Origin of the sequence: Rhizobium sp. BK098, from assembly GCF_014193155.1 — a bacterium.
Taxonomy (GTDB): domain Bacteria; phylum Pseudomonadota; class Alphaproteobacteria; order Rhizobiales; family Rhizobiaceae; genus Rhizobium.
In genome coordinates this window covers 1-430,169 of the sequence record NZ_JACHYY010000005.1, presented here as the reverse complement: position 1 = coordinate 430,169, position 430,169 = coordinate 1, and the positions used below count along the sequence as shown (strand labels likewise).

General features: G+C 59.8%; 373 protein-coding genes, 2 tRNA genes and 2 riboswitches. Of the genes, 176 read left to right on the top strand and 199 right to left on the bottom strand.

Going from position 1 to position 430,169, the window contains the following annotated elements; translation table 11 throughout:
* Positions 1 to 465: 465 nt before the first annotated feature.
* The 3 genes from hrpB to FHT73_RS16400 all read left to right on the top strand — a co-directional run bounded on the left by hrpB (position 466) and on the right by FHT73_RS16400 (position 4,934).
* A complete protein-coding gene (gene hrpB, locus FHT73_RS16410) occupies positions 466 to 2,931 on the top strand; it encodes an ATP-dependent helicase HrpB (RefSeq protein ID WP_183713044.1) in 2,466 nt (821 codons plus the stop codon).
* Between the two features lie 47 nt (positions 2,932 to 2,978).
* Entirely contained in the window at positions 2,979 to 4,271 is a 1,293-nt protein-coding gene (locus FHT73_RS16405) for an ActS/PrrB/RegB family redox-sensitive histidine kinase (RefSeq protein WP_183713041.1), read from the top strand.
* Positions 4,272 to 4,346: 75 nt separating this feature from the next.
* Positions 4,347 to 4,934, top strand: a complete 588-nt coding sequence (locus tag FHT73_RS16400) for an ActR/PrrA/RegA family redox response regulator transcription factor (RefSeq protein ID WP_183712997.1) — start codon at positions 4,347 to 4,349, stop codon at positions 4,932 to 4,934.
* A 60-nt stretch (positions 4,935 to 4,994) separates the two neighbouring features.
* On the opposite strand, the gene FHT73_RS16395 is transcribed toward FHT73_RS16400, so the two are convergent.
* Positions 4,995 to 5,582 carry an MmcB family DNA repair protein gene (locus FHT73_RS16395; protein WP_246712131.1) on the bottom strand — a complete coding sequence of 196 codons (588 nt, stop codon included), beginning with the start codon at positions 5,580 to 5,582 and terminating at the stop codon, positions 4,995 to 4,997.
* A 181-nt stretch (positions 5,583 to 5,763) separates the two neighbouring features.
* On the opposite strand from FHT73_RS16395, the gene FHT73_RS16390 reads away from it, so the two are divergent.
* On the top strand, positions 5,764 to 6,438 hold the full coding sequence (locus tag FHT73_RS16390; protein WP_112414816.1) for a L,D-transpeptidase: 675 nt from the start codon (positions 5,764 to 5,766) through the stop codon (positions 6,436 to 6,438).
* An 84-nt stretch (positions 6,439 to 6,522) separates the two neighbouring features.
* Here the strand turns inward: FHT73_RS16390 and FHT73_RS16385 are convergent, their stop codons facing one another.
* From FHT73_RS16385 to hslV, 6 genes are all read right to left on the bottom strand, one after another.
* Positions 6,523 to 8,691 carry a malate synthase G gene (locus FHT73_RS16385; RefSeq protein ID WP_183712994.1) on the bottom strand — a complete coding sequence of 723 codons (2,169 nt, stop codon included), beginning with the start codon at positions 8,689 to 8,691 and terminating at the stop codon, positions 6,523 to 6,525.
* 118 nt (positions 8,692 to 8,809) lie between these two features.
* Positions 8,810 to 10,813, bottom strand: coding sequence for a hydantoinase/oxoprolinase family protein (locus tag FHT73_RS16380; RefSeq protein WP_183712991.1), 2,004 nt, complete (start codon positions 10,811 to 10,813; stop codon positions 8,810 to 8,812).
* An 86-nt stretch (positions 10,814 to 10,899) separates the two neighbouring features.
* Positions 10,900 to 12,294: a cytochrome P450 gene (locus tag FHT73_RS16375; RefSeq protein WP_112414763.1), complete on the bottom strand. Its 1,395-nt coding sequence runs from the start codon at positions 12,292 to 12,294 to the stop codon at positions 10,900 to 10,902.
* Between the two features lie 118 nt (positions 12,295 to 12,412).
* Entirely contained in the window at positions 12,413 to 13,366 is a 954-nt protein-coding gene (locus FHT73_RS16370) for a DUF1402 family protein (protein ID WP_183712988.1), read from the bottom strand.
* Between the two features lie 163 nt (positions 13,367 to 13,529).
* Complete coding sequence (gene hslU / locus FHT73_RS16365) at positions 13,530 to 14,840, bottom strand: ATP-dependent protease ATPase subunit HslU (RefSeq protein ID WP_183712985.1); 1,311 nt, start codon at positions 14,838 to 14,840, stop codon at positions 13,530 to 13,532.
* Between the two features lie 44 nt (positions 14,841 to 14,884).
* On the bottom strand, positions 14,885 to 15,415 hold the full coding sequence (hslV, locus tag FHT73_RS16360; protein WP_183712982.1) for an ATP-dependent protease subunit HslV: 531 nt from the start codon (positions 15,413 to 15,415) through the stop codon (positions 14,885 to 14,887).
* A gap of 213 nt (positions 15,416 to 15,628) precedes the next feature.
* On the opposite strand from hslV, the gene hisB reads away from it, so the two are divergent.
* Genes hisB through coaA form a run of 7 tightly spaced genes read left to right on the top strand, consistent with a single transcriptional unit; the run spans position 15,629 to position 20,298 of the window.
* Entirely contained in the window at positions 15,629 to 16,237 is a 609-nt protein-coding gene (hisB, locus tag FHT73_RS16355) for an imidazoleglycerol-phosphate dehydratase HisB (protein WP_015338215.1), read from the top strand.
* A gap of 24 nt (positions 16,238 to 16,261) precedes the next feature.
* Entirely contained in the window at positions 16,262 to 16,759 is a 498-nt protein-coding gene (locus tag FHT73_RS16350; protein WP_183712979.1) for a DUF2628 domain-containing protein, read from the top strand.
* A 2-nt stretch (positions 16,760 to 16,761) separates the two neighbouring features.
* Positions 16,762 to 17,412 carry an imidazole glycerol phosphate synthase subunit HisH gene (gene hisH, locus FHT73_RS16345; RefSeq protein ID WP_183712976.1) on the top strand — a complete coding sequence of 217 codons (651 nt, stop codon included), beginning with the start codon at positions 16,762 to 16,764 and terminating at the stop codon, positions 17,410 to 17,412.
* Between the two features lie 25 nt (positions 17,413 to 17,437).
* Entirely contained in the window at positions 17,438 to 18,181 is a 744-nt protein-coding gene (gene hisA / locus FHT73_RS16340) for a 1-(5-phosphoribosyl)-5-[(5-phosphoribosylamino)methylideneamino]imidazole-4-carboxamide isomerase (protein WP_112607010.1), read from the top strand.
* Positions 18,178 to 18,966 carry an imidazole glycerol phosphate synthase subunit HisF gene (gene hisF / locus FHT73_RS16335; RefSeq protein ID WP_112607008.1) on the top strand — a complete coding sequence of 263 codons (789 nt, stop codon included), beginning with the start codon at positions 18,178 to 18,180 and terminating at the stop codon, positions 18,964 to 18,966. The genes hisA and hisF overlap by 4 nt, the downstream gene beginning before the upstream one ends.
* A gap of 14 nt (positions 18,967 to 18,980) precedes the next feature.
* Positions 18,981 to 19,295, top strand: a complete 315-nt coding sequence (locus tag FHT73_RS16330) for a phosphoribosyl-ATP diphosphatase (protein ID WP_112607006.1) — start codon at positions 18,981 to 18,983, stop codon at positions 19,293 to 19,295.
* A 7-nt stretch (positions 19,296 to 19,302) separates the two neighbouring features.
* Positions 19,303 to 20,298 carry a type I pantothenate kinase gene (gene coaA, locus FHT73_RS16325; RefSeq protein ID WP_112400225.1) on the top strand — a complete coding sequence of 332 codons (996 nt, stop codon included), beginning with the start codon at positions 19,303 to 19,305 and terminating at the stop codon, positions 20,296 to 20,298.
* 3 nt (positions 20,299 to 20,301) lie between these two features.
* Here the strand turns inward: coaA and FHT73_RS16320 are convergent, their stop codons facing one another.
* From FHT73_RS16320 to FHT73_RS16310, 3 genes are all read right to left on the bottom strand, one after another.
* Positions 20,302 to 20,910 carry an alpha-ketoglutarate-dependent dioxygenase AlkB gene (locus FHT73_RS16320; protein WP_183712972.1) on the bottom strand — a complete coding sequence of 203 codons (609 nt, stop codon included), beginning with the start codon at positions 20,908 to 20,910 and terminating at the stop codon, positions 20,302 to 20,304.
* A gap of 288 nt (positions 20,911 to 21,198) precedes the next feature.
* The gene (gene arfB, locus FHT73_RS16315; RefSeq protein ID WP_183712970.1) at positions 21,199 to 21,633 is read right to left on the bottom strand and encodes an alternative ribosome rescue aminoacyl-tRNA hydrolase ArfB; all 435 of its coding nucleotides are present in this window, start codon (positions 21,631 to 21,633) and stop codon (positions 21,199 to 21,201) included.
* 118 nt (positions 21,634 to 21,751) lie between these two features.
* Positions 21,752 to 23,362, bottom strand: coding sequence for a phosphoenolpyruvate carboxykinase (locus FHT73_RS16310; protein ID WP_183712965.1), 1,611 nt, complete (start codon positions 23,360 to 23,362; stop codon positions 21,752 to 21,754).
* A gap of 350 nt (positions 23,363 to 23,712) precedes the next feature.
* Here FHT73_RS16310 and FHT73_RS16305 point away from each other — a divergent pair, with 350 nt between their 5' ends.
* From FHT73_RS16305 to trxA, 13 genes are all read left to right on the top strand, one after another.
* Positions 23,713 to 24,444, top strand: a complete 732-nt coding sequence (locus FHT73_RS16305; RefSeq protein ID WP_197923095.1) for a response regulator transcription factor — start codon at positions 23,713 to 23,715, stop codon at positions 24,442 to 24,444.
* 84 nt (positions 24,445 to 24,528) lie between these two features.
* Positions 24,529 to 26,322, top strand: coding sequence for a sensor histidine kinase (locus tag FHT73_RS16300; RefSeq protein ID WP_015338204.1), 1,794 nt, complete (start codon positions 24,529 to 24,531; stop codon positions 26,320 to 26,322).
* Between the two features lie 8 nt (positions 26,323 to 26,330).
* Positions 26,331 to 26,783, top strand: a complete 453-nt coding sequence (locus FHT73_RS16295) for an HPr kinase/phosphorylase (protein ID WP_183712962.1) — start codon at positions 26,331 to 26,333, stop codon at positions 26,781 to 26,783.
* 152 nt (positions 26,784 to 26,935) lie between these two features.
* Complete coding sequence (locus FHT73_RS16290) at positions 26,936 to 27,337, top strand: PTS sugar transporter subunit IIA (protein ID WP_015338202.1); 402 nt, start codon at positions 26,936 to 26,938, stop codon at positions 27,335 to 27,337.
* Positions 27,338 to 27,356: 19 nt separating this feature from the next.
* Positions 27,357 to 27,632, top strand: a complete 276-nt coding sequence (locus FHT73_RS16285; protein ID WP_015338201.1) for an HPr family phosphocarrier protein — start codon at positions 27,357 to 27,359, stop codon at positions 27,630 to 27,632.
* A 178-nt stretch (positions 27,633 to 27,810) separates the two neighbouring features.
* A complete protein-coding gene (gene ahcY / locus FHT73_RS16280; RefSeq protein WP_112338580.1) occupies positions 27,811 to 29,211 on the top strand; it encodes an adenosylhomocysteinase in 1,401 nt (466 codons plus the stop codon).
* A 317-nt stretch (positions 29,212 to 29,528) separates the two neighbouring features.
* The gene (locus FHT73_RS16275) at positions 29,529 to 32,108 is read left to right on the top strand and encodes a PAS domain-containing sensor histidine kinase (RefSeq protein ID WP_112606994.1); all 2,580 of its coding nucleotides are present in this window, start codon (positions 29,529 to 29,531) and stop codon (positions 32,106 to 32,108) included.
* A complete protein-coding gene (tsaE, locus tag FHT73_RS16270; RefSeq protein WP_183712959.1) occupies positions 32,105 to 33,616 on the top strand; it encodes a tRNA (adenosine(37)-N6)-threonylcarbamoyltransferase complex ATPase subunit type 1 TsaE in 1,512 nt (503 codons plus the stop codon). Before FHT73_RS16275 ends, tsaE begins: the two co-directional genes overlap by 4 nt.
* A gap of 34 nt (positions 33,617 to 33,650) precedes the next feature.
* Positions 33,651 to 34,376, top strand: coding sequence for a hypothetical protein (locus tag FHT73_RS16265; RefSeq protein WP_183712956.1), 726 nt, complete (start codon positions 33,651 to 33,653; stop codon positions 34,374 to 34,376).
* 91 nt (positions 34,377 to 34,467) lie between these two features.
* Positions 34,468 to 35,199: a nucleotidyltransferase family protein gene (locus tag FHT73_RS16260; protein WP_183712954.1), complete on the top strand. Its 732-nt coding sequence runs from the start codon at positions 34,468 to 34,470 to the stop codon at positions 35,197 to 35,199.
* Between the two features lie 4 nt (positions 35,200 to 35,203).
* A complete protein-coding gene (addB, locus tag FHT73_RS16255) occupies positions 35,204 to 38,395 on the top strand; it encodes a double-strand break repair protein AddB (protein WP_183713038.1) in 3,192 nt (1,063 codons plus the stop codon).
* Positions 38,388 to 41,954: a double-strand break repair helicase AddA gene (addA, locus tag FHT73_RS16250; protein WP_183712951.1), complete on the top strand. Its 3,567-nt coding sequence runs from the start codon at positions 38,388 to 38,390 to the stop codon at positions 41,952 to 41,954. The genes addB and addA overlap by 8 nt, the downstream gene beginning before the upstream one ends.
* A 75-nt stretch (positions 41,955 to 42,029) precedes the next feature.
* Positions 42,030 to 42,350 carry a thioredoxin gene (gene trxA, locus FHT73_RS16245; protein ID WP_015338194.1) on the top strand — a complete coding sequence of 107 codons (321 nt, stop codon included), beginning with the start codon at positions 42,030 to 42,032 and terminating at the stop codon, positions 42,348 to 42,350.
* Between the two features lie 249 nt (positions 42,351 to 42,599).
* Here trxA and FHT73_RS16240 read toward each other — a convergent pair whose 3' ends face one another.
* The 7 genes from FHT73_RS16240 to FHT73_RS16210 form a co-directional block, all read right to left on the bottom strand.
* Positions 42,600 to 43,952 carry a folylpolyglutamate synthase/dihydrofolate synthase family protein gene (locus tag FHT73_RS16240; protein ID WP_246712132.1) on the bottom strand — a complete coding sequence of 451 codons (1,353 nt, stop codon included), beginning with the start codon at positions 43,950 to 43,952 and terminating at the stop codon, positions 42,600 to 42,602.
* Positions 43,953 to 43,984: 32 nt separating this feature from the next.
* A complete protein-coding gene (accD, locus tag FHT73_RS16235; RefSeq protein WP_015338192.1) occupies positions 43,985 to 44,896 on the bottom strand; it encodes an acetyl-CoA carboxylase, carboxyltransferase subunit beta in 912 nt (303 codons plus the stop codon).
* A 109-nt stretch (positions 44,897 to 45,005) separates the two neighbouring features.
* Entirely contained in the window at positions 45,006 to 45,845 is an 840-nt protein-coding gene (gene trpA, locus FHT73_RS16230; RefSeq protein ID WP_112338587.1) for a tryptophan synthase subunit alpha, read from the bottom strand.
* A gap of 10 nt (positions 45,846 to 45,855) precedes the next feature.
* Positions 45,856 to 47,070, bottom strand: coding sequence for a tryptophan synthase subunit beta (gene trpB / locus FHT73_RS16225; protein ID WP_112338588.1), 1,215 nt, complete (start codon positions 47,068 to 47,070; stop codon positions 45,856 to 45,858).
* Positions 47,067 to 47,741, bottom strand: coding sequence for a phosphoribosylanthranilate isomerase (locus FHT73_RS16220; protein ID WP_112410465.1), 675 nt, complete (start codon positions 47,739 to 47,741; stop codon positions 47,067 to 47,069). Before FHT73_RS16220 ends, trpB begins: the two co-directional genes overlap by 4 nt.
* A 111-nt stretch (positions 47,742 to 47,852) precedes the next feature.
* Entirely contained in the window at positions 47,853 to 48,854 is a 1,002-nt protein-coding gene (locus tag FHT73_RS16215) for an NADP-dependent oxidoreductase (RefSeq protein ID WP_183712948.1), read from the bottom strand.
* Between the two features lie 70 nt (positions 48,855 to 48,924).
* On the bottom strand, positions 48,925 to 49,740 hold the full coding sequence (locus FHT73_RS16210; RefSeq protein ID WP_183712945.1) for an oxidoreductase: 816 nt from the start codon (positions 49,738 to 49,740) through the stop codon (positions 48,925 to 48,927).
* A gap of 89 nt (positions 49,741 to 49,829) precedes the next feature.
* Between FHT73_RS16210 and FHT73_RS16205 the strand changes: the two genes are divergently transcribed.
* On the top strand, positions 49,830 to 50,261 hold the full coding sequence (locus FHT73_RS16205; RefSeq protein WP_112606976.1) for a helix-turn-helix domain-containing protein: 432 nt from the start codon (positions 49,830 to 49,832) through the stop codon (positions 50,259 to 50,261).
* 99 nt (positions 50,262 to 50,360) lie between these two features.
* Here the strand turns inward: FHT73_RS16205 and FHT73_RS16200 are convergent, their stop codons facing one another.
* The 6 genes from FHT73_RS16200 to FHT73_RS16175 form a co-directional block, all read right to left on the bottom strand.
* Entirely contained in the window at positions 50,361 to 51,122 is a 762-nt protein-coding gene (locus FHT73_RS16200; protein WP_112410469.1) for a SprT family zinc-dependent metalloprotease, read from the bottom strand.
* A gap of 191 nt (positions 51,123 to 51,313) precedes the next feature.
* Positions 51,314 to 51,754, bottom strand: a complete 441-nt coding sequence (locus FHT73_RS16195; protein ID WP_112410470.1) for a DUF2852 domain-containing protein — start codon at positions 51,752 to 51,754, stop codon at positions 51,314 to 51,316.
* A gap of 323 nt (positions 51,755 to 52,077) precedes the next feature.
* Positions 52,078 to 53,355 (bottom strand): polyhydroxyalkanoate depolymerase, encoded by a 1,278-nt coding sequence (gene phaZ, locus FHT73_RS16190; RefSeq protein WP_183712942.1) that lies wholly within the window; start codon positions 53,353 to 53,355, stop codon positions 52,078 to 52,080.
* A gap of 287 nt (positions 53,356 to 53,642) precedes the next feature.
* The gene (locus FHT73_RS16185; protein ID WP_183712939.1) at positions 53,643 to 54,485 is read right to left on the bottom strand and encodes a fumarylacetoacetate hydrolase family protein; all 843 of its coding nucleotides are present in this window, start codon (positions 54,483 to 54,485) and stop codon (positions 53,643 to 53,645) included.
* A 132-nt stretch (positions 54,486 to 54,617) separates the two neighbouring features.
* Positions 54,618 to 56,036, bottom strand: a complete 1,419-nt coding sequence (locus FHT73_RS16180) for a pyridoxal-dependent decarboxylase (protein ID WP_183712937.1) — start codon at positions 56,034 to 56,036, stop codon at positions 54,618 to 54,620.
* A gap of 63 nt (positions 56,037 to 56,099) precedes the next feature.
* Positions 56,100 to 57,053, bottom strand: coding sequence for a glutathione S-transferase family protein (locus FHT73_RS16175; RefSeq protein WP_112606966.1), 954 nt, complete (start codon positions 57,051 to 57,053; stop codon positions 56,100 to 56,102).
* Between the two features lie 161 nt (positions 57,054 to 57,214).
* On the opposite strand from FHT73_RS16175, the gene FHT73_RS16170 reads away from it, so the two are divergent.
* Both FHT73_RS16170 and FHT73_RS16165 read left to right on the top strand, forming a co-directional pair.
* The gene (locus FHT73_RS16170) at positions 57,215 to 57,505 is read left to right on the top strand and encodes a DUF2218 domain-containing protein (RefSeq protein WP_112606964.1); all 291 of its coding nucleotides are present in this window, start codon (positions 57,215 to 57,217) and stop codon (positions 57,503 to 57,505) included.
* 79 nt (positions 57,506 to 57,584) lie between these two features.
* Positions 57,585 to 58,184 carry a nitroreductase family protein gene (locus FHT73_RS16165; RefSeq protein ID WP_112606962.1) on the top strand — a complete coding sequence of 200 codons (600 nt, stop codon included), beginning with the start codon at positions 57,585 to 57,587 and terminating at the stop codon, positions 58,182 to 58,184.
* A gap of 62 nt (positions 58,185 to 58,246) precedes the next feature.
* Here the strand turns inward: FHT73_RS16165 and gyrB are convergent, their stop codons facing one another.
* From gyrB to FHT73_RS16140, 5 genes are all read right to left on the bottom strand, one after another.
* Positions 58,247 to 60,682: a DNA topoisomerase (ATP-hydrolyzing) subunit B gene (gene gyrB / locus FHT73_RS16160; RefSeq protein ID WP_112338600.1), complete on the bottom strand. Its 2,436-nt coding sequence runs from the start codon at positions 60,680 to 60,682 to the stop codon at positions 58,247 to 58,249.
* Between the two features lie 260 nt (positions 60,683 to 60,942).
* Complete coding sequence (locus FHT73_RS16155; protein ID WP_069613918.1) at positions 60,943 to 61,308, bottom strand: helix-turn-helix domain-containing protein; 366 nt, start codon at positions 61,306 to 61,308, stop codon at positions 60,943 to 60,945.
* A complete protein-coding gene (locus FHT73_RS16150) occupies positions 61,305 to 61,889 on the bottom strand; it encodes a Smr/MutS family protein (protein WP_112606960.1) in 585 nt (194 codons plus the stop codon). Before FHT73_RS16150 ends, FHT73_RS16155 begins: the two co-directional genes overlap by 4 nt.
* Positions 61,889 to 63,007, bottom strand: coding sequence for a murein transglycosylase A (locus tag FHT73_RS16145; RefSeq protein WP_112606958.1), 1,119 nt, complete (start codon positions 63,005 to 63,007; stop codon positions 61,889 to 61,891). Before FHT73_RS16145 ends, FHT73_RS16150 begins: the two co-directional genes overlap by 1 nt.
* The gene (locus FHT73_RS16140; protein WP_015338173.1) at positions 63,004 to 63,705 is read right to left on the bottom strand and encodes a Tim44/TimA family putative adaptor protein; all 702 of its coding nucleotides are present in this window, start codon (positions 63,703 to 63,705) and stop codon (positions 63,004 to 63,006) included. Before FHT73_RS16140 ends, FHT73_RS16145 begins: the two co-directional genes overlap by 4 nt.
* 147 nt (positions 63,706 to 63,852) lie before the next feature.
* Between FHT73_RS16140 and FHT73_RS16135 the strand changes: the two genes are divergently transcribed.
* Both FHT73_RS16135 and secB read left to right on the top strand, forming a co-directional pair.
* Entirely contained in the window at positions 63,853 to 64,371 is a 519-nt protein-coding gene (locus FHT73_RS16135; protein WP_112606956.1) for an FxsA family protein, read from the top strand.
* A 95-nt stretch (positions 64,372 to 64,466) separates the two neighbouring features.
* Positions 64,467 to 64,949, top strand: a complete 483-nt coding sequence (secB, locus tag FHT73_RS16130; RefSeq protein WP_069613913.1) for a protein-export chaperone SecB — start codon at positions 64,467 to 64,469, stop codon at positions 64,947 to 64,949.
* 81 nt (positions 64,950 to 65,030) lie between these two features.
* Here secB and dnaQ read toward each other — a convergent pair whose 3' ends face one another.
* From dnaQ to FHT73_RS16105, 5 genes are read right to left on the bottom strand one after another with little or no spacing between them, the layout of a single operon-like run.
* Complete coding sequence (gene dnaQ / locus FHT73_RS16125) at positions 65,031 to 65,747, bottom strand: DNA polymerase III subunit epsilon (protein ID WP_183712934.1); 717 nt, start codon at positions 65,745 to 65,747, stop codon at positions 65,031 to 65,033.
* Positions 65,748 to 65,764: 17 nt separating this feature from the next.
* Positions 65,765 to 66,364, bottom strand: a complete 600-nt coding sequence (gene coaE, locus FHT73_RS16120) for a dephospho-CoA kinase (RefSeq protein WP_183712931.1) — start codon at positions 66,362 to 66,364, stop codon at positions 65,765 to 65,767.
* A 1-nt stretch (position 66,365) separates the two neighbouring features.
* Positions 66,366 to 67,223, bottom strand: coding sequence for a shikimate dehydrogenase (locus FHT73_RS16115; RefSeq protein WP_183712928.1), 858 nt, complete (start codon positions 67,221 to 67,223; stop codon positions 66,366 to 66,368).
* Positions 67,216 to 67,815, bottom strand: coding sequence for a Maf-like protein (locus FHT73_RS16110; RefSeq protein WP_183712925.1), 600 nt, complete (start codon positions 67,813 to 67,815; stop codon positions 67,216 to 67,218). Before FHT73_RS16110 ends, FHT73_RS16115 begins: the two co-directional genes overlap by 8 nt.
* A gap of 33 nt (positions 67,816 to 67,848) precedes the next feature.
* Positions 67,849 to 68,670, bottom strand: coding sequence for a pyruvate, water dikinase regulatory protein (locus FHT73_RS16105; RefSeq protein ID WP_183712922.1), 822 nt, complete (start codon positions 68,668 to 68,670; stop codon positions 67,849 to 67,851).
* A 401-nt stretch (positions 68,671 to 69,071) separates the two neighbouring features.
* Between FHT73_RS16105 and hemE the strand changes: the two genes are divergently transcribed.
* The 8 genes from hemE (at position 69,072) to FHT73_RS16065 (ending at position 77,953) form a co-directional block, all read left to right on the top strand.
* A complete protein-coding gene (hemE, locus tag FHT73_RS16100; RefSeq protein WP_112606944.1) occupies positions 69,072 to 70,106 on the top strand; it encodes a uroporphyrinogen decarboxylase in 1,035 nt (344 codons plus the stop codon).
* A complete protein-coding gene (hemJ, locus tag FHT73_RS16095) occupies positions 70,106 to 70,651 on the top strand; it encodes a protoporphyrinogen oxidase HemJ (protein ID WP_181476394.1) in 546 nt (181 codons plus the stop codon). Before hemE ends, hemJ begins: the two co-directional genes overlap by 1 nt.
* Before the next feature lie 199 nt (positions 70,652 to 70,850).
* The gene (gene rho / locus FHT73_RS16090; RefSeq protein ID WP_015341775.1) at positions 70,851 to 72,116 is read left to right on the top strand and encodes a transcription termination factor Rho; all 1,266 of its coding nucleotides are present in this window, start codon (positions 70,851 to 70,853) and stop codon (positions 72,114 to 72,116) included.
* A gap of 133 nt (positions 72,117 to 72,249) precedes the next feature.
* Positions 72,250 to 73,584: a tRNA uridine-5-carboxymethylaminomethyl(34) synthesis GTPase MnmE gene (gene mnmE / locus FHT73_RS16085; RefSeq protein WP_183713033.1), complete on the top strand. Its 1,335-nt coding sequence runs from the start codon at positions 72,250 to 72,252 to the stop codon at positions 73,582 to 73,584.
* A gap of 107 nt (positions 73,585 to 73,691) precedes the next feature.
* On the top strand, positions 73,692 to 75,572 hold the full coding sequence (mnmG, locus tag FHT73_RS16080) for a tRNA uridine-5-carboxymethylaminomethyl(34) synthesis enzyme MnmG (protein WP_183713030.1): 1,881 nt from the start codon (positions 73,692 to 73,694) through the stop codon (positions 75,570 to 75,572).
* Between the two features lie 26 nt (positions 75,573 to 75,598).
* Positions 75,599 to 76,216 (top strand): 16S rRNA (guanine(527)-N(7))-methyltransferase RsmG, encoded by a 618-nt coding sequence (gene rsmG / locus FHT73_RS16075; protein WP_183712920.1) that lies wholly within the window; start codon positions 75,599 to 75,601, stop codon positions 76,214 to 76,216.
* Positions 76,217 to 76,237: 21 nt separating this feature from the next.
* Positions 76,238 to 77,035, top strand: a complete 798-nt coding sequence (locus tag FHT73_RS16070) for a ParA family protein (RefSeq protein ID WP_015341771.1) — start codon at positions 76,238 to 76,240, stop codon at positions 77,033 to 77,035.
* A 33-nt stretch (positions 77,036 to 77,068) separates the two neighbouring features.
* Positions 77,069 to 77,953, top strand: coding sequence for a ParB/RepB/Spo0J family partition protein (locus FHT73_RS16065; RefSeq protein ID WP_183712918.1), 885 nt, complete (start codon positions 77,069 to 77,071; stop codon positions 77,951 to 77,953).
* 86 nt (positions 77,954 to 78,039) lie between these two features.
* Here FHT73_RS16065 and holA read toward each other — a convergent pair whose 3' ends face one another.
* From holA to leuS, 3 genes are read right to left on the bottom strand one after another with little or no spacing between them, the layout of a single operon-like run.
* Positions 78,040 to 79,077 carry a DNA polymerase III subunit delta gene (gene holA, locus FHT73_RS16060; protein ID WP_183712915.1) on the bottom strand — a complete coding sequence of 346 codons (1,038 nt, stop codon included), beginning with the start codon at positions 79,075 to 79,077 and terminating at the stop codon, positions 78,040 to 78,042.
* Between the two features lie 13 nt (positions 79,078 to 79,090).
* Positions 79,091 to 79,612 (bottom strand): LPS assembly lipoprotein LptE, encoded by a 522-nt coding sequence (gene lptE / locus FHT73_RS16055; RefSeq protein WP_112606938.1) that lies wholly within the window; start codon positions 79,610 to 79,612, stop codon positions 79,091 to 79,093.
* Entirely contained in the window at positions 79,602 to 82,232 is a 2,631-nt protein-coding gene (leuS, locus tag FHT73_RS16050) for a leucine--tRNA ligase (protein WP_183712912.1), read from the bottom strand. Before leuS ends, lptE begins: the two co-directional genes overlap by 11 nt.
* Positions 82,233 to 82,431: 199 nt before the next feature.
* Here leuS and FHT73_RS16045 point away from each other — a divergent pair, with 199 nt between their 5' ends.
* Complete coding sequence (locus FHT73_RS16045; RefSeq protein WP_112606934.1) at positions 82,432 to 83,091, top strand: YggS family pyridoxal phosphate-dependent enzyme; 660 nt, start codon at positions 82,432 to 82,434, stop codon at positions 83,089 to 83,091.
* 19 nt (positions 83,092 to 83,110) lie between these two features.
* Here FHT73_RS16045 and pdxY read toward each other — a convergent pair whose 3' ends face one another.
* A complete protein-coding gene (pdxY, locus tag FHT73_RS16040) occupies positions 83,111 to 83,986 on the bottom strand; it encodes a pyridoxal kinase PdxY (protein WP_183712909.1) in 876 nt (291 codons plus the stop codon).
* Positions 83,987 to 84,280: 294 nt separating this feature from the next.
* Between pdxY and FHT73_RS16035 the strand changes: the two genes are divergently transcribed.
* Positions 84,281 to 89,071: an NAD-glutamate dehydrogenase gene (locus FHT73_RS16035; RefSeq protein ID WP_183712907.1), complete on the top strand. Its 4,791-nt coding sequence runs from the start codon at positions 84,281 to 84,283 to the stop codon at positions 89,069 to 89,071.
* A gap of 49 nt (positions 89,072 to 89,120) precedes the next feature.
* Entirely contained in the window at positions 89,121 to 90,509 is a 1,389-nt protein-coding gene (locus FHT73_RS16030) for an MFS transporter (protein ID WP_183713028.1), read from the top strand.
* 66 nt (positions 90,510 to 90,575) lie between these two features.
* Here the strand turns inward: FHT73_RS16030 and purH are convergent, their stop codons facing one another.
* The 4 genes from purH to htpX all read right to left on the bottom strand — a co-directional run bounded on the left by purH (position 90,576) and on the right by htpX (position 96,489).
* A complete protein-coding gene (purH, locus tag FHT73_RS16025; RefSeq protein WP_183712904.1) occupies positions 90,576 to 92,192 on the bottom strand; it encodes a bifunctional phosphoribosylaminoimidazolecarboxamide formyltransferase/IMP cyclohydrolase in 1,617 nt (538 codons plus the stop codon).
* Between the two features lie 96 nt (positions 92,193 to 92,288).
* Positions 92,289 to 93,962 carry a heparinase II/III family protein gene (locus FHT73_RS16020; RefSeq protein ID WP_183713025.1) on the bottom strand — a complete coding sequence of 558 codons (1,674 nt, stop codon included), beginning with the start codon at positions 93,960 to 93,962 and terminating at the stop codon, positions 92,289 to 92,291.
* A gap of 122 nt (positions 93,963 to 94,084) precedes the next feature.
* Entirely contained in the window at positions 94,085 to 95,494 is a 1,410-nt protein-coding gene (locus FHT73_RS16015) for an RsmB/NOP family class I SAM-dependent RNA methyltransferase (RefSeq protein ID WP_183712901.1), read from the bottom strand.
* Positions 95,491 to 96,489 (bottom strand): zinc metalloprotease HtpX, encoded by a 999-nt coding sequence (gene htpX / locus FHT73_RS16010; RefSeq protein WP_183712898.1) that lies wholly within the window; start codon positions 96,487 to 96,489, stop codon positions 95,491 to 95,493. The genes FHT73_RS16015 and htpX overlap by 4 nt, the downstream gene beginning before the upstream one ends.
* 108 nt (positions 96,490 to 96,597) lie before the next feature.
* On the opposite strand from htpX, the gene FHT73_RS16005 reads away from it, so the two are divergent.
* On the top strand, positions 96,598 to 96,825 hold the full coding sequence (locus FHT73_RS16005) for a DUF1674 domain-containing protein (protein WP_112338663.1): 228 nt from the start codon (positions 96,598 to 96,600) through the stop codon (positions 96,823 to 96,825).
* A 368-nt stretch (positions 96,826 to 97,193) separates the two neighbouring features.
* A complete protein-coding gene (locus FHT73_RS16000; protein ID WP_348648388.1) occupies positions 97,194 to 97,421 on the top strand; it encodes a DUF1508 domain-containing protein in 228 nt (75 codons plus the stop codon).
* Positions 97,422 to 97,466: 45 nt separating this feature from the next.
* On the opposite strand, the gene acs is transcribed toward FHT73_RS16000, so the two are convergent.
* On the bottom strand, positions 97,467 to 99,425 hold the full coding sequence (gene acs, locus FHT73_RS15995) for an acetate--CoA ligase (RefSeq protein ID WP_183712893.1): 1,959 nt from the start codon (positions 99,423 to 99,425) through the stop codon (positions 97,467 to 97,469).
* 224 nt (positions 99,426 to 99,649) lie between these two features.
* Between acs and FHT73_RS15990 the strand changes: the two genes are divergently transcribed.
* On the top strand, positions 99,650 to 100,357 hold the full coding sequence (locus tag FHT73_RS15990; protein ID WP_106999610.1) for a DUF1013 domain-containing protein: 708 nt from the start codon (positions 99,650 to 99,652) through the stop codon (positions 100,355 to 100,357).
* A gap of 98 nt (positions 100,358 to 100,455) precedes the next feature.
* Positions 100,456 to 101,097 (top strand): carbonic anhydrase, encoded by a 642-nt coding sequence (locus FHT73_RS15985; protein ID WP_183712890.1) that lies wholly within the window; start codon positions 100,456 to 100,458, stop codon positions 101,095 to 101,097.
* 112 nt (positions 101,098 to 101,209) lie between these two features.
* Here the strand turns inward: FHT73_RS15985 and FHT73_RS15980 are convergent, their stop codons facing one another.
* The 10 genes from FHT73_RS15980 to FHT73_RS15935 form a co-directional block, all read right to left on the bottom strand.
* A complete protein-coding gene (locus FHT73_RS15980) occupies positions 101,210 to 102,031 on the bottom strand; it encodes a lytic murein transglycosylase (protein ID WP_112606912.1) in 822 nt (273 codons plus the stop codon).
* Positions 102,032 to 102,314: 283 nt separating this feature from the next.
* The gene (locus tag FHT73_RS15975; RefSeq protein WP_112338628.1) at positions 102,315 to 103,349 is read right to left on the bottom strand and encodes an aspartate-semialdehyde dehydrogenase; all 1,035 of its coding nucleotides are present in this window, start codon (positions 103,347 to 103,349) and stop codon (positions 102,315 to 102,317) included.
* A gap of 369 nt (positions 103,350 to 103,718) precedes the next feature.
* Entirely contained in the window at positions 103,719 to 104,228 is a 510-nt protein-coding gene (locus FHT73_RS15970) for a DNA starvation/stationary phase protection protein (RefSeq protein ID WP_183712888.1), read from the bottom strand.
* A 299-nt stretch (positions 104,229 to 104,527) separates the two neighbouring features.
* Positions 104,528 to 105,277 (bottom strand): glucose 1-dehydrogenase, encoded by a 750-nt coding sequence (locus tag FHT73_RS15965; RefSeq protein ID WP_183712885.1) that lies wholly within the window; start codon positions 105,275 to 105,277, stop codon positions 104,528 to 104,530.
* Between the two features lie 157 nt (positions 105,278 to 105,434).
* Positions 105,435 to 105,689, bottom strand: coding sequence for a helix-turn-helix domain-containing protein (locus FHT73_RS15960; RefSeq protein WP_083258232.1), 255 nt, complete (start codon positions 105,687 to 105,689; stop codon positions 105,435 to 105,437).
* 152 nt (positions 105,690 to 105,841) lie between these two features.
* Positions 105,842 to 106,606 carry a lipid A 1-phosphatase LpxE gene (gene lpxE, locus FHT73_RS15955; protein ID WP_112606908.1) on the bottom strand — a complete coding sequence of 255 codons (765 nt, stop codon included), beginning with the start codon at positions 106,604 to 106,606 and terminating at the stop codon, positions 105,842 to 105,844.
* Between the two features lie 200 nt (positions 106,607 to 106,806).
* Complete coding sequence (leuB, locus tag FHT73_RS15950) at positions 106,807 to 107,919, bottom strand: 3-isopropylmalate dehydrogenase (protein ID WP_183712881.1); 1,113 nt, start codon at positions 107,917 to 107,919, stop codon at positions 106,807 to 106,809.
* A gap of 270 nt (positions 107,920 to 108,189) precedes the next feature.
* Entirely contained in the window at positions 108,190 to 109,008 is an 819-nt protein-coding gene (locus tag FHT73_RS15945; RefSeq protein WP_183712879.1) for a sugar phosphate isomerase/epimerase family protein, read from the bottom strand.
* A gap of 281 nt (positions 109,009 to 109,289) precedes the next feature.
* Positions 109,290 to 109,898 (bottom strand): 3-isopropylmalate dehydratase small subunit, encoded by a 609-nt coding sequence (gene leuD, locus FHT73_RS15940; protein WP_015341746.1) that lies wholly within the window; start codon positions 109,896 to 109,898, stop codon positions 109,290 to 109,292.
* A 185-nt stretch (positions 109,899 to 110,083) separates the two neighbouring features.
* Positions 110,084 to 110,320 (bottom strand): hypothetical protein, encoded by a 237-nt coding sequence (locus FHT73_RS15935; protein ID WP_041677743.1) that lies wholly within the window; start codon positions 110,318 to 110,320, stop codon positions 110,084 to 110,086.
* A 111-nt stretch (positions 110,321 to 110,431) separates the two neighbouring features.
* On the opposite strand from FHT73_RS15935, the gene FHT73_RS15930 reads away from it, so the two are divergent.
* The gene (locus tag FHT73_RS15930) at positions 110,432 to 111,376 is read left to right on the top strand and encodes a CoA ester lyase (RefSeq protein ID WP_112606902.1); all 945 of its coding nucleotides are present in this window, start codon (positions 110,432 to 110,434) and stop codon (positions 111,374 to 111,376) included.
* A 37-nt stretch (positions 111,377 to 111,413) separates the two neighbouring features.
* Positions 111,414 to 111,620: a DUF1737 domain-containing protein gene (locus FHT73_RS15925; protein ID WP_037155128.1), complete on the top strand. Its 207-nt coding sequence runs from the start codon at positions 111,414 to 111,416 to the stop codon at positions 111,618 to 111,620.
* Between the two features lie 424 nt (positions 111,621 to 112,044).
* Here FHT73_RS15925 and FHT73_RS15920 read toward each other — a convergent pair whose 3' ends face one another.
* On the bottom strand, positions 112,045 to 112,482 hold the full coding sequence (locus FHT73_RS15920) for a metallopeptidase family protein (RefSeq protein WP_106999598.1): 438 nt from the start codon (positions 112,480 to 112,482) through the stop codon (positions 112,045 to 112,047).
* A gap of 274 nt (positions 112,483 to 112,756) precedes the next feature.
* Here FHT73_RS15920 and FHT73_RS29515 point away from each other — a divergent pair, with 274 nt between their 5' ends.
* The 5 genes from FHT73_RS29515 (at position 112,757) to bfr (ending at position 119,574) form a co-directional block, all read left to right on the top strand.
* Positions 112,757 to 113,737: a hypothetical protein gene (locus tag FHT73_RS29515; protein ID WP_246712133.1), complete on the top strand. Its 981-nt coding sequence runs from the start codon at positions 112,757 to 112,759 to the stop codon at positions 113,735 to 113,737.
* Between the two features lie 40 nt (positions 113,738 to 113,777).
* Entirely contained in the window at positions 113,778 to 115,208 is a 1,431-nt protein-coding gene (locus FHT73_RS15915; RefSeq protein ID WP_246712141.1) for a DNA polymerase Y family protein, read from the top strand.
* Positions 115,205 to 118,672, top strand: a complete 3,468-nt coding sequence (locus tag FHT73_RS15910) for an error-prone DNA polymerase (RefSeq protein ID WP_183712873.1) — start codon at positions 115,205 to 115,207, stop codon at positions 118,670 to 118,672. The genes FHT73_RS15915 and FHT73_RS15910 overlap by 4 nt, the downstream gene beginning before the upstream one ends.
* Before the next feature lie 139 nt (positions 118,673 to 118,811).
* Positions 118,812 to 119,123, top strand: a complete 312-nt coding sequence (locus tag FHT73_RS15905) for a (2Fe-2S)-binding protein (protein ID WP_246699069.1) — start codon at positions 118,812 to 118,814, stop codon at positions 119,121 to 119,123.
* The gene (bfr, locus tag FHT73_RS15900; RefSeq protein ID WP_041678027.1) at positions 119,089 to 119,574 is read left to right on the top strand and encodes a bacterioferritin; all 486 of its coding nucleotides are present in this window, start codon (positions 119,089 to 119,091) and stop codon (positions 119,572 to 119,574) included. The genes FHT73_RS15905 and bfr overlap by 35 nt, the downstream gene beginning before the upstream one ends.
* A gap of 137 nt (positions 119,575 to 119,711) precedes the next feature.
* On the opposite strand, the gene FHT73_RS15895 is transcribed toward bfr, so the two are convergent.
* From FHT73_RS15895 to FHT73_RS15865, 7 genes are all read right to left on the bottom strand, one after another.
* Positions 119,712 to 120,251 (bottom strand): RNA pyrophosphohydrolase, encoded by a 540-nt coding sequence (locus FHT73_RS15895; RefSeq protein WP_183712870.1) that lies wholly within the window; start codon positions 120,249 to 120,251, stop codon positions 119,712 to 119,714.
* A gap of 13 nt (positions 120,252 to 120,264) precedes the next feature.
* Positions 120,265 to 121,458, bottom strand: coding sequence for a divergent polysaccharide deacetylase family protein (locus tag FHT73_RS15890; RefSeq protein ID WP_183712867.1), 1,194 nt, complete (start codon positions 121,456 to 121,458; stop codon positions 120,265 to 120,267).
* A gap of 217 nt (positions 121,459 to 121,675) precedes the next feature.
* Complete coding sequence (locus tag FHT73_RS15885) at positions 121,676 to 123,004, bottom strand: S41 family peptidase (RefSeq protein WP_015341735.1); 1,329 nt, start codon at positions 123,002 to 123,004, stop codon at positions 121,676 to 121,678.
* Entirely contained in the window at positions 122,994 to 124,424 is a 1,431-nt protein-coding gene (locus FHT73_RS15880; protein WP_246712134.1) for a murein hydrolase activator EnvC, read from the bottom strand. Before FHT73_RS15880 ends, FHT73_RS15885 begins: the two co-directional genes overlap by 11 nt.
* A gap of 186 nt (positions 124,425 to 124,610) precedes the next feature.
* Positions 124,611 to 125,093 carry a 23S rRNA (pseudouridine(1915)-N(3))-methyltransferase RlmH gene (gene rlmH / locus FHT73_RS15875; RefSeq protein WP_112338641.1) on the bottom strand — a complete coding sequence of 161 codons (483 nt, stop codon included), beginning with the start codon at positions 125,091 to 125,093 and terminating at the stop codon, positions 124,611 to 124,613.
* Positions 125,094 to 125,208: 115 nt separating this feature from the next.
* Entirely contained in the window at positions 125,209 to 125,655 is a 447-nt protein-coding gene (rsfS, locus tag FHT73_RS15870; protein ID WP_112338642.1) for a ribosome silencing factor, read from the bottom strand.
* A 158-nt stretch (positions 125,656 to 125,813) separates the two neighbouring features.
* Complete coding sequence (locus FHT73_RS15865; protein ID WP_183712861.1) at positions 125,814 to 126,113, bottom strand: DUF1330 domain-containing protein; 300 nt, start codon at positions 126,111 to 126,113, stop codon at positions 125,814 to 125,816.
* Between the two features lie 171 nt (positions 126,114 to 126,284).
* On the opposite strand from FHT73_RS15865, the gene FHT73_RS15860 reads away from it, so the two are divergent.
* Positions 126,285 to 126,668, top strand: a complete 384-nt coding sequence (locus tag FHT73_RS15860; protein WP_183712857.1) for a winged helix-turn-helix domain-containing protein — start codon at positions 126,285 to 126,287, stop codon at positions 126,666 to 126,668.
* Here FHT73_RS15860 and modC read toward each other — a convergent pair whose 3' ends face one another.
* The 11 genes from modC to rplU form a co-directional block, all read right to left on the bottom strand.
* Positions 126,669 to 127,742: a molybdenum ABC transporter ATP-binding protein gene (gene modC / locus FHT73_RS15855; RefSeq protein WP_183712854.1), complete on the bottom strand. Its 1,074-nt coding sequence runs from the start codon at positions 127,740 to 127,742 to the stop codon at positions 126,669 to 126,671.
* Positions 127,739 to 128,440 (bottom strand): molybdate ABC transporter permease subunit, encoded by a 702-nt coding sequence (gene modB, locus FHT73_RS15850; protein WP_112338664.1) that lies wholly within the window; start codon positions 128,438 to 128,440, stop codon positions 127,739 to 127,741. The genes modC and modB overlap by 4 nt, the downstream gene beginning before the upstream one ends.
* 85 nt (positions 128,441 to 128,525) lie before the next feature.
* Entirely contained in the window at positions 128,526 to 129,323 is a 798-nt protein-coding gene (modA, locus tag FHT73_RS15845) for a molybdate ABC transporter substrate-binding protein (RefSeq protein WP_183712851.1), read from the bottom strand.
* Positions 129,324 to 129,882: 559 nt separating this feature from the next.
* On the bottom strand, positions 129,883 to 130,464 hold the full coding sequence (locus tag FHT73_RS15840; protein ID WP_244441482.1) for a nicotinate-nucleotide adenylyltransferase: 582 nt from the start codon (positions 130,462 to 130,464) through the stop codon (positions 129,883 to 129,885).
* 37 nt (positions 130,465 to 130,501) lie between these two features.
* On the bottom strand, positions 130,502 to 131,785 hold the full coding sequence (locus FHT73_RS15835) for a glutamate-5-semialdehyde dehydrogenase (RefSeq protein ID WP_112420364.1): 1,284 nt from the start codon (positions 131,783 to 131,785) through the stop codon (positions 130,502 to 130,504).
* Positions 131,778 to 132,947, bottom strand: a complete 1,170-nt coding sequence (gene proB, locus FHT73_RS15830; protein WP_183712848.1) for a glutamate 5-kinase — start codon at positions 132,945 to 132,947, stop codon at positions 131,778 to 131,780. Before proB ends, FHT73_RS15835 begins: the two co-directional genes overlap by 8 nt.
* Complete coding sequence (gene obgE / locus FHT73_RS15825) at positions 132,944 to 134,035, bottom strand: GTPase ObgE (RefSeq protein ID WP_183712845.1); 1,092 nt, start codon at positions 134,033 to 134,035, stop codon at positions 132,944 to 132,946. Before obgE ends, proB begins: the two co-directional genes overlap by 4 nt.
* Before the next feature lie 267 nt (positions 134,036 to 134,302).
* Positions 134,303 to 134,890 carry a GNAT family N-acetyltransferase gene (locus tag FHT73_RS15820; RefSeq protein ID WP_183712842.1) on the bottom strand — a complete coding sequence of 196 codons (588 nt, stop codon included), beginning with the start codon at positions 134,888 to 134,890 and terminating at the stop codon, positions 134,303 to 134,305.
* Positions 134,887 to 135,522: a GNAT family protein gene (locus FHT73_RS15815; RefSeq protein WP_112338652.1), complete on the bottom strand. Its 636-nt coding sequence runs from the start codon at positions 135,520 to 135,522 to the stop codon at positions 134,887 to 134,889. The genes FHT73_RS15820 and FHT73_RS15815 overlap by 4 nt, the downstream gene beginning before the upstream one ends.
* A 129-nt stretch (positions 135,523 to 135,651) precedes the next feature.
* Positions 135,652 to 135,921 (bottom strand): 50S ribosomal protein L27, encoded by a 270-nt coding sequence (gene rpmA / locus FHT73_RS15810; RefSeq protein WP_004127267.1) that lies wholly within the window; start codon positions 135,919 to 135,921, stop codon positions 135,652 to 135,654.
* Between the two features lie 32 nt (positions 135,922 to 135,953).
* A complete protein-coding gene (gene rplU, locus FHT73_RS15805) occupies positions 135,954 to 136,271 on the bottom strand; it encodes a 50S ribosomal protein L21 (RefSeq protein WP_004127263.1) in 318 nt (105 codons plus the stop codon).
* A 304-nt stretch (positions 136,272 to 136,575) separates the two neighbouring features.
* Here rplU and FHT73_RS15800 point away from each other — a divergent pair.
* Positions 136,576 to 136,665 (top strand) — tRNA-Ser (locus FHT73_RS15800).
* Between the two features lie 59 nt (positions 136,666 to 136,724).
* Here FHT73_RS15800 and FHT73_RS15795 read toward each other — a convergent pair.
* Positions 136,725 to 137,120, bottom strand: coding sequence for a cupin domain-containing protein (locus FHT73_RS15795; RefSeq protein ID WP_112606872.1), 396 nt, complete (start codon positions 137,118 to 137,120; stop codon positions 136,725 to 136,727).
* A gap of 339 nt (positions 137,121 to 137,459) precedes the next feature.
* Between FHT73_RS15795 and FHT73_RS15790 the strand changes: the two genes are divergently transcribed.
* Positions 137,460 to 138,122, top strand: coding sequence for a flavin reductase family protein (locus FHT73_RS15790; RefSeq protein ID WP_183712839.1), 663 nt, complete (start codon positions 137,460 to 137,462; stop codon positions 138,120 to 138,122).
* Here FHT73_RS15790 and FHT73_RS15785 read toward each other — a convergent pair.
* Both FHT73_RS15785 and FHT73_RS15780 read right to left on the bottom strand, forming a co-directional pair.
* Positions 138,106 to 138,384: a TetR/AcrR family transcriptional regulator C-terminal domain-containing protein gene (locus FHT73_RS15785; protein WP_281409871.1), complete on the bottom strand. Its 279-nt coding sequence runs from the start codon at positions 138,382 to 138,384 to the stop codon at positions 138,106 to 138,108. The two genes, FHT73_RS15790 and FHT73_RS15785, sit on opposite strands and share 17 nt — an antisense overlap.
* A 106-nt stretch (positions 138,385 to 138,490) precedes the next feature.
* Positions 138,491 to 139,408 (bottom strand): DUF1003 domain-containing protein, encoded by a 918-nt coding sequence (locus FHT73_RS15780; RefSeq protein ID WP_183712836.1) that lies wholly within the window; start codon positions 139,406 to 139,408, stop codon positions 138,491 to 138,493.
* Positions 139,409 to 139,877: 469 nt separating this feature from the next.
* Between FHT73_RS15780 and FHT73_RS15775 the strand changes: the two genes are divergently transcribed.
* Positions 139,878 to 140,834, top strand: a complete 957-nt coding sequence (locus FHT73_RS15775; RefSeq protein WP_183712833.1) for a phytanoyl-CoA dioxygenase family protein — start codon at positions 139,878 to 139,880, stop codon at positions 140,832 to 140,834.
* Between the two features lie 116 nt (positions 140,835 to 140,950).
* Here the strand turns inward: FHT73_RS15775 and FHT73_RS15770 are convergent, their stop codons facing one another.
* From FHT73_RS15770 to FHT73_RS15750, 5 genes are all read right to left on the bottom strand, one after another.
* Positions 140,951 to 141,436, bottom strand: coding sequence for a DoxX family protein (locus FHT73_RS15770; protein WP_183712830.1), 486 nt, complete (start codon positions 141,434 to 141,436; stop codon positions 140,951 to 140,953).
* An 18-nt stretch (positions 141,437 to 141,454) separates the two neighbouring features.
* On the bottom strand, positions 141,455 to 142,210 hold the full coding sequence (locus FHT73_RS15765; protein ID WP_183712827.1) for a DNA-binding domain-containing protein: 756 nt from the start codon (positions 142,208 to 142,210) through the stop codon (positions 141,455 to 141,457).
* Between the two features lie 10 nt (positions 142,211 to 142,220).
* Positions 142,221 to 143,075: a DUF692 domain-containing protein gene (locus tag FHT73_RS15760; RefSeq protein ID WP_183712824.1), complete on the bottom strand. Its 855-nt coding sequence runs from the start codon at positions 143,073 to 143,075 to the stop codon at positions 142,221 to 142,223.
* 110 nt (positions 143,076 to 143,185) lie between these two features.
* Positions 143,186 to 143,470, bottom strand: a complete 285-nt coding sequence (locus tag FHT73_RS15755) for a DUF2282 domain-containing protein (protein ID WP_112339618.1) — start codon at positions 143,468 to 143,470, stop codon at positions 143,186 to 143,188.
* A gap of 46 nt (positions 143,471 to 143,516) precedes the next feature.
* The gene (locus FHT73_RS15750) at positions 143,517 to 143,783 is read right to left on the bottom strand and encodes a DUF2282 domain-containing protein (protein ID WP_112339617.1); all 267 of its coding nucleotides are present in this window, start codon (positions 143,781 to 143,783) and stop codon (positions 143,517 to 143,519) included.
* A gap of 292 nt (positions 143,784 to 144,075) precedes the next feature.
* On the opposite strand from FHT73_RS15750, the gene FHT73_RS15745 reads away from it, so the two are divergent.
* The 7 genes from FHT73_RS15745 to rfbC all read left to right on the top strand — a co-directional run bounded on the left by FHT73_RS15745 (position 144,076) and on the right by rfbC (position 149,303).
* Positions 144,076 to 144,642, top strand: a complete 567-nt coding sequence (locus FHT73_RS15745; protein ID WP_183712821.1) for a sigma-70 family RNA polymerase sigma factor — start codon at positions 144,076 to 144,078, stop codon at positions 144,640 to 144,642.
* Positions 144,629 to 145,264 carry an NrsF family protein gene (locus tag FHT73_RS15740; RefSeq protein ID WP_183712819.1) on the top strand — a complete coding sequence of 212 codons (636 nt, stop codon included), beginning with the start codon at positions 144,629 to 144,631 and terminating at the stop codon, positions 145,262 to 145,264. The genes FHT73_RS15745 and FHT73_RS15740 overlap by 14 nt, the downstream gene beginning before the upstream one ends.
* A 240-nt stretch (positions 145,265 to 145,504) precedes the next feature.
* Positions 145,505 to 145,578 (top strand) — tRNA-Gln (locus tag FHT73_RS15735).
* 177 nt (positions 145,579 to 145,755) lie between these two features.
* Complete coding sequence (gene rfbB / locus FHT73_RS15730; RefSeq protein ID WP_183712816.1) at positions 145,756 to 146,823, top strand: dTDP-glucose 4,6-dehydratase; 1,068 nt, start codon at positions 145,756 to 145,758, stop codon at positions 146,821 to 146,823.
* Positions 146,820 to 147,722, top strand: a complete 903-nt coding sequence (rfbD, locus tag FHT73_RS15725) for a dTDP-4-dehydrorhamnose reductase (protein WP_183712813.1) — start codon at positions 146,820 to 146,822, stop codon at positions 147,720 to 147,722. The genes rfbB and rfbD overlap by 4 nt, the downstream gene beginning before the upstream one ends.
* Before the next feature lie 85 nt (positions 147,723 to 147,807).
* Complete coding sequence (gene rfbA / locus FHT73_RS15720; RefSeq protein WP_183712809.1) at positions 147,808 to 148,695, top strand: glucose-1-phosphate thymidylyltransferase RfbA; 888 nt, start codon at positions 147,808 to 147,810, stop codon at positions 148,693 to 148,695.
* Between the two features lie 59 nt (positions 148,696 to 148,754).
* Complete coding sequence (gene rfbC, locus FHT73_RS15715; RefSeq protein ID WP_183712806.1) at positions 148,755 to 149,303, top strand: dTDP-4-dehydrorhamnose 3,5-epimerase; 549 nt, start codon at positions 148,755 to 148,757, stop codon at positions 149,301 to 149,303.
* A 202-nt stretch (positions 149,304 to 149,505) separates the two neighbouring features.
* On the opposite strand, the gene FHT73_RS15710 is transcribed toward rfbC, so the two are convergent.
* The 10 genes from FHT73_RS15710 to FHT73_RS15665 form a co-directional block, all read right to left on the bottom strand.
* Positions 149,506 to 150,342: a glycosyltransferase gene (locus FHT73_RS15710; RefSeq protein WP_348648142.1), complete on the bottom strand. Its 837-nt coding sequence runs from the start codon at positions 150,340 to 150,342 to the stop codon at positions 149,506 to 149,508.
* Complete coding sequence (locus FHT73_RS15705) at positions 150,332 to 151,486, bottom strand: glycosyl transferase (RefSeq protein ID WP_112606844.1); 1,155 nt, start codon at positions 151,484 to 151,486, stop codon at positions 150,332 to 150,334. Before FHT73_RS15705 ends, FHT73_RS15710 begins: the two co-directional genes overlap by 11 nt.
* Positions 151,486 to 152,586, bottom strand: coding sequence for a UDP-N-acetylglucosamine 2-epimerase (non-hydrolyzing) (gene wecB / locus FHT73_RS15700; RefSeq protein ID WP_112606842.1), 1,101 nt, complete (start codon positions 152,584 to 152,586; stop codon positions 151,486 to 151,488). Before wecB ends, FHT73_RS15705 begins: the two co-directional genes overlap by 1 nt.
* Before the next feature lie 7 nt (positions 152,587 to 152,593).
* Entirely contained in the window at positions 152,594 to 153,877 is a 1,284-nt protein-coding gene (locus FHT73_RS15695) for a glycosyltransferase (protein WP_246712135.1), read from the bottom strand.
* Positions 153,877 to 157,650: a glycosyltransferase gene (locus FHT73_RS15690; RefSeq protein WP_112606840.1), complete on the bottom strand. Its 3,774-nt coding sequence runs from the start codon at positions 157,648 to 157,650 to the stop codon at positions 153,877 to 153,879. Before FHT73_RS15690 ends, FHT73_RS15695 begins: the two co-directional genes overlap by 1 nt.
* A complete protein-coding gene (locus FHT73_RS15685) occupies positions 157,647 to 159,911 on the bottom strand; it encodes a class I SAM-dependent methyltransferase (protein ID WP_112606838.1) in 2,265 nt (754 codons plus the stop codon). The genes FHT73_RS15690 and FHT73_RS15685 overlap by 4 nt, the downstream gene beginning before the upstream one ends.
* 55 nt (positions 159,912 to 159,966) lie before the next feature.
* Complete coding sequence (locus tag FHT73_RS15680; RefSeq protein WP_183712803.1) at positions 159,967 to 161,337, bottom strand: ABC transporter ATP-binding protein; 1,371 nt, start codon at positions 161,335 to 161,337, stop codon at positions 159,967 to 159,969.
* Positions 161,327 to 162,145 carry an ABC transporter permease gene (locus tag FHT73_RS15675; protein WP_112606834.1) on the bottom strand — a complete coding sequence of 273 codons (819 nt, stop codon included), beginning with the start codon at positions 162,143 to 162,145 and terminating at the stop codon, positions 161,327 to 161,329. The genes FHT73_RS15680 and FHT73_RS15675 overlap by 11 nt, the downstream gene beginning before the upstream one ends.
* A 651-nt stretch (positions 162,146 to 162,796) precedes the next feature.
* Positions 162,797 to 164,161, bottom strand: coding sequence for an O-antigen ligase family protein (locus FHT73_RS15670; RefSeq protein ID WP_183712800.1), 1,365 nt, complete (start codon positions 164,159 to 164,161; stop codon positions 162,797 to 162,799).
* Positions 164,162 to 164,316: 155 nt separating this feature from the next.
* Complete coding sequence (locus FHT73_RS15665; protein WP_112607054.1) at positions 164,317 to 164,892, bottom strand: sugar transferase; 576 nt, start codon at positions 164,890 to 164,892, stop codon at positions 164,317 to 164,319.
* Positions 164,893 to 165,077: 185 nt separating this feature from the next.
* Here FHT73_RS15665 and FHT73_RS15660 point away from each other — a divergent pair, with 185 nt between their 5' ends.
* The gene (locus tag FHT73_RS15660) at positions 165,078 to 166,013 is read left to right on the top strand and encodes an SDR family oxidoreductase (protein WP_183712797.1); all 936 of its coding nucleotides are present in this window, start codon (positions 165,078 to 165,080) and stop codon (positions 166,011 to 166,013) included.
* 15 nt (positions 166,014 to 166,028) lie between these two features.
* Here the strand turns inward: FHT73_RS15660 and FHT73_RS15655 are convergent, their stop codons facing one another.
* Entirely contained in the window at positions 166,029 to 167,315 is a 1,287-nt protein-coding gene (locus FHT73_RS15655) for a nucleotide sugar dehydrogenase (protein WP_183712795.1), read from the bottom strand.
* Between the two features lie 262 nt (positions 167,316 to 167,577).
* Between FHT73_RS15655 and FHT73_RS29510 the strand changes: the two genes are divergently transcribed.
* The 4 genes from FHT73_RS29510 (at position 167,578) to FHT73_RS15635 (ending at position 172,384) form a co-directional block, all read left to right on the top strand.
* Positions 167,578 to 167,766: a hypothetical protein gene (locus tag FHT73_RS29510; protein ID WP_075853439.1), complete on the top strand. Its 189-nt coding sequence runs from the start codon at positions 167,578 to 167,580 to the stop codon at positions 167,764 to 167,766.
* 1,254 nt (positions 167,767 to 169,020) lie between these two features.
* Positions 169,021 to 169,704, top strand: coding sequence for a DUF1275 family protein (locus FHT73_RS15645; RefSeq protein WP_183712789.1), 684 nt, complete (start codon positions 169,021 to 169,023; stop codon positions 169,702 to 169,704).
* Positions 169,705 to 169,854: 150 nt separating this feature from the next.
* Positions 169,855 to 170,838: a UDP-glucose 4-epimerase GalE gene (gene galE, locus FHT73_RS15640; RefSeq protein ID WP_112607052.1), complete on the top strand. Its 984-nt coding sequence runs from the start codon at positions 169,855 to 169,857 to the stop codon at positions 170,836 to 170,838.
* Positions 170,816 to 172,384 carry an alkaline phosphatase family protein gene (locus FHT73_RS15635; RefSeq protein ID WP_183712786.1) on the top strand — a complete coding sequence of 523 codons (1,569 nt, stop codon included), beginning with the start codon at positions 170,816 to 170,818 and terminating at the stop codon, positions 172,382 to 172,384. The genes galE and FHT73_RS15635 overlap by 23 nt, the downstream gene beginning before the upstream one ends.
* A 6-nt stretch (positions 172,385 to 172,390) precedes the next feature.
* Here FHT73_RS15635 and FHT73_RS15630 read toward each other — a convergent pair whose 3' ends face one another.
* Positions 172,391 to 172,897 (bottom strand): DUF1993 domain-containing protein, encoded by a 507-nt coding sequence (locus tag FHT73_RS15630; protein WP_183712783.1) that lies wholly within the window; start codon positions 172,895 to 172,897, stop codon positions 172,391 to 172,393.
* Between the two features lie 371 nt (positions 172,898 to 173,268).
* On the opposite strand from FHT73_RS15630, the gene FHT73_RS15625 reads away from it, so the two are divergent.
* The 14 genes from FHT73_RS15625 to opgC all read left to right on the top strand — a co-directional run bounded on the left by FHT73_RS15625 (position 173,269) and on the right by opgC (position 195,097).
* Positions 173,269 to 174,195 (top strand): sugar ABC transporter substrate-binding protein, encoded by a 927-nt coding sequence (locus tag FHT73_RS15625; RefSeq protein ID WP_112336142.1) that lies wholly within the window; start codon positions 173,269 to 173,271, stop codon positions 174,193 to 174,195.
* A 73-nt stretch (positions 174,196 to 174,268) separates the two neighbouring features.
* Positions 174,269 to 175,810, top strand: a complete 1,542-nt coding sequence (locus FHT73_RS15620) for a sugar ABC transporter ATP-binding protein (RefSeq protein ID WP_183712780.1) — start codon at positions 174,269 to 174,271, stop codon at positions 175,808 to 175,810.
* Positions 175,811 to 175,842: 32 nt separating this feature from the next.
* On the top strand, positions 175,843 to 176,868 hold the full coding sequence (locus FHT73_RS15615) for an ABC transporter permease (protein ID WP_112336144.1): 1,026 nt from the start codon (positions 175,843 to 175,845) through the stop codon (positions 176,866 to 176,868).
* Between the two features lie 190 nt (positions 176,869 to 177,058).
* Positions 177,059 to 178,129 (top strand): dipeptidase, encoded by a 1,071-nt coding sequence (locus FHT73_RS15610; RefSeq protein ID WP_112336145.1) that lies wholly within the window; start codon positions 177,059 to 177,061, stop codon positions 178,127 to 178,129.
* Positions 178,130 to 178,165: 36 nt separating this feature from the next.
* A complete protein-coding gene (locus FHT73_RS15605; RefSeq protein ID WP_183712777.1) occupies positions 178,166 to 179,806 on the top strand; it encodes an ABC transporter substrate-binding protein in 1,641 nt (546 codons plus the stop codon).
* A gap of 21 nt (positions 179,807 to 179,827) precedes the next feature.
* Positions 179,828 to 180,895, top strand: a complete 1,068-nt coding sequence (locus FHT73_RS15600) for an ABC transporter permease (protein WP_112398147.1) — start codon at positions 179,828 to 179,830, stop codon at positions 180,893 to 180,895.
* On the top strand, positions 180,892 to 181,818 hold the full coding sequence (locus FHT73_RS15595) for an ABC transporter permease (protein WP_183712774.1): 927 nt from the start codon (positions 180,892 to 180,894) through the stop codon (positions 181,816 to 181,818). The genes FHT73_RS15600 and FHT73_RS15595 overlap by 4 nt, the downstream gene beginning before the upstream one ends.
* Positions 181,815 to 182,648, top strand: a complete 834-nt coding sequence (locus FHT73_RS15590) for an ABC transporter ATP-binding protein (RefSeq protein ID WP_183712771.1) — start codon at positions 181,815 to 181,817, stop codon at positions 182,646 to 182,648. Before FHT73_RS15595 ends, FHT73_RS15590 begins: the two co-directional genes overlap by 4 nt.
* The gene (locus FHT73_RS15585; RefSeq protein WP_183712769.1) at positions 182,645 to 183,394 is read left to right on the top strand and encodes an ABC transporter ATP-binding protein; all 750 of its coding nucleotides are present in this window, start codon (positions 182,645 to 182,647) and stop codon (positions 183,392 to 183,394) included. The genes FHT73_RS15590 and FHT73_RS15585 overlap by 4 nt, the downstream gene beginning before the upstream one ends.
* A gap of 118 nt (positions 183,395 to 183,512) precedes the next feature.
* Positions 183,513 to 183,854, top strand: coding sequence for a DUF2251 domain-containing protein (locus FHT73_RS15580; protein ID WP_183712766.1), 342 nt, complete (start codon positions 183,513 to 183,515; stop codon positions 183,852 to 183,854).
* 125 nt (positions 183,855 to 183,979) lie between these two features.
* The gene (locus FHT73_RS15575) at positions 183,980 to 184,168 is read left to right on the top strand and encodes a hypothetical protein (RefSeq protein WP_183712763.1); all 189 of its coding nucleotides are present in this window, start codon (positions 183,980 to 183,982) and stop codon (positions 184,166 to 184,168) included.
* A gap of 162 nt (positions 184,169 to 184,330) precedes the next feature.
* A complete protein-coding gene (locus FHT73_RS15570; protein ID WP_183712760.1) occupies positions 184,331 to 184,489 on the top strand; it encodes a hypothetical protein in 159 nt (52 codons plus the stop codon).
* 792 nt (positions 184,490 to 185,281) lie between these two features.
* Positions 185,282 to 193,792, top strand: coding sequence for a glucoamylase family protein (locus tag FHT73_RS15565; RefSeq protein WP_183712758.1), 8,511 nt, complete (start codon positions 185,282 to 185,284; stop codon positions 193,790 to 193,792).
* 108 nt (positions 193,793 to 193,900) lie between these two features.
* Positions 193,901 to 195,097: an OpgC domain-containing protein gene (gene opgC / locus FHT73_RS15560; RefSeq protein ID WP_246712143.1), complete on the top strand. Its 1,197-nt coding sequence runs from the start codon at positions 193,901 to 193,903 to the stop codon at positions 195,095 to 195,097.
* A 682-nt stretch (positions 195,098 to 195,779) separates the two neighbouring features.
* On the opposite strand, the gene FHT73_RS15555 is transcribed toward opgC, so the two are convergent.
* A complete protein-coding gene (locus FHT73_RS15555) occupies positions 195,780 to 197,549 on the bottom strand; it encodes a glucan ABC transporter ATP-binding protein/ permease (RefSeq protein WP_183712752.1) in 1,770 nt (589 codons plus the stop codon).
* A 379-nt stretch (positions 197,550 to 197,928) separates the two neighbouring features.
* On the opposite strand from FHT73_RS15555, the gene FHT73_RS15550 reads away from it, so the two are divergent.
* On the top strand, positions 197,929 to 198,669 hold the full coding sequence (locus FHT73_RS15550; protein ID WP_112607050.1) for a LuxR family transcriptional regulator: 741 nt from the start codon (positions 197,929 to 197,931) through the stop codon (positions 198,667 to 198,669).
* A gap of 116 nt (positions 198,670 to 198,785) precedes the next feature.
* Positions 198,786 to 202,247, top strand: a complete 3,462-nt coding sequence (gene pyc / locus FHT73_RS15545) for a pyruvate carboxylase (RefSeq protein WP_183712748.1) — start codon at positions 198,786 to 198,788, stop codon at positions 202,245 to 202,247.
* A gap of 101 nt (positions 202,248 to 202,348) precedes the next feature.
* On the opposite strand, the gene FHT73_RS15540 is transcribed toward pyc, so the two are convergent.
* From FHT73_RS15540 to FHT73_RS15525, 4 genes are all read right to left on the bottom strand, one after another.
* Entirely contained in the window at positions 202,349 to 203,605 is a 1,257-nt protein-coding gene (locus tag FHT73_RS15540) for an MFS transporter (protein ID WP_183712746.1), read from the bottom strand.
* A 364-nt stretch (positions 203,606 to 203,969) separates the two neighbouring features.
* Positions 203,970 to 204,731, bottom strand: a complete 762-nt coding sequence (locus FHT73_RS15535) for an amino acid ABC transporter ATP-binding protein (RefSeq protein WP_112606788.1) — start codon at positions 204,729 to 204,731, stop codon at positions 203,970 to 203,972.
* The gene (locus FHT73_RS15530; RefSeq protein ID WP_015341657.1) at positions 204,728 to 205,408 is read right to left on the bottom strand and encodes an amino acid ABC transporter permease; all 681 of its coding nucleotides are present in this window, start codon (positions 205,406 to 205,408) and stop codon (positions 204,728 to 204,730) included. The genes FHT73_RS15535 and FHT73_RS15530 overlap by 4 nt, the downstream gene beginning before the upstream one ends.
* An 85-nt stretch (positions 205,409 to 205,493) precedes the next feature.
* Positions 205,494 to 206,267 carry an amino acid ABC transporter substrate-binding protein gene (locus FHT73_RS15525; protein ID WP_112410950.1) on the bottom strand — a complete coding sequence of 258 codons (774 nt, stop codon included), beginning with the start codon at positions 206,265 to 206,267 and terminating at the stop codon, positions 205,494 to 205,496.
* 414 nt (positions 206,268 to 206,681) lie between these two features.
* Here FHT73_RS15525 and FHT73_RS15520 point away from each other — a divergent pair, with 414 nt between their 5' ends.
* Together FHT73_RS15520 and FHT73_RS15515 are read left to right on the top strand one after the other, a co-directional pair.
* A complete protein-coding gene (locus FHT73_RS15520) occupies positions 206,682 to 207,749 on the top strand; it encodes an SGNH/GDSL hydrolase family protein (protein WP_183712744.1) in 1,068 nt (355 codons plus the stop codon).
* A 31-nt stretch (positions 207,750 to 207,780) separates the two neighbouring features.
* Positions 207,781 to 208,815 (top strand): acyltransferase, encoded by a 1,035-nt coding sequence (locus FHT73_RS15515; RefSeq protein ID WP_162709659.1) that lies wholly within the window; start codon positions 207,781 to 207,783, stop codon positions 208,813 to 208,815.
* A 79-nt stretch (positions 208,816 to 208,894) separates the two neighbouring features.
* Here FHT73_RS15515 and FHT73_RS15510 read toward each other — a convergent pair whose 3' ends face one another.
* Positions 208,895 to 209,767, bottom strand: coding sequence for a DMT family transporter (locus tag FHT73_RS15510; protein ID WP_183712742.1), 873 nt, complete (start codon positions 209,765 to 209,767; stop codon positions 208,895 to 208,897).
* 256 nt (positions 209,768 to 210,023) lie between these two features.
* On the opposite strand from FHT73_RS15510, the gene FHT73_RS15505 reads away from it, so the two are divergent.
* Positions 210,024 to 211,223, top strand: a complete 1,200-nt coding sequence (locus FHT73_RS15505) for an MFS transporter (protein ID WP_183712740.1) — start codon at positions 210,024 to 210,026, stop codon at positions 211,221 to 211,223.
* A 127-nt stretch (positions 211,224 to 211,350) separates the two neighbouring features.
* Complete coding sequence (ispG, locus tag FHT73_RS15500) at positions 211,351 to 212,604, top strand: flavodoxin-dependent (E)-4-hydroxy-3-methylbut-2-enyl-diphosphate synthase (RefSeq protein WP_120666123.1); 1,254 nt, start codon at positions 211,351 to 211,353, stop codon at positions 212,602 to 212,604.
* 24 nt (positions 212,605 to 212,628) lie between these two features.
* Here the strand turns inward: ispG and FHT73_RS15495 are convergent, their stop codons facing one another.
* Complete coding sequence (locus tag FHT73_RS15495; RefSeq protein ID WP_183712738.1) at positions 212,629 to 213,270, bottom strand: LysE family translocator; 642 nt, start codon at positions 213,268 to 213,270, stop codon at positions 212,629 to 212,631.
* A gap of 229 nt (positions 213,271 to 213,499) precedes the next feature.
* Positions 213,500 to 214,414, bottom strand: a complete 915-nt coding sequence (locus FHT73_RS15490) for a polyprenyl synthetase family protein (RefSeq protein ID WP_183712736.1) — start codon at positions 214,412 to 214,414, stop codon at positions 213,500 to 213,502.
* 180 nt (positions 214,415 to 214,594) lie between these two features.
* Here FHT73_RS15490 and mtgA point away from each other — a divergent pair, with 180 nt between their 5' ends.
* The 3 genes from mtgA to rpmF all read left to right on the top strand — a co-directional run bounded on the left by mtgA (position 214,595) and on the right by rpmF (position 216,476).
* A complete protein-coding gene (mtgA, locus tag FHT73_RS15485; RefSeq protein ID WP_246712136.1) occupies positions 214,595 to 215,344 on the top strand; it encodes a monofunctional biosynthetic peptidoglycan transglycosylase in 750 nt (249 codons plus the stop codon).
* 126 nt (positions 215,345 to 215,470) lie between these two features.
* Positions 215,471 to 216,118: a glutathione S-transferase family protein gene (locus FHT73_RS15480; protein WP_183712733.1), complete on the top strand. Its 648-nt coding sequence runs from the start codon at positions 215,471 to 215,473 to the stop codon at positions 216,116 to 216,118.
* A gap of 172 nt (positions 216,119 to 216,290) precedes the next feature.
* Complete coding sequence (rpmF, locus tag FHT73_RS15475) at positions 216,291 to 216,476, top strand: 50S ribosomal protein L32 (protein ID WP_006724402.1); 186 nt, start codon at positions 216,291 to 216,293, stop codon at positions 216,474 to 216,476.
* A gap of 339 nt (positions 216,477 to 216,815) precedes the next feature.
* Here the strand turns inward: rpmF and phaR are convergent, their stop codons facing one another.
* Positions 216,816 to 217,388 (bottom strand): polyhydroxyalkanoate synthesis repressor PhaR, encoded by a 573-nt coding sequence (gene phaR / locus FHT73_RS15470; protein WP_112336177.1) that lies wholly within the window; start codon positions 217,386 to 217,388, stop codon positions 216,816 to 216,818.
* A gap of 242 nt (positions 217,389 to 217,630) precedes the next feature.
* On the opposite strand from phaR, the gene FHT73_RS15465 reads away from it, so the two are divergent.
* Both FHT73_RS15465 and phbB read left to right on the top strand, forming a co-directional pair.
* Positions 217,631 to 218,812: an acetyl-CoA C-acetyltransferase gene (locus FHT73_RS15465; RefSeq protein ID WP_183712730.1), complete on the top strand. Its 1,182-nt coding sequence runs from the start codon at positions 217,631 to 217,633 to the stop codon at positions 218,810 to 218,812.
* Between the two features lie 163 nt (positions 218,813 to 218,975).
* Complete coding sequence (phbB, locus tag FHT73_RS15460; protein ID WP_183712727.1) at positions 218,976 to 219,701, top strand: acetoacetyl-CoA reductase; 726 nt, start codon at positions 218,976 to 218,978, stop codon at positions 219,699 to 219,701.
* 133 nt (positions 219,702 to 219,834) lie between these two features.
* On the opposite strand, the gene FHT73_RS15455 is transcribed toward phbB, so the two are convergent.
* The 4 genes from FHT73_RS15455 to FHT73_RS15440 form a co-directional block, all read right to left on the bottom strand.
* Entirely contained in the window at positions 219,835 to 220,005 is a 171-nt protein-coding gene (locus FHT73_RS15455; protein WP_183712725.1) for a hypothetical protein, read from the bottom strand.
* Positions 220,006 to 220,147: 142 nt separating this feature from the next.
* A complete protein-coding gene (locus FHT73_RS15450; RefSeq protein ID WP_106999459.1) occupies positions 220,148 to 220,402 on the bottom strand; it encodes a YMGG-like glycine zipper-containing protein in 255 nt (84 codons plus the stop codon).
* A 45-nt stretch (positions 220,403 to 220,447) separates the two neighbouring features.
* A complete protein-coding gene (locus FHT73_RS15445) occupies positions 220,448 to 220,603 on the bottom strand; it encodes a DUF3309 family protein (RefSeq protein WP_015341639.1) in 156 nt (51 codons plus the stop codon).
* A gap of 266 nt (positions 220,604 to 220,869) precedes the next feature.
* A complete protein-coding gene (locus FHT73_RS15440) occupies positions 220,870 to 221,091 on the bottom strand; it encodes a hypothetical protein (protein ID WP_183712722.1) in 222 nt (73 codons plus the stop codon).
* Positions 221,092 to 221,862: 771 nt separating this feature from the next.
* Between FHT73_RS15440 and FHT73_RS15435 the strand changes: the two genes are divergently transcribed.
* From FHT73_RS15435 to FHT73_RS15415, 5 genes are all read left to right on the top strand, one after another.
* The gene (locus tag FHT73_RS15435) at positions 221,863 to 224,994 is read left to right on the top strand and encodes a helicase-related protein (RefSeq protein WP_183712720.1); all 3,132 of its coding nucleotides are present in this window, start codon (positions 221,863 to 221,865) and stop codon (positions 224,992 to 224,994) included.
* 3 nt (positions 224,995 to 224,997) lie between these two features.
* Positions 224,998 to 225,402: an RNA-binding S4 domain-containing protein gene (locus FHT73_RS15430; RefSeq protein WP_112410960.1), complete on the top strand. Its 405-nt coding sequence runs from the start codon at positions 224,998 to 225,000 to the stop codon at positions 225,400 to 225,402.
* A gap of 206 nt (positions 225,403 to 225,608) precedes the next feature.
* The gene (fdxA, locus tag FHT73_RS15425) at positions 225,609 to 225,947 is read left to right on the top strand and encodes a ferredoxin FdxA (protein ID WP_015341635.1); all 339 of its coding nucleotides are present in this window, start codon (positions 225,609 to 225,611) and stop codon (positions 225,945 to 225,947) included.
* 399 nt (positions 225,948 to 226,346) lie between these two features.
* Entirely contained in the window at positions 226,347 to 226,919 is a 573-nt protein-coding gene (locus FHT73_RS15420; protein WP_015341634.1) for a CarD family transcriptional regulator, read from the top strand.
* Between the two features lie 410 nt (positions 226,920 to 227,329).
* The gene (locus FHT73_RS15415) at positions 227,330 to 228,193 is read left to right on the top strand and encodes an RNA polymerase factor sigma-32 (protein WP_015341633.1); all 864 of its coding nucleotides are present in this window, start codon (positions 227,330 to 227,332) and stop codon (positions 228,191 to 228,193) included.
* 36 nt (positions 228,194 to 228,229) lie between these two features.
* Here FHT73_RS15415 and FHT73_RS15410 read toward each other — a convergent pair whose 3' ends face one another.
* The 5 genes from FHT73_RS15410 to FHT73_RS15390 form a co-directional block, all read right to left on the bottom strand.
* Positions 228,230 to 229,654, bottom strand: a complete 1,425-nt coding sequence (locus FHT73_RS15410) for a M48 family metalloprotease (protein WP_183713018.1) — start codon at positions 229,652 to 229,654, stop codon at positions 228,230 to 228,232.
* 378 nt (positions 229,655 to 230,032) lie between these two features.
* Positions 230,033 to 230,761 carry an ATP-binding cassette domain-containing protein gene (locus FHT73_RS15405; RefSeq protein ID WP_183712717.1) on the bottom strand — a complete coding sequence of 243 codons (729 nt, stop codon included), beginning with the start codon at positions 230,759 to 230,761 and terminating at the stop codon, positions 230,033 to 230,035.
* On the bottom strand, positions 230,754 to 232,394 hold the full coding sequence (gene thiP, locus FHT73_RS15400) for a thiamine/thiamine pyrophosphate ABC transporter permease ThiP (RefSeq protein ID WP_183713015.1): 1,641 nt from the start codon (positions 232,392 to 232,394) through the stop codon (positions 230,754 to 230,756). Before thiP ends, FHT73_RS15405 begins: the two co-directional genes overlap by 8 nt.
* A gap of 7 nt (positions 232,395 to 232,401) precedes the next feature.
* Positions 232,402 to 233,394 carry a thiamine ABC transporter substrate binding subunit gene (thiB, locus tag FHT73_RS15395; RefSeq protein WP_246712144.1) on the bottom strand — a complete coding sequence of 331 codons (993 nt, stop codon included), beginning with the start codon at positions 233,392 to 233,394 and terminating at the stop codon, positions 232,402 to 232,404.
* A gap of 85 nt (positions 233,395 to 233,479) precedes the next feature.
* A riboswitch (TPP riboswitch) is annotated at positions 233,480 to 233,596 on the bottom strand.
* A 70-nt stretch (positions 233,597 to 233,666) separates the two neighbouring features.
* Positions 233,667 to 235,202 (bottom strand): MDR family MFS transporter, encoded by a 1,536-nt coding sequence (locus tag FHT73_RS15390; RefSeq protein ID WP_112410963.1) that lies wholly within the window; start codon positions 235,200 to 235,202, stop codon positions 233,667 to 233,669.
* A gap of 164 nt (positions 235,203 to 235,366) precedes the next feature.
* Here FHT73_RS15390 and FHT73_RS15385 point away from each other — a divergent pair, with 164 nt between their 5' ends.
* The 5 genes from FHT73_RS15385 (at position 235,367) to FHT73_RS15365 (ending at position 243,121) form a co-directional block, all read left to right on the top strand.
* Complete coding sequence (locus FHT73_RS15385; RefSeq protein WP_112410964.1) at positions 235,367 to 235,894, top strand: MarR family winged helix-turn-helix transcriptional regulator; 528 nt, start codon at positions 235,367 to 235,369, stop codon at positions 235,892 to 235,894.
* A gap of 72 nt (positions 235,895 to 235,966) precedes the next feature.
* Positions 235,967 to 236,620, top strand: a complete 654-nt coding sequence (locus FHT73_RS15380; RefSeq protein WP_183712701.1) for a thiamine diphosphokinase — start codon at positions 235,967 to 235,969, stop codon at positions 236,618 to 236,620.
* Between the two features lie 2 nt (positions 236,621 to 236,622).
* Positions 236,623 to 238,452: an ABC-F family ATP-binding cassette domain-containing protein gene (locus tag FHT73_RS15375; RefSeq protein ID WP_183712698.1), complete on the top strand. Its 1,830-nt coding sequence runs from the start codon at positions 236,623 to 236,625 to the stop codon at positions 238,450 to 238,452.
* A gap of 314 nt (positions 238,453 to 238,766) precedes the next feature.
* A complete protein-coding gene (locus FHT73_RS15370; RefSeq protein ID WP_183712696.1) occupies positions 238,767 to 239,948 on the top strand; it encodes an efflux RND transporter periplasmic adaptor subunit in 1,182 nt (393 codons plus the stop codon).
* The gene (locus FHT73_RS15365) at positions 239,945 to 243,121 is read left to right on the top strand and encodes a multidrug efflux RND transporter permease subunit (RefSeq protein WP_183712693.1); all 3,177 of its coding nucleotides are present in this window, start codon (positions 239,945 to 239,947) and stop codon (positions 243,119 to 243,121) included. Before FHT73_RS15370 ends, FHT73_RS15365 begins: the two co-directional genes overlap by 4 nt.
* A gap of 112 nt (positions 243,122 to 243,233) precedes the next feature.
* Here FHT73_RS15365 and FHT73_RS15360 read toward each other — a convergent pair whose 3' ends face one another.
* The 10 genes from FHT73_RS15360 to FHT73_RS15315 all read right to left on the bottom strand — a co-directional run bounded on the left by FHT73_RS15360 (position 243,234) and on the right by FHT73_RS15315 (position 252,421).
* Entirely contained in the window at positions 243,234 to 243,962 is a 729-nt protein-coding gene (locus FHT73_RS15360) for an SIS domain-containing protein (RefSeq protein WP_112607040.1), read from the bottom strand.
* 23 nt (positions 243,963 to 243,985) lie between these two features.
* Positions 243,986 to 245,143 carry an N-acetylglucosamine-6-phosphate deacetylase gene (nagA, locus tag FHT73_RS15355; RefSeq protein WP_112606756.1) on the bottom strand — a complete coding sequence of 386 codons (1,158 nt, stop codon included), beginning with the start codon at positions 245,141 to 245,143 and terminating at the stop codon, positions 243,986 to 243,988.
* Positions 245,143 to 246,174, bottom strand: coding sequence for an SIS domain-containing protein (locus tag FHT73_RS15350; RefSeq protein ID WP_112413965.1), 1,032 nt, complete (start codon positions 246,172 to 246,174; stop codon positions 245,143 to 245,145). The genes nagA and FHT73_RS15350 overlap by 1 nt, the downstream gene beginning before the upstream one ends.
* A complete protein-coding gene (locus tag FHT73_RS15345; protein ID WP_183712690.1) occupies positions 246,171 to 246,944 on the bottom strand; it encodes a GntR family transcriptional regulator in 774 nt (257 codons plus the stop codon). Before FHT73_RS15345 ends, FHT73_RS15350 begins: the two co-directional genes overlap by 4 nt.
* A gap of 124 nt (positions 246,945 to 247,068) precedes the next feature.
* Entirely contained in the window at positions 247,069 to 248,094 is a 1,026-nt protein-coding gene (locus FHT73_RS15340; RefSeq protein WP_183712687.1) for an aldose epimerase family protein, read from the bottom strand.
* Between the two features lie 133 nt (positions 248,095 to 248,227).
* Positions 248,228 to 248,719, bottom strand: coding sequence for a hypothetical protein (locus FHT73_RS15335; RefSeq protein WP_183712684.1), 492 nt, complete (start codon positions 248,717 to 248,719; stop codon positions 248,228 to 248,230).
* Positions 248,720 to 248,829: 110 nt separating this feature from the next.
* On the bottom strand, positions 248,830 to 250,023 hold the full coding sequence (locus FHT73_RS15330; RefSeq protein WP_183712681.1) for a VWA domain-containing protein: 1,194 nt from the start codon (positions 250,021 to 250,023) through the stop codon (positions 248,830 to 248,832).
* A 3-nt stretch (positions 250,024 to 250,026) separates the two neighbouring features.
* Entirely contained in the window at positions 250,027 to 250,953 is a 927-nt protein-coding gene (gene metA / locus FHT73_RS15325; protein ID WP_183712679.1) for a homoserine O-succinyltransferase, read from the bottom strand.
* 45 nt (positions 250,954 to 250,998) lie between these two features.
* Positions 250,999 to 251,076: riboswitch (SAM riboswitch) on the bottom strand.
* 80 nt (positions 251,077 to 251,156) lie between these two features.
* A complete protein-coding gene (locus FHT73_RS15320; RefSeq protein WP_183712676.1) occupies positions 251,157 to 251,579 on the bottom strand; it encodes an NUDIX domain-containing protein in 423 nt (140 codons plus the stop codon).
* The gene (locus tag FHT73_RS15315; protein WP_183712673.1) at positions 251,579 to 252,421 is read right to left on the bottom strand and encodes a MoxR family ATPase; all 843 of its coding nucleotides are present in this window, start codon (positions 252,419 to 252,421) and stop codon (positions 251,579 to 251,581) included. The genes FHT73_RS15320 and FHT73_RS15315 overlap by 1 nt, the downstream gene beginning before the upstream one ends.
* Positions 252,422 to 252,584: 163 nt before the next feature.
* On the opposite strand from FHT73_RS15315, the gene FHT73_RS15310 reads away from it, so the two are divergent.
* Positions 252,585 to 254,435, top strand: a complete 1,851-nt coding sequence (locus tag FHT73_RS15310; RefSeq protein WP_183712670.1) for an ABC transporter ATP-binding protein/permease — start codon at positions 252,585 to 252,587, stop codon at positions 254,433 to 254,435.
* A 107-nt stretch (positions 254,436 to 254,542) separates the two neighbouring features.
* On the opposite strand, the gene efp is transcribed toward FHT73_RS15310, so the two are convergent.
* Positions 254,543 to 255,112 carry an elongation factor P gene (gene efp, locus FHT73_RS15305; RefSeq protein ID WP_015341611.1) on the bottom strand — a complete coding sequence of 190 codons (570 nt, stop codon included), beginning with the start codon at positions 255,110 to 255,112 and terminating at the stop codon, positions 254,543 to 254,545.
* A 152-nt stretch (positions 255,113 to 255,264) separates the two neighbouring features.
* Between efp and epmA the strand changes: the two genes are divergently transcribed.
* The 7 genes from epmA (at position 255,265) to FHT73_RS15270 (ending at position 263,614) form a co-directional block, all read left to right on the top strand.
* The gene (gene epmA / locus FHT73_RS15300; protein ID WP_183712667.1) at positions 255,265 to 256,329 is read left to right on the top strand and encodes an EF-P lysine aminoacylase EpmA; all 1,065 of its coding nucleotides are present in this window, start codon (positions 255,265 to 255,267) and stop codon (positions 256,327 to 256,329) included.
* Positions 256,326 to 257,378, top strand: coding sequence for a lysine-2,3-aminomutase-like protein (locus FHT73_RS15295; protein WP_112606734.1), 1,053 nt, complete (start codon positions 256,326 to 256,328; stop codon positions 257,376 to 257,378). The genes epmA and FHT73_RS15295 overlap by 4 nt, the downstream gene beginning before the upstream one ends.
* Before the next feature lie 363 nt (positions 257,379 to 257,741).
* Positions 257,742 to 257,993, top strand: coding sequence for an acyl carrier protein (locus FHT73_RS15290; RefSeq protein ID WP_112606732.1), 252 nt, complete (start codon positions 257,742 to 257,744; stop codon positions 257,991 to 257,993).
* Positions 257,993 to 259,186: an acyl-CoA dehydrogenase family protein gene (locus FHT73_RS15285; RefSeq protein ID WP_112606730.1), complete on the top strand. Its 1,194-nt coding sequence runs from the start codon at positions 257,993 to 257,995 to the stop codon at positions 259,184 to 259,186. Before FHT73_RS15290 ends, FHT73_RS15285 begins: the two co-directional genes overlap by 1 nt.
* 5 nt (positions 259,187 to 259,191) lie before the next feature.
* Complete coding sequence (locus tag FHT73_RS15280; RefSeq protein ID WP_183712664.1) at positions 259,192 to 260,100, top strand: amino acid--[acyl-carrier-protein] ligase; 909 nt, start codon at positions 259,192 to 259,194, stop codon at positions 260,098 to 260,100.
* A gap of 8 nt (positions 260,101 to 260,108) precedes the next feature.
* Positions 260,109 to 261,068, top strand: coding sequence for a DUF1839 family protein (locus FHT73_RS15275; RefSeq protein ID WP_183712661.1), 960 nt, complete (start codon positions 260,109 to 260,111; stop codon positions 261,066 to 261,068).
* Positions 261,069 to 261,145: 77 nt separating this feature from the next.
* A complete protein-coding gene (locus FHT73_RS15270) occupies positions 261,146 to 263,614 on the top strand; it encodes a glycoside hydrolase family 2 protein (protein WP_183712658.1) in 2,469 nt (822 codons plus the stop codon).
* A gap of 54 nt (positions 263,615 to 263,668) precedes the next feature.
* On the opposite strand, the gene ugpC (FHT73_RS15265) is transcribed toward FHT73_RS15270, so the two are convergent.
* From ugpC (FHT73_RS15265) to FHT73_RS15240, 6 genes are all read right to left on the bottom strand, one after another.
* Positions 263,669 to 264,748, bottom strand: a complete 1,080-nt coding sequence (ugpC, locus tag FHT73_RS15265; protein WP_112607036.1) for a sn-glycerol-3-phosphate ABC transporter ATP-binding protein UgpC — start codon at positions 264,746 to 264,748, stop codon at positions 263,669 to 263,671.
* Positions 264,749 to 264,792: 44 nt separating this feature from the next.
* Positions 264,793 to 265,863 carry a Gfo/Idh/MocA family oxidoreductase gene (locus FHT73_RS15260; protein ID WP_112606724.1) on the bottom strand — a complete coding sequence of 357 codons (1,071 nt, stop codon included), beginning with the start codon at positions 265,861 to 265,863 and terminating at the stop codon, positions 264,793 to 264,795.
* Positions 265,864 to 265,870: 7 nt separating this feature from the next.
* Entirely contained in the window at positions 265,871 to 266,896 is a 1,026-nt protein-coding gene (locus FHT73_RS15255; RefSeq protein WP_112606722.1) for a Gfo/Idh/MocA family oxidoreductase, read from the bottom strand.
* A 73-nt stretch (positions 266,897 to 266,969) separates the two neighbouring features.
* Positions 266,970 to 267,818 (bottom strand): carbohydrate ABC transporter permease, encoded by an 849-nt coding sequence (locus FHT73_RS15250; RefSeq protein ID WP_183713013.1) that lies wholly within the window; start codon positions 267,816 to 267,818, stop codon positions 266,970 to 266,972.
* A 28-nt stretch (positions 267,819 to 267,846) separates the two neighbouring features.
* On the bottom strand, positions 267,847 to 268,758 hold the full coding sequence (locus FHT73_RS15245; RefSeq protein ID WP_210290394.1) for a sugar ABC transporter permease: 912 nt from the start codon (positions 268,756 to 268,758) through the stop codon (positions 267,847 to 267,849).
* Positions 268,759 to 268,819: 61 nt separating this feature from the next.
* A complete protein-coding gene (locus FHT73_RS15240) occupies positions 268,820 to 270,106 on the bottom strand; it encodes an ABC transporter substrate-binding protein (RefSeq protein WP_112606716.1) in 1,287 nt (428 codons plus the stop codon).
* Positions 270,107 to 270,346: 240 nt separating this feature from the next.
* On the opposite strand from FHT73_RS15240, the gene FHT73_RS15235 reads away from it, so the two are divergent.
* The 3 genes from FHT73_RS15235 (at position 270,347) to FHT73_RS15225 (ending at position 274,175) form a co-directional block, all read left to right on the top strand.
* On the top strand, positions 270,347 to 270,982 hold the full coding sequence (locus FHT73_RS15235) for a TetR/AcrR family transcriptional regulator (RefSeq protein WP_246699057.1): 636 nt from the start codon (positions 270,347 to 270,349) through the stop codon (positions 270,980 to 270,982).
* Positions 270,983 to 271,414: 432 nt separating this feature from the next.
* Entirely contained in the window at positions 271,415 to 272,839 is a 1,425-nt protein-coding gene (locus FHT73_RS15230; RefSeq protein ID WP_183712655.1) for a mandelate racemase, read from the top strand.
* A gap of 73 nt (positions 272,840 to 272,912) precedes the next feature.
* Complete coding sequence (locus FHT73_RS15225) at positions 272,913 to 274,175, top strand: Gfo/Idh/MocA family oxidoreductase (protein ID WP_112606711.1); 1,263 nt, start codon at positions 272,913 to 272,915, stop codon at positions 274,173 to 274,175.
* 36 nt (positions 274,176 to 274,211) lie between these two features.
* On the opposite strand, the gene FHT73_RS15220 is transcribed toward FHT73_RS15225, so the two are convergent.
* The 4 genes from FHT73_RS15220 to FHT73_RS15205 all read right to left on the bottom strand — a co-directional run bounded on the left by FHT73_RS15220 (position 274,212) and on the right by FHT73_RS15205 (position 278,958).
* The gene (locus FHT73_RS15220) at positions 274,212 to 274,799 is read right to left on the bottom strand and encodes a transglycosylase SLT domain-containing protein (RefSeq protein ID WP_183713010.1); all 588 of its coding nucleotides are present in this window, start codon (positions 274,797 to 274,799) and stop codon (positions 274,212 to 274,214) included.
* Positions 274,800 to 275,016: 217 nt separating this feature from the next.
* Positions 275,017 to 276,042 (bottom strand): hydroxyacid dehydrogenase, encoded by a 1,026-nt coding sequence (locus FHT73_RS15215; RefSeq protein WP_183712652.1) that lies wholly within the window; start codon positions 276,040 to 276,042, stop codon positions 275,017 to 275,019.
* The gene (locus FHT73_RS15210; protein WP_112606707.1) at positions 276,039 to 277,895 is read right to left on the bottom strand and encodes a DUF2264 domain-containing protein; all 1,857 of its coding nucleotides are present in this window, start codon (positions 277,893 to 277,895) and stop codon (positions 276,039 to 276,041) included. The genes FHT73_RS15215 and FHT73_RS15210 overlap by 4 nt, the downstream gene beginning before the upstream one ends.
* 40 nt (positions 277,896 to 277,935) lie before the next feature.
* Positions 277,936 to 278,958, bottom strand: coding sequence for a LacI family DNA-binding transcriptional regulator (locus FHT73_RS15205; protein ID WP_183712649.1), 1,023 nt, complete (start codon positions 278,956 to 278,958; stop codon positions 277,936 to 277,938).
* A gap of 150 nt (positions 278,959 to 279,108) precedes the next feature.
* On the opposite strand from FHT73_RS15205, the gene FHT73_RS15200 reads away from it, so the two are divergent.
* Positions 279,109 to 280,404: an ABC transporter substrate-binding protein gene (locus FHT73_RS15200; protein ID WP_112606702.1), complete on the top strand. Its 1,296-nt coding sequence runs from the start codon at positions 279,109 to 279,111 to the stop codon at positions 280,402 to 280,404.
* A 271-nt stretch (positions 280,405 to 280,675) separates the two neighbouring features.
* On the opposite strand, the gene FHT73_RS15195 is transcribed toward FHT73_RS15200, so the two are convergent.
* From FHT73_RS15195 to FHT73_RS15140, 12 genes are all read right to left on the bottom strand, one after another.
* On the bottom strand, positions 280,676 to 281,536 hold the full coding sequence (locus FHT73_RS15195; RefSeq protein WP_183712646.1) for an HAD family acid phosphatase: 861 nt from the start codon (positions 281,534 to 281,536) through the stop codon (positions 280,676 to 280,678).
* 211 nt (positions 281,537 to 281,747) lie between these two features.
* Positions 281,748 to 283,478: an ABC transporter substrate-binding protein gene (locus tag FHT73_RS15190; protein ID WP_112336220.1), complete on the bottom strand. Its 1,731-nt coding sequence runs from the start codon at positions 283,476 to 283,478 to the stop codon at positions 281,748 to 281,750.
* A 126-nt stretch (positions 283,479 to 283,604) separates the two neighbouring features.
* Positions 283,605 to 283,892: a DUF2160 domain-containing protein gene (locus tag FHT73_RS15185; protein WP_183712643.1), complete on the bottom strand. Its 288-nt coding sequence runs from the start codon at positions 283,890 to 283,892 to the stop codon at positions 283,605 to 283,607.
* 11 nt (positions 283,893 to 283,903) lie between these two features.
* Positions 283,904 to 284,785, bottom strand: a complete 882-nt coding sequence (locus FHT73_RS15180; protein WP_246699061.1) for a carbohydrate ABC transporter permease — start codon at positions 284,783 to 284,785, stop codon at positions 283,904 to 283,906.
* A gap of 38 nt (positions 284,786 to 284,823) precedes the next feature.
* On the bottom strand, positions 284,824 to 285,696 hold the full coding sequence (locus FHT73_RS15175) for a sugar ABC transporter permease (RefSeq protein ID WP_183712640.1): 873 nt from the start codon (positions 285,694 to 285,696) through the stop codon (positions 284,824 to 284,826).
* A 2-nt stretch (positions 285,697 to 285,698) separates the two neighbouring features.
* A complete protein-coding gene (locus tag FHT73_RS15170) occupies positions 285,699 to 286,769 on the bottom strand; it encodes an ABC transporter ATP-binding protein (RefSeq protein WP_112336224.1) in 1,071 nt (356 codons plus the stop codon).
* Between the two features lie 9 nt (positions 286,770 to 286,778).
* A complete protein-coding gene (locus FHT73_RS15165) occupies positions 286,779 to 287,861 on the bottom strand; it encodes an ABC transporter ATP-binding protein (protein WP_183712637.1) in 1,083 nt (360 codons plus the stop codon).
* A 92-nt stretch (positions 287,862 to 287,953) separates the two neighbouring features.
* The gene (locus FHT73_RS15160) at positions 287,954 to 288,226 is read right to left on the bottom strand and encodes a hypothetical protein (RefSeq protein WP_183712634.1); all 273 of its coding nucleotides are present in this window, start codon (positions 288,224 to 288,226) and stop codon (positions 287,954 to 287,956) included.
* Positions 288,227 to 288,573: 347 nt separating this feature from the next.
* Positions 288,574 to 289,605 carry a zinc transporter ZntB gene (locus tag FHT73_RS15155; protein ID WP_246778828.1) on the bottom strand — a complete coding sequence of 344 codons (1,032 nt, stop codon included), beginning with the start codon at positions 289,603 to 289,605 and terminating at the stop codon, positions 288,574 to 288,576.
* 278 nt (positions 289,606 to 289,883) lie between these two features.
* Complete coding sequence (locus FHT73_RS15150) at positions 289,884 to 290,525, bottom strand: ThuA domain-containing protein (protein ID WP_183712628.1); 642 nt, start codon at positions 290,523 to 290,525, stop codon at positions 289,884 to 289,886.
* Positions 290,526 to 290,549: 24 nt separating this feature from the next.
* Positions 290,550 to 291,650, bottom strand: coding sequence for a Gfo/Idh/MocA family oxidoreductase (locus FHT73_RS15145; RefSeq protein ID WP_183712625.1), 1,101 nt, complete (start codon positions 291,648 to 291,650; stop codon positions 290,550 to 290,552).
* 40 nt (positions 291,651 to 291,690) lie between these two features.
* On the bottom strand, positions 291,691 to 292,896 hold the full coding sequence (locus FHT73_RS15140) for an ROK family transcriptional regulator (RefSeq protein ID WP_183712621.1): 1,206 nt from the start codon (positions 292,894 to 292,896) through the stop codon (positions 291,691 to 291,693).
* Positions 292,897 to 293,116: 220 nt separating this feature from the next.
* Here FHT73_RS15140 and FHT73_RS15135 point away from each other — a divergent pair, with 220 nt between their 5' ends.
* The 4 genes from FHT73_RS15135 (at position 293,117) to ugpC (FHT73_RS15120) (ending at position 297,361) form a co-directional block, all read left to right on the top strand.
* Positions 293,117 to 294,418, top strand: coding sequence for an extracellular solute-binding protein (locus FHT73_RS15135; RefSeq protein WP_112606686.1), 1,302 nt, complete (start codon positions 293,117 to 293,119; stop codon positions 294,416 to 294,418).
* Positions 294,419 to 294,490: 72 nt separating this feature from the next.
* Positions 294,491 to 295,429, top strand: a complete 939-nt coding sequence (locus tag FHT73_RS15130; protein ID WP_112606684.1) for a sugar ABC transporter permease — start codon at positions 294,491 to 294,493, stop codon at positions 295,427 to 295,429.
* Positions 295,422 to 296,270, top strand: coding sequence for a carbohydrate ABC transporter permease (locus FHT73_RS15125; RefSeq protein WP_015341575.1), 849 nt, complete (start codon positions 295,422 to 295,424; stop codon positions 296,268 to 296,270). The genes FHT73_RS15130 and FHT73_RS15125 overlap by 8 nt, the downstream gene beginning before the upstream one ends.
* Before the next feature lie 20 nt (positions 296,271 to 296,290).
* On the top strand, positions 296,291 to 297,361 hold the full coding sequence (gene ugpC, locus FHT73_RS15120) for a sn-glycerol-3-phosphate ABC transporter ATP-binding protein UgpC (protein WP_112606682.1): 1,071 nt from the start codon (positions 296,291 to 296,293) through the stop codon (positions 297,359 to 297,361).
* Here ugpC (FHT73_RS15120) and FHT73_RS15115 read toward each other — a convergent pair.
* The 5 genes from FHT73_RS15115 to FHT73_RS15095 all read right to left on the bottom strand — a co-directional run bounded on the left by FHT73_RS15115 (position 297,358) and on the right by FHT73_RS15095 (position 303,145).
* A complete protein-coding gene (locus tag FHT73_RS15115; RefSeq protein ID WP_112606680.1) occupies positions 297,358 to 297,735 on the bottom strand; it encodes a DUF427 domain-containing protein in 378 nt (125 codons plus the stop codon). The two genes, ugpC (FHT73_RS15120) and FHT73_RS15115, sit on opposite strands and share 4 nt — an antisense overlap.
* Positions 297,736 to 297,863: 128 nt before the next feature.
* On the bottom strand, positions 297,864 to 298,520 hold the full coding sequence (locus FHT73_RS15110; RefSeq protein WP_112606678.1) for a TetR/AcrR family transcriptional regulator: 657 nt from the start codon (positions 298,518 to 298,520) through the stop codon (positions 297,864 to 297,866).
* Positions 298,521 to 298,671: 151 nt separating this feature from the next.
* A complete protein-coding gene (locus FHT73_RS15105) occupies positions 298,672 to 300,525 on the bottom strand; it encodes a M23 family metallopeptidase (protein ID WP_112606676.1) in 1,854 nt (617 codons plus the stop codon).
* Between the two features lie 132 nt (positions 300,526 to 300,657).
* On the bottom strand, positions 300,658 to 302,016 hold the full coding sequence (locus tag FHT73_RS15100) for an Nramp family divalent metal transporter (protein ID WP_112606674.1): 1,359 nt from the start codon (positions 302,014 to 302,016) through the stop codon (positions 300,658 to 300,660).
* 514 nt (positions 302,017 to 302,530) lie between these two features.
* Positions 302,531 to 303,145, bottom strand: a complete 615-nt coding sequence (locus tag FHT73_RS15095; protein ID WP_183712618.1) for a hypothetical protein — start codon at positions 303,143 to 303,145, stop codon at positions 302,531 to 302,533.
* 312 nt (positions 303,146 to 303,457) lie between these two features.
* On the opposite strand from FHT73_RS15095, the gene FHT73_RS15090 reads away from it, so the two are divergent.
* Entirely contained in the window at positions 303,458 to 303,610 is a 153-nt protein-coding gene (locus FHT73_RS15090) for a hypothetical protein (RefSeq protein ID WP_165915281.1), read from the top strand.
* Positions 303,611 to 303,626: 16 nt separating this feature from the next.
* Here the strand turns inward: FHT73_RS15090 and hutC are convergent, their stop codons facing one another.
* The gene (gene hutC, locus FHT73_RS15085) at positions 303,627 to 304,346 is read right to left on the bottom strand and encodes a histidine utilization repressor (protein WP_183713006.1); all 720 of its coding nucleotides are present in this window, start codon (positions 304,344 to 304,346) and stop codon (positions 303,627 to 303,629) included.
* A gap of 79 nt (positions 304,347 to 304,425) precedes the next feature.
* The gene (locus FHT73_RS15080; protein ID WP_183712616.1) at positions 304,426 to 305,769 is read right to left on the bottom strand and encodes a formimidoylglutamate deiminase; all 1,344 of its coding nucleotides are present in this window, start codon (positions 305,767 to 305,769) and stop codon (positions 304,426 to 304,428) included.
* A 101-nt stretch (positions 305,770 to 305,870) separates the two neighbouring features.
* Here FHT73_RS15080 and hutI point away from each other — a divergent pair, with 101 nt between their 5' ends.
* From hutI to FHT73_RS15045, 7 genes are all read left to right on the top strand, one after another.
* The gene (hutI, locus tag FHT73_RS15075; protein ID WP_183712613.1) at positions 305,871 to 307,127 is read left to right on the top strand and encodes an imidazolonepropionase; all 1,257 of its coding nucleotides are present in this window, start codon (positions 305,871 to 305,873) and stop codon (positions 307,125 to 307,127) included.
* A complete protein-coding gene (gene hutH / locus FHT73_RS15070) occupies positions 307,124 to 308,659 on the top strand; it encodes a histidine ammonia-lyase (RefSeq protein ID WP_112400758.1) in 1,536 nt (511 codons plus the stop codon). Before hutI ends, hutH begins: the two co-directional genes overlap by 4 nt.
* 1 nt (position 308,660) lies before the next feature.
* Positions 308,661 to 310,346 carry a urocanate hydratase gene (hutU, locus tag FHT73_RS15065; RefSeq protein WP_183712610.1) on the top strand — a complete coding sequence of 562 codons (1,686 nt, stop codon included), beginning with the start codon at positions 308,661 to 308,663 and terminating at the stop codon, positions 310,344 to 310,346.
* A 2-nt stretch (positions 310,347 to 310,348) separates the two neighbouring features.
* Positions 310,349 to 310,912 (top strand): HutD family protein, encoded by a 564-nt coding sequence (locus tag FHT73_RS15060; RefSeq protein ID WP_183712607.1) that lies wholly within the window; start codon positions 310,349 to 310,351, stop codon positions 310,910 to 310,912.
* 81 nt (positions 310,913 to 310,993) lie between these two features.
* Positions 310,994 to 311,656 (top strand): sulfite oxidase-like oxidoreductase, encoded by a 663-nt coding sequence (locus tag FHT73_RS15055; protein WP_183712604.1) that lies wholly within the window; start codon positions 310,994 to 310,996, stop codon positions 311,654 to 311,656.
* Between the two features lie 196 nt (positions 311,657 to 311,852).
* Entirely contained in the window at positions 311,853 to 313,292 is a 1,440-nt protein-coding gene (locus FHT73_RS15050) for an MFS transporter (RefSeq protein WP_183712601.1), read from the top strand.
* Positions 313,293 to 313,395: 103 nt separating this feature from the next.
* The gene (locus FHT73_RS15045; RefSeq protein ID WP_183712598.1) at positions 313,396 to 313,701 is read left to right on the top strand and encodes a hypothetical protein; all 306 of its coding nucleotides are present in this window, start codon (positions 313,396 to 313,398) and stop codon (positions 313,699 to 313,701) included.
* 126 nt (positions 313,702 to 313,827) lie between these two features.
* Here the strand turns inward: FHT73_RS15045 and FHT73_RS15040 are convergent, their stop codons facing one another.
* Together FHT73_RS15040 and FHT73_RS15035 are read right to left on the bottom strand one after the other, a co-directional pair.
* Positions 313,828 to 314,223, bottom strand: a complete 396-nt coding sequence (locus FHT73_RS15040) for a type II toxin-antitoxin system VapC family toxin (protein WP_183712595.1) — start codon at positions 314,221 to 314,223, stop codon at positions 313,828 to 313,830.
* The gene (locus tag FHT73_RS15035) at positions 314,223 to 314,450 is read right to left on the bottom strand and encodes a type II toxin-antitoxin system VapB family antitoxin (protein WP_183712592.1); all 228 of its coding nucleotides are present in this window, start codon (positions 314,448 to 314,450) and stop codon (positions 314,223 to 314,225) included. Before FHT73_RS15035 ends, FHT73_RS15040 begins: the two co-directional genes overlap by 1 nt.
* A 166-nt stretch (positions 314,451 to 314,616) precedes the next feature.
* Between FHT73_RS15035 and FHT73_RS15030 the strand changes: the two genes are divergently transcribed.
* Complete coding sequence (locus tag FHT73_RS15030; protein ID WP_183712589.1) at positions 314,617 to 315,807, top strand: acetyl-CoA C-acyltransferase; 1,191 nt, start codon at positions 314,617 to 314,619, stop codon at positions 315,805 to 315,807.
* Positions 315,808 to 315,909: 102 nt separating this feature from the next.
* Here the strand turns inward: FHT73_RS15030 and FHT73_RS15025 are convergent, their stop codons facing one another.
* Complete coding sequence (locus tag FHT73_RS15025; protein WP_183712586.1) at positions 315,910 to 318,408, bottom strand: heavy metal translocating P-type ATPase; 2,499 nt, start codon at positions 318,406 to 318,408, stop codon at positions 315,910 to 315,912.
* 171 nt (positions 318,409 to 318,579) lie between these two features.
* On the opposite strand from FHT73_RS15025, the gene FHT73_RS15020 reads away from it, so the two are divergent.
* The 4 genes from FHT73_RS15020 (at position 318,580) to FHT73_RS15005 (ending at position 327,642) form a co-directional block, all read left to right on the top strand.
* Complete coding sequence (locus tag FHT73_RS15020; protein WP_112606642.1) at positions 318,580 to 319,689, top strand: RHE_PE00001 family protein; 1,110 nt, start codon at positions 318,580 to 318,582, stop codon at positions 319,687 to 319,689.
* 212 nt (positions 319,690 to 319,901) lie between these two features.
* Positions 319,902 to 321,413 (top strand): efflux RND transporter periplasmic adaptor subunit, encoded by a 1,512-nt coding sequence (locus FHT73_RS15015; protein WP_183712583.1) that lies wholly within the window; start codon positions 319,902 to 319,904, stop codon positions 321,411 to 321,413.
* Positions 321,410 to 324,529, top strand: a complete 3,120-nt coding sequence (locus FHT73_RS15010) for a multidrug efflux RND transporter permease subunit (RefSeq protein ID WP_183712580.1) — start codon at positions 321,410 to 321,412, stop codon at positions 324,527 to 324,529. Before FHT73_RS15015 ends, FHT73_RS15010 begins: the two co-directional genes overlap by 4 nt.
* Positions 324,526 to 327,642: an efflux RND transporter permease subunit gene (locus tag FHT73_RS15005; RefSeq protein WP_183712577.1), complete on the top strand. Its 3,117-nt coding sequence runs from the start codon at positions 324,526 to 324,528 to the stop codon at positions 327,640 to 327,642. Before FHT73_RS15010 ends, FHT73_RS15005 begins: the two co-directional genes overlap by 4 nt.
* 21 nt (positions 327,643 to 327,663) lie before the next feature.
* Here the strand turns inward: FHT73_RS15005 and FHT73_RS15000 are convergent, their stop codons facing one another.
* From FHT73_RS15000 to FHT73_RS14985, 4 genes are all read right to left on the bottom strand, one after another.
* Positions 327,664 to 328,089, bottom strand: a complete 426-nt coding sequence (locus tag FHT73_RS15000; RefSeq protein WP_183712573.1) for a type II toxin-antitoxin system VapC family toxin — start codon at positions 328,087 to 328,089, stop codon at positions 327,664 to 327,666.
* On the bottom strand, positions 328,086 to 328,331 hold the full coding sequence (locus tag FHT73_RS14995) for a plasmid stabilization protein (RefSeq protein ID WP_183712571.1): 246 nt from the start codon (positions 328,329 to 328,331) through the stop codon (positions 328,086 to 328,088). Before FHT73_RS14995 ends, FHT73_RS15000 begins: the two co-directional genes overlap by 4 nt.
* 132 nt (positions 328,332 to 328,463) lie before the next feature.
* Positions 328,464 to 331,607, bottom strand: a complete 3,144-nt coding sequence (locus FHT73_RS14990) for an efflux RND transporter permease subunit (RefSeq protein WP_183712569.1) — start codon at positions 331,605 to 331,607, stop codon at positions 328,464 to 328,466.
* Between the two features lie 9 nt (positions 331,608 to 331,616).
* Complete coding sequence (locus FHT73_RS14985; RefSeq protein WP_183713003.1) at positions 331,617 to 332,816, bottom strand: efflux RND transporter periplasmic adaptor subunit; 1,200 nt, start codon at positions 332,814 to 332,816, stop codon at positions 331,617 to 331,619.
* A gap of 206 nt (positions 332,817 to 333,022) precedes the next feature.
* Between FHT73_RS14985 and FHT73_RS14980 the strand changes: the two genes are divergently transcribed.
* Entirely contained in the window at positions 333,023 to 333,700 is a 678-nt protein-coding gene (locus FHT73_RS14980) for a TetR/AcrR family transcriptional regulator (protein ID WP_112607032.1), read from the top strand.
* A 238-nt stretch (positions 333,701 to 333,938) separates the two neighbouring features.
* Here FHT73_RS14980 and FHT73_RS14975 read toward each other — a convergent pair whose 3' ends face one another.
* The 3 genes from FHT73_RS14975 to FHT73_RS14965 all read right to left on the bottom strand — a co-directional run bounded on the left by FHT73_RS14975 (position 333,939) and on the right by FHT73_RS14965 (position 335,450).
* Entirely contained in the window at positions 333,939 to 334,178 is a 240-nt protein-coding gene (locus FHT73_RS14975; RefSeq protein ID WP_112336496.1) for a hypothetical protein, read from the bottom strand.
* Positions 334,179 to 334,499: 321 nt separating this feature from the next.
* Positions 334,500 to 334,958 (bottom strand): helix-turn-helix transcriptional regulator, encoded by a 459-nt coding sequence (locus FHT73_RS14970; protein ID WP_015341544.1) that lies wholly within the window; start codon positions 334,956 to 334,958, stop codon positions 334,500 to 334,502.
* Positions 334,959 to 335,141: 183 nt separating this feature from the next.
* Positions 335,142 to 335,450 (bottom strand): hypothetical protein, encoded by a 309-nt coding sequence (locus tag FHT73_RS14965; protein ID WP_112606626.1) that lies wholly within the window; start codon positions 335,448 to 335,450, stop codon positions 335,142 to 335,144.
* A gap of 268 nt (positions 335,451 to 335,718) precedes the next feature.
* Between FHT73_RS14965 and FHT73_RS14960 the strand changes: the two genes are divergently transcribed.
* The 4 genes from FHT73_RS14960 to FHT73_RS14945 all read left to right on the top strand — a co-directional run bounded on the left by FHT73_RS14960 (position 335,719) and on the right by FHT73_RS14945 (position 339,778).
* Positions 335,719 to 336,732 (top strand): ABC transporter substrate-binding protein, encoded by a 1,014-nt coding sequence (locus tag FHT73_RS14960; RefSeq protein WP_112606624.1) that lies wholly within the window; start codon positions 335,719 to 335,721, stop codon positions 336,730 to 336,732.
* Between the two features lie 196 nt (positions 336,733 to 336,928).
* A complete protein-coding gene (locus FHT73_RS14955) occupies positions 336,929 to 337,942 on the top strand; it encodes an ABC transporter substrate-binding protein (protein ID WP_183712567.1) in 1,014 nt (337 codons plus the stop codon).
* Positions 337,943 to 338,064: 122 nt separating this feature from the next.
* Positions 338,065 to 338,883 (top strand): ABC transporter ATP-binding protein, encoded by an 819-nt coding sequence (locus FHT73_RS14950; protein WP_112336261.1) that lies wholly within the window; start codon positions 338,065 to 338,067, stop codon positions 338,881 to 338,883.
* Between the two features lie 13 nt (positions 338,884 to 338,896).
* On the top strand, positions 338,897 to 339,778 hold the full coding sequence (locus tag FHT73_RS14945) for an ABC transporter permease (RefSeq protein ID WP_183712565.1): 882 nt from the start codon (positions 338,897 to 338,899) through the stop codon (positions 339,776 to 339,778).
* Positions 339,779 to 340,053: 275 nt separating this feature from the next.
* Here FHT73_RS14945 and FHT73_RS14940 read toward each other — a convergent pair whose 3' ends face one another.
* The 4 genes from FHT73_RS14940 to FHT73_RS14925 form a co-directional block, all read right to left on the bottom strand.
* Positions 340,054 to 341,469, bottom strand: a complete 1,416-nt coding sequence (locus FHT73_RS14940) for a sensor histidine kinase (protein WP_183712563.1) — start codon at positions 341,467 to 341,469, stop codon at positions 340,054 to 340,056.
* A complete protein-coding gene (locus tag FHT73_RS14935; protein WP_183712561.1) occupies positions 341,459 to 342,127 on the bottom strand; it encodes a response regulator in 669 nt (222 codons plus the stop codon). Before FHT73_RS14935 ends, FHT73_RS14940 begins: the two co-directional genes overlap by 11 nt.
* 63 nt (positions 342,128 to 342,190) lie before the next feature.
* Entirely contained in the window at positions 342,191 to 343,981 is a 1,791-nt protein-coding gene (locus FHT73_RS14930) for an alpha/beta fold hydrolase (RefSeq protein WP_112606618.1), read from the bottom strand.
* A 10-nt stretch (positions 343,982 to 343,991) separates the two neighbouring features.
* Positions 343,992 to 345,506 (bottom strand): polysaccharide biosynthesis C-terminal domain-containing protein, encoded by a 1,515-nt coding sequence (locus tag FHT73_RS14925; RefSeq protein WP_183712559.1) that lies wholly within the window; start codon positions 345,504 to 345,506, stop codon positions 343,992 to 343,994.
* Positions 345,507 to 345,693: 187 nt separating this feature from the next.
* Between FHT73_RS14925 and FHT73_RS14920 the strand changes: the two genes are divergently transcribed.
* Complete coding sequence (locus FHT73_RS14920; RefSeq protein ID WP_183712557.1) at positions 345,694 to 346,548, top strand: glycosyltransferase family A protein; 855 nt, start codon at positions 345,694 to 345,696, stop codon at positions 346,546 to 346,548.
* On the opposite strand, the gene FHT73_RS14915 is transcribed toward FHT73_RS14920, so the two are convergent.
* Positions 346,515 to 347,717, bottom strand: a complete 1,203-nt coding sequence (locus FHT73_RS14915; protein WP_183712555.1) for a glycosyltransferase family 4 protein — start codon at positions 347,715 to 347,717, stop codon at positions 346,515 to 346,517. The two genes, FHT73_RS14920 and FHT73_RS14915, sit on opposite strands and share 34 nt — an antisense overlap.
* A gap of 409 nt (positions 347,718 to 348,126) precedes the next feature.
* The gene (locus tag FHT73_RS14910; RefSeq protein WP_015341532.1) at positions 348,127 to 348,363 is read right to left on the bottom strand and encodes an Lrp/AsnC ligand binding domain-containing protein; all 237 of its coding nucleotides are present in this window, start codon (positions 348,361 to 348,363) and stop codon (positions 348,127 to 348,129) included.
* A 207-nt stretch (positions 348,364 to 348,570) separates the two neighbouring features.
* Here FHT73_RS14910 and FHT73_RS14905 point away from each other — a divergent pair, with 207 nt between their 5' ends.
* The 3 genes from FHT73_RS14905 to FHT73_RS14895 all read left to right on the top strand — a co-directional run bounded on the left by FHT73_RS14905 (position 348,571) and on the right by FHT73_RS14895 (position 352,500).
* Positions 348,571 to 349,854 (top strand): FAD-binding oxidoreductase, encoded by a 1,284-nt coding sequence (locus FHT73_RS14905; RefSeq protein ID WP_183712553.1) that lies wholly within the window; start codon positions 348,571 to 348,573, stop codon positions 349,852 to 349,854.
* Between the two features lie 40 nt (positions 349,855 to 349,894).
* Complete coding sequence (locus FHT73_RS14900) at positions 349,895 to 351,430, top strand: aldehyde dehydrogenase family protein (RefSeq protein ID WP_183712552.1); 1,536 nt, start codon at positions 349,895 to 349,897, stop codon at positions 351,428 to 351,430.
* An 80-nt stretch (positions 351,431 to 351,510) separates the two neighbouring features.
* On the top strand, positions 351,511 to 352,500 hold the full coding sequence (locus tag FHT73_RS14895; RefSeq protein ID WP_183712550.1) for an Ldh family oxidoreductase: 990 nt from the start codon (positions 351,511 to 351,513) through the stop codon (positions 352,498 to 352,500).
* A gap of 247 nt (positions 352,501 to 352,747) precedes the next feature.
* Here FHT73_RS14895 and FHT73_RS14890 read toward each other — a convergent pair whose 3' ends face one another.
* From FHT73_RS14890 to FHT73_RS14875, 4 genes are all read right to left on the bottom strand, one after another.
* Positions 352,748 to 354,073 (bottom strand): glucoamylase family protein, encoded by a 1,326-nt coding sequence (locus FHT73_RS14890; protein WP_183712548.1) that lies wholly within the window; start codon positions 354,071 to 354,073, stop codon positions 352,748 to 352,750.
* A gap of 279 nt (positions 354,074 to 354,352) precedes the next feature.
* Positions 354,353 to 354,916: a TetR/AcrR family transcriptional regulator gene (locus FHT73_RS14885; protein ID WP_183712546.1), complete on the bottom strand. Its 564-nt coding sequence runs from the start codon at positions 354,914 to 354,916 to the stop codon at positions 354,353 to 354,355.
* Position 354,917: 1 nt separating this feature from the next.
* Positions 354,918 to 355,382, bottom strand: a complete 465-nt coding sequence (locus FHT73_RS14880) for a nuclear transport factor 2 family protein (RefSeq protein ID WP_183712544.1) — start codon at positions 355,380 to 355,382, stop codon at positions 354,918 to 354,920.
* A gap of 83 nt (positions 355,383 to 355,465) precedes the next feature.
* A complete protein-coding gene (locus tag FHT73_RS14875) occupies positions 355,466 to 356,329 on the bottom strand; it encodes a DMT family transporter (RefSeq protein WP_183712542.1) in 864 nt (287 codons plus the stop codon).
* Positions 356,330 to 356,416: 87 nt separating this feature from the next.
* On the opposite strand from FHT73_RS14875, the gene FHT73_RS14870 reads away from it, so the two are divergent.
* Positions 356,417 to 357,919, top strand: coding sequence for a PLP-dependent aminotransferase family protein (locus FHT73_RS14870; protein ID WP_246712137.1), 1,503 nt, complete (start codon positions 356,417 to 356,419; stop codon positions 357,917 to 357,919).
* 46 nt (positions 357,920 to 357,965) lie between these two features.
* On the opposite strand, the gene FHT73_RS14865 is transcribed toward FHT73_RS14870, so the two are convergent.
* On the bottom strand, positions 357,966 to 358,394 hold the full coding sequence (locus FHT73_RS14865; protein WP_112336275.1) for a VOC family protein: 429 nt from the start codon (positions 358,392 to 358,394) through the stop codon (positions 357,966 to 357,968).
* Between the two features lie 103 nt (positions 358,395 to 358,497).
* Here FHT73_RS14865 and FHT73_RS14860 point away from each other — a divergent pair, with 103 nt between their 5' ends.
* From FHT73_RS14860 to FHT73_RS14805, 12 genes are all read left to right on the top strand, one after another.
* Complete coding sequence (locus FHT73_RS14860; protein WP_112413915.1) at positions 358,498 to 359,355, top strand: LysR family transcriptional regulator; 858 nt, start codon at positions 358,498 to 358,500, stop codon at positions 359,353 to 359,355.
* Between the two features lie 162 nt (positions 359,356 to 359,517).
* A complete protein-coding gene (locus FHT73_RS14855) occupies positions 359,518 to 360,174 on the top strand; it encodes a response regulator transcription factor (protein ID WP_041678005.1) in 657 nt (218 codons plus the stop codon).
* On the top strand, positions 360,171 to 361,547 hold the full coding sequence (locus FHT73_RS14850; RefSeq protein WP_183712540.1) for a HAMP domain-containing sensor histidine kinase: 1,377 nt from the start codon (positions 360,171 to 360,173) through the stop codon (positions 361,545 to 361,547). The genes FHT73_RS14855 and FHT73_RS14850 overlap by 4 nt, the downstream gene beginning before the upstream one ends.
* A gap of 103 nt (positions 361,548 to 361,650) precedes the next feature.
* A complete protein-coding gene (locus FHT73_RS14845; RefSeq protein WP_183712538.1) occupies positions 361,651 to 362,334 on the top strand; it encodes an MtnX-like HAD-IB family phosphatase in 684 nt (227 codons plus the stop codon).
* Between the two features lie 20 nt (positions 362,335 to 362,354).
* Positions 362,355 to 363,773 carry an aminotransferase class III-fold pyridoxal phosphate-dependent enzyme gene (locus FHT73_RS14840; RefSeq protein WP_015341518.1) on the top strand — a complete coding sequence of 473 codons (1,419 nt, stop codon included), beginning with the start codon at positions 362,355 to 362,357 and terminating at the stop codon, positions 363,771 to 363,773.
* 4 nt (positions 363,774 to 363,777) lie between these two features.
* Positions 363,778 to 364,731 carry an arginase gene (locus FHT73_RS14835; RefSeq protein ID WP_112399514.1) on the top strand — a complete coding sequence of 318 codons (954 nt, stop codon included), beginning with the start codon at positions 363,778 to 363,780 and terminating at the stop codon, positions 364,729 to 364,731.
* Positions 364,728 to 365,081, top strand: coding sequence for an EamA family transporter (locus tag FHT73_RS14830; protein WP_015341516.1), 354 nt, complete (start codon positions 364,728 to 364,730; stop codon positions 365,079 to 365,081). The genes FHT73_RS14835 and FHT73_RS14830 overlap by 4 nt, the downstream gene beginning before the upstream one ends.
* Positions 365,078 to 365,950, top strand: a complete 873-nt coding sequence (locus tag FHT73_RS14825; RefSeq protein WP_112606592.1) for a fatty acid desaturase — start codon at positions 365,078 to 365,080, stop codon at positions 365,948 to 365,950. Before FHT73_RS14830 ends, FHT73_RS14825 begins: the two co-directional genes overlap by 4 nt.
* The gene (locus tag FHT73_RS14820; protein ID WP_112336280.1) at positions 365,940 to 366,755 is read left to right on the top strand and encodes an alpha/beta fold hydrolase; all 816 of its coding nucleotides are present in this window, start codon (positions 365,940 to 365,942) and stop codon (positions 366,753 to 366,755) included. The genes FHT73_RS14825 and FHT73_RS14820 overlap by 11 nt, the downstream gene beginning before the upstream one ends.
* On the top strand, positions 366,736 to 367,884 hold the full coding sequence (locus tag FHT73_RS14815) for a GNAT family N-acetyltransferase (protein WP_183712537.1): 1,149 nt from the start codon (positions 366,736 to 366,738) through the stop codon (positions 367,882 to 367,884). Before FHT73_RS14820 ends, FHT73_RS14815 begins: the two co-directional genes overlap by 20 nt.
* Positions 367,884 to 368,312 carry an EamA family transporter gene (locus FHT73_RS14810; protein ID WP_183712535.1) on the top strand — a complete coding sequence of 143 codons (429 nt, stop codon included), beginning with the start codon at positions 367,884 to 367,886 and terminating at the stop codon, positions 368,310 to 368,312. Before FHT73_RS14815 ends, FHT73_RS14810 begins: the two co-directional genes overlap by 1 nt.
* A complete protein-coding gene (locus FHT73_RS14805) occupies positions 368,309 to 369,649 on the top strand; it encodes a cyclopropane-fatty-acyl-phospholipid synthase family protein (RefSeq protein ID WP_183712533.1) in 1,341 nt (446 codons plus the stop codon). The genes FHT73_RS14810 and FHT73_RS14805 overlap by 4 nt, the downstream gene beginning before the upstream one ends.
* Here FHT73_RS14805 and FHT73_RS14800 read toward each other — a convergent pair.
* Positions 369,590 to 370,357 carry a MipA/OmpV family protein gene (locus FHT73_RS14800; protein WP_246712138.1) on the bottom strand — a complete coding sequence of 256 codons (768 nt, stop codon included), beginning with the start codon at positions 370,355 to 370,357 and terminating at the stop codon, positions 369,590 to 369,592. The two genes, FHT73_RS14805 and FHT73_RS14800, sit on opposite strands and share 60 nt — an antisense overlap.
* 456 nt (positions 370,358 to 370,813) lie before the next feature.
* On the opposite strand from FHT73_RS14800, the gene FHT73_RS14795 reads away from it, so the two are divergent.
* On the top strand, positions 370,814 to 371,560 hold the full coding sequence (locus FHT73_RS14795) for a phosphatase PAP2 family protein (RefSeq protein WP_112412923.1): 747 nt from the start codon (positions 370,814 to 370,816) through the stop codon (positions 371,558 to 371,560).
* Between the two features lie 20 nt (positions 371,561 to 371,580).
* Here the strand turns inward: FHT73_RS14795 and FHT73_RS14790 are convergent, their stop codons facing one another.
* Positions 371,581 to 372,222, bottom strand: a complete 642-nt coding sequence (locus tag FHT73_RS14790) for a DUF1007 family protein (protein WP_112412987.1) — start codon at positions 372,220 to 372,222, stop codon at positions 371,581 to 371,583.
* Between the two features lie 408 nt (positions 372,223 to 372,630).
* Between FHT73_RS14790 and FHT73_RS14785 the strand changes: the two genes are divergently transcribed.
* On the top strand, positions 372,631 to 374,088 hold the full coding sequence (locus tag FHT73_RS14785; RefSeq protein WP_112606582.1) for a site-specific integrase: 1,458 nt from the start codon (positions 372,631 to 372,633) through the stop codon (positions 374,086 to 374,088).
* 141 nt (positions 374,089 to 374,229) lie between these two features.
* Here FHT73_RS14785 and adhP read toward each other — a convergent pair whose 3' ends face one another.
* On the bottom strand, positions 374,230 to 375,312 hold the full coding sequence (adhP, locus tag FHT73_RS14780; protein WP_112606580.1) for an alcohol dehydrogenase AdhP: 1,083 nt from the start codon (positions 375,310 to 375,312) through the stop codon (positions 374,230 to 374,232).
* 174 nt (positions 375,313 to 375,486) lie between these two features.
* On the opposite strand from adhP, the gene FHT73_RS14775 reads away from it, so the two are divergent.
* A complete protein-coding gene (locus tag FHT73_RS14775) occupies positions 375,487 to 375,747 on the top strand; it encodes an aldehyde dehydrogenase family protein (protein ID WP_112606578.1) in 261 nt (86 codons plus the stop codon).
* 355 nt (positions 375,748 to 376,102) lie between these two features.
* Here FHT73_RS14775 and FHT73_RS14770 read toward each other — a convergent pair whose 3' ends face one another.
* Together FHT73_RS14770 and FHT73_RS14765 are read right to left on the bottom strand one after the other, a co-directional pair.
* Positions 376,103 to 378,517, bottom strand: a complete 2,415-nt coding sequence (locus FHT73_RS14770; RefSeq protein WP_183712529.1) for a phosphoketolase family protein — start codon at positions 378,515 to 378,517, stop codon at positions 376,103 to 376,105.
* 70 nt (positions 378,518 to 378,587) lie between these two features.
* Positions 378,588 to 379,772: an acetate/propionate family kinase gene (locus FHT73_RS14765; protein ID WP_183712528.1), complete on the bottom strand. Its 1,185-nt coding sequence runs from the start codon at positions 379,770 to 379,772 to the stop codon at positions 378,588 to 378,590.
* A gap of 193 nt (positions 379,773 to 379,965) precedes the next feature.
* Between FHT73_RS14765 and FHT73_RS14760 the strand changes: the two genes are divergently transcribed.
* Together FHT73_RS14760 and FHT73_RS14755 are read left to right on the top strand one after the other, a co-directional pair.
* Positions 379,966 to 380,880, top strand: coding sequence for a universal stress protein (locus tag FHT73_RS14760; protein WP_348648143.1), 915 nt, complete (start codon positions 379,966 to 379,968; stop codon positions 380,878 to 380,880).
* Between the two features lie 72 nt (positions 380,881 to 380,952).
* Positions 380,953 to 381,393: a hypothetical protein gene (locus FHT73_RS14755; RefSeq protein ID WP_112606568.1), complete on the top strand. Its 441-nt coding sequence runs from the start codon at positions 380,953 to 380,955 to the stop codon at positions 381,391 to 381,393.
* A gap of 27 nt (positions 381,394 to 381,420) precedes the next feature.
* Here FHT73_RS14755 and FHT73_RS14750 read toward each other — a convergent pair whose 3' ends face one another.
* On the bottom strand, positions 381,421 to 382,146 hold the full coding sequence (locus FHT73_RS14750; protein ID WP_183712526.1) for a response regulator: 726 nt from the start codon (positions 382,144 to 382,146) through the stop codon (positions 381,421 to 381,423).
* Between the two features lie 142 nt (positions 382,147 to 382,288).
* Between FHT73_RS14750 and FHT73_RS14745 the strand changes: the two genes are divergently transcribed.
* Together FHT73_RS14745 and FHT73_RS14740 are read left to right on the top strand one after the other, a co-directional pair.
* A complete protein-coding gene (locus FHT73_RS14745) occupies positions 382,289 to 383,047 on the top strand; it encodes a helix-turn-helix domain-containing protein (RefSeq protein ID WP_183712524.1) in 759 nt (252 codons plus the stop codon).
* 21 nt (positions 383,048 to 383,068) lie between these two features.
* A complete protein-coding gene (locus FHT73_RS14740; protein WP_183712522.1) occupies positions 383,069 to 384,988 on the top strand; it encodes a PAS domain-containing sensor histidine kinase in 1,920 nt (639 codons plus the stop codon).
* Between the two features lie 19 nt (positions 384,989 to 385,007).
* Here FHT73_RS14740 and hemN read toward each other — a convergent pair whose 3' ends face one another.
* From hemN to FHT73_RS14675, 13 genes are all read right to left on the bottom strand, one after another.
* Complete coding sequence (gene hemN, locus FHT73_RS14735; RefSeq protein ID WP_348648144.1) at positions 385,008 to 386,354, bottom strand: oxygen-independent coproporphyrinogen III oxidase; 1,347 nt, start codon at positions 386,352 to 386,354, stop codon at positions 385,008 to 385,010.
* A 79-nt stretch (positions 386,355 to 386,433) separates the two neighbouring features.
* Positions 386,434 to 386,547: a cytochrome bd-I oxidase subunit CydX gene (gene cydX / locus FHT73_RS14730; protein WP_112338802.1), complete on the bottom strand. Its 114-nt coding sequence runs from the start codon at positions 386,545 to 386,547 to the stop codon at positions 386,434 to 386,436.
* Positions 386,548 to 386,569: 22 nt separating this feature from the next.
* A complete protein-coding gene (cydB, locus tag FHT73_RS14725) occupies positions 386,570 to 387,724 on the bottom strand; it encodes a cytochrome d ubiquinol oxidase subunit II (protein ID WP_112606558.1) in 1,155 nt (384 codons plus the stop codon).
* A 5-nt stretch (positions 387,725 to 387,729) separates the two neighbouring features.
* Positions 387,730 to 389,325, bottom strand: a complete 1,596-nt coding sequence (locus tag FHT73_RS14720) for a cytochrome ubiquinol oxidase subunit I (RefSeq protein WP_183712518.1) — start codon at positions 389,323 to 389,325, stop codon at positions 387,730 to 387,732.
* Between the two features lie 81 nt (positions 389,326 to 389,406).
* Positions 389,407 to 391,095: a thiol reductant ABC exporter subunit CydC gene (cydC, locus tag FHT73_RS14715; protein ID WP_183712517.1), complete on the bottom strand. Its 1,689-nt coding sequence runs from the start codon at positions 391,093 to 391,095 to the stop codon at positions 389,407 to 389,409.
* The gene (cydD, locus tag FHT73_RS14710) at positions 391,092 to 392,852 is read right to left on the bottom strand and encodes a thiol reductant ABC exporter subunit CydD (RefSeq protein WP_183712515.1); all 1,761 of its coding nucleotides are present in this window, start codon (positions 392,850 to 392,852) and stop codon (positions 391,092 to 391,094) included. Before cydD ends, cydC begins: the two co-directional genes overlap by 4 nt.
* A gap of 485 nt (positions 392,853 to 393,337) precedes the next feature.
* On the bottom strand, positions 393,338 to 394,051 hold the full coding sequence (locus FHT73_RS14705; RefSeq protein ID WP_183712513.1) for a CBS domain-containing protein: 714 nt from the start codon (positions 394,049 to 394,051) through the stop codon (positions 393,338 to 393,340).
* Between the two features lie 222 nt (positions 394,052 to 394,273).
* Complete coding sequence (locus FHT73_RS14700) at positions 394,274 to 395,590, bottom strand: divalent metal cation transporter (protein ID WP_183712511.1); 1,317 nt, start codon at positions 395,588 to 395,590, stop codon at positions 394,274 to 394,276.
* Entirely contained in the window at positions 395,587 to 396,291 is a 705-nt protein-coding gene (locus FHT73_RS14695) for a CBS domain-containing protein (RefSeq protein ID WP_183712510.1), read from the bottom strand. The genes FHT73_RS14700 and FHT73_RS14695 overlap by 4 nt, the downstream gene beginning before the upstream one ends.
* A 92-nt stretch (positions 396,292 to 396,383) precedes the next feature.
* Entirely contained in the window at positions 396,384 to 396,695 is a 312-nt protein-coding gene (locus FHT73_RS14690) for a hypothetical protein (protein ID WP_112606546.1), read from the bottom strand.
* Positions 396,696 to 396,836: 141 nt separating this feature from the next.
* Complete coding sequence (locus FHT73_RS14685) at positions 396,837 to 398,771, bottom strand: heavy metal translocating P-type ATPase (protein ID WP_183712508.1); 1,935 nt, start codon at positions 398,769 to 398,771, stop codon at positions 396,837 to 396,839.
* A gap of 183 nt (positions 398,772 to 398,954) precedes the next feature.
* Positions 398,955 to 399,710 carry a glycosyltransferase family 25 protein gene (locus FHT73_RS14680; protein WP_183712506.1) on the bottom strand — a complete coding sequence of 252 codons (756 nt, stop codon included), beginning with the start codon at positions 399,708 to 399,710 and terminating at the stop codon, positions 398,955 to 398,957.
* Between the two features lie 3 nt (positions 399,711 to 399,713).
* Positions 399,714 to 400,568 (bottom strand): glycosyltransferase family 25 protein, encoded by an 855-nt coding sequence (locus tag FHT73_RS14675; RefSeq protein ID WP_112606540.1) that lies wholly within the window; start codon positions 400,566 to 400,568, stop codon positions 399,714 to 399,716.
* Between the two features lie 362 nt (positions 400,569 to 400,930).
* Here FHT73_RS14675 and FHT73_RS14670 point away from each other — a divergent pair, with 362 nt between their 5' ends.
* The 3 genes from FHT73_RS14670 (at position 400,931) to FHT73_RS14660 (ending at position 403,799) form a co-directional block, all read left to right on the top strand.
* The gene (locus FHT73_RS14670) at positions 400,931 to 401,608 is read left to right on the top strand and encodes a response regulator transcription factor (protein WP_112338813.1); all 678 of its coding nucleotides are present in this window, start codon (positions 400,931 to 400,933) and stop codon (positions 401,606 to 401,608) included.
* Positions 401,605 to 402,942: an ATP-binding protein gene (locus FHT73_RS14665; RefSeq protein ID WP_183712504.1), complete on the top strand. Its 1,338-nt coding sequence runs from the start codon at positions 401,605 to 401,607 to the stop codon at positions 402,940 to 402,942. The genes FHT73_RS14670 and FHT73_RS14665 overlap by 4 nt, the downstream gene beginning before the upstream one ends.
* 209 nt (positions 402,943 to 403,151) lie before the next feature.
* Positions 403,152 to 403,799, top strand: a complete 648-nt coding sequence (locus FHT73_RS14660) for a BON domain-containing protein (RefSeq protein WP_112398059.1) — start codon at positions 403,152 to 403,154, stop codon at positions 403,797 to 403,799.
* Here FHT73_RS14660 and FHT73_RS29355 read toward each other — a convergent pair.
* Positions 403,781 to 404,254 carry a hypothetical protein gene (locus tag FHT73_RS29355; RefSeq protein ID WP_184353624.1) on the bottom strand — a complete coding sequence of 158 codons (474 nt, stop codon included), beginning with the start codon at positions 404,252 to 404,254 and terminating at the stop codon, positions 403,781 to 403,783. The genes FHT73_RS14660 and FHT73_RS29355 overlap by 19 nt on opposite strands.
* Here FHT73_RS29355 and FHT73_RS14650 point away from each other — a divergent pair.
* The 3 genes from FHT73_RS14650 (at position 404,141) to FHT73_RS14640 (ending at position 406,108) form a co-directional block, all read left to right on the top strand.
* Entirely contained in the window at positions 404,141 to 404,569 is a 429-nt protein-coding gene (locus FHT73_RS14650) for a universal stress protein (RefSeq protein WP_112398057.1), read from the top strand. The two genes, FHT73_RS29355 and FHT73_RS14650, sit on opposite strands and share 114 nt — an antisense overlap.
* A 342-nt stretch (positions 404,570 to 404,911) precedes the next feature.
* The gene (locus FHT73_RS14645) at positions 404,912 to 405,307 is read left to right on the top strand and encodes a cytochrome c (protein ID WP_162711639.1); all 396 of its coding nucleotides are present in this window, start codon (positions 404,912 to 404,914) and stop codon (positions 405,305 to 405,307) included.
* A gap of 33 nt (positions 405,308 to 405,340) precedes the next feature.
* Positions 405,341 to 406,108 carry a cytochrome b/b6 domain-containing protein gene (locus tag FHT73_RS14640; protein ID WP_112606532.1) on the top strand — a complete coding sequence of 256 codons (768 nt, stop codon included), beginning with the start codon at positions 405,341 to 405,343 and terminating at the stop codon, positions 406,106 to 406,108.
* Here the strand turns inward: FHT73_RS14640 and FHT73_RS14635 are convergent.
* Together FHT73_RS14635 and FHT73_RS14630 are read right to left on the bottom strand one after the other, a co-directional pair.
* On the bottom strand, positions 406,105 to 407,448 hold the full coding sequence (locus tag FHT73_RS14635) for a HAMP domain-containing sensor histidine kinase (protein ID WP_112606530.1): 1,344 nt from the start codon (positions 407,446 to 407,448) through the stop codon (positions 406,105 to 406,107). The two genes, FHT73_RS14640 and FHT73_RS14635, sit on opposite strands and share 4 nt — an antisense overlap.
* Positions 407,441 to 408,124, bottom strand: a complete 684-nt coding sequence (locus FHT73_RS14630) for a response regulator transcription factor (RefSeq protein ID WP_112606528.1) — start codon at positions 408,122 to 408,124, stop codon at positions 407,441 to 407,443. Before FHT73_RS14630 ends, FHT73_RS14635 begins: the two co-directional genes overlap by 8 nt.
* A gap of 812 nt (positions 408,125 to 408,936) precedes the next feature.
* Here FHT73_RS14630 and FHT73_RS14625 point away from each other — a divergent pair.
* Positions 408,937 to 409,200 carry a DUF982 domain-containing protein gene (locus tag FHT73_RS14625; protein WP_112606526.1) on the top strand — a complete coding sequence of 88 codons (264 nt, stop codon included), beginning with the start codon at positions 408,937 to 408,939 and terminating at the stop codon, positions 409,198 to 409,200.
* A 160-nt stretch (positions 409,201 to 409,360) separates the two neighbouring features.
* Positions 409,361 to 409,552, top strand: coding sequence for a hypothetical protein (locus FHT73_RS14620; protein ID WP_112606524.1), 192 nt, complete (start codon positions 409,361 to 409,363; stop codon positions 409,550 to 409,552).
* Positions 409,553 to 410,178: 626 nt separating this feature from the next.
* On the opposite strand, the gene FHT73_RS14615 is transcribed toward FHT73_RS14620, so the two are convergent.
* Positions 410,179 to 411,219 carry an ABC transporter ATP-binding protein gene (locus tag FHT73_RS14615; RefSeq protein WP_183712502.1) on the bottom strand — a complete coding sequence of 347 codons (1,041 nt, stop codon included), beginning with the start codon at positions 411,217 to 411,219 and terminating at the stop codon, positions 410,179 to 410,181.
* Positions 411,216 to 411,338: a hypothetical protein gene (locus FHT73_RS29720; RefSeq protein ID WP_281409872.1), complete on the bottom strand. Its 123-nt coding sequence runs from the start codon at positions 411,336 to 411,338 to the stop codon at positions 411,216 to 411,218. The genes FHT73_RS14615 and FHT73_RS29720 overlap by 4 nt, the downstream gene beginning before the upstream one ends.
* Before the next feature lie 251 nt (positions 411,339 to 411,589).
* Between FHT73_RS29720 and FHT73_RS14610 the strand changes: the two genes are divergently transcribed.
* Positions 411,590 to 412,582, top strand: coding sequence for a zinc-dependent alcohol dehydrogenase family protein (locus FHT73_RS14610; RefSeq protein ID WP_183712500.1), 993 nt, complete (start codon positions 411,590 to 411,592; stop codon positions 412,580 to 412,582).
* Positions 412,583 to 412,621: 39 nt separating this feature from the next.
* On the opposite strand, the gene mgtA is transcribed toward FHT73_RS14610, so the two are convergent.
* Positions 412,622 to 415,147: a magnesium-translocating P-type ATPase gene (mgtA, locus tag FHT73_RS14605; protein WP_183712498.1), complete on the bottom strand. Its 2,526-nt coding sequence runs from the start codon at positions 415,145 to 415,147 to the stop codon at positions 412,622 to 412,624.
* Positions 415,148 to 415,470: 323 nt separating this feature from the next.
* Positions 415,471 to 416,292, bottom strand: coding sequence for a universal stress protein (locus tag FHT73_RS14600; RefSeq protein WP_183712496.1), 822 nt, complete (start codon positions 416,290 to 416,292; stop codon positions 415,471 to 415,473).
* A gap of 286 nt (positions 416,293 to 416,578) precedes the next feature.
* Between FHT73_RS14600 and FHT73_RS14595 the strand changes: the two genes are divergently transcribed.
* Positions 416,579 to 417,085, top strand: coding sequence for an Hsp20/alpha crystallin family protein (locus FHT73_RS14595; protein WP_112398046.1), 507 nt, complete (start codon positions 416,579 to 416,581; stop codon positions 417,083 to 417,085).
* Between the two features lie 97 nt (positions 417,086 to 417,182).
* On the opposite strand, the gene FHT73_RS14590 is transcribed toward FHT73_RS14595, so the two are convergent.
* Together FHT73_RS14590 and FHT73_RS14585 are read right to left on the bottom strand one after the other, a co-directional pair.
* Entirely contained in the window at positions 417,183 to 417,830 is a 648-nt protein-coding gene (locus FHT73_RS14590; RefSeq protein ID WP_112338829.1) for a BON domain-containing protein, read from the bottom strand.
* A gap of 324 nt (positions 417,831 to 418,154) precedes the next feature.
* Positions 418,155 to 418,988 (bottom strand): universal stress protein, encoded by an 834-nt coding sequence (locus tag FHT73_RS14585; RefSeq protein WP_183712494.1) that lies wholly within the window; start codon positions 418,986 to 418,988, stop codon positions 418,155 to 418,157.
* A gap of 126 nt (positions 418,989 to 419,114) precedes the next feature.
* Between FHT73_RS14585 and FHT73_RS14580 the strand changes: the two genes are divergently transcribed.
* Positions 419,115 to 420,716: an MBL fold metallo-hydrolase gene (locus FHT73_RS14580; protein ID WP_183712492.1), complete on the top strand. Its 1,602-nt coding sequence runs from the start codon at positions 419,115 to 419,117 to the stop codon at positions 420,714 to 420,716.
* A 468-nt stretch (positions 420,717 to 421,184) separates the two neighbouring features.
* Here FHT73_RS14580 and FHT73_RS14575 read toward each other — a convergent pair whose 3' ends face one another.
* Positions 421,185 to 421,634 carry a DUF2267 domain-containing protein gene (locus FHT73_RS14575; protein WP_112606512.1) on the bottom strand — a complete coding sequence of 150 codons (450 nt, stop codon included), beginning with the start codon at positions 421,632 to 421,634 and terminating at the stop codon, positions 421,185 to 421,187.
* Positions 421,635 to 421,947: 313 nt separating this feature from the next.
* On the opposite strand from FHT73_RS14575, the gene FHT73_RS14570 reads away from it, so the two are divergent.
* The 5 genes from FHT73_RS14570 (at position 421,948) to FHT73_RS14550 (ending at position 429,840) form a co-directional block, all read left to right on the top strand.
* A complete protein-coding gene (locus FHT73_RS14570) occupies positions 421,948 to 422,982 on the top strand; it encodes an HlyD family efflux transporter periplasmic adaptor subunit (protein ID WP_246699081.1) in 1,035 nt (344 codons plus the stop codon).
* Positions 422,979 to 425,696 carry a ribosome-associated ATPase/putative transporter RbbA gene (rbbA, locus tag FHT73_RS14565; RefSeq protein WP_183712490.1) on the top strand — a complete coding sequence of 906 codons (2,718 nt, stop codon included), beginning with the start codon at positions 422,979 to 422,981 and terminating at the stop codon, positions 425,694 to 425,696. Before FHT73_RS14570 ends, rbbA begins: the two co-directional genes overlap by 4 nt.
* A gap of 1 nt (position 425,697) precedes the next feature.
* Complete coding sequence (locus FHT73_RS14560) at positions 425,698 to 426,819, top strand: ABC transporter permease (RefSeq protein WP_183712488.1); 1,122 nt, start codon at positions 425,698 to 425,700, stop codon at positions 426,817 to 426,819.
* A 66-nt stretch (positions 426,820 to 426,885) separates the two neighbouring features.
* On the top strand, positions 426,886 to 428,151 hold the full coding sequence (locus FHT73_RS14555; protein ID WP_183712485.1) for an MgtC/SapB family protein: 1,266 nt from the start codon (positions 426,886 to 426,888) through the stop codon (positions 428,149 to 428,151).
* Between the two features lie 198 nt (positions 428,152 to 428,349).
* The gene (locus tag FHT73_RS14550) at positions 428,350 to 429,840 is read left to right on the top strand and encodes an acetyl-CoA hydrolase/transferase family protein (RefSeq protein WP_183712483.1); all 1,491 of its coding nucleotides are present in this window, start codon (positions 428,350 to 428,352) and stop codon (positions 429,838 to 429,840) included.
* Positions 429,841 to 430,169 lie beyond the last annotated feature (329 nt).

Sequence of the window (430,169 nt, the reverse complement as noted above, 5' to 3'; positions counted from 1 at the left end):
CAGCATCGCAGCCAATCCAGGAAACACTAGAGCGAAGGTCTTCGTCGCCAGCAGCGCCGCCGCCCTCGTCAGTGATCGGGCTTATAGACCCTACCTCCGAACCAAGTCAACACTCAGACTGTAAAAATTCTGACATTTTTGTAAGAGCTTGATTTTAAACGTGGATTTGTAAGTGTCGTTGAAATCCTGGAGATTTTTTCGCGATTGGCGGCGATTTCAGGATTCATTTTACGTCGCCTGCCGGAATCGTCCAGATAGCCACTCCCAAAGGGCTGCTTGCGCCCTGTTGCAAGCAATGGATCCGCTCTCATTGCCAGCCGAACACCCAGGACCTAATAGACATCGAGAGATTGAAGGGAGCAGATATGGTGCCTCTCGATAAAAGGCGGCGCGCGCCGCGTCGAACCCGCAAACTCCCGCTTTCGCCCATAAACATATGTGGAGCCAGCCGGCGTGACATATAGAGTGCCTTTATTGCCGGAGCTGCCGGTCTCGCATGTGCTTGCCGATATTGGCGCCGCGCTCAGTAGAGAGCGGCGCGCGGTACTCTCCGCGCCGCCCGGCGCCGGCAAGACGACGCTGGTGCCGCTTTATCTCTTAGGGCAGGCCTGGCGCGGCGATGGCAGGATCATTCTTCTGGAACCACGGCGGCTGGCGGCAAGGGCCGCTGCTGCCCGCATGGCCTCGCTACTTGGCGAACAGGTCGGCGATACAGTCGGCTATCGCATGCGCCTCGACAACCGCATTTCTTCCAAGACCCGTATTGAGGTGGTGACGGAGGGTGTCTTCGCGCGGATGATCCTCGACGATCCCGAACTGTCAGGCATCTCCACCGTCATCTTCGACGAATTCCACGAGCGCTCGCTGGATGCGGATTTCGGCCTGGCGCTGGCGCTCGACGTGCAATCGGCATTGCGCGACGATCTGCGCATCCTTGTTATGTCTGCAACGCTCGATGTGGAGCGCGTCGCAGCACTCCTCGACCATCCGCCTGTGATTGAAAGCATGGGCCGCAGCTTTCCGATCGATATCCGCCATCAGGATCGGCCAGCGGGAGAGCGGATCGAGGATACGGTGATGCGGGCGATCCTTAACGCGCATGCGAGCGAACAGGGTTCCATCCTCGCCTTCCTGCCCGGTCAGGCGGAAATCACCCGCACAGTGGAGCGGCTTGAAGGCCGCTTCGGGTCGGAGACGATGATCGCGCCGCTCTATGGCAACCTCAGCCAGAAGGAACAGGATGCGGCGATAAGGCCAGCCGCGCAGGGCACACGCAAGATCGTGCTGGCAACCTCGATCGCCGAGACATCGATCACTATCGACGGTGTGCGCATCGTCATCGACAGCGGATTGCAGCGGCTGCCCGTCTTTGAGGCTTCGACCGGCATCACGCGGCTGGAAACGGTGCGCGTGTCGCGTGCTTCGGCCGATCAGCGCGCCGGCCGTGCCGGGCGAACCAAGCCCGGCATTGCCATCCGGCTCTGGCATCCGGGGCAGACCGCGGCGCTTCCGGCCTTTACGCCGCCGCAAATCCTTTCCAGCGACCTTTCAGGCCTGGCGCTCGATCTCGCCCATTGGGGCGTGCAGGATCCGGCAACGCTTGCCTTCGTCGACCAACCGCCGGCAACGACGCTCGCCGAGGCGCGGACCCTGCTGCGGCAGCTGGGAGCGCTTGATGCGGAAAACGGGCTGACGGCGCGCGGCCGGCTGATGCGCGAGCTCGCCCTACCTCCGCGACTGGCGGCCATGGTGATTTCCGCTGGCGAATTCGGCCAGGCGCGGGAGGCGGCGCTGCTTGCTGTGCTGCTGACGGAACAAGGGCTTGGCGGCCAGAGCATCGATCTTGAGGAAAGGCTGCGTCGCTTCAAGACGGAAAAGGGTGAACGGGCCGAAGCCGCACGCCGGCTGGCGGGGCGGTTTGCGTCCGCAGCCGGCGGCAGGGGCGTTGCTGTATCCACGGCCCCTTCCCTTGCGGGTTCGCTGCTGCTGCATGCCTTTCCCGATCGCATCGCGCTGCAGCGCGGGGGGCGGGGGCGATTCGTCATGGCCAATGGGCGCGGCGCGGAGCTGCCGGAGACCGAGCGGCTGGCAGGATCGCAGATGCTTGTCATTGCCGACTTGACCGGACGTGCGGCGCAGGCGCGCATTCTGGCGGCGGCGGAGATTTCCCGCGCCGATGTCGAAGAGCATTTGCCGGGCGAGATCCGCACCGAAGATCAAAGCTTTTTCGATAAAGCGAGCCGACAGGTGCGGGCGCGGCGGGCGACAAGGCTCGGCGCCATCATCTTCGAGGAAACGCCCCTGCCCCGCCCCTTCGGTGAACAGGCGGCGAAAGCGCTGGCCGAAGGTATTCGCGAACTCGGCATTGACGTCCTTCCTTTTTCCAAGGAAGCGATGCAGCTGCGGGACAGGATCGGCTTCTTATACAGGACGATCGGCGAGCCCTGGCCCGACATGAGCGATGAAGCACTGCTTGCCCGACTCGACGAATGGTTCACGCCGTTTCAAAGCGATGTGCGCGGCCTCTCCGATATCTCGGCCGGCGGACTCTCCAATGGACTGATGTCGCTGGTGCCGCACGAGCTGCAGCGCGATCTCGCCCGGATGGCGCCGACGCATTTCGAGGCGCCCACCGGTCAGCGCCATCCCATACAATATGACGGCGAGGAGCCGCAGCTGACCATCCGCGTGCAGGAGCTGTTCGGGCTGAAGCAGCATCCGGCCATCGGCGGCGGTAGATTGCCGCTGGTGCTGGAATTGACATCGCCGGCACATCGCCCGATCCAGACGACGCGCGACCTGCCGGGCTTCTGGGCCGGATCCTGGAAGGATGTCCGCGCCGACATGCGCGGCCGCTATCCCAGGCATCCATGGCCGGAAGATCCGGCCGAGGCCTTGCCGACGACACGCGCCAAGCCGAGGGGGACCTGACGATGGCACGCTTCTTCTGGGGACTGGAAAAACTCTCCGAAGCCGAAATGAAGGCACAGGAGGGCCACCATACCAGCCGGCGGCTAAGGCTGCAGACACTAGTGCGCCTGCGCTGGCTGGCAGTCGGCGGCCAGACGGTGACGGTGATGATCGTTGCCTTCTGGCTGAAATTTCCGATGCCGCTCCTGCCGTCCTGCGTGCTGATCGCCTGCCTTGCCTGGATCAACTTCTTCCTGACGCTGCGCTATCCGCCGACGCACCGGCTGGAACCGCCGGCGGCTTTCGCGCTGCTCAGTCTCGATCTTCTGCAGCTCTGCGGGCTGGTGCTGATCACCGGTGGGCTTGCCAACCCTTTCTCGGTGCTGGTCTGCGTGCCTGTCATCATCTCCTTCGCCTCGCAGCCGATCCGCTACAGCATGCCGTTGATCGGACTTGCGATGATCTGCATTAGCGGCCTCGCCTTCTCGCCCTTCCCGCTCCCCTGGTACGAGGGTGTTGCCGTTAACGTGCACAGCGTGATGCAGCTCGGCGTCTGGTGTTCCATCGCCTCCACCATGGCCTTTGCCGCCTTCTATGCCTATCGCGTCTCCATGGAGGCATCGCAGCTCGCGGATGCACTTTCTGCGACGGAGCTGGTGCTGCAGCGGGAAAAGCATCTGTCGCAGCTCGACGGGCTAGCGGCAGCGGCCGCACACGAACTCGGCACGCCGCTTGCGACGATCAGCGTCGTCGCCAAGGAGATGGAACGGGAGCTCAGCGAAGACGACCGGTTCCGTGAGGACGTGGCTCTGCTACGCAGCCAGAGCGAACGCTGCCGCGACATCTTGCGGCGGCTGACGACACTCTCCTCCGAGGACGAGGCGCATATGCGGCGGCTGACGCTCTCCTCGATGATGGAAGAGGTGATCGCGCCGCACCGCGAATTCGGAATCAACCTGGAATTCATCGAGAAGAGCCCGCGAGCGGGCGAGCCTGTTCTGTCACGCAATGCCGGCATCATGTACGGCCTCGGCAACCTCATCGAAAATGCGGTCGACTATGCCCGCAAGACTGTGATCGTTACGGTGGAATACACCGCGGAAACTCTGACTATTATCATCGAGGACGATGGCGGCGGGTACTCGCCGGAAATTCTGGCGCGGATCGGCGAACCCTATGTCACCTCCCGCCAGCGCGACGACACGGCAGGCGGGCTCGGGCTCGGGCTCTTCATCGCCAAGACCTTGCTGGAACGCTCTGGCGCTACACTTTCCTTTAGCAATCGCGATGCGGAGACGCCGGGAGCGCGCGTCCGCGTCGAATGGCCGCGCGTGTTAATCGACAGTAATTCGACAAAATGATTTTCGCGGCCTAAAACTGCCATCGTCAAAATTGGTTGAATATGCAGGCGGATGGTCGCCGGGATAGAAGATAAAATGACGGATAAGGAAAGCGTGGCCCCGCAAGCAGGGGCCGGGGATGCCGAGACCTATATCGGCCCGGATGCTACATTGCTGATTGTCGATGACGACGGTCCCTTTCTGCGCCGGCTGGCGCGGGCAATGGAGACACGCGGCTTTGCAGTCGAGACGGCGGAATCCGTGGCGGAAGGCGTTGCCAAATCCAAGGCGACCCCGCCGAAATATGCCGTGGTCGACCTTCGCCTCGGCGACGGCAACGGGCTCGACGTGATCGAAGCCATCCGCCAGCGGCGTGACGACACCCATATTGTGGTGCTGACGGGCTATGGCAACATCGCGACGGCAGTGACCGCCGTCAAGCTCGGCGCGCTCGATTATCTCGCCAAGCCGGCCGATGCAGACGACGTCTATGCCGCGCTGACGCAGCGCCCCGGTGAAAAGGCTGAAGTGCCTGAAAACCCGATGTCGGCGGACCGCGTGCGCTGGGAGCATATCCAGCGCGTTTATGAAATGTGCGAGCGCAATGTTTCGGAGACGGCCCGGCGCCTCAACATGCATCGCCGCACTTTGCAGCGCATCCTTGCCAAGCGGGCGCCGAAATAGAGCATACGTTGCGTCGGGAGAAGGACGCTGTAAGCGCGAGTTGCTAAAAAACGCTCGAAGCTAAAGCTCCTCGCCCCCCTCATCGGCGTCCTGAGCTACCGAAGGGCGGGCACTAACCAGGGTCGAGCCATCGGTCTCGACCCGTCCTTCGGACCCCCGTGGGGAGAAGGCAAAATCTTTACCCGTTGCCCACTCGGCCAGCATTAGGCGCTGGGCGGCAGCGCGGGAGAAGTTGAGCGTTACCGACTTGCGCGTCGCCGGCGGCAGGCGATGCTCCGGCGCCTCGCGGATCATATGGGCGCCATAACCATCTGACAGAAACAGCCCGCAATCTTCCGGGAAGATATCCAGGGGCACGTCCTTGTGCGTCGCGAAGAACATCCGGTCGCAATGCTGCCGGTATTCGGGCCATTTGCGGTCGACGCGGAAATCCTCGATCGAGGTCTTGATCTCGATGATCCAGATCTCGCCCTTTTCCGAAAGGCTGATGAGATCGGCGCGGCGACCGCTGGCGAGCGGCAGCTCGGGTAGCACGGCGTGACGCATGTCGTGCAGTAATAGTTGCACGCCCTTGCGTACAAGCATGGCCCGTTCCGACTGCCGGCCATCTATTAACGGATTGTTATTGTAAACGTTCAAAATCGTCATGAATTGTCTCGGGGACAGGCCTGGCGTTGTTGCAAAAAAACCATGTCCTTCTAATTTGCGCGCCGGCGCTATTTTTGTAGGGCCAGAGCAGCTTGCAAAGCTAAGTTTAATGGAAAATAAACTTTAGACAAAGATGGTTGATAGCCATCCGTTTCCCGCCACGAAAATTCAAGAGACTTCCATGCGTATCCGTAATGCTATGACCGCACTCGGCCTTGTCGCAATGCTCGCATCGGCTGGCTATGCCACCACCGCCGCAGCAGCGCCGGCCGCTACCGCAAATTCGGCTACCGAGACCATCAAGACGTTCGATGGCGATTATGGTGTGACGACCGACAATGGCTTTCAGCTGCCGGCGATCCCGATCCAGAAGGTGAAGCCGCAGTTCCGCCGTCAGATCGTCGAATACAAGACGGATGAGGCCGAAGGCACGATCATCGTCAACACGCGCGAGCGTCACCTCTATTACATCCTCGGCAATGGCGAAGCGATGCGCTACGGCATCGGCGTCGGCAAGCAGGGCTTCTCCTGGTCCGGCACCGCCTATGTTGCCTGGAAGCAGGAATGGCCGAATTGGCATCCGCCGAAGGAAATGGCTGTTCGCCGTCCGGAAATCGCCAAGTACGTCGATGGCGGCATGAACCCGGGCCTGTCGAACCCGCTCGGCGCGCGCGCCATGTATCTCTACAATGAAAAGGGCCAGGACACGCTGTTCCGCCTGCACGGCACGCCGGAATGGGCTTCGATCGGCACCGCCGCCTCCTCCGGCTGCATCCGCCTGATTAATCAGGACGTGATCGATCTCTACAGCCGCGTTCTTCCGGGCCGCAGCACCAAGGTTGTCGTGGTCCAGTAATCACTGGGAATTCGGATTGAAAAAGCCGCCGGATATCGTCCGGCGGCTTTTTTGTTTGCGTTTTTCAGCTGCCCTCCGGCAGGCCTATCCGGCCTGCTTTGCCTTCAGCTCGATGCGGCGGCGATGCAGGACCGGTTCGGTATAGCCGTTTGGCTGCTCGCGTCCCTTGAGGACGAGATCGAGCGCTGCCTGGAAGGCGACGGAGTCGTCGAAATTGCCGGCCATGGGAATATAATTGGGATCGTCGGCATTCTGCTGATCGACGACGGCGGCCATACGCTTCATCGTTTCGACAATCTGCGCTTCGCTGATGACCTTGTGGTGCAGCCAGTTCGCCATATGCTGCGCCGAGATGCGCAGGGTAGCTCTGTCTTCCATCAAGCCGACATTGTTGATGTCAGGCACCTTGGAGCAGCCGACGCCCTGATCGACCCAGCGCACGACATAGCCGAGAATGCCCTGGCTGTTGTTGTCAATCTCGCGCTGGATTTCCTCCGGCGTCCAGTTCGGCCGCGAGGCGACCGGCACGGAGAGGATATCTGACAGCTTGGCGCGGGCGCGGCTCTTCAGGCTCTTCTGGACATCGGCGACATTGACGCGGTGGTAATGGGTGGCGTGCAGCGTGGCGGCGGTCGGGGACGGCACCCAGGCGGTGTTGGCGCCGGCCTTGGGATGGGCGATCTTCTGCTCGAGCATGGCGGCCATCAGGTCCGGCATGGCCCACATGCCCTTGCCGATCTGGGCATGGCCGGAAAGGCCGCATTCAAGGCCGATATCGACGTTCCAGTTCTCGTAGGCGCCGATCCAGGCCGCCTGCTTCATATCGCCCTTGCGGATCATCGGGCCGGCTTCCATCGAGCTATGGATCTCGTCGCCGGTGCGATCGAGGAAGCCGGTATTGATGAAGACGACGCGTTCGCGGGCGGCGCGGATGGCTTCCTTGAGGTTCACCGTCGTGCGGCGCTCCTCGTCCATGATGCCCATCTTCATGGTGTTCCTGGGCATGCCGAGCAGGTCTTCGACGCGCGTAAAGATATCGACCGCGAAGGCGACCTCTTCGGGGCCGTGCATCTTCGGCTTGACGACATACATCGAGCCGGTGCGGGAATTCTTGCGGCTGCCGTTCGGGCCGATGTCGTAGAGCGCGATCAGGCCGGTGATGGCGGCGTCCATGATGCCCTCAGGCACCTCATTGCCATCGCGGTCGAGGATGGCTGGATTGGTCATCAGGTGGCCGACATTGCGGACCAGCATCAGAGAGCGGCAATGCAGGTCGAAGGTGCTGCCATCCGGCGCGGTATAAGCGACATCGGGATTGAGCCGGCGCGTAAACGTCTTGCCGCCCTTGGCGACTTCCTCTGTGAGATCGCCCTTCATCAGGCCGAGCCAGTTGCGATAAACCTCCGCCTTGTCCTCGGCATCGACGGCTGCGATCGAATCCTCGCAGTCCATGATCGTCGTAATTGCCGATTCCAGGCGGACATCGGAAATGCCGGCCGGATCGGACTTGCCGATGGCCGTGCCCGTGTCGATGACGATTTCGATATGGATGCCGTTCTGCTTCAGCAGGATATGGGTGGGGGCAGCGGCATCACCGAGATAGCCGGCGAAATGGCTGCCATCGGCGAGCTTCACCGCGCCGCCGTTGGTCGCGATCGCCAAAGCGCCATCTTTGACCGCAAGACCGGTGACATCCTTCCAGCTGGTACCGTCAAGCGGCACGGTGGAATCCAGGAAATCGCGAACCCAAGCGATGACCTTCTCGCCGCGCTTGGGATTGTAACCCCTACCCTTTTCGGCGCCATCCGTCTCGGGAATGGCATCGGTGCCATAGAGCGCGTCGTAAAGCGATCCCCAGCGGGCATTGGCCGCGTTCAGGGCATAGCGGGCATTCATGACGGGAACGACGAGCTGCGGACCGGCGATCTCTGAGATTTCCGGGTCGATATTGGAGGTCGAGATCGTGAAGGCCGGGCCTTCGGGCACGATGTAGCCGATCTCGCGCAGGAAGGCTTCGTAAGCGGCGAGATCGACCGGGGCGCCGTTCTTGCGATACCAGTCGTCGAGTGTTGCCTGCATGCGGTCGCGCTTGGCGAGAAGCTCACGGTTCCTTGGCGCGAGATCGTGGACGATCTTGGAAAAGCCGGCGAAGAAGGCCTCCGCATCCACGCCGGAACCGGGCAGCGCCTCCTTGACGAGGAAATCGTAGAGGACCTGTTCGATCTGAAGCCCGTGTTTTTCAATGCGGCTCATGCCATATACTCCTCAAGGCCGTTCCACGGCTCAATTTTTACATGTTGCCACTTTGCTCACGGTTTCACTTCTGTCAATTTGGCAATGGTTCGAAAGATTTATGCCACTCGGGAAATAATTAGTCCGCGGCGATACGGGGACGGCCCGTGGCGGTCGCCACGAACCGGGCCTCGATCAGCTTGCGACTACCTTCCACCTCGGGCGCATCCACCTGCTCGGCCACCGCAACCACCAGATCCACGGCACCATTCAGCCTTGCCTGCGCCATTGCCGCCTCGATGGCGCGCGAGCGGGCATCGGCGAAGCTCCGATCCTCATTGGTGAAGCGTAGACTTTCGCCGGCGCCGTTCAGCACATAGATGCCATCCTCCGGCATGGTGACGAAAACGGTGACGCTGGTGCGGACCTGACCGACGACGGCACCGACGGCATTCGCCACATCCGAATCGCCGGGAATGGCGTTCTCGGTCGCCAGCATCTCGGCAATGGCGGGATAATAGACCGGAGCGGAAGCACCGAGGCCGACGAGCGGCCGATCGAGCGAAATGGCAAAGCGGGCGATCCCCGGCGCGCGGCGAAGGGCGCGGTCGATGGAAATGGATTTCGCGGGATCCAGATCGGCCACGCCATCTTCAGCAAGGCAGGCGGCGAGAATGACATCGGCCGACTGGCGGGTGAGGCGATCAACGATCTTCTGCGCCAATTCCTCGACAGATTCGGCGATGAGACGTCCCGAACCATCCTTCAGCCGCATCGCCAGAGCGAGCCCAAGGCGGGCAGCCTCTGCATTCCACTGGTTTTGCCCGCCGAGCACGTGCATGGCGTCGGAAGGCGTCAGGCCGCTCAGATGCACAAGGCCTCGCGCGACAAGCCGATCCAAAGTCGCCTTCTGCGACGTCATCGTCAGGAGCTTGTCGAGCGCCACGGGAACGGCGCCGATTCGATCGAACAACGCCTGCTCCGCGCTGCTGAGGCCGCTTGCCAGATGATCCGGCACGCCGGTGCGCAGCGCAAAGCGGCCGGCATTGCGGGCGAGATGCGTCGCCCGCAGCTGCTGCTCCAGGACATTCAAGACGGCATCGCCATGCATGTGAGCGGCGAGGCTCAGCGGCAACAAGCGGCGCGGGCCGAGTTCGAAGGCGGCGACGAGGCCGCGGTCGTTGATCTTCACTTCGGAATCGCCGCCAAGGCCATAAGTGCGCATGGCAACCGCCTCCACCATGGTGCGATAGCCTCCGACCACGGCACCATCGGCATCCAGACGCGGCCTGCCATCCTCCATGACGGCGACATCGGTGGTAGTGCCGCCGATGTCGGAAACGACGGCATTGTCGAGGCCGGTGAGATAGCGCGCGCCGACGAGGCTTGCCGCCGGACCCGAGAGGATCGTCTCGATCGGGCGGAGCTTGGCTTCATCGGCCGAAATCAAGGCGCCATCGCCGCGCACCACCATCATCGGCGCGGCAATGCCGCGCGTCGCCAGAAACCCTTCGCAGGCGCCGACGAGGCGGTCGATCATCGAGACGAGGCGCGCATTGAGCAGCGTCGTCAGGGCGCGGCGCGGGCCACCCAATTTGGAAGAGAGTTCATGGCTGCAGGTGACCGGCAGATGCGAGATCTCGCGGATGCAATCGCGCACCCTGATTTCATGAGCCGGATTCCGTACGGCGAAATAGCCGGCGACGGCAAAGGACGACACCGACTTCGCCAATTCGGGTAACGCATCGCGCAGCGCCGTCAGATCGAGTGGGTTTTCGTTGCCGTGAACATTGTGGCCGCCGGGGAGGAACAGCACAGGATCGGAGCCCAACGCTTCCGCAAGGCCATCACGCTTGAGATCCTCGGGGCCGAAACCGATCATGACCAGGCCGGCCCGACCGCCCTGCCCTTCGACAAGTGCGTTGGTGGCGAGTGTCGTCGACAGCGACACGAGCCCGATCGCCGAAACGGGAATGCCGGCCTTGGCGATGACGGCATCGACGGCGCCGGCAATGCCGACGGCCAGATCATGCCGCGTCGTCAGCGATTTCGCCTTGGCGACCACGCCCTCGGTTTCATGGAAGAGAACGGCATCGGTGTAGGTTCCACCCGTATCGATGCCGAGCAGGAAGTGAGATGTCACGACAATATCCAGCCTTGAATGCACTGCGATATCGTTATTGCACCCTTCCGGGCCGGGCCGCTAGCTGGCAAGCGGCAAAAACAGTCCTATCGTCTCGTCACCCGCATCGGCAATCCGCCGCGCGGCTGCGTCGTGAGCTTCTGCACCGGCCAGGGATCGGTCTCATCAGTCAGGTCGAAGCGGAAGCGACGCATCATGACGGCAAGTGCAATGACGGCCTCCTGAAGCGCGAAGGTCGCGCCGATGCAGACGCGCGGACCGGCGCCGAAAGGCAGATACTGGAAGCGATTGATCTTGGCCCGGTTTTCCGGAAGAAAGCGCTCCGGCATGAAGGCGCGCGGCTTTTCCCAGTAGAGCTCGTGGCGATGCAGCGTCCAGGGCATGATGAGGACGGTGATTCCCTTCTCCATCGTCACGCGCTCGCCCTTGTCGCTCACCCATTCGTCATCGGCGATGGCGGCGCGATTGATCGACGGGGCCGGCGGATAGAGGCGCATCGCCTCCTCGAAGGCGGCGCGGACGTTCGGCATCAGGTCGAGCCAGGCGACCGGCTCGGCATCAGTTGCCAGCACGCGGTCGATTTCCTCTTCCATGGCATCGCGAATATGCGGGCTATTGGCGACGCAATAGAGCGTCCAGGCAAGGGCACGGGCTGTTGTCTCGTGGCCTGCGCCGATGAAAGTGAGGATATTGTCCTCGATCTCCTCCATGGTCAGCCCATCCGGACCGGCCTTTTCGAGAAGCAGCGTCAGAAAATCATCCGGCGCGCTGGCGCGATCCCGGCGCATCTTGTCCAGCCGCTGATCCATGGTGGTGCGGACGATGCCGCGGAACTTGTCGAGCACGCGCTGGCCGCCGATGCGGGTGATGCGCGGTACCCAGGCAGGGGCGCGCAAAAGATCCATCGGATCGACCCGGCCCATGCGATGCAGGAGCTCATTGACCTCATCGGCGAAATGCTCGCCTTCGGTGACGATCTCGCCGGAAAACAAGGTCTCTGCCAGGATGGCGAAGGTCAATTCGGTCATGTCGGTGGCAATATCGAACACGGCGCCCTCCGCGCCGATGTCCTCGTATTTCTGCAGATATTCCAGGCTCTGGCTCAGCATCTGGCCGGCAAAGCCCTGTGCATGACGTGGCGTGAACACCGGTGCCACAGCCTTGCGCGAGCGCTTCCAAACTGGCCCCTCCGCCGTCAGCAGGCCATCGCGCAGGATCGGCCGGAGCACGAGCTGGCGGATATCGGCCATGCGATAATTGGCTGCATTATCGACCAGAACATGCTTGATCAGGCCGGGATCGTTGACGATGAGCGTCCGCTCGTTGAAGAACTTGGTCTTGATCCAGGGCAGCGTATAGGAAGGCTCGCCCCAGAGTTCGAGCGGATTGCGCAGGATGGTTTTGATGATCGTCCATCGCGACGGCGGAATGGTACGCGGGATCGGCGCCGGCGGAGAGAAGGCTTCCGGAATCATATCCATGGATCAACTCTCCTCGAAAACCGGCCATTGCTCGAACTGAAGCAACAGCTGCTGCGCACCCGTACATATGGGGAGCGCCGCCTGCCAAATCCAGACGATAAAACGTCGCGCTGAGTGCTTACAAAAGCGACTTCAGATCGCTCAGCTTATCATTGATGAGCCAGCCATAGTAATTTTCTTCCGGCCAGACCGGCTGCGAGGAGCCGCGGTTCTTGGCGGCAAGGGCTGCGGCGCGCTTGCGGGAGTTGCCGAGATTATAAAGCGTCGCCGTGATGCCGGGATTGCCTGAGATATCCATGCCGGCGATCGAGCGATAGTCATCGATCGACTTGCGGATCGAAGCCGCGACGAAGGCCAGCGACAGGTCCGGGTCCATGATCGCCTTGTAGACGCCGCCCGCATCCTTCTCGCTGAGCTTCGGGATGCCCGAGGTGCGGCTGACGAGATCCGATAGCTCAAGGGCCGTCAGCGGATTGACCTGGCCGAGGCCGAAAGTCTGACCGGCATAGAAGGGCTGGAAGAAGACCGCGCTGAAACGATTGTCGGGATAGGATGTGCCGCCGACGGTCTTGCCGCGGAAGTCATCTTCCCAGACATCCTCACGGCAGGTCCAGAGGCTGTAGGAATCGCTCTTGCCCTTGCAGGCATCGAATTGCGGCCGCGCAACGAAATCATCCACGTTTTCGCCATTATAGGCAAAGCGGAAGCTCTGGCCGGCATAGGAGGCAGCCTTGACGTAATAGGACTGCAGGCCATCATAAGCATCGACATTGTAGGTATGCTCGCCGACGAGCGCGCCGATGATGTGAATGGGCTCGATACCATAGGCCCGCGCTGTCGACTTGATCTTTGCCATCAGCTTCGTATCGGTCGCCAGTAATTCACGGACCTTCTGATACTTGCGGTCGAAAGTGGAATTCGTGCCGCGCGTGCGCCGGACCGAAGCGCCGGGAACCGGCGGCTGCTCGGCGTTGCGGTTGCCCGGGGGCACCGACGTCGCCGCCTCCGCATAGGCTGGTATCCAGGAAAGGCTGACAACTGCCAGAAGAAGAGTGATCAGTATCCGTCGCAAGATGGCTGTCCTGTCGAAGTTTAAACCGATGTTTCCGTGCGGTTGCCTGACGGATAATCTTGGCCGAATAAAGCCACGCGACACAAAGAAACGGGCCCCTAACTAAAAAGTTAACGGCCCGCTGTCGAGTGTTTACTGTCTTAAATCGCTTCTGCCGGCCCGCTTACAGAATGAAGCGGGACAGATCGGTGTTGGTGGCGAGGTCACCGACATGCTCGCGGACATAGGCGGCATCGATGGTTGTCGATACCCCGGCGCGATCCGAGGCGTTGTAGGAGATCTCGTCGAGCACCCGCTCCATGACCGTCTGCAGGCGACGGGCGCCGATATTCTCGACGGTCGAATTCAGATGCACGGCGACATCGGCGAGAGCGTCGATCGCGTCATCCGTGAAGTCGAGCTTCAGGTCTTCCGTTTCCATCAGTGCCTTGTACTGGCGGATGAGGCTAGCCTGCGGCTCGGTGAGGATGCGGCGGAAGTCTTCCTTGGTCAGCGGCCGGAGTTCGACGCGGATCGGCAACCGGCCCTGCAACTCCGGCAGAAGATCCGAAGGCTTCGAGACATGGAAGGCACCGGAGGCGATGAAGAGGATATGGTCGGTCTTCACCGGACCATACTTGGTCGACACCGTCGTGCCTTCGACCAGCGGCAGCAGGTCGCGCTGCACGCCTTCGCGGGAGACGCCGGCACCCATGCCACCATCGCGGGCGGCGATCTTGTCGATCTCGTCGAGGAAGACGATGCCGTCATTTTCGGCGGATTGCACGGCTTCGCGCTGGATCGCCTCATTGTCGATCAGCTTGTCGGACTCGTCGCGGATCAGCTCCTTGTAGGAATCCTTGACCGTCGTGCGCACCTTCTTCGTGCGGCCGCCCATGGCCTTGCCGAACATTTCGGAGAGGTTGAGTACGCCGATATTGGCGCCGGGCATGCCGGGGATCTCGAAGCCGCCGGGCATGCCGGAGCCGGTATCGGCCACCTCGATATCAATTTCCTTGTCGTCAAGCTGGCCGTCGCGCAGCTTCTTGCGGAAGCTGTCGCGCGTTGCCGGCGAGGCGGTGGCGCCAACCAGCGCATCGAGTACGCGCTCTTCGGCGCTCATATGCGCCTTGGCTTGCACCTCGGCGCGCTTCTTTTCGCGCACCAAACCGATGCCGACTTCGACGAGATCGCGGACGATCTGCTCGACATCGCGGCCGACATAGCCGACCTCGGTGAACTTGGTGGCTTCGACCTTGATGAAGGGGGCGCCGGCAAGCTTGGCAAGGCGGCGGGAGATTTCCGTCTTGCCGACGCCGGTCGGGCCGATCATCAAAATGTTCTTGGGCATGACTTCGTCGCGCAGCTCGGGCTCGAGCTGCTGGCGACGCCAGCGGTTGCGCAGCGCAATCGCCACGGCGCGCTTGGCCTCATGCTGGCCGACAATATAGCGATCGAGCTCGGAAACGATCTCGCGGGGGGAAAAAGTGGTCATTTCGTATGTTCCCTATCAGGGCTAGAAACTATCAAGAGAGGAACTTATTGGACTTCGGCATCGAGCGTTTCGACGACCACATTGTGGTTCGTGTAGACGCAAATGTCGGCGGCGATATCGAGGGCGCGGCGGGCGACGTCTTCAGCCGATTTGTCGCTATCCATCAGCGCACGGGCAGCGGCGAGGGCGAAATTGCCGCCGGAACCGATCGCCATGGCGCCGTGTTCGGGCTCAAGCACATCGCCGTTGCCGGTGATGGCGAGCGTTATGTTCTTGTCGGCAACCAGCATCATGGCTTCGAGATTGCGCAGATATTTGTCGGTGCGCCAGTCCTTGGCGAGCTCGACGGCGGCGCGCATCAGTTGGCCGGGATATTGTTCGAGCTTCTTTTCAAGCCGTTCGAGCAGCGTGAAGGCATCGGCAGTCGCGCCGGCGAAACCGGCGATGACATCGCCCTTGCCGATGCGGCGAACCTTGCGCGCATTGCCCTTCATTACGGTCTGGCCAAGGCTGACCTGGCCATCGCCAGCCATCACGACCTTGCCGTCCTTGCGAATAGTCACAATTGTCGTCATTTAACACCTGTTTGCCCCCGTTTCGGCGGGCTTTCTGCCGGGCCGCGTATCGGCCCCGTCAGCACCTATGTAAGAGGGGTTTTGACGATTGCAAATGGCAACCGCGCCCGAATAATGGCGGCAAGCCGGCTAAACGCGTAAGGCCCTTGCGTAACTTCTGGATATTTCCCGATACGCCTGATAAGGAACGGCCGTATTCCGATGGAGCAGCCCATGGCAGAGACCGCAGCGAGCCGCACGGCAAGCGTTTCCCGCAAGACCAACGAGACCTCGGTCTCCGTTTCCGTCAACATCGACGGCAGCGGCAAATCGACGATTTCGACGGGTGTCGGCTTCTTCGACCATATGCTGGAACAGCTGTCGCGACATTCGCTGATCGACATGGAGATCGACACCAAGGGCGACCTGCATGTCGACGATCATCATGCCGTCGAGGATACCGGCATCGCGATCGGCCAGGCGATTGCCAAGGCGCTGGGCGACCGGCGCGGCATCACGCGCTACGCTTCGATTGACCTCGCCATGGACGAGACGATGACGAAAGCCGCCGTCGATCTTTCCGGCCGGCCCTTCCTCGTCTGGAACGTCTCGTTCAGCGCGCCGAAGATCGGCACCTTCGATACCGAACTGGTGCGCGAATTCTTCCAGGCGCTGGCGCAGAATGCCGGCATCACGCTGCATATCCTCAACCATTATGGCGCCAACAATCACCATATAGCCGAGACATGCTTCAAGGCCGTTGCGCGCGCATTGCGCACCGCAACCGAGATCGATCCGCGGCAGGCAGGCCGGGTGCCTTCGACGAAAGGCACGCTCGCCTGAGCCCCGAACTGGGGAATTGAGGAAATGGCAAGCTATCTGATTTTGACTCCGCCTGGAGCGACGAACCGATCCGAAGCATCGGATCGGTATCGCGACGAAACACGATTCATCCGCGACGGCTTTTCATGGACGGCTTTCCTGTTTCCAACGCTCTGGATGCTCTTCCATCGGCTTTGGCTGCACGCGATCGCCGTCGTTCTGCTGCAGGGTATTGCGCTGGAACTGATGCGTCAGCCGGGCTTTTTCGCCGCGGGGGCAACACTTCTGCTTGGCGTGCATGTTCTTGTCGCTCTAGAAGGCCCGCATGCGATCAGCGATCGTCTCATCGGCCGCGGCTGGAAAGTGGAAAATCTCGTCTCGGCGCCTGATCTGGCAACTGCGGAGCAAGTCCACTTTTCCGAACTTGAGCAGCAGCCAAACCGGAATATCCGTTCCGAAAATTGGGATATCCCGGCCAAAAACACTAATACCAGCCGCCCCGGCCCGAGCTTCGGCCTTCCCGGCTATGACGGAGGACGCTGACCATGCGAGTCGCGATTATCGACTATGGTTCCGGCAATCTGCGCTCGGCCACCAAGGCTTTCCAGCGAGCTGCCCGCGAGGCAGGTATCGACGCCGAGATCGACCTGACCGATGACGCTGAGCGCGTTGCCACCGCGGATCGCATCGTGCTTCCCGGCGTCGGCGCCTATGCCGATTGCCGGCATGGCCTCGATGCCGTGCCCGGCATGGCAGAAGCCGTCGCCGACGTCGTGGAACACAAGGCCCGCCCCTTCCTTGGCATCTGCGTCGGCATGCAGCTGATGTCGTCGCGCGGGCTGGAAAAGACGATCACGAAAGGCTTCGGCTGGATCAAGGGTGACGTCAAGGAAATGACGCCGAGCGATCCCAACCTGAAAATCCCGCAGATCGGCTGGAATACGCTGGATCTCCGCCACCCGCATGCGCTGTTCGACGGCATACCCACAGGCCCCGACGGGCTGCACGCCTATTTCGTCCATTCCTATCATCTGGCAGCCGACCACGGCGACGACGTCATCGCGACCACAAGCTATGGCGGCGCGATGACCGCCTTCGTCGGTCGCGACAATATGGCCGGCTCGCAGTTCCATCCGGAAAAGAGCCAGAAGCTCGGCCTTGCCCTGATCGCCAATTTCCTGCGCTGGAAGCCGTAAGGCTCGCGCTTCAAGGACAGACATCATGATTCTTTTTCCTGCTATCGACCTAAAAGACGGCCAATGCGTGCGCCTCAAGCTCGGCGACATGGAGCAGGCGACCGTCTACAACCCCGATCCCGGTGCCCAGGCGAAAGCCTTTGAAGACCAGGGCTTCGAATGGCTACATGTCGTCGATCTCAACGGCGCCTTCGCTGGCGAGACCGTCAACGGCGCCGCCGTCGATGCCATTCTTAAGGCGACGAAGAACCCGGTGCAGCTCGGCGGCGGTATCCGCACGCTCGACCACATCGAAAACTGGCTGTCGCGCGGGCTTGCCCGCGTTATCCTCGGCACCGTGGCAGTGCGCGATCCAGCGCTTGTCGTCGAAGCCTGCCGGCGTTATCCGGGCCATATTGCTGTCGGCATCGATGCCAAGGGCGGCAAGGTGGCGGTTGAGGGCTGGGCCGAAGCCTCCGAACTCGGCGTCATCGAACTCGCCAGGAAATTCGAAGGTGTCGGCGTTGCCGCGATCATCTACACCGACATCGACCGCGACGGCATCTTGACCGGCATCAACTGGGCCTCGACGCTGGAACTGGCCGATGCCGTTTCCATCCCCGTCATCGCTTCCGGTGGGCTTGCCTCGCTCGACGATATCAAGCGCATGATCCAGCCGGACGCCCGCAAACTGGAAGGTGCGATTTCCGGCCGCGCGCTTTATGATGGCCGGATCGATCCGAAAGAAGCACTGGCGCTGATCAAGCAGGCCAAGGAGGCAGCGCAATGACCCTGAAAGCCCGCGTCATCCCCTGCCTCGACGTCAAGGACGGCCGCGTCGTCAAGGGCGTCAACTTCGTCAATCTTATCGATGCCGGCGATCCGGTCGAGGCTGCCAAGGCCTATGACGCCGCCGGTGCTGACGAGCTATGCTTCCTCGACATCACGGCCTCTTCCGACAATCGCGACACCATTTTCGATGTTGTCGCCCGCACCGCCGAGCAGTGCTTTATGCCCGTTACGGTCGGCGGCGGCGTGCGCACCATTGCCGATATCCGCAAGCTGCTGCTCTGCGGCGCCGACAAGGTTTCGATCAACTCGGCGGCGGTCAACAATCCCGATTTCGTGGCTGAAGCGGCCGACAAGTTCGGCAACCAGTGCATCGTGGTATCCATCGATGCCAAGCGGCGGCGGACCGAGGCGCTCGGCGGCGACAATCTGAGCGCCTGGGAAATCTACACCCACGGCGGCCGCATTGCGACCGGCATCGATGCCGTCGATTTTGCCCGCAAGATGGTCGAGCGCGGTGCCGGCGAGCTGCTTGTCACCTCCATGGACCGCGACGGCACCAAGGTCGGCTACGATCTGGAGCTGACACGGGCGATTGCCGATGCGGTGCGCGTGCCGGTTATCGCCTCAGGCGGCGTCGGCGATCTCGACGACCTCGTTGCCGGCGTCAAGGAAGGCCATGCGACGGCGGTGCTTGCCGCTTCGATCTTCCACTTCGGCACCTATTCGGTGGGCGAGGCAAAGCGCTATATGGCCGAGCGCGGCATTCCGATGCGGCTGGATTAGGAGACAGCGGACCAATGAGCGGATTTACCCTTTCCGACCTCGAACGAATCATCGAGGAACGCTCCAAGGCTTCGCCGGACGAATCCTGGACGGCGAAGCTTTTCGCCGCCGGCCAGCCGAAGGCAGCGAAGAAACTGGGCGAAGAAGCGATCGAAGCCGTGATGGCCGCGGTCACCAACGATCGCGACAACCTCGCCTACGAGGCGGCCGATCTGCTATATCATCTTTTAGTCGTATTGAAGATTGCCGGCATTCCGTTAGAGAATGTCATGGGTGAGCTCGAAAGGCGCACCGCCCAATCCGGCCTTCAGGAAAAGGCCAGCCGGTAAGAACGCGATGACAATAGCGACCAAGAGCGAGCCCGCGCCCGAGACACTCGATATTTTCGAGGCGAAGGCCTATTCGCCGTACTACTTCTTTTCCTCGGAAGAATGGGCGAAATTCCGGGCCGACACGCCGCTGACGCTGACATCAGACGAAGTGAAGCGACTGCGCTCCATGGGCGACCCGATCGATCTTGACGAAGTCAGGCGCATCTATCTGTCGCTGTCGCGGCTTTTGTCCTCGCATGTGGAATCCTCGCAGATCCTGTTCGAGCAGCGCAACCGCTTCCTCAGCCTCTCCGATATTGCTAAGACGCCCTTCGTCATCGGCATCGCCGGTTCGGTCGCCGTCGGCAAGTCCACGACAGCTCGTATCCTGAAAGAATTGCTGGGCCGCTGGCCGTCGAGCCCGAAGGTCGATCTGGTCACCACGGACGGCTTTCTCTATCCGAACGCCGAATTGCAGCGCCGCAACCTGATGCAGCGCAAGGGCTTTCCGGAAAGCTACGATACCGCAGCACTGCTGCGTTTCCTCTCGGCGATCAAGGCCGGCCAGCCGAATGTGCAGGCACCTTCTTATTCGCACCTCGTCTACGACGTGCTGCCGAATGAATTCAAGACGGTCGACCGCCCGGATATCCTGATCTTCGAGGGCATCAACGTGCTGCAATCGCGGCATCTGCCGGCCGATGGCAAGATCGTGCCGATGGTCTCCGATTTCTTCGATTTCTCGATCTATATCGATGCCGACGAGGAGCTCATCCACAACTGGTATGTCGCCCGCTTCATGCGACTGCGGGAGACCGCCTTCCGCGATCCCAACTCCTTCTTCCATCGCTATGCCTCGATCAGCGAGGAAGAGGCGCTGGCGATCGCCGAGGGGCTCTGGAAGAACATCAACCTGAAGAACCTGCGCCAGAATATCCTGCCGACGCGCCCGCGTGCCGATCTTATCCTGCAGAAGGGCAAGAATCATCTGATCGAGCAGGTGGCGCTCAGAAAGCTCTGAGGCTCAGGGCTGAACACGCCGTAACGTCAGATTGATACGTCCGCCATTCTTCAGCAATGTCGACGTTGCCGGATAGATGCGATCGACGCCGTGGAAGCACAGCCTGCCCTCGCCACCGAGTACGACGATATCGCCGCTCGCGAGCTTGAAGGATAGCGTGCGATCGTTGCGGTTGAGACCTCCGACTCGAAAGAGGCAGGTATTGCCGAGCGAGACCGATAGCACGGGCGCCTTGAGATCCTGTTCGTCGCGATCCTGATGCAGGCCCATGCGGGCATCGTCGCCATAGAAATTGACGAGGCAGGCTTCCGGCGGCTTTCCATAGCCAGCTATATCGCGCCAGAGATCGAGCAATTGCGGCGGCATGGGCGGCCACGGGCGACCGGTGACCGGATGGGTCGGCTGATAGCGATAGCCGCGCTGCTTGTCCGTCACCCAGCCGAGCGAACCGCAATTGGTCATGCGCACGGACATCTCCTTGCCGGTACCCGGCATGACCGGTGTGTAAAGCGGCGCCTCTGCCACGATGCTGCGAATCGTCTGGACGAGCGCTTCCTGGGTAGGGCGGTCGAGATATCCGGGGAGATGGCGAATTCCGTTGGGGAGCAGCATTTTGGTTTCCTGCAATGGTGCTGATCAGGTGAGCATATCATTGCCGCGCTATTGTGCCTGGCCCCTCACCCCCGCCCTCTCCCCGCAAGCGGGGCGAGGGGGTTTACCCTGCCTCAAGCCAGCCGCCGCAACTGAGAGTCTTGTTGTTTCGCTGTGTCATCCCTTCTCCCCGCATGCGGGGAGAAGGCTAGGATGAGGGGCCGGGCAGACAGCGTCCACAAAACTGAACTCGCCCGACAAGCTACAATTTTACCCAGCCAAGCCAAAACTGCAGCCCGAAAACCAAATCTAGTCGCCGCCGACCTTGCCGCGCATCTTCTTGACCTCGGAGCGTCCGGATTTCTCCTTCAGCCGGCGCTCGATCGATCCCTTTGTCGGCTTGGTCTTTCGCCGCCGCGGCGGCGGCGGGGCGGCTGCTTCGAGGATCAGTTCCTTCAGCCGCTCGCGGGCGTCCTCGCGATTGCGGTCCTGGCTGCGGAAACGGCTGGCCTCGATCATCAGCACGCCATCCTTGGACACACGACGGCCGGCAAGCCTGATCGCATTCGCCTTGACGCGGTCGGTCAGCGAGGGGGAATTCTGGACGTTGAAGAAAAGCTGGACTGCGGTCGCGACCTTGTTGACGTTTTGACCGCCAGGACCGCCCGCCAGAACGAATTGTTCCGTCAGCTCCCAGCCGGCAATGGTGATCCGGTCGTTGATGTAAAGCGCGTCGCTGGCCATGGTTTTCTCCGCGCCTGTCTATCCCACATTGATGCGCGGTTGAAAACTACTGCCGGATAAAATGAAACCCGGCGAACTGGCCGCCGGGTTTCACGTGAGTCATTCCCGTTCTGGATGTTTATTCGGCTGCAACGCGGATTCCCGGTGCCGCATCGCGGACGTTGCCGTCCACATGATCCTCGAACTTGGCGAAGTTGGTGACGAACATCTGCACCAGCTTCTTGGCCTGCGCATCATAGGCTTCGCCGTCGGCCCAGGTGGAGCGTGGGTCTAGAATGGCCGTGTCGACACCTTCGACGGCCACCGGAACCGCAAAGCCGAAATTCGCATCGATGCGGAATTCGACATTGTCGAGATCGCCCTTGAGAGCGGCGGCCAACAGCGCGCGCGTCGCCTTGATCGGCATACGGCGTCCCGTGCCGTAAGCGCCGCCGGTCCAGCCGGTGTTGACCAGCCAGCAACGAGCGCCGTGGCGGGCGATCAGCTCCTTGAGGAGGTTGCCGTATTCGGCCGGATGGCGCGGCATGAAGGGAGCGCCGAAGCAGGTCGAGAAGGTCGCTTCCGGCTCGACGACGCCCTTTTCCGTGCCGGCGACCTTGGCGGTGTAGCCGGACAGGAAGTGGTACATCGCCTGATCCGGTGTCAGCTTGGCAATCGGCGGCATGACGCCGAAAGCGTCCGCCGTCAGCATGATGATCGTCTCAGGATGACCGGTGATACCGGATTCCGAGGCATTCGGGATGAAATGCAGCGGGTAGGCGCTGCGGGTGTTTTCCGTCAGCGAGCCATCGTCGAGATCCGGCCGGCCATGCTCGTCGAGCACGACGTTTTCCAAGACGGTGCCGAAACGGCGCGTCGTGGCATAGATTTCCGGCTCGGCTTCTGCCGAAAGGCGGATGGTCTTGGCATAGCAGCCACCTTCGAAGTTGAAGATGCCGTTTTCGCCCCAGCCGTGCTCGTCGTCGCCAATCAGCGTACGGGTGGGATCAGCCGACAGCGTCGTCTTGCCGGTGCCCGACAGGCCGAAGAAGATCGCGGCATCGCCTTCAGGACCGACATTGGCCGAGCAATGCATCGGCATGACGCCGCGCTCGGGTAGCATGTAGTTCAGCGCCGTGAATACCGATTTCTTCATCTCGCCGGCATAGGAGGTGCCGCCGATCAGGACGATGCCATTGACGAAATCGCAGGCGATCACTGTTTCGGTGCGGCAGCCATGGCGCTCCGGATCGGCGCGGAAGCTTGGCAGGTCGATGATCGTCAGCTGCGGTACGAAGCTTTCCAGCGCCGCGCGATCAGGACGGATCAGCAGGTTGCGGATGAACAGCGAATGCCAGGCGAATTCGGTAATGACGCGCGTCGGCAAGGCGTATTCGACATCGGCGCCGCCGATCAGATCCTGCACGAACAGGTCCTTGCCGCGGGCATGGGCCAGCATTTCCTCGTGCAGCAGCTCGAAATGCTCCGGCGACATCGGCTTGTTGTTGTCCCACCAGATCTGGTCTTCGGTGGTGGCGTTGCGCACCACGAACTTGTCCTTCGGCGAACGGCCGGTGTGCTGGCCGGTCAAGGCCCTAAGCGCACCATCGGCGGTCAGATCGGCCTCGCGACGGCGAATCGCCTCTTCGTAAAGATGGGCCTCCATGAGGTTGTAACGCACACTGGCGGCGGCTCCCAGGCCGATCGATCCCAGTTCAGTCGCGGGATTGCGGACGCCGAATTGCTCCATCACTTTTTCCTCTACAAGGGGCTTGGCCGTTAGAATTATCTAAAGCGTAGAGAGGTCTTTTTAAAAGCACAAGAGCCTGCCGTGAGAAATATTTAATGATATCAGTTATTTAATCGATTTAAATAAATTTCCATAATTTTAAATCGTTTGAATAGCAGGCTACGGGACGTTACGTTACACAACCCTTGCGCAAGGGTTTTTCTCCGCAACAATCCTCCCCTTTATCTTTGCCACAATTTGTTCCACCTTTATCCCCATAAGCGCGCCAGGTTACCGCCGACCGAGCTGGCAGACCGCCTGGGCTGGATTCCAAATCCGGGAGACGCGCACTGATGACGGAGACGAACACCATGTTGACAATCGCGCTCGTTGACGACGACCGCAATATCCTGACTTCCGTTTCGATTGCCTTGGAAGCAGAGGGATATAAGGTAGAGACCTACACGGACGGAGCCTCGGCGCTGGACGGCCTGCTTGCCCGGCCGCCACAACTGGCGATCTTCGATATCAAGATGCCCCGCATGGATGGCATGGAACTTCTGCGCCGCCTGCGCCAGAAATCCGATATACCAGTGATTTTCCTGACCTCGAAGGACGAGGAAATCGACGAACTCTTCGGCTTGAAGATGGGCGCCGACGACTTCATCACCAAGCCGTTCTCCCAGCGTCTGCTGGTAGAACGCGTCAAGGCCGTTCTCCGCCGTGCCTCCGCTCGCGAAGCCGCAAATGCTGCCGGCGGCGCAGCGGCCGCCAAGCCGGGTGCTGCGCAGCAGGCCCGGTCGCTGGAACGCGGACAGCTCGTCATGGACCAGGAACGCCATACCTGCACCTGGAAGGGCGAGCCGGTCACGCTCACCGTCACCGAATTCCTCATCCTGCATTCGCTTGCCCAACGCCCCGGCGTAGTCAAGAGCCGCGACGCGCTGATGGATGCGGCCTACGACGAGCAGGTCTATGTCGACGACCGCACGATCGACAGCCACATCAAGCGGCTGCGCAAGAAATTCAAGATGGTCGACCTCGATTTTGATATGATCGAGACGCTGTATGGCGTCGGCTACCGCTTCCGTGAAGCTGCATAAGAGTTAACTGGACCATGCGGCGGACGATGGAATAAGAGCATGCGGACGGGGTCGCGAATCCCGTTCTTCGAAAGGGCCGTAGGCTTGGCACAGCTGGTGCAGGACAGGGATATAGACGACTCGGAAAGCCCGAGCGGCGCTCGAATCGCGCGCCGGCGCTGGACTCATCCCTTCGTGCTGATCCGCCGTATCTTCGGCAATGCTGTCTTTTCGAGCCTGACGCGGCGCATCCTGTTCTTCAATCTGGCCGCCCTCGTCGTTCTGGTCGGCGGCATTCTCTATCTCAACCAGTTCCGCGAAGGCCTGATTGATGCCCGCGTCGAGAGCCTCTTGACGCAGGGCGAGATCATCGCCGGTGCCGTCTCGGCGTCGGCATCGGTCGATACCAACTCCATCACCATCGATCCGCAGAAGCTGCTGGAGCTGCAGGCCGGCCAGAGCATCACGCCCGTTCCGAACGATGAGGATCTCGAATTCCCGATCGATCCGGAAAAGGTGGCGCCGGTGCTGACGCGGCTGATCTCGCCGACACGCACCCGCGCCCGCATCTTCGATGCCGATGCCAACTTGCTGCTCGACAGCCGCCATCTTTATTCGCGCGGTCAAGTGCTGCGCTACGACCTGCCCCCCGTCGACGACGAGAAGCAGAGCTGGTCCGACTGGTTCAGCGGGTTGCTCAACAAGATGCTGCAGCCGGGCAACCTGCCTGTCTATAAGGAAGCGCCCGGCGGCGACGGTTCGATCTATCCGGAAGTCATGAATGCGCTGACCGGCGTGCGCGGCGCTGTGGTTCGCACCACGGAGAAGGGCGAGCTGATCGTTTCGGTCGCCGTGCCGATCCAGCGCTTCCGCGCCGTGCTCGGCGTCTTGCTGCTCTCGACCCAGGCCGGCGACATCGACAAGATCGTTCATGCCGAGCGTCTCGCGATCATGCGCGTGTTCGGCGTCGCGACGCTGGTCAACGTCGTGCTCTCGCTGCTTTTATCCTCCACCATCGCCAATCCGCTGCGCCGGCTTTCGGCTGCGGCCATCCGCGTGCGCCGCGGTGGGGCGAAGGAACGCGAGGAAATCCCTGACTTTTCCGCCCGCCAGGACGAGATCGGCAACCTGTCGATCGCATTGCGCGACATGACATCGGCACTCTATGATCGCATCGATGCCATCGAGAGTTTTGCAGCCGACGTCAGCCACGAACTGAAAAACCCGTTGACGTCGCTGCGCAGCGCTGTCGAAACGCTGCCGCTCGCCAAGAGCGATGATTCGAAGAAGCGGCTGATGGACGTGATCCAGCACGACGTTCGCCGCCTCGACCGCCTGATCAGCGATATCTCCGATGCATCGCGCCTTGACGCCGAACTTGCGCGCCCGGATGCGAAGTCGCTCGATCTGGAAGTACTGCTGCGCGACATGATCGATATTTCCAGACAAGTCGGACACAGCAAGAAGGCCGTCGAAATCGAATATGTCGTCGACCGCAAGCCGGGCAACAAGACGAATTTCTCCGTCGAGGGTCACGACCTGCGCATCGGTCAGATCGTCACCAATCTCATCGAAAACGCGCGATCCTTCGTCCCGGCGGAAACCGGCAAGATCACCGTGCGGCTGACGCGGACGCGGACGCGTTGCGTCATCTATATCGAAGATAACGGTCCCGGCATTCAGGCCGAAAATATCGACCGCATCTTCGAACGCTTCTATACCGACCGGCCTGAATCCGAAGGTTTCGGGCAGAATTCCGGCCTCGGCCTTTCGATCAGCCGGCAGATCGCCGAAGCGCATGGCGGCTCGCTACGCGCCGAGAATATCGTCGACAGCGATGGCTCGACGCTGCTCGGGGCACGGTTCATCCTGTCGCTTCCCGCCCAGACGCAGGCGTGAGCGCTCGCATGACCGGCGAAGCGACCAATATCCACGCCACGGCGATCGTCATCGGCAGGACCGGGCTCCTGTTTCTCGGTCCTTCGGGCAGCGGCAAATCCGCCCTCGCCTTTTCGTGCCTTGCCGCTGCCAAACCGCTCGGACTGACGGCAAGCCTTGTTGCCGACGACCGGGTGCTGATCAGCGAGCAAAGTGGCTCAGTGATTGCGAAATGCCCGCCCTCCATCGAAGGGCTCATGGAAATCCGCTATACCGGCATCGTCCGGATGCCTTACATTTCCGAAGGCGAAATGCACTTCGCCGTCCGCCCGGTCGATCCGGCCACGGCGGAAAGGATGCCGCCGGAAGACGAGCAGGCCGATATAACCCGCTCCATCCGGTTGCCCGTGATCCGCCTGGCCGCAACCTCCGCGAATCCGCTGGCCGTAATAATAGCGAAAATCGGCGCGAGTTTCGGCTAATCGGCCATTTAGGCCCGAACAGGCATGCAAATCCTATATTTTAAGCTTGCACTTCGCCTTTTCATCGCCAAGATGTCCCCCCACCGGTGGACGACATTGCTGCATTGCGATATTGGCCACCTGTTTGCGTATGCCATGGGAGCAGTAATATCATGATTGGACTTGTGCTTGTCACTCATGGCAAGCTGGCTGAAGAGTTTCGGCATGCCGTCGAGCATGTCGTTGGTCCGCAGAAGTTCATTGAGACGGTATGCATCGGTCCCGAAGACGACATGGACAAGCGGCGGCAGGACATTCTGCAAGCCGTTGCCGGCGCCGATGACGGGCACGGCGTCATCATCCTCACCGACATGTTCGGCGGCACTCCTTCCAATCTCGCAATCTCCGTCATGAATAGCGGCCATACCGAGGTCATCGCCGGCGTCAATTTGCCGATGCTGATCAAGCTCGCGGGCGTACGCGGCGACAACAACATGGAAAGAGCTCTGGTGGAGGCCTCAGAGGCCGGGCGCAAATATATCAACGTGGCCAGCCGTGTGCTCAGTGGCAAATAACGAGGCAAACACCGCTCCCATGACCGAGCTTTCCCGGGAACTCCTGATCATCAACAAGCGGGGCCTGCATGCCCGTGCCTCCGCGAAATTCGTCCAGACTGTCGAAGCCTACGACGCCGTGATCACCGTTTCAAAAGACGGCACCACGGTCGGCGGAACTTCGATCATGGGCCTGATGATGCTGGCAGCCAGCCCGGGCTGCAGCGTGCTTGTCGCAGCAAGCGGCAATCAGGCAGCCGAAGCGCTCGAGGCACTCGACCAACTGGTCGCCAACAAGTTCGGCGAGGAAATGTAGGCTTTTCCGCCTGCTATCGCGGATATAAAGACATAAAGACTTCTTTATATCATTATTGATTTCCACCCTGAAGCCTGCTACACGGCATCATCCACACGCTGTCAGCGTGCAATTCTTGTTGCATTCGGCCGAGGCGTCTGCCCGCGGCGCGACTGCATCGTTCAGGCTGGAGACCTTCATGAGCACTGAAAAGGACTACATCGTCGCGGATATCGGCCTTGCCGACTTCGGCCGCAAGGAAATCACGATCGCCGAAACCGAGATGCCGGGGCTGATGGCCTGCCGCGCCGAATTCGGCGAAGCGCAGCCGCTCAAGGGCGCCCGCATCACCGGCTCCCTGCACATGACGATCCAGACGGCCGTTCTCATCGAGACGCTGGTGGCACTCGGCGCTCAGGTGCGCTGGGCATCCTGCAACATCTTCTCGACGCAGGACCATGCCGCCGCCGCAATCGCCGCATCCGGCGTTCCGGTCTTTGCCGTCAAGGGCGAGAGCCTCGAAGATTATTGGATCTATACCGACAAGATCTTCCAGTGGGCCGATGGCGGTCTTTCCAACATGATCCTCGACGATGGCGGCGATGCCACCATGTACATCCTGCTCGGCGCCCGCGCCGAAGCCGGTGAGGACGTGCTCTCCAACCCGCATTCGGAAGAAGAAGAAATCCTCTTCGCGCAGATCAAGAAGCGCCTTCAGGCAACGCCTGGCTGGTTCACCAAGCAGCGCGATGCCATCAAGGGTGTGACCGAAGAAACCACGACGGGCGTCAACCGCCTCTACCAGCTCAGCCAAAAGGGCCTTCTGCCCTTCCCGGCCATCAACGTCAACGACAGCGTCACCAAGTCGAAGTTCGACAACAAGTACGGCTGCAAGGAATCGCTGGTCGACGGTATCCGCCGTGCCACCGACGTCATGATGGCCGGCAAGGTCGCCGTCGTCTGCGGCTATGGCGATGTCGGCAAGGGTTCTGCCGCTTCGCTCTCCGGGGCCGGTGCTCGCGTCAAGGTCACGGAAGTCGACCCGATCTGCGCACTGCAGGCTGCCATGGACGGCTATGAAGTCGTTCAGCTCGAGGACGTCGTTTCCTCGGCCGACATCTTCATCACCACGACCGGCAACAAGGACGTCATCCGCATCGACCACATGCGTGCGATGAAGGACATGGCGATCGTCGGCAACATCGGCCACTTCGATAACGAAATCCAGGTTGCCGCCCTGCGGAACCAGAAATGGACGAACATCAAGCCGCAGGTCGACATGGTCGAATTCTCCAAGGGCAACCGCATCATCCTGCTCTCGGAAGGCCGTCTCCTGAATCTTGGCAACGCCACCGGTCACCCGTCCTTCGTGATGTCGGCTTCCTTCACCAACCAGACGCTGGCGCAGATCGAGCTCTTCACCAAGCCCGGCCAGTACAAGAACGAAGTCTACGTCCTGCCGAAGCACCTCGACGAGAAGGTTGCCCGCCTGCATCTTGCCAAGCTCGGCGTGAAGCTGACGGAGCTTTCGGAAGAGCAGGCATCGTATATCGGCGTCACGCCGAAGGGCCCGTTCAAGTCCGACCACTACAGATACTGATTATTAAAACAGTATCCACAACATCTTGTGGCCCTGGCATTGACAAATGCCGGGGCTTATTTTTTAGCCAGCTCCCTTCCCCCAGATTCTCCTAGGCAGTATTGTTTTTACACTTGATTCGTGACGAACCGGGCGTGCCCGGAGCCATGAAAATGGGATGTCTTGTCAGGATGCGGCACAGTAGAGCCGGATGATTTTAGGTCTGCTCGACCTAAAATCTGAATCCGCTCCACAATCAGATGAGTAGAGCATGATGTCATCCGAAAACCGCTTACACTTTTCGGCATCATGCTCTGAAGGACGGAGACAGACCTCTTATGTTTGAAGGGGAAGACAACCTGCATCAGCCAGCGTTACGCCGAGCGGCGACGCTGTTGCTGCAGGGCGGTGCACATCGGCTCCCGGCGGGGGCGAAGCAGGTCAAGGGCCGGCTCGCTCGCCTGAGCCGATTGTTGAAGCTCAGCGTTTTCGGCGGCCTGTTGACCGGTTTGACCGGACCCGTTCTTGCGCAGGGCAATGACGCTGCTCAGACGAGCATGCGCCTCTTCACCTCGTCGGAAATGGCCGTCTTCTCCGTTATCATCGGCGTGATTTCCGCCGCACTTCTCTCGACCATGTGGATGGTTCGGCAGCGCGGCAATATGGAAAGCGAAAGCCGCGAGATTCGCACGGCCCTTTCAGATGCCAATCAGCGTATTTCCCAGTATCAGGCTTTGATTGCCGACAAGAACCGCCGGATCGTCATCTGGGATGGCCAGAATGCCCGGCCGGAACTGCTCGGCCAGCTGCCGGTCGAGACGGGCGCGCCGCAGGACAATGAATTCCTCGCCTTCGGGCGCTGGCTGAAATCATGGTCGGCTGGTGAGCTCGACAAGGCAATCGACAAGCTGCGCGGCAGCGGTCAGAGCTTCGATATGGTGGTCGAAACCAATCGCGACGAAATCCTGGAAGCGCAGGGCCGCATTTCCGGCGGGCGAGCTTTCGTCCGCTTCATCGCTCTCAACAATCTGCGTGCCGAACTCGCCGAGCTGAAGATCGAGCGCGATCGGCTGATGACCTCGATCTCCGCATTTCAGAATCTGCTCGATGCCATCGACCTGCCGGTCTGGCAGCGTGATGCGGAAGGCAAGCTCACCTGGGTCAATCAGGCTTATGGCGAGGCCGTGGAAGCGGTTTCGACCGATGAAGCGGTGCGCGAGGGGCGGGAATTCCTGACGACCGTGGCTCGCGAACGCATTCGCGCGGCCGCCACGCCGGAGTCGCCATTCCACGACAAGATTTCGACCGTCGTACACGGCAATCGAACCTTCTTCGACGTTATCGACGTCAAATCGCCAAACGGCTCGGCCGGCATTGCGATCGATGTTTCCGAAGCAGAAGCGGTTCGCGCCGAGCTGGCCCGTACGCTGAAGAGCCACGCCGAGACCCTCGACCATCTGGCGACACCGGTTGCTATTTTCGATGGCGACAGGCGGCTGCAATTCTACAATCAGGCTTTCGTCCAGCTGTGGGAACTCGATATTGCTTTCCTCGAGAAACGACCCGACAATGGCGAGCTCCTGGACAGGCTGCGCGGCGCCAAGAAGCTGCCGGAACAGCTGAACTGGAAGACCTGGAAGGACGACGTCCTTTCGGTCTATCGTGCGCTCGATACGCAAACGGATCTCTGGCATCTGCCAAACGGCCAGATTCTCAAGGTTTTCGCGACCGCGCATCCGCAGGGTGGCGCCACATGGGTCTTCGAGAACCTGACCGAGCAGGTCGATCTCGAGACACGCTACAACACGCTGGTCAAGGTCCAGGGCGAAACCATCGATCACCTCTCGGAAGGCGTCGCCGTTTTCGGCCCCGATGGTCGCATTCGGCTCTCGAACCCCGCCTTTCGCATTCTCTGGAACATTACCGAGGCACAGGCCAAGCCCGGCACGCATATCCAGGCTCTGGCGGAGGCATGCTCGCCTTCCTACGACCGGCCGGATGGCTGGAAACGGTTTGCCGAACAGATCACCAGTTTCGACGACGAGCGGCCCTCGTCGCAGGGCACATTGGAACTTTACTCCAATCTCGTGCTCGACTATGCCGTCATTCCGCTGCCGAATGCGCAGACCATGCTGACCTTCGTCAACAAGACCGACAGCGTTCGCGCCGAGCGCGCCCTAACCGAAAAGAATGAAGCGCTGCTCAAGGCCGACGAGCTAAAGAACGATTTCGTCCAGCACGTCTCCTACGAGCTGCGTTCGCCGCTGACCAACATCATCGGCTTCACCGACCTCCTGAAGACGCCGGGTATCGGCTCGCTGAACGATCGGCAAGCGGAATATATCGACCATATCTCGACCTCCTCTTCGGTGCTGCTGACACTGGTCAACGACATTCTCGACCTTGCGACGGTCGATGCCGGCATCATGCGCCTGAATTATTCCGAAATCGTGCTCAACGATCTGCTCGACGAAGTGTCGATGCAGATCGCAGATCGGCTTCAGGAAAGCGGCGTGATGCTTGAGATCACCGTGCCGGCGCATCTCGGCTCTATTGTCGCCGACCAGCAGCGACTGAAGCAGATCCTGCTGAAACTTCTGACCAATGCCGCCAATTTCGCGCCAGAGGGATCGACGATCTCACTGAAATGCGGCCGCGAAGGCACCGATTTCGTCTTCTCGGTCTCGGACAAAGGTCCAGGCATCCCGGAGGATTTGATCAACACGGTTTTCAACCGCTTCGCCTCCGGCGCCAAGGGTGGCAAGCGCAGCGGCGCCGGCCTCGGCCTTTCCATCGTCGAAAGCTTCGTCAGTCTGCATGAGGGCGAGGTTTCGATCGAAAGCCAAGCGGGTAAAGGAACGACGGTCACCTGCCGGATTCCTTCGGCCGAACTGCCCCACTCCGTCGCAGCAGAATGACAGCCTCAGAGAGCAGCATTTCCCTCTTCCTCGCAGATGACGCAGCCACGGCTCAGCTCGGCGAGGATCTGGCACTGGCCCTGAAGGTCGGCGATTGTCTGGCGCTGTCGGGCGATCTCGGCGCAGGGAAATCATCTCTTGCACGCGCGCTGTTGCGCGCAATGGCCGACGATCCGGAAATGGATGTGCCGAGCCCGACCTTTACTCTTGTGCAATCCTACGATCTGCGCATCCCGGTCTCGCATTTCGATCTCTATCGCCTTGGCGACCCCAGCGAATTGACGGAACTCGGCTTCGACGAAGCCTTGCAGACCGGCATCTGCCTTGTCGAGTGGCCCGAAATGGCGGAAGGCGAGCTGCCGAAGGAACGCATCGATCTCAAACTGACGCATGAGGGCGAAGGACGGCGCGCCGTCCTCACGGCACCGGACAAGCAGATGGCACGCATCGAGCGCGTGCTTGCTATCCGCGCCTTTCTCGATTCGCACGGCTATCGCAGCGCCGCCAGACGTTTCCTCACCGGCGATGCCTCGCTGCGGGCTTACGAGTCTCTTTTTCCTGCCGACGGCAGCGGCCGCGTGATCCTGATGGATTGGCCACGGCTGCCGGAAGGGCCCCCGGTGCTGGACGGCAAGCCCTATCCCAAGGTCGCGCATCTCGCCTGGGATACCTACCCCTTTGTGGCGATCGCCAATATTCTCAGCGAAAACGGCTTTGCCGCCCCCCAAATTTTCGCCGCCGACTACGATCTCGGCATTCTTCTGATCGAGGATCTCGGCACCGACGGCGTGCTCGATGCGGAGGGCAAGCCGATCGCCGAGCGTTATCGGGCTGGCGTCGCCTGCCTTGCGCATCTGCACAGCCTTTCCATTCCTCGCGACATCCCGGTCACGCCGGATCACATCCATCACATTCCGGATTTCGACCGGACTGCGATGAAGATGGAAGCGCGGCTGCTTCTCGACTGGCATCTGCCCTGGAAGCGCGGCACGCCGGCAAGCGACGAGGAACGGGCCGATTATCTGGCGATCTGGGACAGACTGATCGATCAGCTCGACGACGCGGAAAAGAACCTGCTGCTGCGGGACATGCATTCGCCGAACATCATCTGGCGCGCGCATGAACAGGGCATAAAGCGTGTCGGCATCATCGACTTCCAGGATGCGATGATCGGGCCGACCTCGTACGATGTCGCCTCGCTCGTGCAGGATGCGCGCGTGACGATCGAGCGCGATCTGCATGATCAGCTGATGGCTGACTATCTCGCACTTCGTCACGCCCAGGGGGGCTTCGACGAGGCGAAATTCCTGAAGAGCTGGGCGATCATGTCGGCACAGCGCAACTGCAAGCTTGCCGGCCTCTGGGTGCGGCTCTTACAACGCGACGGCAAGCCGGGATATTTGAAGCATATGCCGCGCACGCTCGCCTATCTCGCCATCGCCTTCGAGCACGAAGTCTTGGCACCTCTGCGCGAATGGTGCGAGAAGGCCGGGATCGGCCGGGTTTGAGTTATGGAGACTTTGCAATAGGCGAAATCGGGACATGCTTTTAGGGCGCCGGACGTTGTTTTCGATCGCTTGGCTCTCCGGCTTTATGTTCTTAGTAAAGCGCGGTTTTGGAGACGATTTGGCCACTCCTGACAACCCAGAACCCTTCGGCTACAAGACTGGTTGGTTGGCAATTAGCACCAGTGATACGACTGCGGTCATTGATCAACTTGGACTAACCCAGGTGCAGGCCGCGACATGGCGACGAGGGCTCGAAGAAACCCGTGCCTATCCGCCGAAGGGAGTTCCCGTTTTTGTGTGCCCGTCGATCAATGGCTGGACGCTCGTTGTCACCGGGCTAAACGTTGATGGTGATAGTGAGGCTTTGCGGAAAACTTTGTGCGATCTGTCGAATAGATTTGGTGATGCCCAGTATTTTGCCTCTTATCGAGTGGTCAACGCTCAAGTATGGCAACGCGCACGCCACGGCGCAATGGAGCGGGCGTTTAGCGTAGCCGATGGTACCGTTACTCTGAACTTTGGCGCGATAACGCGCGATGAAATGGATCTCGGCCTGCCGGATATTTCAGCGCTTACGCCAGAGTATCTCACCAAAGCGTCCAATCCTTTGTACGACGGTTGGATTTTTGGCTCAGAGGATAATCCATTACTGCTTGCCGAGAAGTGGAGTATCAATCCATTAAAAATTGGCACCGACTTCGCGACAACACCTTCGACAGGGTACTTAGCTCAGATGCGAGACAGATCGACGGCGAAGTGAAGCGGAAATAATCCGATGAACTAAGACCCCGCGACGGCTTTCCGGCCCTGTGCTATGGAAATCAGATAGCGAATCGAGAGTTCGAGACGAAATGACCATCAAGCAAGCCATGGTACTGGCCGCGGGGCTCGGAACCCGCATGCGGCCGATCACCGACACCATTCCGAAGCCACTGGTGAAGATCGGCGGCAAGCCGATGATCGATTATACGCTGGATGCGTTGGTGCAGGCAGGTGTAGAGCGGGCCGTCGTCAATGTCCATCATCATGCCGACCAGATGGAAGCGCATCTTCGCGGGTATCGCGGCCTTGAAATCCTGATTTCCGACGAGCGGGACGCGCTGATGAACAATGGCGGTGGCATCGTCAAAGGCTTGAAGTTGCTGAGCCGCGATCCGATTTTCGTCATGAATGCCGACCTGTTCTGGATCGGCGAGAAGCCCGGCCATCCGAGCAATCTCGATCATTTAGCCGGATTCTACGACGAACAGCGTATGGATATGGCCATGCTCTGTGTCGAGCTGGAACGGACCACGGGCCACAACGGCAAGAATGACTTCAGCATGGCTGACGATGGTCGGCTGACGCGCTATCGCGACAACCCATATAACGGTGTCGTCTATGCCGGTGCCTTCGCCATGAAGCCATCCTTCCTAGACGATGCGCCTGACGATGCCTTCAACATCAATATCTACTTCGACAAGGCCATCGAGCGCGGCCGGCTCTATGGCACGATGCTCGACGGCCACTGGCTGACTGTCGGCACGCCGGAGGCGGTCGGGGAAGCGGAGGAAACGATCCGGAATTTCCGGGCGTTTGCGTGAGCCGATGGCGGGCGGACACCGGCAACGCATTCTGACTATTCCGGCAGGCCTGCCCTTCCTGAAAACGCTTGCGACCGCGCTCTGCGATGGCCGGCTGACCGAGCATTTCCGTCACGATCCGGCGGACCCGCTGTCACTCGCCAAGGTCAGCATCTTCCTGCCGACGCGACGCGCGGCGCGCGTGCTGCGCTCGGAATTCGTCGACCTGCTCGGCGGCCGCTCCGCCATCCTGCCCGTCATTCGCCCACTCGGCGAAACCGATGACGACAGCGGCTATTTCGAAGAAGCACTGCCCAAAACGGCCGATCTGGCGCAGCCGCTTGCCAATACGGCGCGGCTCTTGGAACTGGCCCGGCTGATCCTTGCCTGGCGCAACAAGCTGCCGCAGATCGTGCGCGACATTCACTCCGATTCGCCGCTGGTGGCGCCGGCAAGCCCGGCGGATGCCATCTGGCTCGCGCGCAATCTCGCCGAGCTCATCGATTCGCTGGAGACCGAGGATCGCGAGTGGAGCGAGCTTGCCACTCTCAGCGCGGAGGATCATGCGCTCTGGTGGCAGCTGACGGCCGAATTCCTGTCGATCGCCAGCGACTTCTGGCCGGCGCGTCTTGAAGAACTCGGAAAGTCCTCGCCCGCCCGCAACCGCAACGCCATCCTGCGCGCCGAGGCGCAGCGCATCTCCAACATGCGGCATCCCGGGCCGGTTATCATAGCAGGCTCGACGGGCTCGGTGCCGGCAACGGCTGAGTTGATTGCAGCGGTCGCTGCCTTGCCGCAAGGCGTGATCGTGCTGCCCGGCCTCGATCTTGCGATGCCGGACGAGGATTGGCAGCTCGTGGCGCCGGAGACATCCATCGGCGAACGAGCTGATCCGACGACGCGCAGCCATCCCCAATATGGTCTCTCGCTGCTGCTGAAACGGTTGCAAGTCACGCGGCGCGATGTCGAACCGATAGCCGATGCGGCTGAAACCATGCAGATGCGGGCGCAGATCCTATCGCGCGCGCTGGCGCCGGCCAAGGCGACGAGCGGCTGGGGAAGCTGGCGCAACACACTCGCTCCCGATGCGATCCTGGGCGCATTTGCCGACGTCGCCCTCATCGAAGCCGCCAACGAACGCGAGGAGGCGACCGCGATTGCCATCGCCTTACGGCTGGCGCTGGAGAAACCGGGGCGCAACGGTGGTGAAAGCCAGGCGGCTTTGATTACCCCCGACCGCAATCTCGCCCGACGGGTAACAGCCGAGCTTGCCCGCTTCGGCATCACCGCGGACGATTCCGCCGGTACGCCGCTGAGCGCCACGCCTCAGGGCACGTTGCTGCAATTGCTGCTGGAAGCATCGCTTCGCCCTGGCGATCCCGTCGCCGTCGTCGCGCTGCTGAAACATCCTCTTGCCTTGTTCGGCCTGCCTGCGGAGACGCACCAGCCAGGCGTCGATGCGCTGGAGATCCTGGCGCTCAGAGGCGGTGTCGACAATATCGACATCGGCAGGCTGGAGGCCCTGCTCGACGACCGCATGGCGGAACAAGCCAATGACCGTTACGCCCCGCAATGGCGCAAAGCGCTGCCGCCTGAGGCGATCGAGCATGCACGCGCGCTTGCCCAGCGAGTGGCTGTGGCATGCGAACCGCTGGTATCGGCGCTTTCCCTACCCGCATCGGAGGGTCTCCTCACACTTTCGGATTGGGCGGAGCGTACCGGCCGCGCCCTTGAAACCGCGGCCGTCGACGAGCGCGGCAGCCTGGCAGGCCTCTGGTCCGGCGAGGCGGGGGACACCCTTGCCGGCCTCCTTCGCGATGTCATCGAGACCGATGGCCAGCTGGAAGCCGACGGTGTGCAGTGGATCGATATCATGGCCGCGCTCTGCGTGGGGCAGGCGGTGAAGCCCCGCGCACTCAGCCATCCCCGCCTCTTCATCTTCGGTACGCTGGAAGCGCGCCTGCAGAGTGTCGATACGCTGATCCTCGGCGGCTTGAACGAAGGGTCCTGGCCGGGGCAGACGGCCAACAACCCCTTCATTTCCCGCAGCATGAAAACCGAAATCGGCCTGGAACCGCCGGAGCGCCGTATCGGCCAGCTCGCGCATGACTTCGAAATGGCGAACGGCACGCGCGACCTGATCTATTCTCGTGCGCTGCGTCAGGGATCAACGCCGACGGTCGCGTCGCGCTGGCTGCAACGGCTGATCGCACTCGGCGGCAAGGAACTGGAAGAGGCCATGAAGGCGCGCGGCGACCAGTATCGCCTCTGGGCCGCGATGATCGACGAGGGCGAAAATCAGGCCCCGGCGCTGCGCCCGGCACCAAAGCCGCCAGCGGAGCTGCAGCCGAAGAGCTATTCCTTCAGCGAGGTGGGGCGGCTGCGCCGCGATCCGTACTCGATCTATGCCCGGCGCGTGCTGCGGCTCGATCCGGTCGATCCGTTCAATCGCGATCCAGGCCCGGCCGAACGCGGCACGCTCTACCACAAGATCATCGACCGCTTCGTCCGAGAAGGGCATGCGGCCGGCACGCCCGATGCGGCGCTGGCGATGAATCAGATCATCGCCGAGCTTTTCGATGCCGAAAGGCTGCCTGTTCATATCGACAGCGTCTGGCGGCCGCGGTTCCGCGAAGTGGCGCGCGCCTTCCTTGCCTGGGAAGCTGAACGGCGGCCGACGGTTCGCAAAACGGCGACGGAAGTGCCCGCCGGCGTCGAGATCGAGCCGATCGGCATTCGGCTCACGGGCGTTGCCGACCGCATCGACATCAAGAGTGACAAGGGTGCCGACCTCATCGACTACAAGACCGGCTACAATCCCTCTCCGCCACAGGCGCGCGCGCTGCTCGATCCACAGCTGGCATTGGAAGCCTATGCGCTGAAGGCCGGCGCGTTCCGCAACATCGGCGCACTAACCCCCGAAAACCTGCTTTATGTCCGGCTGCGGCCCGGCGATCGCTTCAAGGTCGACCAGGTCAACAACGAGCATTCCAGCCGCGGCGGCAAGACGGAAACGAAGTCGGCTATGGATCTGGCGCAAGAGTCGATGGACCAGCTCGTCAAATTCGTCTCGCTGCTGCAATCCGGCGAGAAGGGCTTTTCCTCGCGGCTGATTCCGGCCCAGCAGTTCGAATATGGCGGCGACTACGATCACCTCGCCCGTGTCTCGGAATGGTCGACGGCCGAGACCGAGCAGGAAGGCGGCGGCGATGAGTGATTTTTCCGCCGACGATATCGCCATCCTGCCCGAAAGCGACGATCCCGGCGTCTGGATCAGCTGGACGACCATCCAGCAGTCGATCGCGTCGGATCCCGAACGCTCGGCCTGGGTTTCGGCCAATGCCGGCTCCGGCAAGACGCACGTACTGACGCAACGCGTCATCCGCCTGCTTCTTTCCGGCGCGCGGCCCTCGGCCATCCTCTGCCTCACCTATACCAAGGCGGCAGCGTCCGAAATGTCGAACCGTGTCTTCGATCGGCTTGCCGCCTGGGCGACGATGCCGGACGAGGAGCTGAAGAAACGCATCGCCGATATCGAAGGCAAGGAGCCCGATCTCTTCAAGCTCGCCGAGGCACGCCGTCTCTTTGCCAAGGCGCTGGAAACGCCCGGCGGATTGAAGATCCAGACCATCCATGCCTTCTGCGAAGCCTTGCTGCACCAATTCCCGCTCGAGGCCAATGTTGCCGGCCATTTCTCCGTTCTCGATGATCGAGCCGCCGAAGTTCTGCTCGACGATGCACGCCGCGCGTTGCTGACGGCAACGACGCCGCATGGTGATGCCGAACTGGCGCGAGCTTTCGACTATGTGCTCGATCTCGGCGATGAATCCGGCCTTGAGACCCTACTGGGTGATATCGTCGCCAATCGCAATGCTATCCGCCGCTTCACCGAAGCGGCCGAGCGCAAAGGCGGCATCGAGGCCGCATTGCTCGCCCGGCTTGGCCTTTCGCCCGGCGAGACGGAAAGGAGCATTGCCGAACAATATTGGCCGCTGCCGGGCCTCTCAGGCGCGACGCTGGAGCTTTATCTGACGCTTGCCGACGAGAAGGGCGGCGCCAAGGCGCAGGAAATGGCCTACGCACTGCGCCTTGCCAAGCGCGAGGCAGATCCGATCGCGCGCGCCGAAATCCTCGAAAAGGCCATGCTAACCGCGAAGGGCGAACCGAAGTCGGACAGCCAATTCTTCGTCAAGGCGATGCTTGCGGATGCGCCGGCACTCGCGGATGCCGTCGCTGAAGCACGCGCCCATGTCGTTGCCTGCCGTGACCGGCTGAAGCTGATGCGGATGTATCGCGCCACCCATGCGGCCCTCATTCTCGCCGATCGCTTGAACCGCGACTACGAGGAGCTGAAGAAGCGCCGCAGCCAGCTCGATTTCGAAGACCTCATCACCCGCACGGCCGATCTCTTGACCAAGAAGGATGTCGGCCCCTGGATTCACTACAAGCTGGATCAGGGCATCGACCACATTCTCGTGGACGAGGCGCAGGATACGAGCCCGATCCAATGGAGCGTCATCCAATCGCTGGCCGAGGATTTCTTCTCCGGGGACAGCGCCCGGCCGACGCAGCGCACGATCTTTGCCGTCGGCGACGAGAAGCAATCGATCTATTCGTTCCAGGGCGCTCGTCCCGAACGCTTTTCCGAGGAAAGCGATCGCACGCGGCGGCGCGTGGCGGCGAGCGGCCTGCAATTCTCGTCGATTCGCCTGCCGCTGTCCTTCCGCTCGACTGCTGATGTGCTCGGCGCCGTCGACCATGTCTTTACGAGCCCGGAGAATGCCCGAGGACTCAGCGCCCTCAACGAGCCGGTGGTGCATCGCTCCAGCCGCATCGGCCATCCCGGCGCCGTCGATCTTTGGGAGATGATTGCACCGGAGCCGGCCGCCAAGGAAGAAGACTGGACGGCACCTTTCGATTCGACACCGGAAAGCGCGCCGGCCGCCATCCTGGCGCGACGGATGGCGCATACGATCGGCAATCTTGTCGGTCGGGAAACGATCATCGAGAAGGGTAAAGCCCGTTTCATCGAGGCTGGCGACATTCTCGTGCTGGTGCGCAAGCGCGACAGCTTCGTCAATGCTCTGACCCGCGCCCTCAAACGACGTGGCAATATTCCCGTCGCCGGCGCTGATCGCCTGGTGTTGACGAGCCATATCGCCATTCAGGATCTTCTCGCGCTCGGCCGCTTCCTGTTGCTGCCGGAAGACGATCTTTCGCTCTGTGCGTTACTGAAGAGCCCATTGTTTGATTTAAGCGAAGGGGATGTCTTTGCCGTTGCCGCCTATCGCGACGACGAGGAAAGCGTCTGGAGCCACCTGCAGAAATTTGCCGCGGACGGCCATGACCGCTTCAGCCAGGCGGTCGAGCGGCTGCGAACCTTCCTTGCTCTGTCGAAGAATCTTCCCGTTCATGATTTCTATGCGCGCGTGCTCGGCAGCTTTGGCGGCCGGCGGAAATTTCTGGCGCGGCTTGGCACAGAGGTCAGCGATATCCTCGACGAATTCCTGACCTTTACGCTCGATCACGAGACAAGCGGCCTGCCCGGCCTGCAATCCTTCATCTCGACGCTGGAGCTGGAAGCGCCGACGGTCAAGCGCGAGCAAGACAAGGGCCGCAACGAAGTCCGGATCATGACGGTGCACGCCTCGAAGGGGTTGGAAGCGCCGATCGTCTTTCTCGTCGATGGCGGCGGTAAGGCCTTCACCCATACACATCTGCCGAAGATGCGGCTGATCGAAACCGGAGGGGATGAGATCCCGCTACCGGTCTGGGTGCCGGTCTCGGCACTTGCCAATTCGCTGACGCAGGCCGACACCGCGCGGCTGCAGGCGCTGGCGGAGGAGGAATATCGACGGCTGCTCTACGTCGGCATGACGCGCGCCGCCGACCGCCTGATCATCTGCGGTTACCGCGGCATCCGCGAGAACGCCGATACCTGGCATGCGATGATTTCAGCCGCCCTGCGCGGCGATGAGCTGCACTGCACACAAAAGACCTTCACCGGCCCGGATGGCGACTGGGAGGGGTTAAGCTGGCGCGTCGCCCAGGTTCAGCTCGAATTCGAGGCCGCGAGAGAGCATGAAAGGCGTTCGGAACGGACGGATTTGCCTGCAGGTCTGAGCCGGCCATTGCCGCCGCAGAAAAGCTTGCCGCGGCCGCTGAGCCCCTCCGGCGTCGGCACCGTCATCGATGAGGAAGCCGACGATCTGCTGGTGACTTCGGCGCTTTTCGGCGAGAAAGCCAAATCCGACCGCGCCTTACAGAAGGGTCGCTTCATCCACCGTATGCTGCAGACCTTGCCTGAAATCGCGCCCGAAGAGCGCGCCGATGCCGCCCGGCGCTACGCCGAGCGGGCCGCGCGCTTCTGGCCGCAGGCCGAGCAAGAGGCGCTGGTGAAGTCCGTCATAGCGCTGCTGTCGCATCCGGATCTGCAAGGCACCTTCAGCACCCATGCACAGGCCGAAGTGTCGATCATGGGCACGCTGAAGCTCGCCAACCAGTCCTATGCCGTCTCCGGCCGCATCGACCGGCTGGCTGACCTAGACGATCGTGTCGTCATTCTCGACTATAAGACGAATCGCGTGCCGCCCGGCGAGGAAAGCAGCATTCCCTTCGCGCACAAAGCCCAGCTTGCCATCTATCGGGAAATTCTTTCGCCGCTCTATCCGGGGAAACGCATCGACTGCATGCTGGTCTATACCGAAAATGCCTCGATCTACACGCTGTCAGACAGGGCGCTTGCATTGGCGCTTGCGGAGCTCGAGACAAAGTGAAATACCAGATATTGAAATATGGGCACCGCACCATCACATATCTAGCAACCCGTAAATCCTGGTAAGGAGCAGCCTATGGCTACCGTTAAAGTCGATACCTCCAACTTCGCCACCGAAGTGCTGCAGTCTGCAGAGCCTGTCGTCGTTGATTTCTGGGCCGAATGGTGCGGTCCGTGCAAGATGATCGCCCCGGCTCTGGAAGAGCTTGCCGTGCAGTTCGAAGGCAAGGTCAAGGTTGCCAAGCTCAACATCGACGAAAATCCGGAACTGGCCGCCCAGTTCGGCGTTCGCTCGATCCCGACGCTCGCCATGTTCAAGGCCGGCGAAGTCGCTGACATCAAGGTCGGCGCCGCTCCCAAGACGGCCCTGCAGAACTGGATCTCCAGCGCAGCCTGATCGGTATCGACTGTAGAAACAAGAGCCCCGCTTCGGCGGGGTTTTTTGTTGGTGCGGAGAGAGCGGGTCATCCTTGCTCTTCGAGGCTTCGCACCTCAGGGTGAGGATGGAGCAGGCTCGTCCCCATGGCAACGCAGAGGCAACGAAGAAATGAGCCCGTAGCGGCTGGGCGCGAAGGTCAGCCCTCATGCTGAGGAGGCCCAGGCCGTCTCGAAGCACGAGAGCGGGTGGTTGACCACCCGACCAGAATCACCGCGGCGGCGTGCCGTTGTCGGCAAGGACATCGCCGACCAGGTAGAGCGAACCGCCGATCAGGATGCGTGGGGGAGGCGAATTTGGCACGGCCGCACCCTTGATCGCATCCAGCGCCTCAACGACGCTGGACATGGGTTCGGCGATAAGGCCGGCATCATAGGCTGCATTCGCCAGGATAACTGGATCGATCATGGCTTCGCTGCCTCGGATCGGCACGCAATAAACCTTTTCGGCCAGGCCGACAAAGGCTTTGAAATAGCCGATCGGATCCTTGGTATTGATCATGCCGATGATCAGAAACAGAGGCCGCGGCTGGCGCTCCTCGAAATTCGCCATGGCCTCGGCGATGACTTCGCCGGCGCCGGGATTGTGGCCGCCATCGACCCAGATCTCGGAGCGCTCCGGGACATGCGCAACCAGTTCACCTTCCGTCAGTCGCTGCAGGCGGCCCGGCCATTCGACCGAGGTCATCGCCTTTTCCATCATCGCTTCGGTCACGACGAAGCCAGCGGCCTTGACGGCGCGGATGGCGGCGGCGGCATTGCCGTGTTGGTGACGGCCCGGCAGGCGCGGCAGCGGCAGGTCGGCGAGGCCGAACTCGTCCTGGTAGACCAGCTTGCCGTATTCCTCATGGGCGGAAAAATCCTGACCGAAAACGGCGGTCGGACAACGAAGCCGCTCGGCCGTCGAGATCAGCACGTCGAGTGCTGCATCATAGTCCTGATGGCCGATGACGACAGGGTGGCCCGGCTTCATGATGCCGGCCTTTTCGGCAGCGATCAGTTCGACGCGGTCGCCGAGGTAGGGCTGGTGATCGAGCGAAATCGGCATGATGACCGACACGGCAGGATCGGAAATAACATTCGTGGCGTCGAAACGGCCGCCAAGACCAACCTCGATGACGGCAACATCTGCCGGATGTTCGGCAAAGAGGAGAAAGGTCGCTGCCGTCAGGATTTCGAAGACGGTGATTTTTTTCCCGCCATTGGCCTTGGCGATGCGTTTCAGCGCATCGGCAAACACGGCATCGTCGACGAGCTTGCCGCGGCCGCCCTTGACGCCGATGCGATAGCGTTCATGCCAATTGACGAGATGCGGCGAGGTGTGGACGTGGACGCTGTAGCCGCCGGCTTCGAGTAGCGCGCGGCAGAAGGCCGTGACGGACCCCTTGCCGTTGGTGCCGGCGACATGGATCACCGGCGGCAATTTCTGATGAGGGTTGCCGAGGGCGTCGAGCAGCCGGGTTATTCTCTCCAGAGAAAGATCGAAGCCCTTGGGGTGCAACCCCATGAGCTTCTCGATCTCGCGTGCTGCCTCGCTCATTGCGGACTGATCCATAGACGTCATCCCGCACCTCCGCCCGTCGGCAATCGATGATGTCAGGCGCTCGCTGCTATCGCCAGTGCTGCGCCATTCTTATTCTTGACCGATACGTCGTTTGCCGGCGCCTTGGTCAGGATCTTCAGAAGCGTCGCCAGGGTGTCAGGAATGTCGTGACGCTTGACCACCATATCCACCATGCCGTGCTCCAGCAGGTATTCCGAAGTCTGGAAGCCTTCGGGAAGCTTTTCGCGCAGCGTCTGCTCGATCACGCGTTTGCCGGCAAAGCCGATTTCGGCGCCGGGTTCGGCGAGATGAATGTCGCCCAGCATCGCATAGGAGGCCGTGACGCCGCCGGTCGTCGGGTTGGTCAGAACCACGACGTAGGGCTGGCCAGCTTCCTTCAGCATGTCGACGGCAACCGTCGTGCGCGGCAGCTGCATCAGCGACAAAATGCCTTCCTGCATGCGGGCGCCGCCCGAAGCCGGGAACATCACGACAGGGCATTTTTCGGCGATCGCACGCTCGAAAGCCTTCACGATAGCTTCGCCGGCCGCCATGCCGAGCGAGCCGCCGATGAAGTTGAACTCATGAACGATGGCGACGAGCTTCAGGCCGCGAACTTTGCCGACGCCGGAGAGGATCGTATCCTCCTGCTCGGTCTTCAAGCGGCTGTCCTTCAGGCGGTCGGTATATTTCTTCGAATCCCGGAACTTCAGCGGATCCTGCGCGACCTTCGGCTGCGGCAGGGCTTCGTATTCGCCGTTGTCGAAGAGATCAGCAAGGCGAGCCTTGGCCGGCATCTTCATATGGAAGCCGGATGCGGGGATGACCCACTTGTTGTCTTCCAGATCCTTGTGGAAGACCATCTCGCCCGTTTCCGGGCACTTGATCCAGAGATTCTCCGGAACCTCGCGACGGCCCAGCATGGAATTGATCCGCGGGCGGACGTAGTTCGTGATCCAGTTCAATTCGAAACTCCTAATCGACCGAATTAATCGATATCCTAGTCGTCACCAAATGCCCATAGGGCTTTTCCATCAATCCGCAGGGGATTGATGGGAGGCCTATATGGGAAAACTATTCGGCGGCAACAAGGCGGGCGGAACGCGTTCCTGTCGACAGGCCGCGCACCAGGGTGGCGACAGCCTGGATGGTGTCTGCTGTTGCCTTGCCGTCCTTGGTCAGGCTGGTGGCGATCTGGTTGACGATCGCGGTGCCTACAACGACGCCGTCAGCGGAGGCGCCGATCAGCTTGGCATGTTCGGCCGTCTTGACGCCAAAGCCGACGCAGACCGGCAGCTCGGTATGCTGCTTGATGCGCTCGACGGCACCCGAGACCAGCGACGGATCGGGCAATGCCGAACCGGTGATGCCGTTCATCGAGACGTAGTAGACGAAGCCGGTCGTGTTCTTCAGAACCGTCGGCAGGCGCTTGTCATCGGTGGTGGGCGTTGCCAGGCGAATGAAGTTGATGCCCTTGCGGATCGCCGGGATGCAAAGCTCGTCGTCCATTTCCGGCGGCAGATCGACGACGATCAGGCCGTCGATGCCGGCGGCCAGCGCATCGTCGAGGAACTTTTCGACGCCGTAGATGTAGATCGGATTGTAATAGCCCATCATGACGATCGGCGTATCGGCATCGACTTTACGGAAATCGGCGGCGAGTTGCAGCGTCTTCTTCAGCGTCTGGCCGGCCTTCAGGGCGCGCTGGCCGGCAAGCTGGATCGCCGGGCCGTCGGCCATGGGATCGGAAAAGGGCATGCCGAGCTCGATGACGTCGGCGCCGGCTTCCGGCAGCGCCTTCATGATGCCGAGCGAGGTCTCGTAATCGGGATCGCCGCCCATGAAATAGGTGACGAGTGCCGGGCGGCCTTCAGCCTTCAAAGCGGCGAAGCGTTTGTCCATACGTGCGGTCATGGCGTCTAACTCACATTCCCAGAATCTTGCCGACGGTAAAGATATCCTTGTCACCGCGGCCGGAGAGGTTCATCAGGATGATCTCGTCCTTGCCCATCTTCGGGGCACGCTTGATGACTTCGGCGAGCGCATGGCTCGGCTCCAGCGCCGGAATGATGCCCTCAAGGCGCGTCAGCGTCTGGAAGGCTTCGAGCGCCTCGTGGTCCATAATCGGCACATATTCGGCGCGGCCGATATCGTTCAGCCAGGAATGCTCCGGGCCGATGCCGGGATAGTCGAGGCCGGCCGAGATGGAATGGCCTTCCTTGATCTGGCCGTCGCCATCCTGCAGCAGATAGGTGCGGTTGCCGTGCAGCACGCCGGGCGAACCGGCGGTGATCGAGGCACAATGCTCGTCACCCTGCAGACCCTTGCCGCCGGCTTCCACGCCGACGATCTTGACGCCCTCGTCATCGAGGAAGGGATGGAAGATGCCGATCGCATTCGAGCCGCCGCCGACGGCCGCAATGACGAGATCCGGCAGGCGGCCTTCGGCCTCCAGAATCTGCGCGCGGGCTTCGGTGCCGATCACGGCCTGGAAATCGCGGACCATTTCCGGATAGGGATGCGGGCCGGCGGCCGTGCCGATCAGGTAATAGGTGTCTTCGACATTGGTGACCCAATCACGAAGGGCTTCGTTCATGGCGTCCTTGAGCGTGCCGCTGCCGGCTGTCACCGGAATGACCTCGGCGCCCAAGAGCTTCATGCGGAACACGTTCGGCGCCTGGCGTTCGACATCGGTCGCGCCCATGTAGACGACGCAAGGCAGGCCGAAACGGGCGGCAACGGTCGCCGATGCTACGCCATGCTGGCCGGCGCCGGTTTCGGCGATGATGCGGGTCTTGCCCATGCGCTTGGCGAGCAGGATCTGGCCGATGCAGTTGTTGATCTTGTGCGAGCCGGTATGGTTCAGCTCTTCGCGCTTGAAGTAGATCTTCGCGCCACCAAGCTCAGCCGTCAGGCGCTCGGCAAAGTAAAGCGGGCTCGGACGGCCAATATAATGCGTGCCGAGAGACTTCAGCTCCGCCTGAAAGGCCGGATCGTCCTTCGCCTTCGCCCATTCCTCCTGCAGGTCCAGGATCAGCGGCATGAGCGTTTCGGCAACGAAACGACCGCCGTAAATGCCGAAACGGCCATCCTCATCGGGGCCGGAGCGGAAGGAATTGAGTTTAGGCGTCTGGTTCACTTTCTACTCCCTGCTGCCGGTTCCGGCAGACATGCTTCTGCAAAAGCGTCGAAAAACTGGTCGATCTTGCCTAGATCCTTCACGCCGGGCGCGCTTTCAAGGGCGGAGGAAAGATCGATGCCACTGGCCTTGGTGGAGGCCAGCGCCTCGGCGACATTGTCCTTGTTGACACCGCCGGACAGCATGTAATCCACCCGATCGTCGAGCCAGCTCATCAGGCTCCAATCGAAGGATACGCCGTTTCCGCCCGGCAGCACAGAGCCGGCCGGCGGCTTGGCATCGAAGAGGAAGCGGTCGGCAATGCCGATATAGGATTCCACCCGCTTCAGATCGTCGGCATCGCGCACCGACATGGCCTTCATGACCGGCACGTTATGGACCGCCTTGATGGTCAGCACGCGCTCCGGGCTCTCATTGCCATGGAGCTGCAGCATATCGGGCTTCACAAGCGCCATGATCTCATCGAGATCGTCATTGGTGGGATCGACCGTGACGGCAACGACCTTCGCCTTGCCGCGCGCGCGCTCCGCTAGCTGGCCGGCGAGATCGGGCTCGATATAGCGCGGGCTTTTTTCAAAGAAGATGAAGCCGATATGGGTGGCGCCGCGCTCGAGAGCACGATCCACCGCTTCCGGCGTCTTCAGACCGCAAATTTTGACATCGGGGTTCATGGCAGCGGAGTGACACGAAATTTCGAAAGAGTCGAGCCTAAAGGCGAGGGTCAAGGGTGGTTTTTCGGCTCGTGACCCACGCGATGACCTCTTGAAACAACAGTTTGCGCTTTACTTCACGGCGATTACGACCTTGCCTTTGGCGCGACCGGTGTCGACATAGGCCAGCGCCTCATTCGTGCTCTGGAACGGGAAGACCCGATCGACGACCGCTCTTATGGCTCCTGCCTCTATCAAAGAGGTGATCTTGCGGAGCTGTCCGCCGTTCGCGGTCATGAAGAGGAACGAATAGCTGACGCCACGACGTTTTGATTTTCTGCGAATGCCGAAGCTCAACAGCCCCATGAGCAGCTGAAACAACCATCCGGAACCATTCTGCCTGGCAAACGCCGCGTCCGGCGGACCGGAAATCGAGATGAGCTTCCCGCCCGGCTTCAGGACACGAAGCGATTTCTCCAGCGTATCCTTGCCAAGGCTGTTCAGCACGACGTCGTAGCCCTGCAATACCTTTTCGAAATCATCTTTTTTGTAGTCGACGACGACGTCGGCTCCGAGGCTTTTGACGAGATCGACATTAGCTGTGCTCGTCGTCGTCGCAACATGCGCTCCAAGGTATTTGGCGAGCTGGATGGCGACCGTTCCCACGCCACCCGAGCCCGCGTGAATGAGTACCTTTTGCCCCTTCCTCAGTTTTGCCTGCTCGACGAGCGCCTGCCAGGCGGTCAACGCAACGAGCGGCACCGATGCCGCCTCTTCCATCGTCAGATTCTGCGGCTTGAGCGCCACATCAGCCTCGTTCATCGCGATGAACTCCGCGAACGTGCCGATGCGATCGTGGCCCGGACGCGCATAAACTTCGTCACCCGGCTTGAAGCCACGGACACTGGGGCCGACCCGGACGACGACGCCCGCGACATCGTTGCCGAGGATGAGCGGAAGGCGATAAGGCAGGATGAGCTTGAACTCACCATCTCTGATTTTGGCATCGAGAGGATTCACGCTGGCGGCATGTATCTCCACCATCACATCGTTCTCTCGCAACTCCGGCACCGGGCTTTCACCGAACCGAAGAGCGCCACCTTTCGCATAGCGATCGATCAGAAATGCTTTCATGGGACTGACTTCCGTTTCCAGGGTAGCAAATAGCCGGGCATCGAAGATGTAGCATCGGCAATGGAGGTTATCAGGCGGGAAGCCCGTTGAACTTGCGCAGGTTTTTGTCGACGAACGCTTCCGGCAGAAAACGGCGTATGAAGTGAACCTGCTTTGCTATCTTGCCTGCGGTATAGCGTCTCCTGGGCGATGCGGCGTTGGCGGCTTTGACCACCATGTCGGCGACCACCTCCGGCGCGTCGCCTCTCTCGACGATCTCACGCATCAGCTTTTCCGCATTGGCACGAGCTTTATCGTACGCAGAGAGCGGTCGATCCGGCCGCGTGATGTTCTCTTCGAAGGCAGTGCGGGTAACGCCTGGTTCGACGAGGACGACGCGTATACCTTGCGTGCGGACTTCATGGTCGAGGGATTCGGAATATCCCTCTAGGGCATGTTTGGTCGATGCATAGAGCGCATTGTAGGGCGCGGGAATCAGCCCGAGGATGGAGCTGATATTGATGATTCTGCCTTTTCTCTGCCGTCTCATTACAGGCAGGATCGCGTTCGTCACGCGCAGTACGCCGAAAACATTGACATCGAAAAGCGCCCTCGCCTGTGCCACGGAGGATTCCTCGGCGCCGCCAAGCAATCCAATTCCCGCATTGTTGACGAGCAGATCGATCCTTCCGGCGCGGACCATTATATCATCGACTGCCGCCTGCACGGATTTATCGTCCGTGACATCACAGACCAGCATCGAAACGCCGTCGGGAGCGTCGGCCAACGGTTTCCGGCTGGTTCCAAATACTTTGTATCCCTCGCGCAGTAGCGCCTGCGCGGTCACTCGCCCTATACCGGAAGAGGCGCCCGTGACCAGGGCGACGCCGCGTTCTGTCTTACTCATCGGTCTTCGCTTTCATTTTCACGTGGAATATCGATGAACATTCTGTTACTATCAAATTAGTAGTAAGTCACTATCAAAAAGATATCGACATGAAGAATCTTTCGAACCAGCCATGTCTGATCGCCCGCAGCCTCGCATTGGTGGGCGATGCGTGGAGCATGTTAATCTTGCGGGATGCCCATGCAGGGCTCACGCGCTTTGACGAGTTTCGCAAGAGTCTCGGCATCGCGCCGACGATGCTGACCGCTCGGCTATCCGCCCTCACAGAAGATGGCCTGCTGGAGAAACGCCGCTACTCCGAGCGGCCTCCGCGTGATGAATATGTGCTGACGGCGGCTGGTCAGGATTTTCTGCCGGTCCTATTTGCGATCGGGGCATGGGGGCGCAAGCATCGCCCAAGCGACGGCGTGACCCGTTTCTTTGACGCTGAAACTGGAACAGAGATCGATGCCGTCACGATCGACCGTGCGACGGGGGCTCCCATCGGAACGCGCCGGATCCGCATTGCCGTGCCGGAATGAAATGTCCCGGGCGCGAGGAGCAGAGGTCTTGCTCGTGTAACATGCCGCTATCGGCTCACAGCGGAGTTTGAGCGCCTTCGATCGACCCAAACAGCATGTTCAATCAAAATCGATCGCGTGCAGCTGGCTGCCATGGCGCTTCAACCAGGCCTTGGCCTCGTCCATGTCGGGGCAAAGCTTGCGGCAGAGCGCCCAGAAGCGAGGCCCATGGTTCATCTCGCGCAAGTGCGCGACCTCATGTGCGGCGAGGTAATCGATGACCAACGGCGGCGCCATGACAATGCGCCATGAGAAGCTCAGGTTCCCTTGCGAGGAACAGGAACCCCAGCGGCTGCGAGTATCCTTCATAGCAATTGACGTGACGGTGGCGCGGATGGATTTGGCGTGGACAGCGACAAGCTTTTCCAGATCGGCGCGCGCCTCCTTCTTGAGGAAAGTGGCGATGCGGCGGCCGGCATGTTCCGGCAGGCCGCTGACGCGCAGCACTGGAACGCCTTCAATCACGATCGCTTCGGTGAGGCCGCGCAGGGTTCCGGTATGCTCGATTCGATGGCGGACACCGCGCAGCAGGATTTCGCTGCCACTGCGCAGGCTGCCATCGGCCGCAAATTTCGCGAGCTTCGTCAGTAGCCAACCCTGATGCCGATCGAGGAAGGCATTGACCTCGCGTGCCGCCAACCCACGTGGAATGGTCATCTTCAGCGACCGCCCGCCGGGCTCGATCCTGAGCGTGATGCGCGTTGCGCGCTCGTGCTGGCGGATCGTCAGCGGCATCAGCCGGCCGGCGACCTCGAGGGTGCGCGTTTCCGGCGCGGGCGGCTTGGCCGGCTGTTTGCGAGATCTGGAGAGCAGCGGAAACATGAGGCAGTTTTATATGATTCGCCAAAGCGCGTCGCAATCTTTCAGATTTGCTCCTTGCGCTTTGGTCCTCGATTTTCGCATATCGTTATCGCAAAACCGCTGCGCACTTTTGTGCGACTTGCTTTGCGGATTCTGGCAAAGAAAAACCGGCATCGGGTGATGCCGGTTTTGACCTCGTGACGGAACTTCCGTCACGGCGTCTGGAATTCAGTCGGCGAGCCGCCATTGTCATTGCGCTTGACGCTGTTGCGCTCGCGCATGAAACGGTCGAACTCTTCCTGGTCCTTGGCACGGCGCAGTTCGCGGGCATAGGAGTCGAATTCGGCGCGCATCTCATCCAGCTTGCGGCGTTCCTGCTCGAGGCGCTCAAGCTCTGCCCGGCGCCAGTCGTCGAAGGCGACGTTGCCGGTCGAGGAGAAAGAGTGGCGATGACGATTGCGATGACGTCCGCAGCCAGCAAACATGCCGTCAGTCCTTTCGTTCACATCCCGTTTGAATTCCCGCAAACGTTCTCCGAAGAGAATATAGGCGAGCATGGCGAAGCCCAGCGGCCAGAAGACCACGAAGCCAAGCACCATCAGGGCAATAGTAGCCGGAGTCCAATCCGGGCGAAGCAATGCAGATTGATTCATTGTCAGGTATCCTCGCACGGCGCATCGCCCCTCGACCGATACCGGTCAATGGTCAGGCTTCTGCGCGGTTTTTAAAGCTCTACCTGCATCTCAGCGCGTTCCAAGGACGCGCGGCGCGGTAAACGGCCCGATCATCTCTGCGGTACCGCTGCAATCGAGATGGTAACCTCTTCGTGAGGCTTCAATGGGATCGCCAGGCGGAATCGGACAAGTACTTGAATCAGTGCGGATAATTCAACAAAAGCTAATAGTTTGCACAGCAGGAACGGTTCGGCCGTTCAACAACGCTCCGAACTGCTCCATCTATCTGATTTTATTTACTTTCAGGCGGACTTTCCGCCCTTGATGACGCGCTTGACGACCGACCGACCGGTACGGGCATGCTCGCGGGTGAAGGCGAGGATGCGCGGCGCGATCTCGCGGCGGAAGCGCGAGCCGTTGAAGACGCCGTAATGGCCGACATCCGGCTGCAGATAGTGCATGCGCATATGGTCGGGGATATTGGTACAGATGGTCTGTGCCGCATGCGTCTGGCCGACGCCGGAAATATCGTCGTTTTCACCTTCGACGGTTAGAAGCGCGACGTTGCGGATGGCGGGGGGATCGACGCGCTCGCCGCGATGCATGAGCTCGCCCTTGGGCAGCGCGTGTTTGATGAAGACCTGATCGACCGTCTGCAGATAGAATTCTGCCGTCAGATCCATGACAGCCAGATATTCGTCATAGAAATCGCGGTGCTTCTCGGCCGGCTCGCCGTCATTCTTGACGAGGTGCACGAAGAAGTCCTTGTGAGCGATCATATGGCGGTCGAGGTTCATCGACATGAAGCCAGAAAGCTGCAGGAAGCCGGGATAGACGGGCCGCATGAAACCCGGCTGCGGCCAGGGCACGTTCATGACGACATTGTCGGCAAACCATTCCAGCGGCTTCTCCTTGGCGAGCTGGTTGACGGCAGTCGGATTGATGCGGGTATCGATCGGGCCCCCCATCAGCGTCATCGACGACGGCGCCAGGCGATCGCCCGCCGCCTCCATGACGGCCGCCGCTGCGAGAACCGGGACGGATGGCTGGCAGACAGCAACGACATGCGTATCCGACCCGAGGTGGTGCAACATCTCGATGACGTAATCGATATAATCCTCCAGATCGAAGGTGCCCTCTGTCATCGGCACCATACGCGCATCGATCCAGTCGGTGATGTAGACGTCAGCACCCGGCAGCAGGGCTTCTACGGTGCCGCGCAGCAGCGTCGCATAGTGGCCGGACATCGGCGCGACGATCAGAATGCGGGGATCGGCGCCATGGCCGGCGGGCAGGCTGCGCTCGAAATGGATGAGATTGCAGAAGGGCTTCTTCCAGACGATCTTTTCGTGCACGGAAACCGTCTTGCCGTCGATCTGCGTCTCATTGAGACCGAATTCCGGCTTGCCATAGCGCCGTGTAGTGCGCTCGAAAACCTCGAGGCTCGCCGTCAAGGTGCGGCCGAATACCGTATGCGAAAGGGGATTAAGGGGATTGGCATAGGCTAGGCGCATCATGTCCGCCGCGGCGCGAAAAGGGGCGAGAGCGGCATGATTGAGTTCATAAAACTGATAAAACATGGGGGCTTTACCTTTCGTGATGCGGGGCATCCGGCCGCGCAAATCACCTAAATCATTGAAGCGCACGCGTCTTGCGTGTCGCTGCCTTCACTGCGGCGCTCCTCCGGTCGCGCTGTGCAGCAGGATAATGATGGCTCCTCGGGCGCGATCCTCATCCTTCCTATGATCCAACCTAGCAGTTTTTGCTGCAGAGCAACATAACTACAATTGGTTCTTATCTATAAAAAACGCCGGAGAATCGCTTCCCCGGCATCAAGAATGATCTCGAAAGGTTAAAGTTCCTGAGCTCAGGCATCGGCGAGGAAGGTCTGGCGCTGCATGCCCAGGCCTTCCATGCCGAGCTCGACGACATCGCCCGGCTTCAAATACTGCGGCGGCTTCATGCCCATGCCGACGCCGGGAGGCGTGCCGGTGGAGATGACATCGCCCGGGTGCAGCGACATGAACTGGCTGAGATAGGAGACGAGGTAGGCAACACCATAGACCATGGTCCTGGTCGAGCCATTCTGCATCATCTTGCCGTTGACCTTGAGCCACATGCCGAGATTCTGCGGATCGGCAATCTCGTCCTTGGTGACGAGCCAGGGGCCGATCGGGCCGAAGGTGTCGCAGGACTTGCCCTTGGTCCACTGTCCCGAACGCTCGGTCTGGAAGGCGCGCTCGGAGACATCGTGGGAAACGCAGTAACCGGCGACATAATCAAGCGCATCGGCTTCGCTGACATATTTCGCCTTCTTGCCGATGACGACGCCGAGCTCGACTTCCCAGTCGGTCTTTTCAGAACCGCGCGGGATCAGCACAGTGTCGTTCGGGCCGACGATAGCAGAGCTTGCCTTCATGAAGATGATCGGCTCCGGCGGTACGGTGGCGCCGGTTTCGGCAGCATGGTCGGAGAAGTTCAGGCCGATGCAGATGAACTTGCCGGTGCCCGCGACGCAGGCGCCGAGGCGGCCTTCCGGCAACTCGGGCAGGCTCTTCGGATCGAGGGCCGCAATCTTTGCCAGACCTGCCGGCGAAATCGCCTCGCCGCCGATATCGGCGACATGGGCGGAGAGATCGCGGATCTTGCCGTCGCTATCCAGAAGCGCCGGCTTTTCCTTGCCGACTTCGCCAACACGCAACAGTTTCATGGATTTTCCTTCCCTGCATTTTCAAAGACGAGATCAATGACGTCATATATGAACGAGTTATTCACCAGTGTCATCAATCGATTTCCGAAAGCCTAGCATGGCTCGGCCCTCCGCGCTGGAAAAACAGCTTTTCTAGTTCGGGGATAATGACCTGGCGATTTCGACGATGACGTCAAAGGCCGTATTGATGTCTTCGGCCGTCGCCTCGAACTGACCGGCCTGGAAGCGGATGACCAGCCGGCCGCCGACGCGGGTCTGCGTCAGATAGATGCGGCCGTCATTGTTGATGGCATTGAGCAGTCGCTGCGTATGCTGTTCCTGATCGACCCCCGCAGGCGCCTTATGATCGAAGGAGAACAGCGACAGGAACGGCTCGGTGACAACTTCGAAATCCGGCTCTGCGGCTAGGCGCATCGCCAGATTCTGCGACCAGGACACATGGTTGCGGATCATCGTCCGCAATCCTTCCACGCCGTGATAGCGCAACAAAAACCAGAGCTTCAGCGCACGGAAGCGGCGGCCGAGCGGCACGGACCATTCCGAGTAATTAATGATGCCATCGTGGCCGTGCGTGCGCAGATATTCGGGCTGGATCGCCAGCGTGCGGACCAGCGTCTCCGGCTCACGAACGAACTGGACGGAGCAATCAAATTGCGCGCCGAGCCATTTATGCGGGTTGAAGACGACGGAATCGGCCTGTTCGACGCCTTGCCACAGTGTGCGGAATTCCGGGCAGATCATCGCCGAGCCCGCCCACGCGGCATCGACATGGACATAGAGCCCATGCGCATGGGCGACCTCAACGACGGCGGCGATATCGTCGCAGGCGCCAACGCTGGTGCCGCCGACGCAGGCAATGACCCCGGCCGGCAGTAGCCCGGCCGCGCGATCACGCTCGATCGCCTCGGCAAGCGCCTTCGGATCCATGGCCTTGTTGGGACCGCCGGTGGGAATCCGCACCAGATTATCCTCGCCAACACCTGATATCCAAATGGCCCGGTCGATGGAGGTATGGACCTGATCTGTCGAATAGATGCGCACTGCCTTATTGGCCGCAAGCCCGCTTTTGTTGCCCTGCCAGTCCAGCGCGCTTTCGCGCATGACCAGCACAGCCGCAAGGGTCGCGGTCGAGGCGGAATCCTGAATGACGCCAGTGAAGCTTTCCGGCAGGCCGAGGGCCTGGCGCAGCCAGTCAACGACCTTCGTTTCAAGTTCGGTCGCGGAAGGTGATGTCTGCCAGAGCATACATTGCGCGGCGATGGCGCTGACCAGATATTCGGCAACCACCGAGACGGGAGCGGCATTGGCAGGAAAATAGGCGAAAAAGCGCGGATGCTGCCAATGCGTCATGCCGGGCACCAGGATATCCTCAAAATCCTTGAAGATATCCTCCATGGCTTCGCCCGTTTCCGGTGGAGAATCGGCGATATGAGCCGCGATCTCGCCTGGCGCCATCTTCGCCCGGACCGGCCTGTCGCGAAGCGACGCACGATAATCCGCGCCCCAATTGGCCGCCTTCTCCGACCACTGTCGGAACTCCTCCCAATCCATGACGCTCCTCCTGCTCCATCGGACGGGGCGGACCTTAGACCGGTTTGACCACTCGGTCGAGTATCAGAACAGCTCGTCCAGCGCGGGCCCTAGCGGTACGATGCCGGTGGGATTGAGCGTCGAAATCGAGTAGTAGCCGCGCTTGATATGATCGAAGTCAACGGTTTCGGCAACACCTGGCCAATCGAACATCCGGCGGCAGAAAGACTGGAGGTTGGCATAGTCCGACAACCGGCGGAGATTGCATTTGAACAGGCCGTGATAGGCGACGTCGAAACGGACGAGGGTGACGAAGAGCCTGATATCGCTTTCCGTCGGATTGGCGGCAAAGAGGAAATCCCTGCCCTCCAGCTCGGTTTCGATCTGATCGAGGCAATCGAAGACCTCGTTGAAGGCTTCTTCATAGGCGATCTGCGTCGTGGCGAAGCCCGCGCGATAGACGCCATTGTTGAGAGCGGGATAGATCCGGGCATTGAAACTGTCGATTTCATCCCGCTTACCGGCCGGATAGAGATCGATGTCATTGCGGGCAAGATCGCCAAAGCCGTCATTCAGCATGCGCAGAATATCGGAGGATTCGTTGTTGACGATCGTGCCCTTCTGCTTGTCCCATAGGACCGGTACGGTGGCGCGGCCAGTAAACGTCGGATCAGCCTTGGTATAGATCTCATGCATGTAGCTGGCGCCGTTTATCGGATCGTTCGTCGCACCGGGATAATCGCCAAACTGCCAGCCCTGCTTGGACAACACGGGTTCGACGATGGAAACGGAAATGACCTCTTCCAGACCCTTCAGCTTGCGGCCAATCAGGGTACGTGAAGCCCAGGGGCAGATCAGAGCGACGTAAAGATGATAGCGGCCGGCCTCTGCTTTGAAACCGCCGTCACCCGTCGGTCCTGCACGACCATCGGGCGTGACCCAGTTGCGGAAGCTCGAAATCTGGCGAACGAAACCGCCCTTCTCATCCTTGGCCTGGACCGGCTGCCAATCCTCAGTCCATTTTCCATTTACCAGCAAGGCTCTGTCTCCGCTCGCACGCGTTCCTATAGGGGCGGAGCATAGCGGAACAAAATTTCAACGGAATAACGCAAACTTGAAACAGACTGTCTACCTGGCGAATGTAGATACCTCTATGTATCAAATGACGCGTTTGCGATCAGGTTTATCGGAGAAATCCCATGGCGACATCCGTTTCCAACGTCAGGACCGACCATGCCAGCCGCTATCTCCAGCAGCTCTGCAAGCATTGGAGCCATCGCTTCAGCGTGGAATTTGATGCGGCTGCTGGCAGGGTGCCGTTCGGCGCGGAAAACTTCCTCGATCTGGCGGCCGAACCCGGCAACCTCGTCATGACGCTGACGGTCGAGAAGCCCGAAGACCTCGAGCGCATGCAGAACGTCGTTGCCGACCACCTCAAGCGCTTCGCCTTCCGCGAGGAGCTCGACGTGAACTGGACTGCCCGAGTTTAAGTTCTCATCCTCTATTTATGACCAGCCAACGGCCAGTTTCGATCGCCTGCGGCAAATGCTCTCTAAGGAAGAAGCCCTCATGACATCAAGCAACAGCCGCGAATCCCAATATCCGATCGACAAGCTCTTTCTCGACCGCTGGTCGCCGCGCGCTTTTTCCAACGAGACCCTGCCGGAAGCCGACCTGCTGACCATTCTGGAAGCGGCGCATTGGGCACCCTCCGCCTCGAACCTGCAGCCCTGGCGTTTCCTCTATGCGCTGCGCGGCTCGGAACATTGGGACCGGTTTTTGAGCGTCCTGATCGACTTCAATCAGGGCTGGGTGAAATCCGCTGGTGCGCTGCTTTTCGTCATTTCCCGCACTCACAGCGGCGAGCTTGGCTCCGCCGACCAGAAGCCCAGCTACAGCCACTCTTTCGATGCGGGCGCGGCTTGGGGCTTCCTGGCCATCCAGGCACATTTAGCCGGCTATGAAGCTCATGGCATGACGGGCTTCCACGTCGAAAAGGCGTATGAGGTTCTCGGCATTCCGGATGGCTTCCGCGTCGAGGCTGCCGTTGCGATCGGCAAGATCGGCGACAAGAATCAACTTCCGGAAAAGCTGCGCGAGCGCGAAGTGCCGAGCCAGCGCAATCCGCTTTCAGGACTGGCCTTCAACGGCACCTTCATCGCCAAGTAATCGATAAAAAAGAAAGGCCCGCCGAAACTATCCGGCGGGCCTTTTGTCTTTTCGTCAAACAATCAGATGTCGAGATTGGCGACGTTCAGCGCATTGTCCTGAATAAACTCGCGCCGCGGCTCGACCTCATCGCCCATGAGCCGGGCAAAGAGGCCATCTGCATCGGTCGCATCCGTGACCCTCACCTGCAGCAGCGAGCGGACGTTCGGGTCGAGCGTCGTTTCCCAGAGCTGCTCGGCATTCATCTCGCCGAGACCTTTATAACGCTGCAGCGTCAGCCCCTTGCGGCCGCCGGCAAAGATCGTGTCCAGCAGCTGGCGAGGGCCGGAAATCTCCGTCTCTCCATCGCGGCGAACAAGCTTTGGCGGTGTGATATAGACTTCCTTCAACCGCGCGCCGAGCTGATCGATAAGGCGGGCATCCTGCGAACCGATCAGCGCCATGTCGAGGAAGACGACTTCCTTGACGCCGCGTACGGTGCGCTCAAAGCGCAGGCCGCCCTCGCTCGTCACGGCGCCAGTCCAGCCGCGCTCGGTTTCCTCGGCGATGACATCTAGCCGCTTGGCAACGTCATTGGCGAGCGCCTCCGCACGCGCGGGATCGCTGACCATTTCGGCATTGAGAGCGCCTGCAATTGCCGCCTGCTCGACGACGGAGCGATTATAGCGGGAATGCAGATTGTCGATCAGCGTGCGCAGACGAAGCGCGTCATAGATCGCCTCGCGCAGATCCTGACCGGTACGGACTTCGCCGTTGCCGAGGCGCAGGCTCGCATCGTCCGTGCCCTGGCCGATCAGATATTCTTCCAGCGCCTTCTCGTCCTTGACATATTGCACCGACTTGCCGCGCGTCACCTTATAGAGCGGCGGCTGGGCGATATAGAGATGGCCGCGCTCGATGAGATCGGGCATCTGCCGGAAGAAGAACGTCAGCAGCAGGGTACGGATATGCGCGCCATCGACGTCTGCGTCCGTCATGATGATGATCTTGTGATAGCGGAGCTTTTCGGCGTTGAATTCGTCCTTGCCGATGCCGGTGCCGAGTGCAGTGATCAGCGTGCCGATTTCCTGGCTCGACAGCATCTTGTCGAAGCGAGCGCGCTCGACGTTCAGGATCTTGCCACGCAGCGGCAGGATGGCCTGGTTTTCGCGCGAACGGCCCTGCTTGGCCGAACCGCCCGCCGAGTCGCCCTCGACGAGGAAGACTTCAGACTTGGCGGGATCACGCTCCGAGCAGTCGGCAAGCTTGCCGGGGAGCGAGGCGATATCAAGCGCGCCCTTGCGGCGGGTCAGCTCGCGCGCCTTGCGGGCCGCTTCACGGGCGGCAGCGGCTTCGACGACCTTGCCAACCAGAACCTTGGCTTCGGACGGATGTTCCTCGAGCCAGGTGCTGAGAGCTTCGTTGACCAGGCTCTCGACGACGGGGCGAACTTCGGAGGAAACCAGCTTGTCCTTGGTCTGCGAGGAGAATTTCGGATCGGGAACCTTGACCGACAGCACGGCGGTCAGGCCTTCGCGGCAGTCGTCGCCGGTCAGCGTCACCTTTTCCTTTTTGGTAATGCCCGAGCTGTCCGCATAGGAGGTGATCTGGCGCGTCAGGGCAGCGCGGAAGCCGGCCATGTGCGTGCCGCCGTCGCGCTGCGGAATGTTGTTGGTGAAGCAGAGTACGTTTTCGTGGTAGCTATCGTTCCACCACATCGCAACTTCGACGGTGATTCCGTCCTTCTCGCTGCGGATCGAAACCGGCTTTTGGACCAGCGGCTTCTTGGCGCGATCGAGATAGGAGACGAAGGCTTCCAGGCCGCCGTCGTAAAGCAACTCTTCCTGCCTGACGTCGGAATGACGCTTGTCGGTCAGAAGGATGCGGACGCCGGAATTCAGAAAGGCGAGTTCGCGCAGACGATGCTCGAGCGTGCCGTAGTCGAACTCAATCATGGTGAAGGTTTCGGAGCTCGGCATGAAGCTGACTTCGGTGCCGGTCTCGTCGCCCGCATCACCCGTTTCCTTCAGCGGTGCATCCGCCACGCCATGGGTGAAGCTCATTTCATGGATCTTGCCCTGGCGGCGGATCTTCAGCTTCAACCAGACAGACAGCGCGTTGACGACCGAAACGCCGACGCCATGTAGACCGCCGGAAACCTTATAGGAATTCTGGTCGAACTTACCGCCGGCATGAAGCTGGGTCATGATGACCTCAGCCGCCGAAACACCTTCGCCGCTGTGAATATCCGTCGGGATACCGCGGCCGTTATCGGTGACCGTGACCGAACCGTCGGGATTGAGCGTCACCGTTACGATATCGGCATGGCCGGCCAAGGCCTCGTCGATCGCGTTATCGACGACCTCATAGACCATATGATGCAGGCCCGAGCCGTCATCCGTGTCGCCGATATACATGCCGGGACGCTTGCGCACCGCATCGAGGCCCTTCAGGACCTTGATGGAATCTGCGCCATACTCGGCGTTGCCACCATTATCGGTTACGGACGTGTCGGTCATATATTGAAGTCTTTCCAGTGTTTAGAGAACGCTGCCGATCCGTAGAGTATGATGCCGAAAAGTGTGAGCGGTTTTCGGACGACATCATGCTCTACTTCTTTGAGTTTAGAGCGGATTCAGATTTCAGGTCGTTTCGACCTGAAATCTTCCGACTCTAACGAATCAGCGGTTTTTCCTAGCCTGTATATAGGATGTTTCACCCTGAAGTTCCAAACGGAAGGCCCCGAAATCAGGTATAAAACAGGGGATTAAGGCGGTTTTCAGCCGGTTTTTCCGGCATTTTCCAGAACCTTCGAGAGTTCGCGGATCGTTGCCGCGTCAAGGCTGCGGATCTTGCCTGCCAAGTGATTGACAAAGGCCGTATATTCCGGCGAAAGCCCGGAGGTATCGACGACAACGCGGGGGTCGGAAAACCGCGCCAGTAGGAACAATTCCTCGGCCTCGTCCCAGATGATGTTGAAATAACCGGCGATGCGCTGCAGGAGATCGAAGGTCGGCAGGCCGCGCTTTCCGTGTTCTAAGGCGGATAAATAAGCCGGAGTCACGTTCAGCGCAGCCGCCATCTGCTTCTGCGAGACGCCTTTGCGCAGCCGCAGCTTGCGTACCGCTTCGCCGAACGGGGTCAAAGCTTCTCCCCCTTCAGGCGCGACAGGCGGATATAAAGCGCACCCTCGCCGCCGTGATGCTGCGCCGCCGTCTCGTAAGAGGAAATCAGAAAGCGAAATTCGGGCTTGGAAAACCAGAGCGGTACGGCACGCTTCAGCGCTCCTTCGCTGCCCATGGAGCTGCCCTTGCCTGTTATGACGAGCACATGGCGAAGGCCGCGGCTATGGGCGCGCAGCAGGAAATCCAGAAGCATGCAATGGGCCTCGCTCTGGATAAGGCCGTGAAGATCGATCCTGGCCTCAAGTGCCAGATGTCCCCTGGCGATCTTGCGCTTGACGGGGCGTTCGAGCGGATGATGGCGGCCGGCCGGCTGCTTTACAGGCGCGGGAGCTTCCTGCGTTTCGGCCGAGAGAGGCACTGGCTTCGTCCTTGCGGCGCGGGCGCTTTCTTCGATTTCGGCTTCCGCCTGCAGCGCCGCCTCGAAAGCCTTGATGTCAGCTATCCGGCCTGGCATAGGGCGCGTGCTCTTGGCGACCTTACCCCAGAGGATTCGGTCTTCCGTGCTGAGCTTTCGTTCCTTGTTCTGCCGTTCCGGGGCCATCAACCAAACCTCTGCGCCGCCGCCTTCGGAATGAGTATATAAAAATCGGCGTCGTTGCGCACGGTCCCGGCAAGCTCCCCGGCATCATAGCCGGAGCCGGTAAAGATATCGCCACGCGCCGGCCCGACAATCGCCGAGCCTGTGTCGAGCGCCAGCATGAGGCGCGCGAATGGCTTGCCGGCGTCGAGATGCGTCAAGCTTTCAGACCGGATGAAGAAGGGGAAACCGAAGGTGTGGATGAGCCTGTCGACCGCAAGGGAACGGCCGGGTACCAGCGGCACTTTTGCCGCTGCAATCGGCCCGAGAGCGGGATCGCTGACATCGGCTTCGCGGAAGAAGATATAGGATCGATTGTGCCAGAGGACTTCATCGACCTGCTCGGGGTGTGCGTAAAGCCAGTCACGGATCGTCTGCATGGAGATCGTCGCGCGATCCAGCAGGCCGCGCTCGATGAGCAGGCGACCGACCGCCGAAAAGGGATGACCGGCCTTGGCGGCATAGGTGATGCGGCCGAGACGCCCGTCCGGATAGCGCAGACGTGCCGCACCCTGCACATGCACGAAGAAGATATCGACCTTGGATTTCGCCCAGGCGATCTCCAGGCCCTTGCCTTCGAGATAGCCGCGATCGATTTCGCCGCGGTCGGGATAGCCGGAAATTAACCCGCCTCGCAGCCGTCCAAACATGTAGGATGGATCGAGCTCGGCAGGGCGATTGCTGTCATCCAGATCGATGAGATCGTCCGGGCGGCGATAAAAGGGATAGCGGTAGATCTCGTTCGGCTCGGCGGAGACTTCGATTTCCGGCTCGTAGAAGGCTGTCACAAAGCCGGCCGCGCCGCTATCACGGCGAATGAAAAAGGGCTGACAGTGTTGCTCGAAGAAAGCCCGGGCTTCGGCCGCATTGCGCGGCTCCTGCCCGTCTGTCGCATCGAGGAGCGTCATGAGATCATCGGCCGTCAGTCCCACTACACCCGTGCGATAGGGCTTCACATCGCGGATATGGGTACGACAGTCTTTCATCGCGCGAAAAAGGCTGGAAGGATCGTCCTCCTCCCAGCCCTTCAGATCGGCGAAGGTTGCCGGCTCCAGCCTGAAATCCTGCGATAGGCTCGTCATTGTTCCGATTCGGTCGCCACAAGTTTCCAGTTCGGATCGCGCGAACGCGTGTCGCGGGCGAAGGTCCAGAGATCGCTGACCTCGGCCACGGCTTCTGCATCGCCATCGATCAAAGTGCCGGCCTTGTCGTAGGTGGCCGAGATCATCTGGCTGACGATGCGCATGGTGATGAGGACATCCGTTCCCTTCACCTCGGCGGTGACGATATCGGCCTTGTCGATACCGACAAAGGTGGACTTCACCTTTTCGCCCCTGGCTTCGCGTTCGGCGATGGCGGCATCGAAGCCCTCGTAGACCTCGCGCGACAGCAGGCCTTTCAGCGACTTGCGATCACCCTCGGCAAAGGCCATGACGATCATCTCATAGGCCATGCGGGCACCGTTGACGAATTCCTTGGGATTGAAGGAAGGATCGGCCTTGCTCACGTCGCGCAGCGAATCATTGAGCGGCGTGCCGGCCGGGGTAAAGGCATCGATGGCAGCAAAACGATCTTCCTCTTCGGTCCCATCGCGCCGCGGCAAGGTCACCACCTTGCCGGCATCCGGTGCCGTTGGGCCATTGGCCGGATCTGCGGAACCATAGAGATCGCGCGGCGGCTTCTCATTCCCCGTGCGGCGGCCGAGAACGCTGCGCAGCTGAAAGAAGATCAGCACCGCTGCCACCAGGAAAAAGATCGTCACAAAATCGTTTGCACCCATCTCGTATCGGAACCACCGTTAAAATTAAAAGATCAATCCCCATATAGTCCGCATCGATCTATCATTCAAATAGCGGACCGGTTTCTTTATTATACGCGCGAAACCAACGCTTACGCGAAGAAACCCCGCTCTCAGGACCACCGTAACATGCGCCTATCACTTCTTCCTATCTTCGTCTTTCTGATGCCTCTGGCTGAAATTGCCGGATTCATCGTGGTTGGAAAGATGATCGGCGTCTGGGCGACACTGGGGCTTGTCATCCTCAGCGTGCTGCTCGGTGCTGCTCTTTTGAGAATCCAGGGCATCGGCATTCTCCAGCGCATTTCGGCCGAAAGCCGCAATGGCGGCGATCCCGGCCGCGAGATGGTGCATGGCGCCATGATCGTGGTTGCAGCCTTCTTCCTGATGCTGCCCGGCTTCATCTCCGATATCATCGGCCTGTTGCTCTTCATCCCGGCCGTACGCGATCTCGCCTGGCAGGTTTTGCGCAAGCGCATCGTCGTTCTCGGCAATTCGCGGGCGTTCCACCGCGGGCAAGGCCCGGGCGCCGGACCGCAGAGCCGGCCTAACAAACCCGGAAACGTCGTCGATCTCGATGAAGGCGATTTCCATCGAGAGCCAAACCGCAACTCGCCCTGGTCGGACCAAAAGCGGCTGGAAGACTAGAGAACGGCCTCCGGAGTGCCGGAGCCATAAGGGTTGTAAGCCCCTTTTCTAAATGCTAGATGGCGACACCCATCGAGACGTGAGAGGACACCCCCATGGCCAACGAGACCAACGGCAACGGTGCTGCCAGCCCGAGCCTCAGCATCCTTGCTCAGTACACCAAGGATCTTTCCTTCGAAAATCCGGGTGCCCCGCGCTCGCTTCAGGCCCGGGAAAATGCTCCCGACATCAATATCAATGTGAACGTCAACGCCAACCCGCTGTCGGATTCCGATTTCGACGTCGTGCTGACGCTGAGCGCCGAAGCCAAGGATGGCGAGCGCGTGCTCTTCCACACCGAGCTGGTTTATGGCGGCGTCTTCCGCGTCACCGGTTTCCCGCAGGAACACATGCTGCCGCTGCTCTTCATCGAATGCCCGCGCCTGCTGTTCCCCTTCGCACGCCAGATCATCGCCGACGTCACGCGCAACGGCGGCTTCCCGCCGCTGATGATCGATCCGATCGATTTCGCTCAGATGTTCACGCAGCGCATGGCCGAAGAACAGGCCCGCGCCCAGGTTTCGGCCGTTCCGAACTGAGCCTCGATTTTTCCTGTTCTGGAAACGAAAATGCCCGGATCGCACGTCCGGGCATTTTCTTTTGATTCTTGAAAAAACGCCCTATTCGGAAGCAGGGTATTTCGACCAGATTCCCTTCGTACCGAGCTTGGCGACCAGCGCCGCGTGAGCCGCGAGTTCCTCCTCGGTCAGCCGGCTCGGCAGCGGAGCGGGCCGCGCCAAGATATCGACGACGATTTCCTCCGCGACATCGTTCTGGCGCGAGCGTGCCGACGAACCGGTGACACTGCCAAGCCCGAGCGCCGTCTGCCGGCCGCCGATCATCTCGATATAGACTTCAGCCAGCAGTTCGGAGTCGAGCAACGCGCCATGTTTCATGCGGTGCGAGTTGTCGATGCCGTAGCGACGGCAAAGAGCATCGAGCGAATTCGGACCCATCGGATGTTTGCGCCGGGCCATGGCCAAAGTATCGATCACCATATCGGGCAGGATCGGCGGCCGGCCTAGCCTTGCGAATTCGGCGTTGACGAAACCCATGTCGAAGGTGGCGTTGTGCGCGATCCATTTGGCATCGCCGAAGAAGTTGAGGATCTTGTCCGCGACCTCTTCGAAGGGCGGCTTGTCCTTCAGCGATTCGTCGGTGATGCCGTGCACCGCGAGCGCATCCGGATGCACCTTGCGATCACCCGGATTGATATAGAGGTGCAGCGTGTTTCCTGTCGGGAAATGGTTGATGAGCTCGATACCGCCAATTTCAATGATCCGGTCGGCCCTGTTGTCGAGGCCCGTGGTTTCCGTATCGAAAATGATCTCGCGCATATCGAAACTCCGCTTTCCTATGTCTTGCTCTGCTGCTTGCGCCGCAGATCAGCAATAATCTCTCTGACCTGCTCGCCGGCCGCCTCGATACTTCCGCCGGTATCGATGACGTAATCGGCGCGCGCCCGCTTTTCTGCGTCCGGCGTCTGGCGGGAGAGAATCATGTTGAATTTTTCCTCCGTCATGCCCGCTCGGGCAAGAACCCTCTCCCGCTGAATCTGTGGATCGCAGCTGACGACAACAACCTTATCCACTCGTTTGTCGGCGCCAGTTTCGAAGAGCAGCGGAATATCCAGCACCACCAGATCGGCGCCGGCCTCGCTTTGACGTTCCAGGAACTGACGCTCGCGTTCGCGCACCAGCGGATGAACGATGGCCTCGAGACGCTTGAAACCGGAGGGATCGCCGGCAAGCTTTCGGCTGAGCTCCTGCCGATCGACCTTACCGTCGCTGGTCGTTCCCGGAAAGGAAGCCTCGACCAGCGGCACGGCTTCGCCACTATAGAGATCATGCACGACCGCATCGGAATCGTTCACCGGTATTCCGGCTTCGGCGAAAAGTTTTGCCGAGGTCGATTTTCCCATGCCGATCGATCCGGTGAGCCCGATCTTGATCATATTAGTGCTTTTCCATATCGGCGATGATCAATGCCCTCAAGGTTTCATCGACCGCCGGACGTTTTCCGAACCATTTTTCGAAGCCCGGCACGGCCTGATGCAGCAGCATGCCAAGGCCATCGACGATGGCGAAGCCCTGTTCCTGGGCCTGGGCGAGAAGCGGTGTCTTCAACGGTACATAGACAATGTCGGTGACGACGGCGCCTTCTGCAAGAGAGGAAAAATCGATACGCGGCGCTGCTTCGCCGTCCATGCCCAGCGATGTCGTATTGATAAAGAGACCGGCACCCTGCATGACCTCGCCGAGTGCGGCCATCGGATGGGCATGAACCCGTTCGCCGAAGCGGTCCGCCAATTCCTGCGCCCGCTCGACCGTGCGGTTGACCACATGAATTTCCTTGAAGCCGCGGTCGCGCACCGCCTGGATCACGGCGCGGCTGGCACCCCCCGCCCCGAGGATGACGGCACGATCGCTGCGATCCCAGCCAGGGTGACGCTCATCCAGATTTGCCGTGAAGCCGCGGCTATCGGTGTTCGTTGCGTGCAGCTCGCCGCCTTCGAGCCACAGGGTGTTGGACGCGCCCAATTCTTCCGAAAGTTCGTCAGGCCGATCAGCGAGTTTGAACGCCGCTTCCTTATGGGGGATGGTGACGTTGCCGCCCACGAAGCCGCTGGTGCCGTCCTTCAAGGATGCAATGAAGGCTTCGAAAGCTTCTACGGCAACCTCATGGGCGCGATAGCTGCCGGCCAGACCGAGCTGCTTCAGCCAGTATCCATGGATGAGCGGCGAGCGCGAATGCTTGACCGGATAACCCGTTACAAAAGCGTTTACGCTTTGTGTTTCACGTGAATCATCCATCGATCGTCCCCAACTCTCGCAGTTTTTCCAGAAGCGGCAGCATCGGCAATCCAACGATGGTGAAATAGTCGCCGTCGATTTTGGAGAAGAGCTGGATGCCTTCGCCTTCCAGCTGATAGGCGCCGACGCTCGACAAGGCCTTATCGCCGACGCGGCCCAGGTGGCGGTGAATGAAATCGGCCGATAATTCCCGCATGGTCAGATCGGCGTGAGACACATGCTCCCATATAATGTCGCCGTTGCGTGCGAGCGCGATGGCGCTATTCAGCCGATGCGTCTTTCCGGACAAGGTCCCCAGATGATTTTCCGCATCGGCTATCGACTTTGGCTTGTGGAAGACCTGGGCACCCAACGACATGGTCTGATCGGAACCGATGACGAGCGAGGCGGGAAAGCGATCGCTCACCTCTTTTGCCTTCGCCTTTGCCAGCACGAGCGCGACCGCATCCGGGCTGGCGCCACCCAGCTCCAGCGGTGCTTCGATCGCGCGCTCATCGATATCGGCAGCGATCGCCTGAAAATGCAATCCGGCGTTTTCCATCAGCATCCGCCGGAATGGGCTGGAGGATGCAAGGATAAGGGGCGAGGTCATGACGGCTGCCTCCGAGATAGTCATGGGGAGCGCTTAGCGCAGCTTGGGGCGCAGGGCAACAATGGCGGCGGCCGTCTCTTCGATGGAACGGCGTGTGACATCGATGATCGGCCAGTTGTGCCTGGCGCAGAGCGAGCGAGCATATTTCAGCTCTTCAGAGATCGCGGCCCGATCGGTGTAGTCGCCTCGATCGAAGCCGGGCGTCGTGCCGAGGATGCGGTTTTCGCGAACCTGCGAGATACGGTCGGTCGTCGCAACAAGCCCGACGATCAAGGGCTTCGTCGCCCTGGCAAGGCTTTCAGGCAACGGCACGCCATGGACGATCGGAATGTTTGCTGTCTTGATGCCGCGGTTGGCCAGATAGATGCTCGTCGGCGTTTTCGAGGTGCGACTGATACCGATTATGACGACGTCGGCGTCGTCATAATCATCGGGCATCTGGCCGTCATCATGATCCATGGTGAAGTTCAGCGCTTCGATGCGGGCGAAATAATCCGCATTCATCACATGCTGCGCGCCGACGCGGCGGCGCGATGCCGTGCCGAGATAGGTCTGAAAAACATTCATGACCGGCTCGAGAACATTGACTGATGGTACGCCCATCTCCCTGCAGCGCTCGGCGATGAAATCGGCAAGTTCTCGATCGACGATCGTATAGAGGACGATACCCGGGCTGTGGTCGATCGCCTCCAAGACAGGCAGAAGCTGCTTGCGGTTTCTGATCAGCGGATAGACGTGCTCGATCGGCTGGCTGGCATGGAATTGCACGGAGGCGGCGCGGCCGGCCGAGATGAGAGTCTCGCCCGTTGAGTCAGAAATCAGGTGCAGATGAAAGAAGCTCGTCCGGTTTTCCACGCTACTTTCCATCACCTGTTGATATCTCGGGAGAAAAGAGAGGTACGAGAAGGGGCCTATCTTGGGCAAGTGGAAAACCGCCGGGTTTTCCACATTTGGAATTTTCGAGAGACGGCTTTCGCGGTGGCTGTGAGCAATGTGGATAAGATCGACAACACCTCACTCATCCCCGACTTGTCCCCAGAAGGCGAAAAGCCGAATTTCTCGCCAACCTCCTCAAAAGATTGAAAAATCACCTTTCTTTTCCACATATGGGCTTGCGATCTCGAAATCTCTCCAAATTTATGGCCGGGGCGCGACAAATTGGACAGGCAAGGGACGAACTTTAATCCTTGCTACTCACCGACTCTAAGAAATAGAAACCTTTTAATATATGTTTGGTTTTATATAGGACGACGTCTGTGACCGATGAACGCCGGAAGATCCTGCGGGTGCTGAGCGGCGAAACGCTCACCCCTCCTCCCCTCTGGCTGATGAGACAGGCAGGTCGCTATCTACCCGAATATCGTGAAACGCGTGCGAAAGCCGGAAGTTTCCTCGATCTCTGTTATACGCCCGACTACGCTGTCGAAGTGACGCTGCAGCCGATCCGGCGTTATGGCTTCGATGCTGCCATTCTCTTCTCCGATATTCTCGTCATCCCCGATGCGCTGAAGCGGAATGTTCGCTTCACCGAGGGACATGGGCCGGAAATGGATCCAATCGACGAGACGGGTATCCTGGCTTTGAAACCAGAGGGCATTCTGGCGTATCTAGAGCCGGTCATGGAGACGGTGCGACGGCTGCGGCGGGACTTGCCCCAGGAAACCACGCTTCTTGGCTTCTGTGGAGCTCCCTGGACCGTTGCGACCTATATGATCGCCGGACACGGCACCCCGGATCAGGCTCCTGCCCGGCTGTTTGCCTATCGCTATCCTAAGGCCTTCGAACATCTGCTGATGCTGCTTGCCGAGATCTCGGCCGATTACCTCGTGGCGCAGATCGATGCCGGTGCGGATGCCGTGCAGATTTTCGATTCCTGGGCGGGCGTGCTTGGTGAGAAGGAATTCGAGGCTTTCGCCATCAAGCCCGTTGCGAAGATGATCGCGTCGATCAAGACGCGGCGGCCGCGGGCTCGGGTAATCGCCTTCGCCAAGGGAGCGGGCTATCTGCTGAAAACCTATCGGCAGAAGACCGGCGCTGATGCGATCGGGCTTGATTGGTCGGTACCGCTTGCTTTCGCGCGGGAGCTTCAGAAGGACGGCCCGGTGCAGGGCAATCTCGATCCCATGCGTGTCGTTGCCGGCGGCAAGGCGCTGGACGACGGGATCGACGATATCCTGCAGCAGCTCGGGAATGGCCCACTGATCTTCAATCTCGGGCACGGCATCACGCCCCAGGCCGATCCGGCGAACGTGGCGACGCTGGTCGAACGCGTGCGGGGATGGAGGAGCTGATGACGGTGGAAAAGCAGACGGATTCCGCGGCGGGCCAGAAGGCCGGACGGCGGGCCTATTTCATGATCCTGATCTTTGCGGCGCTGGCGATCGGGCTTTTCGCCTGGCATCCGGCCGATCTTTATCTCTGGATCAAGGCGCTGCACATCATCGCCGTGATCTCGTGGATGGCCGGCATGTTCTATCTGCCGCGGCTTTTCGTCTATCACACCGATGCCGAACCCGGCTCCCAGCAATCCGAGACGTTCAAGGTGATGGAACAGCGGCTGCTCCGCTACATCATCAACCCGGCGATGATCCTGACCTGGATTTTCGGGCTTTATCTTGCCTGGTCGGTGTATGATTTTCAGGGCGGCTGGCTGCATGCCAAGATCGGGCTTGTCTTGGTTCTCTCGGGCGTTCACGGCCATTTCAGCAGTGCGGTGCGCGCCTTCGCCCGCGACGAGAACAAGCATTCGGCGCGCTACTGGCGTGTCATGAACGAGGCGCCGACGCTTTTGATGATCGCAATCGTCATTCTCGTGGTCGTCAAGCCGTTTGCGTGAAGCGGGGCTGTATTAGGGGCGGCGTTAAATTTCTTTCATTTTGCCTGCCCCCCTTGCGGTTCAGAAAGTGAGTCGCTATTTTCCCGCCATCTTCTCTTCGTGGCATGTATCCATTCTGTCGCCCGCGAGCGCCCCTATCGCGGTTCTGAATACGAGCAACATTGCCTTTCCCCTCCTAAAAAAATGAGTAATTCCCTTCATGGCTGAAATGAAGCTTCAGGAACTGAAAAATAAATCCCCGACCGATCTCCTGGCCTTTGCCGAATCGCTCGAGGTCGAAAACGCCAGCACGATGCGCAAACAGGAACTGATGTTTGCAATTCTGAAGGAATTGGCGAGCCAAGACGTAGAAATCATCGGCGAGGGCGTCGTCGAAGTTCTGCAGGACGGCTTCGGTTTCTTGCGTTCCGCGAATGCAAATTATCTTCCCGGTCCGGACGATATCTATATCTCCCCCTCCCAGATCCGCCGCTTCTCCTTGAAGACCGGCGACACGGTCGAGGGACCGATCCGCGGACCGAAGGAAGGCGAACGTTATTTCGCGCTCCTTAAAGTCAACACCATCAATTTCGACGATCCGGAAAAGATCCGTCACAAGGTTCACTTCGATAATCTGACGCCGCTCTATCCCAATGAGCGCTTCCGCATGGAACTCGACGTACCCACGTCGAAGGATCTTTCGCCCCGCGTGATCGATCTTGTTGCACCGCTCGGCAAGGGCCAGCGCGGCCTGATCGTCGCTCCGCCGCGCACGGGTAAGACCGTCTTGCTGCAGAACATCGCCCATTCGATCACCGCCAATCATCCGGATTGCTACCTGATCGTTCTGCTGATCGACGAGCGTCCGGAAGAAGTGACTGATATGCAGCGCTCCGTCCGCGGCGAAGTCATCTCGTCGACCTTCGACGAGCCGGCCGTGCGCCACGTCCAGGTCGCCGAAATGGTCATCGAAAAGGCCAAGCGCCTCGTCGAGCACGGCCGCGACGTCGTCATCCTGCTCGATTCCATCACCCGCCTCGGCCGCGCCTACAACACCGTCGTTCCCTCCTCCGGCAAGGTCTTGACGGGTGGTGTTGACGCCAACGCCCTGCAGCGCCCGAAGCGCTTCTTCGGTGCCGCGCGTAATATCGAAGAAGGTGGTTCGCTGACGATCATCGCGACGGCCCTGATCGATACCGGCAGCCGCATGGATGAAGTGATCTTTGAAGAGTTCAAGGGTACCGGTAACTCGGAAATTGTTCTTGACCGTAAGGTCGCCGACAAGCGCATCTTCCCGGCGATGGATATCCTCAAGTCCGGTACGCGCAAGGAAGACCTTCTCGTTCCGCGTCAGGATCTGCAAAAGATCTTCGTTCTTCGCCGTATCCTCGCGCCCATGGGAACGACCGATGCGATCGAATTCCTGATCGACAAGCTCAAGCAGACGAAGAACAACCCGGATTTCTTCGATTCGATGAACACCTAACCTGCTACGGGATTGCTCCTGTCGAAGGATTATCGGCGTTGAATAGTGCTATGATCGGGCTGCGTTATGCGGCCCGATTTTGTTTTTGATGTATCGAATGTCGAAGTCAGAAATTCTTCGGCAATCGATTCGGATGCGGTTCGATCTGATGTTGGCGACAAGTGAGACAATCTATGCACTATCCAGCGGCGGCTTGCCCGCTGGAGTTGCTGTGGTGCGTATCAGCGGAAATGGAGCCTTTCGCGCGGCCAGGTCGCTTGGTGGCGCGTTGCCGATGCCACGACAAGCGGCTCTTAAAACGATTCGGACTCGTAACGGTCTAATTATCGACCGAGCTCTTGTCCTGACTTTTCCCGGTCCTGCCTCCTTCACGGGTGAGGATTGCGTGGAAATTCACGTTCATGGCGGCAAGGCGGTGGTGAACGCGCTCCTCGACGAGCTCTCGCGCTTCGAAAACTTTCGCCTAGCGGAACATGGGGAGTTCTCCCGACGAGCGCTGGAAAATGGAAAGATGGATTTGGTCGAGGTAGAAGGCCTTGCCGATCTTATCAGCGCCGAAACCGAGATGCAGCGGCGGCTCGCAATGGAGCATGCCGCCGGCGGGCTATCGGACCTCTATAACAGCTGGGCGGATCGTTTAACGCGCGCGCGTGCTCTGATCGAAGCGGAGCTGGACTTTGCCGATGAGGATGATGTCCCCGGCTCCGTATCGGATATGGTCTGGGCGGATATGAAGCAATTGCACCGCGAACTGTCTGATCATCTTGCAGGCGCCGATCTGGGCGAGATCATTCGCGACGGGCTAAAGGTGGTGATCGCGGGCCCACCCAATGCCGGCAAATCCAGCCTGATGAACGCGCTAGCGAAGCGCGAAGTGGCGATTGTCACAGACATTGCCGGGACCACCCGTGACGTGCTGCACGTCGATCTGAACATCGAGGGATATGCAGTCAAGCTCTACGATACGGCGGGGCTTCGGGAGACTAACGAGATCGTCGAGCGTGAAGGCATTCGCCGTGCGTTACGCACAGTGGCAGACGCAGATCTGGTTTTATCTCTGGCCGAAATCGGCGAGGAACCGCAACGCACCTTTCCAGGCTTTGCCGGCAAGGTGCTAACCGTCGGAACAAAATCTGATATTCACCCCGGCATTCACAATGGCTATGATATACTGATTTCGGCTGTGGACGTCGCCGGATTGAATGAGTTGCATGACCTTCTTCGGCGGGATTTGCAGGCGCGTTCGGGAATGCTGTCCCTAGCTCTTCCTAGCCGTTTGCGTCATCGCACATTGCTGACCGATAGCCTTGGTGCAGTCGCGGCAGCGCTCGCGTCCGAAGATCGAGGTCTGGATATCAGAGCGGAATACTTGCGGCAGGCGGCCACGAGCTTGGGACGAATAACCGGACGCATCGATGTTGAAGATCTACTGGATGTGATCTTCTCAGAATTCTGCATCGGCAAATGATTCACGTGAAACAGAGAGCGGCATACCCTCGCTGAACGTTTCACGTGAAACCTTCTTGACTCCTGAAATTGGTGTGCCAAACAAACGGCACGACCGAGGGCTTGATGATGTTCGATAAAGCGTATGATGTGATTGTTGTGGGCGGTGGCCATGCCGGGAGCGAAGCTGCCGCTGCATCGGCGCGCTTGGGCGCGCGCACGGCGCTCGTGACGCATAGGCGCGAGACGATCGGTGTCATGTCCTGCAATCCCGCGATTGGCGGACTTGGCAAGGGTCACCTGGTTCGCGAAATTGACGCTCTTGACGGCTTGATGGGCCGCGTCGCGGATGCGGCGGGCATTCAATTTCGCATGCTCAATCGCAAGAAAGGCCCGGCGGTGCGCGGCCCCCGCACCCAGGCGGATCGGAAGCTGTATCGTCTGGCCATGCAGGCAGAGATCGCCGCCATCGACAATCTCGATGTTATAGAGGGTGACGCTTTCGATCTTGCCTTCGAGCACGGCCATGTGTCCGGCGTGATCTTGAAGGACGGGCGTCATATTCCCTGTGGTGCCGTCGTCCTGACAACAGGGACTTTTCTTCGCGGCCTTATTCACATCGGCGTTAAAAAAATACCGGCGGGCCGCGTCGGAGAAGAACCCTCTATGGGACTCTCGAATACGTTGCTCCGGCACGGACTGGCATTGGGTCGGTTGAAGACCGGGACACCTGCCCGGCTTGATGGTGCAACGATCGATTGGGACTCGGTCGGGCGTCAGGGTGCGGATGAAGATCCGACGCCCTTTTCCTTCATGACGGATGCTATCGTGAATCCGCAGATCGAATGCGGTGTTACCCGCACGACGCCGGAAACGCATAGAATTATTGCTGAAAACCTGAAGCGGTCGGCGATGTATTCAGGGCAGATTGAAGGTGTCGGGCCACGCTATTGTCCGTCCATAGAGGACAAGATCGTCAAGTTCGGTGAGCGTGACGGCCACCAGATCTTTCTGGAGCCAGAAGGTTTGGACGACAGCACGGTCTACCCAAACGGCATATCCACGTCCCTGCCGGAGGAGGTTCAAGAGGAGTTCATCAGGACCATTCCGGGTCTGGAACGAGTTCGCATTCTCCAACATGCTTACGCAATCGAATACGACCATGTCGATCCGCGCGAATTGAAACTGTCCCTGGAGGTGGAAAAGATTCCCGGTCTTTTTCTGGCGGGCCAGATCAATGGCACAACGGGATATGAAGAAGCTGGTGCTCAGGGGCTCGTTGCGGGACTGAATGCTGCGCGTTTAGCGGCGGGCGGCAAATCAATCGAGTTCAGTCGGACGGAATCCTATATTGGGGTGATGATTGACGATTTGACCTCGCGCGGCGTCGCGGAGCCCTATCGCATGTTTACATCGCGGGCGGAGTATCGTCTATCGCTGCGGGCAGACAACGCAGACGTTCGTCTGACGCCGATGGGTATTGGCCTAAGCTGCGTCGCTTCTGATCGGGCCATGCGCTTCGAGCAGTATATAAAGACTCTTGACCAGGCCCGCGATCGCTTGAAGAGCTTGACGGTTACGCCGAATGAAGCGGAACGCGTCGGAATGCATCTCAACAAGGATGGCCAACGCCGCTCGGCTTATGAGCTTCTTTCGCATCCGGGCCAGTCCGTTGAAAGTCTCTCGCGCATTTGGCCGGAACTGCATTCAATGCAGCGAAAGATTGGCGAGGCGATAGAAATCGAGGCGGCCTACGCTGTTTATATGGATCGCCAGACCGCCGATATCGTTCAGGTTCGGAGAGAGGAAGAGCGCGCCATACCGGCAGAATTCGACTTCTCCGTTATTTCGGGATTATCCAACGAGCTGAAGCAGAAGCTCACGGCCGCCCGCCCCAAGAATATCGCGCAAGCATCACGCCTTGACGGAATGACGCCGGCTGCAATCTCTTTGCTGTTGGCTTATCTAAGGAAGTTGGGTACAGCCGAAGAGCAGAAACTCGTTTCCTGACAATACAAGGTTAGAGAGTCCATAATATGGAATTGAACGGCGTACGTGTTTCACGTGAAACACAGGAGCGGCTGCAGCATTTTGCACAACTCTTTCAAAAATGGGCAAAGACCATCAATCTTGTCGCGCCGTCCACAATCGATGATCTCTGGCGTCGCCATATTTCAGACAGTGCGCAGATTTTTCAATTGCATCCCGTAACCGATCATTGGATTGATTTGGGAAGCGGTGGCGGATTTCCGGGCGTGATAACTGCAATCCTGCTTGCAGAAAAAGGCGCAGGTCATGTCGATCTGGTCGAGAGCAATCAGAAGAAAGCTGCTTTTCTGCGCGTCTGTCTGCGTGAATGCGATGCCCGCGGCGCGGTTCATGCCATTCGTATCGAAGAGGCACCCGCAGCCATCCAAAACTGCGATATGATCTCCGCTCGCGCCCTTGCGGAGCTTGAGACATTGCTGGACTACGCGGAGCCTTGGCTCATGCGCAATGAAAATCTCCGCCTTCTGCTGCACAAAGGCCGGGATTACGAGCGGGAGCTTCAGAAAGCCCGTGGTCGTTGGCAATTCGATCTGGTAAAACATCAGAGCGTCGTTGAGCGAGATTCGGTTATTTTGGAATTCAGCCACCTTCGACGCCTGATTTAACCATAATTGGATATGCGGCAGATGATCGGCGAGCGAAACCGGATTATTACCATCGCAAATCAAAAGGGCGGCGTCGGTAAGACGACGACTGCAATCAACCTCGCGACGGCCCTTGCCGCCATTGGCGAGCGTGTCCTGATCGTCGATCTTGATCCGCAGGGCAATGCCAGCACGGGTTTGGGTATTGAACGGCGCGATCGCAAATTGTCTTCCTATGATCTGCTCGTCGGTAGCCACGGTATCATGGACACGGTGCAGGAAACGGCCGTACCGAATCTCTTTATTGTGCCGTCGACGATGGATCTGCTCGGGATTGAGATGGAGATTGCGCAGCAATCTGATCGCGTCTTCAAGCTGCGCCGTGCGTTGAATACGCCAGATGCCCTTTCCTTTTCCTATATTCTCGTTGATTGCCCGCCCTCGTTCAATCTCCTGACGATGAACGCGATGGCTGCGGCGCATTCCGTTTTGGTGCCGTTACAATGCGAATTTTTCGCCCTGGAAGGCCTCAGTCAATTGCTGGAGACGGTCGATCAGGTTCGGCGCACGGTCAATCCATCCCTGGACATCCAGGGGATTGTGCTAACTATGTTCGATTCCCGTAATAATCTAGCGCAGCAAGTGGTGAGCGACGTACGGACCCATCTGGGCGAAAAGGTCTACCACACGTTGATTCCACGCAACGTGCGCGTGTCCGAGGCGCCTTCCTATGGCAAACCAGCCATTCTTTACGATCTGAAGTGCGCTGGCAGCCAGGCCTATCTCCAACTGGCTTCCGAAGTCATTCAAAGAGAGCGGCAGCGGAAAGCTGCCGCCTGATATCTAGTATTTGTTTCAGGGTGAGTATCGGCAATGAATGATGATCTTTCGAAGCGGCGCCTTGGGCGCGGACTGGCGGCTCTCATCGGGGAGATGGATCAGCCGACGCCCCTGGATGCAAGCCGACCGGCGGTCAATCCCGATCGCTTGGTCCCGATCGAATTCATCAGCCGCAACCCGCGCAATCCTCGCCGCTATTTCGACGAGACCGAGTTGCATGATCTTGCCAGCTCCATTCGCCAACATGGCATCGTACAGCCGGTCGTCGTTCGCACCACCTCGGTCGATCGCTATGAGATCATCGCCGGTGAACGGCGCTGGCGGGCGGCGCAGCTTGCCGGTCTGATCGAAATTCCAGTGATCGTTCGCGATGTCGATGACAAGACAGCGCTTGAGATCGCCATTGTCGAGAATGTGCAGCGAGCGGATCTCAATCCCTTGGAAGAGGCGCTGGGTTACGAGCAGCTGATTGCCGAACACGGCTATACGCAAAACGATCTCGGCGAAATCATCGGCAAGAGCCGCAGCCATGTCGCCAACTCTCTGCGTTTGTTGAAGCTCCCCGACCCGGTGCGTGATATGCTTGCCGCGGGTTCGCTTTCCGCCGGCCATGCCCGCGCCCTGGTTTCGACCTCCGATCCGACAGGGCTTGCGAGGACCGTTGTTTCAAAGGGAATGTCGGTTCGCGATGCCGAGCGTCTCGCGCAGAACGACATTAAGGCTCAGAATGACCCCCGCCCCGCCGGCGCGCGCAGGGATGAAAAGGATTCCGATACGCTGGCGCTCGAGCGCACACTGTCGGACACGCTCGGTCTGGATGTCTCGATCAATCACCGCGGCAATGGCGGGCAGGTGAAGATCAGCTATAAGACGCTAGAGCAGCTAGAGGAAATCTGCCGGCTGCTGGAGCGCCGGTAACATAGAGAAAATGTAATAAGAACAATATATTAGCGGAAAGCTCTGGCTTTTTCCGAGATTTGCGCGCGTTTGATTCCCGTGAAACATCAGCCCTTGCGGGCTGATTGGAGAGTGGTCGCAAGCAGCGTTTGCGTTGCGATCGTATCTTCGAGGCTGGCGCGCTGACGCGTCTGCAGAATGGCCATTTGCAGCCTGTTCATCTCGCGGGCAATGGCGGGAGCGTTCCAGCTTTTCAGCGCCTGCTCGATCACGGGCTTTCGTCTGAAATGGAGATGGCGCCCATGCGTCTGCATGACCTGAGCGGGTGCGAGGCGCTTTTCATCCATCTCGGCCCGCATCGTGTCAAGCATCTGAAACTGCCTCAGACAGCCTTGCAAAACGAGAAACATCGGCGTTTTGGACGAAGCGATTTTCTGCATGGCATGCAGAAAGGCGCCGGAATCCCCTTTTAGAATCGCATCAACGGCATCGTCGGTGGAAATGGCGCTGGCATCGCCAATAATTTCGATCACGTGCTCTTCTTCGATCGTCCCCTGCCCGCGGCAGTAAAGCGCGAGCTTGCGCACTTCGTTGCGCGAGGCGATGCGGTCGCCACCGAGAAGTTCGAGCAGCGCCTGGCGGGCAGCAGATGAGATGCGCAGGCCTTCATTTGCCAATTCGGTGTCGATCAGATTATTGAGGGCTCTTGCGTCATCGGCATAGCAGGGAATGGTCGCGACAGCTCGAGCCGGCTCTGCCACCTTGCGCAATCCCGATCCCTTCTTCAGATCGCCAGCCTCGACAATGACAAAACTGGCATCGGGCGGATTGTCCGCGATGATCTGCAGCGCATCGACCAGCGCCTTCTCATTGGCGGCGCCGCGAATCCAGACGAGCTTTTCGCCGCCGAACAGGCCGATCGCGTTGACTTCGTCAAGCAGGCGGCCAGCGTCATTCTGCAGGTCGCCGACGTCAAGCTTTATGAGGGAAAATGCGTCGTTGAGATCGACGCCCGTCTTGCCGGCAATCTGCGCGGCGCGTTCGGAAACGAGACCGCGATCCGGACCATAGATCACGAAGATCCGGTAATTGCGCGCGGCATTTTGCAGGAATCCGTCAAATTCATGAGACTTGATTTCTGCCATGCCGCGCTCTCTATCAGCGGCTGAGCGCAGCGCCGATGTCGGCTGCTACCATCTCGGCGACTTCGCGGGCGGCACGGTCTTCCGAATCACGGATTGCGCGCTGCTTGGCAAATTCCTGCGTCGGGAAGTCGACCAGCGAAGTTACCGCACGGCTACCGGACTTGATGACCTTGCCGGTGCTGATCTCCTTCAATGTGAAGGAGGCGGTCACAGTCGTGCGGCCTGCGGCCGACGTACTCGAAGACGGCAGATAAAGCACGCCGCCGGTGCCGGAGCTGACGCTCAGGTCGACACTGTATTTCGGCGTCTTGGTCTCCCCTGCACCGCGCCCGGCGATGAAGATCAGCTGGTTGCGCACCTGGAGGCCCACGCGCGTGTTGACATCAGAGAAGGAAACTTCCGACAGCTTCTGCGTAACGCCCGTGCTGACGGCATAGAGCGGCCGAACCTGACATGCAGACAAGAGGCCGGCAACGGCCACCAGAGAGGCAACGCCGGCCATGCGGGCGAATTTGAAAAGTCTATCAGACGACAATGTTTACGATCCTCTGTGGAACGACGATGATCTTCTTTGGCGCCTGACCATTCAATGCGCTTGTAACGGCGTCCAGGGCGAGCACGGCCTGTTGCACGGCATTCTGATCTGCATCGCGCGCGATTGTCAATTCGGCGCGCTTCTTGCCGTTGATCTGAACGGGATAAACGATCTCGTTCTCGATCACGAGCGCCTCGTCATAAACGGGCCATGGGCTGGTTGCGACCATGTTGACGTTGCCAAGCGCAGCGGAGCATTCCTCGGCCAGATGCGGCGTGATCGGCGCGACCAGCGCAATCAGAATTTCCACGGCTTCGCGAACGGCAGAGCGATAGGCGCTATCGGCCTGACCGGCGGCGACCTTGCCGAGCGGTGCCGCCAGCGCATTGACGAATTCATAAATGCGCGCCACGGCCTTGTTGAAGGCGAGCTTGTCGTAATCGCCCTGAACCGCCTTCAGCGTGCGGTGGGCGATCTGCGAAATCGCCAGGGCTTCACCTTCCTTAGCCGGCGCAGGTTCGACCGCCTTCAGGACATCGGCGGCTTCGGAGACCAGGCGCCACATGCGCTGGGTGAAACGATGTGCGCCTTCGACGCCGGCTTCCGACCAGATGACATCGCGATCGGGCGGCGAATCGGAGAGCACGAAGAAGCGTGCCGTATCAGCGCCATAGGAGGCGATGATATCGTCGGGGTCGACGACGTTCTTCTTCGATTTCGACATCTTCTCGATCGAACCGATGGCGATGTCTTCACCTGATGACAGCAGTGTGGCGCGGCGCTGGCCGTCGACTTCCTCGATCCTGATATCGGCCGGCGACACCCATTCGCGCGTCAGGCCGCTGCCGCGGCTATAGGTTTCGTGCACGACCATGCCTTGCGTGAACAAGCCCTTGAAAGGCTCCTTCACGTCAAGATGGCCGGTTTCGCGCATGGCGCGGGTAAAGAAGCGCGAATAGAGCAGGTGCAGGATCGCGTGTTCGATACCGCCGATATACTGGTCGACAGGCAGCCAGTGATTGGCGGCCTTCGGATCCGTCGGCTGATTTTCCCAGGGAGCGGTGAAGCGGGCGTAATACCAGCTCGAATCGACGAAAGTATCCATCGTATCGGTTTCACGGCGAGCATCCTTGCCGCATTGCGGGCAGGCGACATGCCGCCAGCTGGCGTGCCGGTCGAGCGGATTGCCCGGCTGGTCGAAAGTCACGTCGTCGGGCAGCTTGACCGGCAGATCCTTCTTCGGCACCGGCAGCACGCCGCAGTCATCGCAATGGATGACCGGGATCGGGCAGCCCCAGTAACGCTGACGGGAGATGCCCCAATCGCGCAGGCGGAAATTCACCTTGCGCTCAGCCTGCGGCGTGTTGCCGAGGCTCGTCTCAGAGAGCTTCGTCGCCACCGTCTGGAAGGCTTCCTCGGTGCTCATGCCGTCGAGGAAGCGCGAATTGATCATCACGCCATCGCCGTCATAGGCGACGTCGCCGACGGTAAAGCTCGCAGCATCGCCATCAGCGGGCATGACGACGGGAACGACCGGCAGGCCATACTTGCGGGCGAAATCCAGGTCGCGCTGGTCGCCGGACGGGCAGCCGAAGATGGCGCCCGTGCCATAGTCCATCAGCACGAAATTGGCGATGTAGACGGGCAGCTCCCAGGATGCGTCAAAGGGATGGTGGACGCGGATGCCGGTGTCCATGCCCTTCTTCTCGGCGGTTTCGAGTGCTGCCAGCGAGGTGCCGGCACGGCGGCATTCCTCGCAGAAGGCTTCGATGGCCGGATCCTTGGCAGCCGCTTCCTTGGCGAGCGGATGGTCGGCCGAGATCGCCAGGAAGGAGGCGCCGAACAGCGTATCGGGACGGGTGGTGTAAACGGTGATCTCGCGATCGCTGTTGGGAGCTGTTTCGGCCACGATTTCCCAGCGAACCGTCAGGCCCTCGGAGCGCCCGATCCAGTTCTTCTGCATCAGCCGCACTTTTTCCGGCCAATGATCGAGCGTATCCAGAGCATCCAGCAGTTCCTGGCTGAACTCTGTGATCTTGAAAAACCACTGCGTCAGCTCGCGCTGCTCGACCAGAGCGCCCGAGCGCCAGCCGCGGCCGTCGATGACCTGCTCATTGGCGAGAACGGTATTGTCAACCGGGTCCCAGTTGACCTTGGACTTCTTGCGGTAGACCAGGCCCTTCTCCATCATGTCGATGAAGAGCATCTGCTGACGGTGATAATAATCGACGTCGCAGGTCGCGAACTCGCGGCTCCAGTCGAGCGACAGCCCCATGGCCTTCAGCTGGGTGCGCATGGAGGCGATGTTCTGGTAGGTCCATTCCTTCGGATGCACTTTATTGTCGCGTGCGGCGTTTTCCGCCGGCATGCCGAAGGCGTCCCAGCCCATAGGATGCAGCACGTTATAGCCGCGGGCGCGCTTGTAGCGGGCAACGACATCGCCCATAGCGTAGTTACGCACATGGCCCATATGGATGCGGCCCGACGGATAGGGAAACATCTCTAGGACGTAATATTTCTCACGCGGATCGGCATTATCTGTCACGAAGACCTTCTCTTCGTTCCATTTTTCCTGCCAGCGGGGCTCGGCATCGCGCGGATTATAACGTTCGCTAGTCATCTGTTCTTGTATTCCGGAAAATCATGGGAAGTAAGGGGTGACCTTCACCACGAAACCACCCAAGCGTCAAGTTTAGCAGCCGCAGCAAGTGCCTTATCTTGCAATGCAAAGCCGGATTCGGTCGCATTCGCCCTTGGCAAAGCCTGCGAGCCTCATTACTGCAAAGTTTGAGAAGCAAGCCAAATATCGAGGCGAGAAGATGGAACTTCAAGAGCGCTTGGACGAAGTCCGTTCCCATATCGCGGCTGCCGAGCGTCAGGCCGGCCGAGCTGCCGGCTCTGTGCAGCTCGTTGCCGTTTCCAAGACCTTCGATGCCGATCAGATCCGCCCGGCGATTTCGGCCGGCCAGCGGGTGTTTGGCGAAAACCGCGTGCAGGAGAGCCAGGGCAAGTGGCCGGAGCTGAAGACCGAAACGCCCGGGATTGAACTGCATCTAATCGGGCCGCTGCAATCGAACAAGGCCGCAGACGCCGTGGCGTTGTTCGACGTGATCGAAACCATTGACCGGGAAAAGATAGCGCGAGCCATTGCCGATGAAATCAAGCGGCAGGGCAAGGCCATTCGGCTCTACGTGCAGGTCAATACCGGGTTAGAGCCGCAAAAGGCAGGTATTGCGCCCGACGATACGGCCAGTTTCGTCGATCTCTGCCGCAAGGAGCTCGGGCTCTCCATAGACGGCCTGATGTGCATCCCGCCCGCCGACGAAAATCCGGGGCCGCATTTTGCCCTGCTTGCAAAGCTCGCCAAGCAGGCCGGCGTCGAAAAGCTCTCCATGGGCATGTCGAGCGATTATGAAATCGCAGTTGCTTTCGGCGCGACCAGTGTTCGCGTCGGCTCGGCGATCTTCGGCGCGCGATAGGTTAAAAAAGCTCTGGCCGTTACTTTTTCCTGCGTTGTGCAGGATGGACAAGGTGGCGTAGCTGCACCATCGCCATCGGTGTCGATAGGCTTGCGGAATCGACAGCCAGCGTCAGCTCGTTGCTGCCGCGCTTGACGGCTCGTGCCAGCACCTCGAAGACGCTGGCCGTCGTCAGCTGCAATGCCCGCTCCTCATCCATCCCCGAAAGCAGGCGCGACAGGAAGACTGCAGACAGGAGATCGCCGAGCCCATTCGGTGCGCCTTCGACGCTGCGATGCTCGGCAAGCAGCGCGTTTCGGCCGCTGAGATAGAGGTTCCCGATACCACCGGCCATCATCGGAACGGCGGACGTCACCAGCATGCGCGACGGTCCAAGCGCGAGCGCCGCCTCCATGATGGCGTTGTTATCCTCGAGCGGCGCTCCCGCCAGCCAGGCAAGCTCATAGCGGTTCGGCGTTGCGAGCGACGCCAGCGGGATCAGGTGGTCCCGGATCGCTTCCGCTGTCGCCTGCTGCACATAGAGCCCGCCGGCATCGCCGATGACGGGATCGCAGGCATAGAGAATATCCGGGTTTTTCTCCCGCAGAGCCGTCACCAGCCGGGCGACGGCATGCGCCTGGGCGGCGTTGCCGAAGTAGCCCGATAGGACGGCCTTGACCTCGGAAAGCCAGGGTGCGGCGATAAGATCGTCAATCGCATGGTCGAAATCGGCTTCGTTGAAGGTTAGCCGCGTCGAGCGGCCATGGCCAGGGTGCCATGGCAGAACGATGGTCGGCAGCGCCCAGACCGGATGGCCGAGTGTTTCCAGAGCAAAGACTGCAGCGCGATTGCCAACGGACCCTCGAACGACATGACTGGAAATGACGATAACGGCGCCGGCCGACACTTGCGACATGATTGTGCTTTCAGTTCAGGGCTTCAAACTGCAATGGCGCAAGTTGATGATCCCTTTCGCGGCACTCTGTCAACCGCCCTTCACAGAGTCATGAAAACCTCTGTTGACGGGTCGATTCCGCCAATTTCTCGCCGATGAAGCCTGTTTTTCATCAACATCGCCGTTTTCGGCAAGTTTTTTCAAAAAAACCGACCAAAATCAGTCCGAAACGAACCAAATTCGCATTCTTTTTGCCAGTTTTTTCGCTAAACCTTCTGCTACTGTCGTCAAAGTTCGAAAATCGGGAGGAATTTCATGGCGCCCAAGACTAATCCGAAACGGGAAAAACAGATCGAGGCGGCACGCAAGATTGCGGCTGCGACAGGCGAGGCACATCTCGATCCCGAAATCCTGTTTGGCCGGGCGAGCAATGACGACATGGAGCTTTACAGCCCGGAGATGCTGGCACTTGCCGCGGCGCATGCGGCCAAGGAGCTCGCAGCCTGGAGCGCCACGTCCCCCCGCGTCAGCATCGAGCAGATCGGCGGTATCGAACCCGATGGTGTTGCCGTCTCGATCCTTTCGATCACCGACCACAATATGCCCTTCCTTTATGAATCGATCATGGGCGAAGTGACCAGCAGCTATCGCGATCTCTATATGGCGGTGCATCCGATCCTGGTCATCGAGAAGGGCAAGCAGCCGAGCCTTTATTCCGCCGATCGTCCGAGCGATCCGGCCCATCGGGTCAGCCATATCCAGCTTCATCTCTCGCCCCTGACGACAGCTCAGGCGACCGATCTGGCCAAGCGGATCCAGACCGTGCTCGATCAGACGCATCTTGCCGTTTCCGACTGGAAGCCGATGCTGTCGCGCCTCGATACCGTGATATCGGAACTATCAACCTATGAGGCTGCCGGCCGCCGCAAGAATGATCGCGATGAGGCGCTTGCCTTCCTTGCCTGGCTACGCGACGGCAATTTCACCTTCCTCGGCATGCGCGAATATGTCTATTCCGGCAAGGGCGCCAACGCCAAGGTCGAGCGGGATCGCGGTACCGGCCTTGGCATTCTCTCCAATCCGGATGTTCGCGTTCTCCGGCAGGGCAAGGACGCCGTCACCACGACGCCGGAAATCCTCGCCTTCCTCGACGGCCCGGATTTCCTGATCGTCACCAAGGCCAACGTCAAGTCGATCGTCCACCGCCGTGCCTATATGGATTATGTCGGCGTCAAGCGTTTCGATGCTGATGGCAATGTCACTGGCGAGCTGCGCATCGTCGGCCTCTTCACATCGACGGCGTATACGAGCGCTGCCACCGAAGTGCCGTTGCTGCGCTCGAAGGTGCAGAAGGTCAAGGATCACTTCGGCTTCGATCCCACAAGCCACTCGGGTCGCACGCTCGAAAACACGCTGGAATCCTATCCCCGCGACGATCTCTTCCAGATCGACACCTCGTTGCTGGCAAGCTTCGCCGAGCAGATCAACGACCTGACCGATCGGCCGCGCGTACGCGTTTTGCCGCGCATCGATCATTTCGACCGCTTCGTCTCCGTTATCGTCTATGTCCCGCGCGAGGAATATGATTCCGTCGTTCGTGAAAAGATCGGCAATTATCTGAAGACCGTCTATGACGGCCGCGTGTCCGCCTATTACCCCGCCTTCCCGGAAGGCGGAGTGGCGCGCGTGCATTTCATTATCGGCCGCAGCGCCGGAAAGACGCCGCATGTTCCGCAAGCCAAGCTCGAAGAAGCGATTCGCGCCATAACAGCCCGCTGGGACGAACGCTTTGCCATGCTGGCAGGTCCAAAGGCGCCGAACATTTCCGTCAGCCAGGCCTTCCAGGAAGCCTTTTCGCCGGAAGACGCCTTTGCCGATCTGCCCGATATCATTGCCACGGCCGGCACCGAGCCGATCCGCATCGGCTTCTATATTCGCAAGGATGAAGCGGGTGATATTCTCTCGCTGAAGATATTCCATGGCGGCGGCAACCTGGCGCTGTCGCGCCGCGTGCCGCTGCTCGAAAATCTCGGTTTCAACGTTATCAGCGAGCGCACCTTCGATATCTACGTCACGGCCAAAGACGGCTCGACCGGCCATGTCGTCCTCCACGACATGGAACTCGAAACCCGCAGCGGCATGACGATCGATCTCGCTCGCCACGGCGCTGCCCTTGAAGAAGCCTTCCTCGCCGCCTTCGGCGGCACGATCGACAATGACGCTTTCAACCGGCTGATCGTCTCTGCCGATCTCTCCGCTCGCGAAACCAACGTGTTGCGCGCCTATTCTCGCTATCTGCGCCAGGCCGGTATTGCCTATTCGCAGGATTATATCGCCTCTACCCTGGATAAATATCCCGGGATCGCCGCCTCGCTCTTCCGCCTGTTTCACGACACGCTCGATCCGAAGCTCAGCGACAAGAGCCGCACGAAGAGGCTCCCGGAACTGCATGCTGCCATCGAAACCAAGCTTGCCGACGTACCGAGTCTCGATGACGACCGCATCCTGCGCCGTTACGTCAACGCCATCGACGCAACACTGCGCACCAATTACTTCCAGAAAAATGCGGACGGCACGCCTAAGGCCATGCTTGCCTTCAAGCTCGATCCGAAGCTGCTCGACGGCCTGCCCGAACCCCGGCCCTTCCGTGAAATCTTCGTCTACGGCGTCGAGGTGGAAGGCGTGCACCTACGCTTCGGCAAGGTGGCGCGCGGCGGCCTGCGCTGGTCGGATCGCGCTGAAGACTATCGCACTGAAGTGCTGGGCCTCGTGAAGGCGCAGCAGGTCAAGAACGCCGTCATCGTGCCTGTTGGCGCCAAGGGCGGCTTCTATCCGAAGAAGCTCCCGGTCGGCGGCAGCCGCGACGAGATCTTCAATGCCGGCCGCGAAGCTTACAAGACCTATATCCGCACGCTGCTGTCGATCACGGACAACATTTCCGGCGCCGATATTATCCCGCCGGCCGATACGGTCCGGCTCGATGGTGACGACCCCTATTTCGTCGTCGCCGCCGACAAGGGCACGGCCACCTTCTCCGACACCGCCAATGCCCTGGCGCAGGAAGCCGGCTTCTGGCTCGACGATGCCTTTGCGTCAGGCGGCTCGGCCGGCTACGACCACAAGAAGATGGGCATCACCGCCCGCGGCGCCTGGGAAACCGTGAAGCGCCACTTCCGCGAGATGGACATCGACATCCAGACGACGCCTTTCAACGTCGTCGGCGTCGGCGACATGTCCGGTGACGTCTTCGGCAACGGCATGCTGCTCTCTCCGAAGATCCGCCTGCTTGCCGCTTTCGACCATCGTGACATCTTCATCGATCCCGATCCGGACATGGACAAGACGCTCGCCGAGCGGCAACGCCTATTCGATCTGCCGCGCTCGAGCTGGCAGGACTTCGACAAGTCCGTTCTGTCGAAGGGCGCGATGATCATTTCCCGATCGGCAAAATCGGTCACGCTGACGCCGGAGGCGGTCGCAGCCATTGGCATCGACAAGTCGGTCGCAACCCCCTTCGAGATCATGACGGCGATCCTCAAGGCACCTGTCGACCTCCTGTGGTTCGGCGGCATCGGCACTTACGTCAAGGCGCCGTCCGAAACTGATTCGGAAGTCGGCGACCGCGCCAACGATCCGATCCGCATTACGGCTGAGGAAGTCCGCGCCAGGGTCATCGGCGAGGGCGCCAATCTCGGTGTTACGCAGAAGGGCCGCATCGCCTATGGCCTGAAGGGCGGGCGCTGCAACTCCGACGCCATCGACAACTCCGCCGGCGTTAACACTTCCGACGTCGAGGTCAACATCAAGATAGCGCTTGCCAACGCAATGCATGACGGCCGGCTGACCCGCGCCAAGCGCGATACGCTGCTTGCCTCCATGACCGACGAGGTGGCTTCGCTCGTCCTGCGTAACAACTATCTGCAATCCCTGGCGATCTCGCTGACCGAGCGCAAGGGCACCGGCAACGGCCTGGAACTCAGCCGCTTCATGAGCGTGCTGGAAGCGGCCAAGCAGCTCAACCGCAAGGTCGAGACCCTGCCCGACGACCAGACCTTCGCCGAGCGTTATGCCAACGGACGTCCGTTGACCCGCGCTGAAATCGGCGTGCTGCTCTCCTACGCCAAGATCGTTCTCTTCGACGCGATTGTCGCCAGCACCTTGCCCGACGACCCCTATTTCGCCGCCACGCTCAGCCGCTATTTTCCGGCCAAGATGCAGCGTTCGAACGCCACCGATATCGAAAGCCATCGCCTGCGCCGCGAAATCATCGGCACGGCGCTTGCCAACGAAGCGATCAATCGCGGCGGACCGGGCTTTGCGGTCAGCATGATGGATGCGACGGCGGCATCGGCTGCCGAGGTGGTGAAAGCCGCCGTCATCGCTCGCGACGGCTTCGACCTCGACCGGCTCTGGAACGAGACGGATGCGCTTGATGGTAAGGTCGGCGGCCAGATGCAGAACCGCGTCTATGGCGAGATCACCGAAGTCTATACCGTGTTGACGCGGCTCCTGCTGAAGACTGGGGCCGCCAAGGGTGAAATCGAGGAAACCGTTAGCCGGCTTCGCGCAGCTTTGAAGAAACTGCGACCTGTCTTCCTGACGCATATTCCGGCGGATTTTGCCGCGGAGATCGCCACGCGCGAAGCGGAATATCAGGCTGCTGGCCTGCCGGAAAAGCTCGCTTCGGAGATCGCGACGATCTATGCGCTCGTCCTCGTGCCGGAGATCATGCAGATCGCCGAGCGCACCGGCGATACGCTGAACCGGGCGGCCGAAAGCTACTTCACCGTCTCTCAAACCTTCCGCGTCGGCCGCCTGTTGCTGGCCGGCAGCCGGATCGTGACAGGCGATCACTATGAGAGCCTCGCCTTGGCACGCAGCCTCGATCAGATCGCCGGCGCCCGCCGCGATATCGTCATCTCCGCCTTGTCCAACCATCCGAAGGACAAGCAGCCGGTTCAGGCATGGCATGCGGAAGACCGTATCCGTATCAATCGCATCGCCGAAGAGCTCGGCGGCCTCAGCGAAAGCGGCGATCCAAACCTCGCCCGCATCACCGTCGCCGCCGGCCTGCTTAGCGATCTTGCGAACGGCCGGGCAAGATGACACAGTCCGCCCCGACCGCTTGATGCGGTAACGGAATCAGGGGCAGGATCTGGTGGCAACCGAAGTTAGCAATGACGTGCCGGCAAAAGTGCCGGCACGCGGCATCTGGGGCTGGATGTTCTTCGACTGGGCGGCGCAACCGTTCTTCACCGTCGTCACCACCTTCATCTTTGGCCCCTATTTCGTCGCGCGGCTGACGGCGGATCCCGTCTCCGCCCAGACGACATGGAGCAATATGGCGACGATCTCCTCGGTGATCATCGCCATTCTCTCGCCGGTTCTCGGCTCGATCGCCGATCAATCCGGCGCCCGCAAACCGTGGATCGGCTTCTTCGCCATCATCAAGATTGCAAGTCTCTTCTGCCTCTGGGGCGCAGCCCCCGGGTCGCCCGTTATCTATCCTGTCATTTTCATGATCCTCGCTTCGATCTCGGCCGAATTCTCCATTGTCTTCAACGATTCGATGATGCCACGGCTGGTCGGCAAGGACGATGTCGGCAGGCTGTCGAACGCCGCCTGGGGGCTCGGCTATCTCGGCGGCATGATCGTGCTGATCACGGTCGTGACCCTGCTCGCCGGTAATCCGCAGACCGGAAAGACCATTCTCGGCCTGACACCTCTCTTTGGTCTCGATGCCACACTCGGCGAGGATGCCCGCATCACCGGACCGATCTCGGCCGTATGGTATTTCATCTTCATTCTGCCGATGTTCCTCTTCACACCGGATGCCGCACGCGGCCTGCCGCTTGGCGCCGCCGTTCGCTCGGGCCTGCGTGAGCTATCGGCGACCTTGGGCGAACTGAAGCGCCGGCGTGGCATCAGTCTCTTTCTCATCGCCCGCATGATCTACCAGGATGGCGTCAACGGCCTGCTTATCCTCGGCGGCACCTTTGCGGCCGGCATGTTCGGCTGGGCGACGATCGAGATCGGTATCTACGGCATCATCCTCAATATCATAGCCATCTTCGGCTGCTTTGCCGCTGGCTATGTCGATCGCTGGCTGGGCTCCAAAACGACAGTCGTCATCAGTCTGACGCTGCTGCTGGTCGCCACCTTCGGCATCATCTCCACAGGCCCCGGCTTCACGCTCTTCGGTCTTGTGCCTCTCTCCACCGTCAGCTCCGGCGGCCTGTTCGGCACCGCGGCGGAAAAGGCCTATATCGGCTACGGCCTGCTGATCGGCATCGCCTTCGGCCCCGTGCAGGCTTCCTCGCGCTCCTATCTCGCCCGCAGCGTCAGCCTCTCGGAGGCCGGCCGCTATTTCGGCATCTACGCACTCTCCGGCCGCGCCACGAGCTTCATGGCGACCCTATTCTTCTCGCTGGTGACCTATTGGAGCGGTTCGGCCCGCCTCGGCATGGCGACGCTCGTCATCTTTCTCGCCGGCGGATTGCTGCTTCTGCTCCCAACGCCCTATCCGGCTGATAAGGCGAAGTAGTCAAAGAAAATCCCGGCTGGTGAACCAGCCGGGATATACAATTTTTTAATGTGGTATATCCGCCGATCAATGGCGGAAATGGCGCACGCCGGTGAAGACCATTGCGACATTGTGCTCGTTGGCCGCGTCGATCACTTCCTGGTCGCGCATCGAGCCGCCGGGCTGGATGACGGCCGTAGCGCCCGCCGCGATTGCCGAGAGCAGACCGTCGGCAAAAGGCAGGAAGGCTTCGGAAGCGACGGCGGAGCCGCGCGTCAGCGGCTCGGCGAGCCCCATGGCCTTGGCGGCTTCCTCGGCCTTGATGGCGGCGATCCGGGCGGAATCGACACGGCTCATCTGCCCCGCGCCGATGCCGGCCGTCTGGCCGTCCTTGGCGTAAACAACAGCATTCGACTTCACGTGCTTGGCGACGCGGAAGGCGAACTTCATGTCTTCCAGCTCCTGCGCCGTCGGCGCGCGCTTGGTGACAACCTTGAGCTCCATATCCTCGACCAGCGCGTTGTCGCGGTTCTGCACGAGCAGGCCGCCCGAGACGGTCTTGGCGGTAAGGCCAGCTGCACGCGGATCGGGCAGGGCGCCAACCGAGAGGAGGCGGAGATTCGGCTTGCGGGCGATGATCGCCTTGGCTTCCTCGGTGACGTCAGGCGCAATGATGACCTCGGTGAAGAGCTTGACGATCTCTTCCGCCGTTGCGGCGTCGAGCAGGGTGTTCAGTGCGATGATGCCGCCGAAGGCAGAGGTGGAATCGCAGGCGAGCGCGCGCTTGTAGGCTTCGACAAGGCTCGGGCCGGTGGCGACGCCGCAAGGGTTAGCATGCTTGATGATCGCGCAGGCCGGACCTTTTTCCGGCAGGAATTCGGCGACGAGCTCATAGGCGGCGTCGGTGTCGTTGATGTTGTTGTAAGATAGTTGCTTGCCCTGGATGAGCGTTGCCGTGGAAACGCCGGGGCGGTTTTCGCCGGTCAGGTAGAACGCCGCCTTCTGGTGCGGGTTTTCGCCATAGCGCATTTCCTCGCGCAGAACCCCGCCGATGACGCGATGGCGTGGCGTGGCAATATCGAGCGCTTCGGCAAACCAGTTGGAGATCATCGCGTCATAGGCAGCGGTGCGGGCAAAGGCCTTGGCGGCCATGCGCTTGCGGAAATCATAGGTCGTCTGGCCTGCATCGGCGGAAAGCTGTGCCAGCAGCTCGGTATAATCGGCGGGATCGGTGAGCGTCGTCACATAGGCATGGTTCTTGGCCGAAGCACGGATCATCGCCGGGCCGCCAATGTCGATATTCTCCACCGTCGTCGGATAGTCGCCGCCCGCCTTGCGCACGTCCTCGAAGGGATAGAGGTTGATGACGGCAAGATCGATGCCCTCGATACCGTGCTCCTTCATCGCAGCCTGATGCTCGGTATCGTCACGGATGGCCAGCAGGCCGCCATGCACCTTCGGATGCAGCGTCTTGACGCGGCCGTCCATGATCTCCGGAAAATTCGTCACTTCCGACACGTCGGTCACAGCAAGGCCAGCCGCAGCAATCGCCTTGTGTGTGCCGCCGGTCGATAGCAGGCGCACGCCCTGTTCGCTGAGCGCACGCGCCAACTCGACGATGCCAGTCTTGTCGAAAACGGACAGAAGTGCGGTTTTCACCTTCACCTTGTCGGGAGCGGGAATTTTCTTGGAAACGACGGCCATGGGCTTTCTCCTGTCTAGCATAGGGAGATGTGGCGTCCGGCAAAAAGGGCGCGGGACGGATAATGCCGCCCCGTTAGCATAGCTCACGCGCTTAGCCTATGGCCGATGCGATAAAAACCAGCGGATTTCCGGCTTTTCCGTGATCCGGAAGACGATCTCGAGCTGATCGGAAGAGCGCATACCCGAGGGATCGGCAAAGAAGATATCCTCCGCCACAAGCACCTCGTTGCCGGGCGAGGAGAAGACCCAGGTTTCTCCGTCCGGCGCGATCAGCAGCGCGGAATCCGTTTCCGTCTGCAAAAGGCTGATGGAAGGGTGGATATGGAAGCGGGCCGAAGCAATGCCCTGACCCTTCGGCTTGTTCTTCTTGCCCTCGGGCACGAAGAAGCGATCGCGGCCGGCGACGATCGTGCCGCTGGCATTGAGGCTGATTTCCCGCTCATGGACATAGCCGAAGGTGGAGACATAGCCATCATGCGCGGCGCGCACATAGTCGCGCCCGTCTTCGGTCTCGGCCCGCTCGACGATGACCTTCTTGATGCCGCTGACCATGATTGGCCCAAGCGATTTCGATTTGGAAAACTGGCAGGAGGAGGTGTCATTGAGCGTGACGGTGGAATGCGCCGCAGTCGCCCGCGCCGCCTGCATGAAGCGATCGCCTGCGAATTCGGGCGCGCCGGAATTGATGATGAAGCGCGTCTTGCCCGACGACATCTCGAAGGAGAGACAGCCGGCATGCGCAGTGCGGCTGAGATCCGTTGAAGCCGCAGCCCCGGCATCGATGATGACAACGGCCGAACCGGCCGCCAGCCGGTGATATCTGGTATGCGGCAGCGCCTTGAAGGCCTGACCGGCCGTCTCGTCATAGCGCAGCACCGACATTAGCTCGTTGGCGAGCGTCGATGTCGCGCCGTTGAACAGGGCCAGATCGCCATCCTGGTGGCGGAAGAAGCGCAGTGCCGGATACATGCGATCGATGCCAGGGATCAGCCGCACCGGCACGTCGTGGCCGAGATTGACATAGGTCTGGCGCAGCGGCAGCAGATCGAGCAGCAGCTCCAGCGATGCGCGCGGATTGCGGGAAATGTGGCCCCCATCCTGCAGGATTTGCCGGTCTATCTCCCGGTCGAGCGCCTGCCCCGCCCGCTTCAGCGTCAGCGAACTGCTCGGCATGGCGACCGAGGCCATGGCAAGCGCGATGCGCACACGAAACCGGGTGATGCCATCCGGTGACGACGCAACGGTCCGGCGCAGAAAGCGCACGTGGAAAACCAGCATGCGCATGAAACGGCGGTAAAAACCGCTATCCGTGCCCTGCAGAAGCACGGGCGAATGCGACAGAAGCGCGATCAGGCGCTGCGCCGCTATATCGGGCGACCAGGCAAGGCCATGCAGCCGGCGGCCGTGAACGGCAATCCAGTCGGTGAGGATCGATCGCGCCGCGGATGAGGCCTGATCGCTCTTTTCCGCTCGCAAATGCCGCAGCCAGCGAAAATTGTGCAGTCGGGCGGCAAAGGCCAGCGATGGCAATTCGAGTGAAAAAGGCGATTCGCCCTGTGTTTCCAAGACCCGTCCAGCCAGCAGGATGCGGCCGTTCAGAAGTTCTTCGACGAAAAAGGGATCGACGCTGCGCAGATCGGTGGGTGCCACGATCAGGCGTTCCGGCACACGCATCGTGTGGCGGGTGAGACGCAATCGCGTCAACGCCGCGCGGCGGGACATCCGCCGCCATGCTTCCCGCATATATGAACTCACAAAACCCTGCCGCAGAACTGCATATGTGCTTCTGCTTACTCTCATTGGCCGTGGTTAAAAAGAGGTTACAAATATATCAATTAGGGACATATTCGCCGGTTTTTTAACCGCCCGGTAAAAACGATTCGAGGCGGAGATTAATAGGTGCGGCGAAGCACGACGGCAAAGAAGCCATCGAGACCGGAAGCAAAGCCATCGGAAAGCGGCAGCATGTCCGGCGTGGTGCGGAAGGCGCCAAGCGCCGATATCGCCGCTTCCAGACCCGGCCAATCGCCCGCTGCGACCGGGACTCGTTCGACATTCTGCGTGTCTGCCAGCAGACGCGCGACCAGATCCTCACCCTCTTCGGGATCGAGCGAGCAGTTGGAAAACACCACCACGCCGCCCGGCTTGACCAATGTCAGGGCATGGCGAAGCAGGCGCTCCTGCAGAGCGGCGAGCTTGGCGATATCCTCCGGCCCCTTGGTCCAGAGCACGTCCGGATGGCGGCGCGTCGTTCCTGTCGAGGAGCAGGGAGCGTCGAGCAGAGCGGCGTCGAAAAGCTCTTCGGGCTGGTATTTGCTCATATCGGCAACGACGGTTTCGGCCTCGAAGCCTAGGCGCGCCAGATTGCCGGACAGTCTCTTCAGGCGATTGGCGGATTGATCGAGAGCCGTCACCTTGGCGCCGGCGAGAATGAGCTGCGCCGTCTTGCCGCCGGGCGCTGCGCAGAGATCCACCACGCGCTTGCCGACCAGCGAACCGAAGAGCTTTGCCGGAATGCTGGCGGCAGCATCCTGAACCCACCACTCGCCGTCATCGAAACCCTCCAGCGAGGGAATGGACCCTTCGAACGCGGCAAGCCTTACCCCCCCGGTCGGCAGCACTACGCCATTCAGGCGTTTTGCCCAGCCCTCAGGATCGGATTTGACCGTGAGGTCGATCGCCGCCGGCTCGAGCTGCGTGTTGGAGATCCTGAGCGCCGCAGGGCCGCCATAGGCAGCTTCCAGGCGAGACAGGAACCAGGCCGGCATGGCCGGCACCTTCGCGATTTGCTCAAGAATCTCCTGCTTCTCGCGGCCAATGCGGCGGAGGATCGCGTTGACCAGCTTGGCGAAGCGGCGGTTGCGGGGATCGCGGTTGGCCTGCTCAACGGCAAGATCGACGGCGGAGTGATCCGGCACGTCGAGATAAAGGATCTGCGTCGCACCGACGACAAGCACGTGATGCAGGGCGCGGGCGCCTTCCGGCAGCGGCGAATCCAGCAGCGACGATATCGCCGCCTCGATGCGCGGCAGGTGGCGCAACGCGCTATTCAAAATGGCTCGCACCAAAGCCCGGTCGCCATCACTGAGCGTCATATAGGCGGCGCTGCCGCCTTCGACATCCAGCATGCCGTCGAGCGAGGTTTTGCGGTCGAGCACGGCTCCCAGGATCTTCGACGCAGCCGCGCGGGCCGCAAGGCCCGGCTTCGGCGGTGACGTATCAGGCTGTCGCGTTGGCTGCGGCGGCTTGCCCGATCGTTTTCCGTCTCTGTTGGAAGCGTTGTTTTTCGTGTCAGAACTCAAGACCAGGGACCCTTCGGCGGTTGCGAACCACCGCGACCCGTATTCGGTACGGAGCGCGATTTGCGCCCCGGATTAGCAGTGAAGGACGGTCCCGTCGAGGCAAAGTCGGAAGATGGGCCAGAAGACGGCGTCATCGGCGAGGCGCCACCATCGCCGTAACGGGCCAGTTCATGCAGCGCGGCGATGCGGTTTTCCGTGTTCGGGTGGGTGGAAAACAGGTTGTCCATGCGCTCGCCGGAGAGCGGATTGATGATGAACATATGCGCGGTCGCCGGATGGCCTTCGGCCTCTTCGTTCGGAATATGCGCCGCACCGCGGGCGATCTTGCCGAGGGCGGAGGCGAGCCAGAGCGGATTGCCGCAGATTTCGGCGCCGCGGCGGTCGGCCGAATATTCGCGCGTACGGCTGATCGCCATCTGCACCAGCATGGCAGCCAGCGGAGCGACGATCATGGCGACGAGAACGCCGACCATGCCGAGCGGATTGTTGTTGTCGCGACGGCCGCCGAAGAAGAAAGCGAAATTGCCAAGCATTGAGATGGCGCCGGCAAGGGTCGCGGTGATCGTCATGGTCAGCGTGTCGCGGTTCTGGACGTGGGCAAGTTCGTGGGCCATCACGCCGGCCACTTCCTCCGGCGTCAGCGCGTGCAGCAGGCCGGTGGAAGCGGCAACGGCGGCGTTTTCCGGATTGCGGCCTGTCGCGAAAGCATTCGGCTGCGGACTGTCATAGAGATAGACCTTCGGCATCGGCAGGCCGGCATTGCGGGCGAGATCTCGGACGATACGGTAGAATTCCGGCGCGCTGCGCTCGTCTACCTCCTGCGCTCCGTAGGTGGAGAGCACCATCCGGTCCGAATTCCAGTAGGAAAAGAAATTCATGCCAGCGGCGGCGACCAATGCGATCAGCATGCCCGATTGACCGCCGATCAGATAGCCGACGCCCATGAACAGGGCGGTCATGAAGGCAAGCAGCATCGCGGTACGCATGAGATTCATCGAAAGGTCTCCAACACATCTGGCGTCCGAACCTTTTTCTTTGCGGCCGGACGCACTATGATTTGGCTATTCCTCCGCCTAATTCAACGGTTCCGGACCGATCAGATCATGCAGACAGCCGATAACGACAATAAACTCGACACCGAAACCGGTGAAATCACGCGCAAGCCGCTCTCGCCTGCGGCCAAGCGAGCGCTCGCCGAAGCTGAGGAACGCCGCAAGGCGCAGGAAGCTCAAGCACAGGCCGAACTTCCCCCCGAAATCGGCGGCCGCGGCGGCGCCGACCCCGCGCGCTTCGGCGATTGGGAGATCAACGGTCGGGCGATCGATTTTTGAGACACCCGAATCATTTGAGACATCCGAATCACCGGACCAAGTAACCATTTGGACAGCACCATATCTGGTATCTATGTTGAAATGATTCACAGGGCATCATTAAACATTAATACGCTGATATAATTATGTTATTTCTGAAATAATCACTGATCCGGAAATTCGTTATTTAGCGTCATCTTGACTCACCACGATGAATTCCAGTTAATTTACTGGTGCAAACAACAAAGCCGCCACCCCCGGCCAAGGAAAGTGACGGCTTCAATTGTTTGCATCCCGCAATGACTGATGTCAGGGCGCGGGCGCGGTATACATTGCATTAGTATTGAGTCAGAAAATTCTGCCGCGGTCAACCCTGACATCTTTTTTAAATGAAAGGATGCCAGATAATGGCAACACGCACCTACCCATCCTATTGGATGTATAAAGATAATCGCAATGAATGGCGTTGGACCTATGAAGCTTCTAACGGCAAAACTATTGCCGTAAGTAGCGAAGGGTACATAAAGCGCACCGACTGCGAGCGTAGCATCGATATAATGAAGGGCTCTTCAGGCAGCCCAGTATGGTTGCCGGTGGATCTCGTAAACGCCGCCTAAGCAATATAGACGCTGCGTCGCTGGAACGACGCGGCGTTTTTAGTTTTAAGCCGCGTCCGGCTTGTTCTGCCTGTTGGCGATCAGATCATCGACGACGGCCGGATCGGCGAGCGTCGAGGTATCGCCAAGCGCGCCGAAATCGTCCTCGGCGATCTTGCGCAGGATGCGGCGCATGATTTTGCCGGAGCGGGTTTTCGGCAGGCCGGGCGTGAACTGGATCTTGTCCGGCGAGGCGATCGGGCCGATTTCGGTGCGCACATGCTTTACCAGCTCCTGCCGCAGCGCTTCGGTGCCTTCCATCCCGACCATCAGTGTTACATAGCAATAAATGCCCTGGCCTTTGATGGAATGCGGATACCCGACGACGGCGGCTTCCGAGACATGTTTGTGCGACACCAGCGCCGATTCCACTTCGGCCGTGCCGAGGCGGTGGCCAGAGACGTTGAGCACGTCATCGACGCGGCCGGTGATCCAATAGTAGCCGTCCTCGTCTCGGCGGCAGCCGTCGCCGGTGAAATACTTGCCCTTGTAGGTGGAGAAGTAGGTCTGGATGAAGCGCTCATGGTCGCCATAGACAGTGCGCATCTGGCCGGGCCAGCTGTCGGCGATGACGAGATTGCCGTCGGCCGCCCCTTCCAGCACATTGCCTTCATTGTCGACCAGCTCAGGCTGCACGCCGAAGAAGGGCAAGGTGGCGGAGCCCGCCTTCAGGTCGGTTGCGCCCGGAAGCGGCGTGATCATGTGGCCGCCGGTTTCCGTCTGCCACCAGGTATCGACGATCGGGCAGCGGCTGTCGCCGACCACCTTGTAATACCATTCCCAGGCTTCCGGATTGATGGGCTCGCCGACCGTGCCAAGGATACGCAGGCTGGAGCGCGAGGCGCGCTTGACGAAATGATCGCCGGCGCCCATCAGCGAGCGGATCGCTGTCGGCGCGGTGTAGAAGATATTGACCTTATGCTTGTCGATGACATCCCAGAAGCGGCCCTGGTCCGGGTAGTTCGGCACGCCTTCGAACATCAGCGAGGTCGCGGCATTCGCAAGCGGCCCGTAGACGATATAGGAATGGCCGGTCACCCAGCCGACATCGGCCGTGCACCAGTAGATATCGCCGGGGTGATAGTCGAATACATATTCATGCGTCATCGCTGCATAGACGAGATAGCCGGCCGTCGTGTGCAGCACGCCCTTCGGCTTACCGGTTGAGCCGGAGGTGTAGAGAATGAAGAGCGGGTCTTCCGCCTTCATCTTCACCGGCGGGCAATCCGCCTTCACCTTGGCGATTTCCTCGTGATACCAGACGTCGCGGCCGTGCTCCCAGCCGACCTTGCCGCCGGTGCGGCGCACGGCGATCACCGTCTTGACCGCGACCTCTTGCTTCGCGGCGATCTGAGCGGCCTTATCGGTGTTTTCCTTGAGCGGGATCGACTTGCCGCCACGCACACCTTCATCGCAGGTGATGACGACGCTCGAGGCGCAGTCGACGATGCGGCCGGCAAGCGCTTCCGGCGAGAAGCCGCCGAAGACGACCGAATGCACCGCGCCGATGCGGGCGCAGGCGAGCATCGCATAGGCGGCTTCCGGGATCATCGGCATGTAGATGGTGACGCGGTCGCCCTTTTTGACGCCGTGTTTTTTGAGCACATTCGCCAGCCGGCAGACTCGGTCGTAAAGCTCGTTATAGGTGATCTTCTTGTCGATATAGGGATTGTCGCCTTCCCAGATGAAGGCGACGCGATCGCCGTGCTTCTTCAGATGGCGGTCGATGCAATTATAAGAGACGTTGGTGACGCCATCCTCGAACCATTTGATCGAGACCTTGCCGGTGAACGACGTGTTCTTCACCTTGGTGAAGGGCTTGAACCAGTCGATGCGCTTGCCGTGCTTGCCCCAGAACTTGTCGGGATCCTGAACACTCTGCTCATACCATTTCTGGTACTTCGCCTTGTCGATCAAAGCATGCGCCTTGGCCGCCTTCGTCACAGGATGAACCTTCTCCGACATCACTTCCTCCTCAACTCCCTTGCACTCCGATTTGTCGTTGTGAGTGCTCTTTCCGTGCAATAAATAGCAGGTCAAACTACGACAGCAATTGGACAAAGTGCATTTCATGCGCAAAGAATTGCAATTACGCGACACTATCGCTATATAGGGCCGTATTTCCCGGACAATGTGGTGTTACACCCCGGACCGCGACACCGGCGCGGACTGACAGAAGGACTATATCCATGGCTCAACAATTGCTCATGCCGAAGGCAACTGCCATCTGGCTTGTCGACAATACGGCCTTGTCATTCGACCAGATCGCGCAGTTCTGCAAGCTGCATCCGCTCGAAGTGAAGGCCATTGCCGACGGCGAAGCAGCACAGGGCATCAAGGGCCTCGACCCGATCTCGACCGGTCAGCTGACCCGCGACGAAATCGCCCGCGCCGAAGCCAACCCGAACCACAAGCTGAAGCTTTCCGAGCCGAAGGTCCGCGTGCCGGAATCCAAGCGCCGCGGCCCGCGTTACACGCCGGTCTCCAAGCGCCAGGATCGCCCGAACGCCATCCTGTGGCTGGTGCGCAACCATCCGGAACTGAAGGATGCGCAGATTTCCCGCCTGGTCGGCACCACCAAGTCGACGATCGAGCAGATCCGCGACCGCACGCACTGGAACGCAGCCAATCTGACACCGATGGACCCGGTCACGCTCGGCCTCTGCAGCCAGATCGACCTCGACATGGAAGTCGAAAAGGCCTCCAAGGGCCGTCCGCTGCCGACCGCCGCCGAGCTCGGCGCTACCCTGCAGCCGGCTCAGGAAACCGAAAAGCTCGGCTTCAGCTATGAGCGTGAAGAAGAGAAGGAAAAGGAAATCGATGCCGACGCCGTTTTCGCTAAGCTGAAGTCGCTGAAGTCGACCAGCCGCGACGACGAAGACGACGACCAGTTCTAAGATCCCACGATCGGATTGTTGCAAAGCCCCGGCTTTCGACCGGGGCTTTTTGCGGTGAAACGGTTGCCATCGGCCGAAGTGCGGGGTAATCCAATATCATGAAAAGCTTTCCCGACACCCTTCTGAACGGTTATCGCAACTTCATGAGCGGGCGTTACGTCGATGAGCGCGAACGCTACCGCACTCTCGCCGAGCTCGGCCAAAACCCATCGACCCTCGTGATTGCCTGTAGTGACTCCCGCTCGGCGCCGGAGATCATCTTCGACGCGGGGCCTGGCGAGCTCTTCGTCATCCGTAACGTCGCCAATATGGTGCCGCCCTACGAGCCGGACAGCAATTTCCATGCGACTTCGGCAGCGCTCGAATTCGCGGTTTTGTCGCTGAAAGTGTCGGATATCGTCGTCATGGGTCACGGCCGCTGCGGGGGTATCCGCGCCGCGCTTGACCCCAATGCCGAACCACTATCGCCGGGTGATTTTATCGGCCGATGGATGGGATTGCTGAAGCCGGCGGCCGAGCAGATCCAGAGCAACGACATCATGACGCAGACCGAGCGTCAGACGGCTCTGGAGCGCATCTCGATCCGCAATTCGCTCGACAATCTCCGCAGTTTTCCGGAAATCAAGGCGCGCGAGGAAGAAGGCAAGCTTAATCTGCACGGTGCCTGGTTCGATATTTCGACCGGCGAACTCTGGGTCATGGACCCGGCGACGCGCGATTTCATCCGCCCTGAGATTTAAGGGGCTTGAGGTTTAAAGGACTGGCCGCCTGATGGGGCGGCAGGTGGATCAGACGAAAAAGGCGCTGCGGACCATCTGGTCGCAGCGCCTTTTTTGATTCATGAGATCAGACTTACTTGCCGTCGATCTGTTGGCCGATATAGGCGATTGCCTGCTGATAGACCTTTGCGTCGTTCCAGCCGGCTATAGCGGAGAAATTGGGCTCGCCGGGCTGGTATCCGGCGCCCGGCTGCCAGCCATGGCCGCGCAGGAAATTGGCGGTCGAGGCGAGTGCGTCTGCTCGCGATCCCACAAGATCGACCCTGCCGTTGCCATCTTCATCGACGCCGTAGAGGACCACGTTCTTCGGCATGAACTGCGTCTGGCCGATTTCGCCATGGGCAGCGCCTCGGGCTGATGGGCTGAGATAGCCTTCGCCGACGAGCTTCAGGGCGGCGTAGAGCTGCTCGGTAAAGAATGCGGAACGACGGCAATCATAAGCAAGGGTTGAGACCGCCGAAAGCGTATGCTGGTCGCCCATATAGCTGCCGAAGCCGGTTTCCATGCCCCAGATCGCGATGATCGGGCCTGGGGGAACGCCGAAACGCTTCTCGATCTTGGCAAACAGTGCAGCATTGGCCTGCTTCATGCCCTTGCCACGATTGATGATCGTCTGTCCCCCGCGCTTCTTCATGAATTCCTCAAAGGAAAGCTTGAAGCTCTTCTGGCCGCGGTCGGCACGGATGGTGGGCTGGTTGTAATGAACGTCGGCGAAGGCCCTGTCGAGGGTGGATGGGCTGACACCCTGTCCCTGCGCTTCCCGCTTGAATTCCTGCACCCAGTTCTCGAATCCGGCGGAAGTGTTACCGCAAGAGGCGGCATTTGCCGCAAGCGGCATTCCCAGCAGCAACCCGCCCGCCACGAGAGCTGCCATTCCAGATTTTGTGAAGCGCATTCAGTGTCCCCGAATTCTTACCGCGATGCGAACGCGGTAACCGTTTTCAATGGCGCGCAAACCCTTGGAAGCCAAGGGATCACACGCGTTTAGTCGTCACCGGACCATGCCAGCATCCGGCCATCATGTCATCATATTTTAGCGCGTGATATTTTCGTTGCATTTGAAACATCGCCGCCAAAATCATTCAAAAAAGCCCCGCCGTTTATCGAAATGGCGAGGCTTCTGTTCTATCCTGCTTACCCAATGAGGATTGACAAACCGTAAATTGGTTTACAGATCCTTATGCAGCCTGCTTGCGCGGCTTGATCAGCCCACGGTTGACGAGCAATTCGGCGATTTGAATGGCGTTGAGCGCGGCGCCCTTGCGCAGGTTGTCGGAGACGACCCACAGGTTGAGGCCGTTTTCGACGGTCGCGTCTTCACGGATGCGCGAAATATAGGTCGCATCTTCGCCGGCGGATTCGTACGGCGTGATGTAGCCGCCGTTCTCATGCTTGTCGATGACGAGGCAGCCCGGAGCTTCGCGAAGGATGTCACGGGCCTGATCGGCAGTGATCTCGTTCTCGAATTCGATGTTGACCGATTCCGAATGGCCGATGAAGACAGGCACGCGGACAGCCGTGCAGGTGACCTTGATCTTCGGGTCGAGCATCTTCTTGGTTTCGGCCAGCACCTTCCACTCTTCCTTGGTGTAGCCGTCTTCCATGAACACATCGATGTGCGGGATGACGTTGAAGGCGATGCGCTTGGTGAACTTCTTGTTCTCGATCGGGTCGGCGACGAAGACGGCGCGGGTCTGGTTGAAGAGCTCGTCCATGCCGTCCTTGCCGGCGCCGGAAACCGACTGGTAGGTGGAAACGACGACGCGCTTGATCTTGGCGAAGTCATGCAGCGGCTTCAGGGCCACGACGAGCTGCGCGGTCGAGCAATTCGGGTTGGCGATGATGTTGCGCTTGGTGAACTGCGTGATGGCATCCGGGTTTACTTCCGGAACGATGAGCGGCACGTCGGCGTCGTAGCGCCAGGCGGAGGAGTTGTCGATGACGACGCAGCCCTGGGCGCCGATCTTCGGCGATACCCTCTTGGAAACGTCGCCGCCGGCCGACATCAGGCAGATGTCTGTGTCGGAGAAATCGTAATTCTCCAGGTTGGAAACCTTCAGCGTCCGATCGCCGAAGGACACTTCGGTTCCCTGCGAGCGGGCCGATGCGAGTGCCACGACCTCATCGGCCGGAAAGCCGCGTTCGGCGAGGATATTGAGCATTTCACGGCCGACATTCCCGGTCGCGCCCGCTACTGCAACTTTGAAACCCATTTCTCAAGCTCTCTTTCTCTTCTCTCCTCTTGGGCGAGGGGGGAACCGCGGCCATCGGCGACGGGTCCTGTCCCCGGCCGGGCCGGGGAGAGAGCGGCAGGCCAGAGACGTCAGACGGTTTTCGTCGTCGTTTTGGCCTTGGTTTTGGAAGAAACCGGAAAATAGACATCCCGCCCGGCACATTGCGCCAGGTGACTGAAGCTATCGAGCTGTTCGAAGCGAACCATGGAAGTCTTCCTTTTCCGTCGCCGGTTCTAAGATGTTTTCCACAGGAGTCAAGGATTTCCTCGCTTGCATCGTTGCCGGAGCGAGGAAATCGGAGGCGTCGAAACCGGCCTTCATCATGTTCGAAGGTGCGCCGTTTCAGTATCAGCGGTTGGACTTGCGTGTGGTTTCAAACAGGAACCAGGTGCGGCGCTCGGTCTCGTCAATCCAGTTTTCCAGAAGGCTGGCTGTGGCGACATCGCCGTACTCGTCGCAGACGTCGTGGACGGCCCGCATTTCGGCGGAAAGCTTCAGATTATCGTCCGCCAGCTCGGCGAGCATGTCCTGTGGATCGACATATTCGGCATCATTGTCCGGGATGCGCTGCAGCTTGGCGATCTGCCCGATCGACCGCAGGGTCGTTCCGCCGAGCTTCCTGGCACGCTCGGCCATCGGGTCGGTCATTGCGAAAATCTGTTCGCCCTGTTCGTCGAGAAGCAGGTGATAATCGCGGAAATGCGGTCCGCTCATATGCCAGTGAAAATTCTTGGTTTTCAGATAGAGGGCGAAGACATCCGCCAGCAGGGCGCTCAAGGCCGCGGAAATATCGCGCGTCGCCTCCTCGCTGAGATTGGTGCGCGTACCCAATTTCGATTTGGTGTTGGCGGTATTCATAAAGACGTCCTCCGTTTGTTGTTCACGACAGCGATCGCCGGCGGATCTTTAGGGGGATTCGATGACATCAGCTGCTGCGCGGGATCGCATTGAAGACAGGATTGTTTTGAAATTTCACAGTCGAAATGTCGCTTCGCGGCATGGCCAACTGCGATGCTTAGGCGGAAAACCCGAACATATTCATTAAATAGGAAATTGAGGTGGTTTGGCAATTGCTTGCTAATGTATTGGCCGGGCGCGCGGTTGTGTCGCGCCCGGCAAACCGCCCTCCTCTCGGATGGCAGTATCGCGAATAGCGGCTACTTCAGGCCACCACCGACATAGAGGGTTTCGCCGGTCACCCACGCGGCATCCTGCGAGGCGAGGAAGACGGCGACCGGGGCGATATCGGTTGGCTGGCCGAGACGGCCGAGAGGTGTCTGGGAGACGAGATGCTTTTCAAAATCGCTGCCGATGATACCTGCGGCAACGACGCCTTCGGTCTCGACACCGCCCGGTGCCAGATTGTTGACGCGGATATTGCGTGGACCGAGTTCCTTGGCGAGGATCTTGGTGATGGAATCGACGGCGGCCTTGGTCGCCGTGTAGACGGAGGCAGTCGCCAGGTTCATGCTGACGGCGTTGGAGCCGATGTTGATCACGCTGCCGCCCTCAGGGCCGAACTGTTTCACCGCCTCTTGCGTAGCCAGCAATGTGCCCAGGACGTTGATATTGAACTGGCGATGGAATTCCTGCTCGGTGAATTCCTCGATCGGGGCGAATTGATAGACGCCGGCATTGTTGACGAGGATATCGACGCGGCCGAAGGCCTGCTTCGCTTCTGCAAAGAGGCGTTTGATGTCCTCTGACTTGGAAACGTCGCCGTGGACGGCGAGCGCCTTGCCGCCCTTGGCGGTGATATCGGCTGCCACCCTGTCGGCGCCTTCTCGGCTCGAGGCGTAGTTGACGACAACAGCCGCGCCCGCTTCGCCCATCGCCTTGGCGATGCCGGCGCCGATACCCTTGGATGCTCCGGTCACGATCGCGACCTTGCCTGCCAGTTTGCTCATGTCATTTTCCTTTGAAAAACTTAGACAGTCTTACAATCATCGAATCATTTGGCGCGTGCGACCCGAAAACCGATCGCACCGTCACTTTGATATTTAGATAACCATCTAATTGATACAAGAGCGGTGAGAAGAAATGCTGATGGCGTGGATGGAATCGTCAGATCTTGGAAAGTTCCGCCATATAGGCGTTCAGAGTATCGCGGCGCAGCACGAGATTGGCGAATTTGCCTTCGCGCTGGATCTCGATAAGGCCGGCATTCTCCAGCTCCTTGATATGATGCGACATTGTCGCGGCGCTGACGGCATGGCACTCGTTCAGGAGGCTGCAGGGCATGGGTTCGCTCCGTGTGCCGATCTCCTTCAGGATCTGCACGCGTCGCGGCTCGGCAAGTGCCCGGGAGATCAATCCCATCTGCCTTTCGCTCAAACGTATTGGCCCGGCATCCATGGTGTTCATCGCAAACGGAAACAAAATCGGGTTGACCGGCTTCGATCATCCCCATCCTGCCAGATATATGAATGCGCGAGAGCCTTGGCAACCTTTGCGATGCAGCCGCGGCGGGCTCAGGAATCGGTCTGGCGCAGCCTGCTGCTTTTGAAGAACGGCAAGCGCGGCGTCGGCCAACCGGCGGCGTCGATGCGGAAGAGCAGGCCGTAGCGTGAATAGACGATGGCTATCATGAAGGAAAACCAGCCGCCGAGCGCTAGGCCGGCCATGACGTCGCTCGGATAATGCGCGCCGACCATGACGCGGGTGATCGCCAGCCATAGGGCGCAAGCAGCGAAGATATAGCGATAGCGCGGAAACAGGAAGGCAAGCGCCACGAACAGGGCGCCGATGGTGGTCGCATGGCCGGAGGGGAAGCTTTCGAAGCTGGCACGGCCATTAAAAGGCGAGAAGCCAAAAGGCCCCCAATCGGCAAAATGCGTCGGGCGGGCGCGGCCGATGGCACGCTTCAGCAAATTGGCGAGGATGCCTGAAAGCGCCACGGTTGTCAGGAGATAGCCGCCGATCTGACAGATGCGCAGTGCCTGGCAGCGACAGCGCTGCGAATGCAGCAGCTTGCTGCCTGCCCAACCTTCGAAAAACAGGAAGGCGCTGATGAGAAGGATCCATCCGGAATCGCCGAAATCGGTCAGCATTCCACCGACGAAGCGAATGGAGGGCGATAGGCTTTTAAGGGTGGCGCCGACAGGTCCATCGAACAGGAGAGCGGAAAGAAGGACAATATTGGCTGTCACAAAAAGGCAGAGTTTCCAATGGGATGGTGCAAAAGCTGCATCGCTTCGCCGCCAACGCCTGTCGAGAGACGTCAAGATCGCCTGCATAATCAATGCCTATGTCGATTTCCAATCGATCCGACCGATAGCAGGTTGTTGTTACAGTTTTTCTAAAAATCGATGACGAAGGCCTGCGCGGCGGTCGCGAGCTGAGACGCGCCCATCCCGTTCACAAGAAAAAGCCCCGTTCCTCGCAGAATGGGGCTTCGTGTTTCACGTGAAATATATCAGGCGATTTCTGCCGGAGATTATGCGGAGAGAGCCTTGAATTCGGCAAGGATGGCGTCACCCATTTCGGTGGTGCCGACCTGGCGGCTGCCTGGCGACATGATGTCGCCGGTACGGATGCCGCTGTCGAGCACGTTGGCGATCGCCCTTTCCAGCGCATCGGCTTCGGCAACCATGCCGAAGGAATAGCGCAGGCACATGGCGAAGGAGGCGATCATGGCAATCGGATTGGCAATGCCCTTGCCGGCGATATCAGGGGCCGAGCCATGCACGGGTTCATAGAGAGCCTTGCGCTTGCCGGTCTTTGCATCGGGGGCGCCGAGTGAGGCGGACGGCAGCATGCCGAGGGAGCCGGTGAGCATGGCGGCGACGTCGGAGAGCATATCACCGAAGAGGTTGTCGGTGACGATTACGTCGAACTGCTTTGGCTGGCGCACGAGCTGCATGCCGCCGGCATCGGCCAGCATGTGCTCGAGCTGCACGTCGGAATATTTTTCCTTATGCGTCGCGGTAACGACCTGGTTCCAGAGCACGCCTGATTTCATGACGTTGCGCTTTTCCATCGAGCAGACACGGTTGTTGCGGGTGCGCGCCAGTTCGAAGGCGACGCCGGCAATGCGCTCGATCTCGTAGGTGTCGTAAACCTGGGTGTCGATACCGCGCTTCTGGCCGTTGCCGAGGTCGATGATTTCCTTCGGCTCGCCGAAATAGACGCCGCCGGTGAGCTCGCGCACGATGAGGATGTCGAGACCTTCGACCAGCTCCGGCTTCAGCGAAGAAGCGGATGCCAGTGCCGGATAGCAGATGGCCGGGCGCAGGTTGGCGAAGAGCTGCAGATCCTTGCGCAGGCGCAGCAGGCCTGCTTCCGGACGTACTTCGTAAGGCACGCCATCCCACTTCGGGCCGCCGACGGCGCCGAAGAGCACGGCGTCAGCCGCCATTGCCTTTGCCATGTCGGCATCGGAGATCGCCGCGCCATGCGCATCATAGGCGCTGCCGCCGACAAGGCCCTCGTCGGTGACGAAGCCGGCGTTCTTGGCCTCGTTCATGTAAGCGATGATCTTGCGAACTTCACCCATGGCCTCGGGGCCGATGCCGTCACCCGGCAGGAGGAAAAGATTGCGCACTGTCATGAGGAAGCCTCCGCGAAAGAAAAAGTTGCGGGGTTTTTAGACTTCCAAATGCGGCTTTTCAAGCGAGGAAGAGGCCGAAACGGTACGGTTTTCGGGCGTATTGGACCGAAAGCCTACCCTCGCCCCAGCGGGGAGAGGGTCGCGCGGAACGCGCGGGGTGAGAGGGCGTTACCGGAGATTTTAGGTAAATCTGGTATCGGCAGCTTCGTGCCGCCCCCTCATCCGCCCTCCGGGCACCTTCTCCCCGAGGGGAGAAGGGATGTCCGAACCTTACTCAGCCAGCCCGAGCGAAGCGAGATAGGCTGATGATGCCGGGATCTTCGACTTGTCCTTGATCTCGATGATCAGACGCGGATTGCTGTTAAGCTTGGCAAGGGCGGCAAAGACGGCTCGCCAGTGGATGTTGCCTTCGCCGAGGCTCCAGTGGCGGTCGGCATAGCCGTCGGCGTCCTGCAGGTGGACATGCTGCAGGCGGTTGCCGGCGGCATGGACGTAGTAGTCAACAGGAGGAGCGCCCGTATAGCCATGGGCGTAATGGGCATGACCGGTGTCGATCGAAACGGCGACGGCGGTCGAATTGAAGCTGTCGGCGAGGCCGACGCGGATATGAGGATCCTTGTCCTCGATGTTCTCGATGACCATGGTGAGCCCGATGTCTTCGGCGCGCTTGACCGCTTCTTTCAGCGTCAGATGCGTGTATTCGATGATCTTTTCGCGCTCGCCCTTGTTGTTGTCGAGGTTGTTGTAGGACCACGACGTATAGGGGCTATGGATGACCATCTGCGTGGCGCCGATATTGGCGCAGACGTCGAGCGCCTGCAGCAGGCGCTTGGAGACGACGGCGCGGACGTCCGGGTCTTGCGAGGCGATGACGAAGCCCCAGAACGGACCGTGGATGCCGAGACGACCCTGATGGCCGTCGAGCAGCTTGCGGGCGCGCTCGGCCAGCGGAGCCCAATCGCCGTTCAGGATTTCGGCTTCGACAAAGCTCTGCAGCTCCAGATCGCGCGGCTTTTCGAGCAGCCAGTTGCGATGGATTTCGACGTCGTCGAGCGTCATGGCGGCGCCGACAATGGGAAGGGAGGTCATGAAGGGGCTCCATTGCGTGGAGAAAATTTAAGGGTGGGAGAGACGGCCCGAAGGATCTCGGCGGTCTGTATGGACCTCCTTCTTGTCGATCATATTACAGCGGGCGGGAAAGACGGCGTCTGAGCTGTTTTCGCGGGATTTGCGGTCTCCGCTCCTGGGCTGTGATAATTGCGGGATAGTCCCCTCTCCCCGCAGGCGGGGAGAGGGAGTCTAATATGCCCGGCATGAAAAAAGCCGGGCGCAAGGCCCGGCTTCGAAACATGCGATAAGGGAAAGACCGATCAGGCAGCCCAGGGGCGCGATGCGGCGTTCGTCTTTTCGAAGTCGCTGATCGCAGAGGATTTTTCCAGCGTCAGGCCGATATCGTCGAGGCCGTTCAGCAGGCAGTGGCGCTTGAATTCGTCAAGTTCGAACTTCAGCGAGCCGCCGTCCGGGCCAGTGATCTCGAGGTTTTCGAGATCGACCGTCAGAATGGCGTTGGAGCCGCGCGAGGCGTCGTCCATCAGCTTGTCGAGCTCTTCCTGGCTGACCTTGATCGGCAGGATGCCGTTCTTGAAGCAGTTGTTGTAGAAGATGTCAGCGAAGCTGGTTGAAATAACGCAGCGGATGCCGAAATCGAGAAGCGCCCAGGGAGCATGCTCACGCGAGGAGCCGCAGCCGAAATTATCGCCGGCGACGAGGATCTTGGCATTCTGATAGGCCGGCTTGTTCAGCACGAAATCCGGGTTCGGAGAACCGTCTTCATTGTAGCGGGCTTCAGCGAAGAGCCCCTTGCCGAGACCCGTGCGCTTGATGGTCTTCAGATAATCCTTCGGGATGATCATGTCGGTATCGACATTGACGACCGGGAGGGGTGCTGCGACACCGGTCAACTTCACGAACTTGTCCATGGGGTCCTGCCTTCATTCTCGTCTAAGCACGAATTATCCTGCCAATAGAGCAAATCCGGCCCGAAATGAAGGAAAATCTTGGAAATGCTCTAAAACGCGGCGCTTTGGGTCGTCGTGCCCTTCAGGACGAGGCCTGATCGCACACATAGGCCCGCCGGATAGACCGCCCTGCCCTGCTTTCAATCCTAGAGGTCGATGATCGTGCCGCGACCGTCGTTCCAGATGCGCATTTCGCGCTGGCCGTTCGTCTTCGCCTTGGCGTGCACCGGGGCCGGCTTCATGCGCAGCGAAATCGCGCGGGCTGCCATCAGCACGGTAAGGATAGCGCCGACGGCGAGCGTGACCGAAACGGTAAACAGCGCCATGGCTGCAAACACGGTGATACCGGCAAGTGCGATGAACAGGGAACGAATATTCTGCATGGTCGAGACCTCTCTACATCAAGCAATGTGGCCCTCATGATTGTCATCTGCAAGAGGAGCATGGCTTTTTGTTGACTTGCCTGCCGATTAAAAGCGCGGCAAAACGGCACAATGAGCCAATCTGCGAGCCAAAGCCCTTCGTCCCGTCCCGCCCGTCTGCGCCGATCGGTCTTGAGCGTTCCCGCTATCAACCGACGCGCGCTGGACAAGCTTTCGAGCCTCGAATGCGACGCGGTCATCTTCGATCTCGAGGATTCGGTTTCGCCGGAGAAAAAGGCCGAGGCGCGGGAGAATCTCCGGGCCTTCTTTGCGGTCTCGCCGCTTCCCGGCAGGGAGCGGATCATCCGTATCAATGCGCTCTCCTCCAATTTCGGTGCCGATGACCTGGCGCTGGTTACGGAGCTGGAGCCGGATGCGGTGTTGCTGCCGAAGGTGGACGAGCCGCAGGACGTAAGCGATGTCAGTGACCGGCTTGCGGAAGCCGATGCACCGGAAGACTTGCGTATCTGGGCCATGATCGAGACGCCGCGCGGCATCCTGAATGCGGCCGCGATCGCCGAAGCCGGGCGCACGGCAGGGAGCCGGCTCGATTGTTTCGTCGTCGGTCTCAACGACCTCAGAAAGGAAACGGGCGTTCTGCCGCAGCCCGGTCGCCCCTATCTCGTGCCCTGGCTGATGCAGGTGATATTGGCCGTCAGCGCTTACGGCCTTGAGGCGATCGACAGCGTCTTCAACGATTTCAGGAATGCCGAGGAGTTCGAAGCAGAATGCGGCCAGGGTGTCGCCATGGGCTTTGCCGGCAAGATGCTGATCCATCCAAACCAGATCGAGGCGGCCAACCGGCATTTCGGCCCGGCTGAGGCTGCCATTGCCGAGGCCGAAGCCATCATTGCGGCTTTTGCCGACCCGAGCGCCGCCACTCTCAATGTCGTGAACCTTGGCGGGCGCATGGTGGAGCGGCTGCACCTTGTCCAGGCGGAAAGACTCATTCATAAAGCTCGCCTGATCGAACAGCGCTCTTCGGGCACGGCAGCGGCGCCCCGCACCGAGGTCTGACCGTCGAATTGCCCGGCCAAATACGAAAGATGCCCTAATGAAACTCTACCGCTTCCTCACCGGCCCCGATGACGCTTCCTTCTGCCACAAGGTCAGTGCGGCGCTGAACAAGGGCTGGGAGCTATACGGCTCGCCGACCTATGGCTTCAATTCTGCAAGCGGGCGTATGGAGTGCGGCCAGGCCGTCGTCAAGGAAGTTGCCGGCAAGGATTACGATCCGGATATGAAGCTTTCGGAGCAGTAATAAGTTGATGAGCGAACGGGCTTCAACGAGCATTGGCTGCCATTGGAGCCTAAATAGCCCTAAATGCGTTTGATCTCGTCTTTTACTTCACGCCATGTCAAAAGCCAGATTATCGGATTTTCTTTTACATACGTGATGTCCTCGCCCTTTCTAAGGGATGAGCGTAAGGACATGCTCAGCATGCTGCTCCCTAAGCCAAAGGTGAAGGAGCTGAAGATGCCAATAAAATATATGAGCTTGGCGAAGTTTGTGACAGGATTTTCATTAAGATCCGGTGCGCCAACCTTAAAGTAATCTCCTATTATCAATAGGAGAAGGAATGAAGCGCTAAATAATAGGCTTATCCTTAAAGTCACTTTATCCTATCCGTTGCGAGTGAATCTACAATATATCGGATGATAGTAAATTTTATTGACGAAAGATATCACCGATCCGTCGCTTCTTCGGCGCTTGCCTCGATGCGCTCCATGTCCTCGTCGCTCAGGCCGAAATGGTGGCCGATCTCGTGGATCAGGACATGGGTAATGATGTCGCCGAGAGTTTCATCGTTCTCGGCCCAATAGTCGATGATCGGCCGGCGATAGAGGCGGATCTTATTGGGCATATCGCCGGTCTGGGCGGTAAAGCGCTCCGAGATGCCGCGGCCTTCGAAGAGACCGAGCAGGTCGAAGGGTGTTTCCAGCGCCATATCCTCGAACACTTCGTCATCCGGGAAATCCTCGATGAGAATGACGAGGTTGCCGGTGAGCGAGCGGAATTCCTCCGGCAAGTGGCTGTAAGCCTCCATTGCCAGGGATTCGAATGTGCTGATGGAGGGAGAATGGCGATCCCGCCAATCTTCGCTCTGGTCAACGCGAGCCATGAATATTCCTTCCTTGGCTGGTCATATAGAGACTTTGCGCTGCTTTTACGAGAGCGGAATAGAGCGTGATGCCGAAAAGTGTTTGAGCGGTTTTCGATCGACATCATGCTCTACTTTTTTGATTCTAGAGCGGATTCGGATTTTCGGGCGACAGACCGAAATCATCTGGCTCGGTTCACAGGAATATTTTCTTATGAAATGGTGTTGACTCTTTCTCCAAGCTCTGGAATCCATAAGAACATAACAGGAACATTATCGATCTGGAGTGAACGTCATGGCCGAGGCTGCCGTGGCGCGGGAAACGCTTTTTGCCCTGCGTGAAACCATTGCCCGACTGGAAGGCAGGCCGATCCCGGCGCTGGCAGCCTCGGCGCATGAGGCTTTGGCAGACAAGCCGGTGAGAGAGGCGATGGGTAGTGCGAAATCCCTGCCTACTGAGCCTACGCTTGAACAGTCGCTCCTTCCGATCGGCGTCGATGAACTCGATGCGGCTCTGCAAGGCGGTTTGCCGCTCGATGCGCTGACGGAAATCCGCTCGCTCGGCCTGCGCGATGCCGGGGCGGCGAGCGGCTTTGCCCTGGCGCTTGCGGCGAGACTGCATGCGCGAGCATCGGATAAGACCGCGGCCAAGTCGCCGGTCCTATGGATCGGCGATACGGTGGCAAGGATGGAGGCAGGCCTGCCCTATGCCATCGGCATCGGCGATTTCGGGCTGGAGCCTCAGGCTCTCCTGCAGGCGTCGCCGCGCAAGCTCGACGATGCGCTCTGGGTGGCGGAAGCAGCCCTTGGCAGTGCTGCCTTTGCCGTCGTCATTCTGGAAGTGCGCGGCAATCCCGCCCGTTTCGGTCTGACGGAGAGCCGGCGGCTGGCGCTGAGGGCCAAGGCGGCGGGACGGCCCTTGTTTCTGTTGCGACAGGGAGGCGAGGAGGAAGCAAGCAGCGCCCTCTTCCGCTTTTCCGTCGAACCCGCGCCGGCACAGGCGCGGCCCCTGCCGGACGGATCGGTGCTTGGCGGCAGCATCGGTCACCCGGCTTTTCGTCTGACCTTGGAAAAGAGCCGCAACCCGGCGCCTCTTTCCATAACCCTGGAGTGGAATGCCCATGACCGCCGCTTTGCCCCTGTCTCCGATGTTCAGTACCCTGCCTTTCCCGGCGAACACGCAGCGCATTCTGGCGCTGACCTTCCCGCATCTGCCGACCGATCGGATCGCGCGCAAGCGCTGGGGTCTGTCCTGGCGTTCGACAGGCAGGCTTGAAGCGCCGCCGCTTGCCTGTGCCGGCAAGCTCAACAATGCCATGCGGCTGACTGCGCTCAATGAACGGGCTGAAATGATCGGCCTGAAGCAGGGTCAGGGCGTGGCCGAGGCAAAGGCGATCTGTCCTGATCTCGATGTCGTCGAGGAGGATCCGGTCGCGGATCGCAAGCTTCTGGAAGCGATCGCCGACTGGTGCGACCGCTATACGCCGCTGGTGGCGATCGACGGCAAGGACGGCCTTTTTCTCGATATTACCGGCTGCGCCCATCTTTTCGGCGGCGAAGAGGCGCTGCTCGAGGATATCTTGATCCGGATTTCCCGACTGGGCTTCGATGTGCGCGGCGCCATTTCCTCTGCGCCCGGCCTCTCCTGGGCCGTCGCCCGCTTTGACGAGAGCCGCATCGTTCCGCCTGAAGCCATGGAAGAGGCACTGGCACCGCTGCCGGTTGCATGTCTTCGGCTTGGCGAGGAGATTGTCGCCGCTTTGCAGAAGATGGGCCTGAAGCAGGTCGGCGACCTTCTGGCAGCACCGCGTGCGCCGCTTGCCCGCCGTTTCGGTGCGCAGCTAATGTTGCGGCTCGATCAGGCTGTCGGCCTCGTCGAGGAACCGATTTCGCCGCGTCGCCCGGTCGCGCAATTGTCAGCCGAGCGCCGGCTTGCCGAGCCGGTGCAGGCGGAAGAGGATATTCTTCAGCTTGCCCGCCAGCTTGCCGAAACCCTGAAGCCGGGGCTGGAGGCGCGCGGCGTCGGCGGCCGTTCCTTCGAGCTTCTGCTTTTCCGGGTGGATGGGGCGGTTTTCCGCATCGCGGCCGGCGCATCGCAACCGCTGCGGGAGCCGAACCGGATCGCCAGCCTGTTCACGGAGCGCTTCGGCGCCATTCATGACGATCTCGATGTCGGTTACGGTTTCGAAATCATCCGCCTCAATGTGCTTCAGCATGCGCCCTTCGATGCCATGCAAGGCGATTTTGTCGGAGAAGACCGCCAGGAAGGATCTCTTGCCGCCTTCGTGGATCGTGTGGCCGCCCGGCTGGGGCCGGACTGTCTGCAAGGGTTCGAGCTGCGGCAGAGCCATATCCCTGAGCGGGCCGTGCGGCCGCTGCCGGCCATGGCTATCCTCGCCTCGAAGCGGCGCACAGGTAAGGAGGATGCCGGCCATCATGGTTTCTTCCGCGGCGAACGGCCGCTCCGGCTGTTTCGTATGCCGGAGCTGGTCGAAACCATTGCTGCCGAAGTGCCCGACGGCCCTCCCCGGCAGTTCCGCTGGCGGCGGGTGATGCATCGGGTCAGCCGGGCCGAAGGGCCGGAGCGGCTTTCGGCGGAATGGTGGGTCGAGGAAAAGGAAGAGCCTGCCCGCGATTATTTCCAGGTCGAGGATGAGGAGGGCCATCGTTTCTGGCTGTTCCGCAAGGGGCTCTATGGCCGAGGCGGCACAACGCCGGATTGGTACATGCACGGGGTCTTCGCATGAACGCGCGCCCGAGCTTTCACGAACCCGTACCCTTCTTTGAGATCGGCGTGAGAACGAATTTCTCCTTTCTTGAAGGTGCCTCACATCCGGAGGAAATCGTGGCGCAGGCCGCCATCCTGAAACTTTCCGGATTTGGGATCGCCGACCGCAATTCGGTTGCCGGCGTGGTCAAGGCGCATGCGCATACCAAGCTTCTCCGGGAGAAGTACAAGGAGGGCATTGAGAAGAACCTGGAGCTTCAGGCGAAGGGCAAGCCAGAAAAGCCGCTTCTGAAGCCGGTTCCTTTCCAGCCTGGCGCGCGCCTTGTGTTTTCGGACGGCACACCTGACATTCTTGCCTATCCGGAAAACCGAAAGGGCTGGGCGCATCTCTGCCGGCTGCTGAGCGCCGGTAATCTGCGCGGCGAAAAAGGCACCTGCATCCTCAATGAAAGCGACCTCGTGGAATGGGGTGACGAGATGATGCTGGCGCTTATTCCCGATGCGACAAGTGTCGAGACGCAAGAAGGGCAGGAAAAGCTGGAGCAATGCCTGAAGCGGTTATGGATGCGCTTCGGCAGGAAATTCCACATGGTCCTGTCGCCGGCCTATGACGGGCGGGACCGGATGGTCTTCGCCACGCTTTCCATCCTGGCGCAGCGCAATGGCGTGCGGCTGATCGCCAGCAATCAGCCGCTCTATCATGCGACCGAGCGCAAGCCGCTTGCCGATATCGTCGTTTCGATCCGCGAACATGTACCGATCGCCGAGGCTGGTTTCAAACTGGCAGCGAACGCCGAGCGCTACATGAAGGACGCTGCCGAGATGGCACGTCTGTTCCGGGATTATCCGAAGGCTATAGCCAATACGCAGAAGTTTTTTAGCCGGCTTTCTTTTTCACTGGACGAGCTAAAACACAATTATCCCGACGAAAGCGTTCCTGGAGAGACCGTTGCGGAGACGCTGAAGCGGCTGACATGGGAGGGCGCCGAGTGGCGCTTTCCCGGAGGGATCCCGTCAAAGGTTTCGGCGCAGATCGAGCATGAGCTCAAGCTCATTCGGGAACGGCAATATGAGCCTTATTTCCTGACGGTGCACCGCATCATGGAGTTTGCCCGCAGTGCGAATATCCTGTGTCAGGGGCGCGGATCGGCCGCCAATTCGACGGTCTGTTATTGCCTTCGGATTACCGAGGTCAATCCCGAATTAACAAGCCTGCTTTTCGAGCGCTTCATCTCGACGGAGCGCGAGGAGCCGCCTGATATCGACGTTGATTTCGAGCATGAGAAACGCGAAGAAGTCATTCAGTTCATCTACAGGCATTACAAAAAGGAGCATGCCGGGCTGACCGCGGCGGTCACCAGCTATCGGGCGCGCTCGGCCGGCCGCGAAGTGGCGAAAGCCTTCGGTTTGTCGGAGGATGTGCAGTCGGCCCTTGCAAGCGGTGTCTGGGGCTGGTCGACGGAGGAGCTGTCCGAGCGTGAGGCGAAGATTGCCGGCCTCGATCTCACGAACAAGACGACACGCAACGTCCTTTCCTATGCCTCGACGCTGATGGGGTTTCCGCGGCACCTGACCCAGCATGTCGGCGGCTTCGTCATCACCCGGGATCGGCTGGATGAGGTCGTGCCGATCATGCATACGGCGATGGACGATCGCTACATGATCGAGTGGAATAAGGACGATCTCGACAATCTCAATATATTGAAGATCGACGTGCTTGCGCTCGGCATGTTGACCTGTCTCGCCAAGGCTTTCGACCTCCTGCTGCTGCATTACGATGTGAAGAAGGCGCTCGCCGATCTTGGGAGCAAGGAATATCCGGATGGCAAGCCGGTTTATGACATGATCTGCCGTGCCGATACGATCGGCGTCTTTCAGATCGAAAGCCGGGCGCAGATGAGCATGCTGCCGCGTCTTCGGCCCCGCAAGTTCTATGATCTGGTCATTGAGGTGGCGATCGTTCGCCCCGGCCCCATTCAAGGAGACATGGTTCACCCTTACCTTAAGCGGCGGGATGACGATCTTCACAAGCGGCCGATCGAATATCATCGTCCGGAGTTGAAGGCTGTTTTGGAGCGAACTTTGGGGGTTCCGCTGTTTCAGGAACAGGCGATGCAGATCGCCATTACCGCGGCCGGATTTTCGCCCGCCAAGGCCGATCGGCTGCGCCGATCCATGGCGACGTTCAAGCGAACGGGGAGAGTCGATGAATTCAAAAAGGATCTGGTTTCAGGCATGGTCGCGAATGGCTATCCTCAGGACTTTGCCGAACGCTGTTTCAGCCAGATCGAAGGCTTCGGCGAATATGGTTTCCCTGAAAGCCATGCGGCGTCCTTCGCTCTGCTCGTCTATGCCTCGTCCTGGCTCAAGACCTATTATCCCGACGTCTTCTGTGCGGCGATCCTCAATGCCCAGCCGATGGGCTTCTATGCGCCGGCGCAGCTGGTGCGCGATGCGCGCGAGCATGGCGTCGAGGTGCGGCCGGTGGATATCAATCGCTCCAGCTGGGATTGCCTGCTGGAGAAGGCGCGTTTCGATCCGGGCGCGATCGAGCGGCGCCATGCGTCGATGCGCGATGATATCAAGACGCAATGTGCTGTCCGCCTCGGCTTTCGGCAGGTCAAGGGTCTGTCCGAGGAGGAGATGAACCAGCTCGTTGAGCGCCGGGGCGATGGCTATCGATCCGTGCGCGATCTTTGGCTGCGCTCCGGGCTTGCCAAGGCGCAGATCGAGCGCCTGGCGGATGCGGATGCGTTCGGTTCCATCGGCCTCAGCCGTCGTGAGGCGCTTTGGGCTGTGCGGGCGCTCGATGCCGGCAGTGCCGCCGAAACGCTTCCCCTCTTCGATCTCGGCGACCATGCGGAGCTGCAGGTCGAGCCGGCGGTTACGCTGCCGGAAATGCTGCCTGGCGAGCAGGTCATCGAGGATTATCGCTATCTGTCGCTATCCCTGAAGGCGCATCCGGTTTCCTTCCTGCGTACCGATTTCGCCCGGCAGGGGATCGTGCAAAGCCGGGATTTGCCCGGTATCGCCAGCGGCCGCATGGTGACGATCGCCGGGCTGGTGCTGGTGCGCCAGCGGCCGGGTTCGGCCAAGGGGGTGATCTTCATGACGCTGGAGGACGAAACCGGTGTCGCCAATGCGATCGTCTGGCCGAAGAAGTTCGAGAAATACCGTGCCATCGTCATGGGCGCGCGGCTGGTCAAGATCCGTGGCCGGCTGCAGAGCGAAAGCGGCGTCATCCATGTGGTGGTCGATCATATCGAGGATATGACGCCGGCACTTGGTATTCTGCAGCGCGAGGCGCGACGGTTTGGTGTCAGCGACCGGGCGGATGAGGCCCTGCGGCCGACCATGGATCACAGGGAGAAGCGGAAGTCCGTCTTTCTGGCGCCTTCTTCCGATGGTGGGGCAGTGACGGAAGGCCGCAGCCATGGGGCCGAAACGGCGAAAGTTATGCCGCGAGGCCGCAATTTCCATTGAGATTGCGGGCTTCGTATCGGGCAAAAGCTTCGGAACTCGGCCGGCGGACGAGATTCGAATCGTTTCTTTCTTGACAAAGAGCGTCTTCTTTAGCAGATAACAAGACAGCAAATGTCATGTTTGACGGGCTGAGCGAAGAATGCTAGTTTGCAGTTGTAATTACATCACCGACAAAGAAATCCGGGACGTCATCAACGAGTTCCTTGATCAGGACTGTTGGCAGCTCATCGTTCCCGCCAAGGTTTATCACGCGATGGAAAAGCGCGGTCGTTGCTGCGGCTGCTTCCCGAATGTCGTTGATATCATTATACAGACAACCCAGGATTATCATGCCCGCCGCCACTCGACGGAAGCGGAGATATTTGATTTCATGTCCCGCCTGAAAAAATTCCATGAAGACAACAGGAGAGCGGACATTGAAAGGCGACAAAAAGGTCATCGAGCGGCTTAACGAGGCACTCTTCCTCGAGCTCGGCGCAGTCAACCAATATTGGGTTCACTACAGACTCCTCGAAGACTGGGGCTACACCAAGCTTGCCAAGAAAGAGCGCGCAGAATCCATCGAGGAGATGCAGCACGCCGACCGCCTCGTTGCCCGTATCATCTTCCTCGAAGGTCATCCGAACCTGCAGACGCTCGCGCCGCTGCGCATCGGTCAGAACGTCAAGGAAGTGCTGGAAGCCGATCTCGCCGGCGAATACGACGCACGCACGGCCTACAAGAAATCCCGCGACATCTGTCACGATGCCGGCGATTATGTGTCCATGAAGCTGTTCGAAGAGCTTCTGGCGGATGAGGAAGGACATATTGACTTCCTCGAAACCCAGCTCGAACTGCTCGACAAGATCGGCGAAGCCAAATACGGCCAGCTTAATGCCGACTCCGCCGATTCCGCGGAATAAGCGACATACTGGAGCGGCTCAGTTTTTAAATCTCTGAACCGCTCCATATCTTTGTTTTCACCCAATTCCAGGAAAAGCGCGCAAGCTTTTCCTGGAATTGCTTTATGAATCGACCGTTTTGCGGCCGGCCTTGATTTTCAGTCTTCGGCTTTCAGATTGGCCAGGTGGCTGAATTCCGAAACCACCTGCTCGTAGACCGAGCGTTTGAAGGGAACGATCAGGTCGGGAAGCACCGCCATGGGCTTCCATTCCCATGCATCGAATTCCGGTTCATGGCCGCCCGGTGGCGGATTGATGGCGATCTCGCCTTCGTCGCCGTCGAAGCGGAAGGCAAACCAGCGCTGCGTCTGGCCGCGATATTTCCCCTTGAGGCCGATGCCGATCAGCTGCGGCGGAAGATCGTAATTGATCCAGTCCATGGCTTCCGCGAGCAAGGTCACGGTTTTCATGCCCGTTTCTTCGTATAATTCGCGATAGGCCGCTTTCAGCGGGTCTTCGCCCAGGTCTATGCCGCCCTGCGGCATCTGCCACAGCTGGGGCGAGCCGTCATATTCAGAATTGCCGACCGGAATGCGACGACCAGCCCAGACCAGGCCTTCCCGGTTCAGGATCATGATGCCGACACAGGGACGGTAAGGCAGGTCTTCGGCTTTCACGGTCGCATGGGGCGTGTTCATCTTTTTCTCCAGGTCAGGGGTGTTTGGGATCCTCGGCAAGCGCCGAGACCGCGACGACTTCGATACCGCGCATGGCGGCCTCCTCGCTCCATTTGCTGATGGCGTCGACACTTTCATCGAAGGCGGAAGCGACGCCGATCGCAGAGCCGTTGCGGCGGGCGATGCGCTCGAGCTCGTCGAGTTTCCTGAGGATAGCGTCCTGCTGCAGCTCTCCGTCAAGCTGGATATCGGCAAAAGCGTGCGGCACTTCCAGTGTTTTCGAAAGCATTCCGGACTTCGATTGGGCGGATGAGCCGTCGTCCAGGAATAGCAGGCCGCGCTTGCCGATGTCGCGCAGCACGGGTTCCATGGCGCCGGGATTGGCAAGGAAGCGGCCGCCGAGATAGTTCATGACGCCGGTATAATTGGTGATCTTGCCCATCGCCTTATGCAGGTTTTCGATGTTCTTGGCTGATGGCAGCGAAGTCAGCAGCGTATCCGGTCCGGGATTGTTGCCGGGATAGTCAAACGGCTCGAACGGCACCTGGATGAGGATCTCGTGGCCGCCACGCCTTGCTTCCTGCATCCAGCGCTGCAGGCTATTGCCGCTGGCGGCAAAGGCAAGGGTGATTTCCTCCGGCAGCTTCTCGATGGCGCGTTGCGTGCCGGTCTGGCTCAGCCCAAGGCCGCTGACGACGATAGCGATACGGGTGCCCCGCGCGCCGGACCAGGGCCGCGCATATTGATCCATCGGCCGCAGACCGCTTGGCGAGGTGATCGGCAGCCTGCCGAAGGGCGAATCTTCCAGCAGGCTGTCATTCGGCGTTGCCGCCATGCGCGGATCCTGCCCCACCTGATTGGCGTTGATCAAGACCGGGCCGCTGCCATCGCGATTGCTGGGGCTGAACATGGTGACGACCGAACCGTCGCCGGTCACCACGCGCGTGGTATTGGCGCCGGATTGCGGGTCGACTTGGGTCAATCCAGCTTGACCGGTTTGTTCGGTGCTCCCCGGCTTGGTTTCGGCTGCAGGTGCCGGATTTTCCTTCTTTGCCGTTTCGACAGGCTGAGTCTTTTGCAGGGGATCGCGCATCAGCGCCGAATAGAGCGAAAAGCCGGCGATCGCGATCAGACAGAAGCCGCCGAGAATGCGTCCAAAGGGGATGGAGCGCCGCTGGCGGCCGGGGCCGCGATTTTGTCCCAACGGTGCATGCAAATCCGTTCCCAAGCTTCAATCCACCCCAAGCGGAAAACTCTATTGGCCTCGAGCATATCGCTCACGGCGAAGCGGAAAAATGCCCGCGGCACTCGAAGTGCTAAAACATGAACAAGACTGTTCCGAGCGACGTCGGATTCAGAGGCCGACCGACAAGAGCGGGACAATATGCGCGCCCCGCTCCCTCATCATGAAAGCGCCGGGTCTGTTTCCAGCCCGGCGCCAATCCTTACTTGGAGGAAACCGCCTTTTCGGGGTTCGGCGGGAAGGCTGGATCCGTCTTCGCGCCACGCAGCAGGTCGAGCGCGTAGTTGAGCTGGATATCGTCCTTCGGATCCGGTGGCACGTAGGCCGAAGAGCCGGAGCCCTTGTCGGTCTCGCTCTGGCCCTTGATGTGGCCCGGCAGGCTGGATTCGCCTTCCGTCGTCAGCTTGCCCTTCAGATCGTCGGGAAGCGGCTGGTCGACCTTGATGTCAGGCGTGATGCCGGTGCCCTGGATCGAGCGGCCCGACGGCGTGTAGTAGAGGGCCGTCGTCAGGCGCAGCGCGCCGTTGCCGTCGCCGAGCGGGATGATCGTCTGGACAGAGCCCTTGCCGAACGACTGTGTGCCGAGCACGGTGGCGCGCCGCAGATCCTGCAAGGCGCCTGCGACGATTTCCGAAGCCGAGGCCGAGCCGCCGTTGGTGAGCACGATGATCGGCTTGCCGTCGGTCAGGTCGCCTGGGGTGGCGTTGAAGCGCCGGGTTTCGTCCGGGTTGCGGCCGCGTGTTGAAACGATCTCGCCGCGCTCAAGCACGTCGTCGGCAACGTTGATTGCCTGATCGAGCAGGCCGCCCGGATTGAGGCGTAGGTCGAGGACGTAGCCCTTCAGCTTGTCGGCCGGGATATCCTTCTTGATCTTGGCGATCGCGGCTTCGAGATCCGGGGTCGTCTTTTCGGTGAAGGAGATGATGCGGATATAGCCGACATCGCCGCCCTCTTCGCGCGATTTGACGGCGGCAACGGCAATCACGTCACGGATGACCGTGAGCTCGATCGGCTTGTCCGCGCCCTTACGCAGCAGCGTCAGCTTGATCGGCGTCTTGACCGGGCCGCGCATCTTTTCGACGGCGTCTTCCAGCTTCAGGCCGCGGACGGACTGGCCGTCGATGGCGGTGATATAGTCGCCGGCAAGGACGCCGGCCTTGGCGGCAGGCGTATCGTCGATTGGGGTGATGACCTTGACGAGATCGTTGTCCATCGTCACTTCGATGCCGAGACCGCCGAACTCACCCTTGGTCTGGGTGCGCATGTCTTCCGCATCCTTGGCGTTCATGTAGCTCGAATGCGGGTCCAGCGAAGACAGCATGCCGTTGATGGCGGCTTCGACGAGCTTGTCTTCCTGGGGAGGAGTCACATACTGCGCGCGGACGCGCTCAAAGACGTCGCCGAAAATCGACAACTCCTTGTAAGTGGAAGTGCCAGCGGCTTCCGCCGGCGCTACCGCCGAGTAGATAACGCCCATCGCGGTCGCACCCATCAATGCGCCGACGAGAACAAGAGAAGCCCTACGTATCATTGCGTGCCTTTCCAGTGTCTTTGGAGGTCCACCAGGGCCGAGAATCGACTGGTTTTCCATCTTTTCGGAATTCAATGTAAAGCGTTGGCCGATCCGTTTCCAGCGCCAATGCGGTCGCGCTCGCGACTCTTTTTTGGCCCATGGTGGCAAGCGGCTCGCCAGCGAAGACGAATCTGCCCGGGCGCGTCTTGATCGCGTCCATGCCGGACAGCACCATGTGATAGCCGTCGCCCGTATCCAGGATGATCATCTGTCCGTAGCTGCGAAACGCGCCGGCATAGACGACCGTGCCGTCGGCGGGAGCCGTGACGAGTGCTTCCGGGCCGGTCGCAACGGTCAGTCCCATCGCGGTGTGGCCGGTGCCATCGTCGTCGCCGAATTGGCGGAGAATATCGCCCGCCACGGGCAACTCCAACTTTTTCTTCAGGTCTGAGAAGGGATATGCGGGCGTAATGCGGTTTTTATCGGGCACACCGTTCTCGGCAAGGGCCCTCGCCTGCTCGCGCTGCTGTTCGCTCATCTGTGCCCGGCGCGCCTCTTCCGCGCGGGCAGCAGCGGCAGCGTCGCGTACGGAGCCGATCTGGCTTTCTAGCGAGGCGACGAGCCCTTCCAGGCTGGTTGCCTGGCCCGCCAGCTCTTCCGCGCGCTTGCGCTCCGCCTCGAGCTGGGCCGTATTTTCCTTGCTGTGCTTGTCGTTCTCCGAAATAAGCAGATCCATGCGCCGCTCCTCCTCCAGACTGTTGGTCACGGCGGCGGTGAAGCTGGCCTTTTCGGCGGCGGTATCGGCCTGCAACTTGCTGAGATCGGTCAGATCGGCGATGAGCTTGTCCGTCTCCTTACGCATTCCGGGTACGACGGCGCCGAGAAGAATGGCGCTGCGCACCGAGGCGAGCGCATCGTCCGGCGTTACCAGCAATGCCGGCGGTGGATTGCGTCCCATGCGCTCGAGAGCACCCAGCACTTCGGCCAGCAGGGCGCGACGATCATGCAGGGAAGCGCGAATCTTATCCTCTTTGACGGCAAGATTCGTCAGCGTCTTCTCACTCTGCTGGATCTTGCGATCCAGCTCCTTGCGGCGGGCGGCGCTGTCGATCAGCGCCTGGCGCAGGCTAGCAGTGCTCTTGTCGAGGGAAGCGATGCTGTCTTCCAATTCCTTCGTCTTGCCGGAAGAAAGACCGATCGTCTTGGAAAGCGCATCGAGTTGCGCGCGGGTTTCGTCGCGCTTGCGGGCAAGGTCCGCCGCCGGGTCAGGCGCCTCCTGCGCGGACGGCGGTGTAGAAGAGCGATCGTCGGGTGCTTGCGCAGTGATGGTATCGGTTTCCTGGGCGAGGGCGACGTCTTGTTGGGAAAAAGGGCCTGCCATATAGACGCCCATGCTGAGCGTTGCCGCCAAAGCTGGCAGCACGATACGCGAAAGCATGGGCGGGGCTTTTCTCATCCAGTCGGTTCGGCCTGGTCCCTCAGATCACGCGAAAATAAGCTGATTTGCCGCGATCATCCAGGAAGCATCGTCATTTTCAGGGCGGGAATCAAAACACGCCTGTGTGAGCGTTCCGTTAACGCAAAAACGGCGAAAGCCAAACTGTTTTCAAAACGGATGGAGCAATCATACCCGGTGGTAGGGGTGCCCGGAAAGGATTGTCACGGCGCGGTAGAGCTGTTCGGCAATCAGGATGCGCACGAGCTGATGCGGCCAGGTCAGCTTGCCCAGGCAAATGGTCAGGTCGGCCTTGTCGTAGAGGGCGGGGTCAAGGCCGTCGGCGCCGCCAATGGCGATCGTCAGGTCGCGCTTGCCCTGATCGCGGTATGCCCCGAGCATGGCGGCGAAGGCTTCGCTGTCGAGCGCCTTGCCGCGTTCGTCGAGAAGGATGAGGACGCCGCCTTCGGGATGCGCCTTCTGCAGCAGGCCCGCCTCTTCGCGCTTGCGGGTCTCGCTATTGGAGGCGCGGCTTTCTGCAACCTCGGTCATGCGCGCCATTTCCAGGCCGATGGCGGGCCCGGCCTTGGCAAAACGGTCGAGATAGCGAGCCGCAAGATCCTTTTCAGGGCCGGCTTTCAGCCGTCCCACCGCAAAAAGACCTATCCGCATTCCCGCTCCCACGCACATCCGCCGTCATGGCGGCACAAAACGAAACTCTTGCCGGAGGCTCATCTCCGGCGATGTAAGGCTGCGTACGGGGCCGGGAAAGTGTTCCTGGCGTCGGTTAGTGCAGCGTGCCTTCGTCGAGATCGGGTGCTGCCCACATCTTTTCGATGTTGTAGAACTCGCGGATCTCGGGTCTGAAGACATGAACGATGATGTCGCCGGTGTCGATCAACACCCAGTCGCCGCCATCGAGACCCTCGACGCGGGCATTGCCGAAGCCCTCGTCCTTGAGATCGGTCATGAGATGGTCGGCAATCGCCAGGACATGGCGGCTCGATCGGCCGGAGACGACGACCATGTAGTCTCCAAGCGCAGACTTGCCAGCAATGTCGATGGTGACGATATTTTCGGCCTTGGAGTCCTCGAGGCTTGCGAGGACGGCTTGCAGGGCGCGGGCAGCGGCATCGGCGCCACGTTCCGAGCTCTTCGGGATAACGACAGGCGTTCTTCCCTTGGCGTGTACTGTTGTCAGTGCTCTTCCTTCCTTGAGTAACAGAACATGCACGTGAATGATCTGAGTCGATCACGTTACAAAGATAGGCATCAAAGCATTAAGGTTTCAAGACGCAGGCCGGCAACTTCGGCCATTCAGGACAAGGATTTGTGTCTGAATAGTGCGCTTTCGCACCAGATATGGGGGAATATTCGTGCCGAAGACGGAAATCAGCCTTCCTGGCGCACTCCATCGACAAGAATAAGGTTGCGGCTGAGGGCTTGGTCGCGGACCTCGAGAGCATGCGCATATTCCGACGAGCCGTACCAGGCTCTTGCTCGTTCCACATCCGGAAATTCCACGATCACGAGCGCATTCGGCGACCAATCGCCCTCCAGTCGTTCGATCGGGCCGCCACGAACCAGATAGTGGCCGCCGTACCGGGCGATAGAGGCTGCCGCGCGCGTCCGGTAGGTCTGGAAGGCTTCGCTATCCCTGACGGTGACATCGGAAATGATATAGGCTGGCATCGGTTTCCTCCTCTCAAACCTCAAGGCTGGCACGGTCTGTACTCGCGCGCCAATGCGTTTTTTCTTGAAGATCAGATAGGCCGGTTCAACCGCTTGTCCATTTCCGTCGGCATGTACAGCCGGACGAAGGCCACGTATAGATGATGCAGAGATCAACTGCTTACAGACACCATGACAGATGCTCCGCAGCCACCCTTGAAGCCCATTCTCCGTATCAGCTTTTCGGGGCAGGATCGGCTCGGGCGCGGCAAGATGGAACTTCTCGAGCATATTCAGGAGACCGGCTCGATCTCGGCCGCCGGCCGTGCCATGGATATGTCCTACCGCCGGGCCTGGCTGCTCATCAGCGAACTCAATCACATGTTCCGCGAGCCGGTCGTGGAATCGCAGCGTGGTGGTCAAAAGGGTGGCGGCGCTGCCCTGACGCCCTTCGGCGAAGAGTTGTTGAGGCGCTTTCGCGGTATGGAAACGACGCTGCGTGCGGCTATAGCCGATGACCTGAATTGGCTCGAAGCCAATCGGAACTCGGCGGACGCTTCTGCGAAGAAATCCTGACTAATGTTCGAGCGCCACGGTCTTGATGACCACATGGATCGGCAGCCCGATGCGCAGCCCCAGTCTTTCGGCCGAGAATTGTGTGATGCGGGCAGTGACGATGTCGCCGCCGCAATCGACCTTGATCTCAGTCGCCCCGTCAGCCGCCGTGCCTATTCCCAGCACTTTGCCATCGAGAATATTCAAGGCGCTCAGACCTTCTGGTCGCGTCGTTGCCAGCATGACGTCACGGGCAGGAATATGGACGCGCACGGTCTTGCCGACAGCCGCCGCCTGGCCCGGCACAAAGAGCTTTGCCGTCTTCAGAGCAACGACTGTCAGATGATGGCGATCGTCGATTGCCTCGACGTGGCCTTCCAGCAGCACACCGGCTTCGCGGCGATCCGCCGCCAGCGAGCCGGAAAGTTGGCTGAAGATGTCGACGGCGGCGCCGATCGTCTCGACCTTGCCGTCGCGCATGACGACGACGCGGTTGGCAAGGCGTGCCACCTCGGCGATGGAGTGGCTGACATAGATGATCGGGATCTTCGTCTCGTCGCGCAGCCGTTCGAGATAGGGAAGGATTTCCGCCTTGCGGGCTTCATCGAGCGCCGCAAGCGGCTCGTCCATCAGCAGGAGCCGCGGCGAAGAAAGCAGGGCGCGGCCGATCGCGACGCGCTGTTTCTCGCCGCCGGAAAGTTTGGCCGGCCTGCGGTCGAGCAACGCGCCAATGCCGAGCAGATCGACGACCCGGTCAAAGCTTTCACCGCGCCCGCTCTTGGGTGCGAACCAGCGGCCGTAATTCAGGTTCTGCCGCACGGATAGATGCGGGAACAGGCGTGCCTCTTGAAAGACATAGCCGAAGCGGCGGCGATGACGCGGCACGAAGATCTGCTTGGTCGTATCGGCGAGCACGGTATCGTCAAGGCTGACATGGCCGTGATCAGGGCGCGTCAGGCCGGCAATGATGCGGACGATCGACGTCTTGCCCGAGCCGGAGCGGCCGAAAAGAGCTGTCACGCCGCCATCGGAGGTGAATGCAGCCTCCAGCGAAAAGGTGCCGAGGCGGTGGCGGATATCGACCGAGAACGTCATTCGAAATCCACCCTGCGGCCGGCGAGATAGGCAAGGAATTCCGAGGCAAGCAGCGCCGCCATGGAAATGACAATGGCGACGATGGTGAGGCGCATGGCGCCGGCATCGCCGCCTGGAACCTGCGTGAAGGTGTAGATCGCCGAAGACAGCGTTTGTGTCTCGCCAGGAATATTGGAGACGAAGGTGATAGTGGCGCCGAATTCACCCATGGCCTTGGCGAAGGAGAGGATCATGCCGGCGATGACGCCCGGCAGGATCAGCGGCAGCGTCACGGTCACGAAGGTCCAGATGGGGCTGGCGCCCAATGTGCCGGCGGCTTCCTCCAGCTTGCGGTCGACGGCTTCGACCGACAGGCGAATGCTCCGAACCATCAGTGGAAAGCCCATGACGCCGCAGGCAAGTGCGGCACCCGTCCAGCGAAAGGAGAAGACGAGGCCGAGATATTGCTCGAGCAAAGATCCGATCGGCCCTTTGCGGCCGAAGAGAATGAGAAGGATGAAGCCGGTGACGACGGGCGGCAGGATCAGCGGCAGGTGAATGAGGCCATTGAGGATCGACTTGCCCCAAAAGCGGCCACGCGCAAGCAGAAGTGCTGCGCCGATGCCGAAGGGCAGGCTGACCAGCATGGCGACGATGGAAACGCGCAGGCTCAGCTCTATGGCCGTCCATTCGTCGCTGCTTAAACCCAACGCGTCCAAATCCCGCCCCTTAAACATCTCGGGCCCGCCACGACCGGCGAGCCTGATGATTGAACCTTCCTTGCCCAATCAGCGGCAATGACGCTCACTGCTTCAGGATGGTGAAGCCCTCATGCTCGAAGAAGGGAACAGCCTTAGCCGATTTCAGAAAATTGAAATAGGCTTGTACATCCGGGTTCTTGCTGCCGCTGGTGATGGCGATCGGGTAGACGATCGGTGAATGGCTGTCGGCGGGGAAGGTGCCGACGACGGCAACGCCCGGATCGGCGGAGACATCGGTCTGATAGACGATGCCATAGGGCGCTTCGCCACGCGAAACCAAGGCAAGGGCCGCGCGCACGCTTTCGGCGCCAGCGACCTTCTTTTCAACCGACGACCAGACGCCGAGCTTTTCCAGCGCCGTCTTGCCGTATTTGCCCGCCGGAACCGATTCCGGCTGGCCCATCGCCAGGCGACCGTCGCCGAGCAGGCTAGCCAGATCGAAGCCCTGCTTGATCTCGACCGGCTTCGCCTTGTCCTTGGCGGCGACGAGAACGAGCTTGTTACCCAGGAGGTTGACGCGGCTGTCGTCCTTGATCAGCTTCTTGCCAGCGACATAATCCATCCAGTTGGTGTCGGCGGAGATGAAGAGATCGGCCGGCGCGCCGTTTTCAAGCTGTTTTGCAAGCGGACCGCTCGCAGCATAGGAGACGGTAACCTCTTTGCCGGTTTCCTTGGTGAAGGCGGCATCGGCGTTGTCGAGCGCGTTCTTCATGCTGGCGGCAGCAAAGACGACGATTTTGTCGGCGGCGAACACCGGTGTTGGAATGACCGAAAGGCCGAGCCATGCAGCTGATGCTACTGCGGTTGCAAGCTTGATCCATTGGCGTCGGCTGGTGGTCATTTCAATTCTCCCCAAAGATGTCGACATATTTCGAGAGATATAACGACGGACGAAGCTTGGCTAGGGATGTGTTCGCAAAAATATATCGCGATAAGGGCGCGTAACCCTACGAATTCTATGGATTTTCCGTGGCGCAGCGCATATGAACGGCTTTGGGCATTACAAAAATGCATGACTGACTTTGCCCAGTGGATTGGCGAACGCTCACGAAGCGAGACATAACGTTACGAACCGTGGGGTCTCGCGTCATTCTTTCGCCGAACTAAGTCCGAACACTGAAAACCAAGTGGCGCTCAATTTGCAAAAGAAGCGTTTTTTGGGCAGAAAATTTCCGTAGCCATGCGTTATATGCATTGCTGCATTGCGCAATCGCCCATTTATCAATCGGCGAAATCTGGTAAAACATAATCATCGAGACGGCGATCTCCTCCTCCCAATGCCGTCCGGTGTGGATCAGCAACTCTCCTCCTCCCAGTTGCTGATCAGGTTCAAAAGCCCGACGCACCTCCTCCCGCGTCGGGCTTTTTATTTTCCAGACCTTTCCAAAAGATCGATGAGATTATTGTGCGGCTCGCAACGCCGTCGAGCTCAGCGTTGAGCGTGGTCCGTGGATGAAGGTCCAGGCCGGCGCCCGCTTCTTCCAGAGTACGCGGGCATCATCTTCGTCGACGCGGGCGTAGTGGAAAGTCTTTGCCATCTTGGCCGAGAGGTAGGAGAGCGTCGATCCCGGCCGGTCGATAACGGCGATCGGGAAGGTTTGCGCGATTTCCTGCCACTTCTGCCAGCGATGGAACGTGTTCAGGCTGTCGGCGCCCATGATCCAGATGAAGTGGACATGGCGGTTGCGCGCTTTCACATGCGCCAGCGTATTGGCCGTGTAGCTCATGCCCAGCGTCTGTTCGAAGGCTGTCACCTTGATACGCGGATTGTGGAGGATCTGCTCGCTAAGCGCGATGCGCTCGGCAAGCGGCGCCAGGTGATTGCGGCTCTTCAACGGGTTGCCCGGCGTTACCATCCACCAGAGCTGATCAAGGCCGAGCCGGCGGATGGCGATCTCGGCGACGAGTGCATGGCCTTCATGCGGCGGGTTGAATGAGCCGCCGAAAAGACCGACCACCATGCCGCGCTCGGCATGGGGCATGCGCAGATAGCGTTGATCAACCTCTTCTTTCAGCACGTCAGGGCCGTATCTGTCCGGTGCCGCGAACGCGATATTTGAAGGAGGTGAGCTGCTCGACGCCGACAGGCCCGCGCGCATGCATCTTGCCGGTGGCGATGCCGATTTCCGCGCCCATGCCGAATTCGCCGCCATCGGCAAATTGCGTCGAGGCATTGTGCAACAGGATCGCCGAATCGATCTCCGTGAAGAAGCGCTCGACGATAGCGGGGTCCTCGGCAATCACGGCTTCGGTGTGGTTCGACGAATATTTACCGATATGCTCGATTGCGCCGGAAATGCCATCGACCAAGGCCACCGAGATGATCGCGGCCAGATATTCCGTTGTCCAGTCTTCTTCCGTTGCTGCCTTCAGGCCGGGTGCAAGCTTCAGCACATCGGCCGAAGCGCGAATTTCGCAGCCTGCCGCGGCAAGTCCGTCGAGCAGTGGCTTCAGATGGGTGGAAGCGACCTTCTTGTCGACGAGCAGCGTTTCGGCAGCGCCGCAGATGCCCGTGCGTCGCATCTTGGCGTTGACGACGATGGATTTCGCCATCTCCAGATTGGCCGAGGCATCGATATAGATGTGGCAAAGGCCTTCAAGATGGGCAAAGACCGGCACGCGCGCTTCGGTCTGGACGCGGGCAACGAGGCTCTTGCCGCCGCGCGGCACGATAACGTCGATATTGCCTTCGAGGCCGCGCAGCATGGCGCCGACGGCGGCGCGATCGCTGACAGGTACGAGCTGGATGGCATGTTCCGGCAGGCCTGCCGCCTTCAACCCTTCGACCAGGCATTCATGAATCGCCTGCGAGGAGCGGCGCGAATCGCTGCCGCAACGCAGGATCACGGCATTGCCGGCCTTGAGGCACAGCGCGCCGGCGTCGGCCGTCACGTTCGGTCTGCTTTCGAAGATAACGCCGATGACGCCAAGCGGCGTGCGGACGCGCTCGATCTTCAGGCCGTTCGGGCGGTCCCAGGCAGCGATGACTTCGCCGACGGGATCGGCGAGGGCAGCGATGGCGCGAATGCCCTCGGCCATCTCGGCGACGCGCTTGTCGTTCAACGTCAGGCGATCGACGAAGGAGGCAAGCATATCGGTGCCTTCGACGTCTTTCAGGTCTTTGGCGTTTTCAGCGAGGATATGATCCTTGCGGGCCAGAATGGCATCCGCCATGGCATTCAACGCCTTGTTCTTGCTCTCGGTCGAAGCAAAGGCCAGAGGTCGCGACGCAGCCCGGGCCTTGCGGCCGATATCGTTCATCAGCGCGTCGATGTCGGGGCTTTGTGCGACTGTATCAAGCATGAGCTTCATCCTTCTTCGATTTCTCGGCCTTCGTCTTGACGGATGACGTCATGACAAGGTCGTCGCGATGCACCATGGCGGCGCGGCCGGCATAGCCGAGGATTGCCTCGATCTCAGCCGATTTGCGACCGGTGATCTGGCGGGCCTCTTCGGCATCGTAGCTGACAAGGCCGCGGGCGATCTCCCGGCCGGAGGGGCCGATGACGGCGACTGTGTCACCGCGACCGAAATGGCCCACGACGCGGCGCACACCGGCAGGCAGCAGGCTCTTGCCGGCGCCAAGGGCGGTCACGGCGCCATCGTCGACATGCAATTCGCCCGCCGGCTGCAGCTGCCCGGCAATCCAGGTCTTGCGGGCAGTAACGGGCGTACCCGATGGCGCAAACCAGGAGGAGCGGGCGCCGCTTTCGATTGAGTTCAGCGGCCGGTCGGTCTTGCCGGACGCAATAATCATAGCGCAGCCGGCGCCGGTTGCGATCTTGCCGGCATCGATCTTGGTGCGCATGCCGCCACGCGACAGCTCGGAAGCGGCACCACCGGCCATAGCTTCGATCTCGGGCGTGATTTCGGCGATCGTATCGAGGAATTTCGCTTGGGGGTCGAGATGCGGCGGGGCTGTATAGAGTCCGTCGATATCCGACAGCAGCACCAGCAGATCGGCGCCGGTCATGGTTGCGACGCGGGCCGCGAGGCGGTCATTGTCGCCATAGCGGATTTCGCTGGTCGCGACCGTATCGTTCTCGTTGATGATCGGCACAGCGCCGATCTTCAGGAGCTGGTTGATGGTGGCGCGGGCGTTGAGGTAACGGCGGCGCTCTTCGGTATCGCCGAGCGTCAGCAGGATCTGGCCGGCGACGATATTGTCATGCGACAGGCTTTCCGACCAGGCGCGGGCCAGCGAGATCTGGCCGACGGCCGCCGCCGCCTGGCTTTCTTCCAGCTTCAGCGCACCGGAGGGCAGGTCGAGCACGGAGCGCCCAAGCGCGATTGCGCCCGAGGAGACGACCAGGATATCGATGCCCTTGGCCTTCAGTGCGGCGATATCGGCGCACATGCCGTCGAGCCAGGATTTCTTCAAGCCGGTCTTGCGATCGACCAGGAGAGCGGAGCCGATCTTGATGACGATGCGGCGGTAGCGGTCGAGCGGCCTGCGGGCAGTCATCCCTGATGATCCCCGTCTTCGCTATGCTCATCGTCGGAAAGCGGCATGTCGCGATGCCGCACTTTCGGCGACTTTGCCGGCTTGTCCGCTTCGCCGGCATTGGCTTCGACGATCACGTCGCGCAGCGCGCGCAGCACTTCCGTCATGCCGCGGCCGGTGACGGCGGAAATCTGGAAGGGCGTTTTGCCACAGGCCCGTGCTAGTTCGCGCGTCTTCTTCTTTAGCGTTTCTTCGTCGACCACGTCGATCTGCGAGAGAGCGACGATTTCAGGCTTGTCTGGGATGCTGTTGCCGTAAGCTTCGAGCTCGTGCTTCACGGTCTTGTAGGCCTTGCCGACCTTTTCCTCTTGGGCGGAAACCAGATGCAGCAGCACGCGGGTGCGCTCGACATGGCCGAGGAAGCGGTCGCCGATGCCGACGCCTTCATGGGCGCCCTCGATCAGGCCGGGAATGTCGGCGAGAATGAATTCCTGCCCATCGATGGTGGCGACGCCGAGATTGGGGTGCAGCGTCGTGAACGGATAGTTGGCGATCTTCGGCCGGGCGCGGCTGACCGCTGCAAGAAAGGTCGACTTACCTGCATTCGGCAGGCCGACGAGACCGGCGTCGGCGATCAGCTTCAGCCGCAACCAGATGGTCTTTTCTTCGCCCGGCAGGCCGGGATTGGCCCAATCGGGCGCCTGATTGACCGAGGATTTGAAATAGGCGTTGCCGAAGCCGCCATTGCCGCCAGCGGCAAGGCGGAAACGCTGGCCTTCCTGCGTGATGTCGCAGATCAGGGTTTCGCCATCTTCCTCGAAGATCTGCGTGCCGACAGGCACCCTCAGCGTCACGTCTTCGCCCTTGGCGCCGGCGCGGTTCTTGCCCATGCCGTGCGTGCCGATCGTGGCCTTGAAATGCTGCTGGTAGCGGAAGTCGATCAGGGTATTGAGGCCGTTGACGGCCTCAACCCAGACATCGCCGCCGCGACCGCCGTCGCCGCCATCGGGGCCGCCGAATTCGATGAACTTCTCGCGGCGGAAGGAGACGCTCCCCGCGCCGCCGTCGCCTGACTTGATATAGACCTTTGCTTCGTCGAGAAATTTCATCTTACGTCCGTCACCCGGTGTCGGCGCACATCCCTTTGGATCGAATGGGATTCACAAAAGCCTATGCGCTCTTTTCAATGTCTGCCGCTCCTTCTGCATCCAAAAGACACGTCCGGCGGCGTTTGCCCGTCATGTCGCCTTCGATATAGGCGCTTCGGGCTGAGGTCAAAGAATATCGTGCGGTTCCAGTGCCATAAAGAGGCGGAACCGCATGATTGGTATGACGGCCATCGCCGAACGGGCCGGCGATGGCCAATTTTCAGAATCTTAAACCGCCTGCGAGAGCCGCAGCGCGCCCGGCTTCAGCACGGTTTCGATATGCGGAACCATGGTGTTGCGGGCAAAGCTGTAGATCTCCGAGCAACCGGTGATCTCGAAGCCGAGCTTCTGCTGCAGCTTCAAGGATGCCGGATTGTCGGCGAAGGCGCCGGAATGAACGGCGACTTCGGGCATGCGGCGGGCAAAACGTTCGAGCGCAGCCTTGACCGCTTCGGTCATGATGCCTTGCCGCCAGTAGAAGCGGTTCAGCCAATAACCGAGGTGCCAGCGGCCGTGGCGAAGCTCGATGCCGACGCAGCCGATGTGGGCATCATCCCGCTCGGTGATGGCGAGCTCCCAATCGACACCGAGGCCGGAGGTGTGCTCGACCAGCCAGTCGAGCGCATCCTGCCGGTCATAGGGCGCGGGAGCGCGGGCCAGCATGCGGGTGACGGCGAAATCCGAAAGCGATTCCGCAATCATATCGGCATCGCTGAGCCGGTGCGGGCGCAGCGTCAGTCGGCCGGTCTGGATGACCGGCGTCGGTCCCGGCATCAGGATGCCGGCATCGCGGCGGGTGAGGGCGAGAGCGTTCATCTCATGCCTCCCCAGCTGCGCAGCGAGATCCAGGTCTTGCGGTCAAGCCTGTACCATTCGACCGGAACTGTGCTGCCGAGTGCCAGCGATGCGGCAAGGCCGGATCCCTGGAACTGGAAGCCGCACTTCTGGACGACCCGCCTCGATGCGACGTTCGTCACCCGGCAGCGGGCATCGATCTGCGCCACGTTCTCACGCGTGCGGAAGACCATGTCGATGAGGGCATGGGCCGCTTCCGTGGTATAGCCTTGGTTCCAGTGGGGCTCGCCCAGCCAGTACCCGATCTCGACCGTGTTCGGATCGCCCGTGGGTTCCACCCCGCAGCAACCGAGAAAGGCGCCGTTGTCGGCTTTGGTAATCGCATAGACGCACTTGCCAATCTCGCCAAGCTTCGTGCGTCGCACGAAATCGGCGGCATCATTGGTCGTATACGGGTGCGGCATACGCGATACCATAGTGGCGACGTTGGCGTTGTTGGCGAGATGGGCAAGGGCGTCGATGTCTTCTTCGTGGGGCGCGCGCAGAACGAGCCTTTCCGACAATAAGACGGGGCAATCGGTCCTTAACCTGTCCGGCCTCAGCCGTTCTTCGGGAGACCTTGATTGGTCTTCCCTTAACAATTCGCCTTGCATGGTTCAGTCCTCCTTGGTTGAGGGTAAAGAAAAAGGGGAGATGGCGCCCCATCTCCCCTGTTTTCTGGACTGAACCTGATGCGCTCAGCCGGGTCGATGAGACGCCGGCTGTTTTAGAGCGCTACCGGCTTATTCCGCTGCTTCCGCTTTCGGCATTACAGACACGTACACGCGGCCATTGGCCTTCGTACGGTAGTTCACGTTGCCCGCCGTAAGCGCAAAAATCGTGTGATCCTTGCCGAGGCCAACGTTGGAACCCGGGTGCCACTGCGTGCCGCGCTGACGCACGATAATGTTGCCTGCGATGACGGCTTCGCCGCCGAACTTCTTCACGCCAAGGCGCTTGGATTCGGAATCGCGACCGTTGCGCGAGGAACCGCCAGCTTTTTTGTGTGCCATTGGAGTTCTCCTTTAAACCTTGATCCCGTTACTTACTTGGCAGCCACGATGTCCGTGATGCGGACGACCGTGTGATGCTGGCGATGGCCGCGCGAACGCTTCGAGTTCTGACGACGGCGCTTCTTGAAGGCGATGACCTTCTTGCCGCGGTTGTGCTCGACCACTTCGGCCTTGACGGAAGCGCCCTTGACGAAGGGAGCACCAATCGCAGCGTCGGCGCCTTCGCCGATAACGAGGACTTCGGTGAATTCTACGGTGCCGCCGGCGGTGACTTCGAGCTTCTCGATGGTCAGCACGTCGTTGGCTGCCACACGGTACTGCTTACCGCCGGTCTTGATGACTGCGAACATTTTTTATCCTTTCATGTTCGTTCCGGCTCTCTCGCCATGGGGCGAGCGGCCGTCTTTTTATCAGTCGAAACTTAGCAGGGATTCCAAAGGCTTGAGCCTTCAAAAAGTTCTGCCGGTGAAACCCTGCGGGAAGCAGGGCGGGCAAGGCGCGGACTTATCCACACCTATTGCGTCGCACGGGATATATAAGCGCCCCTGATCTGTCAAGGCAAAAGGATGAAAAGCTTTCACATTCGCCCTTGCCATCCCCCTCGTCTGTCGCTATGAGACAGCCCGCGCCAAACAAGCGCCGACCAGCATAACCGGAGAGGTGGCAGAGTGGTCGAATGCACCGCACTCGAAATGCGGCATACCTGCAAGGGTATCGTGGGTTCAAATCCCACCCTCTCCGCCATATTGGGCCTTCAAGCCAATATCAAGCTAGCAGATTCGCTGGCAATCAGCTCAAAAGCCTCAACCCTCCGGAAACCGATAGGCCACGTCCGCAAAAGACCCTGTCGGAAACACGTAGAAGAATTTCAAATTGGCGGATGATTCGTTGCGGATGCCGTGTTCGGCGTTGCCGGGGATGAAGACGGTCGTGCCAGGTTTGACCGTGGTTTCCTGGCCGTCGATCCGCACGATGCCGGTTCCCTCGAAGATGAAGTAGATTTCCGATGGGTTGTGGCGATGGGGTTTAAGCTCGCCGCCGGGTGCCAGTTCGGCGATGCCGGCGCTCATGCTGTCGGTGGGGGTGATATCGCTGCTGAGCAGAGTGTGCCAGGAGATCGAGCCATGGACGGGATCGTTCCATCCGTCGCGCGGGCGCTCTTCGGCTGTGGTGATAACGGCTTGCGATCGTTCTGTCATTTCGCCTCAAAACGCTGGGTGAGCAACCATATCGGACGGTGTCACAAGCGCAGAGAATGTCAATCGGGCTATATTGCTGCGGATCCGCGGTCGCGATGCCGGCGCAGGGAGGTTGGCGAAAAAGTTAGCCGGCGAAAATCTTGCAAGCCGTTAGTTGAGTTTATACGGCAGCTCGCTTGCCTCGATGCGGGAGCGAGAGGAAGAGAAGCGGGATCAGCGTCAAAGGCGTGTCTCGGAGATTTAGGGCTGGTGTGTCTGCCTTCGAGCAACAGTTCGATCACGACCGAACTATTTCAGGTGTCATGTCGGCTACACTGGAACTCTCAAAGGAGACTTGCGATGTTGACCAACACGGCCAAATTCAACGCCGCTGAGAGCGATCACGACCACATCGAAATCAAGCCCAACGTGCTTTATGTCGGCACTCCCGTCGTGCTGATTACGAGCCTCAATCCTGATGGCACGACGAATATCTCGCCGATGTCTTCGGTTTGGGCTCTATATGATCGTGTCGTTCTGGGCCTGACATCGACCAGCAAGGGGTGGGAAAATCTCCTGCGCGAGCGTCAACTGGTGCTGAATTTTCCGTCACCGGAGCTGTGGCCGAAGGTTGAGGCGATCGCGCCGACCACGGGCCGCGACCCCGTTCCCCCACACAAGGAAAAGATCGGCTATCGTTTCGAGCCCCATAAATTCGATGTGGCCGGCTTCACGCCGCAGCCAGCCGACCTCGTGCGGCCTCTGCGCATCGCCGAATGTCCGATTCAGTTCGAGGCGGAGGTGGTGGCGGCGCATCCTCCAGGCGAGGAATGGCCCCCGGAGCACGCCGAGGCGTTCTCCATTATCGAGGCGAAGGTTCTTCGCGTTCACGCACACAAGGATATCGTCGTCGCTGGCACCAATCATATCGATACCAGCAGATGGAGCCCTCTGTTTTACGTGTTTCGACATTATTTCGGCACCGGGCCGGATCTCGGCCGCACTTTTAAGGCCGAGAGATGATGCATTCTCCGGCGGAGGAGGCGGTCTGTGCTGTCACAGAGCTAATTTTGCCGGCTTCGGCCCCGCCTATCAGCAGCTCCAGACCGGCTTCGAACAATGCATCATGGCCGTTGGCGCGGTAGAGCGCCAAGGCTTTGGCCAGGTTCGGATGGCTTTCGGCGGCGACATCAAGCGCCGCCCGATCCTCGGAACCGGCCATATCGGCCTGCTCCTCTAGCGCGCATCCTACCACATAGCGGCTGATCGCGATCTGCAGCTCCAGCGCCTTTCCCGGATCGAAGCAGGAGGCATGAAAAGGAAGCGGGCGGTTAGGCAGCTATATGGCAGCACCATGGTCTAAGATGACCGGCGCAGCCGTTCGGGTGTGATCAGTTGACGGAATCGTCCGGATCGGGGTCCTTGACCTTGGTGAAGAGGCTCTTCAGCGCACTGGTCTTCGCCTTCGCCGCCTTGTTGGCCTTGATCGCCCGCGTGGCGGCCTTGGCCTGTTCCAGCATCATCTCGATCTGGATCTGCTGGATTTCGGTCAGACGCTCCCATTGGCGATTGAGGAGGTGGTCGACCTTTTCATGCAGGTGGCGGATTTCCAGTTCGGCCTTCAGATTGACCTTGTAGTCGTTGAGGGCGCGCAGGCGATCCTTCTCTTCCTGGCGGCGCTGGCTCATCATGATGATCGGCGCCTGGAGTGCTGCGATGGTCGACAGAACCAAGTTCAGCAGGATGAACGGATAGGCGTCGAAGGCCTGCTTTTCGCCCATGATGAGATTGATCATCATCCAGACGGCGAGAAACAGGCAGAAGGAGATGATGAAGGTCCAACTGCCGCCGAAGGACGCGACGCCATCCGCCATGCGGTCGCCGATCGAGCGGTGGTCTTCGTAATCCTCTTCGATGTTTTCGGCCAGCGTATCATGCGTCTTCAAGCTTTCCACGACCTCGTCCTCGAGGGTGGAAAGCTCGCCGCGCTCGACCGTCAGCAACTCGGCGATATATTGGGCGCGATAATCGTCCATGACCTTGCGGCTGATATAGTCGTCGGCGCGAAGCTCCGGGTGCTTCAGCCGCATGAAATCCGCCAGCGAGGGGCGGAGGTCATCGACATGGACGGCATCTTTTTTCTTGAGCACCTGACCGGTGATGGCGTCGATCAGCTTGACGGACTTGGCCTTCGCCTGCGCGAGACTTTTGGTATAATCGTCCATCTCCACAACGGTCGGGCTTTCGCCCTCGCCCGCGTCGAAATCGACGATACCTTCCGCCGGCTCAAAGGTCTTCGTTTCTGTCATCTAAGGTGCCTTCTTTGACGTTTTCTCGCTCATTTAGCCAATAATGCGAACAGGAATATGACTGTTAGAAGACAGGAGATATTGCGACCGATAAAGGCCGCTATCTCCCATCTGCAACTTTACTCTTCCATTTGCTCCTAGCAAAATTATAGCGCCATTATCCTAAGCAACGGCAAACACCGTGCGCCGTCCTTGGATCCGTTGCGCCGATTTTGCCGGAACCTCTAAAAACAACCGTTCCGCGCGATTTCTTAAACGTTTTCAAAAGCGTTACGTGTTTCTGCAGGAATTTCTACCGATTCAATCAGGTTTTGATTTTTCACCCCTTGACCGGGGCCGGCCGACTTCTATTTGCCGCAGTGCAACAGACATTCGTGAGAGCGAATAAATGTTAAGGTTTCAATGAATTATCGGCAGCGGGTTGGGGGCCTGTTGTCGCGGATCTTTTAAATGAGTGGAAAGGATCGCTATGCACAATCCCCCGGCAGAGGACTTGGAGTCCATCGCCCGGCAGGGCGGCCGCTTCAAGCGTATGGCTGTCAGGATACCGACTTACCTGACCGATCTCAAAGAGAATCCAGCCTGGCTGCCTATGTTCCTATTGGCCAGAACCCTGCCGTTTCGGCGCATCCATTGGCTGGCCACCAGGCAGCCCGTCAGGATTCCGGTTTCCGGCACCTCGATGTTTGCCGGCGCCGATCGCAGCGCCATCGTCAACGCCCTGCGGACCGATGGCATCTATCCAAGCCTGATGCTGCCGGACCATATTCATCGGGAAATCGCCGAATTCGCCACCCACACTGCCTGCTTCGGCAATTTCAACAGAAAGCTCGAATTTGTCGCAAGCCAACATAAGGAAGCGGAGGGTCGTTTCGGACGGCCGCTTCTGAGCGGACACTTCTTCGAGCGCTCGCTCGATTGCGAGGCTGTCATGGCGGTCCAGCGCGATCCGCTGCTGATCGATGTCGCCCGCCAATATCTCGGCGGGCAGGCCAAGGTAATCACCACCCGCATCTGGTGGAGCTTCCCGACCCAGGCGTCCGAGGCCGACAGAAGCCTCGCCTCGCTCGACAAATACCACTTCGATCTCGATGATTGGCGGATGCTGAAGTTCTTCTTCAATCTCGTCGATGTCGATGAGGGCACTGGTCCGCATGTCTTTGTCAAGGGAAGCCACAAGCGCCGCCGGGTTCGTCATCAGCTAACCTTGCTTGTCGGGCATCCGGCCAACGAAGTGCTCGATTATTATGGGCAGGCGAACGCGCTGACACTGACCGGCAAAGCCGGCACCGGCTTCGTCGAAGATCCCTTCGGTTTCCATATGGGCACAGTGCCGACGCAGAAGCCGCGGCTGATGATGGAGGTGGGCTTCGGCGTCTCGAAGCCGTCGCGCCGCCGTTTCCACGGCGAACCCGTCCTGCGCTAGCGCAAGCCCGCGAAGTCCGCTGCGGTTTTGCAACAACGACAGGCGCAACATCGAAATGCGCATCTAGCTGGCATCATGGAGCGCCATTTATAATTGGCGCTCCCGTCCGACCGATCTCAGGCCGAGCGGCTGAACCGCTTGGCGATCAGGTGGTCGAGCGCGATGCGCCCCGGCCCGCCCGCGATGATTACCAGAAAGCACGTTGCCCATGTGCCATGCGTTGGCCACGCATCGGGATAGACGAAGATCTCGATGACCAGGGTCATGCCGAGCAGCGCCAGTGCCGACAGCCGGCTTGCCAATCCGATGACGAGCAGGAACGGGAAGAAATGCTCGCTGAAGGCGGCAATATGCGCGGCGATCCAGGGATCGACCAGCGGTAATTTATACTCCGTCTGGAAGAGATAGACGGCATTGTCGGTGACATGCCAGCCATCCACCTTGGTTTGGCCGGATTGCCAGAAGACGGCGGCGATCGACAAACGCGCAATGAGCGCGATCAGGTCATGCGGGATACGGTCGAGAAGCTTTAGGCCACTATAAAGTCTTTGGGGCACGGTTTCGCGTTCGGCCGGAGCGGCCGTCATCATCCGGTTCTGCATGTCGGTTCTCCTTTGCGTTCAGCGAATGGCCATGAAAGCGCCTGCCGTGAACGCACCGGCAAGATTGGCGGAAAGATCGAAATTGGCGGCTTCGGCGAGAGCCCTCTCATAGGCTTCGCCAAGGGCGGCGCCCGAAAACAGCTCTTCCAGAAAGGTGGCGCCACCCGGCGGCAGGCGATGCACCTCGACGATCATCTGCGGGCGGATGACGAGAGCATCCTCGCCCGTCCAATCGCTGATATCTGCAAGCTCGATTTCGCCGGTGTTCATCGCCCATATGGTGACGGCCGGATAGGTGGAACGCGCGACCGAGGCAGAGGGGTGCGGCAGGAAAGTCAGCTCCGCCAGGCCTGCCGGCTCGATGGTCGCTACGAGTGCTGCGTCGAGCGGTACGGCATCCGCCGCATGATAGGCCCGACCCCGAAGTGCCTCCAATCGCATGACATCGGGCAGATAGGGGATTTCCCGTGTCGGTTCGAAACTCTCGACGAAATCGGGGAAATCATCGCCGTAGGCAAGTAGCAGCGGCGAGCGCGGCGGATGCAGGCGGATGAACTCATGCGCCATGGCGGCGAAGAATTCCTTACCGACGATCCTTTCCGCTGCCGGAAAGCGCGAGGCGAGCGCGCCGATCAGGCCGATGGCGACATTGTTGCGATAGACGCCGAAACGCCGTGCCGGCTGTGGGCCATTCCAGGCCGTCAATCCATCAGGCACCGCGAGATCGGGGTCGATAAGCGCTGCGGCGAATTTCCTTTGCGAGGCGAGAGACATCGATCCCTCCTCAGGCTGCCCGGCGTGCGGCGGCGCGCTTCAGGATGGCGTCGGCTGCTTCGGCCTCGGCCCTCAAAACTGGCCATTCCGGCACGTCGTTATCCCACTCGACCAGGCTGGCCACTGGTCCGATCCGGCCGATCAGATCCGCGTAAAGCGCCCAGACTGGATCTTTCACCGGCGTATCGTGGCTGTCGATCAAAAGCGGCGCGCCGGCATCGTCGATGGTCTCCGAATGGCCGCTCAGATGGATCTCGCGCACCCATTGCACGGGGAAGCGCTTGAGATAGGCGCTTGCATCCATCTGGTGATTGGTGGCGGCGACGAAGACATTGTTGACGTCGAGCAGCAGGCCGCAGCCCGTGCGCCGGGCGACTTCGGCCAGAAATTCCGTTTCCTCGATCGTGCTCTCTTCGAAGAGCAGGTAGGTAGCCGGATTCTCCAGCAGCATCTGGCGACCGAGGATTGTCTGCACCTGAACGATATGGGCGCAGACCTGCGCGAGCGTCGCTTCGGTATAGGGCAGGGGCAGGAGATCGTTGAGAAAGGTCGTGTCGTGGGTCGACCAGGCGAGATGTTCCGAAAAGCTTTCAGGCTCGTAGCGATCGCAGACGATTTTCAGACGCGCAAGATGCTCCTTGTCCAGCGGTTGCATCGAGCCGATGGAAAGGCCGACGCCATGGACGGACAAGGCATAATCCTGGCGCAGCCTTCCGAGCTGGGCATGCGGGGGACCGCCGGCACCCATATAGTTTTCGGCATGGACTTCGAAGAAGCCGATCGGCTGCGCGGCGCCATTGATCGCGGCAAAATGCTCCGGCTTGAAGCCGACCCCGGCGCGGCGGGGAAGTTCTGACGGTTTCATTGCAGGCCTCCGGGTGAGAGTAATTCCAGCAAAGTTACGAAGCGGTTTGCGTTCGGAAGGGGGGCGGCGCTTGTGAAAGGCTGCGCCGCCCACGTGTTTACGCTGTCTTGTCAGACCGGCGCCGGACCCTGCGCCAGAGTGCCGTGGCCGTTCGGCGTCTTGATCGTCTCGCAGGTTCCGGCGGGAACCAGCTTCCACGAGTTGCGCTGATAGTCGACCTTCGACGTGCCGGCGCAGGTCGTGCCGGCGCCGGCGGCGCAATCGTTCTGGCCCTTGAGGGCGACGCCGTAGCATTTTTCCTTGGCATCGGCGGCAGATGCTGTCGTTACGCCGGCAACCAGCGTCACCGCCGTTGCGACCGATGCGGCCAGCGCGAGTGCGGACATCTTGCTCATGACAAACTCCTTACGAGAGATGATTGACGATCAATCCGGTTTCGGATCAGGCCGGGGTCAGCGAGCCGTGGCCCTTCGGGGTCTTCATCGAGGTGCAGGTGCCTGTAGGAACGAGCTTGAAGGACATCTTGTCGTAGCTCATCGTCGACTTGCCGGCGCAATCATGCTTGCCGGCGGCGCAATCGTTCTGGCCCTTGAGGGCGACGCCATAGCATTTTTCCTTGGTATCGGCGGCCGAAGCCGGGGCGGCGACGGATGCAAGTGCCGAGGCGATCGAGCCAGCAATGGCCAGGGTGAGGATGCTGTTCTTCATGGATCTGTCTCCTAGATGGATGCGAGCCGTCATTGGCTTGCATCGAGGTCTACGGAGCGTCTGGAGCGGATGTTACAGCCGCATCGGAATTTTTTTCGAGATGGTGTCATTTATATTGTGCCGGCTATCTGCTGCGGCGGGCAATAGCCGAGCAGGTGCGGCGGTGAGGCTGGCATGTGCATGGGTAGCGGACGCATCCGGCGGAGAATCTGTCGCGGAGACGAAAGGGCTTGAAAAATAGTTGCCGTTGCCGGTAACGAAAGCTTGCGGTCCCGCGTAGAGGAGATGTCGGATGAATCATTCGGCGCGCGAAGAGGAATGGGCAGTCTGGATGCGCGCCGCCATCAGCGGCGATGCGCAGGCCTATCACCGTTTCCTCACCGCTGTGACGCCGCATCTGCGCGCCATGGCGCGCCGGCGCTGCGACCAGCTGGGTGCGCCGGTAAGCGAGGCCGAGGATGTGGTTCAGGAAGTGCTGCTGGCCATCCATCTGAAGCGCGGCACATGGGATTCATCCCGCCCGATCGGACCTTGGCTGTCGACGATCGTGCGCAACAAGCTGATCGACAGCCTGAGAAGGCGCGGGCGACATATGAGCGTACCGATCGACGACGTGATCGATTTCCTGCGGGCGGAAGAGCACACCGACGCCTTGGACCGGTTCGATGTCGATCGTATGCTGGAGCTGTTGAAAGATCCGCAGAAGACAATCGTGCGCTCGATTTCCGTCGAGGGAACAAGTGTGCGGGAAACGGCGGACCGGCTGAAGATGACGGAAGGGGCGGTGCGCGTGGCGCTGCACCGCGCGTTGAAGATGCTTGCGGCTTTGTATCGGAGTGAGACCAGTGAAAACCGATGACCTCATCAATCTCTTGGCGCAGGACGCGCCGGTCCGCATGCGGATCGGCAAGGTCCTGGCCCTGGCGGTCGTCGGGGGTATCCTGATCAGCGGCGGTATCTTCTTCGCCATGATCGGCTTTCGAGCCGATATCGATACAGCCATGGAGACCGTCCGTTTCCTGTTCAAATTCGTCGTGACCATCGCGCTTGCCGCAACGGCCTGCGCTGTCGTCTTTCGCATCGGGCGGCCGGGCGCATCGCTGCGCCTGTGGAGCTGGACGCTGCTCTTGGCGCCCATACTGCTGCTTGCCGCCGCGGCCATCGAAATGGCCGTCATGCCGGCCGACAGCTGGAGTGCGCGGATGATCGGGCACAACGCCCGTTTCTGCCTGACGCTCATCCCGCTTTTGTCGATCGGCCCGCTCGCCTGCTTCCTGTTCGCCCTGCGCCAGGGCGCACCGGAAAAGCCGGGTGCCGCTGGCGCCGTCGCCGGCCTTGCCGCCAGCGGCATCGCCGCGACCTTTTATGCCTCCAACTGCACGGACGACAGCCCGCTTTTCGTCTTGCTCTGGTACCCGATCGCGATCGCCATGGTGACCGCTGTCGGATATGTCCTCGGCAAGCGCCTGTTGCGCTGGTGAGACGAACGGACGCGTGACGTCGAAACTGGCAAAATCCCCCGTCGGGCAGCCGACTTCGGCCATTGGGCAGCGTGGCTTGGAAAGTCTGCTAGCAGCAGGCGGATTCGTGACCTATCATGGCGGTCCAGAGTGACTTTCAAAAAATCGCGTTTCCGCGCGTTAAAGTGTTTGCATCCGCGGCAAATTCGATTATAGAGGCCCTGCTTTCCCCGCAGGGGCAGTTTACAGCCCGGCGGCTGTTGGGAAATAGTTCAATGGTAGAACAGCGGACTCTGACTCCGTTAATCTTGGTTCGAATCCAGGTTTCCCAGCCAATATCAAGCTTCCTGAATTTTATGAGCATTTTTGGTTTGTCTCGGTGCTTGAGGCGGATATCCGTCTTCCGATGATTGAGATCTTTTCGAAGGGGATAGGCCTCCTTGTCATAAGATTGATTTGTCTTGGATTATGTCGACAATTTAGCTGTGTGCCTAAAATGGAAAAGGCTTTAGATGACGATATTGGTTTCGGGTGGGGCTGGTTTTATCGGCGGGAACTTTGTCCTGGACTGGCTTGAGCGACACGACGAGACGGTCGTTAACCTCGACAAGCTGACCTATGCCGGCAATCTGGATACGCTGAAGGGTTTGAAGGGCGATGATCGTCATGTGTTCGTGCATGGCGACATTGGCGATCGCGAGCTGGTGAGCGATTTGCTGTCGCTTCATAGGCCGCGTGCGGTCATCAATTTCGCAGCCGAAAGCCATGTCGACCGGTCTATTCACGGTCCCGGCGATTTCATCCAGACGAATATTGTCGGGACCTTCAATCTGCTGGAAGCCGTGCGCGGCTATTGGGATGGCTTGCCGGACGACGAGAAGCAAGGCTTCCGCTTTCTGCATGTCTCGACGGATGAGGTCTACGGCACGCTGTCGAAGGATGAGGCGCCGTTCAATGAGCTCAACCGCTATGAGCCGAACAGCCCCTATTCGGCGAGCAAGGCGGCCTCCGATCATCTTGTGCGGGCCTGGCACCATACTTATGGCCTGCCTGTCTTGACGACGAACTGCAGCAACAATTACGGACCTTACCATTTTCCGGAAAAGCTGATCCCGCTGGTGATCCTGAACGCGCTTTCGGGAAAGAACCTGCCGATCTATGGTGATGGCCAGCAGATTCGCGACTGGCTGTACGTCCGGGATCATTGCAGCGCCATTCGCCGCGTCCTGGAAGCCGGCAGGCTCGGCGAGACCTATAATGTCGGTGGCTGGAACGAGAAACCCAATCTCGATGTCGTGCATACGATCTGCGCCATCCTCGATGAGCTCAGGCCGAAGGCTGATGGCGGTCGCTACGGCGATCAGATCACCTTCGTGAAGGATCGGCCCGGTCATGATCGTCGTTATGCGATCGATGCCCGCAAGCTCGAGCGTGAACTCGGCTGGAAGCCCGCGGAAACCTTCGAGACCGGCATTCGCAAGACGATCGCATGGTATCTCGAAAACCAGGACTGGGTCCGTAACGTCACTAGTGGTGCCTATCGTGAATGGGTCGGCAAGCAGTACGAGGCCCAGTTGTGAGCGCCATTCTGGTCACCGGCGCCAATGGGCAGGTTGGTTTCGAGCTGCAGCGTTCGCTCGGCACCCTGGGGAATGTCGTTGCCCTGACGCGTGCGGACATGGATCTGGCTAGCGAAGCAGGCATCCTTGCCGCTCTTCGTGAGCACAAGCCACATATCATCGTCAATCCGGCTGCTTATACGGCGGTGGATCGGGCCGAGAGCGATAAAGAGCTGGCGATGGCGGTCAATGCTACCGCTCCGGGGATACTGGCGCGCTGGGCGGCGGACAATGGTGCCTTGCTCATCCATTACTCCACAGACTATGTCTTCGACGGCACGAAAGCCGATCCCTATCGAGAGGATGATGCTGTCAATCCGCAGTCCGTCTACGGCGAAAGCAAGTGGCGGGGCGAAGAGGCGGTGCGCGCCTCCGGTGCACATCATGCCATTTTGCGCACCAGCTGGGTCTATGGTCATCACGGCAGCAATTTCCTGAAGACCATTCTTCGGCTGGCCGGTGAAAGAAGTGCACTGAACATCGTTGCCGACCAGGTTGGTGCGCCGACCTCGGCGGCCTTGATTGCCGATGTCACACGCACGGTGATCGAGCGCATCATGGCCTCGCGAGCTCCAGGCGACCTCTCGGGAACCTATCATCTCACGGCACAGGGCAGCACTTCCTGGTATGGTTATGCCGCGCATATCGTTCGCGAGGCATTGGCAGCAAACGTTAGGCTTGCGCTGTCTCTCGAGGCGCTGAAGCCTATATCGACAGCTGAATATCCGACCCCTGCCAAGCGCCCGGCCAATTCGCGGCTGGATTGTCGAAAGCTGACGGATCGCTTCGATATTGCGCTTCCTCTCTGGCAGGAGGGCGTCGATGACGTCCTGGCAAGATTGCGGGCTGTGGGGAATTGAAAACCGTATTTTTGCCGATGATTTCCGGCCATGTCCTCCCGCCGGTGAGACAGAGGCAGATGCACTAAGGACGAGACGCAGGATAATGACGAAGGCACGCAAAGGAATCATACTCGCCGGTGGATCGGGAACACGGCTCTATCCGCTGACACTTGCGGTTAGTAAGCAGCTCCTGCCGATCTACGACAAGCCGATGATCTACTATCCGCTGACGACTTTGATGTTGGCGGGTATCCGCGAGATCCTCATCATCTCGACGCCGCAGGATACGCCTCGCTTCGAGCAATTGCTCGGCAATGGCAGCCAATGGGGCATAAAGCTTGACTATGCCGTTCAGCCCAGCCCCGACGGTCTTGCCCAGGCCTTCCTGATCGGCGAAGCGTTTCTGGATGGCGCGCCGTCTGCCCTGGTTCTGGGAGACAACATTTTTTACGGGCATGATTTTACCCGATTGCTGCACGAGGCGAGCGCCAAGGAAACGGGGGCGACCGTCTTTGCCTATCACGTGCAGGATCCGCATCGCTATGGCGTGGTCGAGTTCGATCAGAGCGGCCGGGCGATCAGCCTGGAGGAAAAACCGAAGATGCCGAAGAGCAACTATGCGGTGACCGGCCTCTACTTCTATGACGAAACCGTTGTCGACGTCGCTAAATCCATCCGTCCATCGCCACGTGGCGAGCTGGAGATTACCGATGTCAATGTTCACTATCTGCAAGCCGGGCACCTGGACGTCCAGACCATGGGCCGCGGCTATGCCTGGCTCGACACCGGAACGCATGAATCGATGCTGGAGGCGAGCCATTACATTGCGACGATCGAGAACCGGCAGGGCCTGAAGGTGGCCTGCCCCGAAGAGATCGCCTATCGCAGCGGCTGGATCAGTGCGTCCGATGTCGAGGCGCTGGCGAGCCCGCTGAAGAAGAATGCCTATGGGCAATATCTCCTTGGGATCTTGCGCGAGCAGATATTCTAATCGCTCAGGCGTTTTATGCCGCCGCTTCCCCCTCGCAAACAATCCGAACAGGACGACGAATGAAAGCCATCGATACCGCTATTCCCGATGTCAAGATTATCGAGCCGACGGTGTTTGCAGACGATCGCGGCTTCTTCTTCGAAAGCTTCAATCAGGCGAAGTTCGAAGCAGCGATCGGCCGAAGCGCCGATTTCGTGCAGGACAATCACAGCCGGTCGGGCAGGGGTGTCCTACGCGGTCTCCACTATCAGCTGCCGCCGCATGCGCAGGCGAAGCTGGTGCGAGTAGTGGTCGGCGAAGTCTATGACGTTGCTGTTGACATCAGGAAATCCTCACCGACATTCGGCAAATGGGTCGGCGTTCTTCTGTCTGCGGAAAACAAGCGCCAGCTCTGGATCCCGGAAGGCTTCGCCCATGGCTTCCTGACGCTGAGCGACCATGTGGAGTTTCTCTACAAGACTACCAACTATTACGCGCCGGAGAGCGATCGCGGCATCCGCTGGGACGATCCGCAGATCGCCATCGACTGGAAAATTGCCGATCAGCCAATGCTCTCTGCAAAAGATCAGCGCCAGCAACTTCTGGCAGAGGCCGAAACTTTTATGTGAGATGCAGAACACCATAGGGTCTATCATCGCGATTTGCTGACCTCGCCGAAGGATACTAGGATTCTAGGATTCCCTGCATGATGCATGCAGAAAATCGCCGATCAGCACCCGGAAAGATACGTGGGCTTGCTTACGCGTTTACCTCGAAAAATGGCTCGCAGGCGCGGTATGGTTGCGCGCTCGCGAACCGGCCACAGCCGGATTAAATCAATCTGAAGCCGAACTTTCGATAGAAAACCCAACCGGAACGGATAAATTGCTCGACGTGCCAGAGACCCTTGCGAGCCGCGTCTCCACCGCCATGAACGATCTTTACTGTTGGCAGGAAGGCGATGCGAGTCACCTGGGCGGCACGTATGGAAAGATCAAAATCTTCGAAATAAAGAAAATAATTCGGATCAAACCCGGCAAGATTTCGAAAAATCTCGCCTCTGAAGAGCATAAAGCATCCACTGACGATCGGCGGGTCCCAAAAAACTTCGTTATCGGGCATATCCGCCATCTGATAGCGGTCTAGCCGTTTTTGAAAAAGCTGTCTGAGCCGCTTTGGTGCAAAGCCTCTTAATGCAAGGTCAAAGACTGTGGGATAGCGCTTGCACAGATACTGGCGTATGCCGTCTGTTCCCAAAGCTGAGGGTGTCAATAGACCGCATTCGGGGTGCAGCTTCAGAAACTGCACGGCATTTTCCAAGCTATCTGGGCTCAAAACAACGTCTGGGTTAAGTACTAGGTGCAGGTCGCCTATATTATCTAGTACCATATTGTTCGCGCGAGCAAAGCCGACGTTGCCGTGTCCAGTAAGCAGGTGAATGGAGAGATCCCGAAAGTTCTCCCTCAGCCAATCGGAAAGAGAGCCCCTCGGAGAGTTATCGACTATCGTTATGTCGGTCTTTGTATCACTTAGATGAGCGACCGCGGCTCGCAGGCTTTCGAGAGTTGCCTGGAGGACAGCAAGATCCTGGCTATAGGTGACAATGCAAATAGAGAGCAGTGTCGTCAATTTTGTCGGTGGTTCTGAAGGAAATGGGTCATTCTTCACTGTCTTTAGCCGACGATGATACTATAGCTGCGCTACCATAGCTCTTGATTGGGAGACTTGCGCTATCGAATCGCCTAGGCCAGCCATTTTCCATAATGAACGACTGAGCGAACTCAGCAGAATCGCGATGCAACAAGGCCTCTCGTGCCAGGTGATCAATATCCTCCAGGGACCGACTTATAAATGTCCCTTGGGATCCTCGCCGCAATGACATCTCACCAAAATCTGTTGAGATCACAGGAAGCGCCATTGCTCGATACTCATAGAATTTGATGGGATCGACCGATGCGGTCAAAGGATTATTCTTGAACGGGATAATGCCGACATCGAAGTTCGCCATAGCGTTGATAGCTTCCTCATGTACACATGGAGGCAGAAGCTCGATGTTGGCTGGAAGCGATCCGGGTGCAGGAGCAAATGCCGGTCCGATCAATCTTACGATATCATTCGGTCGAGTATTTGCCAGTTTAATAACCCATTCCCAATCAAACCATTTAGCAATGGTGCCGATGTAGCCAAATATCTTCCTATCCTCGGCATTCCTAATCTTGCTCAGGTTCGAATACAAAGCTGGCTCAAGCCCGTTGGGGACAAAGTTGAGGTTGGATCGCAGTTTGCTCCATTGTTCGTGCAACCGCGTGCTACTTACCCACATATGGCGGCATTTCAACGCAAGAGCCCTCTCCCGCCTTTTCATAACGGCTTTTGAGAGGCCGCTATAGAATGCGGGAAATTCGTCCATGGCGTCATACAAGGATAGTATGTTTGGATGCCTTGAGACGAGAAGATCTGCCAAAAGACTTGGCTTTCCCGCTGCAATTAACGCGTCATGACCTTCCACAAAGTGCTTTACCTTGAAAAATATCCGAGCCCACATAAACCTGTTCATTGATGACAACCACGGTAGGGGCTCAATTGGTATAGCCTTTGGTTTAACGACCTCTATCCATGTGTGGAGATTTTTAGGTTTACCTGTCGTCGGCGCATTACGGTGTTTGAAGTCAAGCAGTCTCGGGAGTCGGGTTGGATAAGGATCGATCCAAAGAACCTCGCCGCCAGTACGCAAATGAAACCATTCGGCAAACTTATGAGGCCGCTGGGCAAAGCTAGCCCATGGTACGGGCGACAAATAAACGAGGCGCATCAGGAAAAGAACTCGCGCAGGGTTTCCGTTATGCGCTTTGAGGCGAGACCATCTCCGTAGGGTGAGACGCCACGTGCCATCTCCTTATAGGCGTCCTCATCGTCCAAAAGTCGCTGTGCTTCGCGGACAATATTCTCATAGTGGGGTCCGACGAGTTTCACGACGCCCTGTGCGACTGCCTCCGGTCGCTCAGTTTCGTCGCGCAAAACCAAAACCGGCTTTCCGAGCGCCGGCGCTTCTTCCTGAACGCCGCCGGAATCCGTCAAAATGAGGTATGCGCGCTTCATTGCTGCCACGAAAGGCGCATAGTCCAACGGTTCGCACAGGATAAAATTGGAAGTGGGCCCCAAAATCTCGTGCGCGACATCCTTGACGTTGGGATTTGGATGAACGGGATAGAGAAATTGTACACCGGGGTTGCGCTCCGCCAAAGTCTTCAACGCTTCGCAAATGTCTCGGAAAGGTTTCCCGAAGTTCTCGCGCCGATGGGACGTCACCATCACCAACCGTTTGCTGTCGTCGAGGGGGACCGTGGTTTCGAGCGGCCTTGATGCCGTCATGAGCAGCGCGTCTATCACCGTGTTGCCGGTGACGAGCACATCGCTTTCAGCAATGCCTTCCTTGAGAAGATTTTGCCGTGCGCCTTCTGTCGGTGCGAAATGCCACTTAGCGAGTTTGCCCGCGATGACACGATTTGCCTCCTCGGGAAAAGGATTCTGGATATCCCAGGTGCGCAAACCTGCCTCGACGTGTCCAATCGGGATACGGCGATAGAAACACGCCAAAGCAACAGTCATCACGGTCGTCGTATCACCCTGAACGAGGACAACATCGGGCTTTTCTGCTTCCAAAACCTCGTCGATGGCTAGAAGCAGGCGAGCAGTCAAACCAGCCAGAGTTTGGTTTGGGCGCATGATGTCCAAATCAATATCTGGCTTGATATCGAAAAACTCCAGAACTTGATCGAGCATTTGGCGGTGTTGCGCCGTTGCCAGAACTTTTACATCGGACCAAGCCTCTTGCTTCAGCGCCAGAATGACTGGAGCCATCTTGATAGCTTCAGGTCGCGTGCCGGCAACGCAGATGACTTTTTTCTTCATAGGAACCTCAGAGAACAGGATCGGCACTTGCGATCAGGGATTCTATCTTGGAAACGTAAGTTTCTGCCCGAATATCCCATTTGTTCGCATCAGCAAGATCACGCAAGCGCTGCTTAAATGAGGGATCATTCCGGACTTTCAATGCATTTTCAATAGCTCGGGTAAACTGCACAGCATTATTGCCAGAGAAAACCTCCTCGTACACAACGCACTCCTGCATGTCACCCGTCACCACGACTGGTTTCTCGAGAGCAAAATATTCGAAGAGCTTAAGCGGCGACGTGGCGCGCGCTATGTCACCCATCACGAAGGGTATGAAACAGACATCGAAAAGACGTGCATGGGACGGGAGATTTTTGTAGTCGACAGGCCCCAGGTAAAGTACGTTTTCCTTGCGCGGAAGTTGCGGCACACAACCGCTGTAATCGGGACCGATGAAGACGAATCCGATATCGGGCATCAGTTCGCTGACGTCCTCCATCAGTTCATACCACAGCCATGGGGCTATCGCTCCGAAATAGCCGACGACGTGGCGATGGTTTTCTTTGAACGCTCGCAGCGTGTGTGGGATGTCGTGTGAAGCATTTGCTTTATTTCTATAGTGCGAAACATCGACACCGTTGGGAACAAAAACACAGCGGGATGCGCCGCTCGCCTGAACAGCCTCTTCCTGCAGCAATTTCGCGGAGGAAACGACAAGATCAGCATGGGCGAACGCCCCCTGTTTCAACGTTAGAAGGCGTTTGAGGCTGTGCGTACCTCCAGAAATAGAGGCGTCGATGTGGTCGATGTATTCGTAGATCACGAATCCATTTCTCTTGGCGGACAAGAGGTCTTGGTCATCAGCGAACAAGGTAGTGCTATAAAAACAACGAACTGCGCCGTCGATCGATTCTACGTTCGGATCGTTCGTAAGCCAGACGTTATTCTCAATGGGGCGAAAGCCGACAACGCCATCTCCCGTCGTCCGATACAATACCAGACAGCCAAGCCTCCCCAGCGCAAGCGCCATATGGTGTGGTCGCTGATACAGAGTTACTTCCCAGTCGATATTGGCTTCCAGAATGAAGACAAGACGATAGCCCTTGTTGGAGAGCGGTCCGTCGCGAAAACTCTCCCAGCCGATATCATCGGCCTGTCGCTGCCCCTGGCTTCCTCCTTTGCGAAGCCACCGCACGAGAGAATGCCGAAAGCCATGCAGATGATGGCGCAGCGGTGCCGGCAGCGCCCAGAATATCTTCCGGAAGCTAGCATAAGCAAAATTTCGAACGATCCCACGCCAATAAGACATCATGCCGTCCGAATTTGAAATTCAGTTGCGCATTCCTTGTCTTGTGTTAGCTGCGCTTTCATGAGCGCGCTATATTTTTGATAACTCGTACTTCTTTCAAGCTTGCTTAGTTCGTCGTCGCTGAAATTCGGGCGAACGGGATTTGTCCAGATGCGGATCATCGCATCCGCCATTCGGCTTTCGAACTCTTCGGTAGATTTCAACTCCCAAATCGCCCCTCGATACTGCGCAATGTCTTGAGGGGGCGGAACAACTTCGATTCCGGGACGTCCCTCAAACGAAGAAGAGAAGCCAACTCTGCTGGTTACGATAGGCAGATTTGAGCGGATAGCCTCAAGCAGAATAAGCTGACCACCTTCAAAGAAGGCGCCGCTGACAAATGCGTCAGCCATGGCAAAATGTTCGTGGGACCGCGGCGCAGCTCCGCAGTATATGACTTTCTTTTCAAGGCCTTTGGCGGCAATGTACGCATTGAGCTCATCCATCAGAACGGTCTCGTAGACCGGCCCCAATATAGCGAGCTTGGCATTCTCGCATGCGCGCGCGGCGATCTCGAATGCCTTCAGCGTGCCCAAATGATTCTTCTGATGATTTACGGCGCCGATGTCGACAAACACGAAATCGTCTTTTTTGATTCCGTATTTCACGCGAAGGCTCTCGCGCGCTTCGGAGGGCACAAAATCATGGAATGGCGCAAAATCGATACCGTTCGGAATGACGACGCATTTCTCCTCGGGAACCCCGAGGCGGGAAATGCTGTAATCTCGAACATAGTCGGAAACGGCAATAAATTTGGTCGTAAGCTTGGCGTTGTCGGAAAACTCCTGCCGCTGCTGCTCATTAAACCACATGTAGACATTGTGGATGACTTGCAGGAACGGAATATCCCTGTCGTTGCAAGCCTGCAGTCCCTGCGTCGAATAATGAGCAAGGATCAATTTTGGCTTGAGATGGTCGATAACCCTTTCATAAGCCACCGGGCTATATGTTTGGCAAATCATCTTTTGACCGCGGCGGCGCGCCTGCTCCACTGCGGCTCCACGATTACCGAGCACAAGAAGGACGATTTTATAATTTGCCTTCGCAAGCGTATCGTTGAGATCAAGGACGACGTTCTCCAACCCGCCGGCTTCAAAATTGTCGACCTGAACGAGAATATCGCATTCGCGTGGGACGCTGGTCAGATCTGTCAAAGGGACACTGGCGGTCGCCTCGACAATAGGTCTGCGGACAGTGGGGGAGATTTTCCGCCAGAAACGGCGCGCGAACCGTCCACCAATTGTTTCAGGAGGAAGAGAACGGTGTAATCTCGTTGCGACGCGGGAACGGATGGTAGCCGCGCGTTGCGGAGAGAAAAATTGGTAAATCTGCTCTGCGCCTGATTGGCGGACCTCTTGGAGCCTTTCGTAAACGGCCAGATTTTCATGCGCCATCCGGGCACGGGTGCTTTCATCTGGTAATTCGGACGCGAGGAAGTCAGGTAGCGTAATGTACTGCATGCCGAGCGATTTAAAATCGCCGATATTTTCGGAATCGATAATGGGAACGATCCCCATCGCCAGATATTCGACGAGCTTGGTGGGGCAGGCGACCTTATTGACGATACTGTCCTCGCGCAGGATGAAGCCATAATGGCAATGCGGATAGATCTCCATCAATTCGGCATGTGTCTTCGATTCCACAACGACGGAATCCACCAGATTTGCCGATAGCATCGCCTTCACCGCGTCCGGTTGCGGAGTGTAGAAGCGGTGCTGGCAATGGTCCGCAGTTTTCGCGATTGCATCGATCATCTTCGGCACCTGTTGCCAGCGATGTAGCCCCCCGGCGTATACGACGATCGGTTTTCCGTTTTCCAGCGGTCGCGTCGCTATCGATGGCTCAAAGGTCGGGAACATCGGGAACGAAATGCTTCGAGCCTTTAGCGCATCGCGAAACTTCTGCCGGAGGTAATTCTCCATTGCCTTCGTGACGACAATCACGATGCCGGCTTTTTGAACTGCCAGGCGCTCCTGCTTGTCATAGATGAGTGCGCTGTAGAAATCGTCATGCATCCGGAATTCTTCCGGTACCACGCCATGGATGTCGACAGCCTTGCGTATGAAGGGCAGATGCAGAAACTTGCCGAAGCGATTGTCATACATCCGCAATACGCTGTGGAAATAAATCTTGCGCGTGCGAAGGACCGCTGCGGCGGCTAGCAGCCGCACCAGCATCTTCAGCTTTCTGTTGCCCATCACCCTCAGTACGAGAACATTCGGTTCCGGGCGATCAAACCATATATTGCGGCCGGTCAGCTCTTCGCTCTCTACATAAATGCGCCAACGATCCCGGAAGAGCCGGTCAACGATCTGAATTCGCTGAAAATACCCATCGCTCTGGCGCTCGGGGTAAAAATAGCCCCCGAAAAACACGATACCATCCAGCTGCCGCAGAAACCCGATGCCTCTTCTCGCAAGCCACATGAGCCTGGAAATTTTTCCGGCGGGACGGCCCGTTGGCGCCGCGCTTGAGGGGCGACGCAGTCTTGCTGTGGCGCCTTTGCCATCACGCTCGAGGGTCGAGACAAAGTCATGGACGGCAAAATTGCATTCGACGCGAATGTGGACCGCCTCCGCTATACTGTTCAGGTCGGCCGTGATCGTAGCGATGCTTTCCGCGGCGATCGAAGCGGTCTTCACGAGCTTGACGATTGTCGTTTTTGTACGCGTCCATGCGGCAGCTACGTCTCCAAATGCCTCTGCCGCCGACACCCGCTTTGCTAGATCCTCCGAAGCGAGGTCGCGATAGGCTTCGAAGGCCCCCGAGAGATTTTGGAACTCGGTTTCAAAATAGTCTATCTGACGGTCGAGATTGCGCATGTATGCCGCCAAATCGGAGCGGCATGAGGAATCGCCGGGTTTGCCAAGGGCAAACACCGCATCCATGCAAAAGGAGACGATCGGTTTTTCCGGTCGCCTGCTCCAGCTAAAGCCGTGCTTTTTCTCCAGATAGCGCTTGTTCTTTTCGGCCCGGGCGCTGAAATATTCATATTGCAGCTTGCCGAATGAAGCTGATCCCCAATGATGGATGAACGTATCGCGCGCCAGAAAGATATCGTAGCCAAGCTTTCGGGCGCGAAGGCAATAGTCGTCATCCTCGAAGCCGCCGGGAAAGAATGTTTCATCCAAAAGACCGATGTTCTGACAGGCGTCCCTGGTCAGAAGGACGCAGAAGAACGTGACGTCCGCCTCAACGAGATTGCCTTGCCAGGCTTCGTATCGGCGGTCGGCGAAATTCTTCACGCGCTGATAGGGCGCCTCGGAAATTTTCGTCGTGCCAGCCTCGATGAATTCGCTCAACTCTGCGCTGTAATCGACCGGTATGCATTGCTCGCTGTCGGCCTTGTTGGTGACGGAGCTGATGATATCCTTCCCATGCGCCAGCATTCTGTCCAGCCAATGATCCGTCACGATCACATCGCTATTTAGTAGACAGATGTGGGTTATCGTATCGTCAGCAAGAAATTCTCGGATGCCGACATTGTTGCCGCCCGAAAAGCCGAGGTTTTCCGGTTCCTCTATGTAACGCCAGTCGCTGCCAACCTCTTCGATGTGGGCTGTGATTGCCGACCTTATCTTGTCACGCTCGTCGGAATTGGATGCATTATCCACCAAGATGAGCTTAACCGAGCTTTCGTTATGCGCCCTTCTTACGCTGGCCAACGTCGCAATGAGCGCGTCGGGAGCGTTGTAGGAAACAATGACGATGCCAGTGGTTGCAGCTTTGGTCATGGATTGTTCTTCGAGATCAGCCTGGAGATTCGACGCGAGAGAAAACGAACGCCTCGCGCCATATGGAAACGCAACGGACTTTGCGTGCTCGCCAAATTGCGGGCAAGCTCTTGGGCACGTGCGTCCAACGCGATGACCTGGCGTCCGAGATCCTGCGCGCGCGCTTCAGTCTCGGCGACCTGGTGACCTAGCTCCTGCCTGGACGCTTCGGCACTGATGAGTTCGCGGGCAAGCGAATTGACCGTCGTCTCCAGTTCTTGCGTTCTTGCCGACGCGGCTTTCAGTTGCCTTTCGAAAAACCCTTGGCTTTCATAGCGGAAAAGCCCCGGCTTTGCGGCGTAGTCATCAAGCGAATCCAGCATGTAGGCGGCTCGTGCCGCCCTATCCATCAGCTGGGATATTTCCGGAAAGCCGAAAGGCAGCGGCTTTGTCGGAGTTCCGATTATGTTCAGCCAGGAGGCGGATATCAGGCGCTGTGCTTCGCCGACGCTTTTTTCCAGATACGTCCGTACCTGCGAAAGGTCGCCCTTGGCGAGCGCATAGATGCTCAGCCAGTAGAGGGCATCAAGCGTCTTGTTTCCCAGCAGCGGGCTATAGGGCATAACGTCGATTGCCGCGCATCTGGAATAGAAGTCCGCGGCGACGCCTGCTTTCCCATGTCTTCTTGCTGCCTCCCCGATAGCAAACAGCAGCGAAACCTGCCATCGCAGCTGATGGGGCGATGGCGTTGCGATGGCAGCATAACGCAGAGCGGCTTCCTGCAGCTCCTGGAAGTGCGATTCCGTACATCCGTCCTGTTGAGCCGCGGCATAGATTTGGCCGCAAAGGGCGCTGCCGAAGTCCGCCGACGCGGGGCTGGATGCTTTCAGCACCTGCTCCTGCATGTCCGAAAGCAGTTTCTCGCAACGGGCGCGCATGCCGATTGCGACCATGCCTCTCACCAGCCAGGGATTTTCGTAGTCTCGGGCGAAGGCCGATACATGAAACTCCGGTGAGTCAGGCTGGTTCCAGGCGGTCTCATGATAGGCTGTGCCCTTGCCCGCGACCGGATCGGCCATGCACAAAAGCAGGACCCATTCGCCGTCCTGTTCGCTTTCTTTCCGCGGCGGCACTTCGATCCAGCTGCGGGGCGAATGATGGTAGCGCATGCCGCCGCCCGCCGTCTGGAAAAAGCCGTTCTCCAGCAGGAAATACGATCCGCACTCGTCGATGAGGCGTTCCCAGGTATAGACGTGGAGATGATAGGGATTGGGATCTTTGCCGGTTTCGTCAACCCAGTTATTCGGGGCACAAACCATCAAACGTCCGGATGGCTTGAGGACGCGCTTCAGCTGGGTCAGATAGGCATCGGGGTCCGGAACGTGCTCTATGGTCTCGAACGCAGTAATGAAATCGATGCTGTTATCAGGTATCTGCGAGAGAGCCTGGGCATCTCCAACCTCAAATCTGACGGCGTCCGAACGGCCGTAATGGGCATTTGCATAATCGATGCTAAAATCGCTGAGGTCTATCCCGATCACCGATCGGGCTTTCGATATGCTATAGAGGATGTGGCTCCCATAGCCCTGCCCACACGCGACATCGAGCACACGGTCGCCTGGGCGAATATATTCAGCCGCCTTATGATAGCGAATGCAATGTGCGTCACTTCGTCTGCCCGTTTCGCGAAGCATGTCCGTATGCAGCAGACGCTCCTCGACGAGAACGGTCAAATCATAGTGCTGCAGCGCTGCCCGAGGAACCTTTTCGAGCGGGATCAGGATATGGGCACCATCGCTGTTCAACGATTCATATGGGTTGATCTGGTAAAATAACGGATGCTTGCGGAAGCCGGCTTCAAAGCAATGGGTTTCCCACCATGTTCGGTCTTGAGACGCATGCGGCAAAGGGGCTTCTGCACTCAGTCCGGTCGACACTCGCAAAAAGACATAGCGGGACGAGACGCGATACAGCTCGCCCAACGCTGCCGTGATATCCCCGGCGTTCAACCTTTCGAGACAGCCGATCGAGACGACGGTTTCAAAACTTTCATCGGAAAATGGAAGCTCTAAGGCCGAACCTTCAATGCCGCGGCCGGGAAAGCTTGCATTGATACGCTTGACGTCCGCTTGGGATTGTTCGACGGCATAGCCGTCAACGCCAGCCTCCAGCAGCTTCGGCAGCAGCAAGTCCGTGCCGTTGCCGCACTCCAGGAGCTTGCCGTAGCCGCAGGACTCAAGGATCAGATCCACAAGTCTGGAGTTGGATGAGCGAGTTTGCATATTGTTCTCTGGTCGTTCTCAACGGTTTAAATGATGGCAGAGATGCAACTCGGCGTCACCACATCGCTTTCATGCGCAAATCGGTCATGCCACCAAACGCGTATTCGTTTTGGCGCATCAACGTCTGGAAAAATGCTGCTTCATCCTTCCAATGCAGTATGCGTTGCTCGGTATAATCCGGCTTCCCCTCATAGGAAATGGCGGCCTGGATCTCATATAAATTGGGACCGAGAGTGCAGCTGCATTCGAACCATACATCGAAATCTTCGTTCTCCTGAATTTCCCGCGTCCAGAATACTTCGCCGCCAAGGGCGCCGTTGAGAACCTGCATGTCCTGGTTCAGCGTTCCCCAAGAGTATATCTTGATGCCTTCCCGGCTTCTGATACGTATCGAAACGTTGATGCGATCAGTTGTGATTATGGAATGGCACCTCACTCGTATTTTGACCGGATCTCCCGGATAGAAGACCGCACAGGTTTCACCGTCGGCATCGAAAGTCTGAACCGCTGTCACCTCGATGCCTCCGTCCCCGAAAGACAGGTTGTCGCTGCGTCCCGGCAAGGAAGTGCCCTTGTTCGCGCTGTTCGATGCCGCCGGCTTCTTAGAGCCGTTGGAGGCCGTGGTCTGCTTGGGCGCCAAGCGCGAGAAATAGGATGATTCTTCTTCGTGCAAAAGCTTCCGGTAGGAAAGCAGGACTTCCGAGGAGCTGCCTGTCAATACCTCCTGCCCACCTCTTAATAGAATGGCGCGATGCGTAAGCGTTCTAACGGACTCTTGATCGTGGGATACGAACAGTAGCGTCACTCCGTCCGAGAGCAGTTTCTCGATGCGAGCAAAGCAGCGCTTTTGAAACAGGGCGTCGCCGACGGCGAGCGCCTCATCGACGATCAGGATGTCGGGGTCGATCTGTACTTGAACGGCAAACGCGAGACGGACCAGCATGCCGCTCGAATAGGTTTTTACCGGCTGCTCGAGATAGTCGCCGATATCGGCAAATGCGGCGATCTTGTCAAAGCGCTCGTCGACTTGTTCGCGGGTCATGCCGAGCAACATGGCATTGAGATACACGTTCTCTCGCCCGGAAAATTCCGGGTTGAAGCCGGAGCCCAGTTCAAGAAGTGCGGCGATGCGCCCCTTCGTCGTCACGTTCCCGACGGTTGGAGCGAGAGTTCCGGTGATGATTTGCAGCAGTGTGCTCTTGCCGCTTCCGTTCCGGCCGACGATGCCAAAGGCCTCCCCTTTTTTGATCTCGAATGAAATGTCCCGCAATGCCCAATGTTCTTTGTAGTGGGCTACGACATCCCTTCCGATCACGCGTTGGATCGGCGGCAGAATAAACTGTTTCAGCCGTTCGCGCGGCGACGAATAGATCTCGTAACGCTTTCCGAGACCCTCGACTCTGATGGAGATTTCGTCAGAGGACATCGGCAAAACCTCTTCGCGTCTTCTGAAACCAGACGTAGCCGAACCATGCGAATATGCCGGAAAGAACCGTTTGAATAAGCCAGTGCCCCCAATGGAGGTCCTGTTTCCAGATCAAGACTCCTCGGGCTTCCTCAATGAGGAAAGTCAGTGGATTGAGCTGGAAGATGATGTGGAGCTGTTCCGGCAGAGCGCTTATGGGAAAGAAGACCGGCGAAAGGAACATCAATGCGGGAATGACCGCGGTAACGATTTGGTTCACGTCGCGAAGATAGACGCCTAGTGAGGAAAGGAACCAGGCAGATCCCATGGCCAAAAGAATCAGCGGAATCAGGATGAATGGAAAATATAAGGCTTGCACCGATGGCAGGCCGAAAAAGATGAGGTAGAACAACAGCCAAATAACCATGCTGGCCAAAAAATGAAATCCGGCTGAGGCCACCAAGACAAATCCCATTATCTCCAGCGGGAAAACGACCTTCTTGACGTAATTTACGTTGCCGACGATTAAGGAAGGCGCTCGTCCGAGACTTTCCGAGAAGAAATTGAAGATCAGCAGACCCGAGAAGAGGATCAAAGCAAATTCGGTTTTCGACTCGCTTCCGCCGGGCCAGCGCGCCTTGAACACCGTGCTGAAAAAGAATGTGTAAATCGTCAGCATCAGAAGCGGATTGAACAGCGACCACATAATGCCGAGAAACGATCCCTTGTAACGACCGATAACTTCGCGCTCGGTCAGCGCCAAAATGAGGCCGCGATTATTCCAAAAGCTTGTCAGCATTCCGATAGGAGATAGCGAAAAACGTTGCATCACTGAACGACCTTACAAGCTTCAGAGGCAAAGCAACCTATGTGGGAAATTACGGATTTATCCCCCGGGCTGCTCAGCATTGATGCAGATCTGGAATGGGATGTTTGCAAGCGCCAAGCTGGTCGACCGCTTTGTTTGCTGACAATGATTCCGTTCGTCTCACAGATGATTTTCGCGCGGTCCAGTGACGGTGTAAATCTTGGCGCATGCCTTTTTGATTGCGTTGGAGTTCCAAAGGCATAACGAGATTCTCCGTTCGCCCGGCGTGAGCTGAGTACTGGATCTAGGTTGTATCCGATCCTCTTATCCTCGATCCTGAAAATCAGCTGCGCCCCTCGAAAGATGGTTTTTCCGTAACTACCAAGGGTAGAGTGGAAAGCCCCGAGTCGTGGGCGCATATAGCCTAGAGCTCCGACAGAATCAAGAACGCGAGCTGTAAGCAGCAAATGGTGACGGAAGACCCTGCTGTTTGCCTGATGCGATCCCATCTGCGTCAATTTTCCTTTTTTCGTACAAGAGTGTGCGATGGCGTTTTGGATTCCTCTTTCGCGCATGGCGGGTTGAATTCAGCATGCGTCGCGGCGCTGCACCAATGATCAATGAATGTGTCGCTTGATGCCTTGTGGCTCAAGCGCTCACAACTGCCTACCGTCATATCGTTGAGTTCCCCGCAGCCAAATACTCCCCCTTCAGTCGCATATGGCACCAGCAGGCGAAGGCGGAGCTTGCGAAGGCCAGGCTTTCGCCGATCGCCAGGCGGTTGTTGGAGTTGCTGAGGAGTGTCAATGAGAAAAAGAAAAGGCAGGCGATGTATGCGTGCCATGCGGCGCGCGGAATAATGCCAGCTTTACGGGCGCGCCAGACGGCGCGGATGAAGGTGGCGAGCATGAAGCCCATGATTGCCGCACCGAACAGGCCGTATCGCACGAGGATTTCCAGGTAGCCGTTGTGCAGCAGCGTGTATTGGACATGGGAATAGCGCGTCTCGGCCCAGCGTTCGAGCCACCGGTTGCCCCAGCCGAAGATCGGTGCGGAGGAAAAGACCTCCCAGCTGTTCGACCAGAGCTGCAGGCGTTCGTCCATCGATACCGGCGTATTGCTGGAACTGATGGCGTTTGAAACCACGCCGCCCATCTCATGGCCGTTCGCCACATTTTCGACCATCGAAATGGCTGCCGACACAGTTGGGCCGGCCGTCTTGTCGAGATTGTGCCTGACACCATAGGTGCCGGCGATCAACAGGGCTGCGACGGCGATGATGATGATGACGCCGCTCTTCAGGTGCAAATAGGTGAGCGTAATGAGCGCCAGGACAGGCAGTGTTATGCCGAGTGCCAGCCAGACGCCTTTCGATTTGGCGCCGTAGATGGCGATGAAACAGAGCGCGAAGATGAAGGGCGAAACGATATAGGCGAAGCGGGCGATCCGGCGGTCGCTCGATTTGTCCGTCAGGTAATGCAACAGCCAGAACAGGGTGAAGATCACGATCATGCCGCAGGCAACCGCGCCGTGGATCTGGTTATTCATGATCAGCGGGCGGATGGTCTCGCCGGCAAAGACCTCGCGCAGATGCTGTGTTGCCACAAGCATGATGAGGACCATCGCGAAATAAGCCGCGACGATCTTCTCCATCAGCTCTTCATAGAGCAGGAAGGCGACGCCCATGATGGGGAAGAAGAAGGGGAAGGCATAGAGCCAGTCCGAGGCGCCGATATCGTGTTGCGGCGTCAGCCAGAAGGTAATGAAGAACCGCGCCATGACATAGAAGGCCCAGCCCATGCAGAGCCAGCCGATCCAATCCGTGCGCGGCCGTATGGGCGCCTTCATATAGTAGTAGAGGGCGATCAGAGAGAGGAGCGCGGTGGCATAGCGATAGGCGTCGCTCTCGACCACGGTCGGCGAGGCGACAAGCAGCCACAGAATGCCGCCGATGATGGCGACCGGTTTCGTCATGCTGCTCCCAGCTTTTGTGACGCCGATCGGCTCGGCTGCAAGGTCAGCATGCGGTTTGTTCATGCGCGAGTCGTCCAATGTCGTCCGCCTTCGTCCAGAATCGGTTCATCATCCGGCATTTCTCGCCCCCATGACGGCCCCTATGGTCGCAAAGGGGCAGGAATACGGCAATTTTCCCATGCCGATGCCCCAACGATGTCGATTTCGCCGATTGTATGTTAATGAGCAACTCCGTCGCGCCGGACCACTTTCAGGGCTGTCAGGAAAATGATCTTGAGGTCGAAGAAAAAAGAGCGGCGGCGCAGATAATCTTCGTCCAGCGCCACCTTCTCGGGGATCGGCAGTTCGTCGCGGCCGTTGACCTGGGCCCAGCCGGTCAGGCCTGGCAGCAAAGCATCGACACCGCGCTCCGTGCGCAGGGCTATGAGGTCGTGCTGATTGAACAGCGCCGGGCGTGGGCCGACGATGCTCATCTCGCCTTTCAGGATGCACCAGAGCTGCGGTAGCTCGTCGAGGCTCGACTTGCGCAGGAAGGAGCCGATCGGCGTCAGATAGATATTCGGGTCCTTCAGCAGATGGGTCGCGACCGCCGGCGTATCTGTGCGCATGCTGCGAAATTTCGGCATGCGGAAGATCTTATTTTTCCGGCCGACCCGATCCGACCAATAGAGGATCGGACCCGGCGAGGTCAGCCGCACTGCGAGAGCAACGATCAGGATCGGAATGAAAAAGATGATGGTCGCGGCGAGAGCGGCGAGAAAATCGAAAAGGCGCTTGGCGATCGTATAAAGCATCGTCTCTTATCGTTGCATCGCCCTCTGGTCTCAGGGTGATGAAGGTCGTCATTGCCTGTGCATCTCATATTGAGATTCTAAGCACAACCATACACCGCAAGATTCCCCGCCCTTGTTCCGAGCGAGTATCCCGTGCAAAGCATGTCTCAGCTAATCTTGGTGCAGACAGCGGAGGCAGTGCACGGATGATCCTGGTGACGGGTGCGACGGGTTTTGTCGGACAGGCTCTGTGCGCGGAGCTTTCCCGCCGGCGGATGGAGTATCGGCCGGTCAGCCGCGGCTCCCGCCCGGGCTTCGTCGCCATCGGGGCTATGGATAGCCACACGGATTGGTCCGATGCACTTGCTGGCGTCGATACCGTCATGCATCTGGCGGCCCGCGTCCATGTCATGAACGAGAGTGCCGCCGATCCGTTGGCCGCATTTCGCGCCGTCAATGTCAATGCAACGGTCAACCTGGCGCGACAGGCCGCAGGCGCCGGCGTGAAGCGCTTCGTCTTCCTGAGCTCGATCAAGGTCAACGGCGAGGGAACAGTAGCGGGAAAGCCCTTCAGGGCCTCGGACGTGCCGCATCCGGAAGATGCCTATGGCCGCTCGAAGCTGGAGGCGGAGACGGCCCTGCTCGCGATATCAGCGGAAACGGGGATGGAGGTCGTCATCATTCGGCCGTCGCTCGTCTATGGTCCCGGCGTTAAGGCGAATTTCGCAAGCCTGATGAAATGGGCCGCACGACCGTTTCCCTGGCCGTTCGGTGCGGTTCGAAACCGCAGGTCGCTCGTTTATGTCGGCAATCTCGTCGATTTCATGCTGCTCTGCGCGAAGCATGCGTCCGTCGGTAACCGCGTCTTCCTGATCAGTGATGGCGACGATCTTTCGATCGGCCAGCTGATCGCCAAACTATCTCTGTCGACAGGGCGTAAGCCTTGGATACTACCGGTGCCGCCTGCGCTGCTCGAGGGATTTGCCGCAATTGTTGGGCGTCGAGCCGCCGCACAGCGATTGCTTGGCTCGCTTCAGGTCGATATGGGCGAGACGCGGGCGGTTACCGGCTGGTCGCCGCCTTACTCAGTCGAAGAAGGATTGGCGGCAACGGTCGCAGGTGCGGGGACGAAGGTGCGCTGAGTTGGTCTTTTAGGCTTACAGGCTCCAGACCGCATGGCCCTCCAATAGAGGATTTGCTCGATCGAGCGCCGCCTTCACGTCGACGACGACACCGTTTTCGCTCAAGAGATCGAGGATACCGGCTGCACCTTCGGTCAGATAAGATTTGTGGGGAACGGCAAGCACAAGGGCGTCGAGCTTGCCGAAATCCTTCAGCTCCATTAGGCGGATGCCATATTCCTCTTCGGCTTCACGGTGGCTTGCCATCGCATCGTGCACCAGCGGCTCCAGGCCGAACTGATGCAGTTCGCTGATAATGTCGGGAACGCGGCTGTTGCGCAGGTCGGGCACGTTCTCCTTGAAGGTCAGCCCGAATATGCCGATGCGCGCCCCGTTGATCGGCTTTTTCGCCGCGACCAGCATCTTGATGAGTTTCTGGGCAATGAAAGCACCCATGCCGTCATTGATGCGGCGGCCGGAAAGGATGACCTCGGGGTGGTAGCCGAGTTCTTCCGCCTTGGCCGTCAGGTAATAGGGATCGACGCCGATGCAGTGGCCGCCGACAAGGCCGGGAGTGAAGGGCAGGAAGTTCCATTTCGTGCGCGCCGCCTTCAGCACGTCGGCCGTGCGGATATTCATTTTCTCGAAAATGATCGAAAGCTCGTTCATTAGGGCAATATTGACGTCGCGCTGGGTATTCTCGATCACCTTGGCGGCTTCGGCCACCTTGATGCTGGGGGCGCGGTGGATGCCGGCCTCGACCACGGCGCCGTAGATCGCGGCGATCCTTTCCAGCGTTTCCGCGTCATCGCCGGCGACGACCTTCACGATGCGCTCGAAGGTGTGTTCCTTGTCGCCGGGATTGATGCGCTCCGGCGAATAGCCGACGTGGAAATCCTCGCCTTGGCGCAGCCCGGAAACCTCCGCCAGCACCGGGCCGCAGACGTCTTCGGTGACGCCGGGATAGACTGTGGATTCGTAGACGACGATCGAACCCTTGCGCAGAACCTTGCCGACCGTGCGCGAGGCCGAAATCATAGGCCGCAGATCCGGCTGCCGGTTCTGGTCGATCGGCGTCGGCACGGCGACGATAAAGATATCGCGATCCCTGAGATCCTCGATCTTGCTGGTGATGCGCAGTCCGCTCGACCGCAGCCGTTCGGTGGAAACCTCCCGGGTATCGTCCTCGCCCGCTTTCAGCGCGGAGACACGGGAGGCCTTTATGTCGAAGCCAACGACATCATGGAATTTTTCGGCAAGCGCAATCGCGACGGGCAGGCCCACATAACCGAGGCCGATAACGGCAATTTTTTCGTTCAACACAACATACCTCGAACACTCCGCCTGAATTAGCCCGAATACGAAGCGGATGTCAGCGCCTAATATTTGCCTTCAGGATCATTTCAGCTGTGGGTCGCATGAATGTGATGACCGGTCAGCGGCTTTGCAATGGCCCGGGCGTATAGCCTTGTCGCATATTGCGCCTCAGCTTTGACGCAGATGCATAGGATGCCTATCGAAACTTTCTGGTTTCGACCCCATTTATTTGGGTGAGACCTAATTTTTTCGGAAAGCGTGGTTCGCAATGCGAAACAGCTATCTCAAACATCTACGCACCCAGCGCGAGCAGCTTGAAGCCAAGCTCGAGCTGCATATAGCCCGCTATTGTTTCGGCGACGAAGAGGTGGACGACGGCACGGAGGCGGAGCTGCGGCAACGCATCGCGGAACTGTCTGATGAAATCACCGAACTTGAAACCCAATGGGGTGAATAGTCGGACGATTGCTGAACGCAGTCGCTGCCTTGCGAGCTTCGGTCGGTACTCGGTGCGATAGAAGGTGCAAGGAAGTCCTGTACGGGATTCAGTTGCCAATCCGCGAAGGGTGGATTGGCGAAGAGAGCCGCCGAATCCGTGGATACCGGTGCTTGGCAGGCCGAAAACGGCTGGCCAGCCGCGCAGGCTCCAGCCTTTATCAGGTCGTCAGCGGAGGCTTGATCGGTCATCAGCCTGATTTTCATCGCTTCATCCGGCGTAAGCAGCCGTATCGAACTCGGAGCGGCACTCATTGCCATGTCGAGGATCGACCGATCGATGCCCATTTCCTTGAAGTAAGCGAGAAATTTTGATCGCTGTGATTTCGACAGCGTCGTGCTGTCGCGCAGCCCGATAAACTTGCGGCTGATTTCCTGGCGACTGATGAGGCGCTTCTTGCCGTTAACGATCTGATATTTCATCCGGTAGAGTATCCGCTCCCGATCATAGGTCGTCTTGACTTGATGCACGCCTACGATACCGAAAGGGCTGATGACGCGTCTGACGCCGGCGGCCAGTACGAAAGGGCAGGCCGAGAAACATCTGGCGCCAGCGGAATAGACGACGCCTTTTGCGCCGGCGTGCCAGCCATCGCCACAGAGTGGCTGGTCGTTCGGGCAGGATCGAAGTCTCGTGCCGCCCACCGCCACCGACAGGCCGCGCTTTCGGATGATCTCCCCCATTTCCATCGCAGCCGCTACATTTCCGCCGGGCGAGTTCACGATTATGGGCAGCTTCCTGCTGCCGATACTGGCCAGAAGTTTGCGCAGATCGCCAGGAGATTTCGCATCGATCATGCCTTCTGCGGCAATCCAGTCGACGCAGCCCTCGGGTCGACAGCTGCCGGAGCCGGGATCGGCATGGACCAGCATGAACTGCATGGGTGCGCCCGGTACCTGAGCTGCTGCCATCGGCGCCAAGGTAAAGAGCGCTAGTCCTGCTGCAGCCCCTAGCCGACAGTTTTGGACAAGGAGGCGCGCAAGATGCGAGAAAACTACTGGAATCATGAAGCGATGCCTCCCAGCATCTTTGTGACAGACGGCCAGTAAAACACAACTCCGTTAAGCAAGTCGATGCAACCTTATCTGCAGCATGCCGTCGCCGTCCGGTTGGCGTTCCACGGCGGTGTTTCGTTTCGCGGCCACGCAAGTATCTCGACATTGACGGCTGTTCGGCGCGATAAGGTCGGAGACGATAAAAGCGCGCGAGGAGCCGATGAAGTCGAGCCTGCCTACACTTCTGAGCATCAATGGCGGTTATGTCGATACCGCCGGGTTCCTTGCCCTGCATGGACTGTTCACAGCGCATGTGACGGGCAATTTCGTCACGCTTGGCGCTTCCCTGGCGCTTGGAACCTCGGGTGCGCTGGCCAAGCTTCTGGCGCTGCCGACCTTCTGTGCCATCGTCATCCTCGCACGTCTCATTGGCGGCGAGCTCTCGCGGCGCAATCTGCCGACGCTGCGGATCATCCTGACGCTGAAATTCCTGCTACTCGCGTTTGCGGCGATCCTCGCTTTGCGCTTTGGCCCGTTCGGCGATGGAGATGGCTGGCAGCCGCTTCTGATAGGCATGACGCTTGTCGCCGCCATGGCCATTCAGACGACGGCGCACCGCATTCACCTCGGCTCGACGCCGCCGACGACGATGATGACGGGCACGACGACGCAGATCATGATCGACATCGCCGATCTGCTGCGAGGCGCCAAGGCGGAGGAAAAAGCGGCAATGAAAGCGCGGCTGGGCCGCATGGGGACTGCGGTCGGCGGTTTTGCCTTCGGTTGTGCGCTGGCGGCGGCGCTATTCTTGTTTGTCGGCATGGCCTGTTTCCTGCTGCCGCCGGTTCTGGCGCTTGCGGGAATTCTCATGCATACCGGCAAGGTGGAGGTGAAGCCGGCTTAGCTTTCGGCCTGGGCTTGCTCTTGATACTACCAATCTTGCTCCTTTCTTGCGCCTTGCAAGTCGGCTACAGCTCTCTAAGTGTAACCGTCGGATCGAACTGGTCCGTCGCGCTTTAGGCGGCAAATCCTTGTGAGTTAAGAAGGGATGGTCATGGCAGGAGAAACGGTGCTTGTGGTCGGCGGAGCCGGATATATCGGTTCGCACACATGTCTGGATCTGGCGAACAAGGGGTTCAAGCCCGTCGTCTACGACAATTTCTCCAACGGTCATCGTGAATTCGTCAAATGGGGTCCCGCCGAGGAAGGCGATATCCGCGATCGCGCCCGTCTCGACGAGGTGCTGGCCAAGCACAAGCCCGCCGCCATCCTGCATTTCGCCGCGCTGATCGAGGTCGGCGAGTCGGTCAAGGATCCCGTTTCTTTCTATGAAAACAACGTCATTGGCACGCTGACCCTGCTTTCGGCAGCCCAAGCGGCCGGTGTGAAGGCTTTTGTCTTTTCCTCGACTTGCGCGACCTACGGCCTGCCGCAGAGCGTGCCGCTGGATGAAAGCCACCAGCAGGTGCCGATCAATCCCTACGGCCGCACAAAATATATCGTCGAGCAGGCGCTCGCCGATTACGACCAGTACAAGGGGCTGCGCTCCGTCATCCTGCGCTATTTCAACGCCGCCGGCGCCGATTTCGAGGGGCGCATCGGCGAGTGGCATACGCCGGAAACCCATGCGATCCCGCTCGCCATCGACGCCGCCCTTGGCCGTCGCCAGGGCTTCAAGGTCTTCGGCAGCGATTATGATACGCGCGACGGTACCTGCGTGCGCGACTATATCCATGTGCTCGATCTTGCCGATGCCCATGTCCGTGCCGTGGAATACCTGCTTAATGGTGGCGATTCCGTCGCGCTCAATCTCGGCACGGGCACGGGAACGACGGTGAAGGAGCTGCTGGGCACGATCGAAACCGTGTCGAACCGTCCGTTCCCGGTTGAATATGTCGGCCGTCGCGAGGGCGATTCGACGACGCTGGTCGCCAACAACGACAAGGCCCGCGATATTCTCGGCTGGTCGCCGCAATATGATCTGACCGAGATCATCCAATCGGCCTGGAACTGGCATGCCAAGTCCAACCAGCACTGAACGGCGTTCTGTCGCCGGTGTTGGGAGTAAACGCCCGAACGTCCTGCTGATCTCAGCCGATCAATGGCGGGGAGATTGTCTCTCCGCCGTCGGGCATGAATGTGTAAAGACGCCGAATGTCGATGCGCTGGCGAAGGAAGGCGTGCTGTTCCGGCGGCATTATGCCGGAACGGCGCCCTGTTCGCCGGCGCGGGCGACGCTCTATACCGGCCTTTATCAGATGAACCATCGCGTTTGCCGCAATGGTTCGCCATTGGACGCACGTTTCGACAATATCGCGCTTGCCGCACGCCGGGCCGGCTATGATCCGACGCTGTTCGGCTATACCGACACCGCACCGGATCCGCGTGACCGCGATCCCCATGATCCGCATCTGACGACCTATGAGGGCGTGTTGCCGGGCTTTACGGCGCGGCAGCTTCTGCCTGAACATGAGAAACAATGGCTCTCCTGGCTGCGGTCGCGCGGCCATGCCAATGCCATCAGCCGCAATATTCATATTCCGGTCGGCGCCGAGCCCGGCGAAATTTCCAACAATGCGCCTGCCTATTCCAAGGACGAGACGCAGACGGCTTTCATGGCGGGCGAGTTCATCCGCTGGCTCGGAGAGCAGGATCAGCCCTGGTTTGCGCATGTTTCATTCCTGCGGCCGCACCCGCCTTTCTCGGTGCCGGAGCCGTATAACCGCATGTTCTCGGCGGCCGACGGCCCGGCTTTTGTGCGCGCTGCCGACCGCGAAACCGAGATGGCATCGCATCCTCTGCTCGCGTTCGGCTTACCCTTGATCGGCAAGGGCGGCTTCATCTATGGCGGCAAGGGCTCCATCGATGAGTGGACGCCGGAGGATTTTGCGGCGATCCGCGCCATCTATTACGGCATGATCGCCGAGGTCGACGCGCAGCTTGGCCGGATCTGGCAGGCATTGAAGGACGCCGGCGCCTGGGACGACACCGTCATCGTCTTTACCTCCGACCATGCCGAGATGATGGGCGACCACTGGATGCTCGGCAAGGGCGGCTTTTTCGACGGCAGCTATCATGTGCCGCTCGTTATTCGCGATCCCGGCCAGCCCGGCACGTATGGCCGGCAAGTGGAGCGTTTCACCAGTGCCGCGGATATTTTCCCGAGCCTGTGCAGCCGGCTTGGCGTCGCGCCGGTAAACCATGTCGATGGCGAAAGCCTGCTGCCGTTCCTCGCAGGATCCCAACCAACTCACTGGCGCGATGCCGCCTTCTGGGAGTTCGATTTTCGCGATATCGCCGAGGGTGTCCCGGAGCGGCATTTCGGCTTACGATCGAATGCCTGCAATCTGGTCGTCGTGCGCGATGAGCGTTTCAAATATGTCCATTGCGCCGGGCTTCCGCCGCTGCTCTTCGATCTGGCGAAGGATCCGACGGAGCTTTCCAATGTCGCCAATGACAGCGCCTACGCGGCGATCAGGCTTGCCTACGCCGAAAAGCTGCTTTCTCTTCGGGCGGAGCATCTGGACCAGACGCTCGCCTATACGGAGCTGACGGAAAAAGGGCCGGTGTCGCGCCGGCCCTGAATAATTTTAGCCGAGTGCGCCGAGGTAGTTCATCTTGCCCACCGCCAGGCCGCGGCTGCGCAGGATGTCGTGCGCCGTCGTCACGTGGAAGAAGAAATTCGGCAGCGCGAACTTCGCCAGATAATCCTCACCCTTAAAAACGATCTTGTTGCCTCCCGGCGTGATCGTCACTTCCCGCGTGTCACTGCCTTCCATCGTCGCCGGGGTAATCGTCGCCAGGAAATCCTGCGTTTTCTTCAGACGTTCGCGCAGGTCTGCGACCGTCGTCTCGTTATCTTCGAAGCGCGGCGCATCGATGCCGGCAAGACGGGCGATGGCGAGTTTCGCCGTATCGGAGGCGCGCTGGTACTGGCCGGAGAGCGGCAGCATGTCGTCGATCAGCCGTGCGGAAACGAGTTCCTCCGCCGCAACGCCTTTTTCCGCCGCATAGGCTTCGATCTTGTCGAGATAGGCCGAAAGGTTTTGCAGGCCGCGTTGAAAGATCGGGACCGAGAAACTGTACATCGAGGGCATGCGTGTTCTCCATTGCGGGGCCGCGGCGCGGCCGTTTGGTTACTGACATTCTACTCCGTTCCCATGTCGATGGAATAACCGTTCCATGGTGTCGGCGCCCGTATGTAGGGTTTGGCCGCCTTTTCTTACAGCAGCAGAGACGAGAAACTCGTCGTGGCCCGCGCCCCTTTCGGGGGCGAGAATTTGCTGTTGACCTTTGTCTTGAAAAATGGAATGAATATTCCGGATAAAGAATTTTACGGTTTGTTTGTTCCGTTTTCGATATGGCTGCCATGGGAGTGACAGCCGATTGAGTAAAGGCCCCGCGGTCGAAACCGGGGGCTCCGGCATTCAGGAGGGGTGTGGCCGGGCACCGTATCTGGGAGGAAAACATGAAGAAATTTATCCTTGGCTCTGCGATGGCGCTTCTGCTGTCGACCGCTGCCCACGCCCAAACCATCGGCGTTTCGATGGCTCTGTTCGACGACAACTTCCTGACGGTTCTGCGCAACGGCATGCAGGATTACGCAAAGGACAAGGGCGTCACCCTGCAGGTCGAAGACGCGCAGAACGATATTGCCAAGCAGCAGAGCCAGATCCAGAACTTCATCGCCAGTAAGGTCGATGCCATCATCGTGAATCCGGTCGATACCGACGCGACGGCCGCGATTTCCAAGCTTGCCGCCGATGCCAAGATCCCGCTCGTCTACGTCAACCGCGAGCCGGCAAACGTCGACAGCCTTCCGGACAAGCAGGCTTTCGTCGCCTCCAACGAACAGGAATCCGGTACGCTGGAGGCCAAGGAAGTCTGCCGGTTGTTGGGCGGCAAGGGCAAGGCCGTCATCATGATGGGCGAGCTTTCCAACCAGGCTGCCCGCATGCGCACCAAGGACGTCCATGATGTCGTGGCGACCGATGAGTGCAAGGGCATCAAGATCGTCCAGGAACAGACTGCCAACTGGCAGCGCACCCAGGGTGCTGACCTGATGACCAACTGGCTCTCCAGTGGCATCGAATTCGATGCCGTCATCTCCAACAACGACGAAATGGCGATCGGCGCCATCCAGGCGCTGAAGGCGTCCGGCAAGTCGCTGGACAAGATCATCGTTGCCGGCGTCGACGCCACGCAGGATGCGCTTGCGGCCATGCAGGCCGGCGACCTGAAGGTCACCGTGTTCCAGGATGCTGCCGGCCAGGGCAAGGGCGCAGTGGACGCCGCACTCAAGCTCGCCAAGGGCGATAAGATCGAGAAAAAGGTCTACATCCCCTTCCAGCTCGTCACGCCGACCAACGTCAAGGACTTCGTCAAGAAGAACTGAGGACGAAAGTGATCGACGGATGCGGGCTTGAAAGCCCGCATCCCTTGAAATCCGATCTGCCCGGGAGGGAAAAATGGTTGTGAGCCCATCCACCATGGCGGCGGTGCGCGCCAGCGGCGTTGTCCCCAATGCCACCTATCTGCTGAGCGCCGAAGGCATCCGCAAGGAATTTCCCGGCGTGGTCGCCCTGGACGACGTTTCCTTCCGCCTGAAGCGCGGGACGGTGCATGCGCTGATGGGCGAGAATGGCGCGGGCAAGTCGACGCTGATGAAGATCCTTGCCGGCATTTATATTCCCGATCAGGGCGAGGTACGTCTCAAGGGCGTCGAAATCCGGCTGAAGTCACCGCTCGACGCGCTGGAAAACGGCATTGCCATGATCCATCAGGAACTGAACCTGATGCCCTTCATGACGGTTGCCGAGAATATCTGGATCCGGCGTGAGCCGAAGAATCGGTTCGGTCTCGTCGATCACGCCGAGATGAGCCGCAAGACCGAGGAACTCTTCCAGCGCCTCAACATTTCCATCGATCCCGAGATCCAGGTCCGTGAGCTTTCCGTCGCGAGCCGGCAGATGGTCGAAATCGCCAAGGCGGTCTCTTATAATTCCGACGTGCTGATCATGGATGAGCCGACCTCGGCTCTGACGGAACGCGAGGTGGCGCATCTATTCCAGATCATCCGCGACCTGCGCGCCCAGGGCATCGGCATCGTCTATATCACCCACAAGATGAATGAGCTGTTCGAGATTGCCGACGAATTCTCGGTTTTCCGCGACGGCAAATATATTGGCACGCACGCTTCGACCGATGTGACCCGCGACGATATCATCCGCATGATGGTCGGCCGCGAGATCACGCAGATGTTCCCAAAGGAAGAGGTGCCGATCGGCGAAACCGTGCTGTCGGTCAAGGATCTGAGCCTCGATGGCGTCTTCTCCAATGTGTCCTTCGACGTCAGGGCTGGTGAAATTCTCGGCGTTGCCGGGCTTGTCGGATCGGGCCGCTCCAATGTCGCGGAGACCATCTTCGGCGTGACGCCCGCCTCGTCCGGCACGATCGAGCTTTTCGGCAAGAAGACCGAGATTTCCTCGCCGGCCGCAGCGATCCGCCACCGCATGGCCTTCCTCACGGAAGACCGCAAGGATACGGGCTGCCTTCTCATCCTCAGCGTGCTGGAGAACATGCAGGTCGCGGTGCTGCATGACCAGTTCGTGCGCGGCGGCTTCGTGCAGGAAGGCGCGATCGAAGAGGCCTGCGAGGAGATGGCCAGGAAGCTGCGCGTCAAGACGCCGAACCTTGATGAGCGCATCGAAAATCTTTCCGGCGGCAACCAGCAGAAGGCGCTGATCGGCCGGTGGATGCTCACCAATCCCCGCATTCTGATCCTGGACGAGCCGACGCGCGGCATCGATGTCGGCGCCAAGGCGGAAATCCACCGTCTCGTTACCGAAATGGCGCGCAACGGCGTCGCCGTGATCATGATCTCCTCGGAAATGCCCGAGGTGCTCGGCATGAGCGACCGCATCATGGTGATGCATGAAGGACGGGTCACCGGATTCCTGGATCGCGCGGAAGCAACTCAAGTGAAGGTGATGGAGCTGGCCGCGCAGTGACGCCGCCAATCATCGCAAGGGAGGACTGAACCATGGTTAGCAAAGTTGCAGAGGCGGCCGCTCCGGCAGTCACACGGCCAAAAAGGCGCCGCGTGCCGCCCGAACTCGGCATCTTCCTGGTGCTGATCGGCATCGCGCTTCTCTGCGAGATCCTCGGTTGGATCTTCGTCGGCCAGAGCTTCCTGATGAACCTGCAGCGCCTGAAGATCATGATCCTGCAGGTGTCGGTCATCGGCATCATCTCGGTTGGCGTGACGCAGGTCATCATCACGGGCGGCATCGACCTCTCGTCCGGCTCCGTCGTCGGCCTGACGGCCATGGTTGCCGCGAGCTTCGCACAGTCGTCGACATGGGCGCGGGCCGTCTATCCCGCGCTGACCGACATGCCCTTCTTCGTGCCGATCGGCGTCGGCCTGCTGATCGGTCTTCTTGCCGGCTTTATCAACGGGCAGCTGATCACGAAGACGAAGATTCCGCCCTTCATCGCGACGCTTGGTATGATGGTCTCAGCCCGCGGCCTGTCCAAGCTCTACACCAAGGGCCAGCCGATCTCGGGCCTCACCGATCAGTTCAATTTCATCGGCTCCGGCATCTGGCCCGTCATCGTCTTCCTGATCATCGCAATCGCCTTCCACATCGTGCTGCGCTATACGCGCTACGGCAAGTTCACCTACGCGATCGGCGCCAACGTGCAGGCGGCGCGCGTGTCTGGCATCAATGTCGAGGCGCATCTGGTCAAGGTCTATGCGATCGCCGGGCTTCTGGCGGGCCTTGCAGGCATCATCACCGCCGCCCGCGTGCAGACGGCGCAGGCCGGCATGGGCGTCAATTATGAGCTGGATGCGATCGCGGCTGCTGTCATCGGCGGCACGTCGCTGACCGGCGGCGTCGGCCGCATCGCCGGTACTGTGATCGGCACCGTCATTCTCGGTGTGATGATCTCCGGCTTCACCTTCCTCAACGTCGATGCCTATTACCAGGAAATCGCCAAGGGCTTCATCATCGTCGCGGCCGTTGCCATCGACGTCTACCGCCAGAAGAAGCGGGCCAAGCGCTGAAATGCCCGACACATCATCAGCGTTGTAAAGCATGCCTTCAAGGCGGGGTGTTTGCCCCGCCTTTTTCCATTCGAATATGCAGTTCCATGCAAATGCAAATTTTTTTCATTTGGGTATGGCGAATCCTGTCAGCTTTTCTATTCTGGCCGCTTTCCATTCGCTCACTCGAGCGCTTCGTCCGGGATAGACAATGCAAGCCGTATTCGATGGTCACAACGACGTTCTCTTGAGGCTCTGGCATCATGCGCGCGACGGCGCCGATCCGGTTGCCGAATTCAGGGATGGGACGTCGAGCGGCCATATCGATGCCCCGCGAGCGCGTGCTGGGGCTTTGGCCGGCGGCCTCTGCGCCATTTACATTCCGTCGGGCGATCTCGTCTTTGCCGATCCCGATAGCAATGGCCACTATGCCACGCCTTTGGCGGCTCCGCTGGAGCGTGCGCCTTCCCTCGACATCGCGCTGGAAATGGCGGCGATCGCGCTGAGGCTCGATCGCGCCGGTGCCTGGAAACTCTGCCGTTCCACCGCCGAGATCCGCGATTGCATGGAGAAAAGAATTTTCGCGGCCGTGATGCATATGGAAGGCTGCGAAGCGATCGACGCCGATCTCGTCGCGCTTGAAACCTTCTATGCGGCCGGCCTGCGTTCGCTCGGCCCTGTCTGGAGCCGCAACAACGTCTTTGCCCATGGTGTGCCCTTCGCCTATCCGAGCTCCCCGGACACGGGACCTGGCCTGACCGACGCCGGCTTTGCGCTAGTCCGCGCCTGCAACCAGCTCGGCATCCTGGTCGATCTCGCCCACATCACCGAGAAAGGCTTCTGGGATGTGGCGAAGACCTCGGACCAGCCGCTGGTCGCCAGCCACTCCAATGCGCATGCGCTGACGCCTGTCGCGCGCAACCTCACCGACAAGCAGCTCGATGCCATCAAGGAGAGCCGCGGCATCGTTGGCCTCAACTATGCGACGGCGATGTTGCGCGACGATGCGCGCTCGGATGCCGATACGCCGCTCGAGGCGATGGTGCGGCATGTCGATCATCTCGTCGGCCGCCTTGGCATCGATTGCGTCGGCCTCGGATCGGATTTCGACGGCGCCACGATTCCGGCTGAGATCGGCGATGCCGCAGGCAATCAGAAGCTGATTGAAGCCCTTCGGAACGCTGGTTATGGTGAGGCCGATCTTGTAAAGCTGTGCAGGGAGAACTGGCTTCGCGTCCTGGCGTCCGCTTGGAAGGAAGGCAGCCGTTCGAGTGCGTCCTGAATATTGCGTAGAGTTTAAAAAAGGGGAATGAAAACAATGATGATGACCAAGATGAACCGCGGTTTGCGCGCACTGTCTGCCGGCGTGGCTCTCTCGCTTCTGCTGATGGCGGCGCCGAACGCTTATGCCGCGACGCCCAAGGACACGCTGGTCGAGGGCTTTGCCTTCGATGATATTCTGAGCATGGATCCGGCCGAAGCCTATGAACTGTCGGCTGCGGAAATCACCGGCAACACCTATAGCCTGCTGGTCCGTCTCGACATCAACGACACGTCCAAGATCAAGGGTGACCTCGCCGAGAGCTGGTCGGTTTCCGACGATCATCTGACCTATACGTTCAAGTTGAGGCCCGGCCTGAAGTTCGCGTCCGGCAATCCGATCACGGCTGAAGACGTTGCATGGTCCTTCGAGCGTGTCGTCAAGCTTAACAAGAGCCCGGCCTTCATTCTCACGCAGTTCGGCATCACGGGCGACAACGTGACGGAGAAGGCCAAGGCAACCGATGCGAACACCTTCACCTTTACCGTCGACAAGCCCTATGCGCCGAGCTTCGTACTGAACTGCCTGACGGCAACCGTTGCCGAAGTGGTCGACAAGAAGCTGGTCCTACAGCATGTAAAGCCGGCAACGCCGACTGCCGATTACAAATATGACAACGACTTCGGCAACAGCTGGCTGAAGACCGGCTTTGCCGGTTCCGGTCCGTTCAAGCTGCGTGAATGGCGCGCCAACGAGGCCGTCGTGTTGGAGCGCAATGACAATTACTACGGCGAAAAGGCGAAGCTGAACCGTGTTATCTATCGTTTCATGAAGGAAAGCTCGGCACAGCGCCTGGCGCTTGAAAACGGCGATATCGATATCGCGCGTAACCTGTCTCCGACCGACCTTCAGGCTGTCGAGAAGAACGCGCAGCTCGCTTCGACCAACGCGCCGAAGGGCACCATCTACTATATGAGCCTCAACCAGAAGAACGCCAATCTGGCCAAGCCGGAAGTACAGCAGGCGTTCAAGTATCTGGTCGATTACGACGCCATCGGCAAGACGCTGATCAAGGGTATCGGCGAGATCCATCAGACTTTCGAACCGAAGGGCATGCTCGGCTCGCTAGATGAAAACCCGTTCAAGCTGGACGTCGCCAAGGCCAAGGAATTGCTGGCCAAGGCAGGCCTGCCCAACGGCTTCTCGATCACCATGGACGTGCGCAGCATCGAGCCAGATACGGGCATCGCGACCGCGATCCAGCAGACGCTCGGCCAGGCTGGCATCAAGGTGGAGATCATCCCTGGTGACGGCAAGCAGAAGCTGACGAAGTATCGTGCCCGCAACCACGATATCTACTTCGGCAATTGGGGCCCGGATTATTGGGACCCCCATTCCAACGCCGATACTTTCACCACCAACGACGACAATTCCGATACCAGCAGCAACAAGACGCTGGTCTGGCGCAACACCTGGACCACTCCCGAACTGGAAAAGCTCGCCAAGGCTGCGCTCTTCGAAGGCGATGCGGCCAAGCGTGGCGCCATGTATCAGGACATCCAGAAGAAATTCCTGGAAGCAAGCCCTTTCATCATCCTCTATCAGCAGACGGAAGTCGCCGGCTATCGCAAGGACGTGAAGGACTTCAAGCTTGGTCCGAGCTTCGACAACAACTTCGTCTGGCCGATCTCCAAGTGATGATCCGACAGGACTAGGTCTTTGAGCACTGTCGAACGGAAAATGCAGGTGCGGCCCAAGAAGGGCCGTGCCGCTCCCTTTTTCATGGGGCTGCTACGATTCCTCGTCGTGGCCGTCACCACCTATCTCGGTCTTCTGGCCGTCACTTTCTTCATCGGACGCGTCATACCGATCGATCCAGCGCTGGCGATCGCCGGCGATCACGCGCCGCAGCAGATACTGGAGCGCCTGCGGCGCGAGATGCATCTCGACCAGCCGCTTTATCTGCAGTTCTATTATTACCTCGTGAGCGCGCTCAGCGGCGATTTCGGTACGTCGGTTCTGACAACCAATCCGGTCATGGATGACATCAGGCGCGTCTTTCCGGCGACGATGGAGCTTGCAACGGTCGGCACGATCATCGGGGCCTTGTTTGGGGTTCCCTTCGGTGTACTTGCCGCGGTGCGCCGCAACAGCTTCATCGACCAGATCGTCCGCGTGATCGGCCTCGTCGGCTATTCCGTGCCAGTCTTCTGGCTGGCCATGGTTTCGCTCGTCATTTTTTATGCGAAGCTGAACTGGGTGGCCTATCCCGGCCGCATCGACATCGCCTTCGAATATAGTTTCACGCCGATTACGGGCTTTTTCCTGCTCGACAGCGCTCTGCAGGGGCAATGGGATGTCTTCTGGGACGTCTTCCGCCACATCATCCTGCCGGCGTCGCTGCTCGGCTATTTCTCGCTTGCCTATATCAGCCGCATGACCCGCAGCTTCATGCTGAACGAACTGGGCCAGGAATATATCGTGGCGGCCCGCGCCAAGGGGCTTTCTGAAACGCGGGTAATCTGGGGGCATGCCCTGCGCAGCGCCGCCGTGCCGCTGATCACGGTGATCGCGCTCTCCTATGCCGGGTTGCTCGAGGGATCCGTGCTGACGGAGATCGTCTTCTCCTGGCCGGGCATCGGCTTCTACATCACCAGCTCGCTGCGCAATGCCGACATGAATGCCGTTCTCGGCGGCACGATCATCGTCGGCACAGTGTTCATCGGCATCAATCTGATTTCCGATCTTCTGTATCGGACGCTCGACCCAAGGACCCGACGTAAATGACTGTCGAGACCACCCAACCCAGCTTGAGGGACTGGCTGCTCTCCGATCGGCCGCAGTCGCGCCGGCAGGCAAGGCTAGGGCGCGCCTACGTCACCTGGCGGCAGTTTTCCGCCAATCGTCTGGCCGTGATCGGGCTGCTGATTATTATCGCGCTCGTGCTGGTGGCAGCGCTTGCCGATGTCATCGCACCGCATTCGCCTGTTATCGGCGACCTGACCAATGCCTATCTGAAGCCCCCCGGCACGCCGGGCTATCTTCTCGGCACCGACGATCTCGGGCGCGATATCCTTTCGCGCCTCATCTACGGGTCGCGCTGGACGCTTTATATCGTCGTTCTGGTCGCGATCATCTCGGCGCCGATCGGGCTGATCATAGGCATGGTGTCGGGCTATCTCGGCGGCTGGGTCGATGTGATCCTGATGCGCATCACCGATATCTTCCTTGCCTTTCCGAAGCTGGTGCTGGCGCTTGCCTTTGCGGGCGCTCTTGGCGCGGGCATCGAGAATGCGGTCATTGCGATCGCCATCACCTCGTGGCCACCCTATGCGCGCCTGGCGCGGGCCGAGACGATGACGGTGCGGCGTTCGGACTATATCGCCGCCGTGCAGCTCATGGGTGCCTCGCCGCTGCGCATCATCTTCCGCCATGTCATGCCGCTCTGCATTTCCTCGGTGATCGTCCGCGTCACGCTCGACATGGCCGGCGTCATCCTGACGGCCGCCGGTCTCGGTTTCCTCGGGCTCGGCGCGCAGCCGCCGCTGCCCGAATGGGGCGTGATGATCGCGAGCGGCTTCAAATACTATCTCGATCAATGGTGGGTGGCGGCCATGCCGGGCATTGCGATCCTCGTCGTCAGCCTCGGCTTCAACCTGCTCGGCGACGGCCTGCGCGATGCGCTCGATCCGAAGGAGAGCGGGCAATGACGACACTTTTGACCGTGGAGAACCTCAAAGTTCGCTATCCGACCCGTACTGGCGTCATCGATGCCGTGCGCGGCGTGTCTTTCACGCTCGGCCGCGAGCGTCTTGGCATCGTCGGCGAGAGCGGCTCCGGCAAATCGCAGACCGGCCGCGCGATCATGGGGCTAACGCCGCCGCATGGCATCGTCACCGCCGACAAGCTGAATTTCAGCGGCATCGACCTCCTGTCGATTTCGGCCAGGGAGCGTCGGTCGTTGCGCGGCAAGCGCATCGCCATGGTGCTGCAGGATCCGAAATATTCGCTCGACCCGGTCATGACCATCGGCCGGCAGATCACTGAGACCCTGCGTACACATGAGAAGGTGAGCAAGGCCGAGGCGCGGGACCGCGCCATGGCCATGCTGGAAGCCGTGCAGATCCGCGATCCAAGCCGTGTCTACGACCTGCATCCGCACGAGGTTTCGGGCGGCATGGGCCAGCGCGTCATGATCGCCATGATGCTGATCGCCGGGCCGGAGTTGCTGATCGCAGACGAGCCGACCTCGGCGCTCGATGTCACGGTGCAGCTCGACGTGCTCAAGATCATGGATAAGCTCGTCTCCGAGCGCGGCATGGGGCTGATTTTCGTCTCGCACGATCTGCGGCTGGTGTCGTCCTTCTGCGACCGGGTGATCGTCATGTATGCGGGTAAGGTCGTGGAAGAGCTCAAGGCTTCCGAATTGAACAATGCCCAGCATCCCTATACGCGCGGCCTGCTGAACTGCATGCCCGTCGTCGGCGAATACCGGCATCCGCTACCGGTGCTCGACCGCAAGCCGGAGTGGGCGGCATGACGACAGCACTCGTAGTTGATGGCCTCAGCGTCGTCTATGACGGTTATTATGCGCTCGATGCCGTCGGCGTCGAGGTCAACAAGGGCGAATCCTTCGGCCTGGTCGGCGAGTCCGGTTCCGGAAAGTCGACGTTGCTGCGCGCCGTGGCCGGTCTTGCGCCCGTCACGGACGGCAAGATCCAGGTTGGCGGCGAGCAGCTAAAGGGCGCCAGACGCAGCAAGGCCTTCTATCGCCAGGTGCAGATGGTGTTCCAGGATCCCTACGGCTCCCTGCATCCGCGCCAGACGATCGACCGGCTGCTGCTGGAGCCTCTGTCGATCCATGGGATCGGCGATGCCGAAACCCGGATCGCGAGAGCGTTGGATGAGGTGGGCCTCGGAACAGGTTTTCGCTTCCGCTATCCGCACCAGCTCTCCGGCGGGCAGCGCCAGCGCGTCGCCATTGCCCGCGCACTGATCGTCGAACCGTCAATCCTGCTGCTCGACGAGCCGACCTCGGCGCTCGATGCTTCGGTGCAGGCCGAAGTTCTGAACCTGCTCGAACAGGTGCGCAAAGACCGCCATCTGACCTTCGTGATGGTGAGCCACGATCTCGGCGTCATCACCCATATGTGCGAGCGTCTGGCCGTCATGCGCAATGGGGCCGTGGTCGAGAGGCTGACCGCGAAGGAGCTTTCGGCAGGGAACGTGAAGCAAGACTACACGCGCAATCTTATGGTGGCGAGCAAGGGTTTTATTCGCGATTAAGCAACGGAGATTATTTGACTTTTTCAATGCTTCCACGGGGAAATTGAGCCAATGACGCGAATGGGTAATCGCTTTGGTGAAAACTACAAGTTTAAGCTTGCCGGCTGAGGAGAAACGAATGGACGAACTCTTCGAAAGCGCGGTTCGATCGATCGGGGATATTGCTGGTGTGTTCGAATTTGATGGCGAGGCTGGTTACTTTTATCTTTGTGTAATCGATGAAAAACAAGACAGTAAGATAATAGATGCAATAGGAGTATTTTTGAATACCCCTATGTCTTCTTTGCCGAGTATTGCAGTTGAATGGGATGCCAGCGAGCAAAATGTGGGGCTGGTAATAGATGGCATATTGTGGGCCATATTTGACTGCGCCAACGGGAAAAAATTCGGTGCGGCATATAGTAAAAACACCAAACCGAATCTCCCAGCTGACGTAGCTCAAGGGTTTCGGAGAATGTGAATCTTGAGCTATAGACGACCAATCGTATAGACTATTGACACCTGCCGCAATTCTGTCATGATCTCGTTAATGGCAGTTAACTTTCGTGATCCCGATGAGGGGTCAGACGTTAAGTGGAGGCAGGCATGTTTTTCATGGGTGGCATGACCATGGGCTATCTTCATCCGCCGGTGCCGGCGAAGCGGGAAGGTGCACGGTCTGCCGCTCTTTCTGAGGAAAACAGCCGCCGTCAGGCCGGATCTGCCGAAGAGCAGACGGCCGATACCAGCGCCATCGAGCGTAGCTTGATTTGGGCCCGCCGCATTCTCTGCTGATTAGGCGTTGCCGATCTTTCGGGTCCTCGACTTCAAATGGTTTAATTTTTCTCGGCTCGCGTTCTGGACGGAAATTCATCTCTACCTAATTGATAGGATATGTATGAATATCCGTCCCGGGCTTGACCTAAGAGACATATAAGAAACGAACGGAGGCGACACATGGCGAATTTGGGTATTTCGAATACGCATGTGAATCAGTTCGATGGTTCCAAGCGCGCTGCGAATACGCGGCGAAAGATTCAAACGGCTGTTCATGTCGTCCTGTTTTCGGCTGCATTCCTCTTTGTCGCGGCCATTGTTTGCGGCATCGTCGTTTAAGGTGGTGCCTTTGGAAGCGGCAGGGAATACTGCCGCTTGTTTGGTCGATTTCTCGGCGACCCCCGGTAAATTCCATTCAGTTTTCCTGGCATCATTTTGCTGCGCAAAGAAATTTGCTCGGCCGATAGAATGTGCCGTGTGAAAACAGTAAACTTCCCCCCAAAATACGCTCGCGTAAGCGCTTGGCGCGTTGCCATTCGGCGGCTCGGCTGGTCGCCATGCTATTCCGTATTGCCTCTCTTTTCGGAGTGAAGGCGAATCGCTGTGATGGCATGACAGGGAGGATGTGTCTTGGCCCTGCGGGGTTGCCATTCACAGGCAGGTATGGGCTCAGTTCTGCGCAGCTTCGAAAAGCGATGCGCTCCGACAGGAATTTGCGAATCTTTTTATGGGGTTCAGTTTAAGTTCATCTTCTGCGGGATATGGAGGATTCAATATGCCGAACCATGCTGAATTTCCGAAACGGGATGAATCAGCCCAGGGAGAATGCCTCATGACCTTGATCGATTGTCGTTGACCTCTGCGGATCGCTGCCGGAACCATTTGGTCGCGTATCCAGTTTCACGGACACCCTTTTGGATGATGACGAATAGTCGCCGCAATCTTTAAGAACGCCCCGTGAAAATCTTCGCCTGTATAAGTTTGTTCTAAGCCGTCACTTCGAATTCACCCCCTTCGCCCGCCGGGAAGCGAAGCAAAAGGGTCCAAATGCGTGAATTCTTGCGTCGGGCAGGGCAAAAACGATAAAGGCGACAATGCCACTCACTCTGTTTGGACCCAGAACCCGAATCCATGACATCTCAAAATCTCTCCACCGTTACGCCGCGCGATTCTGATGCCAAGCAGATCGATCATAATGATGCGATCCGCGCCACCTATTTCTCCAATGAGCAGATCAAGGAATGCGGCGCGGCCTTCGCCCGCAACGGCGCGAAAACCAAGCTGCCAGGCTTTGCGCCCTTTGATTTCTTCGCCCGGCACAAGGAAAACGAGAAAGAGATCCTGCGCGTCTATCGCTCGGCCAATGCCGATGTCGATGCTGGGGAATCGATCACGCCGGCGGCCGAATGGCTGCTCGACAACCACTACATCATCGAAGAGGCCATTCAGGAAGTCCGCCGCGATTTTCCGAAGAAGTTTTATGACCAGCTGCAGACGCTGACCATCGACGGCATGGTTATGCCGCGCACCATGGCGCTTGCCTGGCTCTACGTCGCCCACACGCATAGCACCGTATCCAATCAGGGCCTGCTGGCGCTCGTCGAAGGTTTCCAGTCGGTGGAGATGCTGAAAATCGGCGAGCTTTGGGCCGTTCCCTCGCTGGTGCGGTATATCCTGGTTGAAAACCTGCGCCGCATTTCGAGCCGCGTCGAGCAGAGCCGCATCACCCGCAAGAAAGCGAATGCCGCCGTCGATGAGCTGATCCGTCTGAACGACGACGCCAAGGTCGCCGAGTTCCTGAAGACGCTTGAGCCCTATACCTCGGACAACACCTTCGCCACGCAGTTCCTCTACCGTCTGCGCGACGGCTCGCATACGTCGGGTCTCGCCGTCACATGGCTTGAGAAGCGGCTTGCCGAGGCCGGGACCGATGCCGAAAGCGTCATGATGGCCGAGCACAATCGGCTGTCATCCGGCAATGTGACGATGGGCAACATCATCAAGAGCCTGCGTCTCATCGACGATACCGATTGGTCCGTCTGGGTCGAAGAGGTCAGCGCCGTCGACAAGCTGCTCTGGGACGAGACCGACTACGCCAAGCTCGATCCCGGCTCGCGCAACAGCTATCGCCGCCGTATCGAAAAGCTCGCGCGCCGTTGCGACAAGACCGAAATGGAAATTGCCCAGATCGCCATGGCGATGACCGAAGCCGCCAAGGCATCGAGCGAAGGGCAATCGCGCGAGCCGAATATCGGCGACTTCATCATGGGCCAGCAGACGCAGAAGCTGGAGAAGGCGATCGGGTATCGTGTGCCCCTTTCGGTGAGCTTCGTGCGTCAGTGGCGCAAGCTCAACTGGCTGTCGATCGCAGCCCCGGTGTTGTTCCTGACCGTCGTGGCCCTCGGTATCGTCGGTTATTTCATGCTGCATGCCGGCATGGGCTGGGCAGAGACCATCCTCTTGCTCCTGATGTTCTCGCTGCCGGCATCGGAAGGCGCCACCGGCCTCTTCAATTTCTTCGTCACCATGTATCTGACGCCGGCGCGGCTGGTCGGTTACGAATTCAAGGAAGGCATTCCGCAAGAGGCCCGTACGCTGGTCGTCGTGCCGACGCTGATCGGCAACCGCGACAGTGTCGATGAGCTCGTGCGCAATCTCGAGGTCCATTATCTCGCCAATCCGCGCGGCGAAGTCTATTACGCGCTGCTCAGCGACTGGCCTGACAGCCAGGAGGAAGAGAGCGAGCGCGATCTGGAAATCCTCGATTATGCCCGCCGCGAAGTCGCCAATCTGGCGGCGCGCTATGACGAGGACGGCATTCAGCGCTTCTACCTGCTGCATCGCCGCCGCCTCTACAATCCGTCCGAAGGCGCCTGGATGGGCTGGGAGCGCAAGCGCGGCAAGCTGCACGAGCTGAACATGCTGCTGCGCGGCGACCGCGATACCACTTTCCTGCCCGGCGCCAATATCGTGCCGAAGGACGTGCAGTATGTCATGACGCTCGATTCCGATACGCGCCTGGTGCGCGATACGGTGACGAAGCTCGTCGGAAAGCTGCATCATCCGATCAACCGCCCGGTTTTCGATCCCGAGAGCAAACGCGTCGTGCGCGGCTACGGCGTGCTGCAGCCGCGCGTCACCCCGTCTTTGACCACGGGTAAGGATGCGTCGGTCTTCCAGCGCGTCTTCTCGGTTAACCGCGGTCTCGACCCATACGTCTTCGCCGTTTCCGACGTCTATCAGGATCTGGTGGAAGAAGGCACCTTCACCGGCAAGGGCCTCTATCATGTCGATGCCTTCGAAGCGTCGCTAAAAGGCAAGATCGACGAAAACGCCGTCCTCAGCCACGATCTGCTCGAAGGCTCGATGGCGCGCTGCGCCCTCGTCACCGACTGCGAGCTGGTCGAAGATTTCCCGATCCGCTACGAAGTCGAGGTCTCGCGCCAGCATCGCTGGGCGCGTGGTGACTGGCAGCTGCTTCCCTATCTCTTCAATCCCAAGCGCGGCGTCACCGGCCTCGGCCGCTGGAAGATGATGGACAATCTGCGTCGCTCGCTGACGCCGATCGCCTGGTTCTTCGCCTCCGTGCTCGGTTGGTACTTCATGGAGCCGCTGGCGGCGCTCATCTGGCAGATCCTGCTGATCTTCTGCCTGTTCGTCGCCCCGACGCTGTCACTCATCAACGGCATCATTCCGCGCACCAGCGATATCGTCGCCCGCGCCCATCTCTATACGGTCTGGTCGGATATCCGCGCCGCCAATGCACAGGTCGCATTGCGTATCGTCTTCATCGCCGATGGCGCCTGCGTCATGGCCGATGCCATCGGCCGTTCGCTTTACCGCGCCTTCGTCAGCCGCAAGCTGATGCTGCAATGGCGGACCGCGGCGAGCGCCCAAGCCGCGGCACAGACGACGATCCTCGGCCACTACCGCGTCATGTGGCATGCGCCAGTGCTTGCGCTGCTGGCACTTGCCTTCGCGTCGCTTTCCGGCAACAACGCCTTCTTCGTCGGCATTCCCTTTGCACTGCTCTGGGTCCTGTCGCCGGCGATCGCCTGGTATGTCAGCCAGTCGGCCGAGACCGAAGATCGGCTGGAAGTGCCGGAAAGCGTTTCGTTCGAACTGCGCAAGATCGCGCGGCGCACCTGGCGCTATTTCGAAACTTTCGTCGTCGAACAGCAAAACCATCTGCCGCCTGATAACGTGCAGCAGACCCCGAATGCGGTTGTGGCATCACGCACGTCGCCGACCAATATCGGTGTCTACCTGCTGTCGGTCATCTCGGCGCGTCATTTCGGCTGGACCTCCTTCGAGGAAACCATCGATCGCATGGAAAAGACCATGGCGACCGTGGCGAAGCTCGAAAAGTTCCGCGGGCACCTGTGCAACTGGTATCACACCGATACGCTGAAGCCGATGGGCGCTCGCTACATCTCGGCTGTCGATAGCGGCAACTTCGCCGGCCATCTGATCGCTGTCTCGTCCGCTTGCCGTATCTGGGCGGAGGCACCGTCTGCACATATGCAGGGCAATCTCGACGGTATCGGCGATGTCGCCGGCATTCTCGCCGAAACCCTTGCCGAGCTTCCGGATGACCGCAAGACGGTTCGCCCGCTGCGTCGCCGCCTGGAAGAGCGCATCGCCGGCTTCCAGAACGCGCTTGCTGCCGTCAAGCGCGAACATGAATTCGCCTCGATCCGCGTCATCAACCTGTCTGTTCTGGCGCAGGACATCCAGAAGCTTGCGGCAAACCTCGACCATGAGGTGAAGTCGACGCAGAGCGGCGAGGTGCTCACCTGGTCGCAGTCGCTGGTCAAGGTCTGCGAGGGCCATATCGCCGACAGCATCTTCGATCTCGCCAATGTGGATTCGCTGCGCCAGCGTCTGGCGAAGCTGCGCGACCAAATGCGCGAACTCGCCTTCGGCATGGAATACGCCTTCCTCTATCGTCCGGAACGGCGCCTGCTTTCCATCGGCTTCCGCGTCGAAACCAATGAGCTCGATGCCGCCTGCTACGACCTTCTGGCCTCCGAAGCACGCCTCACCAGCCTTTTCGCCATCGCCAAGGGCGATTTGCCGACGGAGCACTGGTATCGACTCGGCCGTCAGGTCGTGCCTGTCGGCTCGCGCGGCGCGCTGGTTTCGTGGTCGGGCTCGATGTTTGAATATCTGATGCCGCCGCTCGTCATGCAGGAGCGCCAGGGCGGTATCCTCAACCAGACGAATAATCTGGTCGTGCAGGAGCAGATGAACTACGCCAAGCGACTTGGCTCCGATATCCCCTGGGGTATTTCAGAAGCGGCCTTCAACGCCCGCGACCACTATATGCACTACCAGTACACCAATTTCGGCGTGCCTTCGCTCGGCCTCAAGCGCGGCCTCGGCCAGAACGCCGTCATCGCGCCTTATGCCTCGATCCTCGCCAGCCAGTATCGCCCGGCTGCGGCGCTCGAAAACCTGCAGAAATTGCGTAAGGTGGGCGCGCTCGGCATCTACGGCTTCCATGATGCCGTCGATTTCACGCCGACCCGCGTTCCCGAAGGCAAGAAGTGCGCGGTGGTCTACAACTACTATGCACACCATCACGGCATGTCGATCGCCGCGATCGCCAACGTCGCCTTCAACGGACGCCTGCGCGAACTCTTCCATGCCGATCCGGTGATCGAAGCGGCCGAACTGCTGCTGCAGGAAAAGGCGCCGCGCGATATTCCGGTCATGGCCGCCAAGCACGAGAGCGACCAGCCGGCTAATATCCAGGAGGACATGCTGCGTCCGGAAATCCGCAAGATCGCCGATCCGGCGACGCAGGATCGCGAGCTCGCCTTCCTTTCCAACGGTCATTATTCGGTCATGCTGACCGCGACCGGCGCGGGCTATTCGCGCTGGAACGGCCTGACCGTCTCGCGCTGGCGGGCCGACCCGACGGAGGACCGCTGGGGTACCTTCATCTTCCTGCGCGATACCGCCTCCGGCCAATGGTGGTCGGCGACCGCGGAACCGCGCAGCATCGAAGGGGAAAAGGCCAAGGTCGCCTTCAGCGATGAAAAGGTCGAATACAGCAAGACGGTCGGCGATCTCACCAGCGACGTCGAATGCATCGTCGCCACCGAGCATGATGCCGAAGGCCGCCGTGTGACGCTGCTCAACATGGGCACGGAGGACCGCTTCATCGAAGTGACCTCCTATCTTGAGCCGGCCCTTGCGAGTGACGACGTCGATTCCGGTCACCCGGTCTTTACGCGCATGTTCGTGCGCACAGAGATCGGCAACAGCGGTGACGTGATCCGCGCAGAGCGCAACAAGCGCGACTATAACGAGCCTGACATGTCGGTCGCCCATCTGGTCGTCGACAATGCCGGATCGGAACGTCCGACCGAATTCGAAACCGACCGCCGCAAATTCCTCGGCCGCGGCCGCACGCTTGCGGAAGCTGCAGCCTTCGATCCGGGTGCGACGCTCTCCGGCACGGACGGCTTCACCATGGATGCCTGCCTGTCGCTGCGTCGCGTCGTGCGCGTTCCCGCCGGCAAGAAGGTCAGCATCATCTTCTGGACCATTGCCGCGCCGAACCGCGAAGAGGTCGATAAGGCGGTCGAGCGCTACCGCAATCCCGACACCTTCGGCATCGAGCTGACGCAGGCGTGGACCCGCACGCAGATGCAGATGCGCCATGTCGGCGTTACCTCGCAGCAGGCGGCCGCCTTCCAGAAGCTCGCCCGCTATCTGGTCTATCCGGACATGCACCTGCGCGCCGACGGCGCCACCGTGCAGGCCGGCCTGCATTCGCAATCCGCGCTCTGGCCGGTGACGATCTCAGGCGATTTCCCGATCTTCACCCTGCGCATCAACGACGATATCGACCTCGAAATCGCCCGGGAAGCCCTGATGGCGGCGGAATATCTGCGTTCACGCGGCATCAGCGCCGATTTGGTGATCGTCAACGAACGCGCTGTCGAGCAGGCCCAGGACATGCAGCGCGAGCTGGATAAGCTCGTCGAGCACGTCCGTCACAACCAGGGCGACGGTCTCAGGCAGAATATCTTCTCGGTTCGCAAGGACCAGATCGAAAACGAGACCTACCAGGAGATCCTTGCCGCATCGCGGGTGATCTTCCATGCCCGCAACGGCAAGCTCGTCGATCAGATCGCGCGCGCGGCGACGCTGTTTGCCTCGACCCAGTCCGAGGAAACGACGCCGGTCAATCGTCTCTCCGTACCGCTCGCGCTGCAAGATTCCGTTTTTGCGGCCGAGCCTATCGAGGCGCAGGACGATCTCGATTTCTGGAACGGTTACGGCGGCTTCTCCAAGGACGGTCGCGAATATGTCGTGCGTCTGCCGGGCGGTCAGTCGACGCCGCATCCGTGGATCAACGTAATCTCGAACGAGCGCTTCGGCTTCCACGTTCCTGCCGAAGGCGGCGGCTTCACCTGGAGCCACAACTCGCGCGACTATCAGCTGACGCCCTGGACCAACGACATGGTCATCAACCGTCCGGGCGAGGCGCTTTATGTCGCCGACCTCGACAGCAACAAGGTCATGACGCCCTATGCCGGCTTGTCGCGCAATGCGAAGGTCCGCTTCGAGGCCCGTCACGGTCTCGGCTATTCCGTCTTCTCGAGCGAAGACGATGGCGTGGCACTGGAGCTGACGCAGACCATCGATCGCGAGCGTCCGGTCAAGCTCTTCCGTCTGCGACTCAGCAACAAGGGCGCCGGCAGCCGGCGGCTGCGGATCTACAATTATGCGGAATGGGTGCTCGGCATCAATCAGAACAAGACCAGACCCTTCATCCTGTCGACGCTGGATGAGGAGACGGGCGCGCTGTTTGCCAACAACCCCTACAGTATCGACTACTTCAAGCGGACCGCCTTCATGGCGGCGAGCGAGACGCATTCGAGCTTCTCGGCAAGCCGCCGCGAGTTCATCGGCCGCCATGGCACGATCCAGATGCCGGAAGCCGTCGTGACGGCTGCTGTGCTCTCCAACTCGACCGATCTTGATGGCGATCCCTGCGGTGCTCTGGCCTTCGACGTGACGATTGCCGCCGGCGAGCAGAAGGAAATCTGCTTCTATATGGGCGATACGGCCACGGTCGAAGAGGCCCGCGCGCTGGTCTCGGAAATCCGCAAGGCCGATTTCGAGGCCGTGCTTTCGGCAGGTCGGGAGTTCTGGGACGGCTTCACCGGCCATGTGAAGATCTCGACGCCGGACAAGGCGATGAACAACATGATCAATGCCTGGCTGCCCTATCAGAGCCTTGGCTGCCGTATCATGTCGCGTACCGCCTTCTACCAGTCGTCGGGTGCCTTCGGCTTCCGCGACCAGTTGCAGGATACGCTGGCATTCCTGGTGCATAGACCGGAGCTTGCCCGCAACCAGATCCTCAATGCGGCCCAGCGTCAGTTCCGCGAAGGCGACGTGCAGCATTGGTGGCTGCCGGGCAGCGGCGCCGGCGTGCGTACCCATATCTCGGACGACGTCGTCTGGCTTGCCTATGCCATCGACCAGTACTGCACGGTAACGGGCGACAAGTCGCTCCTCGATGAGGAACTTGCCTTCGTCGAGGGTGCGGCGCTGATGCCCGGCACGCATGACGTCTTCTACCAGCCGACCGTGTCGCAGGACAAAGTCAGCGTCTACGAACATGCGGCTCTGGCTCTCGATCTCGCGATCAAGCGCAAGGGCGGCAGTGGCTTGCCGCTGATCCTCGGCGGCGACTGGAACGACGGCATGAATCGCGTCGGCATCCAGGGCCGCGGCGAAAGTGTCTGGCTCGGCTGGTTCCTTGCCGGCATGCTAACCGCATTCCTGCCCTATGCCGAAGCACGCGGCGACAAGGAGCGCGTCAAGCGCTGGTCCGACCATCTGCCGGAACTGCGCAAGGCGCTAGAATCGGCGGGCTGGGACGGCGGTCATTATCGCCGCGGCTATTTCGACGATGGCAGCCCGCTCGGCTCTAGCGAGAATTTCGAGTGCCAGATCGATTCGATCGCGCAGTCCTGGAACATTCTCTCCGGCGAAGGTGACAGGGCGCGCGGCGAGAAGGCGATGAATGCCGTGCTCGAGAAGCTGGTGGACGATGAAAACCGTATCATCCGGCTGTTCACGCCGCCCTTCGCGAAGTCGGCGCGCGATCCGGGCTACATCAAGTCCTATCCGCCCGGTGTGCGCGAAAATGGCGGCCAGTACACTCACGCGGCCACCTGGGTGGTCATGGCGCTGGCAGAAATGAATCGCGGCGACGATGCCTGGCATTGCTTCGACATGCTGAACCCGATCAACCATGCACGCGATCGTGATCAGGCCGATACCTATCGTGTAGAGCCCTATGTGGTCGCTGCTGATATTTACGGCGAAGGACAGTTGACGGGCCGTGGCGGCTGGACCTGGTATACGGGATCCGCCGGCTGGCTCTATCGCGTCGCTGTCGAAGGCATTCTCGGCATCCGTGTGAAAAACGGACGACTTTTCGTCAAGCCGGCATTGCCTTCGAACTGGGATGGCTTTGCGGCAGATATCGAACTGCCGAGCGGAAATTACCGTATTTCCGTCTCAAAAGCGCCCGATGCGACGGGATACTCGGTCACTATCAATGACAGGGCGGTCGCCCATCCCGAAGAGGGCTTTCCGATCGGACAGTAGCGTTTCTGCACTGCTTCGCTTCGACGATCGGGGCCAAAGGGGGAACTCTTTGGCCCCGATTGCATTTGAGTGTCGGAACAGGAGAGTTTGATGAATTCAAGGGCGCAGATGAGCCTGGCACCGGCGCAACGGGTGAGCGTGCCGAAGCCGGTCTCGCAGAGGGATACCCGACTGGATGTTCTCAGAGCCCTGGCTCTGATCATGATCTTCATAAACCATGTGCCGGGGCAGATCTTCGAGGATTTGACCTCCAAGAATTTCGGCTTCTCCGATGGCGCCGAAGCCTTTGTGCTGATTTCCGGCATGTCGGTCGGCCTTGCCTATGGAACGAGATTTCTTCCGGGTAATCGGCTGAAGATGGCATGGAAGGCGATCAAGCGGGCCTTCACGCTCTATACGGCGCATATGATCACGACCTTCGTGACCCTGGTGCTTTTCATCTCCGGCGCATGGATTTTCCACCAGAAGGGCCTGCTTTGCGAAGTGAATATCCTGGCCCTGCTGATGGATCCGGCGCGCGGCATTCCCGCGCTACTGACGCTCGGACATCAAATCGGCTACAACAATATTCTGCCCATGTACGGTGCCCTGTTCCTCATGCTGCCGCTGATCATGCTGCTGCAGGCGAGGAGCCCCTTGCTTCTGCTCGCAATTTCGGTCGGCGTCTGGCTGGTATCCGGCATCTATTACATCGCGCCGCACACGACGCTGCTTGATGGTTTCTGGTTCCTCAACCCGCTATCCTGGCAGCTGCTTTTCGTCATCGGCTTCATTGTCAGCATGCATGTCAAGCGCGGCGGGCAAATCCCCGCCCATCCGGTTCTGATCGCGCTCGCCTGTGCCTATGTGCTCGTGTCCTTCATCTGGGTGACCGACAAGCTATGGATACTCGGCGACTACCTCGCCATGCTCGGTCTGCCGACCGTCGTCACCGGCTTCGACAAGACCTTCCTGTCGCTGCCGCGGCTGCTGCATGTTCTGGCGCTCGCCTATCTGATCGTCAGTATCCCCGCCATTTCGGCGTTCCTGCGCCGTTCGACGAACCACCCGCTGACAATCCTCGGGCGGCATTCGCTGAACATCTTCGTTGCGGGCACCATCCTCGCCATGGCCGGCCAGGTTCTTCTCTACGTGACCAACAAGAGCCCCGTCGTCGGTGCCATCTATGTCGTCTTCGGCATCACCGCACAATTCCTCTATGCCTACCATCTCGAGCATAAGAGGCTTCAGCTTGCTAGCCAGAGCACGGCGAAAGCACCGGCGAGGCCGGTCGCCATGCCTGCTCATTTCGTAAAGCGTCACTGAGGGCTCGGCCGCGCCGCGTGCCTGCGCGGGTCGGCTTATCGATCTTTCCGCAGTCGCCGAGGGAGCGGCGGCTCGATTAACTGGATCGGCACTGACAACTGGATGGGCCTGCTTAAGCTTCAAGTGCAAGTTCTGATCCGATGCCGGTCGGATATCGACCCTAACTCCAGTCGGCATTCGTCCGTATTGACCTCCGATCAGAAAACGGAAAGACCCGGTTTTCCCGCTGGGTCTTTCTTTTTAGGTTGGTCACGTGGCTTCGATCGAGGCAATCGGATCTTACTGGCCCGCTCCTTGCAGGCATTGCCCCCTCACCCTAACCTCCGCAGGCGGCAGGGGTATCGCATATGGGATGGATCGGCACCGGAAATTCCTTCTCCCCTTTGGGAGAAGATGGCCCGAAGGGTCGGATGAGAAGGCTATCGATTTGAATTCATGGATTTTCGTGGTCTTGGCGGGCACCCCCTCATCCGCCTGGCGGCACCTTCTCCCCGCTGGGGAGAAGGAGGCAGCTGCGATTTCAGCCCATATGCGATAACCCCCCGCGCACAAGGGGGAGGGGCTGGTCTTAGGGTGGCTGCTGCGTCACGCCGGTTTCACAAATATCATCTGCCCACAGCTCGACAGCAAAAAGCCGAGAGAACAGGTTCTCCCGGCTTCGATCTTAGGCCCCTTGCGAAGATCAGGCGGCTTCGTGTTCCGTCGTGTGTGCCTTGCGGACTTCCTCGTCCGTCAGGATGCCGCTGGCGCGCAGGAGGGCAGCGAAGCGGCCGTTGCTCTGGCTGAGCTCGTTGAAGCTGCCGTTCTCGATGATGCGGCCGTTGTCCAGGAAGAGGACCATGTCGGCCTCGCGAACCGTCGACAGGCGGTGCGCAATGATGAAGGTCGTGCGGTTCTGGCGCAGGTTGTCGATCGCCGTCTTGACCCGGTTTTCCGTTTCGACGTCGAGCGCGCTCGTTGCTTCATCGAGCACGAGGATTGGCGCATCCTTCAGGATGGCGCGGGCGATCGCGATACGCTGGCGTTCACCACCCGAGAGCTTGTTGCCACGCTCGCCGACGCGGGTATCGTAGCCGCTTTCGCGGGTTTCGATAAAATCGTTGGCGGCGGCGGCCTGGGCTGCGCGGATCATTTCCTCCTGCGTCGCACCTTCGCGGCCGAGACGGATGTTGTCGCTGATCGAGCGGTTCAGCAGGCCTGCATCCTGGAACACGGTGGCGATGAAGCGGCGGAGCGACTTGCGGGTCACCTTGGTGATGTCGTGACCGTCGACGAGGATCTGGCCGCTCTGCGGATCGAAGACACGCTGCAGCAGGTTGACGAGCGTCGTCTTGCCGGCGCCGGTCGGGCCGACGATGGCGACGGTCTGGCCAGCCTTCACCTTGAAGGAGATGTCGTGCAGGCCCTGCGACGAGTTGGCGAAGCCGAAGGAGACATCGCGGAATTCCACTTCACCCTTGACGTCCTTGATTTCAGCAAGGCCGGCCGGCTCTTCGCGGTCGCGAACCGAATCTTCCAGCGTGTAGAAGTCTTCGAGCTTGGCGCGGGCCTCGAAAATCTGGTTGGCGAAGTTGCGCAGCTGCTCCAGGCGGCCGATCAGCACGTTGGCAAAGGCGATGAAGGTGATGAGCGCGCCGAGGCTCAAGCTGCCATCCTGGACGAGGACGGTACCGATCATGAGGATCGCCATCATGGCAACGGTCGAGGCCGTGCGGTTCAGGGCGCCGGCAAGTGCCCACCAGTCGAGGACCGGATACTGAGCTTGCAGGAGGCGTTCGGTGAACGACTTCAGCGCCTTGGTTTCAGCTTCGATGCGGTTGTAGCTATGCAGCACCGAGACGTTGCTGATCGAGTCGCTCACATGCGAGAAGACGGTATTGTAGTGGCTTTCGACCGAGGTCTGGCCATCCTTCGTGCGGCTCATGACCAGACGGCCTATGAACCAGTAGAAGACGCCGAGCAGGACGAGGACTGCGGACAGGCGCAGGTCCATGGCCATGGCCGTCGGGATCATGATGACGAGCGCGACGGCGGTCGTGAGGTGATTGCGCATGAATTCGAGCCACAGGCCGAACAGCGCTTCGCAGGCGCGCAGCAGCGTGTTCAGCGCGCTCGCCGTGCCGCGCTGGCTATGCCAGGAAAGCGGCATCGAGATGATGCGGCCGAATGCTTCGGTAAGCAGGGAGGCGCGGCGACCATGCGCAAGGCGATCGGCCTCGCGGGACACCACGATGAAGGCGACAGCACTGAAGACGGCGAAGCCCGCCCACAGCATCATGGTCGGCGTGACGGCTTCCTTCTTGGCAATGGCGTCGAAGATGCGGCCGAACAAAACCGGTTCGTAGATGGTGGTCATCGCAAGCGCGATGTTTGCGATCACGACCATCCATACGCGGTATCGATACGCGCCAAGATACTTCAGGGCTCTTGCATAGACTTTGAACAGTGACACGTCAGGCACCCTCTGTGCATCAGCAAAACTCGGAATGTTGTGACACTACAGATCGGTACCTGAACCGGCGATTAACGGAATCTGAAGCTGTTTTTTAAGGGGAATTTCTCGCGTTAGACGCGTTGCCGCGGAAAGTGGTGCTATCGTTCGCCGCAGAAATATGACAGTTTGGGAATGAATCCACCGCTGCGTTAACCGTTACCTTTAAGTCACGCAAAGGACGGCTATTCAGGGTTGAACGGCAAAAAAATCGCCAAAGGCGTTCAATTTTGCGTCGGCCTGAGTATGTTGCCGCCGATTAAGCTCGGCTATGGGACCGGGCGAGCAGGATGGCAAGCTCGTCCGCCGATCATTCGGGCTGCGAGGCCAAGAGGTAACTGTGAATATCCATTCGCTAATACAATTGCTTGTCGTGATCGAGGAATGCAAGCTCGCGGAGGACGTCGTGGCCGAGCTCGAGCTCGCGCTTCGCTCCTATAAGTTCGATTTCTATGGCGTCTTGAAGCGAGCGCGGCCGAATGTCGATGTTGCGCATTTCATGCTGGCGGGTCGCTGGCCCGATCAGTGGCCGCTGACTTATGTCCGCAAGAGGTACATGCTCGTCGATCCGGTTGCGCGCTATGCGGCCCAGGCGCAACGCCCTTTCCGCTGGAGCGATGCCGTGGCGGCGCTGAAGAAGGACCCGCTGCGGCGGCGCATGGAGCAGATGATGGCGGACGCCCGCGCCAACGGGCTTGCCGACGGCTATCTCTTCCCAATCCATGGTCGCAACGGCCTGCTGGGAAGCATGACGATCGGCGGCGAGGCGGTCGATCTCTCTCCAACCGAGATTTCCGTTTTCGAGGCGGTCGCCAAAAAAGTCTTTTGGCGACTTCTGGAGTTTCGAGACGAGGCCCAATACCTTGAGAGAGTGGGAGCGGCCGAGCTGAAGCTGACCAAGCGTGAGATGGAAGTGCTCAGCCATCTGGCCGACGGCATGACCTCGATCGAGATCAGCCGACTGCTGAAGATTTCCAATCATACCGTCGACTGGTACATGAACAGTATCCAGGACAAGCTGAAGGCCAGAAATCGGCAGCATATCGTGGCTATCGCCTTCAGAAACGGACTTATTCCATAAAGGCAACTATTTTGATGCCGGATGTCGCAGGAGAAATTGAACTTCCCGTGACAAGAAGTTAAGAATTCTCTTCGCGGGTGCAGCATTGCCCGTTTCGATGCCGTGAGGAGACAGCATTGCCCATTTCCAAGATCCTGGTTGCCAACCGTTCCGAAATCGCCATCCGCGTATTCCGCGCCGCCAACGAACTTGGCATAAAAACGGTGGCCATCTGGGCCGAGGAAGACAAACTCGCGCTGCATCGCTTCAAGGCGGACGAGAGCTATCAGGTGGGTCGCGGTCCACATCTTGCCCGTGACCTCGGGCCGATCGAGAGCTATCTGTCGATCGAGGAAGTCATACGCGTCGCCAAGCTCTCCGGCGCCGATGCCATCCACCCCGGCTATGGCCTGCTGTCGGAAAGCCCCGAATTCGTCGATGCCTGCGATGCCGCCGGCATCATCTTCATCGGGCCTCGCGCCGATACGATGCGCCAGCTCGGCAACAAGGTTGCTGCGCGTAATCTGGCAATTTCGGTCGGCGTGCCTGTCGTGCCGGCCACCGATCCCTTGCCTGACGACATGGTGGAAGTCGCCAAGATGGCGGCTGAAATCGGTTATCCGGTCATGCTCAAGGCCTCCTGGGGCGGCGGTGGCCGCGGCATGCGCGTCATCCGCTCCGAGGCCGATCTCGCCAAGGAAGTGACGGAAGCCAAGCGCGAGGCGAAGGCCGCCTTCGGCAAGGATGAGGTCTATCTCGAAAAGCTCGTCGAGCGCGCCCGCCACGTCGAAAGCCAGATTCTCGGCGACACGCACGGCAACGTCGTGCATCTGTTCGAGCGCGACTGTTCGGTGCAGCGCCGCAACCAGAAGGTCGTCGAACGCGCGCCGGCCCCCTATCTCACGGAAGCGCAGCGCCAGGAGCTGGCCGCCTATTCGCTGAAGATCGCCAACGCGACGAATTATGTCGGCGCTGGCACCGTCGAATATCTGATGGATGCCGACACAGGCAAATTCTACTTCATCGAAGTCAATCCGCGCATCCAGGTCGAGCACACGGTGACCGAAGTCGTCACCGGCATCGATATCGTCAAGGCGCAGATCCATATTCTCGACGGTTTCGCCATCGGCACGCCGGAATCGGGTGTTCCACGCCAGGAAGACATTCGCCTCAACGGCCATGCCCTGCAGTGCCGCGTGACGACGGAAGATCCGGAACATAACTTCATTCCGGATTACGGCCGCATTACTGCCTATCGCTCGGCTTCGGGTTTCGGCATCCGCCTTGACGGCGGCACGTCCTATACCGGCGCGATCATCACCCGCTACTACGATCCGCTGCTGGTGAAGGTGACGGCCTGGGCGCCGAACCCGCAGGAGGCGATCGCCCGCATGGACCGCGCGCTGCGCGAATTCCGCATTCGCGGCGTGGCGACGAACCTCACCTTCCTCGAAGCGATCATCACGCATCCGAAATTCCGCGACAACAGCTATACGACGCGCTTCATCGACACGACGCCGGAGCTGTTCCAACAGGTCAAGCGCCAGGATCGCGCCACCAAGCTTCTGACCTATCTCGCCGATGTCACCGTCAACGGTCACCCGGAGACCCGCGGGCGCCCCGCGCCATCGTCCAAGACTGCCAACCCGGTACTGCCTTATATCGACAGCGCTATTCCGGATGGCACCAAGCAGTTGCTGGACAAGCTCGGTCCGCAGAAATTCGCCGAATGGATGCGCAATGAAAAACGCGTGCTGATGACCGACACGACGATGCGCGACGGCCATCAATCGCTGCTTGCGACCCGCATGCGCACCTATGACATCGCCAGCGTCGCCGGCACCTATGCGCGCGCTTTGCCGCAGCTCCTGTCGCTCGAATGCTGGGGCGGCGCCACCTTCGATGTTTCCATGCGCTTCCTCACGGAAGACCCGTGGGAGCGTCTGTCGCTGATCCGTGAGGGTGCGCCGAACCTGCTGCTGCAGATGCTTTTGCGCGGCGCAAACGGCGTCGGCTATACGAATTATCCCGACAATGTCGTGAAGTATTTCGTCCGCCAGGCGGCCAAAGGCGGCGTCGATCTCTTCCGCGTCTTCGACTGCTTGAACTGGGTCGAGAACATGCGCGTGTCGATGGATGCCGTTGCCGAGGAGAACAAGCTCTGCGAGGCGGCGATCTGCTACACGGGCGACATCCTCAATTCCGCGCGGCCGAAATACGATCTGAAATATTACACCGATCTTGCCGTCGAGCTGGAAAAGGCCGGCGCCCATATCATCGCGCTGAAGGATATGGCGGGCTTGCTGAAGCCGGCGGCCGCCAAGGTGCTGTTCAAGGCGCTGCGCGAGGCGACCGGTCTGCCGATCCACTTCCACACGCATGATACGTCGGGTATTGCGGCTGCGACGGTGCTCGCTGCGGTCGATGCCGGCGTCGATGCCGTCGATGCGGCGATGGATGCGCTGTCCGGCAATACCTCGCAGCCCTGCCTCGGCTCGATCGTCGAGGCGCTGAAAGGCTCCGAGCGCGATCCGGGCCTCGATCCCGAATGGATTCGCCGCATCTCCTTCTACTGGGAAGCCGTGCGCCATCAGTACGCCGCCTTCGAAAGCGATCTCAAGGGGCCGGCTTCGGAAGTCTATCTGCACGAAATGCCAGGTGGTCAGTTCACCAATCTCAAGGAACAAGCCCGCTCGCTCGGTCTCGAGACCCGCTGGCACAAGGTGGCGCAGGCCTATGCCGATGCCAACCAGATGTTCGGCGATATCGTCAAGGTGACGCCGTCCTCCAAGGTCGTCGGCGACATGGCGCTGATGATGGTGAGCCAGGACCTGACGGTCGCCGATGTGGAGAACCCAGCGAAGGATATCGCTTTCCCGGATTCGGTCGTTTCCATGCTCAAGGGCGATCTAGGCCAGCCGCCGTCCGGATGGCCGGAAGCGCTGCAGAAGAAGGCGCTGAAGGGCGACAAGCCCTATACCGTCCGGCCCGGTTCGCTGCTTGCCGAAGCCGATCTCGATGCCGAGCGTAAAGTCATCGAGACGAAGCTCGAGCGCAAGGTCGACGATTTCGAATTCGCCTCCTACCTGATGTATCCAAAAGTCTTCACCGACTATGCACTGGCTGCCGACACATACGGACCTGTCTCGGTATTGCCGACGCCGGCCTATTTCTACGGTCTCAAGGAAGGCGATGAGCTCTTTGCCGAGATCGAGAAGGGCAAGACGCTCGTCATCGTCAACCAGGCGATGACGGCGACCGACGAAAAGGGCATGGTGACTGTCTTTTTCGAACTCAACGGCCAGCCGCGCCGCATCAAGGTGCCGGATCGCGCCCATGGGGCCTCCGGCAGCGCGGTGCGCCGCAAGGCCGAGACCGGTAATGCCGCCCATGTTGGCGCGCCGATGCCGGGCGTCATCTCAACCGTCTTTGTCTCGCCCGGCCAGGCGATCAAGGCCGGCGACGTGCTTGTTTCCATCGAGGCCATGAAGATGGAGACTGCGCTGCACGCGGAAAAGGATGGTACGATCTCCGAGGTGCTGGTGCGTGCCGGCGACCAGATCGACGCCAAGGATCTGCTTGTCGTCTATGGCGCCTGAGCGGCAAGTTGGGCTTATGAAGCCGTCCGTCGACTGAGATGCTGACTATCTTCTGCCGCAAAGCCTGACTGTTGCAGTCGGTTTTGCGGCAGCAGTGTCTTTTAACTCGGTTTGCGAGGATTCCGATCGAGGAGGGCTGCCCACAGGGCCACCAGCAGCGCGAGCAACGCCGATGCCAGCATCAGGGTGAAGAGCGTATGGATCGTTGGCGATCGCGCGATGAACAGCCCGCCGATCGAACCGATCAGCGCGCCGCCGGCAATTCGCATGGCAGCGGCCAGCCCTGCAGCCGTCCCGATCATATTGGAGCGAACAGACATGGCGCCGCTATTGGCGGCCGGCATGGTCAAGCCGTTGCCTATGCCGATGAAGATGCAGGGGCCGAAGAGCGCCAGAACCTCCGTCATGCCCAATAGCGACAAGGCGAGCCCAATTGACAGACCGATGCAGGTCAGCAGCCGCGCGATGACGAGGATTGTGCCGATCGGGATTCTTGCGCCATAGCGGCCGGCGAGATAGCTGCCGACAATGAAGCCGGCGGGAACCATGCCCATGTAGAAGCCGAGCTTGGCGCTCGAGCCGCCGAGGGCATCGCCTATCGTGAGCGGTGCTCCGCCGAGGAAGATATAGAGCACGCCCATCGAGCAGGCCATGCAGAGCGTATAGGCCCAGAACCGACTAGAACTCAGAAGCACGGCATAGGAGGCAAGATAGTTTCCGCGTGTAGCTGAGACGGACGCTTTCGATCCTTTGAGCTCGCGCAGGGACAGGAGGAAGGCGGCGCTACCGAAGATCGCAAGGACAATGAAGCTTGCCTGCCAACCGAAAATCTCGTCCAGCGAGCCGCCGACCATCGGTCCGACCATCGGCGCCAGCGCCCATCCCATGGCGAGATAGCCGAACTTGCTGGCAGCCTGGCGCTCGTCGGATGTTTCCTTGATGATGACGAGGGCGATGGAATAGCACGGGCCGATGCACGCCTGCATCATGCGGCACAGCAGGAAAATGCCGATAGTCGGAGCGAGAACGCAGCCCATCGAGGCGATGATGAAGATCGCGAGCGCCGTCAGGACAACCGGCCGGCGTCCGAACCGATCCGATATCGCTCCCCCAATCGCTTCCAGGAATGCAGTCACGATGGAAAAGCCCGCGACGGAGAGGTTCACGAGAGCGAAATCGGCATGGAATGCCGCCGATATCTTCGGCAGGGACGGCAGGATCATATTTACGGGCAGCACGGCAAGTGCCGAGAGCAGGATGAGGGTTATCAGCCGCGGCTGTGCGACGGTTGATGCGAGGGTCGGGTCTTCGGTTGCTTGCCTGGCTGAATGGTCGATGCGGCTTTCGGTGCGCGTCATGGCCTTGTCCGTCGTGTGGATGGGAAGTCGAAGGGGATCTGACGAGACGCCGCCGGAATCCGGGCAATAAAAAAGGCCCCGTCAGGAGCCTGCTTACCGCGCATGGGTGCTTTCGCCGGATGGCTACGCCATCCCGCCCATGCGCCTTCCTCCCACTACGATAACGAGTGCCGCGTTCATGGCATTAGAGCTAACCGCAAAGCCGCGCAGCGTCAATGCGCGGCTTGCCCCAACATCGGAGCTTTCGACCTAGAGCGGTTCAGTTTTTCACGGAATCTCTGAGTCGCTCTATCTCTTTATCGCCTCGCAATTCCGGACGGAAAACCGCTGCGCACTTTTCCTGGAATTGCTCTAGGTCGACGGCTTAGATGTCGTAGCTGTGGCCGGCATTCAGCGTCGAGATGAACTGCTTGGTCCGCTCCTGTGCAGGGTTGGAGAAGATATTGCGTGAGGAGCCGGTCTCGACGATGTTGCCCGCCTCGAGGAACACGACATTGTTGGCAATCTTCGATGCCAGGCGCAGATCATGCGTTGCCATGACCATCGTTGTGCCTTCGTTGGCGAGCTTGCCCAGCACATCGACGACTTCGGCCGCCAGTTCCGGATCGAGCGCCGAGGTGGGTTCGTCGCAGAGCAGCACGCGCGGGGAGGGGGCAAGCGCGCGGGCGATGGCGACACGCTGCTGCTGGCCGCCCGAGAGCGTCGAGGGCCAGGCGTCGATCTTGTGGGCCATGCCGACCTTGGTCAAAAGCTCGACGGCGCGGGCGCGGGCCTTGTCCGCCGGCCAGCGCAGCACGGTGGTCAGCCCTTCCATGACGTTGCCGATCGCGGTCTGATGCGGAAAGAGCTGGAAATTCTGAAAGACCATGCCCGTCTGGCGGCGGATTTTCTGGATATCCTGCCAGGAGGGCTTCTTGCCCGGCTGGAAGGTGGCCGTCTCCCCGCCGATGCGGATCGTTCCGGCGGTCGGGATTTCCAAAAGGTTGATGCAGCGAAGCAGCGTGCTCTTGCCGCCGCCCGAAGGCCCCACAAGCGCCGTCACCGTTCCCTCCGGGATCATCAGGCTGATGTCCTTGAGGATGACATTGTCGCCGAAGCGCTTTTCGATATGCGAAAGCTCGATCATGCCTGTGCCTCCAGTGTGCCGCCCGAGCGGGCGAAGCGGCGTTCGAGGTAACCCTGCAGCGTTGAAAGAAAGGTGCTGAGCACGAGATATATGATGGCGGCCTCGATATAGAGGATCAGCGGCTCATAGGTCGTTGCCACGATGCGCTGCGCGGCCTGGAACAGCTCCGGCACGGTGATGGCGGCGGCGAGCGACGTATCCTTGACCAGCGAAATGAAGGTGTTGGATAGCGGCGGCACGGCGACGCGCGCTGCCTGCGGCAGGATGGTGCGGCTCATGGCTTGGCGCCAGTTCATGCCGATCGAATAGGCGGCTTCCCACTGGCCCTTCGGCACGGAGGAAATGACGGCGCGGATGATTTCGGACGTATAGGCGCCGACGCTCAGCGTAAAGCCGATGATGGCGGCGGGAAAAGCATCGAGCAGGATGCCGAGGCTCGGCAGGCCGTAGAAGATGACGAAGAGCTGCACCAGAAGCGGGGTGCCGCGGATCACCCAGACATAGAAGCGGGCGATGGCAACGAACGGCGCCGGGGCGAACAGCCTGACGACGGCGGTGAGCAGGCCGAGCAGAAGGCCGAGAACGAAGGTGATCAAGGTGAGCGGGATGGTGAAGACGAGCCCCGCCCAAAGCAGCGTGCCCAGTGACTCCCACATCAGTTGCAGCCAATGCTCCAAGGAGAAGCCTTTCGATAACAGAATGCGTCCGGAGGTGACCCCGGACGCATCTTTTTCACAGTTTTATGTCCCTGCCTATGCCTTCTTACTTCGAAACGTCCTGCCCGAAATATTTCTTGGAGATCTTGTCATAGGTGCCGTCGGCCTTGATATCGGCCAGCGCCTTGTTGATCGCAGCAAGCAGTTCCGGCTCGCCCTTGCGGATGATGACGGCGGAGAAATCGGCATTGGCCTGCTGGGCGACGATCTTCACCGGCGCGTCGGGCTTGTGCTTCTTGAAATCGAGGAAGGAAAGGCTGTCATTGATGGTCGCGTCGGCGCGGCCGGTCAGCACGAGCTGGATCGATTGGTCGAAGCCATCGGTGCCGACGAGTTCGGCGCCGGCTTCGGTTGCGAGCTTGCCGAAGTTGCTGGTCAGCGACTGTGCCGCCTTCTTGCCCTTGAGATCCGCAAAATCCTTGATGCCGGTGTTGCTGTCCTTGACGATCAGCACGGCCTTGGAGGCGATGTAGGGCTCGGAGAAGTCATACTTCTTCTTGCGGGCTTCAGTGACGCCAACTTCGTTGATGACGGCATCGTAGCGGTTGGCGTCGAGACCGGCGATCAGGCCATCCCACTTGCCTTCCAGGAACTGCGCCTTGACGCCCAGCTTGCCGGCGATCGCCTCCGCGATCTCGACATCGAAGCCGGTCAGCTTGCCGCTCTCGTCATGAAAGGTGAAAGGCGCATAGGTGCCTTCCGTGCCGACCTTGAATACGCCGGCCGATTGGATCGCCTTGAGGTTTTCGCCGGCATGGGCGGGGAGCAGGAACGCTGCCTGCACGAGGGCGGCGGCGGCAACAGTCTTCAACCAGTTCATCGTTTTCTTCCGTTTCTGGAGCGGTTTCATTCAGTGTCGCATACATCGCAGAAAATTTGCATCGCGAAAGCGTAGAAAACTGCAAGATAAACGGGCAAATGCGAATATTTTTCTCAAGAAATTGCGAACGGAGCGTCGAGGAAGCCGCTGCTTCCGTTACCGCTAATAATTGCTGATCAATGTTGCGGTGCGGCATAGTGACAATTCTCAATGCTGCCCTATTATTCTTAATGCTGCCCTATTTCGTCATCTCATCGATGTCTTGGCGCGGCACCTTTCATTCCAGGCATGCGCATGCGCCTCCATTAACGTGTCCCGGCAGTTTGCCGCGAGACACCGGCAGCAATCAAACTGCGATTCTACTAGAAATTTAAAGTGTAAAATTGATCTGACGCAGCCCGAAGAGGTGATGAATTGCCCGTCATTGCGCGCTGCCGGCCATGGCCGGTCATGAGGTTTCATGTCGCGATTGCGTTTCTTTTTCTGAGTTTATGTACATTCATGCCGTGCTTTGCGGCAGAAACGATCGAGCGGCCATCGAAATGGATCGGCCGGGTTGCCGCCAGCGATGCGGCTTTCGGTTGGCCGGGCAGTGGTTTTGCGTTGCGTTTTGAAGGCACGTCGCTCTTGGTTACCCTCGTTGATACCGGGAAAAATAGCCTTGAGGTCGAACTGGACGGCGTTCCCCAGCGCCTTGATCTGCAAGCGGGGCAGCACCGCTACCAGCTTGCAGATGGCTTGCGGCAAGGCGCCCACGAGATTCGCGCGACGCGTCGCACCGAGGGATGGATCGGCGATACCATATTCGTTTCCGCCGAAACCGATGGGTCGTTCCTGCCCGCGGAAACACCGGCCACAAAGCTGGTGGCAATCGGAGACTCCATTACCGCAGGCTATGGCCTCGAGGGTGTTGGTCCCGGATGTAAATTCAGCCCCGGAACGGAAAATCAATACCTGACATATGCCGCGGTCGCGGCGCGCAGCCTCGGGATGGAACCTACGACGCTCGCTGTTTCCGGAATCGGCCTTTCGCGTACAGGCAAGAATGCGAAAACCATGCTTGATGTCATCGACAGCGTGACGCCGTTGAGAAAGAGCGTGCCCGCTCTTCCTGACGAACGCGTTTCCGCAGTGGTCGTCAATCTGGGGACGAACGACTTTTCGGACAACAGGAATCCCAGCGATTTCATCGAGGAATACGTCAAGCTCATCTTCAGGCTCAGATATCAGTTTCCAAAGGCCTATCTGTACGCCGCTCTCGGTCCGATGATGTCCCAGAAGGATTTCGATGTGGCTGAGAAAGCGATCGAGGCCGTCGTCCAGGCGAGCGCCGCGAAAGGCGAAACTCGCCTGCGATATCTGAATTTACGCGTCAAACCGAAGGATTTCGGATGCGATTGGCATCCAAGCCGCAGCACCAATGCGGCTATGGCAACCTTGTTGGAGCAAGCTATCAGAGCGGATTGGGGCCCTCATGATTAACGAACAGACGCTTTCCATTCGGCGGTCAAACTTGAAACAATTGGATTCTCTCCAGTTTCTTCGGTTCGTGGCCGCTTTTTCCGTCGTTCTCTTCCATTTCGGAAGCGGCCTTGCGATCGAATACCATCTCGATCGAAATTATTTCTTCATGGGTGCGACCGGCGTCGACGTTTTCTTCGTTCTCAGCGGCTTCATCATCAGCTACTCCTCCAATCCGGCGCGCGGACTTGTCTATTTCGCACGCAAGCGCATTGCCAGAATCGTTCCGCTCTACTGGCTGTTGACGTTCGTCGTCGTCTTGATTGCGCTTGTGAAACCCAGCCTGCTCAATTCGACGATCGTGACCATGGAGACGATCGTCAAATCTCTTCTTTTCGTCCCCTATCAGAAAAGCGGCGGCGCCGTGCAGCCGATCCTTTTCCTGGGCTGGACGCTTTGTTACGAGGTGTTCTTCTACATAATTTATGGCGCCTGTCTGATCTTTGGCGCCAGGGCAACCTGGTTCGCCTCCGCGGCCGTCCTCTTCCTGATCGCGCTGCATGAGATTTGGCCGGAGGGATCGGTCGAATGGCGTTTCTATACAAATCCGATATTGATCGAATTCGTTCTCGGCATGATGCTTCATAAGGCATATTCGGCATACAGCGCCTTCAGGAGCGGATCGAATATAGCCGCCGCTCTGCTCATTCTTCTGGCCTGCGGGGCTCATTTCTTCATCGTGACATTCGCCGGCCCCAGTCTTTTCGCCTCGAGCCTGCTTGCCGTCCTGCTCGTCTCGGGCTTCCTGCTGATGAGGATGCCAGCCGGGAGAATATGGGCCATTCTGGTTCTGCTGGGAGACGCCTCCTATTCGCTCTATCTCATCCACCCCTACACGCTGCAGCTTCCGCTCAAGCTGTTGGGCAAGCATCTCTCCCTACCCTTTGTGACCGGAATATTGCTGGTGGTCACGCTTTGCACGATCGGGATTTCGGTGGTGCTCCTCAAGTTCTTCGAGCGGCCGATGCAGGCTCTTCTGATGCGGCAGCCGAAACCCATCGAACAGACCGTCGCTCCGGTGGGGTGACGGCTATCCGCCGGCGGTTGAAGCGTTTGCTTACGACTCGCTCTCTGGCTTGTGCTTGCCGAAAGCACATCTAGGCACCTCAAGCCGCCGCCGCCCGCCGCTTCATCCGTTCGCTGATAATGATGATGAACCCCGCGCTCAGGATCAGAATGGCGCCGATGAAGGTGTTGGGGCCGGGGATGTCGCCCCAGATCAGGTAGCCGAGCAGGAAGGCCCAGACGAGCGAGGTATATTCGAACGGCGCCAGCACCGAAACTGGCGCCTGGCGCATGCCTTCGAAAAGGGCGAGCTGGCCGGCGCCGGCGATGATGCCTGTCAGCGCCAGCAGCACGATCTGGAAGGGCGTCGGTGTGTGCCAGTGGGCAATCGCCATGCCGGCGGTCAGGATGATGAACAGAATGTTGGAGACTGCCATCTGGATATGGCTCTTTTCGTGCAGCGCGGTCTTGCGCAATAGCACCATGCCGCTTGCCCAGAGGATGGCGGCCTGCAGCGCCAGATAAACCGGCCAGGAAATCGATAGCCCCACGGGGTTGGAGGCGATCACCACGCCGCAGAATCCGACGCCGACTGCCATCCAGCGGGCGACGGTGACTTTTTCACGCAGCACGATGGTTGCGAGGATAGTGCCGACGATCGGTGCTGCATAATAGAGCGTCGTCACTTCGGCGAGCTGCAGGTAGGAGGCTGCCGAGTAATAGGAAATCCAGGCGATCAGGATGATGACGCTGCGCAGGATCATCGGCTTGATGATCGGCGAGCGCGCCACTTTCTGAACGAGCGAGGGGCCTTCGAAGACGAAGCAGCCGGCAAGAATGGTGCAGCTTCGGATGAACAGCACCTGCCAGACGGGGATGGAGGCGACGAGCAGCTTCACCGCCGAATCGTGGGCGGTGAACAGCATGTAGGCAAACACCGTAAGCAGGATGCCATAGCTGATGGAGTTTTTCACGGGGATGCACCAGAGGATGACCCGACTCGAGGCCGGCCAAAGAATCTTTCTGGTCTCAACCGATAGGAGCCTAATTTTACGCCGTCAATAGGACTTTTTATCAGGGTGACGCCCGGCAGTGTTATTTATTCCGGGTTGTAGCGCCATCGTCCCCACTTTAACAGACGGAGACGAAATGTGACTGACGCGGCTTTTTCGATTGTTGAGATTTCAATCGATTTAAATAGACTGCGCCACAGATTTGGGAGGAGTTTTTATGGACAACGGAACGAGACTGGAGGGTTTGAAGGAGCGCAGGAGCCCATTTTTCACCAAATCGCGCGCAGCCGTCTCGCTGATGTTCCTGATGAATGGCTTCATGGTTGGTTGCTGGGCACCGAAAATTCCCGAATTCGCCGAGCGGCTGCAACTGACGAAATTCGAGCTTGGGTTGATGATCCTCGTCTTCGGCGTCGGTTCACTCGTGATGATGCCGCTTGCCGGCGCGCAGATCGCCGTGCGCGGTTCGCGCGTCGTCGTGCGCGCCTTCGCGGTGCTGCTGCTGCCGATGATCCTGGCGCTGACGCTTGCGCCGAATGTCTGGACCGCGGCCGTCGCTCTCTTCCTCTTCGGCGGTTTCATCGGCGCCATGGATGTGGCGATGAACGCCAATGCCGTCTCGGTCGAAAAATCCATGCGCCGGGCGATCATGTCCTCCTGCCACGCCTTCTGGAGCCTTGGCGGCCTTTTGGGCGCGGCGATCGGTGGGCTCTTGATTTCGCGCTGGGGCATTCTCGGTCATGCCGAGGCCTCGACCGCGATTGCCGTGCTTTTCGTCGCCATTGCCTGGCCGATGGTGCTCGGCGATCAGCCGCATCACGATGAGGCCAAGCCGAAGGCAAAGCTGCCGATGATTCCGCTGCCGTGGCTGCTCGGCATCGTTGCGCTGTTCTGCATGGTGCCGGAAGGCGCGGTCCTGGATTGGAGCGCTCTTTATCTCAGCCAGGAAAAAGGTGCGTCGGTGGCGCTATCGGGTTTCGGCTACGCCGCTTTCTCCGGCACCATGGCGACCATGCGCTTTGCTGGCGATTTCGTGCGCGACTGGCTAGGCGCCATCACAACGCTGCGCATCTGCACGGTATTTGCCATCGTCGGCATGCTGACCGCGGCGCTGGCGCCGAATGCGGAGATCGCCATTCTCGGTTTTGCGCTCTGTGGCATCGGTATTTCCAACATGGTGCCGATCGCCTTTTCCGCTGCCGGCAATATTCCTGGCCTGCAGCCAGGGATCAGCATTTCCGTCGTCACGACGCTCGGCTATTCCGGCATGCTGGTCGCGCCATCGGCCATCGGTTTTGCCGCCGAGCATGTCGGCTTCTCACCAGTCCTGATGACGCTGCCGGTGCTGCTGCTCGTCGTGCTAGCCTTCTCGTCGCTCGCGCGCTACGCCGACGGCATCGGGGATGCCAAGCATTAATTTCGTCGCTTTTGCTCGGTAACGGCTAAACTCCGTCCGATCAAAAGAGATCGCCGGAGCGGTTGACAACGACCGCTTCGTGATCCACCTGAAAGGCACCCATTTTCGAGGCCTGCGAGAGTTTTCCATGTCGTCCGCCACCGATTTCGATCCGAAACCGCGCCGTTCCTCCGTTGCCGTCGATGTCGGCGGAGTGATCGTTGGCGGCGGTGCACCCGTCGTCGTGCAGTCCATGACCAATACCGATACGGCCGATATCGATTCGACCGTCGCCCAGGTCGCCGCCCTCTACAAAGCCGGCTCCGAGCTAGTGCGCATCACCGTCGATCGCGATGAAAGCGCTGCCGCCGTGCCGAAGATCCGCGAGCGGCTGCTGCGGCTCGGCATGGACGTGCCGCTGATCGGTGATTTCCATTATATCGGCCACAAGCTGCTCGCCGATCATCCGGCCTGCGCCGAGGCGCTGGCGAAATACCGCATCAATCCCGGCAATGTCGGCTTCAAGGACAAGAAGGACAAGCAGTTCGCCGAAATCATCGAGATGGCGATCCGTTACGACAAGCCGGTGCGCATCGGCGTCAACTGGGGCTCGCTCGATCAGGATCTCTTGACCGCGCTGATGGACAAGAACGCTGCCGAAGGCTCGCCGCTCTCGGCCCGGCAGGTGACGCGCGAGACGATCGTGCAATCCGCGCTGATCTCGGCCGATCTTGCCGAGGAGATCGGCCTGCCGCGCAACCGCATCATCCTGTCGGCCAAGGTCAGCCAGGTGCAGGATCTGATCGCCGTCTATTCCATGCTGTCGGAGCGTTCCGACCATGCGTTGCATCTCGGCCTCACCGAGGCCGGCATGGGCTCGAAGGGCATCGTCGCGTCGTCCGCTGCCATGGGCTATGTGCTGCAGCATGGCATCGGCGACACCATCCGCGTTTCGCTGACGCCGGAGCCGAACGGCGACCGTACCCGCGAAGTGCAGGTGGCGCAGGAGTTGCTGCAGGTCATGGGCTTCCGGCAGTTCATTCCCGTCGTTGCGGCATGTCCCGGCTGCGGTCGCACGACGTCGACGGTCTTCCAGGAACTGGCGCAGAATATCCAGAACGACATCCGCAAGAACATGCCGGTCTGGCGCGAGAAATATCCGGGCGTCGAAGCGCTGAACGTTGCCGTCATGGGCTGCATCGTCAACGGTCCGGGCGAAAGCAAGCATGCCGATATCGGCATTTCGCTGCCCGGAACCGGCGAGACGCCGGCGGCTCCCGTCTTCATCGACGGCCAGAAGGCTATGACGCTGCGCGGCCCGAACATCGCTTCCGATTTCGAGGCGCTGGTAACCGATTACATCGAAAAGCGGTTCGGCCAGAAGACCGTCGCGGCGGAGTGATCCGCCGCTTAAAGCGAGGCAGTATCAGATATTGCTCGTCAGCAGCTTGATGCCGGCAAAGCAATAGAAGCCGGCCATGGCGCCCTCGATCCAGCGCCGGGCATTGCGATATACTTTCAGCGCATGCGATGTCGAAAACAGGATCGCATAGCCCATGAACACCAGAAAACCGGTCGTGCAGCAGACGGCGATGATCAGCACGGCCACGGAAGCGGGCGCGCCCTGCGGCATGCCGAGCGCAATGATGGCGAGCCAGGCGAAGATCGCCTTCGGATTGGTGACGTGAATGCCATAGCCGCGCAGGACCAGCGACCTGAAGCTGGGCGTTTTCGGGCCTTCGGTAGCGGTCGGCAGCTCGCCGCCGGCACGCACGGCACGGAATGCCTTGTAGGCGAGATAGAGCAGGTAGATGCCGCCGAAGATCTTCAGAAGCTCCAGCGCCATCGCATAGGTCTGCAGCAGCGTTGCGAGACCTGCCGCTGCGGCAATCGCCCAAGTCATCGATCCCCCGAAAATCCCGAGCGAGATGGACATGCCGGCCTTGCGGCCATGGGTCATCGAGGTGCCGATGATGGCCATGATGGCGGGGCCGGGACTGGCGACGGCGATGAGGTAGGCAATATAGGCCGGCAGGATCTGCGGCAGATAGGCAAGGGTATCGTGCATGGAAGATTTCCCGGGGGTGTCGGCCGGCGCGAAGAATTCTGCGTTGTCGGCCAACTCGGATCGGCAACTTGTCATAAAACACGGCCGAAATCACCCGGCACAATCATGGATTCTTGTGATGGTGACATTTCATGGCTGAATGGATGGCCATGGCTGAACAGGCATGGGCCGGTAGCCGTTGTCGAGTGGATGGCTCACCCCCGGGCAACACCATGAAGGTGCTTCGGGATCAGCTCTTGCGGTTCGCAACGAAGCGGGCGGTTTCCGTCAGGACATCCGCCTTGTCGCCATAGCCGGACAGCAGGTCGGCCGCTTCGCTCACCAGCTTTGCGAGCGTCGTTTCGGCCCACTCCTGGCCGTGCAGGGCAACCAGCGTACCCTTGCCGCGGCTGGCATCCTTGCCGGTTGCCTTACCCATGGTGGCGGCATCGGCGGTGAGGTCGAGAAGATCGTCGGCGAGCTGGAAGGCAAGGCCGATCTTTTCGCCGAAGATCCGAAGGCGCTTGCGGTCCTCGGCTGAGGCTCCAGCGATGATGGCGCCGGCCTCGCAGGCAAAGCGGATCAGCGCGCCGGTCTTCATTGCCTGCAGCGTCGTTATGCCATTTTCATCGGGCGTTTCCTTCTCCGCGGCGAGATCAAGCGCCTGGCCCCCGGCCATGCCGCCAATGCCAGCCGCACGCGACAGCGCCAGCACGAGCGCGATTTTCCGATCCGCCGGTAGCTCCGTCTCGGGGGCGGCGATAATGTCGAAGGCGTAGGTGAGCAGGCTGTCGCCCGCCAGGATCGCAGTCGCGTAATCGAAGGCGATATGCACCGTCGGCTGGCCGCGGCGCAGGTCGTCGTCGTCCATGGCGGGAAGATCGTCGTGGACCAGGGAATAGCAGTGCACGCATTCGAGCGCTGCGCCGACCCTCAGTGCCGCCTCGGCATTGCCGCCGAGAAGCGCCGCCGATTCCGCGACAAGGAAGGGACGCAGGCGCTTGCCGCCGTTTAGGACGCCGTGGCGCATCGCCCTCAGCAGCCTGTCGGGACGGACGATCTCGTCATTCAGGCTGCCGTCGGCGAGAAGCCGGTTCAGCAGAGCTTCGGTCTTGCCGGCATTGTCCTTCAGGCGGTTCTCGAACGAGGAATGGGTGCTGTCCATGGGCGCTGTTTGGCATGAGAGGCCGTTGCTGGCAATGACAATTGTCGACGGCGGGGTGGGAATTGCGCCGCGCTCTGGTCATCGCTTTATGTAGACGGTATGACGGGATGCAGCATCAGAGCGTTTCCCGGATGCATTAAGGGGTTGTACCGGGATGGAGCGATCGTGGACGTCAGGCACTTGGACATATCGACTGATAATGAGGAGGAGGAAGCCGAGGTGCCGCAACGCTCCTCCCCGTTGGCGCGCTTCAAGGCAAGGCCAGTTTGGCAGCGCGTCGTCCTCGTATTGATTGGCGTCCTCCTGCTGCCCTATCTTTTCATCGTCTTTTATCTGCTGCCGTTCGTCCACCCCGTTTCCACCCTGATGGTAGGCGACGCCGTTACCCTTCAGGGATATGACCGCCGCTGGGTTCCGCTGGATAAAATCGCGCCGGTGCTGGTGAAATCCGTCATGGTCTCGGAAGACGGGCAGTTCTGTTTTCACGGTGGTGTCGATTGGGGCGAGATGCGGGCGCTGGTCCAGGAAACGCTGCGCGGCAGGTCCACGCGCGGCGGCAGCACGATCCCGATGCAGACGGTGAAGAACCTGTTTTTATGGAACGGCCGCTCTTTCGTACGCAAGACGCTGGAATTGCCGCTGGCGGTTTCCGCCTCGGCCGTCTGGTCGAAACGCCGGATGATGGAGATCTATCTCAATATTGCCGAATGGGGACCGGGCATTTACGGCATCGAGGCGGCGGCGCGCTACCATTTCAAGGTGCCGGCCTCCAAGCTCACGGCACGTCAGGCAGCCCTCCTCGCCGTATCGCTGCCGAACCCGATCGACCGGGTGGCGAGCAAGCCGGGACGCGGGCTCAGCCAGCTCGCTTCGCTGATCCAGCGCCGCGCGCGCAACGCCGACGCATACATCAAATGCCTTTATGATTGATATCAGAACTTGTCGTTCGATCGGCTTGTCGTCCTCTGGCATTCTTGACCGTGACGTAAGGGCGATATGAATCATTTCAAGAATTCTTTCCCTTCAGAGTCCGGCACTGAAAAGGAACATGCGATCGTGGACAAGCTCACGCTTTATATCGGCAACAAGAACTATTCGTCCTGGTCGTTTCGGCCGTGGATTGCTCTTGAAGGGTGCGGCATTCCCTTCGAAGAAGTGCTGATCCCTTTCGATTTTCCAGCCGGAAACCCGCGCATTCGTGAGGTGTCGCCGACGGGCAAGGTGCCGATGCTGGTTCACGGCGGCTTCAAGGTATGGGAATCCTTCGCCATCATCGAATATGCGGCCGAGCTTTTCCCGGACGCCGGGCTTTTGCCGAGAGATCGCCAGGCGCGTGCGCTGGCGCGATCCTACAGCATGGAAATGGTTTCCGGTTTCAGCGCCCTGCGCAACTTCTGCCCGATGAACATGCGCCGTCCGGTCGCCCGGCGCGATCTCCGCGGCGGAGTGATGGAGGACGTGGCGCGTATCGAGGCCATCTGGCGCGAGGCGAGAGCCTTTTCTGGCGGGCCTTTCCTGTTCGGGAATTTTTCCGGCGCGGACGCCATGTTTGCCCCCGTCGTCAGCCGTCTGGAGCGGTATGACATCGCGGTTGCGGCGGATACGCGGGACTATATGGCGGCCATGAAGGCGCTGCCTGCCTGGCAAAAATGGGAGGAAGCTGCATTGCAGGAAACATGGACCGTGCCGGAGGACGAGGACTGACCCGGTCTCGAATATCCGCGAATCTGGTGCGATGGGCAAAAAATGCTATTAGGGACTGGTCAAAGCCCGCCAAGCCATGTATAAGCCCGCCCAATTTCCGAAATTGATGCATGTCTGTTTCGGCCGCCTTGCTGGCCGTGGATATGTGTCGTCCGTACATGGAGTAACGAGAATGGCTGTACCGAAGAGAAAAACGAGCCCGTCCAAGCGCGGTATGCGCCGCTCTGCTGACGCCCTGAAGGCTTCGACCTACGTCGAAGACAAGAACTCCGGCGAACTGCGTCGCCCGCACCACATCGACCTGAAGACCGGCATGTATCGCGGTCGTCAGGTTCTGACGCCGAAGGAAAGCGCATAATCTAGCGCAGCCTTGATGGCACATGAATAAAAGGCTGGCGGTTCGCCGGCCTTTTTCTGTTTTGATTGGGTGTGTTCGTGGGACGAAGTGGCTGCGCTTGTGCCGAAGCTCTGATACCCCCTTTGTCCCTTCAGGACATCTCCTCCACCAGGGGGAGGTCGGTAACTCGCGGCACTTTCTCGCCTCAAGCTACAATCGCATCTGCAGAAACTAAATCAGGTTACTTGCCAGAGCGGAGCGACATACTCCCAACAATCTCCCCCCTGGTGGGGGAGATGTCACGACAGTGACAGAGCGGGGTGAAAACTCTCCAAGGATTCAGGAGCGCATCGCCTGATTTCAAAGGCTATCCAGCTTGTTCTGCATGGCGCGGAGCTGTTCCTTGAGCTCATCGATGTCCTTGGCCTCGGCCTTGCGGCTTTCCTTGGCCGGCGGCTGCATGAAGGGCGAGAACATCTGCATGGCCTGCTGAAACATCTCTGTGTTGCGGCGGACCTGCTCCTCGACCATCTTGATGGGGAGTTGCAGGTTCTTGCCGAGCGGCGTTTCGCCGAAAGCGCGATTGATCTGCTCGCGCATCTGCGTCTGCTGCTCGGTAAAGGCACGCATGGAGTGCTCGAGGAAGCTCGGCACCACCATCTGCATCTGATCGCCGTAATAGCCGATCAGCTGGCGGAGGAACGAAATCGGCAGCAGCGTATTGCCGGTCTTCGATTCCTGTTCGAAAATGATCTGTGTCAGGACCGAATGCGTAATATCATCACCGCTCTTGGCGTCCTGGACGATGAATTCCTCGCCCTTCTTCACCATCTCCGCCAGGTCGTCCAGCGTCACATAGGTGCTGGTGCCGGTATTGTATAGGCGGCGATTGGCGTATTTCTTGATTACGATCTGGCCCTCATTCTTTGCCATTTATCAGTCTCCTGGCCCCGTCTGATTGTATGGAATATTCCTCCACTCCGGAGTGTAGACGCAAAAGAAGCTTGGTGACAATCGGTTTGTGCGATGCGGCAAGGCCTTTCCTTTGATTGGATTTTTTGAAGGCGGTGACAGCTTCGTGAAATCTGTACGATGAAAATTCTTGCTGTTTGACTCAGGAGCAAAGCTTTGACAGTTTCGCCTCATATACGTGTTCATTCTGTGAGGAGGCTTCCATGAGCAGTTCATCCATCGTCGTCGCCAGCGCTGCCCGCACTGCGGTCGGTTCGTTCAACGGCGCGTTCGCGACCGTTCCGGCGCATGAACTCGGCGCGGCCGCGATCAAGGGTGCGCTGGAGCGCGCCGGCGTCGATGCCAAAGAAGTCGACGAAGTGATCCTCGGCCAGGTGCTTCAGGCCGGCGAAGGGCAGAACCCGGCTCGCCAGGCCGCGATGAAGGCCGGCATTCCGCAGGAAGCGACCGCATGGGGGGTGAACCAGCTGTGCGGCTCGGGCCTGCGTGCCGTGGCGCTCGGCCTGCAGCAGATCGCAACCGGTGACGCCAAGATCATCGTCGCCGGTGGCCAGGAATCCATGTCGATGGCGCCGCATGCCGCGAATCTTCGCTCCGGCACCAAGATGGGCGACATGAAGATGATCGACACCATGATCAAGGACGGCCTGACGGATGCCTTCTACGGCTACCACATGGGCATCACGGCTGAAAATATCGCCCGCCAGTGGCAGCTGTCGCGCGAGGAACAGGATCAGTTCGCCGTTGCCTCGCAGAACAAGGCGGAAGCCGCACAGAAGGCCGGCCGCTTCAAGGACGAGATTATTCCCTTCACCATCCAGACGCGCAAGGGCGACGTTACGGTCGATGCCGATGAATATATCCGCCTTGGTGCGACGATGGAGGCCATGGCGAAGCTGCGTCCGTCCTTCGACAAGGAGGGCTCCGTCACCGCCGGCAACGCTTCCGGGCTTAACGACGGCGCCGCTGCGGCCGTGCTGATGACCGAGGCGGAAGCCTCGCGCCGCGGCATCCAGCCGCTGGCCCGTATTGTCTCCTGGGCAACCGCCGGCGTCGATCCGCAGATCATGGGTACTGGGCCGATACCGGCCTCCCGCAAGGCGCTGGAAAAGGCCGGCTGGTCCGTCAACGACCTCGATCTCGTCGAGGCCAATGAGGCGTTTGCTGCCCAGGCCTGCGCCGTCAACAAGGATCTCGGCTGGGATACGTCGATCGTCAATGTCAATGGCGGCGCGATTGCCATCGGCCATCCGATCGGTGCTTCGGGCGCTCGCGTCCTCAACACGTTGCTGTTCGAGATGAAGCGCCGCGGCGCCCGCAAGGGACTTGCCACGCTTTGCATCGGCGGCGGCATGGGTGTCGCCATGTGCTTCGAGGCGCTCTAGAATCAAAGAAATAGAGCATGATGTCGTCCGAAAACCGCATGACACTTTTCGGCATCATGCTCTGAGGCGTCTTGAAGGGAATTTTCGAGAAGAAGTGATGAAAGCGAGCGGGCGACCCGACCTTCGGGCGTCACGCCTCCGCAACAAAAAAGGGGAGTGGCACATGAGCAGAGTGGCATTGGTAACCGGAGGTACGCGCGGCATCGGAGCTGCCATTTCGATGGCGCTGCACAATGCGGGCTATAAGGTGGCCGCAACCTATGCCGGCAATGATGAGAAGGCCCGGGCTTTCCATGATGTGACGGGGATTTTCGTTCACAAGTGGGATGTCACCGACTACGAGGCTTGCGGCAAGGGCATTGCCAAGATCGAGCATGATCTTGGTCATGTCGACATCCTAGTCAACAATGCCGGTATCACCCGCGATGCCATATTCCACAAGATGACGCCGCAGCAATGGCACGAGGTCATCAATACCAATCTCACCGGCCTCTTCAACATGACGCACCACGTCTGGCAGGGCATGCGCGACCGCAGCTTCGGCCGCGTCATCAATATCTCGTCCATCAATGGTCAGAAGGGGCAGATGGGGCAGGCGAACTACTCCGCAGCCAAGGCGGGCGATCTCGGCTTTACCAAGGCGCTTGCGCAGGAAGGTGCCGCCAAGAACATCACGGTCAACGCGATTTGCCCCGGCTATATCGGCACGGAGATGGTGCTGGCGGTTCCGGAGAAAGTGCTCAACGAGCGCATCATTCCGCAGATTCCCGTGGGGCGCCTCGGCGAACCCGAGGAAATCGCGCGCATCGCCGTCTTCCTGGCCAGCGACGATGCCGGTTTCATTACCGGATCGACCATATCTGCCAATGGCGGCCAGCTCTTCGTCTAGGCAATTCAGGAAAAGCGCAGGCCAGTCTTCCGCTGGGAGCTGCGCAAGGGCTATAAAAAAGCGGCTCAGGGCTACGGAGCCGCTTCAGCCTGTATAGCGCGTTACGAACGGAATTACTGAGCTCCGCCGGCAATCATCCTCTTGTTGAGGCCTGCTGCTGATGTCGTGGCTTGAATTCCAGGATGACGGCCTCAAGGGCGAGCTGCCGCTTCTCTCTGTCTCGAGCTCTCGCCGCGCTCACCAGCGCGTAAAAAGTGGTGCCGGTAAGAACGAGTGCTGCAATGCTTGCGATGATTGCGGCCATGATGCCGTTCCTTTCTCAAAACACTGCCACCTCGCCGTGATCGACGGCGCGGGAAGACGATTTTGTTGAGGGAGCTGCCGCTCCCTGAATTTCCGAGAGCGAATCCTGACCGGCCGCCAATGACGGCCGGTCAGGCAATGCCTTAGCGGCAGCGAGCCTCATAACGGTGACCGTAGCGGTCGCGATAAATGCAGTAGCCGCGACGATCTTCCGAACGCCCGATGAGGTTGCCGACTACGCCGCCAGCCACCGCGCCGACGGCGGCGCCGCCCCAGCTATGGGTGGCGACGCCACCGATCAGCGCGCCGGTGCCGGCGCCGATCGCCGTACCTTTTTCTGTTGACGTGCACGACGCCAATGCGCCGACGAGGGCGATCGCGACGATAATCTTCTTCATGGTGTTAGCTCCCTGATGTTGCGAGGTTTGAAAAATGTCTGCGGATCAGATGCGCCCCATTAATAACAGAATGAGGACAATGACGAGAACAAGCCCGAGACCACCCGATGGGCCATACCCCCAAGACCGGCTGTAACCCCAGCTGGGAAGTGCGCCAACCAGCAGCAGAATCAGTATGACAAGCAATACCGTACCAAGCATGATATGTCTCCTCCATGTCCGTCCGGCTCGAATATCCCGCCATTATCGCCGTTCGACATGGCGTTAACCTTCCAGCTTTCCCACTCGAAACTGTTCCAGTGAATGGACGAATTCCGCAATTCTGCTCATAGAAACTTGCATGCGCGACAATTGTTCCGGCTAAGAAATAAAAATGCGTGCGCACAGCAGTCGGGATGGTTAGCGAATCCTTAAATTGGATCGCATCGGGTGACGGTTACAAGCGCGGCGGCAAATTCGTTGTATGGTTAAAATACCATTAAAATACAATGGGTTGTGGTGAACGAAACGGGAAAGGCCGGATGTCCGTGATTCGTCGGCGATTCGTTCTGCATTTGAACTTTGGTTAACGGCTGGGCGTTTGCCGACATGCCGAATACAAGGATGCTGCCGTTGGCAAATGTCGTCCAGGTGATGTGTTCGCGGGCGAATTCGTTAATTCGCAGCGAACTCCGCAACAGCGTTGCCATTCAAGCTGACCTCTATGTCGCGATGCTGCTCCGGCGAAATACAACATGTAGCCGTGAACAAATGCGATACCCGCTGATATCCGCGATTCGTCACCGATTCGTTCCGGCTTTGATCGTTGTGTTAACGGCTGCACTTTTTGCGTGCATTTGTCGATTCACTATAGCTGCGCTCGTCAAAAGACGAACCGCAATCGCAGATTCGGCTCGGATTCGCGTCTCAACCATTCAGAGTCCGGTATCCTCCTGACGAGAAACCGCTAGATATTGTGGAGAACAAAACAGAATCGCTTGGAATCCGCGATTCGTCGCCGATTCGTTTCGGCTTTGGCCTGGATGTTGATGTCGTCCGCTGATTCACGCGAAACCTTATTATTTACAGATTGTTAACGATGGCACGGCGCGAAATTTCTCTGGCCGAGGATTCTCCGCTTGACTCCTTTTTTCTGCGGAAAGCCGTGTAAACGAGATTCAGCATTTGGTGGCAATCTTTTCATTGCAATCCATATGTAGCCGTGAACAAATAAGGAACATGACGGAGTCAGCGATTCGTCTCCGATTCGTTCTCAGGCTGTTCTGGATTCGCCCGGACTCGCATGGGATGCAACGTAAATGTAGCTTATGGTTGAGGCGCTCAAATATGAAATCGAATGTTGCCGCATCTGTTTTTTCATTCGGGTCTTGCCTTTGTCACATATGGTCGTCATCTGTTCGTTTCCTCCAGGAGGAGCTGGCTGATCGGAAGACGGCTGTTTCTCGCCTATGCACGGACCTATGACTCAGACTTCGCAGCCCATGATCCTGAGCGGACGCGGCGTGACCGCAGTGCTCGGACCGACCAATACCGGCAAGACCCATTATGCCATCGAGCGCATGGTGGCACACGGCAGCGGCGTGATCGGCCTGCCGCTGCGGCTGCTTGCCCGTGAGGTGTATACGCGCGTCGTCGAGAAGGTCGGCGCGCACAACGTCGCGCTGGTGACCGGTGAGGAAAAGATATCGCCGCCCAATGCGCGCTATTCGGTCTGCACGGTGGAGGCCATGCCGCGCGAGACGCGCGCCTCCTTCGTCGCGATCGACGAAGTGCAGCTTGCCGGCGATCTGGAGCGCGGACATATTTTTACCGACCGCCTTCTGCATCTGCGCGGCCGCGATGAAACCCTGCTGCTCGGCGCGGGCACGATGCGGCCGATCCTTGGACAACTTCTGCCTGGGATTACCGTCCTCGAAAGGCCGAGGCTATCGCATCTTTTCTACGCCGGGCAGAAGAAGATCACGCGGCTGCCGCAGCGCACGGCCATCGTCGCCTTTTCCGCCGATGAGGTTTATGCGATCGCAGAGCTGATCCGCCGCCAGCGCGGTGGCGCGGCCGTCGTGCTCGGCGCCCTCAGCCCGCGTACCCGCAATGCGCAGGTGGCGCTCTATCAGGCCGGCGATGTCGAATATCTGGTTGCGACCGATGCGATCGGCATGGGGCTCAACCTCGATGTCGATCATGTCGCCTTTGCGCAGGACCGCAAGTTCGACGGTTATCAATTCCGCAATCTCAATCCGGCCGAGCTCGGTCAGATCGCAGGTCGCGCCGGCCGTCATCTCAAGGACGGCACCTTCGGGGTGACGGGACAAGTCGATCCTTTCGACGATGAACTCGTGCGCCGCATCGAGGGACATGAATTCGACATGGTCAAGGTGCTGCAATGGCGCACCAAAGAACTGGATTTCGCTTCGATCGCGGCGTTGCGTGCAAGTTTGGAAGACGCGCCTCGCGTGCAGGGCTTGACGCGCGCGCTGCCTGCGGTAGACCAGCAGGCATTGGAATATCTGTCACGCGATCTGGAGATAGTCGATCTTGCCAGCAACCCGGCTCGGGTTGAGAAATTGTGGGAGGCCTGTGCGCTTCCCGACTATCGGCGCATCACGCCTGCCCAGCATGCTGATCTCATCGCCACCCTCTTTTCCGATCTCGTGCGCTATGGCACGGTGAAAGAGGATTTCCTGGCCGAACAGGTGCATCGCGCCGATCGGACGGATGGCGAGATCGACACGCTTTCGGCGCGAATCGCGCAGATAAGGACTTGGACCTATGTGTCGAACCGGCCCGGCTGGCTTGCCGATCCGACACACTGGCAAGAAAAGACGCGGGAAATCGAAGATCGATTGTCCGACGCGTTACATGAGAGGTTGACGAAACGCTTTGTTGATCGCAGGACATCTGTGCTCATGAAGCGCCTGAGAGAGAATGCGATGCTGGAAGCTGAAATCAGTGTGAATGGAGATGTCTTCGTAGAGGGGCATCATGTGGGACAGTTGACCGGATTCCGGTTCACGCCTATCGCAGGGACCGAGGGGCCGGATGCTAAAGCTGTCCAGACCGCCTCGCAGAAGGCGCTCGGGCTGGAGTTCGAGGCACGTGCCGCACGTCTGCATGCGGCCGGCAACGGCGATCTCGCGATCAGTGCCGATGGCCTCGTGCGCTGGCTCGGCGACCCCGTCGCGCGCCTGTCAGGCAGCGATCATGTCATGCGTCCGCGCGTCATCCTGCTTGCCGACGAACAGCTGACCGGCAATGCGCGCGATCATGTCGCCGCCCGTATCGAGCGTTTCGTGAACCATCACATCAGCACGATCCTGAAGCCGCTGGACGATCTCCAGCGTGCCGAAGATCTGCAGGGCCTTGCCAAGGGGCTGGCTTTCCAGCTGGTGGAGAATCTCGGCGTTCTGTTCCGCCGCGACGTTACGGAAGAAGTGAAATCGCTGGATCAGGACGGGCGTGCCTCGATGCGCCGCTACGGCGTTCGCTTCGGCGCGTACCATATTTTCGTGCCCGCCCTGCTGAAGCCGGCTCCGGCCGAGCTCATCACGCTCCTCTGGGCGCTGAAGAACGATGGCCTGGACAAGCCGGGCTATGGCGATCTGATCCCGGTTCTGGCCGCCGGCCGTACCTCGGTCGTCACCGATCCGGGCTATGAGCGCACATTTTACAAGCTTGCCGGCTTCCGGTTCCTCGGCAAGCGCGCGGTGCGCATCGACATCCTCGAGCGCCTGGCGGACCTCATCCGTCCGCTGCTGCAGTGGAAGCCCGGCCAAGCTTCGCGCCCTGACGGCGCTTATGACGGCCGTCGCTTCACGACGACGACAGCGATGCTCTCCATTCTCGGCGCGACGCTCGAAGACATGGAGGAAATCCTCAAAGGTCTCGGCTATCGCGCCGATGCGGTGAAGGCGGAGGAGGCTACGGCCTTCCTCGCTCAGCAGGATGCGGCCGCAGCGCCCGCCGCACCGGCTGGGGACGCCACAGCCGAAAAGGCCGATCATGATGATGCCGACACTGCAACTGACGAGCCGGCTAAGGAAGTGGAAGCCGTTTCGCAGGAAGCAGCCGCTCCCGCCGAGGCACCTGCTGAGACGGAAGTTGCCGTAGCTGCCGAGCCAGTTGCCGCTGCAGAAGTCACCGCAGAGCCGGCGGAACCGAAGCCTGTTCTGCTCTGGCGTCTGGGCGGCCGCAACGACCATCAGCAGCGGCAAGGAGGTCGTGGCCATGGCGATCGCCGCGGCCAGCAGGGCGAGGGGCGCGGTCAGCAGGGCAATCGTCGTGGTGGCGAGCAGGCAGCCGGCGAAGGCAATCGCGAAGGCGGCCGTGATCGCCGCGATGGACGCGACAATCGTGAGGCTCGTGGCAGTGACAAGGGTCCGCGCGGCAATCGCGAGGGCGGCCGTCCGCAGCATCAGGGCAACCGCGGCGAACGCGGTGATCGTCAGGAACGTGGCGACCGGAATGATCGCAACAATCGCGGTGCCTCGCAGCCGTTGCGCTTCGAAGCCAAGCCGCCGCGCAAGGAAAAGCCGATCGATCCGGATTCTCCTTTCGCCAAGCTCGCTGCCCTCAAGGAGCAGATGAAGAAATAGGTCATGACGGACGAGAAACAGCCATTTTCCGGTTCGCGCCAGCGCATCGACAAATGGCTGTTCTTTGCCCGCATGGTGAAATCCCGCTCATTGGCGCAGGTCTATGTGCAGAACGGCAGCGTCCGGGTGAATGGCGAGCGGGTCGTGCAGCCGAGTTTCGGCATCAAGGCCGGTGACCGCATCGAGCTCTCGCTGGAGCGGCGGGATATAGTGTTGATCGTACGGTCGGCCGGCGAACGTAGAGGTCCCTTCGAAGAAGCCAGGCTGCTTTACGAAGATCTGACGCCGCCGCCCGATGAGACAAAACGCCTCACCCCGTTCGAGCAGGCGTTGCGGGCACCCGGCAGCGGCAGGCCCACAAAAAGGGATCGGCGTGCGATCGATCGCCTCATCTCCGACGATGATTAGAAAACTCTGCCTGTTGCAGAGGGGTTTTGCGATTGTTTGTCCTTGAAATTGGGTGACAAAGTCGATACCTCACGATCACCCTGCCGGTAACCAGCCGGGCGGCGCGTTTGCGTGTGATGCATTCGTCTGCCCGTTCGGCTCCGTGGGAAGGTGCGACGTTCCAGGTTGCGCGTCCGCGGAAGCTCAATACATCCCTGGAGTGCTTCATGACATATGTCGTGACTGACAATTGCATTCGCTGCAAATATACCGATTGCGTGGAAGTCTGCCCTGTCGACTGCTTCTACGAGGGCGAGAACTTTCTCGTCATCCATCCCGACGAATGCATCGATTGCGGCGTTTGCGAACCGGAATGTCCTGCCGAGGCGATCAAGCCCGATACGGAACCGGGTCTCGACAAGTGGCTGAAGGTCAATGCGGAATACGCCGCCATTTGGCCGAACATCACGGTCAAGCGCGACCCGATGCCGGAAGCCAAGGAAATGGATGGCGAACAGGGGAAATTCGAGAAGTATTTCTCGGCCAATCCCGGTACGGGCGACTGATCGAAGGCCGTGACAGGCCTTCGATAAAGGTGTAGTCGATATCGCAGAAAGCGAATCATTGCCATTGGGCCGCTGGCCGGTCAACATGGCCAATTTGGCGCGTGCGCAGCAAATTATTGATTTCCTCAGATTTTTGTGATAGGGTCGTCACACTGATCCACTGCGGCATTTCGCATGCCCGAAACCATCACGAAAGCAAATCACCAATCCGTACGCGGTTTCCTTGACATATCAACGTATTGTGTTGTCAGGTCCCTGATCGCGATGGGTGGGTTTCTGTTTGCATAAGTCTGGCTGGACCAGGATGAAGTGACCCGACGGTACGTCCGTCTCATCCGGGCCTGACTGACCCGGCACCCCGGCCCTAACGGGGCGCATAACAGGGAGTTTTTGAAAAGAATGACGACCCAGCAGAAAAAACCTTCAGCAGCACGCCATGGCTTCAAGACTGGTGAAGCGATCGTTTATCCGGCCCACGGTGTCGGCACGATCACTGCGATCGAAGAACAGGAAGTCGCAGGCATGAAGCTCGAGCTGTTCGTGATCGACTTCGAGAAAGACAAGATGCGCCTGAAGGTTCCGGTAGCCAAGGCCATGAGCATCGGCATGCGCAAGCTTTCCGAGACCGATTTCGTCGAGCGTGCATTGAAGGTCGTGCAGGGCAAGGCCCGCGTCAAGCGCACCATGTGGTCGCGCCGCGCGCAGGAATACGATGCCAAGATCAATTCCGGCGATCTGATCTCGATCGCAGAAGTCGTTCGCGATCTCTATCGCGCCGAGAACCAGCCGGAACAGTCCTATTCCGAACGTCAGCTTTATGAAGCTGCACTTGACCGCATGGCGCGTGAAATCGCCGCTGTCAACAAGATGTCGGAAACCGAAGCCGTTCGCCTTGTCGAAACCAACCTGAACAAGGGACCGAAGCGCGGCAAGGTCGTCGAAGAAGACGATTCGCAGGACGAAGCCGCATAAGGCGAGACGCCAATATCGCTTCAAAAAACCCGGCCTTCGTGCCGGGTTTTTTCTTTGGAACCTTTTCCGTTCTGATGCGTTAAAGCCCTGTGTTGGCGGTCCGTGTGGGTACACTCCTGTGGAGAGGGGGTATTCAGACAGGCCGTTTTTATGGACATTCACGAGGACCGGCCTATGCGTTTTCACTCGGAGCTCCCCGGCGATCTGAAGATGATTCAATCGTCAGACCCGTTCGATGAGATCGAACTAGACTAGTCATCGATCATCCGGTGACCCGGATAATCGATTTCCAATTTGCAATTTTATTCATTGATTTCCATCCGAACAGCGATGTTCGGAAACGATGCTTGCTGCCCTTTTCGTCGACCGCGGCATAGAGACGATTTGAGGCCGAAACCCAGGAGATGCATATGACGAATATGTCTGCAGATCGGCGCATGATCAAAGTTGCCATGGCTGCTCCCTATCTGGCTCGCGACGAAGAACACGATCTCGCCATGCGCTGGAAAGACCACGATGATCGCGGCGCCCGCAATCAGATCGCAACTGCCCATATGCGCCTCGTCATTTCCATGGCGGGGAAGTTTCGTAACTTCGGACTGCCGATGAGCGATCTGGTGCAGGAAGGCTATGTCGGCCTGCTGGAAGCGGCCGCCCGCTTCGAACCGGAGCGGGAAGTTCGCTTCTCCACCTATGCAAGCTGGTGGATTCGCGCTTCGATCCAGGACTATATCCTGCGCAATTGGTCGATCGTGCGAGGCGGCACGAGTTCCGCCCAGAAGGCGCTGTTTTTCAATCTGCGCCGCTTACGCGCCAAGCTTGCCCGCAGCAATTCCAACGTCACCGTCCAGTCCATCCATGAGGAAATCGCCGTGACGCTCGGCGTCAGCCTTACGGATGTGCAGACGATGGATGCGCGCCTCTCCAGTAGCGATACCTCCCTGCAGGCCCCCTCCATTGCTGGCGATTCCGAAAGCGCCGAGCGCATCGATTTCCTGATCAGCGACGAGCCGCTTCCCGACGAGCAGGTATCCGACATGATCGACGGCGAGCGCCGCCGCGTTTGGCTGGCGTCGGCGCTGAAACATCTCAACGAACGTGAAATGAAGATCATCCAAGCGCGCCGCCTGGTCGAAGACGGCGCGACGCTCGAAGAGCTCGGTGCCGATCTTGGCATTTCCAAGGAGCGCGTGCGCCAGATCGAAAGCCGCGCGATGGACAAGCTCCGCAACGCCCTGGTGGATGCGGATCCCCGCATGGCCAGCTACGCCTGAGTGTGCGCTTCTCCCTTGGGAGAAGTCGTCCCGCTATTATTCCGAAATGATTTTGACCTTGTCGCCCGGTGCAATGCTTGCCCCGGTTGGCAGGGCATTTATCAGTTTGAACAGGTCGAGCTTGCGGTCTGTGCCCATCATGCGGGCGGCGAGCGTGGTGATGGTGTCGCCGGGTTTGACGGTAACGACGCGAACACGCAGCGGCTTCAGCGAGGCCGCCTCTTCGGGGGTCATATGCCGGAAGCTGGCACGCAGCACATTGGCGGTCTGATCAAGCTGAGCGATATTCCCCTTCGGCACCGCCGTCAGGAAGCGGAAGATCTGCGTGCGGTCGCGGATCACGGTCACATCGAAATCCCAGCGGTCGGCTGAGGCGCGCGCAGTGGCCGCCGGCATGCCGTTGACGGTGATCGACCTGATCGAGGAGGGGTCGAGGCCGGTGACCCAGCCGCTGGAGATATAGTTCGTCAGATTCTGGTTCTGGGTGTCGGCCACGCCGTCGAAGCGGATGGCGATGTCGCCGGGGCCGGTCGCCATGACGGCTTCGACCTTGTTGTCGATACGGAAATCGGGCGGGACGTCGAATCGGATGCCGAGGCCGCCATGCAGGAAGGTCTGGCCACGCACATAGCCTTCTTCGGGGCTGTCGCCATAGAGCAGGCCGTCGATGCCGTTGAGATAATAGTCGCGGCCGATGTCGCCGACCTTGCCTTCCTCGCCGAATTCGCGCGCGTGCGCCTTGGCAAGGTCGATACGCTGCGGCGTGCTCGGGTGGCTCGAAAGGAAGTCCAGGCTCTGGTCGACGTCGGAATTGGCCGACATGAAGCGGCTATAGTCCTCCATCGCGTTCAGGAAGCGCGCGGCGGCGTAAGGATCGTAGCCGGCCTGGCCGAGTGTGCGAATGCCGATCTCGTCGGCCTGGAGTTCCTGCTGGCGCGAGAAGGCGGCGAGACGCAGCTTGCCGCGGGCAAGCGCCTGCTTGCCGGCCAGATCGCTCGACAGGACTTCGGAAACGACGCGGCTGGCTATGACTTCGGCTTCTTCGCGCTTCTGCCGCTCGATGCCGTGATTGGCTGTTACGTGCGCCATCTCGTGCGACAGCACCGCGGCGACTTCGGACGCATCATTGGCAAGCGCCAGAAGGCCGCGGGTCACATAGAGATAGCCACCGGGCAAGGCAAAGGCATTGATCGAGGGCGAATTGAGAATGGTGATGCGGTAGGACTGCTGCGGATTTTCCGACACGCTGGTCAAGGCGCCGGCGATGCGGGCAACGAGCCTCTCCGTCTTGGCATCCTTGTATTCGCCGCCATAGCTTGCGAGGATACGCGGATGCTCGCGGGCTCCCATTTGCGCGCGCGGATCGTTCTTCTGCACTTCGGAAACGATCTGCGGATTGGCGGAGGGCGAAACGCTCGGCTGATAGGATTGATCCATCACCGTCTGGCAGCTGTTCAACATTGCTGCGGCTGCAAGGAAGGGCACAAAACGGCGCAAACGGGCTGCGACGGTCAAATCGATCCTTCGTTCTGCTCGCTTGCTCTGCTTCAGGACCTGCATCCTACTCATTTCGCTGTCATGCCGGCTCGGCGCCAAATCCGGTTGATCGTTACCGGGTCGATCATGGTCGTGCGCCGATAAAGGTTGTTTTCGCCCCCATCGATCCGCGTTTACCCGGACGGCTTCGACCTCTTGCTGTAGCCGATTTTGGCACCGGTTGCATAGCGAGACTCCGTTTAAATATGGCAGCGTTGTATTTTAGCAAGCATTTCCGAGGACTTTCAGCCGCTTCGCTAGACGAAATTAAGGCGAAGCCGGCGGCAAGCTGTCATGACACAATCAATGTTGCAGAAATGTGGTCAATGCCGGAATCCCGCCCGCCTGCAGGAAGGTTTCGATGGGCGCGGTAAGCTTGATCGTGCCGCCGTCGATGAAGACGGCGTGGTCGGCAAGGCGCCGCACTTCGGCCGGGTCATGCGAGACGATCAGCACCGTATTGCCGGTTTCGCGATGCAGAATTTTCAGAAGTTCGACCATGCCGGAGCGCAGGCCGGGATCGAGCGCGGCGAAAGGCTCGTCCAGCAACAGGATTGGCTTGTCGCGCACCAGAGCCCGAGCGAAAGCCGCGCGCTGGCGCTCGCCGCCGGAAAGCGTTCCCGGCTTGCGCTTTTCAAAACCGGCTAGTCCGACCCGCGCCAAAGCCTCCGAGACCTTTTGACGATCCTCCTTCGAAAGCCTCGATGACGGGCTGATGCCAAGGCCGACATTGGTGAAGAGATCGAGATGAGCGAAGAGGTTGTTGTCCTGGAAGATGAGAGACACCGGCCGTTCGGCGGGATGCAGGCGGCTCACGTCCTGTCCGGCGAGCAGGATACGGCCGCGGTCAGGCTGTTCGAAGCCGGCCAGTAAATTGAGAAAGGTGGATTTGCCCGACCCTGACGGCCCGGCAATGGCGATGATCTTACCCTGCGGCAATGCGCAATCGAAGCGGAAGTCATGCGTGCCGAGGCGCAGTTCGACCCCTTCCATGCTGATGCCTTCTGCCTTCATGATGCTGCTGTCAGTCATTTCGCCTGCTTTCGTCATCCGGCGCGCCCTGGCCCGCGGTTCCGGCTATGGTCAGGAGAAGGCATACCAAGCCGAGGATCAAGGCATATCCGTCGGCGTCGTTGGTGCGGTAGCTGCCGAGCTTGCTGTAGACCAGCCAGGGCAGGGTCATCAGGCTATCGGAGCCGAAGAGTGCGACGGCGCCGAGATCGCCGAGCGACAGGGCCATGGCGAAGGAGAGCGCCGTGAAGAGCGGTTTGCGCAGACCCGGCCAATCGACCACGCGCAGGCGCGCAGTGCCGTGAAGGCCGAGGCTTGCCGCCAGCCGCCCGGTGCGGCTGACATGGACCGTATAGGCCGGCTCGATGACGCGAATGACAAAGGGCAGCGCCATCAGCGCATTGATGACAATGATGAGGACGGCCGCAAAGCGGCTGGGATCGCCCAATGGCCTGAGCGCCAGGAACCAGCCGGTTGCCAGCACGATCGGTGGCACCAGCAGGATGAGGGAGGAGCTTGCGCCTAATGCGAGCGCCAGGCCGCGCAAGCTGAGGGACTTTCGGCGATCCGCCGATATCACCGAGCGGGCGCGAATGATCGCGAAGGATGTCAGCACGGCCAGAAGGCCCGCAGCAAGCGCGATTGCAAGACTTGTGACTGCCGCCTGCAGGAAGATTGGCTGGGAGACGAGCTTGAAAAGATTGGCCTCGAGGCCGGTCACGACGACCGCAGCAAGCGGCATGCCGAGAAAGAGCGTCGCGGCCGCCAGCAATGCAGCATCGATGCATCGCGCAGCCATCCGCTGTCCATCGATGCGGCGCAGCGCTCGCCCGCCGGTGAGCCCATGATCGTCGGGAGCTCGAAACAGCGTCATGACGCCGAGCACAAGCAGGGTGACGACGATCTGCAGCAGCGACAGCATCACGGCGCGGCCGGGATCGAAATCGAAGCGAAGCGCCTGGTAGATCGCCACTTCCAGCGTCGTTGCGGCCGGGCCGCCGCCGAGGATCAGGACCAGCGTGAAGCTGGTGGCGCAGAGCATGAAGATCAGGCCGGCGATGCCGGGAATGAGGCCGTGCAGGATAGGCCATTCGATGAAGCGGAAGACCGAGATGGGCCGCATGCCGAGTCCGCCGGCCACGAGCCAATATTCCGCTGGCACACGCTCCAGTCCGGCCAGCATCAGTCGGCAGGCGAGCGGCATGTTGAAGAAGACATGCGCAAGCAGGATACCGGCCAGGCCATAGATGCTGACGGGCTGCGACAGGCCGAGTGCTGATAGCGCCTGATTGATGAGCCCCTGCCTGCCCCATATGCCGAGCAGGCCTAGTGCGCCGATCAGCACCGGCAGGCCCATCGGCACGGCCATCAGTCGGATCAGCCACAGCCGGCCGGGAAAGCGCGGCTGGCGCGCCAATGCGCGGGCGACCGGAATGGCGAGCACAATGGAGAGCAGTGTCGAAAGCACCGCCTGCAGCAGTGTGAAGCGTAGGATGCGCAGTAGATATGGGTCTGTGAGCGAGGTGTCGCTGCCGGATTCGATGCCGGCGGAGATAAGAACAAGAACGGCGATCCCGACGAAGAGCGCAATGCTGCCGAGGCTGAACGCCCCGCCGGAAATAGCGCGTCTTCGCTCGGGTGCCGTGAGTATGATCAAGGCATCAGTTGCCGCTGGTGGCGGTCAGCCATTCGTCGATCCAGGCTTTACGGTTCTTGTCGACGTCCGCAGGGCTCATCAGGAAGGTCTTCGACGGCACGACGAGCTTGCTGAAGGCATCCGGCAGCGGCTCGGAAGTGGCGGAAACCGGCATCATCCAGTTGCTTGTCGGAATGATGTCTTGGAAGCCGGTGGAGATCATGAATTTCAGGAAATCGCGGGCAAGTTCCTTGTTCGGCGAGGACTTGATGAGGCCAGCGACCTCGATCTGAATGTAATGCCCTTCCGAGAAGGCGGCGGCCTGATAGCGATCGGTCTTGTCTTCGATCATGTGATAGGCCGGTGACGTCGTGTAGGAGAGCACCATCGGCGCTTCGCCCTTGGTGAACAGGTCGTAGGCTTCCGACCAGCCGGGAGTGACCGTCAGGATGCGGCCTTTGAGCTTCGCCCAGGCATCGGCGGATTTGTCGCCATAGATCGACTTGACCCAGAGCAGCAGGCCGAGACCCGGCGTCGAGGTGCGCGGATCCTCGATGACGATCTTCTGATTGGGATCGCCTTCGACGAGATCCTTCATGCTCTTGGGCGGGTTCTTGACGGTCTGGCTATCATAGATCACGGCGAAATGGCCGTAGTCGTAGGGCACGAAGACGTCGTCCTTGAAACCGCCGGGAACCTTGAGGGCCGAGGTGTCGACGCCGCTTGCGTCGAAGAGGCCTGTATCCTTCGCTTCGTCGATGAGATTAGTGTCGAGGCCGAGAACGACATCGGCCTTAGTGCCGGTCCCTTCCAGCTTTAGGCGGGAGAGGAGCGCGACGCCATCGGTGACGGCGACGTAGTTGACCGTGCAGCCGCAGGTCTTTTCGAAGGCGGCCTTGACCTTGGCGCCAGGACCCCAGTCGGCCGTGAAGCTTTCATAGGTGTAGATGGTCAGGGTCTTGTCGGCTGCTTCAGCCGTCTGAGCAGCAAAAAACGTTGCGCCGGCGGCAAGGGCCAGGCCGGTGAAGAATGACAATAGCGATCGGTTTTGCACGACAGCGCCTCCACTTTGGTTTCGTCTTGAAGGGGAAAGGGCGCTATGATTTCGTCACGCGTCTAATCCCTCCGCCGGTGTTAGCCGGATCAGGTTCCGCGGGTTGGCCGGTGAAAGCCTCTCAGCCAAATGTCCTGAAGGACATAAGGCACCCCGTTAGAGCGTCGGCAGATTTAGCCTTGTGACGGAGGGATGACAAGGGAAATGATTCCCTTGCCGATTGCAGCAGGAAGGATTTACTCGGCAGCCTCCGCGACCGCCGGGCTTTCGAATTTCTTCGCGGCACCCGGGAGCTGCACATTCTTCAGCGTCAGCGAGGTCAGGAGACCAAACATGCAAATGCCGGCTGCCGTCATGAACAACGGGCTGAAGGCGCTCGCATAGGCGTTGGCGACGGCCTCGCGGGTAATCTCGGGCAAGGCGGCCATCATCTTCGGTGTCAGCTCCTCGATGTTCGGTACGCCGGATATGGAGACACCGACATTGCCGAGTTTGGCGGCGATGATGGCGCCGTAAATGGAGATGGCGATGGAGGCGCCGCCCATGCGCGACAACGTGACGGCACCGGTCGCGGCGCCGACGTCACGGGCGGCCGCTGCATTCTGTACGCCGATAACGGGCACCTGCTGGGCAAGGCCGATGCCGATGCCGTGCAGCAGCATCAGGCCGCCAATGAGGACGATGGGCGTGCCGGCATGGACGAAGGCGAGCGAGGCGAATGCGATGGTGCTGCAGCTGGCGCTGGCGACGGCAAACGGCTTGTAACGGCCTTTGGCCGCGATCAGCCGGCCGGCGGAGAGCGAGCCGCAGACGATGCCGCCGGTCAGGAGAATGAACAGCAGCCCGGCCATGGAGGGAGAAAGGCCTGTCGTCGTCTGCAGGAAGAGCGCGAAGTAATTGACCATGCCGATGGCGACGGCGCCGCTGGTGATCGAGAGGATCAGCAGAAGGCCGAATGTCGGATTGCGGAACAGCGTCATTGGCACAATCGGCTCGGGCGCGCGGCGCTCTATGAAGACCCAGGCGATGGCGCAGATCACTCCGAAGGCAATAATACCAAGGCATTGCGGCGATAGCAGCGACCCGAAGAGTTCGCTTCCGTCGGCAGCAAGCACAATGCTTGTCGTCGTCAGGGCAAGGACGATGGCGCCGGCATAATCGATCTTCGGACGGCGGGCAGGCTTGCGGTAGGGCAGCATGAAGGCCAGGCCGGCAAGCACGATGAAGCCGATCGGCACGTTGACGAGGAAGATCGAACGCCAGCCGAAAAGATCGCTCATCGTGCCGCCGAGAACGGGGCCGATGGCGCCCGACGCCATCAGCACGAGGCTCGAATAGCTCTGGTAGCGCGCACGCTCGCGCGGCTCGAAAAGATCGGCGTTGACGGCGAAGATCGAGACCATGATGCCGCCCCCGCCGAAGCCTTGAAGGACGCGGGCGGCGATCAGTGTATCCATCGAGACGGCTAGACCGCAGACGGCAGAGCCGACCGTGAAGATCGCGATCGCCGTCATCATCACATATTTGCGGCCGAAGAGATCACCGAGCTTGCCGTAGACGGGCATGACGGCGGAAAGTGAGAGAAGATAGGCCGATCCGATCCAGCCGAAGCGATCCAGATGCCCGAACTCGCCGACGATCGTGGGCAGTGCCGTCGAGACGATCTGGTTGTCGAGCGTTGCCATGAACATGGCAGTCATCAGAAAGAGGAAAAGAATAAGCCGCCGTTTGTGATCCGCCACGAGCGGTGTGAAGCTTGTCTGCATGTCCATGGAGCAAGAACCCGAACTGGGCCGGAACGCTGCGCTATCGAGCGAATGCGCGGGACGCCCGGTCTTCATGGGTGAATATATGTGCTATTAGCATATAATTGTCAATGGCAGGTGAATGCCATTTGCATGTTTTGTTTCGTCCCGACCTCTGCTATGCTTTAGGGATGACATCTGCGCCGAATACAAAAGATATCGAAGTTCCGACGCTGGCCGAAGACGAGAAGTTTCTGCGCATCGGTCAGGCGATGATGCGCATGCGCTTGCTGACCGGCCGTCGCATGATCGGCAGGCTCGCCATTCAACATGTGGCCCCGGGGCTTGAGCTTTCGCATCTCGATGTGCTCGATGTCGTGCGGCGGGCGGAAGATACGGGCGAAGTGACCGTCGGCACGATTGCCGAGCTCTTGCGCATCGATCCATCGCGCGCGAGCCGCATCACTGCCGACATGGTGGCGCGTGGTGTGTTGCGCCGTAAGGCATCGCAGGCGGACGCGCGGCGTATCGTCGTGGTGCTGACCGCACTCGGGCAGCGTTTGCTGTCGGAAATCCAGGTGCAGAAATACGCCGTTATCGGAAGCATCTTTGCCGATTGGTCGCCCGAAGACATCGAAAGCTTTTCGTTTCTCTTCGATCGTTATGTCAGCGGCTATGAACGTGTCGTCCAGGCCGCCATGAAGGAAACGACCGAATGATCGGCTTCGCCGCACCGTTCCGGTGACGGCGCTCTTCCCTAGAGATAGGACTTTGCGCTATGGGCTTGCCTCATGAGCCAGTCCACCACCTTCACCATCCTGCTCGGCGGCGAGCTTCGCCTGACGGAGCGATTGCGCGCTGCGGTTTCCGGCAGCCGCTTCATAGCGGCTGACGGCGGCATGCGCCATGCCCTCGCGATCGGGGTGGAACCGGAGCTGTGGGTTGGCGATTTTGATTCCACGCCTGCCGATCTGCAGGGAGCCTTTCCGAATGTGCCCAGGCAGCCCTATCCGGCGGCGAAGGCTGCGACCGACGGCGAGATCGCCGTCTCGGAAGCGATCGATCGCGGCGCCACGAGACTGATCCTGGCGGGCGCCATGGGCGGCGAGCGCTCCGATCATGCGATCCAGCACCTGTTTTATGGTATCCAGCTCGCCGAAAAAGGCTTCGACGTGCTGTTGACGTCGGGTGACGAGGAGGCGGTGCCGCTTCCGTCAGGCGATCTCACGCTGGCACTGCCGGCTGGCTCGCTGTTCTCCGTTCTTGGTTTCAGCGATCTGACGGGTCTTTTCATCGACAACGCCCGTTACCCCTTGCGCGATTTTCATTTGCCCTTCGGCGCATCGCGCACCATTTCCAACGTGGCGGAAGGCGATGTGCGCTTTTCGCTCGGCAGCGGCAGGGCCATTGTTCTTGCCCGCCCTTATGACCTTTCCGGAGTCTGATCTTGGCCCCTCCCATTCTGAAACTCGACGACATCTTTCTGAGCTTCGGCGGTGCGCCGTTGCTCGCCGGTGCCGGCCTGCAGGTGGAGCCGGGCGACAAGATCTGCCTTGTCGGACGCAATGGTTCCGGCAAGTCGACGCTGTTGAAGATCGCCGCCGGTCTCGTCGAAGCGCAATCGGGCGAAGTCTTCCGTCATCCGTCGTCGACCGTGCGCTATCTTGAGCAGGCACCTGATTTTGCCGGTTACAAGACGGTGGCGGCCTATGCCGAGGCCGGTCTTGGGCCTGGCGATGATCCCTATCGCGTCACCTATCTGCTCTCTCATCTCGGCCTGACCGGCGAAGAGGATCCGAAGAACCTTTCCGGCGGTGAAGCGCGCCGCGCGGCACTGGCGCGCGTTCTGGCGCCCGAACCGGATATCCTGCTGCTCGACGAGCCGACGAACCATTTGGACTTGCCGACCATCGAATGGCTGGAAGGCGAGCTGCAGAAGAGCCGCAGCGCGCTCGTTCTGATCTCGCACGACCGGCGTTTCCTGGAGAAGGTTTCGACCGCGACCGTCTGGCTCGATCGCGGCACTTCGCGTCGTCTGGACAGGGGCTTTGGCCATTTCGAAGCCTGGCGCGACCAGGTGCTGGAAGCCGAAGAGCTGGAGCAGCACAAGCTCGGCAAGCAGATCGAGCGCGAAGAGCACTGGCTGCGCTACGGCGTGACGGCGCGGCGCAAGCGCAACATGCGCCGCCTTGGCGAATTGCAGGATATGCGCTCGCGCTATCGCGGTCACAAAGGCGCTTTGGGCACGGTACAGGCGGCTGCTTCCGATGCGCAGGAAAGCGGCAAGCTGGTGATCGAGGCGGACAAGATCACCAAGTCCTATAATGAGCGGGTCATCGTCGCGCCGTTCTCGATCCGCGTACATCGCGGCGATTGCATCGGCCTCGTCGGCCCGAACGGCGCCGGCAAGACGACGCTTCTGAAGATGCTGACCGGGCAGCTGGAGCCGGATAGCGGCACTGTAAAGCTCGGCACCAATCTGGAAATCGCCACCCTCGACCAGAAGCGCGAGGAGCTGAACCCGGAAGATACGCTCGCCAACTATCTGACCGACGGTCGCGGCGAGAACCTGCTCGTCAATGGTGAGCAGCGGCATGTGACCGGCTATATGAAGGAATTCCTGTTCCAGCCGGAGCAGGCGCGCACGCCGATTAGGAACCTCTCCGGCGGCGAACGCGCGCGGCTGATGCTGGCCCGTATCCTGTCGCGGCCGACCAATCTTTTGATCCTCGACGAACCGACGAACGATCTCGACATCGAGACGCTCGACCTGCTGCAGGAAATCGTCTCCGGCTTTGCCGGTACGGTCATCCTCGTCAGCCACGATCGCGATTTCCTCGACCGTACCGTGACCTCGACGATCGCGCCCGCCGATCCGGAAGAGCCCGACGGGCGCTGGATCGAATATGCCGGCGGCTATTCCGACATGCTCGCTCAGCGCAAGGGGGCAATCGAGGAGCGCAAGCGGGCGGAAAAAGCAGCCGAAAAGCCGAAATTGGCCGAAGCTTCAGCGCCGGCCGGCGAGAGCTCGAAGGGAAAGGGCAAGCTTTCCTACAAGCAGAAATTTGCGCTCGAAAACCTGCCGAAGGAAATGGCGAAGGCGGAAGCCGAGATTGCCGCGCGCGAAAAGAAAATGGCCGATCCGAACCTCTTTTCCAAGGATCCCGCAACCTTCAACCGCCTTGCGGCGGAAATGGAAAAGCTGCGCGAAAGCCTGATCAAGATGGAAGAGGAATGGCTGGAGCTCGAAATGCTGCGCGAGGAGCTGGAGGGCTGATGTTTCTATCGGCTCATCCTATGCGCGTCTTTACTATCCAGTAAAAACAATCGGTTGCGCTCGATCGCTGGCGGTTCATTCCCTGTTGTCGAATCCGATAAACCGTTTATACATAAACGCATGTTGCCGGACCACGCTCCGGTTGATACCCCCGGGCCGGCGCGGCCCGTGGCGCATGTTGGGGAAGTCCGAAGCGACCTGGTTTCACCGCGCCTGATGGCGACAGGTTCTTCGCGGAAAGTTGCAGACAAATTTCGTGAGCGTACCGCAATGACGGCGCCTGCTGCCGCGTGCGGTTTTTCAAGGGGTGCTTCATGCCGATGCTGCCGCGTGCCGTCTTGTTGAGCTGTGTTATTGCCGTTTTATCGAGTGCCCAGGCGCTTGCGCAGGGTGCGCCGCCGGCACCGCCCGTTACGGTCGCCAAACCTGTCGTTCGCGATGTCGTCGATAGCGACGAGTTCATCGGGCGCTTCCAGGCGGTCGATGAGGTTTCCGTGCGCTCGCGGGTCGGCGGTTACCTGCAGGAGGTGCATTTCCAGGACGGCGCGATCGTCAAGCAGGGAGATCTACTTTTTGTCATCGACCAGCGGCCCTTCATCACTGCTCTGAACGAGGCGACTGCCTCGCTGGAAGTGGCAAAATCGTCGCTGACGCTTGCTGATGCGCAATATAAGCGGGCGGAATCCCTGTCGACGACGGGCAGCCAGTCGGCTTCGACGCTTGATGATCGACGCCGCGATCTCATTTCGGCGCAGGCGAATGTGCGCGGTGCGCAGGCGACGGTCGATCGCGCCAATCTGGACATGGATTTCACCAGGATTACCGCGCCGCTCAGCGGCCGTATCGACCGGCGCCTGATTTCGGTCGGCAATCTCGTACAGGCTGATCAGACCGTGCTGACGACCATTGTGTCGCTCGATCCCATCGATTTCTATTTCGATGTCGATGAGCGCCGGCTGCTCTCCTACGCTGACGAGGCCCGCAAGAATGGCAGCGCCCTGCAGCAGGGCGGTGGCGGTCTCGATGTGACCGTGACGATTGCCGATTCCAAGCAGAAGCCCTTCAAGGGCAAGCTCGATTTCGCGGAAAACCGTGTCGACAACGAGACCGGAACGATCCGCGTCCGTGCCCGCTTTCCCAATCCCAATCTCGTTCTGCAACCCGGCCTTTTCGGACGTATTCAGGTGCAGGGGTCCAACAGCTACAAGGCGATCCTCGTGCCGGATGAAGCCATCGGTTCGGATCAGAACCAGCGCGTCGTCTATACTGTCGATACCGCCGGCAACATCACGCCGAAATCCGTGCGTCTCGGGCCGAAGCTCTATGGCTATCGCGTCATCCGCGACGGCATGAGCGGCGACGAGACCATTGTCGTCAACGGGCTGATGCGTATCCGGCCCGGTGTCAAGGTGACGCCCCAGCTGATCGAGCTGCCGCAGCAGGCGACGAATGACGAGCCGCCGGCCCAGGCCGATGCACAGGGGACGAGCCAATGAGGTTTTCCCACTTCTTCGTCGATCGGCCGATCTTTGCATCGGTCCTATCCATCGTGCTGCTGATCGTCGGCGGCATCGCCTATTTCCAGCTGCCGGTGGCGCAATATCCTGAAGTCGCGCCGCCGACCATCGTCGTGCGTACCTCCTATCCGGGTGCCGACGCGCAGACCATAGCCGATACGGTGGCGACGCCGATCGAACAGGAAATCAATGGCGTCGAGGACATGCTCTATATGTCCTCCTATTCCAGTGCTGACGGCTCCATGGCGCTGACGATCACCTTCAAGCTCGGCACCGATCTCGACAAGGCACAGGTACTGGTGCAGAACCGCGTCGCCATTGCCGAACCGCGACTGCCCGATGATGTCCGCCGCATCGGCATCACGACGGTCAAGAGCTCGCCCGACCTGATGATGGTCGTGCATCTCCTCTCGCCGAACAATCGCTACGACCAGCTCTATATTTCCAACTATGCCCGTACGCGCATCCGCGATCTTCTCGTTCGTCTCGATGGCGTTGGCGACGTCCAGCTCTTCGGCGAGCGCCAATATTCGCTGCGTATCTGGCTGGATCCAGAAAAGCTCGCCGCCTACGGCATGACCGCCGGCGACATCGTTCAGGCGCTTCGCGATCAGAACGTGCAGGTTTCCGGCGGTACGATTGGCGGGCCACCGGTGTCCGGCACCAACGCCTTCCAATATACCGTCACCACGCAGGGGCGTTTTTCCGATGCGCGGCAATTCCGCTATGTCATCGTGAAGGCGACGGGCAACGGTCGTCTCGTGCAGCTGCAGGATGTCGCTCGCATCGAGCTCGGCGCGCAGGACTACGTCACCAACAGCTATCTGAACGGCAGCCCGGCGGTGGCGCTCGGCGTCTTCGCACGCCCGGGCACGAACGCGCTCGATGCCGCCGCCGATATTCAAAAGACGATGGAAAGCCTGGCGCAGGATTTCCCGCAGGGGCTCGAATATCGCATCATCTATAACCCCACAGAGTTCATCGCCGAATCCATCCACGAGGTCTACAAGACGATCTTCGAGGCGGCTATCCTCGTTGCCATCGTCGTGCTGGTCTTCCTGCAGTCCTGGCGGACGGCGATCATTCCAATCGTCGCCATACCGGTATCGCTGATCGGCACCTTCGCGTTCCTGCTGGCTTTCGGCTTCTCGCTGAACATGCTGACGCTGTTCGGCCTGGTGCTCGCCATCGGCATTGTCGTCGATGACGCGATCGTTGTCGTTGAGAATGTCGAGCGAAACCTCGCGCTCGGCATGACGCCAAAAGAGGCGTCGCATGTGACGATGAACGAGGTGGGTACGGCGGTTCTGGCAATCTCGCTGGTGCTGATCGCCGTCTTCGTGCCGACAGCCTTTATCCCCGGCATCTCAGGCCAATTCTACCGGCAGTTCGCGGTGACGATTTCGGTCGCGACGGCGATTTCGTGCCTGAACTCGCTGACGCTCTCGCCGGCGGTCGCCGCGATTGTGCTGCGGCCGCATAGCCACAAGAAATCCAACAACATCTTCGCGCGCTTTGGCCGTGGGCTGGGTGATGGGTTCAACCGCGGCTTCGAGCGGATGAGCAGCGGCTATTCGTGGATCATCCGACACCTTGTCACAACCTGGGCGGCGCTTGCCTGTGCACTTCTCGTCTTCGCAGGGTTGCTCGCGGGAACCTGGTATATGGGCAGGATCGTCCCGCAAGGCTTCGTTCCAACCATGGATCAGGGCTATGCCATTGTCGTCGTGCAGCTGCCTGACGGCGCGTCGCTTGCGCGCACCAATGCCGTCATCCAGAAGGCGACCGATATCATCAGCAAGACGCCCGGTATCGCCAATGCCGTCGCCTTCGCCGGCTTCAATGGTGCGACTTTCACCAATGCCTCGAATTCGGGTGTCATCTTCACGCCGTTCAAGCCATTCGAGGAACGGTTGAAAACCGGAGATTCGGCGACCAAGATCATCGGCCAGCTCTTCGGCAGCCTGCAAGGTATCCAGGAAGCCTTCATTATCGCCATTCCGCCGCCTTCGATCCGCGGCGTCGGCAATTCCGGCGGCTTCAAGATGCAGATCATGGACCGGGAAAATCCGGACATGCGCCGCATCCTGCCGCTCGCCTATCAGATGATGGGCGCTGCCGCACAGAACAAGGGCGTCAGCGGCGTCTTCACCACCTTCTCCGCCAACAGCCCGCAATATTTCCTGGCGATCGACCGTGATAAGGCGCGCGCACTCAATGTGCCGATCCCGAATATCTTCGAGACGCTGTCGATCAACCTCGGCACATCCTATGTCAACGACTTCAACGCCTTCGGCCGCGTCTACCAGGTGCGGGCGCAGGCCGATCAGCAATATCGCATGGATCGCGAGGACATTCTGGCGCTGAAGGTGCGCTCGGCGACGGGCGCGCTGGTGCCGCTCGGCACGCTGGTCGATATCCGCGACACGACCGGGCCGGCGCTCGTCCAGCGCTACAACATGTATGTCTCGGTCCCCCTGCAGGGCAATCCGGGACCGGGGGTTTCCACGGGTACTGCACTCGATACCATGGAGGGGCTGGCCAAGAACCTCTTGCCCTCGGGCACGACCTTCGAATGGACGGAACTCGCCTATCAGGAAAAGCATACCGGCAATACGGCGATCTATATCTTCGCCCTATCGGTCATCTTCGTCTTCCTGGCGCTGTCGGCGCAGTATGAAAGCTGGATCCTGCCGCTTGCGATCATCCTCATCGTCCCGCTGGCGGTGCTGGCGGCGCTGATCGGCGTGCACCTGAGAGGAATGGACAACAATATCCTCACGCAGATCGGGCTGATCGTGCTGATCGGCCTTGCGGCCAAGAACGCGATCCTGATCGTCGAGTTCGCCCGGCAGGCACAGGCAGAGGGAAAGAGCGCCGTCGAGGCGGCGATCGAGGCCAGTCATCTGCGCCTGCGCCCGATCCTGATGACCGCCTTCGCCTTCATCTTCGGCGTCGTGCCGCTGATGGTTGCGACAGGCCCTGGCGCGGAAATGCGCCAGTCCCTCGGTACCGCCGTCTTCTCCGGCATGCTGGGCGTTACGCTGTTCGGCCTGTTCCTCACGCCGGTCTTTTATGTCGTCCTGCGCAGGCGGCGCAAGCAGGCGGAAGCCGCGCAGGAGCCCTCGGCCACAGATGCCGCAGCACAATGATATCTAACAGAGGAGAGGCCGAGCGTTTCACGGGAACCGCTCGGCCTCTTTATCTGGCTGCTTTCAGGCGATGCCAGACGCAAAGCGGTTCGATGCTTTTTCGCTGATTGCTTTAGAGATGCGGATTGCGCGGCCTATATTTCTTGACCAGCCGCTGATTGGTTTCCTTGGCGCCTGGCATGTTGGCGCTGAGGTAGACGGGTGGATTGCCATCTTTACAGAGTTCGGCGGCGACATCAGCGAAGATGGCGTTCAGCACCGTCGCGCCGACGGCTGTTGAGGCTGGCCCGACCTTCAGCTCCGTACCCGACAGCTCTATCATCGCGTCACCGGGCGGCAGGCCGTTGTCCAGCACGATATCGGCGATATCGGCGAGCTTTCTGCGTCCATTGGCGATGGCGGCCGAATAAGCGAGCGACGTGATGGCGATGACCGTTGCGCCGATCTCGCGGCCATAATCCGCCGCCTCGATCGGTGCTGCGTTGACGCCGGAATTAGAGGCGATGATCAGCACGTCGCCCGGCTGCATGCCATAGCGCTCGAAGACTGGGCGGATAAGGCCTTCGGTGCGTTCATAGACCGAACTGATGACGGCGCCTTCATGCAGCATGGCGGAGCCCACGAGCACGGGAATGGTGAAGGCGAGGCCGCCGGCGCGATAATGCACCTCTTCGGCCAGCATGTGCGAATGGCCGGTGCCGAAGACATAGACGCGGCGGTCGGCGCGTGCGGCGGCACAGATGGCAGCCGAAGCCTTGGACATGGGCTCCGCCAGCGTTTCGCGCAGGGTCTCCAACCGACCAATGAGAGCAGAGAAATAGTTGTCCGTGACTGCGCTCATGCCGAGCTTCCTCATACGCTGTGTCAGGCCGAAGCTTGACCTGAGATCCATGTTTCCGTGACTTCGATGCCGTCGTTTATGTGAACGAGATCGGCACGCATTCCCGGCGCCAAATGGCCGCGATCGGCAAGCCGGAGGAAGCGGGCAGGGTAGGAGGTCGCCATGCGCAGGGCTTCAGCCAATGGCAGCTCGAGAATATTGACGCCATAGCGAATGGTCGAGGCCATATCGACATCCGAGCCTGCCAGCGTGCCATCATCGAGCGTCAGCTTGGAGCAATAGCCGCCCTGGGTGCGATAGACCGTGCGGCCATTCAGCGTGAAACTCGGAAGATCGGTGCCGACGAGCGACATGGCATCGGTGACGAAGAACAGACGGCCCTCACCGCGTTTCGCGCGCAGTGCAACCCTGAGCGCCGTCGGCTCGACGTGATGACCATCTGCGATGATGCCGCACCAGGGGGCGGGATGGTCGATCGCTGCACCGACGAGGCCGGGCGCACGATGGCCCATCTGGCTCATGGCATTGAAAAGGTGGGTGACGCCGCGGGCACCGGCATCGAAGCGCGCATCGGCGGCTTCAGCCGTGCAATCGCTATGGCCGATGCTGACGATGACGCCGCCTTCGGCGAGCGCCTGCACCTGCCGCTCCGTTACCTGTTCGGCCGCCATGGTGACCAGCAGCGTGCCGATCGCCTCGCGGGCGCGGATGAAAGTCTTGACGTCGCTGTCTTCGACCGGACGCATCAGTTCGGCCAGATGCGCACCCTTGCGGGCCGGTGCCAGATGCGGGCCTTCCAGATGCAGGCCGGCGACGCCGCGATTAGCTTTTACGGCCTCGACGGCCGCTTCGATCGCCGCCGTCGTTGCGGCTGCGACATCGGTTATCAGCGTCGGCAGCACCGATGTCGTGCCGTAAGGGCGATGCCCTTCGGCGATCATGTACATGGACGCCGGCGAGGGCTCGTCATTCAGCATGCGGCCGCCGCCGCCGTTGACCTGCGCGTCGATGAAGCCCGGAGAGAGAACGCCGCCCTTCAGCTGAATGGTTTCGGCATTATCGGGCACATCGTTGATACCGGTGATGGCATGGATGCGGCCATTGCCGATCACCAACGCGCTATCCTCGTGAAACCGGTCGCCATCGAAGATGCGGGCGCCGGTAAAGACCTTGTAGTCCATCACATGGTCTCCGTTACCTTGAGAAGATTAGCCGGCTTATCTGGGTCGAAGCCCTTGCGGCGGGTCACCGACTCGATGAGGCGATAGTAGCACAGCAGCGACACCAGCGGGTCGAGCAGGCCGTTGCCTGTCGTCGGCATGCGCAGGTTGATGCCGGCAAGCGGCGCGGTCGAGAAGGAGACGGCGGTGGCGCCGAGCTTCTGGAGCCGTTCCAGCGCCTTGGCATTGTTAGCGAAGGCTGCGTCGTCGGGCGAAAAGGCGACGATCGGGAAGCCCGGCTGTACGAGGCGCATCGGCCCGTGCATGAGTTCGGCGAGCGAGAAGGCTTCGGCATGAAGGCCGGCGGTTTCCTTGGCCTTCAAGGCCGCTTCGAGTGCAATGGCGAAAGCCGGGCCGCGGCCGCCGGTATAGAGCGAGGAGGCGTCGAAGAGCACATCTTCGGCCGCCCTGCCGTCGATGCCCGAGGTCGCAGCAAGCGCCTCCGGCAGTTTGGCAAGACCATCGATCAGCGCCTTGTCCTGCGACACTGCAGCCGTGACACCGGCAAGAGCGGCAACCGAGGCGATGAAGGATTTGGTCGCGGCGACGCTCTGTTCCTTGCCGGCGTTCAGGCCGAGCACGATGTCGGCTTCCTTGGCGAGCGGGCTGTCGGTGACGTTGACGACGGCGATCGTGGTGGCGCCGCCCTTCTTGGCGGCGGCCTGCATGGCGATGATATCGGGGCTGCCGCCGGACTGGGAGACCGTGAAGTGAATGCCGCCCTTCAGGTGCAGCGGAGCGCCATAAACAGAAGCGATCGACGGGCCGACGGAAGCGACCGGGACGCCGCAGGAGATTTCGAAGAGATATTTGAAGAAGGTGGCGGCGTGGTCGGACGAGCCGCGCGCGGCCGTCGTGATCAGCGACGGGCGACCGGTCGAGAAGAGCTTCGCGATCTCGGCAAAAGCAGGCTTTTCTTTTTCAAGCAGCGTCGCAACCACCTCAGGCGATTGGCCGGCTTCCGTCAGCATCAGGGATTGGGTCTCGCTCATAAGTCATCTCCAATTCTCAATTCGGCAACAAAATCATAGGCATCGCCGCGGTAATGCGAGCGGGTATATTCAACAACGCGCTGGTCCGCGAGGCGGGAGACGCGCTCGATCAGAAGCGCGGGCGCTCCGGCCTTCACGGTCAGGATCGAGGCGGAGGTTGGGTCGAGCGTCACGGCGGTCAGCCTCTGCTGGGCGCGGACGGGCTTGAAGCCTTTGGCGGCCAGAGCGTCATAAAGCGATCCCTCGGATATGGCCTCCTCACCCAGGAACTTGATGGGAACGACGGCGCGCTCGATGGCGAGCGGCTGGCCATCCGCCAGGCGCAGTCGATCGAGCCGCAACACGGGCTCATCAAGGCCGAGGCCGAGCAGGAAGGATTCCTCCGGCGCCGGTGCGCTGACGGTGCGCGACAGGACGCGTGCTGCCGGTTCGCGGCCGCGCGAGCGCATGTCCGCCGAGAAGGAGGAGAGGCGCCAGAGCGGTTGCTCGATACGCTCGACATGCTGTGAGACGAAGGTGCCGCTACCGTGGCGGGATTCGATGACGCCCGAGGCGAGGAGATCGCGATAGGCGGTTCTGACCGTGACGCGGCCGATTTCCAACGCTCCGGCTAGGTCTCGCTCGCCTGGCAACGCCGTGCCCGGCTTCAGCAAACCTTCCTGGATGAGACCGGTCAGCGCCTGTGCCAGGCGCTTGTACAGCGGTCCGCTCGCGGTCTCGTCGCTCAAACCGCGATTGTTCAATTCGAGGATCAAACTGGTTCTATCCATGGTGCCTATATAGAACCTATTTAGAACCAATTCACAAGGTGAATCTGGTCTCATCGCAAAAAAGAATCGGCCGGGCGCTTTGGACGCCCGGCCGATTTTTCAAGTGAGCAGGGCACGCCCGGCTTTAGTTCTTGGTGAAGATATAATCCGTTTCCTGCCGCAATACCTCGCCCGGGCGGAGCACGGCATTGGGGAAGCCTTCGTGGTTGATGGCGTCGGGCCAGACCTGCGTTTCCAGGCAGAAACCGGCAAACGGGCCGATCTTGCGGCCGTCATGACCGGGAACCGGCACATCGAGCTTGAAGCCGGCATAGAACTGCACGCCGGGCTCGGTGGTGCGCACTTCGAGCGAGACGCCGGAATTGACGCTGCGGGCGAGCACGACGGAACGTTTGGCGGTGCGCTCGGTCGAGAGGCAGAAATTATGGTCGTAGAGCGCCTGCTCGCCTCCCTCGAAACGCTTCATCGGCGACATCTCGCGGAAATCGAAGGCAGTGCCTTCGACGGAGCGGATTTCCCCTGTCGGTATCTGTTTGTCATCCGTCGGCGTGTAGTGATCGGCGGCAATCATGATGTCGTGACCGAGCGCATCGTCGCGGCCGTCGAGGTTGAAATAGGCGTGCTGGCAGACATTGGCGAGAGTGGGCTGATCGGTGGTCGATTCATAGGTGACCGACAGTTCGCCGTTGCCATGCACGCGATAGGTCGCCTGGATCGTACAATTGCCGGGATAGCCGGCGCGGCCATCGGGATCGACAATCTTCAGGACGACGCGGTCGGTATCGTGCTCGACGATGGTCCAGTTGCGCTTGGCGATATTGTCCTTGCCGCCATGCAGATGGGTGACGCCCTTTTCATTGAGCTCCAGCTGATACTGCTTGCCGTCGAGCGTGAAGCGGCCAGCGCCGATGCGGTTGGCGCAGCGGCCGGGCGTGGCGCCGAAATAGGAGGAGTGGAGGGGATAATCGGCAAAATTGTCGAAGCCGAGCAGCAGCGAGGGCTCGTGGCCATCAAGACGCAGATCCTGGATGACCGCGCCCCAGGACATGATATGAGCGGTCAGGCCGCCACCGACGATCTTGACGCGATAGACAGTCTCCCCATCCGCCGTCGTCCCAAAATGTTCCCGCTGCAAAGTGCTTTCCGTCATATCAGCTCATCCATTGCTTTTGAGTATGCGCGGTCAGACCCTGCCTCCATTCGCGCCGTTCCGCAACCAGTTCGATGGCGAAATTTAGGGGCGGGTGGGAAGGGGGCAAGGTCTGATTAAGCTTTGCCCATAGCTAGTAGATTGACACGTTATGCTGTGAATGTGAGGCGCAGAAGACAGGCGGTCGATTTCGTCCTGATCCGTCCAGCTTGTCGTGAAGAGAGTTGGCTGTCCGTCTGCTGAAAAGCGTTCGAATTAATTGGTTCGACCCGTCCGCTTTTTCGGCCTTCATGATTACCATCAACCTGTCGCCGCGAACGGCGAGAAGGATATAGAACGCCTTTTGACTGTATTTTTCCACATAGGAGCTCCAGCGTCCCATACCTGCCGCGTAGCTGGCGTTTGCATAACTGCTTGTCTCCGCGGTAGCGCTCCAGCCATTGCTGGTGCTGATCCTCATAAACCTGCCCTGCCTGATTATTCCCATGCGGCATTTTTCACCGGCGCTGGCGTTGGAGTCGATCTGTTCCCATTGGCCGGAGAAGCCCCATTCTTCGGATCTTGCCTGCTGCGAGACGAACAAAATGGTTGCGATGAAGAGAAGTAATTTTGCAGCGCAGCGCACGCACATCTCCACCAGTTTCCGCAGCGATTCGGGGCGGTATCGGCTGCGCTTCTCTTTCTACAAATGGTTGTGGTTATTTGGTGGCGCCGCGACAGGCAAATGCTGAACATTCAGCGCGACAGTTCCCGCGTCGCCTTTTCCAGCCCGCCGAGTGTCAGAGGGTACATGCGCTCGCTCATCAGGCGGCGGATCATCGAGATCGAGGTCGTGTGGCCCCAATAGTTTTCCGGCACCGGATTGATCCAGATGCATTTGCGGAAATGGCCGGTCATTCGGGCGAGCCAGGCCTCCCCAGCCTCCTTGTTCCAATGCTCCACCGAGCCGCCGGCTTGAGTGATCTCGTAGGGGCTCATGGATGCGTCGCCGACGAAGACGACGCGGTAGTCGGGACCGAAGGTGCGGATGAGATCCGTCGTCGCCGTGATGTCGACGCGCCGGCGGCGATTGTCCTTCCACACGCCCTCGTAGAGGCAGTTGTGAAAGTAGAAATATTCCATGTGGCGGAACTCCGCGCGGACGGCGGAGAAGAGTTCTTCGACGACGCGGATATGGTCGTCCATCGAGCCGCCGACGTCGAAGAACATCAGCAGCCTGACGGCGTTGCGGCGCTCCGGCCGTGTCTGGACATCGAGATAGCCATGTTCGGCGGTGGAGCGGATGGTGCCGGAAAGATCCAGTTCTTCGGCGGCGCCTTCGCGTACCCAGCGGCGCAGGCGTTTCAGCGCTACCTTGATGTTGCGGGTGCCAAGCTCCACGCCATCGTCGAGATTGCTGAAGTCGCGTCGATCCCAGACTTTTACCGCGCGGCGGTGGCGCGAGGTTTCCTGGCCGATGCGCACGCCTTCTGGGTTATAGCCATAGGCGCCGAAGGGCGAGGTGCCTGCCGTGCCGATCCATTTCGAGCCGCCCTGATGCCGGCCCTTCTGCTCGGCCAGCCGCTCGCGCAGCGTCTCCATCAGCTTGTCGAAGCCACCGAGCGCCTCGATCTGCCGTCTTTCCTCTTCGGTCAGATGCCGCTCGGCGAGCTTGCGCAGCCATTCCTCGGGAAGGAAGGCCAGCTCCGCCGCTTCTCCATCGGCATTGCCGCCGATCGCCTCGACGCCACGAAAGTAATCGGCGAAGACCTGGTCGAAACGGTCGATGAAGCGTTCGTCCTTGATCAGCGTCGCGCGCGCCAGATAATAGAAGGCCTCGATGTCGCAATCGGCAATCCCTTCTTCCATTCCTTCAAGCAGCGACAGGAATTCCCGGAGCGTCACCGGAACCTTCGCTTCCTTGAGTTTCAGGAAGAAGGGAATAAACAAGCCTCAAATCCTTTCCTGGCCGATCTCCTCCAGATCATATGGCGTGGTCTGGTAGATCTCGTTGATCCAGTTGCCGAAGAACAGATGCGCGTGGCTGCGCCACCGGTTCTGCGGAGGGATTTCCGGGTCGTTATGCGGGAAATAATTGTGCGGCATCTTGATCGGCACGCCGGCATTCACATCCCGGAAATACTCGTCCGCCAGCGAGGTGGAATCATACTCCACATGATTGAACATGTAGAGCCGGTTGCAGGCCCGTTCATGCACGAGGCAGACGCCCATCTCGCTCGAGTCCATCAGTATTTCCAGACCAGGCACTTTTTCGATGTCGGCGCGGCGCACTTCGGTCCAGCGCGAGACCGGAATGGCGAAATCGTCGGAGAAGCCGTTGAGATAGACCGAGGAGGGCTTCAGGTTCTGGTGGCGGTAGACGCCGAAGGCCTTCTCCGTCAGCGTATATTTCGGCACTTTGTGGAAATGGTAGATCGCTGCCATCGCACCCCAGCAGACGTTCATCGTCGAATGGACGTTGGTGGTCGTCCAATCCAAGATCTCCTGCATTTCGTTCCAGTAGGTGACGTCCTCATATTCGAGCAGCTCGATCGGCGCGCCGGTTATGATGAAGCCGTCGAACTTGCGGTGCTTCACTTCTTCCCACGTCTCGTAGAAAGCAAGCAGATGCTCCTGCGAGGTGTTCTTGGCCCTGTGGCCGCCAACGCGCACCAGGGAAAACTCCACCTGCAGCGGCGAGGCGCCGACCAGGCGCGCCATCTGGATCTCGGTCTTGATCTTGTTCGGCATGAGGTTGAGAAGCCCGATCTGAAGGGGGCGGATATCCTGACGGAACGCCACCGTTTCGGTCATCACCCGCACACCCTCGTTCTGGAGGGTTTCAAACGCGGGGAGCGTATCGGGAATCTTGATGGGCATCTTTTCACTCGCCAAATACAAAAAAACCGGCCGCGATGAATCGCTACCGGTCCGCACGCGGCCCTTTAGCGACTTATTTAACGTGGCTGCAAGCCGGCCGGCCAAATCACCACAAGGGAAATCTCATAAACCCGACATCTCCGCGGGTCAATGGGGCGAGCGTCGGGGAAAGTCCGGGGCTGAGCTCGGAGGCGCGATGTGGCCTACAGATGTTCAATGAGAGCTTCCATGCCATAACCGAGGCGATGCCTGGCAGCCTCGATCGGTAGCCAGAAGAAGCGGAAGCCGATCGGGTCGCCACCGTCGAAAGGCGTCATTTCGTGGTGGAGCCAAGTGGCAGGCGCTCGCTCGGAGATACCGCAGCGGAAATAGTGCCGTTGGTGATAGTAATCGCGGCCGTTCTTTTCGAAACGGTAGTCGTGGACGCCAAGCAGTTGGAGTTCGCGCGGCGCAAAACCGGTCTCCTCCTCGAATTCGCGCGCTGCGGCCGCTACAATGTCCTCACCGGATTCGACGGTGCCACCAGGAACCTGGAGCTGGACGGCGGGGAAGTCTGGCTCATCGAATACCAGCAGATGCCGATCCCGAATAGCATAGATCAAAACCTTTACGGCATCGGGTTGCATTATCTACCCTGCCCACGTGCCATGAAGGCCAGCCGCTCGAAGAGGTGCACGTCCTGCTCGTTCTTCAGAAGCGCGCCATGGAGTTTCGGCAATACGTTCTTCGCATCGGCGCGCAGCGTTTCCGGATCGATATCGTCTGCGACCAGCAGGCGGATCCAGTCGAGCGCTTCCGAGGTCGAGGGCTTCTTCTTCAGGCCCGGCACGTCGCGGATTTCGAAGAATTGCGTCAGTGCCGCATGGACGAGCGTCTGCTTGATGCCGGGATAGTGCACCTCGACGATGCGCGTCAGCGTCTGCATGTCGGGGAAGCGAATATAATGAAAGAAACAGCGGCGCAGGAAGGCGTCCGGCAGCTCCTTCTCGTTGTTCGAGGTGATGATGACGATCGGGCGGATCGCGGCCCGGATCGTCTCGCCGGTCTCGTAGACATGGAATTCCATGCGGTCGAGTTCCTGCAGGAGATCGTTCGGGAATTCGATATCGGCCTTGTCGATCTCGTCGATCAGCAGCACGCATTTCTGCGGCGAGGTGAATGCCTGCCAAAGCTTGCCCCGACGGATGTAGTTGCTGACATCATGAACTCTGATGTCGCCGAGCTGGCTGTCGCGCAGGCGCGAAACCGCATCATATTCGTAGAGACCCTGCTGGGCCTTCGTCGTCGATTTGACATTCCACTCGATCAGGTCAAGGCCGAGCGCGGTGGCCACCTGGCGTGCGAGTTCGGTCTTGCCCGTACCGGGTTCGCCCTTTACGAGAAGCGGACGCTCCAGCCTTATGGCGGCATTGACGGCGACCATCAGATCCTTGTCGGCGATATAGTCGGCAGTTCCCTGAAATTGCATCGGAAGGCTTTCTCAATTTTTCAAGCGCAAGCTAATTGCTGGTCTTATTCGGTTTAAGACGCGAAACCGTGTATATAGGAATGTGATCCCACCGATCTATTGCAAGGGTGGACATGAGGGCGGCTCATGATTAACTGACGGGACGCGTGGCAGGGAAGTGCTGATGGCAGTTGATACGCAAGCCAAGCCGAATGGGCAGGGGAACGAGCAGGTCGGATACGATTTGAGCCTCTTCTTTCGGTTGAGGATGATGTTTTCCGCGTTCTGGAATTCGCCGGTCCGCATCAAGCTCATTATTCTCGTCGTCGCGCTTTTCGCAATCATCCTCGTCACGGCCTATGTTCAGGTGCTGCTCAACAATTGGAACGCGCCCTTTTACGATTCGCTGGCAAGACGCGATATCACCGCTTTCTTCCATCAGCTCGGCGTCTTCGGCATCATCGCCGGTTCGCTCCTGGTCCTCAACGTCATCCAGGCCTGGCTTAACCAGATGACCGCGCTGTACATGCGCGAGGGTCTGGCGCGTGATCTCGTCAATCAGTGGCTTCAGGCGAAGCGCGCGCTTCGTCTCGCCTCTTCCGGCCTGATCGGCGTCAATCCCGACCAGCGTCTGCATGAAGATGCTCGCAACCTCGCGGAAAGCACGACCGGGCTTGCCATCGGTCTGGTGCAGGCGACGATCCTGCTGCTGAGCTTTATCGGCGTGCTCTGGGAGCTTTCCAGCGGCATGGTATTCAAAGTCAACGGCATGAGTTTCGCCATCCCCGGCTACATGGTCTGGGCGGCAATCCTCTATGCCGGATCGGCATCGTTCCTCAGCCAATTCGTCGGCCGCCGCCTCGTGCGGCTGAATGCGGATCGCTATTCGAAAGAGGCCGAGCTGCGCTTTGCGCTCATGCATGCCAACGAGCACATGCCGGCGATCACGATTGCCGGCGGCGAAGAGAACGAGCGCCGGCGGATCAATCTCGATATATCGGCCGTGCTTGCCGTCATCCGGCAGCTTGCCATCGCCAATACCAATCTCACCTGGGTGTCCGCCGGCTATGGCTGGCTGGTGCTCATCATTCCGATCCTCGTTGCCGCGCCCGCCTATTTCTCCGGAGGCTTGACCTTCGGTCAGCTGATGGTGGCGGTCGGCGCCTTCAATCAGGTCAATTCGGCGCTGCGCTGGTATGTCGCGAATTTCGGCCCGATCGCCGAATGGCGCGCGACGCTGATGCGCGTGACCGACTTCCGCAAGGCGCTGACGGAGATGGACGACAAGACGCCGATGCCGCACACCCTCGTCTTTGAGAAGGCGGCACCCGGGACGATGGCTTGGACCGATCTGGAAATTTCGACGAAGACCAGCGACGAGGCGACTGAAAACGGCTTCCGAATCGCGGAGGGTACGGTCACGATCAATACCGGCGAGCATGTGATGATCAATGGCGATCACGGCGTAAACCGCAGGCTGCTGTTCGAGGTGCTGGCGCACCAGTGGTACAGCGGCTCGGGCACGGTCAGCCTGCCGCCGATGGATGACATGCTCTTCGTGCCGCATACGCCCTATGTGCCGACCGGCACGCTCAGAGAGGCAATCTGTTTTCCGGATGATCCGGACGCCTACGACGATGCCGCTGTCGAGGCCGTCATCGACAAGGTGGGCCTCGGCCGGCTGAAGAGCCGTCTCGATACGCAGGCCCGCTGGGATCGATTGCTCGATACCGAAGAGCAGAAGGCTGTCGGCTTTGCGCATCTGCTGCTCGCGAAGCCGAAATGGATCGTCTTCGATGATGCCATGGATGGGCTCGAGGCTGAAGTTCAGGCGAAGGCTTTTGCTATGCTCACCGAATTGAAGGATGCGACTCTGATCTATATCGGGCGCTCAGAAGCCTTCATGAACTCCATGTCGCCGCGCATCCTGCATCTGCAGTCCTTGGCTCCGCATGAGCACAGCACCGATATGCAAACGCCGCCCGAGACCGCCGGTGCAATGCGGACGGGCGGGAAAAAGGCCAGTGCTCCCTAATACGGTGGGATCCATCTTCATGTGATCCTCTGGCTTCAACCGCCCAAAACGCAAAACGCCCCGTCGCGAGGACGAGGCGTTTTTCATGCAAGCTATGAGCTTGAGGCTCAGTCCTTGGCGCGCTCGACGTAGGAATTGTCTTCCGTGGCGATGACGACGCGGGTGCCGGCGGTAATGTGCGGCGGCACCAGGGTGCGGATGCCGTTCGACAGTATGGCGGGCTTGTAGGAAGACGATGCTGTCTGGCCCTTCACGACCGGCTCTGTCTCGCTGATTTCGAGCGTGACATGGCGCGGCAGTTCGATCGCGAGCGGGATGCCTTCGTGGATCGACAGGATGCAGGTCATGCCTTCCTGGAGATAGGCCTTCTGGTCGCCCATGGTTTCGACGTCGACCACAACCTGGTCGTAGGTGGCCGGGTTCATGAAGTGGAAGCCTTCGCCGTCTTCATAGAGGTACTGGAAGTTCACGTCTTCGACGAAGGCGCGCTCGACCTGTTCGGTGGTGCGCCAACGCTCGGAGACCTTCACGCCGTCGACGATGCGGCGCATGTCGACCTGGGTAACCGGCGTACCCTTGCCCGGATGAAAGTTCTGAGCGGTGAGAACGACGTAGAGCTTGCCGTCGACATCGAGAACGTTGCCCTTGCGGACCGAAGAGGCGATGACCTTGACCATAAGACTTCCTTGTAACGCTGCGTTTTGCGTCGTAGAGGGACTGTCGAAATGCTCTCCGAGACGCAGCAATTGTTTGCTTGGGGGCGCAACTACCCTAAATCAATGGAAATTGCCACCCCCTTGCGTGGCCCGTGCCCCGAAGAAAGCTAGGAATGAAGCCAAAGACGAGCAAAGCGTCCCCCTGGTGGACCCGCAATGTCCATGCGGACCGGCGGCCGTTCCTCATCGGCCGCAATGCCATTCAGGCTGCGTTGCGGGTTTTCTTCGCGCGCAACGACTTCATCGAGGTCGATACGGCGACACTGCAGGTATCGCCCGGCAACGAGGCCCATCTGCATGCTTTCGTGACCGAGGCGGTGACGACGGATGGCAAAACGCTGCCCCTCTATCTGCACACCTCACCGGAATTTGCCTGCAAGAAGCTGCTTGCGGCGGGCGAGGAGCGCATCGCCTGCTTTTCCCATGTCTACCGCAATCGCGAGCGCGGGCCGCTGCATCATCCGGAATTCACCATGCTGGAATGGTACCGGGCAGGAGAGAGCTACGAGGCCCTCATGGCCGATTGCGCCGCAATCCTGGGGCTTGCTGCCGAGACGGTCGGGGCGAAGAAATTCAGCTATCGCGGCGCGGAGACCGATCCGTTCCTCCAGCCCGAGCGCATCAGCGTGGCGGCTGCTTTCGAACGTTATGCCGGTATCGATCTCTTTGCCTCCATCGGCCTCGACGGATCGACGGATCGCGAGCGTCTGGCGGCGGATATGCGCAAGGCGGGCATCCGTGTTGCCGACGACGATCTTTGGCAGGATCTTTTCAGCCGCGTGCTGGTCGAGAAGATTGAGCCGAATCTAGGCTTCGGCCGCGCAACGATCCTCGACGAATATCCCGTTTCCGAAGCGGCGCTTGCCCGGCCGTCGGCAGCCGACCACCGCGTTGCCGAGCGTTTCGAGCTCTATGCCTGCGGCGTTGAGCTTGCCAATGCCTTTGGCGAGCTCACCAACGCCGAGGAGCAGCGCCGCCGTTTCGAGATCGAGATGGGGGAGAAACAGCGCGTCTATGGCGAGACCTATCCGCTGGACGAGGAGTTTCTGGAGGCGCTTGCCGTCATGCCCGACGCGAGCGGCATCGCGTTGGGTTTCGACCGGCTCGTGATGCTGGCAACCGGCGCCTCGCGGATCGAACAGGTGCTGTGGGCACCAGTCGCGGAGTATGACGCATGAATGTGATGCGCCCAATCCGGACTATCGGCGAACTTGAGCGCGCCGGGCTGATCGACGCCGACCAGGCAGTGGCGCTCGAAGCCGTGGCGGAGCGCTATGCCGTCGCCCTGACGCCGACCGTGACGCGACTGATCGACGCCGAAAACCCCGCCGATCCTATTGCCCGGCAGTTCGTGCCTGATCTGGCGGAACTCGTTGTCACGCCCGAGGAGCGCACCGATCCGATCGGCGATCACGCGCATAGCCCCGTCGAGGGTATCGTTCATCGCTATCCCGATCGCGTGCTTCTGAAGGCCGTGCATGTCTGCCCGGTCTATTGCCGCTTTTGCTTCCGTCGCGAGATGGTCGGACCGCAGGGGCTCGGCATGCTCGATGGCGAGGCGCTTAACGGCGCCTTTGCCTATATCCGCGAGCACAAGGAGATCTGGGAGGTCATTCTGACCGGCGGCGATCCGCTGGTGCTTTCACCGCGGCGCCTGGAAGAGATTCTCGGGCAGCTTGCCGAGATCGACCATGTGAGGATCGTCCGCTTCCACACCCGCATCCCAGTCGTAGATCCTTTGCGGGTCGATGCGGCGCTGATTGCGGCACTGAAGGCGAGCGGCAAGACCATCTATGTAGCGCTTCATGCCAATCATCCGCGGGAGATGACGGATGAGGCGCGTGCTGCCTGCGCCCGGCTGGTCGATGCGGGAATCGTGCTTATCAGCCAGTCGGTTCTGTTGAAGGGCGTCAATGACGATCCGGAGGTTCTGGCGGCGCTGATGAGGGCTTTCGTCGAAACCCGGGTGAAACCCTATTATCTGCATCATCCGGACCTTGCGCCCGGCACCAGCCACTTCCGCCTTACGATCGCCGAAGGGCAGGCAATCGTAGCAAGCCTGCGCGGCCGTATTTCCGGCCTTTGCCAACCGACCTACATTCTCGATATTCCCGGTGGCTACGGCAAGGCCGACATCGGTCGAAGCGCGGTTCGCAATCTGGGCGAGGGCTGCTATTCGATTTCGGACTATCGCGGCGGCGGCCATATCTATCCGCCGGAAGGCTAGGGGCGGCCTTTGTCCTGCAGGCCTATACTTTTACTGACGCTCTGATTGTTATGACGTTTTTTGAATGAAACGTGGTGGCGAATTTTGGTACGTTAACCTTCTTTCACCTCTCGACATTCCAAAAATCGTCATTCCTTAATATTAGAGATTTTCGATATTTGTGCTTGAGCCGCGTGTTAGATGGCTTACGCTTGGTAAATTTCAATCAGGTAAGTATCGAATATAGCAATTTTACACGAAGCATAAGTTGGTTGTATTTACCACGTCGCTTAGCGGAATGTTCTATTTTGCCTGTTACTTCTCGGCGAAGAATAAGACTGCGTAACTGCGGTTATGCTTGCCATTGCCAGAAGGGACTAGACTATGAACAAGACGATTCGCGATTTGCTGGCCAAGTTCGGCGCGCTTCCCGTTGCTATCGATCAGATCGAAGACGATGCTGATCTTTATGCGGCGGGGCTGTCTTCCTTCGCTTCCGTACAGCTGATGCTCGGCATCGAGGAAGCCTTCGACATCGAATTCCCGGACAACCTGCTGAACCGCAAGTCTTTCGCCAGCATCGCCGCAATCGAAAGAACCGTCGGCATGATCCTGGACAGCAGAAAGGTCGCCTGATGACTGCGGCGGTCGCTCTACTCGAGGTTGGGACGGGCGAGGGAGCGGCGGTGCGCGCCGCCCGCGTCGCAGCGATCGCCAGCCAACACGCCGATGCCGTCGATGCCGAGGGCCGGTTCCCACGCGAAGCAGTCGACGCGATGCGCGCCGAAAAGCTGCTCTCCATCCAGATCCCCGCCGATCTCGGCGGCGAAGGCGCGTCGATGACCGAAATCGCCGAGCTTTGCTCGATCCTCGGTCAGGCTTGCGCCGCCAGCGCCATGGTCTTCGCCATGCATCAGATCAAGCTTTCGAGCCTGGTCGAGCACGGCGTCGACAGCGATTGGCATCGTGATTTCATGCGCCGTATCGCCAGGGAACAGCTGCTGCTTGCCTCTGCGACGACCGAGGGCGGGATCGGCGGCAACCTGCGCAACAGTATCTGCGCCATCAATGTCGAAGGCGATACCTGCACCCTCGAAAAGGATGCGACCGTCATTTCCTATGGCGCTCATGCCGACGCCATTCTGATCACCTCGCGCAGCCATGCCGAGGCGGCGTCCTCCGATCAGGTACTGACCTGCTTCCTGAAAGATCAATACGACATCAAGCGCACCGTCGAGTGGAACACGCTCGGCATGCGTGGCACCTGTTCCGACGGCTTCCTGTTTAAGGGAAAGGCTCCGGCCAAGCAGATCCTGCCGAAGCCCTTTGCCGAGATCGCCGCACAGTCGATGCTCGCAAGCTCGCATCTGCTCTGGAGCGGTGTGTGGTACGGCATTGCCGCCGATGCGGTTTCCCGCGCGCAGGCTTTCGTGCGGGCTGCTGCCCGCAAGTCTCCCGGCGCGCCGCCGCCCGGCGCGCTACGTCTGGCTGAAGCATCCAGCATGCTGCAGATGGTGAAATCCAATGTGGTCGCGGGGCTCAAGGCCTATGAAGAGGCGAAGCTCGACGCGGACCGCCTGTCGTCGATGGCCTTTGCCGTGGCGATGAACAACGTCAAGATCGCATCATCGGAGATGATCCTGCCGATCATCAACCATGCGATGCTGATCTGCGGCATCATGGGCTACAAGAACGGTACGCCCTACAGCCTCGGCCGCCACCTGCGCGACGCGCATTCGGCACAATTGATGATCTCGAACGACCGCATTCTCGGCAATACGTCGACCATGCTGCTCGTCCACAAACAAGATACCAGCCTGTTGGGGTAACCGTCATGGATATGCAAACATCGTTTCTCGACCGTCTTTTCGATTCCGGTCTCCTGATCGACACCGGCGTCGATGGTCTCTACGGCCGCAGCGGCCAGTTCGAAGACGTGATTTCCGCTTTCGAGCGCTTGATCGACACGTTCGGCGGCGCCGATGGCGCCGAAGCCATCCGCTTTCCGCCCGGCATGAACCGCGCCTTCTTTGAGACGAGCGGCTACATGAAGAGCTTCCCGCAGCTTGCCGGCACGGTGCACAGCTTCTGCGGCAACGAGCTCGACCATATGAGCCTGCTGAAATGCATGGAAGTGGGCGACGACTGGACGAAAGACCAGCAGGCGACCGATATCGTGCTGACGCCGGCTGCCTGCTATCCGCTCTATCCGACGGTCGCCAAGCGCGGCGCCATTCCGGAAGATGGAGCGCTCTATGATCTGCAATCCTATTGCTTCCGCCACGAGCCCTCCAAGGACCCGGCCCGCCAGCAGCTCTTCCGTATGCGCGAATATGTCTGCATGGGCAGCGAAAAGCACGTGACGGATTTCCGCCAGAGCTGGATGGACCGCGGTGTCGAGATGATGAGGGCCGTTGGTCTCGATGTAACCATCGATGTCGCCAACGACCCGTTCTTCGGCCGCGCCGGCAAGATGCTCGCCAACAATCAGCGCGACCAGAACCTGAAGTTCGAGCTGTTGATCCCGATCACCTCAGTCGCCAAGCCGACCGCCTGCATGAGCTTCAACTACCACCAGGATGCCTTTGGCACGAAGTGGGGCCTGAACTTTGCCGATGGCCGCGTCGTGCATACCGCCTGCGTCGGCTTTGGCCTGGAGCGCATCGCGCTGGCGCTGTTCCACACTCATGGTCTCGACACCAAGGAATGGCCCGAGAGCGTGCGCAAGGCGCTGTGGGGCTGATCGCGCCCATGGCTTCCGTGTTTCAGGGGCTGGATCCCGCCGCCTACAAGCCACATGCACTGCACGACAGCGAGCGCATGTGGCCCGAGACCAACTGCTATATCGATCTCTGGATCGAGGTTCTTTCGAGCCTGAAGCTGCCGCCGGAAGCCATGCTCGGCTTTACGCTGACACAGGATTTCGAGGGCGACCAGTTCACCTTCTTCAAGGTGCCGCTCGAGGATCTGGAAGCGCTCTATGGCGTGCGCTGCACCGAGCTTGCGATCTACGACAAGGTGCAGAACCATGTCGCCGAGCAGATCGGCCGCGGCAGGCTCTGCCTGGTGGAGATGGATTCTTTCTTCATGCCGGATACTCAAGGGGTCGGCTATCGCCGCGAACACGGCAAGACGACGGTCGCGATCAACCGGCTCGACATGCAGGGCCGCACGCTCGACTACTTCCACAATGGCGGATTCTTCCAGCTGTCGAGCGAGGACTTCGACGGGCTCTTCCAGCTGCATCTGACGAATGAGGATCTGCCCTTCCTGCCCTATACGGAATTTGCGAAATTTCCGGAGAAGGCACCGGGTGAGGCTGCGATCCGTCAGACGGCGCGGCAGCTTTTGTCTTTCCATTTCCACCGTCGTCCGCTGGCCAATCCGATCCGCGCCTTCGCGGAGGTCTTCCCGGCGCAGGTGGAAGCGGTCGCCGAACGGCCTTTCGGCTTCTTCCATAAATATGCCTTCAACACGTTGCGTCAGCTCGGCGCCAATTTCGAGCTTGCGGGCAGCCATTTCGACTGGCTTTCGACCGATCTGTCTGAAGCGGTGGCCGAGGCGCGGCAAATTTCCGAGACGGCGAAGTCGGTGCAGTTCCAGCTGGCTCGGGCCATTACGCGCAAGAAATTCGAGCCGCTGCGGACGGCGCTTGATCCGGCTGCCGATGCGTGGGATTCCATGATGAGCGAACTCGAACGGAAGCTTTGACCGACTTCCGTTCGATCGCGATACGGCTGGGTTATTTCTGAACATATTGGGGCGGGGGCAATCCCTCGAAAAATATCATGGGCGGGCGCTTGGCGGATCTCGGCGATGGAATGCGGCTGAGCGAGGGTTGGAATCTGGTATTGACGGAGGCGGGCACCTGCCTCTCGCCCTCCGATGTGCCGCTGACATCTGGCTTTATCCCGGCGCCCGTGCCCGGCACGGTGGCGGAAGCCCTGGAAAGGGCCGGACGCTTCGACCGGACGAAGCCGCAGCCTCTTCACGACCACGATGCCTGGTACATCTGCCGTCTGGTGGATGCTGACGCCGGTGAGGCGGTCTTGCGGCTGGAAGGGTTGGCGACGCTTTGCGAAGTCTTCCTCAACGGCCAGCAAATCCTTGTGTCCGAAAGCATGTTCGAGGCTCACGACGTCGATGTCACCTTGCTTGGTGGCGACGAGCTGGCGCTCTGTTTCCGCGCGCTGGAGCCGAAGCTTTTGGAACCCGGCCCACGCGCCCGTTGGCGGCCGCAGATGATCACGCCACAGGGCTTGCGGATGGTGCGCACGACGCTGCTCGGCCATATGCCCGGCTGGTGTCCGGAGGTTCAGGCCGTCGGTCCTTGGCGGCCGATTTCGCTGCTGCGGCCGAATGCGCCTGTTATTCGTGATCTCTCCTTGCGGCCGGACCTGCTCGAGAATGGTGAGGGCAGGCTCTACGCCTCGCTCTCGATCGAGGGCGATGTTGAAGAGCTCCTTTTGCGCTGCGGAGAGACGGAACAGGCGTTCGAGAAGGACGGTCCCGGCCGCTATACGGCAATCCTGAAAATCCGCGATGTGGTGCCATGGTGGCCGCATACGCATGGCGTGCCGCAGCTCCATGATGTCACGCTCGTCGTCGATGGCGTGGAGCATGCGCTCGGACAGACCGGGTTTCGCCGGCTGTCGGTCGATCGCGGCGTCGATGGGCAGGATTTCGCTGTCATCGTCAATGGCAAGCGGATTTTCTGCCGAGGTGCTGTCTGGACTACGGCGGATATCGTGCGCCTCCCCGGCGACCGTGGTGATTACGAGGGCTGGCTGCGGCTGGCGGCGGAAGCCGGCATGAACATGATCCGCATCGGCGGCACCATGGCCTATGAGACGCCGGAATTCTTCCGTCTCTGTGACGAACTCGGCCTGCTCGTCTGGCAGGATTTCATGTTCGCCAATTTCGACTATCCGAAGAACGACAAGGCGTTCAACGCCCATGTCGAAACGGAGGTTTCGCAGTTTTTGGGTCGGACGCGCCTCTCGCCTTGCCTGGCTATCCTTTGCGGTGGCAGCGAAATCCATCAGCAGGCGGCGATGATGGGCCTGCCGGAGCAGTTCTGGAAGAGCCCCGTTGTCGAGGAGATCATCCCACCACTGGTGCAATCGCTGCGGCCGGATGTGCCCTATGTCGTTAATTCGCCGTCCGGCGGGGCAATGCCGTTTTTTTCAAATGTTGGCGTCACGCATTATTACGGCGTCGGCGCCTATATGCGGCCGCTTGCCGATGCCCGCCGCGCCGATGTTCGCTTCGCCGCCGAGAGCCTGGCTTTCGCGCACGTGCCGCAAGCCCGCATGCTCGGCCAGCACCTGCCGGTTCCGGCAGTCCATAGCCCGCTATGGAAAGAGCGCGTGCCGCGCGATCGCGGCGCGTCCTGGGATTTCGAGGATGTGCGTGATCATTATCTTCAGGAGCTTTACGGCTTCGAGCCAAACCGGCTACGGCGGGAAGACCCGGATCTCTATCTCAACCTCTCCCGTGCGGTAACCGGCGAGGTGGCCGAGGAGACCTATGCCGAGTGGCGCCGCCAAGGTTCCGGCTGCAACGGCGCCCTCGTCTGGACGCTGCAGGATCTGCTTCCCGGCGCCGGTTGGGGCGTGATCGATTCGACCGGGGAGCCGAAGCCGGTCTGGTACGCATTGCGTCGTGCCTTCCAGCCGATACAGGTGCTGCTGATGGATGAAGGCACCAATGGTCTCGACGTGCACGTCATCAACGAGAGCGATGTGGCGCTCGATCTGACCGTCGAGGTATCCTGCCTGCGCGACGGCCGTCAGATCGTCGTCGGTGGCGGGCGCGATCTGGTGCTCGATGCCCGAAGCAAGCAAAAGATAGCCTGCACTGATCTTTTCGGCGCCTTCTTCGATACGACCTATGCGTTCCGTTTCGGACCGCCATCGCATGATGTGACAGTGGCGCGGCTGACAGCTCCTGCGACCGGTACTGCGATCGCCCAGGCCTTTTACTTCCCGCTCGGGCGCACAAAGGCGTTCCACGATGCGGAGATCACGGCGTCGGCAGTGCAGGAGGGTGAAGACTGGTTCCTCGAGTTGAGCAGCGATCGGTTGGCGCAATCGGTGCAAATCGACCTGGAAGCTTATCGCGCCGAGGATGACTGGTTCCATCTTGCACCAGGCAGCCGGCGACTTCGGCTGTACCGACGGGAGGGCGTTCCGGCCGATGTCATTCCATCCGGCCAGATCCGCACGGTCGGCAGCCGGCGGATCGTCGAGGTTTGAGCGCCTATCTCGCCAGCCAGGGGCGGGATAACTCCGTGCCCGCCGCCAGCTCCATCACAAAGTCATGCCATCCGGGCCGAACAGATGGCAGCGCTCGGGATCGATATGGATGCTGACCGTTTCGCCGGCGCGGATGCTCTGTTGATCTTCCAGCGCGACCGTCAGTGCCTGGCCGCCATGCAGCGTGACGTAGAGGATGGTCTGGCCGCCGAGGTGCTCGACGAGATCGACGCGTGCGCTACCGAGCCCTACGCCGCGATCGCCGACGTTCAAATGTTCCGGGCGCGCGCCAAGCGTCACGGGCTGTCCGGGCTGGAGACCACCGAGCCGGCGCGGCAGGCGCACGGTTTGGCCGGCGAGATCGATGACGGCGGAGCCGTCGTCAGAGGCGACGATCTTCGCATCGAGGAAGTTCATCTTCGGCGAGCCGATGAAGCCGGCGACGAACTTGTTCTTCGGCCTGTTGTAGAGGTCAAGGGGAGCGCCGACCTGCTCGATCTTGCCGCCATTGAGCACGACGATCTTGTCGGCCATGGTCATGGCTTCCGTCTGGTCGTGGGTGACATAGATCATGGTGTTGCCGAGCCGCTGGTGCAGGCGGGCAATCTCGACGCGCATCTGCACACGCAGTTCGGCATCGAGATTCGAGAGCGGCTCGTCGAAGAGGAAGATGTTGGGCTCGCGCACGATGGCGCGGCCGATGGCGACGCGCTGGCGCTGGCCACCGGAAAGCTGCTTCGGCTTGCGCTGCAGCAGCTGCTTGATCTGCAGGATCTCGGCCGCCTTTTCGACGCGGGGCTGGATTTCCTGCTTCTTCATGCCGGCAGTTTCGAGGCCAAAGGCCAGGTTCTTGTAGACGGTCATATGCGGATAGAGCGCATAGGACTGGAAGACCATGGCGATGCCGCGCTTGGAAGCGGGGACATCGTTCATGCGGCTACCGTCGAGATAGAGGCCGCCGCCCGAAATCGGCTCCAGCCCGGCGATCATGCGCAGGAGCGTGGACTTGCCGCAGCCGGATGGGCCGACGAAAACGGTGAACTCTCCCGGTTCGATTTCCAGATCGATCCCGTGAACCACCTGAAGCTCGCCATAGCGCTTGATAACTTTCTGCAGCGATACGCTTGTCGCCATGGGTGCTTCCTCCTTCTTGGTTCCGATGGCTCGCGGAGCAATGTTCATGCCGGCCTCCAGCTCTTGTATTTCTTGGCTTCCGGCCCGACGGGGAAGCGGACTTCCGTGCGGGTTTCCGACGATTCGTAGAATGCCGTAACCAGCTCCAGCGCCTGGCGGGCATCGGCTGTCGTCACCGGCAACGGGCCGCCAGACACCAGCGCTTCGTGGAACAGCCTCATCTGCGTATTGAAACGGTTCGGGATCGGCGACCAGTTGGCGAGCAGCGCATCGATCTTCGCGCCGATCTCGTCATTGGCCGGAACAATCTTCCATGGATCCTGGCCGGGGCTGTAGGGCTCGTGGTTGCTTTCGATCAGGACGTTTTCGAAGGCGAGCCGCAGGCGGCTGATCTGCTCCTGCGAGCCGAGCGTGGCGCTGATGGTGGCGAGTGCGCCGTTTTCCATCAGCAGGCTGGCGCTGGCGCAATCCTCGACCTCGATATCGTTGACCCGGGTGGCGACGCGGCCGAAGAGGCCTGCGATCGGTCCCATCAGATAGGTCAGCATATCGTGCAGATGGATGGAGTGCGTCATCAGAACGCCGCCGAGTTCGGTATCCCACTTGCCGCGCCAGGGGACCGCATAATAGTCGGCGCCGCGCACCCAATGTGTCTCTGACGTCGCTACATAGGGTTTGCCGGCGATGCCTGAAGCGATGATGCGCTTGGCCTTCTGGATGCCGTCGCCATAGCGATATTGGAAGATCGGCATCAGCCGGCCCTTGGCCGTCTTTTCGGCCGCGATAACCGCGTCGACATCGGCGAGCGAGCCGACGAGCGGCTTTTCGCAGACCACATGCTTGCCGGCCGATAGCGCCTGCATAATCAGTTGGAAATGCGAGCCGGGCGGCGTGCAGATGTCGATGATGTCGATATCGGGCATGTTGAGGACTTCGGAGAAATCCCTGAGGCGTCTCGCGATGCCGAATTCATCGCCGACCGCGTTCAGGCGTTCCTCGTTGAGATCGCAGAGAACGGCGACCTCGAAACGATCCGAATGCGGCAGATAACCTTCGACGATGTGGGAGCGGCCGATGCCGAGGCCGATGATCGCGACTTTCTTGATGTCGGACATATCGCAATTACCTTTGAATGTTCTTGAGCGATGTAGCCTCGGCAAGCGCCTGCGCCTTCAGCGCCAGCTCCATGGCCTTGAAGCAATGTTCCTGGCCCATGGCCGTTTCGGTGCGATCTCTTATGTCGGCGACAAGCTGGCGGCCATAGGGCAACTCCACTCCGCTGCAATCGATATGCTGCATGCCCTTGCGGTCGGTCAGGAAGAGGTGATCGGTGCCGGGCCGGCCGGCAACGTCGATATATTTGCGCAGCTCGATCGTGCCTTCTGTGCCCAGAATGAAGAGGCGACCGTCGCCCCAGGTGGAAAGACCGTCCGGCGTGAACCAGTCGACGCGGACATAGCCGGTGACATCAGGCGTCCTCACATGGAAATCGCCATAGTCCTGCAGGCCCGGCGTTTCTGGATTGGCGCGATTGGACACCGTTGCCGACAGCACTTCGGCTTCAAGGGAATCGGCAAAGAACAAGAACTGCTCGCACTGATGCGAGGCGATGTCGGCGATGATGCCGCCATAGCGCTTGCGGTCGAAGAACCAGTCCGGGCGGGTCGGCTTGCGCAGACGGTGCGGACCGAGGCCCGTGGTGTGGATGACCTTGCCGATGGCGCCCGCCTTCACCAGTTCGCCGGCCTTGACTGTCGAGGCCGTCTCGAAATGCTCGGAGTAGAGGATGGAGACGATGCGCTTGGTCTCGGCCTGTACCTTTTTGACGTCTGCCAGCTGATCCAGCGTCACCATGCCGGGCTTGTCGAGCATCACGTCCTTGCCGTGACGCATGGCCTCGATGGCAAGGCCGGCGCGCTCGCTGGAAATCGCGGCGCTGACGATCAGCGCGATGGAGCTATCCTCGAGGATTTCCCTTTTGTCGACAACGCGTCGTGCCTGCGGAAAGCGCTCGGCGAAGGTGGCGGCGAGATCGTCCTCCACCGCATGGAAGGCGACGAGTTCGGCGCCGGCCCGCAGCATGACGTTGACCTGGCCGTAGATGTGATCGTGATTGAGGCCGATGGCGGCGAAGCGCAGCGCGCTCATGCGACATTTCCTTTCGTGGGTTTGTGGGTTCGCGGCCCCAAATCTTGGGTATTCGGGACCACGGGCTTCGTAATCAGCGTTTGAGACCGGCGGTCGCGATGCCGTCGATCAGCAGCCTCTGGAAGAAGAGGAAGATCAGGAAGACCGGGATCAGCGACAGGCTCGACATGGCAAACAGGCTGCTCCAGTCGGAACTTCCGGTGGAGTCGACGAAGGAGCGCAGGCCGAGCTGCACCGTGTAGGTGTTGATATCCGATAGATAAATCAGCGGCCCGAAGAAATCGTCCCAGGTCCAGATGAACGAGAAGATGGCGGCCGTTGCCAGAACGGGAAGCGACAGGGGCAGCATGATGCGCCAGTAGATGCGCCAAGGGCTGCAGCCGTCCATCATCGCGGCCTCATCCAGCTCGCGCGGAATGCCGCGGAAGAACTGCACCATCAGGAAGATGAAGAAGGCGTCGACCGCCAGGAATTTCGGCACGACGAGCGGCAGCATGGTCTTCACCCAGCCGAGCTTCAGGAAGAGGATATATTGCGGGATCAGCGTGACGTGATAGGGCAGCATCAGCGTGCCCAGCATCAGGGCGAACCAGAAATTCTTGCCCCAGAAATTCAGCCGCGCGAAGGCGTAGGCCGCCAGCGAGCAGGAAATGACATTGCCGATGACCGACAGCACGGCGATGACAGCCGAATTCCAGACGAATTTGCCGAAGGTGACCTGGCCGCCGAACCAGCCGCGGGCGTAGGAGCTGAAATCGAAATGTGACGGGATCAGCGATGCTGTGCCGAAGATCTCGTTCTGGTCCTTGATCGAGCCTGAGAGCATCCACAGCAGCGGATAGAGCATCACGATCGACGCGGCGACGAGGGCGACGTGGATGAGGACGGAGAGGAACCACGGGCGCTCGCGCGGCGGCTTCATGTCCTCGGCAAAATGGGTGAGCTTCGCGTCAGTCATCGTAGTGGACCCAATAACGAGCGGAGAGGAAGGAGAAGGTGGTGAAGATCGCGATGATGATCACCAGGATCCAGGCCAGCGCCGAGGCATAGCCCATGCGGAAATAGCCGAAGGCTTCCTGGTAGAGATAGAGCGTATAGAACAGCGTCGAATCGATCGGCCCGCCGGTGCCGGAGGAAATGACGTAGGCCGGCGTGAAGGCCTTGAAGGCGTCGATCGTCTGGACCACGGCGTTGAAGAAGATCACGGGCGTCAAAAGCGGCAGGGTGATCTTGAAGAAGATCCGCGCCTTGGAGGCGCCGTCCAGGCTGGCGGCCTCGTAGAGATCCGTCGGGATCTGGCGCAGTCCTGCGAGGAAGATGATCATCGGCGAACCGAACTGCCAGATGGCCAGGATGATGAGCGTATAGAGCGAATAGTCGGGATTGGAGATCCAGCTCGGCCCGTTGATGCCGAAGGCGTACCAAAGCAGGGTATTGACGATGCCGTCGGCATCGAAGATCTGACGCCAGAGCACCGCAATCGCGACGCTGGAGCCGAGCAGCGACGGCAGGTAGAAGATGGCGCGGTAGACCGGCAGGCCCTTGATGCCGCGGTTGAGCAGCAGCGCCACCAGCAGCGCGAAGGCGAGCTTCAGCGGCACCGAACAGACGACATAGAACAGCGTCACCTTCATCGACGACAGGAACTTGTCGTCGGCCGTTGCGATCCGCACGTAGTTCTCGATGCCGACGAGGTTAGGCGACTGCAGCAGATTGTAGTCGGTGAAGGAGAGATAGAGCGAGGCAATCGCCGGGCCGAGGGTCAGTCCGAAGAAGCCAATGAACCACGGCAAAAGGAAGAGATAGCCGGGTGCGTTGCGCGCGAATGCGCTCGGCGCCTTATAGGCGGTTTCCACGCGCAACGGCGCGCGCGCGCCGACGGCCAAGCCGCCGGCAACGCTCTTGCTGTTTGTACCCACGGTGTCAGCCTCGCGTAATGTTTGCTGCTGCCTGTTCGGTGAACTTCGTGCCAGCGTCCTGTGCGCTGGTTTTGCCGAAGGCCACCTCCTCGGCGATCTTCTTCAGCAGGAATGCATTCTCGCCGGCGCCGTTCGGCGGAGATGGTGGCAGCGCTCCGACATGTGGTGTCAGCCGGCCGATATAATCGACCACCTGTTTACTGACGGGATCCAGATCCGGCGTCAGGAGATCGCGGATCTTTTTTGAAGGCGGAACGCCGCGCTCGACTCCGAGTGCCTTGGTGCCTTCCGGGTCTTCGACTAGGTAGTTGACGAAGGCGACGGCGGCATCCTTGTTCTGGGATGTGGCCGAGACCGACATGAGCATGGAGGGCTTCAGATACTGGCCGGGTTTGCTGTCTGCACTCGCGACCGGATAGGAGACGATATCGAGCTTTTCCTTGTTCAGGCCTTGAATGGCCACGAACTGGTTGGAATGGGCGAAGCTCATCGCTGCCTTTTTGGTGACAAGCATATCGGTTTCGAGTGTCTGCTGATCGAGCGCCTGCACGTCGGCCGGAACGCAGGCGCCGATCTTGCGCATATGGCCCCACAGATCGAACCATTCGGTAGCGTCCTTGGCTTCGAAGGCGAGCTTGCCGTCCGTCGTATAGAGCGCCTTGCCGCGCTGGCGTAGCCAGCATTCTAGCGCCGGCTCCCCGCCGCTCGCGTCGGCCGTGCCATAGAAACCGCGACGCTTCTTGGCGGCGGTTACCTTGGCGCAGGCATCGCCGACCTGTTCCCACGTCATGGCGTCATGTGGCGGTTCGACACCAGCTTCGGCCCAGGCGGCCGTGTTGAGGACGACCATGAAGGAATTCACGCCGAGGCTGACGCCGTAGATCTTGTTGTCGACCTTGCCGGAATCGATGTTGGCGGGGCCGAAATCCTCGATCTTCAGGCTCTTGCCTAGATAAGGCGTCATGTCGAGCAGCGCGCCGCGGCGGGCATATTCGAAGATGTAGCGATAGTCCATCTGGATGAGGTCGGGCGCATTGCCGCCCCCGGTCTGCGTGGCGAGGCGCGTCCAATAGCTGTCCCAGCCGAAGGATTCGCCGGCGACGGTGATATCCGGGTTCTTGGCCTGATAGGCCTTTACCGCTGCAAATGTCCGGTCGCTGCGCTCCTTCGATCCCCACCAAAGAAGGCGCATCGCGGTTGCCGCATTGGCGCGGGAAAGTCCGATACTGCTGAAAGCAAGTGTGGCTGCCATGCCGGCAAGCAACTGCCGGCGGTCGATCGTCAACGTCATCCTGGTCTCCTCCCCAGCGAACCGATGATTTACGAACTGCTTTGCATGATATAACTATTTGGTTACAAGTTGGATAGAAACGCGACCGCTGTCAAGCGCCAATCGTGCGGCAATCAAAACGATGCATGGCAGAACCGGCCGCATCCGTCGCTAATGCTACCGTTCGGAAGGAGATCGTCCATGGCGGTCAGGGCGAGACAAGAGACTGAAAATAAAGCACAAGCGGATGCCTGCAAGACCATGGACAAGCGGTCAACGAAGGCCTCACGCAATCCGCAGCGCACCCAGGAAACGATCCTGGACGCGGCGACGGAAGAATTTGCCGCGCATGGTTTCGGCGGCGCCCGGGTGGATGCGATCGCAGCGCGGGCACAGACCAACAAGCGGATGCTCTATCACTATTTCGGCGATAAGGAGGGGCTCTATCTCGCCGTGCTAGAGGCGAGCTATGCGACGATCCGCAATGCCGAAAAGCAGCTGGATCTGGCGCATCGTCATCCGGAGGAGGGGATGCGGGAGCTGGCCTTGTTCACCTGGCGGCATTTCCTAGCGCATCCTGAGTTTTTGAGCCTGCTTGCCACCGAAAACCTGCATCACGCGCATTATCTGCAGCGCTCCGATAGAATCTCGGCCATGCATTCGCATCTGATCGACGAGCTTTCCGATGTGCTGCGTCGCGGGGAGGCACTCGGCATTTTCCGGCCGGCAGTCGATCCGATATCCGTTTATCTCACGATCGCGGCGCTCGGTTTCTTCTATCTGTCGAACCGCCATACGCTGTCGACGATTTTTGCACGGAAGCTGATGGCGCCGGATGCGCTCAATGCCTGGGGTGAGCATATCGTTGCCGTCACGCTTGCTTCGATCCGGGTGTAATGCCGTGCAGCGCAGCGGTTTCGAGAAATTTTCAAAAGGTAATTGACAAGGCCGGAGGTAACGCGCGATCTTGTAACTATATGGTTACATTGCTTGGAGGACCAAGCATTTGCTTTTCCTGATTCTGGAGGGAATCGGGCGTGGAGGAAAATCATGAAGTCTGTCGTGCCGACACGATCTATCTCCTGCCATAGGGCGATGCGATTGGCTGACGGTAAACTGCTTCTGCAATGAACTGAATAGCCCGCACCCCAGCCCTCTCCCGTTGAAACGGGGAGAGGGGGCGACAGAGCAAACCAACTCGCTATATCAATTTCGAGCTGGAAGACTCCCTCTCCCCGCAGGCGGGGAGAGGGTTGGGGTGAGGGGCCACGCATATTGGTGCCCTATGAAAATAGACTTGCCTGACCATAACAGGAGCCGACCAGCATCATGACCGATCCATTGAACATCAGGCTTGTCGAGGCCGAGACATTCGAGCGCCCGGTCAAGTTGCGGCTTCCCTTCCGTTTCGGGGCGGCGACTTTGCGGGAGGCGCGACAGATTTTTCTGCGGGTACGCATCGAGGATGCGCAGAGACGGTCGGCGGAGGGCATGGCAGCCGAGCTGATGGTGCCGAAATGGTTCGACAAATCGCCCGACCTTTCCAATGCCGACAATGAAAACCAGCTGCGCCGGTCGCTGGCTCTGGCGCTCGATTCCCTAAGAGATGCGGGTGCGGGAACAGCTTTTGGCCTGCATGCGGCGGTCGAGCCCTCGCATCACGCCCGCGCGGCGGCTGAGAAGCTGAACGGGCTTGTCGCATCCTTCGGTTTGGCGCTTGCAAACCGGGCTATTCTCGACGCGCTCTGCCGGCTGGAAGGGCTGACGGTCGCGAGAGCAATCAAGGCGAACCGCCCCGGCATCGATGCTTCCACCGCGCGCGATCTCTCGGGCTTCGATCTCTCCGGTTTCCTCTCGACCTTGCAGCCATCCACAAGCCTTGCTGCCCGCCATACTGTCGGCCTGGTCGATGCCATCGTATCAGGCGATATTCCGGCAAGCGAGCGGCTGAACGACGGCCTGCCGGAGAGTTTCGAAGAGGCGATCGACGCCTATGGCCTGACCTTTTTCAAGGTCAAGGTTTCCGGCGCCCCGGATGCTGATATCGACCGCCTTTGCCGCGTCGCTGCCGTCATCGATGCCAAGGTGCCCAATTACTCGGTGACGCTCGACGGCAACGAGCAATTTTCATCCGCCGAGGCGGTCGCCGATCTGCTTGGCCGCGTGAAGGAGGAGCCGAGGCTTGCGCGTTTCGCTTCTTCGATCCTGTTTGTCGAGCAGCCGATCGCCCGCGCCCATGCCTTCGAGAAGCCGGTGAAGGCGCTCGCCGCCTTCAAACCGGTGGAGATTGACGAATCCGATGCCGATATCGATGCCTTCGTTACGGCGAGGGCGCTTGGCTATACCGGCATATCCTCGAAATCCTGCAAGGGTTTCTATCGCTCGCTATTGAACCGCGCCCGCGTCGCCAAATGGAGCGCCGAGGGCGGTATTCCCTATTTCATGTCGGCGGAGGATCTGACGACACAGGGCGGCCTTGCCGTGCAGCAGGATCTGGCGCTCGCTTCCCTCATCGGCATGACGCATATCGAGCGCAACGGTCACCACTATGTCGACGGCATGGCCGGTGCGCCGGAGGCGGAGCAGGCCGCTTTCGCCGAGGCCCATTCCGATCTCTACCGCGTCAGCAATGGCCGCATGCGGCTGCGGATCGAGGCGGGGCAGCTTGCGATCCGCTCCGTTATCGGTGCTATCGGTCTCGGTTCGTCGGTCGCGCCGGACTGGACGGCGATGGAGAGGTCGCTGACAGCGTAGATTCTCTGCATGCCGAAGTAAATGAAGGTCGCCGAGGCCTCATCATCGCTGTTTGCAGAGTCTGGAGGAGCAGATGCAGTCATCGAGGAAACGTTACGTTCTGGTCGGCACGGGAAACCGTGGCGCGACCATGTGGGGCAAGGATCTTGTGGAGCGCTGGAGCAATGAGGTCGAGCTCGTCGCAGTGTGTGATCTCAACGCCATGCGGGCAAAGCGGGCGCTCGACTATATCGGCGCATCGGTGCCCATCTATACCGACTTCGACGAATTGCTGCAGGTGGAAAAGCCGGATCTCGTTATCGTCTGCACCCGCGATTCCACCCATGACGATCTCATCGTCAAGGCGATGGAAGCCGGCGCCGATGTTATCAGCGAGAAGCCGATGACGACGACTGTCGATAAGATCAAGCGCATCCTCAATGCCGAGGCGCGCACCGGCAAACGGCTGGATATCTCCTTCAACTACCGTTTCGCACCCACGGCGGCGAAGATCAAGGAGCTGATCAATTCGGGCGTCATCGGCGATGTCACCTCTGTCGACTTCCATTGGTATCTCGACACCAGCCATGGTGCTGATTACTTCCGCCGCTGGCATGCTTACGTCGAAAATTCCGGCAGCCTCTTCGTTCATAAGGCGACTCATCATTTCGACCTTTTGAACTGGTATCTGGATTCCGATCCGGAAACGGTCGCCGCCTTTGCCGATCTCAAGCATTACGGCCGCAAGGGTCCGTTCCGCGGTGAGCGCTGTCGAAGCTGTCGGTACAAGGACGAGTGCGACTATTATCTCGACATCAGCGAGACGCCGCTGCTCGAAAGCCTCTATGAGGATCCGTCGACCGTCGATGGCTATGTGCGCGATGCCTGCGTCTTCCGCGAGGATATCGACATCCCCGATACGATGGTTGCCTCCATCCGCTATCGCAACGGCATCAACGTCTCTTATTCCCTGAATACCTATATGCCGATCGAAGGGCATCACATTGCCTTCAACGGTCACAAGGGGCGTATCGAGCTCCGGCAATATGAGAAGCAGAACTGGACGACACCGCCGGCGGACGAGATCGTCGTCATGAAGAATTTCGGCGATGTCGAGCGGATATGGGTGCCGCATTCATCCGGCGGGCACTATGGCGGCGACGACCGGCTGCGTAACATGCTCCTACGCTCCGGTCCGAACGACGAGCTCAAGCAGCGCGCTGGCTCGCGGGCAGGAGCGATGTCGGTCCTCTGTGGCATTGCCGCGCTGCAGAGCAGTCGCACAGGCCAGCAGGTATCGGTTGCCGATATCTGGGGCGAGGATGGCGGTCTCAATCTGCTGGAGCCGCGGCCTTAGGGTTGCGGCTTACAGTTGATGGAAACCACGCTGCGATCAGCTGCAGCTAGGGAGCTGCTGCGCGTAAAGTCTCGTCATGCCGTTGAAGCGCCTGGCTCCGGCGAGGGCTGTCGAATTGCCGCGCCACGATCCCTGCAGGTAGCCCTTGGGACCTGAGTAATAAGCGAGGTAGAGATCGTAGGAATTGTTCAGGGCGATGCCGGTCTGCAGATGCGTCTCGTAGTGATACCAGCCGACAAAGTCGATTGCGTCGGCGAAATTGGTGCGGCTCGCCGTCCAGTTGCCGGTTTCGCGCTTGTATTTATCCCAGGTGCCGTCGAGCGCTTGCGAGTAGCCGTAGGCCGTCGTCGGGCGCTTCCAGGGAATGAAGCCGAGCAAATAGCGCCGCGGCGGACGGGCGCGAGGCCGGAAGCCGGATTCGGTATAGATCGTCGCCATCAGGATCGGCACCGGCACGCCATATTTGCGTTCCGTGCGTTCGGCAGCTCGCTGCCAGTTGTTGAACCAGCCATCGCGCTGGTCGAAGATCGCGCAGATGTTGCGGGTGCGCGACGGTGCGGTGGCACAGCCTGCCAGCACGCTAAGCAGCATTACGGCCAGAATGGAAAGGACGCGGGTACGCATTACTAGAACCTCTTCATTGCTGCGCCGTGCGTCTTTCAGTGGCACGAGATACGCAGCAACAACCTGCCGGCGCATGATCCTTTCCAAAAGTTCGAGACCGAGCTTTTGGCGGACCCATGCTTATGAGATTGCTAGCGCGGAATGATTAAAAACGGGTTGTTTGCCTGTGTCGAAATGGGGCGATTTCAGGGTGTTTTCATGATTTTGCTGCGCCGTGTCAGGCCATGCGCACCATATCCTCGCGGCGGATTTCATAGAGCAGCGGCTTGCCCTCGATAAAGCGGATGGCTTCGTCCACCGCCATCTCACCGAGGCGGGTCCGTTCCAGCCCGACGGCACCGGCAATATGCGGCGTCAGGAAGACGTTCGGCAGTTCATAAAACGCCGACGCCGCCTCCGGAATTTCCGGATCGGTGACGTCGATAATTGCGTCGATCCGCCCGGTTTTCAGCACAACGATCAGGGCGGCTTCGTCGACCAGCGCGCCGCGTGCCGTATTGATGAACGTCGCCCCCTTCTTCATCAGCGACAATCGTCGGGCGTCGATCATATGGCGTGTGGCGGGCAGCGAGGGTGCATGCAGCGAGACGATGTCGGCCGATGCCATCAGCGCGTCCAGCTCGGCCTTTTCGACGCCGAGACGTGCCGCTTCGGCCGTATCGACCATCGGGTCATAGAGCAGGATACGGTAGTCGAAGGGAGCAAGCAGCTCGATCACCCGCCGGCCGATCCGCGAGGCGCCTATAATGCCGATGGTGCGGCCGTAGTTGCCGATGGCCTCGGCATGCATTGGTATCGTTCGATTGCGGTTGCGATCGGCAGTATAGAGATCACGAAACTGAAAGACTTTCTTGCCGGCAAAGATGATGGCGGCCAGCGTGAATTCGGCGACCGGCAGGGCATTGGCCTGGGCGGCGTGGCTGACCAGGATACCGCGATCGAAGAGGCTGTCGCCGAGCAGGCCCTTCACCGTGCCGGCGGCGTGGACCACCAGCTTCAGATGCGGCGCCTGCGCCAGTGCCGCAGCATCGATCGTCGGTGAGCCCCAGCCGGTGATGAGGATTTCGGCTTCCGCGAGCAGCTTGGCCGCGCGCTCGTCATCGAAGCGCTGCATCGGGGCTGCATCGAGCACGCGGCCGATGGTATCGAGACGCCGGATGAGTGCTTCCGGCAGAACATGCTGCGTGCGCGACGGCTGCATGGCAAAGGCGATGGCCGGGTGGCTGGAGAGGGATTGCGTCATGGCAGGCGACCCGGTGCCTTGATGGCGCTGACCGTGATCCCCTTGTCTTTGACGAAGGCGCGCAAGGCGTCGATATCGGGCTTCGCTGGCGGCTTCGCCCAGGCATGATCGACGGCAGCGGGGTTCTTCTCCGCAAGCACGGCAGAGACGAGAATGGTCTCGCCCGCGGGGATCGTGCCCCGCAGCTGCGGCACCAGGGTCTTTGCGACGATGAGGTTGGTGTTCGGCGGCGCCTTCTGTGCGATGCCTTCGCGTGGGATCGTCGAGCCGAGGTCGAGAATGCCGCTGAAATCCTCTTCACCTATGGCATAGGCGGCACCGATCACGGAGGCGAGCGTGTCGGCCTCAAAATCCCGCCGTGCGATGGCAAAGCCGCCTTCGGCCGTCTGCAGCGGCCGTGGCGTGGTGATCCTGTGCAGGCGGATGTGCCAGGGCGAGGCCGGCATCAGCCAGGTCTCCACCGTCACATCCGGATAGGGAGACCATTTGGCATAGAGCGTATCGCCGGCAAGTTTCGCCTCTTCATTTGTTTCGCGCACGCGGTAGTGCAGACCGTCATCGCTGAAGGCGAGCATGCTGTCGAAGGCGCCGCCGGCAAAGATGCGCTCGTCGCTTTCGACGCTGAAGCCGTAGCGCGCGGAATAGGCAAATTTCGAGTATTTCTCGGCGCCGAAGCGCATCTGCTGGTTTTCCTGGCCGGAGGAGAGTGCCACGACATCATCCCTACTGCACAGCAAGACCATGCCGGGATGCTTTTGCGGGATGATAGCCGGCTCATTCTCCGGCGGCTTTTCTTCGGCGGTCCAGAATGGATGCGTTTCAGGCAGCGCCAGTGGCAGGAAGGCCTTGAAGGCCCAATAGGGCGAGCCGGCGGAGTTATAGTTCTCCGACATCAGCAGATTGGGATAGGCAAAGCCGATCGGCAGGGTGCCGTCGCGATGGGCGATCGGCTTGTCGGCCCACCAGCGCAGGTGCCGGAGGCACAGGCCCTTGATTTCACCCCATGGCAGCGCCTCGACATCGGCAAAGGCGAGTGCTGACCAGAAGCCGGCGCAGGCGAAGCGATAGGTCAGGCTGCGGCCGAAGGGGATGGTGGCGCCATCGGGCGCGAACCAATGGCGGAAATCCCTGGCGAAGAGCGCTGCACGCTCGCGGTAGCGCTCGGCGCGATCATCATCCACCAGCTTGGAATAGATCAGCCCGTAAAAATGCATGGCGAAGGGAATGTAGTGATCGATACGGCGGACATTGCCGTCGCGATACCAGCCGTCAGCGATATAAAAGCCGTCCAGCTCGTTCAGATAGGTTTCGGTCAGGCTGCGATCGAAGGCGGCGCCGAGCCGGTCGAGTGCGATATCCACGAAGATGCGGAAGAATTTCCAGTTGTTGTCGGCATAATCGAAGGTGCGGGCGTGCTTGAGATAGCTGATCAGATTGTCACGCGCGCGCTGATCGAGCGGCTCCCAGATCTTTTCGGGTACGAGCGCAAGCGCGAAGCCGAGAGCGGCCAACTCGACCATGCGCTGGTCGCGGCCGTTGACCGTGCCCCAATATTCCGGATGTTGCGGATCGACGCCACTGGCGAGGCCCTCAGCATAGCGTTCCCAATGGCGGAAATCGCCGCCGCCGGCCCCGAGCGGCGCGAGGCCCCAGAGCGGGCGGGCGAAACCCTCGAGATCGGCGGCGGCGCGGTCGAAATGGGCGCCTGCGCCATCGATGCGGACGCGGGCATTGCCCTCGGAAAAGTAGGGTAGCAGCGGATCGAACAGATCGGCGAGCGCGCGGCGCATGTCCGGGAGGGTCTTCAGCGGGTTGCCGGCAAGCGGATTGGAGCTGGCGGGGTCATAGATCATCGGTTCGGCTTTCTCGATCGTTTCCGCGGTGGATTGAATTTCAGGTTTCGGGTGGCAACGTGCCGCCGGCGATCGGCTGGACGCCGTGGCAGATGTGGCGGGCCGGCGCATCGCGGTCGCGGAAGCGTGCGATCATCAGGCCGATCGCTTCGCGACCGAGAGCTGCGCGGTCGACGCGCATGGTTGCCAGCCGAGGATTGGTCATCAGGGCGCAGGGAAGGTCGTCGAAGCCGACGATAGCGAAATCCTCTGGCACCCGCAGGCCTGCTTCAATGACGGCGTCGAGCACGCCGACAGCGATGAAATCGTTCATGCAGAAGGCGGCGGTATAGCCTTTGTCTGCCGCAAGGATCTCGGCGGTCTTGTCGTGGGCTTCCTGGCTGGAGCTACCCCTGAAATTCATCGGCACGATGCGGCCTTCAGCGCCTTCCACCGAAGCGATCGCCGCCTCGAAGCCGCGGATGCGCTCGCGGATCGTCTGCCGATGCGAGCCGGTCAGGTGCAGAATGCGGCGGTGGCCGGCGTCAAGCAGACGTCGGGTCGCGTTATAAGCACCGAAGAAATTCGAGGGTGAAACGCCGTCGAAGCGCAGCTTCGGATCGGTGCCGTTGACGAGCACGGTCGGCGTGCCGCTTGCTGCAAGCCAGCGACATAGGTCTTCCGATGGGTCGATGCCGACGAGAAAGAGGCCCTCGGCGCTGGCGGTCTGCAGATATTCCCTCACCAGTTCCGGTTCCGTCCTTGCCTCGCGGATGAGGCGGATATCGAAGCGCATGCCGCGCTCGGCAGCGCCTGCGCGAAGGCCCTCCAGAATGCCTTCATAGAAGACGCTCAAACCGCCGGTGACGCTGTCACTGGCGATCAATGCCAGGCCGCCGGCTGCCGTCTCGGCTGCGGTCTTCAGCGGATAGCCGAGATCACTCGCCACCTTGAAGATGTGCTGGCGGATCGTCTCGCTGATGCCGGGTTCATTGGTGAGGACCCGCGACACCGTCGAGACGGAGACGCCGGCGGCAGCGGCGATGTCGGCCTGCCTGATGCGTTTGGAGCGATTATCGTTCATGTCGCAAACGCTATGCAAAATTATGCAAATTTGCAATAGAAAGATTTTTTATTGCACGGTGCAATGAAGTTGCATATCGTCACGCTACTTGTCCGCTGAAGGCGTCGGGGAGATCGCCGCGGATGGCAACGCAAGAGAAGGAGGAATCTCATGCGCATGAATCGTCGTTCTTTCATGATCGGAGCCACTGGGACCGCGGCCGGCATTGCCTTCGGGGGAGGCGCAATGCCCGCCTTTGCCGATGCGACGCAGCTCCGGGCGATGTGGTGGGGCTCGCCCGATCGCGGCAAGCGTACCGTCGCGGTTGCCGAACTGTTTCACAGCAAGAATCCTGATTTGTCCGTCATCGGCGAGAGCATCAGCGGCGACGGCTACTGGGCCAAGCTCGCCACGGGAATGGCCAGCCAGAACATTGCCGATGTCTTCCAGCTCGAGCCGAGCACGATCTCGGATTATTCGAAACGCGGCGCCTGCATGCCGCTCGACCAGTTTGTGCCCTCGACGCTGAATATCGACAGCTTCGGCAAGGACGTGTTGAAGCTGACCACGGTCGACAACAAGCTTTATGGCGTTGGTCTCGGACTGAATTCTTTCGCAATGTTCTATGACGAGGACATGTTCAAGAAGACCGGCCTGACGCCGCCCGGTCCGACGACGACATGGGCCGAATATGCCGATCTCGCGGTGGAAATGACCAAGGCTGCCGGTAAGCGTGGATATTGGGGTGGGCCGTATGGAGCGCGCTACAATTACGTGCTCGATGTCTGGCTGCGCCAGCGCGGCAAAAGCCTCTTCACCGAAGAGGGTGGACTCGGCTTCGGCGTCGACGACGCCAAGGAATGGTACAACTACTGGGAAGAGCTGCGCAAACGCGGCGGCACGGTCTCAGCCGATGTGCAGACGCTCGACCAGAACGTCATCGAAAGCAACTGCCTGGCGCTCGGCAAATCTGCGATCGGCATGGCCTATTCCAATCAGCTCGTCGGTTACCAACTTGTCGTCAAGAGCAAGCTCGCCGTCACCATGCTGCCGCGCGAGAAGAAGGATGGCCCGTCCGGCCATTATTATCGTCCGGCGCTGATCTGGAGCGTCGGTGCCACCAGCAAGAATGGCGAAGCGGCGGCAAAATTCATCAATTTCTTCGTCAATGATCTCGATGCCGGCAAGATCCTCGGTGTCGAGCGCGGCGTGCCGATGTCGCCTGCCGTTCGGGCCGCCATCCTGCCAACGCTCAATCCGGTGGAACAGCAGACGGTGCACTATATCGAGCTGTTGAAGGATCAGGTGGGCACCTATCCCGTGCCGGCGCCGCTCGGCTCCCAGGAATTCGACGTGAACGTCGCCCGCCCCGTCGCCGACCAACTCGCCTTCGGCAAGATCACGGTCGCCGAGGCGGCGAAGCGGCTGGTGGAGGAAGGTGCCACGAAATTGAAGCGGAAGGGTTGATTGGTGGCTGGCTATGGGGGGACGGTCAGGCCGGTTCAATCTGTCAGGGTCAGCCCGGTCCGTACCGTCCGCGGCCCCTCACCCTAACCCTCTCCCCGCTAGCGGGGAGAGGGGACGACAGAGCAAGCAATTGGCCTTTCCGCTGAATTGAAGCAGCGTTCGGACATGGTTGCTCCCTCTCCCCGCATGGCGGGGAGAGGGTTGGGGTGAGGGGCCAGGCACAGAGTTGCCACAGCCACGAATTCACCTGACAGGTTTCTATCGACGAAGGTCACTTCCCATCCCAGGGCTTCAGTACATCCTGCTTCATCCGGCGCTGTTCTTCCGGCGGCAGCTTGTAATCGCCCTTGTAGGGCGCACTCTCGAACGAGCCGTAGGTCGGATTGGCGATGGCGATCCAGTCGTGGCCGAAATGCGCCTTGTTGGCTTCGAAGACTTTCTGGCGCTCCTCGACGGTCCCCTTGTACTCGTCGGTAAAGTCGCCGAAATTGTCGCCGAACATCAGGAGAATGCGATAGTTCTTGGCGATGAAGGCGCGGCGCGTGCCCTTGGCCGAACCCCAGTCCGGCTGCTCTTTGGCGCTCAGGAACGTGTCGACATTGTCGCCCATTGGAAAACCGAAGCGTTTCATTTCTTCAACGGTCGGACCTTCCTCATCGGCGGTGCGGTTGGTGACGTAGAAGACCTTCACGCCCTTCGAAGCCGCGTATTGGGTAAATTCCACTGCGCCGGGAATAGGCTTGTCCTGCTGAGCATTCACATATTGCGTCCAGGTATCCGGCTTGAAGCTGGTGCCTGCTGTGATGTTACGCGCCTGATAGGGCGAGGTGTTAAGAATGGTGTCATCGACATCGAGGATGATGGCGGGTGGAAAGTCCTGGAAATTGCCTGTTTGCTCGACCGGAGCTGCGGTCCAGTTCTTGTCGGTCAGCGCTTCGTCGAGCCTGATACGGCCGAGCGCATAGGCACCAAGCGCGTTGGCCTGCGCCTCGACCGATGTCTGGTCCCAAAGAACGGCATTGAGATTGTCGTCTGGCGATGGTGCCGGCAGATCGGCACTGAGAGCCGGCAGGGCGGCAACAAGGCCAATGGCGGTGATGAGCGTCCTGCGCCCAAAATATCCGTTTCTCACGCTGTTCTCCTTATGCAGAAATCCATGAAATATATCAATGGGTTCTGATGTGCGTCGACATCATGATCCGGATAAGGATAGTTCGTGCTCGCGGGAAATGTGTCAAGTCTGTGACAGTCATCGCAGCATTATTTTTGCGAAACTTTCGTCCCGACGAAAAATGCCGGAGCTCTTTCGAGCCCCGGCACCCATTTCGCGTCATGTACCCGACTTATTTCTTCGCGTCGGCCCAACTCTTGACCAGCTCGTCGTAATTGACGGTGACCGGCTTTTCCTTTTCGCTGGCGACCTTCAGCTGTGGAGCGAGATGACCGTTCTTCACGGCATCGGCGTTCCAATAGGCAAGATCGTGTTCTTCGGCGAGCTTCGGGCCGATATCGCCCTGAACGCCTGCGCGTTCGATGCGCTGCATCACCTTTTCCTGATCGGCGCAGAGCGCATCCATAGCTCCTTGAGCATCCTTGGCACCCGATGCGGCATCGCCGATCGCCTGCCACCAGAGCTGTGCGAGCTTCGGATAGTCAGGGACGTTGGTGCCGGTCGGCGACCACTGCACGCGGGCGGGCGAGCGATAGAACTCGATCAGGCCGCCGAGTTCCGGCGCACGCTTGGTGAAGCTCTTGTCGCGGATGGTGGATTCGCGGATGAAGGTGAGGCCGACATGGCTCTTCTTCACGTCCACCGTCTTCGAGGTGACGAACTGCGCATAGAGCCATGCGGCCTTGGCGCGATCGACAGGAGTCGATTTCATCAGCGTCCAGGAACCGACATCCTGGTAGCCGAGCTTCATGCCGTCCTTCCAATAGACGCCATGCGGAGACGGTGCCATGCGCCACTTCGGCGTGCCATCCGAATTCATGACCGGCAGGCCGGGCTTGACCATATCGGCGGTGAAGGCCGTGTACCAGAAGATCTGCTGGGCGATATTGCCCTGCGACGGAACCGGGCCGGATTCCGAGAAGGTCATGCCCTGTGCTTCCGCCGGAGCATAGGCCTTCAACCAATCGAGATATTTCTGGATCGAATAGACGGCGGCCGGTCCGTTGGTGTCGCCACCACGCGCGACGCAGGAGCCGACAGGACGGGAGTTGGCATCGACCTTGATGCCCCATTCATCGACCGGCAGGCCGTTCGGCAGGCCCTTGTCGCCGTTGCCGGCCATGGAAAGCCAGGCATCGGTGAAGCGCCAGCCGAGCGACGGGTCCTTCTTGCCATAGTCCATATGGCCGAAGACCTTCTTGCCATCGACATCGCGACCGGTGAAGAACTGGGCGATATCCTCATAGGCCGACCAGTTGACCGGCACGCCGAGCTCGTAGCCGTACTTGGCTTTGAAATCGGCCTTGTTCTTCGGGTCGTTGAACCAGTCGTACCGGAACCAGTAGAGGTTGGCGAACTGCTGGTCGGGAAGCTGATAAAGCTTCTTGTCCGGAGCAGTCGTAAAGCTGGTGCCGATGAAATCGGCGATATCGAGGCCCGGATTGGTGACGTCCTTGCCCTCGCCAGCCATCCAGTCAGTTAGGTTGCGCACCTGCTTGTAGCGCCAATGCGTGCCGATCAGGTCGGAATCGTTGACCCAGCCGTCATAGAGGTTCTGGCCGGTCTGCATCTGCGTCTGGATCTTCTCGACAACGTCGCCTTCCTGGATGACGTCGTGGGTGACCTTGATGCCTGTTATGGCGGTGAAGGCCGGCGCGAGAACCTGCGATTCATACTGGTGGGTCGTCAGTGTTTCGGACACGACCTTGATTTCCATGCCCTGGAAAGGCTTGGCCGCATCGATGAACCATTGCATTTCCTTTTCCTGGTCGGCGCGCGAGAGCGTCGAGAGATCGCCGATCTCCTTGTCCAGGAATGTCTTGGCTTCGTTCATGCCGGCGTTGGCTGTGCCGGCCAGGGCCAGCAAGGCAACTGCCGTTGTCGTCAAGAGATGCCGTCGCATATATTCCTCCCTACAGGTTGCGAGTGCATTGTCAGCCAGCCGGATTTCCGGCCATCTGTATCGATTTGCCTTACTGCTTCGTATGACCGGATGGGCAACGGAGCGGTAACGGGTTGAATTTCCGCGTCAGACCAGACGGAAGACACCGACGGCGTAGAGGACGGAAAGAGCAAGAGCCCACCATAGGCTGGGGCCTCCCAGGCCCAGCCAGGCGAGATGGATGAAGGCGGCGCCGAGCAGCGAAATGAACAGCCGGTCGCCGCGCGTCGTTTCGAAGCGCAGAATGCCGAGGCGCGGATTGCCGCCGGGCGAAAAATATTCCCATACCGCCATGCCGATCAAAAGCAGCAGGATCGTCGCGAAGAACAGCGCCGTCGGCAGGGTCCAGGCCATCCAGGAAAAGTCTGTGTTCATGGCGGTTTCCTTTAGACGCGGCCGAGCGCGAAGCCCTTGGCGATGTAGTTGCGGACGAAATAGATGACGAGCGCGCCGGGGATCAGCGTCAGCACGCCGGCGGCGGCAAGCAGACCCCAATCCATGCCGGCGGCGGAGACCGTGCGCGTCATGATAGCGGCGATCGGCTTGGCGTCGGTTGTCGTCAGGGTGCGGGCGATCAGCAGTTCCACCCAGGAGAACATGAAGCAGAAGAAGGCGGCGACGCCGATGCCGCTTGCGATCAGGGGGATGAAGATCTTGATGAAGAAGCGCGGGAATGAATAGCCGTCGATATAAGCGGTTTCGTCGATTTCCTTCGGCACGCCGGACATGAAGCCTTCGAGAATCCAGACGGCCAGCGGCACGTTGAACAGGCAATGCGCCAGCGCCACGGCGATATGGGTATCGATCAGGCCGAAGGCCGAATAGAGTTGGAAGAAGGGGAGCGCAAAGACCGCCGGCGGCGCCATTCGGTTCGTCAGCAGCCAGAAGAAGACGTGCTTGTCGCCGAGGAAGCGGTAGCGCGAGAAGGCGTAAGCGGCGGGAAGGGCGCAGGCAACCGAGATCACCATGTTCATGACGACATAGGTGATGGAGTTGATATAGCCCTTGTACCAGGACGGATCCGTGAAGATGATCGCATAATTGCGCAGCGTCGGCTGGTGCGGATAGAGGGTCAGGCCGCCAATGATTTCCTCATTGGTCTTGAAGCTCATATTGACGAGCCAATAGATCGGCAGCAGCAGGAAGACGATGTAGAGCGTCGGCACAAGCCAGGACCACCGGCCTTTTTCGCCGGGACGGCGGACAACCTGCGCGCCCGTCGCGGTGACGGTATTTGCGGCGGCATCCGACGCTGCCATCTTGTGCATCGCGGCGTCATCGGCCGTGGTGGAGAAGGGTTTGCCGCTCATCGGCTTTCTCCCGCATCGTAATTGGTCATGACGGTGTAGAAGACCCAAGACAGCAGCAGCACGATCAGGAAGTAGATCAGCGACATGGCTGCTGCCGGGCCGAGGTCGAACTGGCCGAGCGCCATCTTCACGAGATCGATCGACAGGAAGGTCGTGGAGTTGCCGGGCCCGCCGCCTGTCACGACGAAGGGTTCGGTATAGATCATGAAACTATCCATGAAGCGCAGCAGCACGGCGATCAGCAGGACGCGGTTCATCTTCGGCAGCTGGATGTAGCGGAAGACGGACCAGCGCGAGGCGCCGTCGATCTTGGCGGCCTGGTAGAAGGCGTCGGGAATGGAGGCGAGGCCGGCATAGCAGAGCAGCACGACGAGGCTCGTCCAATGCCAGACGTCCATGATGACGATCGTCGCCCAGGCGTCTGCCGGATCGGAGACATAGTTGTAGTCGATACCGAGATTGACCAGCACATAGCCCATCAAGCCAATATCGCTGCGGCCGAAGACCTGCCAGATCGTGCCGACGACGTTCCAGGGGATCAGCAGCGGCAAGGCCATCAGCACGAGGCAGACGGGAACGCCGATGCCCTTCTTCGGCATGTTAAGCGCGATGAAGATGCCGAGCGGCACCTCGATCGCCAGGATGACGAAGGAGAAGATCAGGTTGCGGATCATCGAATCCCAGAAACGCCCGGAATGGAGGATCTCTTCAAACCATTGCGTGCCCGCCCAGAAGAAGACGTTGTTGCCGAACGTGTCCTGCACCGAATAGTTCACCACCGTCATCAGCGGGATGACGGCGGAAAAGCCGACCAGCAGCAGAACCGGAATGAGCATGAACCAGGCTTTGTTGTTCCAGGTCTTGTCCATCGTCAGGCTCCCATCTCGACGCGCCAGGAGTCGGCGTAAATATTGATGCCGGCCGGATCGAAGGCGATATGCGGCTCGGCCGGCACCGTCTGGTCCTCGCCGATGACGGCGACGATATCCTGGCCGTCGAGCTTGGCGCGGACCACCTTGCGGCGGCCGAGATCCTCGACCTTGGTGACGGTGGCGGGCATGCCGTCGCGGCCGATGCGGACGAATTCGGGGCGGATGCCGAGCTCGGAACGGCCGAACCGCTTCTCTTTAGGCGCGCCGGGCAGTGTGATCGTGCGGTTGCCGATGCGCGCGCTGCTGCCTTCGATTTCGACGGGCATGACATTCATGCCGGGCGAGCCGATGAAATAGCCGACGAAGGTGTGACGCGGACGCTCGAAAAGGTCGTTCGGCGTGCCGATCTGCACCACTTCGCCATTGTACATGACCACGACCTTGTCGGCGAAGGTCAGCGCTTCCGTCTGGTCGTGGGTGACATAGACCATGGTGAAGCCAAAGCGGCGGTGCAGCTGCTTCAGCTGCGAACGCAGCACCCATTTCATGTGCGGGTCGATGACGGTCAACGGTTCGTCGAACAGGATGGCGTTGACGTCGGAGCGCACGAGACCGCGGCCGAGCGAGATCTTCTGCTTGGCGTCGGCGGTCAGACCCCGCGCCTTGCGGTGGGCGCTGTCGGAAAGGCCGATCATCTCGATGATCTCATCGACCTTGCGCTTCACTTCGGCCTCCGGAATATGCCGGTTGCGCAGTGGGAAGGCGAGATTGTCGTAGACGGTCATTGTGTCGTAGACGACCGGGAACTGGAAAACCTGCGCTATGTTGCGCTCCTGGGTCGACAGCCGGGTCACGTCCTTGCCGTCGAAGAGGATGCGGCCTTCGGAAGCCTGCACCAGACCGGAAACGATGTTGAGAAGCGTGGTCTTGCCGCAGCCCGAGGGGCCCAGCAGAGCGTAGGCGCTGCCGTCTTCCCAGCTGTGATTGACTTCCTTCAGCGCATAGTCGGCGTCGGATTTGGGGTGGTCGTTATAGGCGTGCCGGATGTGGTCGAGATCGATGCGGGCCATAGTCCCTCCTCAGGCGGCTTGTTGCAGGGCGGGAGTGACGGCGGCGCCATCGGTGTCGAAGACCATGATGTGGCGCGGGTCGATATAGACGTCGATCGCATCGTCGACATCTATATCCTGCACGCCCTGGGTCAGCATCACCCAGCGATGCCCGGCAAAGTCGATATGAATGAAGCTCTCGGAGCCGGTAATCTCCGTCACCATGACCCTTGCCGGAGCGGCAACGGCCTCCGGCGTCTGAGGCGATAGAGCGAGGTGGTGCGGCTGAAATGCGATCGTGTAGCGGCCATCCGGCCGGTCTTCCAAACCCCTCGGTACAGGCAGGCGGATGTTGCTGTCGAGTACGAATTCCCGACCGCGCTTGTCGAGCGTCATCGTGTTCAGCGGTGGATCGGCAAAAGTGGTCGCGGTAATCAAGTCATGAGGATTGCGGAAGACATCGATCGTCGATCCGAATTGCGTGATGCGGCCTTCTGCCAGGGTCGCGGTGTTACCTCCCAGAAGCAGCGCTTCGGAAGGTTCGGTGGTCGCATAGACGAAAATCGCGCCGGATTCAGCGAAGATCTTCGGCAATTCGGCGCGCAGTTCCTCGCGCAGCTTGTAGTCGAGATTGGCGAGCGGCTCGTCGAGCAGCACGAGGCCAGCATTCTTGACGATGGCGCGGGCAAGGGCCGTACGCTGTTGCTGGCCGCCGGAAAGGCTCAAGGGGAGGCGATCAAGGAAGGGACCAAGCCGCAAAAGATCGGCTGCCTTTTTTACTTCCTTGTCGATGGACGCCGCGCTCTTGCCGCTCAGCCGCATCGGCGAGGCGATATTGTCGTAGACGGTCATCGCGGGATAGTTGATGAATTGCTGGTAGACCATGGCAACGTTGCGCCGCTGCACCGGCAGGCCGGTGACATCCTTCCCATCGACGTGGATTGTGCCCGTGGTCGGCTTGTCGAGACCGGCCATCAGCCGCATCAGCGAGGTCTTGCCCGAAAGCGTCGGTCCGAGCAGCACATTCAGCGTGCCGCGCTGCAGCTTCAGGTTCGTTTCCGCGATATGCGTTTCGCCACTGACCGACTTCGACACGTTTCTGAGTTCAAGCACGATAGGCTCCTTCTACACGTCGCATGCCGGAGCCGCGACGGACTGCTGGCCGCAAGGCCTGTTTTTTGCCCACTGAATAGCGATCGGCAGCATCACGGAGCGATGCCTTCGGCCAAGATCGGCATAGGGGCAGAATGCCATGCGTTTTCAACAAATTGATAAGAATTAAATAGCCGCACAGACGCGAATTGCCGCGAGCCGTATGCGAGCGATTCACGCCGCAGGCGATCATCGTCGATAGGCTTCGCACCATGCGAAACGGAAGGCCCGATTCGTCCTGTAAGGACACGGCAAGCCTGCTTGACAGGATTGCGGCCTGCGGCGCAATCGATGCCGTCTATCCTGTCGTTTTGAGCTTTGGACAATGATATCTCCCCCTGTTTCGGTTTCTACTCCTCAAGCTAAAACCGAAACTATAATGACGATAAATGAAGCTAAAGGAATGTCAAACGAAAATTCGGCGAATCCCGATTGCCCGCTGAAAGCCGGGTCTGAGGACGATATTCCCGCGAACGGAGGTAAAATCGGTAAGCGATTGATCGGGATTGGAAATGCCCGAAACCCTTGCGTCGATCGCGAAAAATAAACCGATGGTTTCGGGCCTTTTTCGCCGCCTTATCCGCATGACGGTCAGGCGAATTGCCGGCGGGAGAGGCGTTTCCACCATTCGAAAGGGTCGTCTTTACGCCTCGCATGGCCGAAATTACCGGACTTAAAGCCAGTTGATACGTTTGAGCACCCAGAGCGTCGCAATCGAGGTAATCGTGACGAAGGCGACGATGATGATGAAAGCCCAGGTGTCATTGACGCCGGGAATGCCGCCGACATTCATGCCGAAGAGCCCGGCCACCACGCTCGGCGGCAGGAGCAGGGCGGCAAGGGCGGCGAGGCGGTTGGAGTTGCGGGCGATGCGCTCGCTGATGACGGTCGAGAGGTCGTCATGCAGGATGCTGGTGCGGTCTCGGATGGCGTCGAGATATTCGATGTAACGCATCAGCTTGTCGATGACCTCGCGCATGCGCAGCTTATCGCGTTCGGCAAGCCAGGGCGCATCGTCATGCTCGATACGGTTCAGCGCGTCGCGCTGCGGGGCGAGGTAGCGGCGAAGCTGCACGGCGCGCCGGCGCAGCAGCTTCAGCCGTTCGCGCACCTGGCCGGCTTCGCCGTGAAAGATGAGCTCGTCGAGCTCGTCCACCTCTTCGTCCATGGCGTCGAGCACCGGTTCGAGATCGCGCACCAGCTTGTCGCCGATCAGGGCGAGCAGGTCGCCGGAGCGCTGCGGCCCCTTCTTCTTCTCCAACGACAGGCGGATATCGCGTAGTGCCGTGATGTAGTGGCCGCTGTCGCGCAGCGATATGATGCGGTTCGCGTCGATCCAAAGATGCAGGGGCACGAGGTCTATATCCGCGGGTTTCTGCGTCGCGCCGTCAGGCGAGGTCGCGCAGACGCCGCGCAGGATGATCAGCAGTCCGTCGCCCACCGGCTCGACGCGCGGGCGGGATTCTTCCTCCAGCAGAGCTTCGATGACAAAAGGATCGAGACCGCTCTTGTGGGCGATCCAGTCGGCGGTTGCCGGATGGTCGCGTTCGAGGTGCAGCCAGATGACGCCCTCGGCCGGCTTCCAGGCGCAGACCTGATCCATATTGAGCTGCTGCCGGCAGCCGCCATGCCCGTCGAGCAGGGAAGCGAAGCGCAACCCTGGTTCGATGCCGTAGCTGACGGTCGAGATGTTCGTTGCTTCCATGGCGCCTTGATCCATCCATCCTCCATGGCAGCAAAAAAGCGCAAGCAGCACAAGAGCTTGTGGCGTGCCGGCAATATTCTACCAGTTCGGTTCAGAGTGGCAAGGTGGGGATGGATAGTGCGTCGAAACCCTCATCCGACCCGCCGGGCCACCTTCTCCCGAGAGGAGAAGGTGCTTACGGCGCTGGCGGGCATCATATGCAATTGGCCTGCCGCTTGCGGGGAGAGAGCTAGGGTTAGGGGTAATCCTTGCTCATAAATCAGAAAAAGGCGGGTGCCTTAGCGTGCCGCCCAGTTGGCGCCGCGGCGGAAGATGGTCTTCATCTGCGGCACGTCGAATTCCTTGGCCTGGTGGCCGAGCGAGGAATAGAAGACGCGGCCCTGGCCGTATTTGCGCTTCCAGACGACTGGCATGACGACGCCGTCGATCCAGTAGGCATGGTCGCCGGTAAAGGTCGTGGTCGCCAGCACCTCGTTCGACGGGTCGACATGCATGTAATATTGCTCCGACGTGTAGGGGAAATCGTTAATCCCCTCCATGATCGGATCATCGGGCCGCGTGATATTGACCGTATAGTCGATGATGTTGCCGGGATGGGCGACCCACTGGCCACCGATGATGAACTGATATTCGACGCTTTCGCGGAAACTATCGCCGGCGCCGCCGTGATAGCCGGCTATGCCGACGCCGCTTTCGATTGCGGCGGCAAGGTTCTTCACCTCCTCCTTCTCGATCTTCGACATGGTGACGATCGGCACGATCAGGCTGAGATCGTGGATCGAGGGATCGGCGAAGGCTTCGGTGCTGTTTTCGAGATAGACCTTGAAGCCGTCCTCCTCCAGCATGTCGCGGATGATATGGGCGCATTCCTGCGGTTCGTGGCCGCTCCAGCCGCCCCAGACGATAAGTGCTTCACGCATGATAATCCTCCTGAAATTACTTGGTTAGCGGCCGATCTGCCCATCCACCAGAGATTCGGACAGAGGGGCCGGACGCTCCGTTTGCGTCGTGATGGTGACCGTGCGCCCGGTGTCGGAGGCCGTCTGGAAGGCTTCCATGACTTCGAGCACATGCAGCGCCAGGCTGCCATTGGCGCGGTGCGGACGGTTCGAGCGGATGGCGTGCGCCATGTCTGCGACGCCGAGCGAGCGGTAATTGCCGTCCGCATAGGGTGCGATGATCTCGCGCTCGGCAAATTCACCGCCCTTCTTCAGGAACTCCACCGGGCCGCCGAAACGGTTGGGGTCGGGCACGATCAGCGTGCCTTCGGTGCCATAGACTTCGAGCGGCACATGCTTGTGGCCGGCGACATCGAAGCTCATGCCGATCTGGACGACCGCGCCGCTGGCAAAGGCCATGACGCCGGCAACATGTGTCGGCACATGCACCGGAATATGTTCGCCATTGCGCGGTTCGCTGGTGATGATGCGTTCCTTGCGCGGCGTGACGGCAAAGCCGGCAACCTGCGAGACAGGGCCGAGCAGGTTGACGAGATCGGTGATGTAATAGGGTCCCATATCAAGCATCGGGCCGCCGCCGACTTCGTAATAGAAAGCCGGATTCGGATGCCAGCGTTCATGACCGGGGCACATGAAGGTAGCGGTGCCGCCGACCGGGATGCCGATCGCACCCTCGTCGATGATGGCGCGCGCCGTCTGGTGGCCGCCGCCGAGGAAGGTATCGGGGGCTGCGCCGATGCGTAGGCCCTTGGCGGCCGCGGCATCCGCAAGCGTCTTGCCCTCGGCGAAATTGATGCCGAGCGGCTTTTCCGAATAGGTATGCTTGCCGGCTTCGAGCGCCTGCAGACCGACGACGACATGCGCCTTCGGAATGGTCAGGTTGACGATGATCTCGATCGAGGGGTCGGCCAGAAGGGTGGCGATATCGACCGCCTTCAGGCCGAATTCGGCAGCCTTTGCCTCCGCGAGCTCGCGATTGAGGTCGGCCACACCTTTGATGTCGAGAATGGGAAAGGATTTCATGGCAGTGAGATAGGCGCCGGAAATGTTCCCGCAGCCGATGATGCCGATGCCGACTTTGTTCATAAGATTCCTCCAGATGAATTGTCTTTGCTGTCCCGCGAAATCAGAGAGCCGGTGCCGGCCCTGTCGTTCCCCAGGGCGATTCGTAGAGTTCGCGCAGTGCGACGACCGCGGCGCCCTGCGCCCAGGTCTCGTCGGTCGACTGGTCGAAAACGAGTTCGGTCACGCCCTTGATCGATGGCGGAATGGCCAGCGAATAGGCCTCCCGCAGGCTGTCGAGGAAGGGCTGACCGAGCGCCAGGCTTGATCCCACAAGAATGACGCGCGGCGGAGCAAACAGCGTGACGATGTTGGCGAGCGCCATGCCGCAGGCTTCGCCGGCGCGGATGGCAGCATTGATCAGCGAGACGTCTTCAGCATCGATCAGCGTCTTGGCGTGCGCCATTCCACGGCCGAGGCGGATGGCTTCGGCGAAGCGGCCGCCGCCTGGCTGATCACCGAGAATGGCGCTTTCGCCGGCAAGGCTCGCCAATCTGACGGTGCCTTGTGAGCCTATGCCAAGCACGAGGTCGCCAAGATTATGGTTGAGGCCGCCCGCACCGCGAAACAGCTGACCGCCATGCAGCACGCCAAGCCCCAGCGTTTGTTCCAAGGACACCAGCACCATGTCGTCCAAGTCTCTCGCCTTGCCAAACCAATGATGCGCGAGCGTGATGGCATGCGCATCGCTTTCGACGATGGTGGTCACGCCCAGCCGCTCCGACATTTCCTTGGCGAAATCGACGCCCGTCTCGCGGAAGATCGGGCTGGTGCGGATATGGCCGGTGCGGTGCTCGACGACGCCGGGTAGGCCGAGGCAGACGGAATCGATTTCGTCCAGCGCCAGATTGGCATCGACGACGCAGCGGCGCACGCCATCCTCGATGAGATCGGCGATGACACCGATCGGCTGTCGGTCGACGCGCAGCGCCAGCGTCAATGTCGAAAGAACCTCGCCGCAAAAGTCCGTCACGACGAAGACCATGCGATTAGCGGCAATTTTTGCGCCGACGACGCGCGCGGCATCGGGATTGAGCTCCAGCATGACGCGGGGTCGGCCGCGGCTGGCCGCCTCGCGCAAATCGCCTTCCGTGCGGGCCAGAATCAACCCGTCATCCAGCAGCGAGGCTGTGATCGCCGAGACTGTCGTAGTCGAAAGCTGGGTGCGGTCGCTGATTTCGATACGCGCGATGGAGCCCGCCCGCCGGATCGTATCCAGCACATTGAAGCGGTTTATCGCCCGCATAAGCTCGGGGTCTGCTGTTTTCATGAGATTGACGCCGAATGACGGACCCGCTCGGCTGCGGCCTGGTATTTTTAACGGAATGCGAATTAAATAACCTATGGCCATTGCCCAATGTCAAGCCATTTCGCGGCTAATCTGCCGAAAATTTAACGAAGGCGGTTGACATTTTAGCAAAGCTCCGTTGAATTATTCCGCATAAGGGAAAAAATAGTGAGGCTCTTGGTTCCCTTGGGAGGAGAAAATCATGATCCATCTACGTGGGGCCAAAGCCCTTCGCATTGCCGCTGTTGCCGCTACGACCGGACTGGCGATTCTCGCCGGCGCGACGGGCGCTGCCGCCGACACCGTCGTCAAATGGCTGCATCTGGAAACCGATCCGAACTATGTCGCGGTCTGGCGCAAGATCGCGGATCAATATGAGGCCAAGCATCCCGGCACGAAGATCGAGATGCAGTTCCTGGCCAATGAAGCCTTCAAGGCGAAGCTGCCGACGCTCCTGCAATCGAAGGATGCTCCCGATTTCTTCTTCAGCTGGGGCGGCGGGGTGCTCAAGCAGCAACAGGCGACGGGCACGCTGCTGGACCTGACCGCGGCGATGAACGCCAAGGATGGCGCCTGGCTGAAGAGCTACAATCAGGCAGCCATCAAGGGCCTGACCTTCGATAACAAGATCAGCGCCGTACCCTACAAGCTCGGCACGGTTTCCTTCTTCTATAACAAGGCCTTGTTCGCCAAGGCGGGCGTCGATGCCGGCGCTATCAAGACTTGGGACGATTATCTGGCCGCGGTCAAGAAGATCAAGGCTGCTGGCATTGCGCCGATCGCCGGCGGTGGCGGCGAGAAATGGCCGATCCATTTCTACTGGAGCTATCTGGTGATGCGCGACGGTGGTCAGCAGGTCTTCAACGACGCCAAGAATGGCAAGGGCAACGGTTTCAACGATCCGGCGATCATCAAGGCCGGCGAGCAGCTTGCCGAGCTTGGCAAGCTCGAACCCTTCCAGCCCGGCTATCTCGGCACCACCTGGCCGCAGGCGCTCGGTGTCTTCGGCGATGGCAAGGCTGCGATGATCCTCGGCTTCGAAAATACGGTCGCCAACCAGCGCACCAATTCCGGCGACGGCAAGGGACTGGCGGCTGACAATATCGGCCGCTTCGCCTTCCCGGCCGTGACCGGCGGGGCAGGTCTTGCCACGGATACACTCGGGGGCCTGAATGGCTGGGCCGTCACCAAGAAGGCTCCGCCCGAAGCGCTTGATTTCCTCGCTTATCTCACCAATGCCGAAAACGAGCGCGCCATGGCGCAGGCCGGCATGATCATCCCGGTCGCCGTCGGCGCTGAGGACGGCGTCAAGGGTCCGTTGATGCACGAGGCCGCCGACCAGCTGGCGCATTCGACGTGGCATCAGAACTTCTTCGACCAGGATCTCGGCCCCTCCGTCGGACGCGTCGTCAACGATGTGGCCGTCGGCATCGTCTCCGGCCAGATCACGCCGAAGGACGGCGCGCAGCAGGTCCAGGATGCTTTCGAGCAGGACCAGCTCTAGCGCCATCCGGCGCCGGCCTCTCCCTTGTGCCGGCGCCGGTTCTTCTTTGAACTGCAACTGTCGAGACTGTTCATGATCGATGTCAGCGCCACGACCGCCATGCCCTCCGTCGCAAGAGCGAGACCCGCAACGAAGCGAAAATCGCCGGCTGCGCGTGGCCGCCTCCCCGTCATTCTGCTGTTTCTGCCGCCGGCGCTGCTGCTTTTCACCATCTTCGTCATCCTGCCGATGGGGGAAGCGGCTTGGTACAGCCTCTATCGCTGGAATGGCTATGGTCCGCCGACCGAGTTTGTGGGACTGCGCAATTTCCAGGTGCTGTTCAAGAACGGCGCCTTCCTGACGTCGCTCAAGAACAATGCACTTATCATTGTCGTATCGATCGCGGTCCAGGTGCCGCTTGCCATCTGGCTGGCGACGATGCTGGCGCATCGCATTCGCGGCGTCGTGCTCTTCCGGCTGATCTTCTTCCTGCCCTATGTGCTGGCCGAAGTGGCCGCCGGCCTGATCTGGCGCTTCGTCTATGACGGCGATTACGGCCTGTTTGCCGCGATCGCGCATTTCCTCGGCACGCCCACACCCTATGTGCTCGCTGACAAGGATCTGGCGATGTACGCCGTGCTCGGCGTCATCGTGTGGAAATATTTCGGCTTTCACATGATGCTGTTCATCGCCGGCATGCAATCCCTGGACAAGAGCGTGCTGGAGGCGGCCGAAATCGATGGTGCCACCGGCTGGCAGAAGTTCCGCTACGTGACGCTGCCGCTGCTCGGCTCGACGCTGCGTCTCTCCGTCTTCTTCGCCGTGGTGGGATCGCTGCAGCTCTTCGACATGATCATGCCGCTCACCGGCGGCGGCCCGTTCAACTCGACCCAGACGATGGTGACCTTCCTCTACAATTTCGGCGTCACCCGCATGCAGGTCGGCCTCGGCAGCGCCGTCGGCGTCGTGCTGTTTGTGATCTGCGTCACCCTCGCCTTCGGCTACAAACGGATATTTATGCGCAATGACTGATCTGGCCTCATCCGTTCGACTGACCACCGGCACGAAGATCTATCTCTATGTATCGCTGACCATCATTGCCGCGATCGTGCTGATCCCGCTGCTGACGACCGCGCTCGGCGGCTTCAAGACCCTCGGCGATCTCCGCACCAATCCCTTCGGCCTGCCGGCCGAGTGGCATTTCGAGAACTACACTGGCATCCTCTTCGGCGACCGCTACTGGCGGCAAATGATGAATTCCTTGATCATCGCCGTGCTGACAGTGTTCCTGACGCTGTCCGTCTCGGCGATGGCTGCCTTCGCCTTCGCCCATGTGAAATTCTTCGGCTCGAACTTCCTGCTGAACTATTTCCTGATAGGCCTGATGTTCCCGGCGGCGACCGCCATCCTGCCGCTCTTCATCCGAATCCGCGATCTCGGCCTGCTTAATACCTATTGGGGCGTCGTGCTGCCGCAGGTGGCTTTCGGCCTCGGCATGAGCATCCTGCTCTTCCGGAATTATTTTCGAAACCTCCCGGAAGAATTGTTCCAGGCGGCCTTTGTCGATGGCTGCGGCTATATCCGCTTCTTCTGGCATATCTCGCTGCCGCTTTCGCGGCCGATCATCGCGACCGTCAGCATCATCTCCTTCGTCGGCAGCTGGAACAGCTACATTCTGCCGCTGATCATGCTGAACTCGGATTCGATCTATCCCTGGCCGCTCGGCATGATGGTCTATAGCGGCGAATTCGGCACGGAATGGGAGCTGGTGCTCGCCTTCATCACGTTGACCATCCTGCCGACCGTCATCGTCTTCTTCCTGGCGCAGAAGCACATCATTGCCGGCCTCACCGCCGGCGCGGTGAAATCCTGAGCCTTACTGGAGCAAACAACATGGCATCCGTCGAACTGCACAACATCCATAAGGCCTATGGGGCGCTCACCGTCATCCACGACATCTCGCTTTCGATCGAGGATGGCGAGTTCATCGCGCTCGTCGGCCCCTCCGGCTGCGGCAAGTCCACGCTGCTGCGGATGATCGCCGGGTTGGAAGAAATTACCGACGGCGACGTGTCGATCGGTGGGCAGGTGGTCAACTCGATGACGCCGCGCGAGCGCAACATCGCCATGGTCTTCCAGTCCTACGCGCTCTATCCGCACATGACGGTTGCCGAGAACATGGGCTTCAACCTCAAACTCTCGGGTGAGACCAAGCAGGTGATAGAGCAGCGTGTCAATGAAGCGGCTCGCATGCTCGATCTCACCAAGCTGCTCGATCGCAAGCCGGCGCAGCTTTCCGGCGGCCAGCGCCAGCGCGTCGCCATGGGCCGGGCCATTGTGCGCAACCCGGCCGTCTTCCTGTTCGACGAGCCGCTCTCCAACCTCGATGCGAAGTTGCGCGTGCAAATGCGTTCGGAAATCAAGGCGCTGCATCAGAAGGTGCAGACCACCTCGATCTATGTCACACACGATCAGATCGAAGCGATGACGCTGGCCGACCGCATCGTCGTGTTGAACCAGGGCCGCATCGAGCAGCAGGGCACGCCGATCGAGCTTTACCGCAAGCCGGCCAATCTCTTCGTCGCCGGCTTCATCGGCTCGCCGGCCATGAATTTCCTCGACGGCGTGGTCGAGGGCGTCGAGGGCTCGCCAGCCGTGCGGCTGAAGGACAGCACGCCGATCCGCATTGCCGGGGAACGCAAGGTGAAGGCGGGCCAGAGCGTGAAGATTGGTCTGAGGCCCGAGCATCTGAGCCTTGCGAGCGGCGGTTCGCCGCTCACGGGGCAGACGCTACTCGTCGAGCCCACCGGCGCGCAGACGCATGTGCTCTTCGACCTCGCCGGTGAGCAGGTGACGGCCGTCGTCGATGGCGAGGCGCCGGTGCGCTATGGGCAACCGCTGAATGTTTCGGTGAGCCCGGAGCAGGTCTATGTCTTCGATGCCGCGAGCGGTCTTGCTCTTTAAGTCCTCACATCGATCGAATCGACGCGATCCGGATAGAAGGCCATGTAGTTCTTGATCCGGCTGACGGATGCATAGGGATTTTCGTAAGTCCAGATGGCATTCGCCGAGCGCTCGCCGCCGGCCGGGATGCTGTAATAGGAGCATTCCCCCTTGTAGGGGCAATAGGTTTCGTGGCTGGTCCTTTCCAGCAACGACATATCGACATCCTTGCGCGGGATATAGATCACGGCCGGATAGGATGCTTCCTTGAGCGACAACGCCTCATGCGTGTCGGCGATAACCTTGCCGGCGACGGAGACGATGACATGGGCCTGCTTGTCTTCAATCGTGATCGGATGATCCGGACCGGGGATCTTGACTGGTCTTTCGGACATTCCTGCTCTCCTCAGCTTTGATGACAGTCAGCAGAGTTTAATTCTGCCGCGGCTTATGTGGCTGCGGCAGAACCAGATTCACCTGACGCTCTCAGTTCAAATGCATATAGGAAGCATCCTGCCGATTGTCAGGTCTTTTGTGACACTCGTATTTTCGGGGCACCCCAGCGCAGGCCATCCATCAGCAGACGCACGAGGCGGCGGGACCGGTCGTACCATTCCGGTGAATTGGGCATGGAATAGGTGCCGGACAATGCCTGCAGCACATCGGTGCTGTCGACATCGGTACGGATCGTACCGGCGGCGACCGCGCGATCAATCAGGCCCGAGAGCACGACCGGCACCTGACCGTAGCTGTCGGCAAAGAGCTTGGAATTGCTGCTGAGAAGGATGCGCAGGCTATCGGCCATCCCCCTTTTCGTGGCGATATAATCGACGAAGCGGTTCATCCACTCTTCCAGAGCTTCATCCGGTGCGCGCTCGCGCGAGAGCTCTTCCGCGGCATCGCACAGCGCTTCGACCTCGTGACGATAAACCGCTTCGACCAGATGTTCCCGGCTCGGAAAATGGCGATAGAGCGTACCGATCCCGACATCCGCGCGGCGAGCTATGTCTTCCAGGGAGGCGGCGGTGCCGTGGCTGGCGAAGGCTTGTGCTGCTACTTCGATCAGCTTGTCATAGTTGCGTCGCGCATCGGCGCGCAGACGCCTGCTTTCGCTTGGCGCGATATTCTTCGGTTCCGGCAATGGCTTGCGCGCCAATGTCTGCTCCCTACGGATTGCCATGTGACGATATCCTGCCCTGGGGTAAGAATAGTGCGCGGCAGCGTCTTCTCCATGGCGAAGTACCGGACGATTGTTACCGTATTCGGCATCAAGGCGCTATTGCCGAGCGACGGAATCGGAAGGAGTCGTCTGCGCCGGCTTTTTAGCCTATTTAAGGAGAGGGTGCGCCGAAATGGTTCGGTCCGAAGCTTGGCCCCAGGTTTGGCCCTGAATTCGGCCCGAAGCTCGGGCCTTGCTCGAAGTTGGCGAAGGCGGTGGGCGCATTGCCGTGGGCGGGCGGAACGTCGAGATAGCTCATGATGTTCTCGACATGATTGACCTGAGAGCGCAGGCTGTCGAGCGACTTGCCCGTCAGATTGGTGCCAGCAGGCAATTGCGCAGTCAGCGGGTTTTCGTAACGGCCGTTGACGCGTAGCTCGTAATAGAGATGCGGGCCGGTGGAGTAGCCCGTCGAGCCGACATAGGCGATGGTCTGGCCTTGGGTGACGCGCTGGCCGACGCGCAGATCCGGCGGCGTTGCCGAAATATGGGCATAGGTGGTTTCGTAACCGCCATCGTGGCGGATGCGGACATATTTGCCGTAGCCGGTTTCCCAGGAAATCTTCTCGACGACACCGTCGCCGCCGGCCTGGATGGGGCTGCCCATCGGTGCGCGGAAATCGACTCCATTGTGGAATTTCTTCACACCCAGGATCGGGTGGATTCGCCAGGCAAAGCCATCGCCGAGCGTACCGTTCGGCACGGGCCGATGCACGAGCACTTTGGCAATCGAACGGCCGCGCTCGTCGTAGAATTCCGAAGGGCCTTCGCCGCCGTTTTTGTGCAGATAGAAGCGATGCGTGTCGCCATCGGCGTGGAATTCGATGAACATCAGCTCGCTGCGGCCGTCGTCCGCCTTGCGGAAGAGTAGATCGATGCTGTCGGGAGCGTTGTCGATGCTGGTGAGAGAAATGCCCTTGGCCTTGGCAAGCTTGATGAGCTGCGAGGCATATTCCTTGGTGAGGCCGGCTCTTTCGAGCTTGTCGCTGACTGCCCGCTCATCGCTTTCGTCGACACCTTTCAGATCGACCGCGGCAACCTCCGTCGAAGACGGAGCGTCGGCCTGGCTTTCGCTGTAGAGGGTGGAAAAGAGCCTGTCATTGGCCATCGGAACGAAGCCGTTGGCATCGTCACGGGCAACGACGCGCTCCGGCGTCTTGTCGCCGCTGAGGCGCGCCATGATCAGCTTCGGGCGGGCATTAGGTCCTTTTTTCTCAAGCAGCAGTTCCAGGCTGTCGCCAGGGGAGACCGTATCGGTTTCCAGCGCACGCTGCAGCTCGTCGCCGGCGTCGCTGCCGAGGCCCGCAGACGCCAGGATATCCTGAAGATCCTGCTTGTCCTTCGGCATGGAGACGAGCCTGTGGAACTCGCGCCCGGTTTCGCCGGTCGTCGCGCGCGATACGCTGACGTTCAGCGGCACGCCGCGAACCGGAAAACGAGAGCGGCGCACGGCATCATAACGTGTTGTCTGCGGATAGATGCCATGGCGGATATCCGAAAGCGACGGGGGCGAAAATAGCTCGCTGTCGGCACGCTCTGCGCCATAGGAGGCATTGATGGCGCTTGCGCGCGCCAGGGCAGCTTCGTCGGATTTGAAGACCAGCGTCGTGCGATGATAGGTGAAGATGCGGGTTTCGCCGCTGGATAGTTTTTCCGCCACCTGCGCAAAACGGGCGCCATCGAAACGCTGTTTTGCGGCCAGCCGGCCGGCTTTGCGCATGGCTGGTTGAGAACGCGCGAGCTGAGCATTGCGCACCGGCGTTGCGCGCTCGATCGTGCTACGGGCCAGCAAGGGATAGAGCACAGTTGCGAGCAGGCCGAAGGATGCGGTGCCGGCGAGGCCGATGACGATCAGATGGCGAAGATGCGCGGAGCGCGGCAGGAATGGAATGTGGAAATCATGATGCGGCCGCGCCTGGATGGCGGCTTCTGCAGGAAATTGAACGCGCAATGGACTTTCGGCCATGAAGTGAGGAACCCTGCAGATTGCGGTGGGCCCAAACTAGGGCAAATCATGGCGAAATCTAGGCAAATATTACGAGGCAGTTAATTGCCGTGATCGTCCACAGGGCGAGATTTGCGCGTTCAAGATGATTCGTCAACCGAAGATGGTGTCGTAGAGCAGTTTGAAGTTCAGCGCCAGGATGATCGCCGCGACCGTCCAAGATAGAATGGCGATGCTTCTGGAGATGACGAAACTGCCCATTTTCTCGCGATTCGTCACGAATTGGACCAAAGGAATGACGGCAAAGGGCAGTTGCATGGAGAGAACGACCTGGCTGAGCACAAGCAGGTTCGCTGTGCCTTTTTCACCATAGATAGCGGTCACGAATACAACCGGAATAATTGCGAGGCCGCGCGTCAAAAGCCGTCTTGCCCAATGCGGAATCCTCAGCCTGAGAAAGCCTTCCATCACGATCTGGCCGGCAAGCGTCGCGGTGACGGTGGAGTTGAGACCGGAGGCGAGCAGCGCCACGGCAAATAACGTGGAAGCGATGCCGAGGCCGAGTAGCGGCGACAGCAGCTCGTAGGCCTGGCCGATTTCGGCCACATCGGAATGGCCGCTGGTGTGGAAGGCAGCGGCTGCGACGATCAGGATCGCGGCATTGACGAAGAGCGCCAGCATGAGGGCGACCGTGCTATCGATCGTCGCCCATTTGATCGCATCGCGGCGGCCCCCTTCGGTGCGCTTGTAGGCGCGGGTCTGCACGATGGAGGAGTGCAGATAGAGATTGTGCGGCATGACCGTCGCGCCGATGATGCCCATGGCGATATAGAGCATCTCGTGATTGGTGACGATTTCCGGCGAGGGAATGAAACCCTGGAGGATCGCTGCGACCGGCGGTGCGGCCGCGACGATCTGGATGGCGAAGCAGGTGGCAATGACGATCAGCAGCGCGATGACGAAAGCTTCGAGATAGCGGAAACCCTTGCTCATCAGCAGCAGCAATAGAAAGGCGTCCAGCGCGGTGATGAGCGCGCCGCCGATCAGCGGAATTCCGAAGAGCAGCTGCAATGCAATCGCCGTGCCGATAACCTCGGCCAGGTCGCAGGCAATGATGGCGAGCTCGCAGGCAAACCAAAGCGCCAGATTGACCGGCCGCGGATAGTGATCGCGACAGGCCTGTGCGAGATCGCGGCCGGTGACGATGCCGAGCCTTGCTGAAAGCGCCTGTAAAAGGATCGCCATCAGGTTCGACAACATGATGACCGTCAGAAGCGTATAGCCGAACTGTGCGCCGCCGGCGAGATCGGTCGCCCAGTTTCCGGGGTCCATATAGCCGACCGAAATCATATAACCGGGACCGACGAAAGCGATCAGGCGCCGCACCCAACTGCCGCCATGGGGAACCCTGACGGTGGCATTGACCTCGGGAAGGCTCGGACGATCGTCTTCGTCGCGGCTGGCAAACTGCCACGCGCGCCGTTGGGCATCAGCTTCTTGAACTTGCGTCATGCGGGGCTCCGGGAGGGTCGTGCTAAGATTTCACCAAACAAATACGACTGATGTAAGAATTATGCAATAGGCTATATTTCAGTGACTATTGCATTTTCTTGCCGCGCGTTGCCCGTTCTTCGGCCATTGCCCTTGCACCCAAGGAGCGAAAAACTCTGGGCGGCAGGCGTTCATCGATGTTAAAGAAGGGAAAGGATTCGCCTTGTCATAGCGATATTGGCTCGCCGGCCGTCCATCGAACACTCAATGGGGTGGGCGGCGTCAGCCGTCCACAATGCCAGTGAGCATGCTGCTTATCCGCCGTTCCAGGCAGTTTCCATCAATGCCGAACGTTTCGGAGTTGGTGGCGATGATCTGTTGGCCGTGCCGGACGTGCGCCTGGTTAATTCGCTGCCAAGACGCATGATCGCCAGGACGCGCTACCGATGTTCTTCCTCAGTCAGGATCTGCGGAATTCGGATCGTGCCTTGCTCGATCGGCTGAGAGGGTCGTTATCTACCCCGCCGCCAATCCATCACATCGGCGGCACGGTGCCGTTGAGGCCTACGGCAACCCTGTCGGCGGAGACTGCGGTCTCGCCGGTTTGCTCGCCTGTGATGAAGACGCCGGCGCCGGGCTTCACATCGGCTTTCGTTGCTGACGTCAGCGTCACGACGGGCGTGCCATCCGGGATATTGATCTTGCGTTCGCCGCCCTTGTAGGTGAGCGTCAATGTCGGGCCGTTGACCGAGGTCACGGCATTGGCGACCGTGGCGTTGGTCATCGAGCTGTTCGGCGCTGAATCCCAAGGGCGGTCGCCTTCGCCCGTTCCCTTCATCGAGGCCGGGAAGATGACGACTTCGATCGCGCCATTGATGCCACTGTCAGTCGGCTGCGAGGCGATGCCGACGAAATCGCCGGGCTTGATGTCGCTGACTGCAGCCTTGATGACACCACCGACGTTCCAGCCGGATTTCAGTGCAACAGTAATGTCCTTGCCGTCGCGGGACTTGACCTTGAGCGTGTCGCCATCGAGGCTTTCCACGGTGCCGCGCACCCTTACCCGCTCGGCGGCCCCGGCGCTTTGAAACGCGGCAAGGGTGGCGACGGAGAGCGTCAGCGCCGCCGCGATCAGACGTTTGCGATTCATAAGTGGAATCTCCCTTGAGATATCGGCCGAGCGATGCGCCGGTCGTGCTTGATAAGAAGGTCGGAATTGATCGACGGAAGCCGCGGAACGGCTTCGAAGCCATCTACATCGCGATCCTATGCGCCGCTTCCATCACTCACCATTCAAACAAGCGTGAGATTGGGGTCTCGTCCGGCGTGGGCAGAAATTCCGGGAAAAGGCCCATTTTTTCGCAGAACATCAAGCATTGCTTAACGTTTACCGTTAGACTGCGTTGGTTATCTCGAATTCCCTATCGCGCTTGGCGCTGGGCTGGGGAGATTGGAGAACGAAATGACCGCGATTCGCCCGCTTCTGATCGGAATCCTCCTGATTCTGGCACTCGTTCTGATTGCGCTCAGTATCCTGCTGGTCGATCCCGCTCCGCCTGTCCGTCAATCCGACAGCCTCATTCCGCCGCCGACAGAGTCGCCGCAGCGTCCTTAATCGGGGCGGGCAACTGTCAGCTTGCCGGTGTAAAGCGCGCCACAAGGCTATGGCGATCACCGGGATAGGTGAGGCGAACGTGGGTGATCGGGCCGGCGGCGCTCCAGGTGCGCCGCTCGACGACGAGGCATGCCGTCCCTTTTTGGATATCGAGGTTGGTGGCCGCGTCGCCTTCGGCCGATATGGCGCGGATCTGATGTTCGGCGGTACTCCACGGCACCTGGTTGAGCAGCCAGGGGCCTGGCGGCAATGTCTCGAAGTCTGCCTTCGCCGCTTCCGGCACCGCGTCGAGATTGATAACGCGATTTTCCAGGCAGAAGGGGCGCGGACCGGCATAGTGGATGCAGGTGATCTCCATCACCGGTATGGAGCCGACGAACTGCAGCCTGCGCGCATCCTCCGGCCGTCCGCGTCGTTCGGCAAGCTTTATCAGTCGGTGCGAATAGGGCAGATTGAGCGATAGGACCTCGGACTTGATGTCGTGAATCTCAAGCACGGCGGATTGCGCCTGTGGATGGGTGACGAAGCTGCCCGAGCGCTTTCGCCGCTCGATCAGGCCGGCGCGAGCAAGCTGGGTCAGCACCTTGTTCACCGTCATGCGCGAGCAGTCATAGTGCTCTGCGAGGTCCATCTCGAATGGTATGCGATGCCCCGGAGGCCAGGCGCCGGAGACGATCCGGCCCTCGATATCGCTGAGAATGCGCTGATGGAGGGTCGCCTCTTTGCCTGTGGTCATACCGTCCGTCTGTTCCGTGTGAGACATGGGATCTTCCGCAGGTTATTTAGGGGCCAATCTAGGGGAGGAAAAGCGGTTTTTAAGCGATCAGCTCGGCCATAGCCTGGCGGAATCGCGCCGAAATTTCCTCTCTCTTTCGATGGCGGCCGCCTTCGACCTGCTTGCGGCCCAGCGCCCAGACGCCATCGACCTTGACGCCGCCGGCAAAAGTCCAGTGATCGAGAATACGGTCGCCGGAGAGATAAGGCACGGCACTCACATCGAGCGAAACGATATCGGCATGGTTGCCAACGGCAAGGCCTGCTGGTGCCTTAAGAGCTGCGCCGCCGCCCGCCAGCGCGCCATCGAACAGCATGCGGGCGGTCGAGCCGCCGGTCGTGGCGATGACGTTGCGGGCGCGCAGCGCCAGACGCTGCGAATATTCGAGCTGCCGCAACTCCTCGGGCACCGAAATCAGGATGTTGGAATCCGAGCCGACGCCGTAGCGGCCGCCTTCTTCGAGGAAGAGCGGTGCAACAAAAACGCCGTCGCCGAGATTGGCCTCGGTGATGGGGCAAAGGCCGGCGACCGCGCCGCTTCTAGCCATGCGCCGGGTTTCATCCTCGGTCATATGCGTGGCGTGGATCAGGCACCAGCGCTCATTCATAGGAGTGTTGTCGAGCAGCCATTGCACCGGGCGGGCACCCGACCAGGCGATGCAGTCTTCGACTTCTTTCACCTGCTCGGCGACGTGGATATGGATCGGTCCGTCGCCGGCGATCGGCACGAGTTTGGCCAGCTCTTCCGGTGTCACGGCGCGCAGGCTATGTGGCGCAATACCGAGTTCGGCGCCGGGCAGGCGGCCGGTGACCGCTCGGCAGCCGGCCATCAGCGCTTCGAAGCTCTCGATCGAATTGATGAAGCGGCGCTGGCCCTCGATGGGAGCGGCGCCGCCGAAGCCGGAATGGGCATAGAAGACGGGTAGAAGAGTCAGCGCGATGCCGGTCTCGGTGCTGGCGGCGCCGATGCGCTCGGCCAGTTCGGCGATATTGGCATAATGGCTGCCGTCCTTGTCGTGATGCAGGTAGTGGAATTCGCCGACGCGAGAGAAGCCGGCTTCCAGCATTTCCATATAGAGCTGCGCGGCAACGGCCTCGACATGATCCGGGGTCATCGACAGAGCGAATTTGTACATGACGGTGCGCCAGCTCCAGAAGCTGTCGTTGGCCGGGCCGCGGACTTCGGCAAGGCCAGCCATGGCGCGCTGGAAGGCGTGACTGTGCAGGTTCGGCATCGCCGGAACCAGAACATTCTGCCTGTCATCACCGTCTTCGGGAGCGACATCGGTCGCAATCTCGGCGATGCGGCCGTCTTCGAGGGTCAATCGCACATTCTCGTGCCATCCGTCAGCAAGCAAAGCCGTGCGTGCATGAAGTCTCGTCATGATCTCACCCTTTCCTTTTGGACGCCGAGTCCAAAATCCCTCTTGTCAGCCTTTCGATTATGTATATACATGATGGGCCAACGAGGAAAGGCGTAAAGCTGATGGGTGGGAACAATTTTTCCGAAGATGGCGAGAAAGACGACGCGGCAGGCTGCGTCTGGCGCAATGCTCGCCTTGCGACCTTGATAGAGGGCGAGGCTCGGCTCGGCACGATCGAGAAGGGCGCGATCCTGACCAAGGGCGGCCGTATCGTCTTTGCCGGCCATGAAGCCGATCTGCCCGATACGTCAGGCGCTGAAATCATCGATCTCGAAGGGCGCTGGGTAACCCCCGGCCTTGTGGATTGCCATACACATATCGTCTATGGCGGCAATCGCGCCCGCGAATTCGAGATGCGGCTCGAAGGTGCGAGCTACGAAGAAATCGCCCGTGCCGGCGGCGGCATCGTTTCCTCCGTCAACGCGACGCGCGCGCTATCGGTGGACGAGCTAGTTGCTGCTGCCTTGCCGCGCCTCGACACGCTGCTGTCCGAAGGCGTGACGACGATCGAGGTGAAATCGGGCTACGGCCTCAACATTGAATCCGAATTGAAGATGCTGCGAGCCGCACGCAAGCTGGAGACAGTCCGCCCGGTTCGCGTCGTCACCTCCTATCTCGGCGCGCACGCGACCCCGGTGGAGTACAAGGGCCGCAACGGCGACTATATTACCGATGTCGTGCTGCCCGGCTTGAAACAGGCGCATGCCGAAGGTCTTGTCGATGCTGTTGATGGCTTCTGCGAAGGTATAGCCTTCTCGACGGCGGACATCGCTCGCGTCTTCGATCTTGCACGGTCGCTCGGTATTCCGGTGAAGCTGCACGCGGAACAGCTTTCCAATCTCGGCGGCGCCAAGCTTGCCGCCTCCTACGGCGCTCTGTCAGCCGATCATGTCGAATATCTCGACGAGGACGGCGTCAAGGCGATGGCGGCGGCGGGAACCGTTGCAGTCCTTCTACCCGGCGCCTTCTATGCCATCAACGAGAAGCAGAAGCCGCCGGTTCAGGCGCTGCGTGATGCGGGCGTCTCGATCGCCATCGCCACGGACTCCAATCCCGGTACCTCGCCGCTGACCTCGCTGCTGCTAACCATGAACATGGCTGCCACCCTTTTCCGCCTGACGGTCGAGGAATGCATCGCCGGCGCCACCCGCGAAGGGGCGCGTGCCCTTGGGCTGCTCCCCGAAACGGGTACGCTCGAAACCGGCAAGTCGGCCGATTTTGCCATCTGGGATGTCGAAAGCCTCGCGGAGCTTGTCTACCGCATCGGCTTCAATCCCCTCCATGCCCACGTATTCAAGGGAAAAAGGTTCCACCGATGACCGTCGTTCTCCATCCCGGCTCCGTTTCGCTGCAACAATTGGCGGCAATCTACTGGACCGGTGAGCCCGCCAAGCTTGATGCCTCCTTCGATGCCGGCATTGCCAAGGCCGCGGCCCGCATCGCGGAGATCGCTGCCGGCAATGCGCCGGTCTATGGCATCAATACTGGCTTCGGCAAACTGGCCTCCATCAAGATCGACAGCGCCGATGTCGCGACTCTTCAGCGCAATCTTATCCTCTCGCATTGCTGCGGCGTCGGCCAGCCGCTCCCTGAGAATGTCGTTCGCCTCATCATGTCGCTGAAGCTCATTTCGCTCGGCCGCGGCGCCTCCGGCGTGCGGCTGGAGCTGGTACGGCTGATCGAAGGCATGCTCGAAAAGGGCGTCGTGCCCGTCATCCCCGAAAAGGGCTCGGTTGGCGCTTCCGGCGATCTGGCGCCGCTCGCGCATATGACCGCTGTCATGATGGGTCATGGCGAGGCCTTCTATGCCGGTGAGCAGCTCTCCGGCGCGGCAGCGCTCGAAAAGGCTGGCCTTAAGCCGGTCGTACTTGCCGCCAAAGAAGGACTGGCACTGATCAACGGCACGCAGGTGTCGACCGCGCTTGCGCTTGCCGGCCTCTTCCGCGCCCATCGTGCCGCCCAGGCCGCCCTCATCACCGGCGCCATGTCGACGGATGCGGCCATGGGTTCTTCCGCCCCGTTCCATCCGGATATTCATACGCTACGCGGCCATAAGGGCCAGATCGATACCGCTGCTGCCCTTCGCGGCCTGCTGGCAGGCTCAGTGATCCGCGAAAGCCATATCGAAGGCGACGAGCGTGTGCAGGACCCTTATTGCATCCGCTGCCAGCCGCAAGTCGACGGCGCCTGCCTCGACCTTCTGCGTTCCGTCGGCCGCACGCTCGAAATCGAAGCCAATGCCGTGACAGACAATCCGCTCGTGCTTTCGGACAATTCCGTCGTTTCCGGCGGCAATTTCCACGCCGAGCCTGTCGCCTTTGCGGCCGACCAGATCGCCATTGCCGTCTGTGAAATCGGCGCGATTGCACAGCGCCGCATCGCGCTGCTCGTCGACCCCGCGCTCAGCTACGGCCTGCCGGCATTCCTCGCCAAGAAGCCGGGCCTGAACTCCGGCCTGATGATTGCCGAAGTGACCTCGGCGGCGCTGATGTCCGAAAACAAGCAGATGTCGCATCCGGCCTCGGTCGACTCGACACCGACCTCCGCCAACCAGGAAGACCATGTGTCCATGGCCTGTCATGGCGCCCGCCGCTTGCTTCAAATGACCGAAAACCTCTTCGCCATTATCGGCATCGAAGCGTTGACCGCTGCCCAGGGCGTCGAGTTGCGCGCGCCGCTGACGACCAGCCCGGAACTGACCCTTGCCATTGCTTCGATCCGCGCCGCTGTGCCCTCGCTGGAAGAGGACCGCTATATGGCGAACGACCTGAAGGCTGCCAGCGACCTTATTGCCTCCGGCGCACTCAATGCCTCGATTTCAACCGACATCCTGCCCTCCTTGGAGATGTGACATGACCAACCCACGCCATAATATCCGCGAAGTCCGCGCGCCCCGTGGTCCGGAGCTCAATGCCAAGAGCTGGCTGACCGAAGCGCCGCTGCGCATGCTGATGAACAATCTCGATCCCGACGTTGCGGAGAACCCGAACGAGCTGGTCGTCTATGGCGGCATCGGCCGTGCCGCCCGCACGTGGGACGATTTCGACCGTATCGCCGCGACGCTGAAGACGCTCAACGAAGACGAGACGCTGCTGGTGCAGTCCGGCAAGCCGGTCGCCGTGTTCCGCACCCACAAGGATGCGCCGCGCGTGCTCATCGCCAACTCCAACCTGGTGCCGCATTGGGCGACCTGGGATCACTTCAACGAACTGGATAAGAAGGGCCTTGCCATGTACGGCCAGATGACGGCCGGCTCGTGGATCTACATCGGCACGCAGGGCATCGTGCAGGGCACCTATGAGACCTTCGTCGAAGCCGGTCGCCAGCACTATAATGGCAGCCTCAAGGGCAAGTGGATCCTGACCGGCGGTCTCGGCGGCATGGGCGGTGCACAGCCGCTGGCGGCCGTCATGGCCGGCGCATGCTGCCTGGCCGTCGAATCCGACGAAACCCGCATCGATTTCCGCCTGCGCACCCGCTATGTCGACGAGAAGGCAAAGACGCTGGATGAAGCACTTGCCCTGATCGACAAGTGGACGAAGGCCGGCGAAGCCAAGTCCGTCGGCCTGCTCGGCAACGCCGCCGAAATCTTCCCGGAACTCGTAAAGCGCATGAAGGCCGGCGGCCCGCGCCCGGATATCGTCACCGACCAGACCTCCGCTCACGACCCGCTGAACGGCTACCTGCCGGCCGGCTGGACCGTCGCTGAACACAGGGCCAAGCGCGAAAGCGATCCGAAAGCCGTCGAAGCTGCCGCCCGCGCCTCGATGAAGGTTCATGTCGAAGCCATGGTCGATTTCTGGAACGCCGGCGTGCCGACGCTCGATTACGGCAACAACATCCGCCAGGTCGCCAAGGACGAAGGTTTTGAAAATGCCTTCGCCTTCCCGGGTTTCGTCCCGGCCTATATCCGCCCGCTCTTCTGCCGCGGCATCGGTCCTTTCCGCTGGGCTGCCCTTTCGGGCGATCCGGAAGATATCTACAAGACCGATGCCAAGGTGAAGGAGTTGCTGCCCGACAACAAGCACCTGCACAACTGGCTCGACATGGCGCGCGAGCGCATCGCCTTCCAGGGCCTGCCGGCGCGCATTTGCTGGGTCGGCCTCGGCGATCGCCACCGCCTCGGTCTCGCCTTCAACGAAATGGTCAGGAATGGCGAGTTGAAGGCGCCTGTCGTCATCGGCCGTGACCATCTCGATAGCGGCTCGGTCGCTTCGCCGAATCGCGAGACGGAAGCGATGAAGGATGGCTCGGATGCCGTCTCCGACTGGCCGCTGCTCAACGCGCTGCTCAACACCGCATCGGGTGCTACCTGGGTATCGCTGCACCATGGCGGCGGCGTCGGCATGGGCTTTTCCCAGCACTCCGGCATGGTCATCTGCGCCGACGGCACGGATGACGCGGCCAAGCGCCTGGAGCGCGTTCTCTGGAACGACCCGGCAACCGGCGTCATGCGCCACGCCGATGCCGGCTACGACATCGCACTCGACTGGGCTAAACAGCAGGGCCTGCGCCTGCCCGCCATCCTGGGGAATTAAAGATGAAGCTGCTACGCGCCAGCGATCACAAGCGCATGCCTTGGAAAAACGGCGGCGGGGAAACGGTGGAGATCGCCGTTTCGCCCGAGGGCGTCGGGCTTGCCGACTTCGACTGGCGCGTCAGCATGGCAACCGTTGCGACGGACGGGCCGTTTTCGGTTTTTCCGGGTATCGATCGTACGCTATCTATCCTTGATGGCGAGGGCATGACCCTCTTCATCGAGGGGCGCGCGCCCGAGCGCTTGACGCAGGCGAGCGAGCCGCTACCCTTTGCTGCCGACGCGCCAACCTCGGCGACCTTGATCGATGGCACCATTACGGATCTCAATGTGATGACGCGGCGGGGGCGTTTCACGCATTCGGTGAAGCGCGTTTCGGTCGACGGAAATAGCAAAGTCGCCTTCGAGGCTGGGACGACCCTTGTCCTTTGCCATCACGAGAATGCGGAAATCGATGGGATGGCGCTTAGCGCAGGCGATTGCCTGCTTGTCTCGGTGGGTGACGTCGCAGAGCGGTCCATTTCAGGCAAGGCGCAGCTGTTCTGGATTACCATTAAGGCAATATAGCCGGCTATGAGATGTTCTTCGGCTTGACATGAACCCGTACCGATTATCCTATTTCTACCCAGCAAAGAGAGGATAGCCGGCATGAGCGACGACCAGATCCCCGCCGATAGCAAGCTCACGACTTCCAAGCGCCGCTGGGCGGCGGAGGGCAAGTTTCTGACGGGACGTATCAGCCGGCCGGAGACCGAGCGGTTGCCGCCGGGGCAGCATCTCGTCAAGAACTGGCCGGTGCTCGATCTCGGCGTGCAGCCGCAGATTTCATTGTCCAGTTGGCGGCTCGATGTGATCGGATTCGTGGAAAAGCGCCTCAGCCTCGATTGGGCAGCTTTCCAGGCGATCGGGCAAAGCACCCGTGTCAGCGACATTCACTGCGTCACGACCTGGTCGCGCTACGACAATCGCTGGGAAGGGGTTTCCACGCGCGATCTGCTTGATCTCGCCATGCCGACGGCGGAGGCGCAACATGTGCTGCTGACGAGCTATGACGGCTATACCACCAACCTGCCGCTTGCGGATTTCGCGGCCGAAGATGCCATTCTCGCTACTGCCTGGGAGGGGCAGCCGCTGACCGGCGAACATGGCGGGCCGATGCGCCTCGTCGTGCCGCATCTCTATTTCTGGAAGAGTGCCAAGTGGTTGAACCGCATCGAACTCATCGGCGCCGACCGGGCCGGCTTCTGGGAGAAGAACGGCTATCACATGTATGGCGATCCCTGGCGGGAGCAGCGCTACGCGGACGATTGACGCTCCCGGAGCGCTGCGGGTGAGGGGGCCTTGGATTGGCTGTCTCGAACCGTAGTTCTTATGTCACCGTGTCAATTTTTCGCGGCGCCAGCCGGGTTTGTGGCTTTGCAAGCCGCCATCATGGGCGTATTCAATGATCATATGATTGCTGCCGAAGCACCGGCTCCCTTGAACGCCATTCAGTGAAATTCATCTCATGACCGTTGCCCGGACTATAGAAGAGCCTTCCGAAGCAAGTTTCGGCCGGCAGTCCCGCATCATCGCCTTTGTCGTCGCCGTTTCCTTTTTCATGCAGTTTCTGGACGGGACGATCATCACCACCTCGTTGCCGCAGATGGCGGTAAGTTTCGGCGTCGAGCCGGTCTCGATGAGCATCGGCATCACGGTCTATCTGCTCACCATGGCGGCTTTCGTGCCGCTCGCCGGCTGGGCTGGCGATCGCTATGGCGCCCGGCGGGTGTTCCTGGCATCCATTGCCATCTTCACCATGGCGTCGCTGTTCTGCGGCCTCTCGGGCAATTTGACCGAGTTCATCATTGCCCGCGCCGTTCAGGGTATCGGCAGCGCGCTGATGACGCCCGTGGGACGCATCATCGTGCTGAAGAATGCTCGCAAATCCGATCTGGTGCATGCGATGTCGATGATCACCTGGCCGGCGCTGACCGCTCCGGTCATCGGTCCGGTGCTCGGCAGCTTCATCACCACCTATCTCAGCTGGCATTGGAACTTCCTGATCAATATCCCGATCGGCATCATCGGGCTCGGCCTCGTTCTGCGCTTCGTGCCGGATCAGCGGGAGGAAAAGGTCGCGCGGCTCGATTTTATCGGCTTTCTGCAATCGGCGGCGGGGCTGACCTTCCTGCTTGCCGGCCTCGAATTCGTGGTGCAGGGAACGACGGGGCTGGCGGCCAGCATTGCGTTGATCGCCGCAGGTGCGGTTTTTTCCATCATCGCCACCCGGCACTTCCTGAAGGTCGACGAGCCCCTGCTCGATCTTTCCGCCTTCAAGGTACAGACCTTCGCGATGTCGACGCTTTCGGCCGGAACGGCGAGCCGTGTGGCGATCAACGCGACGCCTTTCCTGATCCCGCTGCTCTTCCAGGTCGGCTTCGGCCGCTCGGCGATCGACGCGGGCTCCTATCTGCTGTTCTATTTCGCTGGCAATCTCGGCATGAAGGCGATCACCACGCAGATGTTGAGGATATTCGGTTTCCGCAACGTGCTCGTCGTCAACGGGCTGATCTCGTCCGCCAGCATTGCCGGATGCGCGCTTCTGTCTCCCTCGACACCAGACCCGTTGATATATTGCCTGCTATTCATCGCCGGCCTGTCGCGTTCGATGAACTTCACGGCGCTGAATACGCTGGGGTTTGCCGATATCCATGCCGCGCAGCGCAGCTCCGCTTCCACATTGTCGAGCATGCTGCAGCAGGTTTCGCTGCTGCTGGGCGTCGCCGTCGCTGCCGCCGTTCTCAATCTCTCGCGCACGATTCATGGTGGGGAAATGCTCTCGCTCATCGATTTTCGCTGGGCTTTCCTCATCATTGGCCTTATCGGTGGCATCTCCGCATTGCGTTTTATCAGCCTGCCGCACGATGCCGGCGCAGAGGTATCCCGCCACAAAGTGAAGACCTGATCAAAACCTTCAAATTCTTAATGATATTGACAGGCAAGCCGCTGTAAAATGGCCTGCCGGTTCCCATATGAAACTTGCGTCAACTCCTACAGGAGGCAGTCCCATGCTGCTCAGAACCCTCGCTATCTCCGCTCTCGTCGTCGGCGTATCCAGTGCCGCCATGGCCGAGCAGATGCACAAGCATCACCCCAAGCGCGTCAATGTCGAGGCGTTCCAGGCCGATGTCGGCAGCGTCGACCATTCGAAGGATGCAATCCTTCCGGACGGCACGATCAACACCGATCCGTCGGTGACCGGTCCGATTCGTGCCGGCGATTCCATTTCCCGCCTGCAGTGCGCCGCTGCCCCTAACTCCGTCGGCGCTCGCTCGAGCACCTATAGTGCAGGCTCCGCTTCGCTTTGCCCGTAATGGCGTAATGGCTCAAGCTGGCCTAAAGCGCGTCGCGATCTTTCAGATTCGCTTCTCACGCTTTAGGTCTTTGATTTTGCGCATGTCGTCGTCGCAAAACCGCTGCACACTTTTACGCGACATGCTCTAAGCCAGCTCGATATCCGTCTGCTTGAAGCGGTCGCTGTTCGACAATAGCGGCTGGCGATAATAGCGAGCGCAGGCATAGGTCATGCAATCGTCCAGGCTGAGGCGCGCCGGATGGCCGCCTCGGCCATAGCGCCCGTAAGCTTCGGTCGCGAGAACTGCGGCACGAGGCGGCACGGCGAGCAGCTGAATATTCATGAGCTGCAGAAACGTGCGGACAGCTTCGCCTGCCTCCGTCGGCGACAATCCCAAAGCATCAGAGACCCGGATCGCGGCATTTGCTACGACAAGCGGCGAGGTCATGCGTGCCGTTGCCGGCTGCATGCGGATGGCAAAGGCGCGTGCCTCTTCCTCGTCTGTCATCATTGCCGCCAAAACCGAAGCGTCGATGAACATCAGGGCTCTCCTGTCATGCCAGTGCCGGCGCCCTTGGCGGTGGCTTTCTGCTTGAGACTGCGGCAAAAAGCGACAGCGACATCGGCAAGGGCCGGCTTAGTCAGCTCCTCATCGAGCGCCTTCTGCAGGGCAAGCCGAACGGCTTCCGTCTTGGTAGTGGCCTTGGTCAACGCCTGATAGCGGCGCGCCAATCGGTCTATGGCGTCGTCCTTGATGTAAAGCGGCATGAGATATCCTTTGAATCTTTACGGATATCCTTAGAGCCTGTCTGGTTTGAGGGCAATCGCATCTGTTGCCTGCTTGTGTTCCGTGTGCATCGATATTTAGATGACGAACATCATCTAACATGCTAGCAATGACATCAACCTGTTTGCTTGACCGTGAGGAGATGTCATGCCCGCTATCGATCCCGTTGTCATCGTTTCCGCCACGCGCACGCCGCTCGGTCGTTTCCAGGGAGATCTTTCGCCCCTGCAGGCGCCCGAGCTCGGTGCGCATGTCATCCGTGCTGCGCTGGAGCGCGCGAGACTTTCTGTTGAGAGAGTGGATGAGGTTCTGTTCGGCTGCGTCCTGCCTGCGGGGCAAGGGCAGGCGCCGGCCCGGCAAGCTGCGCGCGGGGCTGGTCTCCCGGATGCCGTCGGCGCCACGACCATCAACAAGGTCTGCGGTTCGGGCATGAAGGCGACCATGCTGGCACATGACCTGCTTCTCGCCGGCTCGGCCTCCATCGCGGTCGCCGGCGGCATGGAATCCATGTCGAATGCGCCTTATCTGCTCGCCAAGGCGCGCGGCGGCTATCGCATGGGCCATGACCGCATCTTCGATCACATGATGCTCGACGGGCTGGAAGATGCCTATGAGCAGGGTCGCTCCATGGGCGATTTCGGCGAGATGGCGGTCGAGGCCTATCAGTTCAGCCGCGACGATCAGGATGCTTACGCGGTCGAAACCCTGTCGCGCGCCCGCAAGGCGCTCGAGACTGGCGCTTTCGAAGCGGAAATCACGCCGATCTCGGTGAGTGGCAAGGGTGGTCCGGTCACAATCGCCAAGGATGAGCATCCGCAAAAGGTTTCGCCTGAAAAGATCCCGACACTCAAGCCAGCCTTCCGCAAGGATGGCACGATTACGGCTGCCAGCGCCTCGGCCAATGCCGACGGTGCGGCAGCGTTGATCCTGACGCGCCGTTCGCTCGCCGAGCGCGAGGGCTTGCCGATCCTTGCCGAAATCAAGGCGCATGCGACGCATTCTCAGGAGCCTGCCTGGTATACGACCGCGCCGATCCCGGCGATCCGCAAGGTGCTTGACAAGAGCGGCTGGAAGATCGGCGATGTCGAGCTTTTCGAGATCAACGAGGCCTTCGCCGTCGTCGCCATGGCGGCCGCAAAGGAACTCGGCATTGCGCGCGACCGGCTCAACATCAACGGCGGCGCCTGCGCGCTCGGCCATCCCATCGGCGCTACTGGCGCGCGGCTGATCGTGACGCTACTGCATGCGCTGGAGCGCCAAGGTGCAAGGAAGGGCGTCGCGGCCCTTTGCATCGGGGGCGGCGAGGCTACGGCGATTGCGGTAGAGAAGGTCGGCTGACTGGAGCGATAGAGGGGCTGGCCAGGCACGCCTATTGATGTCGCACCTGCCGGCGTGGCCCCTCATCCTAGCCTTCTCCCGTGGGAGAGAAGGGCAATCCCTCTATTTCGCCAACCGTAGCCTCAGCGCATTGCCGATCACCGAGACTGACGACAGGCTCATTGCGGCGGCCGCAATCATCGGCGACAGCAGCAGGCCGAACACAGGATAGAGCACGCCGGCCGCCAGCGGCACGCCGAGCGCATTGTAGCCGAAGGCGAAGGCAAGGTTTTGCTTGATGTTGCGGATCGTCGCTTCCGAGAGATGGCGGGCGCGGACGATGCCGTTGAGATCGCCCTTTACCAGCGTGATCCCGGCGCTTTCCATGGCGACATCGGCGCCCGTGCCCATGGCAATGCCGACATCGGCAGAGGCAAGTGCCGGAGCATCGTTGACGCCGTCGCCCGCCATGGCAACGATGCGGCCTTTGGCCCGCAGCTCGTCGATCAGCGCTTTCTTGCCTTCCGGCAGCATGTCCGCGCGCACCTCGTCGATCCCAAGCTGCTTCGCAACGGCAGCGGCGGTCTTGCCGTTGTCGCCGGTCGCCATGACGATCGTCAGGCCGCTGTCATGCAGCGCCTTGATGGCGGCTGCCGTGGTCGGTTTGATCCGGTCGGCGACAGCGACGAGGCCGGCCAGCTTCCTGTCGATGGCGACGAACATGACGGTCTTGCCCTCACTGCGCAGGCGTTCCGTCTCTGCTTTCAAGACATCGGTCGAAACGCTGAGATCGGACATCATCGCGGCATTGCCGAGCGCAATCGCGGTTTCGCCGGCGCGGCCCTCCACGCCCTTGCCGGTCACCGCAGAGAAGCCGGAGATATCAACGAAGCGCGCACCGCGTTCCTCGGCGCCGGCAACGATGGCTTCGGCGAGCGGGTGTTCGGAGCCGCGCTCCAGGCTGGCGGCGAGCGAGAGGAGGCGTGCCTCATCTATGTCCGCCGCGGTGATGATGTCGGTCAGGTTCGGTTTACCTTCCGTCAGCGTGCCGGTTTTGTCGACGATCAATGTGTCCACCTTGGCAAAGCGTTCCAGCGCCTCGGCGTCGCGTACCAACACGCCCTCCTGCGCGCCGCGGCCGGTGGCGATCATGATGGACATGGGCGTTGCCAGGCCAAGCGCGCAGGGGCAGGCGATGATGAGCACCGCGACGGCGGCGAGCAGCGCATGCGCCAGCCGCGGCTCCGGCCCAACGAAGGCCCATACGGCAAAGGCGATGATGGCGGCCGCGACGACGGCGGGCACGAAGACGGCAGAGACGCGGTCGACCATCGTCTGGATCGGTGCGCGCGAGCGCTGCGCCTTGGCGACAAGCTCGACGATGCGCGAGAGCGTGGTTTCGGCGCCGACTTTCTCGGCCTGCATGATGAGTGCGCCGTTCTTGTTGATCGTGCCGCCGGTTAAGGCGTCACCCTTGGCCTTTTCGACCGGCAGGGGCTCGCCCGTAATCATCGATTCATCGATGGTCGATTGTCCCTCGACAACGGAGCCATCCACGGGGACGCGCTCGCCGGGGCGCACCCGCAGCTGATCGCCGGCCTGGATCTCGTCGACGGGCACATCGGTTTCGCTACCATTGGCGCCGATGCGTCGTGCCGTTTTCGGCGCGAGATCGAGAAGGGCGCGAATGGCCGAGCCGGTGCGTTCGCGGGCTTTCAATTCCAGTACCTGGCCGACGAAGACCAAGGCGACGATCACGGACGCTGCTTCGAAATAGACGGGCACGCTCTCGCCATGCCCTCGGAAGCTCATCGGAAACAGGCCGGGGGCAAGCGTCGCAATCACGCTGTAAAGATAGGCGGTGCCGACGCCGAGACCGATCAGCGTCCACATATTGGGGCTGCGGTTGACGAGCGAGTTCCAGGCGCGGCGGAAGAAGGGAAGAGCCGCCCAAAGCACGACCGGCGTTGCAAGAACAAGCTCGACCCAGGTGGCGATCGGCTCGCCGATCCAGTCGTGAATGGGAAGGCCGATCATCGGCCCCATGCTGATGGCAAGCAGCGGCAGCGACAGGACGGCGCTGATCCAGAGCCGGCGCGTGAAATCAACAAGCTCGGGGTTCGGGCCTTCATCGGCGGCCGGGACACCCGTCGGCTCCAGCGCCATGCCGCATTTCGGGCAGTCGCCAGGATGGTCGCTGATCACCTCGGGATGCATCGGGCAGGTATAGAGCGTGCCCTTCGGCATCGGCTTTGGCGCCGGCCTGTTGCCATCGAGATAAGACAATGGGTCCGCTTCGAACTTCGCCTTGCAGCCGGCCGAGCAGAAATAGAATTTCTCGCCCTCGTGCTTCGTGAAATGGCGGGCAGTGGCGCGATCGACCGTCATGCCGCAGACGGGATCCTTGACCGTGAGGTAGTTTTCCGGCGCAGCCTCGAATTTTGTACGGCAGCCATTGCTGCAAAAGTGGAAAGTGCGGCCGCGATATTGCAGCGACGGCTTGCCGGCATCGGGGTCGACGGTCATGCCGCAGACGGGATCGCGGATCACTTCATCCTGCGTGTGGGTGTCATGGTGATCGTGACCATGATGGCTGTGATCGTGCTCGTCATGCGGTGCCATGTCATACTCCTTTGCCCGAAGGGGCTTCGGACAGGTCTATGGACCTTCCCATCGCTGGAAGGTCAAGCCAGAAAATAGTGATTGCCATCCACAGTTCACAGAGCCGCCTTCCTATCTCGCTGCGGATGGCGATGATAAGTTCCGTAAGATCGATGCAATGATGTGATTCCAATGCGATATGATCCGACCACGCTGCCGCTTGCCGCGCTTCTGCCTGCCGTCGTCAAGGCGGAAGATATGCTGGCCCGTCTGGATGAGCGCGTGCTGAGGCATGCGGTAGCGAATGGCTTTCGCGAGCGTGGGCACTTTTTCGATGCTGCCGGTGCGCTCTGGGTGGGAGGCGAACTCGTGCATGTCGAGGATCTCGTCCTGCACGATGCGCGCATGGATACGCGCACCCCGACTCATGAATTGACCATTGCCCATTCGGTGCTGCGCAGCCGTCGCCGTCTATGGGCCGCCGATCCGTCCTGGGGCCTGGAGCCGGCTGGCCTTGCCGTGCTGCGCGGTGAGGTCGGCGAGACCAACGAGGGTAGCACGCCGCGTTCGACCTCTGCCCGGTCCATCGAGCCTGACGAGCCGGAGGAGGGGGAGGATGATTTCGGCGTCGATTTCGCCGAGATCGACGCGATCCTCGCCCGATCCGACAAGATCCTGAATGGCGGCGTTCCGGAACCCAGGCAGCCGATTATCGATGCCCAGGATCCCCTGGCACTCATCCGAGACGAAGATTGGGATGAGGATGAGCGGCTGGACAGCTGGCGCGCCGTCATGCGCGAGGCGGATCTGCTGCCGGCTACCCTGGGTGCCGCGGTGCTTTTCGATGCCTGGGAAAGGATCGAGCCGCTGCGGCGGCAGCATTGGCTCGGCGGCTTGCTGGCCAGCGCTTATCTGCGCAGCCGGGGCAAGGTGACATCGCACCTCTTCTGCCTGAATGTCGGCCTGAAGGCCGTTCGCCATGACCGCCGGCGAGCGCCGGACCGCACCACGCGGCTGACGGCGTTTCTGGAGGCCATGGCACTTTCGGCCGATTCAGGCCTCAAGGAGCTTGATCGGCTTTCGCTTGCCAAGCTGCAGATGGAAGTGCGGCTCAAGGACAGGCGGTCCAACAGCAGTCTGCCTGAGGTCATCGACATCGTGCTATCGCGGCCGATCGTCTCGGCAAAAATGATTGCGCGCCATGTCGGCATTACCTCAAGGGGCGCGCTCAATCTCGTGACCGAACTCGGCCTGCGCGAAATGACCGGGCGCGGGCGCTATCGAGGCTGGGGCGTACTTTGATGTGCTGCAACGGCTGGTGTGGGTAGCGCCGCCGTCCCTTGCAACCACAACCCTGGTTTTCGTCCAATGTTACAGTTTGTTACGCTAAGTGGCGCTAAAATGGACAAAATTTAATGCCCATACCAAATTCCTAAGCGGCACGATGCAAGCTAAGGTCGCGCCATGAATAGCGGGAGATCGTCGATCACCCCGGGATTTGAAGAGGTGGGTGAATGGCTCGGACGTTTCGGGTCGTCGTTTGGTTGGCAGTGATCGGCGCCGTCGGGTATGGCGCCTATGTGACCCGCGATCGTTGGCTTGGGCCCGCGGAGAAGCTGCTTGGCTACCAAAATGCCGCAGCACCGGGAGAGCAAGCCCAGGACGGACGCCGTGGTGGCCAAAGGCAGGGTGGCAGCGGTGGCGGACGGCGCAGCATGTCGCAGTTCAATGGACCGGTTCCGGTGCTCGCCGCGGATGCGACGACGGCCGATGTCCCTGTCTACATCAACGGCGTAGGCTCGGTGAAGGCCCTGAATACCGTGACGGTGCGCGCGCAGGTCAGCGGACGAATCGTCGAAATCAATTTCGTCGAGGGCCAGGACATCAAGAAGGGCGATATCATCGCCCGTATCGACGATTCCGTCTATAAGGCGCAGCTCGACCAGGCGATCGCCAAGAAGGCGCAGGACGAAGCTTTGCTTGCAGGCGCCCAGCGCGATCTCGCCCGCTATCAGATGATGGTGAAGAGCGCGTCCGGCACGCAGCAGCAGGTCGACACGCAGACCTCGTTGGTGGCGCAATATACCGCGCAGGTCCAGGTGGATGTGGCGGCGATCGAAAGTGCGCAGGCGACGCTCGATTATACGACGATCAGGGCGGCCTTCGATGGGCGCACCGGCATCCGTAACGTCGATATCGGCAATCTCGTCAGCTCCGGCGATACGACCGGTATCGTCACGCTTTCGCAGATCAAGCCGATCTCCGTGCTGTTTTCCATTCCGCAGCAGCAGCTTGCCCGCGTTAACGCGGCAAGCGCGGCCGGAACGCTTTCCGTCCAGGCTTTGGGCAACGACGGCGAGACGGTGGTCGACAATGGTTCGCTTGGTGTGGTCGACAATCAGGTTGACCCCACCACTGGCACTGTCAGGCTGAAGGCGAATTTCCCGAACGACAAGCTGGCGCTCTGGCCCGGCGCCTTCGTCAATGCCCGATTGCTTGTGGAGACGCTGAAGGGCGTCACCGTCATCCCGAGCGGCGCCGTCCAGCGCGGGCCGAACGGCACCTTTGTCTATATCATCAGCCAGGATCAGACCGTCGCGATGAAGCCGGTGAAGGTGCGCCAGCAGGACGATACGCTTGCCGTCATCGCCGATGGCGTGGCGCCCGGCGACAAGGTGGTGACGACAGGTTTCGCCCGGCTGCAGAATGGGTCGAAAGTGCAGATTTCGGCCAATCCGGCTCAGGCGTCCCCGGATACTCCGACGTCCGACAATAGCGGGCAGCCGGTCGCGGAGAACGATTCGCAGAACGGCGGTGCCGGCACAGCGAATGCGAGCGAGCGCCCGCATCGTCGGCACAACGGCCAAGGTGGAACCGGTGGCCAGGGCGGGCAGGGCAGTGCCGGCGGGCATAATGGCCATCGCGGCCAGGATGGTCAGCCTGGCGCCGGCGGCGAGCAGGGTGCGGATGCGGGCAGCGGCTCGGCTTCCAACAATTCCTCCGCTACGCCGACGCAGCAACAATGAACGTCTCGTCGCTCTTCATCTCCCGGCCGATCGCCACCTCGCTTCTCGGGGTGGCGGTGCTGTTGGGCGGCATTCTCGGCTTTCTCTTCCTGCCGGTCGCGCCGCTGCCACAGGTGGATTTTCCGACGATCCAGGTGACGACGCAGCTTCCGGGTGCCGATCCCGATACGATGGCGGCGCTGGTGACGGCACCTCTGGAGCGGCCACTCGGTCAGATTCCGTCGCTGGCGTCGATGACCTCATCGAGCGCCTTCGGCATCAGCCAGATTACCCTCCAGTTCGATCTCGGCCGCGATATCGATGGCGCTGCACAGGACGTTCAGGCAGCAATCAACGCTGCCGGATCGACCTTGCCGCGCACGCTTCCCTATCCGCCGACCTACTCGAAGGTGAACCCGGCCGATACGCCGATCGTGACGCTGGCGCTGCGCTCCAACAGCTATTCGATCCGCGAACTCAGCGACTTTGCCGATACCATGATGGCGCAGCGCCTGAGCGAAGTCTCCGGTGTTGGCGACGTCGTTATCCAAGGCGGCGTCAAACCCGCCATCCGCATCCAGGTGGACCTGCCGCGTCTCGCTTCCTATGGTCTCGCCCTTGAGGACATCCGCACCGCCATCACCAATGCCAGCGTTGCGGGCGCGAAGGGTTCGCTCGACGGCACGCAACAGAGCTTCACGCTTGCCGCCAACGACCAGATCGTCGATCCGAACGTCTATAAATCGGTCATCGTCGCCTACCGCAACAACGCGCCGGTGCAATTGAAAGACGTCGCAACCGTCGTCGAGGGGCTGGAGAATAATCGTGTCGGCGCCTGGTATCAGGGCCAGCCCGCCGTCATTCTCGATATCATGCGCCAGCCGGGCGCCAACGTCATCCAGACGGTCGAGAACGTCCTGAAGCAGATCCCGAAGCTGAAGCAGGCGATGCCGGCCGGTATTTCGCTTGATATCGTCAATGACCGCACCGAGACGATCCGCGCCTCGATCCATGACGTGCAGTGGACGCTGGTCATCAGCATCGGCCTCGTCATCCTGGTCGTCCTGCTTTTCCTGCGGACGATGACGGCGACCTTTATTGCCGGCGTCGCCCTGCCGCTGTCGCTGATCGCAACCTTCGGGGTGATGTGGTTCGCCGGCTTCAGCCTCGACAATCTCTCGCTCATGGCGCTCACCATAGGCACCGGCTTCGTCGTCGACGACGCCATCGTGATGATCGAGAATATTGCCCGCCATATCGAAGAGGGCGAAAACCCGATGCAGGCGGCGCTGAAGGGCGCCGGCGAAATCGGCTTCACGATCATTTCGCTCACCGTCTCGCTGGTCGCCGTCTTCATTCCGCTGCTGTTCATGACCGGCATTGTCGGCCGTATGTTCCGGGAATTCGCACTGACGCTCACCATTGCCGTCGTCGTGTCGGCCGTCGTCTCGCTGACGCTCACGCCGATGATGTGCGCGCGTATCCTGCGCAAGCCGAAAGAGCATCAGGGCGGCTTTCTGGCCGGGGCCGACCGTTTCACCGACTGGATGGTCGAGGGCTATCGGCGCAGCCTTGTCTGGGCCGTGGATCGCAGCCGTCTCATGCTGCTGGTGACGGTGGTGACGCTGGCTGCGACGATCGCCCTTTATGTCGTCATTCCCAAGGGCTTCCTGCCGGCGCAGGACACGGGCCTCATCACCGCCGTCATCGAAGCCGAGCCGACGACCTCCTTCGAAACCATGAAGCAGATCCAGGCTGATGTGACCGACCGGCTGCGCAAGGATCCGGATGTCACCAACGTCGTTGCCGTCATCGGTGCGAGTGCCAGCAATCTGACGCTGAATACCGGCAATCTCAGTCTCGTGCTGAAGCCGCGGAGTGAGCGTAATGCGTCCGCCGATCAGATCATCGACAGGATGCGCGGCGAGGTGACGGGCTTACCCGGCATCCACGTCACCTTCCAGAGCGTGCGCGACATCTCGATCAGCACCAGGGCCAGCCGCGCGCCCTATCAATATACGCTAACGGGCACGGACACGAACACGGTGGTCGATTGGTCACAGAAGCTCGCCCAGCGCCTTCAGGAAAGCCCGAAGCTCATCGATGTCTCTTCCGAGGTCGAGATGGGCGGCGGGCGCATCTTCGTCGACGTCAATCGCGAGACCGCCTCGCGGCTCGGCGTGTCCATGCAGGCCGTCAGCGATACTTTGAATGATGCCTTCGGCCAGCGGCAGATCGCGACGATCTATGGCCAGGCTAACCAGTATCGCGTCATCCTGGAGGCTGCGCCGCAATATCAGTCCGACCCGAAATCGCTCGACAAGCTTTATGTCGCCGGTGCCAGCGATACCCAGGTGCCGCTCAATGCCTTCACGACGGCGAGTTTCACGACCGCGCCGCTGGTCATCAGCCATGACGAGCAGTTTCCGGCCGTGACGCTCAGCTTCGACCTCGCCAAGGGCGCGTCGCTCAGCGATGCCGTCGCCGAGATCAAGGCGGCGGAACGGGATATCGAGATGCCCGACAATATCCAGCGCAAATATTCCGGCGATGCCGAGGAATTTGCCTCGTCGCTGGCGGGCGAGCCCTGGCTGATCCTCGCGGCAATCGTGACGATCTACATCGTGCTCGGCCTGCTCTATGAAAGCGCCGTGCATCCGGTGACGATTCTTTCGACGCTGCCTTCGGCTGGCGTCGGCGCGCTGCTGGCGCTGATGCTGTTCGGGCAGGATCTCTCGATCATCGCGTTGATCGGCATCGTGCTCCTGATGGGTATCGTCAAGAAGAATGCGATCATGATGATCGACTTTGCGCTGGAGGCGGAGCGCAAGGAAGGCCTGGAGCCGCGCGAGGCCATTCTGAAAGCCTCTATCCTGCGTTTCCGGCCGATCATGATGACGACGCTCGCGGCACTCTTCGGCGCCTTGCCCCTGGCGCTGGCGCAGGGCACGGGCGCAGAGTTGCGCATTCCGCTCGGTATCACCATTATCGGTGGTCTCGTGCTTTCGCAGCTCCTGACGCTCTATACGACGCCGGTGATCTATCTCGCCTTCGAGCGGCTGCGCGCCAAGGTCGTCGGCCGCACCAGCGGCACGCCGAGCGCCGAGATGAATGAATTGGCGGGTGGCGAGAGATGAACATCTCCGAGCCGTTTATCAAACGCCCTGTCGGGACGACGCTTCTGGCGATCGGGCTGGTGATCCTCGGCATCGTTGCCTATCGCTTCCTGCCGGTTGCAAGCCTGCCGACGGTGGATTTGCCGACCATTGTCGTTTCTTCAAGCCGTCCTGGGGCCGATCCGGCCAGTATGGCGGCGAGCGTGGCCGCTCCGTTGGAGCGTCATCTTGGGACCATTGCCGGCGTCACTCAAATGACGTCCGTCAGCACGCTCGGATCGAGCACGATCATCATCCAGTTCGACCTGTCGCGCAGCGTCGACGGTGCCGCGCAGGATGTGCAGGCGGCATTGAACGCGGCTGCGACGGACTTGCCCGGCGATCTGCCCACTCTCCCGTCCTTCCGCAAGATCAACCCGGCTGCGGCCCCCGTTCTCATCCTGGCGCTGACCTCGGACAATGTCTCTCCGAGCGCCATCTATGATGCGGCCGATACCGTGGTAGTGCAGCGCATTTCGCAGGTGGACGGCGTCGGCGGTGTGACCGTGAGCGGAGCAGACCAGCCCGCCATCCGCGTCCGGCTGGATCCGGACCGGCTTTCGGCCATGGGCCTCTCGCTCGATGCGGTCCGTACAGCGATCGTCAATGCCAATGTGCTCGGCCCCTTCGGCTCGATCGACGGTGCGGGCGGCGCTTTCTCAGTCGCCGTCAACAGCCAGTTGAAGACGCCGGAAGCGTTCGGGCGGATTGTGGTGCGCAGCGGCGACGGCACGGCGGTTCGCCTCTCGGATATCGCCACTGTCGAGCCGGGTGTGCGCAATAGCCGCTCGGATGCCTGGTACGACGGCAAGCCGGCCGTGCTGCTCAACATCACCAAGCAGGCGGATGCGAACGTCATCGCCACCGTCGATGGCGTCAAGCAGCTGATCCCCGAGCTACAGCGGCTCATTCCTGCCGGGGTGAATGTTTCCATCCTGTCCGACCGCACCACCACGATTCATGCAAGCGTCACCGATATGCAATGGACGCTGCTTGCCACTATCTGCCTGGTCATGGCCGTTGTCTTCGTCTTCCTGCGACGAGCAACGCCGACCTTTGCCGCGGGTGTGACGGTGCCCCTGTCGCTTGCCGGCACTTTTGCCGCGATGTGGCTTTTCGGACTGTCGATCGACAATCTCTCCCTCATGGCGCTTGCCGTCTCCGTCGGCTTTGTCGTCGACGATGCCATCGTCATGATCGAGAACATTTATGCCAATCTAGAAGCCGGCATGAAGCCGATGCGGGCGGCGCTCGAAGGCGCCAAGCAGATCGGCTTTACCGTCATTTCCATCAGCCTGTCGCTGCTTGCCGCCTTCATCCCGCTGTTCTTTATGGGCGGTATCGTCGGCCGGTTCTTCCAGACCTTCTCGCTGACGCTCGGCTTCACTATCGTCGTTTCGACACTGGTATCCCTCACGCTGACGCCGATGATCTGCGGCCATCGACTGCGTCAGCACGATATCGATGCCCGGCCCGGCCCGTTTGGCCGTATCGTCGAAGGCACGCTTAGCGCCGTTACGGGCTTTTACGGCCGCACGCTGCGGGCGGTGCTGCATCACCGCCTCCTTTCGGTCGTCGTCATCATCGCCTGCGTGGTCATGACGGGCTATCTCTACGTCAAGGTTCCAAAAGGTTTCATTCCGCAGGACGACACCGGCTTTATCCAGGGCGGGACGCAGGCCGCGACCGATATCTCCTATCCGGCCATGGTAAAGCTCCAGCAGCTGGCGGCGGATATGGTTGCCAAGGACCCGGCGGTGTCGGGTGTCGGCTCTTCCGTCGGCGGGGGTGGCTTTTCCAGCTCCGTCAATCGTGGCCAGCTTTTCATCTCGCTGAAACCGGAATCGGAGCGTGCGCCGACCGCCGATGTCATAGACCGGCTCCGCAAGCAGCTGATGGCGGTTCCCGGCCTCAGCACATTCCTGTTTTCGCCGGGCGATATCCGCGCCGGCGCGCGCCAGTCGCAATCACAATATCAATTCACGATCTGGGGTGCGAATTACGACGAGCTGGTGGAATGGTCGCCTAAGGTTTTGGAACGTCTGCAGGCTCTTCCAGGATTGACCGATGTTGCCACCGACAGGCAGCCCAACGGCCTGCAGGCGACCGTCAATATCGATCGCACCCTCGCGTCCCAGCTCGGCGTCAACATCCAATCCATCGATTCCGCGCTCAACAATGCTTTCGCGCAACGGCAGATCTCGACGATCTATACGCAGCGCAACCAATATCGTGTCGTATTGGAGGCGAATCCCGACTATGCGCTCGATCCCCACGATATTTCCAAGCTCTACGTGCCCGCCGCCGGCGGCACGCAGGTGCCGTTGAGCGCGGTGGCGTCGATCGACCGGACGCTCGCGCCGCTGGTGGTCAATCACCAGGGTCAATATCCCGCCGTGACGATTTCCTACAATCTGGCGCTCAACACGCCGCTGCAGGTGGCGAACGACGCCATTCAGAAGGCGGTGCTCGACATGCATCTGCCCGATACGCTGCATGCGGATTTCGCCGGCGATGCCGCGAGCATCACCCAGTCGTCCGGCAGCCAGCCGCTCCTGCTCCTGGCAGCATTGCTGACGGTCTATATCGTTCTCGGCATTCTCTATGAAAGCCTGGCACATCCGCTGACGATCATCTCGACGCTGCCTTCGGCCGGTCTCGGCGCGCTGCTGGCGCTCGCCGTCAGCGGCACGGAGCTGACGATCATCGCCTTCATCGGCATCATTCTCTTGATCGGCATCGTCAAGAAGAACGGCATCATGATGGTGGATTTCGCCCTGCAGGGCGAGCGCACGCTCGGCCTGTCTTCAGAGGAAGCCATCTATCAGGCTTGCCTCAAGCGTTTCCGCCCCATCCTGATGACGACGCTCGCCGCGCTGATGGGCGCCATCCCGTTGATCATTGCAACAGGGCCCGGTGCGGAGCTGCGCCGGCCGCTTGGGATTACCATCGTCGGCGGCCTCGTCGTGTCGCAGGTGCTGACGCTCTATACCACGCCGATCATCTACCTGATGCTTGCCAAGCTGCACGCAAAATGGTCGCCGAAACCGCAGACTGCAGCCTCGGAACCGCCAATATCTCCGCTATCAATTTGAGTGCTTAGCGGACGGACCGGATCAGCCCTGATAGTCCCACGGGTTGACGATAGCTATTCCTGTATCCAGGAAATCCGACACGTTGCGTGTTGCAAGCACTGCTCCTCGCGACGCTACAATTGCGGCGATCTGAGCATCGAACTGGGTGATTGGTTTGCCGGCCCGACGCCGCGATGTTGCAATGAAAGAATATGCGCCCGCGGCTTCACTATCGAAGGGAAGAACTCTTCCGGCGAAATCCTCTTCGAAGATCGGGAGAATGGCAGCCTCCAATTCGCTTCGGCGTCGGCCCGCGGGCAGCAGCCGGAGGCTGTAAAGGATTTCCGCCTCTGTCGTTGCCGTCGTAAAGATGGCGAGAGGAGGCTGGGCAGCGAGCCAAGCTTCAACTACCTGCGATGGCGATGGCGCCAATAGTTCCGAAATGACATTCGTGTCGAGAATGATCATGGATCGAGATCGACCGGGCGGATTAGTTCACGTGGGGCAATATCCAGTACGACCCCACCGCTTGCAGTCATACGACGACGAATTGTCTCGGCTAAATTGGGATGACGCTTTTCTTCCGTCGATAAGGCCGCTCGCAGAATATCTCGCGCCTCATCCTCCATCGATCGCCCATGCGCGGCAGCGCGAATGCGCAGCCGGGTCTTTAGATGATCATCGATGTTGCGGATCGTCATACTGGCCATAGAAATGTCCTGTCATCAATGATTGCATATCAATCATTGATGACAGATCTGGCAAATCAAGACCAAGCAGCCGATCCGTGATCGAGATTTCAACCACCCGCTCTCTTTTTCGCGAGAGCGAGTGGAGAGGTCCTAATGCGCCACGTCAGGGTTGGCGGACTCCGGCGCTGCCGTCGACTTAACCGTACCCTTGAAGACACGGCGCACCGAGACGAAGAGCAGCGGGATGAAGAAGACGCCGAGCACGGTAGCCGAGATCATGCCGCCCATGACGCCGATACCGATCGAGTTCTGGCTGCCGGAGCCGGCCCCGTTGGCGATCGCCAGCGGCATGACGCCAAGGATGAAGGCGAGCGAGGTCATCAGGATCGGCCGCAGGCGCTGGCGCGATGCTTCCAGCGTGGCGTCGATCAGGTTTTTGCCCTGGTTCTGCTGCTCGATGGCGAATTCGACGATCAGGATGGCGTTCTTCGCCGCCAGACCTATGGTCGTCAAGAGGCCGACCTTGAAGTAGACGTCGTTCGATTGTCCGAACAGGGTTGCAGCCAGGAGCGCACCGAAGATGCCGATCGGCACCGACAGCATGACGGCGAGGGGGATCGACCAGCTCTCATAGAGGGCGGCGAGAGCCAGGAACACCACCAGAATGGAGATAGCGTAGAGCTGGGTCGCCTGATTGCCCGAGAGCTTTTCCTGGGCCGAGAGGCTGGTCCATTCGTGGCTGAAGCCGGGCGGCAGGGTCGCCATGATCTTGTCGATCTCATTCATGGCGTCGCCCGAGGAGACGCCCGGCGCGGCCGCGCCCTGGATTTCGACGGCGGAGGAGCCGTTATAGCGCTCCAGGCGCGGCGAACCGTAATTCCATTCACCGTTCGAGAAGGCCGAGAAGGGCACCATGTCGCCGCTGGAATTGCGCACGTACCAGCGACCGAAATCCTCGGGCTGCATGCGGAAATCCTTGTTGGCCTGAACATAGACGGGCTTCACACGACCGCGGTCGATGAAGTCGTTGACATAGGTGCCGCCCCAGGCGGTCGACAGGGTCGAGTCGATATCGGCCAGGCTGATATTCAGAGCGCTCGCCTTTTCCTCGTCGATGTTCAAGGAGAATTGCGGCGTATCTTCCTGGCCGTTCGGACGGGTGCCGGCAAGCTTCGGATTCTTGCCGGCAGCCCCGAGCAACTGATTGCGGGCAGCGATCAGTGCCGCGTGACCGGCACCGTTGATGTCCTTGATGAAGAAGTCGAAGCCGCTCGAGCTGCCGAAGCCGGGGATGGCCGGCGGCGCCAGCGCAAAGACGTTGCCGTCCTTGATCTTCGAGAAAGCGCCCATTGCGCGGCGTGCGATCGCTTGCGCCTTGGATTGCGGCGTCTTGCGCAGGTCGAAGTCCTTCAGCCTCACGAAGACGAGGCCGACGTTCTGGCCCTGACCGCTGAAGCCGAAGCCGGCGACGGCGAATGCGCCTTCGACATAGTCCTTCTCGGTGTTCAGATAATAGTTCCTCACCTGGTCGAGCACGGCCTTGGTGCGTGAATCCGTGGCGCCCGGCGGCAGCTGAATAGCGGTCAGCAAGATGCCCTGGTCTTCGTCCGGCAGGAAGGAGCTCGGCAGGCGGTTGAACAGAGCAGCAACGGCGCCGCCGATGAGGACGAATACCAGCAGGAAGACGATGCTGAGGCGGATCATGCCGTGAACGCCGCGCTGGTAGCGATGCGTTGCCCGCTCGAAGTTGCGATTGAACCAGCCAAACAGACCGCGCTCTTTGGCGCCATGCTTGGGCTTTCTCAAAATGGTGGCGCAAAGGGCAGGCGTCAGGATGAGAGCAACGATGACGGACAACACCATCGCGGAGACGATCGTCACCGAGAACTGCCGGTAGATGACGCCAACCGAACCCGAGAAGAAGGCCATCGGGATGAACACGGCCGAAAGCACGGTTGCGATGCCGATCAGCGCGCCGGTGATTTCCTGCATCGACTTGATCGTGGCCTCGCGCGGCGACAGTCCCTCCTCCTCCATCACGCGCTCGACATTCTCGACCACCACGATGGCATCGTCGACCAATAGACCGATGGCGAGCACCATGCCGAACATGGTCAATGTGTTGATGGAATAGCCGAACAGCGCCAGCACGCCGAAAGTGCCGAGGAGCACGACCGGGACGGCGAGCGTCGGGATGAGCGTGGCGCGGATGTTCTGCAGGAAGACGAACATGACGATGAAGACGAGTACGATGGCTTCGAACAGCGTCTTGACCACGTCCTCGATCGACAGCTTCACGAAGGGCGTCGTATCGTAGGGATAGACGATCTCCACATTCGGCGGCAGCGTCTGGCTGAGATTGTTGATGGTCGTGCGGACCGCTTCCGCCGTATTGATGGCGTTGGCGCCCGAGGCCAGCATCACCGCCAGGCCGGCGGAGGGATGACCGTTATAGGTACTCGACGTCGTGTAGCTCTTGGCGCCGAGTTCGACAGAGGCGACGTCATTCAGGCGAACCAGCGAACCGTTCGGCTGGCTCTTGAGGATGATGTTGTTGAACTGCTCGGGCGTCTGCAGACGGCTCTTGGCCGTGACGGTCGCATTGAGCTCCTGGCCCTTGCGCTGCGGCAATGCACCGAGCTGGCCGGCCGAGACCTGCGAGTTCTGGGCCTGAATGGCAGAGACGACATCCGACGTCATCAGCTGGTATTTGGCGAGCTTGTCCGGATCGACCCAGATGCGCATGGCGTAGCCGGAACCGAAGATCTGCGTGTTGCCCACGCCTTCGATGCGCTTCAGCGTGTCGTTGAGGGTGCTGTCGACGTAGTCGGCAAGGTCGTTCGAGTTAAGCTTGCCGTCGGTCGATACGAAGCCCACGACCATCAGAAAGTTCGACGTCGACTTGGAAACCACGATACCCGTGGATTGCACGGTCTGCGGCAGCTGCGCGGTGACGAGTTGCAGCTTGTTCTGCACCTGCATCTGCGCGACGTCGGGATCGGCCTTGTTGGTGAAGGTCAATGAAATCGAGGCCTGACCCGTCGAGGTCGAGGTCGAGGTCATGTAGTCGAGGTTGTCGATACCCGTCATGCCCTGCTCGATGACCTTGGTCACCGAGTTTTCGACGGTCGCCGCGTCAGCCCCGGAATAGGTGGCGCTGATGCTGACCGTCGTCGGCGCGATTTGCGGATATTGCGAAATCGACAGGGTGAAGATCGAAAGTGCGCCCGCCAGCATGATGACGATGGCGATCACCCAGGCAAAGATCGGCCTGTCGATGAAAAAACGAGACATCGTCTAACCTCACTTCTGGACGCCGGAGGCGGCTTTCATATCGGTCTTTTCCAGCCCGGCCTGCTCGGCAGACGGCTTGCCATCGGCGGCTGCCTGCTTCACTTCGCCGGTCGCATCGTCGATCGTTACCGGAGACACCGTAACTTCCTGACCGTCGCGGACGCGCTGAACGCCTTCAACGATTACACGATCGCCGTCGGCGACGCCCTGGTTGACAAGCCAGCTATTGCCGATGCTGCGTTCCACCTTCAACACCCGCTGCTGTACCTTGCCCTCCGCAGTCACGAACATGGCGATCGGTTCGCCCTTCGTGTTGCGGGTCACGGCGCGCTGCGGCACTAGGAAGCTGTTTTCGGCAATGCCTTCCTGAATGGTGGCGCGAACATACATGCCCGGCAGCAGGATGCGATCCGGATTAGGGAAGACGGCGCGGACGGTAATCGTGCCGACCGTTTCCGCGACGGAGGATTCGGCAAACTGCAGCGTGCCGGTTTCCTTGTACTGACTGCCGTCTTCGAGCGTCAGGTGAACCGAAACATTGTTGCCGCTGGTCTTCAGCCGGCCTTCCGCGACGGCGCGGCGGAATTCGAGCAGGTTGGTGCTAGACTGCGTGACATCGACATTGATCGGATCGAGCTTACGGATGGTTGTCAGCGCCGTGGTCTGATCGGCGGTGACGAGAGCGCCGACCGTTACCGTGGAGGCATCGACGCGGCCGGCGATCGGTGCGCGCATCTTGGTGTAGTCGAGATTGATGCGCGCCGTTTCCAGCGCAGCCTTTGCGGATGCGACGTCGGCATTGGCCTGGGCCAATGTGGAAATCGCGTCGTCGAGGTTCTGCTTGCTGACCGCGTCCTGCTGGGTGAGGCTCTTGTAGCGATCGACCTTCGACTGGGCACTCGGCAAGGCGCCTTGGGCCTTTTGCAAGGCCGCGGCGGCGCTGTCATAGGATGCCTGGTAGGACGAAGGATCGATCTCGTAGAGTACGTCGCCTTCCTTGACTTCGCTGCCTTCCTTGAAATTGCGGCTGCGGATGATGCCGCCGACTTGCGGGCGCACTTCGGCGACAAGATAGGCGCTGGTGCGGCCAGGCAGTTCGGCGGTGATGGCGACGGATTGCGGATGCAGCGACATCGCGCTGACTTCTGTCTTTACGACCGGCGCATTGTTCTGCGCGGAATTCTGCTGGTTGCAGCCGGCCAGTAACATCGCAGCGATCAATCCTGCGGCGGTCAGCGATGAGCGGCCGGCTGAAAGGCGGTTGGATGTCGGCGGATATACGAGTGCAGAAGTGGGAGGAGCGAGCTTTCGCACGTTGCTATTTCCTGTTGCCTTATTTATAGTACCAAGTCGTACCGAAAATATTTATACAGCGTCAAATGTCAATCGTATTCGGTTGTTGGGGTCAATTCGGTGTGCTGACAAAGGAACGAACAGCCAAGGCCGACCAGGCTGCCACGCGCCGCCCGCGCGGTCGTCCGAAAACCGTGAGCGACGACGCGCGTCGTGCTGAGATCGTCAGAGAGGCGCGAGCGATCTTCTACGAACTCGGATATGCCGGTACAACCATGGATTTGGTTGCCACGCGATGCCGGATTTCGAAGCAGACCCTCTATAGGCTGTTTCCGAGCAAGACCGATCTGTTTGTGGCCATCATCGCCGAGCATCGCGCATCCATGCTGGCCCTGCCGCGGCCAGACGATGAGAACCTGCCGTTCGACAAGGCGCTCGAGCAGATATTCATGATCGATATCGATGAAGATCAGGAGCGTGAACGGGACGCTTTTATTCATCTCGTCATCAGTGAATCGCAACAATCTCCGGAGATCGCGATGTTGCTGCATACTTACGGCGGCAAGCAATCGCAGCTGATGTTGGCGGATTGGCTTCTTGAGCAGCAGCGGCGCGGAGTGATCGAGATTGCCGATGCGGCAAGCGGCGCGCGCATGCTGATGAGCATGATCTTCGATGCGATGATCTCGAGACCGGGCCGTCCCAAGGATTGGACGGACCGCGAAATGCGGTTGCGCCATCTGCGTCATTGCATCGCAATCTTTACTGCCGGCGTCCGGCCGCGCAAGGACGGCTGCTAAACCGCGCCGCTAGAGCGTTTCCACTTTTCTTTGCATCGCGAAAACGCTCTATGCTCTTATTTCCCAACGCATTCCTGACGGAAAACCGCTGCGCACTTTTCCTGGAAGTGCTTTAGCTTCCACCCGGCATGCGATAACCTCGTCGTTCTGACGGTCGCCTCATAAGAAAAATGCCGATATGCCTGGGGAGCCATACCGGCATCATTTCGTATCCGGCAAAGGCCGGAATTATTTAAATTCAGTGTGCCACCACTTTTGCTGTGTCCGTTCCCGTTTCGAACAAGGGATTGGGCAAGCCATTTTCATACATTTCCTGCAACACGGCCCCGAGTGCCAAGTCCAGGCACCAGACCGGGAATTCAGCGTTCAGGTTTTTGGCGCTTTGCCGTGCATAGGTGATGAGCCGAGCGATTGATGCCAGTTCCTTGAGCGAATCAGGATCCTGGTATGCTGCGTCGATCGGAAGTGCTGATGTCATTTCGTACCCTCTATTGCCCCCGTTCCCGGCAGACGAATCGTGTCTGGCCGGGAACATGAGCAAACCGTAACGAAAGTTTTACAGCTTGGCGCGTGACATGCAGCGTGACACGATGCTTGGTTGCGGCAAATTCCGCTCTTACCGCCTCCAAAGGTCAGGCAAGGAGAAAATCGCAACGAGGCGCAATCTTGGCGCCGATCGCTTGACTGGCCAGACCGGCCCGCACCGCAGTTGTCGGCAATAATTCTGCGCCGGCCCAAAGCAGCAACTTTCGGCCTGCCTCGGATTGACGGCATCGTTATTCTCGCGGGAGCGGCAGCCTTAGTTGCGCAGGCCGACCGACGCGTCCGCTGCATGCGGAATATGATTTGGCAGAACGTCGGAAGCGTTTGCCAAGGACTTGATCAACGTCAGCACGGACTGGCGAATGCTGGGATCATTGATCTTCATGAACGCCTTGTTGAGGCTGAGGCCTTCTTTCGATGTCAGGAAGTCCGACAGATCTTCCAGACCATTGATCGCGCCGAGGCCATCGGTGTTCAGCGGCTGCGAATTATCCTGCTGGAAGAAGAAGGCAACCGGTACCGCCAGCACGCCGGCAATCGCCTGCAGCCGGCTGGCGCCGATGCGATTGGTGCCCTTTTCGTATTTCTGCACCTGCTGAAACGTCACGCCGATCTGTTCGGCAAGCCGCTCCTGACTCATGCCAAGCATGAGACGGCGCGTGCGCACGCGAGAGCCAACATAGGCATCGATCGGATTCGGTACTTTTGCACTCACGGCGCAATCTCCTTATCACTTAGGGGCTGGTGGAAACACCATGCTCGTACCCTTCTCGGGAAGGGACGCGTCCTTCATCTGCCCGCAAAATGTGCGTTAAATATGAGTGTAACTCAACTAAAAGTCTTTTGCTGCAAAGTTCATAATCCGCCCCCGCATAAACCTCAGAAAAGCTGATTCGCGTCAATGCGGATTGAAAATGGAGGATGGCTTGCAATTGTAGACGGGGCAGAGCGGGTTATCCCTGGTGGGAACATAAGCGCGGCTGGCATAGTCGGAGATGCCGCATTGCCCGCGGCCGGCCACATAGCGGTCGTACAGAACGGGGCCGCCTCGGGACGAAGGATAGCGCAATATTACCGCCCGTTCGGCTGCGACAAGCTGCTGCACCGATGCGCAGGTCTTGCCGAGCGACTCGTAGCGGGAAATCGCCCATGCCGGCCCGGCTACCGTGATCGTCATCAGGACAAGGGCTGCGGCAATGGTCCTCATCGGTGATCCCTCCCAGCGAAAGCGTTCCATCTTAGATAGTCGCGATGCGGGAAATGCCAAGGTGGAGGAATGCTCCCCGTTGTGTGGAAATCGGGCGTTCCGTCGCCGCTGCGGAAAACCGCAGACATTCGAAGCCAACAGGCGATAGCCAAGAACTTGCTTTCAGTTCAATGAAAGGTTGGGCGTGCATGTCTCTCCTGCTTCAGGAGGAAGCGCGTGCCGTGCCGTTGTCAATCGGCGCCGGTACACAATTGGAGAGGAGAACTTCATGCGTGCATCCAGCATTCTTAGATATTCGACGGCTTTTTCCATTGCGATAGCCGCAGCCGGATTTGCTGCCACTGCCGCCAACGCCGCTGACAAGATTTCCATCATGGTGGGCGGTTACGAAAAGCAGATCTATCTGCCGGCAAAGCTTACCGAAGGGCTCGGCTATTTCAAGGAGCAGGGGCTTAACGTCGAACTTCTCAACGAGCCGGCCGGCGTCGATGCGGAAAACGAAATGCTCGCAGGCGCCGTCCAGGGCGTCGTCGGCTTCTACGACCATTGCATCGACCTTCAGGGCAAGGGCAAGTTCGTCGAATCCGTCGTGCAGTTCAGCCAGGCGCCTGGCGAAGTCGAGCTGGTGTCGGCCAAGCATCCGGAAATCAAATCTCCCGCTGACTTCAAGGGCAAGAGCCTCGGCGTCACCGGCCTTGGTTCCTCGACCAACTTCCTGACGCAGTATCTGGCCATCAAGGCCGGCCTGAAGCTGGGGGAATTCACCTCCGTTCCGGTTGGTGCCGGCCAGACCTTTATCGCCGCCATGCAACAGGATGCCATTCAGGCCGGCATGACGACGGAGCCGACGGTCTCGCGTCTCCTGAAGACCGGCGAAGCCAAGGTTCTCATCGATATGCGCACGATGGCCGGGACGAGGGCCGCCCTGGGTGGGACCTATCCTGCTGCGTCTCTTTATATGCAGGAGTCGTGGGTCAAGGATCACAAGGATGAGGTGCAGAAGCTTGCGAATGCTTTCGTCAAGACGCTGCATTTCATCAACACGCATTCAGCCGCCGAGATCGCCGACAAGATGCCGAAAGACTTCTATGTCGGCGACAAGGAAGGCTATGTGAAGGCGCTTGAAAACGGCAAGGCGATGTTCACGCCCGATGGCGTGATGCCGGAAGACGGTCCGAAAACCGTTCTTGCCGTGCTTTCCGAGTTCTCCAAGAACGTACAGGGCAAGGCGATCGATCTGTCGAAGACCTACACGACGGAATTCGTCAAAAACGCCAAATAGTGCGCCGTAGCGTTTCCGGCGCCGGCGGCATATCGAGCCGCCGGCGTCCGCGTTAATAAAATCGCAATGTTCCCTCGCAGGGTTGCGCACTGAAAGCTGACTGAAAGGTTGCCCGCGCTAGTCTCGTTGAGCTTCGTGGAGGAAGCGCCTTTCCAGAGCGTCGTGTGGCGCAAGAATAAAACAGGAGGAGACATTGATGCGTCCATCGCGCACGTTTTTTCATGCCGTAGCCCTTTCCCTCGTCATGACAGCTGCTTCCCTTGCAGCCACGGCCGCCAATGCTGCCGACAAGATTTCCATCATGGTGGGCGGCTACGAAAAGCAGATCTATCTGCCGGCCAAGCTTGCCGAAGGGCTCGGTTACTTCAAGGATGAAAGCCTCGAGGTCGAGCTTCTCAACGAATCCGCCGGCGTCGATGCCGAAAACCAGCTGCTGGCAGGCGCCGTTCAGGGCGTCGTCGGTTTCTACGACCACTGCGTCGACCTGCAAGCCAAGGGCAAGTTCATCAAATCGGTCGTGCAGTTCAGCCAGGCGCCCGGCGAAGTCGAGCTGGTTTCGGCCAAATATCCCGATATCAAGTCCTTCGCCGACCTGAAGGGCAAGCGCGCCGGCGTCACCGGCCTCGGCTCGTCGACGAACTTCCTGACGCTTTACATGGCGTCGAAGGCAGGCCTCTCGCCGGCTGACATCACGCCTGTTCCGGTCGGCGCCGGTCAGACTTTCATCGCCGCCATGCAGCAGGACGCCATCCAGGTGGGCATGACCACCGAGCCGACGATTTCACGCCTGCTCAAGACCGGCGAAGCGAAGATCCTCGTCGATCTGCGCACGCTGAAGGGCACCGAAGAGGCGCTCGGCGGTACCTATCCGGCGGCCTCGCTCTATATGGATGCCGCATGGGTCGACGCTCATAAGGAAGAAGTGCAGAAGCTCGCGAATGCTTTCGTCAAGACGCTGCGCTTCATCCATACGCATTCCGCCGCTGAAATTGCCGAGAAGATGCCGAAGGACTTCTACGTCGGTGACAAGGATGGCTACATCAAGGCTCTCGACGCCGGCAAGGAAATGTTCACCGCCGACGGCGTGATGCCGGAAGATGGTCCGAAGACTGTTCTCGCCGTGCTCTCGCAGTTCTCCAAGAACGTCAAGGGCAAGACGATCGACCTGTCGAAGACCTACACGACGGAATTCGTCAAGAACGTCAAGTAAACAGTCAGAACGCCGCTTCCGGCCAGTTTTCAGGCAAGTTCCGGAAGCGGCAGTTCAAGAGACTTTGCAGTTCCACTGGGCTTTGCGTGCACGCCCTGAAGGCACGCGTCAGGATCAGCACCATGCAACAGGATGAAAGCCGCACCCCGGCGATAGAGCTCATCAATGTCAGCCGCCGTTTCGTATCGCCGACCGGCAAGTCGCTGACCGCACTGCGCGATTTCAACATGACCGTCGAGCGCGGCGAATTCGTCGCCGTTGTCGGGCCGACGGGCTGCGGCAAGTCGACGACGCTCAACCTCGTCACCGGCCTTGCCAAGCCGAGCGCCGGCGAAGTCCGCCTGATGGGTGGCCCGGTCAACGGCATCGACCGGCGCGTCGGCTTCGCCTTCCAGACGGATGCGCTCTTCCCCTGGCAGAATGTCATCGAAAACGTCATGGCCGGCCCGCTGTTCCGCGGCAAGTCGAAGGCCGAGGCCGAGAAGATGGCCAAGGACTGGCTTGCCCGTGTCGGTCTTTCCAAGTTTCTGCATCACTATCCGCATCAGCTCTCGGGCGGCATGCGCAAGCGCGTCTCGCTGGCGCAGACCTTCATCAACGAGCCGGAAATCCTGCTGATGGACGAGCCCTTCTCGGCGCTCGACGTGCAGACCCGCACGGTCATGCATGAAGAACTGCTGAAGCTCTGGGCCGAACGCCAGGCTTCCGTCGTCTTCGTGACGCACGATCTCGAAGAAGCCGTTGCGCTCGCCGACAAGGTCTATGTGCTGACGGCCGGCCCGGCGACGGTCAAATCGGTCTACACGATCGACCTGCCGCGCCCGCGCGTCGTCTCGGAGATCCGCTACGAGCAGAACTTCATCGATTATTGCAAGACGATCTGGGACGACCTGCGTGAAGAGGTCGAAACCAGCTATCGCCGTGCCGCGGAAGCGGCATAAGGGAGGATTGATCATGGCAAATACAGCTCTCGAAGCAGGCAATGCTCCAATCTTCCGCGCCGGCACCTCGGACGCGGAAATCGAAGCCGCAGCGCTGAAGGCGCTCGCTCATCGCAAGTATGTCGTCAAGGCATGGCAGATCGGCATTTTGCTTGCCATCCTCGGCCTCTGGCAGCTCGCCTCCGACCTGCACTGGATCGATCCGTTCTTCTATTCGAGCCCATACGGGATCGCACTGCGCCTCTGGGAGTGGATCACCGAGGGTACCGAGAGCGGCTCGCTCTGGTATCACCTCGGCGTCACCATGGAAGAAGCTCTGATCGGCTTCATCATCGGCTCGGTGACCGGCGTCCTTGTCGGCGTCGCCCTTGGCCGCAACAAGCTGGCTTCCGACATCCTCTCGATCTACATCAAGGCGATCAACTCGATCCCGCGCGTCGTTCTCGCGCCGATTTTCGTGATGATCATGGGTCTCGGCCTGGCGTCGAAGGTGGCGCTGGCCTTTATCATGGTGTTCTTCGTCGTGTTCGCCAATGCGTTCCAGGGCGTTCGCGAAGCCGACCGCAACATGATCGCCAATGCCCGCATTCTCGGCGCTTCCAACTGGCGGGTGACCCGCAACGTCATCCTGCCGTCAGCAATGAGCTGGATTTTTGCAAGCCTGCATATCTCCTTCTCCTTCGCCATCATCGGCGCGATCGTTGGCGAGTTCGTGGGATCGCTGGCCGGCATCGGCTACCTGATCTCGATCGCCAAGGGCACCTATGATGCCGCCGGCCTCTATGCCGCGATCATCCTGGTGATGGTCGTCACGCTCGGCGCCGAATATGTGATGACGCTCATCGAAAACCGCATCACCCGCTGGCGTCCGCAGCAGAGCCTCGACACGCACTAAACGTTGATTTTCTGGTACCTCCCAAGGCCAGGGGCCGGGCGTTTCGCCCGGCCTTTTTTGTTGTCGGGTACAAGGAGCTCCCTCTCCCCGCTTGCGGGGAGAGGGCTGGGGTGAGGGGCCGCGGACTATCGATTTGAGGATGAGTAGCGATTGGTTTTGCTGCAAGCGTCGCTGGCAAGATATTTCTATAAGTTTCGCGAACAGCCCCTCACCCTAACCCTCTCCCCGCGTGCGGGGAGAGGGGACTATCTCGCAACAGCCGCACTTCACCACGCTCAAACAGCCGGCAGCCGCACGCGGACCAGCAGGCCGCCACCCATCGCCTCGTCAAGCATGACAGAGCCGCCGGCGCCGTCGACGACTTCGCGGACGATGGCGAGACCGAGGCCACTTCCCTCTGGCTCCGTGCCCATGATGCGATAGAAGCGCTCGAAGACCTGGGCGCGTTCCGCTTCGGGGATGCCCGGTCCGTTGTCCTCGACCCATAGCAGAGCCGTATCGCCGTCGCGGCCGACTCCCACCGTCACGCGACCGCCCGCCTGCGTGTAGCGCAGTGCATTATCGACGAGATTGACCAGCATTTCACGCAGCATGGTGCCGTCGCCCTCGATATGAACCGCCGTATCATCCGCCTCGAGCCCGAGATCGATATTGCGGCGCAGGGCTTCCTCGGCGAGGGTTTCCAGCACACGCCGGGCGGTTTCCGCCAGATCGATGGTGTCGTTTCGCGGTCGGCGGCTGCCGGGTTCGGCACGCGAGAGTGTCAGAAGCTGGCTCGCAAGCCGCGTTACCTGTCGCGTGCTCGAACGCAATGCGGTCAGCGCCTCGTCACGCCTGTTATTGTCCGTTTCGCGTGCAGCAAAACTTGCCTGGGTCGAGATCAGGGCAAGCGGTGTCCGCAGTTGATGAGCGGCGTTCGAGACGAAGCGGCGCTGCGCCGCCATCTGGTTCTGCACCCGCTCCATGTGATCATTGAGGGCGTGGACGAGCGGCCGAAGCTCGTTCTGCACCATGTGAGGGTCCAGCGGATCGAGACGCTGGCGGCCACGCTCGCGCACGGCGTCGCGCAGGCGCAGCACGGGCGCAAGTCCGCGCTGCAGGCCAATGATGGTGACGAGCCCGGCAAGCAGGACAAGCGCGAGCTGCTTGGTGAAATCGGACAGCCACAGCCTGCGGCGCATGGCATATTGGCTGTTATGGGTAACGGCAACGGCGACGGAAATCGTGCTGTCCTGATCAAGGCCAACAACCGGGTGGCTCAGCATGAGTACACGCACGCCGTCGGTCCGAAACGTCATGTCCTCGCCGATCAGATCCCGCTTCGGCCGTGGCAGATCGGGAAAACCGGCGATGAGGCTCCCCCATGCCGTGACCACCTGATAAAAAACGCGGTCGCCATAGCCGGTATCGAACATTTCCAGGGCAGCCGGGGGAATATCGATCTGCACGGTGCCGCTTCCGTCGACATGCGTCGCTTCCGCGATGACGCGGGCGGAGGCGAGCAGCGTACGGTCGGTGACAAGATCGGCCGTCGCATCGGCGGAACGGAAGCTTAGATAAAGATTGATGCAGATCGCGCCGATCAGGGTCAATACGACCCAGGCAAACAGCTGCGCGCGAAGACTGCTCGCTACCCCGCCGAGGGTGCGGCTTACAAGGCCTTTGGATGGTGCAGCCTCATCATTGCGCATGGCGAAGGAGGTAACCCAGGCCGCGCAGCGTTGCGATCTGCACGGAGCTGCCTTCGAGCTTCTTGCGGACGCGATGCACATAGATCTCGATGGCGCTGGTATCGGCGAGATCGTCGAAGCCGAAGACGCTTTCCGAGAGCGTCGCCTTTGTAACGGTCGTGCCTGCCTTCATGACCAGGTGTTCGAGCACCGCGTGCTCACGCGGTGTCAGCGCCAGGGATTCTCCGGCCAGAGAGAATTGCCGAGTGCCGCCATCGAACACCAGATCACCGACGGCGATCTCCGGAGCGGCGCGGTCGTGGCCGCGGCGGACCGCCGCGCGTATGCGCGCTTCGAGCTCGGCAATTTCGAAGGGTTTCGCCAGATAATCGTCGGCGCCGCTGTCGAGGCCGGCAACGCGGCCGTCGAGGCTGGCATTGGCGGTCAGGATGATGACCGGCACTTTGTTGCCGCTCTGGCGCAGTCGCTTCAGCAGAGTCAGCCCGTCCATCTTCGGCAGCGACAGATCGAGGATGACGATGGCGTAAGCTGCGACTTTCAGCATGTGCTCGGCATCTTCGCCGTCATAGGCAATATCGACGACATACTGCGCCTGACGCAGCGCCTTGCCGAGCCAGGACGCCAGTTCGCGGTTGTCTTCGACGATCAGGAGCCTCATGGCGCGACTATACAGCAAGTGTCGGATATGGCGAATATTTCCGGCGGTTTTCCAGCCTGTACGTCATCGGTTGGCGAGCCGCAAACCCATCTCCCGGACCTCTCGCAAATAGACCTTGCGCGCATAGGGCGGGGTCAGATTGTGATCGGCTTCGGGAATGACGGTGAGGCGTATGTCCGGAAAATGCTTTAATCCGACACCGTTCTCGCCGAACTCGTCATGCAGATGATCGAGCCCGATATCGTGGGCGCTGTAGATCAGGGACATATCGACGCCACGCTTGGCAAGCGTGCGGAAACCACCCAGCACTGGTCCTTGAGCCGCAGCGAAGATGGGCAACGCACCGAGCAGGTGGCGTACCGTTCGTATCGCCCGCCGACCGAGCCCGGTCGCCATATTGCATATGGCGCTCCTTGCATCGACTTGGCCGCCGAAGAGCCGCTTCAGCGTTTCCATCTGCAGGAGTTTGCGCCCATAGGTTTCCAGCGATCGGGGAGCAAAGCGCAGGGCTTCATCGACCGATCGGCTCTCGTCCCAATGGAAGCTGTAGGGATTGACGGTGATGAGGCCGCGGCAGCGCGTATCGCGCAATGCTGCCTGAAAGGCGAGATAGCCACCGCTGCAACGCCCGACCACGTAGGTTGGTAGTAGAGCCCGTCTCTCCAGCAGGTCCAGTGCCTCTGCGACATCGAGATGCTGTTCGCGGGAATAGAGCACCTGCTCGGGGGCGCCGGAAAGCGGCGGGCTGTCGCCGACATTGGCCGTATCGAAACGCAGCGAGGCAATGCCGTCGCCGGCAAGCGAGCGCGCCATGGTGACCGACATACGACCCCAGCCGGCGTGCCTGTCATAGGCCGTCGTAAGGAGCAGCGCGGTCGCGCCGGTGCGCACACCTTCGGGCTCGCAGAGAATGCCGAACAGGCGGTTGTCCGCGCCGAAACGCAGCGGCGTTTCGCGAAAGCCTTCGCCGATGAGAGGTTCCGCGAGGGGCGGCGTAAGTTCGGTCGATGTGGCCTCACCGGTTTTAGCGGCTACCGACTGCACCCATTCGACTATTTTCCGGCCGGTTTCGGTCGGCATGGTGGCGATGGTCGGGTTCGAGACGAGATCGTCGTAACCTTCGTAGGAAGTTTCAGTGACCTCGGGGCCGAGCGTTTCGAGATGGTGCGCGAAGTCGGAGTCTCCGGGGCGGCCCGGGCGCGTCAGCACCAGGCAATTCGGCGTCGCGAGCCGATCCAGTGCCATGAGGTTCAGCTTCTTCACTGCATCGGCCGCGCTATCGGGCATCCGGAGGCTTGCGACGGTGACGCCCTCCGTCTGGCGCTGCGCTTCGGCAAGCCCCATGCTCTCATCGATCATCTTCGACCAGACGGTCAGTTCGCGAAGATAGGCACGACCTGAGACGACGGGTGCAAGAAAGGCGATGCCGTCGATGCCGGCAAGCCGCTCGGCGAGAGCGGCGGCGATGGTTCCGCCAAGCCCTTGGCTGACGAGGATCAGCCGCTCGCAGCCGGAAAGCGCCTTCAGCTTTGCTGCTGCCGCGAGAGCGGTTTCATGCCACGGCTCCAGACCTTTGCCTTCATCGGTCAGATCTAGCGCATCGCCCGTGCCGGCGTAATCGAAGCGAAGGCTCGATATGCCGATATCGGCGAGATCCTCAGCCAGAATCCGCCAGAACTTGCGGACGCACATCTCCTCGAAACCCCAGGGGCTGAGAAACAAGACAGCGCTACCGCGCGAGGGTGTGACGGCGGAGGTAAACAAGCCGACCGTGCCGGCAAAGGTTACCGGGATGGCTGCGGATCTTGTCTGCCCTTGCTTGCCCTGCTTTTCGGCGGCTCCCCAACCAGCCATGCTAGTCTCCTCACATTCGGCGCGGCGCTAATAGAGCCAGAGCCTGAGTGGCAATCGGATTTATGCGTGCAGGCAATCGCGTCGCGATCTTCTGCATGACATCGATATCTTCGGCTGGAACGGCTTTCAGCAGTCTGAGCGCAATGCCATAGGCCAGCGCACCGGCGATGATGGCGCCTACGAGGCCTGCGACACCGGTCAGCGCCTGAACGAAACCATAGGCTGCAACCGCGCACACAATGGCAGCAACCGTGACTTTTGCAAGGTTGATGAGCATACCGCGCGTCGATCCTTCGAATTCCATGCGGCGTACCGTCATCAGGCACAGGACGACAAAGGTGAGCAGGCGAACAAGCGCGGCACCCTCGCCTCCGTAGAAGGGCACGGCGACTGCGCAGCCGACGACCATGACGAAGCTGGCGACGACGCCGATGACGGTGCGTTCGCGCACGCGATCCAGTGAATAGAGATATTGCGTGCAGATCTGCATGAAGACGTAGGGCACGGCAGTCAGGGACAGCAGCGCCACCATGCCGCCGCTCGGCGCAAAGGCCGGGCCGAAGATCGTTACGACAAGTTCCGGCGAGATGGCTGCCAGACCGAAACTCATCGGCAGGGTGATATAGGCAATGCTGCGCGCCACGCCGGCGAAGACCTCGACCGGCAGCTTGTCCGATTCCCTCGCGTGCATCTGCTCGGAATAATAGGGCAAGAGGCTACCGCTCAACTGCACCGGCAGCTGCAGCGCCAGGTTGGCGAGCGACAGGCCGACGGCGTAAAAGCCGACCGCTTCGATGCCCCAGTAACGCTGCAGGAACAAAAGCTCGATGCGGTTGAGGAAGATCGAGCTGTTGATGAGTTCGATCGAAAGAATGAGCGACGAACTGGCGAGAGCGGAAAGGCCGACACCGCAGCTGTTCTTGCGGACAATCGCGATTCTGAGCGTCGCGATGAACATCGGCAGCTGGCCGATCGCATAGCCGGCAAGTGCGCCGCTGACGCCAAAGAAGATCGCTCCCGCAAGGACGGTAACCAGCTGCAGCGCCGAGCTTATCAAGGTGATGCGCAGGAACGCGCTGACCCGCTGTTCGCCGATCAGATAGTTTTTGCTATAGGCGCCAAGAGACTGAAGAACGAAGAAGACGCCTGTTATGGCAATGACTTCAGATGCATCGCCCGCCCAGTGCAAACGCTCCGTATCCCAATAATAGGCGACATAGCCGGCGAGCAGGATGACGGTTGCGAGAATCGTCGGCTGCAGAAGGTAAGCGGCAAAGCCCAGCCGCTCTTCCGTCGAATAGCCGTTTCCTTTCAGCTGCGGCAGGACGCGCAGCAGGGTAACGCCGGCGCCGAGCTCGGCGACGAGCGCGCCTGTTGTCGTCAGCCATAGGGAGAAGGCGATGATGCCGTTGGCCTCCGGGCCAAGCAGACGCGCCGCGATGATCGAACAGGCAAAGCCGGTCGCAAGCAGGGTCAATCCCGCCGCGGCGTTCAAAACCGAATTTGCCATTATGCTCTTCGTCATGAAGATTGACCGTTCCTCAAATTGCCGGAACCTATACACATATCCGGCTCTTCGTGGAGATAGCGTCAGCTCTATTTCATATGCCTTAATATTTAGGGTTTAATGCTGCCATAAGTTCGTTTTTTACTTCGGCTAATATTCTTTCTCTCTGATATTGGCCGCTCCACGGCTTGTGCGGAGGGTTTCATTGTTCAGCCTCATCGTATGCACGATCGATCGGTTCGATCAGCTGGAGCGGTTGTTCCATTCGCTGGTGGGGCAGAGTCATAAGGATTTCGAGGTCATCGTCGTCGATCAGAATGCCGACGACCGGCTGCGGGCGCTGATCGACAGCTTCTCCTCTTCCTTCACGATCCGTCACATCCGTTCGCCGAAGGGACTTTCGCGAGCGCGCAACAATGGCATGGCCGTCGCGGCAGGCGACTACATCTGTTTTCCCGATGATGATTGCTGGTATGAGGCCGATACGCTTTCGATGGCCGCGACGCTGTTTTCGGTGCATCCCGAGCTTGCGATCGTCACTGGCCGCACGCTCGATGCCGAGGGGCTTGCTTCCGTCAGCCCGACAGGCGAGACGCGGCTGGCGCTGACGCGCTGGAACTACCTGAAGTGCGGCAATTCCAATGGGATCTTCGTGCGCCGCGCCGCATTGGCTGATATCGGCGGCTTCGATGAGAATCTCGGCGTCGGTTCGGAATCGCCGTTCCAGAGCGGCGAGGAGGCCGATTTCCTGCTGCGCGCGCTTGCCGCCGGCAGGCAAGCGATGTTCTTTCCCGAGCTCATCGTCCACCACGATCAAGTCACAAGCGAGTATGGGCCGCGGCAGGTTGAGCGGGCGCGCAAATATGGGCGCGGCTTCGGCGCTCTGATGCGCAAGCAGGCGTTTCCGCTATATTATGTCGGCTACCGGCTGTTTCGTCCCGTCGCCGGCTGGCTGGCGGCGCTGGCGCGTTTCAACGTCGATGCGGCACGCTACAAGCGCGCCTGGCTGATGGGCATTCTGGAAGGTTACGCGGCCTGGCCGCGCTGGCGCAGAAGCTGAGACGATTTGCCTCTCGGCGTCAGCGTCTCGGCATAGACATCCATGTAGCGTTGGGCGACTTCATTCCAGGCATAGGCGCGGGCGTCCTGCAGCAATTCCTGCCGCAGGCTCAGATCGTCGGCCTCGAGGCGCTCGAAGGCTTCGGTCAGCGCATCGGCGGCCGCTTCGGGATCCGCGAAATCTGCGATCATGAGGGCTGGATGGGTTTCGGCCATCGCCTTATAGGCCTCGTTGACGTTGAGTACTGGCAGCAATCCGGCGCTCATCGCCTCGATCGCCACCAGGCCGAAGCCTTCATATTCTGAAGCTGAAGCGAAGAGCGAGGCGCGGGCGATGATGTTGCGGATCGAGCCTTCGTCGATCGACACATGCAGAGCGACATTGCGCGCCAGATTGCGGGCGGCAATTTCCTTTTCCATCGTAGCACGGTCGAGATCAGACTCGGCGCCGACAATATCGAGGTGCCAGTCGTCATGGCGGGCCGCGAGCACCTTCATGACGTCGAGAAGATGATCGAGCCGCTTGTTGATCGAGAAACGGCCGATGGTGACGACGCGGCGGCGCGCTTCCAGCGCAGCGCAATTTGAAAATTTGCTGACATCGGCGCCGTTTTCGATCAAGTGCACGCGGCTGTCGGCGATCTGGGAAAAGAGGCGCGCGTCGGACTGGCTGCAACAGATGAGAGAGGCATAGCCGAGCGCGGACAGCCGCGTCGCGGTATTGAACCAGACCTTCTTGATGGCTGCATATTTCTGCGTGTGGAAGAAGCCGCCATGCGTGGTCGCGACCATGGGGCGCCCATGCAGGAGCTTGCCCCATGCCAGTGCATCGAAGAAGAAGTCGACGGCATGGACATGAATGAGGTCGGCATCGGCCAGATGGCGGAAGACCTTGGGTGCCAACGGATAGCGGCTGGAGCCGGACCAGGGAATGCGGACGATTTCGATGCCGTCGATGGTCTCGCTTTCGGCAAGTTCCCGGCCGGGATCGGAAAACAGGCTGTTGCAGGTGACGACGCGCACGCGATAGCCGCGGGAAACCAGCTGGCGGCAGAGGTTGGCAACGACGTCTTCCAGGCCGCCCTTGTTCGGCAGGAACTGACGCACGACATGCACGATCAGCGGCCCGGCCTGCTTGTTTGCCTGAATATCCGCAACAGCCGATGTCATCGATCCACCCTCGACCCCTATGCCGCGCCATGCACCGGCAATCCGGCGCTGCAGCGCGCCGCCCGTTGATCAGTCGGCAAAGCAGATCATCGGGTCGGTTAAAAAGGGTTTAATCGCCGGCGGAAAACCGAGCAGTTTCGGGCAAGAGGGTTAATAGCGGGGCGTTAGGCGGCAGAAAGGTCGAGCTTGTCAGGTGAATATGACAATGCTGGACCAGTGTGCCCGGCCCCTCACCCTAACCCTCTCCCCGCATTGCGGGGAGAGGGGACTGCTTCGGTGTTTGCTGCGTGCCTTTTGTTTCGCCCACAAAACTCGATGAACTCCCTCTCCCCCGTCAAAACGGGGTGAGGGCTGGGGTGAGGGGCAATTTCCAATGAGATGATGTATTGCGACCCGAAATCCGGATCTCTCAAAACGCTCGGAAGGTTAGCGTCGTCAGCGAGCGGACGATGCCCGGAATATTGGCGATGTGGTCGTTGATGAATTTGCCGATATCCTGCTCTTCGGCAATGTAGACCTTCATCAGGAGGTCGTAGTCGCCGCTGGTGGAATACAGTTCCGAAACCAGCTCCGTCTGGTAGATGGCGTCGGCGACCTCGTAGGTCTTGCCGGGGGCGCATTGGAGCTGAACGAAAATGGGCTTCATGAGAATGTCCTGCTTTTGCCTGCGACCGCGATGGCGATCGGCTTTTTCTCTATCATGGTCGAAAGCGCCGCCGCCATGCAAGTTTTTCCCAGAGCCGATGATTTTTTGGCATCATGCCATGTCCATCGGATGTCGCTCTTGCCGCTTCCGCAATTTCGAGCATGGCGCTAGATTGGTGCCATTAGCTCTCTCGATTGGACCGATTTCATGCTGAATGACCCGCGCTCCCACGGTCTTTGGGAAAAGACCGCCCCGCTTCCGCCATCAACGAAGCCACTTTCCGGGGAGGTATCCACCGATGTTGTGGTGGTCGGCGGCGGCTATACCGGTCTTTCGACGGCGCTTCACCTGGCGGAAGCCGGCACCAGTGTCGTGCTGCTGGAAGCCAATGAAATCGGCTTTGGCGGGGCGGGGCGCAACGTCGGTCTCATCAATGCCGGCATGTGGGTGATGCCGGACGATCTACCGGGCGAACTCGGCGCCGTCCACGGCGAGCGGCTGCTCGATCTGCTCGGCAATGGGCCGAAGCTGGTGATGGAACTGATCGACAAGCACGGGATCGCCTGCGAGCTTGAGCGCAACGGTACGCTGCATTGCGCCGTCGGGTCGGAGGGTTTGAAGGAAATCGAGGAGCGCGCCCGGCAATGGGGAAAGCGCGGTGCGCCGGTCACCGTGCTGGATGCGCGGGAGACGGAGCGTCGCATCGGCAGTTCGGCCTATGCGGGGGCACTGCTCGACATGCGCGCCGGCACGCTGCAGCCGCTTGCCTACGCGCGCGGCCTTGCCCATGCCGTGGTCAACGCCGGCGTTACCATTCACACCGGTAGCCGCGTGACATCGACGGAAAGAAGCGGAGCGAAATGGGCGGTTTGGACCGATGGCGGCAAGGTCAGCGCCGACTGGATCGTGGTGGCCACGGACGCTTACAGCACCGGCCCGTGGGAAAAGGTTCGGAACGAACAGGTGCATCTGCCCTATTTCAATTTCGCCACCGTCCCCCTCGGCGACAACTTGCGCAAATCCGTGCTGCCCGGGCGCGAGGGGGCTTGGGATACGAAAGAAGTGCTCTCGTCCTTCCGCATGGATCAGGCCGGCCGGCTCGTTTTCGGCAGCGTCGGTGCGCTGCGCAACACCGGTCTTGCCATTCACAAGAACTGGGCACGGCGGTCGATCAAAAAGCTCTTTCCGCAGCTTGGCGACATTCCATTCGAATGCGAATGGTATGGCAAGATCGGCATGACCGACAATGCGCTACCCCGTTTCCACAAGCTGGATCAGAATGTCGTCGGCTTCTCCGGCTATAATGGCCGCGGCATCGCCCCCGGCACCGTGTTCGGCAAGGTGCTTGCCGGCCATATTCTCGGGCAGATTTCCGAGGCCGATCTGCCGCTGCCGGTGACCGATATCGTCGAGCCGAGTTTCAGGGCGGCAAAGGAAATGTGGTACGAGGCCGGCGCCCAGGCCGCGCATTTCGTCGGGGCAAGAGTCTGAGGCAATCCCGAGAACCAACATTACGGGAAGAGGAAACAAGATGACCGCGACATCAGATCTTGCTGCCGAAACCAAGGTTATATTGACGGAGCTCGGCGTATCGACCGATCGCTACATCGGCGGAACGCTTGCCGTCACCTCTCCTGTGACCGGCGCCGAAATTGGCCGGCTGAGGGAGCATTCGGCCGGCGAGGCGAAGGCGGCAATCGCGGCGGCGCACGCGGCGTTTCTTGCCTGGCGTAATGTGCCGGCGCCGAAGCGCGGCGAGCTGATCCGCCTACTCGGCGAAGAGCTGCGCGCCGGCAAAGCCGCCCTTGGCCGACTCGTCTCGATCGAAGTGGGCAAGATCACCTCGGAAGGTCTTGGCGAAGTGCAGGAGATGATCGATATCTGCGACTTCGCTGTGGGACTCTCGCGTCAGCTTTATGGCCTGACCATCGCCACCGAGCGCTCCGAGCACCGGATGATGGAAAGCTGGCATCCGCTTGGCGCGATCGGCATCATCTCGGCCTTCAATTTCCCCGTCGCCGTCTGGTCATGGAATGCGGCGCTTGCCATCGTCTGCGGCAATTCCACCATCTGGAAACCGTCGGAAAAGACGCCGCTGACGGCGCTTGCCGTACAGGCTCTGTTTGAAAAGGCACTGAAGCGCTATGTCGCCGAGGGCGGCGAGGCGCCGGCCAATCTTTCGACGCTGTTGATCGGCGGCCGCGAGCTCGGTGAGCTTTTGGTCGATCATCCGCAGGTGCCGCTGGTCTCGGCAACGGGATCGACCGCCATGGGCCGCGCGGTCGGTCCACGTCTTGCCGGTCGTTTCGCCCGCGCCATCCTCGAGCTTGGCGGCAACAATGCCGCGATCGTCTGCCCGACGGCCGATCTCGATCTCACCCTGCGTGGCGTTGCCTTTTCCGCGATGGGTACGGCCGGCCAGCGCTGCACGACGCTGCGCCGCCTTTTCGTTCATGACAGCGTCTATGATCAGCTCGTTCCGCGCCTACAGAAGGCCTATGGTTCGGTGACGATCGGCAATCCGCTTGAACCCGGCACTTTGGTCGGCCCGCTGATCGACAAACATGCTTTCGACCGCATGCAGGCAGCGCTTGCCGCTGCGAAGGCGGCCGGCGGAAAGGTCACCGGCGGCGAACGCGTCGAAAACGGTTCAGCCGATGCCTTCTATGTTCGCCCGGCTCTCGTCGAAATGCCCGAGCAGACCGGTCCCGTCGAGCAGGAAACCTTCGCGCCAATCCTCTATGTCATGAAGTACAGTGATTTCGACACGGCGCTGGCGCTCCATAACGCCGTGCCGCAGGGCTTGTCGTCCTCGATCTTCACCAACGACATGCGCGAGGCCGAGACGTTTGTGTCCGCGCGCGGCTCCGATTGCGGCATTGCCAACGTCAATCTCGGCCCTTCCGGTGCCGAGATAGGCGGCGCATTCGGCGGTGAGAAGGAAACCGGCGGCGGCCGCGAGTCCGGCTCGGATGCTTGGAAGGCCTATATGCGCCGGGCGACCAACACGATCAATTACGGCCGCACGCTGCCGCTGGCGCAGGGCGTCAAGTTCGACGTGGCGTAATGGCACTTTGCTGCGTTGCGATGAGGCGGATGAGGGCGTAGAAGGTCCTTACCCCCTCATCTTGTTCAGGAACTTGTCTCATGCACCTGTCGCTCGCCGATGCCGAAACGCTTGTTGTGGCGGCTCTGCGGCGAAACAAGGTGAGTGATGCGAATGCCCGCTCGGTGGCGGTTGCGCTCGTCGCGGCGGAAGCCGCCGGGCAGAGTGGTCATGGGCTGCGGCGCGTGCCTGCCTATGCCGGACAGGCCAAGGTTGGTAAGGTCGATGGCTTCGCTCAACCGCAGCTCAGCCGGCCTTCTCCTGCCGTGCTGCGCATCGATGCCGGCAACGGCTATGCCTATCCCGCGCTCGACCTTGCCGTTGCCGAGCTTCCGGCTGTCGCCCGGGAGCAGGGTATTGCACTTGCAGCCATCAGCCGTTCGCATCATGCTGGCGTCATGGGCCTGACGGTCGAGCGTTTTGCCGATCAAGGGCTGGTGGCGCTGATGGTCGCCAATGCGCCGGCCTCTATGGCGCCCTGGGGCGGCAAGACGCCTGTTTTTGGTACCAACCCGATCGCTTTCGCCGCACCGCTTCCTGGCGACGAGCCTGTTGTCATCGACCTCGCGCTGTCCAAGGTGGCGCGCGGAAAGGTGATGGCGGCGCGGCAGCAGGGCGCTTCGATCCCCGCGGACTGGGCTTTCGATCGCGAGGGCAGGCCGACCACGGATGCCGAAGAGGCTCTGGCCGGGACGATGGTCCCGGCCGGCGATGTCAAGGGTGCGGCCCTTGCCTTCATGGTCGAAATTCTGGCGGCCGGCCTGACCGGCGCCAACTACGCCTTCGAGGCTTCCTCGCTCTTCGACGACAAAGGCGCTCCGCCGGCACTCGGGCACACAATCATTGCCATCAATCCGGAGGCGACGAGTGCCGTGGATACGGCACAACGGCTGGCCTTGCTGGCAGGCGAAATCACCCGCGATCCGAACGTCCGCCTGCCCGGCCGGCGCGGGCAAAGCTCACGGCGTCTTGCGCTAAGCGAGGGTATCGATGTCGAGGACGAAGTGATTGCCGCGATAAAGAGGCTTTGAGGGGCTGGGATGATGGTCGGGTGAGTATGTCTTTGTCGTGCACTCAGACACGGCCCCTCACCCCAGCCCTCTCCCCGCAGGCGGGGAGAGGGGGTTATCGCGCAAAACAAGACGCTGCACGGATGAGAGGCAGTTGGTTGGCTCTATCGTCCCCTCGCCCCGCCTGCGGGGAGAGGGCTAGGGTGAAGGGCCAGACAGGCATTGGCTGTGTTGACAGAGACATTTGATGGCCACCGCGATCGGCAGATCAAGCGATGGCAGGCTTTGCGTTCTTCTCGTCCAGCCAGCCGCCGGTGAAGCCGGCGCGTTCGAGGCCGGTGCGGAGGATCGGAGATTGCCGCATCAGGTCCCAGATCATGCCGGTGCGGGCGTTTTCGATCATCATGACCAGCAGCCCCTGGTCGATCGCCACCGAGCGGTCGTCCACCCATCCTTCCGGGCCGGGTCCTTTCACGCTCGGATTGAAGCCGCCGGGGAAGCGGCCGTCGAGCAGCAGGTTGGGATAGGTCGAAAGCAGCGCCCGCGTGCCATCGAGCGCCGCTTCGCGGTCGAACGGCAGGCAGGATAGCGGTCCCCATGGGGCGATGGTGCCGTCATCAGGACCCAGCGGCGCGCCGCGGGCGGCATAGCCGAAGACCTTCGGGGCATAGCGCAGGCTATGTTTGGTGCCAGTCGGGTTCGGGCCGTCACAGGCGGAAAGGCCCCAGATGTCCTTCGTATAGCCGACGAAATGGCCGGGATTGCGCTCGGTGTAATCGCGCTGCACCGCAATTGCCGCCTGGGTATTGCGGAAGTAATCGGTGTCCTTGTCGGCGACGTGCTTGTCGCGGATGTCACGGAAATCGATCCAGGCATGCGAGAAGAGGTGGATGAACAGCGGCCCGGCATAGAGAAAGGGCGCGTCCTTGAACATCATCCAAGTATAGGTCGAGGCAAAGGCGTCGTAGCTGGAGGATGGGATCGCATGCGTGGGCGATGCCAGCGCCAGCAAATAGAGGAAAATCGCCTCGTCATAGCCCTGATAGCGCCAGCGCAGGAAGCCGCTGGCCGGTTTCCAGCCCATGCTGATGGTCTGGCCCTTGTTCAAGGCCCAATGCCAGTCGCAACGCTCATAGAGAAATTTCGCCTGCTTGCGGAGATCGCGCTCAACCTGGCTGTTTCCGGTGAAATAGGCGGCGGCTGTCAAGACGCCGAGCAGCAGCAGACCGGTATCGATCGTCGAAAGCTCGCTGTTCCAGGCGCGCTTGCCGGTTTCCATGTAAAGGAAGTGATAATAGAAACCGCGATGGCCGGTGGCGCCGCGTTCGGTGCCCTGCTGGCTGTTGGCAAAGAAATCGAGGGCGGCCAACACCCGTTTTGCCGCATCGGCGCGGCTGATCCAGCCGCGCTCGACGGCCACCGGATAACTCGATAGCGCGAAGCCGACGGCGGCAATGCTGCAATGGCTCGTCTTGATCGACGTATCCGCCACCAGTCCGTTTTCCGGATTGGTATAGAGCATGAAATAGTCGAACGCCGAGCGTTGCAATTGGTCGATCAGCGCGTCGTCGGTTTCGTTTACCTGCTGCAGCATCTTCTATCCATCTCCTCGATGCTCCCATTCCCTGCTGAACATGGGAGCTTGGATAGTTGCAAATCAAAGATGATTAACGATGACATACTTTTGTGGAGGATTCTTTAATATCAGTGGGTTGTTGAGGTAGTCATCCCCAACATCGAGAGGCTGGAGATGCCCTTTCCAGGCGATTTTCGCGGAGATCGCTAGCAAAAGTGGAGGAATAGCTAATGGTACGAGCGCATTCGGCGAGGGCGAAGCATCGATAGTTCAGTGATTCGCGTCAATGAAATGGCTTTAGCCGAGGGCAGTTTCCAGCCTGTGCTTCAGCCGCGCCAAGGTTCTGCCAAACACCGTCTCATCTTCAAGGGCTCTGGCAAGCGTCAACGCGCCCTGAATGCCGATGACAGCTTCTTCAGCGAGCATTTTCGCCTCGGTACTTGGCACGCCGCCCCTGAGCAAAGCGCCACAAAGCGCCTCGATCCAATGATGAAAGTAGCCTCGGATGGCGGTGGAAAAGCGGTCGCGTGTTTCGTCCAGCGCAAAGGCGCCGATCAGGCAGACGCGGTGGCCGGAGCGGAAATAGCTATCCGTTGTCTCCCACATGCGGGCGATGGCGGCACGCGGCTCTTCCTCTTCGAGCGGCCTGAACATTTCCGTGACGAACCATGCGTCGATATTGGCCATGACCTCGGCGGCCATCTGTTCCTTGCCGCCCGGAAAGAAGTGATAGAGGCTGCCCTTGGACAGTTTGGTACGGGCGGTGATTTCGCTCATCGACGCGCCCTCGTAGCCGAGCTCGCGATAGACTTCGGCAACGAGGGCAATGGCGTCGGATTTTTCGAAGACGGTACGCACCATTTTAAAGGCCGAGGTCGGAGAGGCCTGGATGATCGTCCGGCCGGCGGCCGAGCGGCCAGTGGAATTTCCGGTCCTCTTCCCTGATCGGCATATCGTTGATGGAGGCCAAACGGCGCTGCATCAGGCCCTCGGCGTCGAATTCCCAGTTCTCGTTGCCGTAGGAACGGAACCAATGGCCGCTATCGTCATGCCATTCATAGGCAAAGCGCACGGCGATGCGATTGCCCTCGAAGGCCCAAAGTTCCTTGATCAGCCGATAGTCCAGTTCGCGTGCCCATTTGCGCGTCAGGAATTCGACGATTTCCTTGCGGCCGCGCGGGAATTCGGCACGATTCCGCCACTGGCTGTCTTCTGTATAGACCTTGGAAACACGCTCCGGATCGCGGCTGTTCCACCCGTCCTCGGCCATGCGGACCTTGGCGATTGCGGTTTCGGCGGTGAAAGGCGGGGCGAGAGGGGTCGGCATGGTGTACTCCTTTTAAACCGATTTGTCGTTTATAGACCGATCGGTTTAGAAGATCAAGTGCCGTGATATACCGGGTGATGGACTCAATGGGCGAATTTTCGTGCTCCGGCGACGCAGGCTACGACGGCGAGAGTCACTATGAGCATCGACCAGCTGACACTTTCCTTGAGGAGGGCTGCGGCGAGCGCGAAGCCGAAGAAGGGCTGCAGGAATTGCAGCTGGCCGACGGCTGCGATACCGCCCTGGGCGAGCCCGCGATACCAGAAGATAAAGCCAATCAGCATGCTGAAAAGCGAAACATAGATCAGGCCGAGCCAGGCAGGACCGCCGATGCCGTCAATGCTGTGCGGCATGGTCATGATGCAGAGCGCGATAGTGACGGGCAGGGACAGGACGAGAGCCCAGCAGATGACCTGCCAGCCGCCCAGCCGGCGTGAGAGCACGGCACCTTCGGCATAGCCAAGGCCACAGACGATCACGGCTGCAAGCATCAGGAGATCGCCGACCGGCGAGGCCGATACGCCTTGCGCCAGCGCATAGCTGCAGACCAGCGCACTGCCGAGGAGGGAGAATATCCAAAAGGCCGGGCGCGGCCGCTCGCCGCCGCGCAGCACGCCGAATATCGCGGTCGCCAGCGGCAGCAATCCGATGAAGACGATCGAATGCGCCGAGGTGACGTGCTTCAGCGCCAGTGCCGTCAAGAGCGGAAAGCCGACGACGCAGCCGAGGGCGACGATCGTCAGCGAGACGATGTCGCCGCGAGCCGGGCGCTTCTCACGAAAAGCGAGCAACAGGCCAAGACCCAGAAGGCCGGCGATTACGGCTCGGGCAACGGTCAGGAACAGAGGGTCAAAATCCATCACGGCCACCCGCGTCGCCGGCAGAGAGCCGCTGAAGATCACCACTCCCGTCAAACCGTAGATCCATCCTGTCGTCGTCTTGTCCATGGCGCATGCTCCTTCTGGGTCTTCGCGGTATCGACGCATTTGTCTGGCCGAACCAGAGACGGTGCAGTACAATTTGTGCAAACTGTTATGGTTGAAGGTGCAGTACGGATGGATAATCTCTCGATGACCGGCGCTGCCGGCACGACCCGGATCGAAGGCGTGATGGCGGCGATATCAGAGCGCATCGCTGGGCGCAGCCTTGTACCCGGTGCTCGGCTTCCCTCCGTGCGCAGTTTTGCCAAGACGATGCAGGTGTCGGTTTCGACCGTTGTGGAGGCCTATGAACGGCTTGCGGCCGAGGGTGTGATCCGCTCGCGGCCGGGATCCGGCTTCTATGTCTGCGGGCCGCTGCCGCCCCTGTCGCTCTCCGAGACGGGAGCGAAATCGGGCCGCAATGTCGATCCGCTGTGGATCTCGCGGCAATCGCTCGAAGTCGGCGACGACGCGCTGAAACCGGGCTGCGGCTGGCTGCCGCCTTCATGGCTGCCGCAGGCGGCCCTGCGCAAGGCGATGCGAACGCTGGCACGCGGCGATATCGGAGTGCTTGCGAACTACGGGACACCGCTCGGCCTGCCGCCATTGCGGCAGCTGCTCGCCCGCCGCCTGGGCGAACATGGAATCAACGTGCCCCCGGATCAGATCATGCTGACGGAATCGGGCACGCAGGCGATCGATCTTCTCTGCCGATTCCTGCTGGAACCCGGCGATACCGTCGTGGTCGACGATCCCTGCTACTTCAATTTCCATGCCCTGCTGCGCGCGCATCGCGCCAAAGTCGTTTCCGTGCCTTTCACGCCGACTGGGCCGGATGTCGAGCTGTTCGGCCAAGTGCTCGAACGGTACAAGCCGCGGCTCTACATTACCAATTCCGCCATTCACAATCCGACCGGTGCGGCGCTTTCCCCCGTCACGGCGCATCGGCTGCTGAAGCTGGCGGATGCTTCCGGGCTCATCATCATCGAGGATGATATTTTCGCCGATTTCGAGCAGGTGCCGGCGCCGCGTCTGGCCGCCTATGACGGATTGGACCGGGTGATCCATATCGGCAGTTTCTCGAAAACGCTTTCGGCCTCCATTCGCTGCGGCTTCATCGCCGCGAAGCCCGAGTGGATCGATGATCTCGTCGATCTCAAGGTCGCCAGCAGCTTCAGCTGCGGACAATTGTCGGCCGAGCTCGTCTATCTCGCGCTGAAGGATGGAAGTTATCGCAAGCATGTCGAGGCGCTGCGCGTCCGGCTTGCAAAGGCGATGGATGAGGTTGCGGCCCGGCTGGAAGCGATCGGTATCAGCCCATGGCTCAAGCCGCATGCGGGCATGTTTCTCTGGTGCAGGCTTCCGGAAGGGCTTGATGCCGCCGATCTTGCCCGTGCTTGCCTCGCGGAAGGGGTCATCCTCGCGCCCGGAAATGTTTTCAGCCTGTCGGAGACAGCGGGCCGTTTCATGCGGTTCAACGTTGCACAATCGGCCGATCCCCGGATCTTCGACGTGCTGGAAGCGTCCATGCGAAAGCCGCGGGCGATACGCAAGGATGCCGCTGCGAGCGGTCTTACGGCAGCCCAGAGGTTTTCCGGCGACACGAGCATGTCCTGACCGGCGGTTTCCACCGTGGCGGCCGCTCCTGTCGCCGGCTTGATCCCTATTTGGCGAAGAGACTGTTGATGTCGGCGAAAGCCTTCATCTCGATGGCATTGCCGCTCGGATCCTTGAAGAACATGGTCGCCTGTTCTCCCGGCTCGCCCCGGAAGCGGATATAAGGCTTGATGACGAATTCGATGTTGGCTTTCGTCAGCTTCTCGGCGGCTGCCTCCCATTCCTCCATCGACAGAACGACGCCGAAATGGCGTACCGGAACGCCATGGCCATCGACGGCATTGGCTGCCACGTCGGTCGTTTCACCCGGCGCCAGATGGGCGACAATCTGATGGCCGTAAAAGTTGAAATCGATCCAATCAGGCGAACTGCGACCTTCGGGGCAACCGAGAAGGCCGCCATAGAAGGTTCTCGCCGCAGCGAGATCATTGACCGGAAATGCGAGGTGGAAGGGATGGAGTGGTGCTGCGCTCATGATCGTCTCCAAGAAGCGAAGTGATGCAGCCATGAATAAGATACATTTTTCTCTATGAAAAATGGTATATTGTGATGTTGAGATACAGGAAAATTTATGAATCATGATTGCGGAACTTCAAACTCTTGTGGCTATCGCCCGCTTTGGAACGTTTGCTGCGGCGGGGGATCGGATTGGCCTGACGCAGGCCGCCGTCAGCGGACAGATGAAGCGGCTTGAGGAAAGGCTTGGCATTAAACTGTTCGAGCGAACGGGCCGCTCCGCGACACTGAATGCTGCCGGGCTTAGAACGCTCGAGCGCGCCAAGAGCATTATCGCGATGTTCGAGCACATCGCCGATCCCGTCGACGAGGCTTCGGGCGGCGAGCTGCGCGTCGGCGCCATTGCTTCCGTTCAATCGGCGTTGCTTGCCCGCGCTCTCGGCCCCTTCCGTCTGCGATTCGCAAATCATCATCTTCGCGTTGTCCCAGGGGTCTCTCTGCATTTGCTCGACCTGCTCGATGCCGGCGAACTCGATCTTGCCGTGCTCATAGAACCACCCTTCGGTTTGCCCAAGAATCTCATCTGGCGGCCCCTAGTGCGCGAGCCCTACGTGCTTGCGGTTCCCGAAAAGCTGCAGGGCGATGATTGGCGGACGCTGCTGCGCGAGCAGCCCTTCATCCGCTATGATCGCAGCTCTTTCGGAGGGCGGCAGGTCGACCGCTTCCTGCGATCGCATTCGATCGTTCCGCGTGAATCGGTGGAGGTCGACGATATCGCCGGGATTGCCGCATTGGTCGGGCATGGGCTCGGGGTGGCGCTTCTGCCTGTTGTCGACGGCAGCCCTCCTCCGGTGGCGCCGATCCGCATGGTGCCCTTATCCGAACCGGGGTTTTATCGCGAGATAGGGATATTGCAGCCGCAGGAGAGCACGCCAGCTGCAATCTGTCTTGCGGAATGCTTGATGGCGACGCAGCAATGAGGCCATATTCGGCGCAAAACCGTTCCTCCGAGCCGTCTGCAGGAGTGCCGTCTTTTCTTGAAACTCTTGCCAGGCGGAAAATATCCGTCATAGCTTTGCCACATGGTCGCTCCAATTGCGGCTCACATCCGCTTTGGAATACACCGCTATGTGAGGTCGGTCGTGCGCGTTCTGCTTGTTGAAGACGACAATATCCTGGGCTCGTCGCTGAAGAAGGCGCTGGAAAAGCACGCTTACGGCGTCGACTGGATGCGCGACGGCGAATCCGGCCTCGAAGCGGCGGCGCATTCGCATTTTGCGGCGATCGTGCTCGATATCAATCTGCCGCAGCTAAGCGGCATGGAGGTGTTGCGGCGTATCCGGCAGCGGGGAAATTCCGTGCCCGTGCTGCTGCTGACGGCGATGGATTCCGTGCGCCAGAAGGTCGAAGGCCTCGACGAGGGCGCCGACGACTATCTGGTCAAGCCGTTCGATCTCGACGAGCTGCTGGCGCGGCTGCGCGCGCTCATCCGCCGGCGTGACGGGCGGACCGAAAGCGTCATCCGCTGCGGCGACGTGGAGGTCGACCCCTCGGCCATGGTGGCTCGCAAAGACAATGTGCAGGTCCATACCACGGCGAAAGAATTTCATCTCCTGAAGCTGCTCATGGAGCGCAGCGGCCGGTACGTGACGAAGAACGATATCGAATATGCGCTCTATGACGCGGAAAACACCGTCGAGAGCAATACGATCGAAGTGACGATCTACAATCTACGCAAGAAGCTCGGCACCGATTTCATCAAGTCGATCCGCGGCGTCGGCTACATGATCGAGCGATGAACAATTCCACGCTTACCCGCAAGCTGTTTCTGCGCATCGCGCCGGTCGTCGTGGTGACGATCGTCGTGATCGCCGCCTTCGCCTTCAACAGCGCAACGCGGGAGATCAACAATATCTACGATGCCCAGCTCATCGACGATGCCAACGTGATCTGGAGCCTGCTGCGCAGGCCGCTGGAAAAGAATCCGGACCATGGCGCCAAGCAGATCGACGATATCGACTTCAACATGGACAATCAGCTGGCTTTCAACGAAGACGCTGATGACTATGCAGATGCGCATATGTTCCGCGCTTGGGTCGACGGCAATATCCGCTTCTATAGCAGCACGGCCTTTCTCTCCGACGTCCCGCAGCAGAAGGTGGGTTTTACCACGCTGACCTATGGCGGCGACGAATGGCGTGTCTATTCGCTGCCGATCCCGAACACGACCATTGTAATCGAACTCGGCGAAAAGATTGCGCTTCGCGAAACGCTCGTTTCCAACATTCTCCTCAATCTGTTTTTTCCGCTGCTGATGCTTGTGCCGGTCATCGGCTTTCTCATCTGGCTCGGCATCAATAGCGGCCTGCGCACGATTCATGGGCTGGTGCGGCAGATCCGTACAAGATCGCCCGATGATCTCTCGGCTATCCCCGTTGAAGAGCTGCCGCGCGATCTGCTGCCGCTTGGTCGGTCGATCAACCAGCTGCTGGAAAAGCTCGGCCAGTCGCTGACGCTGGAGCGACGCTTCTCCGATCTTGCTGCGCATCAGCTGCGTACGCCCCAGGCGAGCGTGAAGCTGCTTTTGCGGATGCTCGAAAACAGCGACAGCGATCAGGAGCGGCAGGCGATCGTTTCCGATCTCGTGGCCAGCAACGACCGCACCATTCATCTTATCGAACAGCTGCTGCGGCTCGCCAGGGTCAGTCACCACCCCCTTAATCTCACGTCGATCGAGCTTTATCACTGGATGGCGTCGCTCATTGCCGAGCTCGGCAATATCATCACCAGCCGCGAGCTCGACGTCGTGCTGGAAGGCGATGAGGCGATCCAGGTCAGAACCGATGAGGCGCTGCTGCGCATGCTCGTCACCAATCTGCTCGACAATGCGATCAAATACACGCCTGCGGGAGGGGAAATCAAAGTTTCTATCGCCTCGGAGGATGGCTTTGCCTGCATTTCCATCAGCGATAGCGGCCCCGGCATTCCGCCACATGAAAGGGAAGCGGTGTTCCAGCGCTTCTACCGCCTCCATACGCTGCATACCGAAGGGGCTGGACTTGGGCTTGCCATCGTCGCGGATACTGCGGACCGCCTTTCGGCAACCGTCGATCTCTCTTCGTCCCGTCTGGGTAGCGGTCTCCAGGTCGATTTGAGATTGCCGCTCAGCTAAAACTCACGGCCTCGTCGTTTTTCATTTTCGCATCATTTTCCGCTCATGCCCGGCTCATCTGAGGTTGTTAGACGCAACTTAAGATAAGGCGAAGGGGTATTTCATGCAGGTGTTTTGCGATTTTGATGGAACCATATCCATCGAAGACGCGACGGATATGGTGCTAACCCGTTTCGCCGGTTCCGAGTGGGAAGATATCGAGCAGTTGTGGAAGCAGGGGCAGATCGGCTCCGGCGAATGCATGCGCCGGCAGATCGCTCTCATCGAAGCAAATAGAGGCGAGCTCGACCGGTTTCTCGATACGCTGGCGATCGATCCAGGCTTTGAGGCTTTCCTGTCCTTCTGCCGTCGCGGCGAATTGCCTGTCACGATCGTCAGCGATGGTGTGGATTATTTTATCCGGCGCATCCTGGCGCGTCATGGCATCGAGGGCCTGCCGATCGTCGCCAATGTGCTGACCTGCAGTGTTTCCCAGGGCCGCGAATCCTATTCGCTGTTTCCGCCGTTTACGACAACCGGCTGCGTATCCGGCGCCGGTGTCTGCAAATGCCGCGTCGTCGATAGCAATGACCTTCAGGTCTACATCGGCGACGGGCGAAGCGACTTCTGCGTTTCCGACAAGGTCGACCTCGTTTTCGCCAAGGCCAAGCTTGTCGATTACTGCGAGGAAAACGGCATTCCCTATGTCGGTTTCGCAGATTTTTCCGACCTGCTTCCAAAGATGGAAGCCGTTCTCCCGAGCGTCGAGCGACGCTCCCGTACGCTGCCGCATTTCAAGACAGCGTAAAACAGACCGAGAGGCATTGAATGAAAACGAATGTAGCCGAAGCCTTCAGCGGCGAGACCGAGTCCGTCCGCTCCGAAGAGGAATTGCGCGCGCTTGAGGAGATCTATTGCTCCCATGGCGACACGGTTCACTATATGGACAAGCCGAAATTCTTCGAAGAATGCGAAGGCTCCTATGTCTACGATCGGACCGGGACGCCGTTCCTCGATCTGCAGATGTGGTATTCCGCCGTCAATTTCGGCTATCGCAACGAGCGCCTGAACGAGGCCGCGCACCGCCAGCTCGATCGTCTCCCGCAGGTCGCCTCGCAATATCTGCACCGCGAAAAGGTAGAGCTTGCGGCGATGATCGCCCAGGATGCGGAGCGCAAGTTCGGTCACAAGGGCCGCGTCCATTTCAACGTCGGCGGCTCGCAGGCCGTAGAGGATTCACTGAAGCTTGTGCGTAATTACACCGGCGGCAAGAGCCTGATGTTCGCCTTCGAGGGCGGCTATCACGGCCGCACGCTCGGCGCTTCGGCGATCACCTCGAGCTATCGCTATCGCCGCCGCTACGGCCATTTCGGCGATCGCGCCCAATTCGTTGAATTTCCCTATTACTTCCGCGGCCCGAAGGGCATGTCAAAGGAAGAATACGGACATTACTGCGTCCAGAAGTTCGCCCGGTTGTTCGAGAGCGAATATAACGGCGTCTGGGACCCGAAGGCCGGCAAGTCCGAATATGCGGCCTTCTATATCGAGCCGATCCAGGGCACGGGCGGCTATGTCATTCCGCCGATGAACTTCTTCGTCGAACTGAAGAAGGTGCTCGATGATCACGGCATCCTGCTCGTCGTCGACGAAATCCAGATGGGCGTCTACCGCACCGGCAAGCTCTGGTCGATCGAGCATTTCGGCGTTTCGCCGGATGCGCTGATCTTCGGCAAGGCGATCACCAACGGCCTCAACCCGCTTTCCGGTGTCTGGGCTCGCGAAGAGATGATCAATCCGGAGATCTTCCCGCCCGGCTCCACGCATTCGACCTTCGCCAGCAACCCGATGGGGACTGCCGTTGCGCTCGAAACGATGAAGATGCTGGAAGAGCAGGATTTCGGCGCTGCGATCATGGAAAAGGGCGCGCATTTCCTCGACGGGCTGAAGCAGCTGCAGAAGCGCCACGCCACCGTCGGCGAGGTCGATGGTCTCGGTCTCGCCCTGCGCATGGAAATCTGCAAGGACGACAGCTACACGCCCGACAAGGCGACGTTGGACTGGATGTGCGACGAAGGCATGAAGGGCGACCTTCAAGTCGGCGGCAGGACCTATGGCCTCGTGCTTGACGTCGGCGGCTACCACAAGAACGTCATCACGTTTGCTCCGAACCTGCTCATCACCCGCGAAGAGATCGATCTGGCGCTTGCGCTTCTCGATCAGCTTCTGACGCGCGCGGCCCGGAGATAAGACGGTGCAACTGCTGCTTCTTCATCTCGATGATGCTTTGGAGTTGCAGCCCGACTTCGTACGCGCGTGCAAATTCGCAGGCGCGTACCAGTATTTCGGCAAGAATGCCGGCCAGCAGGTTCGGCTGTGGAGCAAGCAGGGTGCTCTTGACGATCTCAGCCGCGAGATCGTCAAGAACAGGCCTGCGACGGGCAAGACGCCGCAACTGTGCTTCATGGGCTCCGGTGATTTCCATCATATCACCGCCCTGCTGCTCGACGACGCGCTCGAGCGGCAGTCCAGCGCGGCTACGCTGATCCATTTCGACAATCATCCGGATTGGGTCAAGTTCGACGGCGGACTGCACTGCGGCTCCTGGGTCAACAGCGCACTTGCCAATCCCAGCATCCAGAAGGTCATCACGATCGGCGTCTGCAGCCATGATCTTCGCAGCCCGGAGCGCAAGGGGGCCAATCTGCACTGGCTCGGCGACGGCAAGCTGGAACTCTACCCTTACGAACATCCGCCGAGCCGCGTCCTGGCCGATTATGGCAATGGCGCCAGCTACCGCCAGGAAGGGGGGGCGCTGCACTGGAAGTCGATCGCCGAAATCGGCGAGGAAAATTTCATCGATCACATGCTCAGCCGTATTCGCACCGAGGCGGTCTATGTGACGATCGACAAGGACGTGCTGGCCGCCGACGATGCCGTTACCAATTGGGATCAGGGCCGCATGCGGCTGCCCTATCTCCTCTCCCTCATCAGCGAAATCGGCAGCCGTCACCGTATCATCGGCGCCGATGTCATCGGGGATTATTCGACCCCGAGTTATGCTGGCAGTCTTCGGATGCAGTTCATGAAGCGCGCGGAGATCTTCATCGATCAGCCGCGTATGCGCCAGGGCGCCGAAACGATGAGAAACATCAACAGCGCAGCCAATCATGCGCTGCTGGAGGTGCTGGCGGAGTACATGGAATGACTGGCAGCTTGACACTTCCCATGCTGGGATTGATCCTATTCTGCATACTCGCGGAGACGGCCCGCGAAGTTTGCTTTAAGCAAACGGCCGGCGAAGGCGCCCTGCTTTCGGCGCTGGCCAAGCCGATCACCTGGCTCGGCATTCTGTTCTGGGCCGTTGAGCTTTTCGCCTGGACGGCCGTTCTGGAGCGCGTCCCCCTGACCATCGCCTTTCCGCTGATGGCGCTGAGCTATGTGGTCATCGTGCTGGCCGGCGCCGTCATCTTCAAGGAAAACATCAACCTGCGCCACGCGACGGGCGTGTTCCTCGTCACCGCCGGTGTGGCTTGCGTGGGAGTTACAGGACTATGAAAATCTTTGCGCACACCCGATGGGATCTGGCACCGGTTCTGGCCGCTGTCGCCCATCTCGCCTTCGATGTCTATCTGATCGTCGGCTTCGAAAGCCGGCCGCTTTGGCTTTCGGCCATTCTTGGCTGCCTTTATGCCGTTTCCATCTCCTGGAACATCAACAGCATATCGCACAACTTCATCCATACGCCCTATTTCAAGCCGCGCTGGATGAACTACGGTTTCAGCCTGCTGGAATCGGTCGCGATCGGTTTCTCGCAGACCTATTATCATTGGGTGCATATGCGCCACCATTCCGGCAACAGCGACCGGCCGGATGAGAAAGGCGACACTATCGATCTGCTGTCGATCTATCGCCACGGCCGCGACGGCCAGCCGGAAAACGTCTGGTCCTACACGTTTCTGAGCTTCTTCCGCGACAGCCTCGGCGACATCCACAAGGCGATCGCCCGCAACCGCCCCTTCGATGCGGCCTGGGGACGGTTCGAACTCTATTTCTTCCTAGGCCTTGCCGCGCTCGCGCTGATCTACGATTGGAAGGCGGTGCTGTTCTTCGTGCCGTTCTATTATATCGGCAATTGCCTGTCGTCGCTGAACGGCTATTACGAACATCTGAATGGCGATCCGGACGAGCCGATCGCCTGGGGCGTTTCGAGCCACAAATCCTTCTACAACTGGCTCTGGTTCGGCAACGGCTATCATGCGGAGCACCATTATCGCCCGCGGACCCACTGGACGAAACTCCAGGCGCTGCATGAGCAGATCAAGGACGAGCAGGAAAAGAATGGCACGCATGTGATCAGCACCTGCCATGCTCTTGGCTTTATGGCCAAGGAAAATCGGCAGTCGGAGCTGTCTCATGAAAGCTGACGAATTGAGCTTCTTCATGGAGGGCTCAAACGGCAAAGGCGTTCTTCTGATTCACGGTCTGACGGGAGCGCCGGCCGAAATGAAGCTCGTGGCTCGTCACCTCAACCGCAGGGGCTACAGCATCTATGCGCCGTTGCTTGCAGGCCATGGCGTCGATGCGAAGACCCTGCGCGGAACGAGCTGGGAAGACTGGCTAGCCTCTGTCGTCAGCGCATCGGAATTTCTTGCATCCAGAACGCAGGAAGTCTTTGCGGCCGGCATCTGCGTCGGTGGCAAGCTGGCGATGCTGGCCGCCGAACAGCAGAAGAAGACCATCAGCGCGGTGGCGATCTATTCTCCCTGCTTCAGTTATGACGGCTGGGACGTTCCCTTCTACTATCCGCTGCTGGCCTCCCAGATCGGCTGGCTGTCGCGCGTTCCGTTCCTCGATCGGCTGAACTTCAGCGAGACGACCTCGCTCGGGATAAAGGACGAGCGCATGCGCCGGCTGATCGAAGGCATGGCGAGCGAAGGCGTTTTGGAAAAATTCCCGGGCAAAGGTCTGGTCGAGATGCACCGGCTGGGCAAGGCTCTTCGCAGCCTGTTGCCGCGGATGCAGACGCCGACGCTGATCCTGCATGCCGAGGATGACGATCTCGCCAGCCCGAAGCATGCCCGTTACATTTCCGAGCATATCGGCGCTCCGCACGAGCTGAAATGGATCACGGACAGCTACCATATGATCCATGTCGACCGGCAGCACCGTCAGGTGGCCGATTTTACGGCCGATTTCTTCGAGGCGCGTCATGTCGCAGCCGCTGCTTAAAGTCCCGCCGCAGCCGATGGGCGATCCGGTGGCCGAAGTTCATGTCAGCATCCGCGCCATCGGCCGCGATGCCTGGAATGCGTGTTTCCCGGGTCAGGTCGAGGACTATGATTGCCTGCTGGCGATCGAGGAGGCCGGTCTCGAAGGGTTTGAATGGCGCTACATCACCGTCACGGAAGGCGGACGGGTCAGCGCAGCCATGCCGGCCTTTCTCTGCCTTTATGCCCTCGATACCACGCTGGAGGAAGGCTTCCTGCGCCGGTCCATGCGCAAGGTTCAGCGCCATTTTCCGAAGTTCCTGAAGCTGCGCCTTGCCTGCCTGGGTTCACCCTGCACGGAAACGGGGGCGATCGGCTTTCATCCCGACGTCGATGGCGAGCGACGCGGCGTCTTGCTGGCCGAGATGCTGTCCTTTTTCGAGCAGGTCGCCGCGGCCGAGCATTGCGCGCTGATCGGCCTTAAGGATATTGCGGAGCCGACATCGGCCGAATTCGGCGCGCTGTTTGCCGCGCGCGGCTATGCCACGATCGGCGGCCTTCCAACGGCCTGGCTCGATATCGATTTCAAGACTGTCGACGAATATCTCGCCAGGCTTTCGTCCGGTACGCGCAAGGACATGCGCCGCAAGATGAAATCCTTCGAACAGGTCAGGGTCGAGATTCGGACGGATTTCGGCGAATTCCTGCCTGAGGTCATGGCGCTCTATCACGACACGCGCAATCGCAGCGAATGGCAGTTCGAAGAACTGACGCCCGCCTATTTCCAGGGCATTCTCGACCGGATGAGCGGCCGCTCGTTCTGCGCCTTCTATTTTGTCGAAGACAAGCTCATGGCCGCCAATCTGATCGTCCATGACGAGCGCGTGGCGATCGACAAGTTCTTCTGCATGGATGGCGAAAAGGGCCGGCCCTACAATCTCTATTTCTTAAGCTGGTTCACCAATCTGCGCTATTGCCTCGATAATGGCTTGAGCCGGTACCAGAGCGGTCAGGCCTATTATGAAAACAAGGTGCGGCTCGGCAGCAAGCTGACGGCCAATGCGATGTATTTCCGCCATCGCAATCCTTTCCTTCAGGGACTGTTGCGCCTGGTATCGCCGCTGTTCTCGACAGATGAGGCGGATGTGTAATGCCGATGCGTCTTTCCTGGCTTGCCGTGCCGGTGCTGAATACCCTGTTCCAATTCTTCATCAAGCTCGGAGCCGAGCAGATGAACGCTGGGGACGCGGAAAGCTGGCTGTGGCAAGCGCTCTCCTCCTACTGGATATTGGCAGCCATCGCCGTCGAGATCGTGACCTTCTTCATCTGGATGAACGTGCTTGCCGAACTCGATCTCAGCCGCGCCTTCCCGCTTTCCGGCATTAGCTACGTGCTGATCATCGCGACAGGCTGGTTCGTCTTCGGCGAGCGTGTCGTCGCCCTGCAGGTGGTCGGCAGCGGATTGATCCTCCTGGGCGTCTGGTTGATCGCCGGAGCCAACGCGACGCCGGAAGAGCGTGACGATTGGCATGTCAAGCATGACGGGCTGCGCAGCAGCGCCGGTAAGGATGGAAGATGACCGGTTCTCCAGCTGAAAACCGCTCTAAGGGCAAGAGCAATGTCCTTTTCTCCGGTGTTGTGGACTGGTGCGTGAAGCGCGCGCTGTCTTCGATCGTGACGCGCGGCGCATTGACCGTGACCACGGCAAGCGGCCGTGTGCTGACCTTTGGCGACGGCACCGGCAAGCCGGTCCGTGTCCGTTTCACCGACGACCGCGCCGAATGGGCGCTCCTCATCGATGCCGATAAGCGGCTTGGCGAGCTCTTTATGGATGGCCGCTTCATCGTGGAGCAGGGTACGCTCTACGATTTCGTGGCGATGATGCTGCGCGAAGGGCAGAACAGCACCCACCCGCTCATTGCCCGCATCATCGATCATATCAGGACGAAGCTGCGGATTTTCCGCCATCGCAACCTGCCTGGGCGCTCGAAAGCGAATGTCGCGCATCACTACGATCTCGACGGTAGGCTTTACGAACTCTTCCTCGATCCGGACAGGCAATATTCCTGCGCCTATTTCGAGCATGCGGACCAATCGCTTGACGATGCGCAGATTGCCAAGAAGCGGCATCTCGCCGCCAAGCTTTTGATCGAGCCGAACAACAGCATCCTAGATATCGGCTGCGGCTGGGGCGGCCTCGCGCTGCATATGGCCGAACATGCGCCGGGCGGTTACGTGCTCGGCGTGACCCTGTCGGAAGAACAGCATGAGTATGCCTCGAAACGCGTGGCCGACAGGGCGGGCGGAACTCCGGCAGAGGTTCAGTTCGCGCTGAGGGACTACCGCAGCCTGACCGGCCGCTTCGACAGGATCGTTTCCGTCGGCATGTTCGAGCATGTCGGGCTGGCGTCGTATCGTACGTTCTTCCGCAAATGCGCTGAACTGCTCGAGGATGACGGCATCATGGTGCTGCACACCATCGGCTGTTCGGCGACGCCCGGCTTCACGACGCCGTGGCTCGACAAATACATCTTTCCGGGCGGCTATATTCCGGCGCTGTCAGAGATCGTGCCGGAGATCGAGGCGGCGGGGCTTGCCATCACCGATGTCGAGGTGCTGCGGCTGCATTATGCCAAGACGCTGGAGGCGTGGCGGGAGCGTTTCATGGCGCGTTGGGACGACGCCGCGAAGCTCTACGACGAGCGCTTCTGCCGCATGTGGGAATATTATCTTTCGACGGCGGAGGCCGCCTTCCGCTACGAGGATCTCGTCGTATTCCAGATCCAGATCGCCAAGCGAAACGATATCATTCCGCTGACGCGCAACTATATTGCCGAGAATGAAGCGAAGAGTGCTTTAAAACTTGACGTTGAAGGTTCTGTTCAGCGTGAAGCCAATGATGTTCTGGTCGGGTGAGCCGAAGCGCGAGGTGATCGGGCTATCGGCCGCATCGCCCACCAGACGGTTATATTTTCCGTAGACCTGCACGCTCCATTCCGGCGAGATCGTATAGGTCGCCGCTACCGTGAAGCCGACCGATTTCACGCCGGTACCGGCATCGAAGGCATTGATATGGCCATGTCTCGCAGCTTCGCTTTCCGAGATGCCGAAGTTGGTGCGCATATAGACTGAATTTGCCATCGACAGGCGAGGGCCGGCGGACAGGAGCCATTTGTCTCCGAGCGGCTGGAACCAGTCGAGGGCAAAATCGCCCACCAGACCATCGCCGCCCCAAAGCGACTGGCGTATTTCCGTGCGGAACCGGAGCCGATTGTCCATCAGCCAATATTGGGCGAAGCCGCCCGCATCGAAATTCCATCGCACCCTGCGCTGGCTTTGCAGGTGCAGATCGTTGATGTCGAAGCGGTCGTCCCGCAGTCCGACAACCGGGCCGATTTCGACGCCGCCGAGATCGAAGAGCTGATAATCGAAATTATCGTCAGGCGCGCTGTATTCCTGCGCCTCACCCAAACGATGGATGTCGAATGATGGCAGGGCGCCGAAGGTATAATGCTTCGATCCCTCATAGCTCGGGCCATATTCAACCGTCGCACCAAGCGTGACGACCCAGGTCTCAGCTGAGGATTTAGGAGTATCGTCCGCTCTGGATGAGGCCGGGAACATACCGACTATGAACGCTGCCAGCAGCCCCGTTCCGGCCAGCATAGACAGCCGGGCGGAAAAAGATGTCCCAACATTTAACACTCTGAAAACACCTGATGCCTGATCGCCCCTGCAGCTCTAGTAGCACAGCTCGCGGCTTGGAAAACAGTAGAAAGTTTGACGGCAGACATGGCGCCTGACCACCAGCCTGAACGCTTCTGTATTGCTAACGCCCCCATGGACCATCCTTCGGCAGAAAGCGAAGCAGGCCACATCCTGTCGTGGCTGCCGCGGTGCCTGCGACAATTCCCGTCAAGATAGAGAGGTTTTATTTCACGAACCTGAAGCGCATGCGCCGCCGAATATATCGTTCCGGCTTTGATCGATTGGAAGCTGCGCGTTTTGTTCCTAGATAGGCTTTGTCCGCTATCGATGGTGGACGAACGATATGAGAGCACTCAAGGCAGGTTTCAGCGCATGAAGGATCGGCCATTCGGCACATCGGGCATTCCTGGATGGTTGAACCGCTACGAGCCCTTGCTGCTCGTGATGTTCGCCGCGCTTTCGGGCGGCATTCTTCTGTTCATCTATCTCACAGGAGAGGTGCTCGAAGGCAGCACGAAGGGGTTCGACGAGGCGATATTGCTGGCGCTTCGTCAGCCCGGGAACCTTGCCATGCCGATCGGGCCGGGATGGCTCACCCATGCCGTCAAGGACATTACCAGCCTCGGCGGGACGACGGTACTCGCGCTGATGACGGCGCTCGTGACGATCTATCTGCTTCTCGACCGGCAACGCTCCATCGCCATTTTCATCCTCGCTTCGGTCCTGGGCGGATGGGCATTGAGCACGGCATTGAAGATCGGCGTCGCGCGGGCGCGTCCGGATATCGTGCCGCATCTGGTCGAGGTGCAGGATCTGAGTTTTCCAAGCGGCCATGCGATGGTTTCGGCCGTGACCTATCTGACTCTTGCCGCGCTGATCTCAGGCACGCGGACCTATCGTTCGACGCGCGTCTTCATCGTCGCGGCCGGCATCCTGCTGACATTGATGATCGGCGCGAGCCGGGTCTATCTCGGCGTGCATTATCCGACCGACGTTCTCGGCGGCTGGTGCGCCGGCGCGACCTGGGCGCTCGCCTGCTGGCTCATCGCCCGCCGCTACATATCGCCTGGGCCAAGGGGAAAGAGGTCTGCCGCAGACGACGATCTGTCTTTCAAGTGAGGTAAGATGTCCTTACGGGATCAGCACTGGACTTCGAGCCGTGTGGCCACGAGCAGCGAGTAGTCCGTGCCCTTCGGGTCACTGAAGAACATGCTGGTCAGCGCGGCCTGGTTTTCCGCCATGACTTCCTTCGGGTTGGGCCTGATCACCTTGCGCTTGCAGCGGCCTAAAGCCGGCCCCGACGTGGTCAAATCGTTGTCGGTGGCGAAATCGACGGCCGTATAGAGCGTCTTGTCGTAGATGCCGAAGATGGTGGTTCCCTTGAGGAAAGTCTTCTGCTCCGGCTTCAGCGAAAAGGTCAGCGTCAGCGAACCATCCTTGTAATTGGCCTCAACCGCGTCCGGTTTGGCCATCGGTACCGCTTTGCCGTTGCTGGTGACGTTCGTATAGTAACCATATTGCGCCAGCGAATCCCGGACCGTCTTGCCGACCGCCTTGAGCTCGCTCGCGCTCAACACTTGGTCGCCGCTCTTGCCGTAATCCATGAGTACAGAGGAGGTGAACACCTCGTCGAAGCTCCAGACGTTGCGCAGCTCGCTGATCGAGCCATCGGGCGCCGAGACGACCTCGAACTTGGCATCGATGAAGATATGCGGATGGGCAAATGCGGGAATGGGTAGAAGCGACAGCATCGCAATCAGCAGGGAAATCTTTGTTTTCATGCTTTTCATGCGAGCAGCTACCGCGTTTCGTCCGGTCTATCCGATGCGCAGACCTGAACGTCAAATGAGACTGATTTGAGACCCTTCGCGCGTGGGCAAGGCATAGATGCAAGGAAAGGAAACGGGAATAGGGAAACTCGCCTTTTCGGCAAAATACCAGCCCCGGCCTGAGCCGTGACTTTTTCTCTTCGGAGGAAAATCTGTAAAACTGGAGCGGGCGAAGGGATTCGAACCCTCGACCCCAACCTTGGCAAGGTTGAGTATGTCTTACGCTGCAGTATCTGACACCGCGCTATTGTGATATTATATCAATTAGTTAAGTTAACATTAGCGCCTGCTAAACGCATACAATATGCCGGGCCTTTTCCATCATTGTGGTATCTCAGTGGTATCCGAACGAGCGTCAAAATGGGCAAACGAAGTGATGTATTGCTGACAAAGCGTGTCGTCGATGGCGCCAAGCCGAAGGACAAACGGTATCATGTCTGGGACTGTGATCTTCCTGGATTTGCCCTGCGTGTTGAGCCGACGGGAGTGAAGACCTTTGTCATAAAATATCGTGCCAACGGGGGCTGTCGTTCCGCTACTCAACATTGGTTCATCATAGGGCGCCACGGCCCGCTGACCGCCGAACAAGCCAGGAAACTGGCGAAGGCCAAGCTCAGCAGTGTTATCACCGGCGCAGATCCCATGACCGAACTTCAGGCAAAACGTCGTGAGATGACGATGAGTGCTCTTGTCGATCTCTATGAGAAAGAAGGCTGCGTCATTCAGCGAGGCAAGCGACAGGATGAGGCGATGAAGCCGCGAACAAAAGCCTATACGATGGCGCGCCTTCGTCACCATGTCGTGCCTTTGCTAGGTAATCGGCGGGCACGGGATATCAACGCAGGCGATGGGGAGAGGTTCGTTGCTGACGTAACCACCGGGAAGACGGCGTGTGACGAGGAGATTGGGCCGCGTAAGCGCGTCATAGTTTGCGGTGGGGCGGGGGCCGCACGCAAAGTCGTTCGGGATCTATCCGCCGTGTTCAGCTTTGCTCTTCGGAATGAAGTTGTCGAACGTAATCCGTGCGAGAACGCTGCCATCCGCAAGACCGATAATCAGAAGACACGGTATCTCACCTTCGAAGAGATTACGCGCCTGGGCGCTGCCCTGGACGAGCTTGAGGCGGAAGGTGTGAATTCCAAGGCGATCAACATCGCCCGCCTTTGGGTACTGACAGGTTGCCGTCGCGACGAGATTGCCGGGCTTAAATGGTCTGAAGTCAATCTTGCAGAAGGATTGCTCGAACTGGACGAAAGCAAAACCGGGAGGTCCGTTCGTCCTCTGGGTGCAGCCTCAGTTGCTCTTCTTAACTCTCTGCCGCGAAAAGATGGGAACGACTTCGTATTCCCGGCAGAGCGCGGCGATGGCTATTTCCAAGGCACCAAATCCGTTTGGTCCAAAGCGATCAAGAAAGCCAGTCTTTCCGGCGTCACTCCGCATACGCTCAGGCACACGATTGGCTCAACCGCCATTTCGACCGGCGAAGCGCTTGCCCCGATCGGAGCGATTCTCGATCATTCGAACCCCCGCTCTACCGCAATATATGCGCACGTGCAGAATGATCCGTTCCGCCGTGCCGCAAATCGGGTGACGAGGAAAATTGCCGATGCGCTGTCTGGGAAAGTCGCGAATGAGCGTGCTAGACCGAGAAAAGCAACCGTTCAGGCGTCCTCAACCGAGTCCGATGTTCTTTCCAGAGCCTTAGTGCAGCATCTCGTAGCGGAGGGGATAGATGCTGCACGTGCTCAATCGATTGTTTCCGGATCGATTGCTTGTGCGAGAGTGGGTGGCAGCGTACCGAGGAAAGCCATCATTTAACGCATCGCCTAGAATGGGCCGCTGCTGATCTCTCCAGGAGCGGCTGGGCTACCGTGAATCTTCGTGCGGAACATAATGGCTCTCTTGCTTGGATTTTCTATCGAGGACCGCCACACGATATAGTCCTCAGACGGAGGCGTCTCACACCTGAAACAATTTACCGTCTGCTCCCGGTTTCGCGGTCGTGATCGGCATAGTGAAATCCAGAACCATCCGTCCCTCGATCTTGCCTGCCTTGAGCTTGGCGAAGATCGTGTTGATGTCGCTCAGCGGTGCCTTGGTTATTTCCGCCTTGACATTGCCGTCGACCGCAAAGGCGATGGCCTCGTCGAGATCGCGGCGCGTCCCGACGATCGAGCCTCGCAAAGTGATGCGCTTGAGCACGACGTCGAAGATCGGCGTCGGAAATTCTCCCGGCGGCAGGCCGACGAGGGCGACTGTGCCTTTGCGGCGGACCATATGGAGTGCCTGGGAGAAGGCAGGAGGCGAGACGGCCGTTACCAAAATGCCGTGGGCGCCACCGTTAGTCGCCTTAAGGACGTCGGCGATTGCGTCAGGCGACCGAGCATCAATCGCGACATCAGCGCCAGTCGCGAGTGCCAAAGCGAGCTTCTCCGGTGTGACATCGAGTGCCACGATCTTAAGTCCCATCGCCTTGGCATATTGGATCGCGACATGGCCGAGGCCACCGATGCCGGAAATCGCCACCCATTCGCCCGGACGGGCCTCGGTTTCCTTCAGTCCTTTGTAGGTCGTGACGCCAGCGCACAAGATCGGCGCGATCTGCGCAAAATCAACGTTAACCGGAAGCCGTGCGGTGAAGGCTGCCGAGGCGATGACATATTCTGCAAAGCCGCCGTCGCAGCTGTAGCCGGTGTCATGCTGGTGCTCACACAAGGTTTCCCAGCCTGTTTCACAATATTCGCACCGCATGCAGGCGTCATGCAGCCAGGCGATGCCCACCGGATCGCCCTCCCTAAAATCCGTAACGCCTGGACCAAGCGCCGCTACGACGCCGGCGACTTCATGACCGGGGATGAACGGTGGTGACGGTTTCACCGGCCAATCGCCGTCCGCGGCGTGAAGGTCTGTATGGCAAACACCGCAGGCAATCACCTTGATGAGAAGCTCGCCGGGTCCGGGAACCGGCACAGGCACGCTCTCAATCGCTAGCGGCTCTCCAAACTGGCGCACGACTGCCGCCATCATCGTCTTTGCAATCATGATCCGTCTCTTTCATCCGTTTCGACATTGATGAGGCGAGACTAGGCCCACGGGCAACGCCTGCCATGATATAGATCAAGGCTCGATATTCAGTCCGATGACAGCCTCGTTCGAATAGGCCTAGTAGATCGTATTTGAGTTCCCAGGCCTCGTGCAACGAGTAAGGAAGCCGTCATGTTATACACGACAACAAACCCTTATACCGGCGAAGTGGTGAAGACGTTTCCGAACGTCACCGACGCCGACGTCAAGCTGGCCATCGAGCGTGCCCACGTCACGTTCCTGTTCTGGAAAGAAACCGCATTCGCCGGACGCGCCAAGGTGATGCAAAGCGCAGCGCACATCCTGCGAAAAGATCTCGAAGCTCACCCAAAATTGCTTACGGTCGAGAATTGCTGGATCTGGGCATCAAGGAGTTCGTCAATCACAAGCTGATCGGTGTGGTCGACATCGATGCGGCATTCTGAGAGCCCATGAAATATTCGAGTTGGATCAGGATCGGCGCGAGCACCGTAAGCCACCAGCCGCGCTGAACAGTTGGATCCCTCGCGCTTGATAATTGCGCCAGGACGAGATCATCGACGAGGCGGTCGGACCGGCAAGCAACCCCCAAAAAAAGACCTGCCAACCGCTGAAATCGACCTCCGCTTCGGGTTCTCCGCCGGTCTGTTACGATGACATCGGATCCTTATCACGAGCGTTGCCGCACACAAAAAGTGCAGGCTTTTTTACCGCCCCACACTCCCCAAGGAACCGAGCGCCTCAGCCGGTCCCTTGATAGAGCGTCACGTCAGGACAAACGATCCCAATTGTCGCCATAGGGCCATTTCCAGTTACTGATTTCCGGCATGTCCTCACCGTACTGGCGAATGTAGCGACCGTGTTCTTCGAGCTTGTCGCGGAAAAGCTGGATCACATCCCGTGCCTTTTCCTTGAGACCCGGCACGCGCTCGATCGCCTCGATGGCAAGATGGTAGCGGTCAAGCTCGTTGAGAACGGTCATGTCGAAGGGCGTCGTCGTCGTTCCTTCCTCGATGAAGCCGCGGACATGGAAGTTGCGGTGGTTGGTGCGCCGGTAGGTGAGGCGGTGGATGAGGTAGGGATAGCCATGATAGGCGAAGATCACCGGCCTGTCCGGTGTGAACAAGCTGTCGAAGATTTCGTCGGCGAGACCATGCGGATGTTGCTCCTTCGATTGCAGCGCCATCAGGTCGACAACGTTGACCACGCGGATCGATAGTTCCGGAATATTCTGGCGGAGAAGGTCGACAGCGGCGAGCGTCTCCATGGTAGGGACATCGCCGGCGCAGGCCATGACGACATCCGGTTCAACTGCACTTTGTTCGTTGCAGGCCCAATTCCAAATGCCGATGCCGGCTTCGCAATGCTTAGCTGCTTCATCCATCGACAGCCATTGCAGCTCCGGTTGTTTGCCGGCAACAATCACGTTGATGCGGTCATAGGTTTTCAGGCAATGGTCGCCGGTCCATAACAGCGTGTTGGCATCCGGTGGCAGGTAGATGCGCACGGTGTCGGCTCTTTTGTTGGCAACAACGTCGATGAACCCCGGATCCTGATGGCTGAAGCCATTATGGTCCTGTCGCCAAACGTGCGATGTCAAAAGGTAGTTCAGCGAGGAAATCGGTTTGCGCCATGGCAGTTCGCGCGACACCTTCAGCCATTTGGCGTGCTGATTGAACATGGAATCGACGATGTGGATGAAGGCTTCATAGCAGGAGAACAGACCATGGCGCCCAGTCAACAGATAACCTTCCAGCCATCCTTGGCATAGATGCTCGCTGAGGACTTCCATGACCCGACCGTCTCGGGCAAGGCTGACGTCATAGGGTTTTATCTCCTCCATCCAGACACGGTCGGTCACTTCAAAGACGCTACCAAGACGGTTGGATTCCGTCTCGTCTGGGCCGAAGATGCGGAAATTGGCGCGATCGGCATTGAGGGTCAGGATGTCGCGAAGATAATGGCCAAGGACCTCGGTCGATTGAGCCATTGTTCTACCACGCTTTTCGACGGCAACCTCATAGTTGCGAAGATCGGGTACAACGAGTTCACGGCGCAGCAGCCCGCCATTGGCATGTGGATTGGCGCCCATGCGGCGTTTCCCTTTCGGCGCCAATGCAGATAATTCCTCTTTCAAGCGCCCGTCGACGTTGAAAAGATCCTGCGGATCATAGCTGCGCATCCAGTCTTCTAGGATTTTTCGATGGCCGGCGTCCTCGCGACAATTAGAAACCGGCACCTGATGCGCCCGCCAGAAACCTTCGACTTTCTTGCCGTCGACTTCCTCCGGCCCCGTCCAGCCCTTCGGGCTTCTGAACACGATCATCGGCCAGCGCGGGCAGAAATTGCCGGGTGCGCCGGTGCGGGCCTCAGTCTGGATGGCGCGGATGCGGTCGAAGACTTGATCGAAGGTCGCAGCCATCGCCTGATGCATCTGATGCGGGTCGGAACCTTCGACGAAGAAGGGCTCGTAGCCGTAACCGATGAAGAGATGACGCAGGTCCTCGTCGGTGTCGCGGCCAAGGATGGTCGGATTGGCGATCTTGTAGCCGTTGAGATGCAGGATTGGCAATACCGCGCCGTCGCGGCCCGGATTGAGGAACTTGTTGGAATGCCAGCTGGCGGCCAGCGGACCCGTTTCAGCTTCGCCGTCGCCGACGACACAGGCGGCGATCAGATCGGGATTGTCGAAGACGGCCCCATAGGCATGCACCAATGCATAGCCGAGTTCGCCCCCTTCATGGATCGATCCGGGTGTTTCAGGCGCCGCATGGCTTGGAATGCCGCCGGGAAAGGAAAACTGGCGGAACAGTTTGCGCATGCCGTCCGTGTTCGCGGAGATATCCGGATAAACCTCGCTATAGGTGCCTTCGAGATAGGTGTTGGCGACCATGCCCGGGCCGCCGTGGCCAGGACCGCAGATGTAGATGATATCGAGATCGCGATTGCGAATGATCCGGTTGAGATGGGCATAGATGAAGTTGAGCCCTGGGGTTGTGCCCCAATGGCCGAGAAGGCGCGGCTTGATATGCTCGACCTTCAAGGGTTCGCGCAGTAGCGGATTGTCGAGCAGGTAGATCTGGCCGACCGAGAGGTAATTGGCCGCTCGCCAATAGCGGTCGATGAGGTCGAGTTCGGCGGCGTCGAGTGGATGCGCGAAAGTTGCGGTTGGCTGCTTGTCCATGTGGTTGCTCCAATTCAATATGGTCGTTCGTCAGACTACTGCGAACGAGGCGATGGGCTGTTGATCTGGATCACTCGCTTGCCAGAACCGACAGGGCTTCATTGGCGATGATCTGTTCCTCGTCCGTCGGAATGACGAATGCAGTGACGGAGCTTGCCGATGTGCTGATGATGGGCGCGCTAGTGGTGTTCGCTTCGCCGTCTATAGCGACGCCCAACCATCGTAGGCGGTCGCAAATCGCTGCACGGATTTCCGGCTGATGTTCGCCGATTCCGGCGGTGAAAACAATGCCGTCCAGGCCGCCAAGCGTTGCGGTCATGCGGCCGATTTCCCCGGCAATACGCAAGGTAAACAGGTCGATGGCTTCCCGCGCCTCGGGACGCTCGTCTTTCAGCAGATCGCGCGTATCGCCGCTGATGCCAGACACCCCGAGCAGGCCGGAGCGATAATAGAGCATGTCTTCCAGGTTCCGCAGGGTCCTGCCCTTCGGTCCAAGAAGATGGAGCAACACGCCCGGATCGAGCGTGCCGCAACGCGTTGCCATCGGTATGCCGTCGAGCGTTGAAAACCCCATGCTGCAATCGCGACTTTCGCCGCCATCGAGAGCACAGAGGCTGGCACCGCTGCCAAGATGCGCGACAATCACCTTACCCGCGGCGACCTTCGGTGCGCGCATCCGTAGTTCCGCGGCGATGAAAGCATGGGAGAGACCATGAAAGCCGTAGCGCTTGATCCCCTGATCGTGCAGTGCGCGGGGCAAGGCAAATCGGCGAACTAGATCGCTTTGGGTTGCGTGGAAGGCTGTATCGAAGGAGGCCGTCTGTGCGAGCGTCGGTCGTAGATGTTTGACTGCACGGATCAGGCGGAGCGCCTGAGGCTGGTGCAAGGGCGCGAGCGCGGTCAACTGGTCTATATCGCCGATGCTAGTCTCGTCGAGGCGAATGGGACCGATGAACCGCTCGCCGCCATGTACGACACGATGACCGACGACCCGCACGGCATCCATGTTGAAATGCCTGCCGAGTGTTTCGAATGTTTCGGCGATGACATCGCGCAGATCCTCCCCGCCTTCGGCGTGTAGAAACCTGTCGAAGACTGCCGGTCCCTCCGTCAGATGAAGCGACAGCGGGCGCCTGCTGAAGTCGACCAACCCCTTGCCGACACAAAGTGCACCGTTCACATCACATTGGAATAAACCGATCTTGAGCGTTGACGAGCCCGCATTGAATGTGAGCAGCAACTTGGCGTCAGTCATGATGGTTCCTTCGGTTGGAAATCGGCTGCCCAACGATAAGCCGAGACAGTCGGCTGCGATGGAATGTTGCGCCGAGTTTCCACCCAATCCAGAGAGCTTGAACACTGTCATCGCTTCTAAGGCTGGCTTCCGCCTTTTGCATTGACCCATATCAAGCTGTGTGACGCTCGCGATCGATCTTCGATCCGTGGTGTTGACCAAGATCAAGGCGCAGCGCGCCCTGGTGCTTAAACTCAGCCCCATCGAACAACGAGTTCAAACAGGAGGTGTGACCATGCAAGCCAAGACCATTTTGAGCGTCATCGGTGTCGATCAAGACGATGCTGACCTGCATTCTGCAATCGAATTGTGCCGGGAGGCGAAAGCCCACTTGTCCGTGCTGGTAACGGCACTTGCTGCACCGCCGATTGGCGGATATGGCGAAGTGACGTCCACGGTATGGATCGAGGAGCGCGAGCGTCAGACGGAAGATCTTCGCCGAAAGGTCTCAGCTACCAAGACCATACTGCAGGCTGACGATATTTCGTTCGACGTGACCAGCCTCTTTACCGAATACGGATGGGCGGAGAATGAAATCGGAGACCGGGCGCGCTATGTCGACCTGACGCTGATCGGCGGCGGCTTTCTGGCTCATGAAGACATGCGGCAGGAAATTTTGAACGGAGCCCTGTTTCGGTCGCCGGCCCCGATCCTTCTTGTGCCCAAGGGACATGCCGCCTCTCTTCGCCCGAAAACGGTCTTGGTTGCCTGGGACTCTCGCAACGAAGCAAGCATGGCCGTGCGGGCCGCGATGGAGCAGCTGATTGCTGCCGATAACGTGTGTGTCGCCATGGTCGATCCGTCCGCGACCGTCGGTAGCAACGGCGAGGAGCCGGGAGCGGATGTCGCCGCATTCCTTGCACGGCATGGAATTCGGGTATCGGTCGATGTTCTGCCCAGCGGCGGGCGCGCTGTCGCGGACGTGCTGCGTCAGCATGCGATCGACATCGGCGCCGAACTGATCGTCATGGGCGCCTACGGGCATTCGCGGGTGCGCGAGTGGATCTTCGGGGGGACGACCCGCTCGATGCTCGAGCAGACACCCGTTCCCCTGATGATGACACGCTGACACCAATTGGCCCAGGGCCCCGCCCCGCCAATGGGCGTGGCCTGCTCTTTGCATCCTTGGAGGGGAAAAAGCATGGCTGGCACTTATGTTATTGCCGCGCTGCGGCCGGATCAGATCGTGCAAGCCTATCCTCTTGTCCAGGCAGCAGTTCCAAGCCTTGGTATGGTGGCATGGCGCCGGATGGCATCCGACGCCAACCGCAAGGACGAAATCCTCGCCGCGGTCAACCCACGAGGTTACATACAGGGTCTGAGCATCTACAGGCCCTGCGATCATCCCGCCGTCGGGCGGCTGCTTGACGTCACATTTCTGATTGTCGCAAGTGCAGCTGATGAACGTGGCATTGCGCAAACCCTATTTGCGAGCATTCGATCGCGGGCTAGGGAACTCAAGTGCAACCAAATCAGATTCTGGAATCAAAATCCGGGCAATTGGGAGCAGATGCACAACGAGGAGCGAGTCTATCGATCGGATCATGGGCTCATGATGTTCTCAAGCGACGACGATCCCTGAACCTTGTGTTGCGACGGAACTGGCCGATCACTGTTTGCCGGTGAAGACGTAGCCAACCCCCCGGATCGATTTTATCAGCTGTGGGTGCGTGGGGTCGGCCTCGATCTTCTTACGCAGTCGCGCGATTTGGGCATCGATCGTTCGATCGTACACCTCCAGATTCCGTCCTCGCGTCGCCTCCATCAGGAAGTCGCGGCTGAGCACACGCCCGGCATGGCGTGCGAATACAACCAGCATGTCGAATTCGCCGGTGGTCAATTCGATTTCGTTTTTGTCCGGTGATAGAAGCTGCCGTTTGCCGATATCGAGCTGCCAGCCTTCAAAACGAAGCACGTCACCAGGTTCGTTTTCCCGAGCTTTTGCCGCTGGCTGACGGCGGCGAAGAATGGACTTCAGGCGAGCATGCACTTCTCTCAGATGAAAGGGCTTGGCGATATAGTCGTCTGCGCCGACTTCAATTCCGACGATCCTGTCGACCACATCGTCGCGACCAGTCAGCATGATGATCGGAATGTCCGACTGTGCGCGGATTTCGCGGGCAAGGTCCAAACCGTCCTCACCGCCGGGCAGGACCCAGTCCAACAGGATGATATCGAAATTCTCTTGCTGCAGGGACGCCCGCATCTCAGGGCCGTTCGATGCCGTGCTGACGACATACCCTTCGTCCTCGAAGTAGCGTGTCAGCATCTGACGGATTCTGGGGTCGTCATCCACGACCAGAAGATGTTCACGCCGCTGCTGATCGAGGGTCATTGCAAGGGTTCCGGTAAAGACGGGCTGCGACCTGTGACAATCCGTTACAAAATTGCACGATCTCTAACACGCGTGGCATTCGGCTGTCACTCGGAAGGCATCAATCTGCCAGGCATTGGAACAACATTTGAGAGGGATTGTCATGTTGTCGGCAAATAGCGCTGAGCGCGCTCAGAGTTACAATGAGGTTGTTGTTGCCTTCGATGCCGAACCGATCTGTCTTCAGTCACTGTTCTCGAAGCAACCACTGGAGCAATTGGATGCCGGCGGAACGTTGTTCTTCGAAGGCGACCAGGCAAAACATCTCTTTGAGCTGGTGGAGGGGGTTCTACGCATTTTCAAGATCATGGCGGACGGCAGGCGCGTCATCACAGGCTTCCTCTATCCTGGCGATCTTGTCGGCGTTTCGCTCAGAAATCACTATCTCTATAGCGCCGAAGCCGTAACCCCAGCGAGATTGCGCCGTTTCTCCCGGAGAGCCTTTGAGGATACGGTTGGCAGCTCGCCGGAGCTGAGGCCGCTGCTTCTTGCCCGCCTCTGCGACGAAATGGCGGCAGCCCAGGATCAAATGGTGTTGCTGTCCTGCAAAAATGCCGAAGAACGGCTTTGCAGTTTCCTGCTGCAGCAACTCCAGCGGAAACGAGAACAGGATCGCTCGTGCAGTGTCGTCGATCTTCCGATGACTCGTCTCGATATCGCCGACTATCTGGGCCTCACGATCGAAACAGTTTCCCGAACCATGACGAGGTTGACAAACAAGGGTATCGTCGGCCCTGCGGGTCGCCATTCCATCCGCATTTTAAAGGCCAGGATGCTTGCACATCTGGCGGGAGAGGGTGATGAATGCGACGATCGCTATTCGCCCGTCATTTCCTTGGATGATGCCCGGCGGCGCCACTAACCGAATGCAAATGGAAGTTCGATGAACGATCGGTCGTCAGGACAGCAAGCCACAGAAACCAGGTTGGACGAAATCGCCCAGATCCTCGATAGCGCGAATATTGTCGTGCACACGTTTGATGGAATCATCCGGAGGTGGACGTCGGGATGCGAGCGGCTCTACGGCTGGACCCAGCAGGAGGCCATTGGCCGGGTGGTTCATGAATTGCTGTCGACAATTTTCCCCGAGCCTCTCGAGGAAATCCGCAGCAAGGTCGCCCGGCATATTGCTTGGCAGGGGGAGCTTGTGCATATGCACAAGGATGGCAGGCCCGTCGTCGTGACGAGCCGTTGGGTCGCGGCATCCTCTGTCGATCCAGACCAACACGTCATTGTTCAAACGAATAATGATATCAGTCACTTAAAGAAAATACAGGCGGATTTGGCTGAGCGTGAGGCTCATCTGCGGTCAATTCTCGCGACTGTCCCCGAATCGATGATTGTGATCGACGAATTAGGGGTGATCGCGTCCTTCAGCACCGCTGCGGAAAAACTGTTTGGATATTCGGCGGGGGATGTGCATGGAAAAAACGTTTCGATGCTGATGCCCTCGCCAGACCGCGAGGCCCATGATGGATATCTTTCGCATTATCTGACAACCGGCGAGCGCCGCATCATCGGTTATGGCCGCGTGGTCAGTGGGCAACGCAAAGACGGCACCGTCTTTCCGATGGAATTGTCGGTTGGCGAGGCGGTCGCCAACGGCAAACGGATATTCACCGGGTTCGTCCGTGACCTGACAAGCCGCCACAAGATCGAAGAGGAACTTCGACAATCACAGAAGATGGAAGCCATAGGCCAATTGACTGGCGGCCTGGCCCATGACTTCAACAATTTGCTGACCGTCATCAGCGGCAACCTGGAAATGATCGAGGCGCGGCTGCAGGATACGAAGCTGCTGTCACTGGTTTCCGAGGCACAGGCGGCCGCCGAGGACGGAGCGAAGCTGACCGCTCAACTCCTTGCCTTTGGTCGTCGCCAGCCTCTCAATCCCAAGCCTATGGACGTCGGTAGATTCGTATCCGGCTTTTCCGGTCTCTTGCGCCGCACATTGGGCGAGGCGATCGAATTGCGAACCGTCATTACCGGCTCTGCGAACGAAGCGCTTGTCGATGGCTCCCAATTGCAAAATGCTCTCCTTAATCTCGCAATCAACGCACGGGATGCGATGCCTCGCGGCGGCCTTTTGTCGATAGAGATTTCGCGCCTGCGGCTCGATGCCGATTACGCACGCATGTATCCCGAGGTCCGCACCGGTGACTATGTGCTGATCGCCGTGACCGATAACGGTGCTGGCATGTCGAGCGAGACGAAGGAGCGCGCCTTCGAGCCGTTCTTTACTACGAAAGGGATGGGGGCTGGCACTGGGCTCGGCCTCAGCATGGTCTATGGCTTTGCCAAGCAATCAGGTGGCCTTGTCCAGCTCTATAGCGAGATCGGCCAAGGCACGAGCGTTCGCATCTTCCTGCCTGCCCAAAAGGCACGAACGGAAATGGAGCCAGTTCATGCAGACGACAAGAAGCCTGACCTTATTCCAAAAGGCTTCGAGCGTATCCTCGTCGTCGAGGACGATGTTCGTGTTCGCCGTGTCACCGTCTCCCGGCTTCTCGATGCCGGATATAGTGTCCTCGAGGCTAGCAATGGAACCGAGGCCCTGGCTCTTTTCCAGGAGAATCACGACATCGCATTGCTGTTTACCGATGTCGTGATGCCGGGCGGCATGACTGGGGATGAACTCGCACATAAAATCCGGGCCATGCGCCCTGAAATCAAGGTGCTGTTTACCTCTGGCTATGCCGAGCCCACGATTGCAGGGCGAGAGTTGGCGGAGACCGGAAGTTGGCTGAAGAAGCCATACACCGCCCGGGAACTGGCCGTTCGCTTGCGCGAACTTCTCGATTGATCGTTCTCTTTCAAAGGCGTCAAACGGCTGTGCTGTGGCGCGCTTTGTCGGTCGCCAGATAGCGATCGAAGCGGGAAGCAATCGTTCGAACAAAGGGTCGCGCTTCCGACCTCACCAGGAATAGATCGCCGTCAAAGTGGATCAGATCCTTCTCCTCAGCGGCGATCCTTGCAACTTCGATTTGCAAATGGTCGACACCGCTTCCGAAGGTCCGCCTCAGATCTGCGATGGAGAAGGAGAAGTCGCACATCAGGCTCTCAATCAACCTGCCGACGACCCGGTCGGAAGGCAAAAGTGCAAAGCCGCGGGCCGTGGCGAACGCGCCGGCCCTCACCTTGCGAATATAGTCTGCGATGGAGACCGCATTCTGGACATAGCCCTGCTGCAGCTTACCGATCGAAGAGGCCCCGAGCCCGATCAGCGTCTCAGCCTCGTCTGTCGTATAGCCCTGGAAATTGCGTTGCATGCGACCATTGGCGGCGGCGACCGCAAGGCGGTCGGTCTCGTCGGCGAAATGATCGATACCGAGCGCGATATAGCCGGCTTCCGCCAATTGAGCGGCACCATCGCTTGCCATGTCGAACCGCTCGGCCGGACCGGGAAGGGTATCTTGATCGATAAGGCTTTGGTGTTTTTTCACCCAGGGAACATGCGCATAGCCGAAGAGCGCAATACGATTTGGCCGCATCGACACGGCAAGATCGATAGTCCGTCGCAGCGTCTCCGTTGTCTGCAGCGGCAGACCGTAGAGAATATCGAGATTGATTGAGCCGATGCCGGCGTTGCGCAGGGCTCCCACGACGGCTTGTGTCTGCTCGAAACTTTGTCGCCGATTGATTGCCCTTTGAACGTCGGGATCAAAATCCTGGACGCCCAGGCTTGCACGCGTGATGCCAAAGCGGTGCCAAGCTTCGAGTTTATCGTGGTCAACATTGCGCGGGTCGATCTCGACGCTGATCTCACAATCCGGACCCAGGTCGAAAGCATCATCGAGTTTCGCACGAAGACTGTCGATGTCGTCAGGTTCGATCACGGTCGGCGAGCCGCCACCGAAGTGGACGGCGCTCACATGCCGCCGACCCGGAAGGGTCCGCGCTGCAAGTGCGATCTCCGCCCCAAGCGCGTCCAGATAATCGGCAACGGGATCGTAGCGTCGTACCTGCTTGGTATGACAGCCGCAAAACCAGCAGAGCTGATCGCAAAAGGGCACATGCAAGTAAAGCGAGACGGGCTTATGTGGATCCGTCTCGCCAAGCCATCTGGCATAGCACGCGCCGTCAACGCCACCGTGAAAATGCGGCGCCGTGGGATAGCTGGTGTAACGTGGCACAGGTTGAGCGTAACGGGCAAGCGAACTTGTGAACACGGGAGGGTCTTTCAATTGATCGGGCAGAGGGATCGATTGGGTGGGCATGGGCCGGGCGATGTGCCCGGCCGCCGGGGCACTATCCGCGCTTGTTCTTCTCGGTATTGTCGTCAACGAGTTCGTACCACATCGCGTTGAGGACGGCGAAGGCGGCTGCAAGCGGGAAGCCGAGAAGCCAGGCGAAATACCACATGTTCTTTCTCCTTGTATGGGATTTAGTAGGCGTGACCGTTCTTGTCGTTGACCGTCTTCTCGTCGACCTTGCCCCAGAGCACGCGATAGACCCATGCGGTGTAGGCAAGTACGATCGGCAGGAAGATCAGCACTGCGATCAGCATGACGAACAGCGTCATATGGCTTGAGGACGCGTCCCAGACCGTGAGGCTGGAGCGGACGTCGAGCGAAGAAGGCAGGATGAAGGGGAACATCGAGACGCCGACCGTCGAGATGATGCCGAAGATGGCGAGCTTGCTGAAGAGCAGTGGCGCCACTTCACGGCGAGCAGTCATCGATAGCAGCGTGGCGATGGCACCAATGAAGCCGAAGATCGGAGCGGCCATCATCCACGGATGGTTGCCGTAATTTGCAAACCAGGCACCAGTGCCGTGATCGACCGTCTTCAACAGCGGATTGGACGGACCGATGGGATCGATCTGGCTGGTAATGCGATAACCGTCGACGCCGTACCAGAGAGCAAGGCCGCCAAGGGCAAAAAGCACGATCGTCGCAAGTGCCGCCAGACTGCCATAGCTGCGTGCGCGTTCCGCGACAACGCCGCTGGTTTTGAGCTGCAGCCATGCCGCACCATGCATGGCGAGCATGGCGACGGAGAGAAGGCCGCAGAGTAAGGCATAGGGATTGAGCAGGCCGAAGAACGAGCCTTCATAATAGATCCGCATATCATCGTCGAAGCGGAAGGGTACGCCTTGCAGCACGTTGCCGACCGCAACCCCGAAGATCAGCGAGGGAACGAAGCCGCCGATAAACAGCGCCCAATCCCAGCCTGCCTTCCAGCGGGCGCTCTCGCGCTTGGACCGGTATTTGAACGCCACCGGCCTGAGGATGAGCGCGAATAGGATTGCGAACATCGCAAGATAGAAACCGGAGAAGGAGACCGCATAAAGCGGCGGCCAGGCGGCGAAGATCGCGCCGCCGCCAAGCAGTAGCCAGACCTGGTTGCCCTCCCATGTCGGGCCGACGGAATTGATGGCGATGCGCCGCTCCGTGTCGGTCTTTGCGACGAATGGCAGCAGCGCGCCGACGCCGAGGTCGAAACCGTCGGTGACGGCAAAGCCGATCAGAAGCACGCCGAGAAGCAGCCACCAGATGATGCGCAGGGTTTCGTAATCGATCAACTCATGAAGGATCATGATGGTTACTCCGCAGCAGGAATGAGAGTTTTGGAGGTGAGGCCGGCTTCTGGCTCGTCGCCCAGTTGCGGGCCTTTGCGAATGGCTTTCACCATCAGACTCATTTCGATAACGATCAGCGCCGTGTAGATCGCCGCAAAACCAAGCAACGTGATCAGGACGCTAACGGCTCCAAGATTGGAAACGGCAGCGGCGGTTGGCAAAACGCCTTCGATAACCCAGGGTTGGCGGCCGAATTCCGCAACCACCCAGCCAAGCTCGATCGCGACCCAGGGCAGCGGAATGGCGAAGACGGCGATCCTCAACAGCATCGGATATCGATCGAGTTTCCGCCGTGCCGAGAGCCAGAAGAAGACCGTCATCAGCAGGATGAAGAACATCCCGAGGCCGACCATGATGCGGAAGGACCAGAAGAGCGTCGGCACATTCGGAATGGTGTCGCGAGCGGCCTGGGCGATTTGCTCCTCCGTTGCCTGGCGTGGATCGTCGACATAGCGCTTGAGCAGCAGAGCATAGCCGAGCTCGTGGCCGATATCCTCGAAGGAGGTGCGCGCGGTTGCGACATCCTGTGAGACTTCTCCGGGCGTTGCCGGCTTGGCAGCGCGGATCTTCATCAGCGCATCATAGGCCTTGATGCCCTCGCGAATATGGTTCTTGGCTTGCTCCTCGAGCTTGTCGATGCCAGGGATTTCCGTCGTCAGCGATCGCGTCCCGATCAGGCCCATGGCCCACGGAATGTGAATGGCATAGTGGGTCTCGCGAGCCTCCTGATCTGGAAAGCCGAAGGCGGTGAAGGCGGCCGGCGCCGGTTCGGTCTTCCACATGGCCTCGATCGCCGCGAGCTTCATCTTCTGATGCTCGGTCGTGAGATAACCGCTCTCGTCACCCAGCACGACGACCGACAAAGCAGAAGCGAGACCGAAAGACGCGGCAACCGTCATCGAGCGCTTTGCAAGCTCGACGCTGCGGCCATTGACAAGATACCAGGCTGAAACACCCAGCACGAAGATCGAGGCACAGACATAGCCGGCCGAGACGGTGTGAACGAATTTCGCCTGCGCCACCGGATTGAAGACGACATCGAAGAAACTGACGATCTCCATGCGCATGGTCTGCGGATTGAGCGCCGAGCCCGCCGGGTTCTGCATCCAGCCATTGGCGATCAGGATCCACAGCGCCGAGAAGTTCGATCCCAGCGCAACCGCCCAGGTGGCGACCAAGTGGCCGACCTTGGACAGCTTGTCCCAGCCGAAGAAGAACAGACCGACGAAAGTCGCCTCGAGGAAGAAGGCCATCAATCCTTCGATCGCCAGCGGCGCGCCAAAAATATCGCCGACATAATAGCTGTAATAGCTCCAGTTCATGCCGAACTGGAATTCCATCACGATGCCGGTGGCGACGCCGAGCACGAAGTTGATGCCGAAGAGCGTCCCCCAGAATTTCGTCATCTGCCGCCAGATCTGGCGGCCGGTCATGACATAGGTCGTCTCCATGATGGCAAGCAGCACGGAAAGGCCGAGCGTCAATGGTACAAATAAGAAGTGATACAGCGCTGTCATGGCGAACTGCAGGCGTGATAGCGCCACGATATCGAGTTCCATAGTCTTTCTCCCACGCTCCAAAAGGTGGTTGATGCACCGCAGCCTTGAACGGCTTTGGCTATGATTGATCGGTCAGATGTCTCAGTCCTGCCTCAGCCGGGTGAGCTCTGCATCAAATTCGGTTTCTCCCCGCCGCGCGGTCGCGACGATGCGGCCCTCGTCGAGAACGACGATCCGATCGGCGATCTCGGCTTCGCGACGGATATGTGTGGCGATGACCAGCGACCGGCCGCAGCCGCTATCGGCAAGGCGCCGCATGACATCCCGTCCGGTTTCGCGGTCCAGACCTTCGGTCGGCTCGTCGAGCAGCCAGAGTTTGGTACCGCGCAGGAACAGGCGGGCAAGCGCCAGGCGACGGGATTGTCCGCCAGACAGACCAAGACCGCCTTCGCCGAGGCGGGTGTCGAGGCCATTCGGCTGGGACAGTACGTTTTCCAGGAGGCCGGCATCCGAAAGCGCCATATAGAGCATCTCGTCGTCAGCATCCGGCGCGGCAAGACGTAAGTTATCCCGTAGACTGTCTTGGAACAGCTCCGTGCGCTGGGTGAGCATCGTGGCCGGAGCGGTCTCGACCACGCCGCGTTCGATCGCGAGTTCACCGGCGAGGACGGCAAGCAGGGTCGACTTTCCGGCTCCGCTCGGGCCGATCACCGCGAGATGCTCGCCCAGTGCCAGCGAAAGCGTGATGTCTTCAAGCGAAGCCACCGCTGCTCCGTCATATCGGGCGGAGACGCCGGAGACTCGGACGGCCACGCCGTCTGGCGGCGTTAGATGTGCGGAGGGATGAGCAGTCTGTACCAGACGAGGTGAAAGGCGGCGGGCGGCAAGCACGGTACGGCCGAGTTCCAGCGCCCCACGGCGCAGCGCTGCAAAGGGTTCGAGCGCCGCAAGGGCCATCAGCAGGCCGAGAGCGGCCAATGGTGCATCGATAATGCCGCGTTCCGCCAGCGAGGTGACCGTCAGCAAAGTGCCCGACAGAAGCGCTGCGGAGGCAAGGCCAAAACTCACCGTAACTCCGCTTTCGATCCGGTTCAGTCTGTCGTCTGCCTCGGCCAGACGGCGATCAGCGGCAGCGATCGCTGTGCATTGCGCCTGCAGTCTGCCGGCCATGACGAGTTCGGTCTGTCCGGCGACGAGATCGACATTACGCGAGCGTAGTGCCTCGATCGCATGAGCGCGTTGCCGCGCCGGTTTCAGCGCCAAGCGCCCCGCAATGATTGGAATGCCGAGACCGGCAGCGAGAAGCCATAGGCCGGCGAGCAGACCGAACGGAACCGACAGCAGCATCAGTGCGATGCTGACCGCCAGGCCTGAGACAATAGCGATGGCGGCCGGCACAAGGACGCGCAAATAGAGGGAATCGAGCGCATCGACATCCGCCGTCAGCCGGAAAAGCAACTTGGCTGGCCTGCGCATCAACATCGTTGCCGCACTGGGTGCCGCCCAGCCGCGAAACAGATTTTCGCGCAGCGCAGCGAGCATGCCGAGCGTGGCATCATGGGTGGTCACTCGTTCGCCGTAGCGTGCAGCGGTGCGGAGGATCGCCAGCAGCCTGATGCCCGCCGATGGAGCAAAGACATCGAAGGCGATGGCTGTCGCGGTGAGGCCAGCGAGTGAGGCGGCCGTGATGAACCAACCCGACAGACCGAGGAGTGCGATGCCGGCGCACACCGTCAAGGCCGACAAGAGGGTGCCGAGCAGTAATGCGCGGCCGCGCGCTGCCAGGAAAAGCCGACAGATGGGATGAAGAGCGGAGACTATCGACGTCATGCCGCTTCCTCCCGGACCGATGCGTCGATATGGATGATCCGGCCCATCCTTGCAGCCAGAACCGGGTCATGTGTGGCAACAACGAGTGTCCGTCCGCGGGCGATTGCCAACAATGCATCGGTGACTTCACGTGCGGTTTCGGTGTCGAGATGCGCGGTCGGCTCGTCTGCGAGGATGATGTCGACATGCGGGGTTGCGGCGGCACGGGCAATCGCCAATCTGAGCGCTTCGCCGCCGGACAGGCCTGCCCCGCCTTCGCCGATGGACATGGCGCCGTGCTGGGTCACAGTTCGCCGCAGATGGGCAAGGTCAATCGCTTGTTGTACCGCGCGCGGGCTGACTTCGGGTCGGCCGAGCGTGATGTTGCTGGTCATCGTGCCGGCAAAAATATGCGGCCGTTGACCGATCCAGGCCATGCGCCGTCGCAGTGCGAACGCGGAAATATCATTAAGTCGCTGCCCGCCGACATGGATCATGCCACTCTCTGAACAAACAAGACCAGCAATCAACGACAACATGGTCGTCTTGCCCGCACCGCTTTCTCCCAGGAGAGCTACATGCTCACCGGCTGCGATCGCCAGGCCGAAACCGTCGAAAACAGGCATTTGTCCGCGCCCGTGCCGGAAGCAGAGCCGATCGACATCGATTGACGGCGACGTACGATTACGGCTGGTTTCCGCCACCCTTTCATCGCGCCAGCCCGGCAACGTCATGCCGGTGCTGGATAGTGCATCGAGAGCGTCCAGGGCAGCCTCTCCGGCTGCCCGGTCGTGCCAGACTGCCGATAGTTCTCGCAGAGGCTCGAAGAAGCTCGGAGCCAGCAGCAGAATGAACAGACCTTGCGTCAGGCTCAATCTCCCGGACCATGTGCCGACATCGATTGCGCCGAGCAGATTGAAGCCGACATAGACGGCCATTGCCGCAACGCCCAGTGCGGCAAACAACTCCAGGACTGCCGAGGATAGAAAGGCTATCTTGAGCACAGCCATGGTTCGCAGCTTGAGCTGTTCTGCATCAGCCCGCAGTCGTAAAGCGGTGCGATCGATGGCGCCGAGCGCGCGAATAGTGGCGAGGCCGCGCAGCCGGTCGAGGAGAAAAGCATTGAGCCCGCCGGTCTCGGCCAGTTGCTTTTCGCTTGCAGCCTTGGCTTGCCAGCCGATCAAGGCCATGAACATGGGGATCAGTGGCGCCGTAAAGAGCAGGATGAGGGCTGCAAGCCAGGAGACCGGTGCAATGCATATGAGGATGACCAGTGGGACGGCACTTGCTTTCAGTCGTGCCGGTCGAAAGCGAGCGAGATAGGGCACGATGGTTTCAGCCTGCTCGGCGATGAGGCTTGCGGCAAAACCGGACGCTGGACGATCGCTGTCTAGTGGCGATCGGGCGGCGAGTGCTGTAGCGGCAATCTCGCGCTGCCGGCTCAGTTCTGCGCGCGCGGCTTGAAAGGCTAAGCGTCCGCCCAAGGAATCCAGTCCGGCACGCAAGGCGCCAAGGAGGAAGACGAACAGCGCCGGTATCGCCGTTGCCGTTATGCCATGTCTGTCAGCGATCACGCCTATTCCACTGGCAAGCAAAGCTGCTTGGGGAATCCACAGGAGTGACGCCAGCGTTTGCACGAGAGCGGCAGGTGACAATTTGGCGCGCATTGTTCTTGGCGACCGGTCTTTTGGGGAAGACGGTTGGATTGAGCTGTCGGTGACGTCGGTCTCCGCTTCTCGTCTGACTTCCGATCCCGTATCGAAGAATGCGGTGGTCATCGTGCCTGCCTCTTGTCGATGGGGTTGGCGGTCATGGGCTTGCGACCGAGCAAACGACGCGCGTCTTCGCTACCTCGACAAGCCCGAGATGAGTGGGGCAAGATTGGACGACAGGCGCAAGGCTCATGATGATTTCCGTCGCTTCAGTGACTTTAGACAATTCTAAATGCACTTCATTAGGCAATTCTAAATTCACTTCATTCGGTGCCAGATTTTTGGGTTGGTCTGGACTGTCTGCACGGTGAACTCGACGTTTAGTAATCTGCCTGTGACGCTTCAGCTTTGACCTAGGTCAACTTCGAGAAGCTATGAGAGACTGGTCTTGCCAGGCAGGGTCTCCGCCAGTGCGGGAAAAGCTCGGTCGTCGCCAGCAGCTAGTTTTGGGCTGTCTGAGGAATCCAGATGGCGGTCAAAACTGGGCATCGAGCCAGTCGTTCGCCGCCCCGCCATATCGTCTTTTCTTGCGCCTACGGCGATTGCGTTGTTCAGACCGCTTCACTCGGCGCTGGCATGGCAACACCGAGATAGGGATCGATCCATGTGATCTGGTCGGTAACGGACTTGACGCCAGGCACATTCTCCGCTGCAACCTTGGCTGCCAGTCGCTCTCTTTCGTCGAAGATAGTGCCGGACAATTCGACAACGCCGTTCTGAACGCTGACTTTTATGAAGCCATTTTGGCTCCAGCTCTGATGGGCGAGCTCGGCAATGACCGCCTGGGCGATCTGATCGTCGCTGGCCTGAACCTTCTTCTTTGGCAGCATGTTCGCCAGCGCCCGCAACAGGTCTGATCGGCAGACCATCCCGATCACTTTGCCTTGGACGACGACAGGCAAGCGCTTGATCCCATGCTTTTCCATCAGGTCGACGGCAACGGCGAGCGTGGCATTGGGAGCAATAGTGACAACCTCCGACGTCATCACTTCTTCAACGTTGCGGCCATGTGAAAGAACATACTCATCAGCAAGCTTGCCGGGGCTGGTCAGAAACTCGAGCAGCCAGGATCGCTTGCGCTCCGTCTGCAATTCCGAGCGGCGAAGGAAATCGCCTTCGCTGACAATGCCGACAATGTTTCCGCCGGCATCAACGACTGGAAGACCGCTGACGTGACGGTCGAGCATTATTGTCGCCGCATCCACGACAGATGTTTTGGGACTTACGGTGATAGCTGGTGCGTTCATGATTTCTTGAATGAGCATGGTCGTCTCCCGGCGATGGGTTTGGTTTGTGGCGCCGATAGGGGTTTGGGTTGTTCCATGCCGAGAAGGTTACAGACCACACGACTGCCATGCTTTGATCGACATCAAATGAGCGAGGCTAGTTGCGATCATCGACAAGCCGTCTCGTGGGACAATGGACCGCCTGTTTGAAAGATGCCCGGCAACTTCAGTCGGCCAAAGCTAGAGAGTTTCACTAGAAGGCTACTGTGGAACGAACATCATCCCGGCTGCGACCGCCATCAACGCGACCGTGGCCCAGCCGATGCATGCGGCCCCTTGCCCGATCGTGTATGGACCCATGATCTTGCGGTTTGACGCCAGCAACAGAATGACGGCAATCAGCGGGACGGCGAGCAAACCATTTATAACAGCGCTCCAGAACAATGCGTTCATCGGGGTGATCGGCGAATACTGAATGATCAGCGCCAGCAACACACTTATGGCGATTACGCTGTAAAAACCCCGAGCGTCATTTGGACTGCGCTCCAGGCCGAATTTCCATCCCATGGCCTCGGCAAGTGCATAGCCGGCGGAGCCGGCGAGAACGGGCACGCCGATGAGACCGACGCCTAGAATTCCGAGCGCGAAGATAAGTGCGGCAAAGGGTCCGGCCAGCGGCCGCAGTGCGCTCGCTGCTTGCGCGGCCGTGTCGATCTGCGTGATGCCGGCGACATTGAGCGTCACGGCGGTCGCCAATATGATGAAGAAAGCCGTGAGATTGGAGTAGAGCATGCCACTCCATGTATCCCAGCCAATACGGCGAAGTTCCTTGGGAGCTCTCGCACTGTCTCTGGACAAAGGCATTGAATCGGGAGCGGCATTCATATCCTCCACCTCTTCCGATGCCTGCCAGAAGAAGAGGTAAGGACTGATCGTAGTCCCAAAGACGCCGACGACGACCGCAGCATAGGTCGGTGTTGGAGTGATCGTCGGCCATATCGTCCTCAAGGCAACTTGCTGCCAGTCGATATGGACGGTGAAGAGGACCGCAGCATAGGCCAGGAGCGAAATCGTCAGCCACTTCAGGAACGCGACATAGCGGTGATACGGGATGAAGACCTGAAGCGCGAGCGTCCCAAAGACGAAGAACATTGTCATCAGGTGCCGGTTGAAGCCTGTCACCAGCTCCGCGACCTCGCCCATCGCGGCAACATCGGCGGCGATATTCAAAATATTGGCGATCAGGAGCGAGAAAACGACGGCGTAGAGGACCACCGGTGGAAATGCGGTCTTTATGTTCGCCGCCAGGCCCTGTCCGGTCACACGTCCGATCCGTGCACAGGTCGCTTGGACGACCGCCATCATTGGAAATGACACCGGCATTGTCCAGAGCATGTTCAGGCCGAATTGCGCTCCCGCCTGGGAGTAAGTGGCGATGCCGCTCGGATCATCGTCGGCGACGCCGGTGATCAGGCCTGGACCCACGCTCGCGAGTGGGTGCTGTCGCAGGCGAGCAAGACGACCCGACAATCGCGATCGCCACGAGGATTGTCCAATAGTGACGAGTTCCTGACTCATTGGCCACGGTCTCGCGTCGTTGAAACGCTGACGGTGTCCGAAGGCAGGAGCGTTGTCCGATCGACATATCCATTGATTCCTCGAATTCCCTCCACAAGCGTTCGGATCGCGTTTTGTTGGATATTGGACTCGAGGAATCCCTGTACTTGTACCTGGCCGTCTTTGACGATGACGTCGACCTTGTTGCTACCAATTCCAAGATCTGCGGCCAGCCGGGTCTTGATGGCGAGCTTTATGGCGTCATCGCCCTTAGCGACGTGTCGACCAGGCGCGTCGATGACCAGATTGATCAAATCGCATCGACTGACAATACCGACAAGACGACGGTTGCTAATGACCGGAACTCGCTTGATTTCGTGGGACAGCATCAGGTTACCAATCCGCCCTACATCCGTTTCGGGGGTTACGCTGATAACCTCGCGGTGCATCGCCTCGCCAACCGACCAGCCGTAGATTTGAATGCAAGTGTTCAAACCATGCCGATCATCTTGCTCGAACACGTCTTTGGCCGACGACGCCCAATTGTCGCCGACGCGTCGCATGAGATCCCCTTCGGTCAGGATGCCGCAGACCGCGCCATCGTCGTCAATCACAGGAAGACCGCTGATATCATTGGCGCGCAAGAGCAGCGCCGCGTTTCGGACGCTCATCGTCGGCGTGGCTGTGATGACATTCCGTGTCATGATGTCTTTGGCTTGCACGACAGCTCTCCATCTTCACTTAACTTTAGGTATTCCCGCTATTGCCGCGCCCATAGAATCGCAGGCAGGCCAAAAGCCGGTCGATGCCATCCTCAGGCGTCGTTTCGGATCGATTCCAGAACGAGCGCCTGTTCTTGGGCCGAGGCCAGCAATTCTTCCGCATATTTCTCAGCGGACTTCGTGTCGGTTCCACACAGTCTGGCGTCGTGACATTCGCGATCGATGGCGTGCCGCATTGCGTTGATGAGATCTACTCTCTCGCCGATGTCGTGAAGACGTATCAGACGGGTGAGCGCCGTCAGCGCGATGAGTTCAAGAACCATCATGCGGCCTTCCACCTCGCCGAGGGAGGGAATGGCTTTAGAGGCCGCACCGCCCAGGCTGTCGCGTCTGGCTCTCAGCATTGGTTTGTTCCTTCATGGGTTTGGTTGCAGAAAGCAGCCTGCGGATATTCGCCGCTGCGGCATTGATCAGAATCAATGAGGGTAAGGATCTTCCCGACCAGACGCAGAGCGACGTGGTGATGTGATCCGGCGATCTGCGCTTCAGGATAATTGCGTCTTGGAGGCAGGTCTGTTCGCTATACTCGCGAACTGGCTATATGGGCCGCCCTCCAATTTGGACGGCCCAAGGGCACGCAATGCATTCAGGATGACTGCGACATCGATGACTTCCTGAAGCAAAGCGCCGTGCAGCGGCGGCAAATAGCCGAATGCTGCGGCGATCATGCCGGCAACTGAAAGGCCAAGTCCCGCAACCACGCTCTGGCGAGCGATCGCAACGGCCCGGCGGGCGACAACTAGGGCGGTTGCCAAAGGATCGAGCCGGTCCACGAGCAGTACGATGTTTGCCGCTTCCGAAGAGGCCGCTGCCCCGCGCGCGCCTAATGCAACACCTACGTCGGCCGCCGCAAGCGCCGGTGCATCGTTGACGCCGTCACCTACCATCATCACCGGACCGAAGCTTTTAGCCGCGATAACAGCCTCCACTTTTGAAGCCGGTGTCTGTTCGCCGAGCACCTGTTCGATGCCGAGGATGTTGCCGACATGCGAGGCAACATCCAGGCGATCGCCGGAGGCAAGAACGATTTTCGTAATTCCGGCACTGCGCAATCGCTGCAGAACGCTGATCGCCTCCGCGCGCACTGGATCGGCCATGATGATATTTCCCGCGACAAGGCCGTCGATTGCGACTGTCACCGCAGCTTCACCAGATCGGTGATGATTTTCGAAGACTTGGGAAGCGTTTCGAAAACTTCGGCTTTTCACAAAGCGGCTACCACCGATCACGACGCGGCGTCCGTCGACCATTCCTTCAAGCCCGCTTCCACCAACTTCCTCGACATTGGTTGGTGGCGAGAGCCGCAGATTGCGTTCCTGCGCTCCCGCGATCAAAGCGGCAGCCATGACGTGGCTCGATGCTTGATCCAACGAAGCGGCAAGACGCAACAACTCGTCCTTATCGATCCAAGCGCCGCAGCCGACTGCCACGATTTCGGGCTTGCCGTGTGTGAGTGTACCGGTCTTATCGAGGACGGCAACCCGTACGCGGCTTAAGGCTTCAAGGGCGCTACCGTCTTTCACCAGGCATCCTATCGAGGCACAGCGCGAGATACCCGACATGAGCGCGACCGGTACGGCCAGGATAAGCGGGCAGGGCGTGGCGATGACGAGAACGGCAAGAGCACGTCGCGGATCGTCGGACAGCAGCCAGGCCGTCAACGCTATCGCTACCGTCATAAGCAAAAATGCCAGGCCATAGCGGTCAGCGAGACGCGCCATCGGCGCCTTGCTCTTCTGTGCCGTCTCAACGAGGCGTACAACCGCAGCATATGTGCTCTCAGAGGCGGGGCGAAGCGCCCTGACAGTAAAGACGGGGCCGATCGATGCGCTGCCGCTTAACACCTCTTCACCAGCCCGATGATCCACAGGGAGTGCTTCTCCCGTTAACGCAGACTCATCGAGAATAGCGCGGGGAGACAGAAGAACACCATCGACGGGCAGCACTTCGCCATGGCGGATCATGATGTGATCGCCAACAACTATCTTCTCGATAGGAGTTAGTTCCAACCGATCGCCAATATAGCGAAATGCAGTTCGTGCCACTCGTCCCATCAGTAGCGTCATCTCACGGGCAGCGCGGCCGGACGCATATCCCTCCAGCATCTGTCCACCTGCATACATCAGCGCGACGACGTTGGCTGCGAGGCTTTCGCCAAAGGAAAGGGCGAACGCCATTGACAGCGCGGCGACGATATCCAACCCGAAATCGCCGTGACGCAAGGAACGGAAGGTCTGCAGCAACAACGCGCCCAGGATCGGCAAGGTGGCGAGTGCCCAGACAAGGGAGGCAAGCGCGACGTTGTCGATCAATATGAAGGTAATGCCTGCCAAAAGCCCGGATGCTGCAATCAGCACCAAAGATGATCCACTGGTTTTTAGCAGGAAAACTACCGTGCTGGTCACGCTGGAGAATGCCATGATTGGCTCCGGTGGCTGAGTTTGTATCCGATATGCTGTTGCTCTCGATCAGCTGATTAGAACCGTTTCCATCGAACAGACATTGATCCGCCTCAATGCAGCTCGTCCGAGAGACTGCGAATTTAAAAAAAGCAGCGGATGAATCGCGTCTTCCGCTCCGCAGCGCGGTTCACAGCGTATTCGTCAAATATCGAGCGCATATTTAATCCGTCGCGAATAGTCGAGCGCACGTAGAACGTGCGTCGGTAATCGCCGTGCCCCCGAGAATTTTATCGCCCTATAGTCGGCTCTGGTTCCGATCTGCGTGTCTTGACTATGCTTGCTGAGTTCGACGATGTTTTCTCTCACCGTAAGAATATTGGCGCCGTGGTCCCACCCACGTTCCAAGGCGACATCAAAGGGGAGGATCATGGTCCGCATCGCCGAGGTAATCGCGCGCGCGCCGTTGCGGGTGACAATGTAGCATGCAGCGGATCCCTGGGGACCGTGCAAACAACGGCCGATCTCATCTCCAGAAATCGTCGTGGTGACCCGCCGGAACCCATGGATTCTGTGGTTGAACAGCTTGACGATGTCTGCGGTCGGCACCGCGGCAAGTATCCGCAAGGTCCGCTCCAGCAAATCGCCGACGATTTCCACGTCATCCTCGATAACGATGGATGCCTCGAATGTGCTGGATAGGAACATGTCCACGGCGCGCAGGTGGCTTCGGTAGCAGCCGTACTCGCCCGGCAGCAATTGTCTACCTCCATGCCTGAAAAAGCTGGCGTGATCGACGTCGACGTAGTCCATGGGAGCGATGTTACGCCCGTCAATGGCGGGAACCCGTGTGATATGAATACCATGGGCGAGCGCCTGCGAGCGGATAGCTTTCCACCTGTCAACACATCTGGCCAGGTTAATGACATAGACACCGAGGCTCTCGGGCAAAAAAACCATTGATCAGTCACCTCTGCTCCCGTCCGTCAATGACAAGGGTTTTGTGCGGGTTCGGGAGGAAAGGTTATCCATTCTTCGCAAGAAGGCATGCTTCAGCAAAAGCCGCGTCAATTGTCGAAGACGACAGATAAAACGTGACGCTTCCAGCCATGCGCGATAGGGCTGAACAGTTGCGTAGCGCCATCGCCGCAAATGATAGGTTCGGCGTTTGGCCTGGATCTGGGACGGCAATCCCGTATCCTGGTTGATCGGCACGGGAAAGACAAAAGCGGCCTTCAGACCCGCCAGATATTCAAGATCGAAGGCAAGATCGAACGGCAAACGCATCGGAACGAGCTTTTCGACAAACCACGCGGCGGCTCGCCGGTTGAGCAAATAGGCGCCCGATCCTTTCTCGCGAGTAAGCGCCACCGCAAGGGAACGTTGGGACGTCAAGTCGGCAAACGGGTATTTGCGACCGCGATTGACCGTCGAAAGCCGCAGGATGTCCCAATCGGCGTTCGCCTCGATTGCGGCCCTCAGGAGCTGTTTCAAGTCGGCGGGAAATTCGAGATCATCCTCCAGTATCAGGGCGAATTCTGACTCCGAGGCAAGCAGGCGCTTTGCGCATTCAATATGGCTAAGGTAGCAGCCCACCTCTGCGAGATTGCCCCTTCTTCCATGCAGCAGCCTATAGGCTCCCTCACGGAAGTCCCTGATGGGCAGTTCAAGCGCTTGCCCGTCGACGGCAGCAACTCGTTCGAACGGCAGTCTTATACCATCGAGCTTATCCTGCATGGCGGACAGCCGATCAGCAGCACGATCGAGATTGATGAGGTAAGTCTTCATGGGAAGATCGCTAAGATCTTTGTCATTCATGCTAGGCGCTCGTTCCGACAAGAATGGTGGCGATTGCGTTTGTCGGAGCGGACATTGTTTGGCCCGGCTTACGGGCGACTTACAGAAACTTGTCAAAAAAGTGAAAATAACCCCCAGGTTAGGTTTCTGGGACAAGTTTAACTGGAGCGCCCAACTCATCACCCAAGCGGGAGTGATACGGAGGCTTCTCTCTCGTTCGCCTGCCGCCGGGATATCGAATTGGATATCGACGCGCGATGCCACAGGATCAAGGCGGGTGCAGCAAACGGATGCGAACAGGCGTGCCTCGAATTCGCCAAGAATAAAGAGGCTTTTGCGCTGCAGTTACGCTATGGATCAACACGAAAGTTTTGGACTGCTTCATGCGCGTGCTGCTCGTTGAAGACAATGCCAAGCTCGCATCGCTGACAAGCGAGGCAATGCGTTCGCATGGTTTTGCCGTCGATTGGGTCAGTTCAGCCAGCGATGCCGAGGAAGCTATGTCCACGATCAGCTATGAGGCGGTCATTCTCGATCTCGGCTTGCCAGATCGTGACGGCCTGTCCTTGCTCGAACCTGTGCGTCGCCGGGCGCCCTCAACGCCTATTCTCATCCTGACGGCACGCGATGCCGCAAGTTCGATTATCGATGCGCTCGACAGCGGTGCCGATGACTATCTCGTCAAGCCCTTCGTTATGGGCGTGCTAATCTCGCGCGTTCGTGCCTTGATGCGTCGCCCAGCCCTACGCCACGATACGATCCTCAGCGAGCGTAACGTCCATCTTGATCTTTCACAGCATGTTGCCAAAGTCGGGGAGACCGAACTGCAGCTCAGTCGCCGCGAGTTCGCCGCGCTGGAATTGTTTCTTCGCAGATTCAACAGGGTCCTCTCCAAGGGCGAGGTCGAGGAGTCGATCTATGGCTTCGGCGAGGAGCTAAGCTCCAACGCCGTCGAGGTTCTCATCCACCGATTGCGTAAAAAGCTCCAGGCTGCGGGTGCTGCGATCGATATCCATAACATGCGAGGCGTCGGCTATATGCTGACGGAGGGACGTTCATGACATTTCGCCGACTGACGCTATTCAGGCGCCTCGTCGTTGCTATGTCTATCGTCGCGCTGGTTGCAGTCTGTGCGAGTGTTCTTTTCTTGTACGTCCGCTTTCAAGCGGCCAACGATGCTTTTCGTGAAGAGACGCTCTCGACTTTCGCGCAAGACATGCAGCGCCAGTTCGCCTCGGATCCGCAACTTACCGGTGGGCCGGCAACTGCCCTGAAAACGCGAATCGAGGAACTGCGCGGCCAATTCGCCATAGTGACCGATACAGGTAGAGTTGTTGCCAGTTCGGAGACGTTGGATCAGCCGCTGGTTCCTGTCTCAAACCAGAAGGTTCGGTACTTTTTGCTCCCGGGTCACGGCAAAGTCAGAGCCCTTTTTGGCATCTCAATGCAGCTTGATGGCACCAATCCCGTGCATTTCGTGCAAATCGCCTTCCCGCGGGAGCACGTTATTTTTGATACCGTATTGGAGGAGTTCGTCACTGATATCGCGTGGATATGGATTCCATTTGTTTGCCTTCTTCTGCTGGTCAACATCCTCGTGCTGAAATTCGCGCTGAAGCCATTGAGCCAGGCGGCGGAAGAGGCGCGGCAAATCGGGCCCTCCAGCATAGCCACGCGGCTGACGGAAACCAGGATGCCGGAGGATGTGCTGGCATTGGTGAGCGCGGTCAACGAGGCGCTTGATCGCTTGCAGGCGGGCTTTCTGTCACTTGAGCAATTTTCGAGCCATCTTGCCCATGAGCTTCGGACGCCGCTTGCGATTATCAAGGCTCGCCTTGCGCTATCGCAAGATGCAATCGCACGGAAAGTCGAGGAGGATTTCGAGGGTGTGGAACGGCTGGTCAGTCAATTGGTCGATCGCGTCAGGATCGGTGGCCTACATTTTGAGGCAAGCGACCGGGTCGATCTTGGCGATATCGGACGGCGGGTAGCAGCATTCCTTGCGCCGGTCATTCTTTCCAAGGGCCGCGACATCGAATTGCAGCCACCCTTAGAGCCCGTCGTGGTTAGCGGCGCGTTCGATTTCATCTTTCGAGCCCTGCGCAATATTATTGAGAATGCACTGAACCATACACCTCCGGGCACGACGATTACGGTGACGATCTTTCGATGCGGCATCACGGTTTCTGATTCCGGCCCAGGATATCCCGCCCGATGGCTCGAGCCGGTGGCGGTCGTCGGCAAACCGGACAGCGGGGCGGGTGGTCTCGGCCTTGGCCTGTCGATCGTGAAGGAGACGATGATTGCTCACGGAGGCGATCTCAAGCTCACCAATTTGCCGGAGGGCGGAGCATCCGCGACAATGGAATTTCCAATCCATCAGAAAGCGATCTGAGAACGGAGCTTTCATGTTCTGCAGAGATCATCTTGGCAGAAAGCTGAGGCTTGGCAGTCGTCGGACCTGCTAATGCAACTCCTTTGCCCGGGCTTACTGAGATTCGGCCTTCCTTAGAATGGCCCCGCCAGTTCCTTGACCTCGATCAATGCTGCAGCCTTTGGCTAGTCCTATCCTTTTCCCGCTAACGGAATTTCAAGGAGACGGTCATGAACGACATTACTCTCAGACAGAATATTCTGGATGAACTGGAATTTGAGCCGAAAGTGGATGCGGCCGAAATTGGTGTGACCGCACGCGACGGCGTCATCACTCTTACCGGACATGTTGGCACATATGCGGAGAAGGACGCCGCCGAGAAAGCCGCGAGACGCGTCAAAGGCGTCCGCGCCATAGCCCAGGAAATAGATGTTCAAATCCTAGGCCCGCGGCGGACAGACGACGACGACATCGCCCGACGGGCAGTCAAAATGGTAGACTGGAATATCTCCATTCCAAAGCAAATGGTGCAGATCCGCGTATGCAAGGGCGTCGTTACGCTTACCGGCAAGGTGGAGTGGCAGTACCAAAAGAATGCCGCCGCCGCCGCTGTCAGGGATCTCGCCGGTGTCATTGGCGTCTCCAATCTCATAGAGGTCGTTCCCAGCATCAGTGCTGATGACATCAAGCGGCGCATCGAGGATGCGCTGGAACGCGATGCGGAATTGGAGGCACACGCAATCCAGGTCGATGTTTCCGGTGGTAAAGTTATCTTGAAGGGCCACGTCAGGACCTTGTTCGAGCGTCGTGCGGCGGAACGTGCCGCGTGGTCGGCGCCGGGCGTCCATGCACTCGATGATCAACTGTCCATCAGCTGATCAACTTTCGATAGAAGGAGGGATGCAAAATCATGAGCACGGATTTCACACGAACGGAAGAAGCGCTGCTTGCGGGTGCCGGATATCCCCTCCCGCACCACCAGGACTGCGATTTTCGCCTCGACAGAGCAGACAGAGACAAATGGGAAATCACAATTGTGTCCCCCCGCGCTCAAGCGTGGGTGCATGATGAATTGTGCAATCCCCTCTGCCAGTGTCTGAGTGATAGCCTCAAGGTAGATATATTGGGTGCGGATCGCTTTCTGAAGCAGGTACATGCCTTGGGGTTTCGAACCGAATTTGTCGGCATCGGCGGCAAGGATCTGTTCTGAGGTGGAGCGATGTATAAGTCGATTGTCTGTGCGGTTGGCCTCGGATCGAAGGAGAAAGCCGAGCATCTGATGCATACGGCTTGCGCGCTTCTCGACACGGAAGGAACGCTTCATCTCGCCCATACGGTCGAGCGATTTCCGTCCCTTGTCAGGCAGGGACCGGATGAGTGGGCAGTCTCTGTCATCGGTGAAGCGGAAGAAAAGCTGTCGCTGCTTTGCAGAGAGCTTTCAGTGCCAGCGCTTGTCCATGTTCGCACCGGTCGGGCCGCCGACACGGTGCTCGCCATTGCGATCGAAACAAAGGCGGATCTGATCGTGGTCGCGGCTCATACCAACGATGTTTTCGATCGGGTATTTGGATCGACCGTCGACCACATTGTCCACCATGCGAAATGCTCCGTTCACATCGATCGGATTCCGTCGGCCCCGAAGCAGTAAATATCCAACTCATTCAGAGGCTGGACTGCGTCGTTGCATTGGCGGCCTGGTCGTACAAGCGTAGGCTAGAGGGCGTATGTTGCGGCCGTTCACGGCCATCGATCTCAAGACATATGGTTTGACCCCAGATATTCCAATCAACGGGATCGTGATCGACGAACCTGTCAAAAGCCTGTCATGAGAAGACGAAAGCGGTCTGCCGAAAAGGTGTGGCCGTGCATTTCGCCGCAATTGTTCCTCTAGATGTCACGGCTCTTAAGAGCTGCTGTTTGGTCGTCGCCGTCAATCATGCGGTTGCAGCCAAAAGTAAACCTTTTTGGAAATCAACGAAAATTGAGCGCTATGACAGAACCGCGAAAATCATCCTCCAAGCTCAATCGCTATATCGGAGCCGGCCTTGTCCTTGCCGTGCTGGCGGGGCCAGCCGTCGCTGCCTCACTTAAAAGTATCATGGGCAGCATGGGCGATAACACCACTTCAGCTAAGGCCGTGCTCGCCAACTTCGACAGCAAAGCCGCCGAGCAGGTCCTGCGGCGCTACGCGGCTGACGCCGAGGCCGCCGACGCCATGTTTGCCAGCCAGAGCAGCGCCAAGGAGAAGGATATCCACGCTCGCTTCAGCAAGATGGCCATGATTGCCGGTACAGCGAGCCAGAAGGCGCAAGACAAAGCCTCGTTTCGTAAGGCATTCGTGGCCGTGGCAGCCGAGTGCAAGTCCTGCCACACGGCTTACAAATAGCCGCTGCAAATCTTCCCGAACAGGAAACTCCACATGAGCGAACAACGATCCGCCTATGAACCCTATTGCGAACCACCCATCGGAAAAGGCGACAAGATTTCACCTGCCAAGAGCGATCTCGTGCGTGCTTGGGACCTTCCCACGCGTCTATTCAAATGGTCGCTCGTCGCATTGATCCTGACGGCCTGGGTCTCGAGTGGCTTCAACGATCCGGACATGACTGTTCACAAAGCGGCGGGTTACGGCGTTCTCGTCCTCTTGGTTTATCGCCTCCTGTGGGGTGTTTTCGGTAGTTCAACCGCGCGGTTTTCCGGTTTCGTACGCTCGCCCGCCGCCGTATGGGCCTACCTAAAGGCGCTGCGGCGCAACCGCGCGGGACACTATCTCGGCCACAATCCGGCCGGCGGCCTGATGGTTATCGGTCTCATCGTCGTTTGCGGTATGCAGGTTTTGCTTGGATTATTCTCCAGTGACGGGGTGACCGCCGCGGGGCCTTTTGCTGGACTGGTAGGGGATGCCGTTTCGAGCTTGGCCGCTTCCGTCCATGCTGCATGGTTCTACTTCGCCATTCTCGTTCTGGCGGGATTGCATATCGTCGCGAACCTCTACTATCAGTTCGTCAAGCGCGAAGACCTTATCGGCGCCATGATCACTGGCCGCAAACAGCGCGAAGCCTACGTCGACCACAATGAGGCGACGGGTGGGTCGCTGCCTGTCGCCGCTGTCTGTCTTCTGATTGCCTTTGGCCTGGTTTATGGCACCGTAACGCTGCTTGGCGGAAGCTTCTTCGCTTCAATCTAGAATTCGTCTTGGTCAAACAGGAGCGTTACGGTTGTAAGATGGCCAGGCTGTACTTCAATCTCCAGCCGCCCCTTATGCAACGCCATGATCCGGCGCACGATCTCAAGGCCAATACCCATGTGATCGGCTTTGAGATCGCCAAACGGGCCTCCCGCCGGAGCGTCAAAAACACCAGCGTCATCCTTGACCGTCAAGCGCGGACCAGGGCCAGCGACAACTTCGATCGCCGCACCTTCGGGGGTATGTTTGACGGCGTTTTCGATGAGATTGCGCAATGCGTCCTCAAGCAGTGGCGCATGACCTTCAACAGAGCCGGCGCCAAGATTGCTGTAGGCAATGGTGTGATTGAGGTCATAGACCAGGGGCGCGATATCCGTGACAACCCAATCGGCCAGCTTGGCCAGATCGACCGGCCGGAACACCGCGCGGTCAGCGCTTTCGAGCCGCCCCAGCGCCGTGATCTGGGCGATAAAGCCCGCCAATGCGTCGAGATCTGCCTCCATCTTGCGAGCACGAGGATGGTCGATGTTGCCAAGTTCCAGCTTCATCATAGCCAGCGGCGTGCGGATCTCATGCGCAACAGCCGTGGTGAACAGACGCTGCGATTTCATGAGCGTACCTATGCGCGCAAGGCTCCGGTTGATGGCAGCGGCAAGATCAGCAATTTCGCGCGGCATGCTGGTCTGGTTGATTAGATGGCTGGGGTCGAGTGGATCGAGATGGCCGGCCTCTCGCGCTGCTTTTGCGACGGGACGCAGGGCCTGGCGGATTGACAATAACGTGCCACCGAGAACGAAGAGCAGCATGATGGCCATTGGGGTGGCGAGATGATCCGCAAACTCACGCCCGATCACCGCCCACATGATGCCGTCGCTGTCGTGCAGGATCGCGATCTCGATAAAAATCTTGTCCCCATGGATTTCATAGGTCTTGCCGCCGGCAACGGCGAGCGGTTTGCCGGCGCTCAGCATTCGAGACCAGAGGTCCGGCGGATTGACCTCATGCGGCAGAAGGTGATTGTCGCAGCGCGCATCGCAGTTCGTATAGAGAATCTGACCGGTTGGTGTGCGGATGCGGGTGATATAGAAGCCACCCTGGACGCCGTAGCGGTCGAGGTCGTGCGGCAACTTGTAGGGCGCTTCGTCATGGCGGCGTTCGAAACCCTTCGACAGCTTTCCGGTTTCACGTTCGATCATCAACGTCGCCAACTGCTCGTTGTCGAAATAATAATCGGCAAAGACGAGTGCGGCCTGCACCGCCATGGCCAGCGCTGCAAAGAGCGCGATGCGCAGCGTGATGATGCGGATCAGCGTTGGCGGCCTAGCAGATCGATCAACCATTTTGGCGCTTTTCCCGCAGCAAATAGCCAATGCCCCGTATTGTTTCGATGCTGATGGGCAAATCGAACGGGGCGAGGCGACGACGCAGGCGGGAGATCGCCAATTCCACGGCGTTGGTCGAGATATCGTCGCCAAATTCGGAGAGCTTGCTTTCGATCAATTGCTTGGGAGTGACCCGGCCCGCGTTGCGAATAAGCAGTTCAAGGACGGACCGCTCGCGCGGTGCGACTGCGAGCGGTTCACCGCCTGCGGCCACCACGCCGTTTGTGGGATCGAAAGATAGGCGGCCAACGACAATGGCTTCGATATAGTGCGGCGCTCTGCGGCGCAGAAGGGCGCGGCAACGCGCGAGCAATTCGATGTGATTGAACGGTTTGACGAGATAGTCATCGGCACCGCCGTCGAGGGCCGCTACGCGATCTTCAATCGAACCGCGCGCCGTGATCACGAGGATCGGTGCGGTAAAACCTTCGCGACGTAGTTCCCGGATAAGATCCAAGCCGTCGCCGTCCGGTAAGCCCAAGTCCACCAGGGCCAAGTCGTAGCTGACAGTTTGTGTTGCCAGCAGCGCGGCGCCTACCGTTGCCGCGCTATCAAGGCGCCAACCCGCCTGATGAACACTTTCGGTCAGCAAATCGCGCAGGCGGGCACTATCTTCGACCAGTAACAAGCGCATACAGACCCCGATTTGCGGTCATAGTGGTTGCGGACCACGACGACAACTTACTAGTGACGCTTCCCGCCGTGCCAGAGCCCACTCTAGACCAATGAACCCCGCGGTTCGACTGGGATCATGCAACAACATCGAAATCAGGACCGTACCGCACAGTGGACGTCTAAATCGGAGGCCCGGATACCCTGACGCACGAATTGCCGAGCTATTTTCCAGGCAACGAAGGCGGATATCCATGAAAGTTGTCATGCCCGAGTCTGACTCAGCCATTCAGGCGCTGGTGGATAGTCGCTTTCAGCCTGAGGTGCGGTGCATGGAATTCATGATGGAGACGGTCCTGGTGAGCGCCTTTCAAGCAGCACCTTGGCCGGGCACAGCAATGTGGCACGGATGGGCTCGGCGGTCGCTGATATCATCGTCGGTATCGATCAAGGGCACCTTGCGGCTCCGCGGAAGGCTGTGGTCTCCACACGAGCGAATAAGGCGACCCCTTACTTGAAGTTTTTCGTGATGGCCGCACGCGCCTCCTCCCGATCAAGCAGCCCATGATTGCTCCGCCTTCCTGAGCATCTATCGTGCCTTCTCAAACCTGCCGCGTTGCCTGCCAGATCCAAGGCTCACCGTACTGCTACTCGGTATCGGCTCGGGCCGGCCGGTGTCGGTCCATCTGTAATGCCGCCGCTGGCCCGTGACCTCAATTGAGGCATGTCAAAGTAGCCATCCAAGTGCCTTGATAAACGTAGTATTCGCAACCTCTTCAGTGAAGTTTGCCTGTGGGGATTGCTGATATTCTCGCGCCCGGGGGGTCACGCTCTATGAAATGGCATGCATCGCATCAGTTTCCCGCGCTGAGGCTCGTCGTGCGCTCCGGCGAGAAGTACAGGGTCATCAAGACCGTCCGGGATGCGGCAGTAACATTGATCTCGGATTGGCCGAGCGACGATGGCGAGGAATATGTTATGGCGATCAGGGCATGCCTTGATGCTCTGAACGACGTCATCCCTCCGGAAGCGGCCAGAGAGGCCCTTATCCGTGCCGCTGCCGAAGAGCGTATCCTTTATATCTCAGTCATCGGATGACGTTGGGTTCGCACAGGGCGTGCGCTCCCACCTCGGCCTATTGATGCAGATCAAGGTCCAAAATCGTCAGAGAACCTACCAATTGATCAGGAATGCAAAGTGGACATTTTCGTTGTTCGCTTTGACTTCGGAACGGCAGATCCGTGACAAGGAGAAGAACATGCGTGCAGCTTTGCTGGTCGCCGCGATAGCCGGCGTTATCTTCGGTGCCTATGCTTACCAATCCAGTGGCTCCGCCAAATCAAAAGAACCAAAGCAACAGTCGTCGACGAATACGGGTAGCACAACCGGCAAACCTAAGCTCGGTTATCCAGATCCCTATATTCCCCCGACGAAGGGCAATGGCTTTTGATTTCTAGCGCCAATCAGAGGATGAAATAATGTCAAAATGTAACCCGACTGTCGTGGTCAAACGTCGGCGCCCGCGTGCGCCGCGATTGGCCTCGAGCCCATCGAAGACTTTAGGCTCTCTTCCACCAGTCGGTTCTCCCTCGAATATGCAAAACCCGCCAACTCGTCGCGTGCTGCATCTCTCCGGAGTTTCCTCCCGCGACGTGACGACTTAATTTTCATGGCCGAATGCCCGCGTCCAGGCTTCCGACGGGGCCTAAACGCCCTGTCGGCCTTTGGATCTCCCACAAAAGGCGCCGCAATCTGCACAGCCGGCGACCGATTTCCAATGTGCACGGATTAAGAACGCCGTCGATGCAGACATCCGCGACCGCCTCAGGCGTCCCGCCGCTGCTCATCATTGAGTTTTCTTTCAATAATTATGCAGAAGATGCTCGCTGCGCAGTTATCTCATCCGTCTCAGCAAAGCTGGCTGGATGGAATATCCCGGATCAACACCGGCGCGAATGCCGTTGGCAGCACGATTGCTATTCGCAGTGACAAATCGAAACATGAGTTTGCCGCTTTCCGCTATAACCCGACGTCGGTGGCCGAGATAGTCAGCGGCGGTTTACACATTTTCAAATCTCAGGAGCGAGTCTCCAGGCATGGGGAGGGGCCTGGTAATTCACCCGCTGACACGGTGCCAACCTGAGCAGAATTGTATATGAGGCCGTACTTAACCTGCGTCACACGTAGATCGCGGTACCAGTTGACGAGATCGCCCCAAGGGTCATTTATCTTTGAAAGACCAGACACGAAGGCGACGACTGTCCCGATCTCGGTCTTCCCGGTAACCACGAAATAACCGCCCAGTGCGAAGATGCCTGCGTAACCCATCTGTGTCATCAGATTCATCATGAAATTCATCGTGAACTTGATTTTGTAGATGCTCATGTTGATCCGGAAGACATCTCCGATACGCGACGCCTGATGGCCATCAGTATCAATTGCGTGCCCCATTTGGACGATGTCCTCGCTGACATTGCGCATGATGCCGATCCTTTTTCCGACGCGGCGGTTGATCGCTGCCTGCATGATCGGGACAAAACCACTTTGCGGAAGAAAGATCGTGATGACGATGATCGTAATGAGTGGCTGCAGATAGACCAGATAGCCGCAAACAGCTGTCAATATGCCGATCTGCAACAGAGGCTCCGAGATACTTGTGCCGACGAAGCCACCGACAGGTTCGGCTTCGGCCAAGATGATCGAGAGTTGGACACCTTCGCTGGTCATCATGGAGTCGCCCGTCACCGATGCTCGTGATGCCTCGAATACCTGCAAGCGCAGCCATCGGACGGCCGCTTCTCCGATCCAACTGCTGTAGATATTGAGCACAAGTTTCACGGCTCCCTCGGTCAGGGCCAAAAGGACGTATATCAACACCAGCAAGGCGATCGTTCGATAGGAGCCATTCTCCGTTGCCGCATTCACGATCCGTCGCTGTACCTCCAGCGGTATGGTTCCCGCTGTAAAGAGCACGATGGATAGGATTGCGGTGGCCAGCTGATGCCACCCCGATGCCCGAAAAACGAAGCCATATAGCGTTCGGGGAAGAATGATTTCCTTCGGGAACGGGTGTGATAGAGCCGCCTTCGCACCGCGAAATGTTTTCAGGATGGTCATTGCGTTGCTGATTTCTCAAGCGCCGGCTGTCGCCCGGTGCCGGCAATCGGTTTCACCCACAAAATGCCAATGATCGTCGCGATCATGACGATCAATATGATCAGCAATAGCTTTTGCACGGATGCCCTCCTGACGTGGCAAACAATTTGCCCAGCCCTCAAACGCTTTCATGTTCTCGCTGTGCGCGCGTTGATTCGGGTCAAAGCCGGGGCATCATTTGTGTGGGAGGAGAAGAGTGGTAAATTAAACTGCTCGCCGGAGTGATCCAGTGGTGGAAAAAGTCGCTTGAAACGCAGATGACACGTCGTTTCCCGGCATTTCTTCCGATATCGAGCTTCGAGACGAGCCCCAACTTCGATGGGCTTCAGCCATGAAAGCGATGGTTCTTCAACAAATCGGGAAGCCGCTCATATTTGTCGAACGTGACGATCCAAAGCCTGGCCCAGGCGAGCTGAGGATCAAGGTAGAGGCTTGCGCCGTCTGTCGGACTGATCTTCACGTTGTAGATGGCGACCTCAACGATCCAAAGCTTCCGCTCGTGCCGGGTCACGAGATCGTGGGTATTGTCGATGCCGTTGGCCCCGGAATCGAAATTGCCAAACTCGGTCGGCGCGTCGGCGTTCCCTGGCTCGGTCATGCATGCGGAACCTGCTCTTTCTGTCAAACGAAGGCCGAGAACCTGTGTGACCGGCCGCAATTCACCGGCTACACCCGCGACGGCGGTTTCGCGACGCATGTTGTGGCTGACGCATCCTTTGCATTCGATCTAGATGCGAACGCCGATCCCGTATCGCTCGCGCCTCTTTTGTGTGCCGGATTGATTGGCTGGCGTTCGCTCAGGAAGGCCGGCGACGGCAAGAGCATCGGTCTCTTCGGCTTCGGCGCCGCCGCGCATATCCTGATCCAGATCTGCATCTGGCAGGGCCGCGACGTTTATGCGTTTACACGCAGCGGTGACCAAGCGGCGCAGCAGTTTGCGCTGGAGCTTGGGGCGACATGGGCCGGCTCATCTGAAGAGAACGCCCCAGTTCCGCTCGACGCAGCCATCATCTTCGCTCCCGTCGGCGATCTGGTGCCGATAGCGCTCAAGGCGGTTCGCAAGGGCGGGGTAGTTGTGTGCGGCGGAATTCACATGAGCGACATACCGGCGATGCCCTATGCCGTTCTTTGGGGGGAGCGTGAGCTTGTTTCGGTCGCCAATTTGACACGCGCGGATGCGGTCGAGTTTTTCCCGATTGCCCAGATGGTCGGCGTGCGAACCCACACGACGACCTATCCACTCAAGAGGGCCAACGAGGCGCTCGCCGATCTGCGTGCCGGGCGTCTCGTCGGGGCAGCGGTGTTGGTGCCCGAGGCGGGCTAACCCGAAATGAATACGGGTCTTACCATCCCGCCGAAACTTTCATCCCCGTCGGAAATAGAATCGTTTCACCAACTCGAGCGTGGCAGCGTAGATTGCCGAGATCGCAATCAGCCCTCCTAATAACGGAATTGGCAGCGGCGTGAAATCGAATATGCCCGCAACCGGTGGAAAATTGGGGAGCAGGAGGGCGACGAGCGTAATAAACGCCGTCGACCACAGGAGTAGGGGACCGGGCCTATCCTTCCATGCCGCTATGGTCGTGCGAACGATCAGCATGGTCACGAGCTGTGTAATGAGTGATTCGACAAACCAGACCGTGCGGAACTGACTGGTTGTCACGTTGACGATAAACAACAGAAATCCGAACGTCACGAAATCGAACAACGAGCTGACCGGGCCAAAAAAGATCATAAATCGTTGGATGCCGCGAATGTCCCATCGCCTTGGACGCTGCACTTGCTCTCGATCGACCCTGTCCGTGGCAATGGCCATAGATGGAATGTCGGCAAGGAGGTTGTTAAGCAGGATCTGCTTGGCGAGCAGCGGCAGGAAGGGGAGGAATAGAGAGGCGACCGCCATGCTGATCATGTTGCCGAAGTTCGCACTCGTCGCGATCGATATGTATTTCATGGTGTTGGCGAAGGTTCGCCGACCGTCGTCTACGCCGCGGATCAGCACGTTGAGGTCTTGTCGCAACAGGACGAGATCCGCAGCTTCCCGGGCGACATCGACTGCGCCGTCGACAGAAATGCCGACGTCGGCCTCATGAAGGGCTGGGGCGTCGTTGATGCCGTCGCCCATGTATCCGACGACATGGCCGGAACGCCGAAGCGCCTTGATAATGAGCTCTTTCTGGTTGGGATCAATCTCGACAAACAGATCTGTTTTGGATGCACGGGCGAACAATGCGTCGCTGCTCATCGACGCCAGCTCACCGCCGGTCAAAACATTCTTTGTTCTCAGCCCGATCGTGTCGGCCAGGTGCTTGACGATGTAGCGGTTATCGCCGGATATGACCTTGATTCCGATGCCGCGATGTTTCAATCCCGTCAGCGCATCCTTGATGCCTGCCTTCGGCGGATCGAGAAACAGGAGAAAGCCCTCAAGGCAGAGCTCGCACTCGTCGCCAACGTTATAGGGCCCCTTGTCTTGAGCGAAGCGCCTACTGGCGATTGCGATCACCCGAATGCCATCCTCGCCCCATTTACGATAAAGCGCGTCGACGGCCGCGCGCGACGCTTCATCGAGAGGCTCGGCAGCATTGCCTGTCCTAACGGAGGTACAGACCGAAAGGATATTGGCGACGGCGCCCTTGCAGACCATCATTGTATCCTGCCCGGCGCTATTGACGATGACCGATAACCGTTTGCGCATGAAATCGTAAGGAATCTCGTCTTTCTTCACGAAGGCTTTCAGATCTGCGCCAATCTCGCCGGACGCCAGTATGGCATCGTCGAGCGGGTTTTTGAGGCCGGCCTGCAACGATGCGTTCAAAACGGCGAGCAAGTGAACCTGCTGCGAGTGCATGCCGCCTGGATCGACGCAACCGTCGAGTTTTATGATGCCTTGCGTCAGCGTGCCGGTCTTGTCGGTGCATAGAAGGTTCATGCTCCCGAGATTTTCAATGGCGTCCAGCCGGCGAACGATGACGCCGCCGGCGGCCATGGCGCGCGCGCCGCGGGCGAGCGTCATGCTGATAATCGCCGGCAGAAGCTCCGGAGTGAGGCCGACCGCCAGTGCCAGAGAAAATAGGAGAGAGTCGATCAATGGCCGATGTAGGAGCAGGTTGGCAACGAAAACGGTAATGACGATCACCAACATGATACGCGTCATCAAATAGCCGAAGCGGCGAATACCTCGTGAAAAATCCGTTTCGGGTATCTGTCTCGCGATCGCTCCGGCGATGGCTGCGTATTCGGTGCGCCCCCCTGTCTCGACAGCAATGACAGTTGCCGTGCCGCTGCGAACCGATGTGCCGGTGAAAACGCAATTGGACCTAGCGGCGATCGAAGCCTCGGGTGGACAGACACCGGCCATCTTGCCGACCGGGAAGGTCTCGCCCGTCAGAGCGGCCTCGCTGACGCTCAAGTCGCGCGACGAAAGGATCACGCCATCGGCTGGGACAAGACTGCCGGCTGCAAGTTTGATGATGTCACCCGGGACGATAGTGCTTGCCGGGACGAGGGATTCTATTCCGCCCCTTACAACTGTCGCGGACAACGAAATGCTCTTTTTTAGCGCCTCCAGCGCTTTGGTCGCTCCGTACTCTTGAGAAAAGCCGAGCAGGCAGCTCGCAAGGACGATAAGGCTTATGATGATGGCGTCATGCATCTCCCCCACCAGCGATGATACCGTTGCGGCAAAGATAAGAATGAGAACGAGGGGATTGAGAAATTGCCGTAGCAGAATGCGAAGGGCATTCGTGTGCGTCATAGCGAGGACTGTGTTCGGTCCGTAGTTTTTTAACCGAGAAGTTGCTTCTTCAGGCGAAATACCCGCTATCCGCGAACCAAGATCATGCACCAGAACGTCTTGCGCCTTCGACCAAAAAGGCGACGGCGACATCGTGGTATCCCGGTTCGTGGAAGTCGGCCTTTTAGGTGGAGCGTTCTTGGTGGTTTCGTCAATTTCAATAGGCATCGGCGGTCACCTCTGATGCCTTGCTAGCCATTGCACGGCGCGCGCGCCTTGACCTTTGTCAACAGGCGATCATCCGCCGGCTAAAGCCGGCATGCCGTCAGTGTCTACCGAGATGCGCCACCACTGCGATGGCATGGGAATGCGCTGGTCGAAATGTAGAGATTGGCCTGAGCCGGAACGATAGATATCCGGCATCCAAAGTTCGGGGGCGGGGAGCAAACGTTGATATCAATATTCCGCTGCTGGGATCAGTGAGCAACAAGAACGGGCATCTCAAGATCGACCAGCAGTGATCGAGTGACACCTCCAAGGACAAATTCACGAATTCTGGAGTGCCCGTAGGCTCCGGCGACAATCAGATCGGCGTGCAGGGCTCTCGCGGTTGATTGGATAGCGAAGGCTACCTCTTCGCCATTTGCGCCGGCCACGACAACCTCGACATCCAAGCCGCTGTTGCTTAGCACCTCCGCGTATCGGGCCCGGCTTCTCTCATTCATTGAGCCATCATCGGTGATCGATATCAAAATGACCTTCGATGCGCCTTCCAAGAATAATCTGGCGCCTGTCAATGCTGTCGACAGCGGCGCGCTTCCATCCCATGCGATTGCCACCGTGTCGATCCGGCCGCAGACGTGGTTCGCAGGGAACAAGACGAGAGGTCGGCCGCTTTCGAACAGAAGGTTCTCAAGCAATGGCATCATGGTCTCAGACGCCTCGATAATTGACAGGTCATAAGCACGCGAGATTTCCACCAGAGTATCAGGGATTAGCGGCTCCGACGCTTCGAATGTCTGAATGATGGCCCGTATGGCCGCTTTTTGGGCGTAGTCGCACACTGCTTCGCTCAACGCGACACCGCTGTCGCGGCTGAAGCGCTTTGCCTGCGAGCCCAGTCTTTCGACGTCGTCAACCCATGGGGATGATTGACCGACGAGCGGCGTCTTGATCTGCAGGACGCTCGCGGTGAGATCTGCTTTTTGATGTCGCGCCAAGTCGACTGCATTTTGAACCACGGAAAACGAGCTGGCTGTGGGATAGGTGATCAATGGCAGATGGAATTGCGGTTTCATGTCAGTCTTCTCCAGCAAGCTGACCTGATGATCGCGTACCCGCCGGCCCGCCGCTTTGATGAAAGTCAAGATTGGTCGACCGGAGAGGAGCCTTATCGGCGCTCAAAATCGGCAAAAGAGGGCTTCGATCGCCTAACGGCGAGCGATATCGCGCCATTTTGATGCTGATCAATGAACGGTCTGGCAACATCGTCTTTGATGACTCCGCGTCTCACGAAGACGGTTTGGAAAGGGGCCGGGACGAAGTCGTCCTTCGATGGTCCTCGCAACGAAGAGGAGAAATGATATGGCCGATATGGCAAGAAAGCTTCCTGTGAGCACGGAGAAGAAGACGGCGCCGGCTATGGAGCGCTGGGCGCCATTCGAAAGCCTGCGATCGGAAATTGATCGTGTCTTCAATGACTTCACTCCGGGCTTCCTAGACCGCACATTCGCGCGTTTCCCGAATGCCTTCACGCGCGGCATGCCGGCTGCTGACTTCATCGAGTCCGACAAGACCTACGAGCTCACAGTTGAGCTTCCTGGGATTGACGCGAAAGAGCTGGATCTGACACTCGCCAATGGGATCTTGACGGTGAAAGGCGAAAAGCACGAACGCAAGGAGGAAAAGGAGAAGGAATACTATCTCAGCGAACGGCGCTACGGGTCGTTCCAGCGCAGTCTCCAACTTCCCAATGGTGTCGATGCAGACGGTATCAACGCATCCTTCGAAAATGGCGTCTTGAAGGTCGTTTTACCGAAGACGGCCAATGCTCACAAGAATGACCGGAAAATTGCAATCAAGGCAAGCTAGCTCACAAGCGCTCTACACTTGCCCGTCGCGGCTCAGCTGTAGGTTGCCAAGGGGGCCGGCGGCAGAAGAAGGGAGGGGCTCACCCCTCCCTTTGGCATTAGCCGACATGAAGATGATTTTCAACAATGGCGACGCCGGGGACAGACCATGCGGCTTGCTCTGCTGCATGACGCTCGCTCCAGGCATGAACGTCACCTTCAAGAACGACTTTGCTGTCGGAGACACGAACTCTGATTCCATCCGCCTCGATCTCAGCGTTTCGCCGTAGCGCCTGCTCGATCCGTTCCTTGATATCTGATGCGCCGACAAGTTGCCGGATGGTTAGGATATTCGTCACACCAACAACGCCGCCAAGCTTTTTGACGGCGTTTTCCGCAGCCATGCGCTGGAAGTGCCAGCGTACCTCGCCAGAGAGTGTTACCCATCCGCGCTGGACCTTGACGTCAATGGCGCCGTCGGGCAACGCAGTGTCCCAGGTAATGATATCAAGTGCGCGAGCTGCGATTTCATCGTCGGCATGCCTTTTCTGCTCGGGCCAACGCACATCGATCTCATCGGCAATCGCCCGGACGCCTTTCACACGCCAAGTAACTGCCTCCGCCGCCATTTTCTCGGCACAGCTCTTCACATGGCCAGATAGCGTCGCGACGCCATTCTCCACCGAAACGCCGATCGCGGCAGCGTCAATGCTGGGATCAAATTCCAGTTCGTCGAGGATATCCCGACGTATCTTCAGATCACTCATGGTGTCCTCCTTGAAGACGATTGATCGAGGCTCGCGCCTCAAATCAAATCTCGTCAATCCGGTGTGCGGTGTCATTGCGCTGGGTCAAAGACGAAACCGTGTCTTGGCGAACTTCGTCGGGTCGGTCGGACCGCCGAGTAGACCCGGGTCGGCTGGAACGGGATCCTCCGGTGCTCGGATCAGGGGCTGTCAAGTTTCGTCTTCAGTCGATTGCTGACTGGCCGCATTTGCTCTCTTATGCGCTATCTGTCGATCATGCGATGTCTACAAAATGCTGGGCAGGCCTCAAGGAAGCATGCCTGGAAACAGCATTGGCATTTGCCGTCAGTGGGCAAGAAACAGCGGTATGTCCGAGTCTTTCAGCATCGATCGTGTCACTCCGCCGAACAGGCGTTCCTGCAAGCGTGGATGACTATAGGCTCCCATGACGATCATGTCGGCTGCGATGTCGGCGGCGTGTTGTCGCAACGTTTCATCGACCAATCGACCGCCGCTCGCAACGCAGTCGACATCGACCTTGACACCATGTCGCGCGAGGAAGGCGGCGATATCTGCGCCAGGCTCTTCGCCGTTGACGGAGCGCGCGGCAAGAGGATCGACAAGTGTGACATGCACCGTTCCGGCGGCTTGCAAGAAGTCGATCGACTGGCGCGCGGCGCGCGCTGCCTCCTCGCCAGAGTCCCAGGCCAGCAAAATTGTTTTCGGCGGAAGCCGTACCATCTTGTCGCTCGGGGTGACAAGCACCGGTGTGGGCGACTGAAATAACGCCCCGTCGATCACTCTTCGCCGAAGTTCCTCGTTGCGGGCGGCCTCCGGACCGATGAGGACAAGATCGGCATAAAGAGCTCGCTCGGCGATATCATCGTCTGCCCAGGCAAATTCCGTGTAGATTTCCTGCACGTCATAGGAGGACGTGCTCCCGCTGAGCAGCGTTTTGATATCGGCTGCTTTTTCGGTCAATCTATCTATTTCACGTTGCCGCTCATCGAGCCTGATCGTGGAGAGGGCATCATATGTGGTGAGCGGAGGCGTGGCGCACATCGAAACCACCAAGGCGGTAAGATGGGCACCATGCATTTGGCAAAAATCGACGGCGCCCTTCAGGTCATCCTTGAATTGACTGACGTCGAGGATACTCAAGACGGTTTTGATGGACATGGTCGGATCGCTTTTCCTGGTTGGAGGAGAGGACAGCAAACCTCACTTTCAACCTCATTTCCTTGATCTTCCGCAAAGCGAACCCGATCGGCCGCGCATAAGGTTGGACGCATGCGAGGTAACCAGATGACGGATTCAGTTTTACATTTCTACGGTGCGGCCGGATCGGTAACCGGCTCGTGCTTTGTCCTTGAGCACCGCGGTACCCGCACAATGGTCGATTGCGGCATGTTCCAGGGCTCCAAGACCGAGAAAGAACTGAATTACAGGCCGTTCCCGTTCGATGCGTCTCTGGTTGACGCCGTCATTTTGACCCATGCGCATATCGATCATTCGGGACTTATCCCGAAATTGGTGAAAGCCGGTTTCGAAGGGCCTATCCATTGCACGCCGGCGACCTTGGATCTGTGTTCGATCATGCTGCAAGACTCCGGACATATTCAGGAATCAGAAGTCGAGCAGCTGAATCGCCGGCACGGGCATAGATCGCGCGATACGTTGCAACCCATTTACACCGCAGAAGACGCGCGTGCCGCGATGATGCAGTTTCGAGCGGTCGCCTATAAAGAATGGCAGAGATTGGAGGGCGGACTTGGATTTCGGCTTTGGGACGCCGGACATCTGCTCGGTTCGGCTTCGGTCGAAATCGAGCTTGCGACCGAAAATGGCACCATCCGCATATTGTTTTCCGGTGATGTCGGTCCGCAACACAAGCTTTTGGAGGCCCGGCCGGATGCTCCCAAGGACTTCGATTACGTCATCTGCGAAAGCACGTATGGGGATCGTGAACGAGACGAAGTTTCCGACGTCGCTCGTCGCGAGCAACTTCGCGAGATCCTTCTCAAGGCCTATCATCCCAACGGCGCTCTGCTGATCCCATCATTTGCCGTCGAACGCACTCAGGAATTGCTTGCTGATATCAATGTGCTGATGGATGCGGGTGAGATATCCCGCTGTCCCATCGTCATCGACTCTCCATTGGCTTCGCGCGCGACCGCAATCTTCAAGCAGCATGCGCATTCCATCCCCAACGGCGACCTACTGATTAAGGCACTGAGCGCCAAAAATGTACGCTTTACGGAAACGGCCGAGCAATCAAAAGCAATCGACCTCATTCGCGGCTTCCATATCATCATCGCTGCCAGCGGCATGTGTGAGGCCGGCCGTATTCGTCACCGTCTCAAGAACTGGCTTTGGCGCGATGAAGGTACGGTGTTGTTCGTCGGATTCCAGGCAGCCGGCACACTCGGGCGAATTCTTGAGGACGGCGCGCGCACCGTAAAAATCCAGGGGGAAGAAATCATCGTCCGTGCGACTGTGCGATCACTGGATGCCTATAGCGGTCACGCCGACGCCAGCGAATTGAAAGCTTGGATAGACGCCAGAGAGCCGATTCGCTCAGGGCTGTTTCTGGTTCACGGCGAGCCTGCCGCGCGCGACAGTCTGAAATCTCGTCTGTTGGTGGAGAAGCCGGAAGCGACCATCATCGTGCCATCGCTCGATGACAGCTACAGCCTGACGAAAACAGCTGCCGTACCGCTCGCACGCGGTACGCCGCCTCCGCGCCTAGTACCCCAGGATGTCGGCCATTCGGATTGGCATAATGACTATCAATCGATCGTCCTCGATCTGGAGGAGCGGTTGCGTCAAACCGCCGACCGGAAAGCGCGCGCCGTCATTCTTCGGCGCGTCAAAAGAGCTATTGAGGAAGACGGGCGGCCAAGCTAGCCACAAAGGAGTAAGACCATGCTGATGACGGATCGCGATTGCAGAAGGGGAGGGCGGCGATTTGCCATTCCGACACTCGGAGAGATCGAGGGCAAGCTTATCGCGTCAGAGATTGTCGCCACAAGTTGCCTGCATGAGCTTTGGGCTCATTCCGGCAGCAAGGGAATGCTTTCGATCAAGAATCGGATCAGACAAGCCCTTGATGCGCGCTGCACAAGCGCAAGCCTTTGTCACGAGGACAGCGATGCGGCGGTAGATATGCCTTGGAGCTGCTTGATGCGGCAGCCGAAGTCGCAGGCAACCAGGCTGGTACCACCGCGAAGTCCGGTGGTTGCGAGACCGTCCGCCGATTGCGGCGCATAGCGAGCATGAAATGACATCGCACGACAGCAATCGGCCGGAATAAAGGCAGTGCGGCAAGCCCATGCGTTTCTCAAATCGCAGTTTGCCGGTATTCGTCTCGTTAAGCTACGCGGCGCTATCTGATTGCTGTGGGTGCTCGGGCCAGAGCGACCCAAGGGACGGATTCATCGCCAGCTTGACTTTCTTGATCACAGGCGGGCTCAAGCGATGATCCAGCAATTTGAAGACATTCTGTGCTGCCTGCTCGGCGCCTACGTTATTTGGCCTCACTGATCGCGTGCCAATGCTCTCAAAGAAACCCATTCTATTTGAGCACGGTTGGGTGTGTTCAGGCTGCCAGTTTTCGTAGAATAGTCCCCGGATCAATGGCGGCAGATGCGCTGAGAAGTCAGCCATTGCCTTCTGGCCCATTGAATCTCGAAGCGCGTGTAGGACGGAGCGCAGGCAATCATAGGCCTCATTCCGTTCGCAATGGAGATATTCGGACAATTCTACCACCCATGTTTCGGCTTGGTGCGCAGAATCCGAGAAGGTCTGGGAAGGAATAAAGTTCATGCTAAGCCTCCTTGATCGAGACTATCGTCACCGAATTCCCGATGATGCGCATTGTCCTGGATCAACGCCACGGTTCTATTCGCGCGGGATGTTGGGGCGAAGCCTTGCTGTTTCCGGTCAGCCGAAATCTCTTCTTAAAGGTGGAAAATCTTTCTTCACGGATCGGATCGAACAATGAGTGACGGCGACGTTTGCACTCAGCAGATGATCTACGTCAATGATGGGGAGTCCCACCCGTGAATAATGAACGGAGCGCCTGAGTGGTTCGCCACGCCGGCAGCACCCATCCAATTCGTTCTTCGGGAGCCGGTACTTGTACAAATCCCACGTCCCTCTTTTTTTCGCCGTTGTTACGGTCCTGAGCCTAAATGCAGGAAGTCGCGAGGTCGCGGCGCGGGATGCAACAACATTTAGCGATCACATGCAGCAGCTCTGGAGCAAGTTGCATGGTAACCAACAGCCGGCCGGCATTGCGATGTCCAATGGTCGCATCGAGGCACAGCAGGTTCTGGTGTCCGCGAAATTCGCTGGTCGTGTTGCTGATATTCTTGTTGAAGAGGGACAGATAGTCGATGCTGGCGCCGTCATTGCGCGCATGGACACGTCCGAGCTCGACGCGCAGCTTTCTGGTGCGGAGGCGGACGTTCGGCGTTCCGAAACCGGTGTGGCGAGCGCCGAGGCGACTATTGCGCAGCGTCAGAGCGAACTCACGCTCGCGCATCAGGAGCTTGACCGCGCCTTCGATCTCAGCGCCACGGGAAGTGGTACACGGCAACAACTCGACCTGCGTCGCAGCCAGCTTGCCGTTGCCGAGGCCACCTCCCGTTCCGCGCTTGCAAGCCGTGATGAAGCTCAAGCCGCCCTGGATGCCGCCCGCGCCGAGGTGGCGCGCATTCGCTCGCAACTCGACGATGCGATCCTGAAGGCGCCCAGACGAGGGCGTGTGGAATACAAGTTGGTGCAGTCGGGCGAAGTGGTGGCAGCCGGGGCGCCGGTTGCGACGCTGCTCGATCTGGCGGACGTCTACATGACGGTTTTTCTGCCGGCACGAACCGCTGGGCGTCTCGCTTTTGGTGATGAGGCACGCATCATTCTCGATCCAGCTCCCGACTACGTCGTGCCCGCGACCATATCCTTCGTCGCCGCGGAGGCGCAGTTCACGCCGAAAACAGTAGAGACCGAGGATGAACGCGAGAAGCTGATGTTTCGTGTCAAGCTCCGTATCGCGTCCGATTTGCTGAAGCAGTACGAAACGCGGGTGAAGACAGGAGTTCGGGGCGTGGGTTACGTGCGCACCGACCCAGCTGCTCCCTGGCCGTCGCAACTCGCCGTGAAGTTACCCCAATGACGGGCGCAGTTATCAGCTTCGCCGGCGTTACGCATCGCTATGGGAAGAAAGTGGCACTCGACGGGGTTGATCTCGTAGTTCCGGCCGGCTGCATGGCGGGCGTGATTGGCCCGGACGGCGTTGGAAAGTCGACGCTGCTCGCGCTCGCTGCCGGTGTAACGAGGCTGCAACAAGGGAATATCCACGTCCTCGACGGCGATATGGCCGATGCGCATCAGCGCCGTCTCGTCGGCGCCCGCATCGCCTACATGCCCCAGGGTCTGGGGCGTAATCTCTATCCGACGCTGAGCGTTGCCGAAAATCTCGATTTCTTCGGCCGCCTCTTTGCAATGGATCGCAATGAGCGTCGGGAACACACGGACGAGCTGCTGAAGATCACCGGACTTGCTCAGTTTCGAAACCGCCCCGCTGGTAAGCTGTCCGGCGGCATGAAGCAGAAACTGGGCATCTGCGCCGCTCTGATTCATGATCCGGATATTCTTATTCTCGACGAACCGACGACCGGCATCGATCCGCTGTCGCGTCGACAATTCTGGGAGCTGATCGCACGCATGCGGGCGCGCCGGCCGGGAATGAGTGTCATTGTCGCCACGGCCTATATGGAGGAAGCCGAACGTTTCGATTGGCTTGCCGCCATGTATGGAGGTCGGGTGATAGCAACTGGAAGCCCCGCAGAGATTAAGCAGAACACGCGGCAATCCTCACTGGAAAGTGCTTTTGTTGCGCTTTTGCCGGAGGAGATGCGCAGGGCTGATGCGCCGCTTCCCGTTATCTCGCGCCCGGTGGAAGACGGCGCACCCGCCATCGAAGCAGAGGGACTTACCCGACGTTTTGGTGATTTCACAGCCGTCGATCACGTAAGCTTTCGTATCGGTAAGGGTGAGATTTTCGGCTTTCTCGGCTCGAATGGTAGCGGCAAAAGTACGACCATGAAGATGCTGACGGGTCTGCTGCCTGCAAGCGAAGGCGAAGCACGCCTCTTCGGTCAGCCCCTTAAAGCCGGAGATTTGGAAACGCGCCGCCGTGTCGGCTATATGTCTCAGGCCTTTTCTCTTTATGGGGAGCTCACGGTCCTCCAGAACCTGGTACTGCATGCGCAGCTATTTGGCCTTCCCGCTGAACAGGCGGCGGTTCGCGTGAAGGAAATGCTGGTCGACTTCGAACTTGCAGGCGTTGCGGACAGTCGCCCGGAAAGCCTGCCGCTTGGCATGCGGCAGCGCCTGCAACTTGCTGCGGCGGTCATACACCGCCCGGAGATTTTGATTCTGGACGAGCCGACATCCGGGGTCGATCCGGTTGCCCGCAACGGTTTCTGGCGTTCGCTCCTGACACTGTCACGCAAAGATGGCGTAACGATCTTTCTGTCCACGCATTTCATGAACGAGGCCGAACGCTGCGATCGAATTTCCTTGATGCACGAAGGCAAGGTGCTTGCCGTCGGCAATCCAGCAGAGCTTAAGAAGCAGCGCGGTCGAGAGACACTGGAAGATGTCTTCATCGACGTGCTCACGGCGGCGGGAATGGGAAGCGACGACACGGAGGCGGTTGCAACGGTTGACAACGCTGCCGTCGTCCCAAAGCCTGGCATCTTCGACCTTCGCCGATTGTGGGCATACGCATGGCGTGAGACCCTGGAAATACGCCGTGACCCCACCCGTCTGGCCTTCGCATTTCTAGGTCCCGCAATCCTCCTCCTGACCTTCGGCTATGGCATCTCCTTCGATGTGGAGCGCCTGCCATTTGCCGTCTTCGATCAGGATCAATCGGCTCAGAGCAGGCAACTTCTGGAGAGCTTCCAAGGTTCACGCTATTTCGAGGAGCGGCTCGCTGCCTCTTCCGTCGACGAGCTCGAGACTCGTCTTAAGAGCGGCGAATTGAAGCTGGCGATCGAAATTCCGACCGATTTCGGCAAGGATCTCTTGCGTCAGACCCGCGCGGAAGTTTCGGTCTGGCTCGACGGCGCCATGCCTTTCCGTGCGGAGACGGCACGCGGCTATGTTTCAGGACTTGCCACGGCCTACCTGACCGACAGCGCCGCGCGCCGCAGCGGTCGCAACACATCCGTTTACCCGATCGATATTGAAAGCCGCTTTCGTTATAATCAGGCCTTCAAGAGCGCTAATGCCATTGTTCCAAGCGTCATCGTTCTTATGCTCGTGCTCATTCCCGCCATCATGACGGCGCTCGGCGTCGTCAAGGAGAAGGAGACGGGATCCATTGCCAACTTTCAATCGACCCCGGTTACGAAGATCGAGTTTCTTCTTGGCAAGCAGTTGCCCTACGTCGCTATCGCCTTCCTTAGCTTCATTCTCCTTGTCTTGATGACCCGGTTTGTCTTTAGCGTACCGATAAAAGGTTCTCTTCTCGCCTTTACCGTCGGGTCGTTACTCTATGTCTTCGCCACGACCGGTTTTGGCCTGTTTATATCGAGCTTTGTCCGCAGTCAGGTCGCCGCGATTTTTGCGACAGCCATCATTGCGATTATCCCGGCGGTGAATTTTTCCGGACTGCTCGTCCCGGTCTCGTCGCTTTCGGGTGGCGGACGGCTCATGGGACTTGCCTTCCCGTCGGCATGGTATCAGCCGGTCAGCGTCGGTGTCGTAGCAAAGGGGCTGGGTTTTGCCGATCTCTGGCTCGATATGTTGGTGATCGGCCTCTTTGGACTCGGGTTCATCGCGGCCGCGATTATTTCACTGCGAAAGAGGGGGGCGTGACATGGTTGCCCGTCTTTTCCGAATCCTTCGCCTCGGCATCAAGGAGCTCTACAGCCTCAAGGCCGATCCCGTCCTGGTCGTGCTGATCGTCTATACATTTACCTTCGCCATCTATGCCGTGGCGACGGGCGCGAAATTCGAGGTTGAGAATGCCGCGGTGGCAATCGTCGATGAAGACCGTTCGATGCTGTCTGCAAGATTGCATGATGCCTTGCTACAACCCTTTTTCAAGCCCCCGGAACTGATCGATGCCGACGAGATCGATGCTGCGATGGACGCCGGCCGCTTCGTTTTTATCGTCGAGATTCCACCAAAATTCGAGCAGGATGTGATCGCCGGACGCCATCCATCGGTCCAGATCGATATCGACGCGACCGCGATGTCGCAGGCCGGCAATGGGGCTTCCTATATCCAGAATATCATCCTGCAGGAGGTGCTGACGGCAATGCCTGGAGCTGATCAGAAACAACCGATCAATCTGGTCGTACGGGCGAAATTCAACCCCAATCTCAAATCCGAATGGTTCACGGCCGTGATGCAGGTGATCAACAATATCACCATGCTCTCAGTTATCTTGACGGGCGCGGCACTGATCCGCGAGCGCGAACATGGAACGATCGAGCATCTGCTCGTCATGCCCGTCACCCCGATCGAGATCATGCTTGCAAAAATATGGGCCAACGGTCTCGTCATCGTCGCCGCCGCGATCTTCTCACTCATCGTCGTCGTAGAGCGCCTGCTTGGTGTGCCTGTCGCGGGATCTGTAAGCCTCTTTGTAACCGCAGCCGTCCTCTACCAGTTTTCGGTGACGTCACTCGGCATCTTGATTGCCACCGTTTCGACCTCGATGGCACAGTTCGGACTGATTGTGATGCCGGTTCTTATCATAATGAACCTTCTGTCCGGAAGCACCACACCCATGGAGAGCATGCCCGGCTGGTTGCAGAATGTGATGCAGCTTTCGCCATCAACACATTTCGTCGCTCTATCGCAGGCCGTGCTATATCGGGGAGCAGGATTTGCGATCATATGGCCGCAAATGCTGGCGCTCTTCGGTATCGGAGCGGCATTCTTTGCCTTGGCCACCTTGCGCTTTCGCAAGTCGCTTCTCAGCGGTCAGTGAGGTGCCTGACAGTGGAATTTAGTAGTCCAGATTGCTTGCGCATTCGCTCGTCACTATTGTCATGAAATGGATATCATCGAAGCGTTTCAGCGTCTCAGCCTCGCTCTTGCCATCGGCATCCTGGTCGGGGTTGAGCGCGGCTGGCAGGAGCGCGAGACGGCGCCCGGTAAAAGAACGGCCGGTATTCGCACTTTCGGCCTGTCCGGCTTTCTCGGCGGCTTGGCGGGTTTCCTGTATGTTAAGCTCGGACCGATCCTGCCGACTGCCGTGTTCACTGTGTTCGGCATCGCCTTCATCGTCTTCAACAGATACGAAGCCGAGCGGGAACAGGATTACAGCGTCACCAGCGTCATAGCGGCTCTTGCGGTCTTCGTCCTCGGGGTCGTTGCGGCGGTTTCCGACATGACGGTTGCAGCGGCCGGCAGCGTCGCGGTGACCGCCTTGCTGGCTGCTCGCCATAGTCTGCATGGATTCCTGCGAAACCTGACATGGCTGGAATTTAGAGCTGCACTCGTGCTGCTTGCCATGACACTCGTTGCGCTGCCGCTGCTTCCCGACAGAACAATCGATCCCTGGAATACGATCAATCCATTCCAGCTATGGCTGCTGACAATCATGATTGCCGCCATCTCCTATATCGGCTATCTGGCGGTCCGTATTGCCGGACCAAAACATGGAATCCTTTTTAGTGGCGCTGCAGGCGGGTTCATTTCGTCAACCGCCGTCACCTTGTCCTTTGCGCGTCTATCGTCCGGCAGCACTCAGGCGACCCACAGCCTCGTTGCCGGCGCGACTATCGCCGGAGCAATGTCCGTCGGACGGGCGCTGGTCATCAGTGGCATATTGGCGCCTGTGCTCGTTCTCAAGCTGGCTGTCGCGTTCGTTCCCGTCATTCTTGTCTTTCTTTCGGCGACCTTCCTGATGCTCAGGGGAGCGAAGGCCGACGATAAGGCAACCGACATCAATCCAGATAATCCGTTCGAATTGCTCACGGTTCTCCGCTTCGGAGCATTTCTCGGTGTCATAAGCTTCCTATCGAAATTTACGATCGACCAGATCGGGCCATCGATGATCTTTGTCGTCGCGCTGCTTTCGGGACTTGCCGATCTTGATGCAATCACCCTGTCGACGGCACGCATGGCGGGCTCGGCGCTGACGACGGAGGTTGCGACGATCGCGATCTCTCTGGCCGCGGCCGCCAACCTGATAGCGAAGATGGTGCTGGCCATCATGTTCGGAAGTCGCGCCTACGCGACAGCACTGAGTGTGACAACGTTGACGGCGCTCGTCGTCGCCGTTGCCGCCTATTGCGGGCTCAGCACCTTGACCTGAGCGCCGGCCGGGACATCGCGATCCCCATGAAATCATGACCGGCACCGAGCTCAATTGACGGAAATCAATGTAGCATTGCGTCCTCGGCTTAGAAAATGTCCCGACTTCTCGTCGCATTTACCCCGAAAGACCGAGATGCAGCGCATGTTGCAAACTCGGCTCTTGTTCCTGATATCCATGACCTGAGGAAGGATCGCCATGTTTCGCGGGCGCATAAGAAACAGGGAGTTGCTCGAACGCATTGTCAGCGCGGACGATGCCGCCCGGCTGATCAAGGACGGCATGACCATCGGCATGAGCGGCTTTACGCGCGCGGGCGAGGCAAAGGCCGTGCCCATGGCGCTTGCCAAGCGCGCCAAGGACGATCCGCTGAAGATCACGCTGATGACCGGCGCGTCGCTGGGGAACAATCTCGACAAGGCCCTGGTCGAGGCGCATGTGCTTGCTCGCCGTATGCCTTTTCAGTCCGATCCGGTTCTGCGAAACGCGATCAATGCCGGCGAAGTCATGTTCATCGATCAGCATCTGTCCGAGACGGTGGAACTTCTTCGCAGCCGCCAGATCTCGCCGGTCGATATTGCCGTGATCGAGGCGACGGCCATCACCGAAGACGGCGGGATCATTCCGACGACATCGGTCGGCAACTCGGCAAGCTTCGCGATCCTGGCCGACAAGGTCGTCGTCGAAATCAACCAGTCGCAGCCGCAGGAATTGGAAGGGCTGCACGATATCTATATCCCGACGCGCCGGCCAAGCCGCGAGGCAATTCCCGTCATGGCACCAGACAGCCGGATTGGCGTTCCTTTCATTCCGGTTCTCCCGGAGAAGATCGCCGCTGTTGTCGTCACACAAAACAGCGACAGTTCTTCGACCATTCAGCCGCCGGATGCCGAAACGCGAGCGATTGCCGGACATCTGGCTGAATTCCTGATGCATGAGGTCAAACTCGGACGCTTGAGCCACAGCCTTCTGCCGCTTCAGGCTGGCATCGGCACGATCGCAAATGCCGTACTCCACGGTTTCATCGATACGCCGTTTCACGATCTGACCATGTATTCCGAGGTCCTTCAGGATTCGACCTTCGATCTGATCGACGCCGGAAAGCTCACATTTGCATCCGGTTCCTCAATGACCTTGTCCGCCGACAAGTATCGCAAGATCATTCCAGATATCGCAGCGTATAAGTCGCGGTTGATCCTGCGCCCGCAGGAAATCAGCAATCATCCGGAGGTCATTCGCCGCCTTGGGATCATCGGAATCAACACCGCGCTGGAGTTCGACATCTACGGCAACGTCAATTCGACCCATGTCGGTGGAACACATATGATGAATGGTATTGGTGGCTCGGGCGATTTTGCCCGCAACGCCTATATGTCCATCTTCGTCACGAAATCGACGGCAAAGAACGGTGCGATTTCAAGGGTCGTGCCCATGGTCAGCCATGTCGACCATACTGAACACGACGTCGATATATTGGTGACCGAAACTGGGCTGGCTGACCTTCGCGGTCTCGCGCCACGGGAACGCGCTACCAACATCATCGCCAATTGTGTGCATCCGGCCTACCGCGAAGCCTTGTCCGACTACCACAAAAGAGCCCTTGCGCGGGGCGGACAAACGCCGCACGTCATCGAAGAGGCACTCAAATGGCACAGCTCACTGCGCGAAATCGGTCGGATGCTGGCTTAGCTTGGATATTGAGGCCATTTATTCACGATCGGCCTCCGATGGACGTCCCCTCGACGGCATCTGTATGCCCGAATGGAGACGTTGATCACCATATAGAGGAGGCGTCCAAACATCCCTGCGGAAACAGGGAGTTTTTTGAAATCGGAGCGTCGACGCACGCGATATTGATCGCTGCCACGCGGAAGATCGAAATCTCGCAGCCGGAATGAATCGGCTTATGTCTGCTGCCTATTGCAAGCTTTTGCCGACAGACGTGGGTCGAGCAAGGTTCCTTTCTCGCCGCGGGCGATGGCGCCCGCATCCTCCAACCTGCCGATGCCGGCCGGTCT

Coding starts and splice junctions, on each gene's coding strand:
- phaR (WP_112336177.1), bottom strand. CDS start 217,388: ATGGCAAAGAATGAGGGCCAGATCGTAATCAAGAAATACGCCAATCGC.
- FHT73_RS15905 (WP_246699069.1), top strand. CDS start 118,812: ATGCTAGTTTGCAGTTGTAATTACATCACCGACAAAGAAATCCGGGAC.
- FHT73_RS15175 (WP_183712640.1), bottom strand. CDS start 285,696: ATGGACAAGACCTGGAACAACAAAGCCTGGTTCATGCTCATTCCGGTT.
- FHT73_RS15865 (WP_183712861.1), bottom strand. CDS start 126,113: ATGCCAGCCTATATCATTTCCGATGTCACCGTCAGGGATAGCGAAGCC.
- FHT73_RS15040 (WP_183712595.1), bottom strand. CDS start 314,223: ATGTTCATCGACGCTTCGGTTTTGGCGGCAATGATGACAGACGAGGAA.
- FHT73_RS15100 (WP_112606674.1), bottom strand. CDS start 302,016: ATGACGCAAGTTCAAGAAGCTGATGCCCAACGGCGCGCGTGGCAGTTT.
- FHT73_RS14740 (WP_183712522.1), top strand. CDS start 383,069: ATGAACGATCGGTCGTCAGGACAGCAAGCCACAGAAACCAGGTTGGAC.
- FHT73_RS14745 (WP_183712524.1), top strand. CDS start 382,289: ATGTTGTCGGCAAATAGCGCTGAGCGCGCTCAGAGTTACAATGAGGTT.
- hutH (WP_112400758.1), top strand. CDS start 307,124: ATGACCGTCGTTCTCCATCCCGGCTCCGTTTCGCTGCAACAATTGGCG.
- FHT73_RS14790 (WP_112412987.1), bottom strand. CDS start 372,222: ATGAAAACAAAGATTTCCCTGCTGATTGCGATGCTGTCGCTTCTACCC.
- htpX (WP_183712898.1), bottom strand. CDS start 96,489: ATGAATCTCATGCGTACCGCGATGCTGCTTGCCTTCATGACCGCCCTG.
- FHT73_RS15320 (WP_183712676.1), bottom strand. CDS start 251,579: ATGCAACCCGATGCCGTAAAGGTTTTGATCTATGCTATTCGGGATCGG.
- FHT73_RS15630 (WP_183712783.1), bottom strand. CDS start 172,897: ATGCCCTCGATGTACAGTTTCTCGGTCCCGATCTTTCAACGCGGCCTG.
- FHT73_RS14665 (WP_183712504.1), top strand. CDS start 401,605: ATGACATTTCGCCGACTGACGCTATTCAGGCGCCTCGTCGTTGCTATG.
- FHT73_RS15790 (WP_183712839.1), top strand. CDS start 137,460: ATGTTGACCAACACGGCCAAATTCAACGCCGCTGAGAGCGATCACGAC.
- FHT73_RS16000 (WP_348648388.1), top strand. CDS start 97,194: ATGAAAGGATGCCAGATAATGGCAACACGCACCTACCCATCCTATTGG.
- FHT73_RS14955 (WP_183712567.1), top strand. CDS start 336,929: ATGCGTCCATCGCGCACGTTTTTTCATGCCGTAGCCCTTTCCCTCGTC.
- FHT73_RS15925 (WP_037155128.1), top strand. CDS start 111,414: ATGAAACTCTACCGCTTCCTCACCGGCCCCGATGACGCTTCCTTCTGC.
- FHT73_RS14670 (WP_112338813.1), top strand. CDS start 400,931: ATGCGCGTGCTGCTCGTTGAAGACAATGCCAAGCTCGCATCGCTGACA.
- FHT73_RS15775 (WP_183712833.1), top strand. CDS start 139,878: ATGCACAATCCCCCGGCAGAGGACTTGGAGTCCATCGCCCGGCAGGGC.
- FHT73_RS15540 (WP_183712746.1), bottom strand. CDS start 203,605: ATGACGCGCACCGAAAGCCGCATCGACCATTCAGCCAGGCAAGCAACC.
- FHT73_RS15200 (WP_112606702.1), top strand. CDS start 279,109: ATGCGCATGAATCGTCGTTCTTTCATGATCGGAGCCACTGGGACCGCG.
- FHT73_RS15895 (WP_183712870.1), bottom strand. CDS start 120,251: ATGAACACGCCCCATGCGACCGTGAAAGCCGAAGACCTGCCTTACCGT.
- hisF (WP_112607008.1), top strand. CDS start 18,178: ATGACCCTGAAAGCCCGCGTCATCCCCTGCCTCGACGTCAAGGACGGC.
- FHT73_RS16305 (WP_197923095.1), top strand. CDS start 23,713: ATGTTGACAATCGCGCTCGTTGACGACGACCGCAATATCCTGACTTCC.
- FHT73_RS15620 (WP_183712780.1), top strand. CDS start 174,269: ATGGTTGTGAGCCCATCCACCATGGCGGCGGTGCGCGCCAGCGGCGTT.
- FHT73_RS14880 (WP_183712544.1), bottom strand. CDS start 355,382: ATGCCGACCCCTCTCGCCCCGCCTTTCACCGCCGAAACCGCAATCGCC.
- FHT73_RS14705 (WP_183712513.1), bottom strand. CDS start 394,051: ATGCTCATTCAAGAAATCATGAACGCACCAGCTATCACCGTAAGTCCC.
- FHT73_RS15445 (WP_015341639.1), bottom strand. CDS start 220,603: ATGCTTGGTACGGTATTGCTTGTCATACTGATTCTGCTGCTGGTTGGC.
- FHT73_RS14650 (WP_112398057.1), top strand. CDS start 404,141: ATGTATAAGTCGATTGTCTGTGCGGTTGGCCTCGGATCGAAGGAGAAA.
- FHT73_RS14595 (WP_112398046.1), top strand. CDS start 416,579: ATGGCCGATATGGCAAGAAAGCTTCCTGTGAGCACGGAGAAGAAGACG.
- FHT73_RS14575 (WP_112606512.1), bottom strand. CDS start 421,634: ATGAACTTTATTCCTTCCCAGACCTTCTCGGATTCTGCGCACCAAGCC.
- FHT73_RS15150 (WP_183712628.1), bottom strand. CDS start 290,525: ATGCGTGAAGCACTTATCGTCTGGGGCGGCTGGAGCGGCCACGAACCG.
- FHT73_RS15755 (WP_112339618.1), bottom strand. CDS start 143,470: ATGAGCAAGATGTCCGCACTCGCGCTGGCCGCATCGGTCGCAACGGCG.
- FHT73_RS14580 (WP_183712492.1), top strand. CDS start 419,115: ATGACGGATTCAGTTTTACATTTCTACGGTGCGGCCGGATCGGTAACC.
- FHT73_RS15525 (WP_112410950.1), bottom strand. CDS start 206,267: ATGAACTGGTTGAAGACTGTTGCCGCCGCCGCCCTCGTGCAGGCAGCG.
- FHT73_RS15965 (WP_183712885.1), bottom strand. CDS start 105,277: ATGAGCAAACTGGCAGGCAAGGTCGCGATCGTGACCGGAGCATCCAAG.
- FHT73_RS15055 (WP_183712604.1), top strand. CDS start 310,994: ATGAGCGACGACCAGATCCCCGCCGATAGCAAGCTCACGACTTCCAAG.
- FHT73_RS15260 (WP_112606724.1), bottom strand. CDS start 265,863: ATGTCCGACATCAAGAAAGTCGCGATCATCGGCCTCGGCATCGGCCGC.
- FHT73_RS15820 (WP_183712842.1), bottom strand. CDS start 134,890: ATGAACGCTCTCGCCCTCACCCGCCGCGATGCCGGCATCCTGATGCCG.
- FHT73_RS14915 (WP_183712555.1), bottom strand. CDS start 347,717: ATGACATCGGCTGTTGCGGATATTCAGGCAAACAAGCAGGCCGGGCCG.
- ahcY (WP_112338580.1), top strand. CDS start 27,811: ATGAGCACTGAAAAGGACTACATCGTCGCGGATATCGGCCTTGCCGAC.
- FHT73_RS14910 (WP_015341532.1), bottom strand. CDS start 348,363: ATGAAGCCCATTTTCGTTCAGCTCCAATGCGCCCCCGGCAAGACCTAC.
- rpmA (WP_004127267.1), bottom strand. CDS start 135,921: ATGGCACACAAAAAAGCTGGCGGTTCCTCGCGCAACGGTCGCGATTCC.
- FHT73_RS14950 (WP_112336261.1), top strand. CDS start 338,065: ATGCAACAGGATGAAAGCCGCACCCCGGCGATAGAGCTCATCAATGTC.
- hutU (WP_183712610.1), top strand. CDS start 308,661: ATGACCAACCCACGCCATAATATCCGCGAAGTCCGCGCGCCCCGTGGT.
- arfB (WP_183712970.1), bottom strand. CDS start 21,633: ATGGCCAGCGACGCGCTTTACATCAACGACCGGATCACCATTGCCGGC.
- FHT73_RS15080 (WP_183712616.1), bottom strand. CDS start 305,769: ATGACGAGACTTCATGCACGCACGGCTTTGCTTGCTGACGGATGGCAC.
- modC (WP_183712854.1), bottom strand. CDS start 127,742: ATGACGTTCTCGGTCGATATCCGCCACCGCCTCGGCACCTTTTCGCTG.
- FHT73_RS15345 (WP_183712690.1), bottom strand. CDS start 246,944: ATGGATAGAACCAGTTTGATCCTCGAATTGAACAATCGCGGTTTGAGC.
- FHT73_RS14975 (WP_112336496.1), bottom strand. CDS start 334,178: ATGACATCAGCACTTCCGATCGACGCAGCATACCAGGATCCTGATTCG.
- FHT73_RS15595 (WP_183712774.1), top strand. CDS start 180,892: ATGACTGTCGAGACCACCCAACCCAGCTTGAGGGACTGGCTGCTCTCC.
- rfbA (WP_183712809.1), top strand. CDS start 147,808: ATGACGAAGGCACGCAAAGGAATCATACTCGCCGGTGGATCGGGAACA.
- FHT73_RS16145 (WP_112606958.1), bottom strand. CDS start 63,007: ATGACGAGCCTATCGCAGGATTTCAGGCTGGAGCCGGCAACCTTCGCC.
- FHT73_RS16320 (WP_183712972.1), bottom strand. CDS start 20,910: ATGCTGCTCCCCAACGGAATTCGCCATCTCCCCGGATATCTCGACCGC.
- FHT73_RS16135 (WP_112606956.1), top strand. CDS start 63,853: ATGCGCCTATCACTTCTTCCTATCTTCGTCTTTCTGATGCCTCTGGCT.
- FHT73_RS15135 (WP_112606686.1), top strand. CDS start 293,117: ATGATCCATCTACGTGGGGCCAAAGCCCTTCGCATTGCCGCTGTTGCC.
- FHT73_RS15935 (WP_041677743.1), bottom strand. CDS start 110,320: ATGCAGAATATTCGTTCCCTGTTCATCGCACTTGCCGGTATCACCGTG.
- FHT73_RS16310 (WP_183712965.1), bottom strand. CDS start 23,362: ATGGAGCAATTCGGCGTCCGCAATCCCGCGACTGAACTGGGATCGATC.
- phaZ (WP_183712942.1), bottom strand. CDS start 53,355: ATGTTTTATCAGTTTTATGAACTCAATCATGCCGCTCTCGCCCCTTTT.
- FHT73_RS15140 (WP_183712621.1), bottom strand. CDS start 292,896: ATGAAAACAGCAGACCCCGAGCTTATGCGGGCGATAAACCGCTTCAAT.
- hisA (WP_112607010.1), top strand. CDS start 17,438: ATGATTCTTTTTCCTGCTATCGACCTAAAAGACGGCCAATGCGTGCGC.
- FHT73_RS14865 (WP_112336275.1), bottom strand. CDS start 358,394: ATGAGCGCAGCACCACTCCATCCCTTCCACCTCGCATTTCCGGTCAAT.
- FHT73_RS15795 (WP_112606872.1), bottom strand. CDS start 137,120: ATGACAGAACGATCGCAAGCCGTTATCACCACAGCCGAAGAGCGCCCG.
- FHT73_RS14700 (WP_183712511.1), bottom strand. CDS start 395,590: ATGAGTCAGGAACTCGTCACTATTGGACAATCCTCGTGGCGATCGCGA.
- FHT73_RS15105 (WP_112606676.1), bottom strand. CDS start 300,525: ATGGCCGAAAGTCCATTGCGCGTTCAATTTCCTGCAGAAGCCGCCATC.
- rho (WP_015341775.1), top strand. CDS start 70,851: ATGGCTGAAATGAAGCTTCAGGAACTGAAAAATAAATCCCCGACCGAT.
- FHT73_RS16195 (WP_112410470.1), bottom strand. CDS start 51,754: ATGAATCAATCTGCATTGCTTCGCCCGGATTGGACTCCGGCTACTATT.
- FHT73_RS16375 (WP_112414763.1), bottom strand. CDS start 12,294: ATGGATATGATTCCGGAAGCCTTCTCTCCGCCGGCGCCGATCCCGCGT.
- rplU (WP_004127263.1), bottom strand. CDS start 136,271: ATGTTCGCAGTCATCAAGACCGGCGGTAAGCAGTACCGTGTGGCAGCC.
- FHT73_RS15360 (WP_112607040.1), bottom strand. CDS start 243,962: ATGAGCGCAGTCACGGACAACTATTTCTCTGCTCTCATTGGTCGGTTG.
- modA (WP_183712851.1), bottom strand. CDS start 129,323: ATGACCACCAGCCGACGCCAATGGATCAAGCTTGCAACCGCAGTAGCA.
- trxA (WP_015338194.1), top strand. CDS start 42,030: ATGGCTACCGTTAAAGTCGATACCTCCAACTTCGCCACCGAAGTGCTG.
- FHT73_RS14555 (WP_183712485.1), top strand. CDS start 426,886: ATGGATATCATCGAAGCGTTTCAGCGTCTCAGCCTCGCTCTTGCCATC.
- FHT73_RS15250 (WP_183713013.1), bottom strand. CDS start 267,818: ATGAAGCCGCCGCGCGAGCGCCCGTGGTTCCTCTCCGTCCTCATCCAC.
- FHT73_RS15235 (WP_246699057.1), top strand. CDS start 270,347: ATGGACAAGCGGTCAACGAAGGCCTCACGCAATCCGCAGCGCACCCAG.
- FHT73_RS14795 (WP_112412923.1), top strand. CDS start 370,814: ATGAAGGATCGGCCATTCGGCACATCGGGCATTCCTGGATGGTTGAAC.
- FHT73_RS14930 (WP_112606618.1), bottom strand. CDS start 343,981: ATGGCTGGTTGGGGAGCCGCCGAAAAGCAGGGCAAGCAAGGGCAGACA.
- FHT73_RS15435 (WP_183712720.1), top strand. CDS start 221,863: ATGACTCAGACTTCGCAGCCCATGATCCTGAGCGGACGCGGCGTGACC.
- FHT73_RS14840 (WP_015341518.1), top strand. CDS start 362,355: ATGAAAACGAATGTAGCCGAAGCCTTCAGCGGCGAGACCGAGTCCGTC.
- FHT73_RS14815 (WP_183712537.1), top strand. CDS start 366,736: ATGTCGCAGCCGCTGCTTAAAGTCCCGCCGCAGCCGATGGGCGATCCG.
- FHT73_RS16150 (WP_112606960.1), bottom strand. CDS start 61,889: ATGGCCCCGGAACGGCAGAACAAGGAACGAAAGCTCAGCACGGAAGAC.
- FHT73_RS15465 (WP_183712730.1), top strand. CDS start 217,631: ATGAGCAGTTCATCCATCGTCGTCGCCAGCGCTGCCCGCACTGCGGTC.
- FHT73_RS14875 (WP_183712542.1), bottom strand. CDS start 356,329: ATGGACAAGACGACGACAGGATGGATCTACGGTTTGACGGGAGTGGTG.
- FHT73_RS15770 (WP_183712830.1), bottom strand. CDS start 141,436: ATGCAGAACCGGATGATGACGGCCGCTCCGGCCGAACGCGAAACCGTG.
- FHT73_RS16405 (WP_183713041.1), top strand. CDS start 2,979: ATGAAGGCACAGGAGGGCCACCATACCAGCCGGCGGCTAAGGCTGCAG.
- FHT73_RS15695 (WP_246712135.1), bottom strand. CDS start 153,877: ATGTCTTATTGGCGTGGGATCGTTCGAAATTTTGCTTATGCTAGCTTC.
- FHT73_RS16210 (WP_183712945.1), bottom strand. CDS start 49,740: ATGAGTAAGACAGAACGCGGCGTCGCCCTGGTCACGGGCGCCTCTTCC.
- FHT73_RS16220 (WP_112410465.1), bottom strand. CDS start 47,741: ATGAACCCCGATGTCAAAATTTGCGGTCTGAAGACGCCGGAAGCGGTG.
- FHT73_RS15380 (WP_183712701.1), top strand. CDS start 235,967: ATGAGCCAGTCCACCACCTTCACCATCCTGCTCGGCGGCGAGCTTCGC.
- FHT73_RS15930 (WP_112606902.1), top strand. CDS start 110,432: ATGAGCCAATCTGCGAGCCAAAGCCCTTCGTCCCGTCCCGCCCGTCTG.
- FHT73_RS15215 (WP_183712652.1), bottom strand. CDS start 276,042: ATGACGCAATCCCTCTCCAGCCACCCGGCCATCGCCTTTGCCATGCAG.
- FHT73_RS16350 (WP_183712979.1), top strand. CDS start 16,262: ATGGCAAGCTATCTGATTTTGACTCCGCCTGGAGCGACGAACCGATCC.
- FHT73_RS14720 (WP_183712518.1), bottom strand. CDS start 389,325: ATGGAACTCGATATCGTGGCGCTATCACGCCTGCAGTTCGCCATGACA.
- FHT73_RS14625 (WP_112606526.1), top strand. CDS start 408,937: ATGAAATGGCATGCATCGCATCAGTTTCCCGCGCTGAGGCTCGTCGTG.
- FHT73_RS14850 (WP_183712540.1), top strand. CDS start 360,171: ATGAACAATTCCACGCTTACCCGCAAGCTGTTTCTGCGCATCGCGCCG.
- FHT73_RS15575 (WP_183712763.1), top strand. CDS start 183,980: ATGTTTTTCATGGGTGGCATGACCATGGGCTATCTTCATCCGCCGGTG.
- FHT73_RS14860 (WP_112413915.1), top strand. CDS start 358,498: ATGATTGCGGAACTTCAAACTCTTGTGGCTATCGCCCGCTTTGGAACG.
- wecB (WP_112606842.1), bottom strand. CDS start 152,586: ATGAAGAAAAAAGTCATCTGCGTTGCCGGCACGCGACCTGAAGCTATC.
- FHT73_RS15975 (WP_112338628.1), bottom strand. CDS start 103,349: ATGGGTTTCAAAGTTGCAGTAGCGGGCGCGACCGGGAATGTCGGCCGT.
- holA (WP_183712915.1), bottom strand. CDS start 79,077: ATGGCAGAAATCAAGTCTCATGAATTTGACGGATTCCTGCAAAATGCC.
- FHT73_RS15405 (WP_183712717.1), bottom strand. CDS start 230,761: ATGACTGACAGCAGCATCATGAAGGCAGAAGGCATCAGCATGGAAGGG.
- FHT73_RS16110 (WP_183712925.1), bottom strand. CDS start 67,815: ATGACCTCGCCCCTTATCCTTGCATCCTCCAGCCCATTCCGGCGGATG.
- coaE (WP_183712931.1), bottom strand. CDS start 66,364: ATGATCAAGATCGGGCTCACCGGATCGATCGGCATGGGAAAATCGACC.
- FHT73_RS15155 (WP_246778828.1), bottom strand. CDS start 289,605: ATGGAAGCAACGAACATCTCGACCGTCAGCTACGGCATCGAACCAGGG.
- ugpC (WP_112607036.1), bottom strand. CDS start 264,748: ATGGCGACAAGCGTATCGCTGCAGAAAGTTATCAAGCGCTATGGCGAG.
- FHT73_RS15835 (WP_112420364.1), bottom strand. CDS start 131,785: ATGCTTGATACAGTCGCACAAAGCCCCGACATCGACGCGCTGATGAAC.
- FHT73_RS14680 (WP_183712506.1), bottom strand. CDS start 399,710: ATGGTTTTTTTGCCCGAGAGCCTCGGTGTCTATGTCATTAACCTGGCC.
- FHT73_RS15945 (WP_183712879.1), bottom strand. CDS start 109,008: ATGACCTCCCTTCCCATTGTCGGCGCCGCCATGACGCTCGACGACGTC.
- rpmF (WP_006724402.1), top strand. CDS start 216,291: ATGGCTGTACCGAAGAGAAAAACGAGCCCGTCCAAGCGCGGTATGCGC.
- FHT73_RS15815 (WP_112338652.1), bottom strand. CDS start 135,522: ATGCAAGGCGAATTGTTAAGGGAAGACCAATCAAGGTCTCCCGAAGAA.
- FHT73_RS14635 (WP_112606530.1), bottom strand. CDS start 407,448: ATGGTTGATCGATCTGCTAGGCCGCCAACGCTGATCCGCATCATCACG.
- FHT73_RS15255 (WP_112606722.1), bottom strand. CDS start 266,896: ATGAGCGCGCTGCGCTTCGCCGCCATCGGCCTCAATCACGATCACATC.
- FHT73_RS15340 (WP_183712687.1), bottom strand. CDS start 248,094: ATGACGGAAAGCACTTTGCAGCGGGAACATTTTGGGACGACGGCGGAT.
- FHT73_RS14870 (WP_246712137.1), top strand. CDS start 356,417: ATGGTTGAAGGTGCAGTACGGATGGATAATCTCTCGATGACCGGCGCT.
- FHT73_RS15365 (WP_183712693.1), top strand. CDS start 239,945: ATGAGGTTTTCCCACTTCTTCGTCGATCGGCCGATCTTTGCATCGGTC.
- ugpC (WP_112606682.1), top strand. CDS start 296,291: ATGGCATCCGTCGAACTGCACAACATCCATAAGGCCTATGGGGCGCTC.
- FHT73_RS16295 (WP_183712962.1), top strand. CDS start 26,331: ATGACCGGCGAAGCGACCAATATCCACGCCACGGCGATCGTCATCGGC.
- FHT73_RS15370 (WP_183712696.1), top strand. CDS start 238,767: ATGCCGATGCTGCCGCGTGCCGTCTTGTTGAGCTGTGTTATTGCCGTT.
- FHT73_RS15645 (WP_183712789.1), top strand. CDS start 169,021: ATGAAGTCGAGCCTGCCTACACTTCTGAGCATCAATGGCGGTTATGTC.
- FHT73_RS15230 (WP_183712655.1), top strand. CDS start 271,415: ATGACCGATCCATTGAACATCAGGCTTGTCGAGGCCGAGACATTCGAG.
- FHT73_RS15225 (WP_112606711.1), top strand. CDS start 272,913: ATGCAGTCATCGAGGAAACGTTACGTTCTGGTCGGCACGGGAAACCGT.
- FHT73_RS14940 (WP_183712563.1), bottom strand. CDS start 341,469: ATGCGCAATGATGAGGCTGCACCATCCAAAGGCCTTGTAAGCCGCACC.
- proB (WP_183712848.1), bottom strand. CDS start 132,947: ATGACTGCCCGCAGGCCGCTCGACCGCTACCGCCGCATCGTCATCAAG.
- acs (WP_183712893.1), bottom strand. CDS start 99,425: ATGTCGGAGAAGGTTCATCCTGTGACGAAGGCGGCCAAGGCGCATGCT.
- FHT73_RS15490 (WP_183712736.1), bottom strand. CDS start 214,414: ATGGACAGCACCCATTCCTCGTTCGAGAACCGCCTGAAGGACAATGCC.
- FHT73_RS16390 (WP_112414816.1), top strand. CDS start 5,764: ATGCGTATCCGTAATGCTATGACCGCACTCGGCCTTGTCGCAATGCTC.
- FHT73_RS15130 (WP_112606684.1), top strand. CDS start 294,491: ATGATCGATGTCAGCGCCACGACCGCCATGCCCTCCGTCGCAAGAGCG.
- FHT73_RS14935 (WP_183712561.1), bottom strand. CDS start 342,127: ATGAGGCTCCTGATCGTCGAAGACAACCGCGAACTGGCGTCCTGGCTC.
- FHT73_RS14965 (WP_112606626.1), bottom strand. CDS start 335,450: ATGAGGACCATTGCCGCAGCCCTTGTCCTGATGACGATCACGGTAGCC.
- rbbA (WP_183712490.1), top strand. CDS start 422,979: ATGACGGGCGCAGTTATCAGCTTCGCCGGCGTTACGCATCGCTATGGG.
- FHT73_RS15050 (WP_183712601.1), top strand. CDS start 311,853: ATGACCGTTGCCCGGACTATAGAAGAGCCTTCCGAAGCAAGTTTCGGC.
- FHT73_RS14820 (WP_112336280.1), top strand. CDS start 365,940: ATGAAAGCTGACGAATTGAGCTTCTTCATGGAGGGCTCAAACGGCAAA.
- FHT73_RS15005 (WP_183712577.1), top strand. CDS start 324,526: ATGAACATCTCCGAGCCGTTTATCAAACGCCCTGTCGGGACGACGCTT.
- FHT73_RS15450 (WP_106999459.1), bottom strand. CDS start 220,402: ATGAAGAAGATTATCGTCGCGATCGCCCTCGTCGGCGCATTGGCGTCG.
- FHT73_RS16215 (WP_183712948.1), bottom strand. CDS start 48,854: ATGAAAGCATTTCTGATCGATCGCTATGCGAAAGGTGGCGCTCTTCGG.
- FHT73_RS14660 (WP_112398059.1), top strand. CDS start 403,152: ATGAACGACATTACTCTCAGACAGAATATTCTGGATGAACTGGAATTT.
- FHT73_RS14560 (WP_183712488.1), top strand. CDS start 425,698: ATGGTTGCCCGTCTTTTCCGAATCCTTCGCCTCGGCATCAAGGAGCTC.
- FHT73_RS15270 (WP_183712658.1), top strand. CDS start 261,146: ATGGGCGGGCGCTTGGCGGATCTCGGCGATGGAATGCGGCTGAGCGAG.
- FHT73_RS15585 (WP_183712769.1), top strand. CDS start 182,645: ATGACGACAGCACTCGTAGTTGATGGCCTCAGCGTCGTCTATGACGGT.
- FHT73_RS16265 (WP_183712956.1), top strand. CDS start 33,651: ATGCTTTTAGGGCGCCGGACGTTGTTTTCGATCGCTTGGCTCTCCGGC.
- FHT73_RS15210 (WP_112606707.1), bottom strand. CDS start 277,895: ATGATCTATGACCCCGCCAGCTCCAATCCGCTTGCCGGCAACCCGCTG.
- FHT73_RS16035 (WP_183712907.1), top strand. CDS start 84,281: ATGGCGCCCAAGACTAATCCGAAACGGGAAAAACAGATCGAGGCGGCA.
- FHT73_RS14885 (WP_183712546.1), bottom strand. CDS start 354,916: ATGGTGCGTACCGTCTTCGAAAAATCCGACGCCATTGCCCTCGTTGCC.
- hslU (WP_183712985.1), bottom strand. CDS start 14,840: ATGACCACTTTTTCCCCCCGCGAGATCGTTTCCGAGCTCGATCGCTAT.
- adhP (WP_112606580.1), bottom strand. CDS start 375,312: ATGATTGCAAAGACGATGATGGCGGCAGTCGTGCGCCAGTTTGGAGAG.
- FHT73_RS14890 (WP_183712548.1), bottom strand. CDS start 354,073: ATGCTGCAGCAGGTAAACGAAACCGACGACGCGCTGATCGACCAATTG.
- FHT73_RS16385 (WP_183712994.1), bottom strand. CDS start 8,691: ATGAGCCGCATTGAAAAACACGGGCTTCAGATCGAACAGGTCCTCTAC.
- FHT73_RS15290 (WP_112606732.1), top strand. CDS start 257,742: ATGAACAAGACGATTCGCGATTTGCTGGCCAAGTTCGGCGCGCTTCCC.
- lpxE (WP_112606908.1), bottom strand. CDS start 106,606: ATGCAGGCGATCTTGACGTCTCTCGACAGGCGTTGGCGGCGAAGCGAT.
- fdxA (WP_015341635.1), top strand. CDS start 225,609: ATGACATATGTCGTGACTGACAATTGCATTCGCTGCAAATATACCGAT.
- FHT73_RS15535 (WP_112606788.1), bottom strand. CDS start 204,731: ATGATCGAGCTTTCGCATATCGAAAAGCGCTTCGGCGACAATGTCATC.
- FHT73_RS15295 (WP_112606734.1), top strand. CDS start 256,326: ATGAATGTGATGCGCCCAATCCGGACTATCGGCGAACTTGAGCGCGCC.
- FHT73_RS16165 (WP_112606962.1), top strand. CDS start 57,585: ATGACATCAAGCAACAGCCGCGAATCCCAATATCCGATCGACAAGCTC.
- FHT73_RS15220 (WP_183713010.1), bottom strand. CDS start 274,799: ATGCGTACCCGCGTCCTTTCCATTCTGGCCGTAATGCTGCTTAGCGTG.
- FHT73_RS15670 (WP_183712800.1), bottom strand. CDS start 164,161: ATGAACAAACCGCATGCTGACCTTGCAGCCGAGCCGATCGGCGTCACA.
- FHT73_RS14825 (WP_112606592.1), top strand. CDS start 365,078: ATGAAAATCTTTGCGCACACCCGATGGGATCTGGCACCGGTTCTGGCC.
- FHT73_RS16005 (WP_112338663.1), top strand. CDS start 96,598: ATGCAGACAGCCGATAACGACAATAAACTCGACACCGAAACCGGTGAA.
- FHT73_RS14925 (WP_183712559.1), bottom strand. CDS start 345,506: ATGACGAAGAGCATAATGGCAAATTCGGTTTTGAACGCCGCGGCGGGA.
- FHT73_RS14775 (WP_112606578.1), top strand. CDS start 375,487: ATGTTATACACGACAACAAACCCTTATACCGGCGAAGTGGTGAAGACG.
- FHT73_RS14830 (WP_015341516.1), top strand. CDS start 364,728: ATGACTGGCAGCTTGACACTTCCCATGCTGGGATTGATCCTATTCTGC.
- FHT73_RS15690 (WP_112606840.1), bottom strand. CDS start 157,650: ATGACCAAAGCTGCAACCACTGGCATCGTCATTGTTTCCTACAACGCT.
- FHT73_RS15505 (WP_183712740.1), top strand. CDS start 210,024: ATGGACAACGGAACGAGACTGGAGGGTTTGAAGGAGCGCAGGAGCCCA.
- trpA (WP_112338587.1), bottom strand. CDS start 45,845: ATGACCGCACGTATGGACAAACGCTTCGCCGCTTTGAAGGCTGAAGGC.
- FHT73_RS29515 (WP_246712133.1), top strand. CDS start 112,757: ATGGCCGAGGCTGCCGTGGCGCGGGAAACGCTTTTTGCCCTGCGTGAA.
- FHT73_RS15660 (WP_183712797.1), top strand. CDS start 165,078: ATGATCCTGGTGACGGGTGCGACGGGTTTTGTCGGACAGGCTCTGTGC.
- FHT73_RS14765 (WP_183712528.1), bottom strand. CDS start 379,772: ATGACTGACGCCAAGTTGCTGCTCACATTCAATGCGGGCTCGTCAACG.
- hutC (WP_183713006.1), bottom strand. CDS start 304,346: ATGACCACAGGCAAAGAGGCGACCCTCCATCAGCGCATTCTCAGCGAT.
- FHT73_RS15115 (WP_112606680.1), bottom strand. CDS start 297,735: ATGTCCGAAAGACCAGTCAAGATCCCCGGTCCGGATCATCCGATCACG.
- mgtA (WP_183712498.1), bottom strand. CDS start 415,147: ATGTCGCCGTCGCCTTTTTGGTCGAAGGCGCAAGACGTTCTGGTGCAT.
- addA (WP_183712951.1), top strand. CDS start 38,388: ATGAGTGATTTTTCCGCCGACGATATCGCCATCCTGCCCGAAAGCGAC.
- dnaQ (WP_183712934.1), bottom strand. CDS start 65,747: ATGCGCGAGATCATTTTCGATACGGAAACCACGGGCCTCGACAACAGG.
- FHT73_RS16290 (WP_015338202.1), top strand. CDS start 26,936: ATGATTGGACTTGTGCTTGTCACTCATGGCAAGCTGGCTGAAGAGTTT.
- ispG (WP_120666123.1), top strand. CDS start 211,351: ATGTCGTCCGCCACCGATTTCGATCCGAAACCGCGCCGTTCCTCCGTT.
- FHT73_RS16395 (WP_246712131.1), bottom strand. CDS start 5,582: ATGACGATTTTGAACGTTTACAATAACAATCCGTTAATAGATGGCCGG.
- FHT73_RS15675 (WP_112606834.1), bottom strand. CDS start 162,145: ATGCAACGTTTTTCGCTATCTCCTATCGGAATGCTGACAAGCTTTTGG.
- FHT73_RS15275 (WP_183712661.1), top strand. CDS start 260,109: ATGGCTTCCGTGTTTCAGGGGCTGGATCCCGCCGCCTACAAGCCACAT.
- FHT73_RS15980 (WP_112606912.1), bottom strand. CDS start 102,031: ATGCGCTTCACAAAATCTGGAATGGCAGCTCTCGTGGCGGGCGGGTTG.
- FHT73_RS15190 (WP_112336220.1), bottom strand. CDS start 283,478: ATGCGACGGCATCTCTTGACGACAACGGCAGTTGCCTTGCTGGCCCTG.
- FHT73_RS15240 (WP_112606716.1), bottom strand. CDS start 270,106: ATGACGTTGACGATCGACCGCCGGCAGTTGCTTGCCGGCATGGCAGCC.
- efp (WP_015341611.1), bottom strand. CDS start 255,112: ATGGTCAAGGTCATCGCCTCTTCGGTCCGCAAGGGCAACGTTCTCGAT.
- galE (WP_112607052.1), top strand. CDS start 169,855: ATGGCAGGAGAAACGGTGCTTGTGGTCGGCGGAGCCGGATATATCGGT.
- FHT73_RS15015 (WP_183712583.1), top strand. CDS start 319,902: ATGGCTCGGACGTTTCGGGTCGTCGTTTGGTTGGCAGTGATCGGCGCC.
- FHT73_RS15665 (WP_112607054.1), bottom strand. CDS start 164,892: ATGCTTTATACGATCGCCAAGCGCCTTTTCGATTTTCTCGCCGCTCTC.
- metA (WP_183712679.1), bottom strand. CDS start 250,953: ATGCCCATCAAGATTCCCGATACGCTCCCCGCGTTTGAAACCCTCCAG.
- FHT73_RS15010 (WP_183712580.1), top strand. CDS start 321,410: ATGAACGTCTCGTCGCTCTTCATCTCCCGGCCGATCGCCACCTCGCTT.
- FHT73_RS29355 (WP_184353624.1), bottom strand. CDS start 404,254: ATGGGCGAGATGAAGCGTTCCTTCCGTGTCGAGAAGCGCGCAAGCCGT.
- FHT73_RS14995 (WP_183712571.1), bottom strand. CDS start 328,331: ATGGCCAGTATGACGATCCGCAACATCGATGATCATCTAAAGACCCGG.
- opgC (WP_246712143.1), top strand. CDS start 193,901: ATGAGCCTGGCACCGGCGCAACGGGTGAGCGTGCCGAAGCCGGTCTCG.
- FHT73_RS14800 (WP_246712138.1), bottom strand. CDS start 370,357: ATGTTCCCGGCCTCATCCAGAGCGGACGATACTCCTAAATCCTCAGCT.
- FHT73_RS16330 (WP_112607006.1), top strand. CDS start 18,981: ATGAGCGGATTTACCCTTTCCGACCTCGAACGAATCATCGAGGAACGC.
- gyrB (WP_112338600.1), bottom strand. CDS start 60,682: ATGACCGACACGTCCGTAACCGATAATGGTGGCAACGCCGAGTATGGC.
- FHT73_RS16240 (WP_246712132.1), bottom strand. CDS start 43,952: ATGACGTCTATGGATCAGTCCGCAATGAGCGAGGCAGCACGCGAGATC.
- FHT73_RS15110 (WP_112606678.1), bottom strand. CDS start 298,520: ATGGCAATCCGTAGGGAGCAGACATTGGCGCGCAAGCCATTGCCGGAA.
- FHT73_RS15765 (WP_183712827.1), bottom strand. CDS start 142,210: ATGTCTCTCGCCTCGCAAAGGAAATTCGCCGCAGCGCTTATCGACCCC.
- FHT73_RS14750 (WP_183712526.1), bottom strand. CDS start 382,146: ATGACCCTCGATCAGCAGCGGCGTGAACATCTTCTGGTCGTGGATGAC.
- FHT73_RS14630 (WP_112606528.1), bottom strand. CDS start 408,124: ATGCGCTTGTTACTGGTCGAAGATAGTGCCCGCCTGCGCGATTTGCTG.
- FHT73_RS15910 (WP_183712873.1), top strand. CDS start 115,205: ATGAACGCGCGCCCGAGCTTTCACGAACCCGTACCCTTCTTTGAGATC.
- FHT73_RS15430 (WP_112410960.1), top strand. CDS start 224,998: ATGACGGACGAGAAACAGCCATTTTCCGGTTCGCGCCAGCGCATCGAC.
- hisB (WP_015338215.1), top strand. CDS start 15,629: ATGGCAGAGACCGCAGCGAGCCGCACGGCAAGCGTTTCCCGCAAGACC.
- rfbB (WP_183712816.1), top strand. CDS start 145,756: ATGACGATATTGGTTTCGGGTGGGGCTGGTTTTATCGGCGGGAACTTT.
- FHT73_RS15020 (WP_112606642.1), top strand. CDS start 318,580: ATGCGATATGATCCGACCACGCTGCCGCTTGCCGCGCTTCTGCCTGCC.
- FHT73_RS14805 (WP_183712533.1), top strand. CDS start 368,309: ATGACCGGTTCTCCAGCTGAAAACCGCTCTAAGGGCAAGAGCAATGTC.
- FHT73_RS15580 (WP_183712766.1), top strand. CDS start 183,513: ATGGACGAACTCTTCGAAAGCGCGGTTCGATCGATCGGGGATATTGCT.
- FHT73_RS14585 (WP_183712494.1), bottom strand. CDS start 418,988: ATGTCCATCAAAACCGTCTTGAGTATCCTCGACGTCAGTCAATTCAAG.
- addB (WP_183713038.1), top strand. CDS start 35,204: ATGGCGGGCGGACACCGGCAACGCATTCTGACTATTCCGGCAGGCCTG.
- FHT73_RS15440 (WP_183712722.1), bottom strand. CDS start 221,091: ATGGCAACGCTGTTGCGGAGTTCGCTGCGAATTAACGAATTCGCCCGC.
- secB (WP_069613913.1), top strand. CDS start 64,467: ATGGCCAACGAGACCAACGGCAACGGTGCTGCCAGCCCGAGCCTCAGC.
- FHT73_RS15685 (WP_112606838.1), bottom strand. CDS start 159,911: ATGCAAACTCGCTCATCCAACTCCAGACTTGTGGATCTGATCCTTGAG.
- FHT73_RS16045 (WP_112606934.1), top strand. CDS start 82,432: ATGGAACTTCAAGAGCGCTTGGACGAAGTCCGTTCCCATATCGCGGCT.
- FHT73_RS16065 (WP_183712918.1), top strand. CDS start 77,069: ATGAATGATGATCTTTCGAAGCGGCGCCTTGGGCGCGGACTGGCGGCT.
- FHT73_RS15745 (WP_183712821.1), top strand. CDS start 144,076: ATGAATCATTCGGCGCGCGAAGAGGAATGGGCAGTCTGGATGCGCGCC.
- FHT73_RS14900 (WP_183712552.1), top strand. CDS start 349,895: ATGACCGCGACATCAGATCTTGCTGCCGAAACCAAGGTTATATTGACG.
- FHT73_RS16180 (WP_183712937.1), bottom strand. CDS start 56,036: ATGGATTGGGAGGAGTTCCGACAGTGGTCGGAGAAGGCGGCCAATTGG.
- leuD (WP_015341746.1), bottom strand. CDS start 109,898: ATGGACAAGTTCGTGAAGTTGACCGGTGTCGCAGCACCCCTCCCGGTC.
- obgE (WP_183712845.1), bottom strand. CDS start 134,035: ATGAAATTTCTCGACGAAGCAAAGGTCTATATCAAGTCAGGCGACGGC.
- FHT73_RS14685 (WP_183712508.1), bottom strand. CDS start 398,771: ATGGCATTCTCCAGCGTGACCAGCACGGTAGTTTTCCTGCTAAAAACC.
- epmA (WP_183712667.1), top strand. CDS start 255,265: ATGAAGCCAAAGACGAGCAAAGCGTCCCCCTGGTGGACCCGCAATGTC.
- FHT73_RS15185 (WP_183712643.1), bottom strand. CDS start 283,892: ATGAACACAGACTTTTCCTGGATGGCCTGGACCCTGCCGACGGCGCTG.
- FHT73_RS15060 (WP_183712607.1), top strand. CDS start 310,349: ATGAAGCTGCTACGCGCCAGCGATCACAAGCGCATGCCTTGGAAAAAC.
- FHT73_RS14640 (WP_112606532.1), top strand. CDS start 405,341: ATGAGCGAACAACGATCCGCCTATGAACCCTATTGCGAACCACCCATC.
- FHT73_RS15035 (WP_183712592.1), bottom strand. CDS start 314,450: ATGCCGCTTTACATCAAGGACGACGCCATAGACCGATTGGCGCGCCGC.
- nagA (WP_112606756.1), bottom strand. CDS start 245,143: ATGGACTACAAGGTCTTTACCGGCGCCCGCATCTTCGATGGCGACCGG.
- phbB (WP_183712727.1), top strand. CDS start 218,976: ATGAGCAGAGTGGCATTGGTAACCGGAGGTACGCGCGGCATCGGAGCT.
- FHT73_RS14645 (WP_162711639.1), top strand. CDS start 404,912: ATGACAGAACCGCGAAAATCATCCTCCAAGCTCAATCGCTATATCGGA.
- FHT73_RS16260 (WP_183712954.1), top strand. CDS start 34,468: ATGACCATCAAGCAAGCCATGGTACTGGCCGCGGGGCTCGGAACCCGC.
- FHT73_RS16205 (WP_112606976.1), top strand. CDS start 49,830: ATGAAGAATCTTTCGAACCAGCCATGTCTGATCGCCCGCAGCCTCGCA.
- FHT73_RS14755 (WP_112606568.1), top strand. CDS start 380,953: ATGGCTGGCACTTATGTTATTGCCGCGCTGCGGCCGGATCAGATCGTG.
- FHT73_RS14675 (WP_112606540.1), bottom strand. CDS start 400,568: ATGAATGACAAAGATCTTAGCGATCTTCCCATGAAGACTTACCTCATC.
- FHT73_RS15885 (WP_015341735.1), bottom strand. CDS start 123,004: ATGATACGTAGGGCTTCTCTTGTTCTCGTCGGCGCATTGATGGGTGCG.
- FHT73_RS15045 (WP_183712598.1), top strand. CDS start 313,396: ATGCTGCTCAGAACCCTCGCTATCTCCGCTCTCGTCGTCGGCGTATCC.
- FHT73_RS15590 (WP_183712771.1), top strand. CDS start 181,815: ATGACGACACTTTTGACCGTGGAGAACCTCAAAGTTCGCTATCCGACC.
- FHT73_RS15985 (WP_183712890.1), top strand. CDS start 100,456: ATGAAAAGCTTTCCCGACACCCTTCTGAACGGTTATCGCAACTTCATG.
- FHT73_RS15705 (WP_112606844.1), bottom strand. CDS start 151,486: ATGCGCCTCGTTTATTTGTCGCCCGTACCATGGGCTAGCTTTGCCCAG.
- FHT73_RS15125 (WP_015341575.1), top strand. CDS start 295,422: ATGACTGATCTGGCCTCATCCGTTCGACTGACCACCGGCACGAAGATC.
- FHT73_RS15495 (WP_183712738.1), bottom strand. CDS start 213,270: ATGCACGATACCCTTGCCTATCTGCCGCAGATCCTGCCGGCCTATATT.
- FHT73_RS15145 (WP_183712625.1), bottom strand. CDS start 291,650: ATGAACAAAGTCGGCATCGGCATCATCGGCTGCGGGAACATTTCCGGC.
- FHT73_RS14615 (WP_183712502.1), bottom strand. CDS start 411,219: ATGACCATCCTGAAAACATTTCGCGGTGCGAAGGCGGCTCTATCACAC.
- FHT73_RS16400 (WP_183712997.1), top strand. CDS start 4,347: ATGACGGATAAGGAAAGCGTGGCCCCGCAAGCAGGGGCCGGGGATGCC.
- FHT73_RS15205 (WP_183712649.1), bottom strand. CDS start 278,958: ATGAACGATAATCGCTCCAAACGCATCAGGCAGGCCGACATCGCCGCT.
- cydB (WP_112606558.1), bottom strand. CDS start 387,724: ATGATCCTTCATGAGTTGATCGATTACGAAACCCTGCGCATCATCTGG.
- FHT73_RS14550 (WP_183712483.1), top strand. CDS start 428,350: ATGTTTCGCGGGCGCATAAGAAACAGGGAGTTGCTCGAACGCATTGTC.
- FHT73_RS15565 (WP_183712758.1), top strand. CDS start 185,282: ATGACATCTCAAAATCTCTCCACCGTTACGCCGCGCGATTCTGATGCC.
- FHT73_RS15350 (WP_112413965.1), bottom strand. CDS start 246,174: ATGAGCGAGACCCAATCCCTGATGCTGACGGAAGCCGGCCAATCGCCT.
- cydD (WP_183712515.1), bottom strand. CDS start 392,852: ATGACCACCGCATTCTTCGATACGGGATCGGAAGTCAGACGAGAAGCG.
- FHT73_RS15840 (WP_244441482.1), bottom strand. CDS start 130,464: ATGCCCCATGCCGAGCGCGGCATGGTGGTCGGTCTTTTCGGCGGCTCA.
- FHT73_RS15420 (WP_015341634.1), top strand. CDS start 226,347: ATGACGACCCAGCAGAAAAAACCTTCAGCAGCACGCCATGGCTTCAAG.
- FHT73_RS15570 (WP_183712760.1), top strand. CDS start 184,331: ATGGCGAATTTGGGTATTTCGAATACGCATGTGAATCAGTTCGATGGT.
- FHT73_RS15030 (WP_183712589.1), top strand. CDS start 314,617: ATGCCCGCTATCGATCCCGTTGTCATCGTTTCCGCCACGCGCACGCCG.
- mnmG (WP_183713030.1), top strand. CDS start 73,692: ATGTTCGATAAAGCGTATGATGTGATTGTTGTGGGCGGTGGCCATGCC.
- FHT73_RS16275 (WP_112606994.1), top strand. CDS start 29,529: ATGTTTGAAGGGGAAGACAACCTGCATCAGCCAGCGTTACGCCGAGCG.
- FHT73_RS15625 (WP_112336142.1), top strand. CDS start 173,269: ATGAAGAAATTTATCCTTGGCTCTGCGATGGCGCTTCTGCTGTCGACC.
- FHT73_RS15390 (WP_112410963.1), bottom strand. CDS start 235,202: ATGGACATGCAGACAAGCTTCACACCGCTCGTGGCGGATCACAAACGG.
- FHT73_RS14895 (WP_183712550.1), top strand. CDS start 351,511: ATGCACCTGTCGCTCGCCGATGCCGAAACGCTTGTTGTGGCGGCTCTG.
- purH (WP_183712904.1), bottom strand. CDS start 92,192: ATGGCCGTCGTTTCCAAGAAAATTCCCGCTCCCGACAAGGTGAAGGTG.
- FHT73_RS16140 (WP_015338173.1), bottom strand. CDS start 63,705: ATGGGTGCAAACGATTTTGTGACGATCTTTTTCCTGGTGGCAGCGGTG.
- FHT73_RS14845 (WP_183712538.1), top strand. CDS start 361,651: ATGCAGGTGTTTTGCGATTTTGATGGAACCATATCCATCGAAGACGCG.
- FHT73_RS29510 (WP_075853439.1), top strand. CDS start 167,578: ATGCGAAACAGCTATCTCAAACATCTACGCACCCAGCGCGAGCAGCTT.
- coaA (WP_112400225.1), top strand. CDS start 19,303: ATGACAATAGCGACCAAGAGCGAGCCCGCGCCCGAGACACTCGATATT.
- hslV (WP_183712982.1), bottom strand. CDS start 15,415: ATGACGACAATTGTGACTATTCGCAAGGACGGCAAGGTCGTGATGGCT.
- pdxY (WP_183712909.1), bottom strand. CDS start 83,986: ATGTCGCAAGTGTCGGCCGGCGCCGTTATCGTCATTTCCAGTCATGTC.
- FHT73_RS15605 (WP_183712777.1), top strand. CDS start 178,166: ATGATGATGACCAAGATGAACCGCGGTTTGCGCGCACTGTCTGCCGGC.
- FHT73_RS15415 (WP_015341633.1), top strand. CDS start 227,330: ATGACGAATATGTCTGCAGATCGGCGCATGATCAAAGTTGCCATGGCT.
- FHT73_RS15385 (WP_112410964.1), top strand. CDS start 235,367: ATGACATCTGCGCCGAATACAAAAGATATCGAAGTTCCGACGCTGGCC.
- hemJ (WP_181476394.1), top strand. CDS start 70,106: ATGACGGTGGAAAAGCAGACGGATTCCGCGGCGGGCCAGAAGGCCGGA.
- FHT73_RS15680 (WP_183712803.1), bottom strand. CDS start 161,337: ATGTCCTCTGACGAAATCTCCATCAGAGTCGAGGGTCTCGGAAAGCGT.
- FHT73_RS16200 (WP_112410469.1), bottom strand. CDS start 51,122: ATGTTTCCGCTGCTCTCCAGATCTCGCAAACAGCCGGCCAAGCCGCCC.
- cydX (WP_112338802.1), bottom strand. CDS start 386,547: ATGTGGTATTTCGCCTGGCTTCTCGGCTTCCCGCTTGCAGCCGCCTTC.
- FHT73_RS14905 (WP_183712553.1), top strand. CDS start 348,571: ATGCTGAATGACCCGCGCTCCCACGGTCTTTGGGAAAAGACCGCCCCG.
- hisH (WP_183712976.1), top strand. CDS start 16,762: ATGCGAGTCGCGATTATCGACTATGGTTCCGGCAATCTGCGCTCGGCC.
- mnmE (WP_183713033.1), top strand. CDS start 72,250: ATGCGGTTCGATCTGATGTTGGCGACAAGTGAGACAATCTATGCACTA.
- FHT73_RS15315 (WP_183712673.1), bottom strand. CDS start 252,421: ATGCAATTTCAGGGAACTGCCGACTATATCGCCGACAAGGATCTGATG.
- hutI (WP_183712613.1), top strand. CDS start 305,871: ATGGGTGGGAACAATTTTTCCGAAGATGGCGAGAAAGACGACGCGGCA.
- leuS (WP_183712912.1), bottom strand. CDS start 82,232: ATGACTAGCGAACGTTATAATCCGCGCGATGCCGAGCCCCGCTGGCAG.
- FHT73_RS16070 (WP_015341771.1), top strand. CDS start 76,238: ATGATCGGCGAGCGAAACCGGATTATTACCATCGCAAATCAAAAGGGC.
- FHT73_RS15615 (WP_112336144.1), top strand. CDS start 175,843: ATGGTTAGCAAAGTTGCAGAGGCGGCCGCTCCGGCAGTCACACGGCCA.
- FHT73_RS15760 (WP_183712824.1), bottom strand. CDS start 143,075: ATGAAACCGTCAGAACTTCCCCGCCGCGCCGGGGTCGGCTTCAAGCCG.
- FHT73_RS16115 (WP_183712928.1), bottom strand. CDS start 67,223: ATGGATGATTCACGTGAAACACAAAGCGTAAACGCTTTTGTAACGGGT.
- FHT73_RS14590 (WP_112338829.1), bottom strand. CDS start 417,830: ATGAGTGATCTGAAGATACGTCGGGATATCCTCGACGAACTGGAATTT.
- FHT73_RS16170 (WP_112606964.1), top strand. CDS start 57,215: ATGGCGACATCCGTTTCCAACGTCAGGACCGACCATGCCAGCCGCTAT.
- FHT73_RS15170 (WP_112336224.1), bottom strand. CDS start 286,769: ATGGCCCGCATCGATCTCGACCACATCCGGCACGCCTATAACGACCAC.
- FHT73_RS15750 (WP_112339617.1), bottom strand. CDS start 143,783: ATGAAGAACAGCATCCTCACCCTGGCCATTGCTGGCTCGATCGCCTCG.
- FHT73_RS14690 (WP_112606546.1), bottom strand. CDS start 396,695: ATGCTGAGAGCCAGACGCGACAGCCTGGGCGGTGCGGCCTCTAAAGCC.
- leuB (WP_183712881.1), bottom strand. CDS start 107,919: ATGACAGTGCGCAATCTTTTCCTCCTGCCGGGTGACGGCATCGGCCCC.
- FHT73_RS15990 (WP_106999610.1), top strand. CDS start 99,650: ATGGCTCAACAATTGCTCATGCCGAAGGCAACTGCCATCTGGCTTGTC.
- FHT73_RS15090 (WP_165915281.1), top strand. CDS start 303,458: ATGACCGCGATTCGCCCGCTTCTGATCGGAATCCTCCTGATTCTGGCA.
- tsaE (WP_183712959.1), top strand. CDS start 32,105: ATGACAGCCTCAGAGAGCAGCATTTCCCTCTTCCTCGCAGATGACGCA.
- FHT73_RS15635 (WP_183712786.1), top strand. CDS start 170,816: ATGCCAAGTCCAACCAGCACTGAACGGCGTTCTGTCGCCGGTGTTGGG.
- FHT73_RS14960 (WP_112606624.1), top strand. CDS start 335,719: ATGCGTGCATCCAGCATTCTTAGATATTCGACGGCTTTTTCCATTGCG.
- FHT73_RS15780 (WP_183712836.1), bottom strand. CDS start 139,408: ATGACAGAAACGAAGACCTTTGAGCCGGCGGAAGGTATCGTCGATTTC.
- FHT73_RS15285 (WP_112606730.1), top strand. CDS start 257,993: ATGACTGCGGCGGTCGCTCTACTCGAGGTTGGGACGGGCGAGGGAGCG.
- FHT73_RS15095 (WP_183712618.1), bottom strand. CDS start 303,145: ATGAATCGCAAACGTCTGATCGCGGCGGCGCTGACGCTCTCCGTCGCC.
- FHT73_RS15310 (WP_183712670.1), top strand. CDS start 252,585: ATGGCAGTTGATACGCAAGCCAAGCCGAATGGGCAGGGGAACGAGCAG.
- FHT73_RS15960 (WP_083258232.1), bottom strand. CDS start 105,689: ATGGGATTGATCTCCCGGGCACTTGCCGAGCCGCGACGCGTGCAGATC.
- cydC (WP_183712517.1), bottom strand. CDS start 391,095: ATGACGTCGATAGTCTCCGCTCTTCATCCCATCTGTCGGCTTTTCCTG.
- FHT73_RS14985 (WP_183713003.1), bottom strand. CDS start 332,816: ATGTTACTGGCCGGCTGCAACCAGCAGAATTCCGCGCAGAACAATGCG.
- FHT73_RS16285 (WP_015338201.1), top strand. CDS start 27,357: ATGACCGAGCTTTCCCGGGAACTCCTGATCATCAACAAGCGGGGCCTG.
- FHT73_RS14990 (WP_183712569.1), bottom strand. CDS start 331,607: ATGTCTCGTTTTTTCATCGACAGGCCGATCTTTGCCTGGGTGATCGCC.
- FHT73_RS15280 (WP_183712664.1), top strand. CDS start 259,192: ATGGATATGCAAACATCGTTTCTCGACCGTCTTTTCGATTCCGGTCTC.
- FHT73_RS15025 (WP_183712586.1), bottom strand. CDS start 318,408: ATGGCACCGCATGACGAGCACGATCACAGCCATCATGGTCACGATCAC.
- FHT73_RS14770 (WP_183712529.1), bottom strand. CDS start 378,517: ATGGACAAGCAGCCAACCGCAACTTTCGCGCATCCACTCGACGCCGCC.
- rfbC (WP_183712806.1), top strand. CDS start 148,755: ATGAAAGCCATCGATACCGCTATTCCCGATGTCAAGATTATCGAGCCG.
- FHT73_RS14620 (WP_112606524.1), top strand. CDS start 409,361: ATGCGTGCAGCTTTGCTGGTCGCCGCGATAGCCGGCGTTATCTTCGGT.
- FHT73_RS14600 (WP_183712496.1), bottom strand. CDS start 416,292: ATGAAACCGCAATTCCATCTGCCATTGATCACCTATCCCACAGCCAGC.
- FHT73_RS15410 (WP_183713018.1), bottom strand. CDS start 229,654: ATGTTGAACAGCTGCCAGACGGTGATGGATCAATCCTATCAGCCGAGC.
- FHT73_RS15920 (WP_106999598.1), bottom strand. CDS start 112,482: ATGGCTCGCGTTGACCAGAGCGAAGATTGGCGGGATCGCCATTCTCCC.
- rlmH (WP_112338641.1), bottom strand. CDS start 125,093: ATGCGGATAGGTCTTTTTGCGGTGGGACGGCTGAAAGCCGGCCCTGAA.
- FHT73_RS14945 (WP_183712565.1), top strand. CDS start 338,897: ATGGCAAATACAGCTCTCGAAGCAGGCAATGCTCCAATCTTCCGCGCC.
- FHT73_RS15970 (WP_183712888.1), bottom strand. CDS start 104,228: ATGAATACCGCCAACACCAAATCGAAATTGGGTACGCGCACCAATCTC.
- FHT73_RS15455 (WP_183712725.1), bottom strand. CDS start 220,005: ATGGCCGCAATCATCGCAAGCATTGCAGCACTCGTTCTTACCGGCACC.
- FHT73_RS16185 (WP_183712939.1), bottom strand. CDS start 54,485: ATGAAACTGTTGCGTGTTGGCGAAGTCGGCAAGGAAAAGCCGGCGCTT.
- FHT73_RS15880 (WP_246712134.1), bottom strand. CDS start 124,424: ATGCTTTCGCGTATCGTGCTGCCAGCTTTGGCGGCAACGCTCAGCATG.
- FHT73_RS15610 (WP_112336145.1), top strand. CDS start 177,059: ATGCAAGCCGTATTCGATGGTCACAACGACGTTCTCTTGAGGCTCTGG.
- FHT73_RS14610 (WP_183712500.1), top strand. CDS start 411,590: ATGAAAGCGATGGTTCTTCAACAAATCGGGAAGCCGCTCATATTTGTC.
- FHT73_RS14810 (WP_183712535.1), top strand. CDS start 367,884: ATGCCGATGCGTCTTTCCTGGCTTGCCGTGCCGGTGCTGAATACCCTG.
- FHT73_RS14785 (WP_112606582.1), top strand. CDS start 372,631: ATGGGCAAACGAAGTGATGTATTGCTGACAAAGCGTGTCGTCGATGGC.
- FHT73_RS15180 (WP_246699061.1), bottom strand. CDS start 284,785: ATGCACAAGATGGCAGCGTCGGATGCCGCCGCAAATACCGTCACCGCG.
- FHT73_RS15860 (WP_183712857.1), top strand. CDS start 126,285: ATGACAGATGCTCCGCAGCCACCCTTGAAGCCCATTCTCCGTATCAGC.
- rsmG (WP_183712920.1), top strand. CDS start 75,599: ATGGAATTGAACGGCGTACGTGTTTCACGTGAAACACAGGAGCGGCTG.
- FHT73_RS15000 (WP_183712573.1), bottom strand. CDS start 328,089: ATGATCATTCTCGACACGAATGTCATTTCGGAACTATTGGCGCCATCG.
- FHT73_RS15915 (WP_246712141.1), top strand. CDS start 113,778: ATGCGGCTGACTGCGCTCAATGAACGGGCTGAAATGATCGGCCTGAAG.